Origin of the sequence: Acinetobacter legionensis, assembly GCF_048551735.1 — a bacterium.
Taxonomy (GTDB): Bacteria; Pseudomonadota; Gammaproteobacteria; order Pseudomonadales; family Moraxellaceae; genus Acinetobacter.
Genome location: NZ_JBIMBV010000001.1, coordinates 57672 through 408097 on the forward strand (window position 1 = coordinate 57672; position 350426 = coordinate 408097).

General features: G+C 38.8%; 332 protein-coding genes, 8 tRNA genes, 2 pseudogenes and 1 riboswitch (1 of these 343 only partly in view). Of the genes and pseudogenes, 207 read left to right on the forward strand and 135 right to left on the reverse strand.

Going from position 1 to position 350426, the window contains the following annotated elements; all coding sequences use genetic code 11:
* Together ACG9ZL_RS00240 and ACG9ZL_RS00245 are read right to left on the reverse strand one after the other, a co-directional pair.
* Positions 1–144, reverse strand: the 5' end (the start) of a protein-coding gene (locus ACG9ZL_RS00240) for a hypothetical protein (protein ID WP_419358691.1). It extends 912 nt beyond the left edge of the window; the window shows 144 of its 1056 coding nt (coding positions 1–144); the start codon lies at positions 142–144; its stop codon lies beyond the left edge, outside the window.
* A gap of 65 nt (positions 145–209) precedes the next feature.
* The gene (locus tag ACG9ZL_RS00245; RefSeq protein WP_336953646.1) at positions 210–1226 is read right to left on the reverse strand and encodes a hypothetical protein; all 1017 of its coding nucleotides are present in this window, start codon (positions 1224–1226) and stop codon (positions 210–212) included.
* 450 nt (positions 1227–1676) lie between these two features.
* Here ACG9ZL_RS00245 and phoU point away from each other — a divergent pair, with 450 nt between their 5' ends.
* Positions 1677–2399: a phosphate signaling complex protein PhoU gene (phoU, locus tag ACG9ZL_RS00250; protein ID WP_336953647.1), complete on the forward strand. Its 723-nt coding sequence runs from the start codon at positions 1677–1679 to the stop codon at positions 2397–2399.
* Positions 2400–2476: 77 nt separating this feature from the next.
* Here phoU and ACG9ZL_RS00255 read toward each other — a convergent pair whose 3' ends face one another.
* The gene (locus ACG9ZL_RS00255; RefSeq protein ID WP_336953648.1) at positions 2477–3754 is read right to left on the reverse strand and encodes an O-acetylhomoserine aminocarboxypropyltransferase/cysteine synthase family protein; all 1278 of its coding nucleotides are present in this window, start codon (positions 3752–3754) and stop codon (positions 2477–2479) included.
* A gap of 663 nt (positions 3755–4417) precedes the next feature.
* Between ACG9ZL_RS00255 and ettA the strand changes: the two genes are divergently transcribed.
* Positions 4418–6079: an energy-dependent translational throttle protein EttA gene (ettA, locus tag ACG9ZL_RS00260; protein ID WP_336953649.1), complete on the forward strand. Its 1662-nt coding sequence runs from the start codon at positions 4418–4420 to the stop codon at positions 6077–6079.
* Between the two features lie 43 nt (positions 6080–6122).
* On the opposite strand, the gene ACG9ZL_RS00265 is transcribed toward ettA, so the two are convergent.
* Both ACG9ZL_RS00265 and hisF read right to left on the reverse strand, forming a co-directional pair.
* A complete protein-coding gene (locus ACG9ZL_RS00265) occupies positions 6123–6425 on the reverse strand; it encodes an SEL1-like repeat protein (RefSeq protein ID WP_419358693.1) in 303 nt (100 codons plus the stop codon).
* Positions 6426–6850: 425 nt separating this feature from the next.
* The gene (hisF, locus tag ACG9ZL_RS00270; protein WP_427927399.1) at positions 6851–7609 is read right to left on the reverse strand and encodes an imidazole glycerol phosphate synthase subunit HisF; all 759 of its coding nucleotides are present in this window, start codon (positions 7607–7609) and stop codon (positions 6851–6853) included.
* A 113-nt stretch (positions 7610–7722) separates the two neighbouring features.
* On the opposite strand from hisF, the gene ACG9ZL_RS00275 reads away from it, so the two are divergent.
* From ACG9ZL_RS00275 to ACG9ZL_RS00285, 3 genes are read left to right on the forward strand one after another with little or no spacing between them, the layout of a single operon-like run.
* Positions 7723–8673, forward strand: coding sequence for a homoserine kinase (locus ACG9ZL_RS00275; protein WP_419358694.1), 951 nt, complete (start codon positions 7723–7725; stop codon positions 8671–8673).
* Between the two features lie 19 nt (positions 8674–8692).
* On the forward strand, positions 8693–9331 hold the full coding sequence (locus ACG9ZL_RS00280; RefSeq protein WP_336953652.1) for a DUF1294 domain-containing protein: 639 nt from the start codon (positions 8693–8695) through the stop codon (positions 9329–9331).
* 31 nt (positions 9332–9362) lie between these two features.
* Positions 9363–9755, forward strand: a complete 393-nt coding sequence (locus ACG9ZL_RS00285; protein WP_004725331.1) for a DUF4870 family protein — start codon at positions 9363–9365, stop codon at positions 9753–9755.
* 83 nt (positions 9756–9838) lie between these two features.
* On the opposite strand, the gene ACG9ZL_RS00290 is transcribed toward ACG9ZL_RS00285, so the two are convergent.
* Positions 9839–10774 carry a DMT family transporter gene (locus ACG9ZL_RS00290; protein WP_336953653.1) on the reverse strand — a complete coding sequence of 312 codons (936 nt, stop codon included), beginning with the start codon at positions 10772–10774 and terminating at the stop codon, positions 9839–9841.
* A 152-nt stretch (positions 10775–10926) separates the two neighbouring features.
* Between ACG9ZL_RS00290 and ACG9ZL_RS00295 the strand changes: the two genes are divergently transcribed.
* Positions 10927–11220: an antibiotic biosynthesis monooxygenase family protein gene (locus ACG9ZL_RS00295; protein ID WP_419358697.1), complete on the forward strand. Its 294-nt coding sequence runs from the start codon at positions 10927–10929 to the stop codon at positions 11218–11220.
* Between the two features lie 91 nt (positions 11221–11311).
* Here ACG9ZL_RS00295 and hisA read toward each other — a convergent pair whose 3' ends face one another.
* Together hisA and ACG9ZL_RS00305 are read right to left on the reverse strand one after the other, a co-directional pair.
* Positions 11312–12043: a 1-(5-phosphoribosyl)-5-[(5-phosphoribosylamino)methylideneamino]imidazole-4-carboxamide isomerase gene (gene hisA, locus ACG9ZL_RS00300; protein ID WP_336953655.1), complete on the reverse strand. Its 732-nt coding sequence runs from the start codon at positions 12041–12043 to the stop codon at positions 11312–11314.
* Positions 12044–12120: 77 nt separating this feature from the next.
* Positions 12121–12783 (reverse strand): 3'-5' exonuclease, encoded by a 663-nt coding sequence (locus ACG9ZL_RS00305; protein ID WP_419358699.1) that lies wholly within the window; start codon positions 12781–12783, stop codon positions 12121–12123.
* 124 nt (positions 12784–12907) lie between these two features.
* Between ACG9ZL_RS00305 and ACG9ZL_RS00310 the strand changes: the two genes are divergently transcribed.
* Complete coding sequence (locus tag ACG9ZL_RS00310) at positions 12908–13309, forward strand: transcriptional regulator (RefSeq protein ID WP_336953657.1); 402 nt, start codon at positions 12908–12910, stop codon at positions 13307–13309.
* Positions 13310–13350: 41 nt separating this feature from the next.
* Here the strand turns inward: ACG9ZL_RS00310 and ACG9ZL_RS00315 are convergent, their stop codons facing one another.
* The 3 genes from ACG9ZL_RS00315 to hisB form a co-directional block, all read right to left on the reverse strand.
* The gene (locus tag ACG9ZL_RS00315; RefSeq protein ID WP_419327995.1) at positions 13351–13887 is read right to left on the reverse strand and encodes a DUF805 domain-containing protein; all 537 of its coding nucleotides are present in this window, start codon (positions 13885–13887) and stop codon (positions 13351–13353) included.
* Positions 13888–14075: 188 nt separating this feature from the next.
* Complete coding sequence (hisH, locus tag ACG9ZL_RS00320; protein ID WP_336953659.1) at positions 14076–14693, reverse strand: imidazole glycerol phosphate synthase subunit HisH; 618 nt, start codon at positions 14691–14693, stop codon at positions 14076–14078.
* Positions 14693–15286 (reverse strand): imidazoleglycerol-phosphate dehydratase HisB, encoded by a 594-nt coding sequence (gene hisB / locus ACG9ZL_RS00325; RefSeq protein ID WP_004725347.1) that lies wholly within the window; start codon positions 15284–15286, stop codon positions 14693–14695. Before hisB ends, hisH begins: the two co-directional genes overlap by 1 nt.
* Positions 15287–15388: 102 nt before the next feature.
* On the opposite strand from hisB, the gene ACG9ZL_RS00330 reads away from it, so the two are divergent.
* The 5 genes from ACG9ZL_RS00330 to ACG9ZL_RS00350 all read left to right on the forward strand — a co-directional run bounded on the left by ACG9ZL_RS00330 (position 15389) and on the right by ACG9ZL_RS00350 (position 18696).
* The gene (locus ACG9ZL_RS00330; protein WP_419358701.1) at positions 15389–15766 is read left to right on the forward strand and encodes a GNAT family N-acetyltransferase; all 378 of its coding nucleotides are present in this window, start codon (positions 15389–15391) and stop codon (positions 15764–15766) included.
* Between the two features lie 327 nt (positions 15767–16093).
* Positions 16094–16169 (forward strand) — tRNA-Phe (locus ACG9ZL_RS00335).
* A gap of 133 nt (positions 16170–16302) precedes the next feature.
* Positions 16303–16378 (forward strand) — tRNA-Phe (locus ACG9ZL_RS00340).
* Positions 16379–16577: 199 nt separating this feature from the next.
* Positions 16578–17339 (forward strand): class I SAM-dependent methyltransferase, encoded by a 762-nt coding sequence (locus ACG9ZL_RS00345; protein ID WP_336953660.1) that lies wholly within the window; start codon positions 16578–16580, stop codon positions 17337–17339.
* Between the two features lie 85 nt (positions 17340–17424).
* The gene (locus tag ACG9ZL_RS00350; RefSeq protein ID WP_419327994.1) at positions 17425–18696 is read left to right on the forward strand and encodes an OmpP1/FadL family transporter; all 1272 of its coding nucleotides are present in this window, start codon (positions 17425–17427) and stop codon (positions 18694–18696) included.
* A gap of 44 nt (positions 18697–18740) precedes the next feature.
* Here the strand turns inward: ACG9ZL_RS00350 and ACG9ZL_RS00355 are convergent, their stop codons facing one another.
* Positions 18741–19160, reverse strand: coding sequence for a GNAT family acetyltransferase (locus ACG9ZL_RS00355; protein WP_336953662.1), 420 nt, complete (start codon positions 19158–19160; stop codon positions 18741–18743).
* Positions 19161–19373: 213 nt separating this feature from the next.
* Here ACG9ZL_RS00355 and ACG9ZL_RS00360 point away from each other — a divergent pair, with 213 nt between their 5' ends.
* Positions 19374–21020: a GMC family oxidoreductase gene (locus ACG9ZL_RS00360; RefSeq protein ID WP_419327993.1), complete on the forward strand. Its 1647-nt coding sequence runs from the start codon at positions 19374–19376 to the stop codon at positions 21018–21020.
* Between the two features lie 187 nt (positions 21021–21207).
* On the opposite strand, the gene scpC is transcribed toward ACG9ZL_RS00360, so the two are convergent.
* From scpC to ompR, 3 genes are all read right to left on the reverse strand, one after another.
* Positions 21208–22728 (reverse strand): succinyl-CoA:acetate CoA-transferase ScpC, encoded by a 1521-nt coding sequence (gene scpC, locus ACG9ZL_RS00365; protein ID WP_336953664.1) that lies wholly within the window; start codon positions 22726–22728, stop codon positions 21208–21210.
* 205 nt (positions 22729–22933) lie between these two features.
* Entirely contained in the window at positions 22934–24394 is a 1461-nt protein-coding gene (locus tag ACG9ZL_RS00370; RefSeq protein ID WP_336953665.1) for an ATP-binding protein, read from the reverse strand.
* A gap of 355 nt (positions 24395–24749) precedes the next feature.
* Positions 24750–25514: an osmolarity response regulator transcription factor OmpR gene (gene ompR, locus ACG9ZL_RS00375; protein ID WP_004816610.1), complete on the reverse strand. Its 765-nt coding sequence runs from the start codon at positions 25512–25514 to the stop codon at positions 24750–24752.
* Between the two features lie 183 nt (positions 25515–25697).
* Here ompR and ACG9ZL_RS00380 point away from each other — a divergent pair, with 183 nt between their 5' ends.
* Complete coding sequence (locus ACG9ZL_RS00380; protein WP_336953666.1) at positions 25698–26117, forward strand: carboxypeptidase regulatory-like domain-containing protein; 420 nt, start codon at positions 25698–25700, stop codon at positions 26115–26117.
* Positions 26118–26225: 108 nt separating this feature from the next.
* Entirely contained in the window at positions 26226–28598 is a 2373-nt protein-coding gene (locus ACG9ZL_RS00385; protein ID WP_419327991.1) for a Tex family protein, read from the forward strand.
* 49 nt (positions 28599–28647) lie between these two features.
* Here the strand turns inward: ACG9ZL_RS00385 and ACG9ZL_RS00390 are convergent, their stop codons facing one another.
* A complete protein-coding gene (locus ACG9ZL_RS00390; RefSeq protein WP_419358704.1) occupies positions 28648–29025 on the reverse strand; it encodes a MerR family transcriptional regulator in 378 nt (125 codons plus the stop codon).
* Positions 29026–29124: 99 nt separating this feature from the next.
* Between ACG9ZL_RS00390 and ACG9ZL_RS00395 the strand changes: the two genes are divergently transcribed.
* Positions 29125–30210, forward strand: a complete 1086-nt coding sequence (locus ACG9ZL_RS00395; protein WP_419358705.1) for an SDR family oxidoreductase — start codon at positions 29125–29127, stop codon at positions 30208–30210.
* 44 nt (positions 30211–30254) lie between these two features.
* On the opposite strand, the gene ACG9ZL_RS00400 is transcribed toward ACG9ZL_RS00395, so the two are convergent.
* Positions 30255–31010, reverse strand: coding sequence for an SDR family oxidoreductase (locus ACG9ZL_RS00400; protein ID WP_336953670.1), 756 nt, complete (start codon positions 31008–31010; stop codon positions 30255–30257).
* A gap of 105 nt (positions 31011–31115) precedes the next feature.
* Here ACG9ZL_RS00400 and ACG9ZL_RS00405 point away from each other — a divergent pair, with 105 nt between their 5' ends.
* Positions 31116–32012 carry a LysR family transcriptional regulator gene (locus ACG9ZL_RS00405; RefSeq protein ID WP_419358707.1) on the forward strand — a complete coding sequence of 299 codons (897 nt, stop codon included), beginning with the start codon at positions 31116–31118 and terminating at the stop codon, positions 32010–32012.
* A 2-nt stretch (positions 32013–32014) separates the two neighbouring features.
* On the opposite strand, the gene ACG9ZL_RS00410 is transcribed toward ACG9ZL_RS00405, so the two are convergent.
* On the reverse strand, positions 32015–32902 hold the full coding sequence (locus ACG9ZL_RS00410) for an SDR family NAD(P)-dependent oxidoreductase (protein ID WP_336953672.1): 888 nt from the start codon (positions 32900–32902) through the stop codon (positions 32015–32017).
* A gap of 359 nt (positions 32903–33261) precedes the next feature.
* Positions 33262–33615 carry an SEL1-like repeat protein gene (locus ACG9ZL_RS00415; protein WP_336953673.1) on the reverse strand — a complete coding sequence of 118 codons (354 nt, stop codon included), beginning with the start codon at positions 33613–33615 and terminating at the stop codon, positions 33262–33264.
* Positions 33616–33880: 265 nt separating this feature from the next.
* Between ACG9ZL_RS00415 and ACG9ZL_RS00420 the strand changes: the two genes are divergently transcribed.
* From ACG9ZL_RS00420 to ACG9ZL_RS00435, 4 genes are read left to right on the forward strand one after another with little or no spacing between them, the layout of a single operon-like run.
* The gene (locus ACG9ZL_RS00420; RefSeq protein ID WP_336953674.1) at positions 33881–34354 is read left to right on the forward strand and encodes a cation transporter; all 474 of its coding nucleotides are present in this window, start codon (positions 33881–33883) and stop codon (positions 34352–34354) included.
* Positions 34355–34412: 58 nt separating this feature from the next.
* Positions 34413–35777: a TolC family protein gene (locus ACG9ZL_RS00425; RefSeq protein ID WP_336953675.1), complete on the forward strand. Its 1365-nt coding sequence runs from the start codon at positions 34413–34415 to the stop codon at positions 35775–35777.
* Between the two features lies 1 nt (position 35778).
* Complete coding sequence (locus ACG9ZL_RS00430) at positions 35779–37083, forward strand: efflux RND transporter periplasmic adaptor subunit (protein ID WP_419358709.1); 1305 nt, start codon at positions 35779–35781, stop codon at positions 37081–37083.
* On the forward strand, positions 37073–40264 hold the full coding sequence (locus ACG9ZL_RS00435; RefSeq protein WP_419358711.1) for an efflux RND transporter permease subunit: 3192 nt from the start codon (positions 37073–37075) through the stop codon (positions 40262–40264). The genes ACG9ZL_RS00430 and ACG9ZL_RS00435 overlap by 11 nt, the downstream gene beginning before the upstream one ends.
* Positions 40265–40339: 75 nt before the next feature.
* On the opposite strand, the gene ACG9ZL_RS00440 is transcribed toward ACG9ZL_RS00435, so the two are convergent.
* Positions 40340–41137, reverse strand: coding sequence for a DUF4198 domain-containing protein (locus ACG9ZL_RS00440; protein ID WP_336953678.1), 798 nt, complete (start codon positions 41135–41137; stop codon positions 40340–40342).
* 151 nt (positions 41138–41288) lie between these two features.
* Between ACG9ZL_RS00440 and ACG9ZL_RS00445 the strand changes: the two genes are divergently transcribed.
* The gene (locus ACG9ZL_RS00445; RefSeq protein ID WP_419358712.1) at positions 41289–42257 is read left to right on the forward strand and encodes a cation diffusion facilitator family transporter; all 969 of its coding nucleotides are present in this window, start codon (positions 41289–41291) and stop codon (positions 42255–42257) included.
* Between the two features lie 40 nt (positions 42258–42297).
* On the opposite strand, the gene ACG9ZL_RS00450 is transcribed toward ACG9ZL_RS00445, so the two are convergent.
* From ACG9ZL_RS00450 to ACG9ZL_RS00470, 5 genes are all read right to left on the reverse strand, one after another.
* Positions 42298–42639, reverse strand: a complete 342-nt coding sequence (locus ACG9ZL_RS00450) for a hypothetical protein (RefSeq protein WP_419327981.1) — start codon at positions 42637–42639, stop codon at positions 42298–42300.
* A gap of 151 nt (positions 42640–42790) precedes the next feature.
* A tRNA-Glu gene (locus ACG9ZL_RS00455) sits at positions 42791–42866 on the reverse strand.
* Between the two features lie 26 nt (positions 42867–42892).
* A tRNA-Ala gene (locus ACG9ZL_RS00460) sits at positions 42893–42968 on the reverse strand.
* 58 nt (positions 42969–43026) lie between these two features.
* Complete coding sequence (gene gltX / locus ACG9ZL_RS00465; RefSeq protein WP_419358713.1) at positions 43027–44535, reverse strand: glutamate--tRNA ligase; 1509 nt, start codon at positions 44533–44535, stop codon at positions 43027–43029.
* 138 nt (positions 44536–44673) lie between these two features.
* Entirely contained in the window at positions 44674–44985 is a 312-nt protein-coding gene (locus ACG9ZL_RS00470) for a hypothetical protein (protein ID WP_004725398.1), read from the reverse strand.
* Positions 44986–45348: 363 nt separating this feature from the next.
* On the opposite strand from ACG9ZL_RS00470, the gene ACG9ZL_RS00475 reads away from it, so the two are divergent.
* The 11 genes from ACG9ZL_RS00475 (at position 45349) to ACG9ZL_RS00525 (ending at position 56328) form a co-directional block, all read left to right on the forward strand.
* The gene (locus ACG9ZL_RS00475) at positions 45349–46341 is read left to right on the forward strand and encodes a sulfate ABC transporter substrate-binding protein (protein WP_336953681.1); all 993 of its coding nucleotides are present in this window, start codon (positions 45349–45351) and stop codon (positions 46339–46341) included.
* Positions 46342–46585: 244 nt separating this feature from the next.
* Positions 46586–47602: a sulfate ABC transporter substrate-binding protein gene (locus ACG9ZL_RS00480; RefSeq protein ID WP_419358715.1), complete on the forward strand. Its 1017-nt coding sequence runs from the start codon at positions 46586–46588 to the stop codon at positions 47600–47602.
* A 100-nt stretch (positions 47603–47702) separates the two neighbouring features.
* On the forward strand, positions 47703–47864 hold the full coding sequence (locus tag ACG9ZL_RS00485; protein ID WP_336953683.1) for a hypothetical protein: 162 nt from the start codon (positions 47703–47705) through the stop codon (positions 47862–47864).
* Between the two features lie 69 nt (positions 47865–47933).
* Positions 47934–48137 carry an N-acetyltransferase gene (locus ACG9ZL_RS00490; protein ID WP_336953684.1) on the forward strand — a complete coding sequence of 68 codons (204 nt, stop codon included), beginning with the start codon at positions 47934–47936 and terminating at the stop codon, positions 48135–48137.
* 173 nt (positions 48138–48310) lie between these two features.
* Positions 48311–49237 (forward strand): 16S rRNA (cytosine(1402)-N(4))-methyltransferase RsmH, encoded by a 927-nt coding sequence (gene rsmH / locus ACG9ZL_RS00495; protein WP_419358717.1) that lies wholly within the window; start codon positions 48311–48313, stop codon positions 49235–49237.
* Positions 49234–49566 (forward strand): cell division protein FtsL, encoded by a 333-nt coding sequence (ftsL, locus tag ACG9ZL_RS00500; RefSeq protein WP_336953686.1) that lies wholly within the window; start codon positions 49234–49236, stop codon positions 49564–49566. The genes rsmH and ftsL overlap by 4 nt, the downstream gene beginning before the upstream one ends.
* A 9-nt stretch (positions 49567–49575) precedes the next feature.
* Complete coding sequence (gene ftsI, locus ACG9ZL_RS00505) at positions 49576–51411, forward strand: penicillin-binding protein PBP3 (protein WP_336953687.1); 1836 nt, start codon at positions 49576–49578, stop codon at positions 51409–51411.
* A gap of 7 nt (positions 51412–51418) precedes the next feature.
* Positions 51419–52915 (forward strand): UDP-N-acetylmuramoyl-L-alanyl-D-glutamate--2,6-diaminopimelate ligase, encoded by a 1497-nt coding sequence (locus tag ACG9ZL_RS00510; protein ID WP_419358881.1) that lies wholly within the window; start codon positions 51419–51421, stop codon positions 52913–52915.
* A 9-nt stretch (positions 52916–52924) separates the two neighbouring features.
* A complete protein-coding gene (locus ACG9ZL_RS00515) occupies positions 52925–54334 on the forward strand; it encodes a UDP-N-acetylmuramoyl-tripeptide--D-alanyl-D-alanine ligase (RefSeq protein WP_419358718.1) in 1410 nt (469 codons plus the stop codon).
* The gene (gene mraY, locus ACG9ZL_RS00520) at positions 54334–55452 is read left to right on the forward strand and encodes a phospho-N-acetylmuramoyl-pentapeptide-transferase (RefSeq protein WP_004725416.1); all 1119 of its coding nucleotides are present in this window, start codon (positions 54334–54336) and stop codon (positions 55450–55452) included. Before ACG9ZL_RS00515 ends, mraY begins: the two co-directional genes overlap by 1 nt.
* 72 nt (positions 55453–55524) lie before the next feature.
* Positions 55525–56328, forward strand: a complete 804-nt coding sequence (locus tag ACG9ZL_RS00525; protein WP_419358720.1) for a putative RNA methyltransferase — start codon at positions 55525–55527, stop codon at positions 56326–56328.
* 60 nt (positions 56329–56388) lie between these two features.
* Here ACG9ZL_RS00525 and ponA read toward each other — a convergent pair whose 3' ends face one another.
* A complete protein-coding gene (gene ponA / locus ACG9ZL_RS00530) occupies positions 56389–58932 on the reverse strand; it encodes a penicillin-binding protein PBP1a (RefSeq protein ID WP_336953690.1) in 2544 nt (847 codons plus the stop codon).
* 163 nt (positions 58933–59095) lie between these two features.
* Here ponA and ACG9ZL_RS00535 point away from each other — a divergent pair, with 163 nt between their 5' ends.
* The 10 genes from ACG9ZL_RS00535 to ACG9ZL_RS00580 all read left to right on the forward strand — a co-directional run bounded on the left by ACG9ZL_RS00535 (position 59096) and on the right by ACG9ZL_RS00580 (position 73282).
* Positions 59096–60154, forward strand: a complete 1059-nt coding sequence (locus tag ACG9ZL_RS00535; protein ID WP_336953691.1) for a pilus assembly protein PilM — start codon at positions 59096–59098, stop codon at positions 60152–60154.
* A complete protein-coding gene (locus ACG9ZL_RS00540) occupies positions 60154–60795 on the forward strand; it encodes a PilN domain-containing protein (protein ID WP_336953692.1) in 642 nt (213 codons plus the stop codon). Before ACG9ZL_RS00535 ends, ACG9ZL_RS00540 begins: the two co-directional genes overlap by 1 nt.
* Positions 60792–61541, forward strand: coding sequence for a type IV pilus inner membrane component PilO (locus ACG9ZL_RS00545; protein WP_336953693.1), 750 nt, complete (start codon positions 60792–60794; stop codon positions 61539–61541). The genes ACG9ZL_RS00540 and ACG9ZL_RS00545 overlap by 4 nt, the downstream gene beginning before the upstream one ends.
* Positions 61538–62068, forward strand: coding sequence for a pilus assembly protein PilP (locus ACG9ZL_RS00550; RefSeq protein ID WP_419327977.1), 531 nt, complete (start codon positions 61538–61540; stop codon positions 62066–62068). Before ACG9ZL_RS00545 ends, ACG9ZL_RS00550 begins: the two co-directional genes overlap by 4 nt.
* 21 nt (positions 62069–62089) lie before the next feature.
* Positions 62090–64291: a type IV pilus secretin PilQ gene (locus ACG9ZL_RS00555; protein ID WP_419358722.1), complete on the forward strand. Its 2202-nt coding sequence runs from the start codon at positions 62090–62092 to the stop codon at positions 64289–64291.
* 36 nt (positions 64292–64327) lie between these two features.
* A complete protein-coding gene (gene aroK, locus ACG9ZL_RS00560) occupies positions 64328–64870 on the forward strand; it encodes a shikimate kinase AroK (RefSeq protein WP_004725433.1) in 543 nt (180 codons plus the stop codon).
* 36 nt (positions 64871–64906) lie between these two features.
* The gene (gene aroB / locus ACG9ZL_RS00565) at positions 64907–65986 is read left to right on the forward strand and encodes a 3-dehydroquinate synthase (RefSeq protein WP_336953696.1); all 1080 of its coding nucleotides are present in this window, start codon (positions 64907–64909) and stop codon (positions 65984–65986) included.
* 16 nt (positions 65987–66002) lie between these two features.
* Positions 66003–66869: a hypothetical protein gene (locus ACG9ZL_RS00570; protein ID WP_336953697.1), complete on the forward strand. Its 867-nt coding sequence runs from the start codon at positions 66003–66005 to the stop codon at positions 66867–66869.
* 425 nt (positions 66870–67294) lie between these two features.
* On the forward strand, positions 67295–71770 hold the full coding sequence (gltB, locus tag ACG9ZL_RS00575; protein ID WP_336953698.1) for a glutamate synthase large subunit: 4476 nt from the start codon (positions 67295–67297) through the stop codon (positions 71768–71770).
* A gap of 90 nt (positions 71771–71860) precedes the next feature.
* Positions 71861–73282 carry a glutamate synthase small subunit GltD family protein gene (locus ACG9ZL_RS00580; RefSeq protein ID WP_419327976.1) on the forward strand — a complete coding sequence of 474 codons (1422 nt, stop codon included), beginning with the start codon at positions 71861–71863 and terminating at the stop codon, positions 73280–73282.
* A gap of 74 nt (positions 73283–73356) precedes the next feature.
* On the opposite strand, the gene ACG9ZL_RS00585 is transcribed toward ACG9ZL_RS00580, so the two are convergent.
* Positions 73357–73905: an NAD(P)H-dependent oxidoreductase gene (locus tag ACG9ZL_RS00585; protein WP_336953699.1), complete on the reverse strand. Its 549-nt coding sequence runs from the start codon at positions 73903–73905 to the stop codon at positions 73357–73359.
* Between the two features lie 91 nt (positions 73906–73996).
* Here ACG9ZL_RS00585 and ACG9ZL_RS00590 point away from each other — a divergent pair, with 91 nt between their 5' ends.
* Together ACG9ZL_RS00590 and ACG9ZL_RS00595 are read left to right on the forward strand one after the other, a co-directional pair.
* A complete protein-coding gene (locus ACG9ZL_RS00590; RefSeq protein WP_336953700.1) occupies positions 73997–74350 on the forward strand; it encodes a winged helix-turn-helix transcriptional regulator in 354 nt (117 codons plus the stop codon).
* Between the two features lie 565 nt (positions 74351–74915).
* Positions 74916–75806 (forward strand): metal-dependent hydrolase, encoded by an 891-nt coding sequence (locus ACG9ZL_RS00595; protein ID WP_419358724.1) that lies wholly within the window; start codon positions 74916–74918, stop codon positions 75804–75806.
* A 44-nt stretch (positions 75807–75850) separates the two neighbouring features.
* Here ACG9ZL_RS00595 and ACG9ZL_RS00600 read toward each other — a convergent pair whose 3' ends face one another.
* From ACG9ZL_RS00600 to ACG9ZL_RS00640, 9 genes are all read right to left on the reverse strand, one after another.
* Entirely contained in the window at positions 75851–76477 is a 627-nt protein-coding gene (locus ACG9ZL_RS00600) for a riboflavin synthase subunit alpha (protein ID WP_336953702.1), read from the reverse strand.
* Positions 76478–76788: 311 nt separating this feature from the next.
* The gene (locus tag ACG9ZL_RS00605) at positions 76789–77169 is read right to left on the reverse strand and encodes a Na+/H+ antiporter subunit G (RefSeq protein WP_419328028.1); all 381 of its coding nucleotides are present in this window, start codon (positions 77167–77169) and stop codon (positions 76789–76791) included.
* Between the two features lie 23 nt (positions 77170–77192).
* Positions 77193–77468 carry a monovalent cation/H+ antiporter subunit F gene (locus ACG9ZL_RS00610; protein WP_004816687.1) on the reverse strand — a complete coding sequence of 92 codons (276 nt, stop codon included), beginning with the start codon at positions 77466–77468 and terminating at the stop codon, positions 77193–77195.
* The gene (locus tag ACG9ZL_RS00615) at positions 77465–77986 is read right to left on the reverse strand and encodes a Na+/H+ antiporter subunit E (protein WP_336953703.1); all 522 of its coding nucleotides are present in this window, start codon (positions 77984–77986) and stop codon (positions 77465–77467) included. The genes ACG9ZL_RS00610 and ACG9ZL_RS00615 overlap by 4 nt, the downstream gene beginning before the upstream one ends.
* The gene (locus tag ACG9ZL_RS00620; protein WP_419327974.1) at positions 77987–79789 is read right to left on the reverse strand and encodes a monovalent cation/H+ antiporter subunit D; all 1803 of its coding nucleotides are present in this window, start codon (positions 79787–79789) and stop codon (positions 77987–77989) included.
* Positions 79789–80154, reverse strand: a complete 366-nt coding sequence (locus ACG9ZL_RS00625; protein WP_336953705.1) for a Na+/H+ antiporter subunit C — start codon at positions 80152–80154, stop codon at positions 79789–79791. The genes ACG9ZL_RS00620 and ACG9ZL_RS00625 overlap by 1 nt, the downstream gene beginning before the upstream one ends.
* A 3-nt stretch (positions 80155–80157) precedes the next feature.
* The gene (locus tag ACG9ZL_RS00630; RefSeq protein WP_419327973.1) at positions 80158–82995 is read right to left on the reverse strand and encodes a monovalent cation/H+ antiporter subunit A; all 2838 of its coding nucleotides are present in this window, start codon (positions 82993–82995) and stop codon (positions 80158–80160) included.
* Between the two features lie 451 nt (positions 82996–83446).
* The gene (locus ACG9ZL_RS00635; RefSeq protein ID WP_419358726.1) at positions 83447–84820 is read right to left on the reverse strand and encodes an ATP-binding protein; all 1374 of its coding nucleotides are present in this window, start codon (positions 84818–84820) and stop codon (positions 83447–83449) included.
* Between the two features lie 93 nt (positions 84821–84913).
* Positions 84914–86407, reverse strand: a complete 1494-nt coding sequence (locus ACG9ZL_RS00640; protein WP_004725463.1) for a UvrD-helicase domain-containing protein — start codon at positions 86405–86407, stop codon at positions 84914–84916.
* 261 nt (positions 86408–86668) lie between these two features.
* Between ACG9ZL_RS00640 and ACG9ZL_RS00645 the strand changes: the two genes are divergently transcribed.
* Positions 86669–88666, forward strand: a complete 1998-nt coding sequence (locus ACG9ZL_RS00645) for a PhoX family protein (RefSeq protein ID WP_336953708.1) — start codon at positions 86669–86671, stop codon at positions 88664–88666.
* Between the two features lie 56 nt (positions 88667–88722).
* Here the strand turns inward: ACG9ZL_RS00645 and hisIE are convergent, their stop codons facing one another.
* From hisIE to ACG9ZL_RS00680, 7 genes are all read right to left on the reverse strand, one after another.
* Positions 88723–89508, reverse strand: a complete 786-nt coding sequence (hisIE, locus tag ACG9ZL_RS00650) for a bifunctional phosphoribosyl-AMP cyclohydrolase/phosphoribosyl-ATP diphosphatase HisIE (RefSeq protein ID WP_419358728.1) — start codon at positions 89506–89508, stop codon at positions 88723–88725.
* A gap of 166 nt (positions 89509–89674) precedes the next feature.
* The gene (locus ACG9ZL_RS00655; protein WP_419358730.1) at positions 89675–90964 is read right to left on the reverse strand and encodes an FAD-dependent oxidoreductase; all 1290 of its coding nucleotides are present in this window, start codon (positions 90962–90964) and stop codon (positions 89675–89677) included.
* Positions 90965–91274: 310 nt separating this feature from the next.
* The gene (locus ACG9ZL_RS00660; RefSeq protein ID WP_336953711.1) at positions 91275–92357 is read right to left on the reverse strand and encodes a patatin-like phospholipase domain-containing protein; all 1083 of its coding nucleotides are present in this window, start codon (positions 92355–92357) and stop codon (positions 91275–91277) included.
* Positions 92358–92487: 130 nt separating this feature from the next.
* The gene (locus tag ACG9ZL_RS00665; protein WP_336953712.1) at positions 92488–94107 is read right to left on the reverse strand and encodes an ABC1 kinase family protein; all 1620 of its coding nucleotides are present in this window, start codon (positions 94105–94107) and stop codon (positions 92488–92490) included.
* 3 nt (positions 94108–94110) lie between these two features.
* Entirely contained in the window at positions 94111–94782 is a 672-nt protein-coding gene (locus ACG9ZL_RS00670; RefSeq protein ID WP_419358732.1) for a ubiquinone biosynthesis accessory factor UbiJ, read from the reverse strand.
* A gap of 32 nt (positions 94783–94814) precedes the next feature.
* On the reverse strand, positions 94815–95759 hold the full coding sequence (ubiE, locus tag ACG9ZL_RS00675) for a bifunctional demethylmenaquinone methyltransferase/2-methoxy-6-polyprenyl-1,4-benzoquinol methylase UbiE (RefSeq protein ID WP_336953714.1): 945 nt from the start codon (positions 95757–95759) through the stop codon (positions 94815–94817).
* A gap of 152 nt (positions 95760–95911) precedes the next feature.
* Positions 95912–96619, reverse strand: coding sequence for a DUF8198 family protein (locus ACG9ZL_RS00680; protein WP_419358734.1), 708 nt, complete (start codon positions 96617–96619; stop codon positions 95912–95914).
* Between the two features lie 199 nt (positions 96620–96818).
* On the opposite strand from ACG9ZL_RS00680, the gene pap reads away from it, so the two are divergent.
* Complete coding sequence (gene pap / locus ACG9ZL_RS00685) at positions 96819–98237, forward strand: polyphosphate:AMP phosphotransferase (protein ID WP_419358736.1); 1419 nt, start codon at positions 96819–96821, stop codon at positions 98235–98237.
* Positions 98238–98258: 21 nt separating this feature from the next.
* Positions 98259–99137, forward strand: coding sequence for a hypothetical protein (locus ACG9ZL_RS00690; protein WP_419358738.1), 879 nt, complete (start codon positions 98259–98261; stop codon positions 99135–99137).
* 77 nt (positions 99138–99214) lie between these two features.
* Here the strand turns inward: ACG9ZL_RS00690 and ACG9ZL_RS00695 are convergent, their stop codons facing one another.
* Positions 99215–99721: a hypothetical protein gene (locus ACG9ZL_RS00695; protein ID WP_336953718.1), complete on the reverse strand. Its 507-nt coding sequence runs from the start codon at positions 99719–99721 to the stop codon at positions 99215–99217.
* A 184-nt stretch (positions 99722–99905) separates the two neighbouring features.
* Between ACG9ZL_RS00695 and ACG9ZL_RS00700 the strand changes: the two genes are divergently transcribed.
* From ACG9ZL_RS00700 to recD, 3 genes are all read left to right on the forward strand, one after another.
* Positions 99906–103670, forward strand: coding sequence for an exodeoxyribonuclease V subunit gamma (locus tag ACG9ZL_RS00700; RefSeq protein ID WP_419358739.1), 3765 nt, complete (start codon positions 99906–99908; stop codon positions 103668–103670).
* 2 nt (positions 103671–103672) lie between these two features.
* Positions 103673–107461, forward strand: coding sequence for a UvrD-helicase domain-containing protein (locus ACG9ZL_RS00705; protein ID WP_419358741.1), 3789 nt, complete (start codon positions 103673–103675; stop codon positions 107459–107461).
* Positions 107462–107557: 96 nt separating this feature from the next.
* A complete protein-coding gene (recD, locus tag ACG9ZL_RS00710) occupies positions 107558–109303 on the forward strand; it encodes an exodeoxyribonuclease V subunit alpha (protein WP_419358883.1) in 1746 nt (581 codons plus the stop codon).
* Positions 109304–110384: 1081 nt separating this feature from the next.
* Here the strand turns inward: recD and ACG9ZL_RS00715 are convergent.
* Positions 110385–111683, reverse strand: a complete 1299-nt coding sequence (locus ACG9ZL_RS00715; protein WP_336953721.1) for a serine hydrolase domain-containing protein — start codon at positions 111681–111683, stop codon at positions 110385–110387.
* Positions 111684–111952: 269 nt separating this feature from the next.
* Here ACG9ZL_RS00715 and rpsO point away from each other — a divergent pair, with 269 nt between their 5' ends.
* The 3 genes from rpsO (at position 111953) to ACG9ZL_RS00730 (ending at position 115937) form a co-directional block, all read left to right on the forward strand.
* Positions 111953–112222: a 30S ribosomal protein S15 gene (rpsO, locus tag ACG9ZL_RS00720; protein WP_004725514.1), complete on the forward strand. Its 270-nt coding sequence runs from the start codon at positions 111953–111955 to the stop codon at positions 112220–112222.
* A 255-nt stretch (positions 112223–112477) separates the two neighbouring features.
* Positions 112478–114565 (forward strand): polyribonucleotide nucleotidyltransferase, encoded by a 2088-nt coding sequence (gene pnp / locus ACG9ZL_RS00725; protein WP_419358884.1) that lies wholly within the window; start codon positions 112478–112480, stop codon positions 114563–114565.
* Between the two features lie 148 nt (positions 114566–114713).
* Positions 114714–115937: a magnesium transporter CorA family protein gene (locus ACG9ZL_RS00730; RefSeq protein ID WP_336953741.1), complete on the forward strand. Its 1224-nt coding sequence runs from the start codon at positions 114714–114716 to the stop codon at positions 115935–115937.
* 7 nt (positions 115938–115944) lie between these two features.
* On the opposite strand, the gene ACG9ZL_RS00735 is transcribed toward ACG9ZL_RS00730, so the two are convergent.
* The 6 genes from ACG9ZL_RS00735 to ACG9ZL_RS00760 all read right to left on the reverse strand — a co-directional run bounded on the left by ACG9ZL_RS00735 (position 115945) and on the right by ACG9ZL_RS00760 (position 123390).
* Positions 115945–116214: an HP1242/YdcH family protein gene (locus ACG9ZL_RS00735; RefSeq protein WP_336953722.1), complete on the reverse strand. Its 270-nt coding sequence runs from the start codon at positions 116212–116214 to the stop codon at positions 115945–115947.
* Between the two features lie 122 nt (positions 116215–116336).
* Positions 116337–116675 carry a chaperone modulator CbpM gene (locus ACG9ZL_RS00740; RefSeq protein ID WP_004725521.1) on the reverse strand — a complete coding sequence of 113 codons (339 nt, stop codon included), beginning with the start codon at positions 116673–116675 and terminating at the stop codon, positions 116337–116339.
* Positions 116676–116716: 41 nt separating this feature from the next.
* Complete coding sequence (locus tag ACG9ZL_RS00745) at positions 116717–117685, reverse strand: DnaJ C-terminal domain-containing protein (protein ID WP_336953723.1); 969 nt, start codon at positions 117683–117685, stop codon at positions 116717–116719.
* 345 nt (positions 117686–118030) lie between these two features.
* Positions 118031–118906: an Hsp33 family molecular chaperone HslO gene (gene hslO, locus ACG9ZL_RS00750; RefSeq protein ID WP_004725526.1), complete on the reverse strand. Its 876-nt coding sequence runs from the start codon at positions 118904–118906 to the stop codon at positions 118031–118033.
* An 83-nt stretch (positions 118907–118989) separates the two neighbouring features.
* The gene (locus ACG9ZL_RS00755; protein WP_336953724.1) at positions 118990–120885 is read right to left on the reverse strand and encodes a monovalent cation:proton antiporter-2 (CPA2) family protein; all 1896 of its coding nucleotides are present in this window, start codon (positions 120883–120885) and stop codon (positions 118990–118992) included.
* Between the two features lie 279 nt (positions 120886–121164).
* Positions 121165–123390 carry a primosomal protein N' gene (locus tag ACG9ZL_RS00760; protein ID WP_419358742.1) on the reverse strand — a complete coding sequence of 742 codons (2226 nt, stop codon included), beginning with the start codon at positions 123388–123390 and terminating at the stop codon, positions 121165–121167.
* 168 nt (positions 123391–123558) lie between these two features.
* On the opposite strand from ACG9ZL_RS00760, the gene gspF reads away from it, so the two are divergent.
* From gspF to ACG9ZL_RS00775, 3 genes are all read left to right on the forward strand, one after another.
* Positions 123559–124764, forward strand: a complete 1206-nt coding sequence (gene gspF / locus ACG9ZL_RS00765) for a type II secretion system inner membrane protein GspF (protein WP_336953726.1) — start codon at positions 123559–123561, stop codon at positions 124762–124764.
* A 39-nt stretch (positions 124765–124803) separates the two neighbouring features.
* Complete coding sequence (gene gspG / locus ACG9ZL_RS00770) at positions 124804–125241, forward strand: type II secretion system major pseudopilin GspG (RefSeq protein ID WP_004816754.1); 438 nt, start codon at positions 124804–124806, stop codon at positions 125239–125241.
* Positions 125242–125522: 281 nt separating this feature from the next.
* Positions 125523–125858 (forward strand): hypothetical protein, encoded by a 336-nt coding sequence (locus ACG9ZL_RS00775; RefSeq protein WP_336953727.1) that lies wholly within the window; start codon positions 125523–125525, stop codon positions 125856–125858.
* 74 nt (positions 125859–125932) lie between these two features.
* Here the strand turns inward: ACG9ZL_RS00775 and ACG9ZL_RS00780 are convergent, their stop codons facing one another.
* Positions 125933–126196 carry a DUF2798 domain-containing protein gene (locus ACG9ZL_RS00780; protein WP_419327964.1) on the reverse strand — a complete coding sequence of 88 codons (264 nt, stop codon included), beginning with the start codon at positions 126194–126196 and terminating at the stop codon, positions 125933–125935.
* A 350-nt stretch (positions 126197–126546) separates the two neighbouring features.
* Here ACG9ZL_RS00780 and ACG9ZL_RS00785 point away from each other — a divergent pair, with 350 nt between their 5' ends.
* On the forward strand, positions 126547–126885 hold the full coding sequence (locus ACG9ZL_RS00785; RefSeq protein WP_419327963.1) for a tRNA-binding protein: 339 nt from the start codon (positions 126547–126549) through the stop codon (positions 126883–126885).
* A gap of 67 nt (positions 126886–126952) precedes the next feature.
* Here ACG9ZL_RS00785 and lnt read toward each other — a convergent pair whose 3' ends face one another.
* Positions 126953–128512, reverse strand: coding sequence for an apolipoprotein N-acyltransferase (gene lnt, locus ACG9ZL_RS00790; protein ID WP_419327962.1), 1560 nt, complete (start codon positions 128510–128512; stop codon positions 126953–126955).
* Positions 128509–129348, reverse strand: coding sequence for a CorC family transporter (locus ACG9ZL_RS00795; RefSeq protein ID WP_004816763.1), 840 nt, complete (start codon positions 129346–129348; stop codon positions 128509–128511). Before ACG9ZL_RS00795 ends, lnt begins: the two co-directional genes overlap by 4 nt.
* 193 nt (positions 129349–129541) lie before the next feature.
* Here ACG9ZL_RS00795 and tusA point away from each other — a divergent pair, with 193 nt between their 5' ends.
* The 6 genes from tusA (at position 129542) to ACG9ZL_RS00825 (ending at position 135586) form a co-directional block, all read left to right on the forward strand.
* Positions 129542–129799 (forward strand): sulfurtransferase TusA, encoded by a 258-nt coding sequence (tusA, locus tag ACG9ZL_RS00800; protein WP_336953730.1) that lies wholly within the window; start codon positions 129542–129544, stop codon positions 129797–129799.
* Positions 129800–129823: 24 nt separating this feature from the next.
* The gene (locus ACG9ZL_RS00805) at positions 129824–130402 is read left to right on the forward strand and encodes a hypothetical protein (protein WP_419358744.1); all 579 of its coding nucleotides are present in this window, start codon (positions 129824–129826) and stop codon (positions 130400–130402) included.
* A 26-nt stretch (positions 130403–130428) separates the two neighbouring features.
* Positions 130429–131265 (forward strand): nucleotidyl transferase AbiEii/AbiGii toxin family protein, encoded by an 837-nt coding sequence (locus ACG9ZL_RS00810; protein ID WP_336953732.1) that lies wholly within the window; start codon positions 130429–130431, stop codon positions 131263–131265.
* An 89-nt stretch (positions 131266–131354) separates the two neighbouring features.
* The gene (locus ACG9ZL_RS00815; protein ID WP_419358745.1) at positions 131355–134123 is read left to right on the forward strand and encodes a type VI secretion system Vgr family protein; all 2769 of its coding nucleotides are present in this window, start codon (positions 131355–131357) and stop codon (positions 134121–134123) included.
* 2 nt (positions 134124–134125) lie between these two features.
* On the forward strand, positions 134126–135001 hold the full coding sequence (locus ACG9ZL_RS00820; protein ID WP_336953734.1) for a hypothetical protein: 876 nt from the start codon (positions 134126–134128) through the stop codon (positions 134999–135001).
* Between the two features lie 84 nt (positions 135002–135085).
* On the forward strand, positions 135086–135586 hold the full coding sequence (locus ACG9ZL_RS00825) for a hypothetical protein (protein ID WP_419327960.1): 501 nt from the start codon (positions 135086–135088) through the stop codon (positions 135584–135586).
* Positions 135587–135653: 67 nt separating this feature from the next.
* On the opposite strand, the gene ACG9ZL_RS00830 is transcribed toward ACG9ZL_RS00825, so the two are convergent.
* Positions 135654–137366 (reverse strand): electron transfer flavoprotein-ubiquinone oxidoreductase, encoded by a 1713-nt coding sequence (locus tag ACG9ZL_RS00830; protein WP_419358747.1) that lies wholly within the window; start codon positions 137364–137366, stop codon positions 135654–135656.
* A 203-nt stretch (positions 137367–137569) separates the two neighbouring features.
* Here ACG9ZL_RS00830 and ACG9ZL_RS00835 point away from each other — a divergent pair, with 203 nt between their 5' ends.
* The 5 genes from ACG9ZL_RS00835 (at position 137570) to ACG9ZL_RS00855 (ending at position 142006) form a co-directional block, all read left to right on the forward strand.
* A complete protein-coding gene (locus ACG9ZL_RS00835) occupies positions 137570–138181 on the forward strand; it encodes a DUF1285 domain-containing protein (RefSeq protein WP_419358749.1) in 612 nt (203 codons plus the stop codon).
* A gap of 47 nt (positions 138182–138228) precedes the next feature.
* Positions 138229–139107, forward strand: coding sequence for a glutamate racemase (gene murI / locus ACG9ZL_RS00840; protein WP_034616447.1), 879 nt, complete (start codon positions 138229–138231; stop codon positions 139105–139107).
* A gap of 107 nt (positions 139108–139214) precedes the next feature.
* The gene (locus ACG9ZL_RS00845) at positions 139215–140231 is read left to right on the forward strand and encodes a DUF4062 domain-containing protein (RefSeq protein WP_419327723.1); all 1017 of its coding nucleotides are present in this window, start codon (positions 139215–139217) and stop codon (positions 140229–140231) included.
* Positions 140232–140330: 99 nt separating this feature from the next.
* Entirely contained in the window at positions 140331–141341 is a 1011-nt protein-coding gene (gene hemH, locus ACG9ZL_RS00850) for a ferrochelatase (RefSeq protein WP_336953460.1), read from the forward strand.
* A gap of 20 nt (positions 141342–141361) precedes the next feature.
* Entirely contained in the window at positions 141362–142006 is a 645-nt protein-coding gene (locus ACG9ZL_RS00855) for an MBL fold metallo-hydrolase (protein ID WP_096735244.1), read from the forward strand.
* 660 nt (positions 142007–142666) lie between these two features.
* Here the strand turns inward: ACG9ZL_RS00855 and ACG9ZL_RS00860 are convergent.
* Positions 142667–142843 (reverse strand): DNA gyrase inhibitor YacG, encoded by a 177-nt coding sequence (locus tag ACG9ZL_RS00860; RefSeq protein WP_336953462.1) that lies wholly within the window; start codon positions 142841–142843, stop codon positions 142667–142669.
* 75 nt (positions 142844–142918) lie between these two features.
* Between ACG9ZL_RS00860 and ACG9ZL_RS00865 the strand changes: the two genes are divergently transcribed.
* From ACG9ZL_RS00865 to ACG9ZL_RS00875, 3 genes are all read left to right on the forward strand, one after another.
* A complete protein-coding gene (locus ACG9ZL_RS00865; RefSeq protein ID WP_419358886.1) occupies positions 142919–143587 on the forward strand; it encodes a class I SAM-dependent methyltransferase in 669 nt (222 codons plus the stop codon).
* Complete coding sequence (locus ACG9ZL_RS00870) at positions 143577–144782, forward strand: TIGR03862 family flavoprotein (protein WP_419358751.1); 1206 nt, start codon at positions 143577–143579, stop codon at positions 144780–144782. The genes ACG9ZL_RS00865 and ACG9ZL_RS00870 overlap by 11 nt, the downstream gene beginning before the upstream one ends.
* Before the next feature lie 99 nt (positions 144783–144881).
* On the forward strand, positions 144882–145292 hold the full coding sequence (locus ACG9ZL_RS00875) for a GFA family protein (RefSeq protein WP_336953463.1): 411 nt from the start codon (positions 144882–144884) through the stop codon (positions 145290–145292).
* 47 nt (positions 145293–145339) lie between these two features.
* Here ACG9ZL_RS00875 and ACG9ZL_RS00880 read toward each other — a convergent pair whose 3' ends face one another.
* Positions 145340–145672, reverse strand: a complete 333-nt coding sequence (locus ACG9ZL_RS00880; RefSeq protein ID WP_336953464.1) for a HopJ type III effector protein — start codon at positions 145670–145672, stop codon at positions 145340–145342.
* 145 nt (positions 145673–145817) lie between these two features.
* Between ACG9ZL_RS00880 and ACG9ZL_RS00885 the strand changes: the two genes are divergently transcribed.
* Together ACG9ZL_RS00885 and crcB are read left to right on the forward strand one after the other, a co-directional pair.
* Positions 145818–146666, forward strand: coding sequence for a hypothetical protein (locus ACG9ZL_RS00885; protein WP_419327721.1), 849 nt, complete (start codon positions 145818–145820; stop codon positions 146664–146666).
* A 125-nt stretch (positions 146667–146791) separates the two neighbouring features.
* Positions 146792–147172 (forward strand): fluoride efflux transporter CrcB, encoded by a 381-nt coding sequence (gene crcB / locus ACG9ZL_RS00890; RefSeq protein ID WP_034616430.1) that lies wholly within the window; start codon positions 146792–146794, stop codon positions 147170–147172.
* Between the two features lie 69 nt (positions 147173–147241).
* Here crcB and ACG9ZL_RS00895 read toward each other — a convergent pair whose 3' ends face one another.
* The gene (locus ACG9ZL_RS00895; RefSeq protein ID WP_004816804.1) at positions 147242–147490 is read right to left on the reverse strand and encodes a type B 50S ribosomal protein L31; all 249 of its coding nucleotides are present in this window, start codon (positions 147488–147490) and stop codon (positions 147242–147244) included.
* 283 nt (positions 147491–147773) lie between these two features.
* Complete coding sequence (locus ACG9ZL_RS00900) at positions 147774–149072, reverse strand: ABC1 kinase family protein (protein WP_336953466.1); 1299 nt, start codon at positions 149070–149072, stop codon at positions 147774–147776.
* Between the two features lie 199 nt (positions 149073–149271).
* On the opposite strand from ACG9ZL_RS00900, the gene ACG9ZL_RS00905 reads away from it, so the two are divergent.
* Both ACG9ZL_RS00905 and ACG9ZL_RS00910 read left to right on the forward strand, forming a co-directional pair.
* Positions 149272–149487 (forward strand): DUF1737 domain-containing protein, encoded by a 216-nt coding sequence (locus ACG9ZL_RS00905; RefSeq protein ID WP_034616427.1) that lies wholly within the window; start codon positions 149272–149274, stop codon positions 149485–149487.
* A gap of 155 nt (positions 149488–149642) precedes the next feature.
* The gene (locus ACG9ZL_RS00910) at positions 149643–149999 is read left to right on the forward strand and encodes a hypothetical protein (RefSeq protein WP_419358753.1); all 357 of its coding nucleotides are present in this window, start codon (positions 149643–149645) and stop codon (positions 149997–149999) included.
* 58 nt (positions 150000–150057) lie between these two features.
* Here ACG9ZL_RS00910 and ACG9ZL_RS00915 read toward each other — a convergent pair whose 3' ends face one another.
* Together ACG9ZL_RS00915 and ACG9ZL_RS00920 are read right to left on the reverse strand one after the other, a co-directional pair.
* The gene (locus tag ACG9ZL_RS00915) at positions 150058–151413 is read right to left on the reverse strand and encodes an MATE family efflux transporter (protein ID WP_419358755.1); all 1356 of its coding nucleotides are present in this window, start codon (positions 151411–151413) and stop codon (positions 150058–150060) included.
* Positions 151414–151453: 40 nt separating this feature from the next.
* Entirely contained in the window at positions 151454–151915 is a 462-nt protein-coding gene (locus ACG9ZL_RS00920) for a DMT family transporter (protein WP_336953468.1), read from the reverse strand.
* Positions 151916–152033: 118 nt separating this feature from the next.
* On the opposite strand from ACG9ZL_RS00920, the gene hemW reads away from it, so the two are divergent.
* Together hemW and ACG9ZL_RS00930 are read left to right on the forward strand one after the other, a co-directional pair.
* Positions 152034–153188 carry a radical SAM family heme chaperone HemW gene (gene hemW / locus ACG9ZL_RS00925; protein ID WP_336953469.1) on the forward strand — a complete coding sequence of 385 codons (1155 nt, stop codon included), beginning with the start codon at positions 152034–152036 and terminating at the stop codon, positions 153186–153188.
* A 76-nt stretch (positions 153189–153264) separates the two neighbouring features.
* A complete protein-coding gene (locus ACG9ZL_RS00930; protein WP_419358757.1) occupies positions 153265–153750 on the forward strand; it encodes a hypothetical protein in 486 nt (161 codons plus the stop codon).
* A 210-nt stretch (positions 153751–153960) separates the two neighbouring features.
* Here the strand turns inward: ACG9ZL_RS00930 and ACG9ZL_RS00935 are convergent, their stop codons facing one another.
* The gene (locus tag ACG9ZL_RS00935) at positions 153961–155784 is read right to left on the reverse strand and encodes an acyl-CoA dehydrogenase C-terminal domain-containing protein (protein WP_336953471.1); all 1824 of its coding nucleotides are present in this window, start codon (positions 155782–155784) and stop codon (positions 153961–153963) included.
* Positions 155785–156017: 233 nt separating this feature from the next.
* Between ACG9ZL_RS00935 and ACG9ZL_RS00940 the strand changes: the two genes are divergently transcribed.
* On the forward strand, positions 156018–158423 hold the full coding sequence (locus ACG9ZL_RS00940; RefSeq protein WP_419358759.1) for a hypothetical protein: 2406 nt from the start codon (positions 156018–156020) through the stop codon (positions 158421–158423).
* A gap of 78 nt (positions 158424–158501) precedes the next feature.
* Here ACG9ZL_RS00940 and aroE read toward each other — a convergent pair whose 3' ends face one another.
* Together aroE and hemF are read right to left on the reverse strand one after the other, a co-directional pair.
* Complete coding sequence (gene aroE, locus ACG9ZL_RS00945) at positions 158502–159290, reverse strand: shikimate dehydrogenase (RefSeq protein ID WP_336953473.1); 789 nt, start codon at positions 159288–159290, stop codon at positions 158502–158504.
* 674 nt (positions 159291–159964) lie between these two features.
* Complete coding sequence (hemF, locus tag ACG9ZL_RS00950; RefSeq protein ID WP_336953474.1) at positions 159965–160906, reverse strand: oxygen-dependent coproporphyrinogen oxidase; 942 nt, start codon at positions 160904–160906, stop codon at positions 159965–159967.
* A 273-nt stretch (positions 160907–161179) separates the two neighbouring features.
* Here hemF and hemN point away from each other — a divergent pair, with 273 nt between their 5' ends.
* Complete coding sequence (gene hemN, locus ACG9ZL_RS00955) at positions 161180–162544, forward strand: oxygen-independent coproporphyrinogen III oxidase (protein ID WP_419327716.1); 1365 nt, start codon at positions 161180–161182, stop codon at positions 162542–162544.
* A 217-nt stretch (positions 162545–162761) separates the two neighbouring features.
* On the opposite strand, the pseudogene ACG9ZL_RS00960 reads toward hemN, so the two are convergent.
* Positions 162762–162872, reverse strand: a pseudogene (locus ACG9ZL_RS00960) (DUF4844 domain-containing protein); the annotation flags it as partial.
* Between the two features lie 212 nt (positions 162873–163084).
* Positions 163085–163687: a GTP cyclohydrolase II gene (gene ribA / locus ACG9ZL_RS00965; protein WP_336953476.1), complete on the reverse strand. Its 603-nt coding sequence runs from the start codon at positions 163685–163687 to the stop codon at positions 163085–163087.
* A 315-nt stretch (positions 163688–164002) separates the two neighbouring features.
* Between ribA and dxs the strand changes: the two genes are divergently transcribed.
* The 10 genes from dxs to ACG9ZL_RS01015 all read left to right on the forward strand — a co-directional run bounded on the left by dxs (position 164003) and on the right by ACG9ZL_RS01015 (position 173743).
* On the forward strand, positions 164003–165907 hold the full coding sequence (gene dxs / locus ACG9ZL_RS00970; protein ID WP_336953477.1) for a 1-deoxy-D-xylulose-5-phosphate synthase: 1905 nt from the start codon (positions 164003–164005) through the stop codon (positions 165905–165907).
* 130 nt (positions 165908–166037) lie between these two features.
* Positions 166038–166868 carry an inositol monophosphatase family protein gene (locus ACG9ZL_RS00975; RefSeq protein WP_004725624.1) on the forward strand — a complete coding sequence of 277 codons (831 nt, stop codon included), beginning with the start codon at positions 166038–166040 and terminating at the stop codon, positions 166866–166868.
* Between the two features lie 179 nt (positions 166869–167047).
* Positions 167048–167461: a hypothetical protein gene (locus ACG9ZL_RS00980; RefSeq protein ID WP_419358761.1), complete on the forward strand. Its 414-nt coding sequence runs from the start codon at positions 167048–167050 to the stop codon at positions 167459–167461.
* Between the two features lie 33 nt (positions 167462–167494).
* Positions 167495–167740, forward strand: coding sequence for a hypothetical protein (locus tag ACG9ZL_RS00985; RefSeq protein WP_419358763.1), 246 nt, complete (start codon positions 167495–167497; stop codon positions 167738–167740).
* Between the two features lie 426 nt (positions 167741–168166).
* Complete coding sequence (locus ACG9ZL_RS00990; RefSeq protein ID WP_016539375.1) at positions 168167–170104, forward strand: DEAD/DEAH box helicase; 1938 nt, start codon at positions 168167–168169, stop codon at positions 170102–170104.
* A gap of 410 nt (positions 170105–170514) precedes the next feature.
* A complete protein-coding gene (locus tag ACG9ZL_RS00995; RefSeq protein ID WP_004725631.1) occupies positions 170515–171333 on the forward strand; it encodes an ABC transporter ATP-binding protein in 819 nt (272 codons plus the stop codon).
* Positions 171330–172109, forward strand: coding sequence for a lipid asymmetry maintenance ABC transporter permease subunit MlaE (gene mlaE / locus ACG9ZL_RS01000; RefSeq protein ID WP_004725633.1), 780 nt, complete (start codon positions 171330–171332; stop codon positions 172107–172109). The genes ACG9ZL_RS00995 and mlaE overlap by 4 nt, the downstream gene beginning before the upstream one ends.
* Positions 172109–172786, forward strand: a complete 678-nt coding sequence (gene mlaD, locus ACG9ZL_RS01005; protein WP_244014196.1) for an outer membrane lipid asymmetry maintenance protein MlaD — start codon at positions 172109–172111, stop codon at positions 172784–172786. The genes mlaE and mlaD overlap by 1 nt, the downstream gene beginning before the upstream one ends.
* 21 nt (positions 172787–172807) lie before the next feature.
* On the forward strand, positions 172808–173428 hold the full coding sequence (locus tag ACG9ZL_RS01010) for an MlaC/ttg2D family ABC transporter substrate-binding protein (RefSeq protein WP_004725637.1): 621 nt from the start codon (positions 172808–172810) through the stop codon (positions 173426–173428).
* Between the two features lie 27 nt (positions 173429–173455).
* Positions 173456–173743: a toluene tolerance protein gene (locus ACG9ZL_RS01015; protein WP_336953480.1), complete on the forward strand. Its 288-nt coding sequence runs from the start codon at positions 173456–173458 to the stop codon at positions 173741–173743.
* A gap of 107 nt (positions 173744–173850) precedes the next feature.
* Here the strand turns inward: ACG9ZL_RS01015 and ACG9ZL_RS01020 are convergent, their stop codons facing one another.
* Positions 173851–174864 carry a magnesium and cobalt transport protein CorA gene (locus ACG9ZL_RS01020; protein WP_004725641.1) on the reverse strand — a complete coding sequence of 338 codons (1014 nt, stop codon included), beginning with the start codon at positions 174862–174864 and terminating at the stop codon, positions 173851–173853.
* Between the two features lie 158 nt (positions 174865–175022).
* On the opposite strand from ACG9ZL_RS01020, the gene ACG9ZL_RS01025 reads away from it, so the two are divergent.
* A complete protein-coding gene (locus tag ACG9ZL_RS01025; protein ID WP_419327711.1) occupies positions 175023–175640 on the forward strand; it encodes an LOG family protein in 618 nt (205 codons plus the stop codon).
* Positions 175641–175715: 75 nt separating this feature from the next.
* Positions 175716–176114, forward strand: coding sequence for an NUDIX hydrolase (locus ACG9ZL_RS01030; RefSeq protein ID WP_035371913.1), 399 nt, complete (start codon positions 175716–175718; stop codon positions 176112–176114).
* Positions 176115–176166: 52 nt separating this feature from the next.
* Here ACG9ZL_RS01030 and ACG9ZL_RS01035 read toward each other — a convergent pair whose 3' ends face one another.
* Both ACG9ZL_RS01035 and recG read right to left on the reverse strand, forming a co-directional pair.
* Complete coding sequence (locus ACG9ZL_RS01035) at positions 176167–176796, reverse strand: ComF family protein (RefSeq protein ID WP_419327710.1); 630 nt, start codon at positions 176794–176796, stop codon at positions 176167–176169.
* Between the two features lie 184 nt (positions 176797–176980).
* A complete protein-coding gene (gene recG, locus ACG9ZL_RS01040; RefSeq protein ID WP_336953484.1) occupies positions 176981–179026 on the reverse strand; it encodes an ATP-dependent DNA helicase RecG in 2046 nt (681 codons plus the stop codon).
* A gap of 59 nt (positions 179027–179085) precedes the next feature.
* Between recG and ACG9ZL_RS01045 the strand changes: the two genes are divergently transcribed.
* Positions 179086–179907 (forward strand): NAD-dependent epimerase/dehydratase family protein, encoded by an 822-nt coding sequence (locus ACG9ZL_RS01045; RefSeq protein WP_419358766.1) that lies wholly within the window; start codon positions 179086–179088, stop codon positions 179905–179907.
* Positions 179908–179927: 20 nt separating this feature from the next.
* Positions 179928–180440 carry an alpha-ketoglutarate-dependent dioxygenase AlkB gene (locus tag ACG9ZL_RS01050; RefSeq protein ID WP_419358767.1) on the forward strand — a complete coding sequence of 171 codons (513 nt, stop codon included), beginning with the start codon at positions 179928–179930 and terminating at the stop codon, positions 180438–180440.
* A gap of 252 nt (positions 180441–180692) precedes the next feature.
* Here the strand turns inward: ACG9ZL_RS01050 and plsB are convergent, their stop codons facing one another.
* Complete coding sequence (plsB, locus tag ACG9ZL_RS01055) at positions 180693–183278, reverse strand: glycerol-3-phosphate 1-O-acyltransferase PlsB (protein WP_336953487.1); 2586 nt, start codon at positions 183276–183278, stop codon at positions 180693–180695.
* A 288-nt stretch (positions 183279–183566) separates the two neighbouring features.
* Here plsB and ACG9ZL_RS01060 point away from each other — a divergent pair, with 288 nt between their 5' ends.
* Both ACG9ZL_RS01060 and ACG9ZL_RS01065 read left to right on the forward strand, forming a co-directional pair.
* Positions 183567–184442 (forward strand): acyl-CoA thioesterase, encoded by an 876-nt coding sequence (locus ACG9ZL_RS01060; protein WP_336953488.1) that lies wholly within the window; start codon positions 183567–183569, stop codon positions 184440–184442.
* A 152-nt stretch (positions 184443–184594) separates the two neighbouring features.
* Positions 184595–185833 (forward strand): dicarboxylate/amino acid:cation symporter, encoded by a 1239-nt coding sequence (locus ACG9ZL_RS01065; RefSeq protein WP_336953489.1) that lies wholly within the window; start codon positions 184595–184597, stop codon positions 185831–185833.
* A gap of 97 nt (positions 185834–185930) precedes the next feature.
* Here ACG9ZL_RS01065 and ACG9ZL_RS01070 read toward each other — a convergent pair whose 3' ends face one another.
* The 6 genes from ACG9ZL_RS01070 to ACG9ZL_RS01095 form a co-directional block, all read right to left on the reverse strand.
* Entirely contained in the window at positions 185931–186878 is a 948-nt protein-coding gene (locus tag ACG9ZL_RS01070) for a metal-dependent hydrolase (RefSeq protein ID WP_056512178.1), read from the reverse strand.
* Positions 186879–187014: 136 nt separating this feature from the next.
* Positions 187015–187872 (reverse strand): ribosome biogenesis GTP-binding protein YihA/YsxC, encoded by an 858-nt coding sequence (gene yihA, locus ACG9ZL_RS01075; protein WP_004816856.1) that lies wholly within the window; start codon positions 187870–187872, stop codon positions 187015–187017.
* A gap of 123 nt (positions 187873–187995) precedes the next feature.
* On the reverse strand, positions 187996–188439 hold the full coding sequence (locus ACG9ZL_RS01080) for an RrF2 family transcriptional regulator (RefSeq protein WP_336953490.1): 444 nt from the start codon (positions 188437–188439) through the stop codon (positions 187996–187998).
* Positions 188440–188533: 94 nt separating this feature from the next.
* Complete coding sequence (gene hmpA, locus ACG9ZL_RS01085) at positions 188534–189742, reverse strand: NO-inducible flavohemoprotein (protein WP_419358769.1); 1209 nt, start codon at positions 189740–189742, stop codon at positions 188534–188536.
* A gap of 295 nt (positions 189743–190037) precedes the next feature.
* Positions 190038–191597, reverse strand: a complete 1560-nt coding sequence (locus tag ACG9ZL_RS01090; protein ID WP_419358771.1) for a helicase HerA-like domain-containing protein — start codon at positions 191595–191597, stop codon at positions 190038–190040.
* 281 nt (positions 191598–191878) lie between these two features.
* On the reverse strand, positions 191879–193069 hold the full coding sequence (locus ACG9ZL_RS01095) for a PLP-dependent transferase (protein WP_419358773.1): 1191 nt from the start codon (positions 193067–193069) through the stop codon (positions 191879–191881).
* A 180-nt stretch (positions 193070–193249) separates the two neighbouring features.
* On the opposite strand from ACG9ZL_RS01095, the gene ACG9ZL_RS01100 reads away from it, so the two are divergent.
* From ACG9ZL_RS01100 to ACG9ZL_RS01245, 30 genes and pseudogenes are all read left to right on the forward strand, one after another.
* Positions 193250–193975 (forward strand): type 1 glutamine amidotransferase, encoded by a 726-nt coding sequence (locus tag ACG9ZL_RS01100; protein WP_419327703.1) that lies wholly within the window; start codon positions 193250–193252, stop codon positions 193973–193975.
* A 275-nt stretch (positions 193976–194250) separates the two neighbouring features.
* Positions 194251–194562 (forward strand): 30S ribosomal protein S10, encoded by a 312-nt coding sequence (gene rpsJ, locus ACG9ZL_RS01105; RefSeq protein WP_004725677.1) that lies wholly within the window; start codon positions 194251–194253, stop codon positions 194560–194562.
* A gap of 61 nt (positions 194563–194623) precedes the next feature.
* Entirely contained in the window at positions 194624–195262 is a 639-nt protein-coding gene (gene rplC / locus ACG9ZL_RS01110; protein ID WP_004725679.1) for a 50S ribosomal protein L3, read from the forward strand.
* 11 nt (positions 195263–195273) lie between these two features.
* Positions 195274–195876: a 50S ribosomal protein L4 gene (rplD, locus tag ACG9ZL_RS01115; RefSeq protein WP_004725681.1), complete on the forward strand. Its 603-nt coding sequence runs from the start codon at positions 195274–195276 to the stop codon at positions 195874–195876.
* Positions 195873–196193, forward strand: a complete 321-nt coding sequence (gene rplW / locus ACG9ZL_RS01120) for a 50S ribosomal protein L23 (RefSeq protein ID WP_004725684.1) — start codon at positions 195873–195875, stop codon at positions 196191–196193. The genes rplD and rplW overlap by 4 nt, the downstream gene beginning before the upstream one ends.
* 11 nt (positions 196194–196204) lie before the next feature.
* A complete protein-coding gene (gene rplB, locus ACG9ZL_RS01125) occupies positions 196205–197029 on the forward strand; it encodes a 50S ribosomal protein L2 (RefSeq protein WP_004725686.1) in 825 nt (274 codons plus the stop codon).
* Positions 197030–197048: 19 nt separating this feature from the next.
* The gene (gene rpsS, locus ACG9ZL_RS01130) at positions 197049–197324 is read left to right on the forward strand and encodes a 30S ribosomal protein S19 (protein ID WP_004281508.1); all 276 of its coding nucleotides are present in this window, start codon (positions 197049–197051) and stop codon (positions 197322–197324) included.
* 9 nt (positions 197325–197333) lie between these two features.
* A complete protein-coding gene (gene rplV / locus ACG9ZL_RS01135; RefSeq protein ID WP_004725688.1) occupies positions 197334–197663 on the forward strand; it encodes a 50S ribosomal protein L22 in 330 nt (109 codons plus the stop codon).
* Between the two features lies 1 nt (position 197664).
* Positions 197665–198481 (forward strand): annotated as a pseudogene (gene rpsC / locus ACG9ZL_RS01140) (30S ribosomal protein S3).
* Entirely contained in the window at positions 198421–198834 is a 414-nt protein-coding gene (gene rplP, locus ACG9ZL_RS01145; protein ID WP_004725694.1) for a 50S ribosomal protein L16, read from the forward strand. The pseudogene rpsC and the gene rplP overlap by 61 nt, the downstream one beginning before the upstream one ends.
* Complete coding sequence (gene rpmC, locus ACG9ZL_RS01150; protein WP_004725696.1) at positions 198834–199031, forward strand: 50S ribosomal protein L29; 198 nt, start codon at positions 198834–198836, stop codon at positions 199029–199031. Before rplP ends, rpmC begins: the two co-directional genes overlap by 1 nt.
* Entirely contained in the window at positions 199028–199285 is a 258-nt protein-coding gene (rpsQ, locus tag ACG9ZL_RS01155; protein ID WP_004725698.1) for a 30S ribosomal protein S17, read from the forward strand. The genes rpmC and rpsQ overlap by 4 nt, the downstream gene beginning before the upstream one ends.
* Positions 199286–199377: 92 nt before the next feature.
* Positions 199378–199746, forward strand: a complete 369-nt coding sequence (gene rplN, locus ACG9ZL_RS01160; RefSeq protein ID WP_004725701.1) for a 50S ribosomal protein L14 — start codon at positions 199378–199380, stop codon at positions 199744–199746.
* An 11-nt stretch (positions 199747–199757) separates the two neighbouring features.
* Complete coding sequence (gene rplX, locus ACG9ZL_RS01165) at positions 199758–200075, forward strand: 50S ribosomal protein L24 (protein WP_336953494.1); 318 nt, start codon at positions 199758–199760, stop codon at positions 200073–200075.
* 16 nt (positions 200076–200091) lie between these two features.
* Positions 200092–200628, forward strand: a complete 537-nt coding sequence (gene rplE / locus ACG9ZL_RS01170; RefSeq protein ID WP_419358774.1) for a 50S ribosomal protein L5 — start codon at positions 200092–200094, stop codon at positions 200626–200628.
* Between the two features lie 9 nt (positions 200629–200637).
* The gene (gene rpsN, locus ACG9ZL_RS01175) at positions 200638–200943 is read left to right on the forward strand and encodes a 30S ribosomal protein S14 (protein WP_004725707.1); all 306 of its coding nucleotides are present in this window, start codon (positions 200638–200640) and stop codon (positions 200941–200943) included.
* A 13-nt stretch (positions 200944–200956) separates the two neighbouring features.
* Positions 200957–201352 (forward strand): 30S ribosomal protein S8, encoded by a 396-nt coding sequence (gene rpsH, locus ACG9ZL_RS01180; RefSeq protein WP_004725709.1) that lies wholly within the window; start codon positions 200957–200959, stop codon positions 201350–201352.
* A gap of 13 nt (positions 201353–201365) precedes the next feature.
* Positions 201366–201899: a 50S ribosomal protein L6 gene (rplF, locus tag ACG9ZL_RS01185; protein WP_419358776.1), complete on the forward strand. Its 534-nt coding sequence runs from the start codon at positions 201366–201368 to the stop codon at positions 201897–201899.
* A gap of 14 nt (positions 201900–201913) precedes the next feature.
* Positions 201914–202264: a 50S ribosomal protein L18 gene (gene rplR / locus ACG9ZL_RS01190; RefSeq protein ID WP_004725713.1), complete on the forward strand. Its 351-nt coding sequence runs from the start codon at positions 201914–201916 to the stop codon at positions 202262–202264.
* Positions 202265–202266: 2 nt separating this feature from the next.
* Positions 202267–202764 (forward strand): 30S ribosomal protein S5, encoded by a 498-nt coding sequence (gene rpsE, locus ACG9ZL_RS01195; RefSeq protein WP_004725715.1) that lies wholly within the window; start codon positions 202267–202269, stop codon positions 202762–202764.
* 6 nt (positions 202765–202770) lie between these two features.
* Positions 202771–202947, forward strand: coding sequence for a 50S ribosomal protein L30 (rpmD, locus tag ACG9ZL_RS01200; RefSeq protein WP_004725717.1), 177 nt, complete (start codon positions 202771–202773; stop codon positions 202945–202947).
* A gap of 3 nt (positions 202948–202950) precedes the next feature.
* Entirely contained in the window at positions 202951–203391 is a 441-nt protein-coding gene (rplO, locus tag ACG9ZL_RS01205) for a 50S ribosomal protein L15 (protein WP_336953496.1), read from the forward strand.
* A 45-nt stretch (positions 203392–203436) separates the two neighbouring features.
* Entirely contained in the window at positions 203437–204756 is a 1320-nt protein-coding gene (secY, locus tag ACG9ZL_RS01210) for a preprotein translocase subunit SecY (protein ID WP_171066869.1), read from the forward strand.
* Positions 204757–204777: 21 nt separating this feature from the next.
* Positions 204778–204894: a 50S ribosomal protein L36 gene (rpmJ, locus tag ACG9ZL_RS01215; protein ID WP_000867907.1), complete on the forward strand. Its 117-nt coding sequence runs from the start codon at positions 204778–204780 to the stop codon at positions 204892–204894.
* Between the two features lie 107 nt (positions 204895–205001).
* A complete protein-coding gene (gene rpsM, locus ACG9ZL_RS01220; RefSeq protein WP_336953497.1) occupies positions 205002–205358 on the forward strand; it encodes a 30S ribosomal protein S13 in 357 nt (118 codons plus the stop codon).
* A gap of 19 nt (positions 205359–205377) precedes the next feature.
* Positions 205378–205764 carry a 30S ribosomal protein S11 gene (gene rpsK / locus ACG9ZL_RS01225; RefSeq protein ID WP_004281491.1) on the forward strand — a complete coding sequence of 129 codons (387 nt, stop codon included), beginning with the start codon at positions 205378–205380 and terminating at the stop codon, positions 205762–205764.
* A 12-nt stretch (positions 205765–205776) separates the two neighbouring features.
* Positions 205777–206400: a 30S ribosomal protein S4 gene (rpsD, locus tag ACG9ZL_RS01230; protein WP_004725725.1), complete on the forward strand. Its 624-nt coding sequence runs from the start codon at positions 205777–205779 to the stop codon at positions 206398–206400.
* A gap of 17 nt (positions 206401–206417) precedes the next feature.
* Positions 206418–207425, forward strand: a complete 1008-nt coding sequence (locus ACG9ZL_RS01235) for a DNA-directed RNA polymerase subunit alpha (protein ID WP_336953498.1) — start codon at positions 206418–206420, stop codon at positions 207423–207425.
* Positions 207426–207443: 18 nt separating this feature from the next.
* Entirely contained in the window at positions 207444–207809 is a 366-nt protein-coding gene (gene rplQ / locus ACG9ZL_RS01240; RefSeq protein WP_004281488.1) for a 50S ribosomal protein L17, read from the forward strand.
* A 199-nt stretch (positions 207810–208008) separates the two neighbouring features.
* The gene (locus ACG9ZL_RS01245; protein ID WP_336953499.1) at positions 208009–209499 is read left to right on the forward strand and encodes a flavin-containing monooxygenase; all 1491 of its coding nucleotides are present in this window, start codon (positions 208009–208011) and stop codon (positions 209497–209499) included.
* Between the two features lie 162 nt (positions 209500–209661).
* On the opposite strand, the gene ACG9ZL_RS01250 is transcribed toward ACG9ZL_RS01245, so the two are convergent.
* Complete coding sequence (locus tag ACG9ZL_RS01250; protein ID WP_336953500.1) at positions 209662–210834, reverse strand: acyl-CoA dehydrogenase family protein; 1173 nt, start codon at positions 210832–210834, stop codon at positions 209662–209664.
* Positions 210835–211014: 180 nt separating this feature from the next.
* Between ACG9ZL_RS01250 and ACG9ZL_RS01255 the strand changes: the two genes are divergently transcribed.
* The 4 genes from ACG9ZL_RS01255 to ACG9ZL_RS01270 all read left to right on the forward strand — a co-directional run bounded on the left by ACG9ZL_RS01255 (position 211015) and on the right by ACG9ZL_RS01270 (position 216588).
* Positions 211015–211272 carry an FAD assembly factor SdhE gene (locus tag ACG9ZL_RS01255; RefSeq protein ID WP_336953501.1) on the forward strand — a complete coding sequence of 86 codons (258 nt, stop codon included), beginning with the start codon at positions 211015–211017 and terminating at the stop codon, positions 211270–211272.
* Between the two features lie 975 nt (positions 211273–212247).
* Positions 212248–213336 carry a hypothetical protein gene (locus ACG9ZL_RS01260; protein WP_336953502.1) on the forward strand — a complete coding sequence of 363 codons (1089 nt, stop codon included), beginning with the start codon at positions 212248–212250 and terminating at the stop codon, positions 213334–213336.
* Between the two features lie 66 nt (positions 213337–213402).
* Positions 213403–213975 carry a rhombosortase gene (gene rrtA / locus ACG9ZL_RS01265; protein ID WP_419358779.1) on the forward strand — a complete coding sequence of 191 codons (573 nt, stop codon included), beginning with the start codon at positions 213403–213405 and terminating at the stop codon, positions 213973–213975.
* A gap of 414 nt (positions 213976–214389) precedes the next feature.
* Complete coding sequence (locus ACG9ZL_RS01270) at positions 214390–216588, forward strand: TRAP transporter large permease subunit (RefSeq protein WP_151956994.1); 2199 nt, start codon at positions 214390–214392, stop codon at positions 216586–216588.
* Between the two features lie 58 nt (positions 216589–216646).
* Here the strand turns inward: ACG9ZL_RS01270 and ACG9ZL_RS01275 are convergent, their stop codons facing one another.
* Complete coding sequence (locus ACG9ZL_RS01275) at positions 216647–217426, reverse strand: AraC family transcriptional regulator (protein WP_419358781.1); 780 nt, start codon at positions 217424–217426, stop codon at positions 216647–216649.
* Between the two features lie 163 nt (positions 217427–217589).
* Here ACG9ZL_RS01275 and ACG9ZL_RS01280 point away from each other — a divergent pair, with 163 nt between their 5' ends.
* Complete coding sequence (locus tag ACG9ZL_RS01280; RefSeq protein ID WP_419358782.1) at positions 217590–218510, forward strand: DMT family transporter; 921 nt, start codon at positions 217590–217592, stop codon at positions 218508–218510.
* A 101-nt stretch (positions 218511–218611) separates the two neighbouring features.
* Here ACG9ZL_RS01280 and ACG9ZL_RS01285 read toward each other — a convergent pair whose 3' ends face one another.
* The 4 genes from ACG9ZL_RS01285 to ACG9ZL_RS01300 all read right to left on the reverse strand — a co-directional run bounded on the left by ACG9ZL_RS01285 (position 218612) and on the right by ACG9ZL_RS01300 (position 222090).
* Positions 218612–219055, reverse strand: coding sequence for a hypothetical protein (locus tag ACG9ZL_RS01285; RefSeq protein ID WP_336953506.1), 444 nt, complete (start codon positions 219053–219055; stop codon positions 218612–218614).
* 15 nt (positions 219056–219070) lie between these two features.
* Positions 219071–219280, reverse strand: a complete 210-nt coding sequence (locus tag ACG9ZL_RS01290) for a YheV family putative zinc ribbon protein (protein ID WP_419327730.1) — start codon at positions 219278–219280, stop codon at positions 219071–219073.
* Between the two features lie 54 nt (positions 219281–219334).
* Positions 219335–221362, reverse strand: coding sequence for a M3 family metallopeptidase (locus ACG9ZL_RS01295; protein ID WP_336953507.1), 2028 nt, complete (start codon positions 221360–221362; stop codon positions 219335–219337).
* Positions 221363–221454: 92 nt separating this feature from the next.
* Positions 221455–222090, reverse strand: a complete 636-nt coding sequence (locus ACG9ZL_RS01300) for a hypothetical protein (RefSeq protein WP_336953508.1) — start codon at positions 222088–222090, stop codon at positions 221455–221457.
* Between the two features lie 60 nt (positions 222091–222150).
* Here ACG9ZL_RS01300 and ACG9ZL_RS01305 point away from each other — a divergent pair, with 60 nt between their 5' ends.
* On the forward strand, positions 222151–222957 hold the full coding sequence (locus ACG9ZL_RS01305) for a barstar family protein (protein WP_419358784.1): 807 nt from the start codon (positions 222151–222153) through the stop codon (positions 222955–222957).
* Positions 222958–223012: 55 nt separating this feature from the next.
* Here the strand turns inward: ACG9ZL_RS01305 and rnr are convergent, their stop codons facing one another.
* Positions 223013–225463, reverse strand: coding sequence for a ribonuclease R (gene rnr / locus ACG9ZL_RS01310; protein WP_336953603.1), 2451 nt, complete (start codon positions 225461–225463; stop codon positions 223013–223015).
* A 264-nt stretch (positions 225464–225727) separates the two neighbouring features.
* On the opposite strand from rnr, the gene ACG9ZL_RS01315 reads away from it, so the two are divergent.
* From ACG9ZL_RS01315 to ACG9ZL_RS01325, 3 genes are all read left to right on the forward strand, one after another.
* Positions 225728–225817 (forward strand) — tRNA-Ser (locus tag ACG9ZL_RS01315).
* Between the two features lie 15 nt (positions 225818–225832).
* A tRNA-Arg gene (locus ACG9ZL_RS01320) sits at positions 225833–225909 on the forward strand.
* Between the two features lie 47 nt (positions 225910–225956).
* A tRNA-Arg gene (locus ACG9ZL_RS01325) sits at positions 225957–226033 on the forward strand.
* A 47-nt stretch (positions 226034–226080) separates the two neighbouring features.
* Here the strand turns inward: ACG9ZL_RS01325 and ACG9ZL_RS01330 are convergent.
* Positions 226081–226974, reverse strand: a complete 894-nt coding sequence (locus ACG9ZL_RS01330) for a hypothetical protein (protein WP_419358786.1) — start codon at positions 226972–226974, stop codon at positions 226081–226083.
* A 656-nt stretch (positions 226975–227630) separates the two neighbouring features.
* Between ACG9ZL_RS01330 and ACG9ZL_RS01335 the strand changes: the two genes are divergently transcribed.
* The 5 genes from ACG9ZL_RS01335 to ACG9ZL_RS01355 all read left to right on the forward strand — a co-directional run bounded on the left by ACG9ZL_RS01335 (position 227631) and on the right by ACG9ZL_RS01355 (position 231584).
* Positions 227631–228290 carry an amino acid ABC transporter permease gene (locus tag ACG9ZL_RS01335; RefSeq protein ID WP_419358788.1) on the forward strand — a complete coding sequence of 220 codons (660 nt, stop codon included), beginning with the start codon at positions 227631–227633 and terminating at the stop codon, positions 228288–228290.
* A complete protein-coding gene (locus ACG9ZL_RS01340) occupies positions 228280–228945 on the forward strand; it encodes an amino acid ABC transporter permease (protein WP_336953513.1) in 666 nt (221 codons plus the stop codon). The genes ACG9ZL_RS01335 and ACG9ZL_RS01340 overlap by 11 nt, the downstream gene beginning before the upstream one ends.
* A 2-nt stretch (positions 228946–228947) precedes the next feature.
* Entirely contained in the window at positions 228948–229679 is a 732-nt protein-coding gene (locus ACG9ZL_RS01345; RefSeq protein ID WP_336953514.1) for an amino acid ABC transporter ATP-binding protein, read from the forward strand.
* Between the two features lie 146 nt (positions 229680–229825).
* A complete protein-coding gene (locus ACG9ZL_RS01350) occupies positions 229826–230647 on the forward strand; it encodes a transporter substrate-binding domain-containing protein (RefSeq protein ID WP_419327728.1) in 822 nt (273 codons plus the stop codon).
* Positions 230648–230720: 73 nt separating this feature from the next.
* Positions 230721–231584, forward strand: a complete 864-nt coding sequence (locus ACG9ZL_RS01355; RefSeq protein ID WP_336953516.1) for a cysteine ABC transporter substrate-binding protein — start codon at positions 230721–230723, stop codon at positions 231582–231584.
* Positions 231585–231652: 68 nt separating this feature from the next.
* Here ACG9ZL_RS01355 and ACG9ZL_RS01360 read toward each other — a convergent pair whose 3' ends face one another.
* Entirely contained in the window at positions 231653–232090 is a 438-nt protein-coding gene (locus ACG9ZL_RS01360; protein WP_336953517.1) for a winged helix-turn-helix transcriptional regulator, read from the reverse strand.
* A 104-nt stretch (positions 232091–232194) separates the two neighbouring features.
* On the opposite strand from ACG9ZL_RS01360, the gene ACG9ZL_RS01365 reads away from it, so the two are divergent.
* The 3 genes from ACG9ZL_RS01365 (at position 232195) to ACG9ZL_RS01375 (ending at position 234542) form a co-directional block, all read left to right on the forward strand.
* On the forward strand, positions 232195–233454 hold the full coding sequence (locus ACG9ZL_RS01365; protein WP_419358791.1) for an MFS transporter: 1260 nt from the start codon (positions 232195–232197) through the stop codon (positions 233452–233454).
* Between the two features lie 129 nt (positions 233455–233583).
* Positions 233584–233660, forward strand: a tRNA-Arg gene (locus tag ACG9ZL_RS01370).
* A gap of 96 nt (positions 233661–233756) precedes the next feature.
* Positions 233757–234542 (forward strand): YidX family protein, encoded by a 786-nt coding sequence (locus ACG9ZL_RS01375; protein WP_419358793.1) that lies wholly within the window; start codon positions 233757–233759, stop codon positions 234540–234542.
* A gap of 24 nt (positions 234543–234566) precedes the next feature.
* Here the strand turns inward: ACG9ZL_RS01375 and ACG9ZL_RS01380 are convergent, their stop codons facing one another.
* Positions 234567–235856 carry an SRPBCC family protein gene (locus ACG9ZL_RS01380; protein WP_419358887.1) on the reverse strand — a complete coding sequence of 430 codons (1290 nt, stop codon included), beginning with the start codon at positions 235854–235856 and terminating at the stop codon, positions 234567–234569.
* Positions 235857–236045: 189 nt separating this feature from the next.
* Here ACG9ZL_RS01380 and ACG9ZL_RS01385 point away from each other — a divergent pair, with 189 nt between their 5' ends.
* Together ACG9ZL_RS01385 and ACG9ZL_RS01390 are read left to right on the forward strand one after the other, a co-directional pair.
* Positions 236046–236546: a YcxB family protein gene (locus tag ACG9ZL_RS01385; RefSeq protein ID WP_004816919.1), complete on the forward strand. Its 501-nt coding sequence runs from the start codon at positions 236046–236048 to the stop codon at positions 236544–236546.
* Between the two features lie 47 nt (positions 236547–236593).
* Positions 236594–237232, forward strand: coding sequence for a fumarylacetoacetate hydrolase family protein (locus ACG9ZL_RS01390; protein ID WP_234624066.1), 639 nt, complete (start codon positions 236594–236596; stop codon positions 237230–237232).
* Positions 237233–237587: 355 nt separating this feature from the next.
* On the opposite strand, the gene ACG9ZL_RS01395 is transcribed toward ACG9ZL_RS01390, so the two are convergent.
* Both ACG9ZL_RS01395 and ACG9ZL_RS01400 read right to left on the reverse strand, forming a co-directional pair.
* Complete coding sequence (locus tag ACG9ZL_RS01395; protein WP_419358795.1) at positions 237588–238388, reverse strand: AraC family transcriptional regulator; 801 nt, start codon at positions 238386–238388, stop codon at positions 237588–237590.
* 213 nt (positions 238389–238601) lie between these two features.
* Positions 238602–239846, reverse strand: a complete 1245-nt coding sequence (locus ACG9ZL_RS01400) for a YihY family inner membrane protein (protein WP_336953522.1) — start codon at positions 239844–239846, stop codon at positions 238602–238604.
* A 120-nt stretch (positions 239847–239966) separates the two neighbouring features.
* Between ACG9ZL_RS01400 and wrbA the strand changes: the two genes are divergently transcribed.
* Entirely contained in the window at positions 239967–240560 is a 594-nt protein-coding gene (wrbA, locus tag ACG9ZL_RS01405) for an NAD(P)H:quinone oxidoreductase (protein WP_336953523.1), read from the forward strand.
* Positions 240561–240668: 108 nt separating this feature from the next.
* On the opposite strand, the gene ACG9ZL_RS01410 is transcribed toward wrbA, so the two are convergent.
* From ACG9ZL_RS01410 to ACG9ZL_RS01430, 5 genes are all read right to left on the reverse strand, one after another.
* Positions 240669–241031 (reverse strand): FmdB family zinc ribbon protein, encoded by a 363-nt coding sequence (locus ACG9ZL_RS01410; protein WP_209827964.1) that lies wholly within the window; start codon positions 241029–241031, stop codon positions 240669–240671.
* Positions 241032–241254: 223 nt separating this feature from the next.
* A complete protein-coding gene (locus ACG9ZL_RS01415; RefSeq protein ID WP_419358797.1) occupies positions 241255–242115 on the reverse strand; it encodes an acyl-CoA thioesterase in 861 nt (286 codons plus the stop codon).
* Between the two features lie 153 nt (positions 242116–242268).
* Entirely contained in the window at positions 242269–242844 is a 576-nt protein-coding gene (locus ACG9ZL_RS01420; protein WP_419358800.1) for a xanthine phosphoribosyltransferase, read from the reverse strand.
* A gap of 103 nt (positions 242845–242947) precedes the next feature.
* Positions 242948–243652, reverse strand: a complete 705-nt coding sequence (locus ACG9ZL_RS01425; protein ID WP_336953526.1) for a DUF3108 domain-containing protein — start codon at positions 243650–243652, stop codon at positions 242948–242950.
* Between the two features lie 154 nt (positions 243653–243806).
* A complete protein-coding gene (locus ACG9ZL_RS01430; RefSeq protein ID WP_336953527.1) occupies positions 243807–244487 on the reverse strand; it encodes a hypothetical protein in 681 nt (226 codons plus the stop codon).
* A 232-nt stretch (positions 244488–244719) separates the two neighbouring features.
* Between ACG9ZL_RS01430 and ACG9ZL_RS01435 the strand changes: the two genes are divergently transcribed.
* Positions 244720–245601, forward strand: a complete 882-nt coding sequence (locus ACG9ZL_RS01435) for an energy transducer TonB (protein WP_336953528.1) — start codon at positions 244720–244722, stop codon at positions 245599–245601.
* A gap of 84 nt (positions 245602–245685) precedes the next feature.
* Here ACG9ZL_RS01435 and ACG9ZL_RS01440 read toward each other — a convergent pair whose 3' ends face one another.
* Genes ACG9ZL_RS01440 through radC form a run of 4 tightly spaced genes read right to left on the reverse strand, consistent with a single transcriptional unit; the run spans position 245686 to position 248234 of the window.
* Positions 245686–246168: an ankyrin repeat domain-containing protein gene (locus ACG9ZL_RS01440; RefSeq protein WP_336953529.1), complete on the reverse strand. Its 483-nt coding sequence runs from the start codon at positions 246166–246168 to the stop codon at positions 245686–245688.
* A 52-nt stretch (positions 246169–246220) separates the two neighbouring features.
* Positions 246221–246505 carry an antibiotic biosynthesis monooxygenase family protein gene (locus ACG9ZL_RS01445; RefSeq protein ID WP_336953530.1) on the reverse strand — a complete coding sequence of 95 codons (285 nt, stop codon included), beginning with the start codon at positions 246503–246505 and terminating at the stop codon, positions 246221–246223.
* Between the two features lie 56 nt (positions 246506–246561).
* Positions 246562–247473 (reverse strand): bestrophin family protein, encoded by a 912-nt coding sequence (locus ACG9ZL_RS01450; RefSeq protein WP_004725806.1) that lies wholly within the window; start codon positions 247471–247473, stop codon positions 246562–246564.
* 38 nt (positions 247474–247511) lie between these two features.
* A complete protein-coding gene (gene radC, locus ACG9ZL_RS01455) occupies positions 247512–248234 on the reverse strand; it encodes a RadC family protein (RefSeq protein WP_419358803.1) in 723 nt (240 codons plus the stop codon).
* A 114-nt stretch (positions 248235–248348) separates the two neighbouring features.
* Here radC and coaBC point away from each other — a divergent pair, with 114 nt between their 5' ends.
* The 6 genes from coaBC to ACG9ZL_RS01485 all read left to right on the forward strand — a co-directional run bounded on the left by coaBC (position 248349) and on the right by ACG9ZL_RS01485 (position 252724).
* Positions 248349–249614, forward strand: coding sequence for a bifunctional phosphopantothenoylcysteine decarboxylase/phosphopantothenate--cysteine ligase CoaBC (gene coaBC, locus ACG9ZL_RS01460; RefSeq protein WP_336953532.1), 1266 nt, complete (start codon positions 248349–248351; stop codon positions 249612–249614).
* Between the two features lie 162 nt (positions 249615–249776).
* A complete protein-coding gene (locus tag ACG9ZL_RS01465; protein ID WP_004725812.1) occupies positions 249777–250151 on the forward strand; it encodes a cytochrome b562 in 375 nt (124 codons plus the stop codon).
* 162 nt (positions 250152–250313) lie between these two features.
* Positions 250314–251153 (forward strand): methylated-DNA--[protein]-cysteine S-methyltransferase, encoded by an 840-nt coding sequence (locus ACG9ZL_RS01470; RefSeq protein ID WP_419358805.1) that lies wholly within the window; start codon positions 250314–250316, stop codon positions 251151–251153.
* The gene (locus ACG9ZL_RS01475) at positions 251140–251877 is read left to right on the forward strand and encodes a 2OG-Fe(II) oxygenase (RefSeq protein ID WP_419358806.1); all 738 of its coding nucleotides are present in this window, start codon (positions 251140–251142) and stop codon (positions 251875–251877) included. The genes ACG9ZL_RS01470 and ACG9ZL_RS01475 overlap by 14 nt, the downstream gene beginning before the upstream one ends.
* Before the next feature lie 3 nt (positions 251878–251880).
* Positions 251881–252126 (forward strand): Ada metal-binding domain-containing protein, encoded by a 246-nt coding sequence (locus ACG9ZL_RS01480; protein WP_336953604.1) that lies wholly within the window; start codon positions 251881–251883, stop codon positions 252124–252126.
* Entirely contained in the window at positions 252113–252724 is a 612-nt protein-coding gene (locus ACG9ZL_RS01485; RefSeq protein ID WP_419358808.1) for an alpha-ketoglutarate-dependent dioxygenase AlkB family protein, read from the forward strand. The genes ACG9ZL_RS01480 and ACG9ZL_RS01485 overlap by 14 nt, the downstream gene beginning before the upstream one ends.
* Here the strand turns inward: ACG9ZL_RS01485 and ACG9ZL_RS01490 are convergent.
* The 5 genes from ACG9ZL_RS01490 to rsgA all read right to left on the reverse strand — a co-directional run bounded on the left by ACG9ZL_RS01490 (position 252719) and on the right by rsgA (position 255678).
* The gene (locus ACG9ZL_RS01490) at positions 252719–253198 is read right to left on the reverse strand and encodes a DUF4184 family protein (protein WP_419358810.1); all 480 of its coding nucleotides are present in this window, start codon (positions 253196–253198) and stop codon (positions 252719–252721) included. The genes ACG9ZL_RS01485 and ACG9ZL_RS01490 overlap by 6 nt on opposite strands.
* Before the next feature lie 138 nt (positions 253199–253336).
* A complete protein-coding gene (gene secB / locus ACG9ZL_RS01495) occupies positions 253337–253795 on the reverse strand; it encodes a protein-export chaperone SecB (RefSeq protein ID WP_004725824.1) in 459 nt (152 codons plus the stop codon).
* A gap of 48 nt (positions 253796–253843) precedes the next feature.
* Positions 253844–254101: a glutaredoxin 3 gene (gene grxC / locus ACG9ZL_RS01500; protein WP_004725827.1), complete on the reverse strand. Its 258-nt coding sequence runs from the start codon at positions 254099–254101 to the stop codon at positions 253844–253846.
* Positions 254102–254117: 16 nt separating this feature from the next.
* Positions 254118–254528 (reverse strand): rhodanese-like domain-containing protein, encoded by a 411-nt coding sequence (locus ACG9ZL_RS01505; RefSeq protein WP_004725828.1) that lies wholly within the window; start codon positions 254526–254528, stop codon positions 254118–254120.
* A 91-nt stretch (positions 254529–254619) separates the two neighbouring features.
* Positions 254620–255678, reverse strand: a complete 1059-nt coding sequence (rsgA, locus tag ACG9ZL_RS01510; protein ID WP_419358811.1) for a small ribosomal subunit biogenesis GTPase RsgA — start codon at positions 255676–255678, stop codon at positions 254620–254622.
* A gap of 122 nt (positions 255679–255800) precedes the next feature.
* Here rsgA and orn point away from each other — a divergent pair, with 122 nt between their 5' ends.
* From orn to ACG9ZL_RS01565, 11 genes are all read left to right on the forward strand, one after another.
* A complete protein-coding gene (orn, locus tag ACG9ZL_RS01515) occupies positions 255801–256358 on the forward strand; it encodes an oligoribonuclease (RefSeq protein WP_004725833.1) in 558 nt (185 codons plus the stop codon).
* Between the two features lie 211 nt (positions 256359–256569).
* A complete protein-coding gene (locus ACG9ZL_RS01520; protein ID WP_004816949.1) occupies positions 256570–257304 on the forward strand; it encodes a Bax inhibitor-1/YccA family protein in 735 nt (244 codons plus the stop codon).
* A 161-nt stretch (positions 257305–257465) separates the two neighbouring features.
* On the forward strand, positions 257466–258269 hold the full coding sequence (locus ACG9ZL_RS01525) for an enoyl-ACP reductase FabI (protein ID WP_004725837.1): 804 nt from the start codon (positions 257466–257468) through the stop codon (positions 258267–258269).
* Between the two features lie 173 nt (positions 258270–258442).
* Positions 258443–261073 carry a type VI secretion system Vgr family protein gene (locus ACG9ZL_RS01530; RefSeq protein WP_419358813.1) on the forward strand — a complete coding sequence of 877 codons (2631 nt, stop codon included), beginning with the start codon at positions 258443–258445 and terminating at the stop codon, positions 261071–261073.
* Positions 261073–261930 (forward strand): hypothetical protein, encoded by an 858-nt coding sequence (locus ACG9ZL_RS01535; protein ID WP_419358816.1) that lies wholly within the window; start codon positions 261073–261075, stop codon positions 261928–261930. Before ACG9ZL_RS01530 ends, ACG9ZL_RS01535 begins: the two co-directional genes overlap by 1 nt.
* Positions 261920–264904, forward strand: coding sequence for a T6SS effector BTH_I2691 family protein (locus tag ACG9ZL_RS01540; RefSeq protein WP_419358817.1), 2985 nt, complete (start codon positions 261920–261922; stop codon positions 264902–264904). The genes ACG9ZL_RS01535 and ACG9ZL_RS01540 overlap by 11 nt, the downstream gene beginning before the upstream one ends.
* Positions 264904–265899: a DUF6708 domain-containing protein gene (locus ACG9ZL_RS01545; RefSeq protein ID WP_419358819.1), complete on the forward strand. Its 996-nt coding sequence runs from the start codon at positions 264904–264906 to the stop codon at positions 265897–265899. Before ACG9ZL_RS01540 ends, ACG9ZL_RS01545 begins: the two co-directional genes overlap by 1 nt.
* A 96-nt stretch (positions 265900–265995) precedes the next feature.
* Positions 265996–266994, forward strand: a complete 999-nt coding sequence (locus ACG9ZL_RS01550) for a DUF6708 domain-containing protein (protein WP_419358821.1) — start codon at positions 265996–265998, stop codon at positions 266992–266994.
* A gap of 95 nt (positions 266995–267089) precedes the next feature.
* Positions 267090–268082 (forward strand): DUF6708 domain-containing protein, encoded by a 993-nt coding sequence (locus tag ACG9ZL_RS01555; protein ID WP_419358822.1) that lies wholly within the window; start codon positions 267090–267092, stop codon positions 268080–268082.
* The gene (locus ACG9ZL_RS01560; protein WP_419358824.1) at positions 268079–269053 is read left to right on the forward strand and encodes a hypothetical protein; all 975 of its coding nucleotides are present in this window, start codon (positions 268079–268081) and stop codon (positions 269051–269053) included. The genes ACG9ZL_RS01555 and ACG9ZL_RS01560 overlap by 4 nt, the downstream gene beginning before the upstream one ends.
* A gap of 699 nt (positions 269054–269752) precedes the next feature.
* The gene (locus ACG9ZL_RS01565; protein WP_419358826.1) at positions 269753–270103 is read left to right on the forward strand and encodes a hypothetical protein; all 351 of its coding nucleotides are present in this window, start codon (positions 269753–269755) and stop codon (positions 270101–270103) included.
* 36 nt (positions 270104–270139) lie between these two features.
* Here ACG9ZL_RS01565 and ACG9ZL_RS01570 read toward each other — a convergent pair whose 3' ends face one another.
* The 7 genes from ACG9ZL_RS01570 to ACG9ZL_RS01600 form a co-directional block, all read right to left on the reverse strand.
* Entirely contained in the window at positions 270140–271543 is a 1404-nt protein-coding gene (locus tag ACG9ZL_RS01570) for an efflux transporter outer membrane subunit (RefSeq protein WP_419358828.1), read from the reverse strand.
* Positions 271544–271565: 22 nt separating this feature from the next.
* On the reverse strand, positions 271566–273557 hold the full coding sequence (locus ACG9ZL_RS01575) for a MacB family efflux pump subunit (RefSeq protein ID WP_419358829.1): 1992 nt from the start codon (positions 273555–273557) through the stop codon (positions 271566–271568).
* Positions 273558–273559: 2 nt separating this feature from the next.
* The gene (locus ACG9ZL_RS01580; RefSeq protein WP_336953544.1) at positions 273560–274924 is read right to left on the reverse strand and encodes a MacA family efflux pump subunit; all 1365 of its coding nucleotides are present in this window, start codon (positions 274922–274924) and stop codon (positions 273560–273562) included.
* A 112-nt stretch (positions 274925–275036) separates the two neighbouring features.
* Positions 275037–276029 (reverse strand): DNA polymerase III subunit delta, encoded by a 993-nt coding sequence (gene holA / locus ACG9ZL_RS01585; RefSeq protein WP_336953545.1) that lies wholly within the window; start codon positions 276027–276029, stop codon positions 275037–275039.
* Positions 276030–276033: 4 nt separating this feature from the next.
* On the reverse strand, positions 276034–276567 hold the full coding sequence (locus ACG9ZL_RS01590) for an LPS-assembly lipoprotein LptE (protein WP_336953546.1): 534 nt from the start codon (positions 276565–276567) through the stop codon (positions 276034–276036).
* Between the two features lie 212 nt (positions 276568–276779).
* Positions 276780–279416: a leucine--tRNA ligase gene (gene leuS / locus ACG9ZL_RS01595; protein ID WP_419327671.1), complete on the reverse strand. Its 2637-nt coding sequence runs from the start codon at positions 279414–279416 to the stop codon at positions 276780–276782.
* 115 nt (positions 279417–279531) lie between these two features.
* Positions 279532–279927, reverse strand: coding sequence for a DUF4124 domain-containing protein (locus ACG9ZL_RS01600; RefSeq protein ID WP_336953548.1), 396 nt, complete (start codon positions 279925–279927; stop codon positions 279532–279534).
* A 575-nt stretch (positions 279928–280502) separates the two neighbouring features.
* On the opposite strand from ACG9ZL_RS01600, the gene ACG9ZL_RS01605 reads away from it, so the two are divergent.
* The 5 genes from ACG9ZL_RS01605 (at position 280503) to ACG9ZL_RS01625 (ending at position 285763) form a co-directional block, all read left to right on the forward strand.
* Positions 280503–282230 carry an acetolactate synthase 3 large subunit gene (locus ACG9ZL_RS01605; protein ID WP_336953549.1) on the forward strand — a complete coding sequence of 576 codons (1728 nt, stop codon included), beginning with the start codon at positions 280503–280505 and terminating at the stop codon, positions 282228–282230.
* Positions 282227–282718: an acetolactate synthase small subunit gene (gene ilvN, locus ACG9ZL_RS01610; protein WP_004725868.1), complete on the forward strand. Its 492-nt coding sequence runs from the start codon at positions 282227–282229 to the stop codon at positions 282716–282718. Before ACG9ZL_RS01605 ends, ilvN begins: the two co-directional genes overlap by 4 nt.
* 149 nt (positions 282719–282867) lie before the next feature.
* A complete protein-coding gene (gene ilvC, locus ACG9ZL_RS01615) occupies positions 282868–283884 on the forward strand; it encodes a ketol-acid reductoisomerase (RefSeq protein WP_004725869.1) in 1017 nt (338 codons plus the stop codon).
* A 55-nt stretch (positions 283885–283939) separates the two neighbouring features.
* A complete protein-coding gene (locus ACG9ZL_RS01620; protein ID WP_336953550.1) occupies positions 283940–284863 on the forward strand; it encodes a hypothetical protein in 924 nt (307 codons plus the stop codon).
* 69 nt (positions 284864–284932) lie between these two features.
* Positions 284933–285763 (forward strand): XAC2610-related protein, encoded by an 831-nt coding sequence (locus tag ACG9ZL_RS01625; RefSeq protein WP_419358832.1) that lies wholly within the window; start codon positions 284933–284935, stop codon positions 285761–285763.
* Between the two features lie 109 nt (positions 285764–285872).
* On the opposite strand, the gene ACG9ZL_RS01630 is transcribed toward ACG9ZL_RS01625, so the two are convergent.
* Positions 285873–286403: an SEL1-like repeat protein gene (locus tag ACG9ZL_RS01630; RefSeq protein WP_336953552.1), complete on the reverse strand. Its 531-nt coding sequence runs from the start codon at positions 286401–286403 to the stop codon at positions 285873–285875.
* Between the two features lie 140 nt (positions 286404–286543).
* Between ACG9ZL_RS01630 and ACG9ZL_RS01635 the strand changes: the two genes are divergently transcribed.
* From ACG9ZL_RS01635 to ACG9ZL_RS01700, 14 genes are all read left to right on the forward strand, one after another.
* A complete protein-coding gene (locus ACG9ZL_RS01635; protein WP_336953553.1) occupies positions 286544–287830 on the forward strand; it encodes a glycosyltransferase family 4 protein in 1287 nt (428 codons plus the stop codon).
* A 31-nt stretch (positions 287831–287861) separates the two neighbouring features.
* Positions 287862–288413, forward strand: coding sequence for a phosphatase PAP2 family protein (locus ACG9ZL_RS01640; RefSeq protein ID WP_004725875.1), 552 nt, complete (start codon positions 287862–287864; stop codon positions 288411–288413).
* Positions 288414–288631: 218 nt separating this feature from the next.
* Positions 288632–288832: a Fe-S cluster assembly protein IscX gene (gene iscX, locus ACG9ZL_RS01645; protein ID WP_004725877.1), complete on the forward strand. Its 201-nt coding sequence runs from the start codon at positions 288632–288634 to the stop codon at positions 288830–288832.
* A 143-nt stretch (positions 288833–288975) separates the two neighbouring features.
* Positions 288976–289407, forward strand: coding sequence for a nucleoside-diphosphate kinase (ndk, locus tag ACG9ZL_RS01650; RefSeq protein WP_004725878.1), 432 nt, complete (start codon positions 288976–288978; stop codon positions 289405–289407).
* 178 nt (positions 289408–289585) lie between these two features.
* A complete protein-coding gene (gene rlmN, locus ACG9ZL_RS01655) occupies positions 289586–290830 on the forward strand; it encodes a dual-specificity RNA methyltransferase RlmN (RefSeq protein ID WP_419358834.1) in 1245 nt (414 codons plus the stop codon).
* Positions 290831–290895: 65 nt separating this feature from the next.
* Positions 290896–291699: a type IV pilus biogenesis/stability protein PilW gene (gene pilW / locus ACG9ZL_RS01660; RefSeq protein ID WP_336953555.1), complete on the forward strand. Its 804-nt coding sequence runs from the start codon at positions 290896–290898 to the stop codon at positions 291697–291699.
* On the forward strand, positions 291690–292478 hold the full coding sequence (locus ACG9ZL_RS01665) for a helix-turn-helix domain-containing protein (protein WP_419358835.1): 789 nt from the start codon (positions 291690–291692) through the stop codon (positions 292476–292478). The genes pilW and ACG9ZL_RS01665 overlap by 10 nt, the downstream gene beginning before the upstream one ends.
* Positions 292479–292499: 21 nt before the next feature.
* Positions 292500–293615 carry a flavodoxin-dependent (E)-4-hydroxy-3-methylbut-2-enyl-diphosphate synthase gene (gene ispG, locus ACG9ZL_RS01670; RefSeq protein ID WP_004725885.1) on the forward strand — a complete coding sequence of 372 codons (1116 nt, stop codon included), beginning with the start codon at positions 292500–292502 and terminating at the stop codon, positions 293613–293615.
* Entirely contained in the window at positions 293612–294907 is a 1296-nt protein-coding gene (hisS, locus tag ACG9ZL_RS01675; RefSeq protein ID WP_419358837.1) for a histidine--tRNA ligase, read from the forward strand. Before ispG ends, hisS begins: the two co-directional genes overlap by 4 nt.
* Positions 294908–294937: 30 nt before the next feature.
* On the forward strand, positions 294938–295639 hold the full coding sequence (locus tag ACG9ZL_RS01680) for a YfgM family protein (protein WP_336953558.1): 702 nt from the start codon (positions 294938–294940) through the stop codon (positions 295637–295639).
* Positions 295639–296787, forward strand: a complete 1149-nt coding sequence (gene bamB / locus ACG9ZL_RS01685; protein ID WP_336953559.1) for an outer membrane protein assembly factor BamB — start codon at positions 295639–295641, stop codon at positions 296785–296787. The genes ACG9ZL_RS01680 and bamB overlap by 1 nt, the downstream gene beginning before the upstream one ends.
* 200 nt (positions 296788–296987) lie before the next feature.
* Positions 296988–298397, forward strand: a complete 1410-nt coding sequence (gene der / locus ACG9ZL_RS01690; protein ID WP_419358839.1) for a ribosome biogenesis GTPase Der — start codon at positions 296988–296990, stop codon at positions 298395–298397.
* A gap of 59 nt (positions 298398–298456) precedes the next feature.
* A complete protein-coding gene (locus ACG9ZL_RS01695) occupies positions 298457–299128 on the forward strand; it encodes a 4'-phosphopantetheinyl transferase family protein (RefSeq protein ID WP_419358841.1) in 672 nt (223 codons plus the stop codon).
* 380 nt (positions 299129–299508) lie between these two features.
* On the forward strand, positions 299509–300720 hold the full coding sequence (locus ACG9ZL_RS01700) for an ammonium transporter (protein WP_336953561.1): 1212 nt from the start codon (positions 299509–299511) through the stop codon (positions 300718–300720).
* Positions 300721–300814: 94 nt separating this feature from the next.
* Here ACG9ZL_RS01700 and rsfS read toward each other — a convergent pair whose 3' ends face one another.
* The 5 genes from rsfS to ACG9ZL_RS01725 form a co-directional block, all read right to left on the reverse strand.
* On the reverse strand, positions 300815–301216 hold the full coding sequence (gene rsfS, locus ACG9ZL_RS01705) for a ribosome silencing factor (RefSeq protein WP_336953562.1): 402 nt from the start codon (positions 301214–301216) through the stop codon (positions 300815–300817).
* 102 nt (positions 301217–301318) lie between these two features.
* The gene (locus tag ACG9ZL_RS01710) at positions 301319–302113 is read right to left on the reverse strand and encodes a hydroxypyruvate isomerase family protein (protein WP_419358844.1); all 795 of its coding nucleotides are present in this window, start codon (positions 302111–302113) and stop codon (positions 301319–301321) included.
* A gap of 91 nt (positions 302114–302204) precedes the next feature.
* The gene (locus tag ACG9ZL_RS01715) at positions 302205–303080 is read right to left on the reverse strand and encodes an NAD(P)-dependent oxidoreductase (protein ID WP_419327661.1); all 876 of its coding nucleotides are present in this window, start codon (positions 303078–303080) and stop codon (positions 302205–302207) included.
* 36 nt (positions 303081–303116) lie between these two features.
* Positions 303117–303905: a crotonase/enoyl-CoA hydratase family protein gene (locus ACG9ZL_RS01720; protein ID WP_419358846.1), complete on the reverse strand. Its 789-nt coding sequence runs from the start codon at positions 303903–303905 to the stop codon at positions 303117–303119.
* Positions 303906–304236: 331 nt separating this feature from the next.
* Positions 304237–307044 (reverse strand): GacS-like sensor histidine kinase, encoded by a 2808-nt coding sequence (locus tag ACG9ZL_RS01725; protein WP_419358848.1) that lies wholly within the window; start codon positions 307042–307044, stop codon positions 304237–304239.
* A 314-nt stretch (positions 307045–307358) separates the two neighbouring features.
* On the opposite strand from ACG9ZL_RS01725, the gene cysM reads away from it, so the two are divergent.
* The 4 genes from cysM to ACG9ZL_RS01745 are packed head-to-tail and all read left to right on the forward strand — an operon-like array spanning position 307359 to position 312897.
* Positions 307359–308279 carry a cysteine synthase CysM gene (gene cysM, locus ACG9ZL_RS01730; RefSeq protein ID WP_336953566.1) on the forward strand — a complete coding sequence of 307 codons (921 nt, stop codon included), beginning with the start codon at positions 307359–307361 and terminating at the stop codon, positions 308277–308279.
* A 59-nt stretch (positions 308280–308338) separates the two neighbouring features.
* Positions 308339–309160, forward strand: coding sequence for a 3'-5' exonuclease (locus tag ACG9ZL_RS01735; protein ID WP_336953567.1), 822 nt, complete (start codon positions 308339–308341; stop codon positions 309158–309160).
* Positions 309161–309168: 8 nt separating this feature from the next.
* Positions 309169–310563 (forward strand): 23S rRNA (uracil(1939)-C(5))-methyltransferase RlmD, encoded by a 1395-nt coding sequence (gene rlmD, locus ACG9ZL_RS01740; RefSeq protein ID WP_419358850.1) that lies wholly within the window; start codon positions 309169–309171, stop codon positions 310561–310563.
* A 27-nt stretch (positions 310564–310590) separates the two neighbouring features.
* Positions 310591–312897: a RelA/SpoT family protein gene (locus ACG9ZL_RS01745; protein WP_336953569.1), complete on the forward strand. Its 2307-nt coding sequence runs from the start codon at positions 310591–310593 to the stop codon at positions 312895–312897.
* A 146-nt stretch (positions 312898–313043) separates the two neighbouring features.
* On the opposite strand, the gene ACG9ZL_RS01750 is transcribed toward ACG9ZL_RS01745, so the two are convergent.
* A complete protein-coding gene (locus ACG9ZL_RS01750) occupies positions 313044–313826 on the reverse strand; it encodes an SDR family oxidoreductase (RefSeq protein ID WP_419327656.1) in 783 nt (260 codons plus the stop codon).
* A 105-nt stretch (positions 313827–313931) separates the two neighbouring features.
* Between ACG9ZL_RS01750 and mazG the strand changes: the two genes are divergently transcribed.
* From mazG to yjgA, 9 genes are all read left to right on the forward strand, one after another.
* A complete protein-coding gene (gene mazG, locus ACG9ZL_RS01755; RefSeq protein WP_336953571.1) occupies positions 313932–314696 on the forward strand; it encodes a nucleoside triphosphate pyrophosphohydrolase in 765 nt (254 codons plus the stop codon).
* A gap of 7 nt (positions 314697–314703) precedes the next feature.
* Positions 314704–315168, forward strand: a complete 465-nt coding sequence (locus ACG9ZL_RS01760) for a ComEA family DNA-binding protein (protein ID WP_336953572.1) — start codon at positions 314704–314706, stop codon at positions 315166–315168.
* Between the two features lie 147 nt (positions 315169–315315).
* Positions 315316–316797 (forward strand): polynucleotide adenylyltransferase PcnB, encoded by a 1482-nt coding sequence (gene pcnB, locus ACG9ZL_RS01765; RefSeq protein WP_419358853.1) that lies wholly within the window; start codon positions 315316–315318, stop codon positions 316795–316797.
* Positions 316794–317276: a 2-amino-4-hydroxy-6-hydroxymethyldihydropteridine diphosphokinase gene (gene folK, locus ACG9ZL_RS01770; protein ID WP_419327653.1), complete on the forward strand. Its 483-nt coding sequence runs from the start codon at positions 316794–316796 to the stop codon at positions 317274–317276. Before pcnB ends, folK begins: the two co-directional genes overlap by 4 nt.
* Before the next feature lie 46 nt (positions 317277–317322).
* Positions 317323–318132: a 3-methyl-2-oxobutanoate hydroxymethyltransferase gene (gene panB / locus ACG9ZL_RS01775; protein ID WP_336953575.1), complete on the forward strand. Its 810-nt coding sequence runs from the start codon at positions 317323–317325 to the stop codon at positions 318130–318132.
* Positions 318133–318134: 2 nt separating this feature from the next.
* The gene (panC, locus tag ACG9ZL_RS01780; protein WP_419327652.1) at positions 318135–318980 is read left to right on the forward strand and encodes a pantoate--beta-alanine ligase; all 846 of its coding nucleotides are present in this window, start codon (positions 318135–318137) and stop codon (positions 318978–318980) included.
* 25 nt (positions 318981–319005) lie between these two features.
* Positions 319006–319857: an RNase adapter RapZ gene (gene rapZ, locus ACG9ZL_RS01785; RefSeq protein WP_004725931.1), complete on the forward strand. Its 852-nt coding sequence runs from the start codon at positions 319006–319008 to the stop codon at positions 319855–319857.
* A complete protein-coding gene (locus ACG9ZL_RS01790) occupies positions 319854–320123 on the forward strand; it encodes an HPr family phosphocarrier protein (RefSeq protein ID WP_004725933.1) in 270 nt (89 codons plus the stop codon). The genes rapZ and ACG9ZL_RS01790 overlap by 4 nt, the downstream gene beginning before the upstream one ends.
* A gap of 2 nt (positions 320124–320125) precedes the next feature.
* Positions 320126–320665, forward strand: a complete 540-nt coding sequence (yjgA, locus tag ACG9ZL_RS01795; RefSeq protein WP_004725935.1) for a ribosome biogenesis factor YjgA — start codon at positions 320126–320128, stop codon at positions 320663–320665.
* Positions 320666–320728: 63 nt separating this feature from the next.
* Here the strand turns inward: yjgA and ACG9ZL_RS01800 are convergent, their stop codons facing one another.
* Positions 320729–321340, reverse strand: a complete 612-nt coding sequence (locus ACG9ZL_RS01800) for a hypothetical protein (protein ID WP_336953577.1) — start codon at positions 321338–321340, stop codon at positions 320729–320731.
* 142 nt (positions 321341–321482) lie between these two features.
* Between ACG9ZL_RS01800 and baeS the strand changes: the two genes are divergently transcribed.
* Both baeS and ACG9ZL_RS01810 read left to right on the forward strand, forming a co-directional pair.
* Positions 321483–323219, forward strand: coding sequence for a sensor histidine kinase efflux regulator BaeS (baeS, locus tag ACG9ZL_RS01805; protein WP_419358856.1), 1737 nt, complete (start codon positions 321483–321485; stop codon positions 323217–323219).
* Positions 323220–323234: 15 nt separating this feature from the next.
* On the forward strand, positions 323235–323921 hold the full coding sequence (locus tag ACG9ZL_RS01810) for a response regulator (RefSeq protein WP_004725942.1): 687 nt from the start codon (positions 323235–323237) through the stop codon (positions 323919–323921).
* A 221-nt stretch (positions 323922–324142) separates the two neighbouring features.
* Here ACG9ZL_RS01810 and ACG9ZL_RS01815 read toward each other — a convergent pair whose 3' ends face one another.
* From ACG9ZL_RS01815 to ACG9ZL_RS01850, 8 genes are all read right to left on the reverse strand, one after another.
* A complete protein-coding gene (locus ACG9ZL_RS01815) occupies positions 324143–324523 on the reverse strand; it encodes an MmcQ/YjbR family DNA-binding protein (protein ID WP_336953579.1) in 381 nt (126 codons plus the stop codon).
* A 24-nt stretch (positions 324524–324547) separates the two neighbouring features.
* Entirely contained in the window at positions 324548–325147 is a 600-nt protein-coding gene (locus tag ACG9ZL_RS01820) for a L,D-transpeptidase family protein (RefSeq protein WP_336953580.1), read from the reverse strand.
* A gap of 179 nt (positions 325148–325326) precedes the next feature.
* Positions 325327–326784 (reverse strand): protein adenylyltransferase SelO, encoded by a 1458-nt coding sequence (locus ACG9ZL_RS01825; RefSeq protein ID WP_419358859.1) that lies wholly within the window; start codon positions 326782–326784, stop codon positions 325327–325329.
* Between the two features lie 76 nt (positions 326785–326860).
* Positions 326861–327190 carry a DHCW motif cupin fold protein gene (locus ACG9ZL_RS01830; protein ID WP_419358861.1) on the reverse strand — a complete coding sequence of 110 codons (330 nt, stop codon included), beginning with the start codon at positions 327188–327190 and terminating at the stop codon, positions 326861–326863.
* Positions 327191–327285: 95 nt separating this feature from the next.
* A complete protein-coding gene (locus tag ACG9ZL_RS01835) occupies positions 327286–328449 on the reverse strand; it encodes an acyl-CoA desaturase (protein WP_419327646.1) in 1164 nt (387 codons plus the stop codon).
* A 360-nt stretch (positions 328450–328809) separates the two neighbouring features.
* Entirely contained in the window at positions 328810–329532 is a 723-nt protein-coding gene (locus tag ACG9ZL_RS01840; protein WP_419358863.1) for a glycerophosphodiester phosphodiesterase, read from the reverse strand.
* 113 nt (positions 329533–329645) lie between these two features.
* Positions 329646–330224, reverse strand: a complete 579-nt coding sequence (locus ACG9ZL_RS01845) for a cob(I)yrinic acid a,c-diamide adenosyltransferase (protein WP_315078188.1) — start codon at positions 330222–330224, stop codon at positions 329646–329648.
* Between the two features lie 108 nt (positions 330225–330332).
* Positions 330333–332192 carry a TonB-dependent receptor plug domain-containing protein gene (locus ACG9ZL_RS01850; protein WP_419358865.1) on the reverse strand — a complete coding sequence of 620 codons (1860 nt, stop codon included), beginning with the start codon at positions 332190–332192 and terminating at the stop codon, positions 330333–330335.
* Positions 332193–332228: 36 nt separating this feature from the next.
* Positions 332229–332435, reverse strand: a riboswitch (cobalamin riboswitch).
* A 142-nt stretch (positions 332436–332577) separates the two neighbouring features.
* Here ACG9ZL_RS01850 and ACG9ZL_RS01855 point away from each other — a divergent pair.
* The 8 genes from ACG9ZL_RS01855 to ygiD all read left to right on the forward strand — a co-directional run bounded on the left by ACG9ZL_RS01855 (position 332578) and on the right by ygiD (position 339892).
* Positions 332578–333228, forward strand: coding sequence for a phosphoribosylanthranilate isomerase (locus ACG9ZL_RS01855; protein ID WP_419327643.1), 651 nt, complete (start codon positions 332578–332580; stop codon positions 333226–333228).
* Positions 333212–334453 (forward strand): tryptophan synthase subunit beta, encoded by a 1242-nt coding sequence (gene trpB, locus ACG9ZL_RS01860; RefSeq protein WP_004725964.1) that lies wholly within the window; start codon positions 333212–333214, stop codon positions 334451–334453. Before ACG9ZL_RS01855 ends, trpB begins: the two co-directional genes overlap by 17 nt.
* A 152-nt stretch (positions 334454–334605) precedes the next feature.
* A complete protein-coding gene (locus ACG9ZL_RS01865; protein ID WP_419358867.1) occupies positions 334606–335325 on the forward strand; it encodes a CPBP family intramembrane glutamic endopeptidase in 720 nt (239 codons plus the stop codon).
* 9 nt (positions 335326–335334) lie between these two features.
* Complete coding sequence (locus ACG9ZL_RS01870) at positions 335335–335868, forward strand: DUF1543 domain-containing protein (protein ID WP_419358869.1); 534 nt, start codon at positions 335335–335337, stop codon at positions 335866–335868.
* Between the two features lie 199 nt (positions 335869–336067).
* Positions 336068–336256 (forward strand): hypothetical protein, encoded by a 189-nt coding sequence (locus ACG9ZL_RS01875; RefSeq protein ID WP_336953590.1) that lies wholly within the window; start codon positions 336068–336070, stop codon positions 336254–336256.
* A gap of 341 nt (positions 336257–336597) precedes the next feature.
* Positions 336598–338241: a nitrite/sulfite reductase gene (locus ACG9ZL_RS01880; RefSeq protein ID WP_336953591.1), complete on the forward strand. Its 1644-nt coding sequence runs from the start codon at positions 336598–336600 to the stop codon at positions 338239–338241.
* A complete protein-coding gene (locus ACG9ZL_RS01885) occupies positions 338234–338719 on the forward strand; it encodes a DUF934 domain-containing protein (RefSeq protein ID WP_056512359.1) in 486 nt (161 codons plus the stop codon). Before ACG9ZL_RS01880 ends, ACG9ZL_RS01885 begins: the two co-directional genes overlap by 8 nt.
* A gap of 306 nt (positions 338720–339025) precedes the next feature.
* On the forward strand, positions 339026–339892 hold the full coding sequence (gene ygiD / locus ACG9ZL_RS01890) for a 4,5-DOPA-extradiol-dioxygenase (protein ID WP_419358872.1): 867 nt from the start codon (positions 339026–339028) through the stop codon (positions 339890–339892).
* A gap of 183 nt (positions 339893–340075) precedes the next feature.
* Here ygiD and ACG9ZL_RS01895 read toward each other — a convergent pair whose 3' ends face one another.
* From ACG9ZL_RS01895 to ACG9ZL_RS01910, 4 genes are all read right to left on the reverse strand, one after another.
* Positions 340076–340696, reverse strand: a complete 621-nt coding sequence (locus ACG9ZL_RS01895; protein WP_419358873.1) for a rhomboid family intramembrane serine protease — start codon at positions 340694–340696, stop codon at positions 340076–340078.
* A gap of 83 nt (positions 340697–340779) precedes the next feature.
* Positions 340780–341220: a VOC family protein gene (locus ACG9ZL_RS01900; protein WP_336953593.1), complete on the reverse strand. Its 441-nt coding sequence runs from the start codon at positions 341218–341220 to the stop codon at positions 340780–340782.
* Between the two features lie 143 nt (positions 341221–341363).
* The gene (locus tag ACG9ZL_RS01905) at positions 341364–342299 is read right to left on the reverse strand and encodes a mechanosensitive ion channel family protein (RefSeq protein ID WP_336953594.1); all 936 of its coding nucleotides are present in this window, start codon (positions 342297–342299) and stop codon (positions 341364–341366) included.
* 14 nt (positions 342300–342313) lie between these two features.
* Complete coding sequence (locus tag ACG9ZL_RS01910; RefSeq protein ID WP_004725984.1) at positions 342314–343135, reverse strand: DUF432 domain-containing protein; 822 nt, start codon at positions 343133–343135, stop codon at positions 342314–342316.
* A gap of 111 nt (positions 343136–343246) precedes the next feature.
* On the opposite strand from ACG9ZL_RS01910, the gene gspE reads away from it, so the two are divergent.
* A complete protein-coding gene (gene gspE / locus ACG9ZL_RS01915; RefSeq protein ID WP_419358874.1) occupies positions 343247–344734 on the forward strand; it encodes a type II secretion system ATPase GspE in 1488 nt (495 codons plus the stop codon).
* Between the two features lie 600 nt (positions 344735–345334).
* On the opposite strand, the gene ACG9ZL_RS01920 is transcribed toward gspE, so the two are convergent.
* The 6 genes from ACG9ZL_RS01920 to ACG9ZL_RS01945 all read right to left on the reverse strand — a co-directional run bounded on the left by ACG9ZL_RS01920 (position 345335) and on the right by ACG9ZL_RS01945 (position 349915).
* A complete protein-coding gene (locus tag ACG9ZL_RS01920; protein WP_419327637.1) occupies positions 345335–345760 on the reverse strand; it encodes an organic hydroperoxide resistance protein in 426 nt (141 codons plus the stop codon).
* Positions 345761–345849: 89 nt separating this feature from the next.
* A complete protein-coding gene (locus ACG9ZL_RS01925; RefSeq protein WP_419358876.1) occupies positions 345850–346287 on the reverse strand; it encodes a MarR family winged helix-turn-helix transcriptional regulator in 438 nt (145 codons plus the stop codon).
* 87 nt (positions 346288–346374) lie between these two features.
* Entirely contained in the window at positions 346375–347199 is an 825-nt protein-coding gene (locus tag ACG9ZL_RS01930; protein ID WP_336953598.1) for a carbon-nitrogen hydrolase family protein, read from the reverse strand.
* A 32-nt stretch (positions 347200–347231) separates the two neighbouring features.
* Positions 347232–347756, reverse strand: coding sequence for an anti-anti-sigma factor GigB (gigB, locus tag ACG9ZL_RS01935; protein ID WP_016539397.1), 525 nt, complete (start codon positions 347754–347756; stop codon positions 347232–347234).
* Positions 347757–347869: 113 nt separating this feature from the next.
* Positions 347870–348838: an RsbU family protein phosphatase GigA gene (gigA, locus tag ACG9ZL_RS01940; protein WP_004725998.1), complete on the reverse strand. Its 969-nt coding sequence runs from the start codon at positions 348836–348838 to the stop codon at positions 347870–347872.
* A gap of 123 nt (positions 348839–348961) precedes the next feature.
* Complete coding sequence (locus tag ACG9ZL_RS01945; RefSeq protein ID WP_419358879.1) at positions 348962–349915, reverse strand: MlaA family lipoprotein; 954 nt, start codon at positions 349913–349915, stop codon at positions 348962–348964.
* Positions 349916–350426 lie beyond the last annotated feature (511 nt).

Genomic DNA, 350426 nt, shown 5'->3' on the forward strand with positions numbered 1-350426 from the left:
TTCAATTGTACGGGTCTGAGCCACTTCAGAAGCAGCTGCTTCGGTTGTTTCATTTTTTTGATTATTCTCATGTTTTTGGCAAGCGCTGAATTGGACACAAATGAAAAGTGTTGTGAGTGACAAATGTTGTTTTAAAACTTTCATAGAATGACTGTTGTTGTGAGTTATTGAATGCCACAAGAATAATAAAAATTGAACTGAAATAACATCTAACTGTCAGAACAAATCGCATCGCTAAAGCAATCTTTTTTAACACGCTTAAAGTCGATTGGGCTTAGATTTAGATATTGATTGAGTTGGGAAAGTGCCAATAATTGAGGAATATTTTCTAGTTTAGTGCGTTCTTTTTCACTAATTTGAATTTTTTGTTGTCTTTGCTCTTTGCTCATGTTTAAAAAATGAACAAACTTTTTCGCCTGTGCTGAAAGCTCACCATCATTAGATTTTGCCAATCGTTCAATCACCAACCAACTTAAGGCATCTATATCGGTTTGATTTTCAAAACTTATCGAAATAGGTGCTTCTTCAGTACCTAAAAATAATAGACTGCTATATGCATTTTTTAGGAACTGCGCATCATTTAAAAAAGGGCTATTGGGGTAGGTTTGCAGGTAATCTTGCCAAAATTTAGCTCTTTTGGCAGTTTCTTCAGCATCAATATCGAGTTTATGATTTTTAAAAAGTGGGTGAGTATTTTGTTCTGCAAGATTTTCGATAAAAACTTGTTCAGGCGCAGTTAGATACGGCGCGAAAACTTTTGCTAGATATTGCGGGCTTCTACGATACACAATTTTATCATCTGTTTGTTCGGTCAGCTCAATATAAGCTTGCCCTTTGTGACGTAATAAATATTGATCACGAAGATTAAGTTGTTCAAATTTACTTTGTTGAATGGTGGGGTATGCAGCTTGATCTAAAGCATAATTTTCAAATGCTTGCTGTTGTTCTGAAGTACGTTCGATCTGTAAAAATTGTTGATACATACGTTTTGACTGATGCATCAATACCATTTGTTCCGCAGGTTTCATCAATGGCAAACACATACGAATATCTTGATTGACTTGCTCTATTGCAAGTGTGGTTCTTTTTTCGTTGATTGCAAGCATTTCATTTTTGAGATTTTGACAAATTTGAGTTAAATCAGGTATTGGATTTTCTTTTGGTGGAGTCTCTTTAGACTCTTTAACAATGTCAGTCGTTGGTTTTTGGCATGCGATAACCATCATGCAACTCAATATAACGAGTATGCCTGAAATGAGAAAATGAAGGATATTGCGAGGAAATTTCATTCGACCAGCATTTAAAAGAAGCTCAATTTTGTTCGGTGCCATTGTCGCTGAATCGAGGCTAAATAAATGAAATATTTTGTAGTTTTGTGATAATAAAACGTTAATTTTTGCAAGAAACTGAGGCGTGTGTCTAACTTAAGGTTGGTAAAAATTAGCATTCGATAAATAATCAAGAACTGGGTTTATATGGATTTTCATAGCAAAGTTACATATTTAAATTCAGTAGATTGTAGTAGTATATTTACTCTAATCACTTTGATTGGAAGCAAAATGAGCTATATTGAGAAATTTATTTGAAAGAAAAATACTTGTCATAAAATATTCATGATGAATGTGCTTTAATATTAATCCATAAAAATAGTTTTGTTGCGTGTGGAGCATCTAACCTTGAGCCCAAGTAATCCTGTATTAAACCATCACATATCTTCTCAATTTAATGAGGACTTACAGGATGTGAATACCAAATTTATGACCATGGGTGGTTTGGTAGAACAACAAGTCGCAAATGCAGTGCACGCTTTATTGGATACCAATGCCAATATGGCGATTGATGTTCAATTTCAAGACAATACAGTCAATCGTTATGAACGAGAAATTGATGAAGCACTGACTTTGATTCTGGCGCGTCGTCATCCAGCTGCAATCGACTTACGCATGGTAATTGCCATGAGTAAAGCCAATACCGATTTAGAGCGTATTGGTGATGAAGCTGCAAAAATTGCCCGCATAGCACAGACTTTATGTGAAGAGGGTGAATCGCCGCGTGGTTATATGGAAACACGGCATATTGGTAATCAAGTGCGTGTAATGATTCATGATGCTTTAGATGCTTTTGCGCGTGTAGATGCAGAACAGGCTTTAAAAGTTTTGTTGGCAGATGCAGATATTGACCGTGAATACCAATCTGCGACGCGCACACTAATGACCTACATGATCGAAGATCCACGTCATATTAGCCGTGTAATCAATGTGATGTGGGTATTGCGTTCACTTGAGCGGATTGGTGATCATGCGCGTAATATCTCAGAACAAGTCATTTATATTGCAAAAGGTTTTGATGTTCGTCATACCAGCGTTGAAGAAATTGAGCAAAAAGTACAAGGCAAGTAATTGAATTTATGATCAATAAAAAGACCTGAATCATTCAGGTCTTTTTATTTGTAATATTTAAGATTACAAAAATAAAATTACACCTGAGCAAGTGCTTGTTCTAAGTCCGCAATCAAATCCTCGATATGTTCAATACCCACAGATAAACGCACCATATCAATACTCACACCAGCTGCTTTTAGCTCTGTTTCATTAAGTTGACGATGAGTGGTGGTTGCTGGATGACAGGCTAAACTTTTTGCATCACCAATATTCACTAGGCGAGTAAACAGCTGTAGTGCGTCGATAAAACGGGTACCACCTTCACGTCCATCTTTTACCCCAAAAGACAGAATTGCAGAGGGTTTACCTTTAACATACTTTTGTGCCAAAGCATGCTGTGGATGATCTTTTAAACCTGCATAGTTAACCCATTGCACTTTTGGATGCGCCTGTAAATATTCAGCGACTTTTTGTGCATTTTCAGTATGGCGTTCCATACGCAAATTTAGTGTTTCTAAACCTTGTAAAATTAAGAATACGCTGAGTGGGCTAATCGCTGCGCCTGTATTTCTTAATGGGACAACACGTGCACGGGCAATATATGCTGCAGCACCCAAAGCTTCTACATAGTTCACCCCATGATAACTTGGATCGGGGGTATTTAAGACTTTGAAGCGCTCGGGATATTTGCCCCAAGGAAATTTACCACTATCGACAATCGCACCACCAATCGAGTTGCCATGACCTCCAATATATTTAGTCAATGAATGCACCACGATATCTGCACCATGTTCAAAAGGTTTCAGTAGGGCAGGTGTTGCAACAGTATTATCCACAATGACGGGTACACCATATTCATGTGCGATTTTAGCAATGGCATCTAGGTCAATAATATTACCCAACGGATTGCCAATCGACTCAACGAAAACCAATTTGGTTTTTTCATCAATCAAGCCGCGCAATGCTTCAGGATCTTGGTAATCAAAGAAACGTACTTCAATGCCTTGTTTAGGTAACGTATGGGCAAATAAATTATAGGTGCCGCCATACAGCGTTGAAACCGATGCAATATTGTCACCTGCTTCTGCAATAGTCTGGATTGAGTAAGTAATCGCAGACATACCAGAAGCCAATGCTAAAGCACCGATACCGCCCTCAAGTGCGCTCAGGCGTTGCTCAAGCACAGCTGTGGTTGGGTTCATAATACGTGTATAAATATTCCCTTGAACTTTAAGATCAAATAGATCTGCGCCGTGCTGCGTATTATCAAAGGCATAAGAGGTTGTTTGATAAATGGGAACGGCTACGGCTTTAGTCGTTGCTTCTGGTTCATAGCCTGCATGTATCGCAAGAGTTTCATCTTTATATGTCATGTTCTTCCGTCAACTTTTTATTAAATTTCAATAGAGTGTAACAAATAAATATATGAAGTAAACAAGGGTTTATATATTTTAAAATCATAAAAATAGATAAAGCCAACATTGTAGCCCGAGTTGAATTCAGTTTGAACGAGTAAATAGAGACCGAATATCGCTGAGTTCATTAAGCTGTCATTTGCTCAAACTAGCATAGACACTTCTATAAATTCTGTTATTAAAAAACACAATAAATAAGCAGTAATAAATAAACTAACTCGCCATAAAACAACTTTAACTTTAGTACGCTCTAGTTTACTGGGTTTGACCGCATGTTCTGATGATGAACAAAATTCAACAACACAGATGACCTTAACCAAAAATATAACATTGGCGTTTGGTGCTGACGCTTGTGTAATCATTGTCAAACTACAATGCACCAAGTTCAACTCAGACCAAGACACAATTTGTATATCATTATCAGTCGAATTTTTGTTGGTGATAATGTTTGAGATTGCAATTTGATTGAGATTATTGGTGTTGAAAATGTTTTCTTGATGCTTTTAAAATATCTCAATCAATTGGACAAATCTGAACAAAAATAGATAAATTCAGCGTATAATTGACGGTATTTATTTATTCGCATTTTGCGAATTTCTATTCATTATAGAGGAGTCCTACGTGGCCCAATATATTTACACGATGAACCGTGTGTCGAAGATGGTTCCGCCTAAACGCGAAATCTTAAAAGACATCTCTTTATCATTTTTCCCAGGTGCAAAAATTGGTGTACTTGGTTTAAACGGTGCAGGTAAATCTACCCTACTCCGTATTATGGCTGGCGTAGATAAAGATTTCTCAGGTGAAGCTCGTGCGCAACCAGGTATTAAAATCGGTTATCTTGAGCAAGAACCACCATTAGATCCAAATAAAGATGTTCGTGGTAACGTTGAAGATGGTTTACGGGAACCATTGGATGCATTGGCACGTTTAGATGAAGTTTTTGCTGAATATGCAGCTGAAGATGCTGACTTTGATGCGCTTGCAAAAGAGCAAGAGAAATTAGAAGCAATTATCCATGCTTGGGATGCGCATAACCTAAGTAACCAAATGGATCAGGCTGCGGCAGCATTGAATCTCCCAGCATGGGATTCTGACGTAAGCTTACTTTCAGGTGGTGAACGTCGTCGTGTTGCATTATGTCGTTTGTTATTGTCTAAACCAGACATGCTACTGCTTGACGAACCGACGAACCATTTGGATGCAGAATCTGTATCTTGGTTAGAACGCTTCTTGAAAGACTTTGCCGGTACAATTGTTGCAATTACCCATGACCGTTATTTCTTGGATAACGTTGCAGAGTGGATTCTTGAGCTTGACCGTGGACATGGTATTCCTTATCAAGGTAACTATTCTTCTTGGTTGGAACAAAAGAATGCTCGTTTAGAGCAGGAAAATAAACAAGAAGAATCTTTTGCTAAAGCATTGAAAAAAGAATTGGAATGGGTTCGTTCAAATGCTAAAGGTCAGCAAAAGAAAAACAAAGCACGTATGGAGCGCTTTGAAGAGCTTAACTCTCGTGAGTTCCAACAACGTAATGAAACGTCTGAAATCTATATTCCACCTGGTCCACGCCTAGGGAATAAGGTTGTAGAAGTTGAGGGCATCAGTAAATCGTTTGATGGTCGTCTACTTTATGAAAACCTATCTTTCACGGTGCCACCAACGGCAATTGTTGGTATTGTTGGTCCAAACGGTGCGGGTAAAACTACATTATTCCGTATGATGACAGGCGAACAGCAACCGGATACGGGTAGCGTTGTATTAGGTGAATCTGTAAAAGTTGCTTATGTTGGTCAGATTCGTGACACTTTAGATAACAATAAAACCGTTTGGGAAGAAGTTTCTGGCGGTTTAGATATCTTAAGAATTGGCGAATATGAGATCGCATCTCGTGCCTATATCGGTCGTTTTAACTTCAAAGGTCAAGATCAGCAAAAGCGTGTAGGTGAATTGTCTGGTGGTGAACGTAACCGTTTACAACTTGCAAAGATTCTTCAGATGGGCGCAAACGTGATTTTGCTCGATGAACCGTCGAATGATTTGGATATTGAAACATTACGTGCACTAGAGGATGCAATTCTTGTATTCCCTGGTACTGTTATGGTGGTATCGCATGACCGTTGGTTCCTCGACCGTATTGCGACACATATCTTGTCATTTGAAAATGAACAGCCTGAATTTTACGAAGGTAACTATGCTGAATATGAAGCATATCGCTTAGCTCGTTTGGGTGATGCTGCTGTGCAAAAACGGACCAAATACAAAAAAATTGGGGGTTAACTCCTCATTTTGTTGATAAAAAACCAGCTTTCGAGCTGGTTTTTTATTGCTGATAGAAATGACATAGTTGGTCTCGTGCTTCGAGATAACCCTGATTTGCAGCAAGTAATAACCATTTGTATGCATTGACTTTATCTGGAGATAATCCAAGTTGCCCCTGTAAGTAAATCATGCCTAATTTATATTGTGCTGAGCTATACCCTTTGAGTGCTGAATGTAAAAAATACCAAATCGCATTACGTTGATATTTATATATTTTTTCATTGTGATGGTAATCAATATCAAGTTTATACTGCTGATTCAGCGCTAAATGTTCATAACTGGTTGCGCGATGGTAAATGTGCATTGATTCAGAGATATTAAATGATTGATATGGGGTGGAATAATGGTATTTATAACTGAAGATTTCCTTTAATTTTCGTATTGTTTTTATTAAATCCATAATGACTCATGCTTATTTTTTATAAAGTTCCTATCATAAGATTAAAGGAAATAAATAGAATAAGAAATACCCAGTGATCAGGATTTTTCCATATAAAAGTATTTAAAAAGTGATTCAAGATAAATAAATAATTTATTCAGTTTTAATTCTTATTCAGTTTGATATCAGTGAGTTTAATAATTGATAATTTATATAAAATGAGTTGTTAGTCGTTATTTAAAATAATACCTATTATTTATGTATTCTATCTAGGTGTTTTAATAGGGCTTAATAAATAATATATAAAAGAATGCAAAATAACATTCTTCTATATATGTACTCATTATCAATTAAAGACGCATTTCAATTCCTTGCTCAGCAAGATATTTTTTCGCCTCAGGGATAGAGTATTGACCAAAATGGAATATAGAGGCTGCCAATACAGCATCGGCACCACCTTTTAAAATACCATCTGCTAAATGTTGTAAATTACCCACACCACCTGATGCAATGGTCGGAATGGTGACACGATCATTAATTTGACGCATTAAACCAATGTCATAACCCGCTTTAGTCCCATCTGCATCCATAGAGGTAACCAATAACTCACCTGCACCGAATTGTGCCATTTTCACAGCCCATTCAATCGCATCTATGCCTGTCGGTTTGCGGCCGCCATGGGTGAAAATTTCCCATTTATTTTCACCAGTTCTTTTTGCATCGATTGCTACAACAATACATTGTGCACCAAAGCGCTGAGAAGCTTCTTGAACGAATTCAGGATTAAATACTGCAGCAGAGTTGATGCTGACTTTATCTGCACCTGCATTTAATAACAAACGGATATCTTCAACTTTACGAACACCACCACCAACTGTAAGGGGGACAAACACACTTTCAGCCATACGTTCAACAGTACGATAAGTGGTATCACGGCCATTCGATGTTGCGGTAATGTCTAAAAAGGTGATTTCATCTGCACCTTGCTCATTATAACGACGGGCAACTTCTACAGGATCTCCTGCGTCACGGATATCTAAAAACTGGACACCTTTCACCACACGACCATTATCTACGTCCAGGCAAGGAATAATACGTTTAGCGAGCATAATTTTTTCCAAAAATAACAGGCGATTATGAAAGTTCGTGACTTAGGTGCTACACCTCGATAGTCGAAGCGGTTATTCTATCAAACTTATGTAAGTTTTTTCGCAGGTTTTCTATGTCGGTTTATACCACTTTGAGTTTAAAAGAAGTTCAACACTTTGCAGCACCTTATGGATTAGAGGTGGTTGAACTTAAACCAATTCAAGGCGGTGTGCAAAATACCAACTATTTTATCATTTGTGCTGATGGAACACAGTTCGTATTAACATTATTTGAAAATATGGATGCGCAAGCAGCAGGGGAATTAATTCCTGTTTTAGAACACTTGGGTCAACAAGGTTTGCCAGTTCCTGTTCCGTTAAAACATAGCGGTCAGTCGATTCATAATTTAAAAGATAAACCTGCACAAATTGCGCCACGGATGTCAGGTAAACATCCGATGCCCTCTACAATCGCTCAAGTTGAGCAAATTGCTGTGGCACAGGCCAAAATGCATGTGGCGTTACAAGACTTCCCATTACAGCGTCAAGTGGTGCGTGATCATGCTTATTGGTACAACGTTGCTCAACAAATTAAACCGACTTTAGATGTAGCTGATAGTGCTTTGCTGAATAATCTTTTAGGTTTGTATGAAGCACTGACAATGATGTATCCAAATCGACCTAAAGGTTTTATTCATTCGGATTTGTTCTGTGACAATACTTTGTTTGAAGGCGATGAGTTAAAAGGCATTCTTGATTTTTATGAAATGAATCAAGATGAATTGCTTTTTGATATTGCGATTACGTTAAATGATTTTTGTACAGAATATCCGAGTGTTACTTTGAATGAAGCCAAAGCAATGGCTTTCTTAAATGCATATACCTCGATTCGTCCTTTGACTGAAGATGAAAGAGCTTGTTTAGAGTTATATTTGGCTATGGCCGCAGGTCGCTTTTGGATGATGCGTTTACAAATTGCTCAGATGAATGCTGCTGAAGCACGTACAGGTGATGATATTTTGCAGAAAAATCCGCAAGAAATGCGTAATATGTTGATCGAAAGATTAAAGTTTGTTACTGCTTAATAGTTTTTTAGGAAATAAAATGCGTGATCAAGGTCGTTTAGTTGAATGGTTTGATGATAAAGGCTATGGCTTTATTCAACCAAATGATGGTGTAAAAGATCGCGTATTTTTACACATCAAAGATTTTGCACAAAAAGGGCCACGCCCAATCGTTGGCTGTGCACTTGAATATGTGGTGCAATTAGATGGTCAAGGGCGTTATAAAGCAAAACAAGTCACGTATTTAAAAGCTACACAAATGGCGAAAGTGACAAGCCCGCAAGCGGCTAAAGCCAAACATTTACATGCAACAAAGCAGGCTAAATTACAGCCGATGCAAATTCTTTGCGCTGTTTATATTATTGTTTTGGCAATCTTGAGCATAAGTGGTTTGCTCAATGGCATGTTTATTCTTTTTGTCAGTATCATCAATGTGATGACCTATTGGTTTTACGCACAAGATAAAGAAGCTGCGCAGAGCAATCAGCGTCGTGTTCCTGAAAATACCCTGCATATTTTAGCTTTTTTAGGCGGTTGGCCCGCAGCTTGGCTAGCCCAGCAACGCTTACGACATAAAACACAAAAACAACCCTTTAAAAAGATTTATTTGTGTACCATATTCTTTAATATTTTATTGATTTTATGGTTAATTTCGCCTTTGAATATGTTTAAGATTTAAACGGGCGTTAGCAAATTTAAAAGGGCTTACAATGAATAATTATGTTGATCCAAATAATAGTAAATCTCTGACTTTAATTTTATATATCCTTTATATTGTTGCAATTTTTTCTGCGGGAATTCTTGCAATCATTGCATTGATTATCAATTATGTAAAATTGAATTCGGTCCGTGGTACGATTTTCGAAAGTCATTTTAGATGGCAAATCCGCACTTTTTGGTGGTATTTAGTCTGGACGGTAATTGCATTTATTCCGTTTATTTTTCTATTTTTTACCATGGATAATGTCAATGCCTTTGCTGGTGTTGCGGTGGGTGCTACGATCTTTTGTGCTGCCACTTTATTTATTTCTTGGATATGGATTGTCTATCGGGCCATTCGAGGCATTATTGCGCTGAATGATGATCAAGCCTTACCGATATAACTGAATGAACAATATTTGGTAAGTCTTGTTCTTGAGCAATACAGCTTGATCAAACAGTAATTTTAGTAAAAACAGCGTTCTGATTAAGAACGCTGTTTTTCTATCTCAGCCGAATTTTCTTCAAGCTGTCGTTTGTATAAAAATTTGGGTTTCCATTCACTGATGATAACCCCCAATACTACAAGTAAACCGCCAAAAAGAGCCAGCAATGGTAAGCGCTCACCTGCAATTCTCCCAAATAAAGCTGCCCAAACTGGTTCGCCAGCATAAATCAAGGCAGCTTGAGAAGGATCGACAGAACGTTGTGCCCAATTCATTGTCAATTGTAATAGAGCACTGGTTAAGCCTAGCCCAACTGAAAGCATCACCAATTGCCACGAGAAGGGTGGAATATGCAACTCGTCCACAAAAGGCATACTGGCAAATGAAATCAATGAAGCAAAGGCAAGCTGAATCACCGTTACACGCTGAATATTGACGCTTCCAGCAAAGTACCCGATGAGAATGATCTCCATAGCAATTGCAAATGAGCCAACTAATGTGACGATTTGCCCTGTATTTAAATCAATTTGATCAAAACCATTTCCTGTCAGAAAAATTAAACCGATAAATGCTAAAAAAATACCAAGCCAGATCATGATATGTGGTCTTTTACGAAAAATCACCCAGATAAGAATCGGAACAAGTGGTACATACAAAGCAGTTAAAAATGCAGACTCACTGCTACTAATAGTTTGCATACCTACCGTTTGTGAGCCATAACCTGCAGCAATCATGCCACCAATGAGCGCACCTGCGATTAGCTCTTTTAGATTTATACCTTTTAGATATTTATAAGATAATAATCCAACAGCAATGGTGGCCGCAGCAAAACGACAACCGACAAAAAACATAGGGGAACTATAGTTTAGGGCACAATGTACAATGACAAATGTACCACCCCAAATCATGGTCATGAGTATCAACGCAATTTGAGGTGTTCTGGACTTTAAAAATAAAGCGAGGGGAGAGGAAGACATAAAATAGAGTAATGTGGAAGAGCAGGGCTATTTTACGTGAAAGCACAGGATTGTGCAGATGTTAAGCTGAGTAATCGGGTATTTAAATCATTCAATTGTCATGCAATAGTGATAGCCTATTGAATCAAAATTTTGATAAAGAGAAATAAATCATGGTGATCGAACAGGCTTTATTTCATATTGTTGATGGTCAACAAATGGCTTTTGAAAAGAAATTTTATGAACTATCGGATACCTTTAGAATTGCTCAAGGTTGTGAAAAATTTAAATTGATCCGATGTATAGAAGACAATCAAAAATATATTCTACAAATTCATTGGATTGACCTTCAAACCCATACAGATATTTTTATGAAAACGGATGAATTCAAACAGTGGTTTATGTCAATGAAACCCTTTTTAGCCAGTAAAATTGAAATGCAACATTTTGAAAATACATTGGTTTAAATAAAAATATAGCAATTCAAACACTATTTTTCACATATAAAAAAAGAGAACCTCTTAGGTTCTCTTTTTTAATCAGATCTTGATTTGGACATTAAAACCCTTGTTCATCCAATAACAATTGAGCTTCACGTAGGTTGAGTGTGCCTTCGTAAATTGCACGACCTGTGATCGCACCTAAAATACCTGGTTTCCCTTTTAAATTACGTACATCGTCTAGATTGGTTACACCGCCTGACGCGATCACTGGAAGACCTGAGTATTGCGCAAGATTTACAGTCTGTTCAACATTTACGCCTTGCATCATACCATCACGCGCGATATCGGTATAAACAATGCTCGAAACCCCAGCATCTGCAAAACGTTTTGCAAGATCAGTGGCTTTTACATCTGTGACATTTGCCCAACCATCTGTTGCAACCATACCATTTATTGCATCAATACCAACGATTATGTGTCCTGCAAACTTATTGCATGCTTCTTCAACAAATTCAGGATTTTGAACTGCTTTAGTTCCAATGATTACAAAAGAAACACCTGCATCTAGGTAATGTTCAATTGTTTCCAAAGAGCGAATACCACCACCAATTTGAATAGGAAGTTCAGGTTGTGCTCTAGCAATTGCCTCAACTACTGGTTTATGAATTGGTGTTCCCGCAAAAGCCCCATTCAAATCAACCAAATGTAAACGACGAGCGCCTTCATTCACCCAATGCTGTGCTGTTGCGACAGGATCATCAGAAAATACGGTATCGTCTTCCATACGACCTTGTTTTAAACGAACACATTTACCATCTTTCAGATCAATTGCCGGGATGATCAGCATGCTTTCGCTCCTTGCTTAATCTCAATTAAGAATTTATTGATCTTCATATTAGCAAAAACTTGATCAATTTCTAAGTGTCAGTTTAGGCTTTTATTGGGCTGAATGCTCAATTTAAGCTGAGTATACGCGATCGTGTCAGGTATTAAGCCTAAATCCAGTAAGGCTTTGAAAATTAATATAGCAGCATAAGCATCGGCTGCCGCATATTCAATTTGAGGTGTTGTGAGGATTTTACGTGACCAATTTGAAGTGCTAATTGATTTACTTTTAGGGAAGTTGACCTTGAATAACAATGCCATCGCATTTTTAATCCCCAAAGGATTGTTGAAACCAAAACTCGAAAAGCATTTTGAAAGTTCGATAACACTGTTGAGTTGTATGCCTTTTTTACGAAATAGATGTGCATCATTTTTTAAGCCAAAACCGACTTTAATTTGATCAGGATTTTCAAAAAAAGGGGTTAAAAAATGAAGAACATCAGGTGAAACTTGAAATAAATAGGCTTTTTCAAAAGTCGCGAGTTGAATAAGGTGTGGACCTGTTTGTATTTCACCTTTATTAAATGTAGGTTTAGACTCGGTATCGAAACCAAAAAGGCGCGCCGTTTTTAATTCTTCTGCAATCGCGTGGCATTGTTGCAAGTCATTGATCACCATAATTTTATTCAAAAGTAAATTTTGAAAACGGGGAAAGCTCTGAATTTGCTCTTTACTTGGAAGTTGCTGAGTTTGAATATTCACAAATTTAAGCTCACAAATTTTAGTCGACCGGTTTAAGCATTAAAAATATTAATCATATTGTGTTATAACAAACTTTGAATAAAAGATGATAGTTTTATGGGTCGAAAACACAGGAATAAAGTGTATGGTTGAAAAAGATGATGATCTTTTTATCGAAGGTGCAAAGCGTTTAAAACAATTGATTCAGGATAAAAATATAAAAGCCAGTGATATTGTTAACGTACTCGAAACTTCTAAAGGGACCATGACCAAATGGTTGCAGAACTCCACACCCTCGAGTGCGCAAAGTCTAATTGAATTGGCCCGTTTAGTCGGAATGACTGAACGTTGGAATATGGAGTCTAAACACCAAGATAAAGCTGATCTTGTAACTAAAGCTTATGCTGAGTCTGAATTGGATTTAAGTCATGTCACAATGGAACAATTGATCAATGAAATTAAAGACCGGTACGCAGCTTTAAATTTAAAGGCGGATATTAAAATTAGTGTTGAACCGTTGGAAGGTGGTTTTGTCACCAAAGAGTAAAATAACCACCTTATAAACATAGGGTGGTTATTCCAGATGCTTTATTCAGATTGATTAATTTGCTGTTGATATTGTTGTAGTTGTTGTGCTTGCTCTATATAACTTTGATATGCTGGAATTGCTGTAATTGCAAGAATTAGAATACTGATTGGTAATACTACAATATAAATCCAGCCGAGTACTTTTTCCCAACCCTGAGTAATACGAGGTGCGCCATAGTTATTTGCCCCTGTATCTCCTTTTGCACAACTTAAATAAATAAAAAAGAATAAGTTAACCAAAGGTATAAACATGAGAAGAGATAGCCATCCACTTTGATTTTTGTCATGTAAGCGGCGGATTATAAAAATAAAACTGAAGTAAATCAGAGCAATGTAGATAATAATCGCAACTGCACCTAATATAAATAAGAGTGCCATAGAAGGTGAATTACTTAAAGCAGGGATGAATAATGCAGCGATAATACCCACTACGCACATAGATAGACCCAATAGCATATTCCATCCTAAATAAGATAATCTGCCGAAACGGCCACCGGCGCTTAGAGCTGAATCATGGGTTTGAAAATTAGAGGGCATTTTTGTTTTCCTAGAATGAATTAAGGTTTAAATCAGTTTTTAAAATGAATTGTTGGATTTTTATTCAATTTGAATGAATCATAATAAACAGAGGATAAAAAATAAAGTCTTAATAGAATAAAAAATCAAGCCAACTGCAATTGGCTTGATTTTTAGAGATATAAATCAGGATGAAACTGACGAATGAATTAGATTTTCCATTCCACAAAGTTTTTCAGTAACTGCAAACCTGCTGTATGGCTCTTTTCTGGATGGAATTGTGTCGCAAACAAATTTTCTTTATGAATGGCTGTGCAGAACTGCAAACCATAATCACATGTTGCAGCAACAAGAGACTGCTCTTGTGGTTCGACATAATAGCTATGTACAAAGTAGAAACGGGTATCTTGATTAATATCTTTCCACATAGGATGATTCGGATCTATTTGATGAACTTGGTTCCATCCCATATGTGGGACTTTTAAGTCTTTCATATCTGGGAAATGTTTTACAACTCCATCAAAAATCCCCAGTGCTGGAGTACCTGCATTTTCCTCTGATGATTCAAGCAAAGCTTGCATACCGACACAAATCGCAAGTACAGGTTTATTAAACGCCGCATGGCGTACAACTTCATCAATACCAGCTTCATGCATACCCTGCATACAATCACGCATTGCACCTACACCAGGAAATACGATTTTATCTGCTTGAGCGATTAATTTTGGATCATTTGTGACATCTACAGTTGCGCCAACATGTTCGAGTGCTTTGGCTGCTGAATGAAGATTTCCCATGCCATAGTCAAGAAGGGCAATACGGGTCATTACAAGGTTCCTTTGGTCGATGCAACAGTATTTTCTGCACGAGGATCAACTTCACATGCCATACGAAGTGCACGTGCAAATGCTTTGAACACACTTTCAATTTGATGATGGCTATTTTTGCCTTTTAAATTGTCAATATGCAAAGTCATTAAAGCGTGATTTACAAAGCCCTGAAAAAACTCGGAAAATAAATCCACATCAAAGCTGCCGATACGAGCACGTGTAAAAGGGATATCCATCCATAAGCCCGGACGACCTGATAAATCCACTACGACACGGCTTAAAGCTTCATCAAGCGGCGCATAGAAGTGACCATAACGTTTTAAGCCTTTTTTATCACCTAGTGCTTGCGCAAATGCTTGGCCTAGTGTGATTCCACAGTCTTCTACAGTATGGTGATCATCGATTTCTAAGTCACCATCACAATGAATATCGATGTCAAATAAACCATGACGCTTGATTTGATCAACCATATGGTCTAAAAAGGGAACACCTGTATTGAGCGTGCCTTGACCAGTACCATCAAGATTCACACGAACTCGAATTTTAGTTTCGTTGGTGTTTCTTACCACTTCACTGATACGTTGCGCCATAGACACGTTCCTCAAAAAACGTCAAAAATTAAAAGTTTGATGTAAAGATATTTCGCTGTGACGAAAGTCACAGCATATTAGATTGCTCAGGAGGGTTAATCAATGCCTATTACCGTACATGCTAAAACTTCACTCGAAAATGAAGAAGTTCGCGATCAGCTTGAGCGATTATATGACACCAGTCCTGAATTTGGGGATGGTCATGATGCCATAGAACAACTTGAGCAAAACTTTGCTCATTATACCTTACTTTATGTCGCAGAATTTAATACAAAGATTATTGGTGCATTATGGTGTACAGGGCAAGGTGAAAGTCGGACTCTAGAAAATATTGTGGTGCATCCTGCTAACCGAGGACGAGGCGTTGCAGAACGTTTAGTCGAAGAAGTTTGTCGGATCGAGGAAGAAAAGGGCGTTAAAAATTTTGAACCGGGCTGTGGAGCAATCCACCGTTGTTTAGCTCACTTAGGCAAAATCTAAGATGATCAAGAGTCTTTAATCAATTGAAGCAACCTGATTAGGTTGCTTTTTTTATTTGGATATTTTAGGAAAAATAAGTTTGGGCTAATCTTGAAGCAGAATATTCTAGTTTTCAGAGAAACACTTTAGACAAATTAAATTTTGGATGAATACCTTGGTCTCTAAATAGAAAATGCAGAAATTGGCACCCCATCACTTAAAAGTGTATGGAAAACAACCTTATTCAGTGTGAATGAGTGGTTTTTGTTGTAAAAATAAACTATTGAATGATTTTTGTGATTTCAATGCTTGACGGCTAAACCATTAAATTGTTTAATACGCCCCATCGGCGTGATAGCTCAGTAGGTAGAGCAACGGATTGAAAATCCGTGTGTCCCCAGTTCGACCCTGGGTCTCGCCACCATATTTAAAAATCTTTGAGATTTCAATCCCTGATCCCATCAGGGATTTTTTTTGGATGAAAAATATTCGGTTGAATAAAAAAGTCATGATTTTTATTGACTATTGAACTGAGATACGGCTTAATACACCGCATCGGCGTGATAGCTCAGTAGGTAGAGCAACGGATTGAAAATCCGTGTGTCCCCAGTTCGATCCTGGGTCTCGCCACCATATTTGAAAAACCTCAAACCTTGTTTGAGGTTTTTTATTGCCTGTTTACTTTTTGGGAATTCAAAAATTGATTCTCATCATTAAAAAATGTCACTGAGAAGTTGTAAATTGAAGCCATTGTCTTACAAAATATCTTGTCATGACTTATAAATGTCGTAAGATAAATTTTAGGTAAGTGAAATAGATTGTTATAAGAACAATGAAAGATTTATTTTCATCAGGTAGCCAGCTTTATCAGCAAGCCCGACCGAGTTATCCTCCTGAAGTGGTTCAGGAAATTTTAAATCATGTTCCAGAACGTGGTTTTGCTTGGGATTGTGGTGCAGGTTCAGGCCAATTTACTCAACTGCTCAGCCCTTATTTCGATCATATTGTTGCAACAGATATGAGCGAAAAACAATTAAGTCTTGCACCTTATTTTGATAATGTGAGCTATCAAGTCCAATCTGCCGAAAAAACCTCATTTATAGCACAGAGTTTTGATTTGATTTCTGTTGCTCAGGCCATTCATTGGTTTGATTTTGTAGAATTTTATAAAGAAGTTGAACGCACACTAAAACCCCAAGGTATTCTTGCGGTGATCGGTTACGGCTTAATTCATGTCGAAAATTCAGCCATCAATACAATGATTCAAAACTTATATACTGAAAAACTAGAAGGCTATTGGGATACAGAGCGCCGTTATATCGATGAAGAATATAAAACCATTCCATTTCCTTTTGAAGAAATAAATGTTGCTGAGTTTAAGATGCAGTACCAGTGGTCGTCTGCGCAATTATTAAAGTACTTATCCACTTGGTCTGCAATTAAACACTATTGCGAAAGAAATCAGGATCATCCATTACTTGATTTAGCTGAAGCATTAACCAACGAGCTTGCAGATTTGACCATCACATTCCCGGTTTTTTTAAGAGTGGGCAAAATTAAAAAATCAAAGAAAAAATGCTTTATGCACAAATAAAATAAGGATCGCATTTTATCTTTGATTACAACAAATATTGCTAACAATATACTTACTTATATATTATTTAAAAGTAAGATAATTGATGAAAACTCCTGTTAAAATATTATCCCTTACTGTATGGGTATCGGTATTCAGCTCTACATCTTTTGCAACGACAGGTTATTTTATGCATGGCTATGGGGTAAAGGCCCAAGGCAATGCAGGAACTTCCATTGCTCAATTTCAAGATGCATTAACGATTGCTAATAACCCAGCAGGGTTAAGCTGGGTTGGTGATCGTATTGATGTTGGTGCAACTGTGTTTTCACCTGATCGTTCAGCTGAGTTTGTGGCTAATCAAATACCACAAGATTATCCTAATGCCAATGGTACATACGACGGCAATGGACGCAAATATTTTGTACTACCAGAGCTTGCCTTCAATCACCAAATTAGTCACCAAGTAGCTTTAGGTTTAGCAATATATGGGAATGGCGGAATGAATACGGGGTATAAAAATAATCCATTTGCAGCATTTGGCAACACTGGAACAGCAGGAGTGGATTTAACACAGGTTTTCATTACTCCAGCAGTTGCTTGGAAATATTCAGAAAATCAATCTATTGGAATTGCAACCAATATTCTCTATCAACGTTTTGAAGCGCAGGGAATTGGTGGGTTTAGCGCATTTTCAGCCGATAGTTTAAATTTAAGCAATCGTGGTAAGGATTCTGCGACTGGCTTTGGTGCACGTATTGGTTGGGCTGGAAAATTCTTTGATCAACGCTTAACTTTTGGTGCAAATTATTCTTCAAAAATTAATGCAGATCGCTTTGATCGATATCGTGGGTTATTTGCTGAACGAGGTGACTTTGATGTTCCTGAAAGTTATGGTGTTGGTGTAGCTGTCAAAATCACACCTTTATTAACAGTAGCTGCGGATGTGCAACGGATTAACTATTCGGATGTGAAATCGGTAGGAAATCCTTTTGATCTTGCACAATTACAACAAGGTCATGCTTTTGGTACACTACAAGGGCCTGGATTTGGCTGGAACGATATCAATATCTATAAACTGGGTGTGTCTTATCAAGCACATCCAAAGCTCACACTAAGAGCCGGTTATAGTCATAATGATCAACCGATTCCAGACAGTGAAGTCTTTTTAAATATTCTTGCTCCAGGGGTGATTCAAGACCACCTCAGCGTAGGTGCAACTTGGAATTTCGATCAACATCAAGAAATCAATATTGCCTATACACGTGCTTTAGAAGATGAGGTAAAAGGAAAAATTTCCCCTGCGTTTGGTAGTGGTGAAGCGAAACTCAAAATGAGTCAGGATATTCTAGGTCTATCATATGGCTATAAATTCTAAAATTTTTTGTAAATAACTATGAGATTAATTCTATTGGGCTTATTTTAATCTGGGATAAGGCGTTTACCTAAACACACGACTTCAATTTCTTCATAGCCAAGTTGCTCATAAAAGCTTTGTACATCAATGTTATCTTTGCGGATCAGGAGTTGCAGTTTTGGGCAGCCTAATGCAACTAAGCGCTTTTCAAGTTGTTGTATCAGTGCGGTCGCAACACCATTACGTTGATCATGAGGGTGCACGGCAAGATAGTTGACCCAGCCCCGATGCCCATCATACCCCCCCATAACCGTAGCGATCAATTGTTCATCTTTGACCGCCAATAGAAACAATCCGTCTTTTTGTGCGACTTTACGGAAGATATCAATTTCTGGGTTGTTCCAAGGACGGGTTAAATCGCAGACTTCCCACAGTGCGATGACTTCGTCTAAATCGGTTTCCTGAAACTGTCTGATAATAAACATAGAATTTTTATCTCTTGTTTTTTAAAACAATCTTTACAGCAGATTAATATAAAAAACCGCAGTTGATAAGTTTATTTTTTAGACAATGCGTAAATACTTTTTGCTGAGTTTGTTAACTTATAAAAACGTTATAGGCTGAGAATAGTGATTTTTTATTGATTGAAAGTGTGCATAATAATGGAGGCATAATTTAAAACAAAAAAGGAACTTCACGTGAATAAACAGGAATTTGATTATATTATTATCGGTGGCGGAAGCTCGGGCTGTGTGTTGGCTGGGCGTTTATCAGAAAACCCGCAAGTTTCTGTTTGTCTACTTGAAGCAGGAGGGGCTGGAGAGGGCTGGAAAGTAGAAGTTCCTTGTGCAGCGGTGATTAGTATTCCAACCAAGATCAATAACTGGGCCTTTGAAACTGTACCGCAAAAGGGCTTAAATGGTCGTAAAGGCTACCAGCCTCGTGGAAAATGCTTGGGTGGCTCATCGGCAATTAATGCCATGGTGTATATCCGTGGACATCGACAAGATTATGACGATTGGGCAGCCTTAGGCAATACTGGTTGGTCATATGATGAGGTCTTGCCTTATTTTATTAAATCTGAAAATAACCAAAGAATTAAAAACAAATATCATGGTAATGCTGGCCCACTTTCAGTTATTGATTTACGCAGTGATAACCCATTACAGCAAAAATATATCGCAGCCGCTAAAGAACAAGGTTATCGAATTCTGGATGACTTCAATGGTGAAGAGCAGGAAGGTTTAGGGGTTTATCAAGTGACCCATATCAATGGGGAGCGGTGCAGCTCCGCGCGGGCTTATTTGTTTCCACATCGAGATCGTAAAAATTTAACGGTCGAAACCCATGCACAGACTCAGCGGATTTTGATTGAAAATGGGGTGGCTGTGGGGGTGGAATATAAGCAGAGTGGGCAGCTCAAACAAATTTTTGCACGTCGAGAAGTGTTATTGAGTGCGGGAGCGATGCAGTCGCCACAGATTCTGATGCTCTCAGGTATTGGTGACCAACAAGAACTTGCTGAACATGGAATTGCAGTGAAACAGCATTTACCTGGTGTGGGTAAAAATTTTCATGATCATCCCGATTTTATTTTTGGTTATAAAGTCAGTGAAATTCAAGGGACATTTGGATTATCCTTGCCAGGTTCGATTGATCTATTTAAACAAATTGGGCGTTACCGTAAAGAACGCCGTGGTTTGATGACTACGAATTTTGCTGAATGTGGCGGATTTATTAAAAGTTCAAACGAACAAAGCCTACCGAATTTACAGTTACATTTCGTCATTGCGCTCGTGGATAATCATGCACGAACAATGCATACAGGACATGGTATTTCCTGTCATGTCTGCCTGCTCAATCCAGTCAGTCGTGGTTCCATTAAGATGAGTGGACCAAGTATCGATGATCCTTTATTGATTGACCCTAATTTCTATGGGGAAGAGTCTGATTTAGAGGAAATGGTCAAAGGCTTTAAACTCACTCAGAAATTAATGCAATCTGATGCTTTTAAAAGCATGATTAAAGAAGATTTATTTACAGCCACTGTAAAAACAGATGAGGAGATTCGACAAGTTTTAAGAGATCGCTCAGATACCGTTTATCACCCTGTAGGAAGTTGTAAAATGGGAGTGGATGAGATGGCTGTGGTTGATCCACGTTTGCGAGTTTATGGTATTCAAAACTTGCGTGTGGTCGATGCGTCAATCATGCCAAAAGTGGTGAATGGCAATACCAATGCCCCTGCAATTATGATTGCAGAGAAAGCGGTTGAGATGATTAATCAGGATCAAGCCAGTGTGGCGTTTATTCAAAAGAAAGACAAAGTGCGTGTCGCAATTTAAGTCTTTAGATATTTAAAAATGAAGAGAACTCATTATTGAAATTTCAAATCAACTTAACGATACTTTTTATAGAACAGTAGATATAGCGTGAATTTAAAAATGGGGAAATGAGCATTCAAGCAAAAATAGCTCAATAAAAAACGCCCCTCATTCAGGGCGTTTTTATTTTTACATCAGGTTTAAAATCTTATGCAGATTTTTTAGCTTGATCTACAGAAGCAAGCATATGGCCTGTTTCTTCAAAGTTATAGTGCCAAGAAAGTGCTTCACGAAGAATATGAGGTGTTTGACCACCCTTTTCACATGCACGATCAAAGTAATCATTCAATGCATCACGATACATTGGGTGAGCACAGTTGTTGATGACTGCACGAGCACGTTCACGGGGTGCTAATCCACGTAAGTCAGCAAGACCTTGCTCAGTCACAAGAATATCTACATCATGCTCAGCATGGTCGATATGTGAAGCAAATGGGACAACAGAAGAGATGTCGCCACCTTTTGCAATCGATTTGGTCACGAAGATTGCTAAATGTGCATTACGTGCGAAATCACCAGAACCCCCAATACCATTCATCATCTTGGTACCGCAAACATGTGTCGAATTTACGTTGCCATAAATATCGAACTCAAGCGCGGTATTGATACCAATGATGCCTAAGCGACGAACCAATTCAGGATGGTTTGAAATTTCTTGTGGACGGAGAACCAATTTGTCTTTGTACTGTTCAAGGTTGTTAAATACTTTTTCACCATATTTAGCAGAAAGAGTAATTGAAGAACCTGAAGCAAACTTCATTTTACCCGCATCAATCAACTCGAAAGTACAGTCTTGAAGTACTTCTGAATACATCACTAAATCTTCAAAGTTAGAATCTTTAAGACCTGTCAATACAGCATTGGCGATTGAACCGATGCCTGCTTGTAAAGGACCAAGATTCGAAGGTAAGCGGCCTTCTTCAACTTCTTTTTCGAAGAATGCGATTAAGTGGTTCGCAATACCCTGAGTTTCGTCATCTGGTAGTGTTACAGTTGATGGAGAGTCATGATATTCGCTATTAATCACGATACCCACGATTTTTGCAGGATCAATATTGATTGCAGGTGTACCAATACGTTGCTCAACATGCGTCAATGGAATAGCTTGACGTGTTGGGCGATAGGTTGGGATGTAAATATCATGTAAGCCTTCAAAAGCAGGGCTTAAGTTGGTGTTGATTTCAACAATCACTTTTTCAGCGAAAATTGCAAAGCTTGCAGAATTACCCACAGATGTTGTTGGAATGATGCCACCATCTTCAGTAATCGCAATCGCTTCAATCACCGCAACATCAGGTTTTTTCAACTGAAGGTTACGCATTTGCTCAACAGTTTCAGACAAATGTTGATCAATGAACATCACTTCACCATTATTGATGGCTTTACGTAAAGTGTTATCGACTTGGAATGGTAAACGACGCGCAAGGACACCAGCTTCAGTTAATTGTTTGTCTAGGTCATTACCTAAACTTGCACCTGTGATTAAAGTAATCTTCAACGGATTCACTTTGGCTTGTTTTACCAGCGCTAAAGGTACAGCTTTTGCTTCACCTGCACGAGTAAATCCACTCATCCCCACAGTCATCCCATCTTGGATAAAAGTTGCAGCTTGTTCTGCGCTCATGACTTTGTCATGGAGAGATGCTAAACGAATACGATCTAAAGACATGGTTTACGCTCAATTCTTGTTCAAAACTAGACGGATTGTACCGCCCTCAAACTGAATTGTGCATGCCTCTAATGCTAAGGTCTAATTTTTTCAATAAATGCAGGTATAAATTTTGGTGATGGTTTTTAAGTTATTATTTATTAATAAAATAATGATAGCTGTTTGTTAAATAAACAAAGTTAAGTGTTGGTTTATTGAGCAATCACTAAAAGTGATCACTCAAACTTTGTTTGATTTTTTGAATTGGATTTGTAGGTATCGGTTCTTCCTCAACTTTTATTGACGTTGGTAGTGAAATGATGGCTTGTAGCCCGCCTTCAGGACGGTTGGAAATCAACAGTTCACCTTGATGAATATCGACAATTCGTTTGACAATGGCCAAACCTAAACCACTCCCTTGCACCGTACGTGCAGCATCACCACGCACAAAAGGTTGCATAAGCCCTTCAATTTGGTCTTCGGGAATTCCTTCCCCATTGTCTGCTACACAGATTTTAATATGCTCATCTTCTACAAAAGCACTGAGTTCAATTGGTTCTGCACCATAGCGTTTTGAATTGTTGATGAGATTACCAATCAAACGTTTTAACGACAGTGAGCGAGCAGTAATGACAGGTAGTTCTTGCGGCGTGAACTGAATATCTAAAGGTTTAAACTGAATGATCAGTTCTTGTAGCAAAGCATTGATATTGGTGTCTTGAAGCTCTTCATCTGAGCCATCACGCATATATGAAATAAACTGGCTTAAAATGGCATCCATATCATCGACATCATAAATCAAACCTTCTTTTAAAAAGTCATCATCAGACATCATTTCTGCGCTTAAACGGATCCGTGTCAGCGGTGTTCTTAAATCATGAGAGATACCTGCCAACATGATTTGACGATCACGTTCAGTTTGTTCCAGTGTATAGACCATATGGTTAAAGGCTTGGTTCACCTCACGAATTTCTTGAGGACCATGATTGGTTTCTAAATAAGGCGCTTTTCCTGTTTTACTGTAGTTATTTGCTGCATGTTGTAAACGACGCAATGGACGATTGAGCTGCCTTACCAATGTTAAGATGATCACTGCGGCAATCAGTGGAATACCGAGTAACCAACCTAAAATCAGTTCAGGGCTATAGTTGGCATAAGTATTCAGAGGTTCACGCACCCAATTGCCATTCATTTCAGGTGTTTGAACCCAAATACGTGGACTGGGTTTAAACTGGAAATAAACCGTCACGTCTTTGATTTTTAATTCTTCTGCAAGCTGGTTCTCAATACGATTGGTAAAAAAATCGGCAATAATTTTATCTTTTACATTTGGATATTCTTTGGGATCAGTAACATATTCTACACCTACCCGTTGCTTTAACCACTCGTCAATATCAAGTTGTATTTCGTCATGATAAATCTGCAAACGTGGATTGTTAACCATTTCAAGTTCAACTGCTAAAAAACGTGCATGTTGCTGAATTTCAGGTAAATAAAGCGTTTTCCAGAAAAACCATAATGACATAAACAGGCTAAAGAACACTACAAATACGACCAATACGGTGGTCCGCATGGCTGCCGAGCGAGGTTTGACTTTATCGAGGAAGCGTTCCCAATGTGTACGTTTCCGTTCTTTGTAGGTAACAAAGTCGGTAAATTCTTGTGGATCTATGGGTTCTAATTTCACAGGAGCATTCCAATCTGTGCGATATTCTTAATCTATTGATTTCAGTTTAAAGGATGGTAGATTTATAGCAATATTATAAGTGTTAGGCTGTCTTGGTTTAACTTGTTAGTCAATATAAATATTTGATATTTATACTTAATACGATAAGGATTATTACTATGTTGAGATCACATATCTTTTTGCAGGATATCCAAACAATAAAACATTAGCCAAGTCATAAGTAAAGCTCAGGTCTATGGAAAAGCTATCACGGCTGTAATTCTATAAAAATGGATAAAAAAATACTGGCACATTTAAAACCGAGCATGTGACCAGTATTTTTCAAGCTAGATTCATTCTATCGAATCAAAATCTATTATTCGGCACCATCTGGAACGAACACATAACCTACGCCCCAAACTGTTTGAATATAACGTGCACGTGCAGGGTTTTCTTCAATCAAACGACGTAAGCGAGACACTTGAACATCGATTGAACGCTCCATAGCACCCCATTCACGACCACGTGCTAGGTTCATTAACTTGTCACGTGTCAATGGTTCACGTGGATGCTGGACTAATGCTTTTAAGACTGCAAACTCACCTGTGGTTAATGTGACCACTTGCCCTTCACGTGTCAGGGTGCGTGTTGATAAATCTAGAGACCAAGGCCCGAAAGATACAACTTCTACATTTTGACTTGGCGCACCTGGCACTTCACGAACCTGACGACGCAGTACAGCACGAATACGTGCTAATAACTCATTTGGATTAAATGGTTTTGGCAAATAATCATCCGCACCAGCTTCTAAACCAGCAATACGGTCAGAGTCACTGCCTCGTGCAGTGAGCATGATGACAGGTGTATCTATATTTGATGAGCGTAAACGTCTACAAATACTTAAACCATCTTCTACAGGAAGCATAAAGTCTAAAACGATGAGTGAGAATAACTCACGTTGTAATAGGCGATCCATCTGCGTTGCGTCGTGGGCCGTTTTTACCACAAAGCCTTTATCTTCAAGGAAACGCTGTAAAAGGGTACGTAAACGCACATCATCATCGACCACTAAAATGCGTTCGACACGGTCAGTTTCGTTTTGTACGATATCTGTATTTTCAGCAGGTACAACCAAACTCATGATGTACTCCCTTAATGTTGTAAATTATAAATATTCGTCAATCTCAGTATACTGCCTAAGCTCTTGTTAAGACTATGTATCAAATTGCTCAAAAATACAATTTTCAGGCTGTTTTGAAACCAAAAAACAACATCTATAACGAATTGAGATGATTCTATGTTTATAAATAAAAAGATATACCATATGCAAATGAAAGTTTTATGTATTTTGGCAATATGTTTTATTTTAAGTGCATGTATTAGCCGACTTTCCAGACCTGAAATCTTAGGACAAGTGATTGACGAATTTGACCAACCAATTGCTCTAGTCCAGGTCGGTGAAGCCCAAACGGATATGCAAGGCAACTTTCGACTCAAAGAACGGCGCTATTCTGCATTTTTACTGAAAGAAATCATGTATATGGAAGCGCCACCGATATGGGTGCAAGAACGACTCAATAAACAGGGCTATCAGCAATGCTATTTAAAATATTTCAATTCACATGGCGGTGGGCAACGTAAAGGTGCGCAGTGGGACGTTGGAAAAATTATTTTACAAAGCAATTTAAATACAGCTAAGCAGGATGAAATACACGATTGCACTGTAAAAACTCAAGAAAAATGATCTTTTATCACTTTTTTCACTGCTAATTTGCAAAACAATTGTGGATTTTATGGTCTTGGTCTTTATAATCACTAACTTTTAGTCCTTATCCTTGTGGAATTAAACACGATGACTGACTTAGTTCAGCAGTTGGCAAGTGAACTTGCCGTACGTCCAAACCAAGTAGAAGCTGCCATTAAACTGATAGATGAAGGCTCTAGTGTTCCATTTATTGCACGTTACCGTAAAGAAGTAACGCAAGGCTTAGACGACATCCAATTACGCCAACTTGATACACGCCTTGTTTATCTACGTGATTTATTTGAACGCCGTGAAAAAGTAATCGAATCATTAAAAGAACAAAATAAGCTCTCTGATGACTTACTTGCTCGGGTAAATGCCGCTGAAACAAAAAATGCATTAGAAGAACTTTACGCACCGTATCGTCCAAAACGTACCAGTAAATCATTTAAAGCTAGAGAAGCGGGATTAGGGGAGTTTGCTGAGAAAATTATTGCAGAGCAAATTGATCCGACTGAAGCTTTGGCTGGTTTTAGCCATGAAGAATACCCAGATGTTGAAAGTCAATTAGACGCGATTCAACACATCATCATTGATGACTGGGCACAAAATATTTCATTAACCACAGAACTTAAATCAACATTTGCCAAAACAGCAGTGTTAAAAAGTTTGGTGGCATCTGATGAGAAAAAAGAAGTCGGTAAGAAATTCCGTGATTACTTTGATTTCTCTGAAAATTTAAATAAAGTTCCTTCACACCGTTTATTGGCAATGCTACGCGGCCGCCAAGAAAATGTATTGGGTCTTAAAGTTGATGGTGATGATCATGCACCACTTGCACGTATTGAAACTGAATACGCGCTTGAAAGTGTTCAACCACGAGCACGTCAAGATTTCTTAAAGCAAATCGCAAAACTGTTTTGGTTAGGTAAAATTCGCCCAACGATTGAACATTCTTTGTTGACTGAAAAACGCCTTGTAGCTGAATCAGAAGCAATGGACGTGTTTGCAGAAAACTTACGTCATTTATTGCTCTCTGCTCCTGCTGGTTCACGTACAACTTTAGGTGTTGACCCTGGTATTCGTACAGGGGTAAAACTGGCGGTTGTTTCTGATTCAGGTGATGTGCTTGCACATAGCACGATTTACCCATTTGCACCAAAAGAAGATAAAGCTGGCTCGATTGCTGAACTTGCACGTCTTTGTCGTGAATTTAATGTCGATTTAATTGCGATTGGCAATGGTACTGCGAGTCGTGAAACTGAAGCTGTTGTTGCAGAAATGATGGCTGCAAATGCGGATCTTACATTAACGCGTGTTTCAGTAAGTGAAGCGGGCGCATCTGTTTATTCAGCATCAGAATTGGCTTCTGCTGAACTGCCTGAGCTTGATGTTGCGATTCGTGGTGCTGTTTCAATTGCCCGCCGTTTACAAGATCCATTGGCTGAACTGGTTAAAATTGACCCTAAATCTATCGGTGTAGGTCAATATCAGCATGATGTGAATCAAACCAATTTGGCAAAAACACTGGATGCTGTTGTTGAAGATTGTGTGAATGCGGTAGGTGTAGATGTAAATACGGCCTCTCCAGCAATCTTGGGCTATATCGCAGGTTTAAATAAAGCCATTGCACAGCAAATTGTAGATTACCGGAAAGAAAATGGTCGTTTTGATAATCGTCAAGCATTGAAAAATGTACCACGTTTAGGTGAGCGCACGTTTGAGCAAGCTGCGGGTTTCTTACGTATTCAAGATGGCTCAGAACCTCTAGATGCTTCCTCTGTTCACCCTGAATCGTATGGTTTGGTCAACAAGATTGTTGAAGCAAAAGCGACTACAGTGAAAGATATCATTGGTAATACTGAAATTATTCGTCAAGTGAAAGCAGAAGATTTTGCCGACGACAAATTTGGTCTACCGACGATTCAAGATGTGTTAAGCGAGTTGGAAAAACCGGGTCGTGACCCTCGTCCAGAATTCCGTACAGCAAAATTCCGTGAAGATATCACTGAAGTCAGTCAATTGACTGAAGGGATGCAGCTTGAGGGCGTGATTACCAATGTGACTAACTTCGGTGCATTCGTCGATGTTGGTGTGCATCAAGATGGTCTAATACATATTTCAGAGCTTGCCAATGAATTTGTTTCTGATCCACATAAAGTTGTGAAACCAGGGCAAATCGTACAAGTACGTGTGTTGACTGTAGATGCTGAGCGAAATCGTGTGAATTTATCGATGCGCCCAGAAGGTTCAGAAGCACCAGCTAAAGCACCACGTCAAAAGCGTGAGTTCAATAACAATGACCAACGTGGTGAGCGTAAGCCTCAGGGTAAACGTCCACAGCAAGGTCGTCCAAACCATGATAATAAAGACAAAGCACCACGTCATGACAAGAAACCACAAGCAACTAAACCTCAAGAGAACAAAATTGGTGGTTTAGGTGCATTGTTATTACAAGCAGGGATTAAAGGGTCTAAATAAGCTATAATTTCTCAATAAAGAAACCGCCGTTAGGCGGTTTTTTTATGGATTAGACAATTGCGGAAAGATCACAATCTTTTTTAAATGGACATGCTTCCCCAACCACAAGATTTTCAAGTAGGTTCTGAATATTCTGTAATTGGATAATTTTTTCACGAATGACATTGAGTTTGTCTTTTAAAATCATATGAAATTGTTCTGCTGGAATTTCATTGACGTTGACCAAGTCTAAAATCTGTTTAATTTCAGCCAAAGTAAAGCCTAAATTTTTAGCGACCTGAATCAGTTGTAATTGCTGTAAGTCTTGTTTTGAATAATCCTTATAACCATTATTTCGTGTCAAGGGGCGGATAAGATCAAGCTTTTCATAAAAACGAATCGTATCCCGACTGAGATTTAATTGCTCTGATAATTCACCGATTAACATCACTTGCTCCAAATTTTATGTATTTGCAAGAAATACTTGACTGTGGAGTGTACTCCATCCTTTAGCTTAAGTGTGAACATATAAAGGGTGTATAAAGTGATGCAAAAGAATCAAAGCGTAGAAAAAATTGCCTTGGTGGTTGGTGCAACAGGGTTTATTGGTAAATTTCTTGTTGCACGATTACTTCAAAGCAATGATCAAGTTTTTGCCTTGTGTCGTAACCTTGATCAGCAAGAGTCAAATTTGAGAAATTGGCTAGAAAAACAAGAAATAAGTCATCAAAAATTATTCTGTATACAAGGTGATGTTACTTTACCTGCATTAGGTATTTCAGCTGAAGATTGGCAAGGGCTTGCTAAGGTGAATTATTTATTTAATACCAGTGCCTTATTTGCATGGAATCTTTCGACTCAACAGGCAAGAGAAGTCAATGTTAAGGGATTAATCAATTTGCTTGAATGCGTAAACGAACATTGCCAATTGAAACGTGCAATTCATCTTTCTGGCTATATGTTAACACTCACTCAGCACTTACAAGATGTTGGAGTCTGTTTGGAAAATATTGAGAAAACAAATTGGAAACGGGTGTACCAACAACTGGGTGCTTACGAGGCTTCTAAAATTGAAGCTCATTTTACTTGGGTGAAATATGCTCAACAGTTGAAAATTGACTGGACAGTGATCCACCCTGCAACAGTGTTAGGGGATGAAGACTCTGGTGAGATTGCTGAAAATCAACCGATTGCTCATCTGATTACCCAGCTTAAACAGGGGAAGTTGACCGCTATTCCTGCAACTCCTCAGCATTATTTACCTTTGGTTTCTGTGACAATGTTGGTCAATGCGATATGCAACGCATCACAGGATCAACTTACAATTTATCAAGATATATTGATTGCCAATCCTACTCAGATTTCTTTACAAACTCTTATTCACAATGCGGCTCACAGATTAAATCTAAAAGCACCGCAATACTTCGTCTCGCTGAACATTTTAAAATTGATTTTAAAATGGAAGTGGCTTGCTCAAAAGCTAGATCTATCTGCTGAGATGTTGGATTTCATCCGAACTGAGCAATTAAATATAGATCAGTTTTTAACATTAAATCAAAAATGGAAAATACCAGAAACCAATCTTAAGCAGACCATTGAGTTGACTGCTAAATGGGTGAGCCAGAATCATTAGATCTAGCGATAAAAATGCCCATTTCAATAAATGGGCATTCAATATTATCGTGTTGTATAACCGCCATTGGCAAAAATAGTCTGACCAGTAATCCACCAACCCTCTGTTACCAAAAAGCGTACTAAAGGCTCAATATCTTCAATCTTGGTTAAACCACCTAGTGCAGATGCAGATTTATGATAGGCCACTGCTTCAGGCGCTTCTTGACCATAAAAAAATGGCGTATCCATTGGACCCGGTGCAACAGCCGTGACGGAAATACCACGATCGCCATACTCTTTCGATGCTGCACGGGTATAGTGCTCAACAGGCGCTTTTAAGCCTTCATAGGTTGAATACAATCCTGTGTAGGCTGCTAAAAGACTGGTCACGATAGAACAAATTTTTCCACCATTATTAAGATGTTTACCCGCAGATTGGATGAAGAAATAGGCAATTTTATTGTTAATGTCATTCATTGAATCAAACTCTTGTTCAGTTGTTTCAATCAACGGTTTTTTAAGTACTCGCCCTACGGTATTAATCGCAATATCGACGCCACCGAAGATTTCTTTGGCTTTGATGAACAATGTTTCGATATTTTGAATATTGGAGAGGTCTGCTTGTATCAAAGTTGCATTAACACCTAATTGTTCAATGGCTTTGAGTGTTTCTTCTGCATCTTTTTGGGTTTCTAAGCTGTTATAGTGAATGACAAGATTTGCACCTTGTTCTGCAAACTTACGTGCGATCAGACCACCTAAATTTTTTGCTCCACCTGTAATAATGACGGTTTTATCTTTTAAACTATGCTGTTTCATTTTTATTTTCCTATCTTGATAAGTGATGATGGAATGTTAAATGCTATTTTTTATTCTAGATAGTGATTATAATCGAATAGATTGTTTGAAAAAATTGAATAATAGATGGATAAAATTGAACGTCTCAAAATTTTTTGCTTAGTTGCGGAAAAGCATTCATTTGCTCAGGTTGCTAAAGCGCTGGATTTACCACGTTCAACAATTACCTATGCAATAAAAGGCTTAGAAACAGAATATCAAGTATTGTTATTTAATCGAACAACACGAAAGGTCAATTTAACCAATGAAGGGGCTCAATTTTTTCAAGAGGTTAAACAACTGATTCTTCAGGCTGAAGGGTTGGATAAATTCAAATTAAAAAACCGTGAGTATACGGGTCAAATCAAAATTGGATTACCGTTAAGAATAGCCACAGGATATCTGATCCCTTATTTGCATGAATTTTATGAGAAGTATCCAAATATTAAAATTTCAATTCATAGTCACGATCATTATTCAGATTTAATCGAACAGCGACTAGATTGTGTGGTTCGTGTTGGAAATGTGACGAATGAAAATTTAATTGTGAGACCAATTACAAAAGTTGATTTATATACACTTGCCTCTCCAGAATATTTGCGTAAATTGACTAGCAATTTAGAAATAGGGCATTCAAATCACCATATTATGATTGGTTATCAAATGAAAAATATGGATTCAGATTTTGCAAGTCTAGTATTTGAAGATACTCAGATAAAACTTCCTTACCAACTTTTAGTTGAGGATACAGAAAGTTATTTACATGCGGGGTTGCAAGGATTGGGGGTTATTCAGATTCCAGCATTTGATGCAATTCCTTTTATAGAAAGCAAAAGATTAACTAAAATATTTGAGCAAGAATCATGCTTAAAAATACCAATCAATTTTCTTTTTTTAGAAAGGAAATATCGACCAGTATATTTTCAATTCTTTATTGATTGGCTAGAAAGTCTACTCAAACGTAAACTTTCTATTAGCTCTTAAACTTACCAATGCTCACCTGGGAACAAACGAGCATATGCTCTTTGAACAAGGTTCAATTTTTGTTGCTCACCGACAGATGCAGTTGAGCTTGGGAACAGATTGAAGCCAATTGACATTAATTTGTTATTGATTCCAGGTGCAATTGAGTAAGTAATAGAGGCTAAACGACCTAAATTTGTAGCAACTTTCTTAGGACGTTTTACAATTGCATATGCAACTAAATCAGCGGCTTGTTCTGGCGAGAGTGTTGGTACATATTTATAGATCTTAGTTGGTGCAATCATCGGGGTGCGTACTAAAGGCATATAGACTGAAGTAATGGCAATTTTATGTGAATGTACTTCCGCTGATAAGCAGCGGCTAAATGCATCCAATGCGGCTTTTGATGCAACATAAGCGGAGAAGCGAGTTGCATTTGCCAATACACCAATTGAACTGATATTAATGATGTGGCCGTCTTTACGAACCATCATTTCTGGCAAAATATTCAATACTAAACGAACTGCACCAAAGTAATTGAGTTGCATAGTACGTTCAAAATCATGGAAACGATCAACAGACTCATGCACAGCGCGCCGAATCGAACGGCCAGCGTTATTAATCAAAATATCAATATGATCAACAGAAGCAACGATCTGTTTAGATACTTCATCAATTGCGTTCATGTCATTTAAATCACAAGGGAAAATATCAGCTCGACCACCTTCAGCTTGAATTTCAGCTTGAACCTCTTTCAGTGTTTCTTCAGTACGAGAGACTAAAAGTACATGCGCACCTGCTGCTGCAAGCTTTTTTGCAACTGTTAAACCAATGCCACTAGAGGCACCTGTGATGAGTGCAATTTTACCTTGAACCTTTTTTTGAAAAAGTTGCTCTAATTTTTGATTCATAGCTATTTTCCTGAGCCTACCGACATGAACAGATGCTGTATTTTTTTGTTTCGGGTGATTGGATCTTTGTTTAAAAGATGATCACTTTTGTTGGAAGGCAATAATATACAAAAAAAATAAAAATACTAGCATTAAGTGGCTGAATTTATAAAATATTTTTAGAGTAAATACTCTATTATATTTTTACTTATTTCGTGATTTTTACCATATATAACTGAGTTTTGAAAGCAAAAAAACAAATCTATTGCATAAAATATAATCAAGTGAATTTACTTGAAAATTAAATATATTTTTAAGTAAACAGAGCTGCTTTACAACTCTGTTTATAAGGAGGATATATACAATATATTTAACCTACTTTAAGAAAAAGCAAGTTCATCATATGCTTTTTTTAATTGTTCTTTGGCTGGGGTATGACCTTGGTGAGCAGCTTGTTCAAGCCATTTTTCTGCATGGCTATAACTTCGGTCTAAACCAAGTTGTCCATTCAAGTAGCTGAGACCCATTTTATACTGAGCTTCTTGATCTCCACGTAAAGCAGCCCTTAAATAGCACCACATTGCATTACGATTTGCGATTTCATCTAAGCTTAGATTTTTGTCTTCAAAATCATGTGCTTGAGCCTTTTCGAGAGCAGCTTCAGAAGCATTCTGTTCGAATGCCCGACGAGATGTTGAATCTCCTAAAAAACGGTTAAAAATATGTACCAACATATACAACCTCCTTGCTAATCCATTAACAAAGTAAAAGAGACTGCTAATCACAAAAAAATGATTAGATATAATTAATCTAGCTGATTTTTTAGAGTTTGCAAATAGTTAAATGTAATTTGTCAATTGCGATTTTTACATATTTGTTAAAAAACACATTATTTAACAAATTATCAATTCTATTTAAAGCATAAAATTACTCACTGTAATTTTATTACATGAAGAAAACTTGCTATATTTAGGTTGTTTTGGATTTCGGATAGAATCTGTGAAACGCTCAAGTGTTTTCATCACAGTCTTGCTTAGTTTGTTTATGTTCCAAAGTCTTTGGAATGTAGCGGCGGCTTTTTGTGATCATGAAAGCACTAAGCTTCCATCACAACGTATAATTAGTCAGCATTTTGGACACCATAATGCGCCTGATTGTACCCAGGATCAACAGCAACATCCGCAGCTGTTAGATATATATGGGATAGATAAACCGATTTCTGATCAGTCAGTATCAAAACAATTACCAGCACACCAAGATGTGCGTTCCAATGATTTCCTCAATCATATAAATGATGATCATCGTGATCATTTGCCTTCTTTTGCGCATTTCATTGTGGTTGATAATCAGCAACACACAGCACAGCCTAAATTTGTAGGCTATCCTGAATCTATCTTTATTGGCTGGAATAATTTGTATCAGTCCCCTGATCTATATTTGCCCAATCCTCCCCCTCTTTCATCCCCGCTATAAGGTGGGGTAGCCGAAAATCTTGCCCACCGCTAATGGTTTAATTTAGTGGGGCATTTTCATGTCAAAAGTAATACGTAATTTAGTACAAAAAACTGCATTCGGTTTTAGGCCGTCTTTGCTCGGTGCACTGATGTTCAGTGTGATGTCATCTGTTACTTGGGCAGACAACACATCTCAAGCATTAACGTTACAACAGGCAATTGCAAAAACTGAGCAATATCAGCAGACGCAGAAGGTCTGGCAAACGCAGCAGCAAATTGCAACAGCGAACATTAAACAAGCAAAACTGTGGACAAATCCAGAGTTATCCGTATCGCAAACGGGTTTTGGTTCCAATCAAGATCAAGAGCTTTCAATTGGTGTTTCTCAACGATTGGATATTTTTGGTGAACGTAAGTCAGCACAGAGGTTGGCACAACTTTCAAAAGATCAAAGTGACTTAAATCAGCGAATTTATCAGGCTCAACTTGAATTGGCTGTGAAATACCAATGGTCACAGCTGGCGATTTTTGAATTAGAACGCAACGTGGTCCAAGAGCAGCTCAACGTCAGTGAAGAAAATCTGAATGCGATTCAGAAGCGCTATCAAGCGGGGAGTGTCGCGCAGGTTGATGTAGATCGTGCCAGACTGAGTCATGCAGAAAATGCTCGCTTATATCGTCAAGCCGATTTGCAGGTGCAAGTTGCCAAGCAGCAATTGTCCAACCTTTGGGGCGATGCTGATAAATCGATTCGTATCGGTTTAAATCCTCAATCTTTATGGCCGTCTTCGACACACCAACAGGTACAAGAATATCTCGCGGACAATCTTTTTGAAAAATCACGTCAGTTACAGGTGTTGCAAGCAAAAGCGACAGTGGCGCAATTAAAAGCTTCGGCACGGCCTAATCCGACTGTGAATTTAGGCGTGAATCGTACTCGATCACCTGAAACCTCGACTGACAATGCTTTAGTTGTGGGGGTCTCTATCCCATTGAATATTTTCAACCGCCAGCAATACGGTGTGCAAATTGCGCAAGCAAAGCAGGATTTACTTAGTAGACAACAGGAGTTTTATCTCCGCCAAAATGCTTTGCAGGTGGGAACATTATTGACTGAATTGCAAGGACTGGAAGTACAGTTTAAAGCAGTCGATGAGTCTCAGATTCCGCTTGCAGCTCAGGTTCAACGTAAAACTTTGCAGGGGTTTACTGTTGGTAAATTTGCCGTTAACGATGTGCAACTCGCAACATTACAGTTGCAAGAAGTGCGTTTGAGAAAAGTGCAATTATTGAAAGATGGCTGGCAACGTGCCATTGAAGCGGAAAGTTTGAGCCTCGGTATTGAACCAAGTCAAATCATGGCAAAAGATGCTTTAGCGCAGATCAATCAGAGTTTATGGCAGGACACACAAGCTTTACCAATTGTGGGCGGGGGAAATTAATATGCTGAATCAATTTAAATCTTTTAAACTTCAGAAAGGCAAAATTTCTCAACGCCTACTGATCATCATTACGCTTGTAATGACTGCTCTTATTGCCATGGGATTGTTCTTTTCAACCAAAAAAGGCACGAGCAAAGAAGGTGGCGAGAAAGAAGCAGAGCATGCTGAAGAAGGACATTCACATGATGAAAATGCTAAGGGAACCACCAAAGATGGTTCCGAAGAAGCGAAGCACAGTGAAGAAGAGGGTGGCGAGAAAGAGAATGCTGAAGCCATTAGTTTGACTGCTCAGCAGATCACAGAACAAGGGATTAAACTAGCTAAAGTAGAGATGGGTACTGTTACCAAATCAGCTTCTTATCCTGCAAAAGTCACAGTCAATACAGATCGTCAAGCACATGTATCACCTGCATTTAGTGGGCAGGTAGTTGCCGTGAATGTTGAATTGGGACAGCGTGTGCAAAAAGGGCAAGCGCTGGCCACTATAGTAGTGCCTGATTTGGTCGATCAGCAGGCAAACTTACAGGTTGCACAGACAAGTCTAGAGCTGGCACGTCAGGACTATGAACGAGAGCGCCAGTTATGGTCACAAGGTATTTCTGCCAAGCAGGATTATCAACGGGCTTATAATGCCTACAAACAAGCACAGATTCAGGTGCAAGCCACCAGATCACGTTTATCTGCTTTTGGTGCCTCATCAAGCAGTAATGGTCGTTATGTTATCACAGCACCAATTGCAGGCATTATCAGTAAAAAAGACTTGGTTATGGGTGAAAATGTGCAGCTTGCTAGCCAGCTATTTATCATTGATCAACTGGATCAGCTATGGCTTGAATTTATTGTACCAAGTTCAGAGTTTTCAGCGATTGCTCCAAATCAACAGCTTGAATTTAAGTCACTGCAGACGGGGAATATGTTTAAAGCACAGATTCAAAGTTTAAACAGTGAAGCTGATGTGCAGACAGGACGTTTACAAGTCCGTGCCAAAGTGTTGTCGAATGCGGCTGAATTGCGTCCGAATTTGATGGTCAACGTTCAACTACAACAGCAAGGCATTTCTCAAGCATTGCGTGTACTCAAAAGTGCTATACAGAAAGTTGAAGGAAAAGACGTAGTGTTTATTTCCAGCGAACATGATAAGAAAATCGAGTTTACTGCGCAGCCTGTTGTGTTGGGTCAGGTGTCAGGAGATGGTCTGTGGGTTGAAGTGAAAACTGGTCTGACCCAAGGCCAGCAATATGCTGGTCAGGGTAGCTTCTTGCTGAAATCTGAATTGGAAAAAGGAGAGGCGAGCCATGGGCATTAATGATTCTTCTGATTCTAAGTTAGACAGAGATGCGGATTCAGCATTACCTCAACCTGAAGGGGTGTTTGATCGACTGATTCAATTTTCGATTAAAAATGCCATTTGGGTTATGCTGTTTATTGTGGCGTGGATTGGCGTGGGGATTTACGGCTATCAAAAATTACCAATTGATGCTGTACCCGATATCACCAATACCCAAGTACAAGTGAACACACAAGCTGCTGGTTTTACCGCATTAGAAGTTGAGCAAAGGATTACCTATCCTATTGAAACTGCGATGGCAGGTTTACCCAAGCTAGAGTTGACTCGTTCCATTTCCCGTTATGGTTTATCCCAAGTGACCATTATTTTTAAAGATGGGACGGATATTTATTGGGCACGACAACAGATTAATCAACGCTTACAAGAAGCCCAAACCGAACTGCCAGATGATATTGCACCGACAATGTCTCCTGTATCGACAGGATTGGGTGAGATTTATCAGTGGGTGATCAAGGCAGAGCCGAATGCAAAAAAACCTGATGGTACGCCCTATACAGCGATGGATTTACGTGAAATTCAGGACTGGATTGTACGACCGCAGTTACAACGTGTTCCTGGTGTTGCAGAGGTCAACTCGATTGGTGGCTTTAATAAAACTTATGTGGTCACGCCTGATTTAAATCGTTTGCAACAATTACAAATCCCTGTCAGTGACCTACAAAATGCTTTAACTGGAAACAATGAAAACCGTGGTGCTGGTTTTATTGAAACCAATGGGCAGCAATTGACAGTACGTGTTCCGGGAACCTTGAACAATATTGAAGATATTCAAAATGTAAGTATAGGCAATAAAAATGGTTTTCCGATCCGAGTTGCAGATGTAGCGACTGTATCGATTGGACATGATTTACGTACAGGTGGTGCAACTTACAATGGCGAGGAAACTGTACTTGGTATCGCCATGATGATGATGGGTGAAAATAGCCGTACTGTGGCGAAATCAGTGGATGCCAAAATCAAGGAAGTTCAGCAATCTTTACCGAAAGGTATTGTGATTCAAACCGTATATGACCGGACAGCTTTGGTTGAGCGTGCGATTAGTACAGTACAGAAGAACCTTGTAGAAGGGGCGATTCTGGTTATTGTTATTCTGTTCCTATTTCTTGGTAATTTCCGTGCAGCGTTGATTACTGCATGTGTGATTCCATTATCGATGCTATTTACTTTGGCGGGTATGGCTGAGCAGAAAATTAGTGCCAATCTAATGAGCTTAGGCGCACTGGATTTCGGGATCATTGTAGATGGTGCGGTCGTTATTGTTGAAAACTGTATTCGGCGACTGGCAGAGGCACAACATGCAAAAGGCAGATTACTTTCACGGGCAGAGCGTTTTAAAGAAGTTTTTCTTGCGGCTAAACAGGCACGTCGCCCTTTAATCTTTGGTCAATTAATTATTTTGGTGGTGTACTTACCTATTTTCGCCTTGTCTGGTGTTGAAGCAAAGCTTTTTCACCCGATGGCTATGACAGTGGTATTGGCACTGGTGGGTGCAATCATTCTTTCAGTTACTTTTGTTCCTGCTGCAGTGGCTTTATTTGTTAATGGTGAAGTTAAAGAAACAGAAAGTCGCTGGATGCTGTGGTTAAAGCAAAAATATGAAAAGCTACTCAATTTAGCCTATAACTTCCGAATGTTAGTCGTCACCCTTGCGGTGAGTATTCTGTTTTTAACGGGCGTGCTTGCCACACAAATTGGTAGTGAGTTTGCACCCACCTTGAGTGAGGGCGATTTTGCAGTGCAACAAATGCGTTCGCCAAGTACTGGCCTAGAGCAGTCTTTACGTATGCAGGAGAATACTGAAAAGTTATTGCTCAAAGCGTTTCCAGAAATCAAAGCTATATTTGCCCGTACAGGGACGGCAGAGGTGGCAACAGATGTCATGCCGCCTAATATTTCCGATGCTGTGGTGCTGTTAAAGCCACGTGATGAATGGAAGAATCCAAAGCAAACAATTGATGAGCTACGTCAACGTATGATTGTATTTCTTGGTACATTACCTGGAAATAATAGTGAATTTTCTCAACCGATTGAGCTTCGTTTCAACGAATTGATTTCTGGTGTACGAAGCGATGTGGGAATCAAGATTTTTGGCGATGATATGGAGGTGTTGAATCAACAAGCCACTAAAATTGCACAACAAATCAAAGGTATTATTGGCGCAACCGCCGTCAATGTGGAACAGACTTCAGGCCTACCGCTTTTAAATGTTGAAGTGAACAAAGCTGCGGCAGCGCAGTATGGTTTGTCAGTGAGGGCGATTCAAGACTTGGTGGCGACTAGCGTTGGTGGTCAGAATGTTGGGCAAATACTACAAGGTGACCGCCGTTTCGACTTTGTGATTCGTCTGGATGATGCTCAACGTACACCTGAGCATTTGGCCGTTTTACCTATTCAAACACCAAACGGTGGTCTAATCCAACTTCAGGATGTGGCTAAAGTTGAAAATATCTTGGGTATTAATCAGGTCAGTCGTGAAAATGGTAAACGTCGTGTAGTCGTGACAGCCAATGTTGAAGGGCGTGATTTGGGCTCATTTGTCACCGAATTACAATCGACTCTGGCAAAAGAGCAAATGCCAGCGGGTTATTGGTTGAGCTATGGTGGACAGTTTGAAAACCTAACCTCTGCGAAAGCCCGTATGCAACTGGTCGTTCCACTGGCACTGATGACTATTTTTGTGCTGTTAATGGCCGTTTTCCATAACTTTAAGGAAAGTTTGTTGGTGTTTACAGGTGTGCCATTTGCGTTGTGTGGTGGTTTGATTGCACTGTGGCTTCGGGGTATACCATTGTCGATGTCTGCAGGTGTTGGCTTTATCGCGCTCTCGGGTGTAGCGGTATTAAATGGTTTGGTGATGTTGACCTTTATCAAGGAATTACGTCAACAACTCGATATTTATCAGGCCACATGGCAAGGTGCAATTTTACGATTAAGACCTGTATTGATGACTGCTTGTGTAGCATCGTTAGGTTTTGTGCCGATGGCACTGGCTACGGGGACAGGCGCTGAAGTTCAGCGGCCACTGGCAACTGTCGTGATTGGCGGCATCATGTCATCCACCTTATTGACTTTGGTGATTTTACCGGTGATTTATCGCTGGATGAATGAACGTAAAGTTAAAGCACAAACTGATGCTTGATCGTTAATTTAAAAATAACCTCACCGTTCTTCGCTTAGAACGGTGAGGTATTGAAACTCTATTTGCAGTTTATTACTAACTGGTAGGCAATACACCTAGACTGATGATGGTGTAATTTTGATTCACAGGTTGAATGGTTTTGTTAAATGCTTCACTGACTTCAACCAGATATTGCCCTGAATAAGGAAAAGTGACTGTCGCTGAACCATCTTGAGCAACTGGAACTTTTTGTGCTTGTTTATCGGTTTGCCCTTGAGCCCGGATAAGTAGTTCAGCATTTTTGAGCGCTTGTCCTGATTTTTTAATCAAGATTTGCACAGGTTGCTGTGCAGTAATGCTGTTGGGATGTGTTTTAAATTCAACTTGTATTGCTGCATCAGTGTTGTTTTGGGCTGGTGAAGTTCTTTCTTTAGAAATATAGCTTTGGATTGACCATTCTCGGTTAATGGTGATCGGTACAGGTGGTTTCTTAAAGTCAGCAGGAATCACATATTCGCGTTCAGCGATCTTACCTGCTTTTTCAGCAGGTACATCAAAAAGCATTTTCCATTCTTTATTATGTTGGACATATTTGAGTGGGAAAGACGCTTTACTGAAGATGAGATAGGTCCCAGCTTGTGGTAAGGCTAAGTCAAACACCGTCGCCGATTTTAATGTGCTTGCAGCTTCAACTTGTAACTTGCTCTGATCTGGTTGAATTACGTTGAGAGCGGTTTGTTTCATGGCATGTTCTGCATTCAGTGCTTCTTCAGCATAGGATGCAATCACTGGGATTTGTGTATTTGTGGTGTTATAGCCCAGAGGTGCAACATAGGGTTCATGCGCATAACTATAAGAGCAAAGAAGTACAGAAAGGTAGAGGTATTTTTTCATTGTCGATATTCCATTAACAGGGGTATTTTAACTGTGGAAAATAGAGTCGCCATTATATAGAAGAATTTTACTATTGATAATAATTATTATTATCAATAGTAAATAGAAAGAATATTCAATATTTTGATAAAACAAAATCAGAGGTATGAACATGAGTGAACAACAAGGGCATGATCATAGTCATGCTGTCGTCACAGAAGGAAATGTAAAAAAACTAACTTTTGCATTGGCATTAACCAGTACCTTTTTAATTGTTGAAGTGATTGCCGGTTTCATAACACAAAGCTTGGCTTTGTTGTCCGATGCAGCACATATGTTTACTGATGCAGCAGCATTGGCAATTGCATTGGTTGCCATCAAAATTGGTAAATTACCCGCAGATGATAAACGGACTTTTGGCTATCAGCGTTTTGAAATTTTAGCAGCACTGTTTAATGCCATGATGCTGTTTGTCGTTGCAATTTATATTCTCTACGAGGCGTATCGGCGTTTTAGCCAACCCCCTGAAATTCAGAGTGTCGGTATGATGATTGTGGCGGTTGTTGGGTTGGTGATTAACCTTATTTCAATGAAGATTTTATTCTCCAGTTCAAAGGAAAGCCTTAATATAAAAGGTGCTTATCTGGAAGTATTGAGTGATGCACTGGGTTCTGTGGGGGTGATCATCGGGGGCGCAATTATTTATTTCACTGGCTGGATGTGGGTGGATACGATTATTGCTGTACTCATCGGCTTTTGGGTCTTACCAAGAACATGGATTTTGCTAAAACAAAGTATCAATATTTTACTGGAAGGTGTGCCTGAGGAAATTGATATTGAAAAATTACGTAATGATCTTTTATCCGTTAAAGGTGTAGAAAGTATTCATCAACTTAAGGTTTGGGCCATTACATCTAAAAATGTGCATCTGACAGTACATTTATTTGCACCAGAAGCGGATCGAAATCAACTGTATCAACATGTTATGGAAATGCTTAGCCATCAACATGGGATTACTGAGATGACGCTACAAATTGAAGATAATGAGTGTATGGTACACTCGCATAATGAATCAGATGGGAATGATTACAGTAACGCTGATGAAACACATACAGATGAAGCAAAAAACCATTCACATTAAGGTGAATGGTTTAATTTGAACATGAGGCAAAGCTGAAGGATTAGATTTGCCACTCATGATTGCAGTCACGGCACTTCCAGCTTTTATTGGCTTGCATAAATGATTGCATTGATATTTTAAAATCGGGCAGATCACGCCAAAACATTACCCCTGCAATCACAGCTGCAATGAAGATCACGACGGTTGCAATTTGCAATGTTTGACCTGCGCCGTTGCTGAAAATCCACATCACAATACTAATGACAACCAATAACAACAAAATAAAAAGTAACGGAATCAAAAATACCAAGCTTTTTGGAACAACAGGACGTACAGCAGGTGTATTCCCGTGGGTAACAGGCAAGATTTTTCGACTTTGGCACTTTGGGCATTGGTATTGCATGGTGGCTCCACATTTATAATCTAAGCATATTCTAATCGTTCTATTTTAGAATGCAAAAAAGACTGAATTGCAGCTTAAATCAAAATTTAGACAATAAAAAACCCAAGTCACTATGCTTGGGTTTTTTACAAAGATGTCGCCATCTTGAATATGGCGTCCCTACGGGGATTCGAACCCCGGTTACCGCCGTGAAAGGGCGATGTCCTAGGCCTCTAGACGATAGGGACAAGTGAGGCAACACAGGTAAAACTTTTGGTGGAGTCAAGGAGGATCGAACTCCTGACCTCTACAATGCCATTGTAGCGCTCTACCAACTGAGCTATAACCCCCAGTCTGTGTGAGCGCAATATTAGGGATATTGCACTCACACGTCAACAGAAAATTTAATTAAGCTTCATCAACTGCATCATTTTTCGGCAATTTGATGCTTTCGTTCAGTTTTTCCCAAACTTTTGCTTCTTTTTTGCTCGGACCGCCCACGATTTCAAGTGCATGACGTAAACGGGCAAAGGTTAAATCAGGGCCAATGGTGACCATCGATTGCATCACAGGAGTAGATGATGTTGAACCTGCAATTGCGATAAAGAATGCTGGCATGAAATCACGGAGTTTGATTTCCATTTGATTCGCCAAATCCATCAAGGTTTGGCTCACAGTATCGTTGTTCCATGTAAATAAGCTTTCTAAACGCCAAATTGCAAATTGTAAACTTTGACGAACTTGTTCTTCAGTCAGCTTTTTGCTGTCAAATTGTTCTTTGGTCAATGTTGGGAATTGGTTGAAGTAAAAACCAGCCCAATTTACCGCTTCAGACAGTAAGTTAATACGTGGCTGAATGGCAGCAGCAATATCTTCTAGCGTTTGGCGATCAGATTTCCACGTCAGAAGTGTATTTAACAGTTCAGCAGGGCTGAGTGCCTTAATCCATTGTCCATTTAGCCAGTTTAATTTTTCAACATCAAAAATTGGACCACCCAAAGACACACGCTGGATATCAAAGTGTTCAATCATTTCAGCCAAAGAGAATTTCTCTCTTTCATCTGGCATTGACCAACCCATACGGCCTAAATAGTTCAGTAAGGCTTCAGGTAGCACACCGATGTCTTTGTAGTAGTTGATTGAGGTTGGATTTTTACGTTTAGACAATTTTGACTTGTCTGGGTTACGCAACAATGGCATATGGCACAACGTTGGCATGTCCCAACCAAAATATTGGTAGAGCAACTGGTGTTTTGGTGCAGATGGAATCCATTCTTCACCACGAATCACATGGGTGATTTCCATTAAATGGTCATCGACTACATTGGCTAAATGATAAGTTGGCAAACCATCTGTTTTGAGTAGAATTTGCATGTCGACTTGCGCCCAAGGAATCTCCACTTCACCACGAAGTAAGTCATTGAATTGGCAAACGCCTTCTTCAGGGACTTTCATACGGATCACATGGGCTTCACCCGCAGCCAAACGCTGTTGTACCTCTTCTGGAGAAAGCTTTAAGCCACGACCGTCATAACCAGGGGTTTCACCACGGGCTTGTTGTTCAGCACGCATTTGATCAAGCTCTTCCGCTGTTGCGAAACAGTAAAAGGCATGCCCTTTTTCAACAAGTTCTAATGCATATTGTTTATAGATTCCCATTCGCTCAGATTGGCGATAAGGAGCATGAGGTCCGCCGATATCAGGCCCTTCTGACCAGTTTAAACCTAACCAACGCAGTGAATCTAAAATCATTTTTTCAGATTCAGGTGTTGAACGGAGTTGGTCGGTATCTTCAATACGAAGAATAAATTCGCCACCATGTTGTTGTGCAAAACATAAGTTAAACAAGGCAATATAGGCAGTGCCCACATGTGGAAAACCAGTTGGAGAGGGTGCGATACGAGTACGGACTTTCATAACTAAATATTATTCAGAATGTAAATTGAAACTATTATAACGAAAAAGCCCAACTGCTTAAGGGTTAATTCACCAATAAACGATTGGGCTTCTAAATTCTTTTGAGGAGCGTAGAATTTATTTTTCTAAATCAAATTTTTACAAAGTATGTGGTTGGAATAAAGCTTGTACAAAACAGGAGAATTTCTGATGTTGTTCAGCTAAAAAGTTTTGTGAGGCTGTAGTTTTAATTGAGGTTAAAACTTTAAGCTGATCTTTATCTGAGATCAATTTATTCTCGCCACGCTTTTGCTGATTAAGCGCTTTTTCAATCGGTGATTGTTTGTCTACCACAACAATTAATGATTGTATTGGCTTGGTTGTATCTTTAATTGCAGCAGTATGGCCTGTCTGTGCCATCACTGCGAGTCCTAGACTTAAGCCCAAGATCTTTAAATAAGAATCATTCATTCCATCGGCTCCCCTTGATGGTCAAATTTTTGTTCTTGAACATGTTTATTGTAGCAAAACAACTTACAAAAAGCATAACTACGTCACATTTTTTAATAATACTACACAAAAAATGTTTAAAAAACAATCATTGAAACGAAATGTAATATTTTAATTGATAACATATAAATGTGGATGAATCGTGAAGAATTCAAGTTTAGGTTAATTTGTGTAAAAAACATACTAAATAATTTACATGAGTAATACACATTTTTAGATATATTAAATTATGAATAAGTTAGTTTAAATATTTATAAGTAATTGATTGTTAAATCAAAATAATAAAAATATAGTGCTTCTAAATCATTAGAAACTGAGAAAGAAATGAAAAAACTACTGCTTTTAAGTGCGATCAGTTTAATCGTCACAGGGAATACTTATGCAGCGAAAGAATTTTTAAATGTATCCTACGATCCTACCCGAGAATTTTATCAAGAATATAACAAAAGTTTTGGTCAATTTTGGAAATCAAAAACAGGCCAAGATATTGAATTTAAACAGTCTCATGGTGGTTCTGGCAAGCAAGCACGTTCAGTAGTAGATGGTTTGCAAGCAGATGTGGTGACACTGGCTTTGGCTAATGATATTGATGAAATTGTCAATGCAGGTTTGATTGAAAAAGGCTGGCAAAAAGAATTTCCGAATAATTCTGCACCCTACACATCTACTGTTGTTTTTTTAGTGCGTAAGGGCAATCCGAAAGCAATTAAGGATTGGAATGATCTGGTAAAACCAGGAGTTGAAATTATTACACCAAACCCTAAAACAGGCGGTGCACCACGCTGGATTTATTTATCAGCATGGGGTTACGCACTAAAACAACCGGGTGGTAATGATGCAAAAGCGCGTGAATTAGTCAAACAAATATATAAAAATGTCAAAGTGTTAGATTCAGGCGCTCGTGGCTCGCTCACAACATTTGCGGATCGTGGTATTGGCGATGTTTTGTTGTCTTGGGAAAATGAAGCAATTTTGGCGACGTCTGGTCCAGATAAAGATAAATATCAAATTATTTATCCATCGATTTCAATTCTAGCCGAGCCTTCAGTCGCAATCGTCGATAAAGTGGTTGATAAAGATGGCAATCGTAATTTAGCAAAAGGCTATTTAAATTATCTTTATTCACCAGTAGGGCAGGACTTGGCAGCAAAATATAATTTCCGTCCGCGTAATGCCAAAGCTGCGGGCAAATATTCGGCAAAATTTCCAAAAATTAAACTCTTTACCATAGATCAAGTTTTTGGCGGCTGGGCAAAAGCGCAAAAAACCCATTTTGCCAATGGGGGGATTTACGATCAATTTACGGCTGAAAAGTAATTTGAATCAAATACAAACAAGTCCTCTTTGATCAAAGGGGGGCTTTTTTAGCTTGAAATATTTGTGATAAAACAAATAAAACAGACAAAATATAAGCCACAGTGATGTTGAGCGCTTTCATCAATTAAAACCATAGATGGATTTTTAATCTGTTCTAAGTTTGCGGGTATTTCGCTTTTTGATTGAAGTTTATTCGCTTATTTCATATATTTAGAATAATTTTAGCGATGTTAGCACTCATAATATGAAAACTAATTTTAAAGCACTGATGAGTGCTGTGGTTATGGTGACGGGATTAACTGTTGCAACGACAGCAAGTTATGCTGCTGACCGTGAATTTTTAAATGTGTCTTATGATGCAACGCGTGAGTTTTATGATGAGTTTAATAAATCATTTGGTGCTTACTGGAAATCTCGTACAGGTAAGACTGTTGATTTTAAACAATCGCATGGTGGTTCGGGAAAACAAGCGCGTGCCGTGGTTGATGGCTTAAAAGGTGATGTGGTGACCTTAGCTTTGGCCAATGATATCAACGAAATTGTGAAATCAGGTCAAATTAACCCAGGATGGGAAAAAGAATTTCCAAATAACTCAGCACCGTATACGTCTACCGTTGTGTTTTTGGTACGCAAAGGTAATCCCAAAGGCATCAAGGATTGGATAGATTTGACCAGACCTGGGGTACAAATCATTACGCCTAACCCTAAAACAGGTGGTTTACCTCGCTGGATCTATCTCTCAGCTTGGGGCTATGCACTTAAACAACCAGGTGGTAATGATGCTAAAGCACGTGATTTTGTTTCTAAGATGTACCATAACGTAAAAGTTATGGATCCAGCTGCACGTGCATCGATGACCACATTTGCTGAACGTGGGATTGGTGATGTTTTACTGACGTGGGAAAATGAAGCCATGGTGAGTAAGAAAGCATCTGGCAATAAGTTTGATATTGTCTACCCCTCGATGTCAATTTTGACTGAACCATCAGTGGCAATTGTTGATAAAACAGTAGAGAAGAATGGCAATAAATGGTTAGCAACGGGTTATATTAACTATTTGTATTCTCCAATAGGTCAAGATATGGCAGCACGCCATTTCTATCGCCCGCGCAATGCAAAAATCTTAGCTAAATATTCCAATCAATTCCCTGAACTGAAAACTTTTACGATTGATGAAGTCTTTGGTGGTTGGGCAAAAGCGCAACAAACTCACTTTGCCAATGGCGGTGTTTTTGATCAGATTTATAATAGCAAGCGCTAAACATCAACTATTTTGATTGAATCAACCTCCTTTTTAGGAGGTTTTTTCATTCTGTTATGAATCATTTAGACTAATATTAAACTGAGTAATCAATTTAACTATGGATATTGTACTAAGGCTCGCAACTGAAGATGATATTGAGATTATTTTTGATATACGAACGTCAGTCAAAGACAACCATTTGTCAAAACAACAACTGACTGAACTGGGTATCACTGAGTTGGTAATATTAGATTTGATTCAAAATACTTCGACTGTCTAGCTTACAGAGCTACAGCATCAAGCGTGTGGTTTTTCGATCGCAGATTTAACTGAGAGCAGTGTATTTGCCATGTTTGTCCAGCCCGATTTTGAAGCCAAAGGTGTCGAAACTGCGCTTTTGAAAAAATCAGAAGATTTATTATTTGAATCTTTTCACGAAATTTGCTTAGAAACTGATCAAAAAAGTCGTACTTTTGAATTTTATCTCCGACAGGATTGGCGTGTTTCAGAGTATTTTGACAAGGGTGATGTGAAAATGGTCAAGACACAATAACGCTTTGTAGCAGAATGAATGAGCCATTTTTTGTACTGAACTTTTATAAAATGCACTTTAAAACGGTTTTCTCTATAAAAAGTAATATTTCCCTACAAAAAGTCGTTTGGAGCTTTGGCAAAACAAGGTAATAATGTGCAGTTACTTTTTTTGCTTAAACTGAAACCATAATTATGTCTCATATTTCTGTATTACTACATGAAACTGTCGATGCTTTACTTGCAGATCGCAATACAGGAATTTACGTGGATGGGACATTTGGACGTGGTGGACACACGCGTTTATTGTTATCTAAATTAGATGAACATTCAAAAGTTTATGCTTTTGATAAAGATCCACAAGCGTTAGAAGTAGCATATCAGTTAGAAAAAGAAGATCCTCGTTTTAAAATTATTCATGCCAGTTTTGCAGATTTACAACAAGAATTAAATCAATTGGATATTTATCAAGTCGATGGGGTTATGGCAGATTTAGGGGTATCATCACCACAGCTAGATCAAGCAGATCGTGGTTTTAGTTTTATGAAAGATGGACCACTTGATATGCGTATGGATAATTCTCAAGGACAAACAGCCGCAGAATGGCTACTGGATGTCGATGAAGAACATTTGGCCAATGTGATTTTTCAATATGGTGAGGAACGTTATAGTCGTCGTATTGCACGTGCGATTAAGCAAGCAGGTTATATCGAAACCACTGGAAAATTAGCGGAAATTGTTAAAGTTGCGCATCCAAAGTGGGAAAAGAATAAACATGCTGCGACACGGACGTTCCAAGCTATTCGTATTGAAATTAATAAAGAACTCGATGACGTACATACCTTTTTACCTCAAGCCGTAGATTTGTTAAAATCAAATGCACGTTTGGCTGTCATTAGTTTCCACTCACTTGAAGACCGGATTATTAAACAATTTATTCAAAAAGAATCAACGTTGCCAGAAGATAATGGTTGGGGATTACCTCAAAAAGTACAAGATACTCGTCGACTGAAAAAAGTAGACAGAATTCGTGCCAGCGAGGAAGAAGTCAAAGCCAATCCTCGTTCACGTAGTGCATGGCTTCGAGTTGCAGAACGCTTAGAACAAAAAGGCGCAGAATGAAACAAGAAATTATAGAAGAATCAAGTCATAAGCTGGCCATTAAAAAAACTATTGTTTATGGTGTATTGGTTGCTGCTGTGTTGATCAGTGCCTTTATGGTGGTGTTGCAAGTCTTTGCCTATCGTCATGATTTTCGTGATCTAAATAGCTACATGCGTGAACGTGAAGATATCAATGCAGAATGGGGACGTTTGCTCATTGAACAACAAACATTTGGTGCAACTGCACAAATTGGAACGCGTGCAGTGACACAATTGAGAATGTATTCACCGCCAGCTGCGCAAACAGTTGTCATTTCATTACCAACTGAATCAGAGCAGAAGAAGTAAGGCATCTGTATGGCAGATAAGCAAACTAAACCAACCCGGCAGCCGCGTAAAAAGCAGCCTTCAATTACCCAGAAAAGTACTGTATCGATAGATATGTGGCGTTTCTATTTAATGTGGGGCGTGGTTCTTTTATGTTTTGTGGGTTTGGTCGGTCGCGCATTTTATGTGCAAGTGATTAACAAAGACTTTTTACAAAATAAAGCCAATGCCAATATCCTACGTTCTGAAACATTAAAAGCCATGCGTGGTGTGATTAGTGATCGTCATGGCGTGCCTCTGGCAATCAGTTCCCCAATCATGAAAGTAGTGATTGATCCACGGGAGTATTTTGAGACTAAAAAACAGTTTGATACTATTACGGCTGAATTACAAAAAACACCCAATAGTCGCAAGCTTAAACGTCAACTGCCTGATGAAAATTTAAATCTAGATGAGTTAGCAGATGCAGTTGGTCTTGATCGCGCAGATTTAAAAAAGCGATTAAGTGAACGTCCTCGTTCTCGTTATTTGGTACTCAAAAAAGAAGTTCCACCACCTCAGGCTGATTTTATTACACAGCATAAATTTGCTGGTGTTTATGCAGAGAAAACCTACAAACGTTACTATCCTCAGCCACAACCCAATGCGCAAATTATTGGTCTCACCAATAGTGAAGGAACTGGGATTGAGGGTTTAGAGATGCAATTGAACACACGTCTGGCGGGTGAAGATGGTGAGCAAAAGATTTCTCGTGATAAACATGGTAACCGTATTACCACGCCTGAAGTGGTGAAAGAAGTTAAAGCAGGGGAGAACATCACCTTAAGTATCGATTCACGTTTGCAATATATTATGTATCGTGAGTTGACTGCGGTGGGTGTTGCCAATAATGCACGTTCCGCTTCTGCAATTGCTGTGGATGTAAAAACGGGCGAAATTCTGGCTATGGCGAGTTGGCCTTCTTATAATCCCAATGATAAAAATGGCTTAAGTAATAAAGATGCTATGCGGAACCGTGGTGCAATTGACATGTTTGAACCTGGTTCAACCATGAAACCTTTTACTATTGCCGCAGGCTTAGAAAGTGGCAAATATACGCCTAACTCTGTGGTTAGTACTAGTCCTGGTTCGATGCGTTTAGGCTCCCATACTATTCGTGATACGCATAATTATGGTTCGTTGACCGTCACTGGTGTGATTATCAAATCTTCGAACGTGGGATCGGCAAAGATTGCCTTGTCTTTACCAAAAGAAACTTTACCAAGTTTCTTTAGAAAAGTGGGTTTTGGTCAGCGTTCTGCAGTTAAATTCCCAGGTGAGAGTGGAGGTTTAGTACTTCCACCTGAAAAGTTAAATTCTTCACAAATTGGCACAATGGCCTATGGTTATGGTTTAAATGCTACTATTTTACAGTTGGCGCAAGGCTATGCAATGTTGGCCAATCATGGTGTGGAATATCCTTTAAGTCTCTATAAATTAAATGATCAGCCCAAAGGTAAACAGGTTTTAGCTCCTAAAATTGCTGATGAAGTTTTGTTGATGTTAGAGCAAGTCACGATGCCCGGTGGTACTGCAAAACAAGCCAATATTCCTGGTTATCGCGTGGGTGGTAAAACAGGTACAGCACATAAGTTGCGTCCTGACCACAGAGGCTATTCGAATACTGAATACCGTGCTTTATTTGCTGGTGTGGCACCGATTAGCGATCCTCGTTTAGCCGTTATTGTTGTAGTCGAAAATCCGCGGGGACAATATTATGGTGGTTTGGTTGCAGCCCCAGTATTTGCTCGAATTATGCAAGAATCTTTACGTTTAATGAATGTGCCTTTAGATAAACCTCTTGAAACGGCTAAGGCCAAGCCATAGGTAAACCATAATGATTAATTTTCAAGATATTTATAAAGTTGATAATACAAAGACGTGGATGTCTGAGTCATTTAATGGCTTTTCTCTAGATAGTCGTTATGTACAACAAGGACAAATTTTTATTGCTTTAACCAGTTATTCGCAACCAGAAAAAACAGCACAATTCGCTCAAATTGCTTTAGACAAAGGCGCATTGGCGATTATTAGTGAAACAGATTTAGGTTTTGAATCTGCATTGATCTGCCCAGATGTTCGTCAGTTAATGGGTCAATGGCAAAAACAATATTTACAAGCAACATCCCCTGTAAAAGCTGCGCGAATTCTTGCAGTCACAGGAACCAATGGTAAAACTACGATTTCACGCCTCGTTGCTGAATTACTGGCATTGCAAAAGAAAAAATGTGCAGTAATGGGAACCACAGGTAATGGGATTTTGCCAAACCTAGAAGCGTCTTCACATACCACTTTAGATGCTTTACATTTGCAAAGTCTTTTGCATGAATTTTCTATGCAAGGTGCTGAATTCGCTTCTATTGAGGCAAGTTCACATGGTTTGGCACAAGGTCGTTTAAATGGTTGTGATATTGAGATTGCTGCATATAGTAATCTGAGTCGAGATCACTTGGATTATCACGGGACGCTTGAAGCCTATGCTGAAGCAAAAGCGTTACTGTTTAAATTTGCTACGCTAAAAGTTGCGGTAATTAATATAGACGATGCGCATGCAGATCTAATGATGAATGCGGCAAGTAGCAATCTGTCACATCCAAAAGTATTGACCTATTCAACCTCTAAAGCGGCTGATTACCAAGTATTTGGGATTAAATATAGCCTAGATGGAGCAACATTCCATCTAAAAACAGCCAAAGCTGAATTTACTGTGAATAGCCCATTACTTGGGCATTTTAATATTGAAAATTTGGTGGCCAGTTTAATTGTTGCTGAGCAAGCAGGTTTTGATTTAAAGCAACTTATCGCAGTTGTACCTAACCTAAAAGGTGCACCTGGACGTATGCAAGTGATTCGTGATCAAGATCGTCTGTTTGTGGTGGATTATGCACATACACCAGACGCTTTAACTCAGGTTTTAAAAACCTTAAAACGTCATGTTGAAAATCAGCTTTGGGCTGTCTTTGGTTGTGGTGGCGATCGAGATCGCGGTAAACGCCCATTGATGACCAAAGCAGCTTTGGAACAAGCCAATCCTGTGATCATCACATCAGATAATCCGCGTACAGAAAATCCTGAGCAAATTTTTGCCGATATGAAGCATGAAATTGATTTTAGCCAGCATGAGGTTCACGAAATCCGTGATCGCCGTGAAGCAATCAAATATGCAGTAAAGCGTGCACAATCAGGTGATATTGTTGTGATTGCCGGAAAAGGGCATGAAAATTATCAAGAAATTGATGGTGTCCGTCATTGGTTTGACGATATCGTTGAAGTGCAATCGGCAATAGATACACAACACAATAAACCCAATTCAGCTTATCCAGCTCATTAGGACTAAGAGATGCACACCTCTACCACCAGTACTGTGCCTTTGGAGCCATGGTCAGCAGCACAACTTGCTGAAGCAACTCAAGGTTATTGGTATTTAGATCAAGCACCACAAGGTGAAATTAAACGTATTTTGACTGATTCACGTCATGCTGAATTAGGTGATGCTTTTTTGGCGCTCAAAGGTGAGCGTTTTGATGCACATGATTTTGTTGCCCAAGTGGCTGCGAATGGCTGCCAAATTGCCATTGTTAGCCATCCAATTGAAGCAAATATCTGCCAACTTGTCGTGGCGGATACTCGTTTGGCATTGGGGCATTTAGGCGCGTATCGTCGGGCTCAACATCCACAATTAAAAGTGATTGCACTTACAGGTAGTAGTGGTAAGACCACCACCAAAGAGATGTTGGGGAGTATTCTTTCACGTTTAGCCCCGACCTTGATTACACGTGGCAATTTAAATAATGATCTTGGTGTGCCAATGATGTTATTGGAGCTACGTTCAGAGCATCAATATGCGGTGATGGAACTTGGTGCAAGCCATCAAGGTGAAATTGATTACACCTCAAATCTTGTACAGCCACATGTTGCTGGTATTCTAAATATTGGAACTGCACATTTAGGCGAATTTGGTGGACGTGATGGAATTTGCCGTGCTAAATCTGAAATTTACCGTCATATTGATCCAGCTGGAATAGCAATTGTTCCTGCTCAGGATGATTTTACGAATACGATTCGCCAAGTGGTACATACTGAGCAAGTGTTAAGTTTTGGTCAGGGTGGCGAAGTCTTTGCGACGGATGTTCAGTTACACGCACAGTCTACAATCTTTACACTTAATACGCCTCAAGGTGTAAGAACGGTCAATCTGCCTTTTGCAGGCGAACATAATGTTCATAATGCAGAAGCAGCGACAGTATTTGCTTTGGCGATTGGTGTTGAGTTAGACGATATTGTGATTGGCTTGGAGTCGGCACAAGGTGCAAAAGGGCGTTTGAATTTTATTCATAAGCGCAAGCACTTATTTATTGATGATACCTATAATGCCAATCCGACTTCAATGCGTGCAGCAGCTGAAGTACTTGCGCAACAGCAAGGGATCAAAGTGATGGTGATTGGCGATATTGGCGAACTGGGCGATACTGCTGCTCAGCAACACTATATGTTGGGTCGTGATCTGGTTTCAGTGGATGGGATCGACTTTGTTGTCGCGGTAGGGGAGTTTGCGCCTGCCACACAAGAAGGTGCGCGAAGTACTCAATATGGTAAAAAATTACAAGCTTTTCTTAACCAAGAACAAGCTTTACCTTTATTGTTAAGTTTAATTGCAACACATCAACCACAGTCCATGAGTTTCTTGTTTAAAGGTTCTCGCTATACCCATATGGAAACGTTGATGGCTGATTTGATGGAGAAAGTTTAATGCTGTATTGGTTATTTCAACACTTGGCGGGTTATGAAAACGCGTTCCAAGTTGTTCGATACTTATCGTTACGAGCATTGCTCAGTGTACTCACTGCACTTGCGATTGGTTGGGCCTTGGGACCAGTAATGATCCGTAAATTACAAGCGCTCAAATATGGTCAGGCGGTTAGTTCATATGCACCTGAAAATCATGCCAAAAAAATGGGTACGCCCACTATGGGTGGGATCTTAATTCTGCTTTCAATTGGGATTAGTACTTTACTGTGGGCAGATTTATCCAATCCTTATGTATGGATTGTCTTGGCTGTTATGGTGATCTTTGGTGCTGTAGGATGGGCGGATGATTGGATTAAAGTACGCTATAAAGACAATGCGGGCTTACCTGCTAAGAAGAAGTTCTTTTGGACTTCAGTTGGTTCTTTAGGTGCGGGTATTGCTTTGTATATAATCGCCACTCAGCAAGACAGTCCTGTACATACTGCGAATATGTTGGATTTATTGATTCCATTTTTTAAAAATCTGAGCATTCCATTGTCGTCCATTCCGTTGGGTATTGGATTTATTATTTTTACCTATCTGGTGATTAATGGTGGATCAAATGCAGTAAATTTGACAGATGGCTTAGATGGCTTAGCGATTATGCCGATTGTCTTGGTTGCTGCAGGTTTAGGTGTTTTTGCATATTTGGCAGGTGATATCCGCTTTGCCAATTATTTACATATTCCTTATGTAAAATATACGTCTGAGCTGGTGATTATTTGTGCTGCAATGATTGGGGCTGGTTTAGCATTTCTTTGGTACAACGCGCATCCTGCCCAAGTCTTTATGGGGGATGTAGGGGCGTTATCATTGGGGGCAATGTTAGGTACAATCGCGGTAATGGTTCGTCAAGAAATCGTCTTTGCTATTATGGGTGGTGTATTTGTTGTAGAAGCAATCTCCGTATTCTTGCAAATCGGATCGTTGCGTATGCGGAATAAGCGTGTATTTCTTATGGCGCCGTTACATCATCATTATGAGAAAAAAGGCTGGCGTGAGACTCAAGTGGTGATTCGTTTTTGGATTATCACAATTATGCTGGTAGTTTTGGGTCTAATGACATTAAAATTACGTTAAGCCAGAGTGATTTGAAAAAGTCGGCATTTGCCGGCTTTTTTATGGCCAAAAAATATCTTTTTGGAGAATGCAATGAATTTGTTGATGTGCCCCGTATGTCGTGAGGTATTGAGCCTATCGGATCGGACTTGGCGCTGTGTAAACAATCATAGTTATGATGTAGCAAAACAAGGCTATGTAAATTTACATGTAGTACAACATAAGCATAGTAAAAATCCTGGAGATACGCCTGAATCTGTACAAGCACGACGTGGATTTTTAAGTGGTGGATTTTATGCACCTTTACAACAAGCCGTTGTTGAGAAAATTCGTGGGTTGCGTGTTGAAAACCTACTGGATATCGGTTGTGGTGAGGGCTACTATACCGATGCTATGCAGCAAGAAGTGATGCAATGTATTGGTGTTGATATTGCAAAAAATGCGGTTCAAGTTGCTGCAAAACTCAATAAAGACGTGACATGGATTGTGGGTACAGGTGCAACCTTACCTGTATTGGATCATTCTATTGATTTGTGTACCAGCTTATTTAGTCCGATCCCTGAAGAAGAAATACTCAGAGTTCTTAAGCCTAAGGCTTATTTGATGGTGGTGACACCTGCTCCTGAGCATTTATATGCAATGCGTGAGGGTTTGTTTGATGAAGTTAAAGTGCATGAACCACAAAAATTTGTAGAGCAATTACAATCCTCTTTTGAGTTAATTGAGCAGCCTATTGTTGAAACAACGTTTGAGTTGGATCAAGCACAATTAAAAAACTTGATTGCGATGACCCCCTATGCTTATAAAGCAAAACCTGAAAAGCGTTTGGCTTTAGAGGTACACATTAAAACCACATTAAAAGCTGCATTCCAAATTTATATTTTTCAAAAAAAATAACAGAAATCTTAGCCATAAAAAATGCCATCAATTGATGGCATTTTTTATTTGAAAAGCTAATTATTGAACTTCATTAATCAAGTTTTCAAGAGAATCGCTTTCTCGTTTCGCACTCCCTTGATTCATTGCAGGAGGGGCTACTTTGTTCGGTTTTAGCGGTTGATCTGAACCCTCATCAGGTAGGTCTTCAAAGTCATTTGATGAATTACGTGATGGTGTAACAGGTGCAGGTTTGAAGATTGGACGGGCTAAAGGTGGTGATGAACCATAGCCTTCGTTTTGAGTAGCGCCTTCAACTTGTGTTTGGTTGCGTTCTTCACGAGAAATTGGTGCTTTGGCATTTTTATCAAAATGTACCCAAGCAGATGGCGTGTCTTTTAAGGCTTTACCCATAAAGCCAGTCCAGACTGGAAGTGCTGCGATCCCACCGAACTCACGACGACCAAGTGTTGAAGGTTGGTCAAAACCAACCCAAGCAATCGCGACTAATTTGCCGTTGAAGCCAGCAAACCAAGCATCTTTAGCATCATTGGTTGTACCCGTTTTACCGCCAATGTCATCGCGACCAATTTTAAGCGCTGCACGACCTGTACCATGCACAATGACATCACGAAGAATATTTGCCATATCAAAAGCAGATTGTGATTTTAAAATCCGTTGCGCTTGGCGATATTTACTTTGCTCTTCCTTACTTAGTGGGGGTTGAGTCTCATCTACTGTAAGGTTTGCACCTTTAATAACTTCATCATCAGGAGTGATTGCTTCTGCATCTGCAACAGTTTCTTTTTGATTGATACATGGAATACACGCATATTCAGGCGCTGCTTCGTAAATGGTTTTTCCATAAGCATCTTCAATACGACTGATGAAATGTGGTTGAATCCGATATCCACCATTGGCAATTGCGGCATATCCTGTAGCCATTTGAACAGGAAGTACTTGCGGAGTACCAAGAGCGATGGTGAAGTTTCGTGGAATTTGATCTTCTTGTAGGCCAAAATCCATCAATAATTGACGAGCACGTTCTACACCGACGCTTTGTAATAAACGTACAGATACTGTATTACGAGATAAGTACAACGCACGTCGTAAAGGAATCATACCCAAATAACGACCATCTGAGTTTCTCGGTGACCAACGACCAATCGTAATTGGGCTATCGTTCACCATGGTATAAGGGGTCATCCCGCGTTCAAGTGCAAGGGCATATACGAATGGCTTAATGGTTGAACCAGGTTGACGCCAGCCTTGTATTGCGCGGTTAAATTTAGATTGGTAAAAGTTGTATCCACCCACCACAGCTTCAATTGAACCATCGTTCGGGTTGATAGCGATGAGTTGACCCTGTGCTTTCGGCGTTTGAACCAATGACCACGCTGTTTTACTATCATTGGGACGTAAACGAATAATATCTTTGACGTTTACAATCTGTGAAGCACGGCTTGGTGCTCCACCCACTGCATTGGCATTGATATATTTTCTTGCCCAAGACATACCAGACCAAGGTACTGTTACTGTTGAACCATCTTGCATTTTGGCATCAAAACTATTGCTGCCTACTTTGATGACTTCAGCAGGGTAGGTATTGGCATAAGGAATAAATTCTTTTAACGGTTTGTCATGAGCTTCAGCACCGCGCCATCCATGACGCCGATCATAATCTTCCAAGCCTTTTTGTACAGCATCTTCCGCATATTGTTGGCGTTGGCTGTTTACAGTTGTATAAACTTTATAACCTGAATCAATTGCTTGATCGCCAAATTTTTCTACCAGTTCTGACCGAACCATTTCTCCTACATAGGGAAATCGATTACTTAGGCCTCGATCAGGCATACTCAAATTAATTGGTTCAGCTACGGCTTTTTCATATTCTACTTGTTTGAGATAGCCGAGTTGTAACATACGACCTAGAATCCAGTTACGACGTTCTAATGCACGTTCAGGATTGACCACAGGATTATATTTTGACGGTGCTTTAGGTAGACCTGCAATCATGGCCATTTGAGCAACACTGAGTTGATCTAAACTTTTGTCATAGTAAATTTTTGCAGCAGCAGCAATACCATACGCATTTTTACCTAAAAAGATTTTATTGACATATAAAGACAAAATTTCTTCTTTCGATAGATTTTGTTCTATTTTACGTGCCAAAAATACTTCTGTAAGTTTGCGTTTTAGCGTCCGTTCAGGTGATAAATAATAATTTTTAGCAACCTGCATGGTAATTGTTGAGCCACCTGTTTGTACATTTGACCCAGTTACACTTTCACTCACTGCTCGACCTAAGCCTTTAAAGCTAATCCCGCTATGTTCGAAGAAAGAAGAGTCTTCGGCAGCAAGGAAGGCGTGAATAAAATGAGGAGGGATCTGATTGTACTCAACAGGGACCGAAAGCTTGCCACCATATTCAGCGATCAGCTGATTATCTGCTGAATAAACTTGCAAAGGTTTAAGCAATGGCGCCTTTTTTAAAGAGCTCATTTCTGGTAGTGATGGCGCGATATATAGATACATTCCATAAAAGCCCATCGGAATTGCGACTAAAATAATGATAATCAGCAAAAAAAAGGGATGAATATAACCTGAACAAGATAGCTTTTTCATAACAAGTAAGTTTTAATAATAGCTAATGGCAAACTAATTGCGTTCAGTATAGCTTCTCATGTGACGGATTGTTAGATGGGATATTGTATCTGTAAAAAATTAAGACCAAATGCAGTCAGTTTGTGTTATTTATTGGGGATAAAAAAATAATAGGAATTCAATCGTGCTTAGACTATATCGTAAGCCAAATAAGGGGTTAATAGGAGTAGATATTAGTTCTACTACTGTAAAGATTTTAGAGCTCTCTGTTAAGAACGGTCGTTACTGGGTTGAAAGTTATGGGTTAAGCCCTCTGCTGGATGGGAGTGTTGTTGAAAAAAACATTCTTAATCCTGAAGCAGTGGCTGATGCGTTGGAAAGGGCAGTCAATATTGCCAATCCTCAATCACAAAATGTCGCGGTTGCTGTACCTACTTCTATGGTGATTCACAAAATCATTGAAATGGATGCAGATATGTCGGATGAGGAGAGAGAAGTTCAGATCCGAATGGATGCTGAACAATATATTCCTTTTCCATTAGATGAAGTCAGTTTAGATTTTGAAGTTTTAAAAGATAAGCTAGCAAATCCAAATCGAGTCAATGTATTACTCGTTGCAACACGTGCAGAAAATATCGATTCTCGTGTTGAAGTTTTAGAAATCGCAGGCTTGTCACCCAAAATCGCAGATGTAGAAAGCTATGCAATTGAGCGTGCTTTTGATGTCTTTTCTGATACCTTGCCAATTGGTGTAAATCTTGTGGGTATTCTAGATATTGGTCATACCATGACGACTTTGTCTGTGATGCAAAATGGCAAGATCATTTATACCCGAGAACAAGTTTTTGGTGGCAAGCAGCTGACTCAAGATGTACAGAACCGTTATGGTTTGTCTTATGACGAAGCTGGTCGTGCCAAAAAAGATCGGACTTTACCTGATGATTTTGAAACAGAAGTTTTAATGCCGTTTTTAGAAGCAGTTGTACAACAAGCTGCTCGTTCATTACAGTTTTTCTTTTCATCTTCTCAGTTTAATGAGATTGATCATATTTTACTGGCTGGTGGGAATGCTAATATTCCTGGTTTGGCAAAATTATTACAACAAAAACTAGGCTATCGCGTCACGATTGCAAATCCTTTCTTGCAGATGGGATTTTCACCACAAATTGACTTAAGAAAAATAGAAAATGATGCACCTTCTCTAATGGTTGCGTGTGGTTTGGCGTTAAGGAGTTTTGATTAATGGCAAAGATTAACTTACTCCCTTGGCGTGATGAGCTAAGAGAACAGAAGAAAAAGCAATTTGTTGCGATATGTGTTGGGGTTGCACTGATTGGTTTAGTTTCCGTGTTATTGGCATGGTTCTATTTTGATCATAAGTTACAAGATCAAGAGCAGGCTAATCAATTGGTGACCAGTACCAATCAAAATTTAGATACGCAACTCAAAACTTTAGATGGTTTGCAAGAGCGCCGTAATGCAATTATTGAGCGTATGAAACTTATTCAAGGCTTACAGGGTCAGCGTCCTGTGATTGTTCGCTTAGTTGATGAATTAGTCCGTATTGTTCCTGCACAAATGTACATCACAAAATTTAGTCGTGTAGGTGATAAGTTTACGATTGAAGGAAAAGCAGAGAGCCCAAACACAGTTGCTGAATTGCTACGTGGCTTAGAAGCTTCTGAATGGTATCGAAATGCGTTTATGAACTCGTTCTTAGCCGCAGATGAAAATAAAAATAAAGGGCAAACTTCGGTTATTCCTCGTGTGGAAGAATCATATGGAAGTTTTGTTGTGACTGTAGATATCGGTGAAATAGCTGCAACTACAGATGCAGATACAACTAAAGCTGAACAAGTTCCAGCTGCTGGGGGGGCAAAATGAGTCGAGAAGATTTTGAGCAATTAGATTCATCTGTAAATGATGCTCCAAAAAAGAACAAGATGACTTTTGAGAAATTTTTACAACAATTCAATACTTTGGATATGAATAACTATGGAACTTGGCCCTTATCCGTTAAAGTAACATGTTGGGTCTTCTTATTTTTCTTGGTTTGTGCAATTGGTTATTTTTTAGCAATTAGACCTAAATTAGAGGCAATTGACCAAGCACGTACAGTTGAACAAAACTTATTAAATGAGTTTAAAGAAAAAGATTCCAAATTACGAAATTTGCAGCAATATCAAGCGCAATTACAACAAATGGAAGCGAACTTCAATCAGCAATTAGAACAGCTTCCCAAAGAAACTGAAATTCCAAGTCTGGTTGAAGATATTAACGTGACAGGGGTGAGTTCTGGTTTGAAATTTAAAAATATCAAATTAGAACCAGAAGTGAAGCAGGAGTTCTTTATTGAGCAGCCGATTTCGATTGATGCAACAGGGGATTATCATTCATTTGGCAGTTTTGTAAGTAGTCTGGCGGCATTACCTCGTATTGTGACTTTGCATGATTTCACAATTACAGGAACACCAAGTCAAGATAATAAATCTGATGTGCCGGTGATTGACTATACCATTAAAGCAAAAACGTATCGTTATATTGGAGCCGATGAGCAGAAAACAAATAAATCTTCGAATGCTGTTGCACAGAAGACAACGACACCTCAGCAAGGAGGGAAGCCACAATGAAGCAGCTCATTAAAATAGTTTGTGGAATCTCATGTGCGGTGCTGTTGGTGGGGTGTGATTCTCGAATTGATGCCGTAAATCAAGAGATGGCAAATATTCGAAATCAGCAACCATTACCGATTGAGCCTGCGCCAGTATTTAATCCGGTACCAAGTTTTAATTATTCAGCTCAACAATTACGTAGCCCATTTTTACCGAACTCATTGGCAAATGAGTTGAAAGTTATGTCAGGTAAGCAAGTCTACCCTAATTTTTCAAGACAGCCACAACCACTTGAAAGTTATCCTTTAGAGTCATTAACACTAAAAGGAAGTATGAAAGGAACAGTTGGGCAGACAGTGGGTTTGATTAAAACACCTGATGGCGAGGTTGAGCGGGTACAACGTGGGAATTACATGGGGATGAATCAGGGGCGAATTATTGAAATTACGCCTACCCGTATTGATTTATTGGAAATTGTTCCAGATGGTCGAGACGGTTATATAGAAAGACCACGAAGTCTAGTTCTAATCGGTCCAATAGATTAAAAACGGAATAAAGGAATAAAAATGAAAAAGAGTTTGAAAAATATCTTTAACGGGGATGGTAAGTTTATGAATAGTCAACTTCGTCAATTTACTATGGCGGCAGTGTCAATTGCGATTATGCAGGTTGTAATAGCGCAAACAACTATGACCAATATTGTACCAATGAAAATACCAGGGCAAGGTACAGAAATTCGTGTCATGTTTAATGGTTTACCTCCACAGCCTCAAGCCTATCAATTGGACAATCCATCTCGACTGATTTTGGACTTTGATCAGGCGAAGCAAACGATCAATCAATCATCCATTGCTGTGGCAAGTGAAGAAGCGTCTACGGTGGATGTTGCGGCCGATGATCAACGTTCACGCTTAACCGTAAATTTAAAAAATAGTGGTTCTTTTACAACGCGTGTTGAAGGGAATACTTTTATTTTAAAAATTAATAATAATGCTAATCAAGCGACTGCATTACCCACTTATGCTGCATCTTCGCTGAATAAGCAAAATCAAGGCATTGCAGATATCGGTTTTCAGCGTGGGGCTTCTGGAGAAGGACAGGTTATTGTGAATCTCTCAGGTGCAAATACGCCTGTAGATGTACAACAACAAGGCAGTAAAGTTGTTATTCGAACTTTGGGAAATAAAATCCCAGCGCATTTAATCCGTCGTTTAAATGTGAATGATTTTGCAACGCCAGTTTCTTCTGTAGATGCTTATAATGACGGTTCAAATGGCGTCATTACCATTCAATCAAGTGGTAGCTATGAATATATGGCTTTCCAAGCTGAAAACAAATTGACAGTGAGTTTAAAGCGTCCCGCAGAAAGCAAAACAAATCGTCCAAATTCAAGTCAGTCTTATACGGGTAAGAAAATCTCGCTTGATTTTCAAGATATAGAAGTACGACGTGTTCTACAGCTACTTGCTGATTTTACTAGTATCAATATGGTGGCAGCAGATTCAGTTCAAGGTAATATTACTTTGCGTCTAAAAGACGTACCTTGGGATCAGGCCTTAGATATCATTTTGAAAACAAAAAACTTGGATAAGCGTCGCAATGGCAGCGTAATTTGGATTGCACCTGTAACTGAGCTAATTAAGGCAGAAGAAGATGAAGCAAAGGCTTTAGCTCAAAGTGTTAAATTAGCACCAATCCAAACTGAATATATTCAGTTGAATTATGCTAAAGCTACGGATATCGAGAAATTAATCACAGAAGGTAAAAATTCTAAAAATACAAATAATTCAAATACAAATAGTTCTAATAGTTTGGATTTAAATAATTTAGATCCATATGGAAATAATGTAGGAAGTTTATTAAGTCCTCGAGGTACGGTTACTGTAGATGCTAGGACAAATACACTGATTATTACAGATACAGCCGTAAAAATTGACCAAATCCGTAAAATGGTTGATTTACTAGATATTTCCGTAAAACAAGTCATGGTTGAAGCGCGAATTGTTCGGGCAACAACAGATTTTACTAAAGAAATGGGGGTAAAGTGGGGGATTTTATCTCAAGGGGTTACCAAGAATAATGACTTACTTGTTGGGGGAAGTGATCAAACACTTTGGGATTTAAAAACCCCAGATAGTAATGGCAAATATACTATTACACGCCCTGATAATTTAAATGTAGATCTTGGCGTGACGACTCCCGGTGCAAGTAAAATTGCATTTGGTCTAATTAGTCTTTCTGATTTTATGTTGGATCTAGAGTTATCAGCATTACAGGCTGATGGTTATGGTGAAGTGATTTCAACGCCAAAAGTAATGACTGCGGATAAACAAAAGGCCAAAGTGGCATCTGGTCAACAAATTCCGTATCAATCAACTCAAACAGCAGGGGGGAGTGCAGTTGCAACGACTGAATTTAAAGATGCTTTGTTAAGTCTAGATGTGACACCGAGTATTACCCCGGATGGAAAAATCCAAATGCAGCTCAACGTCACAAGCGATTCAGCAGGTCAAGTAGTAAATGGAAATGTTGCAATTAATAAAAATGAAATTAATACCAATGTATTGGTTGATAATGGCGAAACAGTGGTGCTAGGGGGGATTTTTGAACAAGAAACTAAAAATAGCCAAACCAAAGTTCCATTTTTAGGAGATATTCCATATCTTGGTCGATTATTTAGAAAAGATGTTAAGTCTGATAATAAACGAGAATTACTAATCTTTGTGACACCAAGAATTGTTAATGACAGTCGTACGAGAAATCATTAATATACTTTCAATGAAAGCAATTCAATAGGTGACTCCTTGCCAAGCAAAGAGTTGGAAACCCTACCGAATATTTATTTGGTAGGGCCCATGGGAGCAGGAAAAACAACAGTTGGTCGGCATCTAGCGGAACTGTTAAGTCGTGAGTTTTTAGACAGCGATCATGAAATAGAAAGAAAAACTGGGGCATCTATTCCTTGGATTTTTGAAAAAGAAGGCGAACAAGGTTTCCGTACAAGAGAAACTATCGTGATTGATGAACTCACATCAAAAAAAAACTTAGTGGTTGCAACAGGTGGCGGTGCAGTGACTCAAGCCATGAATCGGGAATATCTCAAACATAGAGGTATTGTGATTTATTTATATACGCCTGTAGAAATCCAATTATTACGTACGCATCGAGATAAAAATCGCCCCTTATTACAAGTTGAGAATCCTGAGCAAAAGTTAAAGGATCTACTTAAAGCACGAGATCCACTGTATAGAGATGTCGCGCATTATATTATTGAAACGAATCAGGGAGCTGCGCGAGATTTAGCGCTGAGAATATTGCAGTTAATCGTTTCAAAAGAAATTATTTAGTCAGTAAATTATCATTCATTGTTATTTGGCAGAATCATGCAAACTTTACATGTTGAACTGGGTGAACGTCGTTATCCAATTTTTATTGGTAGTCATTTGAATCCGCAAGAATTGCTTGAACCTTATATTAAGGGACATCAAGTTATGATTGTTACAAATACCACAGTTCAGCCCTTATATTTATCGCACTATGTTGATGCAATTCAACAACTGGGTAAGCAGGTTACAACATGTGTTTTGCCTGATGGTGAAAAATATAAAGATATTCAGCACCTCAATTTGATTTTTGATGCTTTGCTTCAAGCTGGTTTTAATCGTGATTGTACGGTTTTAGCTCTAGGTGGTGGAGTGATTGGTGACATGGCAGGTTTTGCATCAGCTTGTTTCCAGCGAGGCGTATATTTTATTCAAGTTCCGACCACATTATTATCTCAAGTTGATTCGAGTGTTGGTGGAAAAACAGGAATTAATCACCCATTAGGTAAGAATATGATTGGTGCATTTCAGCAACCTCAAGTGGTTTTGGCTGATATGGCACAACTCAGAACACTGCCTGAACGTGAGCTTTCAGCTGGTTTGGCAGAGGTGATTAAATATGCGCTATTGGGTGATTTAGAATTTTTAACATGGTTAGAAGATCATATGGATGGGCTGATTGCCCAAGATCCAGAATTCTTGGCTGAAGCGGTTTATCGTTCTTGTGCACATAAAGCAAGAATTGTGGCTAATGATGAGAAAGAACAAGGCGAACGCGCTTTATTGAATTTAGGTCATACTTTTGGGCATGCTATTGAATCGTATCTAGGCTATGGAGTTTGGTTGCATGGAGAAGCGATTGCAACGGGTATGGTGATGGCTGCTGATTTATCTTATCGTATGGGGTGGATTTCACACGATGATCTGGAACGTACAAAAAAAATCATACAACGTGCCCAATTACCTGTAGCATGTCCTAAAATTCCGCTTGATGAATTTTTGGCATATATGTCACATGATAAAAAAGTATTAAATGGTCAACTTCGTTTAATATTGATAAAACAACTCGGACAAGCCATCATAACCAAAGATTTTGATGTCGAGTTGATGAAACAAGCGATTCTCGCGAATCAGATATAGAAAAGGTTAGTTCCAAATGGCAGCAATTCGTACAAATTGGCAAAATATTCGACAATATATTTGGTTGGTTGGTGGATTAATCTGTCTTTTGGTAGCACTGATTTTTTGGGTAGTGACTGACACGAAAGATCTAGTCACTGTCGTCAATCCTATCGAAGAGGCACAAGTTCAAATTCAGCCTGAAAAAGTTGCTGCGACATCGCACTTAGGTGCTTTGATGGATGAGGTGCGCCCACTTGAAATGACCACACGTATCGTGACTGCAGGTAACCATGATGTAGAGTTTCGTGGTACAAAATTTTTTCAAGAAAATAAGAAAGCTTGGATGATAGAACTATTTAAAACCTCAGATGAAGATGTCATTCTTGGGTTTTTACAAAAACAAGCGGATCGTAAAAATTTTATTTATTTTCGTTTAAGTGGTGAAGATCAAACAGAGCAATATGTTTTAGCCTATGGCGTATTTAAAAGTGATGAGCAGGCGAAAAATCAGTTACGACAGTTAAATTTAAAATTACCAGCATCTATACATCCGCAGGCCATTCAGTTTGAAAAATACATTCCTTTAGTCAATGATCTAGGCTCAGATGAAATGGCAGGTACAAATAAACTCTATCAAGTGAAGTTAAAGTCTGCACCTTTGCCTGTTGTTGATGAAACACTACTGGCGCAAGCAAAATCGGCATTGTCATCTTTAACAGGTTCAACTCCTACGAACCAGACCACCAAAACTACAATCACTCGTCGTGATGCATCTGGCAATGTAGTGGATGTACAAAAGTCGCAATCTCATGCACAGACTTCAGGCAATACAAAAGAGCCAGCAGGCAATTCTTCTGATAAAAAGCCAACTGAGCATGAGGTAAGTGACCCTTTTAATTAAAATAAGCTCTAAAATGAAGCGAAATTAATTATTTAATTTTATATTTGCACAAAAATGGTGCTATATATGCCTTTATAAGAAGCTTAGAATTTTAAAGAATATCTTTATTTCACTATCTTTTAGTGATTTGGTGAACAAAAATAAAATTTGGCATATTTTTTGCTTTATTGTTGCGCTAATTGAGTTGATTGTCCCTGTTTTGGAGCGAAATGATTCAGTTGGTGTGCGATTTAAGTCTGGTTGAGTGCTTTATTTCAGTGCGGAAGTTGTAAAACAATCTTGCAATTAAAGTAAAAACAGACTGGTATTCGATTCTGTCTAAGTGGTTTACTTGGGATAAGAAAATACTTAAAAATCGTAATTTAGTGTTCGAATGTTTTTCGCCCTCCCATGGGCCTATGTAGAAAGAAGGGTACGCTATGCACATGCCATCGCCTAACACTGTAGCTCCCGCTCAAGGTTTATACCAACCGGATGAGTTTAAAGATAACTGTGGTTTCGGCTTGATTGCCCATATGCAGGGTGATGCGAGTCATGACTTAGTCAAGACCGCAATTCATAGTCTAAGCTGTATGACGCACCGTGGTGGTATTGCCGCAGATGGTAAGACCGGTGATGGTTGTGGTTTGCTCTTGGCTATGCCTAAAGCATTTTTCCGTGAAGAAGCAAAAAAAATCAGTGACATTACACTGAGTGAAATTTTTGCAGTAGGGACTATATTTTTAAATTTAGATCCAGCACTTGCGGCCCATGCAAAGCAAATTCTAACCCACGAAATTGAAGAAGAAGGTTGTCGAGTCATTGGTTGGCGTGTAGTTCCTACCAATAATGATGCATTGGGTTCAATTGCAATGCAGTCTTTACCTGCATTTGAACAAATTTTTGTAAATTGCCCAATGGGTGTGACTGAGGTTGAATTTAACCGTAAGTTACTTATGGCACGTCGTCGTGCAGAACAACAATTAACAACAGATCCATATTTTTATGTGACAACACTGTGCTCTACAGTGATTACATATAAAGGCTTAATGATGCCTGCATATATTGCAGAATTCTATACAGATCTTGCCGATGAACGTTTAGATTCACACATTGTGGTATTCCATCAGCGTTTCTCGACCAATACTTTACCACGTTGGCCATTGGCGCAGCCTTTCCGTTATTTGGCACATAATGGTGAAATTAATACCATTACTGCAAACCGTAACTGGGCAGTAGCACGTACACCAAAATTTGAAAACCCATTATTACCAGGCATTACTGAGTTGAATCCGATTGTAAATCGTACTGGTTCAGATTCATCAAGTATGGACAATATGCTTGAGCTACTTGTGGGTGGTGGCATGGATCTATTCCGTGCATTACGTATGCTTGTTCCACCAGCGTGGCAAAACGTTGAAACATTAGATGCGGATTTACGTGCATTTTATGAATTTAACTCTAAGCATATGGAAGCTTGGGATGGTCCAGCAGGTCTGGTGATCCAAGATGGTCGTCATGCAATTTGTATGCTAGACCGTAATGGCTTACGCCCTGCACGTTGGGTGATTACTAAAAATGGTTATATCACTTTGGCATCAGAAATTGGTGTGTGGGGTTATGAACCTGAAGATGTGATCTCTAAAGGCCGTGTAGGCCCTGGTCAAATTCTTGTAATTGATACGTTGACTGGAAAATTGCTGGATACCAAAGATGTGAGCAATCATCTGAAAAAAATGCGTCCTTACCGTGAATGGTTACGTGAAAACTCAGTTCGCTTGCAAGGTAGTCCAGAGCTTGAAGAATATTTATGTGATCAAGGCTTAAAAGGCGATGACCTAAAAGCAGCTCAAAAAATGTTCATGGTCACATTTGAAGAGCGTGATCAACTGCTTCGTCCAATCGCTGAAAGTGGACAGGAAGCGGTAGGTTCAATGGGTGATGATACACCAATGGCGGTATTGTCTCGTCAAGTACGTCATGTGACAGATTATTTCCGTCAGCAATTTGCGCAAGTGACTAATCCACCGATTGACCCATTACGTGAATCAATCGTCATGTCATTGGAAACATGTTTTGGGCGTGAGCAAAATGTATTTGAACAAGGCCCAGAGCACGCAGATCGTTTAATTGTATCGAGCCCAGTCCTTTCAAATTCTAAAATGCATCAGATTCGTACCCTTGGCCGTAAAGGTTACGAAATTGCAGATATCGATTTGAATTACCCAGTGGCTGAAGGTCTTGAAGCCGCAATCTCACGTATTTGTGAAGAAGCAGCACAGGCGATTCGCGATGGCAAAACCTTATTGGTCATTTCAGATCGTAAAATCCGTGAAGGCTTTTTACCCGCAAATGCTGCAATGGTGACTGGTGCAATTCATCACTTCTTGATTAATGCTGGTTTACGTACCGATGCAAACATCATTGTTGAAACAGCACTTGCCCGTGATGCGCATCAGTTTGCCGTAATCTTAGGTTTTGGTGCAACTGCGATTTATCCATATTTGGCTTACGATGTGATCAATGATTTGATTGCTAAAGGTGAATTATTAGGTGATCCAATTCATGCCCAAGCGAACTTCCGTAAAGGTATTGATAAAGGTTTACTTAAAGTCCTTTCAAAAATGGGGATTTCAACAGTCGCATCTTATCGTGGTGGGCAGTTATTTGAAGCAGTAGGTTTATCTGAAGAAGTTGTTAGTAAGTGCTTTACAGGGGTGCCAAGCCGTATTAAAGGTGCAACATTTATTGACCTTGAAAATGACTTGAAAAAACTAGCAGACATTGCTTGGAAAGCACGTAAGCCAATTGAACAAGGTGGTTTGCTCAAGTTTGTGTTTGATAAGGAATACCATGCATTTAATCCTGATGTGATCAATGCGTTGCATAAATCTGTACGTTCAGGTAATTATGCTGACTTTAAAGAATACGCAGAATTGGTGAATACACGTCCAATTGCGACGATTCGTGACTTATTGAAACTAAAAACTGATCATTCTATTCCTTTAGAAGCAGTTGAATCAGTTGAAGAAATCCTGCCACGTTTTGACTCTGCTGGTATGTCTTTAGGTGCATTGTCACCAGAGGCACATGAAGCCATTGCGATCGCAATGAATACGATCGGTGGTCGTTCGAACTCAGGTGAGGGCGGTGAAGATCCTGCACGTTATGGTACCATCCGTAACTCTAAAATTAAGCAAATTGCTTCAGGCCGTTTTGGTGTAACACCTGCATATTTAACTTCTGCTGAAGTGTTACAGATCAAAGTAGCGCAAGGTGCAAAACCAGGTGAAGGCGGTCAGTTACCTGGCGGTAAAGTGAATGGATTAATTGCACGTTTACGCTACTCGGTTCCAGGGGTGACTTTGATTTCACCACCACCGCACCATGATATTTATTCTATTGAAGATTTATCGCAGCTGATCTTTGACTTAAAGCAAGTCAATCCACAAGCCATGGTATCTGTAAAACTAGTATCGGAGCCAGGAGTGGGGACAATTGCAGCAGGTGTTGCAAAAGCCTATGCAGACTTCATTACCATTTCTGGATATGACGGTGGTACAGCTGCTTCACCTTTATCGTCAATTCACCATGCTGGTTCACCATGGGAATTGGGTCTTTCAGAAGCGCATCAAGCACTTCGTGTCAATGACCTGCGCGGTAAAGTACGTGTACAAACGGATGGTGGCTTGAAAACCGGTTTAGATGTAGTAAAAGCTGCGATTCTGGGTGCGGAGAGCTTTGGTTTTGGTTCTACCCCAATGATCGCGCTTGGATGTAAATATCTGCGTATTTGTCACTTAAATAACTGTGCAACAGGTGTGGCAACTCAGCAAGATCATTTACGTCAAGAACATTATATTGGCGAGCCAGAAATGCTGATTAATTTCTTCCACTTTATTGCGGAAGAAACACGTGAATGGTTGGCGGCTTTAGGTGTTGCATCATTGAAAGATTTGATCGGTCGTACTGATCTACTTGAGATGTTGCCGGGTGAAACGGATAAACATGCGCATTTAGATTTAAGTGCATTGTTAGAATCACACCCATCTGCGGAAGGCAAAGCGCAATATTGCCAAGTACAAGGCAATGAACCATTTGATAAGGGTATTCTTGCCGAAAAAATGGTGGCAGAAATGCTACCAGCGATTGAAGCAAGTACTGGTGGTGAGTTCCATTTTACCGTGGGTAACTGTGACCGTTCAATTGGTGCGCGTCTCTCAGGTGAAATTGCCAAACGTTATGGCAACCTCAGTATGGAAGCACATCCTGTTAAAGTGAATTTAAAAGGAACTGCGGGTCAGTCATTGGGTGTATGGAATGCTGGTGGGTTGCATATCAGCCTTGAAGGTGATGCAAACGACTATGTGGGCAAAGGTATGGCAGGTGGTCGAGTATCGATCTTCCCACCAAAAGGTTCACCATTCCAAACTCAAGAAACGGCAATTATCGGCAATACCTGTTTGTATGGTGCAACAGGCGGTAAATTATTTGCTGCGGGTACAGCGGGCGAGCGTTTTGCTGTACGTAACTCTGGCGCGTTTGCCGTCATTGAAGGTGCAGGCGACCATTGCTGTGAATATATGACAGGCGGTATCGTGACTGTACTGGGTAAAGTTGGACACAATTTTGGTGCAGGTATGACCGGTGGTTTTGCTTATGTACTTGACTTGGATAACGACTTTGTTGATTACTACAACCACGAATTGATTGAATTAAACCGTATTTCTACAGAAGCGATGGAAGAACATCAAGAATTCTTACTTCGTATCTTAGATGAACACATTGCTGAAACAGGTAGTGCTTGGGCGTACAAGATTCGCAACGAGTTTGATTTCTATAGCCGTAAATTCTGGCTTGTGAAACCAAAAGCGGCTAATTTACAAACGCTTTTGAAAACAACTCAAGCAGATCCACAATAATTCCACTACTCAAATTTTAGGTAGGTGTGGATAACTTCGCAGATATACACAAGCGAATGAAGTTATCCACGCTCACCCACGGAGAGAGACATGGCTGAACGCCTGAATAATGACTTTCAATTTCTGGATGTAGCACGCCAAGATCCAGAGAAAAAAGATATTAATGTCCGCAAAGCAGAGTTTGTGGAAATTTATAAACCTTTTACAGCGGAAGTTGCAGCAAACCAGACCCACCGTTGTTTAGGCTGTGGTAACCCATATTGTGAATGGAAATGTCCTGTACATAACTATATTCCAAACTGGTTAAAACTGATTGCAGAAGGACGTATTTTTCAAGCGGCTGAGCTTTGCCATCAAACCAATACCTTGCCAGAAGTATGTGGTCGGGTATGTCCACAAGACCGTTTATGTGAGGGTGCTTGTACCCTGAATGATGGTTTTGGTGCTGTGACCATTGGTAATGCCGAAAAATATATTAACGATACCGCCTTTGCTTTGGGCTGGCGTCCAGATATGTCATCGGTAAAATGGACCAACAAAAAAGTTGCCATTATCGGTGCAGGTCCAGCAGGCTTAGGGTGTGCAGATATTTTAGTGCGTAATGGGGTAAAACCTGTTGTATTTGACAAGCGTCCTGAAATTGGTGGATTGCTTACTTTTGGTATTCCAGAATTTAAAATGGAAAAAGACGTGATGAAACGCCGCCGTGAAATTTTCACAGGTATGGGGGTTGAATTCCGCTTAAATACTGAAATTGGTACAGATATTACGATTGACCAACTGCTTGCAGACTATGATGCTGTATTCATGGGTATGGGAACTTATACCTATATGAAAGGTGGTTTTGCAGGTGAAGATTTTGATGGTGTTTATGATGCACTTGATTTCTTAATTGCAAATGTTAACCGCACACAAGGATGGGAAAAAGACCCGTCTGAATACATCAGTGTTCAGGGCAAAAAAGTCATCGTTCTAGGCGGTGGTGATACGGCAATGGACTGTAACCGTACTTCAATCCGTCAGGGCGCAGAATCAGTAACCTGTGCTTACCGTCGTGATGAAGAAAATATGCCAGGCTCACGTCGAGAAGTGAAGAATGCGCGTGAAGAAGGGGTGGACTTCCAGTTCAACCGTCAGCCGATCGAAATCGTCGGTGAAAATGGTAAAGTGACGGGTGTAAAAGTTGTGACTACCCAGTTGGGTGACCCAGATAGCCGTGGTCGTCGTAGTCCTGAGCCGATTCCAGGATCTGAAGAAGTTTTACCCGCAGATGCGGTATTACTGGCTTTTGGTTTCCGTACTAGCCCAGCAGAATGGTTTGCTGGTGCAAATATTGGGCTAGATGGTTCTGGCCGAGTCATTGCTGCTGAAAAACAAGAATTCAAATTCCAAACCTCTAATCCAAAAATCTTTGCGGGTGGAGATATGGTACGTGGTTCTGATTTGGTGGTGACTGCAATCTGGGAAGGTCGTGAAGCTGCTGAAGGGATTTTGGATTATCTTGATGTTTAATTTTTAGATACTAAATAACAGCTATTTAAGAGCCCGCAGTCATGCGGGCTTTTTAATGCAGCAAACTCAAAAAATTAATTTGAGTCAATCATTTGCAGATAATGATTTAACTTTAAGCTATGTTGTTTTGCTCGAGTTCTTATTTCAGCATGTGTATGCCCTAAAACAGTTGAAATATTATATAAGAACACGGGTTTTAAATATTCCATTCCGGTATAAAGCGCTGATTTTTGAATTGGAGATAAAAAGTCCTCCAATAATGAATGCTGTTGTTCCGTATTAAAATTCTGCTCAGGTTGACCAATGGTCATACTCAGCAAAAGCTTTTTATGTTTAAGCTTGTCTCCTTTAGAACCATAGGCAAATTGATGTGTAAATACCTGATCAAACCAAATTTTTAAAATGGCAGGTATACTGAACCAGTACATAGGACATTGTAAAATAATCAGCTCATGTCTTAATAGCGCGCTTTGTTCAGCAGCAATATCAATTTGATAATCTGGATATAAATCATGAATATGACGAATTTCTAAATCAGTTTGAGTTCTTGATAATTCATCGACAATGGTTTTATTTGCGACAGATTCAGTAAAACTGGGATGCGCTAAAATCAGTAATGCCATCTTGGTTTTTCCAACTATAAAAATTATAGTGAATATAAATATTATAGTTTTTATGTACAATAACTATCCATTTTGATAGCTGGATGAAAAAATGAATACTGAGCAAAATACATGTGAAGTGACCTTTCACGATAAGACTTATCACTGTCCGATTAGCATGGTGATGGATTTAATCGGTGGGAAATGGAAAACCGTGATTCTCTATTACTTAAAAGAGCAATCAAAACGCTTTAATCAACTTAAGCGTGATATGCCAGATATCACAGAAATGACCTTAAGTTTGCAACTTAAGCAACTGGAAAAGAATGGTTTTATTTCCAGAACCGTATTTGGTGACAAGCCTCCAGTCAAAGTGGTTTATGAATTAACTGCATTTGGTCAAACATTTATTCCTGTACTGGATGCTTTATCTGCTTGGGCACATGGTTTTTCAGCGCAAAGCTAATTCAAAGTGATGGCGTTAAAAGAAGCAGTTTTAAAGATTAAATCAGCTATAAAAGGCGATGAGTAGAGTGGTTTGGTCATAAAATTTGCCAATCACACTAAAGCAACAATTTGTTTTTTATACAAAAAATTCCTAGACGAATCCTGTTTGTTTGAGTTCTATAAAACACATGCTTTTTTGAATGTTTATATGACGTTGCAAGCATAAATATTTATAAATTGAGTTCTAATTTTGAATGGATCCTATGTGATTGTTTTAAAAATTAAAACATAATTCAATCTGATTGAAAAATGTCATTTAAGTCAATAAAAGCATGCTTATAAATCTCGATTTTAGGCTTTGTGTAAACGATAAAGCACTTTTTGTGAAGATAATAAATATATTTATTTTTAATAAATTTAATTTTATCAATATCTTATATTTTTTATTTTTTTGGATTTTTAATTGAGCCATGTGTTTTCTTGAAAATGATATTTTAGGTCAACTGTGTGGATGATTCTGCAATATACAAATATTGAGATTGTGCCAATATAGCTTAAATTCAGACAAATGTAGGATTATCCTTATGTCAACAGTTCAAGCGACGGCAGAAAAATCATATTTAAATCGTCCTAAAGCTATTGGTATCAAAGTCCGTAAACCAAGCTTTAACCCAAAAGCAATTCGCAGACATTTTTTTGCCAATTCTCCTGTGATGTCACATTTATTGACTGCGCTTTCTTCAACATTTCCGATTGGTGAGCAGTTCTTTGTACATAGTGTGCGTAATGTACGTGACAAAATCACGGATGAAAAATTGCAAGCGCAACTTGCAGCATTTATTGGTCAAGAGGCCATGCACTCCAAAGCCCATACGGAATTCAATGATGCATGGCGCCGTGATGATTATAACTTAGACAGTTTCCAAGCATGGTTGGCGCGTCGAGATGCACTGATTAAAAGTGTACATCCGAAATTACAACTTGCTGTTACCGCAGCTTTTGAGCATTTTACTGCATTATTGGGCGGCTATATTCTTCGTCACCCTGAAGTTTTAAGCACTCTAGATGATGATGCCGTTAAGCTTTGGGTATGGCATGCAATCGAAGAAATTGAGCATCGTGCAGTGGCATTTGATGTATATCAGGCGATTTATAAAGATGATCGTACTCGTCGTACAGTAATGCGTAATGTGACTACGGGTTTTGCAAGTTTAACGTTTTATTCGGCTACCCGTTTGTTTATGCAAGACTGGAGAAAAAGTCTACCAAAAGTGCCGCAAAACATCTTTGGGGTATATATGATTTCTAAAATGTTGATTTCACTGATTCCTGAATATTTATCTTATTACAAATCTGACTTTCATCCTGATGAAATTGATTATTCGAAGATTGTGGCGTACTGGAAAGAAAAGCTGGCAGATGATTATGGAATGGAAAGTTTCCAAGAAGAAGTTCATCTGCCGTTATATAGTTAAGACAATGCTTTAGATCAAAGGGCTAATTTATATGATTGGCTCTTTTAGTTTTCTTGCTGACGTTGATGGATACTTTCTAAAGTATCGACCATAGTGCGGGTCATTTGGTCAATTTCATAATTGAGTTTGCCACCAATTTGGACATGTTTAAATGTCGTCAAACGTAAGGTTTCTGGGATTAAATCCACTGAAATTTCATTGGTTTTCCGATCCACACGATTGACTGTTAAACTACAACCTTGCAGTCCAATAAAGCCTTTTTTAAAGAAGTATTTGATATTGTCATCTGGAATAACGATATCAATGTGTAGTGTTTCACCGGTATGAACCACATCTTTAATGGTTGCCATACCTTCGATATGCCCAAAAATATTGTGCCCACCGTTTTCCATGCCAGCTTTGATAGATCTTTCGATATTGACTTCATCACCAATTTTTAAAAATTGTAATGTGGTGAGAGACGTGGTCAATGCTGAAACATCGAATGAGGCTATATTTGCAACAGCATCAAAACTTGTTGCGGTTAGGCATGTACCATCGATTGCGACACTGGCGCCAATAAAAACATCATTTAAAAAGCCATTTTCATTGGAAATATAAAGGGTTGTAAAATTATCACCTTGTTGGATGTTTACAACTTTTTCTAAGCCTTGAACGATACCTGTATACATCGCTGATCTCTTTTATTTAGCTGATTTTTATTGTACAGATTTCATTGAAGAGGACTAGGGCTGAATTTTAGATTTATGTTGTATAGAAGAGTCTAACATCATACTTAGATGACTTTTTAAAAGAGAATGAATATAGCAGTAAGGATTGCAAAGACTTATTTTATAGTGAAAAGTTTATATAGTTTGATGATAATGTATTTCAGACGATCTAAGCTTGATTGTGGCTTAAATTGGACTAAGTCAGTATGTACCTAGACTCAGTCCAATTTAATTTAGCCAACCAACCAATCAACAATCAGTCAGAAAATGAATTAAATCTTATCTTTAAACTGTTTTATGATTTTTTGACGTTGCCATGGTAAAGGACGATTAATCGCTTCAGGTACATCACCAGAGGTTGAACGTAGACGTAAATGAATTGCCGCCTGCGCAATCAAATTTGCCGATACGGGAGCTGTAATAAAGGCAAGCAGTGTGATCAATAACTCTGCAAAACCTAAACGACTGTTAAATGCTGCGTAAATCATTCCCGCGATTAAAAAACTGCCTAAACCCAAGGTACTGGATTTGGTCGGTGCATGTAGACGCATAAATAAGTCTGGTAATTTGACCATACCTATGCCACCCACCAAAGTAAAAAACGCACCAACAATCAAGAACAATGAAACGATGATTTCCATGACAATTTGCATATTATTTTCCATGTACTTTCTCCTTAATCAACCACATGACCCGTTGTAAAATAACGAGCCAGTGCAGCAGTTGAAACAAAGCCCAGCATTGCAACCAATAATGCGCCTTCAAACATTGAGGTACTTGCCCAATAAATGCCAAGAATGACAACTAAGCAGGTTGCATTTAAAAACAATGTATCCAATGCCAGTAATCGATCTACGATAGAAGGGCCCATCACCAAACGGACCAAACATAACAACATGGAGATGGTCACTGCGAGCAGGCAAATACCAAGTGCATAAGGTAAAATACTCATGAACGTGCTCCTCGTTGCAGGTCAAAGATTTCGATTAAAGGAACTTCATAGCGGGCTTTAATCGCTTGAATTTCTGCGTCTACATCATCACAACTTAGTGCATGAACCAAAATATCACCACGTTCTTGATCAATCCCAGCACTGACTGTACCTGGGGTCGTGGTAATGATCATCGCCAATAAAGTATTGACATGTTCATGGTCGGTTTCCAAAGGAACTCGAAACCATTTCGGGGTGAGATTTTTGGTTGGACCTAAGACTTGTTTAGCAACTTTGATATTACTGATGACGATGTCCCATAGCACCACAAAAAATAATTGAATGGCGCTTTTCCAATGAATATTGGGCGTATGAATGATAAAAGGTTGAATCAGTTTAGGGATGAGTAATCCCAAGCTAATCGCTACAACAATATCAAAACTTTCAGCGCTATGATTCAACATGAGCCAACTCATTGCCACAATTACCGACACAAAAGGATGGGGCAAAATACGAGCGAATAATGATTTATTTTGCATTTATTGCTCCATTGGCTTAAGTTGAGTATTTTCAACATGTTGTTGCTGTTCTTGTCCCTGAATTTGACGTTGTTTAAATTCAGAAATATGTTCACCTTTTAAGGTTTCAGGGCTAATAATATACGGAATATAGTGTGCATTTTGATCAATCATTTCACCGTTGTATTTTGTTTCAGGGACATAGTTTGGATCGAAGGGCTGTACACTAATGGTTTCTCCATGCCCATCCATTTTTAAAATACTGTGTTGATAAATAGATGTATCAGAAATTTGCAACGCTGTTTTTTCAACATAATTTAAAATCGGAGCTGCACAAACCACATAGGCAATCAGTCCTGCCAGTAATAGGTAAACGCTTTTGTCGTTACGTACAGGGGCTTGCTCGGGTAAAGCTTGATAGGCTTTATAAGCATCTTCTTTCGGATTGTCCTCAGGTGTTGTTGCTCGCCAAAATAAGATAAATCCGACGCGCGTAAATGCAACAATACTTAAAAAACTCACAATCAAGATAATTGCAATAATCCAACCTTGCGCAGCCAAATTTGCAGTTGCCTGTAAGATTAATACTTTACCTAAAAAACCGCTAAATGGTGGTAAACCTGCCATTATCAAAGCGATGAGGAAGAACGTTATGGCAATGACTTTATCTTGCTTCATCTTCGGCGCCACTTTGAGATGATCTTTGAATGCGCCACGCTGTGAGGTAATCCAACCACAAAGCAAATAGAATGAGGCCGCAATGATGGTACTGTGAACGAGGTAATATAACCCAGCCGTCCATGCTTTTATGTTAAACATGGCAATGGCAACTAAAATCGTTCCGACTGAGGATAACACCATAAAGCCAACAAAGCGGCGTAAGCGTTCAGCTGCAAGCGCACCAATCACACCATATAATGAAGTTACTAAACCAATTGGTAATAAGTAATTGCTAAAGATCGTTTGACCAAGTTCATCATTAAAGACAGTGCCATTGACCCGTAAAATTGCATACACACCTACTTTGGTCATAATAGTGAAAATAGCAGCAACGGGTGTCGCGGCAACAGCATAGGTTTTTGGTAACCAGAAACCCACAGGTAACATCGCTGCTTTGATGCCAAATACAACAAATAGAAGCAAACCACCTGCTATAGCAAGACGATGTTGATCATGTTCCAAGGTTGGTAATAAACGGCCGACATCCGCCATATTCAAACTGCCCACACTGCCATAAATCATGCCTAAACCGATGAGGAATAGGGCAGAAGCCAGTAAGTTGATGGTGACGTAGTGAATACCTAATTGAAAACGGGCTTTACCTTGACCATGTAACAGTAAGACATAAGATGCCATTAGTAATATTTCAAAAAATACAAAGAGGTTAAATAAGTCACCTGTTAAGAATGCACCACTCAACCCCATTAACAGAAGATGAAACATGGCATGAAAATAACGACCACGTTCGTCCCATTCTTTGCTGGCAAACCATAATACAGGCGCTGCAAGAGTGTAGGTGAGCACCAACATTAACGCGGATAAGCGATCCAGTACCAAGACAATCCCAAAAGGTGCCGACCACTCAGCGAGTTGATAAACAAAGATTTTCCCTGTATTGGCTTGAATAAGATAAGCAATAGCAGTGGCAAGTCCAAGGATAACCGAAATTAAGCTAATGCCACGACGCCAAGGTTGGCGCCAATCATGTTTTAAAGCACCAGAACCAGGATTGCCTAATAAAATCAGCAAAAAGCCTGTAAATGCAGGAATCAAAATACTCAGGATTGGAGAGTGAGCATACCAAAAATCTAAAAAGCTGGTCATTATGGCTCATCCTCACGTGGGTCAAAATTACTCGGTTCCTCTTTGGTATCGACATGGTCTGTTCCTGACTCATAACGACTGCGTAATGCTAACTGAACAATAAAAGCAGTTGTCGCAAAGCCAATAACAATTGCAGTTAATACCAAGGCTTGGGGCAAAGGGTCAGTGACTTTGGTCGCTTGAGTTAAAATTGCAGGTGAACTGATTTGTATTCTTCCCATTGCAAACAGGAAAATATTGACTGCATAGCCAATCATTGCCAATCCAAGAACAACAGGAAAGGTACGGGCACGAAGAATGAGATAAATTCCTGAGGCAACCAATAATCCAATCGCAGATGCAATTAAAAATTCTAAACTGATCATGCATTACTCCTTGGGTACTGGACCAGACATACTTGAATGTCTGGAGTCGCCTAAAACAGAAATGAGAAGCATTGCTGCACCAACAACCGTGACGTATACGCCAAGATCAAAACCAGCAGCAGAGGCAAAATGGAATTTGCCAAACAGTCCTGATTCCACATAAACATGTGCACTGGTGAGAAATGGACGTGCCCAGAACCAAGATGCAAGGCCTGAAATTCCAGCAATGATCAGCCCTAAACCAATCCAGATTTCATATAAACGACCCGATTGAGCACGTAGCATTTTTTCAGCATGATCTTGTCCCATCGCAATATATTGAATGACCAATGCCATAGAGGTAATCAAGCCTGCAATGAAACCACCACCAGGATAATTATGTCCTCGTAGGAAGATATACAGACTTACCACAAGTGCAACCGGTAGTACCCATGAAGCCGTCATACGGAACATCAACGGAGATGGATTGAAGCGATAGCTCAGACCTTGAGTGATGGTGGTGCCATGTGCCCGCATTCCATCCATCATACATAGTGCACCAATGGCTGCGATGCCCAATACAGCAATTTCACCAAATGTATCAAAACCACGGAAATCAACCAAAATGACATTGACGATGTTTGAGCCGCCACCTAAAGGAATGGACTGCTGAACAAAGAACCATGAAATCGAATTATGATCACGTGTCATGATCAACCATGTAATCCAACCGATACCAATACCACCACCAATTGCAATGATTGCGTCACGCCAACGACGTGTTTGGCTGGACTCATAAGGGGTTAATTGAGGAAGTAGTGATAAACTCATCAATAGCAGAACTGTTGTGACAACATCCACGGTAATTTGTGTCAGTGCTAAGTCTGGCGCAGAGAGAGTGATGAAAATCATTGTCACGACCAAACCAATTGCACCACTAATCAGAACCGCTTTGATACGTTCATGGTGAAACCACAGCATCATCCAGCAGGCAGAGAACAATAACAACCACAGCACGATTGCAGTAAAGGGTGCATGTGTGAGTTCACGTGTTCCTGTCGTTAAATTTTGGTTGATCAATGGTGTGGCAACCACGGCAATACTTAAGGCCAAAATCCACAATAAATAGTTCTGTAATGAGCCAGTTTCAGTTTTTTTCTTAATTTTACGTGAAATCAGCAGGAGATTTTTAAGGAAATCTTCAAATAATAATTTGCCTTGGAAGCGACCTAAGCGTGGATCAAGATCAATTTCACGAATTCGCCCGCCTTTGGCCATGGCGAAATAGAAAATTACGCCACCAATTAAGGCAATTGCGCTCATCAGTAACGGTAAATTAAAGCCATGCCAGATGGCTAAATGAACCCCTTCAAAACTTGCAATTTGTGTTGATGCGCGTGTTCCGGCATTGACAATGTTTTCAACCAACAGCGCAGGAATGATCCCCACTAAAATACATAAAGTTGCCAATATGATTGCTGGAATTCGCATACCGATTGGCGGCTCATGGGCATTTTTATTGGGAACATCACGCCCCACATCACCATCAAAAAACACACCATGTACCAAACGAACTGAATAAGCAACCGCAAATAAACCTGCCAATGTAGCGATAATCGCTGCCAACACAACATAGCCACCAGATAAGTTTGCCAATAGCTCAGTAAAGAACATTTCTTTCGAGATAAAGCCATTGGTCAAAGGTACACCGGCCATACTTGCAGCGGTAATCATGGTTAATGTTGCTGTAAATGGAAGAAATTGCCATAGTCCACTTAACTTTCTTAAATCACGTGTACCAGACTCATGGTCAATGATCCCCGCCAGCATAAATAATGCCGCTTTAAAGGTTGCATGATTGATGATATGGAAAACTGCAGCAGCCACGGCTAAAGGTGAACCTATACCCAAAAGGCACATGATCAAGCCTAAATGACTGATGGTTGAATAAGCCAGTAAGCCTTTTAAATCTTCTTTAAAGATGGCAAAAAATGCCGCCATACATAAGGTCAGCAGACCAATTGTGGTGACAAGATTATGGAACAATGTCGAGCCAACAAAGATTGGCAATAAGCGTGCAACCAGAAAAATCCCTGCTTTTACCATAGTTGCTGAATGCAGATAGGCGGATACAGGGGTTGGTGCTGCCATGGCATTGGGGAGCCAGAAATGGAAGGGAAATTGCGCACTTTTAGTAAACGCACCCAATAAAATCAACAATAAAGCGGGAACAAATAAACCACTATTTTGAATTGTACTCGCCATCATGGTGAGTTGGTCAATTTGATAGGTTCCTGCGATTTGACCAATCAGAATAAAGCCACCCAGCATGGCTAAGCCACCCATACCAGTGATGGTCAGCGCCATCCGTGCACCACGTTGCGCAGCGTCGTAGTTACTCCAATAGCCCACCAGCAAGAACGATGAAATACTGGTCAATTCCCAAAAAACCAATAAAATAATTAAATTATTCGACAAAGAAATGCCCAACATTGCGGCCATAAACAGCATCAACAATGCATAGAGCTTACTCAGAGAATTTTTCGGGTTTAGATAATAATAGGCATAGATATAAATCAGTGTACCGATCCCCGTGATCAGCAATGAAAAAATTAAACTTAAAGCATCTAATCGGAAACTAAAATCAATACCAATTTGAGGTAGCCATTGCCACTGCTCTAAAACGGCTTGTCCACTTAATACTGTTTTCGCTTGAGTCAGTAGCAGGATAAAACTGCTTAAACTGACCCCGATTGCCCCTAAAGCTGTTACCCCGCGAGAGAATTGCTTCAGCCACAGAACAACGATAGTGCCAAGTATTAATGGTAAAAGAATAATAATCGGAAGCACACGCGTATCCATTGTCGTGAATAGGTCGTGAAACCTATGTGAATCTTATCTTTCAAGGATTTGAGGAATGCAAGGAACAGTCCAATAACTTAAATCTTGAAAGCCGAATTAAATTAGTAATTAAAAAATGAGTTGTGTTGCGCAACTTGAGAAAGCGATTAGAAAATCAATTTGCATTGAAAAATCTAATTTAAATTGATTTTTTCATCTTATTACATGAGTAGAATAACATCAATTTATTTTGTCGTTTTTTACGCAAACATTTGTAATTATACGCTTCATATGACTTTTTGCTGCTTGAAAATCATGCTGTAACAATCAATCTATGTTGTATTGAATTTTATACAACAATGAATATGAACGTGAATATATTCATGATTTGAGAAAGGAGTATAAAAGACAGTGTCATGCGATTAATGATCATTCATTGTCTGATATTGACGTCTTTAGGCTGAGTTATTTCTTATAATAAGAACTTATGTGAAGCTTGGTCATCACCAGATTGGATTAAACGTTTTAATTCGGTTTTTTGTTCTTCAGTAAGGTGTTTAAACTGCTCAAAAAGTTGTTGAACATTGACTGGCAGATTGGGTTCGGGTTCAAGTAAATCTTGTTCAGAGGTTTCTGGGATTTCTTTGAGCAAGTTTTCATAAATATCTTGGTATTCTTGCCATACTTTATTGTTCTGAATTTCATAAAGCTTTTTATTGTCCAATTTAAAACATTGATATTCGTCGGCTTGCTCAAGCAGTTCTTCATGACTGGCTGTGGCAATGATCTGTAAACGAGGAAAGGCTTGATTTAAACGATCGAGAATTAACTGAAGGCCAAATTGGTCTAAATCAACATCAATTTGATCAATCAGTAAGATGCCTTCACCTTCTTCACAAGGATAAAGACTTAAAGGATTGAGTATGCACATACGACGCACCAAATCACCGACTAAGGCCAGCCAATTTTTAACCGTATTCGACAGTTGTGAGTAAGTCAGACTTTGATTTTTATAAGTGACCATCAGTTGTAATTTGGGCTGATACTCTAAATAGAGATCTGTGACTTCAGGAAGGACAATACTCAAGCTTTGCTTTAAGGCTTTTAAGCTGGGTGCATGTAACTGAGCACGGGCTTGAAATAAAATACTTTGAAAATCCTCATCGCTTTGATTTGAAGATTCTTTTTGCGCTAAAACACTTTGAAAAAGTTGTGCGATTTGTGCATTTTCAATATCACTGATTTCGCGAAACCATTCGAAAAATCGTGCAAAGGTGGTATATGGAATCGGTACTAATTCATAGGCATAGTGCGCTTGTAAAATAATAGGATTATTTTTATTGAGAATATTCACTTCATTTACAAATCGTTCAGCAGGGTAGTAGGCAATTAAAGGTAAGCCTTGAACAGGATCTTTTTTGAGTACTAGATTATAACGTTCTACCAGCTGTTCGAGTTGTGCTAAGTCAACTTTACTCAGACCAACACCAGAACTATTTAAGGTTTTATATAGTTGCCAATGACAAGTTTGCGGATCTTGTTCTGCTGTTGCAGTGCTTTCTGCAAGTTGACCAAACTCTATTGGGAATTTGATTTTAACATCTATTTTGGATTGTACTCGATCTTGCATAATGTCTTGGTCGAGCATTACCACACCAGGGGTGCGCAAATCTTTTAGACGTGCAGGAAACCAAGTCAAAGCTTGGTAAATATTTTTAATAATTGCCGTTTTACCACTGGCTTGTTCGCCAACAATTAAACTGATTGGTTTGTTTTTATAATTAAAGTCTATTTTTAAATCAGCAAAATGGTATGTGTGGCGAAAATGAATTGCTGCTAGTTTCATAGGATACCTGAAAATTGACTGACAGCATAAAAAGCTGTTGATATTTTCACCTTGCGATTTTTTTCGCTGATACAGATGAGTGAGTCAAAAACCTTATGCTGTTGCTTTATTTTTAAATGGCGCTTTTACTTTCAATTGTTGCACGAGATCATAGATGTGATGAATATTTAAGCTGACCTTTGCCCGTGTACAGGCGACATATAACAGCCTTAATTCTTCATCGCTGATTTTATGTTCTAAACCGTTTATTTTAAATTGGTAATCATCTTCGATATGTACACGATTCCATTCTAGCCCTTTGGCCTTATGTGCAGTTGAAATCACATAATCAGCTTGCTCTATTGGGGTTATTTTAGCAAGTGCTTTTTTGAGAGGTTCCGTACCGTGATCGTCAACCAATTTGACTAAGGGTTTGATATCACTGCCATCGTTGGTTTCACAGTATTCATGTACATCATGCCAAGAGTTAAACCAAGCCAGTTCAGGCACATCAACAACACGTTTGCCTTGTTTAAGCAAACTTGCCGCATCAACAAAACGGTTGAGTTTTGCATGATCGGCTTGTAATCCAACCTTATCGCCTTGCACGAGACCAGAAAGTAGTAACTCCATTGCGCGTGCATTGGTACGACATAAAATCGCATCACGCATTTTGGTATGTGGTTTATTGACCACACTCGATTTCATTTCAGGGTTGCCCAATAAAGGCACAGTTTCATCCAATGCACCGAGCAAATGATTGGCCACATCTGCAATCGCATCACCAAAACGGAATGAAGTGGTTAAACGAGATTCAGGAAGTGGCATTTGTTGCATGGCATTGACCGCACCACGCCACGCATAAATTTGTTGATGTGCATCACCCACATAAATCACTTGAGTATTACGCTGGCGCAATAAAATACCAAGCATTAATGGATCGGCATCTTGTGCTTCATCAAAGAGTACATAATCTGCTGGAATAAATGGGTCTGATAATGCCCAGAGTTTTAAATAAATATCATGACCTATGCCTGCTTGATGATTGGTATCAATCGACTCTAACCAACGTCTTTCTACAGCAGGGTAAAGGTGTTTTTGTAAAGACTCGATATCATCTGCATGCAGCCAACTTGGTGCTTGGATATGACGTGGTGCTGGATATTGTGAGCTGGTCGAGCAGAAATAACTTACAGCATTGGCCACTAAACTCGCCAAACGGCTGGGCATTAGCACATATTTTTCATAACGCCCACCCATTAAACGTCTAAGTGTGATGGGTTCGAGACGATATTCTTTGGCAATAAAACTGGGACTTAAACGCGGCAGGCGTAATTTATCGGTGACTCCACGCGACACACTACGAAACGCCAAAGAGTGGAAGGTGCGGCAATCTACATTTTGATGAAATTTATTCTGTGCTTCTGTGGCAATTGCCTTATTAAAGGCCAAATACATGCCACGGCGCTCCGTCATCGCATCACTGATTAACTGCAAAGTCGTGGTTTTACCTGTGCCAGCATAGGCAATCACTTTAAATGATTGTCCTTTTTTCGCTTCTGCGATTGCAAAGCTTTGCTCAGATGTGGGTGTAAAAGAATAAGGCACAGTATTTATAAAATCTTATTAGCTTGAAAATTCAATATGGGACAGAGTATAGCAAAAATTGCTCAGCACTAGGGTGAAATCTAACAAGATGTTATTTAAACGACTGCGCTAATAATCTGCGGAGCGTATCCTGATCATTTTTATCATAATATGAGGTATTGGGGCTTTTGTCTTTAAAATGACTTAAAAGTGAAACTAGATTGTCATAACTGCTTTCTAAACTGAGCACGGGACAATTCTAAAACATATTCGGATAAAGTTATGACAAATTCAGCCAGCCGACATACACGCCGTGAAGTGCTTACTTGGTTAGCCAGCATTCCATTTCTTCCACTTGGGGCAATGGCAACTTCAGCCACACTAGCAGGATGTAACGATGATGATAAAAATACTGCAGTTAAACCGCCGATCAATCCAGCTAAATTAAAATCTGCAACATTTACGCCGATGGATGCACCAACATTGGCAAATGCAGCAGCAATGGCAACAACAACAGTTGCTTCAGGCTTGGCTGTAACTTGGGATGACAATACCAAGACTGACTACAAACTTGCCTATAAAACCTTCTTCCAAACAGGCGATATGATCAATGATGGAAAAGGTGGGAAGATCTTGGCTGGTGGTTATTATGATATCAAAAACCAACCAATTATGGATAAATCTGTAGCAGGCAAAGAACGTCAATTCTTTTCAGATTGCCCAGATGGTACTTCATTATTGACAGTCAAAGATGCCAAGGTTGATGGTGTAAAAGGCAACCCTGTATTTGCGGTGGTGCAATTTGAATATACGACTCGTGATTTAGCTGGCAATGATATGTATGGTAAATTGCCATCACCGATTGGGGTAATTTCACTGGATCAAGATCCGAAAACAGGTCATTTAACTTTAGTTAAATATCATAATGTCGATATGTCTAAAGCACATGGTTTATGGATTACGTGTGGTGCGAGTTTATCACCTTGGGGAACACACCTTTCAAGTGAAGAATACGAGCCAGATGCATTTGGTCAGGGCTTAGGCACTGATATGGCAACAATGAAAGCCTATAGTAAAAACGTCTATGGTGATGAAACCTCTGCAAAACCTTATAACTATGGACATTTGCCTGAAATTACAGTGAACAAAGATGGTACAGGTACTGCAAAAAAACATTATTGTTTAGGTCGTATCTCACATGAACTAATCCAAGTTATGCCAGATAATCGTACTGCGTTAATGGGTGATGACTATACCAATGGTGGCTTGTTTATGTTTGTTGCAGATAAAGAAAAAGACTTATCTGCGGGAACATTGTATGTGGCGAAGTATTTGAATGAGTTAAATGAAACCTCAACAGCACAAATTCAATGGATTAAGTTGGGTCATGCAACTAGCCAAGAAATTGAAGATTTGGTGAATGTTAGAAATATTCAACCAACAGAGATCATGGAAAGCTTGGACAAAGATCCACAAGATGTAAGCTATACTAAAATTATTCTGCAAAAGAAAACCATTTGGGTGAAAGTTAAACCTGGAATGGAAAAAGCAGCAGCATTCTTAGAAACCCATCGTTACGCTGCTTTGATGGGCGGTAGTATGGCATTTACAAAAATGGAAGGCACAACAGTCAATGCCAAAGACAAAGTTGCTTATTCTGCTTTAGCCAATATTCAAGATTCAATGATCAAAGGCAATGCGGCTTGGGTCGATACGCATAACGTGTCATTCGCTAAGAAAATTTCAGCAGGTGGAATTGTTGCACATGATCTAGCAGGGTCTAAGAGTGATAAATCAGGTAGTCCAATCGTCAGTGAGTGGGTACCTTATCAATCGCATATGCTGTTAATCGGGAAGGATATTGATGCAGCTGCTGATCCACTAGGTATTGGTAACACTTCTGATCCAAACACGATTGCAAGTGCGGATAACTTAAAGTTCTCTGAAACATTCCGTACCTTATTCATTGGTGAAGACAGTGGTAACCATGTGAATAACTACTTATGGGCGTATAATGTAGATACCAAGAAATTAGATCGTATTCTTTCTTGCCCAGCAGGTGCTGAATCTACAGGTTTACATGCAGTCGATTCAATCAATGGTTGGACTTATATTATGAGTAACTTCCAGCATGCAGGGGATTGGGGTTCTTTACATAGTAAGGTTCAAGCAACTTTAGATCCTTTGATTCGAGCGAATTATAAAGATCGTTTTGCAGCAGCAGTGGGTTATTTAACAGCAGACCCAGTTGCACCTTCGGTTGAGAAAAAATCTTCTTAATTTTAGTTTTAAATAAAAAAGCAGCGATATTTCGCTGCTTTTTTATAAATACCCAATTAATGATCTCGATTGGCTTTTTCAACTAGCCCAGAAAGCCCTTGACGGCGTGCAAGTTCGTTGAGTACCAATTGCACATCCAACTCAAAATAACCAAGCATCACAATGGTATGGAACCATAGATCTGCAACTTCATAGATCAGATCATTTTTATGATCTTCACACGCTTCAGATTTAAAATCTTTTGCAGCAATGATGGTTTCGATACTTTCTTCACCAATTTTCTCTAAGATTTTATTTAAACCTTTGTGGTAAAGCTTTGCCACATAAGAAGAATCTGGATCAGCTGCTTTACGTTCAGCCATCATTTTGCCTAAATAACCCAAGACTTCTACCTGTTCAGCCTGCGCATTGGAGCTATTCATGGCAATGCTATGTGGATTTGATGAAAGTTTTTCACCGTATATTGCATTTGGATCTTTTAATTGTGCATCGACAGTTTCCCAACCAGTTGCAGTGAGCTTACGATAGAAGCAAGACTCTCGACCTGTATGGCAGGCGATTCCACCATGCTGTTCAATTTGTAAGACGATGACATCGGCATCACAGTCTAAACGGATTTCATAAACGGTTTGAAAATGGCCAGACTCTTCGCCTTTGAACCATAACTTATTTCGTGAACGAGAAAAATAAACGCCCTGCATTTTTTCAGCAGTCAGTTGTAATGCCTCACGATTCATCCATGCCACCATCAAAATACGTCCAGTTTGATGATGTTGTGCAATAGCAGGAATAAGTCCTTGTTCGTTAAATTTTACTTCATCGAGCCATTGCAGATTGTTCATAGGATTTCACCAAGTTATAAAAAGAAAGAGTGCTACGTTGACATGCTAGCGGTTGTATAGTGTACGTTATTTCTAGCATTTTAGGAAAATATTGATTATGGATTGAGTCGAGATAAAAACGCTTGTTCACGCTTTAAAATTACAGAATTGGCAACTTGAGTGCACATTATTTTCCTCTTACCAAAGACGATCGAGCAATATCCTCATACTTCATTTGACTAAATATACCCGATTTTAATCCCGACACGGTGATTGCCATTTCTTTACGAAAATAAGGGATACGATACATCCACGAGAAGCTTAGATCTCGTAAACCACCTGCCCACCAAAGATCAGATTGATATAAAGGCGTCAGTAAACGGCTTAAAAATTGATAAAATGCGGATGAGCTTTTGCGATGTTGATGATAGTTTTGCCACAGCTTCGAATAATCGATCGTTTCATTGTTCCGTGCCACATGGACTGCTTGTCCTAAAGCCCATGCATCTAAAAGTGCCATATTTGCACCTTGCCCAAGCTGTGGGCTCATAGCATGTGCAGCATCTCCAATAATGCCTATACGTCTTTCACCAAACTTAGATAAAACCACATCACGATAATGGGCAGAAAACCATTGCTGTTTTTGTTCAGGATTGACAATGACTTGCTCTAACCATTCTGCAGCGGGCTTCCAGCGTTTAGATACTTCTTTTAACCATTCTAAGCGGGCGTGTTGATGAGGTAAAAAATTTCCAAGCTGATCTGTTGGAAGACTCCAGAAGATACTGGAAAGTCGTTGATCTGATTGGGATGGAATCGCACCTGTCGGTAATATTCCCATCATGATCTTGGAGCGGTCATAAAATTGATGCAGAATTTGAGTGTTGAGCTGTAAGCATTCGGGAACAATGGTCCATTTGGCGCCCCAAGGATAGGCTTGATCGACTTTAACCCATGCGTTTGGTCTCAGTTGGCTTCGCGCGCCGTTGGCAATAATAACGCTATCAAAGACCTCATCAAAAGACTCAGCATTGACCGTACCCAAAACTCTAATTTCATAAATAGATTCTTCAAGCTTTTGAATATCGGCATTCATTTGCCAAGTGATCAGATCAGGGTATTCATGACATTTCTTTGCCAAGACATGGCATAAGCTGGCTCGATGGATACCTAAACCATAAAAATCAGGATCGGCTTGAGCATAATGACTATCTACCAATTTAAAACCATTGGCGAGTTGTCCCTCTAAGCCTGTGACCATTGCACCGAGTTTAACCGCATCATCAAGCACATCTAAGTGCTCAAAAACTGCAAGTCCAGACGGTTGAAGTAATAAGCCCGCACCGACAGGTTTAAGCTCAGATACTTTCTCAAAAATGGTGACCTGAATATTTTGTTGTGCGAGTAAAATTGCTGCAGCAAGCCCTGCTGTTCCTGCACCGACGATGGCAAATTTTGGAATTTTAGTTTGATTCATTATTAGAGTAAGTGCTTTGAATAATTTAAATTTAACAAAAAGCAAGAAATTAACAAGGGATAATTTGAATCAAGCTCTTTATTCCTTGATTGGGCTTAGCCAAAAATCAACGCATATAGACGAGGCCAGACACTGATTAAATTCAGTGAAAAATACATGATGTAAAGCTTGAGCTATGACTGGCTCATGTCTCAGACTTATATCTCACGTCATTTATCCCAAGTCATCAAGAATGCTGTTTTGGTAAATTTAAATTATTGAAAATCATATTAATTTAACGCTGGATGAGGTGAATAATGCGGTTTAATAATTATAAATCTAGCATCACTTCAGTAAAATTTTGTTTCTCCAGCATTTCTAAAAATTCATCACCCAGCCGCTGACTTTCTGCTACAGACTGCTTCCACAATTGTTTTCGCTTCTGATCATCGAGACCTTTCATCACAAAATCTTTACGATCTGGTAAACGTCCTAAAGGTAAAGATTTTAAATAGTCTTGAGAAGGCGAGATCAGTAAAGTCCGTGCTTGGTTTTCAGGATTGGCAGTGCGAGATTTAAACATTTTGTCAAACCAGCCTGGAATGATGCTGTCGGAAAAATGTGGATATAAAACAATCCCTTTACTCTCAAAAGGCAAATCGATGTGATAGTCGATCAAACCACCATCTCGATACGCGCCTTGTGGCGCATCGGAAATATTTCTTACCGCAGGTGTAATTGCTGGAATCGAACCTGAGGCCATCAGCCAATCCGCAACATTGTGCTGATTAAAATTTAAATAATGGGTTTTAAAAGCGTCATCTTGAATTTTAAATTGAGGGAACTGGGCTGGCTGACAGATGACCCGTTGCATAAATTTATTCAGATGGTTTCTTGAAATTGCATTACTGCCGATAATGCCGAGTAAGGAGCTATACAGTGCAAGCTTTTGGTCACTTTGAAATAAATGTTCTGCTTTTGCAGCGATAATTGTGAGGTGATACTCGGGATGTTCGACCAGTTTTTGGCTGTGTTGGTCTAAAATGTTGGACAACATGTCGCGAGATATTTTCTCAATCTCTGCAATGTTCATCTTTTTATGAAAGGGTAAGTTAATATATAACTCTGCCAAACGCTCAGGACCGACTTGTTCACCTTGCGCTAAAATTCCAGCAAAGCGCCATGCACCGACGGATGAACCGATTAAAAAGCGTCTTTGTTTTGCCCGTTGGAGAAAATCCCCGAAAATTGCTTGATCTAGCCCCATTAAACCAATACCTTTGGGGCCGCCAGCTGCACCAGGAATCATATCTACTTGATGTGCAGATAATCCTTCTTGTTGTATGCGTTGTTTGGCAAGTGAGCCTGCACGTAAGACAATTCCTGCAGGGCGTTTTTGTAGAATTTGGGTCATGATTTCACTCACTCAAACGGATATTTTTATTGTAGAGTGAGTGATATATTGAACAATGGCGAGAGATGTCACTCAGTGACTTAACAGTCATAGACAAAAAAAGCCTATTCATTGAATAGGCTGAATTGCGTTATTTGGCAATCCGCCAAACTGCTAAAACAGTGGACAAGATAATCAAAACAATTGAAATATACCACGGTGCAATGATCGCAATAGAAAGTAAAATCGCCATGATACTTCCGAAAATCCAGCTACGTTTTTGTTGTTGTTCCACTTCCAAACGCATCATTTGCAATTCATGTAATTGTTTAGCATGCCATGCAGATTGATTTTTTAAACCATTTAAACTATCAACCATTAAAGTTGGAAAATCCTGTGCACCTAAAAGTAAATCAGGAATTTTTTGTCCTAACTCTTTTAAGTTTTTCTGAGGATTCATTTGCGCTTTTACCCATTCAGTGAGAATCGGTTTTGCCAGCTTCCAAATGTCAAGTTCAGGATATAAATCAGTACCTAAACCTTCCACATGTACCAACGTTTTGAGTAATAACATCAATTGTGGTGGAATTTCTAAATGGAAACGACGTGCAATGTCCATGACTTGAATCAAAATACCCGCAAAGTCCAATTCATGCATCGGTTTAGACACCATTGGTCCAACGGTACGGCGCATTTCACGGGATAACGCATCTTGATCGGTGCCCGGTGGAATCCAGCCTGCCTGATGCACAATTTGAATCAGTTGCAAGAAATCACTGTTCATGACCGCAAGCAACATACGTGCAACGGTCATCTGATCTTGTTTAGATAGCTCACCCATAATTGCACAGTCAAGGGCAATATAACGAGGGTGGCTTGGATTCAATGTTTCAACAAAAACGTTTCCAGGATGCATATCTGCATGGAAGAAATTGTCACGAAATACTTGGGTAAAGAAAATAGTCAAACCTTTTTCAGCAAGGTCTTTTCGATCCATACCAAGTTTTTCAAAGGTTTCAATATCCGAAATTGGAACCCCTGTGATCCGTTCAGCAACCATGACATCCTTACTATCCATATAGACTTCAGGCACATACATCATGCTTGAACCTGTGAAGTAATGGCGCATACGACGGGTATTGTCTGCTTCTAGCGTAAGATCCAGTTCATTTAAGATGACTTGACGATAATTCTGGATGATTTCAGACAAATGCACTGCACGAGCTGCTTCAAGCCGTTTTTCTAAACTTGATCCTAGCCACTGCAGAATTTCAAAATCCTGTAGAATCTGACTGCGAATATCTGGACGAGTGACTTTAACCACCACTTCACGACCATCATGTAGCGCAGCAGTATGGACTTGTGCAATAGATGCAGCAGCCAAAGGTTGTTCATCAAAACGAGCAAAAATTGTAGAAATTTTGGCTTTCAGAGATTGCTCAATACGCTCTTTTGCAATATTGACATCGAAGGGTTTAACCCGATCTTGTAATAAAACCAATTGCTGTAAAATTTCAGGTGGAATTAAGTCACGACGCGTGGAAAGTAATTGGCCCAGCTTAATTGCCAAAGGCCCCATTTCCTCTAAGGCTTCTTTAAGCTTGAGCGGGTTTTTACGTTCTTTACTTGACCATGCCGCAGGGTGTAGCCGAATTAAAGCTAAAGCATGCCGAGCTTTCTCAGGTAATTCTTCCGCAGGGACCAGTGTGTCGAGTCTATAGTGCGCGGCGATGCGCCAAAGTTCGAATAAACGGGCAATATGCGGAATCATATATTAAATTACCTGATTTTGATTTTGAGTAAAGTGAGATTGAAGTTGCTGAATTTTTGCTTCAAGTCGGTCAATATTTTGGTTAAGTTGACGGGTATCTTGTTGCAGGTCATCCATTTGCCAACGCGGAGCCAATACACCAGTATCTTCTTTTAAAAAGTCTTCTACAAAAAATAAATGACTTTGCATTGAGCGTTTGAGATGCTTTGGCGCCAGTTGGATTTTGCCAATTTCATGTGCGAGTGCAGGACCAATCCACGGGCTAAGCTGGGCCGCCAAATCAGGCTCAAGCTGTTGGATAATATTTTGAATGTCCTGCAGTAGGTGATAATCACCTTGTAGAGGAATATTTCCAATATCATCCGCAACAAATAATTTAGCCAATTCAACAACATTCTTTACATGTAATGCTGCTGTCGCTTCTGCAATCGCAACATTTTTGTCAAAAGGACGTTGTTCAAAAATTGAAGGTGTTTCGCTTTTACCAGTCACAGTCGGTTCAAGACGGATTTTATTTTGATCAAAGTAAACATCGACAGAAAGCTGTGGCGTATCCATCACGACACGTAACAGTTTGCCTTGTAACTGATTAAATTGGATGCGGGTAATTGCATCCAAATTAATAAACTGATTGATTAATCGTTCAACTGCACCGAGTGCCAGAATTGACCACATAATTCAACCTTGCTTGTTATATCTTGGGGAAATTACAGTTTAAAGCCACGGTGTACCGCCACAATACCACCGGTTAAATTGTGGTAATCACAGTTTTGGAAACCGGCACTTTCCATCATACCTTTTAAGGTACGTTGGTCTGGATGCATACGAATAGATTCAGCCAAATACTTATAACTTTCCGCATCATTGGCAACAACTTTACCCATAAATGGTAAAGCCGTGAATGAATAGAAATCATAGAGCTTTGAAAATGGTTCAAATACTGGTTTTGAAAACTCAAGAATCAGTAAACGACCACCTGGCTTTAATACACGATACATCGCTTGGAGTGCAGCATCTTTATCAGTCACATTACGTAGACCAAAACTGATGGTGAGCAAGTCAAAACTATTGTCTGCAAATGGCTCTAAGGTTTCAGCATTGGCCAATACAAAATCAACATTGGTACAGCCAGCATCAATCAAACGATCACGACCAACATTCAACATGGACTCGTTAATATCGGATAAAACCACATGACCTGTTGGACCAACTTCACGGCTGAAAACTTTGGCTAAGTCACCTGTACCGCCTGCAATATCAAGCACGTGCTGACCACGACGTACACCTGACATATTGATCGCAAAGCGTTTCCAGAGGCGGTGAATACCGAATGACATTAAATCATTCATAATGTCGTATTTGCTTGCTACAGAATGGAAGACTTCAGCGACTTTTTGCGCTTTTTCTTCACTATTAACAGTTTTGTAGCCGAAATGCGTGGTTGCGCCGACATTACCTGTATTGGCACCACGTGGGAGGTTGTATTTTGGCACAGTCCCAGAAACTGGCGTATCTACCTGTTGTTGCTGTAAAGACTGTTGCTGACCTTGTGGAGTACCTTGTGGTAATGGTTCTGTTAGAAATGGACTCACTTTGTCTGTATTCGTTGCCGTTTCAGCAGGGGCTGTAGGCTTTTGGTTTTCATTCGACATTTGAGTCACTCCTGAACACAAAAATGGGAAATTTTATATTGCTCTGCATAATGACAGATTCTGCATAATTTTGCAGTCCTCATCATGAAATTGTTATGAATAATATACAAAAACCGATCTTAGAGATCGGTTTGATACAGCCAAAAATCAAATTAATCTTGAAATGGATTGGGATCTCCAGCATGCACTTTTTCGACAATATCACGTTCTTTTAGGGTAAATGCATGGATAAAATCAGCTGCAGATTTCATTGGCTTCATCGCAATAAAACCCTCTCCAATAAAGTCATACATCAATTCAAATTTATATTTTGTTGCAGTACCTTTACACATTTTAAATGCAGTATGCATAATGAATGAACGCATGTATTTGTCTAGTGCTCCACCCAAATCATCCAATAAAGCTAGCTGTTGTTGACGGGCTTCTGCTTGATCTAATTTTAGTAAGGTCAGTCGCATCATTTCATCATCAATCACTTGATCAACAGGGTAATCCTTAAGTAATTGTGCAGCAACCTGCTCATCAAGTTGCATGGCCAGTACCGCCAATCCAACGGATTTTAAGCCAGTCTTAATGGCATTTTCAGGAAGAATTTTTTCTGCTTTGTGCGCATATTTTAGCAAACGTTCAATCTGTATTGCCAAATCATCAAATTCAGGACCACCATATAAACGGTTGATGAAATATTTTGCCATCAATTGATTTTCTTTTTGATTGAATAGCGCATGATGGGTCTTTTCAATACGCATTTTTAACCAGTCCTGCGCTTCATGCAGGCGTTTTTCTAGAATTGGGTCACTGTGATAACTCAATTGTTGATATTGTTCTAAAAGCTGATCTAGTGCAGCAAGTTTTGACATACAGAAACTCTGGATTTCGTTTAGCAACAGCATAAAGGCAGTTGCTAGGTATCACTATGACAAAAGTAAAAAAACAATAGAGAAATATAGTCAGTGGATTTTTAAATAGACAATATCAAAGATTTTATACAGAAAATAATATAACTCTGTTTTTGGGAATAGGTATACTCAATTGAAGTTTCAGACCATAGAGAAGCAGATGATTGAAGAACAATTAGCGTTTGCGTTGCGTGATGAAGAAGAATTATCCGTTGATCTGATTGAGGCACAATATGCCTTAAAGAATTCTAAAGATAAAAATAATGCCAAAAGCTTGGTCATTTTAGTCAGTGGTATCGAGCTTGCGGGGAAAGGGGAAGCGGTTAAACAATTACGAGAATGGGTTGATCCTCGTTATTTACGTGTTAAAGCAGACCCACCAAGTTTATTTAGCAATAAACAAAGTTTTTGGCAGCCTTATGCACGGCACATTCCATCAGAAGGGCAAATCCAGCTGTTCTTTGGTAATTGGTACAGTGATTTATTGTCAACAGCCATGCATGTTTCTAAACCCTTAGATGAAACTTTGTTCGATACCTATATCGAAAATATGCGCGCTTATGAACAAGACCTAAAAAATAATCATGTCGATGTGATCAAAATTTGGTTTGATTTACCCTGGAAAAGCTTACAAAAGCGTTTAGATGCGATGGATGCATCAGAACAGCATTGGCATAAGCTAATGGGCTTGGATTGGCGGAATAAAAAACAATATGATATTGTGCAAAAATTACGTCAGCGTTTTACCGATGATTGGTATGTGATTGACTGTGAAGATTGTGTTGCCCGAGACCAACAATTTGCTCAGTATATTCTGCAAGCATTAAAGCAGTTGCCTCGACATAAAACAACGGTAAGAACCAAGTGGAAACAGGCAACTGTACCTGAGTGTTTATTGCAACCCGCCACAGAAGAACTGGATAAAGACCAATACAAAACTGAATTAAAGAAATTAACAAAAAAAGTATCGGAAGCGCTACGGAATGATTCACGCAATATCATTATTACCTTTGAAGGCATGGATGCAGCTGGTAAAGGTGGGGCAATCAAGCGTATTGTGAAAAATCTTGATCCGCGTGAATACGAGATTTATACCATTGCTGCACCAGAACAGTATGAATTGCGTCGACCCTATTTATGGCGTTTTTGGACCAAGATTCAACCCGAGGAAAAAATCAGCATTTTTGATCGTACTTGGTATGGCCGAGTATTGGTTGAACGTATTGAAGGCTTTGCCAAGCCTGCGGAATGGCAACGTGCCTATGATGAAATTAATCGCTTTGAAAAAGATTTAACGGATAATCAAACGGTGTTGGTTAAATTCTGGTTGGCAATCAGCAAAGATGAACAAGAAGCACGTTTTAAAGCACGCGAACAAACACCGCATAAACGCTTTAAAATCACCCCTGATGACTGGCGAAATCGTGGACATTGGGATGATTATTTAAATGCTGCTGCGGATATGTTTGAGCGAACTGATACCGAGTCTGCGCCGTGGCATGTGGTTGCGACCAATGATAAGTACACGGCACGTATTCAAATCCTCAAAACGATTTTAAAGCAGTTAAAAGCGGATTAAATGTTTTAAGCGTTGGTTCCTATGAGATCATTACAAAAGATTTTGCTCGATCATAAACAGTACTTAACTCAGCCGAGTGAAAAGTTAGTTAATCAGTTGATTCGAAAACTAGACAATGATTCATATTTACCTGGTCGTAAAAATGTTCATAAATTACATATGCTTTCTACCAGCGAAGTAGATAAGTTTTTGCTCAATTGTTTAGCTAAATATCAACTGAGAAATGAGCTTTATGATTTAAGCAATCATGATATAGGAAGTTTAAGAGCAGTCTGGTCTATATTAAGTTTCTCTAAAAATCCTGAAGTTATTCAATATTTTGATGATTTTATTTTAGAAAATATTCGTCATCAGCCTGTGTATTTAGCAAATCTTTTTGAAGTTTTTAATTTCTTGGAAGAGTTACATCCTTCTGTTGAGCAGATTCAACAGTATTATGATCAACGCTTACCTGAGTTGCCTGCTTATCAATTATTGAAGCGATTAGATATTCATCCAGTTGATCCATTCAATTGGTCAATTTCATTTACTTTAACAACCGATGGTGAATGGTTGACTCCAAGAGAACTCACTGATGAAGAAAAGAACCGTCGTTATATACTAGAAATTAGATTAAATTCGCCTGAAGCATTGAATGATACATATTTAATCGATATTTATAACGATTCTTCATCAGAAAGAAAGCGGATAAAGATGAGGGAAAGCCATATATTCACTATCGATATTGAGCCGGATAAATTACCAGAAGTTGATTTATTATATTTAAACCTGTTTTTGACAAATATTGAGCAAGTGCTCAATGTTCAATTTAATTTAGAGAAAATTGCGTATATAACTGTCACTAAGGGTATTAATCGTAAGAAAATAGAAACATGGATCAGAAATCGTTTTTTAATTTAATTGATTATTTTTTCTGTTACATATAAAAAATAAAGCGGATTAAGAATCCGCTTTATACATATTCAAATTAGGAATATTTAGCTCACTAACTTTTGAGTTTGTTTGTTTTGAATATCTTTCGCTAATTTATAGCATTCCTCTACATGTGCTTCCGCAACTTTCTTCATTACGATATAGCCTAGACTTGCAGCAATGATTGAACCACCTAGCGGGATAAACTTAGTCACCTGTTTAGTAATGATTTTAGCGGCCATATTATTCAATGATGCTTTTACTGCAGTACGTGCAACCACCAAACCTGAAAATTCAAAACCACGTTTGCGCAGTTCATTCCAATGAATTTTCTTGGTTGCAGGGTCATAAACACTGATTTGATCTGGCGCTAAACCAAAACGGGCATTGATTTCAGGGATGAGAAGAGACAGCATACCCACATCAATCACAACATCTAAAAACGGAACAGGAATCACGGCGACTCCAGCAGATACGTAAGAGCGCTTTTTAACTTGCTCCAAACATTCATCACGAATCTGTTCTAAATTTAAGCTTGGATCGATTGAGTCTGGAAGTTTATCAATTTTCATAAAACAATTACCTTTGTTTCAAGCTTTTTCTCATATTTTTGAAAACGCATGTTTAAGCTTGAAATTGTGAAGTTATTTCCAAATAATGTTTTAAAAATGCCATAGTATGATGGTGTTGTATAGTGGCGAATGTTTATGTTTTGTGCATAAACGTAGACAGTTAAATATTGACAGTTGAGGATATATGGCAATTCATGTGATTCAAAGCCAACGCATTGATGTCTTGGTGCAAGGGCTTTTGCAAAATACCATTAAGCCATCCAAAAAACCTTTTGCTGTCTTGCAAACGCAACATTTTATTGTCCCAAGTCCTGCTGTACAGGAATGGTTGAGCCAACGTATTGCTGAACAACAAGGCATTAGTGCGAATAGCCAATTTCATCAGCGGATTCGTGGTTTTCAGTGGTTTGCTTATCAGCAAGTTTTAGATGACAAAGATAAAGTCCGTAAAGCCAATATTCCGCGTTTGATTATGAAGTGGCGAATTTATCAAACGTTGAAAAGTTTTATAGAGCAGGATGAAAATAGCTTAGCCCAAGATCATCCTTTGCATGGCCTTATCCAACGTATTTATGATGCAGCCTCGCAACTAGAGCAAGGTTTAGAGAAGCAACTCAAAAAACAAAGTATGTTGTATTGGGTCTCTGAACAAGTGTCAAAATTATTCAGTCATTACATGTTGTATCGTGGGGACTGTCAACGCGGTTGCCAACTGAACAATGGACAGTCATGTAGCTGCCCAAGCAATTGGTTAGGGCAGTGGGGACATGGTCAAGCACTTAACCTAGAACAGCAATTTTTTAAAACCAATCAACAAGTTTCAGCATTTACTTTAAATCAAGCACAAGAGTTGGAAACTTGGCAACGTTGGCTGTGGCAACATACATTTCATGATGATTTTATTGAAATGCAAAGTATTGATCATGATTTTTGGCAAATCATGGATGATGATCTTCAACGTCCTCAAGCTTTAAAGAAATTACCTAGCCAGCTGATTATATTTACTTTATTGGACTTGCCACCGAGTCAATTACAGTTTTTAAGACGATTGGGACAATATTTGGATGTGGTAATTTTACATTACAACCCATCACAAGAATATTGGGCCGACAGTGTCGATCCAAACTGGAAAAAACAATATGATTTGCGGGTAAAGGCGCGTTTTGTCAGCAAATATCCTAAAGCGACCGATGCAGATATTCAAAAGTTTTTTGATGAATTTACTTTAAATTTTAATGCGGAAATTCGTGAATCACGGCATCCATTATTAACCCGTTTTGGTAAGCAAGCTCGTGACCATTTTTCGATCTTGTCCAATTTATCTTCAGGTGAAGAAGGACAATGGGTGGATGCGTTTGTGGATGAAGAACCGACTCATTTATTAAGCAAATTACAATCAGATATTCTGTATTTGGTTGAGCCTGAACCACATGCTTACCCAATTGCTAAAACGGATGACTCGATTCAAATCCATGTGTGTCATTCGTCTTTACGACAGCTTGAAGTGTTAAAAGACCAATTGGTTGCTTGGTTGATGAAAAATACTGCTGAACGGCCACATCGACCAAGTGATGTTTTGGTTTTAGTACCAGATTTAAAACAAATTGAACCGCTTATTCGCAGTGTATTTCCGCATACACCAAACCAAGACAGTATTTATCTACCCGCGAAGATTGCTGGAGTAACGCAACTGGATGCCAATAATGCTTGGCGTGCTGTTTTAGGCCGTATTCAACTGGTGGAAGGTCGTTTTAGTGTTGAGAATTTTGCAGATTGGTTAAGTTTAAATGCTACGCAATTACGTTACGGTTTGGATATTTCAAATACAGAAAGAATGATTGAGTTATTGATCAATGCAGGGTTTAAACGTGGTCTAGATGCACAACATTTACGACGATCGTTAAGCCAGGATGATGAAGATTTCCGTTTTAGTTTTAAATTTGCCCTTGATCGTTTGGCTTTAGGTATTGCGATTCCAGAACATACGATTTTTGAAAATACCCTTAGTTATGCACAAATTTTGCAAAGTGATTTTGAGTTAGTGGCTAAACTGATTCAGATTTATCAAGATTTTGATGCTCGCCGTGACTGGATGATTGCGCATGAGTTGGGAAAAAATACTGCTTTAAAATGCAATGTTGAGGCATGGTTAAAACTACTGATGCAAGACATTGTTGAGTTTGAACAAGCCGGTGTTGAGTCGTTAAAAGTCGTACGTGAAATTGTCAAAAAACAAGAGCGGATGCTGACATTAGCCAGTTTTTATGATGAACACGCACAACCTATTCTTAAAAATATTTATTTACCTTTACCTTATCTATTGAATGAAATTCAAAATTTATTAGAAGGTCAAATTGATCAGGCTTTACCGACAGGTCAGATTACCTTTAGCCAAATTGGTCAGATTCGTCCTTTGCCTTATAAGTTGATCGTCCTGTTAAATTTGGATGGGGGTAAGTTTCCAGATCGAAATGTGCATTTACCCTTTGATTTAATGAAAATTCTCAAGCCACAATTGGGGGATCGTTCACGTCTTGATGATGATCAAGGGGCTTTCTTAGATGCTTTGTTATTGGCGCAGGAAAATCTATGGTTATTTTATAATGGCTTTGATGTGAGTGATGGTGAAGTTCGTGAGCCATCTAGCGTTTTACAGGAATTGGTCAATCATATTGCCCTGATTGCCCAATCTGAAACAGCATTATCTACGGACAATAAAGATATCAGTCCTGTTGATCATATGATTGAACTTAACGGGATTCAGGTCCCTGAACATTTGCAGTGTTTATTTCAAATTCACAGCTTACAGCCTTTTGATCCAACTGGTTTTGAATCAACAACACCGCTTCGTTTTCAAGACCAATGGTTCAATGTTGCACAACAAATCCGTCAAGCGGAAATGCTTGCTAAACGTGGGGCTTGGGCAAATACACAATACCCTGTTGTTCAAGAAGAGCTCACTGTTTTGGATGCGCGACAATGGATTCAAGATGTCACTTTCCCAGCACAATTATATTTAAAAACTTTAGGTGTAGAGAATCTGCGCGCAGAAGATATCCCTGCAATGAATGAACCCTTAATTTTGGATGGTTTGGCACGTTATCAGATTCGAGATTTCTTACAGAAACAATCAGCTCATTCCGCTGAAGATTCTTGGTCTCAAGAGATTGGATTACTGCAAAATCAATTACCCATTGGCAAGGTTCAGCACAGCGCATGGCAAATCAGTTTGGCGGAACAAGACAGTTTAAAAGAGCGTTTACAGCGTTATGCTACTGATGTGACGTTGACAACGCAACGCCAATGGCGAATTGATGCTGGTTTGATTATGAATATTACAGTACCTCAGCAAGCAGGACAGCATTGGGTAAGTTTGGATGCGTCAAGTGGTCGTGCTAAACGTCGTGCCAAAGTTTGGTTAGAATATTTACTCTGGTTAAGCTATTTAAATGTAGATGCTGAAAAGTCCAAAACGCTACAACGTATTGCGGTATTTAGTGATGTCACGATCATCAGTACAGGTTTAAGTTCAGAACAGGCAAAAGTATATTTATTGCCGTGGTTTAAAGCATTTGCTTATGCCCAATCGGAACCTCTAGTTCTGCCTGCGGGTTTGTTATTAAAACCCGCTGAAAATAATAAGCAGTTGGAATGGTCACTCGGGACTGTTGAAGGTGGCTTAGCTGGACATGGTTTAAATGCGGATACACAACATCATGTGGAAAGCATGTTGATCAATAACTTTGCAGATCTTTTAACTGAATGGAATAAAAGTGATGCGTTTTTACCTTATGATTTGACTGAAATGGAATGGAGTAAAAAACATCGGGACTGGCAATTTATTTTGCAAGAACAAGATGCAACCGCATTGTTAAAACATGCCTGTGATCACTTCGCCTATGCGTTGTATCAGCCGATTTATCAGCATCAATTTGTTGCGGAGGAATAAACATGACTTCCGTAAATTCACAGTTGCCGACAGCACAAAATCACACAGCCAAAAGAGTTTCGATTCATCCGATTGAGGATATGCAATTTGCTGGATTGCACTGGATCGAAGCTTCAGCAGGCACAGGTAAAACCTATACGCTTTCAAGCTTGATGGTGCGAATATTTTTAGAAAAATACTTACCTAGTCAAGTCATTGCGACCACATTTACCCGTAAAGCTGCAGCGGAATTGAAAACACGTATTCGCTTACGATTACAAGAAACATACCGCTATTTTGACTCGTGTCGTGAATTAACCGAAGCGCAAGTCTTGACTAAAGCAATCCAAGAGTCAGATCCATTATTTTCTAAAGTATTAAAAATGTTTGCTTCACGGGTTGCTTATGCCTGTGAACGGTTGAAATTGATGATTGATCAGCTTGATGAACTTTTTGTCGGGACTTTGGATAGTTTTAGTCAGAAATTACTGCGTGAGTTCGCTTTTGAAAGTGGCAAAATTGAGCGAGCTGAAATTACTGATGATGCGAAAAGTTATAGTCAGCAATTGATTCACGATGTACTTCGCGCATGGATTCAAAAACAACCCCAAGATATTGTGGACAGTTTGATATTTGCTGGGGAGTTATATAGTGTAGATTATTATGTTGCAACAGTTGAACAAAGTTTAAATTTTGCCTCAGCAAATTTTATTGAACCCAAATTCTCCAATGCAGATGCTCTGGTATTCCAACAAGCCACTGAACAGCTTGCTCAGATTCAACTTGCTCAATTACAGACTTTGCAAAATTATTATTTATTGGATGGTGAGTTTTATAAATTTGTGAATGGGACAAAATTTAGAAATGATCGATTGAATCGTATTTTTGCCAAGAGCTTGCCACGAATTATTCAAACCCTACAACAGCATGACTATAAGCATTATTTAAGTTCAAAGCTGAGTGTTGAAAAGTCCGACTTTGCAACCTTGATTAAGGTGATTCGCGAGCAGCAAATTTTTAAAAAAGCTGCACCTGAAAACGTACAATCCGATTTTTATCACCATCCCCTTATTCAACAATTACTCACTATTTATGCGCAGATTGAAACATTTGAAAATCAATTACTTGGTACGAATACATTCTTAAAATATTACTTAGCAAAAGAAGTTAAAACACGTTTGCCTCAAGTGTTGCAACAAAAAGGCGAAACCACCTTTGCACAACAAATTCGGACCCTTGCAGATGCTTTGCAAGGTGAACAAGGTCAGCGTTTTGCGACCTTTGTCCATGCTCGTTATCCCCTGATTTTGGTTGATGAATTTCAGGATACCAACCAAGATCAAGATGATATGTTGGCACAAATATGGCGTCATCCAAGTCGTGTCAAACAGGGGTGTATGATTATGGTTGGTGACCGTAAGCAGGCAATTTATGGTTTTCGTGGCGGGGATATGTTGACCTTTTTAAAAGCACATCAGGACGTGTTTGGTAAAGAAGGGCATGAATATAATCTGATTTATAATCACCGTTCGGTAAAGCCTTTGGTTGAAGTTGTTGATGCTTTATTTCAACAGCAAATGGATTTTGGTGAACAGGTGATATATACACCAGTGCAAGCTGGTTCTCGTCCGCATCCAGATTTGATTGATCAAACCCATGTTAATCCACTGCCTTTAAGGTGGATAAAGCTCGAAGATAAAAACCAAGAAGCTGAACAAGTAGCATGGAAAATTCGTGAGCTACTGAATCAAGGGATTCAAGGCAGTTTATATTTTATTGAAAAATCAGTGCATCGTGCAGTAGATGAAAACGATATCGCCATCCTCTCGAAAAACCATGATGGCCTAGATAAAGCACAATCCACGTTGGAATTTTTAGGGATTCGAACCAGTCGACCATCGAAAAAAAGTGTCTTTGAATGTCAGATTGCACGAGATGTTGGGGCTGTGCTAGCTGCAATTTTGCATCCTTATCATGAAGCCAAAGTAAAACGCGCTTTGTTAAGTCGTTTGATCGGCTTTGATCTAAAAGCGTTGATTGCCTTGGAACAGCATGCCGATGGTCTGAGTGTCTATATTGAACTGTTCGATCAGATTCGTGAGATGTGGCTCAATCAAGGGTTTTTAACAGCTTGGCAATATCTGCTCAATCAATTTTCTGCCTGGACAAAATTGGTGGAAAAACACAGTCGTGACAATGAACGTGTGGTGGTGAATTTACGTCATTTAACTGAGTTATTGAGTCAGCACAGTGAAGATTATCAAGGTGCACAAAATCTTTATCATTGGTATTTAAAACAACTCACTTCGCCAATGGAACGAGAGTGGGAGATGGAAAGGAAACTGTCCAATGAGGCAGGGGTTCAGTTGATGACCATTCACCAATCCAAAGGGCTCGAATTTAAGTTTGTGTTTTTATTGGGAGCCGATAAAGAGTTTAAAGAGATCAATAAAACGCTGAATTTCTCGACCGTTGAACAACTGAATGTACGAACAGGACAGAATGAACAACAACGTGTAGTCGCTATCAATGATGCCAATCTTCTCGATAAAAAAGATATTGAGCAGCACAATGAGCGTGCATTAGCAGAGCATCACCGTTTGTGGTATGTGGCACTGACACGTGCCAGTTATCGCGTTTATGCGATGCTGAGTGATGTAAAGGAAAAATCAACAACTGGATTGGCATTTTGGCGAGGTCAGGGTACAAACACTTTTCAACATGCTGGAAGTGCTATGGAGGCGTTGTTGACTGAATGCCCATCGCATTTAGAAAAGGCCAAGAGCGACGTTCAATTGCCTTTACTTGCACAAGCCTTTCCTACTCAACGTTTTTATCCTCGTGGCAAAACCAGTTTTAGTGCTTTGGCCCAGCATTTAACTCGGCAACAAATTCAAGATGCGTTAGCGGTTTCTGAACAAAAGTTAGAACCAGCAGAAGATGAAATTCAACAGCCTATTGCTGAAACCACATCAGATGAAATTTCAACTCAGCCTATTGCTTGGATCAAAGCCAATTTTCCAATGGGGACGGTTGCAGGCAATTTTTTGCATGAAATTTTTGAACATATTGATTTCAAAGATACGCATTACTGGCGTTTGGAAATACGCCGTCGCTTTAAAAATGATTATTCAAGTTTATGGACGGAGTTACTGGAAAAATATCAGCAGGCTTTTCTCAACGACAATTCGAGTGAGGGCGTTTCTCAAACAGAACACGCTGTAGAAGAGAAGCTGATTGACTGGATGGCTGAGTGGTTACAGGATGTTTTATCGACTCCGATTCTCAGTCATTTTAAAATGGAGCAACTTGAACCACACGAACATTTAGCTGAGTTTCCATTTTATCTGGCCCTTTCAGATCGAGTTTTGGCAATTAAACGTATACATCAATTGTTTGATGAGCATGCCATTGCAATGCCTGAGTTTAAAGATGCCAATTCAGCACGTTATTTAAATGGGTCAATTGATTTGGTGTTTTTTGATGGTCAGCAATATCATATTGCCGATTATAAAAGTAATTTTTTGGGTGTAGATCAGCAAAGTTATTCATTTGAAGCTGTTCAGGACAGCATGTCGCATGCCAGTTATTGGCTACAGGCATCTTTGTATTTGGTGGCATTGCATCGTTATTTGAAAATCCAGCTCGAAGATTATCAAATTGATCGTGATCTGGGAGGCGCAACCTATTTGTATTTACGTGGTATGAATGGTCAAAGCGGACAAGGTTACTACTTCTGGCGACCCACTACGGAATTTATTTTAAGACTTGATGCCATATTGGGCTATTTTACTGAGGATAAATCCAGTTGAATCGTGTGAATAGTTGCTTGAACATCTTTGCAAACAATAAGTTATTCTGTGGATAACTCTGTTGAAAACCTTGTAGATAACTCTGAGGATAACCGTGTGGAAAATAAACAGGATTTAGAAAGCCAAGTCCCGCAATGGATTGAGGTATGGAGTAAATATGTTTTATCACAGTATTCCACAGCTTTAGAATTAGACAAATATGCAGTTGAATTAGTGCAAGAGATTTTGTTGGCGACGACTCAAGGGGATAGCTGCATCTCAGCAGAGGATCAAAATATAGTCCTATTAAAGCCACTAATTGTTGACCATGATGTGGCTGAAACAACGATTGCACCATTTGTTCAACAGCATGGGTTGATTTATCTGTACCGCTATTGGCAACTTGAGCGACGTTTATCTGTACAAGTCGAAAGGTTAAAACAGTCTGAAATTCAACAAATTGATATTGTAGGGTTTGATCATCTTCTTAATGATCCGTATCAAAGCGCTGCTTTGAAGATGGTGGCGGGTAACGCTTTCAATATCATTACAGGCGGGCCAGGAACGGGGAAAACTTATACTTTGGCAAGAATAATTGCAGTATTACAGCAAACCATTCCTGATATTCGTATTGCAATGGCTGCGCCCACAGGTAAAGCCGCACAAAGAATGGGCGAAGCACTACAAAAATCTTTAAGTGATCCAAAATTACAAAGCTTTGGATTAAATCAAAATCAATTCAACCCCATGACTTTACATCGGTTATTGGGTTTGGGAAATCAGCATATTCCACGTTTTAATCTGAGACAGCGATTACCTTATGATGTGGTCATAGTCGATGAAGCATCGATGTTGGATTTAAATTTAGCCACGATGTTGTTTGAGGCGATTCCTGAGCATTGCCGTTTAATTCTTTTGGGCGATGCCAATCAATTGGCTTCTGTGGATGTCGGTTCGGTATTGGCAGATTTACAGAATGTACAATCATTACAGTACAATCGGGTCAATCTACAGACCAGTCAACGCTTTAAAGAGGGTGCCTTAATTGGAAAAATGGCACAGTTTATTCAATCACAGAAAAATCAAAGTATAGCCCGTGCAGAATTATTGGCGAATTTTGAGCAAGAGATTGTTGCGGCTAGTGCGCTTAAACCAGTTGAACTCAAAGCAAATATGCAAGATGTGATTCAGCTTGAATATCTGCCTGAAAAGATTTTTCCAGCAGATCTAATGCAGTATTACCAAAAACTCAGTTTAGGTTTTCAAGCTTATTTTCAAAGTTTAAGCAACTATCTGATCGCCGACGACTCTCATCATCAGATTGAAGCGGTGACACAAGCATTTGACCTATATCGTATTTTAACGGCTGTTCGGCACGGTGCATTGGGATTGAATAGCTTAAACCATGAAATGGAAAAAGCATTATTTGAATATCTTCCAACATTGGCTCGTTATGGTGACTGGTATGTTGGGCGTCCTGTGATGATGAGCTATAACGATTATCAACTTGGTCTTTCCAATGGAGATATCGGAATTTGTCTAAAACATCGCCAGCATGTTGATCAATTTGAAGTCTATTTCCCCAGTTTAGACAAATGGATTGCTGCAACACGTTTGCCTAAATCGATGCAAACCGCTTTTGTTTTAACCATTCATAAATCTCAGGGTTCAGAATTCACCCATACTGCAGTAGTTTTGGATGTTACAGCAACACGCTTATTGAGCCAAGAGTTGATTTATACTGCTATTACACGGGCTAAATCAGTGGTGAGTTTACTGGTTGATCAACAAGCATTTATCCACGCTTTAGACACCACCACAACTAGAATGAGTGGATTGGTTAGCATGATTAACACGGCATAGTTATTTTGTAGTTTTTGTTGATAATTTGCCTCTATGTACGAAATTGCTTACATGAATTCGAGAGATTTGCGCATAGAGCTTCTTGTTACTTTTTGAGATGATGAAGACATAAAGAACTCAGCAAGGATCGTTGAGTAAAATCGCAAAATAATAATAATTTAAAGTCGTGAGACTGCGAACTTACAGGAAAGTAAGTGATAAGAGGAAACTTACAGCCGCTAAGCCTTGTAGTTTTGGGAGAGACTACAGGGCTTTTTTATTAAAATTAAATGCTGAATTTTACCTCAAAGAGAATCAATCTATTTTTTAAATTAAGTTTTAAATTTGGGTCTAGTCAAACCACCTTATTAATCATACAAGTGGTTTCTATCAAATCATTAGTCAGAAATAAAACTTCTATTTTTGTATGAACTTTTAGAATCTGTTAGTTATCAATTCAATTTTTGTACTATTGAACCCTAGATGGTGATCCTATCGTGTGGCGACATGGATGTCTCCATGTTGGGTGGAGCTACAGGACACCCCCTCGCCCATGAGCAAAAAAAAGCAGTGCTTTGTTTGTAGCGCAAGGTTTGGCAACCCTTACGAAAAGTGGGGCATCGCTAACGCAAAGGTATTTAAACTTTGAATATAAGGTGTGTTATTGCAAACTTTTTATAATTAAATAATTTACTTATTCCTGTATTTGATTTAATTGATGATAATTATATTCTTGAGTCTGAATTTTTTGACAGGTTACCTATAAATATAAAGTGATTTTGCAAATGGTTAAAATTTACAAGGTTTTTTTAAAAGGTTACAGCCATTGCCTCTATGTACGTTATTTCTCACATAATCTTGCGGTAAATGCGACTTCTGTTCAATGTCTGTCACAGGCATAATAAGTCACATAAGGACATAATTAGTCACATGGTTGTGAAATAAGTGTCATGTACAAAAACAAAAACTGCTTAGGGTACAAGCAAATACTATAAATAAGATAAGCACAATAACTAAACAAGAAACTACAGCGCAAAGGGAAAGCCCTAAGAGTGATCTTAGGGCTTTTTCATGTTTTATCTGTCGCGTTTAAAGCTGTTATTTAAACCAATTCGGTTTCTGTTCGATCTGTGCCAAATAATGCTCTACGTTGTGTTTTAGGAATTTTAGGACACTGGCTAGAAATTTGATAAAGCGTTTGTGCCAGAGCAGGAATATGTGTTCCAACCACAGCTTTTCCTGTATTTAAAATACTGACGCTAATATCACGTTCTGGATCGGCCCAGCAGAGAATGTTGGAAAAGCCTAAATGCCCAAAAGCTTGCCCCGTCATTGGTCCAAATATACCTACTGGGTTACTGCCGAGCATAGGCCCTAAAGCATAGCGCATCGGTGCAAGCAAGGTTCGGTCTATGTTGGTGGTTGAAGTGGGCAAAGTTGCACGAAATACAGTTTCAGGACTCATGATTTGCTTGCCGTTATATTGACCACCATTCAATAACATCTCAAAGAAGCGATTGGCTTGTTCAGCACTAGTGTAAATATTGCCAGCAGGGCATACCGTATCCATAAAACGTGGATCATTAGTCACATCGACAGCAAGCTGTAAGCCGCCACCGAGCACATGGTTTAAATATAAGTCTGTACCGAGTTTAGGGTGTACACCAGTCGGATAATTTAAAGCAACTTGATCTCTATATTCTGGTTCTAAGCCATAGTTAAAAAACTGCATATCCATCGGTTTTTCAATGTGCTCATGTAAAAACTGACGAATATCTTGTCCTGTTACCCTTTCAACCAATTCACCTAAGATATACCCCGCAGTAACAGCGTGATAAGCCAAATGCGTACCAGCTGGTGAAATGGGCTGCGCAGCGTAAAGGTGTTGCAAAATACGATCTTTATCAAAAAGCAGTTCAGGGGTGACTTCCATTTCTATCCGTGGAATTCCACCACGATGGGACAACAAATGGAAAATTGTTGCACGGCGCTTCCCATTTTGTGCATATTCAGGAATGTAATAACTGATCGGATCTAATAGATTGATTGCACCTGTTTCATCTAACATGTGAATCAGCATTGCTGTAATTATTTTTGATGCTGAAAATAGACAAATCGGGGTGTCTGGATTGGCAAGTACTGCATTTGAAGCGAGACCATCGGCAGAATTACCTGACGCATAACCCAGACTACGATTGAGAATAATCTTGCCTTTGCGTCTTAGGCACATGGTGATCAGGGGATGATTGCCTGTTTGATACAGATTTTCAATACTTTGCCAAATCTTTTCAACTTGTTGTTGGTTCATCCCTCCCAGTTCTGGAGACACTTCATTTTTGCGCTGAGTGATACTGCTTAAGTCCTTAGGTACATAGCAGGTATTGGTTGAAAACAATTTCACAATCTTTTTCCATGATTATTTTTATTCCACGGCAGTGTGAACTGAGTTGAGCATGATGTCAGTGTCCCAATTGCCATGCTATCTGTAAAAAAATTGCAATAGTCTTGTAGTTAAGCCTTATGGAATATGGTTGTACGATATTTTTGCAATCTCACCCCAGTTCCTTTAAAATAGGCGACTGCTGTAGTGATGCACGGCAGTTAAATTGATTTTGAAGAGTCAATTTGATTTGTATCAAATATTTAAATTAAGCATCTCGGAGAAATCGAATGGCTTTAACAAACGCAGATCGCGCAGAGATCGTTGCAAAATTCGCTCGTGCTGAAAATGACACTGGTTCACCTGAAGTACAAGTTGCTTTATTGACTGCTCAAATCAATGATTTGCAAGGTCACTTTAAAGAACACAAACACGATCATCATAGCCGTCGTGGTTTGATCCGTATGGTTAACCAACGTCGTAAGCTTCTTGACTATCTTAAAGGTAAAGATGCTACTCGTTACAGCGATTTGATTGCTGCTTTAGGTTTACGTCGTTAATTCGATTTAAACTTTTATTTTCGGATTATTGCATGCTGAATGCTGTACTGATGAAAACTAAAGTCTATCCAGTATTTACTGGATAAAAGGGAAGGGGCGAATATTCGCTCCTTCTTCGTGTTTAAAATTAGTCTAACTAAAGATTTATTGTCTAGTGAGGTCGGCTTCTAAGCTTTGTCATTTATGCGGTTGATGTGAATGCCAAACCTTAGGGGTCTCCACTAGAATAAAATTAGGAAACAAAAATACATGTCAATGTTTAATGTTATTCGTAAAGAATTTCAATATGGTCAACATCAAGTTGTGCTAGAAACAGGTCGTGTTGCTCGTCAAGCAAACACGGTTTTTATTACAATGGGCGGCGTAACAGTACTGGTTGCTGTTGTTGCACAACCTACTGCTAAAGCGGGTCAAGATTTCTTCCCACTTACAGTTAACTATCAAGAAAAACAATATGCTGCGGGTCGTATCCCAGGTGGTTATGGTAAGCGTGAAGGCCGTGCTTCAGAAGCAGAAACTTTAATTTCTCGTTTAATTGACCGTCCAATTCGTCCGTTGTTCCCAGAAGGTTATTTCAACGAGATCCAAGTTACTGCAACAGTTGTGTCTTCAGACAAAACCATGGATGCTGACATTGCTGCAATGTTAGGTACTTCTGCTGCACTTGCAATCGCTGGTACACCTTTCCGTGGTCCAATCGGTGGTGCGCGCGTTGGTTTGATCAATGGCGAATATGTCCTTAACCCAAATTTAGAACAACTTGCTCAATCTGACCTTGACCTTGTAGTTGCAGGTACAGAATCTGCTGTATTGATGGTTGAGTCTGAAGCAAAAGAACTTTCAGAAGACCAAATGTTAGGCGCTGTGCTTTTCGGTCATGACGAAATGCAAATTGCAATCCAAGCGATTAAAGAGTTTGCTGCTGCCGCTGGTGCAACAGAATCAACTTGGACTGCTCCAGTTAAAAACGAAGATCTTCGTGCAAAATTAAAAGACGCATTTGAAGCTAAAATCTCTGAAGCGTATACCATTGCTGTTAAGCATGACCGTTATGCTGCCTTAGATGCCCTTCAAGCTGAAGCAACTGCTCAATTCGTTCCTGAAAATGACGAATCTGGCATTGCAGATGACTTAAACGAATTATTCGAAGATCTTAAATACCGTACTGTACGTGACAACATCCTTTCAGGAAAACCACGTATCGATGGTCGTGATACTAAAACTGTTCGTGGATTAGATGTACAAGTGGGCGTGTTAGATCGTGCTCATGGTTCATCATTATTTACACGTGGTGAAACTCAGGCGTTGGTTACAACGACTTTGGGTAATACACGTGATGCGTTGATGGTGGATACCTTGTCTGGTACAAAAACTGACAACTTCATGTTGCATTACAACTTCCCTGCATATTCTGTAGGCGAAACAGGTCGTGAATCTGGTCCTAAGCGTCGTGAAATTGGTCATGGTCGTTTAGCACGTCGTGGTGTACAAGCTGTTCTTCCACCAGCTGATCGCTTCCCGTATGTGATTCGTATTGTATCTGACATTACTGAATCAAATGGTTCATCTTCAATGGCTTCTGTATGTGGTGCTTCATTATCACTTATGGATGCAGGTGTTCCTCTTAAAGCGCCAGTTGCGGGTATCGCAATGGGTCTAGTAAAAGAAGGCGAGCGTTTTGCTGTTCTTTCTGACATCTTAGGTGATGAAGATCACTTAGGTGATATGGACTTTAAAGTTGCTGGTTCTGCAAACGGTATTACTGCGCTTCAAATGGATATCAAAATCGAAGGTATCACAGAAGAAATTATGGAAGTTGCGTTGAATCAAGCCTATGCAGATCGTATGCATATTCTTAATGCAATGAACCAAGTGATTTCACGTGCACGTCCTGAAATTTCTATGCATGCACCAACATTCCAAGTGATCAACATCAATCCAGATAAGATCCGTGATGTGATTGGTAAAGGTGGTGCGACAATCCGTCAAATCACAGAAGAAACAAAAGCAGCGATTGATATCGAAGATAACGGTACTGTACGTGTATTTGGTGAAACGAAAGCGGCTGCTCAAGCAGCGATTGCAAAAATCCAAGCGCTTACTGCTGAAGTTGAACCAGGTAAAATCTATGCAGGTCGCGTGATTCGTATCGTTGAATTTGGTGCGTTTGTAAATATCATGCCAGGTACAGATGGTTTACTTCACATCTCGCAAATTTCAAACGAACGCGTTGCAAACGTGACTGATATCTTGGCTGAAGGTCAAGACGTTAAAGTTCAAGTTGCTGACGTAGATAACCGTGGTCGTATTAAATTAACTATGAAAGATGTAGACCAAGCATAATATTTGCAAGGTTTAAATCTTTTACAGTTTGATTAAAATTTAATAAAGAAAAGACTGCCTTGTGCTTTGCCAAAGTTACAACTTTGGCTTGCTCAGGGCTTTTTTTATGGCATGATGCATAACAAGAAAGACTAAAAATATCGTGGATATGCAAAGCTTTTATTTTTTTCAACACACAGATGAACCTTATACTTGTATACAAAAAGAGCCTGTTTTTAATGCAGAGCAACAATTTGTTTGGGTGGACTGTACCCGTGAAGATGTGGTCAATCGTGCTGAGCTATGGCAAAAAGAAGTCTATAATGCGACCGAGATTCACCTCAATGAATATCATATTCGAGATATTTTAAATATCGAACATCCATGCGCATTTGATGCAATGGAAGATTATGATTTATTGATTTTTCGTAAATTAATAACCCCAGATGATCAGATCGATAGTGGTGAAGATGCACTTGAACAGCATGATCATGTTTTTGGCTTAGCGTCTTCGCCAGTCAGTTTTATTATTACTTCACAAGCTTTAATCACCATTCATGAAAAAGGCAACCATGCCTTTGAAAGTTATCTTGCACGTATTTTCAATATCATGAATAAGAGTTTAGAAGAACAGAATAAACCACGTAAATTACCCACTACGCCTTTAGATTTAGCACTGCGCTTGTTAAATAGTATGATTGATGGCTATTTGGATTTACGTAATCCTTTGTCTCGTCGCGTTGAATTTTGGCAACAAGAACTTTTGCAAGGTAATCGCCGCTTTACTAAGTGGCATCAACTGTTTCAGGAGAATCTGGTTTTTCAACAAATCGAAAATTTGTGCGAAGAACAAATAGATTCCTTACAAGAACTTCGAGATGAAATTGTTGAAAATTATGCCCATTTAAAAGGTAAAAAACGCACTGAGAAGCAGGACATTATGCTGGTTCGCGTGGATGATCTCGTTAGCCATGTTGAGCGTATTCAAAAATATACAGTACGCTTAAGTACGGCAATTCAAACTGCGATTGATTTACATTTTTCTGCAATCGCCAATCAAACCAATGAGAATATGCGAATTCTTGCGATTATTACTGCCGTGTTTGCGCCATTAACTCTATTAACAGGGGTATATGGAATGAATTTTGAATTCATTCCAGGTCTACGTAGTCCGATAGGTTTCTGGGTGATGTTGGGTGTGATGTTAGGTTGTACGATTGGGCTGTTAGTCTATTTTTACCGTCGTCATTTGGTAGGACGTGGTGAACGAAGTGTGATTGATATGTTGGCACAACAACATAAAAATCAGCACGTCAATTTACTCTGGTTTTTAGATTATGAACCGATCAAACAAACCATGAAAGAAGTCGAAAAAATCACAAAACTGAAATAATTAAGCATTATTCTGGTTGAGGATTTATTTGAGCTGTCTTTTGTAAAATTAAGTAGAGTTGATCTTTTAATCTTAATTTTTTCCGCTTGAGCTGCTCAATATTTTCATGAATATGATTGAGTGGATCAAGCTCAAGGTGACTGATTTCACGATCAAGTTCATCGTGGTCAATCAAAAGTTTAGCAAAATGCGGATCTTCTTGTTTTAAACTACACATGAGATCACGGTGTTCTGGGAACATGTGTTTCAACTTTTTATTCATTACTTTCGAATTCATCAGAGCTCATTAACCTCTTTGTCATAAAATTCTAAACGATAAAACAAAAATGGAGAGACAAGTTCTCCATCATGACAGGTTAAATATTAACCTGTCACTAGGCATTAACATTTTGAAATGAATTAATGAGTATGAAGGTGAAGATGTTTGACTTGTTTTCGTAATTGTTGAACTTCATCAAGTAAATCCATCATCATTGCAACGGCAGATAAACTGGCTTCAAAGTCGCGTTGTAAACGATAGGCGCGGCGTGCCCGTGAGATGTCTTCTCCAAAAAATTGATGAATACGATCCTCAGGACGTGCGGGTAAAATTTCATATTCAAGCAATTGCAAAATCCAATCCGGACTTTGACCGCATGCCTCAGCAAAATGCTTGAGATCTAGATTTAGGTTTTCATCCACGATTTCTGCATCATGGAAACCGTCATAGACAATTTCACGATATTGAATAGTTGTCATGATTGCTCTCCTTTAGCAAGGCTATGTTGGTATCTATAAAATTATGAACGGGGATTAAAGTCATTAAAAGCATCAGCAAATTGTTGATAGGCTTTTTGCTGTGTTTCGGTGGTTGCTTTGGGATAAACAATATTAATCACCAAATAAAGATGACCTGGGGTTTTATGCGGTATCCCTTTATCTTTTAAACGGAGTTGCTGATTGGGTTTGGCATTTTGTGGCACAGTTACTTTTACTTTACCTGCTGGGGTATCAATTTCAATACTTTGACCAAGTGCTGCTTCCCAAGGTGTAACATCAACTGTGTAATAGACATCAGTACCTTCAACACGAATACGGTCAGTGTCTTGGTATTGGATCTCAATATAAAGATCGCCATTTTCACCACCGTTAATTCCAGCTTGTCCTTGTTTTGCAAGGCGAATTTGCTGACCTTCTTTCATGCCTTTCGGAATTTTAACTTGGAGGGTTTTCCGTTGTACCTCGGGCTCACCATAGGCATTATAGGTAGGGATTTGTAAGGTGATACTCTGGGTTGCGCCTTCATAACCAATGCTTACAGGAATTTCAATACTGGCATGTTGATCTTCACCCTTATAGCTGCGCTGTTGCTGAGAGCCGCGTTGTCCAAAATCTTGTTGATGTCCGCCACCAAAACCGCCACCGAAACGTCCAAATAGATCTTCAAAACCACTAAAATCTTGTCCACCACTGCTACTGTATGAGCGATGGAATTGGCTACCGTCAAAACCACTTTGACCTGTAGATTGCCCTCCAAACCCACCTGTATTGGCATAGGGGTTGTCGAGTTCAAAATCGTATTGTTTTTTCTTTTCTTCATTACTTAAGGTGTCATATGCGACATTGATGGCTTGCATTTTTGCTTCAGCATCAGTTTCTTTACTCACGTCAGGATGATATTTACGTGCGAGTTTTCGATAAGCTTTTTTAATTTCGTCTGGTGTCGCATTTCTAGAAACACCCAAATCTTCATAATAATTTTTTGCCATACTTAAGGTCATTATTTTGTTTAACTTTATTCTAGTTTTATGCCTTTTTGGCTACAGATGGAAGAGCAACTTAGTGTGGTTATTGTTTCAAAACTTATCTAGAACAAAATCCCGCTTATTCCTGATAAAGGTGGTGTTTCATGTTCTATGGGCTTTGTGTGTTCGGGTTGTTGCTTTGGTTAAGTAAATGACGATTCCAAATAGCTATTTAACATTTTAACTTATAAAACTTGCTGATTATGCTTTGAATTTTAATTGAAAAAAAAGAGCAAACTGAATTTGCTCTTCTTAGTAAAAATCGATAGTTAAATTTTTGCAAATTTAAACCATTCAGATCTCAATAGATTAACTTAAATGCTCACCAAACAGATTCAAAGCTTCTTTTGCGGTGAACTGATATTTTTTATTGCAAAATTGACAATCCATTTCAATTGGATTTTGAATTTCTAGGGTTTCTTTGACCGCATCTAGACCAATTTGGATCAACGCATTTTTGCATTTATCGCGTGAACAGGTACAGTTGAATTGAAGTTGTTCAACGTCTGGCAGACGAACCTCTTCCTCGTTATATAAACGATAAAGAATTTCTTGTGCGGTTAAATCTGTCAACTCTTCAGGTTTTAACGTTTGAGTCAGCATAATCAAACGTGGCCATAAGTCTTCATCGACACGTTGTTGTTCTTCTTCATTATTACGTGGTAATAACTGAATTAGTAAACCGCCCGCATTGTGATGCGTGCTTGCCAAGACAATACGTGTTGGAATTTGTGCGGAAAGATCGTAATACTGCATTAAACAAGCGGCAAGAGTAGGTTGATCTAGTGGCACAATCCCTTGATAACGCTCACCAAACTCAGGTTCAATATTGATAAATAGAACAGGTTGTTGCAAGGTGCTAAGCACAGTACTACTGTCTTCACTCAACATAAAATGTGGGTCTTCTTCATAATCTGCAAGTGCGCGGACATCACCTAAATGGTTACATTCAGCCATTGCCCATTTGAATGTACCTTGTGCTTGAATTTGTAAGCTAATACGTCCTTTAATTTTTAATGTGCTGGCAAGTAATGCTGTTGCACTCAACATTTCACCCAATAAAATACGCACAGCGGGCGCATAATTACGCTGCGATAGAATTGTTTGTAGTGCTGTATCTAAATGTACAATTTCACCACGTACAGGGCTATCTTCAATATAAAAACGTTGACGTAAATCAGACATAAAATTCTCCAAATCCCTGTTTAGATGGTGGCGATATTATAAATCACAAGTTTATTTCACCTGAAAAACTGTGCATCTTAAAGTTAATTTTCGTCATCACGTATAATATTAATACGATCGTGTTTGGTATGTAGCATTTGAGCTTTTGTTGTGGGTCTTTCTAAACCGGATTCATCCAAATCTGGGACGTCTTTATATTGATCAGGATTATGGTTTTCAACTTGCGCATCACTTTCAAACAGGTGCTCAAGCTCCGAAATAAAGTCCCGATAGCTTTCAAAAAGCTTTTGCTCATCGGTATAAATGCGTTGTTGACGCGTTAACAGTTCTTCATCGTAATTTCTAAATAGCTCAACACTATCATAAGCCTCTTGTTTACTCATTCCTAGTTCACACAATGCTCGATATCCCATACCCAATGAAGTCAAATAGGTTTCACGCCAAATATGTTTGACCCCGACATCACGCAGGAGGTGCATGTGATAGCGATCTCGTGCTCGAACTAATAAGGTAAGGTTTGGATAATTGAGTAAAATATGTCGAGCAACATTCATTGAGTCTTCAACATTATCAATTGCTAATACAAAAACTTTAGCCTGTTCAATTCCAGCCGCACGTAGTAAATCGGGTTGAGTCACATCGCCATAATACAAAGTACCACCATAGCGTCGAACAAAATCAATTTTTTGTAAATTATTATCAATGGCAGTAAAGGTAAAATGACGGATACGTGCTAAACGAGCAACAATTTGCCCTACACGACCAAAACCAGCAACAATAAGAGCTGGGTGTTCGTTGGGAATCTCATCGTATTTGGGTGCACTGTCTTTATTGATTAATGGCAATACTTGCGTGCTCACTAACCAAAAGAAGATCGGGGTGAGTACCATTGATAAGGTCACAATTAAGGTAATGGGTTCCATGATTGCTTCAGCTAGGACTTTCTCGCTTTTTGCCACGTTTAATACCACAAAGGCAAATTCACCCCCTTGGGCTAAACAGGTTGCGACCATTAAACTGTTGGTCCAACTCATTTTTTTATAACGTGCAATGGCTGCCATCACGATCATTTTGATCATAATTAAACTGACTGCGCCACCAATAATCAATAATGGCATATCTGCAATTAGCGAGATTTGTGTGGTCATTCCCACCGTCATAAAGAATAAACCGAGCAATAAACCTTTAAAGGGGGCAATACTGGCTTCAAGTTCATGACGGAATTCAGAGTCAGCTAGAAGCACACCCGTTAAAAAAGCGCCTAAGGTTGTGCTAATTCCGAGTGTATCCATCAATAACACCACACCCAGCACGATAAATAAGCCAACGGCTGTGATCAGTTCAGTTGCTCCACTTTTTGCCACAAAGCGAAAAAAAGGTCGCATCACATAACGGCTAAACAAAAATAAACCTGTAAACGTGGCAACAATCGCGGCAAAGTAAGCAATACCATGATGACTTGATTCGCTACCTGCTAAGAGGGGGATAATGGCGAGTAGGGGAATAGCAGCAATATCCTGAAAAAGTAAAATTGAAAAGGATTGCTGACCATGGGTAGTATTGAGTTGTTGTTTTTCTTCCAAAAGCTGTAAAACAAAGGCGGTTGAAGAAAGTGCTAAGGCAAAACCAATGACAAAACTTGCGGGGAGTGATTGTTGAAAGATTAAATAGATCGTTCCCATCAGAACCAATCCCGTAATCCCTACCTGTAAACTTCCCATCACAAAAATGGATTGGCGCATTTCCCATAAACGTTGTGGGCGAAGTTCTAAACCGATCAGGAACATCAGTAAAATCACCCCAAATTCTGCAAGGTGCATGATTTCCTCTGGATCGTTGGCGATGTTAAACGCGCTTGGACCCAGAAGTATTCCTGTAAATAAGTAACCTAGCACGGTAGCAATACCGAGTTTTTTCCCTAATGGAACAAGGATTAATGCCGCGCCAAGGAAGATAGTGATTTGGAGTAACAGTGACATTCACTTGCCTTAAGTTTTTTCTTTATTTAGAAATTGTAGCGTGATTTTGTGATGGGCTTGGAGATATTTATTCAGAAATTGTCTATTTACCTAATAAAAATTTAACAGTGATTAGCACTATGAGGGGGATAGCCTTTGTACCCTCACCTAATGGCGGCAAGTCTATCGTCATATAAATAGATATATTGTGCGTATTTAAACAATACAAAATGCAGCAGTGGTTTAATTGAGACTCGGTTCATTATCTCAATTTGTATAGCAATAAACTAAATTAAAAATTTAACTCAATTCTTGCGGATCAACATCTATGGTTATTTTCATCGTAGAGGGTTTGCTATGTAACAGCTGTTGCCACCATTGACGAATATAAAAATGCATTTTTGCCCGATCTTGAGAAAGCAAAACCACATGAGCTTGGTAACGTCCTGCTTTACGCTCCATTGGCGCTGGAATCGGTCCCCAAATATCAATTAAATTATCTTCGGCAGTTTGTCTAAGGAGCTGCGTCATTTCAGTCAGAAACTTTAAATTTTCTTCCTGATGCTTTGAATCACAGCGAATCAAAGCTGTATAACGAAAGGGTGGAAGCTGTGCGGCTTGGCGATCTTTTAAAGTTTGTTTAGCAAAGGTCCGATAGTCATTATGAATCAAGGTGTTTAATAAAGGATGATCAGGTCTTAGGGTTTGTAAATAGACTTCACCCTTCATTTCACCACGACCCGCACGACCTGCAACTTGAATAATTAATTGCGCAGTACGTTCTGTAGCACGGAAATCTACACTCAACAAACCTGCATCGATATCCAAAATTGCCACTAAGGTGACATAAGGAAAGTGATGTCCTTTTGCCAGCATCTGCGTGCCAAGTAAAATAGTCGGTTCACTTTTTTGGATTTGATCATAAATCTTTTGCCAACTACCAACCCGACTAGTTGAGTCACGATCTACGCGCAAGACGGGGAAGTGAGGGAACAGCTCATTCAAGGTTTCTTCAACTTTGGCAGTTCCCATGCCAATTGGCTTTAATTGTTGTTGATTGCATTGAGGGCAAGCATCAGGCATACGATTAATCGTGCCACAATGGTGACAGTGCAAATGCTGATAAGGCTTTAAATGCAGGGTAAAGTGAGCATCGCAGTTGGGGCAATTGGCCTGCCAACCACAGCTTTCACAGATAAGCACAGGGGCATAACCGCGGCGATTTAAAAAAATCAGAACTTGTTCTTTTTTCTCTAAACGTTTTTTGATTTCAGCAATCAAAACATCACTTAAGCCATGCTGTTTTTTTGCCACTTTTAAATCAATCAAATGCATTTTCGGCATGATTGCGGCACCAGCACGTTGATTTAATTCAATCCGTGTCAGCTTTTCTTGGCGAGCAAGATAATAACTGTCAATACTAGGCGTGGCCGAACCTAAGATAATCGGGCAATTTTCTAAATGTGCACGATACATGGCCACATCGCGAGCATGATAGCGAAAGCCTTCTTGTTGTTTAAACGAAAGATCATGCTCTTCATCTAAAATAATCAAACCCAACTGTGGCAAAGGTGTATAAATTGCAGAACGTGTGCCTAAAATAATAGAGGCTTTGCCCGTTTGCGCATGCTGCCATGCTTGTAAACGTTTAGTGTCATTTAAGCCTGAGTGCAGTAAGGCAATATTGCAATGAAAACGTGATTGAAAACGGCTGATGGTTTGTGGGGTTAAGCCGATTTCAGGCACTAAAACCAAGACTTGTTTGCCTTGTTTAAGTACTTCATGCATCACTTGCAAATAAACTTCGGTTTTACCACTCCCAGTTAAACCATCCAGTAGAAACGCTTGATATTTTTTCTGCGCTTTTAAAATCGCTTGAATGGCTTTCTTCTGATCGTCATTTGGCGTGAGGGGCATCTGTGCCAATTGCACCGGTTCTGGCGTGACATTTTGTGGTTCTAAATCACAACGAACAATGTCTTTTTTCTCAAGGACTTTGAGTGTGGATGTTTCAACACCACTTAGATTAAGAATATTTTCCTGTGTCCCTTTCGGGTGTAGCTTTAAAATTTTATAGGCTTCTTGTTGTTTTTCAGAACGCTTAACTTTGTCTTCGGCATGTAAGTCTAAAAGTTTCCAGATACGTGCCAATAAATTATAAGGTTTCCCTTGGCGTAATAAGGTAGGTAACGCCGTTTGAATCACTTCACCGATAGGAAATTGATAATATTGTGATGACCATGTCAATAAACTTAAAACTTTACTGTCTAGAATGGCCTGTTCATCTAACAGTTCAGTAATGGCTTTGAGTTTAAAATGGGAATCCACAGGTTCATCAATCGGTACTTTCTTGACAATAACACCAATCAGATTCTGTCTGCCAAAAGACACTGCAACACGCGCACCGACTTCAGCTTGCGCATATTGTTCAGCGGTGACTTGGTAATCAAAGCAGTCATTCAAATAGACTGGAACAGCAACTTGAATACGATAAATCGTCTGTGGCGTAGCAAGGGTATTCGACATTTTTAATTTAGTGACTCATTAATTTAGTGAGGCTGTGATGAAATTGTTTCATGTGCAGATTCGGCTTGTGTTAGAGTGTAACAGTCATCTATAAACATGAATATGAATGATTTATAGGGTATGACGCAACAGCGTAATCAAAAAATTTTGGAAAACTAGAGCATAATAATGCCAGCATATCAATTTACTGCAATTGATGCTTCAGGAAAGCAGCAAAAAGGCGTGTTAGAAGGAGATTCCGCACGCCAGATTCGACAACAACTACGGGACAAGGAATTGATTCCTGTCACGGTGGATGCTGTTGAACAAAAAGATAAAAATAAAAGTTCAGGATTTTTTCAACGTAAATTCTCGGCTTATGATCTGGCCTTAATGACACGTCAACTTTCTGTTTTGGTCGCTGCTGCGATTCCTTTAGAGGAAGCATTACGAGCAGTTGCCAAACAAAGTGAAAAAGTGCATGTACAAAATCTTTTACTTTCGGCACGTTCAAAAGTGCTTGAAGGGCACTCTTTGGCTCAAGCGATGCAACAAACAGGACGCTTTCCAGATTTGTATATTGCGACCGTTGCTGCGGGTGAACGTTCAGGGCATTTAGATTTAATTTTAGATCAATTATCTGATTACACCGAAAACCGCTTTGCCATGCAAAAGAAAATTCAAGGTGCGATGATCTATCCAATCATCTTGATGTTTATGTCTTTTGCGATTGTGATGGGGTTGATGACATATGTTGTTCCAGACATTGTTAAAACCTTTGACCAAAGTAAGCAAGCCTTACCATGGATCACTGTAGCACTGATGAAAGCCAGTGAGATTATTCGACAGGCATGGCCCTTTATGCTGGTTTTTAGTGTGGTTGGATTTTTCTTATTAATTCGTTTTTTGCGAACTTCTGCAGGGCACTATGCTTTTGATCGTTTAACACTCAGATTGCCATTATTTGGTAAATTATCTCGTGGTATAAATGCGGCACGTTTTGCCAGTACCTTATCTATTCTGACTCAATCAGGTGTACCGCTCGTAGATGCTTTGAAAATTGGGGCCGCTGTGAGTAGTAATTGGGTAATACGAGATGCTGTCAATATTGCAGCAGAGAAAGTCACTGAGGGTGGAAATCTTGCTACGCAATTGGAGCGTTGTGGTTATTTCCCACCGATGATGGTACAAATGATTAAAAGTGGTGAAGCTTCGGGAGAGTTAGACCGAATGTTGAGCCGTGCATCAGATATGCAGGATCGAGAAGTATCTTCATTTATTTCAACACTATTGGCTTTATTGGAGCCATTAATGTTGGTGTTTATGGCGGGTATTGTTTTGGTTATTGTGATTGCAGTTATGTTGCCAATCGTCAATATGAACAATATGATTTAAGCCAATTATTTTTATAAAGAATATATAGAGAGTAAGCAGATGCAACGAAAGATGAATAGGACTCGTCAGTCAGGTTTTACCTTAATTGAAGTGATGGTTGTGATTGTTATTTTAGGCGTACTTGCAGCATTGATCGTACCCAATGTGATGGGACGTGGTGAAAAAGCCAAAGTTGACACCACTAAAATTGCATTAAAAGGTGTAGCGGGTGCTTTAGATCAATATAAATTGGACAATGGGCGTTATCCGACAAGCCAAGATGGTGGTTTAGATGCGCTTGTCAATCAACCCGCAACGGCTAAAAACTGGTTACCTGGTGGTTATGTTAAAGGTGGTTATCCGAAAGACAGTTGGGAAAATGATATTCAATATGTGATCCCTGGTTCTGAAGGTCGTAAGTTTGATTTATATTCTTTTGGTGCCGATGGTAAACAAGGTGGTGAAGGAAATGATGCTGATATTTATTACCAACCTTAATTAAAGAATATTTAAGTTATAGTTTATTGAGTTAATCACTTCATTGAATCGAGTTAATAAATATTGAGTGAAGTGATAATCTTTCTTGTTTGCTAAAATGTACTTAATTTATTGAAATATAACAGCTATTTAAAATAACGATGTTTGAGAGTTATAATAAGAATTATTCCCATATTTAATAGTTACAAGAAAGTTAAATTGTGTATAAAAATAGACTTTTTATTTAATTAAAAGCTTGCATAATAGTTCTCAGGGCAATCTGAATTGCTGAGGAGGATGAGATGAAAGCATTATTATTACCAGATGAAATCAGCCAATTTCATTGGACTATGCTCAAATCTGTTCTTTTAATTTTGAGCCTATTACCGATTAGCCAGTTTTTTCTCAATATTTGGCAAGTTGCCGATGCCAATAGCCAGATCATGATTGGTTTTATGGCGATTAGCGTATTTAGTGCATTATCTATTATTAGTTTTTATAATGCCTTAAATTTGACAGTATTTCAGTTGAAAACTGAATTCTCATCATTATTAGAACAATATTTAGTACGTTCATATTGTTATGTGCCAATGTTATTTTTAGCTGCAATGATGTCTTATTTGGTGACTCAACTTTAGTTGAAATATCATGGAAAACCGAGGGTATAATCCTCGGTTTTTTTTGCACGATGATTTAGTAATTCAAGTTTCAACTAAGTCGGCTGAACAAGGCTCATGGTGATTTTGCGCACAATAGGTAAGATAAAAAGTAACACTGGAAAGGCAATCAGCCAAGAAATCCCCCAAGCTGAAAGCCATGTGTATAGCGAAAAATTCTCAAAACCCATGCTTCTGAATGTACTGATACATGAAACAATAAATGTCATGATAATAGATAGTAACAAAGGTAAAACAATCGCTGTATAGCGATGTGGAATCTTTTTAAAATTAAAATAAGACGATTTAGAATTTTGCATTTTTTACTCCGTAAACCAACAAACGCCAGTGCCGCACCAAAATATTAAAATTTTGATTAAAAATAGCCCCAAGCCTTGTTGGAGATATGTTGGCACGTTGATTGACGTAAACGTTTACGGCTTTATGATCAGCGAAAATAATTTAGCATAAACTTGAAAAAAATATAATAAAAAATGCACCGAAAATATTTTCAATTTCGTTTTGATAAGACTTGGGTTGGGGCTAGGTTGAACATGATTGTCTTTTTAACAGGATCATTTGTCTGTTTTATATAAGGTTGATTGCTTTAAATTTATCTAAAATGATTTTATCTATCGAGATGAACTGATAAAAATACGAGGACTCAGCAATGCAACAAATAGAATGGAATGACTTTCTTAAAGTAGAGTTAAGGGTCGGAAAAATTATTCAAGCCGAAGTGTTTGAGAAAGCGCGTAAGCCTGCTTATATTTTGCATGTTGATTTTGGCGAAGCGCTTGGTGTAAAGAAATCGAGTGCGCAAATTACCAACCTATATCAACCTGAAGATTTAATTGAGAAGCTGGTGGTTGCTGTTGTGAATTTTCCCAAAAAACAAATTGGACCGATTCAATCAGAGTGTTTAGTGACGGGTTTTCATAATCAAGATGGGCATGTGACGTTGTGTGTGCCTGATGCAAATGTACCATTGGGAACAAAGTTACTTTAACAATCGAATCAAGCTTTTTGTTGAAGTTTACCTCATCTCCTTAAACCAGAGATGAGGGATTCAAATATTAACGTCTAGATTTAAAGCTAATATCGACTGCTTTAGGGCGATAGATCCAGCCCAAAATTAATAATAATAGGGAGAGCAACAAAATAGGATAATCACTAAAGCGGGTGTACCAAGTTTCGCCTTGCATGGCAGGTAAATCACCACGAAGCACAGCTTTTTGATCTACAGGGGCTTGTTTTACAATATGCCCATTGTGGTCAATAAATGCTGTTACGCCTGTATTGGTAGCACGAATAAACCAGCGTCCATTTTCTTTGGCACGCATTTGCACCATTTGAAGATGTTGTAATGGCCCTGCTGTACCCGTGAACCATGCATCATTAGAAACAGTCACTAAAAAGTCACTATTAATCGCATTACGTCGAGTGAGATTCGGATAAGCTACTTCATAACAAATGGCTGCAGCCAAATCATGTCCTTTAATATTAAAAGGCTTTTGATTGGATGCACCTTGGGAAAATCCACTCATGGATGGATCATTTTGTAGCGCAGGTAACACCCAAGCCAACAATCCTGAAAGTGGAATATATTCACCAAAAGGCACTAGACGTTGTTTTTTATATAAGCCTGAAGAATCTGCGCCAGAAGCCATCATACTGTTGTAGTACATCGGATAGCCATTTTTTTGTGATTCTTTTAAGTCCCAATAAGGAATACCCGTTACCCATGCTGTGCCTGAACTTTTGGCTTGTTGATCCATCATATCCAAGAATTGTTGAATATCTGTTTGGAACAGTGGAATCGATGATTCTGGCCAAACAATCAGATCACGCCCCCATTCAGTACGGCTTAAATTTACATAAATTTCTAAGGTTTTAACCTGATATTCAGTCAACCATTTTAAATCTTGCGGAATATTGCCTTGAATCAAAGAAACGGAGAGCGGCTTTTCTGCTTTCGGTTGTACGAAAGTGATAAATGATGCAGCCCATGCGCCAAGGATTAAAATGATTGCAGGAAAGATCCAAAAGACTTTTCTATTTAAAATTTCAACCAATGCACAGGCAAGGATAATCACAACAAAAGATACTGCAAACACACCAAAGAGTGGAGCATAGCCATCTAAGAGTCGTTCAGTAAATGCGTAACCTGCAAATAACCAAGGAAAACCTGTAAAGACCCAAGTCTTGGACCATTCAAAAATAACCCACAAAGGAGCGAAAGTTAATGGTGTTTCAGGGAAGAATCTACGATATACCCAAGTCTGAATTGCGGTAAAAAGCCCCATGACAATGGCCATGATGGCGATCATCAAGACACTCAATACAGCATTGGTATCCCCATACACATGAATCGAGGTATAGAGCCAGAATGCGCCAACAAACCATAGACCAAAGCCATAGCTTAAGCCAATCGCAAATGCTTGGCGTGGTGTACGGCCTTTTAAGCAAGCATATAGCAGGGCAGGCGATAAAATTGCCAACCACCACCAGTAATAAGGAGCCAGTGCTAAACTGAACACTGCGCCTGATATTAACGAAATCAATAATGGGAAAATGAAGGGCAGCTGTTTTTGTTGTTGGGATGAATTTAACAGCTTATCAAAGTATGCTCTCATTTATGTACAGCTCGAATCAGATGAATAGTGCGCGCATCTGCTTCAATAATTGTAAATTCCCAATCCTCAAGCTCAACCACTTGGCCTTGAAGATCACTCACTAGACCAATTTCTTGAAGCAGTAATCCGCCCATAGTCTCTACTTCATCGTCAGGAAATTCAGCATCTAAAACATTGTTAAAATGTTCTATTGGTGTAAGTGCCTGCACAATCCATGTATTGGCTGTGGTATGTGTTGTATCTGGAATGATAAATTGTGCTTCTTCGTCAACGTTATCATGCTCATCTTCAATTTCGCCGACAATCTCTTCTAGAATATCTTCTAAAGTGACCAGACCTGCTGTTGAACCATATTCATCAATTACAATGGCAATATGGGTTTGAGTGTTTTTTAACATCCTCAAAACTTGGTCGGAACGTGCACTTTCTGGGACAAATAATGGCTGACGCATTAACGCATGCACATCTACAACAGATGAACGATCAGTTAAAAAGGGTAAAAGATCTTTAGCAAGTAAAATACCCACCACGTTTTCAGGCTGATCAGAAGAAAAAACAGGGAAACGTGAATGTGCAGACTCAATAAGAATGTCTAAAATATCAAGAAGTTGATCATCTTCTTGTAAGCTGACCATCGCTGTGCGCGGAGTCATGACTTCACGGATTTTTGTTGCAGGAAGGTCTAATACGCCTTCTAACATTGCAACAGTATCGGGTTCTAAAAAACGACGTGAATCTTGTACTAATTTTAGCAGTTCATCTCGGGTTTCTGGCGCTGTTCCTAACCATTTGCGTAAGCCACGCATTCCCCACGATGGGCCTGATTCCTCGTGCATGATCTTTCCTAAAGACGTTTAATATCTAGTAAATGTTTTTTTATCATACCGAAGAAAACACAGATGTCTATCTATTAACTAAGGTAAATAGATGAATGTATGTGTCATATTATAGATATATTGCAAGCCTTATTCATTATTTGAGTTTGTGTTAAAATTATTGAGTGATTTCGCTTCTTTTTGAGAATAGATAATGTCTGAACCGATGCCTAAAGCAAGCATTCAATTAAACACGCGTGGACTACGTTGTCCTGAGCCTGTAATGATGTTGCATCAAGCAATTCGTAAATCTAAATCAGGTGATGTCGTTGAAGTATTTGCAACTGATAATTCAACCTCTTGGGACATTCCTAAATTTTGTATGCATCTCGGTCATGAGTTGATTTTACAAGAAGAAGTACTAGATGATGCCGGAAATAAGGAATTTCACTATTTAGTGAAGAAAGGTTAAAAGAAAACGGGTAAGTAATTATAGATGCAAAAACAAGAATTTGAAGTGCATCTGACAGCGGATATTAAAAGTCCAGTGATGTACCATCAGTTTAAAACGATGTGTAAACAGTTAGATGCTAAGCCTCTTGAAATTATACTTGCCCGTGGTATGTATTCTAAACAGATTATGCTCTCTAAATGTGTTTACTCAGCGGATTTAAGTACTGTCCTTGAGGATATTGAGCCTTGGATCAAGGCGTTTGAACAACAGAATATTCAAATTATCCGAACCAAGATTGAACTTCCATTTCAAGATTCTCAAACAGATCAACAGTCTATTTATTATTATGAATGGCATGCTTTGATTGAATGTAGAGATGCTTTTGAACTTAAACAACTATGTGAGCATCATCAAGCACACTTGTCTCAAAATGCTTTAAAACGCCGTGAGAACTTTCGATTTTTAACATTACGCGAAATAGGAACAGCAGATTTTTTCTTGAAACGCTTAGAGTTGTTGCGCATAGCATTATTAAACCAACATAGAGTGATTGCTAAAGAAAGATTTGAGATTTGTATTTATGATACCAATATCATGTTAGATCATGGATGGTTATCTTAAATAGACATAGATAAAGAAGAATGTAAATGAATGAAATAAAGCAAAAGGCTTGTGAGGGCCTGATTCGACGTTTTGCAGAAAGCCACCAGTACTTTCCTTTTATGCTAAAAGGAAGTTTCTTAACTCGGCAATATTTTCCTGCGCATATTGAACGTAAACCACAAGATTTAGATTGGATTTGTTTAAAACCATTAATCGATCGACATTTTGTTCAGGATCATTTGAATGAATGGATGTGCTACTTAACAACTGTAGATTTTAATGATGGTATTCGTTATGAACCATTTTCGAAAGATAATTATTGGTGGGAGTTGGAGTATGTAATGGCAGAAGACTTTCCAACAGTCAGTACAAATATTATCGCATGGGTGAATGGGCAAAAAACTGAAATAGATATTGATGTTTCATTTAATCTTGAAATTCAAGATATTCACAACAGACTTATTTATCATCCTTTTGTTGGTAAGGACTTCCGATTGGCACAAACCCCATCTTTAGCTACGCAAATTGCATGGAAGTTACACCAATGTATTGTGAACCCACGCTATAAAGATATATTTGATTTGACCTATTTACTCAAGCATCCATCATTTTCGGATATTTTTGCAAAACTTTATGCCATAGAAATATTGAAAAGTGAATGTCAAAGAGATGGTTTGGTTTTGACTAAGTTTTTGTATTTGAATCAACCTATTTTGGCTGATGCTTGTATGAAGCTGGCACAAAATTGGCAGAATGAAAGATCTGAGATTCAGTTTGCAAATTTAGATGATATTCCCGAGAAATTTGAAGATTTTTGGAATATTTTTACTCAGTCATTGCTTGATGCGGAGTTATTAGAGTTAATTGATTCAACACCCTAATCAAAGAGTTTTACAAAATTAAAAATGACAGAATTTTGACTTATGATTATAATCTAAACATATTTTTTAATAATAATTAACTCATTCAAATGAACAGCTTACTAAATAGCATTTATAAAATATTGGATCAGCTTGGACTAAACGCACAAAAACGAGCTTTGCATATCCAATTTAGCAATACAGACTTAAACAACCAAGTCTTCTTACAACGCATCGATGGACAACATGGTCTAAACCAAGGCGTGTCTATTGAACTGATTTGCCTTGCCACTTCGGCTGTGATTCCACTTAAACAATTTATCGGTAGCCAAGTGGCGATTGATCAAGTCACAGATCATGGACAACTGTTTCGTAGCACAGGGGTGATTACCGAAGCAGCACAAGGGCAAAGTGATGGTGCACTGACGCTATATAAACTCAAACTCGAAGATGCCACTTCACTGTGGCATAAACGTCGTAACAGCCGAGTGTTTATGAATAAGTCGGTTGTTCAAGTCATAGAAGCGCTGTTTAAAGAATGGCAAGACAAAAGCCCACTCTTTGCCTCCAGTCTAAGCCTCGATAAAAGTGGTCTTAAAAAAGACTACGATATCCGACCATTCATTATGCAGAGCAACGAAAGTGACTATGCATTTTTAACCCGCTTGATGCGCAGTGAAGGGATCAACTGGCTGATTGATGAGGCGCAATTGATTGTGCCTAGTTCTGCGACTCAAATTCAACCACAAAAACTGCGTTTAGTGGATGACAACAGCGAATACAAAGTGCTAGAACGAAGAAAAATTCGTTTCCATCGTAGCAGTGCCACAGAACAACAAGACAGCATCACCAGCTTTATTGGACAACGCAGCTTACAACCCACTGCTGTCCATGTACAACGCTGGCAAGCAGATGTGTTAGAACAAGAAGAAGGTGCAGGCAGTGTTCAAAGCAAACATCAACATAGCCAAAACCAAAACAATGCCAGTCTTGGTTTAGAACAAGCTTGGCATATCAGTCCAGCATGGATTCAAGACCTGAATGGTGAAGATCAAGCAACCGCTTCAAATAACAATCAGATTGAAAAGATCAACCAAAACCTCAGTCATTACTATGATGCTCAATCCAAGCAATTTGTTGCCAACTCCACTGTACGTGATGCGCAAGTGGGGTATTGGTTTGAATTGAATGAACACCCAGAAATAGACCAACACAGTGGCTCAGACAAAGAATTTCTGATCACGTCAAAGACATTCTATAACCAGAACAACTTACCCAAAGATCTGAATGAACAAATCAATCGCTTGCTCAAACAAAGTAATTGGGTCAATTCAAATGTAGACTCAAACAACCCAGAACGCCAAGCCAATCAATTGGTACTACAACGCCGTAATATCACCACTGTTCCTGAATACCACCCACTACAACATCGTCCTAGTACCCATCCACAACGAGCCAAAGTAGTTGGGCCAAGTGGAGAAGAAATTCATGTCGATGAATGGGGGCGCATTAAAGTTCGCTTCCTATTTACCCGCAATGAAGATCATAGTCATGATGGTGGTGCAGGGAGCAATGACAACGACACTGATTCCGCTTGGGTGGATGTACTGACCCCGTGGGCAGGTGAAGGCTATGGTGCGCGGTTCTTGCCGAGGATTGGTGAGATTGTCGTGATAGATTTCTTTGATGGCAATATTGACCGACCATTTGTAGTGGGGCGTATCCATGAAGCGCAACGAAGCCCAACGAAATTTGATGACAAAGGACAATTGCCTGATACAAAAAAACTGGCAGGGATCAAAAGTCGAGAAGTTAAAGGCAGTGGCTATGGCCAGCTTAGATTTGACGATACCACAGACCAAATCAGCAGCCAGCTACAAAGCAGTCACGGCACGAGTCAACTCAATCTCGGTAATCTGAGCCATCCTAAAGAAACTGATACCAGTGAAGGACGAGGCGAAGGCTTTGAACTAAGAACAGACCAATGGGGAGCAGTACGTGCAGGGCAAGGTCTATTGCTGAGTACCCATGCTCAAGACTTAGCTTCAGGTAATCATCTTGATGCAACAGCCGCGAAAAGTCAGTTAGAAAGCAGCCTAAATAATTCTAAGGCCTTAAGTGAAGTTGCCAAGAATCAGCAAACTGATCCTTTAGAAAATTTAGATCATTTGAAATCTTTTATTTCATCTTTGGAAAAAGGTGAATCCCGTGAAGCAAAAAATCAAGCAGATATCTTTAAGCAAGCCCTGATGTTATTGGCTTCACCCAATTCGGTTGCGCTTGCTACTAATGAAGATCTACATCTTTCTGCCGATCGACAAATCTATGAAACTGCGGGTGATAGTATCAACCTAAGCACACAAAAGGCTTTGATTGGGCATGCCAGTGCTAAGATCAGTCTTTTTGCGGCACAAGAAGGGGCAAGATTATTTGCAGGGAAAGGTAAAGTTGAGATCCAAGCACAAGGCGATGGTGCGGATTTGATTGCACGTAAAGGTATTCAAATTATTTCGACCGAAGACAAGATCGAGATTAAAGCGGATAAGAAAATTATTTTGATTGCAGATGGTTCTCAAGTTGAAATTAGTAGTGCAGGTGTCTTACCGACCACTGCAGGTAAGTTTGAGAGTAAGGCGGGGCAGCATAAGTTTTTGGGTGGGGAAAGAGTTAACTTTGAAATTCCTTTTCTACCAAGTAAGAATATATACTCTCATCAGTTTATCTTAAAGAATAAGCAAGGTGAAATCATGCCGAATACTAGTTATGTTTTAAATGGAGCAAATGGGAAAAAATTTAAAGGTAAAACAGACAAAGAGGGTAAAACAAATAGGATTTATACAGCTGAGCAAGAAAAATTTAGCTTGGATGTGGAACTATAATAATGAATGAGAAAAAATATATTACTGAGATTAATCAGCCTATAACAGAAATTGAAGTTAATGAGTATTATTTAGTTATTGGTACAGAGGCTAATGCTTCATATGCATATCAAAATGCAAAGATAACATTCTCCTCGAAATCGGCTAAACATCAATATTTAACAGGCCCTAATTTAGACTGGGGACATGCTTTTTTTTATGTTGTAGAAAATGATGATGTTTTTAGTTTTTTTAGTTTTGGCCCTAGCGCTGGAAAGAAGCTTGGTGAAAATAAAGTAATTGGAAATGCTTCAACATGTCAATATCCGATTGGTGAGGTAGCTCAATTATATGTTCTAAATATTAGTGAAGATGACGCAAAAAAAATAAAAAATGAAGTAAGTAAAATGTATGAGAAATCAAATAATCATTTTTATAATCATGAAACAAATGAATGGGAGCAAAAGAAATCAAATGATAAAAAATATAGAGCAATTACCAATGAAACTTGTGCAAAAGAAGCTTATAGAATTCTTTCAGATATTTTAGATAAAAAAATTCCTGATGCCTATGGCTATGTAAAAATGTATGGGATATCGAAAAAGGCTATATGTCCATTTGCATGGAATGAACATTTATTTAATTCTAATTTAAAACATTATAGTTACCCAGAGTATCCAAATGTAGGAAAAGCAAAAGAGCTATTAGCTGCATTTAAATTTAAAATAAATAATGAGGAGGAAGATTTGAAATATACTTACTTTTTAAGAACAGATTCAGCTAATAATATGAATTATGGTGTTATGGTTCCTGAGTTTGATGATGAGAATACTACAGACTGGTTTTTAAGTGAGGGTGATGAAGATCCTCTCAAAATATACTCATATTTTAATGGTTAGATAATGTATTATTTTAAGTTGATAAGTTTATTATTGTTTTTAATATTTAATTCAACTGTAAATTCCAAAACAATGGATGACAAGATGATTGATAATACTATTATGTTGATAAATGAAATCACAAGAGTGGGTGAAACAGAAAAGTGGAATAGTAGTCTCTTCTTTGAGGGAGCTTTGAAAGTGCATGTGCTAAAAGATGGAACTTTAACTGATAGAGGCGTATACGTTTTATCTAAAAATAAATTTGGTTATCCAGCCACAATCAAAGTCTTAAACTTAAATGATAAAGAGAAAAAATATAAATTTGTTTTTTCCCCATCAAATCAACCTGTGTTTAAAAAACCGATAAAGGCTGATGTAAAGTTGTTAAAAGAAAATAATATTTTCTTTAAATATTCGGAGCTGGTTGAAAAAGAATCAGCGATTTACTCTAGTCCGTACAGCCCAAATACATTATATAAACATATATTTGGTAATCAAAAAAATAATTCTATAATATATGAATTTTATTCATCAAAAAATGAAATTGAAAGTCAAATAAACTATGTTAGGCTGGTTGTTCTATTTGGTGGTGGAGATAAGTAGTATAAATTTTTCGTTAAAAACGAAATTTAATTAATGACAATAAACCCGCCGAAGCGGGTTTGTTGATTTACATATTCGGGTAGTTTGGACCACCGCCACCCTCAGGAGTTACCCAAGTGATGTTCTGAGATGGATCTTTGATATCACAAGTCTTACAGTGAACACAGTTTGCAGCATTAATCTGGAAGCGCTTAGAACCATCATCATTTTCCATAATCTCGTAAACACCAGCAGGGCAGTAGCGTTGAGCAGGCTCATCCCATTTTGGTAAGTTGACATTGACTGGAATCGAAGCATCGGTCAGCTTTAAGTGAGCTGGCTGATTTTCTTCATGTACAGTATTCGATACAAATACAGAAGATAAACGGTCAAAGGTCAATTTACCGTCTGGCTTTGGATAAGTAGGTTTAAATGTCGCAGCATCTACAGTTTTTAATGCACTAAAGTCAGGTGCAAGGTCATGTAAGGTAAATGGCACTTTAAAGATATTTTGATCGATAAAGTTAAATGCACCACCCATCCATAAACCGAATTTATGCATTGCTGGACCAAAGTTACGTGAACGATGTAACTCTTCTTTTAACCAACTGTTGTTGAATTTGTCCGTATATGCAGTTAATTCTTTGGCAAAGAAATCCTCGCCTTCAGTGACACGCGCAACCGCTAAATCGCCACCTTTCTCATGACCCGCTTGGATTGCTTCAAATACAGCTTCACCGCACAACATACCCGATTTCATCGCAGTATGAGAGCCTTTGATTTTAGCAAAGTTTAAGAAACCTGCATCATCACCAATTAAGCAACCGCCTGGGAAGGTTAGTTTAGGTAGAGAGTTTAGACCACCTTTAACAACTGCACGTGCGCCATAAGAAATACGTTTACCACCTTCAAGATATTGCTTGATCAGTGGATGTGTTTTCCAACGTTGCATTTCAGCAAAAGGATACATGTGTGGATTTTCATAAGATAAATCGACAATCATACCCAAGGTCACTTGGTTGTTTTCAGCGTGATATAACCACCAGCCGCCTGAAGAACCTGTTTCTGCCAAAGGCCAGCCTGAACCATGCATTACTAAACCAGGTTTATGTTTAGCAGGGTCGATTTCCCAAAGTTCTTTGATCCCGATACCGTAATGTTGCGGATCAGCATCTTGATCTAAGTTGTATTTTGCAATCAGACGTTTACCGAGGTGTCCACGACAACCTTCTGCAAAAATTGTGTATTTTGCATGAAGCTCGTAGCCAGGAGTAAAGTTGTGCGTCGGTTCACCATCTTTACCAATACCCATATCACCAGTTTGGATGCCTTTTACAGAACCATCTTCATGATAAAGGATGTCTGAAGCAGCAAAGCCCGGGAAGATAGAAACTTCTAACTCTTCCGCTTTTTGACCTAACCAACGCACTACATTACCCAATGAAATAACATAGTTACCATCATTGTGCATAGTTTTAGGAACCATCCAGTGTGGTGCTTCTTGTGACTTTTCGGCAGACATGAGGAAATAAGTTTTGTCCTCAGTCACAGGTACATTTAAAGGCGCACCTTGTTCTTTCCAGTCAGGGAAAAGTTCATTGATTGCACGAGGTTCAAGTACAGCACCAGAAAGGATATGCGCACCAACTTCAGAGCCTTTTTCAACCACACAGACGGAAAGGTCTGGAAGATTGTTTTCAAGAGCTAATTGACGAATTTTAATCGCAGCAGAAAGACCCGCAGGGCCTGCGCCTACGATCACTACGTCAAACTCCATCGATTCGCGTTCGATGTGTTCCATGTAGGACTCCTCATATTTCTAAGGGTGGCAACCGTGAGCATTTATTGGGAATTAATAAATCGGTGCTGCCATGAGTGTTCTAAAAATTCCGTGATACGAATTAACGCTCGTACCAATAATATATTTTGCGCTAGTATAGTTAGAAACCCTAATCTAGCCAATTGGCTGAGTCGTATTATTTTTAAGTCAGCAAGGCATAAACCATGGTAAATCAAAATAATTCAACATCAGCGGCTCAAAATCAGCCAGATTCTGATAATAAAAACTTAATGAGCATTGCACAATACTTAAAAGATGTACAGGCGGGTCACAAAAGGTCAATACCCCCTTTAGAGCAGTGGCAGCCAAAGCATTGTGGCAAAATGGATTTGATAGTAAAAGCCAATGGAGAATGGTGGCACGAAGGTCAATTGATCAAACGCCAAGCGCTTTTAGACCTGTTTACAAAAGTACTTTGGAAAGAAGATGGAAAGTTCTATTTAAAAACCCCAGTTGAACAGATTGAAATTCAAGTTGAGGATGAACCTTTATTGGTCAATCAAGTTGATCAGGTGAATCTCGATGGGCAGGTCTATCTACAAGTGACCACCACCAATCAAGACATTACACTGATTGATCCAGAACACCCTATATTTATGCGTGAATATCAAGGTGAGTTAAGACCTTATGTACATATTCGTTTCGGGATAAATGCCTTGATTCAACGTTCTGCTTTTTTTCATCTGATTGAATATGGGAAATTGCTTGAAAATGAACAAGGAGATACCATTTTATCTTTAGAAAGTGGTGATTTTCACTTGCAATTAGGGACTTGAGGTTTAATCTTGTTAATTATTTTTACCGTATGCCAATAGTGGATCAAATGAGCGCGATTCTTCCTCTCTCTCCTCTAGAAAATCCAATGCCAAAAGCCTTGGCAGATGCCCCGATTGGTATTTTTGATTCAGGTATCGGTGGGCTTTCTATTGCACAGGAAATTGCCAATTATTTGCCAAATGAACGTATTGTTTATTATGCCGATACTGCACATGTCCCTTATGGCCCACGGACGGATCAAAATATTCGTGAATTAACTGCGCAAGCAATCGAGTGGTTATATCGTCAAGGTTGTAAAATCGCAGTTGTGGCATGTAATACCGCTTCAGCATTTAGTCTGGATTATTTACGTGATCATTATGGTGAAAACTTTCCTATTGTTGGGCTGGTGCCTGCTTTAAAGCCAGCAGTGCTACAAACCCAGTCTAAAGTGGTTTCAGTTTTGGCTACACCTGCCACTTTTCGTGGAAAATTGATCAAAGATGTGATGCAGCGTTTTGCAGAACCTGCCAATGTTGAAGTACTGACGATTACCAATCTTGAACTGGTTCCCTTGATTGAATCTGGACGTTATAACAGTTTGGAATGCAAACATAGCCTGCAAAAGGTTTTAGATCCAGTCATTGCCAAAGGTTCAGATTATTTGGTGTTGGGTTGCACCCATTACCCTTACTTAAAACAAAGTATTCAAGAATTATACGGCCCTCAGCTTAACTTAATTGATTCTGGATTAGCGGTTGCACGACAAACGGCGCGTATATTGTTAAAAAATGAGTTAATATCAAGTAGCTTGCAAGAAAAAGGGGTGCGTTTACAATGTTTTGTGAGTGGGGAAAATGCAAAACAATTAGAAAATGTCATCAAACATCTCATACAACCAAAAATTACATGGTCTGTAGAAAATATTGTTGAAAAACTCGGCTAATTCTTTCAATATTGAACAGATTTAATATATTTTCATAAGTGTAGGGCATATCCAACTTAAAGCTCATGGATGGATTTAAGTAGGGTGTGACAAGAATGGGTTAACCTATGCTCGATAAACGGTATCAAGTTTTTATTACAACATCTGGCAAAGAAATGCAGCCAGAACGGATGGTCGTGTCACAAACCCTTATAGGGATGGGTTTTTTTTCTTGGGGATTAGAACAACGGACACCATTAAGTACCGCATTTGCACGTCGTCAGATAGATGACTGTGATTACGTTTTATTGTTGTTGGGGAGTCAGTACGGTGAACAATCTGTTTCAGGGGTGAGTTATTTACATCTTGAATATATTTATGCGGTGACCAAACAGAAACCAATTATTGTATTTATGCATGAGAGTCCTGAATTTCGCGAACCGCATTTAAAAGAAGAAAGTACGCTGCTAAAAGAAAAGTTTAATGAATTTAGACATCAACTACAAAAAGAAGTTGAGCAAGTCGTTAGCTATCGAACTTTACGAGATTTAGAACTTGCGGTACGTTCATATATGCCACAAATGCTAGAGCGCTATCCTGTTGTAGGATGGGTAAGACCTCAGAATATTCAAGTCCTACAAGATGAGATTGATCGTTTAAAAGCGAAGTTGGCGCATATTTCCGTAGAGCAAGGGAAAAAAGAAGCAGATCCATTTTTAACTTTACCCAAAGTTTCATTACATGAAGTGTTTAATTTTGATTATCGAATGCATGCCTATCAAGATGGTAATTTTAAAGAGTTATCGCCAGCGCGTGAGATGACTTGGGCTGAGCTGTTAAAAATCTTATCAGTTGAATTTAGACAACCGACGTCTGAGGATTTTTTCTCTAAAGTCTTAAACGAATATTTGAATAATACGGGTTTAACCGACGCACAAGTGGTGATGCCACGTGCCCATGCTGTGTCTAGAGCGCAGATTAATGTGCGTTCATTGCATACGATTAAGCAGCAAGTCCGTCAAAATGAATGGATCATTCCTGTGGGGCGTGATGATCGTCAGCGTATGCTATGGCAGATGACAGATAAATGCGTAAAATTACTTGAAAATTCACAACGTATTAGCAGTCGCTCTTCAATTTTTTAAGTTAAATAAATTGAGTGAGTCAAGATAAAAAATTTTGTTTAGATAAAGACTCTGTTAAGCTGATCATACGAGATAAACTATTGTGTAAATCGGGTGAAAATGTCTTTATCTAAACCTAAAGTTCTGATTATTATTGCCAATTTAGGGACACCAGATGCGCCTACAGCTCCAGCTGTTCGGGCTTTTTTAAAGCAGTTTTTATCAGATCAGCGCGTCATCGAAATTCCCAAAATTTTATGGGCAATTATTTTAAATGCATTTGTTCTGCCTTTTCGACCAACGCGTGTTGCTGAAGCTTATGCACAAGTCTGGTCAAATGATTCACCTATGCGTGAAATTCTATTTGAACAAGTTGAATCGCTACAAAAAAAATTAATAAGTACCAATGCTGATTTAGATTTAGAGATTGTGCCAGCAATGACCTATGGGCGACCAGGTATTGATGCTGTATTGAATGATGCGAAAAACAAGCAGTATGACCATATTATTCTTTTTCCGTTATTTCCACAGTATTCGGCAACATCAACCGCCCCTTTATATGATGCCGTTGCACAATGGTTGTTAAAGCAACGCAATATCCCGGGTTTAAGTTTTATTCGAGATTATTATCAACACCCACTTTATATTCAGGCGCTTGCCAACAGTGTGCGTGATTATCAGCAGCAATATGGACCAGCCACTAAACTGTTGATGTCTTTTCACGGGATCCCACAGCCTTATGCAGATAAAGGTGATCCTTATGCAGAGCGTTGTCGTATCACTGCACTTAAGGTGGCACAGCTGTTGAATTTAAGAGACGACCAATGGGCGATCAGTTTCCAATCCCGTTTTGGCAAACAAGAATGGGTAAAACCTTATACCGACCAGCTCTTACAAGAGTGGGCAGTGCAAGGTGTTGAATCTGTTCAAGTGTTAAGCCCTGCATTTTCGGCAGATTGTTTAGAAACCTTGGAAGAGCTGGCGATTCAAAATGCTGAATTATTTTTAAAAGCAGGGGGCAAACACTATGCTTACATTCCTGCATTAAATAGCCGTGCGGATCATATTGACTTATTTGAGCAACTTTTACAGACTCAATTGAATACACTCAAGTTTCATTTACAGGTATAGGGTTTTTTAGGAAAATTATCATGTTACAAGTCAAGATTGTACCCGTTACTGCATTCGCCCAAAATTGTTCTATTGTTTGGGATTCGGAAACCAAAGAAGCGGTATTGATTGATGCTGGTGGTGAGCCTGAGAAATTAAAACAAGAAGTTGAAGCATTAGGACTGACAGTCAAAGCATTGTGGTTAACACATGGTCATTTGGATCATGCTGGTGCGGTAGGTGCATTGGTCAAAGAATGGAATGTGCCTGTGATTGGTCCGCATAAAGAAGACCTGTTTTGGTTAGAAATGATTCAAGAAGTATCTGCCCGTTATGGATTTCCAATTCCTGAGCCTGTTCATGTCAATCAATGGTTAGAGGGTGGCGAAAAGTTAAGCTTAGGGGATGAAGAGTTTGAAGTGCGTTTTGCACCAGGACATACACCAGGCCACGTCATTTTTTACAATGCCAAATATGGTGTGCTTTGGACAGGAGATGTACTGTTTAAAGGTTCAATTGGCCGTACTGACTTTCCAAAAGGCAACCATCAACAGCTCTTAGATTCAATTCAGCGTGAATGTTTTACCCTGCCTGATGAAACTCAATTTATTTCAGGGCATGGTCCAATGAGTACCATTGGTTTTGAAAAGCAACACAATCCTTTTGTGGCAAGTAAAGCGGGTTAAGTATTCGCTGTCTGACTTCATTATAAAAAATAATTAATAATAAAATTGTGAAGTCGTAGATGATTTATTCATCATTGTTTTTCTAATTCAATATTTTATATATGATTAAATGCACGATAAGCCACTTAAATAGTCATGTAAATTATGCTTAGATAAATCGATTAAAGAACAGTGTTTATATTTCTTATTTCACAATAAAGCTTTTAGACATTACTTAATCTATCATTGAAATAAGAGGGACTATTTGCATGATAATATTCAAGAATAGTTGTATTCATTGAAATTAAGTTACTTAATTATTTTAAATCATTTTTATTTTATCATTTCCAATTTGAGTAATAAGATTATAGTTGCAAATAAAATCCCGATTGCTAGAAGAGAAAAATCAAGAATATATACTCCAATAAAAGTAAAAAATACACATAAAATTGCTAAGAGAGCGACAAAAAATTTTAAGCCTATTGACACCTTGACTACTCCACCTTTCATGATGAGTTGAAACTGATTAGACTTTATACAAGTGTGAAAACAAGCTGTATGATATCGCGATATATTCAAAAATAAATGCTTATTGTAAAGTGTAATTGTAAGTTTTTTTAAAATTTTCTAAACAAGAATAAAGTATAGGTAATTAAAGTAAGCGTAGTTTGCTGAAGCTTTTCAGAAAGCTTCAGAATCCTCTGCTTGAGGTGCATCTTCTGTAGGTAATGTATAGTCTCCATTGGCCCAAGCACCTAAATCAATGAGTTTGCAACGTTCAGAGCAAAATGGACGAGATTCATTACCCGCCCAAGTAGACGGTTCGCCGCATCGAGGGCAAGGAAAAGTTTTAGACATATGGAAATCCTCATTTAAAAAAGCAAAAGTCGCAAAGAGTTGTTAAACTTGTGAACGATTTCTTGTTAGTTTGATCTGATTATGTCGATTCGTCAATTTCAAGCACAGCGTATGCATGCTCCTCGTGATTTTCAATGTGTTGAAAATAACCCAATTTGTGTAGAAATTGGGGCAGGAAAGGGCAAACATGCTTTGCTCTTTTCTGAACAGCACCCTGAACTGAAATTGATTGCGATAGAAAGAACCCGTGAAAAATTTATTGCCATGCAAAAACAGCATCAGCTGGAAGGTCAAACAAATTTAACTCCTATTCATGCTGATGCATTACCGTGGGTGGTGCATGCACTTTATCCCTATCAGGTACAACAGTTTTTTATTCTCTATCCAAATCCAGAACCGCATAATCCTGCGCAACGCTGGTTAAATATGCCTTTTTTTGAATTTCTGATTTCCAGATTATCGGCAAATGGCAGCATCACTTTAGCTAGTAATATTCCTGAATATATTGCTGAAGCGGAACAGCAATTAAAAAATGTTTGGAAGCTACCTTATGAAAAGCAAGCGATTGCGTCAGATTCAGCACGTACGCATTTTGAAATTAAATATTTAGAACGAGGTGAATTGTGTCAGCAATTGATTATTGCTAAACCTGAGCATTATCAAACACGTTTCGATATTGTTCAGCCACGCCAAGGTAAAACTGTTGAAATCCTATCAGAATCAGAGCCATCTGATGCCAATTAAGAAAATCGCTATCATTGGGGCAGGCCCGGCAGGCTTGATGGCTGCAGATGTTCTTAGTCAATATACTGAGGATTATGAAGTTCATGTTTTTGAACAGAAACCTTCTGCTGCACGTAAATTTTTGATGGCTGGAAAGACGGGGCTGAATATTTCCCATGCAGAAGCATTTGAACAATTTATTCAACGTTATGATCATGGGGAATGGTTAAGACCTTGGGTTGAAAAGTGGGATGCGACATGGATTCAAAATTGGATGCATGGTTTAGGAATTGAATCCTATGTGGGAAGTTCAGGGCGAATTTTTCCTGTAGAAATGAAGGCCGCGCCTTTGTTACGTGCTTGGTTAAAGCAGTTGGCAGCGCAGCACGTTCAATTTCATTATCGTCATCAAATTACTGATTTAAAGCAGCAACAACTCGAAATTCTTGATCTCAGGAACAATCAAGCACAGCAGTTAGATTTTGATGCGATTATTCTGGCATGCGGTGCTGTGTCATGGTCACGTTTGGGCAGTGATGGCGCATGGCAAAAGTGGTTGCCTGCTTCTGAAATTGAAGCGTTTCAAGCGAGTAATGCCGGTGTGGTTCGGGCATGGTCAAACTATATGCAGCCTTTATTTGGTCAGCCTCTTAAACGCGTAGACGCTTGGGTAGATAATTCTGCAAAGACACAAGGTGATATTGTGATTACCCATTATGGACTAGAAAGTGGCTTAATCTATAAGCAGGGGCGATTATTACGTCAGTTGGTACAGCACAATCAACCCCTGTCGATTTATTTAGACTTGTTACCTGATCAAACTGTTCAACAACTTACTCAGAAATTGCAGCCGTCCAAAAAGCAATCCAGTACCAATATCTGGCGCAAAGCAGGTTTAGATACAGTTAAAGCGAATCTGATTCGTGAATTGGTTGATAAATCGGTTTGGAACAACCCAGAAAAATTAGCACAACAGATTAAGCATTTAAAAATTGAGTTAGAAGGATTTCGCCCCATTGAAGAAGCAATCAGTTGTGCAGGGGGTATAAAGCAAGCCGTATTAACTCAGCATTTACAACTTAAATCTAATCCCTCTGTATTTTGCTGTGGTGAAATGCTGGACTGGGATGCTCCGACAGGAGGATATTTGTTAACTGCGTGTTTTGCGACAGGGCGTGCTGCGGGTGAGGGTGTACATCAATATCTCAATACATGAGATTAGGCAAAAAAAATGATGGTGTTTTGATTAAAAATGCGACTTTTATGCTAGTTTGATGCTATTGCCAATAGCCTTTGAAATAGGGAGATTTTCTCAATGTCTGCTGAAAAAATATATACAGGAAGTTGTTTGTGTGACGGTATTCACTATGAGATTCATGGTGAAATTGGAGACGTGATAGAGTGTCATTGCCAACGTTGTCGTAAAGCCAATGGTACAGCATTTGCGACCAATGCACCAATTCAAAAAGCAGATTTTAAGATTACCAAAGGTGAGGAATTATTGAAAAAATTTGCATCGACAGCAACAACAACACGTTGTTTCTGCCAAGAATGTGGCTCACCAATCATCAGTATTAAAGCAGAAACACCAGATACCTATCGTTTAAGAATTGGAACTTTAGATACAGCTTTAGAACAGAAGCCAACAATGCATATTTTTACTGCTTATAAAGCAGAGTGGGATACCATTTGCGACGGTTTACCTCAATATGATGAGCGTCCATAACCGTGTAGAAAGGGATCGAATAGATCCCTGACTTGATTGTGTTATTGTTATTTTGCAGTTAAAGCATTGCCTTCAAATTTGATGCCATTCCAGCCATTTTGCATAAATTGGCGAATGTTCTGATGGTCTGTTGCATCAGGCGTTGCTAAAACAGCAGCATAATGCTCTGCAAATAGATTCAGTGTTTGTTGTTGATCTAAATCATTTAATTGTGCAAAAGAAAAAACTTTAGCACTGCCTTGGTTCTCTGTGGCAGCATTATGCTGTTGACCATTTTGAAATGCAGTCGGTGTGTGGGTATAACGAGCTTCAATATGACTGATGACATCTGCAAATTTTGCATCGCCTGCTTGAAGTTGTTTCAATAATTCTTGAGCCATGATGTGAAAATTCCGTGTTAAATCGTGCCAATATCATAGCCTATGGTTAAATAATTCAGTAATGCTATTTAATATTTTGAGATGGGCCATTCTTTAACCATATTTGCTAAAATAACAGCATCGAAATCCATAAAAATAGGTCGGTATGAATCGTCATAATATTAAAAATAAAGATTCAAACTTTATTTTGAGCCTGATCGGTCTTTTTGCTGAACGCCCATTATTATTAAAACTACGCCGTATCTTGATGGGTTTTATTCCTTTTCTACAGCTACAAAGTCAGGTCAAGAATCTTGTGTATTTGTCGTGGTTGGTGGATATAGATCAAGTTCGTTCACGCTATCCACAGCCTATTCAGTTATGGGAAAAGCAAGGGAAAACGATTTTTACCATACTGATATATCAGCATGAACATTTTGGTTTTTCTTTTTTAGGTCCATTACGTAAATTGATGCCATCACCGAAACAAAGCAATTGGCGCTTTTATATTGCCCCTATACAACAGGATAAAACGGTGATTTTCGAGCAAGTTGTGATTGACCAGCAGCTTTATGTTTTGAGTGGGCGTTTGGCAAGTGATGCGATGCCAGCACAATATGCAAAGAAATTTGTTCACCAAGTCTCTGAACAGCTGATTCAAACAGAGCTTGAACTTGATCCAGTTTATCAATTATCCAGCACGGTTCAAATCAATACAGATCCGCGCTTACCTGAGGCGTGGCAAAATTTATTCTCTTCATGGGATGAGGCCATTCAATATCTGGCTGAACAAGACCATGCATGGGTAGAATGGGTCGATCAACCTGAAAAACTATCACAAGGGGATATTGAAATGCCTTTTGATTTTAGTCAGGTTCTGCCTGCGCAAGTGCTTAATATTGCTTGCCCCTTGCTACAACAATGGGGTGTTCGTGAACAAGATGTATTTGCCTTTGTTGTGCCAACTTTGGACTTTTATGTCAGAAATGAGTTGCCACTTAAATTAGATCGTTAAGCTTCTCCATGTTAATCTGTGGATAACTATCCGCTTATACACAAGCTGCTTATAAACAAGCTGAGCTGTAAAAAATCGGATGGTGGGTAAATGCGTTTTTTAAAAAGTTTTAAGGATATCTAAACATGAATTGGCTATTGGTCGCATGCGGTGGGGCAATTGGTGCAAGTTTACGTTATGGTGCAGGGTTTATTATTTCTAAACCACATAGCCTATTCCCTTGGACAACATGGTCGATCAATATCTTGGGCTGTTTCTTGGCTGGGATTTTTTTTGCTTTTACCCAGCGCTATCCTATTTTACAGAATGAAACTCGATTATTTTTAATGGTTGGAATCCTCGGCGGTTTTACAACTTTTTCCAGTTTTGGTCTGGAAACATTCCAGCTGATTCGGCAGGGACAGTTTCCAATCGCTTTGGCTTATACTGTTTCTAGTGTGATCGTTGGTGTGATCTGTTTAGCGATTGGCTTTTATATTTTTCAAATGCTTTTATCCACAAAATAATGTGCAATATTCAAAATGAAAAAGCCTAAGCTGAGGGAAGCTTAGGCTTAGACACAACATACAGTTCAATTAACGTTTAAAACGGGCAAAGCGTTTATTGAAGTTGGCAATACGACCTTCATTGCTTGCCTGACGAATTTCACCTGTATAGAAAGGATGTGAAGCACTGGATATATCGAGTGTGACATAAGGATATTGTGTGCCTTCATATTCTTTGGTGTTTGTTGTCTTGATCGTGCTACCAATAACAAAGTATGCATTGGCATTGGTGTCATGAAATAACACTTGACGATATTCTGGGTGGATACCTTGGCGCATGGTTTTAACCTCTAATTATTTAAATATAGTGCAATGTTATAATATTACATTTAACTTGTAAAGTACTTCATTTGATGGGTATTCGTGTTGTCTAGCGGATTTGAAAAAAGTGAGATAAAAAAAAGAAGCCTAAGCAGGAGGATCTGGCTTAGACTTCAAATATAAGTTTAATGTAAAGCGCTATTCTTAAAATTAGATGAAGCGCATAACGAAATTTTTAAAATAAATGTGTTGATCCTGTCACTTTTAAATAAATTGGATGCAGTCGATTTCAATAAAAAACTTAGTCTTGTAAAGGCACCAGCTCTTCAAAGAGGTCTTTTAAATTATCATTGACTTTAAGTTGAATCAGATTCCAGTATTGGCCTGAAATTGTCCGATTTACCATTAAAGTATCTGGTGATGGTTTGAATACATCCCAATATTTTAACGATTTTTTCACCAGTTTGATGCCATCATGATGTGCTGAATTTTCAGCAAAATCATAATGTGTGGTCAATGGTCGTAATAAAATTTCAAGCCATGCCTCATATAACTCTACTGGAAATTTACCTTTTTCAGCTAACGCATCTAAAACGGTTAAATGCTCTTCAATCGTCACAATATCTTGTTTTCGTGCAGCTCTGACCAAGGCTTTAAAATGAGTAATGATTTCATTGGATAAGGTTTTTACACCACCAAAATCGTAAATGATCACACTGCCGTCTTCACGGAAAGCAAAGTTGCCAGGATGAGGGTCGCAATGGAAACGTTTTAAGAAGAAAATCTGTTGACCCAATGCCAATATTAAGCGTCGACCAATTTCATTGCGCACAGATAAATCCCAAGTACTTGCAGTCTCAATACTTTCACCTTTTTCAAGGCTTAGGGTTAAGATGCGACGACTCGAATAGTCTGTAAACACTTTGGGAATAATAATTTTTGTGTCCAAAGCTTGATGGAATGTTCTAAAAACTTGTAAGTTTTGTGCCTCAATTTCGTAATTGAGTTCTTCATGTAAGCTGTCTTGAATTTCTTTAAATAAGCGATCTTGTAATTTTTTATCTACTTTTAAAACACCCATTAAGCGTAATGCCAAACGAACCTGTTTTAAGTCACTTTCACATGCTTCATCTACCCCAGGATATTGTACTTTGACCACAACTTCAGTGCCATTTTTTAACATGGCTTTGTGAACTTGGCCAATAGACGCTGCTGCGAAGGGTTGTTCCTCAAAATGCAGAAATGTTTGATCAATCGGTTTGCCTAGCTCGCGTTCTACTTGTTGTTTAATTTCGGCATATGGCATTGCAGGCGCTTGACGTTGCAATTTAGCGATTGCTCGTGCGACTTCAGGTGGAAAGATATCTTTATATTGCGAGGCGATTTGACCAACTTTCATCACAGCACCTTTCATTTCTCCTAAGGTATCTGCAATTTGAACACCAATATCTTGGAACAGCTTACTGCGGGCTTCATTTTTTTGTTCTTCATCCGCATTAAAGTTACGAATTGAATTTGATACCGTTTTCGTCGCGATACTTGCAGTCATACTCGCAAGTTTCATAAAGCGGCGACCTGGGGTACTGGTACTTTTCGACATTCGTAACTATCCTTTAATTGGGATTAAACGTTTAATTCATTTTGATCATAGGCGACTATTGTTAAACTGCCTACTCTAATTTGTTAAGCGTTTGTTTCTACTTGGCTATTTTTAATCTTAAAATATCCAGCATGCTATCGGTCTCTTCTCAGTGGTTTTGGATTAAAATATTCTTCAATATTTTAATCGTTGTTGGATCATGAAAGTTTATCGTTATTTAACTGGTAAGGATGATGTGAATTTCTGTGCACGGGTCAGTAAAGCTTTAAATGACGGCTATGAGTTATATGGTTCTCCAACGATGACGTTTAATGGAACTGATGTCATTGTCGGGCAAGCCATTGTAAAAGAGGTTGGCAATGAATCTGAGATGTCTGAAAAGTTTCAGCAAGCCTATCAGCTTCAATCTGAGTAAAATAAAGTAAATGTCCAATCAAATTTATACTAAAAAGCATATTTTAATGTTATATTATTGAAATACATAGAATAAAAATTTCGTATTTTATGAAAAAAATTGCATTAAAAACCTGATTGAAATTTATTTTAATCCCAATTGTCTATGGTTTGGGAATGATCATACTGGCGACAATTTTTGTGATTGCTCAAGAGATTTTGATTGATAATCATACTGCGCAAGTAGGGAAAATCAGTTTTTATATCTTAAATGTTTCAATTGGATTTTGTTTGAAAATTTTAATTGGATTTCAAATCACCAAGCTTGCTCCTGAAAATAAGCTGATCAACACTGCCATCTATAGTTTTGTATGGGCTTTTATCTATGTACTGGCTTTTAATCTATTATTTGAACCTACAGGCCAAGCACAATATCAACTCATTGGCGTAATGTTTAGTTTTAGTTTAGGTTTTTTGATTTATTTTTCAGATCATAAAGATCAGTTTGACTTGACTTTCTTTTATAAAAAATAATGCTGTATTTAAACAGCATTATTTTTTAGCTAAACGCTTTAAATCAAATAAATCTAAATTAAGCCTGACTTAACCTTTTATTATTGGTATATAAGCGTGTCAGTAATAAAACACAGGCAATCGTGAGTCCGATAATCAGTCCTGTCCAGACCCCAGCTGCACCCATATCGGTATAACGTGCCAAATAAATCCCAACAGGGAAAGCGATGACCCAGTAGGCCAGCATGGTGATCCACATTGGGCCTTTGGTATCCTGCATTCCACGTAAGCAACCTGCAGCACTGACTTGCCATGCATCCATAAGTTGGTAACCAATCGCAAATAAAATTAAATATATTGCTGCTTGGGAAACATCATAGTCACTGGTATAAACAGACACAATCTGTGGACGAAGAATCAACAGGAGTAGCATGGTAATACAGGCGAATAAGGTACTGGTCATTAATCCAACTTTCTGCACTTTACGCATCGCATACCAATTCTTTTCACCATAATAAGTGCCCGTACGAATGGTCAGGGCTAAAGCCAATGACATCGGAATCATAAACAATTGCGATGTGATGGATAAGGCAATTTGATGTGCTGCAACGGTAACTTCACCAAGCGGACTGAGTACAATTGCACCTGTACTGAAAATACTGACCTCAAAGAAAATCGCCAAACCAATCGGCAATCCCAGTTTGAGAATGCGTTTAATCAGTACGCGGTCTATTTTCTCAAACATATTTAAGGGTTGTGTAGCTTGATAGCGTTTGGCTTTTAAAATATAGGTGCTAATCGTGATGAACATGATCCACTGCAACAGGGCTGTTGCAAAACCACAGCCCGCACTTCCCAAGTGTGGAATCGGACCAAGCCCATACATAAAAATAAAATTGAGCGGAATTTGTACCACAAGTGCTACAAGGCTAATCACTGTAACTGGACGAGGATAGCCTAAAGCTTCTGAATAGCCGCGCAATGTTGAATACATGGTAAAAGCAGGCATACCAAAAGCAATTGCATGTAAAAACAAACTGGCTTTAGGCAATAAAGATTCAGGCACACCAACCAAAGGTAACAATAAAGGAATAATCTGTAAAATGAGCATACCAATAATACCCAGCAATAAGGCAACCCATAAAGACTGACGAACAATCGAAGGGATGTTTTCTGGAGTGCGTGCGCCATTGGCTTCTGCTACTAAAGGCGTAGTTGCGATCATGATGCCACTAAACAGCAGCATGACAGGAATCCATAAACCTACACCAACAGCAATTGCAGCGAGATCTTCGGGAGACATATGCCCAGCCATAATGGTATCAATCAATCCAAAGCCTGCCGCAGCAAACTGAGTGATTAATATTGGGAGCATTAAGTTAAAAAGTTGCTTTAATTCAAAGCGGGTAGTTGTGGCTTTTATCGATGCAGACACAGTAAATACTCGTTTTAAATGTGCTTAGAAAATAGATTGGTTAGCGTTGTAGAGTGAGAAGCACACCTATAAAAATCACCACGCCACCTAAAAGACGTTGCCAGTTGACTGGCGTTTTATCTGTACCCAGTAGTCCAAATTGGTCAACGATCATCGACATTGCAATTTGTCCAAAAATAATTAAGCCTGACAGGGTTAAAAAACCCAATTTCGGTGCAGTATAAATGCTCATACTGATTGCATAAACACCTAAACAGCCACCCAGCCAAAGATACCAAGGTATCACCGCTAAACTGGAAAGGGTTGGTCTTTGTTCAGCTTGTACAATCACCAAAATAGCGAGCAATAGTGTACCAACTAAAAAGGATAAAAGGGCAGCTTGTAATGGGGAATGAAGATATTCACGTAGTTGAGTGTTAAGAGCTGTTTGAAAGGTCATGGCAATGCCAATACCCATGGTGAGTGGTAAAAGGAACAATAATTGACTCGATATTTTCAGCATTCTTCTTCATCTACTTTTATTGTTAATGTTTAGTCTAAAGCAAATTGATGACTTGTTCTAATCGGATGGTAGAAGTCATGTTAAAATAATTACTCTCTAAACTTGTTCTGAGCTTTCTTTGACTGATTTAACACCTCAAAATATACCTTTGTCGCTTTATATCCATATGCCGTGGTGTGTCCGTAAGTGTCCGTATTGTGACTTTAACTCACATGCTGTACCTGATGGGAAGCTGTCTTTAGATTTAGAGCAAGAATATTTGCTAGCATTGGTTGAAGACTTTAAAACCCAAGTGGATTTTGCTCAGGGACGTAAAATTCATAGTGTGTTTATTGGTGGTGGAACCCCGTCATTGATTTCTGCACAAGGTTATCAGTGGCTTTTTTCCCAGTTAAAAGCTTTAATACCGTTTGAGCAGGATTGTGAAATTACTTTGGAAGCCAATCCTGGGACAGTTGAACATGATCCTTTTGCAGACTATTTAGATGTTGGGATTAATCGTTTATCGCTTGGGGTGCAAAGTTTTAATCCTGATCATCTAACAAAGCTGGGGCGTATCCATTCCAATGATGATGCTGTTTCCGCCATTCAACATGCCAAACAAGCGGGTTTTCAACGCGTCAACGTAGATTTGATGCATGGTTTACCAGAACAGACTTTAGAACAAGCCTTGTATGACTTAAAACTTGCAGTCGAAAATGGGGCAACCCATATTTCATGGTATCAATTGACCATTGAACCGAATACCGTTTTTTTCCGCACTCAACCTATTTTGCCTGTAGATGATGTTCTGGAAACCATTCAAGAACAGGGAGAACAATATTTACAGGCCAATGGCTTTATCAATTATGAAGTGTCTGCATGGCGTAAAGAAAAACCGTCATCACATAATTTAAATTATTGGCAATTTGGCGATTATTTAGCGATTGGGGCAGGGGCACATGGCAAAATTACCCAAGCTGATGGTGTATACCGTTTTCAAAAAACCCGTTTGCCTAAAGACTACTTAGCCAAAGTGCCTGCTGAACATTTGCAATTTAAACGTATTGAAAAACAAGACATGCCTTTTGAATTTATGATGAATGCTTTACGTTTAAATGAGGGTGTTCATGCCCACATTTATCCTGAACGTACAGGGTTGAATTTGTCTGATTTAGATCAGGTAATTGGTTCATTAAAACAGCGTAAATTGATGTTGAATGATGACGCACAGTTGGCATGTACAGCGCAAGGTCATGTATTTTTAAATTCTGTGCTGGAAGAGTTTCTATAAATCTACAGCATAAAAATTTAGCTTTTGTTATGATCTGACTTAAAACAATAATCTATTAAAAGTTAAGGTCATCACAATGAATAAGTTCCTAATCAGCATGTTATTTGCTGTGGCAAGCCTATCACTGGCATATGCAAAAAACGATGTTCCTCAATTTAGCGACTATCCTGTGAAGGCTGTGTATACAGGCAAGACCGCGAAACTTGATCTTTCAGATCCAAGTGCCAATATGTTCCGCACTCGACTAAGAGAAGCATTAACACAAAAACCAGATTTTGCCGGTGAATATGTCACCACTATGTGGGGCTGTGGCGGGGGATGTAGAGTCTATTCTTTTGTCAATAAACGTACGGGTCAGCTTTTAGCGGATGGCATTGGTGGGGAGGAACGGACTGAAGATGTGGTTGCAACACGTCCAAACAGCCGTCTCTTGGTCACACAAGAAGAGCATATGAATCAAAACTATGAAGTGGATCAAGTGACTACACGTTTTTATGTGCTCGAAAAAAATCGATTTAAGTTGATTAAAACCATTACTCAACCCGCTTCTAAAACTCAATAGTAGGGGATGACAGAATTATCTGTTGGCTTTTAAACAGGTCAATTTTTAAAAGCATTAAAGCAAGCGCTTAAGGGCATTTTTAAGTTCAGGCTTTCAAGGATGGGCTTCTGCTACAAGTAAATGAATATCACTGTAGTGCAGCTTGCACTGTTATATTTAAAAAAACAAAGAGCGCCGTAGCGCTCTTTGTTTTTTCAGAAATCTTAAATTTTAGTAATCAAAACTAAAATGTTCTGCATCAAGTGCCATCATGGTACGAGATGGATTTACCATAGACTCAGCATGACCTTGTGAACGTGGTAATAATTGTTCAAAGTAGAAATCTGCAAGTTTGATTTTTGCTTTATAGAACTCAGGAACTTCGGCACCATTACCAGACGCTAGTTTTTCAGAAGCGACTGCTGCTTGTTGAGCCCAGTAGTAAGCCATCATTGCATAACCAGAGAACATCAAGAAATCCACAGAAGCAGATGATACGATTTCGCGGTCTTTACGTGCTGCAAGCATAATACGTACAGTCAAAGCGTTCCATTGCGCACAGATCTTGGTTAAATCCCAAGCAAAACGACGCATATATTTGTTACGTGCATGTTGACCACAGAATTTCAAGATTTCAGCGGTATATTCACGAACCACTTTACCTTTAGATGAAAGCAGCACTTTACGACCAATTAAATCAAGTGCTTGGATACCTGTCGTACCTTCGTACAAAGTCGCGATACGTGCATCACGTGCAATTTGTTCCATGCCATGCTCTTTGATATAGCCATGACCACCAAACACTTGCATACCCAAATTCGCAGATTCAAGCCCCATTTCTGTTAAGAAACCTTTGAGAATTGGGGTATAGAAACCAAGCTTATCATCATATTCTTCAAATTTTGCTTGATCACCTTGTAACATTGCATCAGTCATTTTATCTGCAAGTTGAGCGGCATGATAAATCATTGCACGACCGCCTTCTGCAAATGCTTTTTGAGTCAAAAGCATACGACGTACATCTGCATGGTGAATGATTGCATCAGCCACTTTGTCTGGATCTTTTTTACCAGATAGAGCACGCATAGACATACGGTCTTTTGCGTATGGTAAAGCACCTTGGAATGATAATTCCGCGTGAGCAAGGCCTTGTACAGCAGTACCAATACGCGCCGTGTTCATGAAGGTGAACATTGCATGTAAGCCTTTATTCACTTCACCAATCAGATAGCCTGTTGCGCCATCAAAGTTTAATACTGCTGTAGCAGATGCACGAATTCCCATTTTGTGTTCAATAGAACCACAAGTCACAGGATTACGTTCACCCACTGTACCTTCAGCTGTAGGGATGAATTTAGGCACAATAAACAATGAAATACCTTTAGTCCCAGCGGGTGCATCTGGAAGACGCGCAAGAACGATATGGATAATATTTTCAGTTAAATCATGTTCACCCGCAGAGATGAAGATTTTTGTCCCTGTAATCGCGTAAGTACCATCAGCATTAGGTTCAGCCTTAGTTTTTACTTGACCTAAGTCTGTACCACATTGTGGTTCAGTCAGACACATTGTTCCTGACCATGTACCCGCAGTCAGGTGTGGCATATAGGTATTTTTTTGTTCGTCTGTACCAAATTGCAGGATGGTATTCATACATCCCATGCTCAAACCTGGGTACATGGTGAATGACCAGTTTGCAGTCCCCATCATTTCAGATTTGATTAGGTTTAATGACATCGGTAAACCTTGGCCACCAAACTCTTCAGGATAAGACAGGCCTTGCCAGCCGCCTTGAATAAATTGGTTATAAGCTTCTTTAAAACCTTTTGGTGTCGAGACTTCACCATCTTTAAAATGACAACCTTCTTCGTCACCAGATTGATTCAGCGGAGAAAGTACATTTTCACAAAAATCTGCAGCACCTTCTAAAATCATATCGACAGTATCAGCATCGGCATTTTCGCCAATTGATAGTGTTTTATAATGTGCAGAATAGTCAAAAACTTCATTCATTAAAAAACGTATGTCACGGAGCGGCGCTTTATATGCTGGCATGTGTTTAATCCTAATTTAAAAATAGTTTTGGATTTTCAATCTATAGCTTCATTATTCATAATCATATGGGAATTACATTGATAAGACTCTCTAAAAAAATTGTCAGAAATGCGAATTTGGTAGAAAAAGCACATGTGAATTTGTTGATTTTTTGATAGTCTTGTACACTTTGTTTTTTATTGTTTCATTGTTATTTTTATTGTCATTATAATATTCAAGTGGGTAGATCTATCATGCATTTAAAAAAATTAACATTGTGTTTATTGGGTTTGAGTTTATCAGCATGTTCTACACATGTGATTAAAAGCAATGCTTTAAATGCAGATCAAGACGCTCCGCAACGTGCAATTCAAGGGTTTAATGCCTTATATGAATATCCAAATTTTGATTACCGTGGACAAGTTAAGGTTCGACTTGATAGCGTTCAGAAAGCCAACACAGCTGATACAAAACAATTAGATCCTACAATTGAAAAAAAGGTCAATCAATACCTGAAAGATCAAAAAATCAAGTTAACCGATGCGCAAAAAAAAGATCTTTATCAAGCAATTGCTAAACAGGACTCAAAGTATTTTAGTCGTTTTGCTGGTATGGGCGCAGATGTTGTACAAAATATCGTGAATGATTTGCAGATTCGTTATGATGGAACGGTAAATTATCGTCAGAAAATGGCATCGTTTAACTTAGAGACACTGTATAAAAAACCCAACCTCTCTGTGGAAATGCGTATTCCTACAGTTTTGGATTTAAATAATTATAAATTCTATACGCATATCTATTCTTTGATGCCTTATTTGGCTAATTCACAAGATCAGAATAAATATGCCTATTATGATTTTTCTAAATATAAAGATGATATTGCCAAGGTAAATGGAAAAGCCTTGGTTGAGTTGCTTAAACAATCAGGCGCAACCTCTTATTTAATTGCTTCCCCGAATCAAATTGAAAATCTTGCGGTGAGTTCAGCTGAGAAGCAAACAGGTGTGGTTGAAAAAATCCGCTTGAATACCACCATTGAAGAAATGTTTTTGCAAGGTCAATTGTATTCTACAGTAAATCGTCAATATTTCATGAATTCAGTGCTTGGATTGAGCGCTACTAATATTGCAAAACTATTAGATACTACAGGAGAAAGCCAATCTAGCGATGATGCTAACGAAGCGGCACAAGCTGCAATGAAAGCAGTAGAAGAAGCCTCAGCGGGGATCAATACTGATGATGCGGGAGTGGCTGATGCCGCTAGCGCCATGTATCAACTTTATAGTGCAGTCAATCGTCAATCTCATGACGCGTCTGAAGAAGAGGTGGATGCAGTTTATGCAGATGCACAAGACGCGGCTAAAAAAGCAGTTGAAGATGACGAAGACTATGCCACTAGCCAAGCTTCTGATGCTGCTGAGCAGGAAGATGACAATGTTGAAGCTGAGTCTGAAGACGTATCAGCAGCGCGTCAGAAAATTTTAACTGAACAACAGTGTGAAGATTTAACAAAAGCAAAAGCTCATCCACGTTTTGGTGATGTGGAATATTGCCAGTATCATTATGAAATTGATGTTTTAAGTACTGAACAAAAGGATGATGCATCTTCAGCCAGCAAAACTTTACAGCAGCAAAGTAATGCAGCGCTTGTCAAAACCTTTACAAGCTATGCGAAAGACCAGTTGGTTGATGCTCAACAATTTAAACAACTGTGGAATCAACATCATACTGAAGTTGAATCCAGTTTGCCGGCTAAAAACAAACGTAATCCTTTAATCGTTGATCTGTCTTTAGATAACAAAGGCCGGGCGGTAAAAGTAGATTATGATTTGGGTGTGGATTTTGATAAATTAAATCGCAAGCTGAATGTTAAGATGGATATGCAATTCCTTAATTATGGAAATGCCAGCAAGATCGACCAGAGTGTTTTACAGCAAGCCAAACCATTTAAAGACATCTTTAAAGGCAGCATTATGGAGCAAGCTGTAGGTGGTATTGCGGGTGTTTCAGGTGATACAGGCAGCCGTTCAGAACAAAAATACTTAACTTTAGATGAGCGTTTAGCACAGTTGGCTGAACAGGTGTTTGCACAAACGGGTTCCTATGAAAAAACCTATAAAGCGGTATTTATTGCCAAACTGACTGCAGAAAAACCTGAGCTAATCAAACAATACTCTGCTCAAGATTTACAGGAAATTGCGGCAGTCTACGCTTATTCTTATTCTGATGAAGAGATTTACAATCCAAAAGGCCAGACTTTAAAGCAGATCCAAGCTTTACAGAAAAAACATCATTTGGAAGATGACCACCAATATGATGATGGACTTGGAAATGCTGTTGATGAGATCGTGGCTAAAGTTTGGAAAGATAAGCAAAGTGTTTTAGAAATTCAGAATTTAGTTAAGAAATACAAAACCACTGAAGCTGTTTTTGCGCAATATTATATGCAGAAGTTTGAAGCAGAAAATGAGATTGAAAAAGGGCAACGTGCTGACTTTATCAAAACAGCGAAGATTTTAGCCAAGTCTTATACTGCATTTAAACGTAATAAATTTAACGATCAGGTAGTGGCTGGCTTGGATCAAGACGCGACTGAATTTATTGATTATGATTTATTTAAGCAAACCTATCAGATCTTGAGTGATGCCAAGTTAAAGTAATTGATCTTGGTTTGGTTAAAAAGAACCTCAATTGAGGTTCTTTTTTATTGATTTTTTAAAACAAAGATACATCCATGATTAAAGAAAATCTTTTAAATTTGGACGAACCCCATTCCAAATATAAAATGCTTCGATGGCTTGTCCAACCAACATACCGAAGCCTTCTGAGCTTGGAATCTGGCGCGCTTTGGCTTGATCGATAAAACTTGAAGGTTTGCCATATGCCATTTCATAAGCATGGTGAAAGGTTAAGGTTTCAGGAAGAATCAGTGCATCACCCGTTAAGCTTGCCGAAGTCGCATTGATAACAAGATCAAATTGCCCATCTAATTCATCTAGGCTACAAGCGGAAAGTTCTGCTTCAGGAACAGCGCTTTGTAAATCTGCCACCAATTGTTCCGCACGTGAACGGGTACGGTTGGCAATCACAATCATTTTAGCCCCCGCTTTTACCAAAGGGTAAACCACACCGCGAGTTGCACCGCCTGCACCAATAATCAAAATATCTGTGTTTTCTAAAGTCCAGTCCAATGCTTTAATCGCATCGACTAAACCTTGTCCATCTGTATTGTCACCATGCAAAATGCCGTTTTCCATCCAAAGCGTATTGACTGCCTTAGCGATTTTTGCACGTTCTGTCAGTTGTTGGCATAAGGCAAAAGCTTGTTCTTTAAATGGCACAGTAACATTCATACCTATGCCATTGTGTGCAAAAAATTCATTAACACTTGCAGTAAAGCCATCGAGTGGGGCAAGACGTTTTACATAGTTGAGATCAATACCAGTCTTTTCTGCAAAGGCATGGTGTAGTTCAGGTGAACGAGAGTGTTCAATCGGATTTCCAATGACTGCGAATAGTTTACTCATGCCAAATGTCCAAGTATTGATTGTATTGATTTTTAGAGAATCTCGACAATATACTTGAAAATGGATGATACAACCAAACTATATGCAGTTTAGCTTATGCTAAAATTTGAATAAATTGATGATTTAGAGCGCTTTTTTAATCGCGCTAAAGCTGGTTTTTAAGAGGAAGGTTTTTTGGGAAATGTTGTGCTTTAAAAAAGATGCTTATGGGTTGCAAACTGACTCTAAGAAGTCAAGAAAAATCATAGCAAAAACAACAAGAAATCCAGCAGATAATACAACACTAGAGGTAATCGAGATGCTGTCAGAGAGATGGTTGTTAGAGATAATAGTGGTTGAAATAGAGCATGCTAATAAAAATAAAATACTGAATGAAAGTGTAACCTTGTGATTTTCTAATAAATTCCTCATACCTACCTCTGGTTTCTACCGCTATAATAATCTTTAATGCTAAGACTTTTTTCAAAAAAATTAAGGAAATTTTAAGGTTGGTATCTTAGCCAAGTTCGAACATATATTAAATTAAAAAAGTGTCCTAATCGTGAATTATTCTCATTTTAATTGTGAGTAAATCTTTCAAGACTTATTTTCTCAGAAGTATTCAACGGTTTAAGTTAAAAAGCTATCTTAAATGAAAGATAGCTTTTTAACGATGAAGCTTAAATTGCTGATGATTACTTTAATATGGACAACCAGTCTTTAGGCTTTAAATAATGATCAGTGAGGCGTTTTTCTGGGCTATTTTCATCCCATTCTGGGCGATAAGACCATGCAGCAAGTGGTGGCATGCTGACCAGAATAGATTCAATTCGCCCACCAGTTTGTAAGCCAAATAAAGTTCCACGATCATAAACCAAATTATATTCAACGTAGCGACCACGACGATACAGTTGGAAGTCTCGTTGGGCTTGTGTAAATGGTTTATCCTGATTTCTTTGGAAAATAGGCAAAATAGCATTTAAATAACCATGAGCGACCGCTTGTATATATTCAAAGCATTTTTCAAAATCCCATTGGTTTAAATCATCAAAAAACAATCCACCAATACCCCGTTGTTCATCACGATGTTTTAAATAGAAATAATCATCGCACCATTGCTTATGTTCCATATAAATTTCTTTACCAAACGGTGCACATAGATCAAATGCTGTTTGGTGCCAAGATAAAACATCTTCATCATTCGGGTAAAAAGGCGTGAGGTCAAAACCACCACCAAACCACCAAATTGGTGCCTGTCCTTCAGGTTCTGCAACAAATAGCCGTACATTGGCGTGAGATGTTGGAACATTGGGGTTTGTTGGATGAATGACCAAAGAAACACCCAAGGCTTGTGCTTTGGCTCCAGCAATTGCTGGATGGCGTTCTGTTGCTGAAGCTGGTAGTTTGGAAATGTTGATGTGAGAAAACATCACCCCGCCTTTTTCGATCACAGTACCATTTTGTAAAACACATGAACGGCCACCGCCCCCTTCAGGGCGTTGCCAGTCATCAATTTCAAATGTTGCAGTGCCATGGCCTAATTTTTCTTGTTGCTCTAGGGCAGAGCAGATTCGAGCTTGTAAATCTGTCAGGAAATCACGAACACGTTGAATATCTGCAGAAGTCGGGTTTTGCATGATCATCCTCAAAGGAGAATTGAAAAATTTTCTACATCAAAACATAAAAATTCAAAAAAAACAAAACGAAGTCATCATGAAGACATTTTTTGAACGTGCCGTGAATTAATTGAACGTGAGTGAAAATCTTTGGTTATCGTTGGCATAAGCTTCGCAATCCCGAGCAATTCGCTAGGTTGAAATCTATCCTTAAGCTCAGCACAATGTATTGAGGATAAATTCAATTTTGGGTTTATTTCATTTTGAATGTTAATTGCGTATCGAGCAGTGAATATGAGTTGTTCCTTGATTCAAAAATACAATGTTGCTGGACCCCGTTATACTAGTTATCCAACGGTTCCATATTGGGATGAGGCTTCATTTTCGCTGCAACAATGGAAACAAACGCTAAAGCGCTCTTTTGATGAGTCTAATCTCGCTGAAGGCATCAGTCTTTATATTCATTTACCGTTCTGTGAAAGTCTATGTACTTTTTGCGGATGCCATAAAAAAGTCACTAAACGGCATGATGTTGAACTACCCTATATTCAAGCAGTTTTAAAAGAATGGGATTTATATTGTCAGTTGCTAGAAGACAGACCCATCATTAAAGAAATCCATTTGGGGGGTGGGACACCAACATTTTTTTCAGTTGAGCATTTACAACAATTAATTCAGGGTATTTTAGCCAAAGCCAATATTGCGGATCGTTATGAATTTAGTTTTGAAGGGCATCCCAATAATACCACACGAGAACAGTTACAGGCCTTATATGAGCTTGGTTTTCGCCGTGTCAGCTATGGTGTGCAAGACTATAATGAGAATGTTCAGAAAGCCATTCATCGTGTCCAGCCCTTTGAAAATGTAGAAAGAGTCACGCAATGGGCACGTGACATTGGCTATACATCCATTTCACATGATCTGGTTTTTGGTTTGCCATTTCAAAAATTAGCAGATGTATTGCATACCATTGATTTGACTAATACTTTAATGCCAGATCGCTTGGCTTTTTATAGTTATGCCCATGTGCCTTGGATTAAGGGCAATGGACAGCGTGGGTTTAAAGATCATGATGTGCCCAAAGATGGAATGAAACGAACGCTATATGAAGAAGGGAAAAAGCAACTTTTAGCCCATGGTTATCATGAGATTGGGATGGATCATTTTGCTTTAGATCGGGATGAGATGTATCAAGCATTTCATGCAGGTACTTTGCATCGTAATTTTATGGGCTATACCTCATCAAAAACACAAGTCATGATCGGATTGGGTCTATCTTCAATTGGTGATAGTTGGTATAGCTTTGCACAGAATGAAAAAAATTTAGAAGCTTATTACAGTTGTCTTGAAAATGATGAAATTCCTGTGGTGAAAGGGCATGTGTTAAGTGTAGAAGATTTAAAGATTCGTCAACATATTTTGAATTTGATGTGTACCTTTCAAACCTCTTGGTCAGATCACATGATGGATTTTGCCGAACGTGGTGATGTGATTCAACAGCTTGTTGAAATGCAGCACGATGGTTTATTGAATATTGAAGTGGATCGGATTGTGATCACGGAGCAAGGGAAACCTTTTGTCCGTAATATCTGTATGGCGTTTGATTTGCATTTAAAACGTAGAAAACCTGAAACGCAAATTTTCTCGATGACGATATGATTCTATTTTACAAAATATTGTATTTAAACATTTAGATGAAGAAGTGTAGATGATTCCTTTCTTTTCAGGGATGAAAGAAACAAAAATCCTTAGTTGGGCAAAGGGGACTCCTGTCATCCTTGCCCAACGGTGACATCCCTGTCGCCATCCGAGAGAGCAAAATCTTTCTTGATGTTTTATTTATAAAAATTAGTGAATTATTAGAGATGTTATGGTTTTACTGATTCTTTTGTTCAATTAACTTATTAATGACTTCAACATATACCCAAGTATTTAAAATAATATCTGAGCTTTCTAGGCCAATAATATCTAAAAATTTTTCATAGCTAATCGAGTTTTTGCTTTAATTAAGGATTTTGGATCTCAGAATATAAAAAATGTCGGGCAAAAAGTGACCTTGTTGTTGGAGCTGTTTTAATTATTGAATGATTGCAGATTAGGCTTTTGAATCATATGCGTTGAATAAAAGGAGAATGATTGCAAATAAGATTGAGCTTAATTTCATTAGTTCAGTCTCCTATTATTTAACTTAGTGATTATTTAAAAATCATCTTTCTCATACATATGAGACATACGGTCATGTTTGGTTTTTAAATAATCTTCATTGAACTTATTTAAGCCCACTGTCAACGGTACACGATCTAATACATCAATACCTAAATCTGTTAAAGCTTTTAATTTTAATGGATTGTTGGTAATGAGTTTAACTTGTTTGACCTGTAAATGATCAAGCATGATGCTACACATATCATATTTACGTGCATCAGCAGGTAGGTTTAACAATAAATTTGCATCAACAGTATCGTGCCCTTGATCTTGCAGCGCATAAGCACGGATTTTATTGGTCAAACCAATACCACGACCTTCTTGGCGCAAATATAAAATCACACCCTGACCTGCTTCATTCATCATTTTCATGGTGTTGTGCAATTGAGGACCACAGTCACATTTTAATGAGCCAAAGGCATCGCCAGTTAAACATTCTGAATGAATACGAACTAAAACGGGGTTTGTAGGCGCGATTTCTAAACCCTTAGAAAGAGCAACATGCTCTTCACCTGTTTGTGGATCTTGAAATACAGAAATTTTAAAATCACCATAAGCAGTGGGTAATTTTGAAGTGGCAACAAACTCTATTGACACAGAATCTTCCATCTATTTGTTTAGAAATTGGCTAAAGTATAGCGTAATGCTTGGACATTGGTAGGTTTGTAAAGCATGTTTTTATAGATAACATTGCTATAAAAATTTCTTTTTTGTATAAAGCACACGATAATAGTTGATATATAGATAGATTATTCATGATAATTGACACCAATAGCACACTAGCTGACTTGGAAGTTCCAATGACGCATCATTATAAATGTGGCTGATCGAATGTGATATGATTTGTTCTCACAATCATGCTAACCCGTTTACCTAGCTAGATTTGCCAGGCTTTAGAAGGCTTTGCCACATATGTTGTATACCGAAATACCTAGTCATCGTCCTGTTACGCCTTTGTTGAATGAAATTAATCATCCTCAACAATTACGTCAGTTTGAGCAAAGCCAATTGCCGCAGGTCGCAGACGAATTGCGTCAATTTATTTTGTATGCTGCTGGACAAAGTGGCGGGCATTTTGGTGCAAACCTTGGCGTTATAGAGTTAACAGTCGCCTTACACTATTGTTTTGAAACCCCAAGAGATCGTTTAGTTTGGGATGTAGGCCATCAGGCGTATCCACATAAAGTTCTTACAGGACGCCGTGAGCAATTGATGACTATCCGTTCTAAAGATGGATTGGCAGCTTTTCCAGCACGTGATGAATCCGAATTCGATACTTTTGGTGTAGGACATTCATCGACTGCAATTTCTGCTGGCTTGGGCATGGCCTTGGCACGTCGTTATCAAAAAGATCCTTGTGAAGTTGTTGCCATCGTTGGTGATGGTGCGATGACTGCTGGAATGGCATTTGAAGCCATGAATGATGCAGTGGCACATAATGCTGATTTGTTGGTGGTACTCAACGACAATGATATGTCGATTTCATGTAGCACTGGTGGTTTTGCTAAGCATTTGGCTGCAATTTGGGAACAAGGGCAATTCATCAATATTGATGAAGAAGGGCAAGCTTTTGTACAGGATTGTCCTGAATGGAACTACAACTCTCGCTTACATCAATCTGCGACTGATGCCGCGGATAATCTATTTAAAGCGATTGGTTTTGATTATTTTGGCCCATTTGATGGCCATAATGTTGAGCAACTGGTCCAAGTCTTTAATGCGCTTAAAAAACGTAAAGGGCCACGCCTGATCCATGTCTATACTGTGAAAGGTAAGGGTTTTGCGCCTGCTGAAGCGGATCAAATTAAATATCATGCGATTGGCAAAATTAATGCTTCAGCTACTAAAAATTTAGCACCAAAATATTCAGATGTATTTGGGCAATGGCTTTGCGATGAAGCTGCACAAGATGACAAATTACTCGCGATTACCCCTGCTATGTGTGAAGGCTCAGGCATGGTACAGTTTGCTAAGCAATTTCCAGAGCGCTACTTCGATGTTGCTATTGCAGAACAGCATGCTGTGACATTAGCCGCCGGTATGGCTTGTGAAGGACTAAAGCCAGTTGTGGCGATTTATTCAACCTTCTTGCAACGCGGTTATGACCAGCTGATTCATGATGTTGCTTTACAAAATCTTGATGTGACCTTTGGTATTGATCGTGCAGGCTTAGTCGGTGAAGATGGTCCTACGCATGCTGGTGCTTATGACTATGCTTATATGCGTACTGTTCCCAATATGGTGATCATGGCGCCAAAAGACGAAAACGAATGTCGCCAAATGTTGCATACAGCATATCTATACAAAGGGCCAACTGCAGTACGTTATCCTCGCGGTAATGGTTTAGGTGTAGAAATTCAACAACAGTTGATTGAGCTGGAAATTGGTAAAGCTGAAATATTGTTAGAACTCAATACTGAACACGAAGACGGTATCACGATTTTGGCTTTTGGCAGTCGTGTTCAACCTGCGCTTGAATCAGCAAAACAACTCGCACCAACATTGGATATCGCAATTCGTGTGATCAATATGCGTTTTGTGAAACCACTGGATGAACAAATTATTCGTGATTTGGCAGATAAAACGCACTTATTTGTTACTGTTGAAGAACATGCGGTGATGGCAGGTGCGGGTAGTGCCGTAAATGAGTTCTTGGCACAGGCACAAATTCTGAAGCCAATTTTAAACTTAGGTTTACCTGATGAATTTCTTGCACAAGCAAGCCACTCTGAAATGCTTCAAGACTGTGGTTTAGATGAAAAAGGTATTCAAAACTCGATTGAACAGGCATGGTTAAAGCTAGTACAACACGTTTAAGCTCATGTAAAAATTGAAGTTGTAAAATTTTAGAAACAAAATTTCCCAAAAAGCGCCGATATTTGCTAAAATGTCGGCGCTTTTATGCATTATTCTTTATCAGTATCTTCAAATTTGTAGTGGGTGTTCAATGGAACCTATGGTGGTGATGGCTGCGCGTGCGGCTCAGTTAGTTGGTCAAGAGCTTTTAAAAGCGCATCAAAATCGTCATAAACTCGATCTACAAGTCGAAGAAAAAGGAATTGATGGTCCAGTGACTCGTGTAGATCGTTATATCGAGCAGTTGACTATTGATACGCTTCGTAAAAGTTATAAAAATCACAGCTTCCTTGGTGAAGAGTTTGGGCTACAAGAAGGTAAAGGTCATGATGCCGATTGGTGTTGGGTGATTGATCCTCTTGATGGTACTTTAAACTTTATCAATGCTTTCCCACATTTCTGTGTATCTATTGCAGTTCAACATAAAGGTGTAACTCAACACGGTGTTATTTATGACCCTGTGAAAGATGAGCTATTCTCTGCAAGCCGTGGTCGTGGCGCAATGTTGAATCAACGTCGTATTCGTGTGAATGTTAAAGACAGTCTTGAAAATACCTTTATGGGTGTAGGTCATGCTTACCGCGCTAAACGTAATGGTGAGATTGTTTCTTATGCGAAAAACCATTTTGAATCATTATTAAATGTAACTGAAGCTGGTGCACAATATCGTCGTGCAGGTTCTGCTGCATTAGACTTGGCTTATGTCGCAGCTGGTCGTTTAGATGGTTATTTTGAGCTCGGTTTAAAACCTTGGGATATCGCAGCAGGCGAGCTTATGGTGAAAGAAGCGGGTGGTACAGTCGTTGATGCTCGTGGTGGTTCAGATTCTATGGAAAATGGTCAAGTGATTGCGTGTTCTATGAAAATGTTAAAACCATTGATGCAAGCTGTTGTTCCTGCTTGGGGTGAAGCTGCGAAGTAATTTATACTTGTGTAGATTGAGTTTTAAAAAGCCTTCATTTTTATGAAGGCTTTTTTATGGGTTGTGATTTAATGCGATACTACCAATACTGAATGTCGTTGTTTAAACTTCTGTGATTGCAAGACCTAGCGAATAGTACTTATATAAAAAATAATACAACTTATTGGGGGAAGCTAAGGGTGAGAAATTTACTGGATAAAGTAAAAAAGTTATTTGGTTTTAAATCTATGAGCCAAAAAATGGAACAGGGAAATCCATATCTTAAAATAGATGAATCTAAAACAACTCAAGAGCAATGCGAAAGATTATTGCTATTAGAGCATCTGGCTCATATAGAAATTATTTGGGATCTTCAAATGAGAAAAGATCCTTATGCTATTCCTTATATAAAGCGAGCAATTTTTTTAAAACCTCACTTGGCATATTTAGCTAGTGAAGAGGATTCTACCTATTTCAAAAGATGTCTTTGGGTATTACAAGAAATAGGTACAGTAGAAGCTATCAATTTAATAGAAGAATATACGCATTCAGATAAAGAAGAGCTTGCAGAACAGGCACGGTATAGAATTTATCGAATTAATGGTGGCACTTAGATGAAATCCAAAAACTAACTCGGAATAAATCAATTGAAAACTATTTATCAAAATGAAAAATTTAGTCTAAAAACCCATCATACAATTCCTCATGAAGATGTTGCGCTGCAAAACATAGACTTTTGGGTCATTATAGATGGACAAACATTTTTGGGCAGTGCAAGCACACCTGAAAATATTCAATATTTAATGCAGAAAAATAAACAAACAGGAGAGTGCGCTTTAGGCACATATCATTGGCAATCCAATATGATTATTCTAAGTGAGTTTACCATTTAGTGTTTAGCGGTCGCTGTAGCAGATATTATTGAGGATGAGAGTCTAGTTGTAGATCAAGTTTTTTATTTAATTCCTGAATATTATGAATGATTTAATACAATACAGGAAAAAACAATAAAACTTCGTGACATTATTATAAATTCTGTTATACTCTGCGCACGCACTAAATTTCGTTCATTACCTGAACATTTCTCTTCTATATTGTGTATGCGCGTCCGGTCCAAAGAGAGGACAATATTTCGCGCCCCACCCAATCGCTTAAGCGATTCCTTCAGGTTGCGGCTGTTATCAAATGTGCGTTATACGCATCGTCGTTCTCGGATCGCCGCTGATTCTATATTTTCAGCGATTATTGCTGTGCCGCTTTTTGCCGATGTCCATCAGACCATATATTAATGGAGCACCCACATTAGGGTGAATATCTCTATGAGCAAAACTTTTGCTGAATTTTCATTAGACGAGTCGCTACAGAAAGCACTCGAGAGTCTTGGTTTTACTACGCCGACTCCTGTTCAAGAACTATCTATTCCAGCGGCTTTAGAAGGAAAAGACCTTCTAGTATCAAGCCAAACTGGTTCTGGTAAAACTGCTGCATTCTTACTCCCTACGTTAAACGCTTTAGCTGGTCAAGATACTTTTGTACCATTTAAAGATCGTATGAAAGCAGTAACTCAACCAAATATCTTGGTGATTTCACCTACTCGTGAACTTGCACAACAAGTATGTCAAGATGCGATTGCATTTGTACGCCATATGAAAGGTGTACGTGTTGCAGCAATTATGGGTGGTATGCCTTTTGGTAAGCAAATCCAACAATTAAAAGGTGCACAAGTTGTTGTTGCGACTCCAGGTCGTTTACTTGATCTTGTAAACCGTCGTCAAATTAAACTTGATTTAGTTGATGCTTTAATCGTCGATGAAGCTGACCGTATGCTTGACTTAGGTTTCTCTGAAGACCTAGAAGCAATCAGCGATTTAGCTTTAAATCGTAAACAAACATTAATGTTCTCTGCAACATTTGCACCACGTATCATTAATCTTGCTGAACGCATGATGAACGAACCTGAACGTATTGCAATTGAAACAGGTCATTCTACAAATACTGATATTACCCAAACTTTACATTGGACTGATGGCTTTGAGCATAAGAAAAAATTGCTTACGCATTGGTTAAATGAAGAAGACGTAGATCAAGCAGTAGTATTTGCTTCAACTCAAGAAGATACAGATATGCTTGCTGAAGAGCTTGCAGAAGCAGGTCTTTCAGTTGTTGCGCTTCATGGTGCTATGCCACAAACTGTACGTAACCGTCGTTTACGCAGTATCCGTGAAGGTCGTGCAAAAATTCTTGTTGCTACAGACGTAGCTGCTCGTGGTCTTGACGTACCAACAATCTCTCACGTAATTAACTTCGGTCTTCCAATGAAGAATGAAGATTATGTGCATCGTATTGGTCGTACAGGTCGTGCGGGTCGTACCGGTAAAGCAATCACTTTAGCAACTTACCGTGAACGCGGTAAAATCCGTGCTTTAGAAGATTATTTAGAAGCGCGTTTAAGTGTTTCTGAAATCGAAGGTTTAGAACCATCTCCACCTCCAGCTCGCGGTAGTCGTGATGGTGGCGGTCGTGGTCGTAGTAACGGTGGTGGTCGTCGTGAAGGCGGTCGTGGCGGTTTCGGCGGTGGTCGTCGTTTTGAAGGTGAATCAAACTTCAAACGTCGTGAAGGTGGTGATGATCGCCCACGCCGTAGCTTCGATGACAAACCACGTGGTGATCGTCCATCTTATGGTGATGACCGTCCTAAGCGTGATTTTGGTGATCGTCCACCACGCCGTGAAGGTGGTTTCGGTGATCGTCCACAACGTTCATTCGGTGGTGAAGATCGTCCTAAGCGTGATTTTGGTGATCGTCCACCACGTCGTGAAGGTGGTTTCGGTGACCGCCCACAACGTTCATTCGGTGGTGAAGATCGTCCTAAGCGTGATTTCAACTCTGATCGTCCACGTCGTGAAGGCGGTTTTAACGATAAACCTCGTTTTAACTCGAATGATGACAACCGTGGCAACAGCGTAGATTACAAACCACGTCGTGAAGGTAGTTTTGCTGATCGTCCTAAGCGTGATTTTGGTGATCGTCCACCACGCCGTGAAGGTGGTTTCGGTGACCGTCCACAACGTTCTTTCGGTGATGATCGTCCTAAGCGTACATTCGGTGGTGAAGATCGTCCGAAGCGTGAATTTAATTCAGATCGCCCTAAACGTGCGTTTGGCGGTGAAGATCGTCCTAAACGTGAATTTGGTGGTGAAGATCGTCCAAAGCGTGAATTCAATGCAGACCGTCCGCGTCGCAAATTCAACGATTAATTAGATATTTTTAATAAAAAACCAGCCTAAAGGCTGGTTTTTTATTGCAAGTTGAAAAGTATTTGGTAAAATAAAGTGTGACATAGTTCAATTTATTTAATAAAACAGTTAGACTTAACTTATGAAAAATTGAATCTAATAAAGTTGGTGATTTCTTTGAGGTAATTATGTTATACATGTTCTCACTTTTATTGATCTCAAATGTTGGGTACTTTTTTTATAGCCTGCTTTTTAGATAATCTATTTGCTCATTAAATAAAATTTAAAAGTAAAAAACTAAAAATAGACCAAGTAACCTTATTTATAAAGATGAATATTCTTTATGATTTTTTATTATCTTTTAATTACAAAACATATAGATATTTAAGAGTATAGTATGTGGGCTGATAAATGCAGGAAAAAGTTCAGCTATGAATAAACACAGTCATTCCGAAGCTGAAGCTTTAATTGAAGTCAAAAATTTAAGTTTTAACCGAGGTGAACGCGTTATCTACGATAATGTGAGTTTGCAAATTCGTCGTGGGCAAATTACCGCAATCATGGGACCATCTGGAACGGGTAAAACAACCCTGTTACGGCTCATTGGTGGTCAGCTTAGCCCAGATGCTGGTGAAGTACGACTTGATGGGAAAAACATTGCTTCGATGTCACGTAATGAGCTTTTTGCTGCACGTGCGCGTATGGGGATGTTATTTCAGAGTGGTGCGTTATTTACCGACATGACCGTCTATGAAAATGTTGCTTTTCCAATTCGCGCACATACAAAATTACCAGAAAATTTAATTGCTGAGTTGGTGGCACTAAAATTAGAGTCGGTTGGTTTGCGTGGTGCTGAAAAGTTAATGCCCGCAGAACTTTCTGGCGGGATGAATCGACGCGTGGCGCTTGCTCGTGCGATTGCGCTTGACCCAGACTTGATTATGTATGACGAACCCTTTGCTGGGCAAGATCCGATTGTGATGGGGGTTTTGACCCGATTAATTCGATCATTACGTGATGCTTTAGATCTAACAACAATTATTGTTTCACATGATGTTGATGAAACATTATCAATTGCTGACTATATTTATGTTGTGGCTGAAGGTAAGGTGCAAGGCGAGGGGACACCTGAGCAATTGCAACAACACGCTTCTCCATTTGTACAGCAATTTTTAACAGGTTCAGTTGAAGGTCCTGTTGATTATCAATTTAGTCATCAAGCCTATTTAAGTAATGAGGTTAGTTCATGAATGCTATTGCCTTATTGGGTAGACGCGTTCTAGAACGTGTTCAGGGCATTGGTGTTGCAATGCTCATGTTGTTGCGCATTTTATTCTCTTTGCCAACAATACTTGGTGTAAAACTTTTCATTTATCAGATGTATCGAGTAGGCGTACTGTCTTTATTGATCATTGCTGTATCTGGTCTGTTCATCGGTGCAGTACTCGGTTTGCAGATGTATAACATCTTGGTCACTTTTGGTAGTGAAGCAATGTTGGGTGCGGCTGTGGCTTTAACCTTGTTGCGTGAACTTGCGCCTGTTGTGGCTGCCTTACTTTTTGCTGGTCGTGCAGGTTCTGCTTTGACCGCAGAAATTGGCTTAATGAAGGCGACTGAACAATTATCCAGTATGGAAATGATCGGTGTTGATCCGTTAAAGCGCGTGATTTCTCCACGTTTATGGGCGGGTATTGTCAGTTTACCGATGCTATCTGTGATCTTTGCTGCGATTGGTATTATGGGCGGCAAAATGGTTGGAGTTGATTTTCTCGGCGCAGACGAAGGCTCGTACTGGAGTGGTATTCTGAGTAGTACTCAGTTTATGAAAGATGTGTTTAACGGGACCATCATAAAAAGTTTAGTATTCGCTTTAATTTGTACTTGGATTGCGGTGTATCAAGGTTATGCTTGTGAACCAACATCTGAAGGTATCGCAACATCTACGACACGTACTGTTGTGTATTCATCGTTATGTGTTTTAGGTTTTGATTTCGTGTTGACTGCGGTCATGTTCGGAGGTGTTTAATGAAATCACGTGCTAGTGAGCTGACCGTCGGTATTTTTGTCATCATTTTTGGTCTCGCTCTGTTCTTTTTAGCTATGAAAGTGAGTGGCTTGGTGGGTACAAACTTAAAAGATAGTTATGAAATGACTGCAACATTCGACAATGTGAATGGTTTAAAACCGCGTGCCAAAGTGACCATGAGTGGTGTTAAAATTGGACAAGTTGACGCAATTACACTTGATCCTGTGACACGTCATGCAACAGTTAAATTCGATTTAGATGGTTCATTGACAACATTCAATGCAGAACAGTTGAAAAAAGTAAAAGAAAATGCGCTAGGCGATTTACATTACAGTGCTGACTATCAGGCTGCGACACCTGAGAAACAAAAAGAAATGGAAACGCAACTGTTAGGTAACATGAAATCCATCACAAATATTGATGAAGATGCTTACATAATGGTCGCAACCAATGGTCTTTTAGGCGAAAAATATTTGAAAATCGTACCAGGTGGTGGCATTAACTACATTAAACGTGGTGAAAGCATTGAAAACACCCAAGGTACGATGGATCTAGAGGATTTGATTACTAAATTTATTACGGGTGGTGCAGGAAAATCATCAACTGGCGCATCGGAAGCTAAAGATGCATCTGCATCCACTGAAACAACTGATGCTCAAACTTCATTTGTTGAATAGGCATTAGAGGAGTTATTGAAAATGAACATGCTGTTAAAACAAACTTTTACTGCAACTATTTTAGCAACTATGGTGGCGACTGCCGCTCAAGCTGCTCCAGCAGAAGCACCACCAGCATTTGTTAAACGTGTTGCTGATGGCCTGATTTCACGCTTAAAAGCAGATCAAGGTAAATTGCAAAACCCTGCTACTGTTAAAGCGATTGTTCGCCAAAACCTTGATCCTTATGTCGATGGTCAAGCGTTTACACGTATTGTGATGGGAACTTATGCAAATAGCAGTACTCCTGCTCAACGTGCGCAATTTGAACAAAACTTCCGTAATACTTTGATTGAGAATTATGGTAGCGCATTTGCAAAGTATTCAAATCAATCGTATTCAATGCGTCCGTATAAGGCAACCAACAGCAAGTTTCCTGTCGTTACTTTAGACTTCAATAACAATGGCGAAAAGATCCCTGTATCTTTCCAATTGTCTGATGCAGGTAGCCAATGGAAAGTACGTAATTTGAATGTGTCTGGTATCGATCTAGGTTTGCAATTCCGTAACCAATTTGCTGCGAACGTGCAACGCAACGGTGGCAATATTGATAAAGCAATTGCAACATTCAAGCCTGATGCAGACGCTGCTGTTAAGAAGTAAGCTCATAACATAGATAGGTGCAAGCGAGTGATTGAATTTAAAAATCAGGAATTATATGTTAGCGGTAAAATTGCTTACGAGAATGCTGAAAGCTATTATTTAAATGGTTTGAGAGCGATTCAAAATGAGAAAAATTTTCCAATAACTGTGAATCTATCACAGCTTGAACATGGCAGTACCCTTGCTTTATCTGTGTTTGTGCAGTGGTTACGTCAAACATCAAATCTTCAGGGGCTACAGTTTAAAGCAGTGCCTGAAAAGATGATGAAAATTATTCAAGCTTGCCATTTGCAAGATGACTTGAAATTAATTTAACATATGCAAGATTGATGTAAAAAAGCACCTAAGGGTGCTTTTTTATTGACTAATGGATTTTGAACGATTGTAAATCTCAACACAATCCAACAGAAGGAGTGGAGTATTTAAATCCATTTCTTCCATCTAAAGTAAGCCAAAGGCCCTACAAAGAAAGCAATTAAGATGGTAATCACCACATAAAAGCTCCAGTGGCCATGGGCAAATGGCAGAATTTCAGTGTTCATCCCATAAATACTGGCAATCAACATCGGTGGCGCAAGCATACTGGGTAAGATGGAGAAGCGACGAATGGTATCGTTCTGTTCAGTGTTAATAAATCCAGAGGTGGTATCAAGCAAGAATCGTACTTTTTGGAACAAGAACGCATCGTGTTCGACAAGTGAGCGGACATCCTCACTCAACTCTCGAATATCTGCATCATAGATATGACTCCCCAAGGCACGAGGACGGGACAGAAAGGTCAAGACACGACGTAAGTCAATCAGACAAAGTTGCGCTTTTCCAAGCATATCTTCCTTTTGTGCTAAGCGGGTAATCATGTCATCTAAGTCTAAAATCATTTCACGATGACGTACGTTTAGGACTTCTGTGGAATATAACTCTAAGTCTTTGTGGATATCTTCTAAGATATCCGCAAGCTCATCTAGCTTTGCTTCCAATAAGCCTAAAAGAATCCATGTCGGATCTTTGTATTCAATTTCATAGTCATTACGGCGTGCGCGTGCGCGAAAGGCACGAAAGGCAACCAACTTTTCACCACGTAAGGTAAATAAGCGGTCTTTATGCAAAATGAACGCAACCGTTTGCACATTGGCAAGCATGTTTGAAGTATCTTCGGGATCGCCTTCAACTTGGTAATTTTTATTTTTTGTTAAAAAATAAGTACTGATATGTAGAATCCCATCATCATCACGGTAGAATCGTGCAGAGGATGAAATGTCTTCTAAAGATTTAAGAGTTGGTAGATTTTGCTGGTAAGCATCTAAAACCCATTCTTGTTCTTCTTGTGAAGGTGCAATGAGGTCAACCCATACCAATTCAGGGTGTAGGTCGAATCCACCATTAATTGTTGCATCTTCTAAGCTACCGCGCTCAGTGGCGTAAAAGGCTTCAAGCATTATGTCTTTTCTCCCTTGCGCAGTGTGGTGTCAATTTGATGTGTGTATTTTAGACAAGGATTTTAGGAAAAACACTCATTACATTGCTGTTTTGTAAAAAAAATCTTGATTGGCCGTCTGCATTTTTAGCATGACAAAATTAAAGTTAGGTTAAATTTATGAATTCTATTGCTATTTTTTGTGGTTCATCATTAGGTACGGATCAAATTTTCGCTGATGTTGCGGAGCTGACTGGTGAAACAATCGCCAAGCAAGGGAAAACTTTGGTCTATGGTGGTGGCCGTTCAGGGTTAATGGGTATTGTTGCTGACAGCGCTTTGGCAGCAGGAGGCAAAGTGATTGGTGTGATCCCTCAGGGATTGGTGGATCGTGAATTGGCACATCCAGATTTGACCGAGCTGTATATTGTTAAAAATATGCATGAACGTAAAACAAAAATGTCTGAGCTTTCTGATGGCTTTATTGCATTGCCTGGTGGAGCAGGAACCATTGAGGAAATTTTTGAGCAATGGACGTGGGCGCAATTGGGAATTCATTTAAAACCTTGTGCATTTTTAAATGTTGAAGGTTTTTATGATGATTTATTGAAATTTATTCAACTTACGACAGACAAAGGCTTTTCTAAAGCACGTTTTACAGATCAGTTGATTGATTCTGCTTCGATCGAAGAAATTTTGACTCACTTTAATCACTATCAAGCGCCAGAACCAAAATGGGGTGTGAAAGAACGTGAAGAATTGGTGAAATTAGATCAAGCAGATCGTAGATTTGGTTAAAAACTAAAACACAATATATTGTTTTTAAATTTATTACTGTCACAATATATTGTGTTTTTTCTATTTTTAAAACTTATGAATGTAATTACTGTCGCGGCAGCTGTGATTTTGAATGATAAAAATCAATTGCTCTTGGTGAGAAAGCAAAATACACAATTTTTTATGCAGGTTGGTGGAAAGCTTGAGCCCAATGAACCACCTGAGCAGACCATGTTGCGTGAGATTTTAGAAGAAATTAGTGTTCAAGCAGAGATTACTCAGTTTATTGGGCGTTTTGAAACAAAAGCAGCCAATGAAGCAGACTTTCAATTAGTGAGTTATCTCTATCAAGTTGACCTAGAGCAAACACCAAAAATTAATGCAGAAATTGCTGAAATGAAATGGATTGATTTGGATGATGCGCAAACGCTTTTAGCGCCATTGACCAAAGAGATCGTGATCCCATGGTGTAAAGCAAATTTAATCCATTCATAATTTTTACGATGTTTGCTTCTCTATGTTTGTATCGCTAAGCGATAATGGAAATTTATAGAGCTGCAGCAATACAAGCATTATAAATTTGCTGGCATCCTAAGTTTTCTAAAGCATGGGTTAAAGCATGAATTGAACTACCTGTGGTCACGACATCATCAATAATCAGTATTTTTTTAAATTTTCGTTTTTCTGTTTTAATTATTTTAAATTGATATTCAATATTTTCTAAGCGCTCAATTCTGCTTAGCCCTTTTTGTGAATGTTGTGCTTCTCGAATTACAGGTTGCCATACGGGGATGTTTAATTGTCTTGCCATGATTTTAGCGATAATTAGCATTTGATTGTAGCCACGTTCTTTTAAGCGATCATTAGAAATGGGCATAGGAACAATGGCCTGAATTTTAGGTAAGCTTAAATTTAATAAACTTTGTGCTAATAGATTTTGATAATGCAGTTGTTGTTCATATTTATAGACTTGGATAATGCGATCTATTGGGAAGTCATAACGATGAGCACAAAGAATTTTTTGTTGATGCCGTTCAATATATTGCTTATACCACGGAAGCTGTGCCCAACAATCATTACAGAGAGAATGCTTTTTTTGTTGATCTATCCCGCAAAGTAAGCAAGGGGAAATGCTTTGAATGCTTTTATGGAGAAGTTGATTGATAAATTGGAGCATGGCCTGTTCTATTCTTATTTGTTATTAATTTCTCATAGTGAGCTAAATAGATCAACCCAAGATTTTTTAAGCTTGATAACACTTAAACTTGATATATTCATAGGATTGCAACTTTCATATCATTAGGCGGAATTAATCAAACATCCGAGCTAAGACACTTATGCATGGATGTTTATATAGATCTTTATACATAGGCATATCTTGGCGCTTCAGGTAACCACCGTTTTAATAAAGCTTCAGCATTTTCTGGAGCATCTTTCAGGACTTGGCTGGCAACATAATGCGCTTGATTGAGTAAATGATCATCTCGTTCTAACTTGGCAACACGGAAACCCAAATCTCCTGTTTGCTTGGTCCCCAGTAATTCACCCGGTCCTCGAATTTCCAAATCTTTTTCTGCAATGATAAAACCATCATTGGTTTCGCGCATGATACGTAAACGCTCTTGGCCATTTTGTGATAAGGGATGCTTATAGAGCAGGGCGCAAAAACTTGCGGTTGCACCACGACCGACACGGCCACGTAACTGGTGCAACTGAGAAAGCCCTAAGCGCTCAGCGTTTTCAATCACCATAATGGAAGCGTTTGGGACATCAACACCGACTTCAATGACTGTTGTTGCAATCAGCAGTTGTAATTCATTGTCTTTGAATTGTTGCATGACCAATTGCTTCTCATCGGCTTTCATTTTCCCATGAACTAAGCCGATATTAATATGCGGAAAGCGATCTTTAATCTCTTGATAGGTGGCTTCTGCGGCTTGAGCATCGAGAGTTTCTGATTGTTCGACCAGTGTACAGACCCAATATGCCTGTTTACCTTCAGCACAGTTCATGGTTATACGATTCAAGACTTCTTCACGTCTATCAAGAGGAATCGTGACTGTTTGAATGGGAGTACGTCCAGGAGGCAATTCATCAATCACTGAAGTATCTAGGTCGCCATAGGCAGACATTGCCAGTGTGCGAGGGATTGGTGTTGCTGTCATGACCAATTGGTGTGGTGTGGTGTTATCCACGCCTTTATTACGTAAAGCTAGACGTTGATCTACCCCGAAACGATGTTGTTCATCAATAATCACGAGACCAAGTTTGGAAAATGTAACATTGTCCTGAAATAGAGCATGGGTACCCACCACAATATTGGCAGTTCCATCCTTAATGGTTTGTTCAGCCGCAGCGCGTGCCTTGCCTTTTTGTTTGCCTGAAAGCCATGACACATTTAAACCGAGTGGCTCGAACCATTTCTTAAAATTGATATAGTGCTGTTCAGCTAAAATTTCAGTCGGTGCCATCAGTGCGACTTGCCAGCCTTCTTCCAAAATATGACAAGCCGCAACACCTGCAACCAATGTTTTACCTGCACCTACATCGCCCTGAACCAGTCGCAACATGGGTTTGTTTTGTTTTAAATCTTTGGCAATTTCATTTGATACACGTTTTTGTGCATTGGTCATTTCGAAAGGTAAGCTTGCCAATAAGGCTTTTGCAAATTTTTTACTGGTTGAAAATGCTGGCGCTGCAATTTTTTGAATATAAGCACGTCGGGTTAATAGGCTGATTTGATGTGCAACCAATTCTTCAAAAATTAAACGTTGTTGAGCAGGGTGAGAACCTTGTGAAAGTTGTAGCATATTGGCATTTACAGGAGGGTGATGAATATACTCCAGCGCCTGTTTAAGCGCATAACCATTGGTGAATTTTTCAGGTAATAACTCAGGTAAAGCATCAGCGTGTTGGTTTAAAGCTTGCTTAACATATTCACGTAATTTGGGTTGAGTTAGGCCTTCGGTAGCAGGGTAAATTGCTGTCAGTTGGGTTTTAGGGAGTGCTGTATGTTCAGTAATTAACTGGATCTCAGGATGGTAAAGTTCAAGGCCACGAGCGCCAACACGGACTTCCCCAAAAATTCTTAAACGATTACCCGCTTTAGCACGATCTGTGAGTGCTTTATAGATATGATAGAAGCGTAAAGTAACCTTGCCAAAATCATCCTGCAATAAAATCGCCATCGATTTGCGTTTACCAGGTGGCATATCGATTGATCTGACCACGCCTTCCATGAGATAACTACGACCGACTTGTAATTGGTTCATCGGAATGATCGTGCTACGATCTTCATAATCACGTGGCAAATGAAACAGCAAATCATCTGTGGTGAAAATATTTAGTTTTTCAAGTAAAGCAGCGGCGGCATTGCCAACCCCTTGCAATTGATGGACGGCAGCCATGTCCCCTCAACTTAAGTTTGATTGATTTTGAAAATCGGTTTCGAAGAATAGGTCGTGTAATGCATATTCTATTTATTGGTTATGGTAAAACATCGCAACGTGTTGCCAAACAATTATTTCAGCAAGATCACCAAATTACCACAGTTAGCCGCAGTGCGAAAGATGATGATTTCGCACAACATTTGATTCAAGACATTCAACAACTCGATTTAGCGCAAATTCAGCCTCTCGATGTGATGTATGTATTGCTCGCACCAACTCGAAATTCTCCGCTAAGTGATATAGAAAATTATCAACAAACCTATGTAGATTCGGTGCAGCCAATTGTGAGGGCTTTAAAAGGCCATCCGCTCAAAAGAATTATTGTGGTTTCATCGACACGTGTTTATGGAGAAAACTGTGGTGAGCGTATTGATGATGAGTCAACGCCTATTCCAAGTGATCAAAAGGGTCAATTGTTATTGGCAATGGAACAGCAATGGCAACAGGCTTATCCATCTAAATGTGTGATTGTGCGTCCAACTGGAATTTATGGCACATCCGTTGCTCGTATGGTTAAACTTGCAGAAACCACACGAAGTTATCCCAATATTCATTGGTCAAATCGAATCCATATAGATGACCTTGCACATTTCTTAGCGCATTTGCTTCACGTGGAACATCCAGAAAAATCATATATTTGTACAAATAATCAACCAAAACCTTTGCATGAGAAAATTTTAAATCTTCAGCGCGAGTTGAATTTGCCAGAGTTGGTTTTGGAAAGCGAAAAGGAAACAGGTAAAAAAATTTTTGCGGAGAGGATGGTTGCAACAGGATTTAAGTGGGTACATCAAAATTGTTATATTGATTATGAGCAAAAATTATTGTCAGAATACTAAATTAAATTAGCGAGACTTAAGTGGAAGATATTATTTATATTAAAGATTTTTTAAAAGATAACCATAAATTATTTGCTCTTTTAAATAGAAAAATAATATGGGATGAGCGTATGACAGCACGTAAAACTGCGAGTTTTGGTAAATCTTATAATTATTCTCAAATGTCATATCCTGAAGCTCCTTTTTTGGGTGAAATAAGACCGATTATTGATTTAATTAAAGAGACTTTGAGTTTTGAACCAAATAATTGTCTTGTTAATTATTATATGAATGGTCAAGCGCGTATGGGATGGCATTCGGATCAAACAGATGTCCTTGTTTCGGGAACTGGTGTTGTGATTATTTCTTTCGGTGGTGAGCGGATTTTAAAATTTAGAAAAATAAATGCTTATGAGGTAACTTCTGAGTATTTGTTGTCATCTGGCAGCTTAATTTATATGAGTCAGCAGATTCAGGAGGAATGGCAACATTGTATTCCAAAATCAAATATTGAACAGGCTAGAATGAGTCTGACGTTTCGGAAGCTACTGTAAAATTTAGTCAGCAGATAAGTTGTTGGTGAGGCTAGAGCCTAAAAATAGAAATAATAAATTTAATTGATGAAACAGTTATTTTTTCGTAGCTAGATATACCACACTAGAATCTGAAAATTATAAATTAGTTCGTAGAGTCTTAGAATTATTCAATCATTGAGGTCTTGAGAAGTTCCCTCTCCTTGCAGGAGAGGGTTAGGGAGAGGTAATCATCCCAACCTTCTCCCAAAGAAAAAAGGCACTTTAAAGCTTTTATTTTTTCTTCCGTTTTAAACGCTTCTTGGCTTGTTGAGCGGCTAAAGCATCTAAAGCTTCTTTTAATTCCTCATCTGTAAATGAGGTGATATGGTGGAGCATTTGCAAAGTTACATCATCAAGCACCAAATTGGCATATTGCGCAACATTTCTAAACTGCTCATCAAAAACAATGGCATGGTCTTCATTGGTTTTGATATAGCCTTGTTCAGTTAAGACTTTCATAAAACTTTGGAATAACGCTTTATCAAAGAACTCAGGTGAGTTGAACTCATACAATACAGATAAACGTTGTCCAACCAAGTGACTTAATTCTTCAACTTGGCGAATAGAGATATTCCCAGAGCCACGTTGAGTAATTAAAGCCAGCGTCATGTAATAACGTTCAAGACTTTGACGTACTGGAGCAGCCAAAACAGCCAATTGATTATGGTCTTCTGAGTTTGGCGCAGGGCTGAAAATAAAATCTTCATCATCGACAAAAATTAAATTCGCTTGAGCCAAAGCATCGACATATTCAGTCACTTGAGCCTTGATTTCACTATCTTTCCATTTTAAGAACAACTCTGCTTTTAAGAATGGATAAAGGGTGCGAATCACATTGAGTAAATCAGACTTACTGATCTTACCATTATGTTCCACCAATGCTGCGACCAACGACGGTAAAACAAAAGCGTGCAAAATGTTATTGCGGAAGTAAGTCAGTAAAATGGCTTGATTATCTTCAATGGCAATAATATCGCCAAGGACGTGCTGAACACGTTTAATCAATTTTAACTTCATACCATAGGCAATGATTTCTTTACCTGATAATGGCGTGACCTGAGTGCGGCTATCATAAGGATTTGCGGTTAATAACTTGCGATATGTATCAAGCTGTTTAATGCAGATTTCTTCATCAAGTGTGTGTTTTGGTGTTGCCAATAAAATCAGTGACAATAACGAAACAGGGTTGATCACCACAGCACGGTTGATATTTTCCAGAATAGCATTTGCCGAGCTGGTTACTGCATCTGAGACTTCTTGTGGGATTGGATCATCATTATGTTCAATGGTGATTTGATCAGCGCCATGTGCTTTGAGTAAGTCATCTAAGAAAACAGGCTCACCAAAATTGACATGCACTTTACCAAAAATACGCTCAATTTTTTTCAGGGTTTGCAAGATTCCCCAAATGGATTCAGCTTCTTTTGGCTTACCATTCATTTCGCCGACATAAGTTGCGCCTTCCATCAAGCGCTCATAACCGACATAGGTTGGGATAAAGACAATTGGTTTGGCACGGCCGCGCAAATGACCATGTACCGTCATTGCGAGCATGCCAGTTTTCGGGGGTAACAAACGTCCAGTTCGTGAACGACCACCTTCGATAAAGTATTCAAGAGGTGTGTTTCTAGATAGGATGCTAAATAAATATTCTTTAAATACCGATGTATAAAGTGCATTGCCACGGAATGAGCGACGGATAAAGAATGCACCGCCTCCACGCAGTAATTGACCGACAAATGGCATGTTAAGATTATCGCCAGCGGCAATATACGGCACCATCAAGCCACGTTTATAAATCACATAAGACAATAACAAGTAATCGATATGGCTACGGTGACAAGGTGTATAAATCACTTCATAGTCTTTGACTAACTCACGCACAGTATTGAAGTTATGTACTTCAACGCCGTCATAAAGTTGTGTCCACAGACGAGTCAAGGCCATATCTGCAAAGCGTACAGCAGATGCAGAATAGTCGGATGCAATTTCGTTTACAAAACCAATCGCTTTATGTTCAGCATCTATCATGCTGATTTTTGAGCGAATACTTTCTTTACGAATCGCATCTTGTACATCAGGGGCTTTAATCAGTGATTGCATGACATTACGGCGATCAGATAAATCTGGACCGAGAATGACCTCACGCTGACGATCTAAGTAGTCATTTAATTGATTGACAATATAAGTGGCTGGTGAAATATTGGGATGAGCAATTTTCGCATGATCCACTAAAGCTCTAAGTGATTGCGCTTCATGGAATTCAAGGAATGACTGTCGACCATGTAAACCAATGTTCATCAACTGTTTAACTTTACTTGGCGTTGCCCAAGTGTCGGTAAATAACAGTTTAAACCAAGAGTCTTCTTTATCTGGTGAACGTCCCCACAGTACTGTGACAGGGATTAATTCAATATCTAATTCAGCATTTTGATCAAGTGATTCAATCAGTCGAACTAAACGCGGCGGATAAGCATGCGTAGGCGGATTAAAATAATTGTTTTCATCTTGGTGTTGTAAAAATAAAATCGCTGCTTTTTCGCGACTATTGCCAATCATTAATGGGTCAAGTGCAGGAGGAAGCTGCAAACGACGTGTTTCACCATCAACAACTAAAGCGTTACTTCGTGAGTAATTCTGTAGAACATAGCAGACAACTTTTTGAGTTGTGGGCTGAATGAGCTCAGAATTTTCAGTTGAAGGGTCTAAAGGTTGAGCTTCTGTAGGAACCTCTCCAAGAACATGTGGTGTTACCACAAGGTCAAGTATTTTACTCGAAAGTCGACGATACATTTGACCAAAGCCACTCTTGGACATAAATACTCCTAGCCAATGGTGAATCACGCAATAAAGCGGATAAAAAATATTTTCTGTAATTAAAGCACAGAACAGTATGTCATTTTCTGACAAACTGCATGTAGCTTGTCAGATTTTATCGTTAAAAAACGTATTTTAAACAATCCATCAGCACAAGAGAAGTGACAATACGGTTTATGAAAATTTAATGTTTCACTGTGGATTTGTGGCAAAATAGAGTTAAATCTCTAAAATATGAATACTTTGTCCTAGCCGTTGGAATAAAGTCAGTATATAGAAAGGTCACTTATGAATGCGTTAACTCAAGAGCTTGTAGAGCTCTTAACCCTTGAAAAACTTGAAGAACATATTTTTCGTGGTCAAAGTCGAAATTTAGTTGGTAAGCGTGTTTTTGGTGGGCAAGTTTTAGGGCAAGCACTGCGAGCAGCATCATATACTGCTGATCGCCCGGTACATTCTTTACATGCATACTTTCTATATGGCGGGGATATCAATGCCCCAATCATTTATGAGGTGGATCGCTTACGTGATGGCAAAAGCTTCTTAAGCCGCCAAGTCCGTGCAATTCAGCATGGACGTACCATTTTTTCTGCAATGGTGTCATTTGCAACACCTGAAGAAGGCTTGAATTATCAAATTGCTGAGCCAGAATATCCAGCACCTGATGAATTAAAAGCTGAGCAAGAGCTTAAAGAAAATTTAATCAGTTTTATCCCAGAAAATATTCGCGCTGCGTTTATGCGTCCACGTCAGGTAGAAATTCGTCCGCTCAATGTGACCAACCCATTTCAACCACAACCTGAAGCGCCGTCTTATGCACATTACTTGCGTACGCACGAGCCATTAACTACAGAACAGGCGGATGATATCTCGTTAAATCAGGCAATTGTTGCGTTTTATTCGGACTATACCTTGATGATGACTGCTTTGCGCCCACATGGTCTCAATTACCTCTCGCCAAGTTTGCAATGTGCCAGTATTGATCATACGATCTATTTCCATAAACCAGTAAAAGCAGATGATTGGATGCTCTACGATATGGATGCAACCGTCAGTGCAAATTCACGCGGTCTGAATTTTGGTCGTATGTGGCAAAATGGCGAATTGGTTTGTAGTACGGTGCAAGAAGGTTTGATGCGAGTACGTGAAATCGAAAATCAATAATATAGTTTGTGCTGTGATTCTAATTCTAAATTAAGCCATCATCTGTGATGGCTTTTCTATTTTTTAGCAGAGCTTGTGACAAAAAAATGCTCGATTCTAAATAACTTCAATGGCATAGTTCAACGTGTAAATATTTATAATAGTCAGCGAAGATGAGTTTAAACACCCAAATTTTTATTGCAGCCATTCTTGGTGTGGCATTTGGATTTTTATTAAACCAATTCCCCAATACTCAATTTTTAGATGCCAGTATTTATGGTTTGAGCATCGCCAGTAGTATTTTTATTGGTTTATTGAAAATGCTTTTGGTTCCACTTATTTTTAGTTCAATCTTGGTGGGTGTTTCAAACTTAGAAGCGGGTAGTCAACTCAGTCGAGTTTGGAAAATAACCTTGGCTTGTTGTGTGACCACAACGACATTGGCACTTATTCTTGGTTTAGCGTCGACACATCTATTCAATGTTGGACAAGGTGTGGATATTGCAATGTTTCAAGATGCAATGAATCAACATAAAAGCCCAGATTCATTGACCCCCAGTTCGTTTTTAACCAATTTTATTCAAAATACCCTCATCAATCCATTTAAAGCATTTAGTGATGGTAATGTTTTGGCAGTCGTGCTGTTTGCTTTGTTATTGGGCTTGGCATTGGTACATGGCGGAGAGCGGTTTAATTCAATCAAACAACTGGCACGTCAGTTTTTTGACATTATGATGATGTTAGTTGGTTGGGTGATGAAAGTTGCGCCGATTGGTATTTTTGCTTTGATGGCAAAGCTGATTGCAACAGAAGACATCTCTATTTTAAGCCGTCTTGCTGAGTTTGCTATTGTTGTTACGGGAACCACTATATTTCATGGTGTCGTAGTTCTGCCATTGTTGTTATGGATCTTTGGAAAAATGGATCCGATTACCTTTTTTAAAGGAACGCGTGCAGCATTAATTACAGCATTTGCAACCAGTTCAAGTTCTGCAACCATGCCTTTGAGTTTAAAGTGTACTCAAGAAAATTTAGGCGTGCGCCCACAAATTGCAGGCTTTGTGATTCCTTTCGGTTCTCAGTTAAACATGGATGGAACAGCACTTTATGAAGCAGCAGCAGCGCTTTTTATTGCCAATTTAATGGGTTTAGAGTTATCAATTACCCAACAAGTGATTGTCTGTCTGACTGCGATGATTGCTTCATTGGGTGCGCCGGGTATTCCAAGTGCGGGCATGGTCACTATGATTATGGTGCTACAATCTGTGGGATTACCAGCGGAAGCAATTGCGATTCTTCTGCCAATTGACCGTATTCTCGATACTGTACGTACTGTAGTGAATGTACAAGGGGATATGATGATTAGTGTGGTTGTTGACCGAAATACCCAAGATATGGAAAGTCCAACCTAGTGTATGGTTAGGATCTTGTTCTAAAAGATTGACCCAAAAAAGCAGGATCTAAATCCTGCTTTTTTTATTTGATTTCAGTATTACTATTCAATAGTTATTATGCTGCAACTCTAGGCAATGCACGTTTTGCCGCAGGAGATTGATCCAAATAAGCAATCGCATCTTCTGTTTTAGCTTCATGTACGGGATCATACCAAGGCATTAAATAGCCCAATTGCTGTGAAACTAGCCATAATGGATGCGGCATTAAGCGATTATCTGATTGTGCGATACTCGCCCATTCACGCCAAATCCAAGGCTTATAGAATGCAGGCTTTTTATCTGCATAACGTGGGTCTTGCCCCATGATATGTGCAGCACCATCAACCCATAAGCCCAATACAGCGGCAATCACGATAACGCTTTGATAATAACGAGAAATATAACCACCACCTAAATGGCGATATAGATCAAAAGCCACTGTACGGTGTTCAATCTCTTCGGCACCATGCCATTTGACTAAATCAAGCATATTTGGATCTGCACCCAATTCCGCCCATTTTTTATTATAAAGTGCATATTTACCCAAGACACAAGTCATATGTTCAACAGTGGCGACGATACCTAAGCGGAACAAATCCCATTGATGATCGAGGACTTTGGGTACTTTAAAGCCGAGTGGTTGATCTGCAAGTAATTTGCCAAACAAGAAATCCATAATCTCAAGATTACGTTGAATATCAATATTACGCACAGTTAAGTATTCTTTATTTGCCGAAGCATGTGCTTGAGCATGCATGGCTTCTTGGCGGATAAAAGCACGAACATCTTCAGCTAATTTTTCATCTGTGATTTTGGGTAAAACACGATTGTATAAACGGCAGAACCAAAATTCACCTGCTGGGAGAATATTGTTAATTTCATTGATAAAGTAGCTGACAAATGGCTGATTTGGAATCCAATCGACAGGGGTATCTTGCCATTCAAATTTCACTTTACGTGGTTTTATGTGGTACTGAATAGACGATCCAATCCGACTGTTCTTTAATTTAGCGAGTAACTTCATCACAGTGTCCTAATTTTTCTTTGGTGATTTCACACTTTATTATTCAAGTATAAAAAAATGTCCTAAATAGTTATTAGCAATTTAGGACATTCCAGTATCAATATGTGATGAATTTTGTTAGACAAGACTTTTTTATTTATGCTTGTGGATTTTCATCTACATTTCCATCAATATTTTCACTATTGAATTCGGATTCTTGATCCTGATCAATGAACTCATCATCCAGATCATCTTCAGTGGCTTCAGGAATTGCATCAATATCAAAATCTAAAGTTTTGTCTAAGGTGTAATTTAAGCGACCCGCCATAATTGACGCAAGTTCTTCTAGACCTTGCTTATTGAGTGATGAAAACAGTTGTATAGAAAAATTCAACTTCATTTTCTTCAACTGTTGTTGTACATCTAACAACACTTTACTGGCAGGACCACGGTTGAGTTTGTCGGATTTAGTCAACAGTACATGTACAAACAAGTGACGTGAATATGCCCATTCCAACATCATCACATCGAAGTGTTGTAAAGGGTGGCGAATATCCATGAGTAGAACCAGACCTTGTAAACTTTTTCGATGAATCAAATAATTCTCAAGTTCTTTTTGCCAGACAATTTTCATTGCTTCAGGTACAGCTGCATAACCATAACCCGGTAAATCGACAAGGCGTTGATCTGGATTACCTAAACTAAAAAAGTTAATCATTTGCGTACGGCCAGGTCTTTTCGACGCGCGTGCCAATTGCTTTTGATTGGTCAATGCATTGATAGCACTTGATTTTCCGGCATTTGAACGGCCTGCAAAGGCAACTTCATAACCAGTATCTTCTACACAAAGATTCAGTTTAGGCGCACTCATCAGAAATTCAGCTTTACGCAACCAATTCAAAGATGAAGTTGAGTATTCTGAAATCGCAGGATCAGCCTTTTTTTCATAACTGATTTTTTGTTTAGGGGCGCTTGAGGTCTTACTATTTTTAGACTTTCCACTGCTGCGATGCATATTTCAACTTCAATAAACGGATAAACAAAGTGCATTATAAAGGAAGTCGGAGATTCAAGCGAATTTTGATCGTGTTAACTGAAATATTGGCTATTGGGATGCTGGACGATGAGCTTTTGTGACTTAAACATTGAGATTGGGAATGGGTGAGTTTACGATCTTTGGATGTTGTGGTGGCGCATTGAGAACATCGGCAACAGTATACTGATCTAGACTTTGATAAAACTGTTCAACGGCCTGATCTAAAATACCCTTTAAACCGCAACGTGGACGTAGCACACAAGGTGGCGTATTGCACTCTACAATTTGTGCATCACGTTGGAGAATTCGTACAATATGCCCTAAGCGAAATTCTAAGATATCTGGGTTTAAGCGCAAACCACCGCCTTTACCTCGTGTGGTAATTAACCAACCTTGTTTTCCCATAAAATGCACAATTTTGACCAAGTGATTTTCTGAAACATGCAAATCTTCTGCAATTTCGGCAATTGTATAAGGCATATCTTTTGGAGGCGCGATGTACATTAAGATGCGCAGGGCATAGTCGGTAAATTTATTTAGTTGCATGTAGGCTGCTCATCTATGGGTAAAGATGTATCTCATCCTGAAATAAATAAGGCCAGTCTATCATAGACCAGCCTTATAAAGAACGAATGGAGATTTAGATACCTGCACCACCCGTACCAAACGCTTCACTATGAATTTGTTCAGGTTTAATACCACGAGCCACCAATGCTTGGTGTTGTTGTTGCATAAATGGTATTGGGCCACAAAGATAATAATCAGCATGGGGTGGGAGTAATGCAGTATCAAGTGTTGCCAAGTCTAAACGACCAGCCACATCGTAATCTTCGCCGATAACATCACCGCTATGTGGGAACTCATAAGCTGTAAATGTACTGAGACGTGGGAATTTAGTTTTTTGCTCTTGGATATGTTGTTTCATTGCATGTACTTGGCTACTGCGACATGCATGGATAAAGCTAGCTGGTTGAGGCATGTCTAAAGTCACCAATTGATTAAGCATTGCAATCATTGGGGTTAAACCTACACCTGCACTAATGAAGACATTACGTTTGCTACTATCAATCAGGTAGAAGTTACCTGTTGGAGCAGACACTTCAATTTCTGAATCTTCAGCTAAGCCATGTAAAGTATTTGATACCCAACCACTTGCCAAATCACCTTTTTCATCTTCACGTTTAACTGAAATACGTAAATAGTCTATTTGTGGACTTGTTGATAGTGTGTATTGACGTGGTTGTTTTAAGCCTAACGCTTCAACAAATACTCGCACTGAAATATATTGACCTGCTTCATATTTAGGTAATGTGCCGCCATCGACTGGAGCAAGATAGAAAGAGGTAATTTCTTCGCTTTCATTCGCTTTTTTAACGATTTTAAATTTACGCCAACCTAACCAGCTACCTTGAGTTTGTTGGTGCTGCTCATAAATCGCTTTTTCAGTACTGATAAATAGATCGGCCAATTTTCCATAAGCTGCAGCCCATGCATCAATCAATGGATCTTCCATCGAAATAGTTAATACTTCACTAATTGAATGTAATAGGTTTTCACCGACAATGTTGTAATCAGGTGCTTGAATATTCAGACTGACATGTTTGTGGGCAATCAGTTCAACCACAGGCAAAAGTACTGAAGGGTCTTCAATATTTTCAGCATATGCTAAAACAGCACCAGCCAAGGCTTGAGCCTGTGCACCACTACGTTGATGCCCCATGTTAAAGGTTTCTTTTAATTCAGGATTATTGCCGAGCATGCGGTTATAAAAATAACCAGTAAGTGCTACACCATTTTCGCGAAGAACAGGAACTGTTGCTTTTACAAGGTCAATTTGCTGCGGAGTCATTGTTGATCTCTCTTGGCTGTCATTTATAAGATGTATTTAAAATACATCTTATAAAGTGTATTTGCAATATACCTTTAATAAAAACACATAAAATAATTATGGTTTATTTTGAATTTAAGCCCTATTGATTGAAATCATTGGACTTATTTTTAAAGTTTTTTAAATGATTTTTAGATATATTTAGATGGCTTGATTAAGCGAGATAAGCGAATGAAAAGATAAGCAAGAACATGTGCTATAAAATAGAGAATAAAAAAAGGAGCGCTAACGCTCCTCACATTTGTGTTTAAGTGAATTAACGGCCACCAAATAATGAACCTAACAAACCGCGGACCAGTTTTTGTCCTGTAGGGCCGCCTAAAGTTCGTGCAGCACTTTTAGCAAAAGTTCCGATCACATCTTGAGTCAGTTTGGCACGCGCAGCTGCAGCTTTTGCTTCTTCTTTTTCTAAGCGTTCTTGCTCTTTGGCTTGTTGCTTATCGAGAGTCTGTTGTTGCTTTGTGAGCTCTTCTAATTGCTTGGCTTGTTGAGCTACAGCATCAAAAGCCACCTGCTGTTGTGAGCTATCAGAAACTTTACGTTGTAGCATTTCATAAGCGCTATCACGATCCACTTCATTGTCATAAACACCTGCGACAATACTTTGCGCCATCAATGCTTTTCGTTCATCTAAAGTAATTGGGCTAAATGATGAGTAGGGTGGCATCACCATCGCTCGTTCAACCACTTGAGGCGTACCTTGTTCATCTAGGCAACTAATAAGCGCTTCACCGACAGCTAGCTCTGTAATTGCTTGATCTACTTTAAACTCTGGATTGGCACGGAAGGTATCGGCAGCAGTTTTTACTGCTTTTTGATCTTTAGGGGTAAAGGCACGTAATGCATGTTGCACGCGGTTACCGAGCTGCCCTAAAACATTTTCTGGGATATCTAATGGACTTTGTGAGATAAAATAAATTCCGACACCTTTAGAGCGAATTAGACGGACCACTTGTTGAATTTTTTCTTGTAATGCTGGGCTGGCATTATCAAAGAGCAAATGCGCTTCATCAAAAAAGAACACCAATTTTGGCTTATCTAAGTCACCGACTTCAGGTAGCTTTTCAAATAACTCTGAAAGCATCCAAAGTAGAAAGGTTGCATAGAGCTTTGGTGTGTTCATCAGCTTATCCGCAGCCAATAGATTGATATAACCATGTCCATTGGCATCAGTTTGGATAAAATCCATAATATCAAGGCTTGGCTCACCAAAGAAACGTTGACCGCCCTGATCACCTAAGGCCAATAGATTACGTTGAATAGCACCTAAACTTGCTGGTGAGAGATTGCCGTATTCTGCTTTTAAAGCCGCAGCATTTTCACTGACATAGGTCAGCATGGCTTTTAAATCTTTAAAATCAATTAACAGTAAGCCTTGATCATCTGCAATACGGAACACCGCTGAAAGCACACCTTCTTGAGTGTCATTTAAATTCAGCATTTGCGAAAGTAACAGTGGGCCGATTTCAGAGATTGTGGTACGAATCGGATGTCCTTGCTCACCAAATAAATCCCAAAAAATAGTCGGTGATGCAGCAAAAGGGACACTGTCTATCCCTAAGCTTTTAATGCGTTCTTCAAATTTAGGATTGGTTGAACCTGCTTTGGCTATACTTGAAACGTCCCCTTTTGCATCAGCCAGAAATACGGGTACACCAATCCGTGAAAAACTTTCAGCAAGCACTTTAAGGGTAATGGTTTTGCCTGTCCCTGTGGCTCCTGCAATTAAGCCGTGACGGTTAGCAAATTGTGAATGTAATACAATATCTTGTGTTGTATCCGAAGTTTTTTTTGCGATGACGATTGGTGTACCCATTGTTATTCCTATAGCTTTAATTTGAGTTTGGATGTTTTTTATCTGACTCAATATTTATATCATTGTTGTTATACAAAATTGCATTAAATGATGATGTTGTAAATCTGTTTTTATTGTTGAATATGAATGTAGGGTGGTGCGAATTGTTTCCTGAAATGCAGAGGGAATAAGTAAAAACTAAATGTACTTTTTGCTGAATGAACTCTGCGCTTAATCGTGTTTAGAGGTGAGTATAGAGCCCTTGCCATCATTTGATATAGCAAAGACCCATATATTATGTATTAAGCCTGAATGGCTTGAAGCGCGTGTTGAATATCTTGGATTAAATCGTCTGGATGCTCTAAACCAATACAGAAACGAACCAATAGACCTTGCTCTAGATGTGCGCGTTCTAAATGACGCATGTCAGTCAGATTATAAATCATGACTAAGCTGACAGGACCACCCCAACTAAAACCGAGTTTAAATAAAGATAAATGATCACAAAACTTTCGGATTTTGTTGATATCAAACTCAGGTTTAAAAATAACACTAACAAGACCAGCACTTTGTCCTGTTTGACAGGTCTGGTTCCAATAGGTGTGACTTATATTGTCAGAATCCGCAGGGTGTAAAATTTGAGCAAACGCATTTTGATTTTTTAGCCAATTTAAAATCTTTAAAGCACTTTGAGACTGATGCTCATAACGAATTTGCATTGAGGCCAAACTACGTTGCACTTGTGCGGCATCATCACCTGAAATCGCGATACCTTGAATGGCATGCATACGGAACAGCTTATGATGTAAAGCTTTATCTTGAGTGACCACAGATCCCATTAAAATATCACCCCCACCACTCGGGTATTTGGTCAAGGCATGTACACTGATATCTACGCTTAAATGTTCATGACTAAAATCAAAGGCATTAAAAGCTATACCAGCTCCCCAAGTATTGTCCAAGGCCGTCAGGATTTTCTTTGCTTTGGCTTTTTTGACTAAATTAACAAGATCCGGAAATTCAAGTGTGACTGAACCTGCGGCTTCTAACCAAATCAGTTTGGCATTTTCATTGGGTTGGAATGAGTCTGCATCAATAGGATTGTAAACTTGAACAATAATGCCATAACTTTTTTCAAGGTGACGTAGGTGTTCCATGTTGGGACCATAGATATTGTCTGCGACCCAAACTTCATCTCCATGACTTAAAAAACATGAATTGACTATGTTAATCGCAGATAAACCACTAGGTGCAAGTAAACAATATTCACCCCCTTCAATTTGAGCAATGTGATCGCCTAAGGTAAATGTTGTCGGTGTGCCATGTGTTCCATAACTATAATCGTAACGATCTGTCCAATGGCGATTAAATAGTGCATCGGTATTTTCAAATATAATTGTTGACGCACGAAATAGGGGAGGCTGTATTGTATTTATATATTGTGGTGCTTTACGAGAAGAATGAATTAAAGCAGTAACTGGTTCTTGTTTCACAGGAATACTCAATTTTTGTTAATAGCTGGACTAAAGTAAGCAAAACATAATCGCTCAGTGACGAAAAGCAATAAATTGTGAAAAATAATAAATAAAATTGATATTGGCTTCATTTTTGCATTTATCAGACTATGTTTTGTGATTTGTAGCGTAATTGATACAACAAGAATAGGTGATAACATGAAAAAACTTAAAGTGCATTATTTTCAGCATATTGCAGGTGAAGGCTTTGGAAGCTGTTATGAGTATTTGAAAGCAATGGGCGCAGAAATTACTGCAACAGAATTTTTTGCTTTACCTATAGATTCTCAGTTAGAAATAGAAGCTTTACCGCATGTCAATGATGTGGATTTACTCATCATTATGGGTGGGGAAATGAGTGTAAATGATGAAGCTAACTATCCTTGGTTAAAGGTTGAAAAACGATGGATTCGCCGCTATTTAGCATCGGAAAAGCCTGCAATCGGTTTGTGTTTGGGTGGGCAGCTGATAGCCAATGCTCTAGGTGCTAATGTTCGACGTAATACTGTACGGGAAATCGGTTGGACCTTGGTCAATAAAAGCAACCATGTGCCAGAAGATTATTTCCAATTGCCTGAGCGGGTCAATGTCATGCAATGGCATAGTGAGACCTTTGATATTCCTAAAGGTGCAATTCGTTTGGCGGAGAATCCAGCATGTCCCAACCAACTTTATCAAATAGGCAAGAATGTGTTGGGATTTCAGTTTCATCCAGAAATCACCCCGCATAGCTTAAAAATTTTCATTGAACATGAAGAAGAGGATATGGTGTTTAGTGGGCTACACAGTCAATCATTATTGGATTTAAAAAAATCACAACAAATGGACTATGTGATTGGTAATCAGTTACTCAATCATGCGATTGACTACGTTTTGAGGGTTTAAGTTGGTGTTTAAATAATAAGCGCTTTATTTATAATTAATTACTCAAAAAAAGGTAAAAATGTCCAAATAAGTTTGCTTAAGTGTTAAACAATCGTTATAATGAGCGACCCTCCAATATGGTGGGGTGAATGGCGAAGAAAGTCATTCAGATCGTTACAGTCGTGGCATCGATCACGACCTTAGTGATTTTCACTGCCTTTGACACTTGCCTACTTTTAGTGGGGTGAGATGCGTCAAGGGTGATTCTTTATATATTTGGCTTGGAGTTAACTGGTATGTCTAACCAGAGAATTCGTATCCGTCTTAAGTCTTTTGATCATCGTTTAATTGATCAATCTTCTCAAGAGATCGTAGAAACAGCAAAACGTACTGGCGCACAAGTGTGTGGTCCAATTCCGATGCCTACTCGCATCGAACGTTTTAACGTTTTAACATCACCACACGTGAACAAAGATGCGCGTGACCAATATGAAATCCGCACATATAAACGTTTGATCGACATCGTTCAACCTACAGACAAAACTGTAGATGCGTTGATGAAGTTGGATCTTGCAGCTGGTGTTGATGTTCAGATCGCATTGGGTTAAGGCTTTCGGTTAATTAACGCTTTATAAGTTAATTAGGCCGCTTTTTTAGAGGTTTATGCACATGGCTATTGGTTTAGTCGGTCGCAAGTGCGGTATGACACGTATCTTTACAGATGCTGGTGTTTCTGTGCCTGTAACAGTGATTGAGGTTGATCCTAACCGTATCACTCAAATCAAAACGCTTGAAACTGATGGTTATCAAGCGATTCAAATCACTACTGGTGAACGTCGCGAATCTCGTGTAACAAATGCTCAGAAAGGTCACTTTGCGAAAGCTGGTGTGGCTGCTGGTCGTTTAGTTAGCGAATTCCGTGCTACAGAAGCTGATCTTGAAGGTCGTGAAGTTGGTGGAACTATTGGTGTTGATTTGTTCGCAGTAGGTCAAGTTGTTGACGTAACTGGTCAATCAAAAGGTAAAGGCTTCCAAGGTGGTGTTAAGCGTTGGAACTTCCGTACGCAAGATGCTACACATGGTAACTCTTTGTCGCATCGTGTTTTGGGTTCTACAGGTCAAAACCAGACCCCTGGTCGCGTATTTAAAGGCAAAAAAATGGCTGGCCATTTAGGTGCTGAACGCGTAACAGTTCAAGGTCTTGAAATTGTATCTATCGACGCAGAACGTTCAGTTCTTGTTGTTAAAGGTGCGATTCCTGGTGCTACTGGTGGCGACGTTATCGTTCGTCCTACGATCAAGGCCTGAGGGGAAATAACGTGAATTTAAAAACTGTTTCCGGCTCTGCTGTTGAATTATCAGAAGTAGCTTTCGGTCGTGATTTTAATGAAGCTCTTGTACACCAAGTTGTTACAGCTTATTTAGCTGGTGGTCGTCAAGGTTCTAAAGCTCAGAAATCACGTGCAGACGTTTCTGGCGGTGGTAAGAAGCCATTCCGTCAAAAAGGTACTGGCCGAGCTCGTGCGGGTTCTATTCGTAGCCCAATCTGGGTTGGTGGTGGTAAGACTTTTGCTGCTCGTCCACAAGATTGGTCTCAAAAAGTTAACCGTAAAATGTACCGCGGTGCAATGCAATGTATCTTAGCTGAACTTGTTCGCCAAGATCGTCTTGTTCTAGTTGAAGAGTTTGCTGTTGAAGCACCTAAAACTAAAGAATTGCTTGCTAAACTTAACGGCTTGAACGCTACTCGCGCATTAATCGTTACTGAAGCTGTAGATGAAAATCTATATTTAGCTGCTCGTAACCTTCCACACGTTGATGTGGTTGATGCTGCTGGGATCGATCCTGTTGGCTTGATCGCGTTTGATAAAGTTGTTATGTCTGTTGCGGCTGCTAAGAAGATTGAGGTAGAACTCGGATGAACAACGAACGTATCTATCAAGTCCTAAAAGGGCCTGTTTTTTCAGAAAAAGCACAAGTTCTAGGCGAAACTGCTGGTGTTCAAGTTTTTAAGGTTGCTATTGATGCAAACAAACTTGAAATCAAAAAAGCAGTAGAGCAATTGTTTGGTGTAGAAGTTGTTAAAGTTAACACGACTATCACTAAAGGTAAGACTAAGCGCTTTGGTAAAACATTGGGACGTCGTTCTGATGTTAAAAAAGCATACGTCACCCTGAAAGCTGGCCAAGATGTTGAAATGGCTGACTTGGGCGATACCGCTGAAAGCACAGCGGAATAAGGACGAAAATTATGCCAATTCAAAAATGTAAGCCAACGTCTCCAGGACGTCGCTTTGTAGAGAAGGTGGTTCATAATCATCTTCACAAAGGCGCGCCTTATGCACCGTTGGTTGAAGCTAAGAAACGTACTGGTGGTCGTAATAATAATGGTCACATTACCACTCGTCATGTTGGTGGTGGTCATAAACAAAACTACCGTATTGTTGACTTCAAACGTAACAAAGACGGCATCCCAGCTGTAGTTGAGCGTATTGAATACGATCCTAACCGTACATCTCATATTGCTTTATTGAAATATGCTGACGGTGAACGTCGTTATATTATTGCCGCTAAAGGCTTACGTGCTGGTGATAAAGTACAATCTGGTAACGATGCTCCAATTCGTCCAGGTAACTGCTTGCCGCTTCGTAATATGCCTATCGGTTCTACATTACATAACATTGAGCTTAAAATCGGTAAAGGTGCACAGTTAGTGCGTTCTGCTGGTACTTCTGCTCAATTGTTGGGTCGTGACGGTTCTTACGCAATTATTCGTCTTCGTTCAGGCGAAATGCGTAAAGTACACGTTGAATGTCGCGCTGTGTTAGGTGAAGTATCTAACTCAGAAAGCAACCTTCGTTCACTTGGTAAAGCAGGTGCTGCACGCTGGCGTGGTGTTCGTCCTACCGTTCGTGGTATGGCGATGAACCCAGTTGACCATCCACATGGTGGTGGTGAAGGGCGTAACAAAGGTATTCAACCTGTAAGCCCATGGGGTCAAAAAGCTAAAGGGTACAAAACACGTACCAATAAGCGTACGACTAAGATGATCATTCGCGACCGTCGCGTTAAGTAACAAGTAAAGGAATCTGACAATGCCTCGTTCTCTGAAAAAAGGCCCATTCGTCGATGCGCACTTGTTCGCTAAGGTTGAAGCGGCTATCGCGGCTAATAACCGTAAGCCGATCAAAACTTGGTCGCGTCGTTCGATGATCCTCCCGGATTTTGTTGGTTTAACAATTTCTGTACATAATGGTCGTAACCATGTTCCAGTGATCGTATCTGAACATATGGTTGGTCACAAACTCGGTGAATTCGCGCCAACTCGTACCTATCGTGGTCACGGTGTTGACAAGAAGTCTAAACGTTAAGGTGCTATGATGGAAGTTACTGCTAAATTACGCGGTGCCGCTATCTCGGCACAAAAAACTCGTTTGGTTGCAGATCTAATCCGTGGCAAATCTATTGCTCACGCGCTTAATATCTTAAACTTCAGCAACAAGAAAGCTGCAGTTATAGTAAAAAAAGCATTGGAATCTGCAATTGCAAACGCTGAACACAATAACAGTTTAGATGTAGACGACCTTAAGGTTACTACGATTTACGTTGATGAAGGCACGAGCCTTAAACGTATTATGCCACGTGCTAAAGGCCGTGCAGATCGTATTACTAAGCGTACTTGTCACATTACCGTTAAGGTAGGGGTTTGATATGGGTCAGAAGGTTCATCCAATCGGTATCCGCCTTGGTGTTGTAAAACGTCATAACGCCAACTGGTATGCGAGTCCGAAACAATACGCTGAATATTTGCTTAAAGATCTTCAAGTTCGTGAGTTTTTAACTAAAAAACTTAAAAGCGCGATGATCAGCAAAATTCTTATCGAACGTCCTACAGGCGCTGCTAAAGTAACTATTAGCACTGCTCGTCCAGGTATCGTTATCGGTAAAAAAGGCGAAGACATTGAGAAATTACAGCGTGAACTCACCAAGATTATGGGTGTTCCAGCGCAAGTAAGCATCAACGAAATCGATCGCCCAGATTTAGACGCTCGTTTAGTTGCTGAAGCAATTGCTTCACAATTAGAGAAGCGTGTAATGTTCCGTCGTGCTATGAAGCGTGCGGTTCAAAACACTATGCGTGCTGGTGCTAAAGGTATCAAAGTTGAGGTTTCTGGTCGTTTAGGTGGTGCAGAAATTGCACGTACTGAATGGTATCGTGAAGGTCGTGTACCTTTACATACACTTCGTGCTGACATCGACTATGCAACTATGCGTGCTGAAACTACTTACGGTACGATTGGTGTTAAAGTTTGGATTTTCCGTGGTGAGATCTTAGGTGGCATGAAACAAGTCATGAACCCTGCTCCTGCTGAAGAACGTCCAGCTAAACGCGGTCGCGGTCGTGGTGAAGGTCAAGAGCGTCGTGGTCGTCGCAATGATCGTTCTGCTGAAAAAGGAGAATAATCCATGTTGCAACCTAAACGTACTAAATTCCGTAAGGTGCAAAAGGGCCGTAACACTGGTCTAGCGCATCGTGGTAGCACAGTATCTTTCGGTACAATCGCACTTAAATCTGTTGAGCGTGGTCAAATGACTGCTCGTCAAATCGAAGCTGCGCGTCGTACAATTAGCCGTCGTGTTAAACGTGGTGGTAAGATCTTTATCCGTGTTTTCCCAGACAAACCAATTACTGAAAAGCCATTAGAAGTTCGTATGGGTAAAGGTAAAGGTTCTGTGGAATACTGGGTTTGCCAAATCAAACCAGGTAAGATCTTGTACGAAATGGATGGTGTTAGTGAAGAATTGGCACGCGAAGCGTTTACGCTTGCAGCTGCTAAGCTTCCATTTAAAACCACTATCGTTACTAAGACGGTGATGTAATGAAAACTAAAGATCTACGTGAAAAATCGGTAGAAGAGTTGGCAGCTTTGCTAGATGAGCAACAGCTTAACCAATTCCGTCTTCGTATGGCGAAAGCAACTGGTCAATTGGGTAAATCGCATGAAGTTGCGTTAACTCGTAAGACTATTGCTCGTATCAAGACCCTCCTTACCGAAAAACAGGGGAACGCACAATGAGTGAGCAAACAGTTCGCACGTTAACAGGCAAAGTAGTAAGTGACAAAATGGACAAGTCTATTGTTGTACTTATTGAACGCCGCGTTCAACACCCGTTGTATGGCAAATCAATCCGCCGTTCAACAAAATTACACGCTCATGATGAGAATAACACTGCTAAAACTGGCGATGTTGTAACCATTAAAGAAAGCCGCCCAATTTCAAAAACTAAAGCTTGGACTTTAGTGGAAGTTATTGAAGCAGCTGCTGAGTAATTAGACGTTCTTGTTGCATCATCGGTCAATTTCGAGTACTCTTTGAGCCTTTCGAAATTGCGACCGGTGATGCTCGGTTTTGGAGTAGGGCAATGATTCAGACCGAAAGTATGCTAGACGTAGCAGACAACAGTGGTGCTCGCCGCGTACAATGTATTAAAGTACTAGGTGGTTCACATCGTCGTTATGCTTCTGTTGGCGACATTATTAAAGTTACTGTAAAAGAAGCAATTCCACGTGGCCGTGTTAAAAAGGGTGACGTGATGAATGCAGTTGTAGTTCGTACTAAATTCGGTATTCGTCGTCCAGACGGTTCTGTGATCCGTTTTGATGATAATGCTGCAGTTATCTTGAACAACAACAAGGCTCCGATTGCCACTCGTATTTTCGGACCAGTGACTCGTGAACTTCGTACTGAACAGTTCATGAAAATCATTTCATTGGCTCCTGAAGTTCTATAATAGAGGCAATCATGGCTAAGATTAGAAAAGGCGATCAAGTAATTGTGATCGCAGGTAAAGAAAAAGGCAAACAGGGTACTGTTTTGTCTGTTTCAAATGACCAAGTTAAGGTTGAAGGCCTTAATTTAGTTAAGAAGCATCAAAAGCCGAACCGTGCAACAGGTGCTGAAGGCGCTATCGTTACACAAGAAGCTTCGCTTCATATTTCAAACGTGGCAGTTTTTAATGCTGCAACCCAAAAGGCTGACCGTGTTGGTTACCAAGTGATTGAAGGCACGAAAACTCGTGTTTATAAATCAAATGGTGAATCAGTGGCGGTAGCGAAGTAATAGGTTGAACTAGGCTATGGCCAGACTTAAAACACGTTATAACGACGAAATCCGAGCTAAGTTGAAAGAAGAACTTGGTTTGGGCAACGTGATGGAAATTCCTCGCGTTACTAAAATCACCATCAACATGGGTGTTGGTGCAGCTTCAGCTGACAAGAAATTGTTAGATGGCGCTTTGGCGGATATGCAAGCTATTGCTGGTCAAAAACCAGTTCTTACATTAGCGCGTAAATCAATCGCTGGTTTTAAAATCCGTGATGGTTGGCCGATTGGTTGTAAAGTAACTTTACGCGGCGAACAAATGTACGAATTCTTAGACCGTTTGATCTCTATTGCGATTCCTCGTATTCGTGACTTCCGCGGTTTTTCTGCGAGATCATTCGATGGTCGTGGTAATTATTCAATGGGTCTCAAGGAACAAATTATGTTCCCTGAAATCGATTTTGATAAGATCGATCGTATTCGTGGTATGGATATTACTATCACTACGACTGCTCGTACTGATGACGAAGGCCGTGCGCTAATCCGTGCATTCGGCTTCCCGTTCAAATAAGAGGTCGATATGGCTAAGAAAAGTATGATTAATCGCGAATTGAAACGCGAAACTACAGTTGCTAAATACGCTGCAAAACGTGCTGAATTAAAAGCTACGATTGCAAACGTAAATGCATCTGATGAAGAACGTTTCGAAGCGATGATGAAGTTACAAGCATTACCACGTAATGCGTCTCCAGTACGTCTTCGTAACCGTTGTGGTTTAACTGGTCGTCCTCATGGTTACTTCCGTAAGTTCGGCTTAAGCCGTAACAAATTACGTGACACAGTAATGCAGGGTGATGTACCGGGCGTTGTTAAGGCAAGCTGGTAAGGAGCGACTATAAATGAGTATGCAAGATACCGTTGCCGACATGCTAACACGTGTTCGTAACGCACAAATGGCAAAGAAACAAACTGTTTCTATGCCTAATTCTAAGTTGAAAGTTGCAATTGCAAACGTACTTCAACAAGAAGGTTACATTTCAAATGTAGAAGTTGCTGATCTTGAAGGCAAAGCTACTTTGACAATTACTTTAAAATATTTTGAAGGCAAACCAGTTATCGAAACTGTGAAACGCGTAAGCCGCCCAGGTCTACGTCAGTATCGCGGTAAAGATGCACTTCCAAGCGTTAAGCAAGGTTTAGGTATTGCAATTGTTTCTACAAGCAAAGGCATCATGACTGATCGCGCTGCACGTGCTGCAGGCGTTGGTGGTGAAGTTATTGCTTTTGTTTCTTAATAGGTGATTCCTCATGTCTCGTGTGGCTAAAGCCCCAGTAACTGTACCTAACGGTGTAGCAGTTACTCAGAACGGCCGGCAGGTCGAAGTGAAAGGCAGCAAAGGTACGTTGTCTTTCAACCTGCATGCGCTGGTCGAGCTTAAACAGGAAGAAGGTCAACTTCATATTGCTCCAGTTAAAGAATCTCGCGATTCTTGGATGCAAGCTGGTACTGCTCGCGCTGTTCTTAATAACCTTGTAAAAGGTGTTAATGAAGGCTTCGAACGTAAGTTACAACTTATCGGTGTTGGTTATAAAGCTTCGGTTAAAGGTACAGTTGTGAACCTTAACCTTGGTTATTCTCATCCGATTGATTACGCTCTTCCTGAAGGTGTAACTGCTGAAACTCCGACTGCTACTGAAATCATTTTGAAATCAGCTAACAAGCAATTGTTAGGTCAAGTTGCTGCAGAAATCCGTGGTTATCGTCCACCAGAGCCGTATAAAGGTAAAGGTGTTCGCTATTCTGACGAAGTTGTACTTCGTAAAGAAGCTAAGAAGAAATAAGGCGCGAGGTTCTTATGAACGAAAAGAAACAATCCCGTTTGCGTCGTGCGAAAAGCACACGCTTGCACATTCGTGCATTGGGTGCGACTCGCTTGTGTGTAAACCGCACGCCGCGTCACATCTATGCTCAAGTTATTTCTGCAGATGGTGGCAAAGTATTAGCGCAAGCTTCTACTTTGGATGCATCTTTACGTAGCGGAACTACAGGTAATGTAGATTCAGCAACTAAAGTAGGTGCTTTAATCGCAGAACGTGCAAAGGCTGCTGGTGTAACTAAAGTTGCATTTGACCGTTCTGGTTTTAAATATCATGGTCGTATCAAAGCCTTGGCTGATGCTGCTCGTGAAAACGGCTTGGAGTTCTAATCATGGCTAAAGTTGAACAAAACGAAGGTCTTGTTGAAAAGCTGGTTGCCGTTGATCGTGTAGCCAAAGTTGTTAAGGGTGGTCGTATCTTCTCTTTCACAGCATTGACTGTTGTGGGTGATGGTAATGGTCGTGTAGGTTTTGGTCGCGGTAAAGCGCGTGAAGTTCCAGCTGCTATTTCTAAAGCACTTGAAGCTGCACGCCGCAACATGATCACTGTTGATCTTGTTGATGGTACTGTACAACATCCTATTCATGCTCGTCATGGCGCTAGCCGTGTTTACATGCAACCTGCATCAGAAGGTACTGGCGTAATCGCTGGTGGTTCTATGCGCGCAGTTTTAGAAGCTGCGGGTGTACGTAACGTATTGACGAAATGTTATGGTTCTACTAACGCGGCTAACGTTGTAAATGCAACTTTTAACGGTTTACGTGATATGACGTCTCCTGAGAAAGTTGCTGCTAAACGTGGTCTTTCAGTAGAACAAATTTTAGGGTAATCAATCATGAAAACGATTAAAGTTACCCAGACTAAATCTTCTTCGCATCGTTTGAAAAATCACAAACTTTGCCTACAAGGTTTAGGTCTGCGTCGTATTGGTCATACAGTAGAAGTAATAGATACACCTTCTAACCGTGGTATGATCAACAAAGTCTACTATATGGTTAGTGTAGAGGAATAAGCCATGACTCTGCGTTTAAATGAGCTTGCACCTGCTGAAGGTGCAAAACGTGACAACCGTCGTTTAGGCCGTGGTATCGGTTCTGGCGTTGGTAAGACTGGTGGCCGTGGTGTCAAAGGTCAAAAATCACGTAAAAGTGGTGGCGTTCGTCCAGGCTTTGAAGGTGGTCAAACTGCGTTATATCGTCGTTTACCTAAATTCGGTTTCACAAGCCAATTGGCTTTGAAAACTGCTGAAGTACGTTTGTCTGAACTTGCTAAAGTTGAAGGTGATATTGTTTCACTTGAAACTTTGAAAGCTGCGAATGTTGTACGTAAAGATATGTTGCGTGCTCGTGTTGTTCTTTCTGGTGAAATCACTCGTGCATTCACTGTTCAAGGTGTTGCATTGACTAAAGGCGCTAAAGCTGCTCTTGAAGCTGCTGGCGGTAAAGTCGAGGAGTAATCGCGAGTGACTATGTCTCCTAGTTCTTCAGGTCATGTCAACATGATGAAAGGTCAACCATTTCACGTGAAATATCGTGAAATTATTCGCCGATTAATGTTCTTGATTGGTGCATTGGTAGTCTTTCGACTAGGAGCGCATATTCCGCTGCCGGGTATTGATAATGTTGCTCTAGAACGTTTTTTCAAAGCTAATGAAGGTACTTTTTTAGGTTTGTTTAATATGTTCTCGGGTGGAGCATTAGAACGAATGTCCATTCTTGCGTTAGGGATCATGCCGTATATTTCTGCATCAATTATTGTGCAGTTGATGTCGACAGTGGTTCCTTCGTTAGAAGCATTGAAGAAAGAAGGCGAGCAAGGTAAGCGTAAGATTAATCAATATACGCGTTATGGCACCCTATTACTTGCATTAGTCCAAGGTATTGGAATGTGTGCTGGTCTAATCAGTCAAGGTATTACTTTGACTTCAGGATTAGCTTTTTACATTCCTGCGCTAACATCGTTAGTTGCAGGTACCATGTTCTTAATGTGGTTAGGCGAGCAAATTACTGAACGTGGTGTTGGTAATGGTATCTCAATGATTATCTTTGCAGGTATTGTTGCTGGTTTACCAAATTTAGTGATTCAGGCATTTACTTCGGTAGATAATGGTCAATCAAGTTTAATTGGTTTGGCTATCTTTGGATTGCTATCAGTTGCTGTTTTAGCAGCAATTGTGTTTATTGAAAAAGCTCAACGTCGTATACCTGTGAACTATGCTCAAAAACAGCAAGGTCGTCGTGTATTCACTGCACAGCAAACGCATTTGCCATTGAAAATCAACATGGCAGGGGTTATTCCAGCAATTTTCGCTAGTTCGTTATTGTTGTTCCCTGCAAGTTTAGGTCAATGGTTAGGCAGTGCTGATCCAAATGCAGGAATTGTAAAACGTAGCCTACAAGATTTGGCATTGGTATTATCGCCTGGACAACCGTTATATTTAGTGCTCTTCGGTGCGTTAATTATCTTTTTCTGTTATTTCTATACGGCGCTAGTTTTTAGCCCGAAAGAAGTATCAGAGAACTTGAAACGCAGTGGAGCTTATGTACCTGGTATTCGCCCAGGTGAGCAAACTGCTCGTTACTTAGATCATATTCTTAATCGTTTGACGTTTATTGGTGCAATCTACATTACAGTCATCTGTTTAATGCCGATGATTTTACAGAGTTCTTTTGGTATTCCATTCCATTTGGGTGGTACATCATTACTCATCGTAGTTGTAGTTGTTATGGACTTTATGGCTCAGCTTCAAGCCCACTTAACATCACATCAATATGACGATCAATCGTTAATGAGAAAAACGACTGCTCATCCTAAGGGATAAGCGCACTTAGAAGGTTTCATCATGAAAGTACAAGCTTCTGTAAAGAAAATTTGTGGTAGCTGTAAAGTTATCCGTCGTAATGGGGTTATTCGCGTAATTTGCAGCGCAGAACCTCGTCATAAGCAGCGTCAAGGTTAATTTAATTAAGACCTGTTGATTTCAGTAGGCTAATTAGGTTATTATCCGCCCCTCAAGATTTTTGTGGGGCGGTTGATTATCTCTACTGCCTTTTTGGAGAAATTTGAATGGCTCGTATTGCCGGTGTAAACATTCCGGATAACAAGCATGCTGTTATCTCTCTTACGTATATTTTTGGTATTGGTCGCCACACAGCTAAGAACATTTTAGCTGCTGCAGGTATTACGACTACTACGAAAATTCGTGAATTAGATGATGCTCAGCTTGATGCGATTCGTGCAGAAATTGCTAAGGTTCCGACCGAAGGTGATTTACGTCGCGAAATTTCCATGAACATTAAACGTTTAATGGATTTAGGCTGCTACCGCGGTCTTCGTCATCGTCGCAGCTTGCCTGTTCGCGGACAACGCACCAAAACTAACGCACGTACCCGTAAAGGTCCGCGCAAACCTATTAAGAAATAAGATTTCTGGAAGCTAAAAGATGGCTAAAGATACTCGCGCACGCAAGAAGGTCACTCGTACCGTCTCTGAAGGTGTTGCACACATTCACGCTTCTTTTAATAACACCATTGTTACGATTACTGATCGTCAAGGTAATGCATTGGCTTGGGCTACTTCAGGTGGACAAGGCTTCCGTGGATCACGTAAATCAACTCCGTTTGCTGCTCAGGTAGCTGCTGAAGTTGCTGGTAAAGCTGCTTTAGATTACGGTTTGAAAAACTTGGACGTCCTTGTTAAAGGTCCTGGTCCAGGTCGTGAATCTGCGGTTCGTGCATTAGGTGCAGTGGGTTATAAAATTAACAGCATTACCGACGTGACACCGATTCCGCACAACGGTTGCCGTCCACCTAAAAAACGTCGCGTGTAAGGAGAAACATTCATGGCTCGTTATATTGGTCCAAAATGCAAACTCTCTCGCCGCGAAGGGACAGACCTGCAATTAAAATCTGGCGTTAAACCATTTGACGTCAAAACAAAAAAATCTGCTAAAGCTCCTGGTCAACATGGCCAAAGCCGTGCTAAACAATCAGAGTATTCACTACAATTACGTGAAAAACAAAAAGTACGTCGTATGTACGGTGTTTTAGAGCGTCAATTTAGTAATTACTACAAAGAAGCTGCTCGTGTTAAAGGCGCAACAGGTGAAAACTTGTTGAAATTGCTTGAAAGCCGCCTCGATAACGTTGTTTATCGCATGGGTTTTGGTTCTACACGTGCAGAAGCTCGTCAGCTAGTATCTCATCGTTCAATCACTTTAAATGGTCGTCGTGTTAACATCGCGTCTATCCAAGTTAAAGCGGGCGACGTGATTGCAGTTCACGAAAGCGCTAAACAACAATTACGTATCAAAAACGCGATTGAATTAGCTGCTCAACGTGGCACAGCTGCTTGGATTGAAGTAGATCATTCAAAACTTGAAGGTACATTTAAAGCTGCACCAGATCGTTCTGATTTACCTGCTGAAATCAACGAAAGCTTGATTGTAGAATTGTATTCTAAATAATCCTTGAGGTAGCAATAATGACGCGTACTGCAAACGAGTTTCTAACCCCGCAAGCGATCAAAGTCGAAGCGGCAAGCGGGACCTCGGCAAAAGTGATTCTTGAACCATTAGAGCGTGGCTTTGGTCATACTCTTGGTAATGCTTTACGTCGCATCCTATTATCTTCTTTGCCTGGCGCAGCCGTGGTTGAAGTAGAGATAGAGGGTGTCGAGCACGAGTACAGTACTTTAGAAGGCTTGCAGCAGGACATCGTCGAGCTCTTGCTGAACCTAAAAGGATTGTCTATTAAGCTGTTCGATCAAAACGAAGCATATTTGACATTGGAAAAACAAGGTCCTGGCGATATTACTGCTGCTGACCTTCGTTTACCACATAATGTTGAAGTGGTTAACCCTGAACATTTGATTGGTACTTTAAGTGCTTCAGGCTCATTAAAAATGCGCTTGAAAGTTTCTCAAGGTCGTGGTTATGAAACTTCTGACTCACGTTTCCCTGAAGGCGAAACGCGTCCTGTAGGTCGTCTACAGTTAGATGCTTCTTATAGCCCGATTAAACGTGTTTCTTACACAGTTGAAAATGCTCGTGTAGAACAACGTACTGACCTTGATAAGCTCGTCATTGATCTTGAAACGAATGGAACTGTAGATCCTGAAGAAGCTATCCGTAAAGCGGCAACAATCTTGCAACAACAAATTGCAATTTTTGTTGATCTTCAGAAAGATCAAGCTCCAGTTGCTCAAGAGCCACGTGAAGAAGTTGATCCAATCTTGCTTCGTCCAGTTGATGATCTAGAGCTTACTGTTCGTTCTGCTAACTGTTTGAAAGCAGAAAATATTTACTACATTGGTGATCTAGTACAGCGTACTGAGGTTGAGTTACTTAAAACTCCTAACCTTGGTAAAAAATCGCTTACTGAGATCAAAGATGTTCTGGCTTCTAAGGGCTTACAGCTCGGCATGCGTTTAGAGAACTGGCCACCAGCTAGTCTCCGTATGGACGATCGTTTCGCCTATCGTAGCCGTTAATTAAGTAGGACTATCACCATGCGTCATCGTAATAGTGGTGTGAAATTAGGCCGTACCAGCAGCCATCGTAAAGCGATGTTCCAAAACATGGCTAATTCTTTGTTTGAGCATGAGTTAATTAAAACAACTGTGCCTAAAGCAAAAGAGTTACGTCGTGTAGCTGAGCCTTTAATCACTTTAGCTAAAAACGATACTGTAGCAAACCGTCGTTTGGCGTTTGCTCGTACTCGTTCAGCAGCAACAGTTGGTAAATTATTTACCGTTCTTGGCCCTCGTTACAAAGAACGTAACGGCGGTTATCTACGTGTTCTTAAAGCTGGTTTCCGTGCAGGTGATGCTGCACCGATGGCTTATGTAGAACTTGTGGATCGTGAAGTAAACTAATTACTCACGTCACAGAACAATCGGTTGTTCGAAAAAGGTCGGTGTTTCACCGGCCTTTTTTTGTGCCTTTTTGTTGGACAATTTATGGTTTTGTCCCAAATTGACTTAAATTTCGTCAGAAAAATGCAAACTTGACATTGCGTATTGTCAGATTTGTGCTTTAATAAAAAAGTACTCTTAAAAAGGTTATAAAAACAACATGGAAAAGCAAGTTGATATTCTTATCGTTGGCGCAGGTATCTCTGGTATTGGTGTAGCTGCACATCTTTCAAAACACTCACCACAACGTTCATTTGAAATTATTGAGCGTCGCGAGAGCTTTGGTGGTACTTGGGATCTATTTAAATATCCGGGTATTCGTTCCGATTCAGATATGTCTACTTTTGGGTTTAATTTTAAACCATGGCAAAAAGCCAATGTATTAGCAGATGGTGCTTCAATCAAAGGCTACGTTGCTGAAGTTGTCGACGAATTTAAATTAAAAAATAAAATTCATTTTAATCAGCGTGTACGTACTGCAAATTATGATTCTTCAATTAAAAAATGGGTGGTACAAATTGAAGATGAAAATAAAAAACTCAATACGTGGGTTGCAAATTTTGTCATTGGATGTACTGGTTATTATAATTATGATCAAGGTTATCAGCCTGACTACCCTGGTAAAAATGATTTTAAAGGCGAATTTATTAATCCACAATTTTGGCCTGAAAACTTAGATTATTCGGGTAAAAAAGTGGTGATTATTGGTAGTGGTGCAACAGCTATTACCTTGGTTCCTGCTATGTCAAAAGGTGGGGCAGGGCATGTGACCATGTTGCAACGTTCACCAACATATATTGCTTCAATTCCATCTATTGATTTTGTTTATGACAAAATGCGTAAGGTTTTACCTGAAGATGTGGCATATAAGTTAACCCGTGCACGTAATATTGGCATGCAACGCGGGATTTATGCGCTTGCACAAAAACAACCGAAGTTACTACGTAAGTTCTTACTCAAATCGATTGAAATGCAATTAAAAGGTAAAGTGGATATGAAACACTTTACCCCAACATATAATCCGTGGGATCAGCGTTTATGTGTTGTGCCAGATGGTGACTTATTTAAAATTTTACGTTCTGGTAAAGCCAGTGTTGAAACAGATCAAATTGAGAAAATTACTGCCACGGGTATTCAATTAAAATCTGGTAAACATTTAGATGCGGATATCATCGTTTCAGCAACAGGGTTAGAAATCCAAATCTTGGGTGGTATCAAAGCTACAATTGATAATAAGCCAATGAATACTTCACAGCATATGTTGTATCAAGGTGTGATGGTTAGCGATGTGCCAAATATGGCAATGATCATTGGTTATATCAACGCATCATGGACATTAAAAGTTGATATCGCAGGTGAGTATATTTGCCGTCTTGTAAACTATATGGACAAGAAAGGCTATGATGAAGTTATTCCTCAAGGTGATGCAACTGAATTGATGGAAGATACGGTGATGGGCAGTTTAAGCTCAGGTTATATTGCCCGTGCGGCAGATGTGATGCCTAAACAAGGTAAGCATGCACCTTGGAAAGTGTCGAATAACTATTTAGCAGATCGCAAAGAACTCAAAAATGCTAAGTTTGAAGATGGAGTTTTAAAATTTCATAAGCGTGAAGCACAACTTGAAAAAAAGCCTAAACTTGTTTCTTAATCAAGCCTAGAAATCACTAAACTAAGCAATAGCAAAATAAAGAAACTATGAAATAAATAAGGAGCGAAAGCTCCTTATTTTATTGCGACATGAAAATTGATTTAAAAGAATGTTTAGTGATAGAAAAAGGAGCCAAAGCTCCTTTAACCGTGTTCAAATAAATTATAAAGAACGGGAAATCAGTTCTTTCATAATCTCGTTTGTACCTGCATAAATACGATTTGCCCGATTATCAATATAAGCGCGCGCAATTGGATATTCCAGCATATAACCATACCCGCCATGTAATTGGAGGCATTCATCAACGACATTGGAGAATACTTCTGAAATTTTGTATTTTGCGGCAGCTGCGGCATCAACACCTAAAGTGCCTTCAAGTTGTAATTCCATACAACGATCGAGATAAGCACGACAGAAATCAATTTCTGTGCGCATTTCAGCAAGCTTAAAGCGTGTATTTTGAAAAGCACTGATTGGTTTACCAAACGCTTTACGGTCTTTGGTATATTGAACCGTATGTGCTAGCGCTGCTTCTGCGCCTGCTTGGCAGATAATCGCAACCAGCATACGTTCCCACGCCAACTCTTTCATCAGCATGATAAACCCCATGCCTTCCATTCCTAATAAATTTTCTTTTGGTACACGAACATCTTCAAAGAACAATTCGCAAGTATCTTGTCCTTTCATACCAATTTTATTGAGTGGTTTTCCTTTGCTAAAGCCAGCACGGTCAGCTTCAACGATAATCAAAGATAGGTTGGCAGAACCTTTCTCTGAACTGCCTGTTTTACATACGACAATTGCCATATCGCACAGATAACCATTGGTAATAAAAATTTTAGAACCATTGATTACATATTCATCCCCGTCTAAAACAGCAGTAGTGCGAACGCCTTGTAGGTCTGAGCCTGTTCCTGGTTCTGTCATCGCGATGGCTGTGACTGTTTCTCCAGAAGCCATTTTAGGAATCCAATGTTTTTTCTGTTCTTCATTACCAAAGTTGTTGATGTAGTTGGCAACAATATCCGAGTGCAAAGAAAAACCTGTAGAAGAATCCATTGCATAAGCTTGCTCTTCAATCAGAATCATACTGTAGAGGCGATCTACCCCATAACCACCATATTCTTCAGGCATGGTTGCACAGAGCAGACCCATTTCACCTGCTTTGTTCCATAAATCCCGATCTACATGTTGTTGTTCTTCATATTTAGCAATATTTGGGACAACTTCTTTTTCATAAAATTTACGTACTGTTTCACGAAAAGCTTCGTGATCGGAATCAAACAATTTACGAGGCAACATATTGGTTAAAGGTCGGATAGCACCTGATTGCATTTTTATAATATCCATATGAGTTTTAGTGAGTTGAAATTATGTGAATTGCTTATTTGTCGCAATGAGATGAATGCTCAAAACTCACTTTTAAATGATGAATTTGGTCATTTAAAAGAATTTAGCGAGAAATTGATCGGGAATCAGGTAAACTAAGTCAGAATTAACCATTGGGGGAAAATGATGTCAGAAGAACTTACTTTAGAAGAACGTAAAGTGATTTATCGTGCTCGTCGCGGTTTAAAAGAAATTGATGTATATTTTGACCCATATGTAAAACAATATTACTTAGAAGCAAGTGCGCAAGAAAAAGCCTTGTTTAAAGAGTTAGTTGATCAGGAAGACCCAGATTTATTGGATTGGTTTATGGAAGTTTCAGAACCGCCTCGACCTGAACTTAGAGGTTTGATTAATAAACTTAAAGATTATGTCCACGGATGAGGTAAAAACTCACCAACGATATCAATTCAAACCCAGTCGTATTGCACTGGGTTTTCAGCTTTTGTGTTTAACAGTTATTTTTATTGTGCTGTGCTCCATTATAACTGTATGGACAAGTGTATTATTGCTGTTGCTGGCATGCTTTAGTCTAAAAATATTTAGAATGCGTCCAGAAGTCCGAAGTTTGGAACATTTTGATTTAGAGCATTGGAGCTTACAATATGAGGATTCCAATCAAATTCATCATATACAAATTCAGAAAATGATTGATCATCAATTTTATATTGCGGTGTATTTTTGTGAGGAAAGCAATAAAAGTCTAATTATTTGGCAAGATCAACTAAGCACAATACAGTGGAAATCTTTGAAATCTCGGGTCACGCTAAGTTAATTGTCTGACAAATATAAAAAATATAATTTTAATTTAATTTAAATAAAACAGTAGTTTATTTGTATTTTTTCTTATTGAATATTCATTGTTAGACCAAATATATAGAAAATAGCGCAATTATGAGATTGTCCGACAATTCTATCTGTGAAAATCTGATTTTGCATATAAATTAAAATCACCAACAGCGAGGAGGAATTTCCTAATGGGTGAAATTCATACGTTTTGGTTCTTAGTGGTTGCAATTGTTTTTGCAATTATATTTGGAAGACTAGGAACTATGCTGAGGGAACAGATCGAGAAAGCTAACGCTAACAGTGTTAACGGTAGCAAATTTAAAAGACTTAAAACGAATAAACTCTCTTAAAGAGTTTACCTTTTAACAAGTAGCATGTGCTGAACCGTCGCAATGCTACTTTTTTTTGCTTAAAATTTGTATAAAAACCAGATCAGGTCAATTGAATACTTTCTATATTGTGGCAAATTCTTCAGATGAAATTAGAGCTATTACTCTGTTATTCAGAGATTGCATCTGATATTGTTATTTTAAAAGGGATATAAACACAATTATATAGAGGACAGGAAGTATGTCTAAGGTCCACAAGCTTGGTCAATTGATGCTGACCGCTGTCGTTGCCTCATCTGTGTTATCAGGTTGTTCATATGTTGTAAAATCAGGTGCCAATGTTGCGCTTGGATTTAGTGAGAAACATATCGTCCCACCCATTTTGGCAGGTAATGATACAGATATGGCGTGCAACTCAGGCAACGCCTTAACACCAGCAATTATGGCAACAAAAGATATGGGGGCTGACCCAACCCGTATGGCAGTATTATTATATTCAGCTGCGGGAATGTGTGCAGAAAATCGTGCTTTGGATGCAGAACTCAGATATTTACGGGCTTCAAAAGACGGTAAAGTGACTGAAGCTCAAGATGCTCGTATAGAACAAAAACGTTGGGCAGCTCTTGCCGCAGAACGTCAATACACGGGCTATCAACTATTTGCAGAACGTTGGCAGGCAAAATATAAATATACTTTAGGTGATTCTTGTCCAACCATGCGTAAGGACTTGGATCAAACCATCTATTTAATCGGTATGCTCAGTGGTTTGCAATCGATGACCAATGACATTAACTCTGGTGGTGCAGTCAATGTACCGAAAGATATTGCTGCGATTGTTGAACGTGGTATGACATGTTTAGACAATAACAAATTCTGGGGTGCCCCAATGGCGACCCGTGCAGTGATTTGGATATTGTTACCAGGTGCAGGAGATGGTAAGCCTGATCCAACACAGACCTTACAACAATCAATGCAAATCGCAGAACAGAAAGGTGTTCGTTTAGCATTTGCAATGAATGCTGTTGCAGCACAAGCTAGTGGTGATGATGCTAAATTAAGAGCGGCGTTAAAAGCTTATGCCGCATCGCGAGCAGATGATAAGCCAGTAAACCCTGAATTTAGATTGTTAGATGGTATGGCGGGTCAAATGGTTCAAGGCATTGCAGATCGTTATTGGACTGAACATACCGGTGTTCGTGCAGCAGATGATGGAATGACCACATTCTGGGATGAACAAGCATCTACGGGTGATGATGAATTATTTAATGATTTACCTGCACCGACTGAAGAGCCAAGTGCTTCAGCTGACGAACCTGCAGCAAATCCATAGTATTCAATTGCATGAATTGGTTAGAATTGAGGAAGAGCGACAGCTCTTCTTTTTTTATGGTGTAGCATGGAACAACACAAGTTAGATAAAAATATATTGTTTATTGCAACCAGTATCATTTTCTTTGCAATTCTTCAGCTTTTTCAAACTCATTTCATTTATCAGCACGATGTTTTTTTAAGCCAGCCTTGGCGCTGGTGGACAGGGCATTGGGTTCATGTGGGATGGATTCATTATGTTTTAAATGTTTTGGCTTTGGCTTGTTTACCCTTTTTATTTCCAAACATTAAAAAGAAAGTTTTTATTGCTTTATTGCTTATTTTACCGCCTTTACTCAGTCTCTGTTTTTATCTGATTTATCCTCATATTTTTGCTTATGCAGGTTTGTCTGGCATTCTTCATGGTCTGTTTGTATTTTGTGCAATCGTCAGTTTAAAAGAAAAGCCAGAACGAAATTTTGCCTTCATCGTATTGTTATGCATCTTAGGCAAAATCGCATGGGAACATTTTTTTGGTGCACTACAAACTGAACAATTGATTGGTCATCCTGTTTTAATACAAGCGCATTTGCTTGGGATGATTTTTGGAAGTATTTGTGCCATCTTGAGCTTAATTTTTCGACTTAATGTTATGAAATAGAAAATGAATCAAGAATATTATTTGCATGAAGTATTATTTTATAAAATTTTATTATTTTGATGAGGTTAAGCACATAGAAGCGTAAATATATTTAAAAAAAATTTGAATGAATGCTTTGTAATGAATGGATTCTGATTCTCATTTGTGGTTAATTATGTGAATGTTACATCAATTTTAGTTGTAAAAAATATAAGTACTTAGTTGTTTTTTCACATTTAATGATAAGACTATAGATGAGTTGACAAAAAGCTCGCCAAAAAAATTAATCTTTGTCATGTTTTTCTTAGGAAAATTAGGGCAAATTTGAGTGGTGATGATAGGAATGGGTATTGGTAAAGGATTTTACCTCTCACCTAATAATAAAAGATAAGCTGTGCAAGCGATTGTACACTGGTTATAAAAACTGGAATAACAATGCAAGAACCTGTAAATAATAGATCGGGATTAGGTCTACTCAGTTATCTCTGGAATGAGTGGTTCTCAACCTTTTCCATCCTTATTCTGCTTCTCCTGACCTTGATCATTGGGACAGGGGATATGATTCATGGGCAAATGCTTCGTTTAGGTGAACGCCTATATGGAGACGAAAAAATAGGAATGCAATATTCCTTTTTACGTGCTGAGCCCAACAAACCTTCATGTGACCGCAATGTAGATATCGATAAGCTTGTCAAAGAAAAAATGCAACAGGAAGCCAGTGATCCTGATGCGGCATTTTTTGGTTTAACGCCAGAAGCAGATGTTCGCGCTTCATTCGTTTCAGCTCAAACGGATTGTGAACAGAAATATGCGTTCTATGATAAATCGATCAAACATATGGAAGATCATCCATCCCTTCGTTCATATCGTTCGATGGAAACGGGTTTCTTCTGGATATTGAAATGGGGCTCTGAACATCGTGTACTCATTCTGATTTTGATGGTGGTGATTGCTGCAATTACAGCATCATTGAAGATGCATCATATTGGGCTACGTCCAGCGCGTACTAAGCTTGATTTTAAAGTTTATAATATTGCGATGGTACTGGGGAATGCCTTACTGAGCTTCTCGGTCATTAGCCAATATCGTTCAGTACTCAATTCTGGTGTTGAATCTACCCTTGAAACGATTGGGGTCTATTGGTTATGGATGATCCTGTTCGTTGTCTTGACAGTCATCAGCCTGTTTAAATTATTCCGTACCCCAGAAAATGCTGAAGAAGGCGGTAAATTTGGCCTTGCGCTGCTGAGCATACCTTTATATGCCTTTATGGCAATTGTGACAGGTATTGCATTTACTTTCTTTATGGACTACCCAATGGGGCAAGGTATTTACCTTGGCTTGTTGACTGAATTTTCAAATATCTTCCTTAATTTAGCACTGTTTATTTGGGCGGGTATGTTATTGACCCAAACACGTGTGATGGATCTTTTCTTGGCGATTCTTCGTCCTTGGAACTTAGCGCCTGAAACATTGACGTGGATCATTTTGATCGGTGCTGCAATTCCAACAGCATATACAGGCGCTTCGGGAATCTTCGTTGTTGCTGCTGGTGCAATTATCTACAAAGAAGTGTGGAATTCAGGTGCTCGTCGTCAATATGCACTTGCTGTTTCGGCAATGTCAGGTTCACTGGGTGTTGTATTACGTCCGTGTCTATTGGTGATCTTAATTTCCATGTTGGATAGCCGTCATGTAACTTCAGACGAGCTATTTGATCATGGTATTTATGTATTCTGGTTAACCGCATTTATTTTCTTAGGGGTGTCGTTATTCCTTGCTGAGAATAAGTTCCGTATTAACTCACCGAAAACTGCTGTCCCTGGTATGTTGCGTGCTTTCGTTCCTGTGCTTCCATATATCTTGATTGTTGCTGTCGTAATTGGCTTCTATCAGTTTGGTCTGGACACGAAAATGGATGAATTTACCGCCCCTGTAATTCTTCCAATCATGTTATTGGCATTTATTTTATTTGATAAGTTATTTGGTAATAAATTACCGATACCAGAAAACCCAAATAAAGCACTTGCTCTAGAGCATGAAAAAAATTCTGAATACTTACGTGAGCATGGTGATACCGCTGAAACGAAACGTGGCTTCCGTAGCGCAATTCGTTTTGCAACATCTGAAAGTGTTGGTCATATTGGTGCGTTAATTATTCTAATGGCATTGTCTGCAAGTGTTGGTGGTCTGATTGAACGCAGTGAGATCGTGACCATGGTGCCAACGCATTTGGGTAGTATCTTGGTGACACTTGGCTTTATGGCATTGTTACTTGCATTAATTGGTATGACAACAGATCCATTTGGTGCGGTGATTCTTGTTGCTGCGACGATTGCGCCAGTTGCATTTGAAAATGGTATCCATCCGATTCACTTCTGGATGATTGTACTGGTTGCATTTGAGTTTGGTTATGTTACGCCACCAGTTGCGCTCAACCATTTACTGACCAGGCTCTCGGTCGGTGATGCAGAAGTTGCCGCCGCCGATGCTGAGGCAAAAGCCAAATATACAAGCTTCTACTATCGTTATGAGCGTTGGATCTTGCCAATCGTGGTGCTGTTCTCCGCATTGGTGATTGTGACCTATGCGCCGTACATGTTTAACTTGTTTGACTGGTATGCCAGTAAATAATTGAATGTCTAAAAAGCGCCTTCGGGCGCTTTTTTTCTGTCTGTGGCTTTGAATAGATTTAGTGATCTTTAAATTGAAACTGCTGAATGTACTCACTCGGCGTTAAACTGGTTTCACGTTTAAACATGGCACTAAATGCACTGGCACTGTCATAGCCCAAATCAAGTGCAACATTGAAAATAGATTTATTCATTGCCAAATCAGTCATGGCCTGCATTAGCCTTGCCTGCCGTACCCAATGACTAAAATGCATATTGGTTTCTTTCTGAAAATGCCGACTGAGCGTTTTAGAGCTAACATGTAAAAATTGGGCGGCATGTTCGAGTGTCCATGTTTGACTGAGATCATATTTAATTTCAGCACAGAGCCTTTGCAATTTAATATTTTGTGGCTCAGGTAAGCTAAATGGTAGAACAGGAAGAAGTTCCATCTCATCTAAAATCAATTCAAGCAATCGTGCTTCACGGCTTTGTGGGTGAATCGTCGATTGTATCTGCATTGCTGAGCGGATAAGTTCTTTTAAAAGGGGAGAGATCGTGACGACACGGCACTCATTGACTAATTTTGAACGTGCGTCTGGCTCAATAAATACACCATAAGCTTGTACATCACCACTGATCAGAAGAGCATGGGCCTTATATGCTGGAATCCATACACCGCGTCCCGGTGGCGTGACCCATGTTCCTTCTGCCGTTTGAATACGGAGAACACCAGAAAGCGTATGAATCAGTTGGATACGTTCATGGCTATGCCAATCTTCGATATGTCCATGGGAATAATTTTCAGTAAAAGCATAAATTGGATAATCTAAAAATCCATGATCATAATTATTTCCCATGATTTAGTCCTCAATCAATATGGCACTGCCAATCACACCTTCGTGGAATTGCTTAGTTCTCAATCATAATGTCCTTTATGCGATAGTTATTGTCATTTTATCGTACAAGTTCAAAATGATTATTTTTTAACATGGTTGAATCTTTCTGTATAGGCAGAGCAGCATGTTTCAAAAAGCTTATTTCTACCCATTGTTCGCCATTTTATTTTGGGCTGGAAATGTAATTGTATCTAAAATGGCAAGCCATGCAATTTCACCTATAGCGATTACATTTTATCGTTTGGTTTTTGCGCTTGCGGTGATGAGTACTTTTGTATTGATTCCCAGTTGGAAAAATCGCCATTTTATTCGCCAGTATTGGAAACATTTGGCTTTAGGTGGATTTCTTTCTGTATCCTTATTCCAATTTTTGTCTTATCAAGCAGCGACAACCACGACAGCAACCAATATGGCGATTGTGACGGCATTGATTCCATTATTGACGATTATTTTAAGTACATGGATTTTAAAAGATCAGATTAGCTACGGCTTAGTAATCGGAGGCTTCTTATCATTCTATGGCATTTTGTATTTATTGAGTCATGGGCATATTGCCCAAGTTTTTAGCCAAGGTATGCATCTTGGAGATGGCTTGATGTTGCTTGCCGCAATCGGCTACGCTTTATATGGTGTGCTGTTAAAACGTTGGAAAATGCCGATCCCAGCATGGCAATCGAATTTTGTCATGTCGACCTTTGCCATCTTATATGTTTTGCCGTTTTTTATCTTTTTACCCGCATCACAAATGCAACTGAATCAACAGACCGTTCCTTTGATTTTGTATGCCAGTATTTTCTCATCGATTTTATTGTCTTATTTATGGATTGAAGGTGTAAGACATTTGGGACCCAATAAAAATAGTATTTTTATGAATTTATTGCCAGTGTTTACAGCTTTAATTGCCGTAGTGCTATTGGGTGAACATTTACAAGTTTTTCATTTGGTTGGTGGTGGTTTAACACTCTGTGGAATTTTATTGGCGCAAATTATCCAAAAGCCAATCCAATGGAAAAAATCAACACAGCAATCATTGGACTCACTTTAAAATATTGGAGGATCTATAGTTGAAATTGAAAAAAGCCTTAACTTATAAATAGGTTAAGGCTTTTCTGGTATCAGATCGTCATTTTTGCGTATGGGCAAAAATTATTGATTTTGTGCAGCTATTTGTTGTTGAAGTAGCTTGATTTGCTCTTCCTTAAGTTTAATCAATTGATCTGCATCGGCATGTTGAGACTTGAGGTTTTGTTGCTGATCATCGAGTTGTTTTTGGATATCTTCTAGTTTAGCCACTTCTTCTTTAGCTAAACTGGTATTTTCAGGGATTTTATCTTTTAAAATGGATTCTTTGACCAATTCTACATTGGCAGTCTCTGAAGCAGCACTTTGTTCAACAGGCGTTGCCACAGGCGGAGCCGTTGCTTCCACTTTCTTCGTAGTAGGTGTTGGTTGATTCAATTGCTCATTGATTTGGGTGCTTTCAGAGGTGTTATTTAACCAGAAAAAAATAGCAATTAAAACGATAACTGCCCCCAAACCACCAGCAATAATCCACATTAATTTTGAATTGTTTCTTTGTTCTATATGCATTTTATTCGGTCCGATCTATTTTGAAGAGCGAGGCTTGAATTGAATGACCCCAATTTCATCAGGTATAGCAGGTTCTTCAGGCGCATCTACATGAGTAGGGCGATTTTCAGAATATCCACACTCGATGCATTCAATCCATTCCGCATCGTCTTGGGTGAGCATAACAATACGATCCATCGCTTCACATTTTGGACATTTTGCACCAGCAATGAAACGACGTCTAATATTCATACACCCACCACACTTTAAACAATTTTGGCCGTTAGTTTAAGCGTTTTTTTAGCTATTCGTCCAACCTTGATGACGTAATAATGCATCTATTTTAGGTTCACGACCACGGAAATTGATAAATGCATCAAGTGCTGTATCTTTTCCGCCAACTGCAAGGATTGCCTTACGGAACTCTTGTCCAGTTTGGGTATTAAACACACCCTCATGTTCAAAGCGGTCAAAAGCATCGCTTGCTAAAACTTCTGCCCATTTATAAGAATAATAACCGGCAGCATAACCGCCCGCAAAAATATGGCTAAAGCCATTCTGGAAGCGGTTATAAGGTGCTGTTGCTAAAACCGCATACTTCTGGCGAATATCATCTAAAGTTGCTTGGATTTGTTCAGCATTTAGGGCAGGTGTAAGTTTATGAATGGTTAAATCGAACAGTGCAAATTCAATTTGTCGTAAAGTTTGCATACCTGACTGGAAGAAACGAGCATCGAGTAATGCTTTTAAAAGATGCTCAGGAAGTGTGTTTTTAGATTCAATATGTTCACTGATTAAAGCCAAGCTTTCAGTATCCCATGTCCAAAATTCCATAAACTGGCTAGGTAACTCTACTGCATCCCATGCAACACCATGTGTTCCAGCAACTGCAATATTGTCCACTTCTGTCAACATATGGTGTAAGCCATGACCAAACTCATGGAATAAGGTATTCACTTCATCATGCGTTAATAGGGCAGGCTGATCACCGACAGGTGGGGTAAAGTTCCCAACCATATAACAGATTGGTTTTTGTAACCCCGTTTCGGTTTGCATACGCGAGCGGAAACCACTCATCCATGCACCACCACGTTTACCGTTACGCGCATAGAGATCAAAGTAAAAGCCACCAATCACAGTACCTTGATCTTCTAGTTCATAATAATGGGCATCTGTATGCCAAAGTGGTGCTTGGCGTTCAATAACTTGAATTCCATATAAACGATTGACCACATTAAATAAGCCTTGAATCACTTTAGGCGCAGGGAAGTATGGTTTTAAATCTTCCTGAGAAAGGTTGAACTGTTGAACTTTTAGTTTTTCAGAATAATAACTGCTGTCCCAAGGTTTTAGCTCATCTATGCCATCTTGTTTGGCAATAGTTTTGAGTTCTTCGATTTCATTTAATGCAGGTGTACGTGCATGTTCTGCTAAATCAACCAGAAATTGATCAACAGTGGCCACATCGGGTGCCATTTTTGAAGCAAGCGAATATTCAGCAAAATTGTCAAAACCTAAAAGCTTGGCCATTTCCTGACGTAAGCTGAGGATTTCAACCATTACGGGTGCATTGTCAAATTGCGTATCGCTGGCTTGATCTGAGGCGCGTGTAACATAAGCGTGATAGATTTCTTCACGGAGCGCACGATCTTCTGCATAGGTCATGATGGCCAAATAAGATGGAATATCTAAGGTAGCAACTGGCTGATCTAGTTCGCGTTGTTGACCGTATTGTTTGAGTAATTCAATACTGCCTTGCGGTAGACCTTTAAGCTGATCCGTGGTTAAAGTTTTGCTATAGGCTTGGGTTGAATCCAAAACATGATTAGAAAAATCAGAAGACAGTTGTGATAATCGTGCTGAAATTTCTGCATAGCGTTTTTTAGCTTCACCTTCAAGGGCAACACCTGAAAGTTTAAAATCACGTAAAGCCAGTTTAATTGCACTTTGTTGCGCCGTTGGCAAGTCGCTAAAAATCGCATGATCATAAACATTTTGATAAGTTTGGAACAAAGCAACGTGTTGACCGATCTGAGTGTAGTATTCACTTAAACTTGGTAATAAGTCTTGATAGACTTCACGCGTTTCAGTGTTATTCATCACTGCGTTGAGGTGTGACAAAATTCCCCAAGATTCACTCATGTTATTTTCAAGTGAATCTACATTTTCGATCACTGCAAGTTGTTGTTGAATGCTTTCAGGGACTTGTACCAAGTCATTTAAAAAGTTTTGACCGTCTTGGATGGCTTTTTCAATATTTTGTTTGAGTTGATCTAAACTAATTTGATCAAATTGCGGTACTGGCAACGTTGCCTGTTCTAGTGTCATGAGCTTTATGCCAAATCATTTCTTAAGTTATAGATAGATGTAGGGCTTCTGGCAGGGGAAATCAAGGTGTGACAATAAAATTAACACAGATGTTAATGGACTTGTTTGGTTTTCAAATTGTATTCAAATGGGATAGAGTATGCGCCCGCATCAAAACTGATGCCTAAAATATCTTTTTTAAGATAAAAGCCATTTGCATTTTTTAGCGCAATAAAATTTCGATCTTCAGCATAGTATCGGTATAGGTATTGCAGATCTGCGCTATCGCAGTCATTAGCCGTTTTAGAAAGCGTTGCGGTTTTATTTTCAATACATGGGTCAAGTTGCTGAGCAATTTCATTTGAGATTTGCGCTGCGGACAATTGATATTTTTGCAGTATTTGTGGCAATGTTACGAACTGTCTATTCTCTAAATCGATCACATAATACTTTTCACGATAATAGCTTTGTCCGCCTTCAATTTCTAAATGGGTATAAACACTTAAATAGTTTTGATCCTGATAGATCTTTCCTGAACTAAAGTCGATACGTGTAGCATCATCTGCCAAAAGTTCGTGTGTGATTTGTTGGTTGATTTTTTCAAAACCTTTGCCTTGGATAAAGGGAATATTTCCTGAAAAGTTTGTGTATTTAGGGGGAATAGTTTGGGTTTTAAAAGTGATGGTTTCAGCAGAAGCTACACAGCTGAGTAACAGGATTAAGAGTGATGGTATATTTTTAATTTTCATGCTGTTATTTCTAGAGTTATTTGAGTCGCTATGCATGCATTATAAAACAAGGAAGACTCTATGAGGGTACAAGAAAAGTATTTATTAAAAGTAGTAAGTTTTGATCCTGAACAAGAACCAGAAGAGCAACATATTTATTTGATAGAGGTTTATGACTTTGAAGTAACGGCAAATCAAATTAATTTTAAAAATTGCATAAATTCTAAAATTTTAGATGAAATGGATAAGCTGCATTTACTGAAAAGACATAGAAAAATAGACCATCTCTACTTTGTTTTGACGTATGAATTGAGGGTGGGGGACAAAGAATTTTCTAACGATTTAGATTTTTCTTATGAGTTTAATTATAAGAATGCTGATCTGATCGTTTATGACTTTACTTATGATGGAGATGAAGAATACCAGGAGCCATCATTAAGTGAAAAAACTACATTTTTCTTAAAACAAAATCAATTTTTAAAAAAATATTCTGAAAATAAAATTTCTCTAAAACAATGGTTTGAGTTAAATGAGTTTGAAAAGGAATGTTGGTTAAATGTTGCTTATAAGGTTAATTTCAATCAACACATAAATGAAAGTATCTCAAAAGTTAGCCATATTATTTTAGATGGAAACTACATACATTCGGAAAGTGATCTTTATTGTTATATTGGGGAACAAGTTTGTGGCATTTTGGGTTATATGGGATATAACACCTCAGCTTTAAGCAATTGTTTAACAGAAGAAAATTTAAGACCCATTTGTAGGCCATTAAATATTACTTGGAAGAATTTTAAAAGTTCCGAGCTGAATTTTAATTGCCTTGATGATTTAAATTATTTGGTTGAGCTACTCAAAGAGGATGCCATTTTAAATATTCAAATTTAAAATTTTAATGATAAAAAAGAGAGCCGAAACTCTCTGATTTTGCGGTAAGTCAAAATTACTCAGTCTTTGCTTTTGCGTTCGACTTCTTCTTTTTTGCTTTAGCCTTTTTCTTCACTTTATCTTTAGCCTTTGTTTCAGGCTGAGTTGCAGTACTTTTTCCAGGTTTTTTATTGTAAGAGCTGGGTTTTCCTTTGGGCTTTTTCTTTCGAATGGGACGTTCCCCATCTTCGCTGGCGTTCCCACTGTCAGATTCAGATTTAACTTTGACAGGACGTTCAGAAAAAACTTCTTCTTTGGCAACGGGTTTTGCAACACGTGGTGCACGACTACGGATTACACGGCCCGCATGCGACAGTTGTTGTAACAATTCAAAATCAATCTTACGTTCTTCTAGGTTAACCCCAGCAACTTTAATCTTGACTTCGTCACCCAAACCAAATGCTTGACCACGATTTTGACCGACTAAATTTTGACTAACTTGATCATAAACAAAGTAGTCATCGCCCAATTGACTCACGTGAATCATACCATCCACATATAAGTCTTTTAGGGTTACAAATAAACCAAATTCAGCGGTTGCACTGATCACACCAACAAATTCTTCGCCTAAATGCTGCTGCATATAGTGACATTTCAGCCATGAAGTAACCGAACGCGAGGCTTCATCTGCACGACGTTCAGTTGCAGAGAAATGTTCACCCGCATCTTCTAAAGCCGCACCTGAAAGAGGATACTTTTTGTTGGTTAAACTGGCTTTAATCGCACGATGTAATAGCAGGTCAGGGTAGCGACGAATTGGTGAAGTGAAATGGGTATATGCTTCATAAGCCAAGCCATAGTGCCCCACATTTTTTGGACCATAGTAGGCTTGCATCATTGAACGTAATAACACTGCATGAATACTTGGTGCATCAATACGATCTTTGGTTGCTTCAATCACCGTTTGATAATCGGCTTGTGTTGGTTGGTCAGGGAATTTAAAGCCCAATAATTTTACAAAGTCTTTTACTTTTTGAATGCGTGAAAACTCTGGTGCTTCATGCACACGATACAACATTGGAACTTCATTTTTTAAGCAATATTCTGCTGCTGCAACGTTAGCAAGCAACATACATTCCTCAATAAGCTTATGCGCAACATTACGTGAACGCGGTAAAATTTCTTTAATTCCACCCAATTCATCAAAAGTCATGTAGGTTTCAACGGTTTCAAATTCCATTGCATGACGTTGTGCACGTAAACCTTTTAAAGTTTCATACAATTGGTAGAGCGTATTAACTGACTTACGGACATCACGGTCTTCAGGAATCGCATTGCTGTCGCCATCTAAATATTGTGCAACTTGGGTATAGGTTAAACGTGCTTTTGAATGCATCACTGATGGATAAAATTCAAATTTAGTCACTTTACCAGCACGACTTAAATTTAAATCACACACCATACATAAACGGTCAACATGTGGATTTAAAGAACATAAGCCATTTGAAAGTGCTTCAGGCAACATGGGTAATACATAGTGTGGGAAATACACGGATGTACCACGTTCTTGCGCTTCATCATCTAAAGGTTTACCAACACGGACGTAATGACTGACATCTGCAATTGCGACAACGACACGATAGCCACCACCAGGGCGTTTTTCAGCATAGACTGCATCATCGAAGTCACGTGCGTCTTCACCATCAATGGTAACTAAAGGCAAATCTCGTAAATCTATACGACCTTGACGATCCTTTGCAGAGGGTTCTTTAAACGCTTCGGCTTCTTTGATGACTTCTTCTGGGAATTCATAAGGTAAACCATATTCTAAAATGGTTTGCGGGATAATGATTTCAGTATCGGCTTTATCCGCCATTGATTGAATCACATGACCTGTCGCAAATTCATCTCGTGTTGGATAGTCATCAATTTCAACACGTAATGCATCGCCGACTTTGGCTTTGGCATGTTCAATCAGTTCTTTTTCTAAAGTTATGGGTTGATGCGCATTGGGCGGTGCAGGTTGAATAAAGTATTCACCTTCAAATTCTGCAACTTTACCGATCAGTTGTTTAACTCGACGTTGAGTCACTTCAGTAATATAGCCCCAAGCTTTACCTTTACGGTCTACAGAAGTTTGTTGGACTTTAACGCGGTCACCATGGAAGACTTGACGTAATTCGCGCTCAGGCAGAAGGAACTCATCTTTCTTCCCATCTAAGCTTGCAACGCCTAAACCTTTAGCGTTGACATAAACAGTAGCGTCTAGGGTAGGTTGATCGGCCATCAGCTGATATTTAAAACCATCTTTCATCAACTGACCATCACGGACCATTGCACTTAAACGATGGCTGAGCGCATCTATACTTTTTTGATCGACAATTTCAAGCAGTTCAACAAGATCTGCATGTGACAATGCTTCTTGTTTTCGTTCAATGATTTCTAGGATAAGCGTACGACTTGGAATGGGATTGTCGTAACGCTCAGCTTCAGCTTTGGCTTCAGGATCGACCCAATTTTTCATGATGTATTTGGTTTCTAGTCAGAAGATAGGATTAGCATAAGACATACAGTGGAATACTGCACGTAATTGATTGCAATATTGTGTTTTTAATTTAATTTTTAGAGAAATTTTATTTGTATTTGTAGATTGTGATTGTTTTGCAGCATAAAAAAACAACAAAATGATGAAAATCGCTTAAAAAGTATTTAATTGAGTAAATTTCTCTATTTTTTTTAATGTCATCACTTGCCGAATCGGGTTTTAGTTTGTATTATGGCGGCTCGTTACGGTGAGATGGGTGAGTGGCTGAAACCACATCCCTGCTAAGGATGCATACGGGTAACTGTATCGAGGGTTCGAATCCCTCTCTCACCGCCAACGATTACTTATGACGCGCTCATAGCTCAGCTGGATAGAGCACTTGGCTACGAACTAAGGGGTCGGGAGTTCGAATCTCTCTGAGCGCACCAATAAGTTAATCATGATGTAACGAATGCCTTTTGGCAACACAAGTATTGCGCTCATAGCTCAGCTGGATAGAGCACTTGGCTACGAACTAAGGGGTCGGGAGTTCGAATCTCTCTGAGCGCACCAACTTGAAGAATTAACCGCATACGTTGCGGTTTTTTTGTACCTGAAATTTAGATTGATGATTTTAGTTGGTTGAATATATTGATTCTCTTGGCTATTTTACGAAAAATAAAATAGCTAAATGCAATAAGCCCAATAATAATGCCAGTTATCTCTAAATAGGAAAAAGTGCTAATTTTAAAAAGAAAAAAGATGCTAATTAAACTTAGACTAAGCCATAATAAACAGAAAAATAGGATTTCATTAAAGAAGAATATTTGAAAGAGCCTTTTGCGTAATTCCTTATTTTTAATTCGCGTCAGAATTAAAAACCGATGTTTAAAACCGAATGAACTGTTTGGTGAGATTTCAGCTTTGGATAGCAGCATTCGATAAAAATGGACCTCATCAAAAGACGCATTGAGTTTGTTTTTAACAGGCTGTTGTGTCTTTTCATTGTTACTTAACCATTTATCGACCTCAAAACAGGGGAGTAAAGACTCTCCAAAACCATCGATATCTAAATATCGATTTTGGGGTGTATTAAGTTCGAAAGATTTTGGCAGCCAATATTTTGAAGGTGATGGACTTTTGGGATCTCGATGTTTTTGTTCGATGAAATGGATCATATCCACCATTTCATTTCTAGTTTCTATGCTAAATGGATCAATCATCATTCCCATAATATCAGTAATGTTTAACTCGACTGAAAATGTTGGAGTACGTTGTAAATATTGTAAAAATGATTGAGCTAAAATTGCTACTTTTTCATCATTATAGAGTGCTGACCATATGTTGAGTCTGGATTTAAACGTTTCACAGCTTTTTAAGATCGTTGCACGAAAGACGTAATAGGTTAAGTCATCTTCATCTTGAATAGCGGTAATGTCTTCAACTTTAAATAAGGCCAACCAAAATAACAGAATAGAGTATTTAACTTCTTGATAGGTTTCATTTTCATCCATTTGCCCAATAGTTCTATCGAGATCGGATGAAATCAAAAGTGTTGAGTAATGTCCCATTTTTTTCCTTTTATTATCTGAATTTTTATAGAAATATTGATGAAATAATAGTACACGATTGATTGAGTTGGAATTTAAATAAAATGAGTTTTATCCTTTTTTACACGTCTATTCTTGTCGCAGAGCAAGGATTAGAACATCTATTCTAGGGCTAAAAACATTAAAATAATTAAAATAACCGAAGCTTTAGAAAGAAGAACATGAAGAAATATACAGATGGATATTATATTTACCAGCATGTTGATTTTATTTGTCATTTCAACCTGCAACAGTGTGATGGCTGTAATCGCACGTTGACAGGGTTTGTTTATGAACTGCAAATCCAAAGTTTAGAGAATGAATCTGTCATATTCTGTGCTGAATGTATGGAATTGTTAGACGTAGTGAATGTCGAATAATTGCTTGGGGTTGATGAATATTCAATTTTAACTTCGCTGATTTTTTCTCACAAAAAAGTAAGTATTATCCAGCATTATTTTTATAGAAAAGCTTATCTGATAATCATATTTATTTAGAAAAAATTCTCACTGTAAGATGGTTCCAAATCATTTTTTCTGCTTTAGAGCGTAACAATAAAATAATTATTTTGGACGATTTCTTTGAATTGGCAATATATCTACAGTGTGATGCCACAGTTTGCTTCAGCAATGGTGACCACACTCAAAATCTCAATCATCAGTATTATTCTCGCAATATTGGTTGGTTTAATTTGCAGTATTCTCATTACCTATCGGGTACGGGTCTTTGACAAAATTGTCAAAATTTACATTGAATTATCACGCAATACGCCCTTATTGATTCAGTTATTTTTTCTCTATTACGGTTTACCAAAACTGGGGATTAAAATTGATGGATTTACCTGTGGGGTCATTGGTCTAACTTTTCTAGGTGGAAGCTATATGGCTGAAGCCTTTCGTGCAGGTTTACAAGCTGTGGCCAAAGGGCAAATTGATTCAGGTGAAAGTATAGGACTGAATCCACTGCAAGTTTTTCAATATGTGATCTTCCCTCAAGCTCTAGCAATTTCAATTCCTGCAATTGGTGCAAATTGTTTATTTCTGATTAAAGAAAGTTCTGTGGTAAGTGCCATTGCAGTGGTGGAACTATTGTTTGTCACCAAAGACTTAATTGGTATGGATTATAAAACCACAGAAGCATTATTTCTCTTGATCATGTCTTATCTGATTATTTTATTGCCTGTGTCTATTATCACCAGTTATCTGGAATACCGCAGTCGGAAGGTGAGCCATGGAATTTGATTATCTGTTTCAACCCAGTCATCTTGCACGATTACTGGAAGGGCTGTGGGTTACTGCAAAAATTGCCTTTATATCAGTATTTTTTTCAGCAATTTTTGGCACGATTTTCGGTGTCATTATGACGTCAAAAAATTTACTGATTAAAAGTTTGTGTCGATTGTATTTAGAAGCGATTCGGATTATTCCAATTCTGGTTTTATTGTTTGTTTTCTATTTTGGCTTTGCAACATGGTTTAACTGGCAGCTCTCAGCGGTACTGGTATGTATTGTGGTCTTTGTATTATGGGGCACAGCTGAAATGGGCGATCTAGTTCGTGCTGCCATCACATCGATAGATCAACATCAACACGATTCTGCACATGCACTTGGCCTGAGTCCTATGCAAACTTTGAGCTATGTGATTTTCCCGCAGAGTTTAAAAAGAGTCACACCGGGCGCAATCAATTTATTCACGCGTATGATTAAAACCAGCTCCTTGGCTGTGCTGATTGGCGTGGTCGAAGTGATTAAAGTTGGACAGCAAATTATTGAGAATTCGCTGTTAATTGTTCCGAATGCATCTCTTTGGATTTATGGTTTGATCTTTATTTTATATTTCATCATTTGCTATCCCTTATCCCGTTTAGCGACGCATTTAGAAAAAGTTTGGGAGTAATCATGATTTTGTTATCTATACAACATTTACAGAAATCATTTGCAGAAAGTCATATTTTACAAGGCATAGATTTGGACGTAAAACAGGGTGAAGTCGTGGTGATCCTTGGTCCATCGGGATGTGGGAAAAGCACATTGTTACGTTGTATCAATGGCTTGGAAAAAATTCAGGGTGGCACAATCAATTTAGCTGGCTCAGGTGTATTGGGCAAAGATTTAGCGTGGGTGGATGTACGTCAAAAAATTGGCATGGTGTTTCAAAACTATGAACTTTTTGGGCATATGAATGTGATTGATAACATTTTATTAGGCCCTTTAAAAGTTCAAAAACGAACAAGAGCTGAAGCTGAGAAAGTCGCAGACGAATTATTGAAACGTGTCGGTTTATACGATCGTAAGCGAGATTATCCGCGACAGTTATCGGGTGGGCAAAAGCAACGTATCGCAATTGTGCGTTCATTGGTGATGCAGCCTCAAGTTATTCTGCTAGATGAAATCACCGCTGCTTTAGACCCTGAAATGGTCCGTGAAGTATTAGATGTGGTTTTAAAACTTGCACATGAAGGAATGACCATGTTGATCGTGACTCATGAAATGTCTTTTGCCAGAAAAGTCGCAGACCGAATTATTTTTATGGATAAAGGCAAAATTATTGAGCAAGCCACACCTGAACAATTTTTTGAGCATCCACAGACTGAACGGGCAAAAGCCTTTTTAAATATGTTGAATTACTAACAGTAATTTAGACATCAATATTCACCCTAATAGCAACACAGAATGATCTATAAAAATGAGGATGTATGGCTTTATCTTATTTAACTCAACCATCGAATTTTTTTAATATTTCCAACGTTGTTCGAACATTGAGTGTGGCCTTATGTATGGGAATGTTGAGCGCATGTAGTCAGCCAACTGAACCAATTGCATCAGCGGAGCAAAATACCCAGAATGATCAATCTTTAGATCAGATTAAAAAGCAGGGCGTGTTTCGTGTGGCTGTTTTTGCAGATAATCCACCATTTGGTTATGTGGACAGTGCAGGTAAACCACAAGGTTTTGATATCGCTTTAGCAAAAAGAGTGACCAAAGATTTGCTTGGGGATGAAAATAAAGTTGAATTTGTGGTGACTGAGGCTGCTAACCGTGTGGAGTTTTTAAAATCGGGTAAAGCAGATGCGGTATTTGCCAGTTTTTCAGTCACTCCTGAACGTAAACAAGTGGTTGATTTTGCCCAACCGTATTTAAAGGCTGCTTTAGGCATTGTATCGCCTAAAGCCAAGACGATTACCAATATTCAGCAGCTCGAAGGAAAAACCTTGATCGTCAATAAAGGCTCGACATCAGATATTTATTTCACTAAGAATTACCCAAAAATTAATTTATTAAAGTTTGAACAAAATACTGATGCTTTTAATGCACTGAAAGATGGTCGTGGTGATGCAATTTCTCAAGACAGTACTTATGCCTTGGCATGGGCAGCTGAGAATCCAACATTTACGGCGGGAATTCAGCAAATTGGTAATCAAGACTTTATTGCACCTGCAGTGAAAAAGGGCAATACCCAACTTCTAAATTGGCTCAATACTGAAATTTCAAGCTTACAAAGAACAGGTGAAATTCAGAAGATTTATGATCAGACCTTAAAGCCAGTTTACGGTGGAACTGTGGACGCTCAAGTCTTTTTGGATGTGAAACCGAAATAAAAATTGCATCAAAGCGTTTAAATACGAAAAGAAATCATCGTTTAAGTATGAAAATAGATTAGAGGAAAATTAAATGAACATATCAATAAAACAGCTGACTCATCTACTTGCAGCCTCTGTGCTTAGCTTAGGGTTGGCGGCGTGTAATAAAAATGCTTCAACAACTGAAAAAACTGCTGAAACTGAAAAAACAAGCTCAAGTATTGAACAAATTAAGAAAAATGGTGTGGTTCGTATCGGGGTGTTTAGTGATAAGCCACCTTTTGGTTACTTGGATTCACAAGGTAAAAACCAAGGATTTGATGTGGAAATTGCTAAGCATGTTGCCAAAGACCTATTAGGAGATGAAAACAAAGTTCAATTTGTTTTAACGGAGGCTGCCAATCGTGTGGAGTACCTTAAAGCCAATAAGGTCGATATTATTTTTGCTAATTTCACCGTGACACCTGAACGCAAGGAAGTTGTAGATTTTGCTCAGCCTTATTTAAAAGTTTCTTTGGGTGTTGTATCGCCTAAAGCCAAGCCAATTACAGATATTGCACAACTTAAAGACCAGACTTTATTGGTCAATAAAGGCACGACAGCAGACTCATTCTTTAGCAAATCACATCCTGAAATTAAATTACAAAAGTACGAGCAGAATACAGAGACCTTTGATGCTTTGAAAGATGGACGTGGTGTGGCTTTGGCACATGATAATTTATTGGTACTTGCTTGGGCAAAAGAGAACCCAAATTATACAGTGGGTATTACCAGCTTGGGTCAGCATGATTTGATTGCACCTGCAGTCAAAAAGGGTGATAAAGAATTATTGGATTGGTTGAATCAAGACTTAGAAAAATTATCTAAAGCAGGGGTTATCCAGCAAGCATATGAAAAGACGTTAAAACCTGTCTACGGTGATAGCATTAATCCAAAAGATTTATTGGTTGAGTAAAACCATTAAAACTTAAGTTTGCTCTTTAAAACGAGTATCCACTTTAACTGGGAAAACATGATTTGCATTTAATTGATCTTTTTCACAAAGGTCTCTTGTGCAAGTAGATGTTTTCCTTTTTTTGTCATTGGCTGCATAAGTGCCAATTCATCACCTGTATTTTTCTCAAGCAAAATAGAATGTGGTTGATCCTCAGCAAATAAAAATTGCTCACCCCATTGACGTAATGCCACGATGATTGGAAACAGTGCATAACCTTGTGCAGTGAGCACATATTCCAAATAGGCTGAACCATTAGATGCCGGTTGGTTCTTTAGAATTTGAGCATCAACAAGTTTTGCCAATCGATCAGACAAAATATTTTTGGCGACATGTAAATTTTTCTGAAAATCACTAAATCGTTTTACCCCATCAAAAGCTTCGCGAATGATCAATAAAGCCCAACGATCTCCAATCAATTGCACTGACCGCGCAACTGGGCAAGCTTCATATTTATCTTGATTCATCAGTCGTTCCTTTCATCTTAAAAATAGACTATAAATCTAGTTGCAATTTAAAACAAGATTGCGTAATTTAATCTGGTTGCAAATTAAAACTAGATTGGTGCAAAATGAACAAAACAGATCATCAACAGCGCAATAAAACAAGAGAACAGCAGCGATCTCAGCTTTCTCCAGCCATGGTGATGCTGTTGGCGTGTGCTGCTGGATTGAGTGTTGCAAATGTTTATTATGCACAGCCATTGCTGGATTTGATTGCCCAAGATTTTAAATTAGATTATTCGTGGGCGGGGTTAGTTGTTTCATTGACTCAAGTGGGATCAATCATTGCATTAATTTTTATTGTGCCTTTAGGCGATTTAATACCACGAAAATCTTTGATGTTGTTTCAGTCCATCATTTTATGCCTAGCTTTAATCTTGTTGGTTTTTTCAGATCATATTTTCACGTTGTTATTGAGTATGCTGATTGTGGGCATGTTGGGCACAGCGATGACCCAAGGCTTAATTGTTTATGCATCAGTTTTGGCGGCTGCTGATGAACGCGGCAAAATCGTGGGTACAGTCCAAGCAGGTGTGTTGATTGGTATACTTTTATCTCGGGTACTGTCTGGTAGTTTAGCCGATTGGTTTGGATGGCAAGGGGTATATATATTCTCAGTATTATGTATGAGTATGATCAGTGTGTTTTTATGGAAATACTTAGCTGTTATCTGCATCGAAAAAGATCCTACTCAGCAATTCACTTATTCCCAGATAATCTTTTCATTGTTTGAACAATTGTTTAAAAATAGAGTGTTACAGATTAGAGGTGTACTTGCTTTCATCATTTTCGTCAATTTAAATCTGTTTTGGAATGCACTGGTATTTCCTTTATCTGTTCAGCCTTTTGAATATTCACATAGCTTGATTGGTTTTTTAGGCATCATTGGTGCCATCGGTGCAGTTATGGCAATCCGTGTTGGTGGGTTAGCTGATCGAGGCTATGCGCAGCGTGTTACACAATATGCGTTTCTACTACTGATCGGAGCTTGGGTTATTTTAAACTGCTTATATTTTTCAATTTGGATTTTTATTTTAGCGATTATTTTATTAGATGTAGCTATTCAATCAATCCATGTGATTAATCAAAGTCTGATCTTCCAAGCGGATATTCGACTACATGGGCGATTGGTGGGTGCTTATATGTTATTTTATGCATTGGGTAGTGCAGTGGGCTCATTACTGGCAACAACACTCTATGGTCATTGGGGATGGTATGCCGTGTGTGCTGCTGGAATCCTATTGAGTATAGTTGGCTATTTATTTTGGTTGTTTACTGAAAAATATTTAATTCAATTTCAAATGAAACAGCATGCAAGCAGTGTATAAATACGTAGATTCTAGGTTTTTGTCGATTTAAAGATAAATAGCCCAAATACTAAACACTTGGTGCTTAAGTATTGAAATAATCCTTAACAAAAAAATGAAAAGGCGTATAATGCGTCCCATCAAGACGTCGCGCTCATAGCTCAGCTGGATAGAGCACTTGGCTACGAACTAAGGGGTCGGGAGTTCGAATCTCTCTGAGCGCACCAACTTGATAAAATATTAAAAAAACCGCTTTATTGCGGTTTTTTTGTGCCTAAATGATGGCACAATGAGCAAGATAATAAAAATAAGGCCAATCATTAATGAATAAATATCTCTCATTCTTTATCGTGTTGGTCATCAGTCAAATAACTGGATGTACCGCCATTCTGTGGAATAACAGTGATTCTGGTAGGTTGGCGACGGGTAAAGTGGTTTCAACCCATGCAGATCGAGTAATTGTAGATCAGGATCAAATTGTCGGTTTTGCCTGTTTAAAAGAAAATGCTTCCTCAAAAAATAGCCATGATATAAACAATGTAGATATCTCCTTAATCGTGGTTGGGCAAAAATATGCGTATATGATTGATATTGGAAATAAGGAAATTTTAGAAACCATTCGATCTGATTTAGACGCCAAGTATTGGCGAATCAAACCAGTCCGTCCGAGTGACAATTATTTTAGCTTGTCTTTAATGCCGGAAAGCGATGATCAAAAAAATCCACAAGCAGCTCAATTTAGCAGTGATATTGAACTGTATTATGCAAAAAAGAATTTAACTGGACAGGAAGAAAATAAGTTATCTCGACTTGGACTGAGTCAGTACGAGTATGGTCAGGAAAACTCTGAATTTTATCAAAGAAAAATTGGATTGGTTGGACGTGTAGTGGGGTTAAACGCTGAAATTAAAAATATGAAATTTCAGAACTTTAGTCAGAACTATACAATTGCGATGTATACACAAGGAAAAACCAAATACTCATTACATTCTAAAACACTGTTGCAGAAAATAGCCTTAACCCCCGTCACTTTAGTCGGTGATCTGATCGCAATCCCGTTATATTTTCTGTTTAATATTGGCACAACAATCAAACATCTTGCTGATTAATTGAGTTTAAAAGTTCAATCTGCACTATTTTACTTTTTGAGCAAAAATTGCGTTTGCACCCAGTGCCGGTAACATTTCATGGTAGGGTAAACTACGTGCTGCTTTGAGTAAGAATGGTGCTTTTTCATCAATTTTGATGGTAGTGGTCATTTTGAGTAAGGTGTTATTGCCTTGGGGTAAAAATTGAATTTGACCTTTGAGATAACGTAGATCACCGCCATTGGCATAGAAGTTATTTTCGGTGGCTTTGGGATAGCTAAAATGCATTTTAAAATCAAAAGGAATACTAATAACCCCTAATCCAACACTGACTTTAAAGTCTGCATCTTGTGCTTGTGTGTTGAGCACTGTGGTTTTAATACTTTTGATTTGTTTTGGAAAAATCTCTTTATAGGATAAGGGTTGTGTCCAACGTTGTAATTGTTGCGGGGTGGCATTTAAGTATTGATAGCTTGTGGTAAAGCGTAAAACCTCTCGACCATGGGTAGAAGGTACAGTGACAGGATTAAGTACAATACTGACGGGCTGTTGCGCGTTGGCACTGACCTGTACAATTTTATTGATTTGAGCTGTATTTAATTGTGGGCTAGGCAGTTGCCCTTCAGTTAATCCAGTCACTTTTTTAGCCGTATATTTATTTTTGAGTGCTTCTAAAACAAAGGCACTCGAACCATTTGGAATTGCCAGTTTTACTTCAGGAAATGCATTTAAAATTTTCTTAAACAGGAAACCTTGCGGTTGGTTTAAATCGCCCCATTGTGTCAGGGTCACTAAAGTTTTGTTGTTAGTTAAATTGAACCATTCAAATTTCCCTAATGCATAAGGAATTGGACCATCAATCACCATGGTTGAAATACTATTTTGTCCAATTTGATGTTGCATCACCACATCTTCATTAAAATTTAACACAGGTATCGGTGTCGGGATGGATATACGATATTTTAATTGACTGATCGCTCCTGCCGTTTCGATGACTTTTGCTGATTTTAAAGTAGGGAATAACCCAACATATTGTGTGTAATTGCTTAATGTCTTAGCCACTTCTTGGCTACTTACAGGCACAACAATGGCTGCTGTTGAAAATTTAGCGATAGGTTGGGTTTGTTTAGAGAATGTCGGTAGTGACGTTTTGGTTGCTGGATGGGCATAAATTAAAATATTGTCTTGGGCAATTGCCGCAATTTGCTGGGCATTATTGTCAAATGGCTTTAACGCACTGGGAATATTATCGGTCCAAGTGACCAATTTTGCGAAACTGATTTGACTGATACTGACTAAGAGTATTACACCGACATTTAAATAAAATACTTTCATCATAATTCCTTTTGTGCCTTGATAATCGGCAATATCTTGTTCTTATAAAAACCATTTGTATGAAAGACCCTAAAAGGATTCACTTTTAAAAAATAGAGGTGTTCTGTAAAACAAGATGAAAATCCGCATCTCGCAAGAAAAATCTAGTGTAATATCTTGGCATCGTAAAATATTTGTATTGAAGCAACTATGTCAGACACCCAGCCTGCATTATCTGCACGTTATTATCTTAATTTAGAAGAATCTCAAGACGGTTTTAAACTGGCAACTTTTGGTAAAAAGCAAATTAGCCAATTTCTCACGCCTTTGGTCAGCATCGGAATCATGGTTTGGGGGATTTACCTCGGTTTAGAGGGTGTGGGTAAATATTATGTTTGCTTAGGTGCTTTTTTCTTAATTCTGCAAATGCTGATGCGGTATTGGTTTTTACCGATGATGTTTAAACGCCAATTCGTTAAATATCAATTTGGTAAAAGCGAACAAGGTATTGAATTATTTCAAGACTATATGGAATTATTCAGTAGTGGCCGTCCAAAACAAGTTCATCATTATTCAGATGTAGATAAATTTGCCGAAGGCAAGCTTACCTATATGATCGAATTAAAAAATCGTACTGTGGTGATTGTGCCTAAACGAGCATTTGCTACACCCGCAGATCAAACGATTTTTATCAATACTTTTAAAAAGTAATTTGGAATTATAAAGTTTTTAACGCTGAGCAATAAGAAGGGAACAATATGAGTACACGTCCATCTAAAATTGTATGTGTCGGTCGTAGTTATGCAGCGCATGCAGCAGAATTAGGTAACGCAATTCCAGATCGTCCAGTCTTATTTATCAAGCCGCCCAGTAGTTTGATTTCATTGCAAGACGGTATCTCTTGGAATGAGGCGTGGGGAAATTGCCACCATGAGTGTGAACTGACGTTACGTATCGATAAGCCACTTAAGGGTGAAACCAATTTAGATAAAGTATTGGATGCGATTGGTGCGGTGACTTTAGGCTTAGATTTAACTTTACGTGATCTCCAAGATGACTTAAAGGGCAAAGGCCAGCCTTGGGAGCGTTCAAAAGCTTTTGATGGCTCATGTGTACTGGCAGATTGGGTCAGTGTGGATGAAATTAAAGATTGGTCGGCTGTTACATTTGAATTTGCAGTCAATGATGAAGTTCGACAAAAAGGCGATACGGCTTTATTGATTTTTGATATTGCTTGCTTACTCGCAGACATCTGCCAAGTATTCTCTTTAGAACCAGGGGATGTGGTGATGACAGGGACACCTGCAGGTGTTGCAGCATTGGCTTCTGGTGATCAATTGAGTATGACTTTACATGGTCAAAGCCAAGATTTTGTTTGGAAAACTTTTGTAAAATAAGCATTTAAAATTCAAGTAACCCAGTGTTTATTTATAATCAATACGCATTGGGTTTTTTATTCTCTACAGTTTTATAAAACAATAATTCATCACTAACTTTTGGGATATATCCCGCTTTATTTATCAGTTGAAATTTACAGCATCACTATTTTTTAGCTATCGTGCAGAAGCTTGGACGAAACGCTTTGATAGCGAAGAAGCAGAAAAGCTGGATGACTTTGGTGAATTAATACATAAACCAAAGTTAAATTCAGCCCATGCATTTTTAGATCGGCGTATAGATTGGTCGGGAAGATTGTTCATTATCTGTATTTAGATCACTACGCTTAATCTACTCAAAATTTAAAAAGTTGATTTAGTGATGTAATAATTTTCTAAACTGATCTGGGGTACGCATCATCCAACGTTTAAACATATTGATAAAAGCAGAAGCATTGGCATAACCTAAATCCAGTGCAATGCTTTCAACCGTTTTTCCCTCATTGAGCATAGACATCGCTTTCATGACTTTAAGGCGTTGTCGCCATTCATTGAGTGACATTGCCAACTCTTTTTGACTCAGTCTTGCCAAGGTACGTTCAGTCATATTAATCCGTTGGGCTAAAGCCTCTAGCGTACTGTGATCAGCAGGGTGGGCATGTAAAAAATCCAAAACTTGTTTTAAGGCAGCATGATTGGTATGGGGTAAATAACTACCGATTAACTCAGCATGTTGTAATTGATCAAGTAATACCTGTAATAGCCGCAAATATTCAGGCTCAGATGCTTGCATTGGGTGCTGTTTGATGTGCTGTAAAATTGCTGAAACCAGGGGTGAGGTTAAAAGAATTCCTGCTTGTTGGGGTAAGGCTCTACATAAGGACTGATGAACATACAAAGTTGCATGGGAAACAGGAGTCCGATTTAAACCACTGTGTTGCGTATTTGGTGGTAACCAAACTCCATATGGAGGGGGCGTAATATAATTAATTTGACCAATATTGACTTCCATTACCCCATTAAAGGCATAAATAAATTCGCCCCAAGCATGCCCATGTTTAGGATAAACAGACAGTGCGGGATCATGTCGAAAAATAAGCCATAATGGTGCAATAATCTCATCATTGGTACTGAGTTGAGTCAGTATATTTTTCTCGCTTGTTTTTGTTATTGTCATGCAAAGATTGCCTGAATAAAAAAGATCTGTTGTCCACTTTGAATTATATCCTATAAAAAAGACAGGTTCATACCATTGTGGTGTCTTTTATCCGCTTTATGCAGTGGATTTGGCTATTGCGAAATTATAATGATTCATCAAAAAGTTATATAACTTCCCATTTCCAATGGGCATTGCTTGGAAAGGGAAGTTGTTTATCTATCTTGATTAAAATTACTTATCATCCAAAATGGTTGAAAGCGGAATCGATAATTTGGCTGCCAAATATTCATCGGATTCGATTAAGGTTGGACCGATATGTTTCATCCAAACATCATCATCATGTACATGTTCAACATCATGACGACGAGGGAGGGTATAAGGTAATGATGTATAGAATGACCAGAAATCAATTTCATCTAAATTTCTGACCAGCACATATTCATTATTGTCAGTACATTTAACCAAATTCTGTTTTTCTAGAAGTTGGATATAAACTGGCCAGCGTCCAATTTCACCGCGACCTAAAATATTGAGTGCTTCTGCATCAGTTACCACTTCGCCCGTTTTTTGTTTTTTATAAAATAATTCTAGAATATCGAGCATCATCAACACAGGATGGCGGGTCTGGATTTTACCTGTATGAAATGCAGTAAGGGCATAGCTGATTTCCACACCCAATAAGACGATATTCCACGATAAAAAGATCCATAATAGGAAAATTGGTACAGCAGCAAAAGCACCATAGACAAGGGTATAGCTGGTGAAATTTGCCATAACAAAACCAAATAGGTTTTTAAGTAGCTCAAATGCAATCGCACCGAAAAGACCTGCAATCGCAGCCGCTCGAACAGGAATACTACGATTTGGAATGGTCCAATATAAAATGAAAAAGCCTAAAGTGGTCAGTGCAAAAGAAATGACTCCAAGTAACGCCGTACCATCAACTTCATAACCAGCAAAGTTATTACTTAAAACATTCATAGAGGCCAATGTTGATGAAATGACAAAGGCACTTCCCAATAAAATCGGACCTAAAGAAATAATGGTCCAATAACGCATAAAGCCAATGATGCCATTACGCGTTTCTTGAACACGCCAAATCCGATTAAAAACCGTTTCGATACTGGTAAGCATCAGTACTGTGGTAATGAATAAAAACAACACACCAATAACAGTTAAATTACTTGAATTCTCAGTAAAGACATTAAAAGCCTTATCGAAAGCAATGCTGGTTTTCGGCAAGAAATTACTGTAAATCATCTGCTGGAGTTGTTGTCTAGCAGGCTCTAAGGCTTTGATTGATGAGATAATAACCAAGAAAACAGTCAACATTGGAACAACAGCAAATAATGTCGTATAAGTGAGTGAACCCGCCTGTTCACGACAACGATCTGCTTCAAAACGACCAATTACAAAAAGAATGAATTGAAACCAAGTTTTTTCATAGAAGGGTAGTTTTTTAAGTAATTCAAGCATATATATCTTTGATCTCAATTATTTTTCGGTATGTCTTACATTTTCATTGTCTAGCTTACCCAAAAAAGCAGAAAAATACCGTATAGTTTTATTTTCTTATGTTGAAATCAAGAAATCTCTATGCAAGCTTATGTTCTCGTACTCTATTACAGTAAATATGGATCTACCAAAGAGATGGCACACTTGATTGCCAACGGTGTAGAAGCGGCGGGTGTGGCAGTAAAAATTCGGACGGTGCCTAACCTTTCCACTGTTGTAAAAGAAGCAGAAGCCAGCATTCCAGAACATGGCGATATTTATTGTACATTGGATGATTTACAAAATTGTTCAGGATTAGCTTTAGGTTCACCAACACGTTTTGGCAATATGGCATCTGAAATGAAATACTTTTGGGATCAAACCACAAGTCTTTGGTTAAATGGTGCATTACACGATAAACCCGCTTGTGTATTTACCGCGTCAGGTTCAATGCATGGTGGGCAGGAAAGTACCTTGTTAACGATGCTACCGCCATTGTTTCATCATGGCATGATGATCATGGGTTTGACCAATGCCAATCCAGCCTTATCCAATACCAAATCAGGCGGTACGCCGTATGGGGTTAGTCATGTCAGTGGACCACGTCATGACCAAAACTTAAGTTCCGATGAAAAAGCTTTATGTGCAGAACAGGGCAAACGTCTAGGTGAAACGGTTAAAAAGTTAAACCCATAATTTTTGATATTTTGTGGGTAGCTGCATAAAAATTGAAAGACTTCTCTTTTATCACGCTTTTAACGGATTAGAAGAGAAGTTCTTTGGCGAGTGATATTTTGAATTTTATTATTTTAAATTAAAGCGATGGTTACATTTTTTACATTGGTAATCAAAAAAGATATTTTGGTCAACAATCACACCTGCTCGTTTACCGAAGCGATTTCCTAGAAATCCACCAGTAATTCCAACACTGATTGCACCTACGAAGGTTCCTACAGTTCCACCGACAATAACACCTAATGGACCTGCAACAGTTCCAATAGCTGCACCAATTGACGCACCAGAGGCAGCGCCGCCTACAGTTCCTGCTGCTGCACCCGCAGAAGTCAATAATACACTGCCTGCTTTGCCTAAAAGTTGTTCATGGTCACGGCGTTCTAAGTCTGTAGAGCCACACTTTGGGCACTTTACTGTTTGTTCATCAGTCATTGATTTTTACTCACTCAACAAAGTCCATTTGTCTTCATTAAGTTATGGTTAAGCTTTATATTCACGTTCACTACTGGCATTTTTGTCATGCTTATCGCTATCGTTACAATCATGTCAGGGATATGACATGATTTTGATTGTAACTGAATACCGTGATCAGTCTTTATATTTTGTGTGAATGTAATAGGTAGAATGATTGATACAAGCTTATCAGAACATCTTGTTATTGCTTCAGCCGCATTAAGCTTTCCTGATTAACGCTACACACCAATCTACCATCTTGCCACATCCGCCCGAAATTAAGCCCTCTAGCTTGGCTAGATAGTGTTGCATTCATATCATAAAGTAGCCACTCATCTACTCTAAAATCTGTATGAAAATAAATGCTATGGTCTAAACTTGCACTACGTACACTGCCGTTCGCATAACTGACACCATGTGGTCTAAGTGAAACCGTCAGCAGGTTATAGTCAGAATAATATGCAGCAATGGCTTGGTGCATCATGAGTGTATCTTGTTGAGTAGGAATAGTTTCAAAGGTTTGAAAATATTCAGCATAATTTGTGTCTAATTTTATCGGTTTAAATGGGTTGAATGGCTGCACTGGATGGATATTGATAAAAAATTGACGCATAAATATTGCGCGTGCAGGTTCAGGAACATCCTCATAAATCATTTGTTTCAGTTGTTGTTCTGGGATCAGTTCATCTGGCGAAGGGTAGTGAGGCGGTTCAATCTGATTTTCTAAACCTGCTTCAATATTGGCAAATGAAACCATGGCTGAAAATATAATATGGCCATTTTGCCAAGCATAGACTTGGCGAGTGGCAAAACTTTTGCCATCCCTTAAATTTTCAACTTTAAACAAAATTGGAATATCTGTGCGACCACTGCGAATAAAATAAGCATGTAATGAATGTGCAGGGCGATTGGTGGTTTTTGATGCGGCAATTAATGCTTGTGCCACCAATTGCCCACCCACAAGGTGTGATCCAAATAATCGTGTGTTTTGCCCTTGAAATAGACCATCATCCAATTGTTGTACGTCGAGTAGATCAACTAATTTTTGAGTGATTGATCTCATTTATTATTTACCTGAGTGATATCTTTATTTGCACAATATAGCTGAGGGTTTGATCAAAATAAAAGGCAAAACAAAGACACTACTGATCAAAAAGCATAAAAAAGAGCGCTTAAAGCACTCTTTTTTAATGAAAAATTTTGAAGTAAGACCAGCTTATTCTTCTACAAAGCTTACCGTACCGTTTGCCAAAGCTTCAACACGTGCCAAAGATTCAACACGGTAGCCTTTATCTAATAACAATTGACGGCCTGGTTGGAAAGATTTTTCAATCACAATCCCAATACCCACAACTTCTGCGTCTGCTTGATGAATCAAGTCAGCAAGACCTAAAGCGGCTTGACCATTCGCTAAGAAATCATCAATAACCAAAGCTTTATCGTCTTTGCTAATATGTTTCTTAGAAATCGCAATGGTGCTTTCAATTTGCTTGGTAAAAGAGAATACTTTTGAACGATATAAATCATCTTTAAGGGTTAAAGACTGATATTTACGTGCAAAAATAACGGGTACACCAAGTTCCAAACCAGCCATCACAGCAGGCGCAATGCCTGATGCTTCAATTGTGATGATTTTGGTAATGCCTGCATCTTTAAAAAGACGAGCAAACTCTTGACCGATGAGCTGCATCATCACAGGGTCAATTTGGTGATTTAAGAAAGAATCGACTTTCAGAACTTGATCAGATAGAACGATACCTTCAGCTAAGATTTTCTGTTCTAGTGCGTGCACAGGGAGAATCCTCTAGAGGCAAGGTGCTTTTTAAAGCAAAGGCGTATTTTAAAAAGCACTAAAAAAAATGCAAGCTGAAATTGATCAAAAGGTGAAAAATGTCTTACTTTTTGTAACTGGTCAAGGTTAGGTTATAAGACGTTTTACCATCAACATGTGACATTTTCACGGGTAAATAGTCTAATTGAGGTGCTAACCAGAAAATTGAACTTTTTTCACCATTGTCATGGGTGAGTACAACTTTGACCGTGTTATAGGTTCCCGCAGGGGTTTTAATTGACTCAGTCCCTTGTTTAACAAAGCGGCGCGCATCTAAACCTTTTGCATCTGCAATCAAATAACTTGATTTTAGACCAGCACCTTTTAAATCTTCACGTACTTGTAACTCAGCATTTAATTCATCTAAAGCACCTGCTTTCCATGGGAAAGAACGTGCCTGATCTTTTTTCTTGGTATTAATGGTTTTGTTGTTTGGATTAAAGTTAATGGTCATGGTGTCATTATGTACCAACACTTTACTGGTGCGACTAAAACTACTGGAATTAATTTGACCATTACTAAAGGTAAAACGGCTTGTTTCGCTTGCAGATGCAATTGCCGCTGCTTTTGCAGCAAATACATAAGTCCAGTTATTGCCATTTTGACTCAGTGTACGAGTCGCAGTACCTAAGTTTTTACCATTATAGGCAAACTGGTAACTTGCTTGGAACGGACTCATGGCAAGCGCATTGCTAGAAAATCCAACCAATAACACTGCAGTTGAAATACCAGTTGCTATACTTAATGTTTTAAATAACGTTTTTGCCATCATTAAATGTCCTATACATTTAAAAGTATTTTTGGATATGACACCTATTATGCGGTGTAATTAAAGATAAAATATTCACTTTATTTCTAATCCTGTGAATTTATGTATACATTTTGATTGCTGTGACTTGAAATCTATCTTACCAATTAGAGATTTAATTCTTTTGCTCAATCGGGGTTACTTCTGTTTCTAGATCATCATCTTCGTCCCAGTCTGGGTCTTTATCTTCTCTAAATTTACTAAATAAAGCTGTTAGATTCACATTGCCAATTACAACCAACTCGGTCTCACGTAGTTCAGCATGATTCACATGGACTTTATTTAGTGTATCCATAATCGAACGATTTTTCCCTAACCAGCGATTGAGATCTAAGTGAAGTAATTCATCTTTTACTGTAATGACTTCAAATTTTTCTAAGATCATGCCTAAAGGATCTTTTTTCAATACTTTTTGGTAAAAGAATAAAGCAGCGTTTACGCCCATTTTGTACCAAACATTGGGATAACTGGCTTCGATCACTTGTGTGTTACTGATTTGTTCAAAAACAATCAACTGCATATCTTTGTTGAGTTCCATTTGAACTAATTTAAGATCCACCGAAAGAACCAAATGCATACCATTAACATTGAGTGTGGCATAAAGCTTTAGCCAGTCATCATGCAGGTCAGCATGTAAATCTTCTAAAATTTTGACATTGTCTGTGACAAAACGTTTAAACGTTGCATTTAAAAATACTTGTGATACCGGAAACTCGCGTTCTTCTTCTATAAAACCTTCTGCTTTTTGGTATACTTGTCGAATACGTTTAACGATGTTAGAAAGTAGCGTCGGCATAAGTATTGTCCCAAATCTTCATCATTTTTTAAGGCGATAAACTTGTCGATTATTAAAAAAATACAAGTCTAACGATTGCAGTTTAACAAAAAACATTGCACCATTTTGAGTGTTTTAAAATTACGTTTTTACTTTTACTAAATAAGTCACAAAGTTTGTGAATAATGTAAAGTCAAACTTATTTTAATAAATTTTAAATTTGGCGATTGGGGAATTTTGTCGGATTAATGTCATGATAAAAAAATTATTTGCCAATACAGAGCATTCTGAGTATTGGTGGCAAGACTCATTATTTGTTGGAGCTGTTTCTGCAGCTGTCATTGCACATGTACTTTTTTTATCTGTTCAATTTGGAATGCCCCAAGAAAATAATACCAGCACAAAAGAAATCGCAATCAGTATTCGTCCAAGTGAAGACGAAGTTAAAGATGCAGACTTTTTAGCGCAATCAAATCAGCAGGGTTCAGGAACATTCCGTAAAGAGCATCGTATTTCAAGTGATATGCCAGCGCAAGCAGAAGATAAGAGTGCGGGTGATCAGCAACTCGAAGCTTTAGAACAAATTCAGCAAAAAAGAGAATTGAAATTCGAAGAAAAAGTATTAATGACGGTTCTTAGCTGGCAAAAGCAAGCGGAACAGAATGATCGCAAAAAGGCCATGGAAGAGTTGCAGAGCCAGATGCAAGCTAAAACGGCAATGGTGGCGAGTCTAGAAGCTCAATATTTACAGAAACAACAAAATTTTAGTAAACAACAAAAAATTAAAACCTTAGATGGTATTCAAGCCAAGCAAGATGCATCTGCTGGATATTTAGATAAATTTCGTGAAAAAGTTGAAATGTATGGAAACCGATATTACCCAGATCTTGCCAAACAGCAGCGTCTTTCGGGGGAAGTCCGTTTAATGGTCATTCTCAATAATGAAGGTGGGATTCGTGCTATACGATTGATTGAAAGCTCAGGTCATTCAATCCTCGATGAAGCCGCCAAAAACTCAGTGCGTAAAGGTGCACCTTTTGGACGTTTTGACTCAAAAATGAAAGATATCTCTGAACTGAGGATTGTGCGTACTTGGCGTTTTGACCCAGCTGAATCTGAATTTGAAGTCCACTGATTGAATGGTGTAGAAATGAATGGTTGTGCTTTTTTTTTAAAAAAGACTCATTTTAAAAACAATAAAAACTGATCTTTATATTGGTTAGTGATGATGGGTTTGATATTGCTCAACCAAAGCAATGCCTTCAGGAAACTTCATTAACAATGCTAAATCATAAGGACTTTTTGCTGTCCGATTTTTACTGTTTAAATTTGCACCATGTTCAAGTAATAATTTAACCAATTCATAATGATGTTGTGCGTTATAAAGCGCAGTCCACAGTGAAATATTTCCTGAACTGTCTTGCAATGCTAAATCTGCACCGTGGTCAATGATTGCTTGGGCGACATGAATATTATTTTTATAGACAGCGATGAAGTGTAGAGCTGTCTGTCCTTTGCTATTTTGTAAGTTGACATCAATTCCAAGTTCAATCAGTTTGAGTGCGATATCATCTTGTTGGTGTTGCAAGGCGTACATCAGTAAAGATGAGCCATCAAGCTGTTGATTGATGTTATCAGGGGTGATTTTTTCTAGTAACGCCTTACATTCACCATGCAAAATAAGTTGGAATAATTCTGACATACCAAAATCCCTTTTATAATTATATTTGGCGGATTAATTTTAGTCGTTTTCTTTAATATGATCTTGTGATTTCACAAATTTCAACACTAAATTTTTTATACCATTGTTGTTTGCCAATTCGTTGGGCAGCTTGATGTTCTGCATCTTTATGCCAAGCATGGATATCTTCAAGAGTATTCCAATAAGAAAGCGCAACTTCAAAGTCATTTTCACAAAGAGACTCAAATTTTTGACAGTTAAACTGGCTTAATGCTTTCTCTCGTAAAAGTTGTGCAGTTTGAAAATACCGTTGATCAAGCGTATTGATCTGTGCCTTAAAGATAACCACGTATTTCATTTTCAGTGTTCGGCCTTTAATGTCTCTATAAAAAATAAAAATCAGAAACTGATGCGTTAAAGCAAATTGTGATCATGGGCTTGAATCGGTGGGGGAGTTGGTTTTCCTAGAGTTCCCAATAATTCAATTTCAATCATTCGCACCATCGAATCTAAAGGTAAATCATTACTTTGCGTACCAAAGGGTTCTTCTATCTCGGTACTTAAAGCATCTAGCCCTAGAAAAGTATAAGCTAAAATACCCACCAACAAAGGTGTTGCTAAGCCCAGTAATGATCCTAAGCTAAAGGGCAACATAAAGCAGAAAAAATAGACCGTACGATTCAATAAAACTGAATAAGCAAAAGGTAAAGGTGTGGTTGCAATACGGTCACAACCGGTTTGTACCAAACTTAACTCATTCACATGTTCATTTAATTGGGTATAGATAATGTCAGAAATTTCGCCTTCTTTGAGCGCTTGCATCAATTCCCATTGGATCAAACTCAGCGTGTATTGAGGCGCATTTGTTTGTTGATACAATTGTGTCAGTGCCTGTTGACTCATACCACTGGTTTCCACCAACGCATCTGGATTTGCAGTTTGATGTCTTAGGCGATCTCTTAATAAGTTTGCAAATACAATTACATGTTGGATGATCCGTTCACGGCGCCCTTGAGGAAAAATACGGCAATCACGGTCAAAGTGTCGTGCGTTGGCGATCAGCATCCCCCAAAGTTTACGGGCTTCCCACCAACGGTCATAACAGGCAGTATTTTTAAAGCCGAGAAAAATAGAGAGCACCACACCAATCAGGGTAAAGCCAACCAAGGGTAATTCTGGAAAACGATATAAATTGGTATACTCAATGCCACCGACAATTGCAGAAATGAGCATCACAAAACCAAGCGGTGGTAGCACTTTAGGTAAAATCGTACCACGCCAAGAGAGTAATATTTTAAGGGTATCGTTTTGATCGCGGACAATCATACTTTTTAAATCTATATTTTTTAGTGATCTTCACCGCTTCAAAGGTGCTTGTCAATCACATTTGTAGGGAAAGTTTGGGATTTGATGAGTCCGTGTTCAGCAAAGGAGTAGCTTTGCTCAGCAGCAATGATCATATGATCCAATAATTCTATTTCAAGTAGTTGACAGGCTTTTAATATTTCTTGAGTTAAATCGTAATCTTCGCGTGAAGGCTTGGCAAAAGCTTTAGGGTGATTATGGGCAACAACGATAAAAGTCGCATGTTTTTGTATGACATATCGTAATAATTGATTGATGGAAATATTGCAGTAATTGACTGATCCATAAAATAGTTTTTTAAAACTCAATTTACGTAACTGGCTATCTAAGCAGAGTACAGCAAAGACTTCTTGAAATTCTCCAATCAATTCATAACGTAAATAATCTCGGATTAAATCAGAACGACTCAAGTCTAAACCTTGGTTCAGTTGATGTTTCAAGTAACGCCGTCCCAGTTCTTTCACTGCCATCAGTTGTGAATACTTGCTTTCGCCAATGCCATGAAATTGTTTTAAATCATCTAAAGACGAATCAAATACAGCATTTAAATGACCAAAATGTTGAATGAGCAAGCGTGCTAATTCAACAGCAGAGTGTTGTTTTGAGCCTGAGCGGAGAAAGATTGCGAGTAGTTCTGCATCAGATAAACTGTGCGCCCCTTGTAAGAGTAATCTTTCACGTGGACGTTCTTGTTTAGGCCATTGTTTGATTGACTGATTCATTATTTTTCACATTTTAAACTTATTTTAGTTCTGGTTTTTCTCCCTTGAATAACTTGGGAGATAGACTATTTAATGATATTGTGAGCGCCACTGCAACTGAAAGGTAGCTTGATAGTGAGTTTTGATCTCAGCGTATTTTCTAATAAAAATATTATCCTCGCTGTAACAGGTGGTATAGCCGCCTATAAAAGTGCAATCCTGGTACGTCGTTTAAAGGATTATGGCTTTAATGTACGCGTGGTAATGACTAAAGGTGCACAGGCATTTATTGCCCCTTTAACTTTTCAGGCGCTATCGGGAAATCCAGTTCATACTGAATTATTAGATCCTGAAGCAGAAGCGGGAATGGGGCATATTGAATTGGCACGTTGGGCTGATTTAATTTTAGTTGCACCTGCAAGTTGCGACAGCATTGCGAAATTTGCTGCAGGTTTAGCTGATGATTTACTGAGTACCTTGTATTTGGCAACCAAAGCACCAGTTTGGGTTGCACCTGCAATGAATCAACAAATGTGGGCAGCTAAGCCGACACAACGGAATCTGAATACTTTAGTTGAAGATGGCGTACATGTGATTATGCCTGAAGCGGGTTCGCAAGCGTGTGGGGATGTCGGTTTAGGGCGTATGCCTGAACCTGAAGATTTAGCAGAACAAGTTAAAAATTACTTCCATCAAGCACAACGTGCGATTGCTGAAAAGTTTGGCTTGCTTGCTGGAAAGCGTGTGGTGATTACTGCAGGGCCAACACGTGAAGCGATTGATCCTGTACGTTATATTTCCAATCACAGTACAGGGAAAATGGGCTTTGCTATTGCAGCAGCCTGTTACTCAGCAGGGGCAAAAGTGACGTTGCTGGCGGGTCCAGTCAGTTTGGATACCCCGAATGGTGTGCGTCGTATCAATGTTTCTTCTGCGATAAAAATGCTTGATGAAAGCATGCATCAGCTTGAGGATGGTTGTGACGTGTTTATTGCAACCGCGGCTGTCGCTGACTATCGTGTGGCAGAAGTTTCGGAACATAAGATCAAGAAAGCTGGTGATGAGCTGAATGTTTCGTTGGTGAAAAACCCTGATATTGTGGCGACCATTGCGCAACAGTCAAAGCGCCCATTTATGGTGGGTTTTGCGGCTGAAACTCGTAATGTAGAGGAATATGCAGCAGGAAAACTCGTTGCAAAAAAACTCGATATGATTGCCTGCAATGATGTCTCGCGGGCTGATATTGGTTTTGCTTCTGATCAAAATGCGATGACCGTGTTTTTTGCAGAACAGTACCAGATGGAAAAGCGTGATTTAGAGAAAGCTTCGAAACAAGAAATTGCACAACAGTTGGTTGAAGCGATCCACGATGCTTTACACCATGAGATTGAACCAATTTAAGAGTTTTTCAGGTTATGTTTGAATATAAAAATGCAACGAATTCGTTGCATTTTTATTTGCTATTTTTTGTGCTTTTAAACTATGTTTAATCTTGGAAATGGACAATAGCCACAATGGGCTTTTTTACCCCCAACAATAGCCACAGTTTTAAGGAAGATCATAATGATCAAAAAAACTTTAGCCACCGTCATGATGATTTCTGCTTTAGGTTTCAGCTCAATGACTTTTGCTGCAACGCTACAACAAAATATGCAGGCATTAGGTAAAAACTATAAAGCATTTAATCAAACCAATAATGCCGCTGAAGCAAATAAAGCTTTAGATAATATGCGTGCTGCTGCAACGGACGCTAAAAAAGTCAAACTTAAAGGTCGTGGTGATGCTAGTGCACCAACTTCGACTCAGTTATATGATCAATTGATTGCGCAAATTGATAAGACTCAAGCGCTAGTCAAAGGTGGTCATTTAGATCATGCAAAAATGGAAGGCAAGAAAATTGCTGAAATACGTGATCAAGGGCATAAGATCTATCAGTAATCGATTCATTTGAAAGCACAAAACCGTTAGTTTTAATGACTAACGGTTTTTTATTGTGAGGAGATTTTTAAAAGATATTGAATCAAAAAACTCAGCATGATTCGGATTTGCTCATTGCATAACAACTGTTAAGTTAGATGTAGAAAAGTGAGGAGAAATGTGATGCAACAGCACAATCAGTTTGAACGTATTGCAAAAGCCATTGAATACATTAAACACAATTTTAAAGCACAACCGAATTTAGATGAAGTGGCTGCGCATATTCATTTAAGCCCTGCACATTTTCAACGTTTATTCACTGAATGGGCTGGAACCAGTCCGAAGAAGTTCTTGCAATATATCAGCATAGAACATGCAAAAAACTTGTTAAAACAAGAGCATTCGGTATTTGATGCAACGTATGACACAGGACTATCAAGCACCAGTCGTTTGCATGATCTATTTATACAAATTGAAGGGATGACACCTGCTGAATACAAAAGTGGCGGAGAAAACTTAACCATCCACTACCAGTATGCTGAAACACGTTTTGGAACCGTTTTAGTGGCATCAACAGCCAAAGGGATTTGCTTTATGTCTTTTGTGGAGCATGAGCAAGATGCTTATAGCGCACTCGTTGAAAAATTTCCTAAAGCAAGATTTTATCAGCAAGCAGATGCGTTGCATGAACATGCTTTGGCCATTTTCTCATCTGAACAAAAACCATGGAACCAAATTAAGCTACATCTAAAAGGTACTGATTTTCAGCTTAAAGTTTGGGAAAGTTTGCTTAAAATCCCGATGGGGCAAGTGGCGACCTATGCGAACCTTGCTGAACAGATTGGAAATCCCAAAGCTTTCCGTGCGGTTGGTACTGCGATTGGCAATAACCCAGTGGCTTTTTTAATTCCCTGTCATCGTGTGATCCAAGCGACAGGTGTTTTAGGTGAATACCATTGGGGTAAAACACGTAAAGCCGCAATGATTGGTTGGGAAGGTGTACAAGTACATGACAGTGTTTAATCCACAACAAGCAACAGCATTGCTCAATAAAATTGAGGGTTTAGATTGGGAGACAATCCGTGCTCAGATGCATACGCAAGGCTACTCAATCCTTAAAGACTTTTTATCTGATGAATTGTGTGAGTTGATTAAAAGTCATTACAACCATCAACAACTGTATCGAAAAACCGTCAATATGCAGCAACATCGTTTTGGATATGGCGAGTATAAATATTTTAATTATCCATTACCAAACTTGCTTCAACAGCTTCGAACTCAGTTTTATCCCTATCTAGTTCCTATCGCCAATGCTTGGTCTGATGCTTTAAAGTTGGAGCGACACTATCCAGATTCATATCTTGAATTTTTACAACAATGCCAACAAGCGGGTCAAAATAAAGCCACTGTTTTGATTTTGCACTATCAGCAAGATGGTTTTAATACCTTACATCAAGATCTATATGGCGAGGTCTATTTTCCGATCCAAATGGTATTTGTACTGAGTCAAGTCAATACCGATTTTACCGGTGGTGAGTTGGTGTTGACTGAGCAAGTACCACGAGCACAGTCGAAAGCCATTGTTTTACAACCTGATCAAGGGGATGTGTTAATTTTTACCACACAGTTTAGACCCAAGAAAAGCACTTATGGCTATTATCGAGTTAATATGAAGCATGCTGTCAGTCAGGTGCATACAGGGGAGCGTTATACATTGGGGATTATTTTTCATGATGCTGTGAGTTAAATGATGATTAAGCATGATGATATTGAGCGCTTGGCGTTATATCGAAAAATCAGGAATGCTGAAATTTTATTTGCAGGCAATCAAAAGCTAAAAATTTATGGACGTTTAAACTGTGGTTCGGGCAAGCGGATGTTAAAAACCAATCGGGTATTCTTTAGTAGTGAAGCTGAAGCCTTGGCATTGCAATTTCGCCCGTGTGGACATTGTATGAAATCAGCCTATGTGAAATGGAAAAATGCAACAACTTAAGTTTCTAACCGATCCCCATGAGAATTTGCTTCCACAAGATGGAATAGTGAATTATTTCGGAAAAATTATGGATGAAGCCATCGCCAATGATTATTTTGAGAAATTGCTCGCACATATTGAATGGCAAAATGACCAAGCGATTATTTTTGGCAAAAAGATCATCACCAAACGGAAAGTGGCTTGGTATGGAGATCGCGCTTTTGAATACACTTATTCAAATAGTTCCAAATATGCCTTGCCATGGACTGAAGAATTACTCGAACTGAAAAAACAGATTGAATTAATTACGGGTGAAACATTTAATTCTTGTTTACTGAATCTTTACCATACGGGTGAAGAGGGTATGGCATGGCACAGTGATGGTGAAACAGATCTAAAAAAGAATGGCGCAATTGCATCTTTAAGCCTAGGTGCGGTTCGAAAATTTGCCTTTAAACATAAAAATAGCCAAGAAAAGATTGAGATTTTTCTCGAAAATGGCAGTTTGCTGGTCATGAAAGACACCACTCAAACATATTGGTTACACCGCTTAGCCCCAACAAAGAAAGTGCATACGGCTCGGATTAATCTAACCTTTAGAACAATCGATGAATCATGATTTTTCCTCACGGATAAGCCAAACAATTGTGGCAAAAATAAAATTGATTAAACTCCCATAAAAAATAAAATTGTAGGGAATCATGTTGAGTAAAACTTGAGAATAACTCAGCGGATAAAAGGGATACATATCTGCATGCATCAAAGCATCTAGAAAAACATGGCTAAAACTACCGACCAAGGCACTGACTGTCGCCACTTGCCATGTGATCTGCCAGTTTGCTTGTTTAAATAAGTTGCGTAAGCAAAACTCACTCATCACTTTACCTATGGGGACTGCAAGCAAAGCAATCAACAAAGCACCAAGTAAATTATGAGTATATAAATGGAGTGTGGTCCAGCCTTGAATAATACCAACTAGAGGTTCGATATCCATCAAAACCTGGACACCGAAGAAGATTAACAAGCTAAATTTTTTATTTGCAATGGCTTTACAACTTGCGCCTAAGCCCAAATGTAAGGGGGTAAATGGCATTGTTATTTTTCATGCTTATTGTGATGTTTAAATTATAAAAAATTGCATCACCCACGTTTGTGAAGTTTGAGTGATTTTATCTGATCAAACATAAAAAAGACCGCATAGCGCGGTCTTTTAAACTTAATTACTGAGAAATTAAGCTTGGCCTTCAGCAGCAGCGCCTTGGGCACGTTCCATATTTGCTTCAAACTCTGCATCAAAATTGATTGGCGTAAGAAGTAATTGAGGGAAGCTACCTTTCGTTACAAGATCATTAACTGCTTCACGCAAGAATGGGAACAAAATGTTCGGGCAGTAAGCGCCTAAGATGTATGGAAGGCGGTCTTCTTCAATACCATCAATCAAGAAAATACCTGATTGCGTTACATCGACGATAAATGCTGTATCGCCAGCATTGTTCGCTTGAACAACAACTTTTAAAGACACTTCAAAGTGGGTTGCATCCACTTTTTCAGCAGCAGAAGACAAGTTGATGTTTAATTCAGGTTGCCATTCTTTGGTAAAAACTTGAGCCCCAGGTACTTCAAAAGAAATGTCTTTTGTATAAATACGTTCTAAAGCAAGTTGTGGTTGAGCTTGTTGTTCTTCACTCATTCTTTATTCCTTAAATTTTAAGAAGTGATTCATTAATTAAGTTGTGGATTAACCAAGTAACTCATCGAGTTTGCCGGCTTTTTCTAAAGCATAAAGCTGGTCAAAACCACCGATAAATTCATTATTAATAAAAATTTGTGGCACTGTACGGTGTCGAGTTTTCTGGATCAGCTCAGTCTTAACTTCAGGTGCTTCTTCATCGAGATTGATTTCGGTAAAAGCAACACCTTTACGCTCAAGTAGAGATTTCGCACGTACACAGTATGGGCAAAAAGTTGTTGAATATACTTTTACTTCAGCAGTCATGTTGAGCTCCTTAAGCTTATTTTTTAGCTTTAACTAATGGCAAGCCTTGGGCTTTCCAGTTACTGATACCACCATCAAGACGATAGCTGTCTGCATGGCCGACTTGTTGCAAAGCACTTCCTGCAACTTGACCTAAGTTACAGATAAATACTAAAGGACGGTCAGCAGTTTTTAACTCTTCAATGTGACTGGCAATTTGACTGTATGGAATGTTGCGGCTGCCACTCACATGACCTTCACGGAAATCTTTAGCATCGCGTAAATCAATCAACATCGCATTTTTAGCTTTTACTAAAATACCAAGTGATTGTGGTGAAATCTTACGACCACTGCGTTGTCCTTCAAAAATAAAGAACAAGATCGCCAGTACCCCTAAAATACCAAATAAGAAGGGGTGATTCCCCATAAACTCAAACCAACGTTCCACAAGTCACCTAATTACAATCAAAAATTGCGTCGAGTATAGCGTATATATATGGTGATCAAAATCACCGCTTCAAGGTTCTCAAAGAAGAAATTTAATTTTTTTGTTGCGCATCAGTGATTTCTTCAATTAAGCGTAAATAACTTTCATGTCGTCTGGCTAGAATTTCACCATTTTCTACCGCTTTTTTAATGGCGCACTGTTTCTCATGCGTGTGCGTGCAATTACGATATTGGCAATGCCCAATCAAGTTCGAAATTTCAGGAAAGCCTGCATCAATCTTTTCTAGGCTCAAATGCCAAAGCCCAAATTCACGGATGCCGGGCGAGTCGATCAAGGCGCCATTTTCACCAAAACGAATCAAACGGGTAGAGGTCGTTGTATGTTGTCCGAGCGCCGAGTTTTCAGAAATAATATTGGTCTTCTGCTCTGCATCAGGAACGATGACATTAATCAAGGTACTTTTGCCGACACCTGATTGCCCAACGAAAGCAACAGTTTCGTTGTCGAGTCGTTGCTTTAATTCGCTAATATCACCTTCAGACTGAGTAATCAGTACTTCATAGCCTAAGTCTTGATATTCTTTAATCAGATCTAAAATAGGGTCATTTTCTTTGAGTAAATCTGATTTGTTTAATACCAAAAGGACTGGAATATCAGCATCCGCACATGCCACTAAATAGCGATCAATCAGCGTGGGTGCTGGCTCAGGCAGAGTTGCAAAGACGATGACAATTAAACTGATATTGGCTGCCACAGGTTTAACTTTATGATAACGATCGGGACGCGTTAACAATGAAGTCCTTGGATGAATGGCGGTGATGATGCCTAAACCTGTATTGGGATCTGCTTGCCATTGAACTTTGTCGCCCGTCACTAACAGCTCTAAATTGGTTCGTGTATGACAGCGCCAAACACTGCCTAATTCAATCGGTTTCCAAAAGGGCTCTGTATCACCTTCATTGACGATGGGTTTTTGCGGATGTTGAGTAGGAACAGAAAGGGCTTGTACTTCGAGTTGTCGTCCATAATGCTGAACAACAAGACCTTCAAGGTCATTGGAAGTGTCGATTTCTTCTTGACGTGTTTTATGTTGTTTCTGAATGCGGCGTTGCTGCTGTTCAGTTAAACGACGTTTACGAATTAAAGCCATTCATATCCTAAAAACCTTAAAAATGAGAAGGCAAAAATACCATGACAGGCGAATGAATTACAGCGAAGATGCAAGAAATTTGCTACTATTCATTTTTTATTGGCCTAATAAGATTGCACTATATGAGCAGCACTCCGGATACCCGCTTAATTTGGATCGACCTAGAGATGACAGGTTTAGATACAGATAATGACAAGATCATTGAAATTGCGACAATTGTAACAGATGATCATTTGAACATTTTGGCGGAAGGGCCTGTACTCGCAGTGCATCAATCAGATGTTATCCTCAATGCAATGGATGAGTGGAACACCAAACAACATGGTCAGTCAGGGCTGATTGAACGAGTACGTCGTAGTAAACTCACAGCGCAAGATGCAGAGCAGCAAACCTTAGAATTTTTGAAGAAATGGATTAATCCTAAAACTTCGCCAATGTGTGGTAATTCAATTTGCCAAGATCGCCGTTTTATGCACCGTTTAATGCCTGAGCTTGAACAATTCTTCCATTATCGTAATTTGGACGTGTCTTCAGTGAAAGAGTTAGCAAAACGCTGGAGACCTGAAATTATGAGCGGTTTAAAGAAAAATGCTTCACATTTGGCAATGGATGATATCCGCGATTCGATTGCTGAACTTAAATATTATCGTCAGTATTTCTTTATCGCCAATCAAGATTAATCATCTGAGTGGTTAAATCTCATTACATATCAGATTGAAACAAGAGGCTTTTTAGCCTCTTTTTTTGCTATGCATTTTGGTTTTTTAAGCTATACTAAAGCTGATGTCCTCTGACAACTCGTTACAAAAAATAGCAAGCAGTTCAAATTGTTTGCATAAAAAACGTTTTAATATCCTTATATATATTTGAATTATTACAAAGAGATTGACTATGCAAAGTAATAACCCAATTTTAACGCGTGCGGAAACGTATGCAGATTATGAACAGCCAATGACTGTACAAGGCGCAATTCAAAAATCAGTTTTATTGACTGTTATTGCGGCCATACTCGGTGTTGGAATTTTTTTCTATAGCTTTACCACAATGAATGTTGGAATTGCCTATGCTGCCGCAATGGTCGGTGCAATTGGTGGTTTGATTCTTGGATTGGTTGCTACATTTAAACCGAATACCGCACGTGTTTTAGCTATTCCTTATGCATTCTTTGAAGGTGCATTCTTGGGTGGTGTTTCAGTGATCTTCCAGCTGAAGTTTCCGGGCGTACCATTACAAGCACTTTTAGCTACCTTTATCACAACTTTAGTGATGTTTGGTTTATATAAATTCCAAATTATTCGTGCAACTGAAAAATTTAAATCTATTGTGATTTCAGCATCTATCGCAATTGCATTGGTTTTTGTGGTGCAGTTCATTATGCGTTTGGCTTTTGGTTCAAGCATTCCATTCTTATTTGAAAGTAGCATTTTAGGTATTGGTTTTGCTGCATTTGTTGCAGTGATTGCATCATTGAATTTGATTCTTGATTTCGACTTGATTGAATCTGCTGCTGCACAACGTGCGCCGAAAGCTTATGAATGGTTATGTGGTATCGCTTTATTGGCAACATTGGTCTGGATGTACTATTCATTCTTACGTTTATTGAGCTTGTTGCAAGGTGATGATTAATTATTCCCTTTATATAGATTGATAGATTTAAAAAGGCGCATTCGATTGAGTGCGCCTTTTTTTATGTTTTTAGTAAACTTTTAAAAAAAGATGCATTATGCAATTTAGTTATGGGTCAAGACTTGGCATTATGCTTACAAAATTGATCAGGTGAGAATTTCATGGCACAAGGACTATTGGCAGGTAAACGCTTTTTAATCGCGGGTATTGCAAGTAAATTATCCATTGCATTTGGTATTGCTCAGGCATTACATCGTGAAGGTGCAGAACTCGCATTTACTTATCCAAACGATAAACTAAAAAAACGTGTAGATGATTTTGCAGAACAATTCGGTTCTACTTTAGTTTTCCCTTGTGATGTTGCTGTGGATGCTGAGATTGACCACGCATTTGCTGAATTAGCAAAGCATTGGGATGGTTTGGATGGTGTTGTACATTCAATCGGCTTTGCACCTGCGCATACACTTGATGGTGATTTCACGGACGTCACAGATCGTGAAGGTTTTAAAATTGCTCATGACATCAGTGCTTATAGTTTTGTTGCTATGGCTCGTGCAGCAAAACCTTTATTGTTGGCTCGCCAAGGCTGTTTATTGACTTTAACTTACCAAGGTTCAGAGTCTGTTATGCCAAACTATAATGTTATGGGTATGGCGAAAGCATCTTTGGAAGCAGGGGTACGTTATTTAGCATCAAGCTTAGGTGCTGAGGGTATCCGTGTAAATGCAATTTCAGCAGGTCCAATCCGTACTTTAGCGGCATCTGGGATTAAATCTTTCCGTAAAATGTTAGATGCCAATGAAAAAATTGCACCGTTAAAACGTAATGTGACGATTGAAGACGTTGGTAATGCAGCCTTATTCCTATGCTCACCTTGGGCAAATGGGATCACAGGTGAAATTCTGTATGTCGATGCTGGTTTTAATACGGTCGGTATGAGCCAGTCGATGATGGATAGCGAATAAAGTTAAGTTTATTTAACTGATTGAATTAAAGACATAAACCTCAATATTAAAACGTGAATATTGAGGTTTTTTTACAAATTTTAAAAAATTAACCGATCAATAAACTAGGATTCAATCGTTTTTTTTGATTAAATATTCATAAATATTAATATTATTTTAAGTTTGATAAGAAAATGAATTTTGCCAATATATTTTCGGCTCTGCAACACCTTGGATTGACTGCGCAAAAACGAGCCTTGCATATCCAATTTAGCAATCCTAATTTGACTGCTCAAGTCTTCTTACAACGCATCGATGGACAACATGGTCTGAACCAAGGCGTGTCTATTGAATTGATTTGCCTTGCCACTTCGGCTGTGATTCCGCTTAAACAATTCATTGGTAGCCAAGTGGCCATCGATCAAGTCACAGATCATGGACAACTGTTTCGTAGTACAGGGGTGATTACCGAAGCAGCACAAGGGCAGAGTGATGGTGCACTGACGCTATATAAACTCAAACTCGAAGATGCCACTTCACTGTGGCATAAACGCCGTAACAGCCGAGTGTTTATGAATAAGTCGGTTGTTCAAGTCATAGAAGCGCTGTTTAAAGAATGGCAAGATAAAAGCCCACTCTTTGCATCGAGTCTAAGCCTCGATAAAAGTGGACTGAAAAAAGATTACGATATCCGACCATTCATCATGCAGAGCAACGAAAGTGACTACGCATTTTTAAGCCGCTTGATGCGCAGTGAGGGGATCAACTGGCTGATTGATGAAGCACAGTTGATTGTGCCTAGTTCTGCGACTCAAATTCAACCACAAAAACTGCGTTTGGTGGATGATAATAACGAATACAAAGCGCTAGAACGAAGAAAGATTCGCTTTCATCGTAGCAGTGCCACAGAACAACAAGACAGCATCACCAGCTTTATCGGGCAACGTAGCTTACAACCCACTGCTGTCCACGTACAACGCTGGCAAGCAGATGTGTTAGAGCAAGAAGAGGGTGCAGGCAGTGTCCAAAGCAAACACCAACACAGTCAAAACCAGAATAATGCCAGTCTTGGTTTAGAACAGGCTTGGCATATTAGCCCAGCATGGATTCAAGACCTGAATGGTGAAGATCAAGCAACCGCTTCAAATAACAATCAGATTGAAAAGATTAACCAAAACCTGAGCCATTATTATGATGCTCAATCCAAACAATTTATAGCCAACTCTACTGTACGTGATGCGCAAGTGGGGTATTGGTTTGAGTTAAACGAACACCCAGAAATAGACCAACACAATGGCTCAGACAAAGAATTTCTGATCACGTCAAAGACATTCTATAACCAGAACAATTTACCCAAAGATCTGAGTGAACAAATCAATCGCTTGCTCCAACAAAGCAATTGGGTAAACAAAAATAAAGCAGATCCAAACAACCCAGAACGCCAAGCCAATCAATTGGTACTACAACGCCGTAATATCACCACTGTTCCTGAATACCATCCACTACAACACCGTCCAAGTACCCATCCACAACGTGCCAAAGTGGTTGGGCCAAGTGGAGAAGAAATTCATGTGGATGAATGGGGACGTATTAAAGTTCGCTTCCTATTTACCCGAAATGAAGACCACAGTCATGATGGTGGTGCAGGGAGCAATGACAACGACACCGATTCCGCTTGGGTGGATGTACTGACCCCGTGGGCAGGTGAAGGCTATGGTGCGCGGTTCTTGCCGAGGATTGGTGAGATTGTCGTGATAGATTTCTTTGATGGCAATATTGACCGACCATTTGTAGTGGGGCGTATCCATGAAGCGCAACGAAGCCCAACGAAATTTGATGACAAAGGACAATTGCCTGATACAAAAAAACTGGCAGGGATCAAAAGTCGAGAAGTTAAAGGCAGTGGCTATGGCCAGCTTAGATTTGACGATACCACAGACCAAATCAGCAGCCAGCTACAAAGCAGTCACGGCACGAGTCAACTCAATCTCGGTAATCTGAGCCATCCTAAAGAAACTGATACCAGTGAAGGACGAGGCGAAGGCTTTGAACTAAGAACAGACCAATGGGGAGCGTTACGAGCTGGGCAAGGCCTACTACTGAGTACCTATGCTCAAGATTCAGCTTCAGGCAATCACCTTGATGCAACTGCGGCGAAAAGTCAGTTAGAAAGCAGCCTAAATAATTCTAAGGCCTTAAGTGAAGTTGCCAAGAATCAGCAAACTGATCCTTTGGAAGTGTTGGAAAGAATAAAAGGATTTATCAATACACTAGACCAACAAGATCCGAAAAAAGCAGATGCATTTAAGTCTGCGGTGATGATGTTGGCTTCACCTAATTCGATTGCGCTTGCCAGTAACGAAGATATTCATCTTTCAGCAGATGGGCAAATCAGTCATACCGCAGGCGACAGTATCAACCTAAGCACACAAAAGGCTTTGATTGGGCATGCCAGTGCTAAGATCAGTCTTTTTGCGGCACAGGAAGGGGCAAGGTTATTTGCTGGAAAAGGTAAAGTTGAACTTCAAGCTCAAGATGGTGGTGCAGATGTGATTGCACGCAAAGGGATTCAAATCATTTCGACCGAAGACGCGGTTTATATCATTAGTCCGAAAGAGATTAAGTTGATTGGTGATGGTTCTGAATTAAAGATTAATGGTTCAGGGGTATTTTCAACAACAGGTGGTTTGTTTCAGGTGAAGTCAGGACAACAGAAGTTTACCAGTGGTGCGAAGATTAATTCAGACATTCCTCAACTTCCTATTTGTGAAATGCGTGTTTCTGGTGCTGCGGCAAAAGGTGATGCTTCTGTGGAGCTTTCATAATGTTATTAGAGGCTATACATCCAAAAGAAGTGATTGAGTATGATTACGTCATTATTGACCCGAATCTAAATGCTCAATATTTTTATGATGTGGAAGCTCAACTTAAGTCTTTAGCACCTGATTATGCGAAGAATGTACAGCATGTTTTTCCGTATTTATTGCGCTTAAATTCAGTTGATGCTTCGCTTGTTGATGAAATAAAGCAACATGATCAAAATCAGATCAAAGCGGGGCTTTCACCTTTTTTTCTAATGACGTTTAAAAGTGTTCCAACTCGAGAACCTGATATTGTTGATCACTTAAAACAAAATTTAGTCTATGAAGTAGGCACTAAGAAGTATTTGTATCGGTTTTTTGATCCGAAAATTTGGATGTTACTCAATTATTTTGAGAGTCAGGATTTTTTATGGATCAATAAATATTTTAAAAATATTGAATTTAATTTCTTAAATGAAACATTGTACTTTGACGCTGGATCTGAGGGGGATTTTATTCAACAGCCTGATCATGATTTATTGGAAAAAATCAGTGTAAACAATAGAGTGTTTGAAAAGTTAAAATTCAAGACAGACGATCTGCCAGCATACTTTTTAAAAGTTAGTCAGATTTTTAATTATGCAGACTTAATAAAAAATAAAGGGATTTTGACCAAGGATGATGCTGTAGCATCCATTTTTCATGCAGATTTAATCGGTGAAAGCTTTCTTGAAACCCACTTTTTTCAACGTTTAACAGAAAGTCCCAAAGGCTATGAACAGGCAAGCAAACAGCTTTCAACGTCTGAGTGGGATGATTTTTTTAAAAAACAAAATATTGATGATGAAAATTTAAAAAATAAGGTGGTGTATGGATTCTAAGAGTTGTGATTTTTGTAAAAGAGATATTGGCTTAAAGATTTTTGTGAATCGCTATATATTTTCATCAACAGGTGCAAATAATTCACTTGATGACGATGCAAATCAAAAAGAATTATATAACATAGCAGATATAAAATCACAGATTGATGAATATTTATCGAGTTTAGAAGAAACCAAGTTTAATTTTATTAACTCCTATAAGCCATCTAGTCCGCAAGCTTCAACAGCCGCGTCAGCTTTAGAAGCATCCAGTCATGATTCAACTAATAATCCTGAAGTAAAAGTTGAGCCCCTGCCTACGATTGAGGTTACAGCTACAGAGGCTAGTTATAGCTATCCTAAACATAAAACTGAAACATCAATGGAACAGTATGGTTTTAAAGGAAGCACTTTAAGAAAAGGTTTTTTATATGTTTTCATAAAGCATTTAAATCAATGGCAAGAATATAAAATTTCTGAAAAGGGTTTTTTAAAACGTATTAATGAATCAAATTATGATCAAGATTACTCATCTAGACCCTTAGTTTTAATGGAGCAGGGTGATGAGCCTTGCATGAATATTAAGCATAGAGCAAATGCTTTAACGATCGTTGTACCCAAACCCAATGAAGCTTCTTTTGTATATTTCAAATATTCTGAAAACGCATGGAGCAAAGCAACGAAGCTGAGAAACAAGTCACCTGAATTTTACGAAAAATATATGGATAAATTTGACGTAAAAAAATTTATTGCAGGACAGTACGCAAAAGGCACATTTCCAATGCAGACGGGAATTGAGAGTTTTTGTGCAGATTCTAAGACAGAATGGGTGGCTGGCGAAAAAGGTCAAGGAACTCTAGAAAACAGTCTGTTAAAAAATAATATATCAAAAGATTTATTTTCATATTCAGAGTATTTTTCCTATCTGTCAGGGAAGACATCTAAAGATATACTTGAAAACACTTTGTCTCAAAATGAAGATATTAACCAAGTTAAAACTAATAATTTAGCTTATAGATTATTTTCAGACTCAAGTTTGGATGATTCATTTCTTAAAGAGCATACCAAAGAGGAGCTCACCGCGGCTTTGTCAAATGATGCAAAAGCAAGAATACTTTTTGGCGCTGTATTTGCGATTGATGACCCTGTTGGCGTAGTGATGGATATTTCAGCTCAAGTTGCAAATCAAATGATGAGTGACGAAGATTATACTGATGATGAAAAAACCGTAAATACATTAGAAGTGTTAAAAAATAACTTTGGGATTAATGATTATCCTTACTTTACCAATGACGAATTAAAAAGAAATGAGGAAGCGAAACAAAAAATTCGTATGTATGGTGGGCAAGGAGCAATGATTGGTGGACTCATTGAGGACGTGTGGGATGATAAAAAAACAACAGAAGAACTCAATGCTAAGGAGCGAGCCCAAAAAGCAGCAGAACAAAAAGTAAAAAATCAAGAATGGAATACAGAATATGTCCAGCATATTGATTCAAATAGATTTAATGCAGGTTTAGCCACGCTTAAGCAGAAAAAACAAGTGCAGGCAGGCTATGCGGATACGCTCGATGGAATAGGTCAGGAGTTTCTTAAGGAAAGCGTAATTGCGGACCATTTTTTCTTTAACCAAGAAAAAGATAATTTAGTTGATGGTGTTTCTCTTGGCATGTGTGTCAATCTAGTTTTAGAAAGTAGCAAATTATGTCCAAAAATGAATAAATACATGGGGCAGTACTTATATAACACTCGAGATCCTAATAATTATTTTTTAAATTTTCTTGCTTTAAATTCAAATGGACTTCGTCAAAAGTTAAATGAACAAATTAATAAATGGTCGCTGACTAATTTAAATGGAGCTTTTGCTACACAGCCTTTTGGGGATTTCATCAATTCCTTTCATGGCTTTTTAAGTACAGCTCGAACGGAAGAATTAAAATTTACATTGTTGACGAATATCAGCAAAGCCTTTTTAAACATCACAGGCTTAACACCGCCCAATGCTTTAGCCGCTCATCCATTACAACCCTTGATGATTTCAATGTTTAGTTTGTCAGAAGTCAAGTCTGAACGTATTACTTTTACGAGCAAAAGCGATTTTAACTCGAAAATGCGAAATTATTATAGATCACATCAAAATATCGTCGGCAAAGATAATGGTCTAGGAAATGTTATAAAAAATAGTGATTGGAACTATCTATATGATAAATACAAACATCTTAAATATATCGATGTGCCTCGTTTAGAAGTAAATCCTGAGTTTGAGAAAAATTTACCGAAAAATTTTAGAGAGGCTGTAAAAAAGCATGCTGAGTTATTAAAAAAACAAAGTACGATGAATGTGAGCGTTATTGCTGAAGATGCCATAGAGCCAAGCCCAAGCTCAGATTATTTTAAATTCTTTATGATTAAAGTCGCAATTGTTGGTTTACAAGGCTGGGCAATTTGTACTGTTTTTAGTCAAAGTTTTGACAATAAATATGAAAAAGTTGGTCGCAGAAGTGCTGCTGTGATTGGTCTAACCATGTCCACTGTAGAAGCAGTGGGCGCACTGTTGAATTCAAGTGATAAAATCACGTCACAATCTCGGCTGTTAAAGTCAATGAATAGTTTTATTTTAAAACTCACTACAGATGATAGAAGCGTTTTAGCAGGAAAAATTTGGCGAGGTTTTGGATTATTTGCAGGATTAATTTTTGGTGGTTTTGATGTATATAATGGGGTTAACGCAAGTCTTAATGGAGAGTCTACTTATGGTTTTATTTTGGCCGCTAGTGGTGTTAGTGTAATTATAGGCTCAGTAATGATTTTTATGCTTAATCCTTTTGGATGGATTGCAATTGCTTTAGGCATCATTCTTTCTTTAATTGCCTATTTTGTAAAAGAGAACAATATTCAAATATGGATACAACGATGCCTACTATCGACCAATACTGAAAAGAAAAGATTTAGCGATATCTTCGAGCAAACAGATCAGTTAAAGACGGTAATGTGATGAAAAGTAAAATTAAAAAACATGTGTTTGGTTATGATGTGTTTAAAGAAAACATACCTTTTTCAAAATTAGATAAAGGTGATGTACTTTTAAATCCTCATGATGAATTTAAACGCAATCATAACTGGTCTTTTCTAAGAATGAATGATGATTATATTGAACTGATCGATCAATCTTATGCAAGATTGGGTAAATCACTTAGTATGTTTGTTTTTATATCACCTTTAGTTCTTTTCTTAATTGGTTGTTTAATGTATATGTTGATCAAACCATTTTATAGTGAAGGGATTTATAAATATATATTTGTTATATTTGTTTATTTATTCTTATTGTTTTTTACTTTATATGGTTTTTTGAGTCCATACTTTAAATATGATCATAAGAAACCGTTATGTAAACCGATCTTGTTTAATCGAAAAACAGGTAAAGTATTTTTTTATTTAACTGATGCTGAGTATATCGAGCGAGATTGGAAAGATGTTGTTTATGTTATGGGGACAAGTTTTGGTCTTTCAGGATTTACCTTAAGAGAGCTTAGAGCGCATATTGTAGATGATGGCCTGTTAAAACATACCTTTGTTATTGGCTTTCCAATGATTGGTTGGGATAATACCCAAGGCTTATGGTCATTTATATGTCATTTTATGCATAAAGGACCAGCAGAACTTTATCCAAAGCCTAATCCGATGTATGGAACAATAGATCCGTTTACACAATTAACGTTTTGCCAACAGGTCGTTGGAGCAAAAGAAAGTTATCGAGATACATGGAAGTCATTTCGAATCATTTATCATGATAACTGGGTTCCTGCCTTATTTTCCTATCCTTTCGATGTATGTAATTTTATTGCAAGACGAATATTGCTCAATATAAAACCTCTACCTGTATGGAATAAAGAAGTCATTCTTAAGAATAAAATGGAACAACAACGTCCAGAGGAAATCAGCTTTAAAGACAACTTTGAATTTAGTATGTTTGAGATGAAAGATAAATGATAAAGCGCGTAAGCGCTTTGATCTTTAATGATTAAAATGAAAATTATATTTTTTTGTGAGCTTAATATTTGGAAGCATCAGTAAAATGGTTACATAATGAAAAGTAAAATTAAAAAACATGTGTTTGGTTATGATGTATTTAAGGAAAATATACCTTTTTCAAAATTAGAGGAAAATGATGTACTTTTAACGCCTTATGATGAATTTAAACGCAATCATAACTGGTCTTTTTTAAGCATGAATGATGACTATATTGAGCTTATTGACCAATCTTATGCAAGGTTAGGGAAAGGAATCAGTCTTTTAGTTTTATGTTTTCCTGTATTGTTATTAATATTTCATATCCTATATTTGTATTTTACACTTGGTGGAGGTCCTAACGAGTCTATTTATTTTTCAATATTTGTCGTTATTTCTGCATTGATTACCTTCTTTTTACCACTATACGCATTTTTGAATCCTTTCTTTAAATATGATTATAAAAAGCCAATATGTAAACCGATCTTGTTTAACCGAAAAACAGGCAAAGTATTTTTTTATTTAACTGATGCTGAGTATATCGAGCGAGATTGGAAAGATGTGGTTTATGTGATGGGGAATAGCTTTGGTCTTTCAGGTGCACCTTTAAGAGAGCTTAGAGCGCATATTGTTGAAGGTGGTCTGTTAAAACATACTTTTGTCATTGGCTTCCCGATGATGGGTATATTCCGTACCCAAGGCTTATGGTCATTTATATGTCATTTTATGCATAAAGGGCCAGAAGAATTGTATCCAAAGCCTAATCCGATGTATGGAACAATAGATCCGTTTACGCAATTAACATTTTGCCAACAGGTCATTGGTGCAAAAGAAAGTTATCGGGATACGTGGAAATCATTTCGAATTATTTATCATGATAATTGGGTTCCTGCTTTATTTTCTTTTCCTTTTGATCTTGGTAATTTTATTGCAAGACGAATATTGCTTAATATAAAGCCTCTACCTGTATGGCATAAAGAGGTTATCCTTAAAAATAAAATGGAACAACAACGTCCAGAGGAGATCAGCTTTAAAGACAACTTTGAATTTAGTATGTTTGAGATGAAAGATAAATGATAAAGCGCGCAAGCGCTTTGATTTTTTGGAATTAAAAAGAAAATTATATTTTTTGATAGCTTGATATTTGGAAGCATCAGTAAAATGGTTACATGATGAAAAATAAAATTAAAAAACATGTGTTTGGTTATGATGTGTTTAAAGAAAACATACCTTTTTCAAAATTAGATAAAGGTGATGTACTGTTAAATCCTCATGATGAGTTTAAACGTAATCATAACTGGTCTTTTTTAAGAATGAATGATGATTATATAGAGCTTATAGATCAATCTTATGCAAGGTTAGGGAAGGGAGTCAGTATTTTAATAATGTTGTTTCCTGTATTTTTAATTTCACTTCATTTTATATATTTTATTTTTAATATAGGTGGGGATAAAAATCTTGGCATCTCATTTTTAATAATGTTTATAATATTTTTGATATGGCTAGTTCCATTAATTTCTACTCTTATACCATACTTTAAGCATGATCATAAAAAACCTATTTGTAAACCGATTTTATTTAACCGAAAAACAGGCAAAGTATTTTTTTATTTAACTGATGCTGAGTATATCGAGCGAGATTGGAAAGATGTTGTTTATGTAATGGGTACAAGCTTTGGGCTTTCAGGATTTACCTTAAGAGAACTGAGAGCACATATTGTTGAAGATGGTCTGTTAAAACATACTTTTGTCATTGGCTTTCCAATGATTGGTTGGGATAATACCCAAGGATTATGGTCATTTATATGTCATTTTATGCATAAAGGGCCAGCAGAACTTTATCCAAAGCCTAATCCTATGTATGGAACAATAGATCCGTTTACGCAATTAACATTTTGCCAACAGGTCATTGGTACAAAAGAAAGTTATCGGGATACATGGAAGTCATTTCGAATCATTTATCATGATAACTGGGTTCCTGCGTTATTTTCCTTCCCTTTTGATCTTGGTAATTTTATTGCAAGACGAATATTGCTCAATATAAAGCCTCTACCTGTATGGCATAAAGAGGTTATCTATAAAAATAAAATGGAGCAACAACGTCCAGAGGAGATCAGTTTTAAAGACAACTTTGAATTTAGTATGTTTGAGATGAAAGATAAATGAAAAATCCATGGTATTTCGTTCCTCGTACAAAAGTTGGAGAAAGTGTAAAGAAGTATCAACTCTTTAAACTCGATACTTTTGAACTCAAACGTGTGATCAATCATAACTTTTCTGTTATTCAGATGAATTCGACATTTATAGAATTTATTAATAAAGAGTATATTTGGATTGGAAAGTCATTTATTTATTCTTTATTAATGGGTATCCCCGTACTTGTAATGAGTATTTTCTTTATATATTTGATTTTTTTTGATTATGGTGAAATAGATTATATTATGTGGTTTGGAGCCATATCTATTTTTATTGCAAGTTTATATATTCTTCTAACGATGCTTCAGCCATTGATAAGGAGTGAACTCCTTAAACCTCTATACAACTCTATAATTCTAAATAGGAAGAACAAAGAAATAACTTTCAGTAAAAGTAATGAAATCCTGCAATTAAAATTAAGTGATCTTTATTTTGATATCGTTCAATCACAAGGTGTAGTGGGGCTACCGCTATATGAGTTACATGCCTATATACTTGATGGTGAAGTGATAAAACATGATATACCGTTGGGTACACCCAATATTCATAAAGACTATATAGAAGGCTTTTTACTATTTATAAAAACTTATGTAGAACAGGGGCCTGAACCACTGTACTACAGAAAAGGGATAGATGATCCTGAGCAAGATTATAAAAGTAAATTAACATATTGTTATGATATTCAAGAGAAAAAAGAATCCTCTAAGCAAAGTTGGCAAACCGTGTTTATCAATCATTTTCAGACACCACTCTATGCGCTTATTTTTGCCATACCTGAATTTATTCGGTTCTTTGGACGACGAATCACAGTTCTTTTTTCAAAACCATTTTATTGGAGTGAACAGCTTAAAAAAGATAATTCCGTAGATGAAAATGATCCATATATAGTGACAGCGAAAGACAATTTAAAATTTGGTTTCTTTAGTGTGAAAGATAAATAAAAAGATTAAAATTAATTTTTATCTTTAATTATATTAATAGTTTAGATATGTTAAGTGGTGCTTTATAATACCCAGTTTATAAGAATGATAGACATCTAACCCCAAAAGAAAAGGACAACATTCTTTCCAAAAGAGCCACTTATAAATCAAATATTTCTCATAGCTATAATTTTATAAAAATGAATTCTACCTATATGGAATGTGTGAATAATAGCTTTTTCTTGAAGGGGAATTCTTATTTTAATTTGCTCGGTGTTTTACTAATAGGCGCACCAATTATATTATCGTTATGGATTTTTACTTTTTATGTAAATTTGATCAAATATGATCATGAATTTTTGAGCTTTATTGTCATTTTTTCTCCAATGCATATTTTCTTTTATTCTTTATGTTTTTTATAAAAGTTATCAAAATTTTAAAAAGTATGAAAAATTAGGCTATAACTATTATCCAATCCGATTCAACAGAATAAATCAAAAAGTCTATGTTTATGATGTAAGTGGCCAAATATTCATAGGTGATTGGAATAAAATTGACTTTATTTTAAATAGTCGACTTGGTGGATATGAGGGTACTTTTTGGGAAGTCAAAGGGTTTATCAAGGATAACAAAGATTTGGTAGTTTATACCTTTGCCTTTGCACTCAGTAAGAATAAAAAACAAGAGACACTGGAGATATAGGAATTTATCAAAGAATATATGAATAATGGACCTGAGAAACTTTATTTTAATAAAAAGGTAGCAGGTGTAATTCATCGCCTACCCGCTGAAAAGTTAAGTTATTGTCTAAATATCGAAGTACCCCCTGAGTCTTTAGAAACCAGTAAGGAAATCGTTGCTTTAGATTATCAAAGTGAAATTCGATCATTCTACTCACGAGCAATGATCAAAATTTTAGGGAATACTCGGAACAAATTTATTCGTGCGGATAAACAACCAAAATGGCCTCAGAATGTGGAAAATGAATGTCAGGTTGATGCTACAGACCCCTATGTTGTTGATGCTTCGACAACATACCAACTTGATACATTTGGAAAAATAATCAAATAAAAAAGCCCCTCAGGGCTTTCTTATCTCAACACATTCTTAAGGTAATTGCTTAATCGGACTGCCACCCAAAGCTTGCATCAAAGTGACATAAGCATTGTATTGGCTTTGCTTGGCTTGGACTAAAGACAAACGAGCACTACGCGTGGTTTCTTGAGCATCCAAAACATTTTTTAAAGCAATTGCACCATTACGATAGCGTACATTGGTCAAACGTTCTGTTTTTTCCGCAAGTTCCAAGTTCTTTTGTTGAAAGGCGACTTGTTTATCTAGCTCAGTACGATTCGACAATGCATTTTCAGTATCTGCAAAAGCTTGGTACAAGGTATTGCGATATTGAACAATGGCTTTTCCATAGTCCAGTTCACTGATCTTTAAATTCTTTTGCATATCATTATATTGTAAAAACGGCAGGCTTAAGCTTGCGCCTAAAGTCAGTGCAGGATTTTTCAATAAATTTGTCAATGATGTGCTGGTTGAACCTAAATTCCCCGTCAAACTGATTGAAGGATAATAGCTGGCTTTGGTGGCATCTTTGGTCGCCAAAGATTCACGTAAACGCAATTCGGCTGCTTTTAAATCAGGACGGCGCGACAAAATATCTGCCGGTAAACCCGCTGAGATATTGGGTAGACTGATCTGCGGTAATTGCTGTGGTTCTTGAATATTTAACTGTTGCACAGGTATTTGTAATAACACGGCCAAAGCGGTACGTGTTTCAACACGTTGCTGTTCAATTTGGCTTAAACTGGCTTTTTGGCTTTGTACCGATTGCTCAGCTTGGGTCAAATCTAGTCCTGAAACAGCGCCAGCACGATATTGAGTACGCACCAATTCAAAGGTTTTTTGAGTAGCAGCTAGGCTTTGTTGGGCAGAGCTATAGCGTTCATTTAAATAACCCAATTGCCAATATAAATTTGCGGTTGTGGCAATTAAGGTCTGCCCAGTCGCTTGTAAGTCTTGTTCAGTGGCTAAAGATTCCCACTTCGATGCTTCAGTTTGACGTGCTAATTTTCCAAACAAATCCACTTCATAACTGACACCAGCACTGAGAGATAGACCTTTGGCAGCATCATCACCTGAATGAAGGTCAAAGCTATGGCCCGTAGATACTCCAGAATTAACACGAGGACCTTGTTGGTCTCGCGCTAAGCCAGCTCTTAAACGGGCTGTTTGTAAGTTAATCCCTGCAACAGCCAAATCAGCATTACGTTGAATTACTTGATTGACCAGTTGATTTAACTGAGCATCACCAAATAAGGTCCACCACTGATCTGCATATAAATCTGCCTGAACGTGTTTAGATTTTGCATTGTCATAAACAAAACCATTTGGAATTTGCACAGCAGGGGCCTCGTATGGGGTTTTAACCACAGCCGCACAACCGACCAATGAACTCCCAAGAATCAAGGCGCTTGCAAGTTTGCTTAAATTCATTTGCATTAATAATTTCCTTATTCTTCGGTTATTCACGCGAAAGTGCATCAACAGGATTGAGCTGTGCTGCATTGCGAGCTGGGATAAATCCAAATACCACACCAATCAAGGTTGAACATACAAATGCCGCAATGATAGAGGTGCTTGAATACGCCATTTGAAAACTGCCTTTGGCAATATGTCCAATTAACTGTCCAATGCCTAAAGAGAGCAGAACCCCTAAGATACCGCCCAAAATACACACCAAAACAGCTTCGATCAGGAACTGTTGCAGAATGTCACTTTGCCGAGCACCTACAGCCATACGCACACCGATTTCTTGGGTACGCTCGGTCACCGACACCAACATGATGTTCATTACCCCAATACCACCGACAACCAAGGAAATCACCGCAATGGCTGAAACCAATAAAGTCATGGTTTGAGTGGTCTGTTCAATGGTTTGACGAATACTGTCAGAGTTTTGAGTAAAGACATCCTGTGCGCCATGACGTTGTTCCAACAAGCTTAAAATGGCATTTTCAGCAACCGCAGTTGGATATTCATCTTTAATACGCACGATGATGCTACGGACATTGGATTGTCCTAACATTCGGCTCATGACAGTTGAATAAGGCAGATAAACATTGAGACTGTCTGAGTTGCCCATAAAGCCTTGCTGTGCATCAATCACACCAATGATTCGACTCGGAACACTACCCAATAACAGCACTTGGCCTACTGGATTGGTGCCATCTGCAAAGAAAGTCTTTTCAGTATTGGCATCAATCACCACATCCTGCGCTCGCCCAGTGATACTGTTTTTATCAAAAGCTTGCCCAGATTTAAAGGTCATACCACGCACATAGAAGAAATCAGCACTGACACCATTGACGGTTGCAGAAGCTTCGGTGTCTTTAAAACGCGCTGTTACGCTACTATTGACTGTTGGGCTGACTGCTTCGACATAAGGTTGCTCTGAGAGTGCTTCAGCATCTGCTGGAACCAAGGTTTTAAACTGTGCTGTTTTCGAGTTATCACCAAAGCCACGTCCTTGAAAGACGGTAATGGTATTGGTGCCTAAACTGCTGATGTTATCAAGAATCTGCTTTTGTGAGCCATTGCCTAAAGCCACCACCGAAACCACAGATGCAATCCCGATAATAATACCCAGCATGGTTAAAAAGGTACGCATACGGTGGGCATTCATTGCCAGCAAAGCCATACGGAAGGCTTCTGCAAAACGATCTAATGCAGAGCGCCATTTGGATGATTTTTTACGATTCGATTTAGGTTCCGGATCAGCAACAACATCAATCTCATCATCATGTTCGGGAACATTTGGCTTATCCGCGATGATGTTACCATCACTGATTTCAATGATACGTGTCGCATTTTTTGCCACATTCATATCATGGGTAACCAGAATAATAGTATGACCTTTGGCATTGAGTTCACGCAAAATACGCATAACCTCAACACCACTGTGCTTGTCTAGTGCACCAGTTGGTTCATCCGCAAGGATGACATCACCACCATTCATCAATGCACGGGCAATTGAAACACGCTGTTGTTGTCCACCCGAAAGCTGATTTGGACGGTTTTCAGTTTTTTCACCGAGTCCTAAGTCAGTCAAGATTTCATGTGAACGCTTTTGACGCACACTCGGGTCCATACCAGCATAAATCGCTGGGACTTCAACGTTTCCTGCGGCATTTAAATCACCCAATAAGTGATAGCGCTGGAAAATAAAGCCAAAATATTCACGGCGTAATTGCGCAAGTTCGTCAGGTTCAAGTTGACCTGTTTCACGACCATTGACTTGATAACTACCTGATGTGGGTTGATCCAGACAGCCCAAGATATTCATCAATGTCGATTTACCCGAACCAGATTGCCCAACAATAGCAACCAGTTCACCAGGGTAAATTTTAAGGTTAATACTCTTTAAAATCTGAATAGTGGATTCACCCGCAGGGAACTCACGAATCAGATTACTGACCTCAAGTAGAGGTTTGATCTGATGATTGTTCTGATCCATGCTTAGAGTCTCATTGGGCCACTGTTTTTATTGCTTCGTTTTGCAGAGTCATTAGATGTATCTGAACCATCTGCTAGTACAACTTGATCACCTTCATTGAGACCACGTAGTACTTGGGCGGTTACACGGTTATTTAAACCAATTAAAACTTGTTTACGTTGAGCACTACCATCCGCCTGTAAAACGCGAACAATCGAAACCGAAGCTTTACCTTCTTCAATCAAAGTCTTTTCATCTGCTGTGAGTTCAAGGCGTTCTGGGCGATCAGCTGTATTTTGTCCATTTTTATTTGCTTGACCTTGAGGCGCAGATGCTGAACGAGTTGAATTTGCACCAGATGCACCTTTTGCGGATTTATTGGCACGTTGTGGACGGTTTGAAGACTGTAATGCCGCAGCAGGAACAGTCAGTGCATTTTTGGCTTCAGCAAGAATGATATACACCTGTGCGGTCATATCAATTCGGAGTTTACCGTCATCGTTTGGCACATCGAATAGGGCATTATAATAAATTGCTGTACTTGTTGATGATGAAGATGAATTGCTTGATGTTTCAGTGTTAATTGATTCTGGTGCTGGCTCTACTTGACGCAGTGTTGCATAGCGTTTTTTCTCACTATCCCCCAGTGTGGTGAAATAAACTTTTTGACCTTCTTGAACTTTCATGACATCTGCTTCAGACACTTGTGCTTTGATGGTCATGGTGTCCAATTTTGCAAGTTTCACAATCGTCGGTGCACTTTGGTTGGCGTTTACCGTTTGACCTTCCTCGGTCACAATGGCTACCACTGTGCCATCCATAGGTGCAACAATACGGGTATAACCTAAGTTTTCTTGTGATGTTGCAAGTGTAAGTTTGGATTGTTCAATTTGTGCATCCATCGAAGCAATATCAGCTTGTGCTGTTTTAAATGCCGCTAAGGCACTGTCATAATCTGCTTTAGACGTTGCATCTTGTGCATACATATTTTTTTGGCGGTTATATTCTGCCTCAGCTTTGGCTAAAGTCGCTTGTTTGGTTGTCAGTTGGGCCTGTTGATTTTTAATATTTGCTTCAGCCGTTTTTAAGTCATTGCTTTGACGCACTGAATCAATTTGTGCAATTAATTGACCTTGTTTAACTTGATCACCCAGCTTGACGTACATTTTTTTGACTTGACCTGAAACCTGGGCACCAACGCTCACCATCTTGGTTGCTTCTAAATCACCTGTTGCAAGAACCGCATCTTCAATATCACCACGTGTAACTTCTGAGGTGATATACTGAGGTTGTGTATTTTTAGGCTTTAACACGTACCATGCGATCGCTGCAATGATGGCAAGACAGACCGCTATAAGAATGGCTTTGGCTGGTTTTATTTTTGGCATAGCGATAATTTGGGCTGAGAGAAAAATTGATCAAATTATAATGAGGAAATAAGGATAAAGCGTGAATTTTTTAAAATAAATCGAAATGAGAATTATTCTGTATAATATTTGCCTAAGCATTGATAAATAAAGTTTTTCCACATAGTTCAGCAATACATTGTTGAATGATATGTTCTGGACTTTCTTTGCTGAGTCCTTTGATTGCAGCATCTACACGCAATAACAGTTGTGGCCAAGTTAAAAATGAATGTGGATTTAAGCGTCTAAGTGCTTGTTGATACAAAGAAATCTTGGTTTTCCAAATACCGAGCTGTAAGGCATTTTGTGGTTGTTCATACAACTGCATCAAAAGACGCATTTCTTTACTAATTGTCCATAAAATTAAACTGTTGGGTTCGCCTGACTCCACAAGATATTGGAAAATTTTAATTGACAGCGCCAAGTTTCCAGCAATCAACGCATCACTTAAATCAAATGTACTATAGCGTGATTGATCCTGTAGACATTCTTGTAAATGTTCAATTTCAATCTGCTTTTGATCAGGGAAGGTATCTGCAACACGCATCAGACTATTTTTTGCAGCCAATAGATTGTGTTCATGGTGCTGTTCAAGCCAAATCCAGGCATCTTGATTTAACTGGACACCAAGTTGATCTGCTTCGATTGACAATATTCGTTGGCGGTCTTGTGGGTAATTAGCGGTTAAAGCAACCACAACACCATTGGCCTCAACTGTTTGAAAGAAGCTTGACTTTAGGTTGCTCGAGTCTTGTTTAGGCATAATGATCACAAGTAGGTTGTGTTCATTATGCTGAATATAGTGTTTAAGTTGTTTGAGTCCATTGGCATCAGGTTTGATATTGCCATGGACTTCAAGTGCAAGATTTTGAGAAAATAAAGATAAGCTATTCAAAGCATTAAAGACATTTTTCCAGTCGGAAACGCTATTGAGATCATAGCGTTGTCTTTCTACTTCATGTTTTGCCCAGCTTTTTCTTAAAGCATCCAGTAGGTTTTGTTCTAAAAGTGGTTCTTGACCATGTAAAACCCAGACACCTCGCGCTTCATCAACACGTTTAAGGGCTTGTAAATAGTCAAGTTTCATAGAGTTATTGCGCTACAGGTTGGGTCGAAAGAGTACGTGCTTTAGGTAAGCGATTGGCTGCAATTTGACGCGACATTTGTTGTGCAATGTCATCAATCAAAATTTGGCTGAGATATTTATATTGTTGATCATCTGTGTTGACCGTTGCAACATCATATTGATAACTACGAGATGCATTTAAGGTCCGAGGTTCAGTAATCGGATTCCCTTGTTTATCTTCAATCTGGAAAGTAACACTTAGACGGAGTAGTGTTTCCACCAATTTACCATTTAACTCATGACGAACAGGCTTGTAGTCTAATACTCGTAATATATAAGCGTCACTTGAATTACTCAGTTGGACACCTGTTGCAGTTAAATAAACACTGAGTTTCTTCTCAAGATCTTCAGTATTTGCAGGCAATACTAGTTGTAATTTGGTGTAAACCAAAGGTGTTGCTTGGGCATTGGTGCCCTTTAAATGAAAGCCACAACCTACTAAGCCCGCACTTAGACCCAAAGTTAATACAACTGCAGCAACACGTTGAACTAAATGCATGCTTTGTCCTCATGAAATTCCATTGGATATGGAATATTTAATCTTTATAAATTCACGCCATTTTAGAATCAAAGCCCGTTGAATGACAACGGGCTTTGTTTGGGTTTTGTTTATTCTACTAAAGTCCCTTCTCCCTTAGGGAGAAGGTTAGGATGAGGGGAATGACCTCTCCCTAACCCACTCCTAGAAGGAGAGGGGATTTAAGCAGGAAATTAAACCACCAAATTCACAAGTTTATTTGGAACCACAATTTCTTTCTTGGTTGGACCCGTTAAGAATTGTTGAACCTCAGGTAATGCTTTAGCCAATGCCAATAATTCATCTTTCGATGCATCGACAGAGACTTCTAACTTGCCACGAAGCTTACCATTGACTTGAACTACGATCGTTTGTGTATTACGTGTTAATGCAGACTCATCAACCGTAGGGAACAGTACCGAAGTTAAATCGATATCGAACTCAGTCAATAAGGTCTGACTTAAGTGTGGTGCAAATGGTGCAAGTAAAGTTAATAAAGTGGTAATCGCTTCACGTGCTACAGCAACATCGTTGTCATCTTTTGCTTCAAACTTATTGCTGGCATTGAGTAGTTCCATCAAAGCTGCAATCGCAGTATTGAACGCATGACGACGTTCGATGTCATCACCCACTTTTTGAATCGTTTCATGAGTTTTACGACGTAGGTCTTGTGCTTCAGTGGAAAGTGTCGAAGCATCAATTGCTGTTGCATGGTTGCCTTTTTCAAGGAAGCCTGCAACTAAACGCCATACACGTTTTAAGAAACGGTTTGCACCTTCGACACCCGCATCAGACCATTCTAAAGATTGATCTGGTGGTGCAGCAAACATCATAAATACACGTGCAGTATCTGCGCCGTATTGGTCAATAATCGCTTGTGGGTCGATACCGTTATTTTTCGATTTCGACATTTTCTCTTGGCCACCAACCACAACGTCTTGACCATCACCTGAATATTTAGCAGAAAGTACACGACCTTTCTCGTCTTTTTCTAACTCAATATCCGCAGGATTAAACCAAGTTTTTTTGCCACTTTCCGCTTCACGATAGAAGGTATCCGCTAAAACCATACCTTGAGTCAGTAAGTTGGTAAATGGTTCATTGCCTTGTACCACACCCTCATCACGCATAAGTTTATGGAAGAAACGAGCATAAAGTAAATGTAGGATGGCATGCTCTACACCACCAATATATTGGTTTACAGGCAACCAAGATTTTGCAGCTTCAGGTTTAACTAAACCACCTGTGAAATCAGGAGAAGCATAACGCGCATAATACCAAGATGATTCTACAAAGGTATCCAAAGTATCGGTTTCACGACGTGCATCACCACCACAGCTTGGGCATTTTGTTTGATAGAATTCAGGCATTTTATTTAAAGGGTTGCCTGAACCATCTGGAACCACATCTGTTGGAAGAACAACAGGCAGTTGATCTTCTGGAACAGTAACTTGACCACACTTGTCACAGTTGATCATCGGAATTGGACAACCCCAGTAACGTTGACGAGAAACACCCCAGTCACGTAAACGGAATTGAACTTTAGCGCTGGCAAGACCTTGTGGTTCTAATTTGCTCAAAAATGCATCAAAAGCAGCTTGGAAGTCTAAGCCGTCAAATTCAGCTGAATTGACCAATTTACCTTCTTTAGAACCGTACCATTCTTGCCATTCAGAGGCAGAATATTCGGCATCATCTGAGCCTTTAGCATCAATGACTTGTTTGATTGGTAAGTTGAATTTATTGGCAAACTCAAAATCACGTTCATCATGTGCAGGAACGGCCATTACCGCGCCTGAACCATATGACATCAATACATAGTTTGCGATCCAAACAGGGATATCTTGACCTGTAACAGGGTGTTTAACTGATAAACCTGTTGCCATGCCTTTTTTCTCAGCAGTCGCAAGATCCGCTTCTGCAACAGAACCCATACGGCATTCTTCAATAAAGGCAGCAAGTTCTGGCTTGCCTGCCTCAGATTGAATCGCAGCAGCTTTGAGCGCTAGAGGGTGTTCAGCTGCAACCGCAACATATGTTACCCCCATCAAGGTATCGGCACGTGTGGTATAAACCGTTAAACCATCTGCATAAACTTCAGGATTTGCCGACGGGAAGGTTATGTCCATACCCGTTGAACGACCAATCCAATTGCGTTGCATGGTTAAAACTTGTTGTGGCCAACCGTCTTTTAATGTATCTAAATCGTCTAATAATTCTTGTGCATAATCGGTAATACGGAAGTAATACATTGGAATATCACGTTTTTCTACCAATGCACCTGAACGCCAACCACGTCCATTTTCAACTTGTTCATTTGCAAGAACAGTTTGGTCTACAGGATCCCAGTTTACTGTAGACAGCTTGCGATAAATCAAGCCTTTTTTATAGAGCTGTACAAATAACCATTGTTCCCAGTGGTAATACTCTGGTGTACAGGTGGCAAATTCGCGATCCCAGTCGACAGATAGACCAAGTTTCTTCAATTGATCGCGCATATATGCAATGTTTTCAAAGGTCCACTTTGCTGGCGCAACTTGATGGGCAATCGCTGCATTTTCAGCAGGTAAGCCGAAAGCATCCCAACCCATCGGTTGTAGCACAGTTTCACCTTTGAGACGGTGAAAACGGCTGATCACATCACCAATAGTATAATTACGCACATGACCCATATGCAGTTTGCCGCTTGGGTAAGGGAACATCGAGAGGATATAACGACGTGGACCTTCTACAGTGTCGGCAACTTTAAACGATTTGCGATCTTCCCAGTCTTTTTGGACTTGAGGCTCAATCGCATTTGCTTGATATTCAGGGTCAATATGAGTAGTCATAAATGTATTTGAGAATAATGGTTAAAAAACTGTGCACACAGCATAGCGCAAAATCCATCAAAAAGTGAATTTTGCGCGCTTTTAAATCTGAAAAACTTGTGATTTTACTTTTAATTTAATTATTGACTGGGGCAACACTAATAGGTGTATTTTGCCCATTTTGTGGTGCGACATTGGGCTGTTGTATATTCGGTGGGTTAACCACTGGTGCAGGAGTTACAGGTTGTGTACCTTGTGGTTGCCCATTTTGTGGCTGATTTTGGGGTGTATGCGGCTGAGTTGTTGGCGTTGGGTTGGTGGGTGTCGAATCTCCGTGATAGCCATAAGTATTCACCTTGCTTTGACTACGCGCATTCTTCGGCGGCGGTGTGGTGGTGTAATGGGTAGAGCCTTTGCTGTCTACCCATTTATAATACTGTTTTGCATGACTGGCGCTGACCCCAATCACAGAGAATAAGACAAAAATTGTCGATACAAAAGCTGTGTGTGCAAAGCGTTGACGTTGTTTCATTTTATAAAACCTTTGAGTCATTTTTTATTCAGATAAAAACGAAAAATCATTCTGCTATCTAATATACATCGGATTGTTTTCGCTTGATCTGGGTATTTTAGAAATCGTATTTATTTTATACAGAAAAATAAAATTTTAAATAATTCTTTTGCAATTTTATTGGTTTATAAGTCTTTGAAAATTTTATTTATAAGACAACCAAAAAAAAGGAATAGTTTTAAAAATAAACGCTTGGTAAATAAACAATAAAAAGCCTGATAGAAACCTTGACTTTGTTCGCTAAAACTACAAAAATGCTTGCTTTAGTTTCAGATGTTTTTTTCGATCACCCTTCGAGTAAAAATATCAAAGCAAGCAATAACATTTTCTCTAAGCCGAGAAAATGACTCTACCGAAGCATGTTTATCCCAACATATTTCAGTGATTCATACAGCTCAAACAGCTGCGTGACGATTTATTTTTTTATTGCTGCAAAAACTAGTAAATATGTGTGCTATAACAGAGCGCACAATCAATGAATGAAACACAGTCTGTGTCTCCCATAGCGCTGTGGAATAAAGATTAGGGTGAATACGTTGGAACTTTTATCTGGTGGTGAAATGCTCGTTCGTGCATTGGCGGACGAAGGCGTTGAACATGTTTTTGGATATCCAGGCGGCGCAGTATTACATATTTATGATGCGCTATTTAAACAAGATAAAATCAATCATTACCTCGTACGTCATGAGCAAGCTGCTGGTCATATGGCAGATGCTTACTCACGTGTGACTGGTAAAACAGGTGTAGTACTGGTCACTTCTGGACCTGGCGCAACCAACACTGTAACACCAATCGCTACAGCTTATATGGACTCAATCCCAATGGTGATTTTGTCTGGACAGGTTGCCAGCCATCTTATTGGTGAAGATGCATTCCAAGAAACAGATATGGTCGGTATTTCTCGTCCGATTGTAAAACATAGTTTCCAAGTGCGTCATGCAAGTGAAATTCCTGCCGTTATTAAAAAAGCATTTTATATTGCTGCTTCAGGTCGTCCGGGTCCTGTTGTGGTTGATATTCCGAAGGATGTTACTAATCCTGTCGACAAATTTGCTTATGAATATCCTGAAAAAGTGAAGATGCGCTCTTATCAGCCACCTCACCGAGGTCATTCTGGTCAAATTCGTAAAGCTATTGATGAGCTTATTAATGCCAAACGCCCTGTGATTTATACGGGTGGTGGTGTTGTTCAGGGCAATGCTTCTGCATTACTGACTGAATTGGCGCATTTGTTGAATTACCCAGTGACCAATACGCTGATGGGTTTGGGTGCATTCCCTGGCGATGATGAGCAATTCTTGGGTATGTTGGGTATGCATGGTACATATGAAGCCAATATGAGTATGCATAATGCTGATGTTATCTTGGCGATCGGTGCGCGTTTTGATGACCGTGTAACCAATAATCCAGCGAAGTTTTGTACCAACGCAAAAGTGATTCATATTGATATCGACCCAGCGACGATTTCAAAAACCATTATGGCGCATATCCCAATCGTGGGTGCGGTAGAGCCAGTACTTCAAGAGATGTTGGTTCAATTGAAACAAATGAATGTTTCTAAACCAAACCCTGAAGAAATCTCGGCATGGTGGTCACAAATCAATGAATGGCGCAAAGTACATGGTTTGCGTTATGCGCCAGGTGAAAATGGCGTGATGAAACCACAACAAGTGGTTGAAGTATTAGACAAAGTAACCAATGGTGAAGCGATCATTACTTCTGATGTTGGTCAGCATCAAATGTTTGGTGCGATGTATTACAAATACAAACGTCCACGTCAATGGATCAACTCAGGTGGTCTAGGCACAATGGGTGTGGGTTTACCTTATGCCATGGCTGCGAAACTTGCATTTCCAGATCAACAAGTGGTGTGTATCACTGGTGAAGCATCGATTCAGATGTGTATCCAAGAACTTTCTACATGTAAGCAATATGGCTTAAATGTGAAAATTCTCTGCTTGAATAACCGTGCTTTGGGTATGGTGAAACAATGGCAAGATATGAACTATGAAGGACGTCATTCAAGTTCTTATGTTGAGTCATTACCAGATTTTCCAAAATTGATGGAAGCCTACGGTCATGTAGGTATCCAGATTGACCATGCGGATGAGCTTGAATCTAAGCTTAGAGAAGCAATGGCGATTAACGATAAATGTGTATTCATTAACGTGATGGTTGATCGTACCGAGCATGTATATCCAATGCTTATCGCAGGTCAATCTATGCAAGATATGTGGTTGTCTAAAGGGGAGCGTACTGAATGAGACATATTATTTCTGTACTCGTTGAAAACGAAGCTGGTGCGCTTTCTCGTTTAGTGGGGTTGTTCTCTCAACGTGGTTATAACATTGAAACTTTAAATGTCGCACCAACTGAAGATCCAACCATGTCACGTTTGACATTAACTACTTATGGTGATGACCATAAAATTGAGCAAATCACCAAACAGCTGAATAAATTGGTTGAAGTGGTTAAAGTGGTTGATTTATCAGAGGGCGCGCACATTGAGCGTGAGCTGATGCTGATTAAAGTTAAAGCCTTGGGTTCTGCACGTGCTGAAATTAAACGCACAGCGGATATCTTTCGTGCTCAAGTGGTTGATGTTACACCAACGACTTATACCATTCAGATTGCGGGTACAACTGAAAAAATTGATGGCTTTATTGATGCACTTGCAGAAAACACAATTTTAGAAGTTGTTCGTTCTGGTGTATCAGGTATTGCTCGTGGTGAAAAAGTTCTTTCACTTTAGTTGCACCCCAACCAGTAATTAATTATTTGATTTTTTATTCCCTCATGTATAACCTCTCCTCGCAATAGGAGAGGGACTTAGACTAGAAGATTCAAAACAATAATCTTCAGGATAGGAAGAGGAAACACAGCATTTTAGCGGAGACAGCAATGCAAATTTTTTATGATAAAGACTGCGACTTATCTATCATCCAAGGTAAAAAAGTAGCGATCATTGGTTATGGTTCACAAGGTCATGCTCATGCGCAAAACCTTCAAGACTCAGGTGTAGACGTTACTGTTGGTTTACGTGCTGGTTCTACTTCTTGGAAAAAAGCTGAAAATGCAGGCCTTAAAGTTGCTGAAGTTCCAGCTGCTGTTGCTCAAGCTGATTTAGTGATGATCTTGACACCAGATGAGTTTCAATCACAGCTTTATCGTGACGTGATTGAACCAAACATCAAAGAAGGTGCGACTTTAGCATTTGCACATGGTTTCGCTGTTCTTTATAACCAAGTTGTGCCACGTAAAGATTTAGACGTGATCATGGTTGCACCTAAAGCACCAGGTCATACTGTACGTTCAGAATTCCAACGTGGTTCAGGTGTACCTGATTTAATCGCGATTCATCAAGATGCTTCTGGTAATGCACGTAACGTTGCACTTTCTTACGCTTCAGGTGTAGGTGGTGGTCGTACAGGTATTATCGAAACTTCATTCCGTGAAGAAACTGAAACTGACTTATTTGGTGAGCAAGCAGTACTTTGTGGTGGTGCTGTTGAATTGGTTAAAATGGGTTATGAAACGCTTGTTGAAGCGGGTTATGCACCTGAAATGGCTTATTTCGAGTGCTTGCACGAACTTAAATTAATCGTTGATTTAATGTTTGAAGGCGGTATTGCAGACATGAACTATTCAGTATCTAACAATGCTGAATATGGTGAATATGTGACTGGCGTTGAAGTTATCAACGAGCAATCACGTGAAGCGATGCGTAATGCACTTAAACGTATCCAATCAGGTGAATATGCGAAGATGTTCATCCAAGAAGGTGCATTGAACTATCCATCTATGACAGCTCGTCGCCGTCAAAACGCAGCTCACGGTATTGAAGTGACTGGCGGTAAATTACGCGCGATGATGCCTTGGATTCAAGCTAACAAAATCGTAGATAAAGAGAAAAACTAATTTCTTAGTTAACTGATTCTATGTTATAAAACCCTTGCGTAAGCGAGGGTTTTTTATGGATTTAATAAGTTTAGCCTTAACAATAATATTTGGTGTTATAAGTATCTTTTTGGCTTGGAAAGCTATTTTTAGAACAAAAATTCAATTAATTACAGAAAGCTCTACTCTGTTGGCTAATTTAAGTAAAGCATCATCAGAACTAATTGTTTTTTATAAAAATGATGATGTTTCGAACGATCTCATCTTAGTAACTGGTTTTTTAATAAACTCAGGCAATAATGATATTAATAAAACGGATTTTGAAAAACCAATAATATTATCTTTACCTGATAATGGACTATGGCATGCTTTTAATATTCGTGCAAAAACAGAAGATATGGAGGTGGGGTATACTTTTGAAAGTAATAAATTGTTATTGGATTTAGGACTTTGGAAAAAAGAAGAGGGGTTTTATTTTGATGCACTAATTTCGATTAAAGATGGTGATGATTTAAAAGATAAAATTTTTGATGAAATTGAAATTAAAACTAGAATTCATAATTTTTATAAAGTAGATAAAAAAAATAACTTACCGAATAATTCTGAAGGGAAAAGAGGTAAGAAAAAAATTTTAATCGCAATAATCTCGAACATATTTCTTTTAGTATATATGGGAGTTGGTATAGCTATGTATTGTGATGGAGTGAGAGGAGGATATATTTATAATTTTTATAATGATAAAAATGAATTGTTAGATTTGGATATGAAGGACTCTAAGGTAATAGTAATAAACAAAAATACAAAGAAAGAAATAGAGAATGTTGAAGGTTTTTATAAAATGAAGCCGAGAGTATATAATAAAGAAAAAGTTGTAGATAAGTACATGGGTATTATATTATCTTTGGCAAGTTTTAGCATTTTATGCTGGCTTAATTATAAAATTTGGAGTGATTATCGAATGAATAAGAGGGTTAGAAAAATAAAAAAACTAATAAAATAGTGCTAATTCTCCCAAATTTTTTGTGATAAATTACACATTATTGATTATGGTTAAACGTGGTATTCAAGCATGAAATCTAAACTTCTCATCGCAATGACGACTTTGTCTATTTCATGCTTTAGTTTTGCTGAAACGCAGTCCACTTCGACCAACACTGCGCTAAAACCGTTGAGTGGCGTACGCGTATCGATGCAACGTATGCTCAAGTCGAGTGAAGGTCGATACTTTATGAACCTTTATGCGGGGGTTGCTCATCCGCATGGTGTGTTGACCGATTTAATGGATGGTACAACAACAGATTTTAAAGGGACACAAAAAGCTGATCAGTTGGATTTAAAGTCGATCACTGCTGATTCAGATTCTTCTGCAAATGGTAGTGATCAATTAACTGGTTTATTGAATGCAAATACAGGCGTGTTTAAAGCAGCATTGTTAAAGAAACCAAATACTGCTTGGCAGTCGATACAATTTGAGCCTGCTTTTAAAGTCACCAATAAACCCGTTTTTATCTTTAAATTTTATGGTCAGGATGATGCTAATAGTCCTTATGGAAAAACCTTAAAACGTGTTGATGTATTAAATAAAACTAACAATACAGTGGTACAGAGCTTGTCAGGTTTTAGCGGTTATCCAAACAGTATTGGCTATATGGATATTAATTTTGATGGTTATTATGATGTCATTGTGTCGGACTTGTCACAAGGTCGCACAGTTGATGATAAACGCTATATTTACTGGATGTACAATCCGAAAACACAGCAATTTCAACGTTCTCCGCAACTGGAAAAAATTGTTGGTTTCCCAAGTTTACATGGTGAAAAACAACAAATTGATTTTGGTAATGGACAGCTTTATCAAGTTCAGAATGGTTTGTTAAATCGTATTGCTATACAAAACTGATTTTGTTGTTACAAGCACAATGATAGATTTTACAAGGCTAAGTTTTAAAGCGAGGCTTAGTGAAATCCATATTTGTTATTGGATTTGAATAAATATTTGAACTAAGTTTTTAATTCAATTTTGTCGCGTTGTTGAGTTGCTGGATATATTTCACAATCATTTGTTTTTCTGATTCTCCTCCTTTTTTAGTTGCATAGTGCTTTAAGGCCTGTGGGCAATATTGTTGCGCTTTTTGATAATTATAAACTCGATCTTCTGGTTCAGCGTAGGCATGGCATAGATGGAAAGTAGATTCAGTTTGTCCTAAGTCCGATGCTGTATGCCAAAGTGTTAGTGCTCTTTGACGATTTTGGGTTACACCAAATCCATAAAATAATAAAAAGCCTAGATTATTCATGCTGTCAATTTGGAGCTGATTAAATTTTGCATTTACGGGTCTAATTTGAATTGTTTTCGCCCATTGGGTGGCGGCTAAGGAAAATTCTTGATTTCTATAATGGCACGTCCCTGTAAAGAAGTGTTGTGTTATGGAAGACTCTTGCTTAAGTTGTAAAGTGCTGATCGAACAGTCTTCTTTTGCAAAGCAATTTGTAGTCAATAAAATGCTGGAAAGCATTGCTGTATATACATAAATTTTCATGAGTTTTACTTTTCAAGTGTGTAATATTCTAAGGAGTAAGCTGAGTACATGTCATATTGTAAAAGAAACGTCACGAAATAATCATTAAAATGTCAAAAACTTAGCCTAATCTATTCAAAAATGAAGAGATTAGGTATCGTATGAATAAACCGTACGCGAACACCTTGCAATTTAAACAACAAGATTTTCCCGATAACTTTAAATTTTATTTTAATCCAAACAAGAAAAAAATCGATACGAATAAAGACCAGCTTATTCGTGACTTATCCCGACCTCGACTAAAAATTGCAATCGTGACTGAAACATGGCCACCAGAAATCAATGGTGTTGCTTTGTCTTTAATGCAACTGTGTAAAGGCTTACAAAACCAAGGCCATAAAATATTACTAATTCGCCCTGCACAAAAGACCCAATGTCAAGACTTTAGCCCAAATAAAGAGTGTTTGGTGACTGGGCAATCAATTCCGAAATATCCAGACATGAAGTTTGGCTGGCCCCAATTTCTAAAAGTCTCTCAAGCGATTTCAGCATTTTCACCTGATGTGGTGCATATCGTGACTGAAGGGCCTTTAGGCTTTACTGCGCTGCATGCGGCAAAGACACGACGAATTCCGGTATCAAGTGGTTTTCATTCACAATTCCAAGAATTTAGCCGTTTCTTTGATTTAGCATTCTTGGTCAAACCAATTCAAAGTTATTTGAGATGGTTCCATAACGCAACGCAACTGACCTGTGTGCCAAGCCGTGATACAGAACAAGCATTACGTGAGTTTGGTGTGACCTGTCCATTGGTTGTGGTCGGGCGAGGAATTGATACTGAACGGTTTTCATCACAACGCTACTCCGAACAGTTGAGACAACAGTGGGGTGCAGATGAAGACACCACAGTCTTGATCTATGTTGGGCGTTTGTCTTCTGAAAAAGAAGTCAATGTGGTAATTGATGCCTATTCTGAACTGCGACAACAAGCACAACGAAAAGTAAAGTTGGTGCTGGTAGGGCATGGTCCAGATCGTGGTCGTTTAGAAAAAATGCCCGGTGCTGAACATGTGATTTTTATGGGCAGTCTAACTGGCACACAACTTGCTGAAGCCTATGCGAGTGCAAATGTTTTTGTTTTTGCAAGTCAAGTAGAAACCTTTGGGAATGTCGTTATCGAAGCGATGGCGAGTGGTTTACCGATTATTGCTTATGACTATGCCTGTGCTCAACTTCATGGCAGACATGCACAGAATGGCTGGTTATGTCCAATTGGAGACATCAAGCAATTCACTCAACATGTATTAGATATTCCAGATAACAGCACACTCAAACGTTTCGGGCAACAAGCGATGCATGATGTGCAAAGCATCGGATGGCAACATCCCGTACAACAATTCGAAGAAGCACTATACCAGGTAACGCAGTATGCAAAACGACTGACCTAGTTCATCTCAAATAATGAGAGGAGAGTGGAAAATGAATTTTAAAAATACCAAAATAAAAATGCTCGATCTCGACCTTAGAGGTTGTTTATATCTCAATAATTTATCGCATACCCAAAGTATTGCGACGTTCTTTAAAACTGTGAGCCGTTTGGGAGATGGTCCTTTCTGGTGCGCAATGTTGGTTCTGATTTGGCTACAAAAAAGCTGGATCTATGGTCTGCAACTTCTTTATGTCGTTGTTATGGGACTTTTAGGAACAGGAATTTATAAGTTCTTAAAGCATAAAACAGTGCGACCACGACCTTATCAAGTTCATCAAGTCATTATTCTGGGTGAACGACCATTGGATCATTTTAGCTTTCCGTCAGGTCATACGTTACATGCGGTCATGGTCACAATTGTGTTTGGTTATATTCAGCCAGTGATGTTGTTCATTATGATGCCTTTTACCATTCTTGTGGCGTTATCGCGGATGGTTTTAGGTCTGCATTATCCAAGCGATGTCATTGTTGGCGCACTGATTGGTGCAAGTGTCGCGAGTTTGATTGTGTTAAGCGCACCATATTTAGGAGTGATGTTATGATGGTTTACTTACTGCTGGTCTGTAATTTTATTTTTAAAGAATCTGATGATTTTGATCATCAAGGTTTTAACTTTGAATAACTGACTCAATTCAATCCGTCTTGTAAATTAAACGCTTGAATCCGTGGTGAATCTTGTAAATGTCTAGAATGATTTATTTCTGAATGAATTGAGATTTGATACAGTAGCAGAATTAAATTGAGCAAAGGAAGACCTGATATGGGCTTACGTTGGACAGATACAATTGATATCGCAATTGAACTCAGTGAAGCGCATCCAGATGTGGATCCACAATGGGTGCGTTTTACCGATATGCATGCATGGATTTGTGCATTGCCAGAATTTAGTGATGATCCAACCAAATCGACTGAAGGTCTGCTAGAAGCCATTCAAATGGCATGGATTGATGAAGCGAATTAATGGCTTGAGATGTTGCTGAATGATGCTAAACGTCACAGCGCATCGAAAAATCCAAATTTTTTACAGATTAAAAGCAGAAAATTGTTCATTATTCGGTATAATGCGCCCAAATTTTCGTGTCAATTTGACTAAAGGAGCCACTCATGGCTATTGAACGTACTTTATCTATCGTAAAACCAGATGCAGTTGCTAAAAACCACATTGGTGACATCTTTGCTCGTTTCGAAAAAGCTGGTCTTAAAATCGTTGCGACTAAAATGAAACACCTTTCTAAAGCAGAAGCTGAAGGTTTCTATGCTGAGCATAAAGAACGTGGTTTCTTTGGTGACCTTGTTGCATTCATGACTTCTGGTCCTGTTGTAGTATCTGTTCTTGAAGGTGAAAACGCAGTTCTTGCTCATCGTGAAATTCTTGGTGCTACAAACCCTAAAGAAGCTGCTCCTGGTACAATCCGTGCAGATTTCGCTGTAAGCATCGATGAAAATGCTGCGCATGGTTCTGACTCAGTTGCATCTGCTGACCGTGAAGTAAATTACTTCTTCGCTCAAACTGAAGTTTGCCCACGTACTCGTTAATTCGACGTATCTAGGGTCTTTTTTTCTACACGAATAAATCTCCGATTTATGAATTGATAACAGACCCGAAACCAGATAGGTGATATACTACTTGTCTGGTTTTTTTATTTTTGTTGCTTTATTTGGCTAAATATTGGTCAATATGTTTTATTACTACGGCATGATTTAGGTAATCCCCATGAATTCTGAAGTTGTCGCTTCATCGTTAAATCTAGATGAACAGCAGCCTGCATCATCAAAATCTGCACAGGCTGATCGTATTCAGACTGCAAATGTGCAGAAAGTGAATTTACTTGGCATGTCACGTCCGCAATTGGAAAAATTCTTCGAAGAAATCGGCGAGAAAAAATTCCGTGCTGGGCAGGTAATGAAATGGATGCATCAATTTTTTATCACTGATTTTGCTGAAATGACCAATATTTCAGGAAAGTTGCGTGAAAAACTAGAAAGAATTTGTGAAATCAAAGCGCCGGAAGTAGTGCATCGTAACTATTCGAAAGATGGAACCCGTAAGTGGGTATTCCGTGTTGGTGATGGTGCGGGCTCTTTGGTTGAAACGGTATTGATTCCGGCAGAAGATAAAACAGGTTTACGTAAAACACTGTGTATTTCATCACAAGTGGGCTGTGCTTTAGATTGCTCATTTTGTTCAACTGGAAAACAAGGTTTTCAGCGTGATTTAACCCCTGACGAGATCATTGGACAGTTATGGGTGGCCAACTATTCTTATATGGAAGAAGTACCTGTTGCTGAACGTGAGCGCTCGGTAACCAATGTGGTGATGATGGGAATGGGTGAGCCATTACTCAATTATGACGCTGTATTGAGCTCAATGAATATCATGTTAGATGATTTCGCTTACGGAATGTCTAAACGTCGAGTTACATTATCAACCTCAGGTGTTGTACCCAAAATTGACCAATTGGCACAAGATATAGATGTGGCTCTGGCGATTTCTTTACATGCGCCAAATGATGAATTACGTAATGAATTGGTGCCGATTAATAAAAAATATCCATTAGCACAATTAATTGCTGCATGTCAGCGCTATATTGCCAAAGATGGTAATGAAAGTTCTCGTAAACATGTCACCATTGAATATGTAATGTTGGAGGGTGTGAATGATCATCCTGAACATGCACAACAAATGATTAAGTTACTGAAAAACTTACCAAGTAAAATTAATTTAATTCCATTCAATGCGTTTCCGCATGCGCCATATGGCCGTTCAAGTCGAAATCGTATTATTTCTTTCCAAAAAACTTTGTCTGATGCAGGTTTTGTGTGTACGATTCGTCAGACACGTGGTGATGATATTGATGCGGCGTGTGGGCAGTTGGTCGGGCAAGTGGCAGATCGTACCCGTCGTGCAGAGCAGTGGAAAAAGAAAGTTGCTGAACGTGGTGAGATTATCCGTTCATAAGCTTAAAGATTTGTAGGCATACATTTATATCAACAAATAAGCAGGGGCTGACTTTGAGAAAATCGATGTATCAAAAAGCAGTTGTAATATTGGCAATTGGTTTATCTGCATTGGTCGTACAGGGTTGTCAAACGACAAATTCAGACACAATAATAAAAAAAGATCCTGAAAAAGCCGTTAAAGTACGTACTCAGCTTGCTGCTGAATATATCCGTACAGGTGATTTAGATGCTGCAAAACGTGCATTAGATCAAGCTTTAGAAACTGATTCACGTGATTCAGCGGCAAATATGATGATGGGTGTCTTACTGCAACAAGAAGGAAGTAAGATTAGTCTGGAAAAAGCGGATGGCTATTTTAAGCGTGCGATTTCCAGTGACTCAAAAAATGCACAAGCTCGTAATAATTATGGAACATATTTATTTGTTACTGAGCGCTATAATGATGCGATAGAACAGTTGAGTATAGCTGGTACTACGCTTGGTTATGACCAACGTTACAAGGCTTTAGAAAATCTAGGTCGAGTTTATTTAAAAGTAGGTGATGTGGCAAATGCTGAAAAAGCATTCAAACAAGCTTTACAAGTCAATCGCGATTCGATTATTTCTCTGGTAGAGTTATCAGAGATTTTCTATTTGCAACAAAAAAGTGTACAAGCAAGTCAACTCTATGAGCAATATGTTCGTTTAGTAGGTCAGGACAAACAAGGTGCTAGAGCACTTTGGATTGGTTTACGTATTGCACGTGCCAATAATGATCAGATGGGAATGCAAGTGTTGGTGAACCAACTACGTGCATTATTCCCGGACAGTAAAGAATATCAACGTTATCTGCAATTACAGTACAGTACTGAGGCCGTATGGAAGTAAATCCTAATTCACAGCAACCTACAGGTTCAAACGTAGCATCTAATGGCTTAGGAAATGTTCAACGTCCAGGTGAGTACTTGCGTCAAATTCGAGTCTCCAAGAACCTAGACATTAAAGATGTTGCAAACGAACTAAAAATGCCTGTAAAAACCTTACAAGCATTGGAACAAGATGAGTATAAGTCTTTGCCAGAAGCAACCTTTATTAAAGGTTATTATCGTTCATATGCCAAGTTTTTAGGTGTTGATGCAACAGTAGTCATTCAGCGTTTTGATGAAATTTATCAAAATGATACAGGGCTTTTACCAAATCATGCATTGAACAATTCCCCAATCAAAATTATGGGGAAACTGCCTGGCTCAAACAGTGATCGTAATAAAAAGTGGCTAAAGCGAATTTTAATTGCCATTGTTGCGATTGCTGTGATTTGGGCTGTGATTGCTGGAATTCAAAAAATAACATCGGGTAAAAGTACTGATGTAGATAGCAAACCACAAGAATCAGAAGTAGAAGTGTTGAATTTAAACAATGCTACAGCAACTTCAGGTGATCAAATGGTGTTGAATTTCAGTCATCCTACTTCTGTACATATCGTAGATAGTACAGGAAAAGTTTTGGCGACTGGTCGTCAGTCGGCTGCTTTAACTGTCAATGGCCAATCACCATTCCAAATTCGTCTTGATGATGCAACTGCTGTGTCATTAAGCCTTAATAATGAACAGATTTCATTGTCTCCATATACAGTGAACGGAAAAGCAGAATTCCGTTTGTCACGTTAATGGGCAAGAGTAGATAAGATCATGATTGAGAATCCAATCAAGCGCCGTCCCACTCGTAAAATACGTGTAGGTTCGGTGTATGTCGGTGGTGATGCACCTATCAGTATTCAAAGTATGACCAATACTGAAACCTGTGATGTAGATGCAACAGTTGCGCAGATTCAACGCTGTGCGGATGTGGGTGCGGACATCATGCGTGTTTCTGTACCGACTATGGAAGCTGCTGAAGCTTTTGGTGAAATTCGTAAACGTGTCACTGTACCATTGGTTGCAGATATTCATTTCGATTATAAGATCGCTTTGAAAGTTGCCGATATGGGTGCGGATTGTTTACGAATCAATCCGGGTAATATTGGTTCTGAAGCTAAGATTCGTGAAGTTGTTGCAGCTGCACGTCATCATGATATTTCCATGCGTATTGGTGTCAATGCAGGGTCTTTAGAAAAAGATATCCAAAAGAAATATGGTGAACCAACAGGTCAGGCTTTACTTGAATCTGCAATGCGTCATATCGATATATTGGATCGTTTAAATTTCCATGAGTTTAAAATTTCAGTAAAAGCATCAAATGTATTTTTAACAATGGATGCTTATCGCTTATTATCTGCTCAAATTGATAATCCATTACATTTAGGTGTAACTGAAGCTGGGATTTATCGTACCGGTTCAGTGAAATCTGCGATTGCTTTAGGTGGTTTGCTGTTGGATGGCATTGGTGACACCATGCGTATATCATTGGCAGCTGAGCCTGAAGAAGAAGTAAAAATTGGTTTTGATATTTTAAAATCTCTGAGCCTTCGGTCAAACGGGATTAACTTTATTGCTTGTCCAAGCTGTTCACGTCAAGAGTTTAACGTGATTAAAGTGATGCAGGCTTTAGAGGAACGGTTAGAAGATATTCGTACCCCAATGGATGTGTCTGTCATTGGTTGTAAAGTCAACGGTCCGGGTGAAGCAAAAGAAGCTGATATTGGTATAGTCGGTGCAAGCCCGCGCTCACTCGTGTATCGTAATGGCGAAAAGAGTCACTTAATAGATACAAATCAGTTGGTTGATGAAATCGAAAGCATGGTTCGTCAACGTGTTCAAGAGCTTGAAAAAGCTAAAGCTAAAGAGATTATTCGTAGTTCATCATGAGTTCAATTGTCGCAATTAAAGGTTTTAATGACTTTCTTCCATCGCAAACACCTGCGTGGAGACGTCTTGAGCAGCACTTAGCATCGCTTATGGATGCATACGGTTATCAGCAAATCCGTTTGCCAGTGGTTGAACATACCAACTTATTTAAGCGTTCAATTGGTGATGCCACTGATATCGTTGAGAAAGAAATGTACACTTTCTTTGATAAGGGTAATCCACCTGAATCTTTAACTTTGCGTCCAGAAGGCACAGCGGGTTGTGTACGTGCGATGTTGGAACATAACTTACTCCGTGGTGCAAATCCGCGTGTGTGGTATGTTGGACCGATGTTCCGTTATGAAAAACCGCAAAAAGGTCGTTATCGTCAGTTTCACCAATTTGGTGTGGAAACTTTCGGTGTGGCGACACCTGATCAAGATGCTGAACTGATTCTTATGACTGCACGTTTATGGAAACGCATGGGTGTTGCGGATAAAGTTCAACTTGAATTGAATACGTTGGGGGAGTCTGATGAACGTGCAGAGTATCGTGCTGCGTTGGTTGAGTTCCTTACTACACATCACGCTGATTTGGATGAAGATTCACAACGTCGTTTAACCACCAATCCATTACGAATTTTAGATTCAAAAGATATTCGAACTCAGCAAATTCTTGAAAATGCACCAAAATTGCATGATTTCTTAAAAGAAGAAAGTTTGAATCATTTTGCTCAATTGCAACAGTATTTAACTAATGCGGGTATTGAGTTTGTCATCAATCAAAAATTAGTGCGCGGTTTAGACTATTACAACAAAACTGTTTTTGAATGGACAACCACACATTTAGGTTCTCAAGGAACAGTATGTGCGGGTGGTCGTTATGATGGTTTGGTTGGACAGCTTAAAGGTAAGCCGGATCAATCTGTGCCCGCAGTTGGTTTTGCCATGGGTATGGAGCGTTTATTATTGCTTCTTGAACAAGTTGAAGATAATACGCCAGTGCGTGAATGCGAGTTATTCTTGGTATCAGATCCAGCAACACAAGGTCAGGCTTTGGTATTGGCTGAACAAATTCGTGATCAACTTGAAGCTCTAAATAGTACAATTCGTTTGAAAACAGGTTCACAGGGTTCAATGAAGAGTCAAATGAAGAAAGCAGACCAATCTGGTGCTATCTATGCTTTGATCTTTGGAGAGCGTGAGGCTGAAGCACTACAAGTTTTAGTCAAAGAACTTGCGACAGCAGAACAATATGAAATTAAGGTCACTGAAATTGTGCCTTTCTTCATAGAAAAATTTTCGTCAAAATAAGCCGATAATCATAAGGAAAAGGGGAGTCAAATGAGTGCAATGACTGATGATGAGCAACTGGATAGTGTGAAGTCATTTTTTAAGAAATATGGCTCAGCTATGGTGACAGGTGTCCTCATTGCATTGATTGCCTTTTTCGGTTGGGAATATTGGCAAAAGAAAACTCTGGCTGAAAATCAAAATGAGACAGCCAAAGTTCAGCAATTGATGGATGAGGCGAGAGCAGCTAATGGGGATGCTAAAGTTACTGCAGCTTTAGTCGCATCAGCAGATAAAATTGTGAAAGATAATCCTGATTCAGTTCAAGCGATCCAAGCACAAATTGTCATGGCAAAAGTTGCTTACGATAAAAATGATTATGCATTGGCTGAGCGTGAACTCAAAAAAGTTGAAAATTCTAAAATTAAAGATGCTGGTTTGTTACAAGTTGTAAAAATAAAACTTGCCGATGCACAATTGGCGCAAAAGAAGTTTGATGAAGCTTTGAAAACCTTGTCAGCTGTGAATGATCCTGCTTTTCAGGCCAGTGCTGACGAGTTGAAAGGTGATATTTATGTGGCAAAAAATGACACCGAAAATGCAAAAAAATCGTATCAAGCAGCATGGAATGCGGTCGTTGAACGTAAACAAGAACGTCAAATTTTACAAATTAAACTCGAAAGTGTTGGCGTATTAGTAGAAGATCCTGATCTTGAACGCCCAATTTTAGCAACACAAGTGGATGAGTCTTAATGGATAGAAATTTTAAAATACCTTTTGCTTTAGCAATCTTATCAATCGCTTTAATCGGCTGTTCAAGTAATAAGACGAAAGAAGTGAAGATTAAGCCTAATCCACTGCCTAAAGTTGCACAAGCCTCGAGCTTGGTTCAAGTATTTTCGACCAGTGTATCTTCGACCAGCAGTGAAGATGCATTACGTCTACGTTTAGATACAGACAATGGTGTTGTGTTTGCTTTAGATCCAAAAGGCGAAGTGGCTGCCTATAAAGGTAAACAGCGTCTATGGAATGCTAAAGTGACCAAAGACGGCTTAAGTTCTGGTGTTGAAGCGGCAGATGGCGTGGTTATTGTGGGTAACCAAAAAGGGCATGTTTTTGCATTAGATCAAGCGACAGGTGGGACCAAATGGTCTGCGCAATTGTCGGGAGCAATTATCAGTTCTGCTTTGATTCAATCTGGTCGTGTGATTGTGGTTGCAAATGATGGTACAGTTTATGCCTTAGATGTTGCGACAGGTCAGCAAGCGTGGACTTATAAATTACCAAGCGCTTCATTTAGCTTAAGAGGCCAAGCCACTCCAGTTAGTCTAGATCCACGTACAGTGCTTATCGGTACCTCTACTGGCTATATTTTTGCAATAGATAGCCTTGCGGGTGTACCGCGTTTACAACGTCGTGTTGCGGTATCTGAAGGGCGTTCTGATATTCAGCGTTTGATTGATGTGGACAGTGAGCCTGTTGTTTCAGGACAGTATGTGGTTACGACAAGTTTCCAAGGTCAAGTCACTGTTCTAGATTTGGCTTCACAACGCGTTTTGTGGAGTGAAAACTCAAGCAGTATCAACCGTCCAGAAGTGACTGATGGTAAAGTCATCGTATCGCAAACTGATGGTCAGATTATTGCTTATGACTTGATTACAGGTCAGCAACTTTGGAAAAATGAGCAACTGCTCAATCGTAACTTAAGCAACCCTGTATTGCTCGGTTCAAATCTTGTTGTGGGTGATTTAGATGGTTATTTACATCAAATTGATCCAAATACTGGAACAACTTTAGGGCGTGCTAAAACCAGTGGTGAAGTCCGTACTTTGAGAGTGATTGACAATCAGGTTTATGTTTCGACACGCAAAGGTGCTATGAGTATCTGGCAAAGTCGTTAACAGTTAATCAACAGACACGATTAGGATTCTCTATTTTTTTAGTCTTGTGTTAAAATAGAGCAATCCGTATGAATTCCATACACGGGGTGATTGAAAATCAATACCCCGTGTTTTTATTTTAGGTTTTTCCTATTCTTCTTCCTATACATTTCTGATGTTCAGACCAGTCATACTGGCTGATCTTGAATAAAGGTTATTTTATGAAACCCGTAATTGCGCTCATTGGTCGTCCAAACGTCGGCAAATCAACGTTATTCAACCAGATTACCAAGAGCCGTGATGCACTCGTTGCTGATTTTGCTGGTCTTACCCGAGATCGTAAATATGGTGATGCAACTTATGAAAATAAATCTTTCATTGTCGTTGATACTGGGGGTATCGGTGAAAATGAAGGTGGTATCGACTCATATATGGCAGAGCAGTCCAAAACTGCGATTAATGAAGCTGATATTATTGTTTTTGTTGTCGATGCACGGGCTGGGCTACTGGCTTCTGATGAGCAGATTGCCCGTGAATTGCGTACACTTGGTAAAAAGGTTTACTTGGTTGCCAACAAAGTCGATGGTGTGCACGCTGAAGCTGCATTAGTTGAATTTTATAAACTTGGTATGGGTGAACCCTTACAAGTTGCGGCAAGTCATGGCCGTGGTGTTCAACAAATGCTTGAGGATATCTTGGTGGATGTCCCTGAAGATGAAAACCCAGAAGAACACGATAAGGCAACAGGTCTACGTTTAGCAATTATTGGTCGCCCAAATGTCGGAAAATCTACTTTGGTTAACCGTTTGTTAGGTGAAGATCGTGTTGTCGCTTTTGACCAACCAGGCACAACTCGTGACTCGATTTATATTCAGTTTGAGCGTGATGGTCGTCAATATACCTTGATCGACACTGCTGGTGTACGTCGTAAAGGTAAAGTTGATGAGATGATTGAGAAATTCTCAATCGTAAAAACCCTACAAGCGATTAAAGATGCGCATGTCATTGTAGTGGTTTTAGATGCACGTGAAGGTGTGGTTGAACAAGATCTACATTTGATCGGTTATGCACTCGAAGCTGGTCGTGCCATGGTGATCGCCATTAACAAATGGGACAACATGACAGAGTATGATCGCAAACAATGTAAATTAGATGTTGATCGTCGTTTTGACTTTATTCCTTGGGCAAAAGTGCATTTGATTTCTGCTTTACATGGAACAGGTGTGGGGGAGATGTATCCAACTATTCACCGTGCTTATGATTCATCCCACTTAAAAGTTTCACCTGCAAAATTAACCCAGATTTTGAATGATGCAACTGAAGCACATCAACCGCCAATGATCAGTGGTAAACGTATTAAAATGCGTTATGCCCACATGGGTGGACAAAATCCACCAACGATTGTGATTCATGGTAATAAGGTTGATAAGACCCCTGCGGATTATCGTCGTTATTTAGAAAATGTCTTCCGTAAAGTGTATAACCTTGAAGGTACACCGGTTCGCGTTGACTTTAAAACAGCTGAAAATCCATTTGAAGGCCGTAAATCTCAAATTGATGAGCGTGTTGCAGCACGTCGTCGTCGTTATGTACAGAAATTTAAAAAGGCTGAGAAGAAATTTAGAAGCTAAATTTAGCGTTGAACACATTAAAACCCAAAGTGATCTTTGGGTTTTTTTGATTTAAGATAATGAAAAATGTTTGGGAATGGATTGTGAATCGTATTATTCAATTGGATGTTAATTCTATTCAAAATATTCTTCCGACTTACCATTCGATCAATCGAAAGGGGCAGATCCAAGAACTGAAACAGGCGATCTATCAATATAGAAACCAATTATTGTCCGATATTTTTTCAGTTGAAATCAGTAACCACTCTTTTGAAAAAACAGATTTTGGTAAACCCTATTTAATTGATTATCCAAAGTTTCACGTGAATCATTCACATAGCCAGCACCATTATGCTTTGGCGAGTAGCCAGCAGATCCAAGATTTGGGTGTAGATGTTGAGGACTTAGATCGAAAGGTGCGCTTTGAGGCTTTAGCTAAACATGCTTTTCATCCCCAAGAATATCAGGCTTGGCAAGCGTTAGACTTTGATCCTACTTTTTGGTTTAAGGTGTGGACCACAAAAGAGGCGATTTTAAAAGCATCGGGCCTAGGGATTCGTTTGAGTCTAAATGAGCTAAATACTGGAGTGCATGTGATGAATGATGGTGGGATCTCTACGCATCCGTTATTGGGCAGCTTTGCCTATCAAAATCTCCAGCTGAGCCGAGTCATGCTTACGGTGGCATGGCGTTCTGAATTATCCTGTAAGGGTTTTGCATTTCCACAGATTCAAATCATTCAACATGGCTAATTAAAGACCGTATAGACGTTTTCATTCTGCATAACATATAAATTGCAACAACGTTATTCCATATTGGAGTGTGGCATCTATACGTCTAAGTGTTGAAATTTTCAACCTTAAGCCACCTGTATTGCAAATCGGCATTATTTAATGAATCCAGTTAAATGTAAGCTGCTTATCTTTAAATAAAAATAAATAGCACTCGATCACGAACAAACAATCTTGCTAGTCGTGTGTACTTTGTAAGCTATATTTTTTACATAAAAATTAGTTTATTTCTCCATGAAATTCTCTATACTTGATAAATTAAATGATAATTAAGTAGCGAAAATACTAATTATTGTGAATTTAAAGCGATGAAAAAGCGATAGGTTAGGATTAATTATATAGTGCGATTTAAATACTTCATCAGCTTAATTTGCATCATATTTTTTTATCCAAATTTTAGTTTTGCTTCAAGCTTAGAAAGTGATCTTGCTGCTTTTAATCTCATTACCAACTACGAGCTTTTATTCTTTGGTGGAATATTTGTCATTCTGATGCAAGCTGGTTTTGCTGTAGTTGAAGGCGGATATGAAAATACCTATAAGTCAATTTCCGCATTATTGGTTAATTATATTTCAGCAATTTTAGGAACGCTTATTTTTGGTTTTTTCTGCGCAAAAATTCTCCTTGCAGGTGATGCCTACTCCGAAAAATATATGAATGGCATGCTACATGGCTGGCATTGGAATTTATTGTTTTTTTATACTTTGATGGCCACGACAATAACCACTGTAGTTGGACGAGTGATTCCGAGTAAAGTTCCTTTATTTGTAAACTGGATAACCGGTTTAATGATCGCAGGTGTGATCTTTCCGTTCTTTAGTAGCTGGACCTGGGGCAATATCTTATTTGGCAAGGGCTGGTTAAAAGAATTAGGCTTTATTGATTTTGCAGGATCAACTGTGGTGCATTCCACTGCGGCTTGGATCGTTTTGGCGGGATATTTAACCTTAAAACCTCACGACCGACAAGAAATCTTAAAAAAAGATTTAATCTTTGAGGATTATAAGATTTTATCTTTGGCATTGGCTGGTTTTATTCTTTGGCTGGCGTGGTCAGGTTTAAATGTGGTTTATATCTCGGCATTTTATGCGGATATTGGGTTAATTGTTGTCAATGCTTTTGCTGCACTCTTTGGGGCAATGGTTGCATCCTTAGTTTTTTCTTTGGTATTGAATAATAAAATTATTTCATGGGTTGAAATGATTAAAGGTGCTTTAGGTGGTTTAGTTGCGATAACGGCAAGCTGTGGCTTGGTGAATTTATCTTCAGCATTGATTATTGGCTTAGTCTCAGGCTTATTGACCATATATTTACCTCGTTTTTTGGCTTATTGGATTGATTCTAAACATATTCGTGAAGTTGTTGTGGTACATGGTGTTTGTGGAGCATGGGGGACACTGGCTGTTTCTTTGACAGATAACCCCGTGATTAATTTAGCCAACAAGGCCAGTGTTATCGATCAAAGTATTGGGATTGTGGTAAATTTTGTGTGGAGTTTTGGCGTTGCATTCTTATTATTTAAACTGATTTGTAAATTGCGTAATACATACTAAATTAAGGATTCAAAAATAAAGCTTTGAAAAAAGCCAAGCACTAAAAAAAGCGACATAAAGTCGCTTTTTTTATATTTAAGTTCTGTATTAAAAGTTAGGCAACACTTTCAGGTGTCGCACGCCATAAACTTTCCAGATCATAAAATTTACGTGCTGTTGGTAGCATCACATGTACGACTACAAATCCTAAATCGATAAGGATCCATTCAGCGTCTCGTTCACCTTCAACACCAATTGGGCGAAAGCCTGCTTTACGTGCTTCTTCAGCAACATTGTCAGCAAGTGCTTTAACATGGCGTGTTGATGTCCCGCTCGCGATGACAATTGCATCTGAAACGTTGCTAATAGCGCTGACATCAAGTTGAATAATATCTTTGGCTTTTACATCAAGTAGAGCTTCTTGTACGACTTTTAAACAAGTCTGTACATCTTCATTTTGAGTGTTCATTGCAAGTTCGTGAGAATTAGAAGCGCTGGGCGATGGTTCTAAATTCATATAAGGTATATTTTCCAGAAAATATCTCACCTTCTAATATAGCGCTTTTGTCTAAAAAATACAAATTATACAATGCAATCGTTTGCCTAAGTACACACTGATTTAATAGCTATGGTTGTTTGAAAAATATTTTTCTTTCCATGCAAATGACTGATTTGAATGAGATTGTGGTTTGTATTCTGCTGCAATAAAGCCTGTGTAGGCGCTTTGTTTTAACCATGAAAAAATTGCAGAATAATCAATTTGTGCAGTATCTGGTTCGTGACGACCAGGGCAGTCAGCAAATTGGATGTGCCCAATCCAATCAATATTTTCTTGTAAGGCTGCCAGTACATCTTCGCCCATCATCGCCATGTGATAACAGTCAAATTGCATTTTTAATGCAGGATGCTGTACTGCTTCTAACATTTCTTGACCTTGTGCAATATTTTGAACTAAGAACCGTGGCATGTCTGTACCATTAATCATTTCAAATACAGGCTGAATATCACGATTAGAGAGCAGATGACAAGCCAGTTTTAAATTGTTTGCCAATGTATTTAAACAGGGGAGTAAGTCGGCATCTTGTGGTTGTTTACCTGCTAAAATATTGACGTTTGGAACATTGAGCGCTTCTGCATATTCAATTGCAAGTTCTAAGGCTTGATGAAATGCTAGTTCTCGACCAGGCACACCAGCAAGACCGTTTCCACCTTGCATCAAGTCACCGGTGGGAACGTTGATCAGGCAAAGGCTGAGGTCATATTGTTCAAGCTGTGCTTGAATCTCTTCAATGCTTAATTCATACGGAAATTGAATTTCGACATTGTGGAAGCCATGAAGATGTGCCAAAGCAAAGCGTTCAATGAGCGGCACTTCAGTAAAAATCAAGGATAGGTTTACTGCGAGTTTAGTCATAAGAACGCTCCTTGCTATATTTGGACTCTCATCTTCAATGTAGTAGGCAATAGATTATTTTTCAACTTATTTATGTGTAGTTCCGTGTATTTTAACCCGATTTATTTTCCACTTGATGAATGACTGTGGCTAAATCAGACTCAGCAAATCCGTTGTTTTGATGGCTTTGTAATTGTCCCAGTGCACGTTGAGCCACAGGGATTTCTAAATCAAATTTTTGTGCAAGTTGAATGGCATTATTTAAGTCTTTAGAAAGCGTTTGTACTTTCCATTGTACGGGCTCAAAAGTATGTGTCGCCATGCGTGGGGCTAAAATTTGGAAAGGTTTTGAGTCAGCAAAACCACCAGCCAAAGCCGGCGCCAATAGGGTTGTATCTACACCTGCTTTACTGGCAAGCGCAACAGCTTCCGCGATCAAGGTGCTATTGGCAGCAACGATCAGTTGGTTGCAGATTTTAGTGGCTTGTCCAGTACCTGTTTCACCCATACGGGTGACACGCTGTGACAGGATATTGTAAATGAGGCTCAATGCTTGGATCACCTCAGCATTTCCCCCAGCGAAAATGACCAGCGTGCCATTTTCAGCACCTGCGGTTCCACCTGAAACAGGTGAGTCAATCCAAATCACCTGTTTTGTTGTTGCGCTTTCCGCCAGTTGCTTGGTTTTATCTACAGATAAACTGGAGAAATCCACAATCACTTGCTTGGCTTGTAAATAGGGCTCAATGTGCTCATAGACCAACTGTACAGCTTTATCATCGGCAAGGCAGCTGAGAATAATCGGATATTCTGCAATATTCTCAAGTTGTAATGGGTGAGCACCTAGATCAATAAGGGCGTCACAAGCAGATGCTGTTCTGTTCCAGACAGCGACATGCAAGCCTGCTTGGATTAATCGGGTTGCCATACGGCTACCCATTAATCCCATCCCTAAAAATGCAATTTTACTGTTACGATCAAAATTCATTTTATAACTCAAAAAGCTTTCAATAATAATTTTGGATTATTTGTATTGGCGCGGTAAAAATTTTAATTCAGGATTTTTATCCTTTTTACGTGCAATTTGACTGTTTTTACCCAAGAGTAATTTTAACTGCCAAATCTTCTCTAAACGTAAAGATTTCTGAGGTTGATGTTCCATAGCATCTAAAACACGTTTAGCGGCCATCAACGCATCTGGCGAGCGTTGTAGCATCTCTTCTGCAATGGCTTGAGCTTTTGCCAGCGGTGAATCGTCTATATGCGTCACCAAACCAATGTCTTTGGCATAATTGCCATCAAAAATACGTGCAGTGAGGGTAAGCTCTTTGGCTAAATCAATACCAATCACGCCCTTAATTGAGCGGGTTAAGCCCATGTCGGGTACAAGCCCCCAACGGCTTTCCATGATTGACATTTTAGTCTCTGGGTGTGCGATACGAATATCTGCAGCCAAAGCAAGTTGCATACCAGCACCGAAACAGAAACCTTCAATTGCGGCAATGACAGGAACAGGCAGTTCTTGCCAGATCAAAAATGCTTTTTGGAATAGACTTTGACCGGGCTTAATCAGTTCCCATGCAGCAAAGGCTGTATTTTTTGGACTATTTAAGTCAGCAAGGTCAATACCTGCACTAAATACATTGGCTTCACCCCTCAGAATCACCACACGAATACTGCGGTCTTTTTTAATCTGTTGTGCGACGCTTACCAGTTCTCGGAGTAAAGCAAAACTCATGGCGTTGCGTTTATCTGGACGATTTAATGAAACTGTTGCGATACCATTGTTTTTTTCTATGTGTAGTAGTGCCATGATCTTGACTCATTTTTTCCTTGGTCATCAGCATAGCATGTGAATTGAATAGTTACATGACAGTAGAGTCACCGAAACTGTGTTGGTGTGCCAATTGGATGGTAAAGCCAAAACAGGGTTGAAACAGCGGCTTGTATAATTTTATTGGATTTCTAAAAAGATGATTGCAATGAAAAGATCATTCTAATTCATGGTGATTTAAAGAAACAATAAAACCGTATGTAAGATAAAACCCACAGTAAACTTGGGTTTTATACAGACGATTTAAAACAGCTCAAAACGCCTTAAGAAAAGCATTTATAGAGCTGAATCGGATAGAACAGCGCTGTATTTATGAAATGGGTAAAATCTGCTGTGCAGCTGTTTCAACTTCATGAATCGCCAATTGAAGTTCATCAAAGCGTTTCATCACATCTTGGATAAAGGCTTCATCTGCTTTACGACGTTCTTTGCGTAGCATCGAAATAAATTGTTCGAAATCGCCTGTAATGCGTTGCAATTTTGGTGTGCCGACATAACGGGTTGCACCATATAAGCGATGTAAGACATGCTCTAATTGAGGGAAGTCTTCCAGCTCAATGAGTTGCTCAATTTCAGCTAGCTCTGTTGGGAAGCTGTCGACTAACATTTTTAACAAATCTTGTGCGAGATCTTCTTTATTGGCTGCTAAAGCAAGACTTTGTTTCCAATCTAGAATATAAGCATCCAGCGCTTCGATATATACTGTATTTTCGATAGGTTGCTGATGTTGAATAAATTTATCGCTTGTCCAATTGGTGAGGATTTGAATGATTTGTTCAATTTGGATCGGCTTGGTTACATAATCATCCATACCGACCTTGAGTAATTTTTGTTTTTCATCGGCCAATGCGTGTGCTGTTAACGCAATAATCGGCATACGCATACCATCTAAGGTTGATTCCAAAGAGCGGATCGCCCGCGTGGTATCAATCCCTGACATGACTGGCATTTGAATATCCATAAAGATGAGATCAAAAGGCTTCGCACCTTGTTCAACCCCTTGCTGAATAATGGTTAAAGCTTCTTGACCACTGAGTGCCTTAGTGGTTTTTACATTCAATTCGCCTAACAATGCTTCAAGCACGATCAAATTCGGTAAATGATCATCTACAGCTAAAACATGTAAATCTTGCCCTTTAAAGTCTTTGTGATGCTCTTGTTCAAAGACAGGTTGATTGCTGAGCAGTTGAATCACTGAACTACGGCTCAGTGGTTGATATAAAGGACGCGCTTTATATTCAGTCAACATATTTGGATCAAGTGACATTTGATAACCATATACCGCTAAATGACCTTGATAACGACCACGAATTTCTTTAAGTAAGGCTTCAGTATCTCCACTATGATCAACGATCAACCATGTATTTTCAGTATTTTTTTCTAGGCTGTTTAGTCTGCTAAACAGATCTAAAATCGATTGTGCTTCGGCATGTCTAACTTGATAGTCTTCTAAATAATGACGTAATACATTGGCTGTTGCAGGATGGGCCAAGAAAGACACCACATTTAAGTTTTTAAATGATGGGTGAACAATTTCTTCATCTTCATTCACCGTTAACAGGGCAGTAAACCAAAAGGTTGAACCTTTTTCAGTAGGTGCACGTTCTTGGTTATCTTCAAAGCCAATTTGACCATGCATCAAATGTACTAGTTGCTTAGAAATGGCCAAACCGAGTCCTGTACCACCAAATTGGCGAGTGACAGAAGCATCACCTTGAGAGAATGATTCAAATAGTCGTTTACGATCTGTACCACTTAAACCTATTCCACTGTCTTGCACACTAAAATGCAGTAAACATTGCCCAATATCATCATGTTCCATACGCGCACGAACAATAATTTCACCATCGGGTGTGAATTTAATCGCATTGGAAATTAGATTGGTCAGTACTTGTTTAAAGCGTAAGGCATCACCAATGACATGTTTAGGCACATTGTCTGCAAAATAGAATGCCATCTCGATATGTTTTTGCGCTGCCAATGGCGAGAGCATATCCATGACATCGAAAATTGCTTCTTCTAGATCAAAGGGCGCCGTCTCAAGTTCTAATTTACCAGCATCAATTTTTGAGAAATCGAGTACATCGTTAATCAGGGCTAATAAATGTGCAGAAGACTTGCGAATGGTCTGTAAATATAAACTTTGATCATTGCTTAAATTGTCTTGGCGCAACATCAAATGGATAAAGCCATCAATACTGTTTAACGGGGTCCGCAATTCATGACTGATATTGGCAAGGAAGACTGACTTTGCCTGATTGGATGAAATCGCCTGATCACGGGCTTGTTTATAGGTAATGTTTTGAACTTCTAAGGTGTCTAATGTACGACGTAAATCATCTTCTGTTTGTTCAGTATGTTCTTTTAGTTCAAGGAAGCTGAAATGTAGCCGTTTCACCACATTGGCAATATCACGCTGTAATAAGCGTAGTTCACCGGTACTGTTGATCACCATATGTTGATCAAGCGTATCTGCATTTAAACGTTGCAGTTGCATCCGAATTTCGTACATCGGTGCAATCCACCGTCTTGAATAGAAGTTTAGACACAATAGAAGTAGCAAAAGGGTTAGCAAAGCAGTCGTAATCAAAACGATCATGACACGATAATGTGCAATTTCTAAAGGTTGATTATCAAGTTCAATCACCAACCACATATTTTGATCAGAGTTGATGGGGTTAAGTTTAATCCCATAAATATTATTGTACTTATTTTGAACAGGCCCAAAGAATGTGCCTGATTTTGGAATTTTTGGCCAAGCACGCTTATTTTGGTAGCCAACGCTTAAATGATTGACATTATTTTCATCTATGATTGCTGCACTCAATAAATGCTTTTCGTTAAACATTTTTTGTAAAATGCTTTCAGCTTTTGCGTGTTGTGTTGGATTTTGTTCCATTACTGCGGTGAGTTGCTCAGCAGTATATTGGTAACGACTCAATATCGCGATGGCTTGGAAACGCTGTTTAGACTTGGCAGCAGCTGACGTTTCAGAAAGAACAAGTGCTGTTCCAACACCTGCCAAAATCATAATTGGCACGAAAATTAACGCAATAAGTTGACCATAAGCGTGATTGAGTTTTAAGCGTTTAAAGAGTTTTTTATTGAAATTCGACATTGTTCCAGCAACTCATTGCCCATGGCAAAGATATTAACATGCTTTACTCATCCTGCATGACAATATGACTAAAAATCTTGAGAATTGGAAATAAGTTATGCTGTTTTATAGATAACTTTATCATTTCTAATTCTAAGTAAAGTTTATTTTTTTATATGTATTTAATTTTATTCAATAAACAAAATCATGATCCCACTTAGGCTTGTTGATATATATGAATTTAGTTTGATCATTCCAAGTAAAATAAAGCGGAAAGATGTGCAGTATGTTTCTTTTTTTCATACAATATGCCCACCTCGATATAGGTGCAACAGATGAGTCACACACAACCTGATTTCTTAGCCAACGAATTTTTGTTAGATCACTATGTAGGAAAAACTCCTTTAGTGCGTTTACAACGGTTGGCAAGTCATACTCAAGCAACAGTATTGGCAAAGCTGGAAGGGAATAATCCCGCTGGTTCTGTAAAAGATCGTCCTGCATATAATATGATCATGAAAGCTGAACAGCGTGGTCAAATTAAGCCAGGTGATACGTTGATTGAGGCGACGAGTGGAAATACGGGAATTGCGTTGGCGATGGTCGCCGCAATGCGTGGTTATAAAATGAAATTAATCATGCCAGGTAACTCAAGCCAAGAGCGTAAAGATGCGATGCGTGCCTATGGTGCTGAATTGATCGAAGCAACCAATATGGAAGTTGCGCGTGATATGGCTTTGCAAATGCAAAGTGAAGGCCAAGGTCTGGTGTTGAATCAGTTTGGGAATCCAGACAATGTGGAAGCACACTACCTGACCACAGGCCCTGAAATTTGGCAACAGACAGCGGGGAAAATTACTCATTTCGTCAGCTCTATGGGCACAACTGGCACGATCATGGGAATTTCTAAATATTTAAAAGAACAAAATCCAGATATTCAAATTATAGGATTACAGCCTTCAGAAGGTTCAAATATAGCGGGTATACGCCGTTGGCCACAAGAATACTTGCCGACAATTTTTGATCCAAAGCGTGTCGACCAGATCATGGATATTCCGCAAATTGAAGCTGAAAAAACGGCACGCAGTTTAGCGCGTCAAGAAGGCATTAGTGCAGGAACCTCCTCAGGAGGGGCTGTATGGGCATCTGTTAAAATTGCTGAAGAAAACCCAGATGCAGTGATTGTGTGCATTGTATGCGACCGAGGTGATCGTTATCTTTCTACAGGTTTGTTCTCTGTTGAGGATGAAGAATAGTTGCTTCAAGGTCATAAATTGCCTCATGATGGTAAAGTTGATTATTGAGTAAAGTTTTTATGCGCCTTCCAGTTTTAGTTTTTGATATCGAAACCCTGACAGATCTTAAATCTGGAGCGCATTTATATGGTTTGGATTTACCACAGGACGATTTAGAACAGGCGTTGGCAAAATTACGTCGTCAAGAATCAGGGATGGATTTTCAGCGATTATCTTTACATGAAATTGTCTGTATTTCGGGTTTGTGGATTGATGAAAATGGTGTGATGAAACTATTTTCATTTAGTCGTGAGCACTATACTGAAACTGAAATTTTACAAAAATTTTTATCTATCTTTGATAAAAGACACCCAACCCTCGTGAGTTGGAATGGTTCACAGTTTGATTTACCAGTGATTTTGTTCCGTGCAATGTATCACGGACTATCTGCGCCAAGTTTGTTTGATCAAGGTGAGATTGACACACAAAAAAGGTATAATAACTATCAGAACAGATATCACAACCGTCATGTCGACTTAATGGATGTTATGGCGATGTTTAACGGGCGTCATTTTCAGAAATTGGATGATGTTGCTCATTTATTGGGTTATCCCGGTAAACGTGGTATTTCAGGTTATTTTGTTCCCGAATATGTGAATACAAAGCAATGGCTGAAATTAACCAGCTATTGCGAAGGTGATGTTTTAAATACGTGGTTAATCTTCTTAAGATGGGCTTTGTTAAAAGGTCAAATTTCTTTGCAAGATCACCAGTTATGGATTCAAGCCTCTATTCATTATTTGCAAGGACAACCTCAACAACATGAGTTTTTAAATGTTTGGCGTGAAACGTCACAACGAACTGAATTTACTCAAGCAGATTTTTCCTCCACACCCGATTAGGTATCCCTTTGAAACATAGAGCAAAACCTCGACCATCTCAGCTTCCACAATATATTTTTAAAGTTGAAAGATTGTCACATGAAGGGCGAGGGATTGCGCATTATGGAACAGAGCTCAATCATCCAAATGAAAAGCAGGGTAAAAAAGTTTTTATTCGTTATGCACTACCTGGTGAAATTGTAAAAGCTCAAGTGACTCGTCAGGTATCTAAACTTGAAGAAGCGGACAGTATTGAATTACTCAGTGAGGCCAATCCACATCGTATTCAGCCGATCTGTCCACATTTTGGCATTTGTGGTGGATGTAGTATGCAACATATCCATCCAGATAAACAAATTCGTTTAAAACAAGATGTTTTAAAATCGCATTTCAGTCACTTTGCGGGATTAGCGCCTGAACAATGGTTAGACCCATTGCGTTCAACTCGTTCCGATTATCGACATAAAGCCAGAATAGGTGTGCGTCATTTGCCCAAACAAAATAAATTGCTTATGGGGTTTCGTGAAGCACAGAGTAACCATTTAACTGAAATCCAAACCTGTAAAATTTTAGATATTGAATTGGATCAGGCCTTACCTGAAATAAAGGCATTACTCGAAAGTCTAAAAGGCAAAAGTAGCATTGGTCATATAGAATTAGCCAAAGGCGATAGCGAAATTTCATTATTGGTTCGCCATACTGAAAAATTAAAAGCCCATGATGTCAACCTATTGCAACAATATGCGTTACAGAAACAGTGGCAGTTGTATTTGCAACCTGCGGGTGTGGAAAGTGTACATCGAGTAGATCATGCTCAAGCAGACATGCATTTGCATTACCGTTTAAAAGATTTTGATATTGAGTTTGCATTTAATCCAACAGATTTTACCCAAGTGAATCCTACTGTAAATCCGCAGATGGTTAATCTGGCATGTGATTTGCTTGAGTTGAAAGCAGGTGAGACTGTTTTAGATTTATTTTGTGGATTGGGAAATTTTTCACTCCCGCTTGCTAAACGTGTGGGTGCTACAGGAAAAGTCATTGCTGTAGAAGGTAGTGAAGCAATGGTGAAGCGTGGTACAGAAAATGCACTGAACAATCGCCTCAGCAATGTTAAATTCTATTCACAAGATTTAACAAAAGACTTTTCGCATTATTCTTGGGCAAATCAAGGATTTGATGCATTATTGATTGACCCTCCTCGTGCGGGAGCAGAACAAGTTATGCATTATTTGCCCAAATTTGGTGCGCAAAGAATCGTTTATGTGTCGTGTAATCCTGCAACTTTGGCTAGGGATGCTGGGATTTTGGTACAACACGGTTATCAGCTCACTAAAGCAGGTGTAATGGACATGTTTACTCACACTGGGCATGTTGAATCTATTGCTTTGTTTGAAAAGAAATTAGAGATAAACGATTTATAATGAAATATAGAGTTAGAGGAGTAGGGTATGGTCACAGTACGTGAGCAACTTCCTGATGAGCTCAATGAGCTATCAGAGGAAGCGACTGTAGAGCATGCCGATGAAGCGCAACACGCTCTAGCAACTTGGCTAGATCGAGTGCGTGGAATTTTAGACGGTGCTGAACTTAAGCAGTTAGAAGAAGTCGCGCAATTAGTATTACAAAAAGAATTGGCGACCACAGTAAATTCCAGAACCAATACCTTTGCAACAGGTATTGGAATGGCTGACATCCTCGCGCATTTACATGTCGATGAAGATACACTAGCAGCAGCTGTACTTTATCGTAGCGTGCGTGAGGATCTCACCACCTTAGAGGAGATACAGCAGCAATGCGGTGAGCAAGTTTATAACCTTGTCAAAGGCACTTTGGCTATGGGTAAACTTTCTGAACTGATTGAAAAGAATAAACGGTTAGAAGATCACTTTAATAATAATCAGCGCGAACACCTGACAGGCATCTATAAGATGTTGATTTCTGTGACAGAAGATGTTCGTGTGGTATTGATTAAATTGGCTGAACGGACATTTGCTTTACGTGAATTGGCACACTCTTCAAAAGAGCGTCAAGAGCGTGTTGCACGAGAAATCTTGACCATCTATTCTCCTTTGGCGCATCGTTTAGGGATAGCTCAATTAAAATGGGAGCTCGAAGATCTTGCTTTCCGTTATTTGGCTCCTGAACGCTATAAAGAGATTGCTTCATTACTCAATGAAAAGCGGCTGGAACGTGAGCAATATATTCAGTTTGTGGTTGATAAACTGAAAGGTGAGCTTGGTGAGCATGATATTGAGGCAGAGATTTCGGGTCGAGTAAAACATATTTATTCGATCTACCGTAAAATGAAGAGTAAAAATCTGAGTTTTGATCAGCTATATGATATTCGTGCGTTAAGAGTTTTGGTTAAATCTGTAGCAGAGTGTTATCACGCTTTGGGCATTGTGCATCAAATTTGGCGCCATATTCCTCATCAGTTTGATGATTATATTACCAATCCAAAAGCCAATGGTTATCGCTCTTTACATACTGCGGTGATTGCAGAAAATAAATCTTTGGAAATCCAAATCCGTACCAAAGAAATGCATGAAGAAGCAGAGTTGGGTGTATGTTCGCATTTCAACTATAAAGAAGGCTCGAAAACCACTGATTATTCATTTAATCATCGTTTGCATTCATTACGTGCAGTCCTTGAACATTATCAAGAACGTACTGAAACCAGTGCACATCCCAATGAAGATGAAACAGAAGATTTTGAACAAATTCAAGATTTTGAAGGGTTCGAAAAAATCTATGTTTTTAGTCGTGATGGGGATATTAAAGAATTACCACGTGGATCGACGGTGCTTGATTTTGCTTATCATGTGCATACCGAGGTCGGGAATAAGTGCTATGCATCAAGGGTTAATCAACGCTATGTGCCATTAACCTATACTCTGAAAACAGGGGAACAGGTTGAGATTTTAACCAAGAAAGATCGTGAACCCAATCGTGATTGGTTAGTTAACTCATTGGGTTATATCAAAACTGCACGTGCCCGTGACAAGTTGCGCCACTGGTTTAGACAACAAGATCGCAGTAAAAATCTGGAAGTTGGGCGTGAACTACTCAATAAAGAGCTTTCACGTCTAGCGATTCATCCAAAAAGTATTGATTTAAGTGATTATTGTAATCATTTCAATGTAAAAACTGGTGATGACATCCTTGTTTCATTGGTAAGTGGGGAAATTAGCCTGCATGCCTTGATTAATCAAGTTAATCGCCACATGCACTTAGATCAAGATGAACCAGAACTTGTTCTAAAACCGACGTTAAATCCACGTGCAAGTCATACCTTATCTGCACATGGAATTTTAATTGATGGTTTGGATAATGTTGAATTACACATTGCACAATGTTGTCAGCCTGTTCATGGTGAATCGATTGCTGGATATATCACCTTGAATCGTGGTGTGAGTATTCATAAGGTTGCGTGTCCCGATTACATGCGCATGATCAAGTTAGAACCTGATCGTGCTGTTGAAGCCGATTGGGAAATGCAACCGACACGTGGGCAAAGTGTGCAAATTGTGGTGGAAGCTTATGATCGTCGTGGTTTGTTAAAAGATTTGACCCAAGTGATTTTTTCAGATCAGATCAATATTCGTCAGGTAAATACGATTTCTGAAGCAGATGGTATTGCCAATATGAAATTGTTGATTGAAGTGAAAGGTTTGGCGCAATTGTCTCGCCTTTTAGCAAGATTGGAACAACAGCCTGGCATTATCAGTGCTCGACGTTTGGTTCAAGGTAATTAAGCTATATTGCCTTGATCAGATTTTATGATTTGAACAATAACAAAACTCGCGAAATGCGAGTTTTTTATTATTCAGTATAATAAATTAAACTATGAATTTGATTTATAAAAAGAAAGATGATATCTGTTGAATGAGTTTTTATAATATTAATACTTAGATTTTCTCGTCAGTATTAAATTGCTCAAGCGATTGATAAATTGAGGGCTAATGGTAGAAAGTGTAAACATCACTTTAGTTTTTAAACCAACTGGACGATGTGTAGCAGTGAAAAGTGAGTCTTTGGCTTTAACTTGTGCAAGCACTTGCTCAGCAACATCTTGGGGTGTGAGGCTAACACCGATATTTTGAATCGCGCCTGCATCCATGTTTGTTACCATAGTCGTTTGGACAAACAGCGGCATAACATCCAGTACACGAATGCCATATTTTTGCCATTCGATATCTAATCCTTCGGTAATACCGCGTACCGCAAATTTACTGGCAGAATATGAGACTAAATCTGCTTGTCCATAAATGGCTGATGCTGAGGAAATATTGATAATACGCGCAAATTTTGCTTCTTTTAGATAGGGAAGTGCGGCGTGACAGCCATTTAAAACACCATTTACATTGATATTGATTGTTCGGTGGTGTGCACTAATTTCAGTTTTCTCAAAATCTCCAGAATAAAGGATGCCAGCATTATTCACTAAAATGTTAAGACCATTTGCCCATTGAGAAAACTCTTTAAGCGCTATTTGCCATTGTGCATAATCGCTCACATCTAATTTGCCAGCTTTGGCATTGTGACCTAATTGATCTGCTAAAATTTGAGCCTGAGCTTCATTGATATCATAAATACCAACTTGATAACCTTGTTGGTAGAATAGACGTGCGATCGCTGCCCCAATGCCTTGTGCAGCACCGCTTATGAATATGCTCTGACGCATTGCAGTATCCTTTTTAGTTTATTTTGATTGCAGTGAGTTGAACATAAAATATGCATAACAACAAGTGTTGTGCAGTCATTTCTTATTGATCTTAAAGGACATTAAATGCAACAGTTATTCGCCATTATGAAACAATTACGTGCAGAGTGCCCTTGGGATCGTGAACAGACCCCTGAAAGTTTAACGCGCTATGCGATCGAAGAGGCGTACGAGGTGGAAGAAGCTGTACGCTCTGGCGATGTTGATGAAATTAAAAATGAATTAGGGGATTTATTGTTACAAGTGGTTTTTCAATCACAGATGTACAGTGAGCAGGGTGCTTTTGATTTTAATGATGTTGTAGAAGCTATTTGTCAAAAATTGATACGTCGTCATCCGCATGTTTTCCAAAAAGAGCAGTTTGAGAATTTAACTCCTGAACAAGTGTCACTTTTGTGGCAGGAGATTAAACAACAAGAAAAACAAGGTAAACCTCAATTTCGGTTAGATGAGTTAAAGCATGGTCCTGCTTTGTCTCAGGCGGAAAACCTGCAAAAAAATGTTGCAAAAGTAGGATTTGATTTTACTGATGTGGCTCAGGCCTACGATAAAGTCAAAGAGGAACTGGCAGAGTTTGAAGAAGCCATGCAATCGGAAAAACCTGATGAAATTATGGATGAATTTGGTGATTGTTTATTTTCTTTAATTAATGTTGGGCGTAAACTAGGCATTTCAAGTGAGATGGCTCTTTTAGGAACCATTTATAAATTTAAATCTCGCTTTGCTTATATTGAAAATCAAATCAATTTTAAAAATAAAAGATTAGAAGATATATCTTTAGAAGAAATGGATCTTCTTTGGGATCAGGCAAAGCAACAATTAAAACCATAGGTTATCCATGAGTAATCATAATTTTTATTGTAATCGTGTAGTAAAGCTAATTAAATTGTCTTTTTTATTGGTGCTTTTAAGCTGCTCTTTCAGCTTATATGCGCAACAATTTGATCAAGCTTATTTAAAATGGAAAGCAGAACAACAAGCACATGATGAAAAAATAAACAAGATTGATGGTCACTATTATCTTTCGACACCGAATAACCAGACATCACAACCTAAGAATAGTGGTAACAATAACACATTGTCACGTGTTCAAAATTCAAATAGCTCAGGTATGAGAATTAGTTTAAATTCTGCAAATATTGAACAATTACAACAGTTAAAAGGTGTCGGTACAAAGAAAGCACAGGCGATTATTGATTATCGCAATCAGAACGGGAAGTTTAAAAGTATTGATGATTTAAAAAAGGTAAAGGGGATTGGGGCGAAATTTTTCGAGCAGAATCAAGCACGACTTAGTTTGTGACGTGTTTAATGCTGTATGGATCGATGAATTATCAACATATCTTAAATTCAAGTGAAGTTTGCGAGAATCAAATTGCCCTTTAGCTGTGTAAGCGATATCATTAGCACAATTATGATTTTTACGTCCTGACGTAGGAGACAGTGTCTTTTGCAAACTTTGCGTGCGTCAAAGTGTGGGTTATCCACCGCTCAATTACCTTCCTCCATTTTAGATGTTATTGATTCTTTAACTAAAGCTGGCTATGAAGCTTATATAGTCGGTGGTGGTGTACGTGATTTAATGCTTGGCTTAAATCCGAAAGACTATGATGCAGTGACCAATGCAACGCCTTCTCAGGTGAAAGAGGTATTTGGTCGTCGTTGCCGAATTATTGGGCGACGTTTTGAATTGGCACATGTGTATTCAGGTCGTGAATTGATTGAGGTGGCGACATTCCGTGCCCCACCGAAAAAAGCAATTACCTCTGCACAAGGAATGATTTTACGTGACAACAATTGGGGAACTATAGAGCAAGATTTTGCTCGACGTGATTTTTCCATCAATGCCATGTACTACCAACCAAGAAAAGGGGAAGTGCTCGATTTTTGTAATGCTATTGATGATATAAAAACCAAAACTTTAAGGTTATTGGGTGATCCAGGACTTCGTTTTGAAGAAGATCCCGTACGAATGTTGCGTACTTTACGTTTTGCTGCGAAGTTAAATTTTAGTATTGATCCTAAAATTTTAGACGTTTTTACCCAAGAGATGACACAGCTGCTGCGTGATGTTTCTCCGCACCGTTTATATGATGAGTCGCAAAAATTATTCACGATGGGACATTTACATCGTGTTATGCCTATGTTGATTGAATTTGGTATTTGGAAGCAATTATTTGCTGATATTAGTCCTGAAATTACTCAGTTTATTGAACGTGCTGCGAAAAATACCGATCAACGGATTCAAATGGGTAAAACCATTAATCCTGCTTTTTTCTATGCGGTATTGCTATGGAATAATTTCTTAGCGCGTTGTGATTTTTACCATGCTAAAGGGGTTGTTGCTGCAGAAGCACGAGCTCAAGCAGGTTTGGATGTGTTGAAACGTCAAGCGACTCGAACCATTATTCCCCGTTTTGCGGAAACCTTTATTCGTGAAGTTTGGGAAATGCAAAGCCGTTTGTTAAATCCAAAACCTCAACAGATTGAAGCACTTTCTGGTCATGCACGTTTCCGTGCAGGATTCGATTTCCTGTTGTTGAGAGAGAAGTCTGGTGATACTTCTACCAACGGTATGGGAGCATGGTGGGAAGCTTACCAAGATATGTCGACTGACGAGAAAGAGCGTGCAATTGGGAGCTATAATCGACAGCGTGCTAAGAGCCGTAAAAAACTTGCTGAAGTCGCACCAATTGAAGATGCAAAAGCTGCAGTTTCAACGCAAATTGAGCCATTGGTCAAAGAACAAGAATCTCGTAGTCGTCGTTCACGGAATAAGCCAAATTCAACATCATCTCATGATTTTAGAACACGAAATGATGCTCGAACAGCTGTAAACAAAGGTGAAATCACTGCTGATCATCCAATTACCAAGCGTAGACGAGTACAACGTGATTTGAACAGTGTGATTTTTGGACCCACCCAGCCATGATTAAAACCTACATTGGTTTAGGAAGTAATCTAGGAGATTCTGAGCAAATTCTACGAGCAGCTGTAGAAAAGCTTAGAAAATTTGGTGGTGTTACGGTTTCAAAGTTGTACCAAAGTCCCCCAATGGGGCCTCAAGATCAACCAAATTATCATAATGCGGTTGTAGAATTGCACACAGATTTAGCGCCATTGGCCTTGCTGGATGAGTTGCAACGCATTGAAAATGAATCAGGTCGAGTACGTTCACGTCATTGGGGTGAGCGTACTTTAGATCTAGATCTTTTGCTTTATGCTGAAAAAAACATTATAAATGAGCGGCTCACAGTACCGCATATTGGTATTTTAGAGCGTGATTTTGTAGTGATTCCATTGTTGGATCTCGATCCTGAGCTTCAAGTCAATGGACAATCATTGCAAAAGTTAGATTTCGTGCAACATTCAACCCTTAGCGTTTTAGCAGATCAGTCATGGGCTGATTAAAGGATTGAATGGGCAGAGGAACTCTCATTGATAGAGGAATATCGTCATGATTAGCCTAAGTGATTTAAGACAATTCAAAACTCAGGGACGTAAATTTTCATGCTTAACTTGCTATGATGCGAGTATGGCAAAAGGTATGGAAGTTGCTGAGATTGACACCATTTTAATTGGTGACTCTTTAGGGATGACAATCCAAGGGCATGATTCTACATTGCCTGTTACTGTTGCAGATATGGCGTATCATACTGCAGCTGTACGTCGTGCGAATCAACACGCATTTATCATGTGTGATTTACCTTTTCTGAGTTACGCAACGCTTAATGATGCGTTGCTTAATTCAAAAACCGTGATACAAGCGGGTGCTCAGATGGTGAAAATTGAGGGTGGTGAATGGCTGGCTGAAACTATACGAGTTTTGACACGAAATGGTGTACCTGTTTGTGTACATTTGGGCTTAACACCACAGTCGGTACATGTCTTTGGTGGCTATAAATTACAAGCGAAAACGCGTGAAGCGGCAGATCAATTAATTGCTGACTGTAAAGCTGTGGTAGACGCTGGTGCAGCTGTGTTATTGCTCGAATGTGTTCCTGCTCAAATGGGTAAAGAAATTACTGAATTATTCCCACACGTTCCTGTGATCGGTATTGGGGCTGGGGCAGATACTGATGGTCAAGTTCTTGTTGTGCAAGATATGCTTGGTTTGACTTTTGGTAAAGTGGCTCGCTTTGTACGCAATTTTATGAAAGAACAAGCAGGTGAATCTGCAATTGTAGATGCATTCAAGGCATATCATGTTGCTGTGCAAGAGAAATCGTTTCCTGCAAAAGAACATACTTTTCAAGTAGAGCTGTAGACATGAAAACAGAAACGACCATTCAAGGACTAACAGCATCACTTAATCCTGCTCGATCGGCACGTAAAATCATCGGTTTTGTACCAACGATGGGAAATCTACATCAGGGCCATTTAAACCTTGTTCGTGAAGCGCGTAAATTATGTGATGTGGTGGTGGTTAGTATTTTCGTGAATCCAATTCAGTTTGGACCCAATGAAGATTTTGATAACTATCCGCGTACACTTGAGCAAGACAGTAATTTACTTGCTGAAGTGGGGTGTGACATTGTTTTTGCACCGTCTGTTGAGCAAATGTATGGTAAATTCCCACGTTTAACAAATATTACTGTGGGTGAAATTACCAATGATTTGTGTGGCTTACAACGTCCAGGTCACTTTGATGGTGTTGCTGTTGTTGTCACCAAATTGTTTAATATTGTACAGCCGAACTTTGCATTTTTTGGACAGAAAGATTATCAACAATTGGCTGTGATTAAGCAGGTTGTTCGTGATTTGAATATGCCAATTGAAGTGATTGGTGTACCAATTGCACGTGCTGAAGATGGTTTGGCCTTAAGTTCGCGTAATGGTTACTTATCTGAACAAGAGCGTCAAATAGCTCCTGTTATTTTTAAGACCTTAACGACTGCTGAACAAGATTTACATGCAGGTAAAACACTTGCAGATGTCTTGGCTCAAATTCGTGAAAGTTTAAATGATGCAGGGTTAATTGTGGATTATGTCGAAGCACGTAGTCTAGCGTTGCAAAAAGTTGAACAATTCGACCAAGATGTTGTATTGTTTGTTGCAGCGAAATTAGGCAAGACTCGTCTGATTGACAATTTACAAGTAAAACATTTTACATAAACTTTGCTTTTAGGATCGCGATGCCATGAAGCGCATACTTATCGTAACAGGACAGTCTGGTTCAGGTAAATCATCTGCTTTGCAGGTGCTTGAAGATTTGGGTTATTACTGTATCGATAATTTGCCTTTGGCATTGCTTCCTGAAATTGTTGAAAAGTTGGATAGAGAAAATAATTTAGAATTATTGGCACTGGGTGTCGATGTTCGAAGTGCAAAAGAAGATTTACAGGGTTTTGATCAAGTTTTTCAACAGTTACAAAAACATGGCAGCGTAGACGTTATTTATTTAACGACGCGTGATCAGGAATTGATTTCACGTTTTAGTGCATCTCGACGTCCTCATCCATTGTCAAACCGTTTTCAGAGTTTGAATGAATGTATTCAAGAAGAAAAAAATTTATTACTTCCGATTCAACTGCGAGCAACAGTACATATCGATACAACGGATAAAAGTGTACACGATTTAAAAGATACCTTATTGTCCAAACTTGGACAGTCCGATAAACTCATTTTAATTTTGCAATCTTTTGGTTATAAACATGGTATTCCATTAGATGCAGATTTTGTTTTTGATGTCAGGCATTTGCCAAATCCACATTGGGATTTAGAGTTACGTAAATATTCGGGTTTAGATGAACCAGTACGTAAATTTTTAGAAGCCAGTGAGCAAGCAAATGAGATGTATCAAGACATCTATCAGTTTTTAAATAAGTGGTTGCCTGCTTTTTCGGAAGGTCATCGTCACTATATTACAGTGTCAATTGGCTGTACGGGGGGACAACATCGTTCAGTTTATATTGTGGATAGGTTGAAAAAGGCTCTTGAGTCAAAATGGACTATTCAAGTATTACATAGAGAAATGAAGCACTGGTCATGATTGACACAACTGTTGACGTAATTAATAAATTAGGATTACATGCGCGTGCATCTGGAAAACTAATCGAAGTCACGACTAAATTTAAATGCTCTATTCAAATTGGTAAGGGTGACAAGTTAGTCGATGCCAAGAATATCCTTTCTTTACTTATGCTCGGAGCTGGTAAAGGAACCACCTTGCGTCTAGTGATTGATGGTGCAGATGAAGAAAAAGCTTTGTCTGAAGTTCAAGCACTGTTCGCAGATAAATTTTACGAGGCAGAATAATCGTGGCACGTCGTCCGCAACGTTTTACTGAAGATGATTTTGAATCTTTAGAAGGGCGTGCAAGTAAAACCGAACAGAAAAAAGCTGTACAACGTATGGCTGCTTTAGGTGAACAACTCGCAGAGTTGTCGAAGAAACAAATTGAATCTTTACCTGTTGAAGATCGGTTGATAGAGGCTTTGCTTGATGTGCAATTGATCACATCTTTTGAAGCACGTCGCCGTCAATTTCAACGGATTGGTAAGCTTTTGCGTAATGAAGATGAAGCCATCATTTTGTCTTATTTAACCCCTAAGCAAGGGATTAAAAAGTTGGCGCAATTGGATCGTTGGGTGGATCGAATGATTGAGCAGCGTGACCCTGCAATTAAAGAATTCTGTAAATCTTATAATGCTGCTGAAAGTCATTCTTTACGTCAGCATGTATTGCGTATTCATCGGGATATCACCCGTCAAGCCACCGCTGAAGAATTAGCGGCTTCTAAACTTAAGTTATTAAATTATGCCCAACAAGTGGCTTTGATTTCGGATAATTCCAAGTAAATTATTGTGGCAAATAAAAAACGACCCAACAGGGTCGTTTTTTATATTTAGCCAAGATATGAATTAAACTTTTGATGGTATCATGGGAATGTTATCGCCTGATTTAAACTCTGGCTGGAATTTAACAACACATTTACCATCGATGATTTTATCATCCAGTTTTACTTGGATTGCCTTACCATCAGTCTGGCCTGCACATGATTTTTGAATCGCATCCCACTTCGCTTTACGTTCTGCACGTTTTTGGGCAAATTCTTGCTTAATTTGAGCACGTTGTTCTTCGGTCATGTCTTTCATACGGGGTCCGTCATGACGCATCATATGACCACGTTGTTCTCCATCACGACGGAAATCCTGATTCATCTCTTTCATCGCCTTGTGATCAGGCTTGAATACGATATTACATGTACCATTAATATTTTGCTGACCTGCTGTCACCTGAACCGTTTGACCAATTGCTTTGCCATCACAGGCTTTTTGCATTTGTTGGCGTAACGCTTTATGTTGAGCACGTTTCTGTTTCATTTCTTCACGTTGTTCAGGTGACATTTTATGATGCCCACCATGCATCATCGGGTGGCCCTCTTTTGGACCTGGATTAGATTGACAGGCAGTCAAAGCCCCTACAGTTAAAATACTTGCCGATACCAGTGCGATTTTTGTCATAGCTTTCATTGTTACTACTCCAATGAATATTTTGTGTTGTGTTCTGTTGATACCGTAAAGATTAAATAATAATGATGTAGAAACAATGGAGAGAATTTTGAACAACTGTTGGGTACAATGTTGAAATGAGAAGAAAAACGTGAGATCAGTTTTGAAAATACGTCGAGTCCCCATTGCACTGCGCTTATTTCTCACCGTTTTATTGACGACATTAGTCATTACAACGGTGAGCTTAAGTGTTTTGCACTGGACCATGCAAAAGAATTTTGCCAAATATGTCGCAGATGTCGAAATGCAAAAACTTGATCATCTGATAGAAAATTTGGCAGATGTATATGGGGTCTATCAAGACTGGGGTAATGCGGTTCAAGCACAGATTTTACAAATTGAAGGCGATGCTGCTCCTGATGATTATGATAAGTTGTCACGCTGGTGGCTACGTCGTCAATATGATATTGCTTTACAACAGCGCTATTTTAAAGAACATACGATAGTAGCGACTTTGGGACAAACAGATGGTGCAGTTCATAAGTCTCAGCTGGATCAAGAAGAACTAAAAATTCTTGAAGAGAATTTACCCTCAGCTTATCAGCCATTTGAAGGTTTGAAGTTTCCACTGAGCTCAAATCAAAATTTATTTAGACCCTCTGATCGTAAAGGAAAAAAATCATCTATAGACAAAGGACATCTTTCAGCGGGTCGTGAAGAAGCAGCTTCAGCACCTAAAGAAACGTCAACGAGAGATTCAATGCGGACTGTAAATCCACAGAATGGCAAAAAGATATTTGTATCATTGCCTGACCGCTTAGGACTCAGTTCACGCCTTTCATTATATGATGCAAAACAACAGTTTATTTTGGGTGAACCTTCTGATGATCAGGTTTCTTATCGTCCGATTTTGGTCAATGATCAGGTGGTAGGGTATCTAGGTTTAAAACCAGTTTTAGATCAGGATGATGCATTGAGTATTAACTTTTTTAGTAATCAAAAACGTTATTTAGTACTGATCTATATCTTCACATTCTTATCAAGCTTGGTTGCAGCCTTGTTATTGGCGACTTATTTTAAAACACCGATTCAACGTTTATTGAACGCAACTCGTGAATTAACCAAAGGTAACTACCAGCATCAAGTGGTGATTAACCGCAATGATGAATTAGGAGACTTGTCTACTGAGTTAAATCAGTTGGCTGTCATTCTCGACCAGCATGAAACATCACGCCGTCAATGGGTTGCAGATACTTCACATGAGTTAAAAACACCATTGGCAGTATTGCAGGCACAAATTGAAGCCATGCAAGATGGGATTCGAAAGCCCACACCAGAACATTTTGAAGCGATGTTACGTCAAGTCACAAGCTTGAAAAAATTGACACAGGATCTAGCGGATTTAGCCCAAGCTGAAGCACAACAATTGAAATGCTACTTTGCAGAAGTTGATCCTTGGTCCGTCATTTTACAGGAAATAGAGAATTTTAAACCTAAATTTGAACAGGCTGATTTAACAATTTCAGCCAGAGGTGAGGGGGCAAAATTACAATTAGATATAGATCGTTTTAAGCAAATTATGGTCAACTTACTTGGAAATAGTATTCGTTATACTGAAGCAGGCGGTGAAGTTCAAGTCCATACAGAGCAAGATGCAGATTCATGGAGTGTGATCGTAGATGATAGCCCATTGGGTCTGAGTGATGAACAGATTGCACGCTTGGGAGAACGCTTCTATCGTGTGGATAATTCACGTACACGTAGTACAGGTGGTACAGGATTGGGCTTGGCTTTATCAGGTAAAATTACACAAACACTCGGTGGTCAGCTTACTTTTGATCATTCGCCATTAGGCGGTTTGCGTTGCAAACTGACATTTTCAAAACATACTAAATTTTAAAAGGAATAGTACAACATGAAGCATATCATGCTGGTAGAGGATGAAGTTGAACTTGCGCAATTGGTGCGGGATTATCTAGAAGCAGCGGGCTTTGAAGTCAGTATGTTTCATGATGGTCAAGAAGCTTATGACAGCTTCCTGCAACGTAAGCCGAGTTTAATGGTATTGGATTTGATGGTCCCGCGTATGGATGGTTTGACCATTTGCCGTAAAGTGCGTGAGCAAACCGACTTACCGATTATCATGGTGACTGCACGAACAGAAGAAATCGATCGTGTCTTGGGTTTAAATATGGGAGCAGATGACTATGTCTGTAAACCTTTTAGCCCAAAAGAGTTGGTGGCACGTGTACAAGCGGTATTACGCCGTTTAGAACGTAAAGCTGAACCTGAAGCCAATGACTTATTTCGTATTGATAAAGCACAACAACGTATCTGGTATCAACAAAAATCGTTGAATTTAACGCCAACTGAATTCCGCCTTTTAGAGCTTTTCCTCGAACATTTGGGACAAGTCTATTCTAGAGCGCAACTTTTAGACCATATCAACCCAGATAGTTTTGATGTTGCTGACCGTGTTATTGATAGTCATATCAAAAACTTACGTCGTAAAATATCAGAAGCTGCTGAAACTGGAAATCGTCATGAATGGGTACAAGCTGTTTATGGCGTAGGCTACCGTTTTGAATATCCAGAAGATTAAGTTTTCAACATTTTAAGTTCACCATTGTGGATAAACACAGGTTTATCCACAGATATTGTGGGTAAATGTTTATAAATGTAAAAATTTATGTTTGAAAAATAAGCATATAACTTATGGTTATCGATAGATTCTGACTTGACTGAATCAGGTATAGACAGGTCTGTTGATCTAAACCTGTAATTCAAAGCTACTATCAAATGCAGTTATCAAAAGACCGCTAATTATTTAATCTGTTGATAAACCGCCAATACCTGCTTTTGAGCTTTGGTTAGACTCTTGGCCACTAGCTCATAAGAGCCTTCAACCAAGTCTTGAATCAAATCAGCACTGATCTGTTCACCTTCATAGACTGAAATCCAATGACGTTTATTCATATGATAGCCCATCTGAATCGAGGGGTAGAGATCTCTTAACATTTCGCCATGATCAGGTTCAACTTTTAAATTAATTAGTTTTTTGCCATGCAGTTCAGAGCCTAACATAAACATTTTTCCCACCACCTTAAAAACAGGAATATCCTCACCAAAAGGGTAGCTAAGTTCGGATTTAGGCAAATCTGATGCAATCTTAAATGCTAAAGTTCGGATTTCTTCACCTGTCATCACTGTCTCTTTTTAAAATATTCTTTATGAATAAATGCTAATCACTGTTCCATCATCGACCAGCTTCCAAATTTCATCCATATCTATATTTCTAACTGCAATACACCCCCATGTCCAGTCATTTCTAGGTAAGTATGTCATTAAACTAGGGAGTTTTTCCATTTGTGAGCGTGTTGCTGAACCATGAATCATAATGTCGCCACCAGGAGAAACGCCGAGTTGGTTGGCTTTAGATTTATCCTGTTGGTTTGGATAGGACACATGCAGCGATTTATAAAATGCACTATTAGGATTACGCCAATCTAAAATATAACGACCTTCAGGGGTTTTTCCATCACCCTCTTTAACCTTATGTCCAATAGGATCAAAACCTAAGCGCATTGGATATGTTCGTATGTCTTGATCATGATGCATGAGTTTAACAATACGATCTGATTTATAAACTTTAACTTCGGTGATTGGCGTGTCTTGACGGAGACGTTGAATGTCTTGCTCAGATAAATTCTGCACGTGTATGGCAGCATTTGCCGTTGGAATAAATTGATTATATTTTTGATAAGTCCAGACACTTGCTATAGCTATAGCCAAAAGAATCAAGCATGGAATGAGGTATTTTTTATTCATTTTAGAATACTAATGTTGTAAAACCCTGTATTGCCTAAATTTTATTCACTCTAAAGACAAAAGCTGTAGTTAATTTGTGATTATGGATTTATCCTGTGGATAAACACAAGTTTATCCACAGAAATTGTGGGTAACTATGATGAGTCAGATCAAAGAAAGTGATTCGGCAATTTATTTGATCAAGACGAACAACTCACCATTACTTCAGGAACATCACTTGGTAAAGGTGCTAAGTCTTTGGCTGTTTCTAAATCCTTTTGTTTGGTAAAGGGCTGACCAAGCAATTTAAATAGGCGATCAACCTCAGAAAAATCATCACGTTCAGCCTGTTCAATGGCTGTTTGTAGCATATGATTTCTTAAAATATAGACTGGATTGGCCTTTTTCATTTCCGCATCAAGTACATCAATATATTGCTGCTCACGAATACTGTGATATTGCGTCAAGAAGCTTTCAAATTGAAAGCGATCTAGGCAATCATCTTTAATAGCTTCATATTCTTTATTCTGTAAGCGAAGAAAACTGTTGGTATAGTCGAGTTGCTCACTTTGTAGAATTCTTAAAAATGCCATACCGCAATCAAAACTATCTTTATGGAAGGCAGGTAGTCCAAGTTTTTGGCATAGTCCATGGGTATAATGTTCTAGAAAGGTCGGTTCAAAATGCTCTAAACATTTGACGAGGTCTTGCTTAAATTGTTCTTTATTTTCTGCTTGTGCTAGTGGAATTAAATTGTTTAACCAATTCCATAAATTCCAATGTGCAATACTCGGTTGGTTTTGGTAGGTATAACGGCCATTGTAATCACTATGATTGTTGATCCAATTGGGACGGAAACGCTCCATAAAACCATAAGGGCCAAAATCAAGGGTAGAACCTGTAATATTGAGATTATCCGTATTCATAACACCATGAGCAAAACCCACCAATTGCCATTTGGCGATCATGATCGCAGTGTTTTGAATCACTTGCGTTGCAAATGCTAAAACAGTGTCTTCAAACTTTTGTTGTTCAGTACTCAAACATTGTGGATAGTGCCATTCAATACATTTTTGGGTAAATTCAGTGAGTAACTCAGGCTGATATTGATTGATCCATTCAAAATGCCCTAAACGGATGTGGCAATCCGAAGTGCGTAACATCATTGCACCAAGTTCAAGTTTTTCTCGTTGTACGCCTTGGGTTGAGGAGGTAAAGCCTACGGAATTGCTTGAAGGAACCCCCAGTGCATTGAGTGCATGACCTGCTAGATATTCACGAATCACAGAACGTAATACAGCACGTCCGTCTCCCATACGAGAGTAGGGAGTTGAGCCTGCGCCTTTTAAATGGAGGTCAATGGTTTGACCTTGTTGATTTAAAATTTGCGCTATCAATAGGCCACGCCCATCCCCCAATTGACCTGCCCATTGTCCAAATTGATGCCCTGCATAAACCATGGCAAGGGGATGAAATTCAGGAAAGGTTTTTTGCCCGCTACAAATCTTGACCCATTGGGTCTTTTCATCTTCAGACCATTGTAATTCATCCGCAAGTGCAGCATTAAAATGCCCAGCCTTTGCACCTTTCAGTGGGCTAGGCATTTGCTCATGATAGAGCTTTGAATCGAGAAATGGGTAACGTGGGGCAAATTGCATAGCGATCGGTCACAATGGTTTCACTTGTCCTCTCAATATAGCAAAGTTTTAAGCTGTTGAGATAATGTCGACTGTTTTAGTCGACAATAAATAGCTTTGCACCAAATGTGGTGGAAGAACGATGCGCTTCAGCTTGGTCTGCAACTTGATAACTCATCCCTGCTTTTAAGGTAAAGGTACGTCCATCATCAAGTTCAGTGTCCAATTCACCTTCTAAGCAAAACAGGATATGACCTTTAAGACACCAGTGGTCAGCCAAATAATCTACAGAATATTCGACCATTCGCACTCGAATATTATCAAATTGTTGTGTGAGCCAAAGCGCAAAACCTTGCTCACCCTCATGACGCGTTGTTGGAACTTCTGACCAGTTGGTAATGCCAAAGGGGATGTTATTAATTTGCATATTATTTTCTCTCAATATTATCAGTAGGAATGTCTGTAAAAACTGGATAAAAGAAAAGCCCCTTTCGGAGCTTTGCTTTTGATGTGTATTGAGAGTTAAGAAACAACGTTCTTTTTGATTCCACGCATCAATGTTTCTAAACGTTCACGATGGAAAGCAAGTTTCTGTTCGACCAATTGGAAATCAACTTTGAGTTTGACATCCATTTGGTGAATTTTCTCAGCAACAGATGCTTTTTTCGCTTGTAGCTCTTGTTCTTTTAACGCAGCCCAATCATTTAATGTATTGGTGAATGCTTCATATTCTTGCGATACTTTTTGTTTCATCGCGATAATATCTGCATTGACGTTATGACCATAAATCGCTAAATCCTGTTCAGCATATTTAAATCTCATCGCCAATTCCGCTTTTTTGATATTAAAGCTTGGGATACGACGTAGGTTCTTGGCTAAACCGATTTTAGAGCAGGACCAAATCAACCATTTTGTTGGATCATATTGCCACCATTTCACACCATTACGATAATCGTATTGGAAAATATGGTGATAGTTATGATAACCCTCGCCCCATGTTGCAATGGCAAGAACAAAGTTATCTCGTGCAGTATTTTCGTCAGTATAAGGACGTTTGCCCCACATATGACAGAGTGAGTTGATAAAGAATGTTACATGGTGGCTAATAATTAAGCGGAGTAAACCACCTAAGAGTAGTACACCCCACATGTCACCTACAGCCCACCCCAGAGGAACTAAAATCGCAGCATGTACGGCAATAACAAGTGGGACATAATACTTGTCTTGGAACATAACCACTTTGTCATTCAACAAATCAGGTGCATTTTTATAATTTGATTCAGAAGCGGGATAGTTACGTAACATCCAGCCAATATGAGCGTACCAAAAACCATTGTTAATCGAATACGGATCTTGATCTACATCATCCACATGGCGGTGATGTGTACGGTGACCAGAAGCCCAGAACAAAATACTGTTTTGAACAGCAAAAGTTCCCATGATCATCAAAATGATTTTAAGTGGTAAAGTCGCTTCGTATGCACGATGTGCCCACAAGCGATGATAACCTGCAGTAATACCTAAACTACTGAGACCGAGTAAAACGAATAAACTAATCCAAGCTGCCGCACTAAAATCATGGTGGTAGGCATATAAAGGGATCGCAATTACTGCCACAAGGGGTAAAAACACCAAGGCAAAAACACCGATCCAATTTATTGGGGCTTTGGGTAGGGGAGCATTCATCTCCAACAGCACTCCTAAGAACCTTAATCAGGTAAAGTTAAACGCATAGCTTCAGCATTTTTCTAGGCTATACTTTCACAGATATTATCATGGGCGAACATGTGTTCACTAGTATTAGTGTACATCTGTATTGTATAAAACAGTAACAGAATAAAACATGAATTCTAGCGGTTTGATCGAAAAAAATGAATGGTTAAAACGTCGTATTTAAATGTCAAAATAGTGTAAGAATTTTTCTGTCTTATCCAATTTGATTTTTAAGGGTTTAGACGCTTGATTCTCAAGTTAAATTTTAATTTTTGAAACCCTCTAAAGTTCAAAATAAAATTCTACTTTATTGTGTTATTAAATGGATTTGAGTTATTGAATTTGTGCTAAGGCAAGCTGCATCATTTTGGGGAAATCTGTAATTAATCCATTGATCCCCAAATCTCTTAAATGCTTAGCGCGCTCAATATCATTGACGGTCCAAACACTGATGTCCAAACCTGCACGCTGGGTTGCTTGAATGAGCTCATCTGTTGCCAATTGATTCATCCATCCAATCTGGCAGCATCCCAGTTGTAATGCTTGTTCGATTGCACGTTGTTGGATGTCATCTTCAATCAGTAGACCACGTTTAAAACTTGAGTTTTGCTGTTGTAAGGCTTGATGTATTTTTAAATCAAAACTGGTAATCGCCGCAACATTTTCAAAACCTTGCAGTTGTTTTTGTAATTCGATGATGAGTTTTTCAGCGTGTTGCAATGTTTCTACAGCTTTCACTTCAACTTCAATATGCTCAAAGTCCTGCATAATCTTTAGGCTTTGGCTTAAGGTTGGGGTAATTTGTTTTTCCCAATCCATCCAGATATTGGCTTGGTTATAGGCCGCTAATTCAGCGCTGTTTAAATCATACAGTGCTTGATCTATTCCAGTTGTTCTTAAAAAATTATCATCATGCATGATAATGAGTTCATCATCTTTTAATTGTCGAACATCGAATTCAACTGCACGGATACCTAAATCGTGAATATATTGAAATCCAGCTAGGGTATTTTCAGGTGCTTCACCACGCGCGCCACGATGTCCGATAATTCTCATAATGAACTCACATACTCATTTTCATCTGTCTGGTAATCGTTTAAGTCTTACTTTTAGCAATAACTTGACTTTATCATACTGTTAAAAATTTACTTTTAGACAGTGATTTATCGTTAAATCGTGTCATTGATGTTCTTTTGCCAAAGCACTTCACTACCGCCTTCTGCGCGTTGTAAGGTGCGTGAAGCTACAAAAAACCAGTCGGATAATCTGTTAATTAATTGTAGAGCAGTTGCTTGAATATTTTGATCACGACTGTGTACAGTCATTAAGCTGCGTTCTGCTCGACGACATACAGCACGTGCTTGATGTGCATAACTACATGCTAATGTTCCTGAAGGTAGAATAAAGTCCTTAAGCATTGGTAAGTCTTCATTCATTTTGTCGATTTCCTTTTCAAGAAATTCAACACAAACAGGTTGGAGCAAGTTGTAGTTAGGAATACAGACTTCACCACCTAAATCAAATAGCCAGTGTTGAATCAAGCTCAGTGATTTATCCCAATGGGCTTTATCGACGATGCTACTCATTGAAATTTGTGAACGTAATACACCAACAATAGAATTTAGTTCGTCTACATCACCGAGAGCGGTAATACGTAAGTCATCTTTCGCTACGCGAGAACCGTCTCCTAATCCTGTGGTGCCTGAATCGCCTGTACGCGTATAAATTTTACTTAAACGATGTCCCATAATTTTGTCCTAGATGAAAATGAAAAGATAAACAATAAAAAAGGATAATGTCGGTCAAAACATTATCCATAAACTGCGCTGTTTTAGATATTTTTTTGGGTGTAGCTTTTAGTAGCGGAAAGTTACCCCAGCAGATGCAAGTCGACCACCGTTGATATAGTAAACACCACTACCGTTATATGCTGTCTTATAATTAACATCACCAATGTTTTCAATATTGGTAAAGAGTTTAATCATTGGAGTCGCTTGCCAGTAAGCATTGACATTAGTACTAACATAACCAGGCGTTGTGGTTGGTGTGGTCGATGGATAATCTGCAAAATCTTTTGAATTAGATTTTGCGACGACAGATGCAGAAATACCATATACGCCATCATCCCAACCTGTAGTTAGAGTTAAACTTTGGCGTGGTCGGCGAGTCAAATCTTTTTTAGTTTCATCATCTTTTGCTTGAACATAAGCATAAGTTGTAGTTAAAAAGAGTTTATCTTGTTGCCATTTAAATGAAGCTTCACCACCAGTAAAGTTTGCTTTATTTACGTTAACTAATTTACCCGTCTGATAACTAATCAGGTTGTCTACTTTATTGCGATAGATAGATAAACCTAAATCAATATTATGATTGAGTTTTTGATCGACACCGATTTCATAAGAAAAGCTTTCTTCTGGTTTTAAATCAGGATTTGCTCCCCAAGAAATTGCATATAAATCATTGGTTGTTGGTGCACGAAAAGCTGATCCCACATTTGCATAGATGCTTGTAAGTGGTAAAACTTGATAACGAACAGCACCTTGACCCACTGTGTGTGTACCAAACTTATCGTTGTCTTCTACACGAATACCGACTTGAGTTTCTAGACCATTGTGTTGATATTGATGCTGTGCAAAATAGCCAATAGTATCTACAGATTCTTTGTATTTAACATCTTGTCCGCCAAACAGATTTTTCGAATAAACATCACCTTTAATATCTTTAAAGGTTGAGCCGAATAAAATGTTTTGAGCAGGTGTCATTTGCCATTTTGTATAGAGCTCAGCTTCTTTGGTTGTACTATGTACATAATCTGGAGAACTATTTTGCTCAATATTGTCTTTAAATTGCGAAAGTCGGGCATGAAGTGCGACATTACCTAAAATATCGACTCGACCTTTTACATTAATGATTTCGTTTTTAAAATCTTGAGAAACAAGATTACCGTAATTGTCATAATCGCTATAGCCTTGATTTTCACTATAATCGACTGAGGCTGCATAGCGCTCTTTTTCAACACCTATTTTGGCACTATAACCCTTTTGATCAAAACTTGCTTTCTTGTTGTTTTTTGCATCTGTTACAGGAGTACCATCAGTTTCTAGGCGTTGTCCGCGAACTTGGGCATAGAAACCATCTTGAGCAAGATCAGCCCCAATCACTGCCTTATAGGTGTTATTTTCACCCATTTCACCAGTAACAAAAGCGCCTGTTTTTTCAGGTGTTTTGGAAATCAGCTGAACTACACCACCAATCGCATCGGCACCATATAAAACTGAAGCAGGTCCTTTTAATACTTCAATTTGTTTAATATCTGTTGTATCAATAAAAGGTAAAGATGCTGCACCAGCAGTATTTGAGTTTAAGCGAACGCCATCTCTTAAAAGTAAAGTATGGTTAGAGTTTGTACCACGTAAGAAAATAGCAGCTGTTTGTCCATAGCCACCGCTTTGTACCATATTGATAGAAGCATCGTTCTGTAATAGTTGCGGTAAAGATGCTATTGGTGATTGTTCAAGAATCTTCGGCTCAATAATATTGATTCGAGCAGGAACTTCACTGATTTTTTGCTCAGTACGAGATGCTGTGACAACGATTGTATCGAGTTTCGAATTTGCTTCTGAATTTGAAGAAGTATCTGCAAAAGCAGTAGAAGATAACCCCATCGCAATAGCGACAGCACCTACAAGTGCAGTAGGTTTAAAAATAACAGACATGATATGCTCCATACATTCACTCCCCGTGAATGATTGAGTTTAAGGGCACAACAAGTTGGTATCCGGACTTAAATATAGAACCTAACGTGATTCAGATTATTCCACCTTCCCACAAAGCATTGCAGTGGTGTAAGCCTTTTGACTTATAAAGAATAATATTTTCATTTTACCGTTGCGGGGGCAGTGTTGGATTTTCACCAACTTCCCAAAGCCTTAAGCTAGACTTGTTGCATTTGTGTGCAGTATAAAGTTTGTTTAGTGTATAAACAATGTAAAACAGATAATCCTATTGAACTTTAACGCAAGTGAATAAATTTGCTTTACAATGATTTGCTTAAAATACTGAAAAAATCAGTTTGATCTGAACAAATTCGAGTTCAAAGCTATGCGTACCCGTGCCAAAATTTGTGGGATTACACGACCCCAAGATATCCAAGCTGCTGTACAAGCAGGTGTAGATGCGATTGGTTTTGTGTTTTATGAACCTAGTCCACGTTATGTCACGATTGAATTGGCTCAGCAATTGGCGCAACTGATCCCACCGTATATCAACATTGTTGGATTATTTGTCAATGCCAGTGCACAAAACATTGCACAAGTATTAGAGCAGGTGCCTTTGGATATCATTCAGTTTCATGGTGATGAAACCGCACAACAATGTCAGCAGATCGCACAGTATAATAAGCGTCGTTGGTATAAAGCGATTCAGATTAAACCCGATGCAAAAAATTCAGATATTATTACGACAATTCAGCAATACCAACAGGCTGGCGCAAGTGCTATGCTTTTAGATGCATGGCATCCTGAACTGAAAGGAGGGACTGGACACAGTTTTGACTGGTCTCAATTCCCTAAACTCGATATTCCTTTAATTTTGGCAGGTGGTTTAAAACCTGAAAATATTGAAGACGCTATACAAACGACTCAAGCGTATGCAGTCGATGTCAGCGGAGGTGTAGAATCCGCAAAAGGTATCAAAGACCAACAACTCGTAGAACGATTTATGCAAGGAGTCCAACGTGGATCAGCAAAGTAATCAACAAAATAGTGTGATTGACTATACCCAATTCCCAGATCAAAACGGGCATTTCGGTATCCATGGCGGACGTTTTGTGTCAGAAACTTTAATGGCAGCTTTAGAGGATTTAGAGAAACTCTATTTCCGTATGAAAGATGATGCGCAGTTTCTGGCAGAATTCGACCGTGATCTCGCTTATTATGTCGGACGTCCTAGTCCGCTTTACTATGCTGAGCGATGGTCGAAAGAGTTGGGTGGTGCGCAAATTTATCTTAAACGTGAAGACTTAAATCATACAGGCTCACATAAGGTCAATAACACCATTGGTCAGGCGCTACTTGCGAAGCTTTCTGGCAAAAAACGTATTATTGCGGAAACGGGTGCAGGTCAACATGGTGTGGCGACTGCAACAATTGCCGCGCGTTTAGGTCTTGAGTGTGTGGTATTCATGGGGGCTGAAGACGTAAAACGTCAGGCCATGAATGTCTACCGTATGCGTTTACTTGGTGCAACAGTTGTACCTGTAGAAAGTGGTTCTAAAACATTAAAAGATGCCATGAACGAAGCAATGCGTGATTGGGTAACCAATGTAGATTCGACTTACTATGTGATTGGTACGGTTGCAGGTCCACATCCATATCCGCAATTGGTACGTGATTTCCAATCGATCATTGGTCGTGAAGCACGTAAACAAATTCAAGAGCAAGCAGGTCGTTTACCAGATGCTTTGGTTGCATGTGTCGGCGGTGGTTCAAATGCAATGGGCTTGTTCTATCCATTCTTAAATGATCAAGACGTCAAAATGTACGGTGTTGAAGCCGCAGGTTTAGGCATTGAAACAGGTAAACATTCAGCACCATTAAATGCAGGCCATGTTGGTGTTTTACATGGCAACCGTACTTATTTAATGTCAGATGAGCAAGGTCAGATTATTGAAACACATTCAATCTCAGCAGGCTTGGATTATCCTGGTGTGGGTCCTGAACATAGTTTCTTAAAAGACATGCATCGTGTGAATTATGTGCCAATTAATGATACAGAGGCTCTTCAAGGCTTCCGTGATTTGACTCATATTGAAGGGATTATTCCTGCATTGGAAAGTTCACATGCAATGGCTTATGTGACTAAACTCGCGCCAACAATGTCGAAGGATCAAATTATTATTGCGACGGTATCGGGTCGTGGTGACAAAGACTTAATGACTGTTGCACGTATTGATGGTGTTGAAATGGTCGAGATGTAATTCATCTTACTCGATCAATTTAAAAGCCTCTTTTATAGAGGCTTTTTTATTTCTGGACTAGACAGGATCATGGGGAAACTCTACAAAAAGCACATGGAAATCATGAGCTAAATTACCCAAAATTTAATGAAAATAATCGGTTAATTTTTTATATGCGTTTTTTACAACGGGTTCGAGCTGAACCTTTTCCTGAAAAAATTGTCTGGGGATGGAAAGACACATTTGCGATTTGTATCATCCCTTTAATTATTTTAAATGGCTTTATTTTAGAAAAAATCTTTGGAATCTCGATAGCTGTTAGTCTGGGTGATACCATTTTAAGAGGCGTGCTATTTATTTTAGTGTGCTACTTATATAAGGATATGTTGCTTACACATTGGCAAAAGTATAAACAGGCCTTTTGGCGCTCAAGTGTCTTGGTGGTGGTTGGTGCAATCGTGTTACAAGTAGTAATCACATTGACACGTCAGCTTTTACCCCTTGGGTCGAGTACACAAGAAAAAGACCTGATTGACCCTGAATATATTCCTTTTCTCAGTCTGTTGATCATTAGCTTGGGTCCACTATTTACTGCGCTTTTAGAAGATATTGTGTTTCGCTATACTTTATTGCAAAAGTTATTTATCCAAGCGTGGTTATGGCGCATTGTACTGATTATATTGAACTCTATATTATTTGGTCTGATCCATTATTATAATTTTGATGGAAATTTAATCTCGACAATCAGCTTTATGAGTGCAGGTTTATTTTTAAATCTGATCTATTTGTGGACACGCAATATTTGGCATGTATTACTCATTCATTTTTTGAATAATGCCATATTATCTGTGGGTGGGATTTTATTATTAAAACTTGTTCAAACATTAACTTAGTGACTGAATATGTCTAGTTTATTTATTGTTATGCTGGGTGGCCGTCATGCACGTGCCAATGTTGAGGTTCATGATGTGGTGCTTGCCGTGGGCGATTCGCTTGAAGAGGTTTATCCTCAATTAAAAAATGCGTGGTTTGGTGAGCAACAGGGTTTACACATCGACGCATGGCAAAAATTACAGGCTTTAGTGTTTGAAAATAAAAAATATCAAATACATTTTACTGATGCGCAACCGAATGTATCAGATCAGAAGCTTTGGCTGATTAATTTAGGCGGCTATGAAGCAAATGAGTTTGGTGAGTTACACCGCTATATCCTGATTGTTGCTCAAGATGCGATTGAAGCGAAAGCCAAGGGTAAACAGTATTTTGCAGGGCATTGGCAAAAGCCACATACCGATCGAGTTTTAGAGGTAGATGATTGTCTGGCGATAGATCAGGTATATGGCCGTTATGTGCAATTGGTTGAAGTAGATTTGAATGCTGATTTTCATGCAGAGCTTGACCAAAGTGTTTGGGAGAATACCTATTTGACCATCTGAATTGTCATCGTTTGATCTGCTTAAAAGGGCGTTGTATTGCAGCCTTAAAAGATTAAGCGGATCTTAATTTTAAAAAATTGACATCAATCATTGCATTGCTCTCTCATAATCTAGTCAGTGTAACAACAGAATCTTCGCAATGTTTTCAGCAAGTATGCATAGACTTGAAACTCAAACAAAACACTGCGGAGTATGATCAATGAGTGGTTTATTAGACGAGTTAGGTAAAATTGCAGGTGCAGTGATTGCTGAGCAAAGTGTCGATAAGTTAGATCCTGATGCTGGCTTGCTAGAAAAAGCAGCTGGCGCATTTGCAGGTTATGAAGTCGCAAAAATTGCCGAAGATAAATTAGAAAATAGTGATGAGCAGCAGAAACCAGAGTATTAATTCAAAATCGCTAAACTCAGCTTTGGGCATTGATCTTAATCAATCCTGTATAAGATCAATAAACTACAGGGTTGAACAAGTTCAGTATTGGGATGACAGCTGTGATTAAAGAGAGGGCATATTCGATATGCTCTTTTTATTATCTGAAATAAAGATAAGCAATGAAGAAAAACATCCATAACGTAATAAAAGTATGCTTTGCCCGTAAAGCATTGCCAATTCGATCTTTGCACAATGCTTATCAATAAAATCGCTATAAAATATGGAAAAAAAGCATTTCTTTGATAGATCAATACTCGTTATATTGTGCATCGTTATAATGAAACTACTAGCTGTACGCCATGTATTTATATACTGATTTCGATCAGCAACTGATCAATGAACGTGTTGCACAATTCCGTGATCAAACGGAACGTTATTTAGCTGGAAAACTCACTGAAGATGAGTATCGTCCATTACGATTACAAAATGGTTTATACGTACAGCGTTATGCGCCAATGCTACGTATTGCTGTACCTTACGGTTTAATGAACTCTAAACAATTGCGTAAAGTTTCAGAGCTTGCCAAAGAATATGATCGTGGTTATGCACACGTTTCGACACGTCAGAACATTCAGTTTAACTGGCCTGCGCTAGAAAATGTGCCTGATATGTTAGAAGGTTTAGCTTCTGTTCAGATGCATGCGATCCAAACTTCAGGAAACTGTATCCGTAATACCACAACTGACCAATATGCTGGTGTCGTTGCTGGGGAAATTGCAGACCCACGCCCAACATGTGAATTGATTCGTCAGTGGTCTACATTCCATCCTGAGTTTGCATTTTTACCACGCAAGTTCAAAATTGCAGTTTCTGCACTTGAAGAAATTGATCGTGCAGCAACTTCATTCCATGACATTGGGGTGTATTTAACCCGTAATGATGCGGGTGAGTTGGGTTATAAAATCAAAGTAGGTGGTGGTCTAGGTCGTACACCTATCATAGGTTCTATGATTCGTGAGTGGTTGCCACGTGAAGATTTAATTGCTTATTTAGAAGCAGTTCTTCGTGTTTATAACTTGCATGGTCGCCGTGACAATAAATATAAAGCCCGTATTAAAATTTTGGTTAAAGCACTAACACCACAAGTTTTTGCTGAAAAAGTTGAAGCTGAATTTGCTGAAACAATTAAAACCTTGAAAGTTCAACCTGAAATTTTGCAAAAATTAGACGAAGAGTTTATGCCGTTTGATTATCAAAATTATGCAGATGAAGATTTCAGTGGCTTATTTGCTGAATATCCAAAGTTTAAACAGTGGTTCAATATCAATACTAATGCACACAAAGTTGCAGGCTACCGTATTGTCACTATTTCACTGAAACGTGCAGGTATTGCACCAGGTGATATGACTGTTGAAGAAATGAATTTGATTGCAGATCTTGCAGACAAATATACATTTGGTGAATTACGGACCACACACGAACAAAATATTTCCTTGGTCGATGTACCTCAGAAAGATTTATTTGAATTGTGGCAAACGCTTGAAAAGAATAATCTTGCTCGTGCACATATTGGTTTTATTACCGATATCATTTGTTGCCCAGGCGGTGACTTCTGTTCATTGGCAAATGCGAAATCTATTCCAATTTCTGAAGCCATTACACGTCGTTTTGATGACTTAGATACAGTCTATAACTTAGGTCATATCGACTTAAACATTTCAGGTTGTATGAATGCTTGTGGTCATCACCATGTCGGCAATATTGGGATTTTGGGTGTGGATAAAAAAGGCGCTGAATTCTATCAAATTACCTTGGGTGGAAATGCAGACCATGACGCTTCAATTGGTGATATTTTAGGACCATCATTTGCAGCAGAATCTGTACCTGACATTATTGATGAAATTTTAAATACTTATCTTGATCTTCGTAACGAAGGTGAAGAATTTATTGAAACTTATCGCCGAGTGGGTATTCAACCTTTTAAGGAGCGCGCATATGCTTAATACCGCACTTCAAGTCCTCTCTAAAGATGGCACTGTTGCAGACAATACCTATCAAATCATTGCTGAAGATGGAGTATTGCCACAAGGTGATGTGTTGTTGACCGTTGAGCAGCTGGATCAGCTTGCGAATGTGACGGGGAAAAAAGCACTATTTCTTACCGTAGATGCTTCACCTGAAACCAATGCGTTTCCATTAGATCAGTTAGATGCGATCTTTATTGATTTCGCCGGTTTTAATGATGGTCGTGGTTATTCATTTGCTGCGTTGTTACGTCGCCAAGGCTATACAGGCGATCTTCGGGCAACAGGCGATGTGTTTAAAGATGTTTTGAACTATATGAAGCGTTCTGGTTTCGATACTTTTGTTGTGAAAGAAGGTAAAGATATCCATGAGGCAGCAGCAGGTTTAGGTGATTTTACTCATCCTTACCAAGCCTCTACAGCTGTACCAAAAGCACATTATCAAACAGGTGCTTGATTGTATTAAGTACTGATTTTGAAATGAAAGCCGAACGAAAGTTCGGCTTTTTATTGTTCTCAAGTTAAAGCTGGTGTAGCCATTGCTTATTATGAATATGATATGAACGACATAAATTGGTATTCGGCTTTATCTGTATCGTGCCCAAATCAATATTGATTCAACATAAGATCATCTGTTAGTAAAACCTTTCTCTGATTAAAACTATTGATAAAAATTTCATCGTTGCATTTTTGCAATGTTGTAGGCTGGAAAAGTCTATATATCTACAACAATGAACAGCAGATAATTAAACAAAGATGATTCATGGTGGATGAAATGTTAAATCAAACAATGGGTGACTTATCGCTACTCAAAGGCTGGAACGCAACTTTACCCAATACTGAAGTCATGCCTGTACTATTTTTGGGACATGGTTCACCCATGAATGCGATTCAAACCAATGATTTTACCCGTACTTGGAACAGCATTGGTGCAGAAATGGACGTACAGCCCACAGCAATTTTATGTATTTCCGCACATTGGCTTACCCAAGGTGGTACTGCCGTCACTGCAATGCAACAACCGAAAACCATTCATGATTTTGGTCGTTTTCCTCAAGCTTTGTTTGATGTGCAATATCCTACTACTGGAAATAAAGCTTTGGTTGAGGCAACAACTGAAGCAATTCACAGTATAGAAATTCATCATGATCATAGTTGGGGATTAGATCACGGAACATGGGGCGTGTTATGTCATGTATTCCCACAAGCCAATATTCCTGTTGTTCAATTGAGTGTCGACTATAGTCAAGGTGCCCAATATCATTATGACTTGGCTAAACAATTAGCGCAGTTACGTCGTAAAGGGGTATTGATTGTTGCCAGTGGTAATCTCGTACATAACCTAAGCAAAATTGCCTTTGATAAATTTGATGATCATTATGGTTATGATTGGGCTTTAGAAGCTGATGCAAAGATGAAAAATTTCTTAGCCACGCATAACCATCAAGCTTTAATTGACTGGCAAAAGCAAGGTGCTGAGTTTTTATTGTCGATCCCCACACCTGATCACTATTATCCGATGTTATATGCCTTAGGCTTACAGGAAGAGAAAGATGAGTTACATATTTTTAATGATCAAGCCGTCGCTGGTTCATTAACCATGACCTCATTTCGACTTGATCAACATTAATTTTAAATGTTAACAATATAAAAGTTGGGTTTAAGAATTCAACTTTTATAGTATTGGTGAAATTGTGTTAGTCGTATTTATTCTCTCAAGATAGAACGCTTTTAAGATCATTGTGCAATTTTCAAATATTGAGGTCTTACTTCCTTACAGAACAGTTTAGATATCACTGAATCCATATGAAATTTAGAATAAAGGCGAATTAATAAACTTATAGAAAAATGCTGTAGCTAATGATGGTTCTAACAGTAAAGGAAATAAGAAACCATAGATTGCACCGGTAATATGCGCGCGGTGATCGATTAATGGCGAATGTCCTGAACGGATTGCATACAGGCTATAGCATAAATAAATCGTCCCAAAAATAATCGCGGGCACAGGTAAAATATAGATATAAAGCATGCCCCAAGGGTTAAACAGAATCGCACTAAATAATACTGCATTAACGGCACCTGAAGCCCCTAAACTTCGGTAGGAATTTAGGGTTCGATTATGTAAATAGCTGGGAATCGTAGCAATGATGATGGCGCTGCAATAAAATAAGACAAAGCCCATACCACTTAAGTAATCACGGAAAAACCATTCAACATTTCGTCCAAAGAAGTACAAGGTAAACATATTGAAAAATAAATGCATACCATCTTTATGGATAAAACCATGGGTTAAAAAGCGATCATATTGACCATGCTTAATCGCTGAAACATTGAAAATCAAACGATTCATTACATTGCGTTGTTGCCAAGCAATAAAAGAAATCGCAAGTGTGATTAAAATAATCAGAAGGGTATGGGTAAGACCAGTGATCATATTGTTATAAATGACGTTGTTATCGTAACAGCAATATAACCTATATCATTGTCAATCAATAGGCTATCGCAATATTCAGTTCATTATCCTTCACTCAGTTGACAGTTTACCATCCAGCGAATACCAAACTGATCGGTGAAAGCACCATATAAAGCACCCCAAAATGTAGGTTCTAGTGCCATTTCAATATGCCCATTGGCAGAGAGTGCTGTAAATAATCGCTGTGCTTCATCCGCTTCATGAGCTTCTAAGTTGATCGAAATATAATGGTTGGTGCCTTTGCTGAAAGCCGCAGTATTAGGCGCGCAAAACTGTTTGCTGGTGTCTGAACCCATCAACACGGTAAACTCATTAATCGGTAAAGAAACATGTAAAATATAGTTTTTTTCTTGGTCTGGCACTTGGACATCGGGTAGTTCGGAATAACGTTTTAAAAATGAAAATTCACCACCAAAAACAGATTTATAAAAATTAAAAGCGGCTTCAGTCTGGCCTTCAAAGTTTAAATAGTGATTGAGTTGCATTGTGATTGTCCATTTTGTTGTTTTGAAGTGATTAATTTATCAGCTCATGGTTTAAAACTTGATGAATATTTTGTAATTGAAAATAAGAATCCCTCAATCATAAATGAGGGACTCTTATTTTCTAGATTATCGCTTTTGTCTGCTTAAAGTTGTTTATCTTGTTGTTGCTCTAATTTTAATTCCTGTTTATTGGCATAACCGTCAATATCTTCATTTTGAAGAACTTCATTTGGATTTGGACGATCTACAAAGCCAATTTTTGGTACAGGGATTTCAATCTGATTTTCCACAAAACGATTACGGATTAACTCATGAATTTCATCTTTGACTTGTAGATAGTTTGCTTGCATACACCACAGTGCAAATAAAATTTCAATGGAGGATTCTCCAAAGGCAGAAACAGTCACACGTGGTTTTGGATCTGCTAAAACCAACGGGTAATCGTTGGCAACATCAATTAAAACTTCACGAACTTTATTGATGTTCTCATTAAAGTTAATTGCAACTGTAATCGACAATCGCCGTATCGGGAATTTTGATAGATTATGTACAGGGGCGCGAATCAATTGCTCATTGGGGAGGCGCACATAGACATTATCCATGGTCAAAAGCTTCACGGAAAGTAAGTCAATGGAAATCACTTCACCTTCAATGGTATGTCCACGAATCAGGGTGATTTGAATTGTATCGCCAACTTCAAATGAACCTTCGCCAATTAAAAATAAACCACTGATTAAATTCGATGCTGAAGTTTGTGAAGCAAAACCCAATGCAACAGTTAAAATCCCTGCTGCACCTAAAAATACGCTGAGTTTAAAGCCCGCTTCTTTTAAGCTGGCGATCACAAACAGTAAGAAAATAAAATAAAAAATACCTCTACGCCAAACCAAACGTTGATGTGCATTAAAGCGTGCACCTATGGTGCGGATAAAGGTATTGGAAATAACACGTGCCAGTACAAAACCAACAAAGCAGAGGATCAGAGCAACAGCAATTTCACTTAAGCGGTCGACATTTACATTGGTAAAGATGCCTTTTAGGCTATTGGCAATGTCTTTGGGAATATTGGATTCAGCCATTTTTACCTCATCCCTTAGAAAAATGAATCAAACATATTGAACAAAGCGCCACCTGGTGAGCGTGGCGGATGTACATAAATCACTTCGCCGGCCAAAGGTGGTGTACGATTTTCAATTCTTACACGGGCAGGGCGGTCATTGCCTTCATACACGACCTTGATTTGTGATGTCCATAAACGTCCTGTGCTTTCACTATAAAATAAAGGTAGCGCAGGAACAGGCACATTCATACGGTCAAATCGAAGCTGATGACTACTGACGTTGTGGAAATCAATCGGTGTTACTGCACGAAAGGCACGTGGACGTAATAAATTTAATTCGGTACGACCATCGACTGAGGTGGCATAACACATTTCACCTGTGCGGTGATCAGGGCCAAACCATGTATCCTTAGGTAAAATTACGGGAATATCAAATAAGGGTTCTTTTTGGGCTTGCACAAAACCTGAAATCCACAGGGGTGTACTGATGTAGAGTGTACCGCGTTGGCCTGCTGGAATATAAATTGGATCGACAGGACGAATCACTACAGAGCGATCAGCTAAACGGGGCATGAGTTGAAACGCTTTATGGGTCTCGCGAAACATATAGCGTTCAACATGTACAGGTTCAGGAAAACCAAAATTTACATCATGGATTTTATGCCATTGCTGTTCATAGTCATATTGGAATTTTGGACGATAATATTCCAAGCGCCATTCTTGCAGACCACGAGTAATGCGCATCATCATAGAACCAAATTGCCATGCTTTGGATTGGTTCAATTCAAACAGTTGTTCTCCCCACCACTTTAAATCAGGGAGTTCTGGTTCCAGATGTTCTTTCTTCTTAGACAAAAGTGTTTATCCCATTCATAAAATCATCATCAAATCTTTAACAAACAGACTTCACGCTGTCATGAGCATAGAGTACACTCAAAGCAATTTAAATCATTAATATAAGTTGTAATGCAAGTTCTCAAACAATTACAAATACCATATAGTTTTGCAAAACGGCATGGAGTGCTGTTGCGTTATGAAGGTGATCAAGTTTTTATTGTTCGCCGTCAGGATACCGCACAAATTGCGATTCAGGAAGCCCGCCGCTATCTCGGTCGTACAGCACAACATCAATTATGTAATGAAACTGAGTTTAATCACATGCTCAGTTCAAGCTATGCAGGTGAAACGGGCGAATCACAACAGGTTGCCGCTGGTCTTGAAGATCACCCTGATCTATTGAGTCTGGCCGATCAGATTCCTGAAACTGAAGATTTGATGGATCAGGAAGATGATGCACCAATTGTGCGACTCATCAATGCTTTATTGTCTGAAGCGATTCGAGTCGGGGCTTCAGATATTCATGTTGAAGCCTTTGAAAAGAAATTATCTGTTCGCTTAAGGGTAGATGGGCAATTGCGTGAAATCGTACAGCCTCGTCGTGAACTTGCGCCATTGTTGGTATCGCGTATTAAAGTTATGGCAAAACTCGATATTGCAGAAAAACGTATTCCACAAGATGGTCGTATTTCTTTACGTCTTGCAGGACGTGAGGTGGATGTCCGTGTTTCGACCTTGCCATCGTCGCATGGTGAACGTGTCGTTATGCGTTTGTTGGATAAACAAGCGGGTCGACTCAACATGACCCATTTGGGTTTAATGAAGCCTGACTATGAGCGTTTAACCCAATTGGTTCATCGTCCACATGGCATTATTCTAGTCACTGGCCCTACAGGGTCGGGTAAAACGACGACTTTGTATGCCGCGCTTTCTGATTTGAATGATGGTTCTAAAAATATCCTCACTGCTGAAGATCCGATTGAGTATCAACTTGAAGGGATTGGGCAGACTCAAGTGAATACCAAAGTGGATATGACCTTTGCCCGTGCGTTAAAAGCCATGCTTCGTCAAGATCCAGATGTGGTGATGGTGGGGGAGATCCGTGATTTGGAAACGGCTGAAATCGCAGTTCAAGCCTCTTTAACAGGTCACTTAGTTTTGTCTACGCTACATACCAATACTGCAATTGGTGCTGTGACCCGTTTAAAAGATATGGGCATTGAACCCTTCTTATTATCCAGTTCATTGATTGGGGTGATTGCCCAGCGTTTAGTTCGGACATTGTGTTCTCATTGTCATACATGGCGTGAAGCAGATGACTTTGAAAAAGATGTGTTTAAACCTGTGAGTTTAGAATCGAATTTAAAACTACCTGTACCGAATGGTTGTGATTTTTGTTCCCATACGGGCTTTACAGGACGTACTGCGATTTATGAAATTGTGCCGATTGATGAGCAGATGCGCCGTTTGATTCATGGTAATGCAGCAGAATATGAGCTTGAAGAATATGCACGTAAAGATGCAGGTTCAATTCGAGATGATGGTTTACGTAAAGTATTAGCGGGTAAAACCACAATGGAAGAGGTTTTACGTGTTACCAATGAAGCGGCTGAATAATTGAAAATTATTTATCTATCTTTTTAAAATTTTCTCAGAGTATGCTTTAGGCTTTATAATTTAGCTATAAATTCTACAGAGCCTTTAGTTACTTTTATAAGTATAGTTTCTGGTTCGTTCTCAGGTGTTAAAATAATCTGCTTATTTATTAAATTCGAAATACAAATCATGTAGTTGATGATTTTTTCATGGTCTTGTAGTGAATTAATATCATTTGGATTAATATCATTTTCAATTTTGTCGACTAAGAAAAAATGATTATTTATCTGAGTTTTGTCTAAATAGAGATTAGCATGTCAACATAGATTATGAGCGTCATTTAAACATTCTTGAAGGACTTCAAAATTAATTTGGCTCTCATTCTTTTGTGTCTGCTGGTTAAGCCATTTGATTGTATAATTTTCATTTACAAAGGCAGTCCATTTTTTAGGTCTTTAATATTAGTATCGAATATATAAAGGTCTCTTAGAGTATCATCGCAATAATATATTTTATCTTTTAGTTCTACCCAGTCCATAAAAAACCAACCAGAAAAATAAAAGTAAGCATTACCCCTACCTAAAAATAAATTTATACTTCTAGGTAGGTTTTATCATAGCATTAAACAATCACATTCAATGTCACATCAATATTGCCACGAGTCGCATTTGAATATGGACAAACGATATGTGCAGCATCTACTAATTTCTGTGCTTCTTCTTGCTCTAAACCTTCTAAATGAATATTTAAAGTCACTTGAATACCAAAACCAGTAGTAATTGGACCAATACCAACATCACCTTCGATATAAACATCTGGGGTAATTTTTAAATGATCACGATTTGCAACGAACTTCATCGCACCAAGGAAGCAAGCAGAATAACCTGCTGCAAAAAGTTGTTCAGGATTGGTACCACCACCAGCCCCGCCCATTTCTTTAGGCACTGCTAATTTAACATCTAAAATTCCGTCTGATGATGTTGCACGACCATCACGACCGCCAGTTGCTTTTGCATGTGCTGTATAAACCACTTTTTCTAAAGACATCGGAAATCTTCCATTTTTGATTGTGTTCAATTATATCGTATACGATATAAATATTTAAACAAGTAGCGTTTGTGTAAAATTTGATAACTTTAGTTTGAAATATTTTCGCGTAAATTTGAAAGAAGATCTTTCAATTGAGTAATGCTGTCTAAATCACAAGCACTGGCTTGAGCAACTTGTAATGGAATATCCACTGCTTTTAATTTTAGTGCATGACCTTCAGCAGTGAGGCTGATAATCACTTGACGTTCATCTTTCGTAGAACGTTCGCGGTTAACAATACCATTACTTTGTAATTTTTTGAGTAAGGGGGTAAGCGTAGATGATTCTAAAAAGAGTTTTTCACCGATTTCAGACACAGTTAGACCATCTTTTTCCCAAAGCACTAACATAACTAAATACTGTGGATAGGTCAGTCCTAGTGGTGTTAGTAATTTACGATAAAGTTGATTTAATGCTAAGTTTGTAGAGTAAACAAGAAAGCAGAGTTGATGATCAAGATTTAAGTTTGAATAGTCTTGTTGCATGCTTGTCTCGTGAAGATATTACGCCTCACAAGTATAACGTTGTTTTGTCTTGTTCAGGAAATAAAAGTCATTAATGGCAATACGGACTTAGAATGACATCAATTTGCGATGTTGCATTAAAGGCATTGATTCACGAATTGAGCGCTGCTCATTCAAATTAAAAGGAACTGTCATCAATTGCGCACCTTCTGCATCTGTGATCGCTAAAATTTGTCCACGACTATTAGTTGCGCCAGCATGTCCCCAGGTTTGACGTTTTTCACCATGCCAACCTTGTTGTGCTGCACCTAAAACATGACATTGACTGTCCATCGCACGTGCTTGAAGTAATAACTGCCAATGCATTTGGCCTGTGGTATAGGTAAATGCAGCTGGTGCAGTCAAAATATTTGCACCTTGCGCTCTCAAGGTGAGTGCAAGTTCTGGAAAGCGTAAGTCGTAGCAAACCATCAAACCGATTTGTCCAAAAGGTGTTTTCGCGACAACAACATCACTGCCTGGTTCAAAAAACTGAGATTCTTGATACCCGCCAACAGCGTCACCCACGTGTACATCAAACAAGTGAATTTTGTCATAACGTGCTTCAGTGCCTTCTGGACTGATACATAGGCTGACAGTACGAACTCGACCATCAGCAATAATTGAACCATCTGGACGGAAAGGGCAAGGTAAAGTCCCTGCAACAATCCATATTTGATAATGATGTGCTAAGTTTTCTAAACGCTTTTGAATTTCTTCAAAACGTGCAGCAGTTTCCCGTTGTTTACCTGCGGCAAAGCAGACAAAATTTTCAGGAAACACAATCAAAGAAGCGCCATCAGCTTTACTTTGTTGTATCAACGACTCAATCACACTGAAGTTTGCTTCGATGTCATTTTGAGAGTTCATTTGAACAACGGAAAGTAAAGTCATGGGCTATCCCTGATAAAGCAATCTTGAGATGATTAAGCGTTTTGCTGGTTTGAAGATACACATTCCATAGTATCTTGCTGCTTTTCAAGTTGTTTAACTAATGGCTCGAACATATTTTGGTTGTTTTCATTGAGCTTCATTAAAGTTTTATGTGCATCGAGAACGGTACACAGCATTGTGCTGTGATTAACATTATCGTCAATCAAAGCATTGGTGCACACTTGAGGGTCACCACAGTAATTTAAAATGACAAAAACCTGCCCTAAGCCCATGCTATTGGCTAGAGTGGTAATATCTGGATTTGTGGACAGCATCACCGCTTGGATGTGGTGTACTTGTTTCAACTTTAAGCCAAGCTTGGCAAGTATTCCAAGAACTGTACTATCAATAAATGTGGTTTGGGTTAAATCAACAATTGCGCCAATGACGTTTTTTTGTTGTTCAATCCTTGCCAAAAGTTTGTCTAAACTAATACAAGATTGGGCTCGCACTTCACCAATAAGTTTGAAAATATGCGTTCCATTCAAGCTTGCATATTCAACATGACCTGTTGACATATAAATGCCATTTGCAGAGAAGGATAGGAAAATTATCACATAGCGTAAGTCTATACTCAAGCGTTTGCGTATAGGTTATTAGTCTAATTTGTTATATATGTTTGATTATATTGTTAATTCATTCTGCGGAGACTGAGGATTGCTATGTCATCTGCTACATGTTCTGGTGCACGGAATGATTGATTTTGCAAATGATAGACCAATTGTGAGAACTGTTCATTCAAACCACCCGAGAATGGTTCAAGGGCACCATCAGAACAAATAATAAACCGCGCATGCTTAGTTAAGGTACATTGAAACTCTTCAACCTCTAAGTCTTCGGTGAGTCCTAAAGGAAAACTGCTGGTATTCAAAACACGAGGGGCTTGGTTGGGTTCAAAAATAATGGGGGGAGGGTAATGCCCTGCACTTGACCATTTTAAAGCATGTGTTTCTAGATTTAGAATGCCAGCCAACATTGTGATATGTTTTTCAATATTTTCTTGAACCAGCATACCATTGAGTTTTTTAATCAATTCTCTTGGTGTTTTCGAGCGACCATGAAAGGCAGCCATCCAAGATGTCAGTAAAGAGCTGGTTACCCCATGACCCGATACATCGGCCAAATAGAACATGATTTCTTTATCACTGATTTTCCAGTAATCATACCAGTCACCAGACAAATACGCAGAAGGCTGGAAAAGCGTCTCAACTTTATAGTTTTGTAGTTCAATTGGATTTGGAAGAAGTTTTTTTTGTAGTTCTGCGGCAGAAGGTAAATCACGGCTATCTTGATTACGTTTATATTGCGCATCAATTTTTAATAAAGAATCTTCAAGATTTGCGGGAAGCTTGGTCCAGATCCAACCCGCAAGGGCGCCAAGCTCCCATGCTTGGGAAAGTTCGCTTCCTTCATTTTCTTGCGCAATCACAATGGTAGGCAAAGCCCATTGGTACTGTAAAAAATCGTGGACGTCTGCAATTGCAATAATTGTTGGATCATAACGATGAATGTCTTCAATGGTAATCATCTGCAAGCTAGGAAGCGTATCTAATACTTGTTCTAAGCTTGAAATTTGGCGACTGGGTTGAATGAAATACATAGAAGAAATGAATGATCCTTAATCGGTATAAAAGCATTATCCAGTAGATTTACTATAGATGACACCACAATGCTAGTAAAACCATATGAATTACTAGCAAATAAGTTTAACAAAATATTGTGGTTATTTGTCTGCGTTTGTATCAGCAGGGCTATTGCTATCATCCTCGTCATCATCTACAAACGCCACAGCTTCCTGTCCACGGCCTTTTTTCTCAGCGATTTGGAATGCTAAACGTTGTAAATAGATATCGCGAATTGCTGAGTAACGATCACCTTGCAATACACTTTCCACATCTAGAAGTTTAGAACGAGTATTAATCCCACCTAATGCACGGTTACCCCAGATTAAACCCGTTTGATGGTTGTTATCCATTGGATAGGTAAGCGGATTGGCATAACCTTCAGCAACATAATCAACTGAGTGACGAAGTGTGCTTGGCCCTAAGATAGGCAGCATGACATAAGGACCACTTGGAATACCGTAGTAACCTAATGTGGTACCTAAGCTTTCTTCTTCAGTTGCTAAACCTAAGCGAGTTGCAGGATCAGCTAAACCTAAAGAGCTGACGGTGTTAATGGTAAAACGACCTAGAGACTTGGCTGCACGACTAAAACGCCCTTGAGCAAGTTGGTTGACTGCATTCCATGGTTCACTTAAGTTTTTACGAAATAAACTATATGAAGAACGTACATCACCAGGCATTTTTGCTTTGTACTGAACAGCAATAGGTCGAGCAACATTACGGTCGATCATGTCATTAAACGCATAAATTTCACGGTTCAATGGTTGTAGTGGATCTTTTACAGCATCTGGTTGAGCTGCATTGGCATTCACTTTTAAGTCATTTTTTGTGATGTTTTTAAGCTCTCTAAGGGCTTCAATCCTTGGGTGTTTAGAAGCTGCTTCGTTTTCTAGTACCGAAGAATTCTCTTGAGACGACTTATCATCTGAATCAGAGTTTGTAGAAACAGCATTGTCCGAATTCTCTTGAGCAGATAATTCGTCTTGAGCAAATACATGGCTAGTCAGACCAATGCTAAGTAAACAAGCCCAAAGTACATGATAAGGACGCATAGAATTCCTTGAAATATTCTTAAAGTAAAAGTAGTCGATAATGATATAGCTATATTAAAGACTTCATAATCGTATTCTAACAGTAGTTATTGCATATGTATTAAAGCAAATTTGATTAAAAAGTGTGAATAAATATGATAAACGAACATTATTTGTTCGAACAATTAAAATAATTAAAAAAAGGGGTTGTGTTGGGAATGGAATGCTGTAGAATGCACATCCATCGGCGGTGATGTTAAATAAAACTTCTGATAAATCAGGCACTTGATTGAGTTGTTAAGATTTCGAATTGAGATTTTAAGATGAGATTGGAGTTGGGTTTGTTAGAAAAAATAATTAACATTATAGATTGACTTTTTAGAGATAGAGAGTAGTATAGCCGACCTAGCTTGATGCTGACGAAGCATTGAGAAGATCATTAAGAGAATATGAAGAACAACTTGTGTGGATTTTTACTAATTGATTGATCGAAATATTATCATTGATTGATTGGTTTAAATTACTCGAAGTT

Bases quoted from the DNA above. Each gene is read 5' to 3' on its own strand.
- ACG9ZL_RS00245 (WP_336953646.1), bottom strand. From the start codon at position 1,226: ATGATGGTTATCGCATGCCAAAAACCAACGACTGACATTGTTAAAGAG.
- ACG9ZL_RS00255 (WP_336953648.1), bottom strand. From the start codon at position 3,754: ATGACATATAAAGATGAAACTCTTGCGATACATGCAGGCTATGAACCA.
- ACG9ZL_RS00265 (WP_419358693.1), bottom strand. From the start codon at position 6,425: ATGCACATTTACCATCGCGCAACCAGTTATGAACATTTAGCGCTGAAT.
- hisF (WP_427927399.1), bottom strand. From the start codon at position 7,609: ATGCTCGCTAAACGTATTATTCCTTGCCTGGACGTAGATAATGGTCGT.
- ACG9ZL_RS00275 (WP_419358694.1), top strand. From the start codon at position 7,723: ATGTCGGTTTATACCACTTTGAGTTTAAAAGAAGTTCAACACTTTGCA.
- ACG9ZL_RS00280 (WP_336953652.1), top strand. From the start codon at position 8,693: ATGCGTGATCAAGGTCGTTTAGTTGAATGGTTTGATGATAAAGGCTAT.
- ACG9ZL_RS00285 (WP_004725331.1), top strand. From the start codon at position 9,363: ATGAATAATTATGTTGATCCAAATAATAGTAAATCTCTGACTTTAATT.
- ACG9ZL_RS00290 (WP_336953653.1), bottom strand. From the start codon at position 10,774: ATGTCTTCCTCTCCCCTCGCTTTATTTTTAAAGTCCAGAACACCTCAA.
- ACG9ZL_RS00295 (WP_419358697.1), top strand. From the start codon at position 10,927: ATGGTGATCGAACAGGCTTTATTTCATATTGTTGATGGTCAACAAATG.
- hisA (WP_336953655.1), bottom strand. From the start codon at position 12,043: ATGCTGATCATCCCGGCAATTGATCTGAAAGATGGTAAATGTGTTCGT.
- ACG9ZL_RS00310 (WP_336953657.1), top strand. From the start codon at position 12,908: ATGGTTGAAAAAGATGATGATCTTTTTATCGAAGGTGCAAAGCGTTTA.
- ACG9ZL_RS00315 (WP_419327995.1), bottom strand. From the start codon at position 13,887: ATGCCCTCTAATTTTCAAACCCATGATTCAGCTCTAAGCGCCGGTGGC.
- hisH (WP_336953659.1), bottom strand. From the start codon at position 14,693: ATGACCCGTATTGCCCTTCTTGACTATGGCATGGGAAATCTTCATTCA.
- hisB (WP_004725347.1), bottom strand. From the start codon at position 15,286: ATGGCGCAACGTATCAGTGAAGTGGTAAGAAACACCAACGAAACTAAA.
- ACG9ZL_RS00330 (WP_419358701.1), top strand. From the start codon at position 15,389: ATGCCTATTACCGTACATGCTAAAACTTCACTCGAAAATGAAGAAGTT.
- ACG9ZL_RS00345 (WP_336953660.1), top strand. From the start codon at position 16,578: ATGAAAGATTTATTTTCATCAGGTAGCCAGCTTTATCAGCAAGCCCGA.
- ACG9ZL_RS00350 (WP_419327994.1), top strand. From the start codon at position 17,425: ATGAAAACTCCTGTTAAAATATTATCCCTTACTGTATGGGTATCGGTA.
- ACG9ZL_RS00355 (WP_336953662.1), bottom strand. From the start codon at position 19,160: ATGTTTATTATCAGACAGTTTCAGGAAACCGATTTAGACGAAGTCATC.
- scpC (WP_336953664.1), bottom strand. From the start codon at position 22,728: ATGTCTTTAGATCGTATTCGTTTAGCATCTCTCCATGACAAAGTCATG.
- ompR (WP_004816610.1), bottom strand. From the start codon at position 25,514: ATGAGTTTGGTTGTACCTGCTGAAAATACAGATATCGTACAAAACGAA.
- ACG9ZL_RS00380 (WP_336953666.1), top strand. From the start codon at position 25,698: ATGCAAATGAAAGTTTTATGTATTTTGGCAATATGTTTTATTTTAAGT.
- ACG9ZL_RS00385 (WP_419327991.1), top strand. From the start codon at position 26,226: ATGACTGACTTAGTTCAGCAGTTGGCAAGTGAACTTGCCGTACGTCCA.
- ACG9ZL_RS00390 (WP_419358704.1), bottom strand. From the start codon at position 29,025: ATGTTAATCGGTGAATTATCAGAGCAATTAAATCTCAGTCGGGATACG.
- ACG9ZL_RS00395 (WP_419358705.1), top strand. From the start codon at position 29,125: ATGCAAAAGAATCAAAGCGTAGAAAAAATTGCCTTGGTGGTTGGTGCA.
- ACG9ZL_RS00400 (WP_336953670.1), bottom strand. From the start codon at position 31,010: ATGAAACAGCATAGTTTAAAAGATAAAACCGTCATTATTACAGGTGGA.
- ACG9ZL_RS00405 (WP_419358707.1), top strand. From the start codon at position 31,116: ATGGATAAAATTGAACGTCTCAAAATTTTTTGCTTAGTTGCGGAAAAG.
- ACG9ZL_RS00410 (WP_336953672.1), bottom strand. From the start codon at position 32,902: ATGAATCAAAAATTAGAGCAACTTTTTCAAAAAAAGGTTCAAGGTAAA.
- ACG9ZL_RS00415 (WP_336953673.1), bottom strand. From the start codon at position 33,615: ATGTTGGTACATATTTTTAACCGTTTTTTAGGAGATTCAACATCTCGT.
- ACG9ZL_RS00425 (WP_336953675.1), top strand. From the start codon at position 34,413: ATGTCAAAAGTAATACGTAATTTAGTACAAAAAACTGCATTCGGTTTT.
- ACG9ZL_RS00430 (WP_419358709.1), top strand. From the start codon at position 35,779: ATGCTGAATCAATTTAAATCTTTTAAACTTCAGAAAGGCAAAATTTCT.
- ACG9ZL_RS00435 (WP_419358711.1), top strand. From the start codon at position 37,073: ATGGGCATTAATGATTCTTCTGATTCTAAGTTAGACAGAGATGCGGAT.
- ACG9ZL_RS00440 (WP_336953678.1), bottom strand. From the start codon at position 41,137: ATGAAAAAATACCTCTACCTTTCTGTACTTCTTTGCTCTTATAGTTAT.
- ACG9ZL_RS00445 (WP_419358712.1), top strand. From the start codon at position 41,289: ATGAGTGAACAACAAGGGCATGATCATAGTCATGCTGTCGTCACAGAA.
- ACG9ZL_RS00450 (WP_419327981.1), bottom strand. From the start codon at position 42,639: ATGCAATACCAATGCCCAAAGTGCCAAAGTCGAAAAATCTTGCCTGTT.
- gltX (WP_419358713.1), bottom strand. From the start codon at position 44,535: ATGAAAGTCCGTACTCGTATCGCACCCTCTCCAACTGGTTTTCCACAT.
- ACG9ZL_RS00470 (WP_004725398.1), bottom strand. From the start codon at position 44,985: ATGAATGATTCTTATTTAAAGATCTTGGGCTTAAGTCTAGGACTCGCA.
- ACG9ZL_RS00475 (WP_336953681.1), top strand. From the start codon at position 45,349: ATGAAAAAACTACTGCTTTTAAGTGCGATCAGTTTAATCGTCACAGGG.
- ACG9ZL_RS00480 (WP_419358715.1), top strand. From the start codon at position 46,586: ATGAAAACTAATTTTAAAGCACTGATGAGTGCTGTGGTTATGGTGACG.
- ACG9ZL_RS00485 (WP_336953683.1), top strand. From the start codon at position 47,703: ATGGATATTGTACTAAGGCTCGCAACTGAAGATGATATTGAGATTATT.
- ACG9ZL_RS00490 (WP_336953684.1), top strand. From the start codon at position 47,934: ATGTTTGTCCAGCCCGATTTTGAAGCCAAAGGTGTCGAAACTGCGCTT.
- rsmH (WP_419358717.1), top strand. From the start codon at position 48,311: ATGTCTCATATTTCTGTATTACTACATGAAACTGTCGATGCTTTACTT.
- ftsL (WP_336953686.1), top strand. From the start codon at position 49,234: ATGAAACAAGAAATTATAGAAGAATCAAGTCATAAGCTGGCCATTAAA.
- ftsI (WP_336953687.1), top strand. From the start codon at position 49,576: ATGGCAGATAAGCAAACTAAACCAACCCGGCAGCCGCGTAAAAAGCAG.
- ACG9ZL_RS00515 (WP_419358718.1), top strand. From the start codon at position 52,925: ATGCACACCTCTACCACCAGTACTGTGCCTTTGGAGCCATGGTCAGCA.
- mraY (WP_004725416.1), top strand. From the start codon at position 54,334: ATGCTGTATTGGTTATTTCAACACTTGGCGGGTTATGAAAACGCGTTC.
- ACG9ZL_RS00525 (WP_419358720.1), top strand. From the start codon at position 55,525: ATGAATTTGTTGATGTGCCCCGTATGTCGTGAGGTATTGAGCCTATCG.
- ponA (WP_336953690.1), bottom strand. From the start codon at position 58,932: ATGAAAAAGCTATCTTGTTCAGGTTATATTCATCCCTTTTTTTTGCTG.
- ACG9ZL_RS00540 (WP_336953692.1), top strand. From the start codon at position 60,154: ATGGCAAAGATTAACTTACTCCCTTGGCGTGATGAGCTAAGAGAACAG.
- ACG9ZL_RS00545 (WP_336953693.1), top strand. From the start codon at position 60,792: ATGAGTCGAGAAGATTTTGAGCAATTAGATTCATCTGTAAATGATGCT.
- ACG9ZL_RS00550 (WP_419327977.1), top strand. From the start codon at position 61,538: ATGAAGCAGCTCATTAAAATAGTTTGTGGAATCTCATGTGCGGTGCTG.
- ACG9ZL_RS00555 (WP_419358722.1), top strand. From the start codon at position 62,090: ATGAAAAAGAGTTTGAAAAATATCTTTAACGGGGATGGTAAGTTTATG.
- aroB (WP_336953696.1), top strand. From the start codon at position 64,907: ATGCAAACTTTACATGTTGAACTGGGTGAACGTCGTTATCCAATTTTT.
- ACG9ZL_RS00570 (WP_336953697.1), top strand. From the start codon at position 66,003: ATGGCAGCAATTCGTACAAATTGGCAAAATATTCGACAATATATTTGG.
- gltB (WP_336953698.1), top strand. From the start codon at position 67,295: ATGCCATCGCCTAACACTGTAGCTCCCGCTCAAGGTTTATACCAACCG.
- ACG9ZL_RS00580 (WP_419327976.1), top strand. From the start codon at position 71,861: ATGGCTGAACGCCTGAATAATGACTTTCAATTTCTGGATGTAGCACGC.
- ACG9ZL_RS00585 (WP_336953699.1), bottom strand. From the start codon at position 73,905: ATGGCATTACTGATTTTAGCGCATCCCAGTTTTACTGAATCTGTCGCA.
- ACG9ZL_RS00590 (WP_336953700.1), top strand. From the start codon at position 73,997: ATGAATACTGAGCAAAATACATGTGAAGTGACCTTTCACGATAAGACT.
- ACG9ZL_RS00595 (WP_419358724.1), top strand. From the start codon at position 74,916: ATGTCAACAGTTCAAGCGACGGCAGAAAAATCATATTTAAATCGTCCT.
- ACG9ZL_RS00600 (WP_336953702.1), bottom strand. From the start codon at position 76,477: ATGTATACAGGTATCGTTCAAGGCTTAGAAAAAGTTGTAAACATCCAA.
- ACG9ZL_RS00605 (WP_419328028.1), bottom strand. From the start codon at position 77,169: ATGCAAATTGTCATGGAAATCATCGTTTCATTGTTCTTGATTGTTGGT.
- ACG9ZL_RS00610 (WP_004816687.1), bottom strand. From the start codon at position 77,468: ATGAGTATTTTACCTTATGCACTTGGTATTTGCCTGCTCGCAGTGACC.
- ACG9ZL_RS00615 (WP_336953703.1), bottom strand. From the start codon at position 77,986: ATGCAAAATAAATCATTATTCGCTCGTATTTTGCCCCATCCTTTTGTG.
- ACG9ZL_RS00620 (WP_419327974.1), bottom strand. From the start codon at position 79,789: ATGACCAGCTTTTTAGATTTTTGGTATGCTCACTCTCCAATCCTGAGT.
- ACG9ZL_RS00625 (WP_336953705.1), bottom strand. From the start codon at position 80,154: ATGATCAGTTTAGAATTTTTAATTGCATCTGCGATTGGATTATTGGTT.
- ACG9ZL_RS00630 (WP_419327973.1), bottom strand. From the start codon at position 82,995: ATGGATACGCGTGTGCTTCCGATTATTATTCTTTTACCATTAATACTT.
- ACG9ZL_RS00635 (WP_419358726.1), bottom strand. From the start codon at position 84,820: ATGAAACTAGCAGCAATTCATTTTCGCCACACATACCATTTTGCTGAT.
- ACG9ZL_RS00645 (WP_336953708.1), top strand. From the start codon at position 86,669: ATGACAAATTCAGCCAGCCGACATACACGCCGTGAAGTGCTTACTTGG.
- hisIE (WP_419358728.1), bottom strand. From the start codon at position 89,508: ATGAACAATCTGCAATGGCTCGATGAAGTAAAATTTAACGAACAAGGA.
- ACG9ZL_RS00655 (WP_419358730.1), bottom strand. From the start codon at position 90,964: ATGAATCAAACTAAAATTCCAAAATTTGCCATCGTCGGTGCAGGAACA.
- ACG9ZL_RS00660 (WP_336953711.1), bottom strand. From the start codon at position 92,357: ATGACCCAAATTCTACAAAAACGCCCTGCAGGAATTGTCTTACGTGCA.
- ACG9ZL_RS00665 (WP_336953712.1), bottom strand. From the start codon at position 94,107: ATGATTCCGCATATTGCCCGTTTATTCGAACTTTGGCGCATCGCCGCG.
- ACG9ZL_RS00670 (WP_419358732.1), bottom strand. From the start codon at position 94,782: ATGTGGTCAATTCTGGCACTCGGTGCAGTTGAACGATTAATCAATCAG.
- ubiE (WP_336953714.1), bottom strand. From the start codon at position 95,759: ATGTCGAATGAAAACCAAAAGCCTACAGCCCCTGCTGAAACGGCAACG.
- ACG9ZL_RS00680 (WP_419358734.1), bottom strand. From the start codon at position 96,619: ATGTCAAAACTTGCTGCACTAGATCAGCTTTTAGAACAATATCAACAA.
- pap (WP_419358736.1), top strand. From the start codon at position 96,819: ATGATTGAAGAACAATTAGCGTTTGCGTTGCGTGATGAAGAAGAATTA.
- ACG9ZL_RS00690 (WP_419358738.1), top strand. From the start codon at position 98,259: ATGAGATCATTACAAAAGATTTTGCTCGATCATAAACAGTACTTAACT.
- ACG9ZL_RS00695 (WP_336953718.1), bottom strand. From the start codon at position 99,721: ATGAAAATTGATAAACTTCCAGACTCAATCGATCCAAGCTTAAATTTA.
- ACG9ZL_RS00700 (WP_419358739.1), top strand. From the start codon at position 99,906: ATGGCAATTCATGTGATTCAAAGCCAACGCATTGATGTCTTGGTGCAA.
- ACG9ZL_RS00705 (WP_419358741.1), top strand. From the start codon at position 103,673: ATGACTTCCGTAAATTCACAGTTGCCGACAGCACAAAATCACACAGCC.
- rpsO (WP_004725514.1), top strand. From the start codon at position 111,953: ATGGCTTTAACAAACGCAGATCGCGCAGAGATCGTTGCAAAATTCGCT.
- pnp (WP_419358884.1), top strand. From the start codon at position 112,478: ATGTTTAATGTTATTCGTAAAGAATTTCAATATGGTCAACATCAAGTT.
- ACG9ZL_RS00730 (WP_336953741.1), top strand. From the start codon at position 114,714: ATGCAAAGCTTTTATTTTTTTCAACACACAGATGAACCTTATACTTGT.
- ACG9ZL_RS00735 (WP_336953722.1), bottom strand. From the start codon at position 116,214: ATGAATTCGAAAGTAATGAATAAAAAGTTGAAACACATGTTCCCAGAA.
- ACG9ZL_RS00740 (WP_004725521.1), bottom strand. From the start codon at position 116,675: ATGACAACTATTCAATATCGTGAAATTGTCTATGACGGTTTCCATGAT.
- ACG9ZL_RS00745 (WP_336953723.1), bottom strand. From the start codon at position 117,685: ATGGCAAAAAATTATTATGAAGATTTGGGTGTTTCTAGAAATGCGACA.
- hslO (WP_004725526.1), bottom strand. From the start codon at position 118,906: ATGTCTGATTTACGTCAACGTTTTTATATTGAAGATAGCCCTGTACGT.
- ACG9ZL_RS00755 (WP_336953724.1), bottom strand. From the start codon at position 120,885: ATGTCACTGTTACTCCAAATCACTATCTTCCTTGGCGCGGCATTAATC.
- ACG9ZL_RS00760 (WP_419358742.1), bottom strand. From the start codon at position 123,390: ATGTCGAATACCCTTGCTACGCCACAGACGATTTATCGTATTCAAGTT.
- gspF (WP_336953726.1), top strand. From the start codon at position 123,559: ATGCCAGCATATCAATTTACTGCAATTGATGCTTCAGGAAAGCAGCAA.
- gspG (WP_004816754.1), top strand. From the start codon at position 124,804: ATGCAACGAAAGATGAATAGGACTCGTCAGTCAGGTTTTACCTTAATT.
- ACG9ZL_RS00775 (WP_336953727.1), top strand. From the start codon at position 125,523: ATGAAAGCATTATTATTACCAGATGAAATCAGCCAATTTCATTGGACT.
- ACG9ZL_RS00780 (WP_419327964.1), bottom strand. From the start codon at position 126,196: ATGCAAAATTCTAAATCGTCTTATTTTAATTTTAAAAAGATTCCACAT.
- ACG9ZL_RS00785 (WP_419327963.1), top strand. From the start codon at position 126,547: ATGCAACAAATAGAATGGAATGACTTTCTTAAAGTAGAGTTAAGGGTC.
- lnt (WP_419327962.1), bottom strand. From the start codon at position 128,512: ATGAGAGCATACTTTGATAAGCTGTTAAATTCATCCCAACAACAAAAA.
- ACG9ZL_RS00795 (WP_004816763.1), bottom strand. From the start codon at position 129,348: ATGCACGAGGAATCAGGCCCATCGTGGGGAATGCGTGGCTTACGCAAA.
- tusA (WP_336953730.1), top strand. From the start codon at position 129,542: ATGTCTGAACCGATGCCTAAAGCAAGCATTCAATTAAACACGCGTGGA.
- ACG9ZL_RS00805 (WP_419358744.1), top strand. From the start codon at position 129,824: ATGCAAAAACAAGAATTTGAAGTGCATCTGACAGCGGATATTAAAAGT.
- ACG9ZL_RS00810 (WP_336953732.1), top strand. From the start codon at position 130,429: ATGAATGAAATAAAGCAAAAGGCTTGTGAGGGCCTGATTCGACGTTTT.
- ACG9ZL_RS00815 (WP_419358745.1), top strand. From the start codon at position 131,355: ATGAACAGCTTACTAAATAGCATTTATAAAATATTGGATCAGCTTGGA.
- ACG9ZL_RS00820 (WP_336953734.1), top strand. From the start codon at position 134,126: ATGAATGAGAAAAAATATATTACTGAGATTAATCAGCCTATAACAGAA.
- ACG9ZL_RS00825 (WP_419327960.1), top strand. From the start codon at position 135,086: ATGATTGATAATACTATTATGTTGATAAATGAAATCACAAGAGTGGGT.
- ACG9ZL_RS00830 (WP_419358747.1), bottom strand. From the start codon at position 137,366: ATGGAACACATCGAACGCGAATCGATGGAGTTTGACGTAGTGATCGTA.
- ACG9ZL_RS00835 (WP_419358749.1), top strand. From the start codon at position 137,570: ATGGTAAATCAAAATAATTCAACATCAGCGGCTCAAAATCAGCCAGAT.
- murI (WP_034616447.1), top strand. From the start codon at position 138,229: ATGAGCGCGATTCTTCCTCTCTCTCCTCTAGAAAATCCAATGCCAAAA.
- ACG9ZL_RS00845 (WP_419327723.1), top strand. From the start codon at position 139,215: ATGCTCGATAAACGGTATCAAGTTTTTATTACAACATCTGGCAAAGAA.
- hemH (WP_336953460.1), top strand. From the start codon at position 140,331: ATGTCTTTATCTAAACCTAAAGTTCTGATTATTATTGCCAATTTAGGG.
- ACG9ZL_RS00855 (WP_096735244.1), top strand. From the start codon at position 141,362: ATGTTACAAGTCAAGATTGTACCCGTTACTGCATTCGCCCAAAATTGT.
- ACG9ZL_RS00860 (WP_336953462.1), bottom strand. From the start codon at position 142,843: ATGTCTAAAACTTTTCCTTGCCCTCGATGCGGCGAACCGTCTACTTGG.
- ACG9ZL_RS00870 (WP_419358751.1), top strand. From the start codon at position 143,577: ATGCCAATTAAGAAAATCGCTATCATTGGGGCAGGCCCGGCAGGCTTG.
- ACG9ZL_RS00875 (WP_336953463.1), top strand. From the start codon at position 144,882: ATGTCTGCTGAAAAAATATATACAGGAAGTTGTTTGTGTGACGGTATT.
- ACG9ZL_RS00880 (WP_336953464.1), bottom strand. From the start codon at position 145,672: ATGGCTCAAGAATTATTGAAACAACTTCAAGCAGGCGATGCAAAATTT.
- ACG9ZL_RS00885 (WP_419327721.1), top strand. From the start codon at position 145,818: ATGAATCGTCATAATATTAAAAATAAAGATTCAAACTTTATTTTGAGC.
- crcB (WP_034616430.1), top strand. From the start codon at position 146,792: ATGAATTGGCTATTGGTCGCATGCGGTGGGGCAATTGGTGCAAGTTTA.
- ACG9ZL_RS00895 (WP_004816804.1), bottom strand. From the start codon at position 147,490: ATGCGCCAAGGTATCCACCCAGAATATCGTCAAGTGTTATTTCATGAC.
- ACG9ZL_RS00900 (WP_336953466.1), bottom strand. From the start codon at position 149,072: ATGTCGAAAAGTACCAGTACCCCAGGTCGCCGCTTTATGAAACTTGCG.
- ACG9ZL_RS00905 (WP_034616427.1), top strand. From the start codon at position 149,272: ATGAAAGTTTATCGTTATTTAACTGGTAAGGATGATGTGAATTTCTGT.
- ACG9ZL_RS00910 (WP_419358753.1), top strand. From the start codon at position 149,643: ATGATCATACTGGCGACAATTTTTGTGATTGCTCAAGAGATTTTGATT.
- ACG9ZL_RS00920 (WP_336953468.1), bottom strand. From the start codon at position 151,915: ATGCTGAAAATATCGAGTCAATTATTGTTCCTTTTACCACTCACCATG.
- ACG9ZL_RS00930 (WP_419358757.1), top strand. From the start codon at position 153,265: ATGAATAAGTTCCTAATCAGCATGTTATTTGCTGTGGCAAGCCTATCA.
- ACG9ZL_RS00935 (WP_336953471.1), bottom strand. From the start codon at position 155,784: ATGCCAGCATATAAAGCGCCGCTCCGTGACATACGTTTTTTAATGAAT.
- ACG9ZL_RS00940 (WP_419358759.1), top strand. From the start codon at position 156,018: ATGCATTTAAAAAAATTAACATTGTGTTTATTGGGTTTGAGTTTATCA.
- aroE (WP_336953473.1), bottom strand. From the start codon at position 159,290: ATGAGTAAACTATTCGCAGTCATTGGAAATCCGATTGAACACTCTCGT.
- hemF (WP_336953474.1), bottom strand. From the start codon at position 160,906: ATGCAAAACCCGACTTCTGCAGATATTCAACGTGTTCGTGATTTCCTG.
- hemN (WP_419327716.1), top strand. From the start codon at position 161,180: ATGAGTTGTTCCTTGATTCAAAAATACAATGTTGCTGGACCCCGTTAT.
- dxs (WP_336953477.1), top strand. From the start codon at position 164,003: ATGTTGTATACCGAAATACCTAGTCATCGTCCTGTTACGCCTTTGTTG.
- ACG9ZL_RS00975 (WP_004725624.1), top strand. From the start codon at position 166,038: ATGGAACCTATGGTGGTGATGGCTGCGCGTGCGGCTCAGTTAGTTGGT.
- ACG9ZL_RS00990 (WP_016539375.1), top strand. From the start codon at position 168,167: ATGAGCAAAACTTTTGCTGAATTTTCATTAGACGAGTCGCTACAGAAA.
- ACG9ZL_RS00995 (WP_004725631.1), top strand. From the start codon at position 170,515: ATGAATAAACACAGTCATTCCGAAGCTGAAGCTTTAATTGAAGTCAAA.
- mlaE (WP_004725633.1), top strand. From the start codon at position 171,330: ATGAATGCTATTGCCTTATTGGGTAGACGCGTTCTAGAACGTGTTCAG.
- mlaD (WP_244014196.1), top strand. From the start codon at position 172,109: ATGAAATCACGTGCTAGTGAGCTGACCGTCGGTATTTTTGTCATCATT.
- ACG9ZL_RS01010 (WP_004725637.1), top strand. From the start codon at position 172,808: ATGAACATGCTGTTAAAACAAACTTTTACTGCAACTATTTTAGCAACT.
- ACG9ZL_RS01020 (WP_004725641.1), bottom strand. From the start codon at position 174,864: ATGCTTGAAGCCTTTTACGCCACTGAGCGCGGTAGCTTAGAAGATGCA.
- ACG9ZL_RS01025 (WP_419327711.1), top strand. From the start codon at position 175,023: ATGAATTCTATTGCTATTTTTTGTGGTTCATCATTAGGTACGGATCAA.
- ACG9ZL_RS01030 (WP_035371913.1), top strand. From the start codon at position 175,716: ATGAATGTAATTACTGTCGCGGCAGCTGTGATTTTGAATGATAAAAAT.
- ACG9ZL_RS01035 (WP_419327710.1), bottom strand. From the start codon at position 176,796: ATGCTCCAATTTATCAATCAACTTCTCCATAAAAGCATTCAAAGCATT.
- recG (WP_336953484.1), bottom strand. From the start codon at position 179,026: ATGGCTGCCGTCCATCAATTGCAAGGGGTTGGCAATGCCGCCGCTGCT.
- ACG9ZL_RS01045 (WP_419358766.1), top strand. From the start codon at position 179,086: ATGCATATTCTATTTATTGGTTATGGTAAAACATCGCAACGTGTTGCC.
- plsB (WP_336953487.1), bottom strand. From the start codon at position 183,278: ATGTCCAAGAGTGGCTTTGGTCAAATGTATCGTCGACTTTCGAGTAAA.
- ACG9ZL_RS01060 (WP_336953488.1), top strand. From the start codon at position 183,567: ATGAATGCGTTAACTCAAGAGCTTGTAGAGCTCTTAACCCTTGAAAAA.
- ACG9ZL_RS01065 (WP_336953489.1), top strand. From the start codon at position 184,595: ATGAGTTTAAACACCCAAATTTTTATTGCAGCCATTCTTGGTGTGGCA.
- ACG9ZL_RS01070 (WP_056512178.1), bottom strand. From the start codon at position 186,878: ATGAAGTTACTCGCTAAATTAAAGAACAGTCGGATTGGATCGTCTATT.
- yihA (WP_004816856.1), bottom strand. From the start codon at position 187,872: ATGCATCGCAGCAGTGGAAAGTCTAAAAATAGTAAGACCTCAAGCGCC.
- ACG9ZL_RS01080 (WP_336953490.1), bottom strand. From the start codon at position 188,439: ATGCAACTAAATAAATTTACCGACTATGCCCTGCGCATCTTAATGTAC.
- hmpA (WP_419358769.1), bottom strand. From the start codon at position 189,742: ATGACTCCGCAGCAAATTGACCTTGTAAAAGCAACAGTTCCTGTTCTT.
- ACG9ZL_RS01090 (WP_419358771.1), bottom strand. From the start codon at position 191,597: ATGGGTACACCAATCGTCATCGCAAAAAAAACTTCGGATACAACACAA.
- ACG9ZL_RS01100 (WP_419327703.1), top strand. From the start codon at position 193,250: ATGAAAAAACTTAAAGTGCATTATTTTCAGCATATTGCAGGTGAAGGC.
- rpsJ (WP_004725677.1), top strand. From the start codon at position 194,251: ATGTCTAACCAGAGAATTCGTATCCGTCTTAAGTCTTTTGATCATCGT.
- rplC (WP_004725679.1), top strand. From the start codon at position 194,624: ATGGCTATTGGTTTAGTCGGTCGCAAGTGCGGTATGACACGTATCTTT.
- rplW (WP_004725684.1), top strand. From the start codon at position 195,873: ATGAACAACGAACGTATCTATCAAGTCCTAAAAGGGCCTGTTTTTTCA.
- rplB (WP_004725686.1), top strand. From the start codon at position 196,205: ATGCCAATTCAAAAATGTAAGCCAACGTCTCCAGGACGTCGCTTTGTA.
- rpsS (WP_004281508.1), top strand. From the start codon at position 197,049: ATGCCTCGTTCTCTGAAAAAAGGCCCATTCGTCGATGCGCACTTGTTC.
- rplV (WP_004725688.1), top strand. From the start codon at position 197,334: ATGGAAGTTACTGCTAAATTACGCGGTGCCGCTATCTCGGCACAAAAA.
- rplP (WP_004725694.1), top strand. From the start codon at position 198,421: ATGTTGCAACCTAAACGTACTAAATTCCGTAAGGTGCAAAAGGGCCGT.
- rpmC (WP_004725696.1), top strand. From the start codon at position 198,834: ATGAAAACTAAAGATCTACGTGAAAAATCGGTAGAAGAGTTGGCAGCT.
- rpsQ (WP_004725698.1), top strand. From the start codon at position 199,028: ATGAGTGAGCAAACAGTTCGCACGTTAACAGGCAAAGTAGTAAGTGAC.
- rplN (WP_004725701.1), top strand. From the start codon at position 199,378: ATGATTCAGACCGAAAGTATGCTAGACGTAGCAGACAACAGTGGTGCT.
- rplX (WP_336953494.1), top strand. From the start codon at position 199,758: ATGGCTAAGATTAGAAAAGGCGATCAAGTAATTGTGATCGCAGGTAAA.
- rplE (WP_419358774.1), top strand. From the start codon at position 200,092: ATGGCCAGACTTAAAACACGTTATAACGACGAAATCCGAGCTAAGTTG.
- rpsN (WP_004725707.1), top strand. From the start codon at position 200,638: ATGGCTAAGAAAAGTATGATTAATCGCGAATTGAAACGCGAAACTACA.
- rpsH (WP_004725709.1), top strand. From the start codon at position 200,957: ATGAGTATGCAAGATACCGTTGCCGACATGCTAACACGTGTTCGTAAC.
- rplF (WP_419358776.1), top strand. From the start codon at position 201,366: ATGTCTCGTGTGGCTAAAGCCCCAGTAACTGTACCTAACGGTGTAGCA.
- rplR (WP_004725713.1), top strand. From the start codon at position 201,914: ATGAACGAAAAGAAACAATCCCGTTTGCGTCGTGCGAAAAGCACACGC.
- rpsE (WP_004725715.1), top strand. From the start codon at position 202,267: ATGGCTAAAGTTGAACAAAACGAAGGTCTTGTTGAAAAGCTGGTTGCC.
- rpmD (WP_004725717.1), top strand. From the start codon at position 202,771: ATGAAAACGATTAAAGTTACCCAGACTAAATCTTCTTCGCATCGTTTG.
- rplO (WP_336953496.1), top strand. From the start codon at position 202,951: ATGACTCTGCGTTTAAATGAGCTTGCACCTGCTGAAGGTGCAAAACGT.
- secY (WP_171066869.1), top strand. From the start codon at position 203,437: ATGAAAGGTCAACCATTTCACGTGAAATATCGTGAAATTATTCGCCGA.
- rpmJ (WP_000867907.1), top strand. From the start codon at position 204,778: ATGAAAGTACAAGCTTCTGTAAAGAAAATTTGTGGTAGCTGTAAAGTT.
- rpsM (WP_336953497.1), top strand. From the start codon at position 205,002: ATGGCTCGTATTGCCGGTGTAAACATTCCGGATAACAAGCATGCTGTT.
- rpsK (WP_004281491.1), top strand. From the start codon at position 205,378: ATGGCTAAAGATACTCGCGCACGCAAGAAGGTCACTCGTACCGTCTCT.
- rpsD (WP_004725725.1), top strand. From the start codon at position 205,777: ATGGCTCGTTATATTGGTCCAAAATGCAAACTCTCTCGCCGCGAAGGG.
- ACG9ZL_RS01235 (WP_336953498.1), top strand. From the start codon at position 206,418: ATGACGCGTACTGCAAACGAGTTTCTAACCCCGCAAGCGATCAAAGTC.
- rplQ (WP_004281488.1), top strand. From the start codon at position 207,444: ATGCGTCATCGTAATAGTGGTGTGAAATTAGGCCGTACCAGCAGCCAT.
- ACG9ZL_RS01245 (WP_336953499.1), top strand. From the start codon at position 208,009: ATGGAAAAGCAAGTTGATATTCTTATCGTTGGCGCAGGTATCTCTGGT.
- ACG9ZL_RS01250 (WP_336953500.1), bottom strand. From the start codon at position 210,834: ATGCAATCAGGTGCTATCCGACCTTTAACCAATATGTTGCCTCGTAAA.
- ACG9ZL_RS01255 (WP_336953501.1), top strand. From the start codon at position 211,015: ATGTCAGAAGAACTTACTTTAGAAGAACGTAAAGTGATTTATCGTGCT.
- ACG9ZL_RS01260 (WP_336953502.1), top strand. From the start codon at position 212,248: ATGTCTAAGGTCCACAAGCTTGGTCAATTGATGCTGACCGCTGTCGTT.
- rrtA (WP_419358779.1), top strand. From the start codon at position 213,403: ATGGAACAACACAAGTTAGATAAAAATATATTGTTTATTGCAACCAGT.
- ACG9ZL_RS01270 (WP_151956994.1), top strand. From the start codon at position 214,390: ATGCAAGAACCTGTAAATAATAGATCGGGATTAGGTCTACTCAGTTAT.
- ACG9ZL_RS01275 (WP_419358781.1), bottom strand. From the start codon at position 217,426: ATGGGAAATAATTATGATCATGGATTTTTAGATTATCCAATTTATGCT.
- ACG9ZL_RS01280 (WP_419358782.1), top strand. From the start codon at position 217,590: ATGTTTCAAAAAGCTTATTTCTACCCATTGTTCGCCATTTTATTTTGG.
- ACG9ZL_RS01285 (WP_336953506.1), bottom strand. From the start codon at position 219,055: ATGCATATAGAACAAAGAAACAATTCAAAATTAATGTGGATTATTGCT.
- ACG9ZL_RS01295 (WP_336953507.1), bottom strand. From the start codon at position 221,362: ATGACACTAGAACAGGCAACGTTGCCAGTACCGCAATTTGATCAAATT.
- ACG9ZL_RS01300 (WP_336953508.1), bottom strand. From the start codon at position 222,090: ATGAAAATTAAAAATATACCATCACTCTTAATCCTGTTACTCAGCTGT.
- ACG9ZL_RS01305 (WP_419358784.1), top strand. From the start codon at position 222,151: ATGAGGGTACAAGAAAAGTATTTATTAAAAGTAGTAAGTTTTGATCCT.
- ACG9ZL_RS01330 (WP_419358786.1), bottom strand. From the start codon at position 226,974: ATGGATGAAAATGAAACCTATCAAGAAGTTAAATACTCTATTCTGTTA.
- ACG9ZL_RS01340 (WP_336953513.1), top strand. From the start codon at position 228,280: ATGGAATTTGATTATCTGTTTCAACCCAGTCATCTTGCACGATTACTG.
- ACG9ZL_RS01345 (WP_336953514.1), top strand. From the start codon at position 228,948: ATGATTTTGTTATCTATACAACATTTACAGAAATCATTTGCAGAAAGT.
- ACG9ZL_RS01350 (WP_419327728.1), top strand. From the start codon at position 229,826: ATGGGAATGTTGAGCGCATGTAGTCAGCCAACTGAACCAATTGCATCA.
- ACG9ZL_RS01355 (WP_336953516.1), top strand. From the start codon at position 230,721: ATGAACATATCAATAAAACAGCTGACTCATCTACTTGCAGCCTCTGTG.
- ACG9ZL_RS01360 (WP_336953517.1), bottom strand. From the start codon at position 232,090: ATGAATCAAGATAAATATGAAGCTTGCCCAGTTGCGCGGTCAGTGCAA.
- ACG9ZL_RS01365 (WP_419358791.1), top strand. From the start codon at position 232,195: ATGAACAAAACAGATCATCAACAGCGCAATAAAACAAGAGAACAGCAG.
- ACG9ZL_RS01375 (WP_419358793.1), top strand. From the start codon at position 233,757: ATGAATAAATATCTCTCATTCTTTATCGTGTTGGTCATCAGTCAAATA.
- ACG9ZL_RS01380 (WP_419358887.1), bottom strand. From the start codon at position 235,856: ATGAAAGTATTTTATTTAAATGTCGGTGTAATACTCTTAGTCAGTATC.
- ACG9ZL_RS01385 (WP_004816919.1), top strand. From the start codon at position 236,046: ATGTCAGACACCCAGCCTGCATTATCTGCACGTTATTATCTTAATTTA.
- ACG9ZL_RS01390 (WP_234624066.1), top strand. From the start codon at position 236,594: ATGAGTACACGTCCATCTAAAATTGTATGTGTCGGTCGTAGTTATGCA.
- ACG9ZL_RS01395 (WP_419358795.1), bottom strand. From the start codon at position 238,388: ATGACAATAACAAAAACAAGCGAGAAAAATATACTGACTCAACTCAGT.
- ACG9ZL_RS01400 (WP_336953522.1), bottom strand. From the start codon at position 239,846: ATGCTTGAATTACTTAAAAAACTACCCTTCTATGAAAAAACTTGGTTT.
- wrbA (WP_336953523.1), top strand. From the start codon at position 239,967: ATGCAAGCTTATGTTCTCGTACTCTATTACAGTAAATATGGATCTACC.
- ACG9ZL_RS01410 (WP_209827964.1), bottom strand. From the start codon at position 241,031: ATGACTGATGAACAAACAGTAAAGTGCCCAAAGTGTGGCTCTACAGAC.
- ACG9ZL_RS01415 (WP_419358797.1), bottom strand. From the start codon at position 242,115: ATGAGATCAATCACTCAAAAATTAGTTGATCTACTCGACGTACAACAA.
- ACG9ZL_RS01425 (WP_336953526.1), bottom strand. From the start codon at position 243,652: ATGGCAAAAACGTTATTTAAAACATTAAGTATAGCAACTGGTATTTCA.
- ACG9ZL_RS01430 (WP_336953527.1), bottom strand. From the start codon at position 244,487: ATGCCGACGCTACTTTCTAACATCGTTAAACGTATTCGACAAGTATAC.
- ACG9ZL_RS01435 (WP_336953528.1), top strand. From the start codon at position 244,720: ATGATAAAAAAATTATTTGCCAATACAGAGCATTCTGAGTATTGGTGG.
- ACG9ZL_RS01440 (WP_336953529.1), bottom strand. From the start codon at position 246,168: ATGTCAGAATTATTCCAACTTATTTTGCATGGTGAATGTAAGGCGTTA.
- ACG9ZL_RS01445 (WP_336953530.1), bottom strand. From the start codon at position 246,505: ATGAAATACGTGGTTATCTTTAAGGCACAGATCAATACGCTTGATCAA.
- ACG9ZL_RS01450 (WP_004725806.1), bottom strand. From the start codon at position 247,473: ATGATTGTCCGCGATCAAAACGATACCCTTAAAATATTACTCTCTTGG.
- radC (WP_419358803.1), bottom strand. From the start codon at position 248,234: ATGAATCAGTCAATCAAACAATGGCCTAAACAAGAACGTCCACGTGAA.
- ACG9ZL_RS01465 (WP_004725812.1), top strand. From the start codon at position 249,777: ATGATCAAAAAAACTTTAGCCACCGTCATGATGATTTCTGCTTTAGGT.
- ACG9ZL_RS01470 (WP_419358805.1), top strand. From the start codon at position 250,314: ATGCAACAGCACAATCAGTTTGAACGTATTGCAAAAGCCATTGAATAC.
- ACG9ZL_RS01475 (WP_419358806.1), top strand. From the start codon at position 251,140: ATGACAGTGTTTAATCCACAACAAGCAACAGCATTGCTCAATAAAATT.
- ACG9ZL_RS01480 (WP_336953604.1), top strand. From the start codon at position 251,881: ATGATTAAGCATGATGATATTGAGCGCTTGGCGTTATATCGAAAAATC.
- ACG9ZL_RS01485 (WP_419358808.1), top strand. From the start codon at position 252,113: ATGCAACAACTTAAGTTTCTAACCGATCCCCATGAGAATTTGCTTCCA.
- ACG9ZL_RS01490 (WP_419358810.1), bottom strand. From the start codon at position 253,198: ATGCCATTTACCCCCTTACATTTGGGCTTAGGCGCAAGTTGTAAAGCC.
- secB (WP_004725824.1), bottom strand. From the start codon at position 253,795: ATGAGTGAAGAACAACAAGCTCAACCACAACTTGCTTTAGAACGTATT.
- grxC (WP_004725827.1), bottom strand. From the start codon at position 254,101: ATGACTGCTGAAGTAAAAGTATATTCAACAACTTTTTGCCCATACTGT.
- rsgA (WP_419358811.1), bottom strand. From the start codon at position 255,678: ATGGCTTTAATTCGTAAACGTCGTTTAACTGAACAGCAGCAACGCCGC.
- orn (WP_004725833.1), top strand. From the start codon at position 255,801: ATGAGCAGCACTCCGGATACCCGCTTAATTTGGATCGACCTAGAGATG.
- ACG9ZL_RS01520 (WP_004816949.1), top strand. From the start codon at position 256,570: ATGCAAAGTAATAACCCAATTTTAACGCGTGCGGAAACGTATGCAGAT.
- ACG9ZL_RS01525 (WP_004725837.1), top strand. From the start codon at position 257,466: ATGGCACAAGGACTATTGGCAGGTAAACGCTTTTTAATCGCGGGTATT.
- ACG9ZL_RS01530 (WP_419358813.1), top strand. From the start codon at position 258,443: ATGAATTTTGCCAATATATTTTCGGCTCTGCAACACCTTGGATTGACT.
- ACG9ZL_RS01535 (WP_419358816.1), top strand. From the start codon at position 261,073: ATGTTATTAGAGGCTATACATCCAAAAGAAGTGATTGAGTATGATTAC.
- ACG9ZL_RS01540 (WP_419358817.1), top strand. From the start codon at position 261,920: ATGGATTCTAAGAGTTGTGATTTTTGTAAAAGAGATATTGGCTTAAAG.
- ACG9ZL_RS01545 (WP_419358819.1), top strand. From the start codon at position 264,904: ATGAAAAGTAAAATTAAAAAACATGTGTTTGGTTATGATGTGTTTAAA.
- ACG9ZL_RS01550 (WP_419358821.1), top strand. From the start codon at position 265,996: ATGAAAAGTAAAATTAAAAAACATGTGTTTGGTTATGATGTATTTAAG.
- ACG9ZL_RS01555 (WP_419358822.1), top strand. From the start codon at position 267,090: ATGAAAAATAAAATTAAAAAACATGTGTTTGGTTATGATGTGTTTAAA.
- ACG9ZL_RS01560 (WP_419358824.1), top strand. From the start codon at position 268,079: ATGAAAAATCCATGGTATTTCGTTCCTCGTACAAAAGTTGGAGAAAGT.
- ACG9ZL_RS01565 (WP_419358826.1), top strand. From the start codon at position 269,753: ATGAATAATGGACCTGAGAAACTTTATTTTAATAAAAAGGTAGCAGGT.
- ACG9ZL_RS01570 (WP_419358828.1), bottom strand. From the start codon at position 271,543: ATGCAAATGAATTTAAGCAAACTTGCAAGCGCCTTGATTCTTGGGAGT.
- ACG9ZL_RS01575 (WP_419358829.1), bottom strand. From the start codon at position 273,557: ATGGATCAGAACAATCATCAGATCAAACCTCTACTTGAGGTCAGTAAT.
- ACG9ZL_RS01580 (WP_336953544.1), bottom strand. From the start codon at position 274,924: ATGCCAAAAATAAAACCAGCCAAAGCCATTCTTATAGCGGTCTGTCTT.
- holA (WP_336953545.1), bottom strand. From the start codon at position 276,029: ATGAAACTTGACTATTTACAAGCCCTTAAACGTGTTGATGAAGCGCGA.
- ACG9ZL_RS01590 (WP_336953546.1), bottom strand. From the start codon at position 276,567: ATGCATTTAGTTCAACGTGTTGCTGCAGTTGTATTAACTTTGGGTCTA.
- leuS (WP_419327671.1), bottom strand. From the start codon at position 279,416: ATGACTACTCATATTGACCCTGAATATCAAGCAAATGCGATTGAGCCT.
- ACG9ZL_RS01600 (WP_336953548.1), bottom strand. From the start codon at position 279,927: ATGAAACAACGTCAACGCTTTGCACACACAGCTTTTGTATCGACAATT.
- ilvN (WP_004725868.1), top strand. From the start codon at position 282,227: ATGAGACATATTATTTCTGTACTCGTTGAAAACGAAGCTGGTGCGCTT.
- ilvC (WP_004725869.1), top strand. From the start codon at position 282,868: ATGCAAATTTTTTATGATAAAGACTGCGACTTATCTATCATCCAAGGT.
- ACG9ZL_RS01620 (WP_336953550.1), top strand. From the start codon at position 283,940: ATGGATTTAATAAGTTTAGCCTTAACAATAATATTTGGTGTTATAAGT.
- ACG9ZL_RS01625 (WP_419358832.1), top strand. From the start codon at position 284,933: ATGAAATCTAAACTTCTCATCGCAATGACGACTTTGTCTATTTCATGC.
- ACG9ZL_RS01630 (WP_336953552.1), bottom strand. From the start codon at position 286,403: ATGAAAATTTATGTATATACAGCAATGCTTTCCAGCATTTTATTGACT.
- ACG9ZL_RS01635 (WP_336953553.1), top strand. From the start codon at position 286,544: ATGAATAAACCGTACGCGAACACCTTGCAATTTAAACAACAAGATTTT.
- ACG9ZL_RS01640 (WP_004725875.1), top strand. From the start codon at position 287,862: ATGAATTTTAAAAATACCAAAATAAAAATGCTCGATCTCGACCTTAGA.
- iscX (WP_004725877.1), top strand. From the start codon at position 288,632: ATGGGCTTACGTTGGACAGATACAATTGATATCGCAATTGAACTCAGT.
- ndk (WP_004725878.1), top strand. From the start codon at position 288,976: ATGGCTATTGAACGTACTTTATCTATCGTAAAACCAGATGCAGTTGCT.
- rlmN (WP_419358834.1), top strand. From the start codon at position 289,586: ATGAATTCTGAAGTTGTCGCTTCATCGTTAAATCTAGATGAACAGCAG.
- pilW (WP_336953555.1), top strand. From the start codon at position 290,896: ATGTATCAAAAAGCAGTTGTAATATTGGCAATTGGTTTATCTGCATTG.
- ACG9ZL_RS01665 (WP_419358835.1), top strand. From the start codon at position 291,690: ATGGAAGTAAATCCTAATTCACAGCAACCTACAGGTTCAAACGTAGCA.
- ispG (WP_004725885.1), top strand. From the start codon at position 292,500: ATGATTGAGAATCCAATCAAGCGCCGTCCCACTCGTAAAATACGTGTA.
- hisS (WP_419358837.1), top strand. From the start codon at position 293,612: ATGAGTTCAATTGTCGCAATTAAAGGTTTTAATGACTTTCTTCCATCG.
- ACG9ZL_RS01680 (WP_336953558.1), top strand. From the start codon at position 294,938: ATGAGTGCAATGACTGATGATGAGCAACTGGATAGTGTGAAGTCATTT.
- bamB (WP_336953559.1), top strand. From the start codon at position 295,639: ATGGATAGAAATTTTAAAATACCTTTTGCTTTAGCAATCTTATCAATC.
- der (WP_419358839.1), top strand. From the start codon at position 296,988: ATGAAACCCGTAATTGCGCTCATTGGTCGTCCAAACGTCGGCAAATCA.
- ACG9ZL_RS01695 (WP_419358841.1), top strand. From the start codon at position 298,457: ATGAAAAATGTTTGGGAATGGATTGTGAATCGTATTATTCAATTGGAT.
- rsfS (WP_336953562.1), bottom strand. From the start codon at position 301,216: ATGAATTTAGAACCATCGCCCAGCGCTTCTAATTCTCACGAACTTGCA.
- ACG9ZL_RS01710 (WP_419358844.1), bottom strand. From the start codon at position 302,113: ATGACTAAACTCGCAGTAAACCTATCCTTGATTTTTACTGAAGTGCCG.
- ACG9ZL_RS01715 (WP_419327661.1), bottom strand. From the start codon at position 303,080: ATGAATTTTGATCGTAACAGTAAAATTGCATTTTTAGGGATGGGATTA.
- ACG9ZL_RS01720 (WP_419358846.1), bottom strand. From the start codon at position 303,905: ATGGCACTACTACACATAGAAAAAAACAATGGTATCGCAACAGTTTCA.
- ACG9ZL_RS01725 (WP_419358848.1), bottom strand. From the start codon at position 307,044: ATGTCGAATTTCAATAAAAAACTCTTTAAACGCTTAAAACTCAATCAC.
- cysM (WP_336953566.1), top strand. From the start codon at position 307,359: ATGAGTCACACACAACCTGATTTCTTAGCCAACGAATTTTTGTTAGAT.
- ACG9ZL_RS01735 (WP_336953567.1), top strand. From the start codon at position 308,339: ATGCGCCTTCCAGTTTTAGTTTTTGATATCGAAACCCTGACAGATCTT.
- ACG9ZL_RS01745 (WP_336953569.1), top strand. From the start codon at position 310,591: ATGGTCACAGTACGTGAGCAACTTCCTGATGAGCTCAATGAGCTATCA.
- ACG9ZL_RS01750 (WP_419327656.1), bottom strand. From the start codon at position 313,826: ATGCGTCAGAGCATATTCATAAGCGGTGCTGCACAAGGCATTGGGGCA.
- mazG (WP_336953571.1), top strand. From the start codon at position 313,932: ATGCAACAGTTATTCGCCATTATGAAACAATTACGTGCAGAGTGCCCT.
- ACG9ZL_RS01760 (WP_336953572.1), top strand. From the start codon at position 314,704: ATGAGTAATCATAATTTTTATTGTAATCGTGTAGTAAAGCTAATTAAA.
- folK (WP_419327653.1), top strand. From the start codon at position 316,794: ATGATTAAAACCTACATTGGTTTAGGAAGTAATCTAGGAGATTCTGAG.
- panB (WP_336953575.1), top strand. From the start codon at position 317,323: ATGATTAGCCTAAGTGATTTAAGACAATTCAAAACTCAGGGACGTAAA.
- panC (WP_419327652.1), top strand. From the start codon at position 318,135: ATGAAAACAGAAACGACCATTCAAGGACTAACAGCATCACTTAATCCT.
- rapZ (WP_004725931.1), top strand. From the start codon at position 319,006: ATGAAGCGCATACTTATCGTAACAGGACAGTCTGGTTCAGGTAAATCA.
- ACG9ZL_RS01790 (WP_004725933.1), top strand. From the start codon at position 319,854: ATGATTGACACAACTGTTGACGTAATTAATAAATTAGGATTACATGCG.
- ACG9ZL_RS01800 (WP_336953577.1), bottom strand. From the start codon at position 321,340: ATGAAAGCTATGACAAAAATCGCACTGGTATCGGCAAGTATTTTAACT.
- ACG9ZL_RS01810 (WP_004725942.1), top strand. From the start codon at position 323,235: ATGAAGCATATCATGCTGGTAGAGGATGAAGTTGAACTTGCGCAATTG.
- ACG9ZL_RS01815 (WP_336953579.1), bottom strand. From the start codon at position 324,523: ATGACAGGTGAAGAAATCCGAACTTTAGCATTTAAGATTGCATCAGAT.
- ACG9ZL_RS01820 (WP_336953580.1), bottom strand. From the start codon at position 325,147: ATGAATAAAAAATACCTCATTCCATGCTTGATTCTTTTGGCTATAGCT.
- ACG9ZL_RS01825 (WP_419358859.1), bottom strand. From the start codon at position 326,784: ATGCAATTTGCCCCACGTTACCCATTTCTCGATTCAAAGCTCTATCAT.
- ACG9ZL_RS01830 (WP_419358861.1), bottom strand. From the start codon at position 327,190: ATGCAAATTAATAACATCCCCTTTGGCATTACCAACTGGTCAGAAGTT.
- ACG9ZL_RS01835 (WP_419327646.1), bottom strand. From the start codon at position 328,449: ATGAATGCTCCCCTACCCAAAGCCCCAATAAATTGGATCGGTGTTTTT.
- ACG9ZL_RS01840 (WP_419358863.1), bottom strand. From the start codon at position 329,532: ATGAGAATTATCGGACATCGTGGCGCGCGTGGTGAAGCACCTGAAAAT.
- ACG9ZL_RS01845 (WP_315078188.1), bottom strand. From the start codon at position 330,224: ATGGGACATCGTTTAAGTAAAATTTATACGCGTACAGGCGATTCAGGC.
- ACG9ZL_RS01850 (WP_419358865.1), bottom strand. From the start codon at position 332,192: ATGTCTGTTATTTTTAAACCTACTGCACTTGTAGGTGCTGTCGCTATT.
- ACG9ZL_RS01855 (WP_419327643.1), top strand. From the start codon at position 332,578: ATGCGTACCCGTGCCAAAATTTGTGGGATTACACGACCCCAAGATATC.
- ACG9ZL_RS01865 (WP_419358867.1), top strand. From the start codon at position 334,606: ATGCGTTTTTTACAACGGGTTCGAGCTGAACCTTTTCCTGAAAAAATT.
- ACG9ZL_RS01870 (WP_419358869.1), top strand. From the start codon at position 335,335: ATGTCTAGTTTATTTATTGTTATGCTGGGTGGCCGTCATGCACGTGCC.
- ACG9ZL_RS01875 (WP_336953590.1), top strand. From the start codon at position 336,068: ATGAGTGGTTTATTAGACGAGTTAGGTAAAATTGCAGGTGCAGTGATT.
- ACG9ZL_RS01880 (WP_336953591.1), top strand. From the start codon at position 336,598: ATGTATTTATATACTGATTTCGATCAGCAACTGATCAATGAACGTGTT.
- ACG9ZL_RS01885 (WP_056512359.1), top strand. From the start codon at position 338,234: ATGCTTAATACCGCACTTCAAGTCCTCTCTAAAGATGGCACTGTTGCA.
- ygiD (WP_419358872.1), top strand. From the start codon at position 339,026: ATGGTGGATGAAATGTTAAATCAAACAATGGGTGACTTATCGCTACTC.
- ACG9ZL_RS01895 (WP_419358873.1), bottom strand. From the start codon at position 340,696: ATGATCACTGGTCTTACCCATACCCTTCTGATTATTTTAATCACACTT.
- ACG9ZL_RS01900 (WP_336953593.1), bottom strand. From the start codon at position 341,220: ATGCAACTCAATCACTATTTAAACTTTGAAGGCCAGACTGAAGCCGCT.
- ACG9ZL_RS01905 (WP_336953594.1), bottom strand. From the start codon at position 342,299: ATGGCTGAATCCAATATTCCCAAAGACATTGCCAATAGCCTAAAAGGC.
- gspE (WP_419358874.1), top strand. From the start codon at position 343,247: ATGCAAGTTCTCAAACAATTACAAATACCATATAGTTTTGCAAAACGG.
- ACG9ZL_RS01920 (WP_419327637.1), bottom strand. From the start codon at position 345,760: ATGTCTTTAGAAAAAGTGGTTTATACAGCACATGCAAAAGCAACTGGC.
- ACG9ZL_RS01925 (WP_419358876.1), bottom strand. From the start codon at position 346,287: ATGCAACAAGACTATTCAAACTTAAATCTTGATCATCAACTCTGCTTT.
- ACG9ZL_RS01930 (WP_336953598.1), bottom strand. From the start codon at position 347,199: ATGACTTTACTTTCCGTTGTTCAAATGAACTCTCAAAATGACATCGAA.
- gigB (WP_016539397.1), bottom strand. From the start codon at position 347,756: ATGTCAACAGGTCATGTTGAATATGCAAGCTTGAATGGAACGCATATT.
- gigA (WP_004725998.1), bottom strand. From the start codon at position 348,838: ATGTATTTCATTCAACCCAGTCGCCAAATTTCAAGCTTAGAACAAGTA.
- ACG9ZL_RS01945 (WP_419358879.1), bottom strand. From the start codon at position 349,915: ATGCGTCCTTATCATGTACTTTGGGCTTGTTTACTTAGCATTGGTCTG.